The 461,373-nt window shown below is 53.0% G+C and carries 355 protein-coding genes, 1 tRNA gene, 1 pseudogene and 1 riboswitch (2 of these 358 cut by a window edge); of the genes and pseudogenes, 188 read left to right on the top strand and 169 right to left on the bottom strand.

From position 1 onward, the window contains the following. Positions 1 to 6,568 carry the 5' portion of an autotransporter-associated beta strand repeat-containing protein gene (locus Pr1d_RS04355; RefSeq protein WP_148072383.1) on the bottom strand. It extends 1,502 nt beyond the left edge of the window, so 6,568 of the gene's 8,070 nt are visible here — the first part of the coding sequence; its start codon is at positions 6,566 to 6,568; the stop codon falls past the left edge of the window. Between the two features lie 534 nt (positions 6,569 to 7,102). Here Pr1d_RS04355 and Pr1d_RS04350 point away from each other — a divergent pair. Then, on the top strand, positions 7,103 to 7,897 hold the full coding sequence (locus Pr1d_RS04350) for a helix-turn-helix domain-containing protein (RefSeq protein ID WP_148072382.1): 795 nt from the start codon (positions 7,103 to 7,105) through the stop codon (positions 7,895 to 7,897). Here Pr1d_RS04350 and Pr1d_RS04345 read toward each other — a convergent pair. From Pr1d_RS04345 to Pr1d_RS04290, 12 genes are all read right to left on the bottom strand, one after another. Next, positions 7,891 to 10,824: a beta strand repeat-containing protein gene (locus Pr1d_RS04345; protein ID WP_148072381.1), complete on the bottom strand. Its 2,934-nt coding sequence runs from the start codon at positions 10,822 to 10,824 to the stop codon at positions 7,891 to 7,893. The two genes, Pr1d_RS04350 and Pr1d_RS04345, sit on opposite strands and share 7 nt — an antisense overlap. A gap of 47 nt (positions 10,825 to 10,871) precedes the next feature. Beyond that, positions 10,872 to 14,288 (bottom strand): hypothetical protein, encoded by a 3,417-nt coding sequence (locus tag Pr1d_RS04340; protein ID WP_148072380.1) that lies wholly within the window; start codon positions 14,286 to 14,288, stop codon positions 10,872 to 10,874. Between the two features lie 63 nt (positions 14,289 to 14,351). Next, positions 14,352 to 17,066 carry a TolB-like translocation protein gene (locus tag Pr1d_RS04335; protein WP_148072379.1) on the bottom strand — a complete coding sequence of 905 codons (2,715 nt, stop codon included), beginning with the start codon at positions 17,064 to 17,066 and terminating at the stop codon, positions 14,352 to 14,354. A 664-nt stretch (positions 17,067 to 17,730) separates the two neighbouring features. Continuing rightward, positions 17,731 to 21,522 carry a hypothetical protein gene (locus tag Pr1d_RS04330; protein WP_148072378.1) on the bottom strand — a complete coding sequence of 1,264 codons (3,792 nt, stop codon included), beginning with the start codon at positions 21,520 to 21,522 and terminating at the stop codon, positions 17,731 to 17,733. Positions 21,523 to 22,499: 977 nt separating this feature from the next. Further along, positions 22,500 to 26,423, bottom strand: a complete 3,924-nt coding sequence (locus tag Pr1d_RS04325) for a beta strand repeat-containing protein (protein ID WP_168205048.1) — start codon at positions 26,421 to 26,423, stop codon at positions 22,500 to 22,502. A 301-nt stretch (positions 26,424 to 26,724) separates the two neighbouring features. Beyond that, entirely contained in the window at positions 26,725 to 27,702 is a 978-nt protein-coding gene (locus Pr1d_RS04320) for a CBS domain-containing protein (protein WP_168205047.1), read from the bottom strand. A 246-nt stretch (positions 27,703 to 27,948) separates the two neighbouring features. Next, positions 27,949 to 28,977: a hypothetical protein gene (locus Pr1d_RS04315; protein ID WP_148072375.1), complete on the bottom strand. Its 1,029-nt coding sequence runs from the start codon at positions 28,975 to 28,977 to the stop codon at positions 27,949 to 27,951. 122 nt (positions 28,978 to 29,099) lie between these two features. Continuing rightward, positions 29,100 to 29,972, bottom strand: a complete 873-nt coding sequence (locus tag Pr1d_RS04310) for a hypothetical protein (protein ID WP_148072374.1) — start codon at positions 29,970 to 29,972, stop codon at positions 29,100 to 29,102. A gap of 120 nt (positions 29,973 to 30,092) precedes the next feature. Next, positions 30,093 to 31,685 carry an ATP-binding response regulator gene (locus Pr1d_RS04305; RefSeq protein WP_148072373.1) on the bottom strand — a complete coding sequence of 531 codons (1,593 nt, stop codon included), beginning with the start codon at positions 31,683 to 31,685 and terminating at the stop codon, positions 30,093 to 30,095. A gap of 99 nt (positions 31,686 to 31,784) precedes the next feature. Next, positions 31,785 to 32,561 (bottom strand): response regulator, encoded by a 777-nt coding sequence (locus Pr1d_RS04300; RefSeq protein WP_148072372.1) that lies wholly within the window; start codon positions 32,559 to 32,561, stop codon positions 31,785 to 31,787. A 340-nt stretch (positions 32,562 to 32,901) separates the two neighbouring features. Next, positions 32,902 to 33,186: an antibiotic biosynthesis monooxygenase family protein gene (locus Pr1d_RS04295; RefSeq protein ID WP_148072371.1), complete on the bottom strand. Its 285-nt coding sequence runs from the start codon at positions 33,184 to 33,186 to the stop codon at positions 32,902 to 32,904. A 165-nt stretch (positions 33,187 to 33,351) separates the two neighbouring features. Next, entirely contained in the window at positions 33,352 to 36,777 is a 3,426-nt protein-coding gene (locus Pr1d_RS04290; protein ID WP_148072370.1) for a beta strand repeat-containing protein, read from the bottom strand. Between the two features lie 725 nt (positions 36,778 to 37,502). On the opposite strand from Pr1d_RS04290, the gene Pr1d_RS04285 reads away from it, so the two are divergent. The 11 genes from Pr1d_RS04285 (at position 37,503) to Pr1d_RS04235 (ending at position 54,011) form a co-directional block, all read left to right on the top strand. Further along, positions 37,503 to 38,849: a serine/threonine-protein kinase gene (locus Pr1d_RS04285; protein WP_148072369.1), complete on the top strand. Its 1,347-nt coding sequence runs from the start codon at positions 37,503 to 37,505 to the stop codon at positions 38,847 to 38,849. 256 nt (positions 38,850 to 39,105) lie between these two features. Then, on the top strand, positions 39,106 to 42,504 hold the full coding sequence (gene carB / locus Pr1d_RS04280) for a carbamoyl-phosphate synthase large subunit (RefSeq protein ID WP_148072368.1): 3,399 nt from the start codon (positions 39,106 to 39,108) through the stop codon (positions 42,502 to 42,504). A gap of 128 nt (positions 42,505 to 42,632) precedes the next feature. Next, complete coding sequence (locus tag Pr1d_RS04275) at positions 42,633 to 42,908, top strand: antitoxin family protein (RefSeq protein ID WP_168205046.1); 276 nt, start codon at positions 42,633 to 42,635, stop codon at positions 42,906 to 42,908. Beyond that, positions 42,905 to 43,318, top strand: a complete 414-nt coding sequence (locus Pr1d_RS04270) for a type II toxin-antitoxin system VapC family toxin (protein ID WP_148072366.1) — start codon at positions 42,905 to 42,907, stop codon at positions 43,316 to 43,318. Before Pr1d_RS04275 ends, Pr1d_RS04270 begins: the two co-directional genes overlap by 4 nt. A gap of 169 nt (positions 43,319 to 43,487) precedes the next feature. Continuing rightward, on the top strand, positions 43,488 to 44,939 hold the full coding sequence (locus Pr1d_RS04265) for a DUF805 domain-containing protein (RefSeq protein WP_168205045.1): 1,452 nt from the start codon (positions 43,488 to 43,490) through the stop codon (positions 44,937 to 44,939). Beyond that, entirely contained in the window at positions 44,936 to 45,541 is a 606-nt protein-coding gene (locus Pr1d_RS04260) for a Uma2 family endonuclease (RefSeq protein WP_148072364.1), read from the top strand. The genes Pr1d_RS04265 and Pr1d_RS04260 overlap by 4 nt, the downstream gene beginning before the upstream one ends. Beyond that, entirely contained in the window at positions 45,538 to 46,134 is a 597-nt protein-coding gene (locus Pr1d_RS04255) for a DUF4332 domain-containing protein (RefSeq protein ID WP_148072363.1), read from the top strand. Before Pr1d_RS04260 ends, Pr1d_RS04255 begins: the two co-directional genes overlap by 4 nt. A gap of 912 nt (positions 46,135 to 47,046) precedes the next feature. Beyond that, positions 47,047 to 49,107: a YXWGXW repeat-containing protein gene (locus Pr1d_RS04250; RefSeq protein ID WP_168205044.1), complete on the top strand. Its 2,061-nt coding sequence runs from the start codon at positions 47,047 to 47,049 to the stop codon at positions 49,105 to 49,107. Between the two features lie 126 nt (positions 49,108 to 49,233). After that, positions 49,234 to 50,349, top strand: a complete 1,116-nt coding sequence (locus Pr1d_RS04245; protein WP_148072361.1) for a KpsF/GutQ family sugar-phosphate isomerase — start codon at positions 49,234 to 49,236, stop codon at positions 50,347 to 50,349. Between the two features lie 86 nt (positions 50,350 to 50,435). Further along, positions 50,436 to 50,957 (top strand): KdsC family phosphatase, encoded by a 522-nt coding sequence (locus Pr1d_RS04240; RefSeq protein WP_148072360.1) that lies wholly within the window; start codon positions 50,436 to 50,438, stop codon positions 50,955 to 50,957. An 84-nt stretch (positions 50,958 to 51,041) separates the two neighbouring features. Continuing rightward, complete coding sequence (locus Pr1d_RS04235; protein ID WP_148072359.1) at positions 51,042 to 54,011, top strand: hypothetical protein; 2,970 nt, start codon at positions 51,042 to 51,044, stop codon at positions 54,009 to 54,011. Positions 54,012 to 54,102: 91 nt separating this feature from the next. Here Pr1d_RS04235 and Pr1d_RS04230 read toward each other — a convergent pair whose 3' ends face one another. After that, positions 54,103 to 54,852: an alpha/beta hydrolase-fold protein gene (locus Pr1d_RS04230; protein WP_148072358.1), complete on the bottom strand. Its 750-nt coding sequence runs from the start codon at positions 54,850 to 54,852 to the stop codon at positions 54,103 to 54,105. A 184-nt stretch (positions 54,853 to 55,036) separates the two neighbouring features. Between Pr1d_RS04230 and Pr1d_RS04225 the strand changes: the two genes are divergently transcribed. Beyond that, positions 55,037 to 56,011 (top strand): UDP-glucuronic acid decarboxylase family protein, encoded by a 975-nt coding sequence (locus Pr1d_RS04225; protein WP_148072357.1) that lies wholly within the window; start codon positions 55,037 to 55,039, stop codon positions 56,009 to 56,011. A gap of 10 nt (positions 56,012 to 56,021) precedes the next feature. Here the strand turns inward: Pr1d_RS04225 and Pr1d_RS04220 are convergent, their stop codons facing one another. Further along, positions 56,022 to 56,453 (bottom strand): VanZ family protein, encoded by a 432-nt coding sequence (locus tag Pr1d_RS04220; protein WP_168205043.1) that lies wholly within the window; start codon positions 56,451 to 56,453, stop codon positions 56,022 to 56,024. Positions 56,454 to 56,677: 224 nt separating this feature from the next. Here Pr1d_RS04220 and tadA point away from each other — a divergent pair, with 224 nt between their 5' ends. The 3 genes from tadA (at position 56,678) to Pr1d_RS04205 (ending at position 59,099) form a co-directional block, all read left to right on the top strand. Continuing rightward, a complete protein-coding gene (gene tadA, locus Pr1d_RS04215; protein WP_210417885.1) occupies positions 56,678 to 57,187 on the top strand; it encodes a tRNA adenosine(34) deaminase TadA in 510 nt (169 codons plus the stop codon). A gap of 37 nt (positions 57,188 to 57,224) precedes the next feature. After that, a complete protein-coding gene (gene rfbB / locus Pr1d_RS04210; protein WP_148072355.1) occupies positions 57,225 to 58,268 on the top strand; it encodes a dTDP-glucose 4,6-dehydratase in 1,044 nt (347 codons plus the stop codon). A 246-nt stretch (positions 58,269 to 58,514) separates the two neighbouring features. After that, positions 58,515 to 59,099 carry a hypothetical protein gene (locus tag Pr1d_RS04205; RefSeq protein ID WP_148072354.1) on the top strand — a complete coding sequence of 195 codons (585 nt, stop codon included), beginning with the start codon at positions 58,515 to 58,517 and terminating at the stop codon, positions 59,097 to 59,099. 48 nt (positions 59,100 to 59,147) lie between these two features. Here the strand turns inward: Pr1d_RS04205 and Pr1d_RS04200 are convergent, their stop codons facing one another. Then, positions 59,148 to 60,821: a serine/threonine protein kinase gene (locus tag Pr1d_RS04200; RefSeq protein WP_148072353.1), complete on the bottom strand. Its 1,674-nt coding sequence runs from the start codon at positions 60,819 to 60,821 to the stop codon at positions 59,148 to 59,150. After that, positions 60,818 to 61,444 carry a sigma-70 family RNA polymerase sigma factor gene (locus Pr1d_RS04195; protein WP_148072352.1) on the bottom strand — a complete coding sequence of 209 codons (627 nt, stop codon included), beginning with the start codon at positions 61,442 to 61,444 and terminating at the stop codon, positions 60,818 to 60,820. Before Pr1d_RS04195 ends, Pr1d_RS04200 begins: the two co-directional genes overlap by 4 nt. A gap of 312 nt (positions 61,445 to 61,756) precedes the next feature. Between Pr1d_RS04195 and Pr1d_RS04190 the strand changes: the two genes are divergently transcribed. Continuing rightward, positions 61,757 to 63,331 carry an FAD-dependent oxidoreductase gene (locus Pr1d_RS04190; RefSeq protein ID WP_148072351.1) on the top strand — a complete coding sequence of 525 codons (1,575 nt, stop codon included), beginning with the start codon at positions 61,757 to 61,759 and terminating at the stop codon, positions 63,329 to 63,331. A 26-nt stretch (positions 63,332 to 63,357) separates the two neighbouring features. Here the strand turns inward: Pr1d_RS04190 and Pr1d_RS04185 are convergent, their stop codons facing one another. The 10 genes from Pr1d_RS04185 to Pr1d_RS04140 form a co-directional block, all read right to left on the bottom strand. Then, positions 63,358 to 64,854 carry a mechanosensitive ion channel family protein gene (locus tag Pr1d_RS04185; RefSeq protein WP_148072350.1) on the bottom strand — a complete coding sequence of 499 codons (1,497 nt, stop codon included), beginning with the start codon at positions 64,852 to 64,854 and terminating at the stop codon, positions 63,358 to 63,360. Between the two features lie 273 nt (positions 64,855 to 65,127). After that, complete coding sequence (locus Pr1d_RS04180) at positions 65,128 to 66,213, bottom strand: hypothetical protein (protein WP_148072349.1); 1,086 nt, start codon at positions 66,211 to 66,213, stop codon at positions 65,128 to 65,130. A gap of 186 nt (positions 66,214 to 66,399) precedes the next feature. Further along, positions 66,400 to 66,837, bottom strand: a complete 438-nt coding sequence (locus Pr1d_RS04175; protein WP_148072348.1) for a transposase family protein — start codon at positions 66,835 to 66,837, stop codon at positions 66,400 to 66,402. Between the two features lie 245 nt (positions 66,838 to 67,082). Next, positions 67,083 to 68,264, bottom strand: coding sequence for a WD40 repeat domain-containing protein (locus tag Pr1d_RS04170; protein WP_148072347.1), 1,182 nt, complete (start codon positions 68,262 to 68,264; stop codon positions 67,083 to 67,085). Beyond that, positions 68,261 to 71,596 (bottom strand): M56 family metallopeptidase, encoded by a 3,336-nt coding sequence (locus tag Pr1d_RS04165; RefSeq protein WP_148072346.1) that lies wholly within the window; start codon positions 71,594 to 71,596, stop codon positions 68,261 to 68,263. The genes Pr1d_RS04170 and Pr1d_RS04165 overlap by 4 nt, the downstream gene beginning before the upstream one ends. Continuing rightward, positions 71,593 to 71,970 (bottom strand): BlaI/MecI/CopY family transcriptional regulator, encoded by a 378-nt coding sequence (locus Pr1d_RS04160; protein ID WP_148072345.1) that lies wholly within the window; start codon positions 71,968 to 71,970, stop codon positions 71,593 to 71,595. Before Pr1d_RS04160 ends, Pr1d_RS04165 begins: the two co-directional genes overlap by 4 nt. A gap of 160 nt (positions 71,971 to 72,130) precedes the next feature. After that, a complete protein-coding gene (locus tag Pr1d_RS04155; RefSeq protein ID WP_148072344.1) occupies positions 72,131 to 74,314 on the bottom strand; it encodes an alpha-amylase/4-alpha-glucanotransferase domain-containing protein in 2,184 nt (727 codons plus the stop codon). Positions 74,315 to 74,520: 206 nt separating this feature from the next. After that, entirely contained in the window at positions 74,521 to 75,501 is a 981-nt protein-coding gene (gene galT, locus Pr1d_RS04150; RefSeq protein ID WP_261343825.1) for a galactose-1-phosphate uridylyltransferase, read from the bottom strand. A gap of 90 nt (positions 75,502 to 75,591) precedes the next feature. Then, the gene (gene glgA, locus Pr1d_RS04145) at positions 75,592 to 77,082 is read right to left on the bottom strand and encodes a glycogen synthase GlgA (RefSeq protein ID WP_148072342.1); all 1,491 of its coding nucleotides are present in this window, start codon (positions 77,080 to 77,082) and stop codon (positions 75,592 to 75,594) included. 53 nt (positions 77,083 to 77,135) lie between these two features. Next, positions 77,136 to 78,332, bottom strand: coding sequence for an amino acid aminotransferase (locus Pr1d_RS04140; protein ID WP_148072341.1), 1,197 nt, complete (start codon positions 78,330 to 78,332; stop codon positions 77,136 to 77,138). Positions 78,333 to 78,526: 194 nt separating this feature from the next. On the opposite strand from Pr1d_RS04140, the gene Pr1d_RS04135 reads away from it, so the two are divergent. From Pr1d_RS04135 to Pr1d_RS25970, 5 genes are all read left to right on the top strand, one after another. Continuing rightward, entirely contained in the window at positions 78,527 to 79,723 is a 1,197-nt protein-coding gene (locus tag Pr1d_RS04135) for an inositol-3-phosphate synthase (protein WP_148072340.1), read from the top strand. Positions 79,724 to 80,257: 534 nt separating this feature from the next. Then, complete coding sequence (locus Pr1d_RS04130; protein WP_210417884.1) at positions 80,258 to 80,518, top strand: hypothetical protein; 261 nt, start codon at positions 80,258 to 80,260, stop codon at positions 80,516 to 80,518. A gap of 177 nt (positions 80,519 to 80,695) precedes the next feature. Further along, on the top strand, positions 80,696 to 82,039 hold the full coding sequence (locus tag Pr1d_RS04125; RefSeq protein WP_148072339.1) for a DEAD/DEAH box helicase: 1,344 nt from the start codon (positions 80,696 to 80,698) through the stop codon (positions 82,037 to 82,039). A 221-nt stretch (positions 82,040 to 82,260) separates the two neighbouring features. Next, complete coding sequence (locus Pr1d_RS04120; protein WP_148072338.1) at positions 82,261 to 82,728, top strand: hypothetical protein; 468 nt, start codon at positions 82,261 to 82,263, stop codon at positions 82,726 to 82,728. A 193-nt stretch (positions 82,729 to 82,921) separates the two neighbouring features. Next, complete coding sequence (locus tag Pr1d_RS25970; protein WP_210417883.1) at positions 82,922 to 83,152, top strand: type II toxin-antitoxin system RelE/ParE family toxin; 231 nt, start codon at positions 82,922 to 82,924, stop codon at positions 83,150 to 83,152. Between the two features lie 100 nt (positions 83,153 to 83,252). Here the strand turns inward: Pr1d_RS25970 and Pr1d_RS04110 are convergent, their stop codons facing one another. After that, positions 83,253 to 84,308 (bottom strand): extracellular solute-binding protein, encoded by a 1,056-nt coding sequence (locus tag Pr1d_RS04110; protein ID WP_148072337.1) that lies wholly within the window; start codon positions 84,306 to 84,308, stop codon positions 83,253 to 83,255. A gap of 167 nt (positions 84,309 to 84,475) precedes the next feature. Here Pr1d_RS04110 and Pr1d_RS04105 point away from each other — a divergent pair, with 167 nt between their 5' ends. Continuing rightward, positions 84,476 to 85,216 carry an MBL fold metallo-hydrolase gene (locus Pr1d_RS04105; protein WP_148072336.1) on the top strand — a complete coding sequence of 247 codons (741 nt, stop codon included), beginning with the start codon at positions 84,476 to 84,478 and terminating at the stop codon, positions 85,214 to 85,216. Between the two features lie 16 nt (positions 85,217 to 85,232). Here the strand turns inward: Pr1d_RS04105 and gyrA are convergent, their stop codons facing one another. The 5 genes from gyrA to Pr1d_RS04080 form a co-directional block, all read right to left on the bottom strand. Then, positions 85,233 to 87,959, bottom strand: coding sequence for a DNA gyrase subunit A (gene gyrA, locus Pr1d_RS04100; RefSeq protein WP_390622076.1), 2,727 nt, complete (start codon positions 87,957 to 87,959; stop codon positions 85,233 to 85,235). A gap of 149 nt (positions 87,960 to 88,108) precedes the next feature. Continuing rightward, a complete protein-coding gene (locus tag Pr1d_RS04095) occupies positions 88,109 to 91,318 on the bottom strand; it encodes a family 16 glycoside hydrolase (protein ID WP_148072335.1) in 3,210 nt (1,069 codons plus the stop codon). Between the two features lie 77 nt (positions 91,319 to 91,395). Beyond that, positions 91,396 to 92,511 carry a Gfo/Idh/MocA family protein gene (locus Pr1d_RS04090; protein ID WP_261343823.1) on the bottom strand — a complete coding sequence of 372 codons (1,116 nt, stop codon included), beginning with the start codon at positions 92,509 to 92,511 and terminating at the stop codon, positions 91,396 to 91,398. A gap of 185 nt (positions 92,512 to 92,696) precedes the next feature. Further along, on the bottom strand, positions 92,697 to 93,746 hold the full coding sequence (locus Pr1d_RS04085) for a sugar phosphate isomerase/epimerase family protein (protein ID WP_148072333.1): 1,050 nt from the start codon (positions 93,744 to 93,746) through the stop codon (positions 92,697 to 92,699). A 159-nt stretch (positions 93,747 to 93,905) separates the two neighbouring features. Further along, positions 93,906 to 95,126 carry a cupin domain-containing protein gene (locus tag Pr1d_RS04080; RefSeq protein ID WP_148072332.1) on the bottom strand — a complete coding sequence of 407 codons (1,221 nt, stop codon included), beginning with the start codon at positions 95,124 to 95,126 and terminating at the stop codon, positions 93,906 to 93,908. A 180-nt stretch (positions 95,127 to 95,306) separates the two neighbouring features. On the opposite strand from Pr1d_RS04080, the gene Pr1d_RS04075 reads away from it, so the two are divergent. After that, positions 95,307 to 96,122: an AraC family transcriptional regulator gene (locus Pr1d_RS04075; protein ID WP_168205041.1), complete on the top strand. Its 816-nt coding sequence runs from the start codon at positions 95,307 to 95,309 to the stop codon at positions 96,120 to 96,122. A 30-nt stretch (positions 96,123 to 96,152) separates the two neighbouring features. Next, the gene (locus Pr1d_RS04070) at positions 96,153 to 97,259 is read left to right on the top strand and encodes an aldose 1-epimerase family protein (RefSeq protein ID WP_148072330.1); all 1,107 of its coding nucleotides are present in this window, start codon (positions 96,153 to 96,155) and stop codon (positions 97,257 to 97,259) included. A gap of 104 nt (positions 97,260 to 97,363) precedes the next feature. On the opposite strand, the gene Pr1d_RS04065 is transcribed toward Pr1d_RS04070, so the two are convergent. From Pr1d_RS04065 to Pr1d_RS04035, 7 genes are all read right to left on the bottom strand, one after another. Beyond that, on the bottom strand, positions 97,364 to 97,882 hold the full coding sequence (locus Pr1d_RS04065) for a CHRD domain-containing protein (RefSeq protein ID WP_168205040.1): 519 nt from the start codon (positions 97,880 to 97,882) through the stop codon (positions 97,364 to 97,366). 161 nt (positions 97,883 to 98,043) lie between these two features. Then, a complete protein-coding gene (locus tag Pr1d_RS04060; RefSeq protein WP_148072328.1) occupies positions 98,044 to 99,903 on the bottom strand; it encodes a M48 family metalloprotease in 1,860 nt (619 codons plus the stop codon). 75 nt (positions 99,904 to 99,978) lie between these two features. Continuing rightward, positions 99,979 to 101,148 (bottom strand): M23 family metallopeptidase, encoded by a 1,170-nt coding sequence (locus Pr1d_RS04055; RefSeq protein ID WP_148072327.1) that lies wholly within the window; start codon positions 101,146 to 101,148, stop codon positions 99,979 to 99,981. A 31-nt stretch (positions 101,149 to 101,179) separates the two neighbouring features. Beyond that, positions 101,180 to 102,646 (bottom strand): WD40 repeat domain-containing protein, encoded by a 1,467-nt coding sequence (locus Pr1d_RS04050; protein ID WP_148072326.1) that lies wholly within the window; start codon positions 102,644 to 102,646, stop codon positions 101,180 to 101,182. A 10-nt stretch (positions 102,647 to 102,656) separates the two neighbouring features. Then, positions 102,657 to 103,814 carry an NHL repeat-containing protein gene (locus Pr1d_RS04045; RefSeq protein ID WP_148072325.1) on the bottom strand — a complete coding sequence of 386 codons (1,158 nt, stop codon included), beginning with the start codon at positions 103,812 to 103,814 and terminating at the stop codon, positions 102,657 to 102,659. A 21-nt stretch (positions 103,815 to 103,835) separates the two neighbouring features. Then, positions 103,836 to 105,998 carry a hypothetical protein gene (locus Pr1d_RS04040; protein WP_148072324.1) on the bottom strand — a complete coding sequence of 721 codons (2,163 nt, stop codon included), beginning with the start codon at positions 105,996 to 105,998 and terminating at the stop codon, positions 103,836 to 103,838. A 35-nt stretch (positions 105,999 to 106,033) separates the two neighbouring features. Then, complete coding sequence (locus Pr1d_RS04035; RefSeq protein ID WP_148072323.1) at positions 106,034 to 106,777, bottom strand: hypothetical protein; 744 nt, start codon at positions 106,775 to 106,777, stop codon at positions 106,034 to 106,036. A gap of 352 nt (positions 106,778 to 107,129) precedes the next feature. Between Pr1d_RS04035 and Pr1d_RS04030 the strand changes: the two genes are divergently transcribed. From Pr1d_RS04030 to Pr1d_RS04020, 3 genes are all read left to right on the top strand, one after another. Continuing rightward, complete coding sequence (locus Pr1d_RS04030) at positions 107,130 to 107,750, top strand: RNA polymerase sigma factor (RefSeq protein ID WP_148072322.1); 621 nt, start codon at positions 107,130 to 107,132, stop codon at positions 107,748 to 107,750. Then, positions 107,722 to 109,227 carry a serine/threonine-protein kinase gene (locus Pr1d_RS04025; protein WP_148072321.1) on the top strand — a complete coding sequence of 502 codons (1,506 nt, stop codon included), beginning with the start codon at positions 107,722 to 107,724 and terminating at the stop codon, positions 109,225 to 109,227. The genes Pr1d_RS04030 and Pr1d_RS04025 overlap by 29 nt, the downstream gene beginning before the upstream one ends. Before the next feature lie 66 nt (positions 109,228 to 109,293). Then, entirely contained in the window at positions 109,294 to 110,790 is a 1,497-nt protein-coding gene (locus Pr1d_RS04020) for a serine/threonine-protein kinase (RefSeq protein WP_148072320.1), read from the top strand. Positions 110,791 to 110,823: 33 nt separating this feature from the next. On the opposite strand, the gene Pr1d_RS04015 is transcribed toward Pr1d_RS04020, so the two are convergent. After that, entirely contained in the window at positions 110,824 to 111,405 is a 582-nt protein-coding gene (locus Pr1d_RS04015) for a DUF374 domain-containing protein (protein ID WP_168205039.1), read from the bottom strand. A gap of 425 nt (positions 111,406 to 111,830) precedes the next feature. On the opposite strand from Pr1d_RS04015, the gene Pr1d_RS04010 reads away from it, so the two are divergent. The 7 genes from Pr1d_RS04010 to Pr1d_RS03980 all read left to right on the top strand — a co-directional run bounded on the left by Pr1d_RS04010 (position 111,831) and on the right by Pr1d_RS03980 (position 117,090). Beyond that, positions 111,831 to 112,157 carry an RNA recognition motif domain-containing protein gene (locus tag Pr1d_RS04010; RefSeq protein ID WP_148072318.1) on the top strand — a complete coding sequence of 109 codons (327 nt, stop codon included), beginning with the start codon at positions 111,831 to 111,833 and terminating at the stop codon, positions 112,155 to 112,157. Between the two features lie 112 nt (positions 112,158 to 112,269). Continuing rightward, positions 112,270 to 112,488: a hypothetical protein gene (locus Pr1d_RS04005; RefSeq protein WP_148072317.1), complete on the top strand. Its 219-nt coding sequence runs from the start codon at positions 112,270 to 112,272 to the stop codon at positions 112,486 to 112,488. An 81-nt stretch (positions 112,489 to 112,569) separates the two neighbouring features. Further along, positions 112,570 to 113,091 (top strand): FKBP-type peptidyl-prolyl cis-trans isomerase, encoded by a 522-nt coding sequence (locus Pr1d_RS04000; protein ID WP_148072316.1) that lies wholly within the window; start codon positions 112,570 to 112,572, stop codon positions 113,089 to 113,091. Between the two features lie 196 nt (positions 113,092 to 113,287). Beyond that, a complete protein-coding gene (locus tag Pr1d_RS03995) occupies positions 113,288 to 114,550 on the top strand; it encodes an NF038122 family metalloprotease (protein ID WP_148072315.1) in 1,263 nt (420 codons plus the stop codon). A gap of 430 nt (positions 114,551 to 114,980) precedes the next feature. Further along, entirely contained in the window at positions 114,981 to 115,295 is a 315-nt protein-coding gene (locus Pr1d_RS03990; RefSeq protein WP_148072314.1) for a hypothetical protein, read from the top strand. 84 nt (positions 115,296 to 115,379) lie between these two features. Continuing rightward, entirely contained in the window at positions 115,380 to 115,985 is a 606-nt protein-coding gene (gene smpB / locus Pr1d_RS03985) for an SsrA-binding protein SmpB (RefSeq protein ID WP_238476634.1), read from the top strand. A 124-nt stretch (positions 115,986 to 116,109) separates the two neighbouring features. Continuing rightward, positions 116,110 to 117,090 carry a zinc-dependent metalloprotease family protein gene (locus Pr1d_RS03980; RefSeq protein WP_148072313.1) on the top strand — a complete coding sequence of 327 codons (981 nt, stop codon included), beginning with the start codon at positions 116,110 to 116,112 and terminating at the stop codon, positions 117,088 to 117,090. Positions 117,091 to 117,158: 68 nt separating this feature from the next. Here the strand turns inward: Pr1d_RS03980 and Pr1d_RS03975 are convergent, their stop codons facing one another. Beyond that, positions 117,159 to 118,400, bottom strand: a complete 1,242-nt coding sequence (locus tag Pr1d_RS03975; RefSeq protein ID WP_148072312.1) for a beta-ketoacyl-[acyl-carrier-protein] synthase family protein — start codon at positions 118,398 to 118,400, stop codon at positions 117,159 to 117,161. Between the two features lie 341 nt (positions 118,401 to 118,741). On the opposite strand from Pr1d_RS03975, the gene Pr1d_RS03970 reads away from it, so the two are divergent. Beyond that, the gene (locus Pr1d_RS03970; RefSeq protein WP_148072311.1) at positions 118,742 to 119,890 is read left to right on the top strand and encodes a fatty acid desaturase family protein; all 1,149 of its coding nucleotides are present in this window, start codon (positions 118,742 to 118,744) and stop codon (positions 119,888 to 119,890) included. 18 nt (positions 119,891 to 119,908) lie between these two features. Here the strand turns inward: Pr1d_RS03970 and uvrA are convergent, their stop codons facing one another. Then, the gene (gene uvrA / locus Pr1d_RS03965; RefSeq protein WP_148076251.1) at positions 119,909 to 127,015 is read right to left on the bottom strand and encodes an excinuclease ABC subunit UvrA; all 7,107 of its coding nucleotides are present in this window, start codon (positions 127,013 to 127,015) and stop codon (positions 119,909 to 119,911) included. 136 nt (positions 127,016 to 127,151) lie between these two features. Here uvrA and Pr1d_RS03960 point away from each other — a divergent pair, with 136 nt between their 5' ends. From Pr1d_RS03960 to Pr1d_RS03935, 6 genes are all read left to right on the top strand, one after another. Next, on the top strand, positions 127,152 to 127,817 hold the full coding sequence (locus tag Pr1d_RS03960) for a GDSL-type esterase/lipase family protein (protein ID WP_148072310.1): 666 nt from the start codon (positions 127,152 to 127,154) through the stop codon (positions 127,815 to 127,817). A gap of 165 nt (positions 127,818 to 127,982) precedes the next feature. Further along, positions 127,983 to 129,566: a DUF7453 family protein gene (locus Pr1d_RS03955; protein WP_148072309.1), complete on the top strand. Its 1,584-nt coding sequence runs from the start codon at positions 127,983 to 127,985 to the stop codon at positions 129,564 to 129,566. A gap of 71 nt (positions 129,567 to 129,637) precedes the next feature. Further along, positions 129,638 to 130,507 carry a class I SAM-dependent methyltransferase gene (locus tag Pr1d_RS03950; RefSeq protein ID WP_148072308.1) on the top strand — a complete coding sequence of 290 codons (870 nt, stop codon included), beginning with the start codon at positions 129,638 to 129,640 and terminating at the stop codon, positions 130,505 to 130,507. Between the two features lie 43 nt (positions 130,508 to 130,550). Next, a complete protein-coding gene (locus Pr1d_RS03945; protein WP_148072307.1) occupies positions 130,551 to 131,351 on the top strand; it encodes a TrmH family RNA methyltransferase in 801 nt (266 codons plus the stop codon). 87 nt (positions 131,352 to 131,438) lie between these two features. Beyond that, a complete protein-coding gene (locus tag Pr1d_RS03940; protein WP_148072306.1) occupies positions 131,439 to 131,648 on the top strand; it encodes a hypothetical protein in 210 nt (69 codons plus the stop codon). Between the two features lie 63 nt (positions 131,649 to 131,711). Next, on the top strand, positions 131,712 to 131,924 hold the full coding sequence (locus tag Pr1d_RS03935) for a hypothetical protein (RefSeq protein WP_148072305.1): 213 nt from the start codon (positions 131,712 to 131,714) through the stop codon (positions 131,922 to 131,924). Between the two features lie 30 nt (positions 131,925 to 131,954). Here the strand turns inward: Pr1d_RS03935 and Pr1d_RS03930 are convergent, their stop codons facing one another. Then, a complete protein-coding gene (locus Pr1d_RS03930) occupies positions 131,955 to 132,617 on the bottom strand; it encodes a phytochelatin synthase family protein (RefSeq protein WP_148072304.1) in 663 nt (220 codons plus the stop codon). 138 nt (positions 132,618 to 132,755) lie between these two features. Here Pr1d_RS03930 and Pr1d_RS03925 point away from each other — a divergent pair, with 138 nt between their 5' ends. From Pr1d_RS03925 to Pr1d_RS03915, 3 genes are all read left to right on the top strand, one after another. Beyond that, positions 132,756 to 133,364 (top strand): MarC family protein, encoded by a 609-nt coding sequence (locus Pr1d_RS03925; RefSeq protein WP_148072303.1) that lies wholly within the window; start codon positions 132,756 to 132,758, stop codon positions 133,362 to 133,364. Between the two features lie 159 nt (positions 133,365 to 133,523). Next, positions 133,524 to 137,324, top strand: a complete 3,801-nt coding sequence (locus tag Pr1d_RS03920) for a hypothetical protein (RefSeq protein WP_148072302.1) — start codon at positions 133,524 to 133,526, stop codon at positions 137,322 to 137,324. Between the two features lie 158 nt (positions 137,325 to 137,482). Further along, a complete protein-coding gene (locus Pr1d_RS03915) occupies positions 137,483 to 140,950 on the top strand; it encodes a beta strand repeat-containing protein (RefSeq protein ID WP_148072301.1) in 3,468 nt (1,155 codons plus the stop codon). Here Pr1d_RS03915 and Pr1d_RS03910 read toward each other — a convergent pair. Next, positions 140,939 to 141,706, bottom strand: coding sequence for an ABC transporter ATP-binding protein (locus Pr1d_RS03910; RefSeq protein ID WP_238476633.1), 768 nt, complete (start codon positions 141,704 to 141,706; stop codon positions 140,939 to 140,941). The genes Pr1d_RS03915 and Pr1d_RS03910 overlap by 12 nt on opposite strands. 160 nt (positions 141,707 to 141,866) lie before the next feature. Between Pr1d_RS03910 and Pr1d_RS03905 the strand changes: the two genes are divergently transcribed. Then, positions 141,867 to 142,649: a dienelactone hydrolase family protein gene (locus tag Pr1d_RS03905; protein ID WP_148072300.1), complete on the top strand. Its 783-nt coding sequence runs from the start codon at positions 141,867 to 141,869 to the stop codon at positions 142,647 to 142,649. A 618-nt stretch (positions 142,650 to 143,267) separates the two neighbouring features. Here Pr1d_RS03905 and Pr1d_RS03900 read toward each other — a convergent pair. From Pr1d_RS03900 to Pr1d_RS03875, 6 genes are all read right to left on the bottom strand, one after another. Further along, positions 143,268 to 144,083: a lysophospholipid acyltransferase family protein gene (locus Pr1d_RS03900; RefSeq protein WP_148072299.1), complete on the bottom strand. Its 816-nt coding sequence runs from the start codon at positions 144,081 to 144,083 to the stop codon at positions 143,268 to 143,270. A gap of 148 nt (positions 144,084 to 144,231) precedes the next feature. Continuing rightward, complete coding sequence (locus tag Pr1d_RS03895) at positions 144,232 to 144,666, bottom strand: Hsp20/alpha crystallin family protein (RefSeq protein WP_148072298.1); 435 nt, start codon at positions 144,664 to 144,666, stop codon at positions 144,232 to 144,234. 288 nt (positions 144,667 to 144,954) lie between these two features. Continuing rightward, positions 144,955 to 145,407, bottom strand: coding sequence for a YiiD C-terminal domain-containing protein (locus Pr1d_RS03890; RefSeq protein WP_148072297.1), 453 nt, complete (start codon positions 145,405 to 145,407; stop codon positions 144,955 to 144,957). A gap of 159 nt (positions 145,408 to 145,566) precedes the next feature. After that, positions 145,567 to 146,589: a DUF481 domain-containing protein gene (locus Pr1d_RS03885; RefSeq protein WP_148072296.1), complete on the bottom strand. Its 1,023-nt coding sequence runs from the start codon at positions 146,587 to 146,589 to the stop codon at positions 145,567 to 145,569. Positions 146,590 to 146,769: 180 nt separating this feature from the next. After that, a complete protein-coding gene (locus tag Pr1d_RS03880; protein ID WP_168205038.1) occupies positions 146,770 to 148,299 on the bottom strand; it encodes a hypothetical protein in 1,530 nt (509 codons plus the stop codon). A gap of 542 nt (positions 148,300 to 148,841) precedes the next feature. Continuing rightward, positions 148,842 to 149,534 carry an FKBP-type peptidyl-prolyl cis-trans isomerase gene (locus Pr1d_RS03875; RefSeq protein WP_148072294.1) on the bottom strand — a complete coding sequence of 231 codons (693 nt, stop codon included), beginning with the start codon at positions 149,532 to 149,534 and terminating at the stop codon, positions 148,842 to 148,844. Between the two features lie 234 nt (positions 149,535 to 149,768). Here Pr1d_RS03875 and Pr1d_RS03870 point away from each other — a divergent pair, with 234 nt between their 5' ends. Continuing rightward, positions 149,769 to 150,860 (top strand): DUF1559 family PulG-like putative transporter, encoded by a 1,092-nt coding sequence (locus Pr1d_RS03870; RefSeq protein WP_148072293.1) that lies wholly within the window; start codon positions 149,769 to 149,771, stop codon positions 150,858 to 150,860. 12 nt (positions 150,861 to 150,872) lie between these two features. Next, entirely contained in the window at positions 150,873 to 151,223 is a 351-nt protein-coding gene (locus Pr1d_RS03865) for a hypothetical protein (protein ID WP_148072292.1), read from the top strand. A 39-nt stretch (positions 151,224 to 151,262) separates the two neighbouring features. Here the strand turns inward: Pr1d_RS03865 and Pr1d_RS03860 are convergent, their stop codons facing one another. Continuing rightward, a complete protein-coding gene (locus Pr1d_RS03860) occupies positions 151,263 to 152,924 on the bottom strand; it encodes a PEP-CTERM sorting domain-containing protein (RefSeq protein WP_148072291.1) in 1,662 nt (553 codons plus the stop codon). Positions 152,925 to 153,399: 475 nt separating this feature from the next. Here Pr1d_RS03860 and cysD point away from each other — a divergent pair, with 475 nt between their 5' ends. The 6 genes from cysD to Pr1d_RS03830 all read left to right on the top strand — a co-directional run bounded on the left by cysD (position 153,400) and on the right by Pr1d_RS03830 (position 160,933). Then, entirely contained in the window at positions 153,400 to 154,311 is a 912-nt protein-coding gene (cysD, locus tag Pr1d_RS03855; RefSeq protein WP_148072290.1) for a sulfate adenylyltransferase subunit CysD, read from the top strand. 22 nt (positions 154,312 to 154,333) lie between these two features. Beyond that, positions 154,334 to 154,669, top strand: a complete 336-nt coding sequence (locus tag Pr1d_RS03850; protein ID WP_148072289.1) for a DUF433 domain-containing protein — start codon at positions 154,334 to 154,336, stop codon at positions 154,667 to 154,669. Continuing rightward, complete coding sequence (locus tag Pr1d_RS03845; protein ID WP_148072288.1) at positions 154,647 to 154,976, top strand: DUF5615 family PIN-like protein; 330 nt, start codon at positions 154,647 to 154,649, stop codon at positions 154,974 to 154,976. Before Pr1d_RS03850 ends, Pr1d_RS03845 begins: the two co-directional genes overlap by 23 nt. A 32-nt stretch (positions 154,977 to 155,008) precedes the next feature. Then, positions 155,009 to 156,940, top strand: coding sequence for a sulfate adenylyltransferase subunit CysN (cysN, locus tag Pr1d_RS03840; RefSeq protein ID WP_148072287.1), 1,932 nt, complete (start codon positions 155,009 to 155,011; stop codon positions 156,938 to 156,940). Positions 156,941 to 157,844: 904 nt separating this feature from the next. Further along, a complete protein-coding gene (locus Pr1d_RS03835; RefSeq protein ID WP_261343822.1) occupies positions 157,845 to 159,419 on the top strand; it encodes a YifB family Mg chelatase-like AAA ATPase in 1,575 nt (524 codons plus the stop codon). A gap of 449 nt (positions 159,420 to 159,868) precedes the next feature. Next, entirely contained in the window at positions 159,869 to 160,933 is a 1,065-nt protein-coding gene (locus Pr1d_RS03830; protein ID WP_210417881.1) for an HIRAN domain-containing protein, read from the top strand. Positions 160,934 to 162,310: 1,377 nt separating this feature from the next. Here Pr1d_RS03830 and Pr1d_RS03820 read toward each other — a convergent pair. From Pr1d_RS03820 to Pr1d_RS03755, 14 genes are all read right to left on the bottom strand, one after another. Beyond that, on the bottom strand, positions 162,311 to 162,703 hold the full coding sequence (locus Pr1d_RS03820; RefSeq protein WP_210417880.1) for a DoxX family protein: 393 nt from the start codon (positions 162,701 to 162,703) through the stop codon (positions 162,311 to 162,313). Between the two features lie 19 nt (positions 162,704 to 162,722). Next, positions 162,723 to 163,355, bottom strand: a complete 633-nt coding sequence (locus Pr1d_RS03815) for an SRPBCC family protein (RefSeq protein WP_148072283.1) — start codon at positions 163,353 to 163,355, stop codon at positions 162,723 to 162,725. A 27-nt stretch (positions 163,356 to 163,382) separates the two neighbouring features. Further along, positions 163,383 to 163,799, bottom strand: coding sequence for a VOC family protein (locus Pr1d_RS03810; RefSeq protein WP_148072282.1), 417 nt, complete (start codon positions 163,797 to 163,799; stop codon positions 163,383 to 163,385). 113 nt (positions 163,800 to 163,912) lie between these two features. Beyond that, positions 163,913 to 164,548: a DUF1579 domain-containing protein gene (locus tag Pr1d_RS03805; protein ID WP_168205036.1), complete on the bottom strand. Its 636-nt coding sequence runs from the start codon at positions 164,546 to 164,548 to the stop codon at positions 163,913 to 163,915. Between the two features lie 68 nt (positions 164,549 to 164,616). Beyond that, positions 164,617 to 164,988 carry a YciI family protein gene (locus Pr1d_RS03800; protein ID WP_148072280.1) on the bottom strand — a complete coding sequence of 124 codons (372 nt, stop codon included), beginning with the start codon at positions 164,986 to 164,988 and terminating at the stop codon, positions 164,617 to 164,619. Between the two features lie 14 nt (positions 164,989 to 165,002). Next, a complete protein-coding gene (locus tag Pr1d_RS03795) occupies positions 165,003 to 165,395 on the bottom strand; it encodes a YciI family protein (RefSeq protein WP_148072279.1) in 393 nt (130 codons plus the stop codon). Next, a complete protein-coding gene (locus Pr1d_RS03790) occupies positions 165,377 to 166,102 on the bottom strand; it encodes a DUF899 domain-containing protein (RefSeq protein ID WP_148072278.1) in 726 nt (241 codons plus the stop codon). The genes Pr1d_RS03795 and Pr1d_RS03790 overlap by 19 nt, the downstream gene beginning before the upstream one ends. 605 nt (positions 166,103 to 166,707) lie before the next feature. Continuing rightward, on the bottom strand, positions 166,708 to 167,130 hold the full coding sequence (locus Pr1d_RS03785; RefSeq protein WP_148072277.1) for a YciI family protein: 423 nt from the start codon (positions 167,128 to 167,130) through the stop codon (positions 166,708 to 166,710). A gap of 112 nt (positions 167,131 to 167,242) precedes the next feature. Next, the gene (locus Pr1d_RS03780) at positions 167,243 to 167,719 is read right to left on the bottom strand and encodes a carboxymuconolactone decarboxylase family protein (RefSeq protein ID WP_148072276.1); all 477 of its coding nucleotides are present in this window, start codon (positions 167,717 to 167,719) and stop codon (positions 167,243 to 167,245) included. Positions 167,720 to 167,880: 161 nt separating this feature from the next. Beyond that, positions 167,881 to 168,339, bottom strand: coding sequence for an SRPBCC family protein (locus Pr1d_RS03775; protein WP_148072275.1), 459 nt, complete (start codon positions 168,337 to 168,339; stop codon positions 167,881 to 167,883). 51 nt (positions 168,340 to 168,390) lie between these two features. Continuing rightward, a complete protein-coding gene (locus tag Pr1d_RS03770; protein ID WP_148072274.1) occupies positions 168,391 to 168,816 on the bottom strand; it encodes a VOC family protein in 426 nt (141 codons plus the stop codon). 13 nt (positions 168,817 to 168,829) lie between these two features. Then, a complete protein-coding gene (locus tag Pr1d_RS03765) occupies positions 168,830 to 169,186 on the bottom strand; it encodes a YciI family protein (RefSeq protein ID WP_148072273.1) in 357 nt (118 codons plus the stop codon). Positions 169,187 to 169,277: 91 nt separating this feature from the next. Next, positions 169,278 to 169,685: a YciI family protein gene (locus Pr1d_RS03760; RefSeq protein WP_148072272.1), complete on the bottom strand. Its 408-nt coding sequence runs from the start codon at positions 169,683 to 169,685 to the stop codon at positions 169,278 to 169,280. Between the two features lie 165 nt (positions 169,686 to 169,850). Then, positions 169,851 to 171,098: an RNA polymerase sigma factor gene (locus tag Pr1d_RS03755; RefSeq protein ID WP_148072271.1), complete on the bottom strand. Its 1,248-nt coding sequence runs from the start codon at positions 171,096 to 171,098 to the stop codon at positions 169,851 to 169,853. A gap of 104 nt (positions 171,099 to 171,202) precedes the next feature. Here Pr1d_RS03755 and Pr1d_RS03750 point away from each other — a divergent pair, with 104 nt between their 5' ends. The 4 genes from Pr1d_RS03750 (at position 171,203) to Pr1d_RS03735 (ending at position 176,534) form a co-directional block, all read left to right on the top strand. Beyond that, entirely contained in the window at positions 171,203 to 173,278 is a 2,076-nt protein-coding gene (locus tag Pr1d_RS03750) for a sodium:solute symporter family protein (RefSeq protein ID WP_210417879.1), read from the top strand. Positions 173,279 to 173,284: 6 nt separating this feature from the next. Further along, a complete protein-coding gene (locus tag Pr1d_RS03745) occupies positions 173,285 to 174,385 on the top strand; it encodes a glycoside hydrolase family 18 protein (RefSeq protein WP_148072270.1) in 1,101 nt (366 codons plus the stop codon). 209 nt (positions 174,386 to 174,594) lie between these two features. Beyond that, positions 174,595 to 175,830, top strand: a complete 1,236-nt coding sequence (locus Pr1d_RS03740) for an ROK family transcriptional regulator (RefSeq protein ID WP_148072269.1) — start codon at positions 174,595 to 174,597, stop codon at positions 175,828 to 175,830. Positions 175,831 to 176,216: 386 nt separating this feature from the next. Next, positions 176,217 to 176,534, top strand: coding sequence for a hypothetical protein (locus Pr1d_RS03735; RefSeq protein ID WP_148072268.1), 318 nt, complete (start codon positions 176,217 to 176,219; stop codon positions 176,532 to 176,534). Positions 176,535 to 177,006: 472 nt separating this feature from the next. Here the strand turns inward: Pr1d_RS03735 and Pr1d_RS03730 are convergent, their stop codons facing one another. Beyond that, positions 177,007 to 177,633, bottom strand: a complete 627-nt coding sequence (locus Pr1d_RS03730) for a hypothetical protein (protein ID WP_148072267.1) — start codon at positions 177,631 to 177,633, stop codon at positions 177,007 to 177,009. A 233-nt stretch (positions 177,634 to 177,866) separates the two neighbouring features. Between Pr1d_RS03730 and Pr1d_RS03725 the strand changes: the two genes are divergently transcribed. Next, positions 177,867 to 179,162, top strand: coding sequence for an adenylate/guanylate cyclase domain-containing protein (locus tag Pr1d_RS03725; protein WP_148072266.1), 1,296 nt, complete (start codon positions 177,867 to 177,869; stop codon positions 179,160 to 179,162). A gap of 457 nt (positions 179,163 to 179,619) precedes the next feature. Here Pr1d_RS03725 and Pr1d_RS03720 read toward each other — a convergent pair whose 3' ends face one another. From Pr1d_RS03720 to Pr1d_RS03705, 3 genes are all read right to left on the bottom strand, one after another. Then, on the bottom strand, positions 179,620 to 180,198 hold the full coding sequence (locus Pr1d_RS03720) for a hypothetical protein (protein WP_148072265.1): 579 nt from the start codon (positions 180,196 to 180,198) through the stop codon (positions 179,620 to 179,622). 1,160 nt (positions 180,199 to 181,358) lie between these two features. After that, positions 181,359 to 181,712, bottom strand: a complete 354-nt coding sequence (locus Pr1d_RS03710) for a hypothetical protein (protein ID WP_148072263.1) — start codon at positions 181,710 to 181,712, stop codon at positions 181,359 to 181,361. A 100-nt stretch (positions 181,713 to 181,812) separates the two neighbouring features. Beyond that, the gene (locus Pr1d_RS03705) at positions 181,813 to 182,301 is read right to left on the bottom strand and encodes a hypothetical protein (protein ID WP_148072262.1); all 489 of its coding nucleotides are present in this window, start codon (positions 182,299 to 182,301) and stop codon (positions 181,813 to 181,815) included. Between the two features lie 1,195 nt (positions 182,302 to 183,496). On the opposite strand from Pr1d_RS03705, the gene Pr1d_RS03700 reads away from it, so the two are divergent. Then, positions 183,497 to 183,889 (top strand): hypothetical protein, encoded by a 393-nt coding sequence (locus tag Pr1d_RS03700; RefSeq protein WP_148072261.1) that lies wholly within the window; start codon positions 183,497 to 183,499, stop codon positions 183,887 to 183,889. An 83-nt stretch (positions 183,890 to 183,972) separates the two neighbouring features. Here the strand turns inward: Pr1d_RS03700 and Pr1d_RS03695 are convergent, their stop codons facing one another. After that, entirely contained in the window at positions 183,973 to 185,208 is a 1,236-nt protein-coding gene (locus Pr1d_RS03695) for a carbohydrate porin (RefSeq protein ID WP_148072260.1), read from the bottom strand. Between the two features lie 542 nt (positions 185,209 to 185,750). Between Pr1d_RS03695 and Pr1d_RS03690 the strand changes: the two genes are divergently transcribed. The 5 genes from Pr1d_RS03690 to Pr1d_RS03670 all read left to right on the top strand — a co-directional run bounded on the left by Pr1d_RS03690 (position 185,751) and on the right by Pr1d_RS03670 (position 190,375). After that, positions 185,751 to 186,701, top strand: a complete 951-nt coding sequence (locus tag Pr1d_RS03690; protein WP_168205035.1) for a YybH family protein — start codon at positions 185,751 to 185,753, stop codon at positions 186,699 to 186,701. After that, complete coding sequence (locus Pr1d_RS03685) at positions 186,698 to 188,344, top strand: protocadherin (RefSeq protein ID WP_148072258.1); 1,647 nt, start codon at positions 186,698 to 186,700, stop codon at positions 188,342 to 188,344. The genes Pr1d_RS03690 and Pr1d_RS03685 overlap by 4 nt, the downstream gene beginning before the upstream one ends. Before the next feature lie 80 nt (positions 188,345 to 188,424). Further along, positions 188,425 to 188,679, top strand: coding sequence for a DUF3302 domain-containing protein (locus Pr1d_RS03680; RefSeq protein ID WP_148072257.1), 255 nt, complete (start codon positions 188,425 to 188,427; stop codon positions 188,677 to 188,679). Next, positions 188,676 to 189,797 (top strand): HlyD family secretion protein, encoded by a 1,122-nt coding sequence (locus Pr1d_RS03675; protein ID WP_148072256.1) that lies wholly within the window; start codon positions 188,676 to 188,678, stop codon positions 189,795 to 189,797. The genes Pr1d_RS03680 and Pr1d_RS03675 overlap by 4 nt, the downstream gene beginning before the upstream one ends. 95 nt (positions 189,798 to 189,892) lie before the next feature. Further along, positions 189,893 to 190,375, top strand: coding sequence for a DUF1269 domain-containing protein (locus Pr1d_RS03670; RefSeq protein WP_148072255.1), 483 nt, complete (start codon positions 189,893 to 189,895; stop codon positions 190,373 to 190,375). A 65-nt stretch (positions 190,376 to 190,440) separates the two neighbouring features. On the opposite strand, the gene Pr1d_RS25965 is transcribed toward Pr1d_RS03670, so the two are convergent. From Pr1d_RS25965 to Pr1d_RS03655, 3 genes are all read right to left on the bottom strand, one after another. Continuing rightward, positions 190,441 to 191,856, bottom strand: coding sequence for an HlyD family secretion protein (locus Pr1d_RS25965; RefSeq protein WP_210417878.1), 1,416 nt, complete (start codon positions 191,854 to 191,856; stop codon positions 190,441 to 190,443). 12 nt (positions 191,857 to 191,868) lie between these two features. Then, positions 191,869 to 192,234 (bottom strand): DUF3302 domain-containing protein, encoded by a 366-nt coding sequence (locus Pr1d_RS03660; protein WP_210417877.1) that lies wholly within the window; start codon positions 192,232 to 192,234, stop codon positions 191,869 to 191,871. Positions 192,235 to 192,803: 569 nt separating this feature from the next. Continuing rightward, positions 192,804 to 193,718, bottom strand: a complete 915-nt coding sequence (locus Pr1d_RS03655) for a LysR family transcriptional regulator (protein ID WP_146452865.1) — start codon at positions 193,716 to 193,718, stop codon at positions 192,804 to 192,806. 249 nt (positions 193,719 to 193,967) lie between these two features. Between Pr1d_RS03655 and Pr1d_RS03650 the strand changes: the two genes are divergently transcribed. Then, entirely contained in the window at positions 193,968 to 195,497 is a 1,530-nt protein-coding gene (locus Pr1d_RS03650; protein WP_148076246.1) for an arylsulfatase, read from the top strand. Positions 195,498 to 196,558: 1,061 nt separating this feature from the next. On the opposite strand, the gene Pr1d_RS03645 is transcribed toward Pr1d_RS03650, so the two are convergent. After that, entirely contained in the window at positions 196,559 to 198,157 is a 1,599-nt protein-coding gene (locus Pr1d_RS03645; RefSeq protein ID WP_148072254.1) for an efflux transporter outer membrane subunit, read from the bottom strand. A gap of 353 nt (positions 198,158 to 198,510) precedes the next feature. Here Pr1d_RS03645 and Pr1d_RS03640 point away from each other — a divergent pair, with 353 nt between their 5' ends. The 21 genes from Pr1d_RS03640 to Pr1d_RS03540 all read left to right on the top strand — a co-directional run bounded on the left by Pr1d_RS03640 (position 198,511) and on the right by Pr1d_RS03540 (position 227,766). Further along, positions 198,511 to 199,251 carry an LssY C-terminal domain-containing protein gene (locus Pr1d_RS03640; RefSeq protein ID WP_238476631.1) on the top strand — a complete coding sequence of 247 codons (741 nt, stop codon included), beginning with the start codon at positions 198,511 to 198,513 and terminating at the stop codon, positions 199,249 to 199,251. 86 nt (positions 199,252 to 199,337) lie between these two features. Continuing rightward, entirely contained in the window at positions 199,338 to 201,050 is a 1,713-nt protein-coding gene (locus Pr1d_RS03635) for an arylsulfatase (protein WP_148072252.1), read from the top strand. Positions 201,051 to 201,144: 94 nt separating this feature from the next. Beyond that, positions 201,145 to 202,152, top strand: coding sequence for an HAD family hydrolase (locus tag Pr1d_RS03630; RefSeq protein WP_148072251.1), 1,008 nt, complete (start codon positions 201,145 to 201,147; stop codon positions 202,150 to 202,152). A 116-nt stretch (positions 202,153 to 202,268) separates the two neighbouring features. Beyond that, on the top strand, positions 202,269 to 202,733 hold the full coding sequence (locus tag Pr1d_RS03625) for a hypothetical protein (protein ID WP_148072250.1): 465 nt from the start codon (positions 202,269 to 202,271) through the stop codon (positions 202,731 to 202,733). Then, positions 202,730 to 203,086: a hypothetical protein gene (locus Pr1d_RS03620; RefSeq protein WP_148072249.1), complete on the top strand. Its 357-nt coding sequence runs from the start codon at positions 202,730 to 202,732 to the stop codon at positions 203,084 to 203,086. The genes Pr1d_RS03625 and Pr1d_RS03620 overlap by 4 nt, the downstream gene beginning before the upstream one ends. A gap of 169 nt (positions 203,087 to 203,255) precedes the next feature. Further along, positions 203,256 to 204,893, top strand: coding sequence for a DUF1254 domain-containing protein (locus tag Pr1d_RS03615; protein ID WP_148072248.1), 1,638 nt, complete (start codon positions 203,256 to 203,258; stop codon positions 204,891 to 204,893). A 178-nt stretch (positions 204,894 to 205,071) separates the two neighbouring features. Beyond that, entirely contained in the window at positions 205,072 to 207,660 is a 2,589-nt protein-coding gene (locus Pr1d_RS03610; protein ID WP_210417876.1) for an arylsulfatase, read from the top strand. 91 nt (positions 207,661 to 207,751) lie between these two features. Further along, positions 207,752 to 208,417: a potassium channel family protein gene (locus Pr1d_RS03605; RefSeq protein ID WP_148072247.1), complete on the top strand. Its 666-nt coding sequence runs from the start codon at positions 207,752 to 207,754 to the stop codon at positions 208,415 to 208,417. Positions 208,418 to 208,631: 214 nt separating this feature from the next. Next, entirely contained in the window at positions 208,632 to 211,004 is a 2,373-nt protein-coding gene (locus Pr1d_RS03600) for an ABC transporter permease (protein WP_210417875.1), read from the top strand. 117 nt (positions 211,005 to 211,121) lie between these two features. Beyond that, positions 211,122 to 212,345, top strand: a complete 1,224-nt coding sequence (locus Pr1d_RS03595) for an efflux RND transporter periplasmic adaptor subunit (RefSeq protein WP_148072246.1) — start codon at positions 211,122 to 211,124, stop codon at positions 212,343 to 212,345. A gap of 117 nt (positions 212,346 to 212,462) precedes the next feature. Then, complete coding sequence (gene purE / locus Pr1d_RS03590) at positions 212,463 to 212,957, top strand: 5-(carboxyamino)imidazole ribonucleotide mutase (protein ID WP_148072245.1); 495 nt, start codon at positions 212,463 to 212,465, stop codon at positions 212,955 to 212,957. 44 nt (positions 212,958 to 213,001) lie between these two features. Then, on the top strand, positions 213,002 to 214,168 hold the full coding sequence (locus Pr1d_RS03585; protein ID WP_238476630.1) for a 5-(carboxyamino)imidazole ribonucleotide synthase: 1,167 nt from the start codon (positions 213,002 to 213,004) through the stop codon (positions 214,166 to 214,168). A gap of 175 nt (positions 214,169 to 214,343) precedes the next feature. After that, positions 214,344 to 214,667: a hypothetical protein gene (locus Pr1d_RS03580; RefSeq protein WP_148072244.1), complete on the top strand. Its 324-nt coding sequence runs from the start codon at positions 214,344 to 214,346 to the stop codon at positions 214,665 to 214,667. 166 nt (positions 214,668 to 214,833) lie between these two features. After that, positions 214,834 to 215,697 (top strand): succinate dehydrogenase cytochrome b558 subunit, encoded by an 864-nt coding sequence (locus Pr1d_RS03575; protein ID WP_238476629.1) that lies wholly within the window; start codon positions 214,834 to 214,836, stop codon positions 215,695 to 215,697. A 99-nt stretch (positions 215,698 to 215,796) separates the two neighbouring features. Then, positions 215,797 to 217,803 (top strand): succinate dehydrogenase flavoprotein subunit, encoded by a 2,007-nt coding sequence (gene sdhA / locus Pr1d_RS03570; protein WP_148072242.1) that lies wholly within the window; start codon positions 215,797 to 215,799, stop codon positions 217,801 to 217,803. 162 nt (positions 217,804 to 217,965) lie between these two features. After that, on the top strand, positions 217,966 to 218,820 hold the full coding sequence (gene sdhB / locus Pr1d_RS03565; RefSeq protein ID WP_148072241.1) for a succinate dehydrogenase iron-sulfur subunit: 855 nt from the start codon (positions 217,966 to 217,968) through the stop codon (positions 218,818 to 218,820). Between the two features lie 406 nt (positions 218,821 to 219,226). Then, positions 219,227 to 219,889 (top strand): RNA polymerase sigma factor, encoded by a 663-nt coding sequence (locus Pr1d_RS03560; protein WP_148072240.1) that lies wholly within the window; start codon positions 219,227 to 219,229, stop codon positions 219,887 to 219,889. A gap of 6 nt (positions 219,890 to 219,895) precedes the next feature. Beyond that, complete coding sequence (locus Pr1d_RS03555; protein WP_148072239.1) at positions 219,896 to 222,061, top strand: serine/threonine-protein kinase; 2,166 nt, start codon at positions 219,896 to 219,898, stop codon at positions 222,059 to 222,061. Positions 222,062 to 222,070: 9 nt separating this feature from the next. Continuing rightward, a complete protein-coding gene (locus Pr1d_RS03550; protein WP_148072238.1) occupies positions 222,071 to 222,787 on the top strand; it encodes a formylglycine-generating enzyme family protein in 717 nt (238 codons plus the stop codon). 134 nt (positions 222,788 to 222,921) lie between these two features. Next, the gene (locus Pr1d_RS03545) at positions 222,922 to 223,314 is read left to right on the top strand and encodes an FHA domain-containing protein (protein WP_148072237.1); all 393 of its coding nucleotides are present in this window, start codon (positions 222,922 to 222,924) and stop codon (positions 223,312 to 223,314) included. A 180-nt stretch (positions 223,315 to 223,494) separates the two neighbouring features. Continuing rightward, a complete protein-coding gene (locus tag Pr1d_RS03540) occupies positions 223,495 to 227,766 on the top strand; it encodes a hypothetical protein (protein ID WP_148072236.1) in 4,272 nt (1,423 codons plus the stop codon). A 207-nt stretch (positions 227,767 to 227,973) separates the two neighbouring features. Here the strand turns inward: Pr1d_RS03540 and Pr1d_RS03535 are convergent, their stop codons facing one another. From Pr1d_RS03535 to Pr1d_RS03520, 4 genes are all read right to left on the bottom strand, one after another. Continuing rightward, a complete protein-coding gene (locus Pr1d_RS03535) occupies positions 227,974 to 229,263 on the bottom strand; it encodes a YbaY family lipoprotein (RefSeq protein ID WP_168205034.1) in 1,290 nt (429 codons plus the stop codon). A 68-nt stretch (positions 229,264 to 229,331) separates the two neighbouring features. Further along, on the bottom strand, positions 229,332 to 230,330 hold the full coding sequence (locus tag Pr1d_RS03530; protein WP_148072234.1) for a PstS family phosphate ABC transporter substrate-binding protein: 999 nt from the start codon (positions 230,328 to 230,330) through the stop codon (positions 229,332 to 229,334). 232 nt (positions 230,331 to 230,562) lie between these two features. Then, positions 230,563 to 231,567 (bottom strand): YhdH/YhfP family quinone oxidoreductase, encoded by a 1,005-nt coding sequence (locus Pr1d_RS03525; RefSeq protein ID WP_148072233.1) that lies wholly within the window; start codon positions 231,565 to 231,567, stop codon positions 230,563 to 230,565. A gap of 2 nt (positions 231,568 to 231,569) precedes the next feature. After that, on the bottom strand, positions 231,570 to 231,935 hold the full coding sequence (locus Pr1d_RS03520) for a 4a-hydroxytetrahydrobiopterin dehydratase (protein ID WP_148072232.1): 366 nt from the start codon (positions 231,933 to 231,935) through the stop codon (positions 231,570 to 231,572). Between the two features lie 195 nt (positions 231,936 to 232,130). Here Pr1d_RS03520 and Pr1d_RS03515 point away from each other — a divergent pair, with 195 nt between their 5' ends. From Pr1d_RS03515 to Pr1d_RS03500, 4 genes are all read left to right on the top strand, one after another. Then, complete coding sequence (locus Pr1d_RS03515; RefSeq protein WP_148072231.1) at positions 232,131 to 232,349, top strand: SlyX family protein; 219 nt, start codon at positions 232,131 to 232,133, stop codon at positions 232,347 to 232,349. A gap of 263 nt (positions 232,350 to 232,612) precedes the next feature. After that, the gene (locus Pr1d_RS03510; RefSeq protein ID WP_148072230.1) at positions 232,613 to 232,933 is read left to right on the top strand and encodes a co-chaperone GroES; all 321 of its coding nucleotides are present in this window, start codon (positions 232,613 to 232,615) and stop codon (positions 232,931 to 232,933) included. 105 nt (positions 232,934 to 233,038) lie between these two features. Further along, on the top strand, positions 233,039 to 234,658 hold the full coding sequence (gene groL / locus Pr1d_RS03505; protein WP_148072229.1) for a chaperonin GroEL: 1,620 nt from the start codon (positions 233,039 to 233,041) through the stop codon (positions 234,656 to 234,658). A 161-nt stretch (positions 234,659 to 234,819) separates the two neighbouring features. Continuing rightward, complete coding sequence (locus Pr1d_RS03500; RefSeq protein ID WP_148072228.1) at positions 234,820 to 235,191, top strand: DUF4345 family protein; 372 nt, start codon at positions 234,820 to 234,822, stop codon at positions 235,189 to 235,191. A gap of 19 nt (positions 235,192 to 235,210) precedes the next feature. On the opposite strand, the gene Pr1d_RS03495 is transcribed toward Pr1d_RS03500, so the two are convergent. Continuing rightward, complete coding sequence (locus Pr1d_RS03495; RefSeq protein ID WP_148072227.1) at positions 235,211 to 236,131, bottom strand: CHAD domain-containing protein; 921 nt, start codon at positions 236,129 to 236,131, stop codon at positions 235,211 to 235,213. Between the two features lie 158 nt (positions 236,132 to 236,289). On the opposite strand from Pr1d_RS03495, the gene Pr1d_RS03490 reads away from it, so the two are divergent. The 5 genes from Pr1d_RS03490 (at position 236,290) to Pr1d_RS03470 (ending at position 239,896) form a co-directional block, all read left to right on the top strand. Beyond that, entirely contained in the window at positions 236,290 to 237,345 is a 1,056-nt protein-coding gene (locus Pr1d_RS03490) for a serine/threonine protein kinase (RefSeq protein WP_148072226.1), read from the top strand. Between the two features lie 182 nt (positions 237,346 to 237,527). Continuing rightward, on the top strand, positions 237,528 to 238,124 hold the full coding sequence (locus Pr1d_RS03485; protein ID WP_148072225.1) for a DUF6677 family protein: 597 nt from the start codon (positions 237,528 to 237,530) through the stop codon (positions 238,122 to 238,124). Then, positions 238,121 to 238,339: a hypothetical protein gene (locus Pr1d_RS03480; protein ID WP_238476627.1), complete on the top strand. Its 219-nt coding sequence runs from the start codon at positions 238,121 to 238,123 to the stop codon at positions 238,337 to 238,339. Before Pr1d_RS03485 ends, Pr1d_RS03480 begins: the two co-directional genes overlap by 4 nt. 88 nt (positions 238,340 to 238,427) lie before the next feature. Next, a tRNA-Arg gene (locus tag Pr1d_RS03475) sits at positions 238,428 to 238,501 on the top strand. A gap of 198 nt (positions 238,502 to 238,699) precedes the next feature. Then, positions 238,700 to 239,896 carry a tyrosine-type recombinase/integrase gene (locus tag Pr1d_RS03470; protein ID WP_148072224.1) on the top strand — a complete coding sequence of 399 codons (1,197 nt, stop codon included), beginning with the start codon at positions 238,700 to 238,702 and terminating at the stop codon, positions 239,894 to 239,896. Positions 239,897 to 239,991: 95 nt separating this feature from the next. Here Pr1d_RS03470 and Pr1d_RS03465 read toward each other — a convergent pair whose 3' ends face one another. From Pr1d_RS03465 to Pr1d_RS03365, 21 genes are all read right to left on the bottom strand, one after another. Next, entirely contained in the window at positions 239,992 to 240,216 is a 225-nt protein-coding gene (locus Pr1d_RS03465) for a helix-turn-helix domain-containing protein (protein WP_261343820.1), read from the bottom strand. Between the two features lie 48 nt (positions 240,217 to 240,264). Then, positions 240,265 to 241,617 carry an IS5 family transposase gene (locus tag Pr1d_RS03460; protein WP_210417874.1) on the bottom strand — a complete coding sequence of 451 codons (1,353 nt, stop codon included), beginning with the start codon at positions 241,615 to 241,617 and terminating at the stop codon, positions 240,265 to 240,267. A gap of 576 nt (positions 241,618 to 242,193) precedes the next feature. Continuing rightward, positions 242,194 to 243,588, bottom strand: coding sequence for a PhoPQ-activated pathogenicity-related family protein (locus Pr1d_RS03455; protein ID WP_148072222.1), 1,395 nt, complete (start codon positions 243,586 to 243,588; stop codon positions 242,194 to 242,196). A gap of 34 nt (positions 243,589 to 243,622) precedes the next feature. Next, complete coding sequence (locus Pr1d_RS03450; protein WP_148072221.1) at positions 243,623 to 245,113, bottom strand: aldehyde dehydrogenase family protein; 1,491 nt, start codon at positions 245,111 to 245,113, stop codon at positions 243,623 to 243,625. Positions 245,114 to 245,229: 116 nt separating this feature from the next. Further along, the gene (locus Pr1d_RS03445) at positions 245,230 to 246,447 is read right to left on the bottom strand and encodes a carbohydrate kinase family protein (RefSeq protein WP_148072220.1); all 1,218 of its coding nucleotides are present in this window, start codon (positions 246,445 to 246,447) and stop codon (positions 245,230 to 245,232) included. Further along, positions 246,444 to 247,505, bottom strand: a complete 1,062-nt coding sequence (locus Pr1d_RS03440) for a hypothetical protein (RefSeq protein WP_210417873.1) — start codon at positions 247,503 to 247,505, stop codon at positions 246,444 to 246,446. The genes Pr1d_RS03445 and Pr1d_RS03440 overlap by 4 nt, the downstream gene beginning before the upstream one ends. Before the next feature lie 64 nt (positions 247,506 to 247,569). After that, a complete protein-coding gene (locus Pr1d_RS03435) occupies positions 247,570 to 248,223 on the bottom strand; it encodes an adenylate kinase (protein ID WP_148072219.1) in 654 nt (217 codons plus the stop codon). A gap of 54 nt (positions 248,224 to 248,277) precedes the next feature. After that, positions 248,278 to 249,306 (bottom strand): Gfo/Idh/MocA family protein, encoded by a 1,029-nt coding sequence (locus Pr1d_RS03430; protein WP_148072218.1) that lies wholly within the window; start codon positions 249,304 to 249,306, stop codon positions 248,278 to 248,280. Beyond that, positions 249,303 to 250,172, bottom strand: coding sequence for a sugar phosphate isomerase/epimerase family protein (locus tag Pr1d_RS03425; RefSeq protein WP_148072217.1), 870 nt, complete (start codon positions 250,170 to 250,172; stop codon positions 249,303 to 249,305). Before Pr1d_RS03425 ends, Pr1d_RS03430 begins: the two co-directional genes overlap by 4 nt. A 49-nt stretch (positions 250,173 to 250,221) precedes the next feature. Next, on the bottom strand, positions 250,222 to 251,148 hold the full coding sequence (locus tag Pr1d_RS03420; protein WP_148072216.1) for a sugar phosphate isomerase family: 927 nt from the start codon (positions 251,146 to 251,148) through the stop codon (positions 250,222 to 250,224). Beyond that, complete coding sequence (locus tag Pr1d_RS03415; RefSeq protein ID WP_148072215.1) at positions 251,149 to 251,913, bottom strand: PIG-L deacetylase family protein; 765 nt, start codon at positions 251,911 to 251,913, stop codon at positions 251,149 to 251,151. It abuts the gene before it with no gap. A 116-nt stretch (positions 251,914 to 252,029) separates the two neighbouring features. After that, on the bottom strand, positions 252,030 to 253,094 hold the full coding sequence (glpX, locus tag Pr1d_RS03410; protein WP_168205033.1) for a class II fructose-bisphosphatase: 1,065 nt from the start codon (positions 253,092 to 253,094) through the stop codon (positions 252,030 to 252,032). Positions 253,095 to 253,143: 49 nt separating this feature from the next. Continuing rightward, positions 253,144 to 253,974 (bottom strand): class I fructose-bisphosphate aldolase, encoded by an 831-nt coding sequence (locus tag Pr1d_RS03405; protein ID WP_148072213.1) that lies wholly within the window; start codon positions 253,972 to 253,974, stop codon positions 253,144 to 253,146. A gap of 37 nt (positions 253,975 to 254,011) precedes the next feature. Next, on the bottom strand, positions 254,012 to 255,082 hold the full coding sequence (locus tag Pr1d_RS03400; RefSeq protein ID WP_148072212.1) for an amidohydrolase family protein: 1,071 nt from the start codon (positions 255,080 to 255,082) through the stop codon (positions 254,012 to 254,014). 13 nt (positions 255,083 to 255,095) lie between these two features. Then, positions 255,096 to 256,541 carry a xylulokinase gene (locus Pr1d_RS03395; protein WP_148072211.1) on the bottom strand — a complete coding sequence of 482 codons (1,446 nt, stop codon included), beginning with the start codon at positions 256,539 to 256,541 and terminating at the stop codon, positions 255,096 to 255,098. 15 nt (positions 256,542 to 256,556) lie between these two features. Then, on the bottom strand, positions 256,557 to 257,576 hold the full coding sequence (locus tag Pr1d_RS03390; protein ID WP_168205032.1) for an amidohydrolase family protein: 1,020 nt from the start codon (positions 257,574 to 257,576) through the stop codon (positions 256,557 to 256,559). 34 nt (positions 257,577 to 257,610) lie between these two features. Further along, a complete protein-coding gene (locus tag Pr1d_RS03385) occupies positions 257,611 to 258,564 on the bottom strand; it encodes a sugar phosphate isomerase family (RefSeq protein ID WP_210417872.1) in 954 nt (317 codons plus the stop codon). A gap of 30 nt (positions 258,565 to 258,594) precedes the next feature. After that, entirely contained in the window at positions 258,595 to 259,989 is a 1,395-nt protein-coding gene (locus Pr1d_RS03380; RefSeq protein ID WP_148072209.1) for an aspartate aminotransferase family protein, read from the bottom strand. Further along, positions 259,961 to 260,770 carry a class I fructose-bisphosphate aldolase gene (locus Pr1d_RS03375; RefSeq protein ID WP_148072208.1) on the bottom strand — a complete coding sequence of 270 codons (810 nt, stop codon included), beginning with the start codon at positions 260,768 to 260,770 and terminating at the stop codon, positions 259,961 to 259,963. The genes Pr1d_RS03380 and Pr1d_RS03375 overlap by 29 nt, the downstream gene beginning before the upstream one ends. 32 nt (positions 260,771 to 260,802) lie before the next feature. Beyond that, positions 260,803 to 261,582, bottom strand: coding sequence for a DeoR/GlpR family DNA-binding transcription regulator (locus Pr1d_RS03370; protein WP_148072207.1), 780 nt, complete (start codon positions 261,580 to 261,582; stop codon positions 260,803 to 260,805). 101 nt (positions 261,583 to 261,683) lie between these two features. Next, positions 261,684 to 263,018, bottom strand: a complete 1,335-nt coding sequence (locus Pr1d_RS03365) for a Gfo/Idh/MocA family protein (RefSeq protein ID WP_148072206.1) — start codon at positions 263,016 to 263,018, stop codon at positions 261,684 to 261,686. A gap of 230 nt (positions 263,019 to 263,248) precedes the next feature. Between Pr1d_RS03365 and Pr1d_RS03360 the strand changes: the two genes are divergently transcribed. The 14 genes from Pr1d_RS03360 to Pr1d_RS03295 all read left to right on the top strand — a co-directional run bounded on the left by Pr1d_RS03360 (position 263,249) and on the right by Pr1d_RS03295 (position 280,279). Beyond that, positions 263,249 to 264,052: a 3-keto-disaccharide hydrolase gene (locus Pr1d_RS03360; RefSeq protein WP_238476626.1), complete on the top strand. Its 804-nt coding sequence runs from the start codon at positions 263,249 to 263,251 to the stop codon at positions 264,050 to 264,052. A 67-nt stretch (positions 264,053 to 264,119) separates the two neighbouring features. Continuing rightward, the gene (locus Pr1d_RS03355; protein WP_148072205.1) at positions 264,120 to 265,124 is read left to right on the top strand and encodes a Gfo/Idh/MocA family protein; all 1,005 of its coding nucleotides are present in this window, start codon (positions 264,120 to 264,122) and stop codon (positions 265,122 to 265,124) included. Between the two features lie 25 nt (positions 265,125 to 265,149). Next, a complete protein-coding gene (locus Pr1d_RS03350; protein WP_148072204.1) occupies positions 265,150 to 265,965 on the top strand; it encodes an SDR family oxidoreductase in 816 nt (271 codons plus the stop codon). A gap of 112 nt (positions 265,966 to 266,077) precedes the next feature. Beyond that, a complete protein-coding gene (locus Pr1d_RS03345; protein WP_148072203.1) occupies positions 266,078 to 266,881 on the top strand; it encodes an HpcH/HpaI aldolase family protein in 804 nt (267 codons plus the stop codon). 235 nt (positions 266,882 to 267,116) lie between these two features. Continuing rightward, positions 267,117 to 268,412 (top strand): FG-GAP repeat domain-containing protein, encoded by a 1,296-nt coding sequence (locus Pr1d_RS03340; RefSeq protein ID WP_148072202.1) that lies wholly within the window; start codon positions 267,117 to 267,119, stop codon positions 268,410 to 268,412. Positions 268,413 to 268,638: 226 nt separating this feature from the next. Then, positions 268,639 to 271,581, top strand: a complete 2,943-nt coding sequence (locus Pr1d_RS03335) for a PVC-type heme-binding CxxCH protein (RefSeq protein WP_168205031.1) — start codon at positions 268,639 to 268,641, stop codon at positions 271,579 to 271,581. A gap of 11 nt (positions 271,582 to 271,592) precedes the next feature. Further along, positions 271,593 to 272,783, top strand: a complete 1,191-nt coding sequence (locus Pr1d_RS03330) for an SGNH/GDSL hydrolase family protein (protein ID WP_210417871.1) — start codon at positions 271,593 to 271,595, stop codon at positions 272,781 to 272,783. A gap of 148 nt (positions 272,784 to 272,931) precedes the next feature. Further along, entirely contained in the window at positions 272,932 to 273,909 is a 978-nt protein-coding gene (locus tag Pr1d_RS03325; protein WP_168205492.1) for a DUF1559 domain-containing protein, read from the top strand. 27 nt (positions 273,910 to 273,936) lie between these two features. Next, positions 273,937 to 274,356 (top strand): hypothetical protein, encoded by a 420-nt coding sequence (locus Pr1d_RS03320; protein WP_148072199.1) that lies wholly within the window; start codon positions 273,937 to 273,939, stop codon positions 274,354 to 274,356. A 137-nt stretch (positions 274,357 to 274,493) separates the two neighbouring features. Continuing rightward, positions 274,494 to 276,200 (top strand): hypothetical protein, encoded by a 1,707-nt coding sequence (locus tag Pr1d_RS03315; RefSeq protein ID WP_148072198.1) that lies wholly within the window; start codon positions 274,494 to 274,496, stop codon positions 276,198 to 276,200. Further along, positions 276,197 to 277,429 (top strand): mandelate racemase/muconate lactonizing enzyme family protein, encoded by a 1,233-nt coding sequence (locus Pr1d_RS03310; protein ID WP_148072197.1) that lies wholly within the window; start codon positions 276,197 to 276,199, stop codon positions 277,427 to 277,429. The genes Pr1d_RS03315 and Pr1d_RS03310 overlap by 4 nt, the downstream gene beginning before the upstream one ends. 3 nt (positions 277,430 to 277,432) lie before the next feature. Continuing rightward, positions 277,433 to 278,449: a D-2-hydroxyacid dehydrogenase gene (locus Pr1d_RS03305; RefSeq protein ID WP_148072196.1), complete on the top strand. Its 1,017-nt coding sequence runs from the start codon at positions 277,433 to 277,435 to the stop codon at positions 278,447 to 278,449. Positions 278,450 to 278,501: 52 nt separating this feature from the next. Then, positions 278,502 to 279,374 (top strand): alpha/beta hydrolase family protein, encoded by an 873-nt coding sequence (locus Pr1d_RS03300; RefSeq protein WP_148072195.1) that lies wholly within the window; start codon positions 278,502 to 278,504, stop codon positions 279,372 to 279,374. Between the two features lie 38 nt (positions 279,375 to 279,412). Next, a complete protein-coding gene (locus Pr1d_RS03295; RefSeq protein ID WP_148072194.1) occupies positions 279,413 to 280,279 on the top strand; it encodes an alpha/beta hydrolase family protein in 867 nt (288 codons plus the stop codon). A 171-nt stretch (positions 280,280 to 280,450) separates the two neighbouring features. Here the strand turns inward: Pr1d_RS03295 and Pr1d_RS03290 are convergent, their stop codons facing one another. After that, entirely contained in the window at positions 280,451 to 281,755 is a 1,305-nt protein-coding gene (locus tag Pr1d_RS03290) for a Gfo/Idh/MocA family protein (RefSeq protein WP_148072193.1), read from the bottom strand. A 350-nt stretch (positions 281,756 to 282,105) separates the two neighbouring features. Between Pr1d_RS03290 and Pr1d_RS03285 the strand changes: the two genes are divergently transcribed. The 15 genes from Pr1d_RS03285 (at position 282,106) to Pr1d_RS03215 (ending at position 297,601) form a co-directional block, all read left to right on the top strand. Next, on the top strand, positions 282,106 to 283,083 hold the full coding sequence (locus Pr1d_RS03285) for a DUF1559 domain-containing protein (RefSeq protein ID WP_168205030.1): 978 nt from the start codon (positions 282,106 to 282,108) through the stop codon (positions 283,081 to 283,083). Between the two features lie 28 nt (positions 283,084 to 283,111). Beyond that, a complete protein-coding gene (locus Pr1d_RS03280) occupies positions 283,112 to 283,594 on the top strand; it encodes a hypothetical protein (protein ID WP_148072191.1) in 483 nt (160 codons plus the stop codon). 304 nt (positions 283,595 to 283,898) lie between these two features. Beyond that, on the top strand, positions 283,899 to 284,516 hold the full coding sequence (locus tag Pr1d_RS03275) for a PEP-CTERM sorting domain-containing protein (protein WP_148072190.1): 618 nt from the start codon (positions 283,899 to 283,901) through the stop codon (positions 284,514 to 284,516). Between the two features lie 288 nt (positions 284,517 to 284,804). Continuing rightward, positions 284,805 to 285,716, top strand: coding sequence for a hypothetical protein (locus tag Pr1d_RS03270; RefSeq protein WP_148072189.1), 912 nt, complete (start codon positions 284,805 to 284,807; stop codon positions 285,714 to 285,716). Between the two features lie 114 nt (positions 285,717 to 285,830). Beyond that, the gene (locus tag Pr1d_RS03265) at positions 285,831 to 286,670 is read left to right on the top strand and encodes a hypothetical protein (RefSeq protein ID WP_148072188.1); all 840 of its coding nucleotides are present in this window, start codon (positions 285,831 to 285,833) and stop codon (positions 286,668 to 286,670) included. A gap of 118 nt (positions 286,671 to 286,788) precedes the next feature. Next, complete coding sequence (locus Pr1d_RS03260; protein WP_148072187.1) at positions 286,789 to 288,276, top strand: glycoside hydrolase family protein; 1,488 nt, start codon at positions 286,789 to 286,791, stop codon at positions 288,274 to 288,276. 168 nt (positions 288,277 to 288,444) lie between these two features. Beyond that, complete coding sequence (locus tag Pr1d_RS03255) at positions 288,445 to 289,212, top strand: FadR/GntR family transcriptional regulator (protein ID WP_168205029.1); 768 nt, start codon at positions 288,445 to 288,447, stop codon at positions 289,210 to 289,212. Between the two features lie 87 nt (positions 289,213 to 289,299). Further along, positions 289,300 to 290,994 carry a sodium:solute symporter family transporter gene (locus Pr1d_RS03250; protein WP_148072185.1) on the top strand — a complete coding sequence of 565 codons (1,695 nt, stop codon included), beginning with the start codon at positions 289,300 to 289,302 and terminating at the stop codon, positions 290,992 to 290,994. A gap of 72 nt (positions 290,995 to 291,066) precedes the next feature. Next, positions 291,067 to 291,885: an amidohydrolase family protein gene (locus Pr1d_RS03245; RefSeq protein WP_148072184.1), complete on the top strand. Its 819-nt coding sequence runs from the start codon at positions 291,067 to 291,069 to the stop codon at positions 291,883 to 291,885. Next, positions 291,879 to 292,835: a dihydrodipicolinate synthase family protein gene (locus Pr1d_RS03240; RefSeq protein WP_148072183.1), complete on the top strand. Its 957-nt coding sequence runs from the start codon at positions 291,879 to 291,881 to the stop codon at positions 292,833 to 292,835. The genes Pr1d_RS03245 and Pr1d_RS03240 overlap by 7 nt, the downstream gene beginning before the upstream one ends. A 58-nt stretch (positions 292,836 to 292,893) precedes the next feature. Further along, positions 292,894 to 293,331 carry a hypothetical protein gene (locus Pr1d_RS03235; protein ID WP_148072182.1) on the top strand — a complete coding sequence of 146 codons (438 nt, stop codon included), beginning with the start codon at positions 292,894 to 292,896 and terminating at the stop codon, positions 293,329 to 293,331. Between the two features lie 15 nt (positions 293,332 to 293,346). Further along, a complete protein-coding gene (locus Pr1d_RS03230; RefSeq protein ID WP_148072181.1) occupies positions 293,347 to 293,835 on the top strand; it encodes a hypothetical protein in 489 nt (162 codons plus the stop codon). Then, positions 293,832 to 294,890, top strand: a complete 1,059-nt coding sequence (locus tag Pr1d_RS03225; RefSeq protein WP_148072180.1) for a DUF1559 domain-containing protein — start codon at positions 293,832 to 293,834, stop codon at positions 294,888 to 294,890. Before Pr1d_RS03230 ends, Pr1d_RS03225 begins: the two co-directional genes overlap by 4 nt. Before the next feature lie 75 nt (positions 294,891 to 294,965). Beyond that, on the top strand, positions 294,966 to 296,318 hold the full coding sequence (locus Pr1d_RS03220; protein WP_148072179.1) for an aminotransferase class III-fold pyridoxal phosphate-dependent enzyme: 1,353 nt from the start codon (positions 294,966 to 294,968) through the stop codon (positions 296,316 to 296,318). Between the two features lie 86 nt (positions 296,319 to 296,404). Next, entirely contained in the window at positions 296,405 to 297,601 is a 1,197-nt protein-coding gene (locus tag Pr1d_RS03215) for an NAD(P)/FAD-dependent oxidoreductase (RefSeq protein WP_148072178.1), read from the top strand. 15 nt (positions 297,602 to 297,616) lie between these two features. Here Pr1d_RS03215 and Pr1d_RS03210 read toward each other — a convergent pair whose 3' ends face one another. From Pr1d_RS03210 to Pr1d_RS03200, 3 genes are all read right to left on the bottom strand, one after another. After that, complete coding sequence (locus Pr1d_RS03210; RefSeq protein WP_148072177.1) at positions 297,617 to 298,339, bottom strand: phytanoyl-CoA dioxygenase family protein; 723 nt, start codon at positions 298,337 to 298,339, stop codon at positions 297,617 to 297,619. A gap of 78 nt (positions 298,340 to 298,417) precedes the next feature. Further along, positions 298,418 to 299,107: a 3-keto-disaccharide hydrolase gene (locus Pr1d_RS03205; protein WP_210417870.1), complete on the bottom strand. Its 690-nt coding sequence runs from the start codon at positions 299,105 to 299,107 to the stop codon at positions 298,418 to 298,420. A gap of 63 nt (positions 299,108 to 299,170) precedes the next feature. Further along, positions 299,171 to 300,457: a Gfo/Idh/MocA family protein gene (locus Pr1d_RS03200; RefSeq protein WP_210417869.1), complete on the bottom strand. Its 1,287-nt coding sequence runs from the start codon at positions 300,455 to 300,457 to the stop codon at positions 299,171 to 299,173. A 392-nt stretch (positions 300,458 to 300,849) separates the two neighbouring features. Here Pr1d_RS03200 and Pr1d_RS03195 point away from each other — a divergent pair, with 392 nt between their 5' ends. The 7 genes from Pr1d_RS03195 (at position 300,850) to Pr1d_RS03165 (ending at position 313,854) form a co-directional block, all read left to right on the top strand. After that, entirely contained in the window at positions 300,850 to 303,438 is a 2,589-nt protein-coding gene (locus tag Pr1d_RS03195) for a hypothetical protein (RefSeq protein WP_148072175.1), read from the top strand. A gap of 171 nt (positions 303,439 to 303,609) precedes the next feature. Further along, positions 303,610 to 305,481, top strand: coding sequence for a hypothetical protein (locus tag Pr1d_RS03190; RefSeq protein WP_148072174.1), 1,872 nt, complete (start codon positions 303,610 to 303,612; stop codon positions 305,479 to 305,481). A gap of 84 nt (positions 305,482 to 305,565) precedes the next feature. Continuing rightward, entirely contained in the window at positions 305,566 to 306,936 is a 1,371-nt protein-coding gene (locus tag Pr1d_RS03185; RefSeq protein WP_148072173.1) for a hypothetical protein, read from the top strand. Positions 306,937 to 307,034: 98 nt separating this feature from the next. Further along, positions 307,035 to 309,899 carry a PSD1 and planctomycete cytochrome C domain-containing protein gene (locus tag Pr1d_RS03180; protein ID WP_168205028.1) on the top strand — a complete coding sequence of 955 codons (2,865 nt, stop codon included), beginning with the start codon at positions 307,035 to 307,037 and terminating at the stop codon, positions 309,897 to 309,899. A gap of 18 nt (positions 309,900 to 309,917) precedes the next feature. After that, the gene (locus tag Pr1d_RS03175; protein WP_148072171.1) at positions 309,918 to 311,405 is read left to right on the top strand and encodes a DUF1501 domain-containing protein; all 1,488 of its coding nucleotides are present in this window, start codon (positions 309,918 to 309,920) and stop codon (positions 311,403 to 311,405) included. A gap of 127 nt (positions 311,406 to 311,532) precedes the next feature. Then, entirely contained in the window at positions 311,533 to 312,408 is an 876-nt protein-coding gene (locus Pr1d_RS03170) for a 3-keto-disaccharide hydrolase (RefSeq protein ID WP_148072170.1), read from the top strand. Positions 312,409 to 312,639: 231 nt separating this feature from the next. Next, a complete protein-coding gene (locus Pr1d_RS03165) occupies positions 312,640 to 313,854 on the top strand; it encodes an IS256 family transposase (RefSeq protein WP_168205027.1) in 1,215 nt (404 codons plus the stop codon). A gap of 106 nt (positions 313,855 to 313,960) precedes the next feature. On the opposite strand, the gene ltrA (Pr1d_RS03160) is transcribed toward Pr1d_RS03165, so the two are convergent. The 6 genes from ltrA (Pr1d_RS03160) to Pr1d_RS03135 form a co-directional block, all read right to left on the bottom strand. After that, positions 313,961 to 315,439: a group II intron reverse transcriptase/maturase gene (ltrA, locus tag Pr1d_RS03160; RefSeq protein WP_148072169.1), complete on the bottom strand. Its 1,479-nt coding sequence runs from the start codon at positions 315,437 to 315,439 to the stop codon at positions 313,961 to 313,963. After that, a complete protein-coding gene (locus tag Pr1d_RS03155) occupies positions 315,433 to 315,804 on the bottom strand; it encodes a hypothetical protein (protein ID WP_148072168.1) in 372 nt (123 codons plus the stop codon). The genes ltrA (Pr1d_RS03160) and Pr1d_RS03155 overlap by 7 nt, the downstream gene beginning before the upstream one ends. A gap of 158 nt (positions 315,805 to 315,962) precedes the next feature. Further along, positions 315,963 to 317,441: a group II intron reverse transcriptase/maturase gene (gene ltrA, locus Pr1d_RS03150; protein ID WP_148072169.1), complete on the bottom strand. Its 1,479-nt coding sequence runs from the start codon at positions 317,439 to 317,441 to the stop codon at positions 315,963 to 315,965. After that, positions 317,435 to 317,806 (bottom strand): hypothetical protein, encoded by a 372-nt coding sequence (locus Pr1d_RS03145; RefSeq protein ID WP_148072168.1) that lies wholly within the window; start codon positions 317,804 to 317,806, stop codon positions 317,435 to 317,437. The genes ltrA (Pr1d_RS03150) and Pr1d_RS03145 overlap by 7 nt, the downstream gene beginning before the upstream one ends. 505 nt (positions 317,807 to 318,311) lie before the next feature. Next, the gene (gene bioD, locus Pr1d_RS03140; RefSeq protein ID WP_148072167.1) at positions 318,312 to 318,995 is read right to left on the bottom strand and encodes a dethiobiotin synthase; all 684 of its coding nucleotides are present in this window, start codon (positions 318,993 to 318,995) and stop codon (positions 318,312 to 318,314) included. An 85-nt stretch (positions 318,996 to 319,080) separates the two neighbouring features. Then, a complete protein-coding gene (locus tag Pr1d_RS03135; RefSeq protein WP_148072166.1) occupies positions 319,081 to 319,935 on the bottom strand; it encodes a shikimate dehydrogenase family protein in 855 nt (284 codons plus the stop codon). 450 nt (positions 319,936 to 320,385) lie between these two features. Here Pr1d_RS03135 and Pr1d_RS03130 point away from each other — a divergent pair, with 450 nt between their 5' ends. The 4 genes from Pr1d_RS03130 to Pr1d_RS03115 all read left to right on the top strand — a co-directional run bounded on the left by Pr1d_RS03130 (position 320,386) and on the right by Pr1d_RS03115 (position 323,363). Beyond that, on the top strand, positions 320,386 to 321,264 hold the full coding sequence (locus tag Pr1d_RS03130) for a hypothetical protein (RefSeq protein WP_148072165.1): 879 nt from the start codon (positions 320,386 to 320,388) through the stop codon (positions 321,262 to 321,264). A 117-nt stretch (positions 321,265 to 321,381) separates the two neighbouring features. Then, a complete protein-coding gene (locus tag Pr1d_RS03125) occupies positions 321,382 to 321,717 on the top strand; it encodes a hypothetical protein (protein ID WP_148072164.1) in 336 nt (111 codons plus the stop codon). A gap of 51 nt (positions 321,718 to 321,768) precedes the next feature. After that, positions 321,769 to 322,317 (top strand): Uma2 family endonuclease, encoded by a 549-nt coding sequence (locus Pr1d_RS03120; protein ID WP_148072163.1) that lies wholly within the window; start codon positions 321,769 to 321,771, stop codon positions 322,315 to 322,317. A 92-nt stretch (positions 322,318 to 322,409) separates the two neighbouring features. Continuing rightward, positions 322,410 to 323,363 carry a bile acid:sodium symporter family protein gene (locus tag Pr1d_RS03115; protein ID WP_148072162.1) on the top strand — a complete coding sequence of 318 codons (954 nt, stop codon included), beginning with the start codon at positions 322,410 to 322,412 and terminating at the stop codon, positions 323,361 to 323,363. A gap of 36 nt (positions 323,364 to 323,399) precedes the next feature. Here the strand turns inward: Pr1d_RS03115 and Pr1d_RS03110 are convergent, their stop codons facing one another. Next, on the bottom strand, positions 323,400 to 324,638 hold the full coding sequence (locus tag Pr1d_RS03110) for an NTP/NDP exchange transporter (RefSeq protein WP_148072161.1): 1,239 nt from the start codon (positions 324,636 to 324,638) through the stop codon (positions 323,400 to 323,402). A 176-nt stretch (positions 324,639 to 324,814) separates the two neighbouring features. Here Pr1d_RS03110 and Pr1d_RS03105 point away from each other — a divergent pair, with 176 nt between their 5' ends. After that, on the top strand, positions 324,815 to 325,327 hold the full coding sequence (locus Pr1d_RS03105; protein WP_148072160.1) for a DUF1569 domain-containing protein: 513 nt from the start codon (positions 324,815 to 324,817) through the stop codon (positions 325,325 to 325,327). Between the two features lie 137 nt (positions 325,328 to 325,464). Here Pr1d_RS03105 and Pr1d_RS03100 read toward each other — a convergent pair whose 3' ends face one another. The 4 genes from Pr1d_RS03100 to Pr1d_RS03085 all read right to left on the bottom strand — a co-directional run bounded on the left by Pr1d_RS03100 (position 325,465) and on the right by Pr1d_RS03085 (position 329,020). Continuing rightward, on the bottom strand, positions 325,465 to 326,265 hold the full coding sequence (locus Pr1d_RS03100) for a class I SAM-dependent methyltransferase (protein ID WP_148072159.1): 801 nt from the start codon (positions 326,263 to 326,265) through the stop codon (positions 325,465 to 325,467). 88 nt (positions 326,266 to 326,353) lie between these two features. Next, positions 326,354 to 327,184 carry a PEP-CTERM sorting domain-containing protein gene (locus tag Pr1d_RS03095; RefSeq protein ID WP_148072158.1) on the bottom strand — a complete coding sequence of 277 codons (831 nt, stop codon included), beginning with the start codon at positions 327,182 to 327,184 and terminating at the stop codon, positions 326,354 to 326,356. Positions 327,185 to 327,188: 4 nt separating this feature from the next. Further along, complete coding sequence (locus Pr1d_RS03090; protein WP_148072157.1) at positions 327,189 to 328,145, bottom strand: hypothetical protein; 957 nt, start codon at positions 328,143 to 328,145, stop codon at positions 327,189 to 327,191. Beyond that, the gene (locus Pr1d_RS03085) at positions 328,142 to 329,020 is read right to left on the bottom strand and encodes a DUF1559 domain-containing protein (RefSeq protein WP_148072156.1); all 879 of its coding nucleotides are present in this window, start codon (positions 329,018 to 329,020) and stop codon (positions 328,142 to 328,144) included. The genes Pr1d_RS03090 and Pr1d_RS03085 overlap by 4 nt, the downstream gene beginning before the upstream one ends. Positions 329,021 to 329,152: 132 nt before the next feature. Next, a riboswitch (cobalamin riboswitch) is annotated at positions 329,153 to 329,371 on the bottom strand. Between the two features lie 226 nt (positions 329,372 to 329,597). Between Pr1d_RS03085 and Pr1d_RS03080 the strand changes: the two genes are divergently transcribed. Both Pr1d_RS03080 and Pr1d_RS03075 read left to right on the top strand, forming a co-directional pair. Continuing rightward, positions 329,598 to 330,389, top strand: coding sequence for a DUF4261 domain-containing protein (locus Pr1d_RS03080; protein WP_168205026.1), 792 nt, complete (start codon positions 329,598 to 329,600; stop codon positions 330,387 to 330,389). A 39-nt stretch (positions 330,390 to 330,428) separates the two neighbouring features. After that, positions 330,429 to 330,686, top strand: coding sequence for a DUF2442 domain-containing protein (locus tag Pr1d_RS03075; RefSeq protein ID WP_148072154.1), 258 nt, complete (start codon positions 330,429 to 330,431; stop codon positions 330,684 to 330,686). Between the two features lie 7 nt (positions 330,687 to 330,693). On the opposite strand, the gene Pr1d_RS03070 is transcribed toward Pr1d_RS03075, so the two are convergent. After that, the gene (locus Pr1d_RS03070) at positions 330,694 to 331,866 is read right to left on the bottom strand and encodes an alpha/beta hydrolase family protein (RefSeq protein ID WP_148072153.1); all 1,173 of its coding nucleotides are present in this window, start codon (positions 331,864 to 331,866) and stop codon (positions 330,694 to 330,696) included. A gap of 112 nt (positions 331,867 to 331,978) precedes the next feature. Between Pr1d_RS03070 and Pr1d_RS03065 the strand changes: the two genes are divergently transcribed. Then, positions 331,979 to 332,245 (top strand): helix-turn-helix domain-containing protein, encoded by a 267-nt coding sequence (locus Pr1d_RS03065; RefSeq protein WP_148072152.1) that lies wholly within the window; start codon positions 331,979 to 331,981, stop codon positions 332,243 to 332,245. 25 nt (positions 332,246 to 332,270) lie between these two features. Here Pr1d_RS03065 and Pr1d_RS26605 read toward each other — a convergent pair whose 3' ends face one another. The 3 genes from Pr1d_RS26605 to Pr1d_RS03050 all read right to left on the bottom strand — a co-directional run bounded on the left by Pr1d_RS26605 (position 332,271) and on the right by Pr1d_RS03050 (position 334,432). Further along, a complete protein-coding gene (locus Pr1d_RS26605; protein WP_148072151.1) occupies positions 332,271 to 332,468 on the bottom strand; it encodes a type II toxin-antitoxin system HicA family toxin in 198 nt (65 codons plus the stop codon). 23 nt (positions 332,469 to 332,491) lie between these two features. Continuing rightward, positions 332,492 to 332,725 carry a type II toxin-antitoxin system HicB family antitoxin gene (locus tag Pr1d_RS03055; RefSeq protein WP_148072150.1) on the bottom strand — a complete coding sequence of 78 codons (234 nt, stop codon included), beginning with the start codon at positions 332,723 to 332,725 and terminating at the stop codon, positions 332,492 to 332,494. A gap of 129 nt (positions 332,726 to 332,854) precedes the next feature. Then, entirely contained in the window at positions 332,855 to 334,432 is a 1,578-nt protein-coding gene (locus tag Pr1d_RS03050; RefSeq protein WP_238476625.1) for a sigma-70 family RNA polymerase sigma factor, read from the bottom strand. A gap of 1,112 nt (positions 334,433 to 335,544) precedes the next feature. Here Pr1d_RS03050 and Pr1d_RS03045 point away from each other — a divergent pair. Next, on the top strand, positions 335,545 to 336,204 hold the full coding sequence (locus tag Pr1d_RS03045) for a 3-keto-disaccharide hydrolase (RefSeq protein WP_148072149.1): 660 nt from the start codon (positions 335,545 to 335,547) through the stop codon (positions 336,202 to 336,204). 107 nt (positions 336,205 to 336,311) lie between these two features. On the opposite strand, the gene Pr1d_RS03040 is transcribed toward Pr1d_RS03045, so the two are convergent. The 9 genes from Pr1d_RS03040 to Pr1d_RS03000 form a co-directional block, all read right to left on the bottom strand. Next, positions 336,312 to 337,424, bottom strand: a complete 1,113-nt coding sequence (locus tag Pr1d_RS03040; RefSeq protein ID WP_148072148.1) for a c-type cytochrome — start codon at positions 337,422 to 337,424, stop codon at positions 336,312 to 336,314. Beyond that, on the bottom strand, positions 337,421 to 338,056 hold the full coding sequence (locus Pr1d_RS03035) for a cytochrome c oxidase assembly protein (protein ID WP_148072147.1): 636 nt from the start codon (positions 338,054 to 338,056) through the stop codon (positions 337,421 to 337,423). The genes Pr1d_RS03040 and Pr1d_RS03035 overlap by 4 nt, the downstream gene beginning before the upstream one ends. Position 338,057: 1 nt before the next feature. After that, the gene (locus tag Pr1d_RS03030) at positions 338,058 to 338,435 is read right to left on the bottom strand and encodes a hypothetical protein (protein WP_148072146.1); all 378 of its coding nucleotides are present in this window, start codon (positions 338,433 to 338,435) and stop codon (positions 338,058 to 338,060) included. A 21-nt stretch (positions 338,436 to 338,456) separates the two neighbouring features. Then, positions 338,457 to 339,527 carry a sodium:calcium antiporter gene (locus Pr1d_RS03025; protein WP_148072145.1) on the bottom strand — a complete coding sequence of 357 codons (1,071 nt, stop codon included), beginning with the start codon at positions 339,525 to 339,527 and terminating at the stop codon, positions 338,457 to 338,459. A gap of 38 nt (positions 339,528 to 339,565) precedes the next feature. Further along, positions 339,566 to 342,100, bottom strand: coding sequence for a cytochrome c oxidase subunit I (ctaD, locus tag Pr1d_RS03020; RefSeq protein WP_148072144.1), 2,535 nt, complete (start codon positions 342,098 to 342,100; stop codon positions 339,566 to 339,568). Further along, the gene (gene coxB, locus Pr1d_RS03015) at positions 342,097 to 343,095 is read right to left on the bottom strand and encodes a cytochrome c oxidase subunit II (protein WP_238476624.1); all 999 of its coding nucleotides are present in this window, start codon (positions 343,093 to 343,095) and stop codon (positions 342,097 to 342,099) included. The genes ctaD and coxB overlap by 4 nt, the downstream gene beginning before the upstream one ends. A gap of 596 nt (positions 343,096 to 343,691) precedes the next feature. Then, on the bottom strand, positions 343,692 to 344,510 hold the full coding sequence (locus Pr1d_RS03010) for a hypothetical protein (protein WP_148072143.1): 819 nt from the start codon (positions 344,508 to 344,510) through the stop codon (positions 343,692 to 343,694). A 280-nt stretch (positions 344,511 to 344,790) separates the two neighbouring features. Then, on the bottom strand, positions 344,791 to 346,014 hold the full coding sequence (locus tag Pr1d_RS03005) for a hypothetical protein (protein ID WP_148072142.1): 1,224 nt from the start codon (positions 346,012 to 346,014) through the stop codon (positions 344,791 to 344,793). Positions 346,015 to 346,109: 95 nt separating this feature from the next. Further along, positions 346,110 to 346,898 carry a class I SAM-dependent methyltransferase gene (locus Pr1d_RS03000; RefSeq protein ID WP_148072141.1) on the bottom strand — a complete coding sequence of 263 codons (789 nt, stop codon included), beginning with the start codon at positions 346,896 to 346,898 and terminating at the stop codon, positions 346,110 to 346,112. A 308-nt stretch (positions 346,899 to 347,206) separates the two neighbouring features. On the opposite strand from Pr1d_RS03000, the gene Pr1d_RS02995 reads away from it, so the two are divergent. Next, on the top strand, positions 347,207 to 351,556 hold the full coding sequence (locus Pr1d_RS02995; protein ID WP_148072140.1) for a hypothetical protein: 4,350 nt from the start codon (positions 347,207 to 347,209) through the stop codon (positions 351,554 to 351,556). Between the two features lie 30 nt (positions 351,557 to 351,586). On the opposite strand, the gene Pr1d_RS02990 is transcribed toward Pr1d_RS02995, so the two are convergent. Further along, positions 351,587 to 351,793, bottom strand: coding sequence for a hypothetical protein (locus Pr1d_RS02990; protein WP_148072139.1), 207 nt, complete (start codon positions 351,791 to 351,793; stop codon positions 351,587 to 351,589). 360 nt (positions 351,794 to 352,153) lie between these two features. Between Pr1d_RS02990 and Pr1d_RS02985 the strand changes: the two genes are divergently transcribed. Next, a complete protein-coding gene (locus Pr1d_RS02985) occupies positions 352,154 to 353,242 on the top strand; it encodes a ligand-gated ion channel (protein WP_168205025.1) in 1,089 nt (362 codons plus the stop codon). A gap of 119 nt (positions 353,243 to 353,361) precedes the next feature. Here the strand turns inward: Pr1d_RS02985 and Pr1d_RS02980 are convergent, their stop codons facing one another. The 8 genes from Pr1d_RS02980 to Pr1d_RS02945 all read right to left on the bottom strand — a co-directional run bounded on the left by Pr1d_RS02980 (position 353,362) and on the right by Pr1d_RS02945 (position 364,550). Further along, a complete protein-coding gene (locus Pr1d_RS02980; RefSeq protein ID WP_148072137.1) occupies positions 353,362 to 354,720 on the bottom strand; it encodes a YcjF family protein in 1,359 nt (452 codons plus the stop codon). After that, positions 354,713 to 356,284 carry a YcjF family protein gene (locus tag Pr1d_RS02975; protein ID WP_148072136.1) on the bottom strand — a complete coding sequence of 524 codons (1,572 nt, stop codon included), beginning with the start codon at positions 356,282 to 356,284 and terminating at the stop codon, positions 354,713 to 354,715. Before Pr1d_RS02975 ends, Pr1d_RS02980 begins: the two co-directional genes overlap by 8 nt. 135 nt (positions 356,285 to 356,419) lie before the next feature. Then, positions 356,420 to 357,727, bottom strand: coding sequence for an MBL fold metallo-hydrolase (locus Pr1d_RS26200; protein ID WP_148072135.1), 1,308 nt, complete (start codon positions 357,725 to 357,727; stop codon positions 356,420 to 356,422). Between the two features lie 87 nt (positions 357,728 to 357,814). Beyond that, positions 357,815 to 360,094: a hypothetical protein gene (locus tag Pr1d_RS02965; protein ID WP_148072134.1), complete on the bottom strand. Its 2,280-nt coding sequence runs from the start codon at positions 360,092 to 360,094 to the stop codon at positions 357,815 to 357,817. Then, the gene (locus tag Pr1d_RS02960; protein ID WP_148072133.1) at positions 360,091 to 362,235 is read right to left on the bottom strand and encodes a vWA domain-containing protein; all 2,145 of its coding nucleotides are present in this window, start codon (positions 362,233 to 362,235) and stop codon (positions 360,091 to 360,093) included. The genes Pr1d_RS02965 and Pr1d_RS02960 overlap by 4 nt, the downstream gene beginning before the upstream one ends. A 3-nt stretch (positions 362,236 to 362,238) precedes the next feature. Then, on the bottom strand, positions 362,239 to 363,138 hold the full coding sequence (locus Pr1d_RS02955; protein ID WP_148072132.1) for a DUF58 domain-containing protein: 900 nt from the start codon (positions 363,136 to 363,138) through the stop codon (positions 362,239 to 362,241). A 44-nt stretch (positions 363,139 to 363,182) separates the two neighbouring features. Further along, the gene (locus tag Pr1d_RS02950; protein ID WP_148072131.1) at positions 363,183 to 363,584 is read right to left on the bottom strand and encodes a GxxExxY protein; all 402 of its coding nucleotides are present in this window, start codon (positions 363,582 to 363,584) and stop codon (positions 363,183 to 363,185) included. Between the two features lie 9 nt (positions 363,585 to 363,593). Next, positions 363,594 to 364,550: an AAA family ATPase gene (locus Pr1d_RS02945; RefSeq protein WP_210417978.1), complete on the bottom strand. Its 957-nt coding sequence runs from the start codon at positions 364,548 to 364,550 to the stop codon at positions 363,594 to 363,596. A gap of 376 nt (positions 364,551 to 364,926) precedes the next feature. Here Pr1d_RS02945 and Pr1d_RS02940 point away from each other — a divergent pair, with 376 nt between their 5' ends. Both Pr1d_RS02940 and Pr1d_RS02935 read left to right on the top strand, forming a co-directional pair. Next, positions 364,927 to 367,296, top strand: coding sequence for a DUF4159 domain-containing protein (locus tag Pr1d_RS02940; protein ID WP_148072130.1), 2,370 nt, complete (start codon positions 364,927 to 364,929; stop codon positions 367,294 to 367,296). A gap of 60 nt (positions 367,297 to 367,356) precedes the next feature. Next, a complete protein-coding gene (locus Pr1d_RS02935; protein WP_148072129.1) occupies positions 367,357 to 369,027 on the top strand; it encodes an L-lactate permease in 1,671 nt (556 codons plus the stop codon). A 100-nt stretch (positions 369,028 to 369,127) separates the two neighbouring features. Here the strand turns inward: Pr1d_RS02935 and Pr1d_RS02930 are convergent, their stop codons facing one another. Together Pr1d_RS02930 and Pr1d_RS02925 are read right to left on the bottom strand one after the other, a co-directional pair. Continuing rightward, entirely contained in the window at positions 369,128 to 369,589 is a 462-nt protein-coding gene (locus Pr1d_RS02930; protein ID WP_148072128.1) for a DUF4339 domain-containing protein, read from the bottom strand. A 214-nt stretch (positions 369,590 to 369,803) separates the two neighbouring features. Then, a complete protein-coding gene (locus tag Pr1d_RS02925; RefSeq protein ID WP_148072127.1) occupies positions 369,804 to 370,916 on the bottom strand; it encodes a redoxin family protein in 1,113 nt (370 codons plus the stop codon). Positions 370,917 to 371,301: 385 nt separating this feature from the next. Here Pr1d_RS02925 and Pr1d_RS02920 point away from each other — a divergent pair, with 385 nt between their 5' ends. Further along, positions 371,302 to 372,645: an HNH endonuclease gene (locus tag Pr1d_RS02920; protein ID WP_148072126.1), complete on the top strand. Its 1,344-nt coding sequence runs from the start codon at positions 371,302 to 371,304 to the stop codon at positions 372,643 to 372,645. Between the two features lie 758 nt (positions 372,646 to 373,403). On the opposite strand, the gene Pr1d_RS02915 is transcribed toward Pr1d_RS02920, so the two are convergent. Continuing rightward, positions 373,404 to 373,643, bottom strand: a complete 240-nt coding sequence (locus tag Pr1d_RS02915; RefSeq protein ID WP_148072125.1) for a hypothetical protein — start codon at positions 373,641 to 373,643, stop codon at positions 373,404 to 373,406. A gap of 32 nt (positions 373,644 to 373,675) precedes the next feature. Beyond that, positions 373,676 to 375,874 carry an efflux RND transporter permease subunit gene (locus tag Pr1d_RS02910; protein ID WP_148072124.1) on the bottom strand — a complete coding sequence of 733 codons (2,199 nt, stop codon included), beginning with the start codon at positions 375,872 to 375,874 and terminating at the stop codon, positions 373,676 to 373,678. Between the two features lie 452 nt (positions 375,875 to 376,326). Here Pr1d_RS02910 and Pr1d_RS02905 point away from each other — a divergent pair, with 452 nt between their 5' ends. Next, positions 376,327 to 379,419 carry an LPS-assembly protein LptD gene (locus tag Pr1d_RS02905; RefSeq protein WP_148072123.1) on the top strand — a complete coding sequence of 1,031 codons (3,093 nt, stop codon included), beginning with the start codon at positions 376,327 to 376,329 and terminating at the stop codon, positions 379,417 to 379,419. Continuing rightward, positions 379,419 to 379,832, top strand: a complete 414-nt coding sequence (locus Pr1d_RS02900; RefSeq protein WP_148072122.1) for a diacylglycerol kinase family protein — start codon at positions 379,419 to 379,421, stop codon at positions 379,830 to 379,832. The genes Pr1d_RS02905 and Pr1d_RS02900 overlap by 1 nt, the downstream gene beginning before the upstream one ends. 749 nt (positions 379,833 to 380,581) lie before the next feature. On the opposite strand, the gene Pr1d_RS26600 is transcribed toward Pr1d_RS02900, so the two are convergent. From Pr1d_RS26600 to Pr1d_RS02875, 6 genes are all read right to left on the bottom strand, one after another. After that, positions 380,582 to 380,938: an HsdM family class I SAM-dependent methyltransferase gene (locus Pr1d_RS26600; RefSeq protein WP_210417868.1), complete on the bottom strand. Its 357-nt coding sequence runs from the start codon at positions 380,936 to 380,938 to the stop codon at positions 380,582 to 380,584. Between the two features lie 66 nt (positions 380,939 to 381,004). Beyond that, positions 381,005 to 381,058 (bottom strand): hypothetical protein, encoded by a 54-nt coding sequence (locus tag Pr1d_RS26595; protein ID WP_390622082.1) that lies wholly within the window; start codon positions 381,056 to 381,058, stop codon positions 381,005 to 381,007. A 68-nt stretch (positions 381,059 to 381,126) separates the two neighbouring features. Then, positions 381,127 to 381,327 carry a hypothetical protein gene (locus Pr1d_RS02890; protein ID WP_148072121.1) on the bottom strand — a complete coding sequence of 67 codons (201 nt, stop codon included), beginning with the start codon at positions 381,325 to 381,327 and terminating at the stop codon, positions 381,127 to 381,129. Next, a complete protein-coding gene (locus tag Pr1d_RS02885; protein ID WP_148072120.1) occupies positions 381,324 to 381,845 on the bottom strand; it encodes a zeta toxin family protein in 522 nt (173 codons plus the stop codon). The genes Pr1d_RS02890 and Pr1d_RS02885 overlap by 4 nt, the downstream gene beginning before the upstream one ends. Before the next feature lie 184 nt (positions 381,846 to 382,029). Next, positions 382,030 to 382,566: a transposase gene (locus tag Pr1d_RS02880; RefSeq protein WP_148072119.1), complete on the bottom strand. Its 537-nt coding sequence runs from the start codon at positions 382,564 to 382,566 to the stop codon at positions 382,030 to 382,032. A 161-nt stretch (positions 382,567 to 382,727) separates the two neighbouring features. Continuing rightward, positions 382,728 to 383,222: a restriction endonuclease subunit S gene (locus Pr1d_RS02875; RefSeq protein ID WP_210417866.1), complete on the bottom strand. Its 495-nt coding sequence runs from the start codon at positions 383,220 to 383,222 to the stop codon at positions 382,728 to 382,730. Positions 383,223 to 383,637: 415 nt separating this feature from the next. Between Pr1d_RS02875 and Pr1d_RS02870 the strand changes: the two genes are divergently transcribed. The 4 genes from Pr1d_RS02870 to Pr1d_RS02855 all read left to right on the top strand — a co-directional run bounded on the left by Pr1d_RS02870 (position 383,638) and on the right by Pr1d_RS02855 (position 386,582). After that, on the top strand, positions 383,638 to 384,291 hold the full coding sequence (locus tag Pr1d_RS02870; protein WP_148072117.1) for a hypothetical protein: 654 nt from the start codon (positions 383,638 to 383,640) through the stop codon (positions 384,289 to 384,291). A gap of 212 nt (positions 384,292 to 384,503) precedes the next feature. Next, complete coding sequence (locus Pr1d_RS02865; RefSeq protein ID WP_148072116.1) at positions 384,504 to 384,950, top strand: superoxide dismutase [Ni]; 447 nt, start codon at positions 384,504 to 384,506, stop codon at positions 384,948 to 384,950. Positions 384,951 to 385,146: 196 nt separating this feature from the next. Beyond that, complete coding sequence (locus tag Pr1d_RS02860) at positions 385,147 to 385,941, top strand: hypothetical protein (protein ID WP_148072115.1); 795 nt, start codon at positions 385,147 to 385,149, stop codon at positions 385,939 to 385,941. A 254-nt stretch (positions 385,942 to 386,195) separates the two neighbouring features. Beyond that, positions 386,196 to 386,582 carry a DUF7670 domain-containing protein gene (locus tag Pr1d_RS02855; protein WP_148072114.1) on the top strand — a complete coding sequence of 129 codons (387 nt, stop codon included), beginning with the start codon at positions 386,196 to 386,198 and terminating at the stop codon, positions 386,580 to 386,582. Positions 386,583 to 386,792: 210 nt separating this feature from the next. On the opposite strand, the gene Pr1d_RS02850 is transcribed toward Pr1d_RS02855, so the two are convergent. The 4 genes from Pr1d_RS02850 to Pr1d_RS02835 form a co-directional block, all read right to left on the bottom strand. Then, positions 386,793 to 387,812, bottom strand: coding sequence for a DUF1559 domain-containing protein (locus Pr1d_RS02850; protein WP_148076234.1), 1,020 nt, complete (start codon positions 387,810 to 387,812; stop codon positions 386,793 to 386,795). Between the two features lie 170 nt (positions 387,813 to 387,982). Further along, the gene (locus tag Pr1d_RS02845; protein WP_148072113.1) at positions 387,983 to 389,254 is read right to left on the bottom strand and encodes a Vgb family protein; all 1,272 of its coding nucleotides are present in this window, start codon (positions 389,252 to 389,254) and stop codon (positions 387,983 to 387,985) included. A gap of 336 nt (positions 389,255 to 389,590) precedes the next feature. Further along, on the bottom strand, positions 389,591 to 390,385 hold the full coding sequence (locus tag Pr1d_RS02840; protein ID WP_148072112.1) for a PEP-CTERM sorting domain-containing protein: 795 nt from the start codon (positions 390,383 to 390,385) through the stop codon (positions 389,591 to 389,593). Between the two features lie 455 nt (positions 390,386 to 390,840). Beyond that, positions 390,841 to 391,494, bottom strand: a complete 654-nt coding sequence (locus Pr1d_RS02835; RefSeq protein WP_148072111.1) for a 3-keto-disaccharide hydrolase — start codon at positions 391,492 to 391,494, stop codon at positions 390,841 to 390,843. Positions 391,495 to 391,723: 229 nt separating this feature from the next. On the opposite strand from Pr1d_RS02835, the gene Pr1d_RS02830 reads away from it, so the two are divergent. From Pr1d_RS02830 to Pr1d_RS02805, 6 genes are all read left to right on the top strand, one after another. Next, positions 391,724 to 393,097, top strand: a complete 1,374-nt coding sequence (locus Pr1d_RS02830) for a Gfo/Idh/MocA family protein (protein WP_148072110.1) — start codon at positions 391,724 to 391,726, stop codon at positions 393,095 to 393,097. 98 nt (positions 393,098 to 393,195) lie between these two features. Next, on the top strand, positions 393,196 to 394,509 hold the full coding sequence (locus tag Pr1d_RS02825) for a PQQ-binding-like beta-propeller repeat protein (RefSeq protein WP_148072109.1): 1,314 nt from the start codon (positions 393,196 to 393,198) through the stop codon (positions 394,507 to 394,509). A 30-nt stretch (positions 394,510 to 394,539) separates the two neighbouring features. Further along, entirely contained in the window at positions 394,540 to 395,316 is a 777-nt protein-coding gene (locus Pr1d_RS02820; RefSeq protein WP_148072108.1) for an NIPSNAP family protein, read from the top strand. A gap of 6 nt (positions 395,317 to 395,322) precedes the next feature. After that, positions 395,323 to 396,558 carry a BaiN/RdsA family NAD(P)/FAD-dependent oxidoreductase gene (locus Pr1d_RS02815; protein ID WP_148072107.1) on the top strand — a complete coding sequence of 412 codons (1,236 nt, stop codon included), beginning with the start codon at positions 395,323 to 395,325 and terminating at the stop codon, positions 396,556 to 396,558. A 331-nt stretch (positions 396,559 to 396,889) separates the two neighbouring features. Beyond that, complete coding sequence (locus Pr1d_RS02810; protein WP_148072106.1) at positions 396,890 to 397,087, top strand: cold-shock protein; 198 nt, start codon at positions 396,890 to 396,892, stop codon at positions 397,085 to 397,087. Between the two features lie 890 nt (positions 397,088 to 397,977). After that, positions 397,978 to 398,406, top strand: coding sequence for a hypothetical protein (locus tag Pr1d_RS02805; RefSeq protein WP_148072105.1), 429 nt, complete (start codon positions 397,978 to 397,980; stop codon positions 398,404 to 398,406). A 183-nt stretch (positions 398,407 to 398,589) separates the two neighbouring features. Here the strand turns inward: Pr1d_RS02805 and Pr1d_RS02800 are convergent, their stop codons facing one another. Beyond that, positions 398,590 to 399,576, bottom strand: coding sequence for a putative ATP-dependent zinc protease (locus Pr1d_RS02800; protein ID WP_148072104.1), 987 nt, complete (start codon positions 399,574 to 399,576; stop codon positions 398,590 to 398,592). Positions 399,577 to 399,851: 275 nt separating this feature from the next. Here Pr1d_RS02800 and Pr1d_RS02795 point away from each other — a divergent pair, with 275 nt between their 5' ends. After that, positions 399,852 to 401,417, top strand: a complete 1,566-nt coding sequence (locus Pr1d_RS02795; RefSeq protein ID WP_148072103.1) for a 7TM domain-containing protein — start codon at positions 399,852 to 399,854, stop codon at positions 401,415 to 401,417. Positions 401,418 to 401,611: 194 nt separating this feature from the next. Continuing rightward, positions 401,612 to 402,595, top strand: coding sequence for an alpha-L-glutamate ligase-like protein (locus Pr1d_RS02790; RefSeq protein ID WP_148072102.1), 984 nt, complete (start codon positions 401,612 to 401,614; stop codon positions 402,593 to 402,595). A gap of 97 nt (positions 402,596 to 402,692) precedes the next feature. Here the strand turns inward: Pr1d_RS02790 and Pr1d_RS02785 are convergent, their stop codons facing one another. From Pr1d_RS02785 to folK, 3 genes are all read right to left on the bottom strand, one after another. Continuing rightward, on the bottom strand, positions 402,693 to 402,896 hold the full coding sequence (locus Pr1d_RS02785) for a dodecin family protein (RefSeq protein ID WP_148072101.1): 204 nt from the start codon (positions 402,894 to 402,896) through the stop codon (positions 402,693 to 402,695). A 140-nt stretch (positions 402,897 to 403,036) separates the two neighbouring features. Further along, positions 403,037 to 403,903, bottom strand: a complete 867-nt coding sequence (gene panC / locus Pr1d_RS02780; protein WP_148072100.1) for a pantoate--beta-alanine ligase — start codon at positions 403,901 to 403,903, stop codon at positions 403,037 to 403,039. A 20-nt stretch (positions 403,904 to 403,923) separates the two neighbouring features. After that, positions 403,924 to 404,823, bottom strand: a complete 900-nt coding sequence (gene folK, locus Pr1d_RS02775) for a 2-amino-4-hydroxy-6-hydroxymethyldihydropteridine diphosphokinase (RefSeq protein WP_148072099.1) — start codon at positions 404,821 to 404,823, stop codon at positions 403,924 to 403,926. Positions 404,824 to 405,733: 910 nt separating this feature from the next. Here folK and hemE point away from each other — a divergent pair. Beyond that, a complete protein-coding gene (gene hemE, locus Pr1d_RS02770) occupies positions 405,734 to 407,665 on the top strand; it encodes a uroporphyrinogen decarboxylase (RefSeq protein WP_390622081.1) in 1,932 nt (643 codons plus the stop codon). Between the two features lie 86 nt (positions 407,666 to 407,751). Here hemE and Pr1d_RS02765 read toward each other — a convergent pair whose 3' ends face one another. Together Pr1d_RS02765 and Pr1d_RS02760 are read right to left on the bottom strand one after the other, a co-directional pair. Further along, positions 407,752 to 408,369: a Uma2 family endonuclease gene (locus tag Pr1d_RS02765; protein WP_168205024.1), complete on the bottom strand. Its 618-nt coding sequence runs from the start codon at positions 408,367 to 408,369 to the stop codon at positions 407,752 to 407,754. A gap of 244 nt (positions 408,370 to 408,613) precedes the next feature. Beyond that, positions 408,614 to 409,135 (bottom strand): TPR end-of-group domain-containing protein, encoded by a 522-nt coding sequence (locus Pr1d_RS02760; protein ID WP_148072096.1) that lies wholly within the window; start codon positions 409,133 to 409,135, stop codon positions 408,614 to 408,616. Positions 409,136 to 409,500: 365 nt separating this feature from the next. On the opposite strand from Pr1d_RS02760, the gene Pr1d_RS02755 reads away from it, so the two are divergent. The 14 genes from Pr1d_RS02755 to Pr1d_RS02690 all read left to right on the top strand — a co-directional run bounded on the left by Pr1d_RS02755 (position 409,501) and on the right by Pr1d_RS02690 (position 429,198). Beyond that, positions 409,501 to 409,773 (top strand): hypothetical protein, encoded by a 273-nt coding sequence (locus Pr1d_RS02755; protein WP_148072095.1) that lies wholly within the window; start codon positions 409,501 to 409,503, stop codon positions 409,771 to 409,773. Between the two features lie 35 nt (positions 409,774 to 409,808). Then, the gene (locus tag Pr1d_RS02750) at positions 409,809 to 410,168 is read left to right on the top strand and encodes a hypothetical protein (protein ID WP_148072094.1); all 360 of its coding nucleotides are present in this window, start codon (positions 409,809 to 409,811) and stop codon (positions 410,166 to 410,168) included. Between the two features lie 196 nt (positions 410,169 to 410,364). After that, positions 410,365 to 410,709, top strand: coding sequence for a hypothetical protein (locus tag Pr1d_RS02745; protein WP_148072093.1), 345 nt, complete (start codon positions 410,365 to 410,367; stop codon positions 410,707 to 410,709). 116 nt (positions 410,710 to 410,825) lie between these two features. Continuing rightward, on the top strand, positions 410,826 to 413,264 hold the full coding sequence (locus Pr1d_RS02740) for a hypothetical protein (RefSeq protein ID WP_148072092.1): 2,439 nt from the start codon (positions 410,826 to 410,828) through the stop codon (positions 413,262 to 413,264). A 314-nt stretch (positions 413,265 to 413,578) separates the two neighbouring features. Next, complete coding sequence (gene hpf, locus Pr1d_RS02735; RefSeq protein ID WP_148072091.1) at positions 413,579 to 413,950, top strand: ribosome hibernation-promoting factor, HPF/YfiA family; 372 nt, start codon at positions 413,579 to 413,581, stop codon at positions 413,948 to 413,950. A gap of 61 nt (positions 413,951 to 414,011) precedes the next feature. Next, positions 414,012 to 414,485: a PTS sugar transporter subunit IIA gene (locus Pr1d_RS02730; RefSeq protein WP_148072090.1), complete on the top strand. Its 474-nt coding sequence runs from the start codon at positions 414,012 to 414,014 to the stop codon at positions 414,483 to 414,485. A gap of 59 nt (positions 414,486 to 414,544) precedes the next feature. After that, positions 414,545 to 414,850 carry an HPr family phosphocarrier protein gene (locus Pr1d_RS02725; protein WP_148072089.1) on the top strand — a complete coding sequence of 102 codons (306 nt, stop codon included), beginning with the start codon at positions 414,545 to 414,547 and terminating at the stop codon, positions 414,848 to 414,850. A 357-nt stretch (positions 414,851 to 415,207) separates the two neighbouring features. Next, complete coding sequence (ptsP, locus tag Pr1d_RS02720) at positions 415,208 to 416,950, top strand: phosphoenolpyruvate--protein phosphotransferase (protein ID WP_148072088.1); 1,743 nt, start codon at positions 415,208 to 415,210, stop codon at positions 416,948 to 416,950. Positions 416,951 to 417,169: 219 nt separating this feature from the next. Further along, positions 417,170 to 418,813, top strand: a complete 1,644-nt coding sequence (locus Pr1d_RS02715) for an Rne/Rng family ribonuclease (RefSeq protein WP_148072087.1) — start codon at positions 417,170 to 417,172, stop codon at positions 418,811 to 418,813. A 209-nt stretch (positions 418,814 to 419,022) separates the two neighbouring features. Continuing rightward, positions 419,023 to 419,337 (top strand): 50S ribosomal protein L21, encoded by a 315-nt coding sequence (gene rplU, locus Pr1d_RS02710; RefSeq protein WP_148072086.1) that lies wholly within the window; start codon positions 419,023 to 419,025, stop codon positions 419,335 to 419,337. A 134-nt stretch (positions 419,338 to 419,471) separates the two neighbouring features. Further along, positions 419,472 to 422,993 (top strand): mechanosensitive ion channel domain-containing protein, encoded by a 3,522-nt coding sequence (locus tag Pr1d_RS02705; protein ID WP_148072085.1) that lies wholly within the window; start codon positions 419,472 to 419,474, stop codon positions 422,991 to 422,993. 166 nt (positions 422,994 to 423,159) lie between these two features. After that, a complete protein-coding gene (locus Pr1d_RS02700; protein ID WP_148072084.1) occupies positions 423,160 to 423,840 on the top strand; it encodes an MOSC domain-containing protein in 681 nt (226 codons plus the stop codon). Positions 423,841 to 424,662: 822 nt separating this feature from the next. Continuing rightward, complete coding sequence (locus Pr1d_RS02695) at positions 424,663 to 426,111, top strand: efflux RND transporter periplasmic adaptor subunit (RefSeq protein WP_148072083.1); 1,449 nt, start codon at positions 424,663 to 424,665, stop codon at positions 426,109 to 426,111. Positions 426,112 to 426,114: 3 nt separating this feature from the next. After that, on the top strand, positions 426,115 to 429,198 hold the full coding sequence (locus tag Pr1d_RS02690) for an efflux RND transporter permease subunit (protein ID WP_148072082.1): 3,084 nt from the start codon (positions 426,115 to 426,117) through the stop codon (positions 429,196 to 429,198). A gap of 187 nt (positions 429,199 to 429,385) precedes the next feature. On the opposite strand, the gene Pr1d_RS02685 is transcribed toward Pr1d_RS02690, so the two are convergent. The 3 genes from Pr1d_RS02685 to Pr1d_RS02675 all read right to left on the bottom strand — a co-directional run bounded on the left by Pr1d_RS02685 (position 429,386) and on the right by Pr1d_RS02675 (position 435,726). Further along, positions 429,386 to 429,769 (bottom strand): PEP-CTERM sorting domain-containing protein, encoded by a 384-nt coding sequence (locus Pr1d_RS02685; protein ID WP_168205023.1) that lies wholly within the window; start codon positions 429,767 to 429,769, stop codon positions 429,386 to 429,388. A 367-nt stretch (positions 429,770 to 430,136) separates the two neighbouring features. Continuing rightward, positions 430,137 to 430,925: a J domain-containing protein gene (locus Pr1d_RS02680; protein ID WP_148072080.1), complete on the bottom strand. Its 789-nt coding sequence runs from the start codon at positions 430,923 to 430,925 to the stop codon at positions 430,137 to 430,139. 376 nt (positions 430,926 to 431,301) lie between these two features. Beyond that, the gene (locus Pr1d_RS02675; protein ID WP_148072079.1) at positions 431,302 to 435,726 is read right to left on the bottom strand and encodes a chemotaxis protein CheB; all 4,425 of its coding nucleotides are present in this window, start codon (positions 435,724 to 435,726) and stop codon (positions 431,302 to 431,304) included. Between the two features lie 787 nt (positions 435,727 to 436,513). Between Pr1d_RS02675 and Pr1d_RS02670 the strand changes: the two are divergent. The 5 genes and pseudogenes from Pr1d_RS02670 to Pr1d_RS02650 form a co-directional block, all read left to right on the top strand. Continuing rightward, positions 436,514 to 439,387 (top strand): annotated as a pseudogene (locus tag Pr1d_RS02670) (vitamin B12-dependent ribonucleotide reductase); the annotation flags it as partial. 1,577 nt (positions 439,388 to 440,964) lie between these two features. Then, positions 440,965 to 441,210, top strand: a complete 246-nt coding sequence (locus Pr1d_RS02665) for a GlsB/YeaQ/YmgE family stress response membrane protein (RefSeq protein ID WP_148072078.1) — start codon at positions 440,965 to 440,967, stop codon at positions 441,208 to 441,210. Between the two features lie 41 nt (positions 441,211 to 441,251). Further along, complete coding sequence (locus Pr1d_RS02660; RefSeq protein ID WP_148072077.1) at positions 441,252 to 442,001, top strand: peptidoglycan recognition protein family protein; 750 nt, start codon at positions 441,252 to 441,254, stop codon at positions 441,999 to 442,001. A gap of 164 nt (positions 442,002 to 442,165) precedes the next feature. Continuing rightward, the gene (locus Pr1d_RS02655; protein WP_148072076.1) at positions 442,166 to 442,726 is read left to right on the top strand and encodes a chalcone isomerase family protein; all 561 of its coding nucleotides are present in this window, start codon (positions 442,166 to 442,168) and stop codon (positions 442,724 to 442,726) included. A gap of 693 nt (positions 442,727 to 443,419) precedes the next feature. Then, positions 443,420 to 444,601 (top strand): DegT/DnrJ/EryC1/StrS family aminotransferase, encoded by a 1,182-nt coding sequence (locus tag Pr1d_RS02650; protein ID WP_148072075.1) that lies wholly within the window; start codon positions 443,420 to 443,422, stop codon positions 444,599 to 444,601. 516 nt (positions 444,602 to 445,117) lie between these two features. Here Pr1d_RS02650 and Pr1d_RS02645 read toward each other — a convergent pair. The 5 genes from Pr1d_RS02645 to Pr1d_RS02625 form a co-directional block, all read right to left on the bottom strand. Then, a complete protein-coding gene (locus Pr1d_RS02645; protein WP_148072074.1) occupies positions 445,118 to 445,681 on the bottom strand; it encodes an HYExAFE family protein in 564 nt (187 codons plus the stop codon). A gap of 212 nt (positions 445,682 to 445,893) precedes the next feature. Then, a complete protein-coding gene (hisS, locus tag Pr1d_RS02640; RefSeq protein WP_148072073.1) occupies positions 445,894 to 447,231 on the bottom strand; it encodes a histidine--tRNA ligase in 1,338 nt (445 codons plus the stop codon). Between the two features lie 150 nt (positions 447,232 to 447,381). Beyond that, positions 447,382 to 447,822: a YkgJ family cysteine cluster protein gene (locus tag Pr1d_RS02635; protein ID WP_148072072.1), complete on the bottom strand. Its 441-nt coding sequence runs from the start codon at positions 447,820 to 447,822 to the stop codon at positions 447,382 to 447,384. Positions 447,823 to 448,514: 692 nt separating this feature from the next. Continuing rightward, positions 448,515 to 449,087 (bottom strand): NUDIX hydrolase, encoded by a 573-nt coding sequence (locus Pr1d_RS02630; protein WP_148072071.1) that lies wholly within the window; start codon positions 449,085 to 449,087, stop codon positions 448,515 to 448,517. Positions 449,088 to 449,229: 142 nt separating this feature from the next. Further along, positions 449,230 to 449,982: a lipoate--protein ligase family protein gene (locus Pr1d_RS02625; protein WP_148072070.1), complete on the bottom strand. Its 753-nt coding sequence runs from the start codon at positions 449,980 to 449,982 to the stop codon at positions 449,230 to 449,232. A 91-nt stretch (positions 449,983 to 450,073) separates the two neighbouring features. Here Pr1d_RS02625 and Pr1d_RS02620 point away from each other — a divergent pair, with 91 nt between their 5' ends. The 3 genes from Pr1d_RS02620 to Pr1d_RS02610 are packed head-to-tail and all read left to right on the top strand — an operon-like array spanning position 450,074 to position 452,836. Further along, a complete protein-coding gene (locus Pr1d_RS02620) occupies positions 450,074 to 451,126 on the top strand; it encodes a HEAT repeat domain-containing protein (protein WP_148072069.1) in 1,053 nt (350 codons plus the stop codon). Positions 451,127 to 451,133: 7 nt separating this feature from the next. Beyond that, entirely contained in the window at positions 451,134 to 451,889 is a 756-nt protein-coding gene (locus Pr1d_RS02615) for a glucosamine-6-phosphate deaminase (RefSeq protein WP_148072068.1), read from the top strand. Further along, the gene (locus Pr1d_RS02610; protein ID WP_238476620.1) at positions 451,886 to 452,836 is read left to right on the top strand and encodes an N-acetylglucosamine-6-phosphate deacetylase; all 951 of its coding nucleotides are present in this window, start codon (positions 451,886 to 451,888) and stop codon (positions 452,834 to 452,836) included. Before Pr1d_RS02615 ends, Pr1d_RS02610 begins: the two co-directional genes overlap by 4 nt. 58 nt (positions 452,837 to 452,894) lie before the next feature. Here Pr1d_RS02610 and Pr1d_RS02605 read toward each other — a convergent pair whose 3' ends face one another. Next, positions 452,895 to 454,943, bottom strand: a complete 2,049-nt coding sequence (locus tag Pr1d_RS02605; RefSeq protein ID WP_148072067.1) for a LamG-like jellyroll fold domain-containing protein — start codon at positions 454,941 to 454,943, stop codon at positions 452,895 to 452,897. A 552-nt stretch (positions 454,944 to 455,495) separates the two neighbouring features. On the opposite strand from Pr1d_RS02605, the gene Pr1d_RS02600 reads away from it, so the two are divergent. From Pr1d_RS02600 to Pr1d_RS02580, 5 genes are all read left to right on the top strand, one after another. Then, on the top strand, positions 455,496 to 456,761 hold the full coding sequence (locus Pr1d_RS02600; protein ID WP_148072066.1) for a hypothetical protein: 1,266 nt from the start codon (positions 455,496 to 455,498) through the stop codon (positions 456,759 to 456,761). Positions 456,762 to 456,906: 145 nt separating this feature from the next. After that, a complete protein-coding gene (locus Pr1d_RS02595; protein WP_148072065.1) occupies positions 456,907 to 457,890 on the top strand; it encodes a helix-turn-helix domain-containing protein in 984 nt (327 codons plus the stop codon). 140 nt (positions 457,891 to 458,030) lie between these two features. After that, positions 458,031 to 459,395 carry a hypothetical protein gene (locus Pr1d_RS02590; protein WP_148072064.1) on the top strand — a complete coding sequence of 455 codons (1,365 nt, stop codon included), beginning with the start codon at positions 458,031 to 458,033 and terminating at the stop codon, positions 459,393 to 459,395. Between the two features lie 4 nt (positions 459,396 to 459,399). Then, entirely contained in the window at positions 459,400 to 459,627 is a 228-nt protein-coding gene (locus Pr1d_RS02585; RefSeq protein WP_148072063.1) for a hypothetical protein, read from the top strand. Between the two features lie 37 nt (positions 459,628 to 459,664). Continuing rightward, positions 459,665 to 459,940 (top strand): DUF2442 domain-containing protein, encoded by a 276-nt coding sequence (locus Pr1d_RS02580; protein WP_148072062.1) that lies wholly within the window; start codon positions 459,665 to 459,667, stop codon positions 459,938 to 459,940. 52 nt (positions 459,941 to 459,992) lie between these two features. Here Pr1d_RS02580 and Pr1d_RS02575 read toward each other — a convergent pair whose 3' ends face one another. After that, positions 459,993 to 460,742 (bottom strand): hypothetical protein, encoded by a 750-nt coding sequence (locus Pr1d_RS02575; RefSeq protein ID WP_148072061.1) that lies wholly within the window; start codon positions 460,740 to 460,742, stop codon positions 459,993 to 459,995. A gap of 89 nt (positions 460,743 to 460,831) precedes the next feature. Then, a protein-coding gene (gene aroB / locus Pr1d_RS02570; protein WP_210417865.1) for a 3-dehydroquinate synthase crosses the window boundary here: on the bottom strand, positions 460,832 to 461,373 show its 3' portion. It continues 562 nt past the right edge of the window; only the last 542 of its 1,104 coding nucleotides appear in the window; its start codon lies off the right edge, out of view; its stop codon occupies positions 460,832 to 460,834.

Here is a 461,373-nt window from a genome sequence, read left to right as displayed (position 1 = left end):
TGGCCGTACCTCCCATGTAGGTGTTGACGCCGGCCAAGATCAGATTCCCGGCGCCGATTTTGGCCACGCCACCTGTCCCGTCGATGGTTCCATCGAAATCACCACCGGCAGCACCTACGGTCAGAGTGGCAGTTCCCAAATGGATGTCGCCGCTCCCTTCGAGTCCCCCGATCGTATCGCTGATGTCGTTCAAGTCGAGTCCCTCGCCCATCGATCCACTGGCCTCGACCGTGACGTATGACGCGTCAGGAATACGACCCGCACCGTCGAGTCTGAGAATGCCACTATTAACGATCGTGTCCCCCGTGTAGGTATTGTCTGCGGCAAGAGTGAGTGTGCCCTGGCCATTCTTGCGTAAGAAGCCGGCACCATCGATGACGCCGGAGAACGTCACGAGGGAATTATCTCCAACAGTGTTGACCGTGCCGCCACCAGCGTTGAGGGTAACCAACCGGGAGGTTGAAACGCCATTGTTGCCGGCAACCTGCAAGGTGCCTCCGTCGAAGCTCAGCGGTCCACCAGGATCACCAAGATTGTCGTCTTCCTCAATATCCAGCGTGCCGCCGTTGATCTGTGTTCCTCCAGTATACGTGTTGGGGAAGGTGTCCTCGCCGACCTCATTGAGTCGTAAAAACTGTGTGCCAATTCCAACCTTAACGAGCGAGCCGGTTTCGCTGATCGTACCGCTAAACGTCCCACCGCCGTCGTCACTGCCTACGGTGAGTTCACCAGAGCCGAGGGTGACATCACCGCTACCGCTGAGTCCGTCGATCGCATCGCTAACATTGTTGAGATCCCAGGTGGCGCTAGCAGCCACATCGACATCCGTTGTATCCGGCAATCTGCCGCCACTGTTGAGTCGTAGCAGTCCACTTTGAATGTTCGTGCCGCTGGAATACGTGTTAGCGGTTCCGAGCAGGAGGTTGCCGCTACCTGTCTTGTTCAAGGATCCGGCGGGTCCGTTCACGCCATCTTCGATCACGCCATTTTGTGTGAGCGAGAAACCTCCCGCAACTTCGATGGTTCCACCATTTTGATTGAGTTGGACGACTCGAGAATTACTAAACGTGCCGTCAACAAACCAAGTTCCGCCGCCGAAAGCGATCGCGTTCGAGCTACTTCCAAGCTGGTTGGAAGCATTGACCGAGAGTTTGCCCTGGTTGATATGAATTGGCGCGATGAACGTATTCGCGCTGCCAAGCCGCATTTCGCCAAGTCCGGTCTTGACGAAAGGATTGGCGCCGGCATTGCCCTGAATGGTGCCGTTGTGCGTATGGTCGGCACCGGGCAGTACCTCATCGACATCGAAAGTTGCGCCACTAGGTCCGATAGTAGTGACTCGCGAGGTGGTGAAGTTGTTGCTGGTGTGCAACGTCGCTCCATCGATCGTGAGTTGTCCGCTGGCGGTGCCTAAATTGAAATTGAAGCCGACGCTCAACACGCCCCCGAGAAGGTTAGTTCCATCGTAGGAAGAGATACCACTGAGAGTGAGCGTGCCGTCGCCCGTTTTTGTCAGCTCGCCTACACCGGCGATATTGCCGCCAATGCCGAGAGTCGTAGCAGCGTCGACTTCAATAGTGCCATCACCCGAGTTCACCGTCATTTCGCGGACCATGTTGGGGATGTTGGCGGTGGTGTGAAGGGTACCGCCATCGAAGGTAACCTGACCGCCGAGTTCGCCGAGGTTGGCGTCTTGAGAAATCTCCAGCGTTCCGTCGTTGATCTCGGTACCGCCGGCATAAGTGTTTGCGCCTGAGAAGACCTGCGTGCCGGCTCCTTCCTTGACAATCTCACCCCCGATGCCAGTGCCGCTGATGATACCACTAAAGTTGCCGGCGCCATTGTCGGCACCAATCGTGAGTGTGCCGTTGCCCAAAGCGACAGAGCCGCTTCCGCTGAGCGAATCGATCGTGTCGACGAGATCGGTCAGGTCGAAGGTGCCCTGAGCCGCGAGCAAGACATCGGTAGTATCAGCAAGTTGACCGGCACCCGAAAGCTGTAGCGTTCCCGCAAAGATATTTGTTGCACCAGAGTAAGTGTTTGATTGAGTAAGTTCGAGAGTGCCCGTTTCTCTTTTAAATAGTGGGCCCGCACCAGCAATTGGACTCGTAAATGTAAGAGTCGTCCCCGGCGCGGTTTCAAAGGAACCAGAAACGATGGTCGTAGTACGTCCAGTGGAAAACGTCGTGTTCGTGCGAAGTGTCCCGTCACTAAGCAATAGAGTAGAGGAAGGGTCACCAAGGCTAGCATCGTTTGTGATTTCAAGCTTCCCTTCTAATACCTGTGTGCTCCCAACATAAGTATTGGCTCCACTGAGAATTTGCGTACCAGGACCGATCTTCACAAAAGACCCCGTCTCTTGAATCGAACCACTGAAGTCGCCATCACCATCGTTGCTGCCGACGGTGAGTGTGCCCCCACCTAACAGGACCGTACCACCCCCGAATAAGCCGTCGATCGCGTCACTCACCCCGTTAAGGTCCCAGACGTCTCCCGCACCATCTACAGTCACGTCGAAGGCATCGGGGAGTTCTCCCGAACCAAATTGAAGTGTACCAGCATTGATGATCGTATTCCCTGCATGGGTGGCTGGGGCTGTCAACAGGAGCGTTCCTGTCCCACTCTTGGTCAGTGTCCCCGTCCCACCGATTCCAATAGCTTGCGTGAGAGTCTGAGAGCCTGCCACAGTAATTCCCCCACCTCCATCCAATGTGACTGAGTGCAAGTTGGTAAAAGTGCCTGTCGAATTGAGCACGGAACCATTCATTAAGGTGACTCCGCCGGCGTTGGCACCAAGGTTCAAATTGGACGAGACCGTAAGAGTGCCAGTTTCGACGATGGTCCCCCCGGTGTAAGTGTTGTTGTTCGTGAGTACTAAGGCACCGAGCCCAGCATTTCCACTCTTGATGAGTGTACCGTCTCCTTCTACAAGACCTGCAATTGTCGTGAGGTTAAGGCCTCCTTCTGTGGCGATCGTACCTTCGTCTGCAAATAAATACACATTGCGATTAATTGCTACGGTGTTTGCTGTTTCTAAGATTCCGTTATTGATAATCAAAGGCGAACCGAGATTTCCAAGATTTGCATCGCTAGAGATCGCCAGAGTGCCGCCGTCAATACGGGTGCCAGCAGAATAGGTATTGGTTCCGCTCAAAGTCAGACGATGATTTCCATCTTTAATAAAGAGCCCATTACCGCTGATGACACCCGAAAAAGTGGTGTCCGGAGAGTTCGCGCCAACAGTCAACTCGGCAAAACCATTCAACTGGATTGAGCCCGCACCTGCGATCGTCGCCACACTGTCGTCAAGGCCGTTGAGGTTCCAGGTAGCGCCGCTGTCGACTGTAACATTAGTTCCCGTGGCTAAGCTTCCACTGCCGGAGAATTGGAGGAGACCGCCATTGACGTTCATATTTTGGGGCGACGCCGAAGCCGTGAGCAAAAGCGTGCCGGAGTCGGTCTTATTAAGCGTCGATAGCCCGCCGAAGACGGTCCCCGACTGGGTGAGTGTGACACCAGGATCGACGTTAATTGTGCCTGAGACACCGATATCGAATAAAATCTGCCGTGAATTGGTAAACGACCCAGTCACTTCCCAGGTTCCACCACCAAAGCTGATATTGCCGCTGCCCAGATTGGCTGTGCTGGCGGTTCTGAGGACACCCCCATCGAATGAAGTAGTGCCAGAATAGGTATTATTCCCCGAAAGTGTCTGAGTGCCGCTCCCTACCTTGGTCAAAGCACCCGTCTCCGAAATATTTCCGCTGAACGTGCCGCTGCCGTTATTGCTGCCAATGGTGAGCGTATTGGAGCTACCTGCGCCCAAGGTGACAGCCCCCGCACCGGTCAAGGCATCGATCGCATCGGAGACATTATTCAGGTCAAAAGTTGCGCCAGAAGTAACGTTGACATCGGTCGCATCAGCGAGACGACCTGCTCCAGAGAGCATAATGGTTCCACCGTTGATGGAGGTAGATCCCGTATAGGTGTTGCTGCCGGATAAAGTAAGCACGCCGTTGCCCGCCTTACTGAACTGGCCATTGGCACCGGAAATGATGCCGCTAAACGATGAACTGGAATTGTCCAGTCCGACTTCAAGAAGTTGGCCACTGGCGATCGTCACGTTTCCAACACCGTTCAAAGCGTCTATTCCTTCAGTCTGCGTGAGGGAGAAGGTCGCACCCCCAGCAACAGTCACATCCGTTGAGTTAGCAACGGTATCGCCCGAACCAAATTGAAAAGTACCACCTGTAATGTTGATCAGGCCTCCAAAGCCCGAGCTGGCACTGCTGAGTACAAAAGTGCCCCCACCAGTTTTATTCAGGGTCGTGGTCGAATCCCCAGTGATAAAGTCCGATTGGGTAAGGGTGGTAGACGTATCTACCTCGAATGTTGCGGAATTGAAAGGCCCAATGAACACCTCACGAACATTGTCAAACGAACCAGTGGTTTGGAGTGTTCCCCCAAAGAAAACGATGTTTGCTCCTGTGTTGCCAAGATTATTACTCGCGCCAACCGAAAGAGTTCCACCCGAAAGTGAGAGTTCCCCACTGAAGGTGTTATTTCCAGTGAGTACCAAAGTGTGAGAACCGTTTTTCGCCAGACTGCCCGTACCGGTGATCGAACCGCTGAACGTACGGGTTGAGGCGCTGTTCTCAACGACGGTGAGCGTGCCGCTTCCCAAGGTAATCAAGCCACTACCGGTGATCGAATCAACAGCCTCAGTGAAATTATTGAGATCGAAAGTACCCGACCCATTCACCACCAAGTCGGAAGAATTGCTGATGCGATTTGCACTGCCAAGCCGCAACGTGCCGCCGTTGATCGTCGTCACGCCTGTGTACGTATTACTCCCACCGAGGACCATCGTGTGAGTGCCGGACTTAGTCAATCGCCCCCCTGAGCCGGTGATTGCTCCATTGTATGTGTAGGTGGATACGGAATTCTCATCGACCGTTATGATGCCTCCATCGGTGGCAACAGTCCCACCGGTTCCCGAGAGAGTATCGACGGTTTCGGAAAACCCATTGAGATCAAAAGTAGCACCCGCCAGAAGGGTAATATCCGAGGCATCGTTGATGCGGTTACTACTACTAATGGCGAGAATCCCGTCGTTAATGTTGATGTCACCAGTATGTGAATTACTAGCGTTCAAGCTCAGTGTGCCGTTGCCTAGTTTGGTGAAATTACTACTCCCTGAAATCACTCCCGACTGGGTGAGTGTGTCGCTGGTGTCCACGTTGATGACTGCCGTTGATGAATTGATTAGGATCGGTCTGGCATTGGTAAATGACGCGGTGGCTTGGAGAGTGCCGCTGCCCAACTCAATATTGCCACTGCCAAGATTTCCTGCACTGCTAACCTGTAGGGTGCCAGCGTTAATATCTAACAGCGTAAAGGTGTTGTTGCCACCTAACGAAAGCGTACCGGCACCGTTTTTCTGCATTTCGCCAGATTCGAGGATGTTGCCGGTGAAGTTCCGTGTTCCGGCGGTTTCATCGACCGTGAGAACGGCACCTCCCAGAAGGATCGTGCCTGCGCCAGAGATCGAATCGACTTGATTGCTGATGCCGTTGAGGTCAAAGGTGGCACCTGAGGAAACACTCACGTCAGTCGAGCTAGAAAGTTGCCCCGAGCCATTAAGCCTCAGTGTACCACCGGTAATCGAGGTGGCGCCGGAATAGGTGTTACTCCCTTCAATGGTCATAATACCGGATTGGTCTTTAGTTATACCGCCGGTACCGAAAATCGTACCGAAGAAGCTAAAATTTGCTGTATCGCCAGTCGTCAGTGTCGCGGTTCCCAAATCGACCGAGCCCGATCCGGTTAGTCGGTCGATGCTTTCGCTAAAGTTGTTCAGATCGAATAGACTTCCACTGGAGACTGAGACATCGGCTGTGGTTGGCAAGTTCGAACTGGAGTTAATCTGTAAAGTTCCATCAAAGATATTGACCGTGCCGATGGGACTACTGCTGCCGCCGATGCGCACAAAAGTACCGTCGAAGATGGTCAAGCTGGTGTCATTGAGGATGAAGGCCCTTGAGATCCCTCCGTCGAAGAAGACGTCTCCCCCGCCAGTTGCAGCGATCGTAGAGCCTGTAAAATTGACCTCCACGGCAGAATCGAAATCGATAGTGCCATTATTCGGACGAATGCCGAGAAACTGATCTCCCATGTGGATGACAGAGTTGAATTCAAATTCCTGAGGGTCATTGTTGACGATTTCGTTATCGACCGTTAACTCACCTCCAGTAAGTATCATCGCTGAAGCACCCGTGTAGGAAGAGGACAAGGTGATCGAATCGATGTCGTAATCGAGGTTGTTGTTGAAGATATCCTGAATATCCGGCGATGTATCGCTCCCTTGCATGACGATGTCGGTGTTACTGCCGTTGGTGGGTGGGCTTGAAAATCCGCTCCACTGGAAGGGATCTGCCCAATTGCCATTCGTTCCTGTACCGGTCCAGGTAAAGGTGGTCGCTCGAGTCGGTACTGCCACGAGACAACAGACAAGTAGTATGAAGAGCACAACTGGCAAACGGCGCAATGAATTCAGGTAGCATGTCATCTTTCTAATCTCCCCAAAGAAGTCGTGGCGCAGCAGGCAAGCGGCCACAAAGTGAGTCGAAACTTGGTGTACAGCGAAAACACCGCGAAAAGGTCCAAAAGGGATAAACCCATTCTGGACGCGGATGTTACCTCAACTGGCATCAGAACAGAATTGCTCATGCGAAATCTCTTCAGATTTCTTCCGGTGGTCGGTTGAAACTGGCGGAATCGTCCGCTGATTTTTGCAGGCAAGTGCTATATCAAAACTAGTTCTTAAGGACTTGTCAACTATCTGAGCGACATTCTGGGCCGAAACTTCGATCTAGAGATTTGCGCAGATTCTGCGACCAAAGCCTTGTCAGGGCATCTAGAGTCTATTATCCACTCTCACAATGCAACTCCCCGGAATCGGGGATTAGGTCTCCAGAAATCCTCAAAAAAAGCTGTTTTCACTGAATGGATCGTGCTAGACTGCCAAGATAAATAATGTGGAAATAGCCCGATACTTGAGATCGGATTCCTCCTCGATAAATCACAGCTGGAGAGATTGGCCATGGCCCGATCTGAGAGACTGCGACTATCCGAGATCCGTGACATATCCCGTCTCATTGGCGAGTGTCGCGAACTAGGCCCGAATCCGATTGCGTGGCGACGCCACTATCTGGAAGGGCTAACAAAGATTATCGGTGCGCAGGTGGCAGTTGGAGGGACTTGGAGAATGACCAGCTCAGACGGTCCTCCGGAACTGCACGACAATCTTGAACTCGGATTCGCCAGCGAAGAACAGCATGCCATATGGCGGACCTTCATGAACGATGGGATGGTCAGTGCCAACTCGTTTCGTCAATTTGCTTCTCGCCCCGGCCGCCTGATCACCTGTACTCGAAAAGAAGTCGCTACCGACCGCGAATGGTATCGTTCGCCTGAGTATCAAAACTACATGCGACTTGCCGGGGTGGACGCATCCTTAGCTTCCTTCTACCGTCCGCAGCCGTGGAATATCGCGTCTGCCGTGACAATTCACCGTCCGATTGGCGAAGCACAATTCGGCCATCGCGAGCGCAAGCTGCTGGAGTTCGCACAAAGTGAAATCGGTCGGCTGATCGGGGTGTCGCTCGCCGGACCGGATGAGCCCTCCGAATTTCAGTTGCCCCCTCGCGTGCAACAGACACTCCATTGTTTGTTGGAGGGTGATGGCGAGCGACAGGTAGCCAGCCGACTGGGAATCAGCCCCGAGACAGTCCACCAGTACGTCAAGGTGATTTACCGACACTACAGCGTAAGCAGCCGCGCCGAACTTCTGGCCCACTGGCTCCGCTTCCACCGTGGAATGCATGGCGATCAGTAATCTCTGCCTCGCCACCCGATCAGATGGGTAGATAGCATTAGTAGCGTCAAGGCACTTGGTTCCGGTACGGCGGTTGCGGCTGGTGTCAGCGGAATCACACTGCCATACTGCCCCTGCCACAGCGCCAAGTCTCCGCTGTTCACACCATTAGGTGATCCACCCCGCTGCCAGACCAGAAAGTCACGGCCATCGACGTCGCCGTCGAGGTCAAAGTCGGCGGTGAAAGGTGACAGCACTTCGAGTACCACACTCGTTGCTCCGTAGTTCACATTCCACAAGAGTGGACCAATGTTTGGGAGGTTTTCGACTTCGAACGAATCCAGCACATTTGCCGCAGTGATGATTTCAAAACTATCGCCAAGCGAGGGCGTAAAGCCAGTCAGTAGGCTGACATCAAGGGTACCGCGAAGATCGGCGATGCCAGCGATGGCGAGGGTATCGAATTCACTGCCGGCCGATGTCCCTCCTAACTCGATGAACAGTGTGTTGGTGGTTGCCAGCGACGCGTTGCCCTCGAAGGCTACCTGTGCCGGGCTAGCGCCGGGAGCCATTCCTCCGTTGAAATTGGCCGTGCCGGGACCGAAAAAATTGCCGGGTCCGCTTACCATGTCGTTGAAGTCGACTGTGCCGAGTACCGTGACTGTCGAACCGCTGGTGTTTGTGACCGGGCCGTCTATCGTTGTGTTCACAAGAATCATGTCGGCATTGTTTATCAGTCCCGTCGCCGTTGTAATCTTCCCGCCGGTCATGTTGACCAACTCGTTGTTAGTCAGCTCATCCACATTCACATCGCTTGCCACCACAGTAAGCGAAGTTCCCGCCGGTACTAAAAGTTGCTCATCGACGATCAGTCCGCCCCCTGCAGGGATGATTGCATTGTCAAAGCCGAGTGCTTCATCAATCAAACCAGAGTTGGCACCAACTGTGTAACCTCCGGCATCCGTGAGGTGAAACGTGCCTTTGAAGTAGTTAACTGTTCCGCTACCTACGGTGGCTGTGGAGTCGAGTTTCAAGATGCCACCGTTAAGGATGATCGTGCCTTGATCCCAAATCGTTAGTGTATCTCCTACTTCCACAAGGCCATTGTCGAGAATCCGAAGTTGTGCATTGCCACCGATTGTACTGGAGTTCCCCCCGACATAGAGATCTGCATTCGTCCAGATAGAACCGCTCCCGGCGATCGTCGCCGTGCCATTCGAGTCGGCTTCACTGCCAATGAATCCGTTTCTGCTAGAGACAACTCCTCCTCCCGTGACTTGCAGCGTGCCATAGCCCTGCTGTCCGACAGTGAGGCTTGTTGTATTCGCCCACAGGGATCCGAAGCCATCGACCGTTGCAGAGCCTATCGCACCAACCTGATTTCCAATGATACCTGTAACATTTGAGGCCTCTCCTTGGTCAGTAATAATCAAGTCACCTTTCGTCGCGTCTCCCACCGAGAGAGTTGCGCTACTGGTCAATGTGGAGCCCATACCGTCGATGCTTATAGTGCCCTCGTTTGTAGGATCGAAATCATCAGCATCTATGAGGGTTTCCGGAGAAATCACATCTCCACCGTTCTGGATGCTCATGGAGCCTCCCAGAGGACGAAGCAGGCTCGTCAAAGTCCAGGTCGAAAAGTCCCCATCTACGGTGACATGACCTCGCGGGAAAATAGCACCTACGGAGGTCGAGGCATTTGCACCGTCTCTGATAGTAAAATCCCCAGTACCTAGATTCCAGCCAACGAGGAACGAATGATTGAGATTTAATGTAGCACCAGCCCCCAAGATAAGGTGGAAATGAGTGAAAGCCTCAATGCCACCATGATAATAAAAATCGGATGGAAGGTCGAACGAACCATTGGTGACGGTGAGAGTTCCGGCAGCGAAATCAGACGGCTGGATGATTCCATCGAATCCCTTGTTCGCATTGAGTTCACCTCCATTGAGTGAGAGAGACCCTCCCCCAGAAGTCGTTATACTTCCATTTGCGTTGAATGTGCCATCCGTGATATTGATCACCCCATTAGAGTTGATCGTTATTGGACCTGTGCCTGTAGAGAGTATGCCACCGTTGTTGACATTCACCTCTGCCGTGTTGCCAGATACGGAACTGCCCACGGTGAGCTGGGTGGCACCAGTTTGTGTGAAGCTGCTGGCAGCGATTCCCGTGCCGCTCACGGTAAGATTTGCAAATTGACCGGCTGTTGAGCCTGTTCCAACGTTGACATGATCATTGGCTATCACCGAACCACCAGAAAGTATGCTTACCACGGCACTCGAACCTGCAATCGCCGAATCTGCAAGATTGAGCGTGTCGGCAAAAGACGCCGTAGCATCATTCTGCACGGTCAGATTGCCTGTGCTGGACTGTTCGCCGATATCAATGGGAGCGGTGCCGGTGATGTTTAAACTTGATCCGGGTCCATCGACAAGAATCGTGCCGTCGCCCGTACTGACTGCGCCCAAACTGAGCTCCGACGATGTGACCGAGGAACCTTCCATGATGTTTAGGACGCCCTCGTTTCCGACTCTGAGCAACGTTGCAACATCGAGGTTGATGGCAGCCGTGCCTGTAGATTTGCCGAGTGTGAGGATGCCGCCGCTGGTGGAATTCGACACTCTGGTTTCGTCGGAGGACAAGGTTACTGGCTTGGTCGGGCCCGAAGTGAAGAACGTGTGGACACCGCCGAGCTTGTTGAGGATGTTGATCGTCACATCCGAGTTGAATGCGACGCCTCCAGTGCCACCACTAAACTGTGCGGTTTCTGCTGGGGTGTCGGGGACATTTGTCGGCAGCCAGTTGGATGAATCATGATAAGAGCCCCCATCGGGGCCGAACCAGGTTTGGGCGTGGAGTGATTGAGTTTCGAAACACAATTCGATTACCAACGCTAAACAAAATAGCTTGCCGATTCGACTAGGAAGGGTCTCGATCCTAGGCATAGCAAATTTCCCTCTCTAATTAGCGTTGAAAAGTACGCTTCCTATTCTCAACGAATCACTCGTTGCATGCAAGAAAATAATGCAATACAAGTTAGAATAAATAGCTCTTGAGGCTCTGGCACAGCATTCGCGTTAGCAGTTAGTGGTAAAACACTTCCATATTGTGCCTGCCAGTCGATTAAACTACCCACCCCTGGATTGCGCTGCCAAACGAGAAAGTCATTGCCATCGACATCGCCATCCTGGTCGAAGTCGGCGGTGAACGGTGAGAGCACTTCGAGTAATACACTAGTTGCTCCGTAGTTCACATTCCACAAGAGTGGACCAATGTCAGGAAGATTCTCGAATGCGAATTCATCGATCACGTTCGCTGCCGTGATGATTTCAAACGAGTCGCCTAAGCTGGGCATAAAGTTATTGAGAAAAGTGACATCGAGTGTGCCGTCGAGGTCGAGGATGCCGTTGCTGGTGAGCTTGTCAAACGAGTTGCCCGCCGTGAGCCCGCCGATTTCGATCTCCAAGGTGGCAGAATTGGCATACGTTAGATTACCGACCAACAGCTCCGCTGGGCTCAAGCCTGGGGCATGTGTGCCGGTGAAATAAACGTTATTCAACATGCCAATTCCTTTCACATAGCCGTTGAAGCCAATGCTCAGGTTGGAACTAGTGCCTTCGACCGTGCCGTTGATAATCGTCGGACGAAGAGGGTCATTGGGTGTGTCGATGTTGCCATCGCCAGTGATGGCGCTTGCAAAGTCGAGAACTACACCGTTTGCAGCTACAACTTTGCCACCGCCGATAACAGTAGTTAGCGTGCCGAGTTGGGCCTGGTTGCGGTCGAGCAAGATGATGCTATCGGCATCGACAGTCATGTTGCCGGCTGACACAAAGCCGTCAAAGGCATTGGCGTCGCCGAGGGTGAGGTCGCCGCCGGGGGCATAGATAAACGAACCAATCCCGGCCGCAATTTTCGCGTTCACGTCGCCCTTTCCCATTATTACGTCACCACCGCCGAGAGAGATTCCGTTGTCCGCGGTGATCGTGCCGCCAGAAAGGGTCGTTAGCGCGCCCAACTGGGCGAAGCCGGCGGACTTGAGCTTAGCAATCCTGTTACCCACGCTGAGCGTGCCTTCGTGCACAAAGCCCAGAAAGCTGAAAGGATTTCCTAGTGTATAATTGCCACTGGTCACGGTGATTGTCGAACCTGGCTGGCCAACTACGTCTGCTTCGACAAAGCCGGAGCCATCAACGGTGCCTCCGGTTGGAATGACAAAAGGAGCACTACTGCCCAGTACATCTCCATTGACCGTAACTCGTCCACTCAGGAAAGTGAATTCCCCCCCTGCGAGGTTGTTGAATGTTTCGGCCGCGAGGTGTCCGCCGTCGAGGATGAATTCGCCCGACACGCCGATGGTTCCTTCGTCTAAAGTCAGGCTGTGACCCTCCGCGAGCCTGAGCACGGCGTCTCCTGTGTTGCCCACCGTCAGTTGGCTAAAGTCTGATACACCATTGCCCTGCAGGTTTAATGTTGCGGTGCTATTGCCATTGAGCAAGAAGCTGTTGCCGGGATGGAACCCTCCTCCGTCGATGGTTATGGTACCGCTGTTGAATACAAACGTGCCACCGTTGTTGTTAATCAGCGAAGTGGTCGTGAGCGAACCACCGTCGACCGTGAGCGAACTGTTGGCGTTTTGGATAACTGTTGAAGTTCCAACGGTGACGTGGGCACCAGTTCCGATCGTCGCGGAACCGGTACTCGTTCCGCCGACATTTCCCAGAGAGAGGCTGAATCCCAAATCAAGGCGCGATCCGTTGCCGGTGACCGTTAAGCTACTCGTCGAGGCATCGTTTTTCGCAACGACTAGGTTGCCAGGTGTTTCAAAAGCGCCTCCAGAAGTAATTTGCATCGTGGCGTTGCCATCCTCACCAACAGTGGAACCACCGCTGCTGGTGGCAATCCATCGGGATCCAGCGCCTTCAATGGATACATTGCCGCTGCCTATGACACCAATTCCAGCATGCGTACTGGAAACTTTGGCGCCTCCCAATATGTTTAAAGTTCCAGAGCCACTCACACCGACTCGTACCAAACTTTCGTTGCTCCAGTGGCTACTACCTCCCGAAACATTGACAGTCCCATCACTGCCGCTGGCGAAGCCAATGTTTCCGGCTGTGTTCGATACTGTTGCCCCTCCTGCGATATTTAACGTACCGTCTCCAGAGTCAGCGATATTGAGGACTGAGGAATTGGTCCAAGTCGAACCGGCACCTTCCACAGTGACTACGCCAGTCGAACCGCTCAGATTGCCGATGTCGGCAAACGTGTTTTCGACCGCTGCCCCATCGGAGATAGTGAGCGAACCTGTTCCTTCCTCTCCAATACGTAAAGTGCTGGCGATATCCCACATCGAATCGTCCCCCTCAACAATCACCGAGCCATTGCCTGTGGAATCGTTGCCAACGATTCCTATTGAACTCACTACCCGGCCCCCGTTACGGACTTCCAACTCCGCGTAGCCCTCATCTGCTACGTAGAGAGTCGAGTCCACATCCCACAGAGAATTAGCCCCCTCGACCAGCACGCGACCGACCCCGGTGCTGTCCCTTGCGATATAACCAGTCGAATTATCAACGGAACCGCCCCCCAGGATCTCCAGCGTCCCCGTGCCTCCAGAGCCTACGTACATTTCCTCGGTGATACTCCAAGTGCCGGCGGAATCGACAGTCGCCTTGCCATTGGATCCCGACGAGTTGGCGATAGCGCCCAGTCTGCTTGTCACAGCGGCACTGTTTGTGACGTTCAGTGTGCCTCGACCAAACCCTCCAACAATCAGTTCGCTAATCACACCGGCATCGAGTAGATCGAGCGTCGACCCACTTCCTGAAACGTTGACTACGCCGATGCCGCTTGCTCTGTTCCCAATTAATACATCATCGGAAATATCGATATCCGCTCCCCCAGTGATATTCAGCCGCCCTTCGCCATCCTCTCCGACATAGAGGTCTCTGTCTGAGCCGTCCGTAATGTTCCAAGTTGAAGTATTTCCTGTGATGTTTGCCGTGCCGAATGAGTTCCCCGTAGTGCCAATGAGCACAAAACCGGTCGTGAGCGTGCCGCCAGACATATCGAGCGTCCCTTCTCCTTGGAGCCCGACGTCGAGTCTACTGAGAGTCGCTGTCGCGGAGAGGCTAGAGATTTCAATCCGCCCACCGTCTGAGATATTGACAATATTGCTATCGAGTCCTGCGATGTCGCTCGAGCTAACAAGCAGCAAGTCAGCAGGATCAGGTACCGCCCCCGGGCTCCAGTTCGCCGCGTCGAACCAGTCGTCGGTCGCGCCACCGCCAGTCCAATTGCGGACGACGCCTTGCGCTGTCGCCGAGTTGGGCGAAATGCACGGAATTACAGCACTAGAAACAAGGAGACAGGAAGTGCACAAGCTGAGCAAAGATTGGTGAGTCAAGGAAAGATCCCCCTAGAAAATTAAGGTATCGTTGCTAACCACCCCCTGTTCCGTTCTCCAGTATTAAGGGAACCTGCACCACATGCAAGAAATTGAGCCAAAAAAGGCCAGAATTAGCAGCGAATCAGGTTCTGGCACGGTATTCGCATTGGCAGTTAGTGGTAAAACACTGCCATGCTGCGCCTGCCAATCGGTCAGGCTGCCGACGCCAGGATCCCGCTGCCACACAAGAAAATCACTTCCATCGACGTCGCCGTCTTGATCGAAATCTCCAGGGAGGGCCGTCAGCAAGGTCACGTCGTTGCCATCGCCACCGGAGTAGGAAACGAACAGGTTTGTGCCGCCGAAATTTCCCACCAAGCTCCCTTCGGGGAGGCCCGCAAAAGTACCTGTGAGAGAGCCGCCGACGTTGAGAATTTCAAACTGTTGGCCAGCAGCGAGTGTGAATCCGTCGATCAGCGTGACATCGAGTGTGCCTGCAAGGGTTGTGTCTCCAGCTATGAGGAGTTGGTCGAACTGAGTGCCGGCCGTGAGGCCGCCCAGCTCGATTTCGAGATTTGCGGGAGACCCCAAGATGAGATCGCCACCAAAATTCATGATGCCAGGGCCTGTGCCGGGTAGAAGCTGGCCGAGTATCTGAACTTCGCCACTCCCTTCGCTGCCGTTGCCGGCGAGCGAATCGGAAAAGATGGCTGTCGATCCGTCCTCGACGTTGAGGGTGCCATTATTGGTTACCGGGCCCTCGAAGCGAATCGTTGCCGGATCAGCGGTTGTGCCGGTTGCTTCTATGAGGCCCTCGTTCGACACAGTCGAACCACTGATGACCAGTTGCTCTGCTGCGCCGGCGCGAACTATACCACCGGCGGCGACCACAAGATCGGCCACCAACATGCCGTCACCATGGAGTACGCCGTTCGCTTGGATCGTCGCACCGTGCAGCGTTGAGATCTCCGCGCCATCAGCCAACGCGAGCGTTGAAGTCTCCGTGCTACTTCCCACTACCAACTCGTTGATCAACCGTGGTGTGGATCCGGTCGCGGTGACCGTTCCTGGTGCATCGACGAAAATCTGCATCACCTTGTCTGGCTCGCCGCCGTGGTCCCAAGCCGCGCCCGTGTCCCAATCGACGTCCCCACTGTTGGAATGCTGGCGGACGATGCGGACAAAGATTTCGTTGACGTTATCCTCATTCTGGTCGGCAAGATATAAGACCAAACTGCCATCGGGGCTGATCTGCTGCGACGACACATTCCCGCCAGCCACCAGCGGGCCGTTGAGCTTTACGGCCGTTCCCCCCCCGCTGGGGACGATGAAGATTTCATTCACGTTGTCCGTCGTCTGATCGGCCAGATAGATCAGGCGGCTGGAGTCGGGGCTGAATTGCAGGCCGTCGGATAACACATTGCCTCCGGCCACGAGCGTGCCGTTGAGCTTTGTGGCCATTCCCCCTGCACTGGGGACGCTGAAGATTTCATTCACGCCGTCGGACAATTGGTCGGCCAGATAAATCACACGGTTGGAGTCGGGGCTGAATTGCAGGCCTTCGGAAAACACATTTCCGCCGTCTACAAGCGCGCCGTTGAGTCTTGTGGCCGTCCCCCCTGCGCTAGGGACGCTGAAGATTTCATTCACATCGTTGGTCGTCTGGTCTGCTACATAGAGCACGCGACTCGAGTCAGGGCTAAACTGCAGGCCGTCGGGAAACACATTTCCGCCGTCCACGAGTGTGCCGTTGAGTTTTGTGGCCGTCCCCCCTGTGCCAGGAACACTGAAGATTTCATCAACATCGTTGGTCGTCTGATCTGCCAAATAGAGCACGCGGCTTGAGTCAGGGCTGAACTGTAGACCCGCCGAAGAGACATCACCATTTAAGACGAGCGGTCCGTTGAGCCGTGTAGCCACTCCCCCTTCGCTAGGAACGCTGAAGATTTCAAACACGTTGTTGGTCAACTGGTCGGCCAGATAGAGTACACGGCTTGAGTCGGGACTGAACTGCAGGCCACTCGATGAGACATCGCCATTCAAGTCGAGGGGCCCGTTGAGCTTTGTGGCAAAACCCCCTTCGCTAGGAACGCTGAAGATTTCACTCACATTGTTGGTCGTCTGGTCGGCCAGATAGAGCACGCGGCTTGAGTCGGGGCTGAACTGCAGGCCACTCGAAGATACATCACCACTCGAGACGAGCGGACCGTTAAGCTTTGTGGCAACACCCCCCCCACTAAGGACACTGAAGATTTCATTGACCAGGTCGGTCGTCTGATCGGCCCAATAGAGTACGCGACTTGAGTCGGGGCTGAACTGCAGGCCACTGGAAGAGACATCGCCGTTGGCCACGAGCGTGCCATTGAGCTTTGTGGCCATGCCACCCGCGCTAGGTACGCTAAAAATTTCATTCACATTGTTCGTCGTCTGGTCGGCCAGATAGAGTACGCGGCTCGAGTCAGGGCTGAACTGCGCGCCCTCGGAAAACACATCGCCTCCTGCCGCCAGCGTACCATTGAGCCTAATGGCAAGACCCCCTGTGCTAGGAACGCTGAAGATCTCGTTCACGTCGTCGGTAAGCTGGTCTGCCAGATAGAGCACGCGGCTTGAATCCGGGCTGAACTGCAGTCCTTCGGGAATCACATTCCCATCTGTAACGAGTGGACCATTGAGCTTGATCGGCTCCGCAGCCAAAGCCGGTCCGCCCAACGAACTCGTGAAGAGCGCGGCTGCAATCAAAGGGGCAGCTATAAATAAAACCTGCAATACGCCGCTCAATCGATCGCTACAAACCATGGGTAGATTCCTTTCTATGGCAAGTCTGTCAGCGATACTCCCTCGCTGAATTCTGTCCCGCTGCGAGTCTAGCATGTTCGGCCAGCGACCATCATCCTACTCAAAAGCGCCGACAGCAAGAACGAATAATGCAGACATATTTCGAGCCTATCCAAGTGCCGCAAATATGCTGTCACAGCTCACGTATTTCAGTGCTAGCAGTGCAGAGAAATAGATAGGTTTTTAGCCGCGTCACGGTATGAGCCGAAGCGGTAGTCAAAAATGCCGTAGGTCGGGCACTCTTGCCCGACATAGAGTGCTTTCTCTCGAATCGACTCTCAGGAGTGCCCATCCTACAAATCGAAATCCACTTTTTTGGACAAAATCAAGTTGTACAAAGATGAGAGAACGGAGAACAGTCATCCGAGCCCATTTCAGAACGCTAACCGGCTGGATGTCCCAATCGCCTGATCAAGCCACAAAGTGGTGGCGCTAAGAACGCTCCAGGCGGAGTGAAGAATAGTTACACGGATTTTTGCGGAGCCTGGGGTTTGGTTTCCTAAATCTTCTCTGTTAGAACTGCTGGCGCAGTATATCATCGGACAGCACCTGAACCGCTTGCAGTGTGCCATTGTGATTGGCCAGCTGAGCCAATGCTAACCCGCTAGGTTTTGCTGTTCGACCTCTATCGCTCCCACTCATCACGATTATCCCATTCACGTCCCTCCCCTAAGTAGTAAGCACAGATGCGATCAAGGACGGAGGCTGTGTACGGAGCGTCCGCCCGGACTTGTTCCGCAAACGTCTTGTATTTCGTGGCTAGGTCTCGTTCTTGTGCCCCTCCTTCACCGCGGCAGACTATACCTCGAGAGTTGATGATACCTATGTAGATCCCTGCACCGATTCGTTCAGTAGAGATTTTCTCAACAACTCTCCGAACAGACCGAGCCGGCCATGAGCCATCGGAATCTGTTGGTCCGTGCGAGATCAACTGACCGATGCGGAAGTCACATGTATCAAGATACCCCAAGGGCTCAGCAATTTCTCTAGCAGAATTGGCCCACTTCCACAATTCTTGCTCGTCAACTGTGCCGTCATTGTTCGTACCGGGAAGGGATTTCCATTTGTACAGCAGCTCGTGTCCGATGTGCGCCAGTGCCCTCTGTTTTGCATCATCTTCCTTAAGCTCATTTACCTCTTCATCAGATTGTTTAAGAGTGGATCGATAACAGGAAGAAAGTATGTCAACAAAGAATGCGGGTTCGGTCGCCAGTTTGCGAAACAGCGTAGCCGGTTCACCTTCTCGGTCGTCACCAAGCATGCTCAGAAAGTTGATCTCCAATCGGATGAGGCGAGCATCAACGACATCGCCAGCTTCCTGGACGGCCGTGAGGATCATTCCGACATCATAGTCATGAATACCTTCCATCTGAGGTTCTGCAACTTCGCCAGGTGAATCCAGCATGGCTTCTAGTGGTTGCAAAAGCGTATCACTAGGTAAGGCTGATTTATCGCGGAGTGCCGCGCAGATGATTTCCACCGCGTTCGCGAGCCTAGCGACCGCGACTAACTCCGTGACACACCGTTGGACAGCTCCTGCGGACTTGTCGAATCTCCAGTGATTCACGTTGGACCAATAGAGGCGTTTTGCGTCGGTGTTTTCCTCGTCCACGCGGTCCCAGACGTCTGGTCGAAATGGCAACATCGCAAACATCCAAGCTCGGGCTAAGTCTGAATTGCAGCGGCCAAGTTGGCCATCGAACCAGGCCCAACCATCCGACTCGAAACGTGCTGCGACATAACCGCAGACAAACTTGAGCGACCAATTGTCCTCACGTATCAAATCTGGAATGATGCTGTGTTGATATTGATCACCAGTGAGCACCGAAAGCAAATGGCCAACGGCATAGGGCTGTTGACAGAGTTCGGCTAGCTCACACACTCCTTCAAAGCCGCACTCTTCAATTACTTCCTCAATTGCCCGTAGTCGGTCTTTTCCAAGGTCGGCCTGGTTTTCTTCATATTTGGCCCTACGCATGTAGTAGCGATCCATCCACTGCTCAAACAGGGGAGCAAAGTGGATCGGCAGCGAGGCGGCTTGCATAGCATTCGCAATATTCTCCAAGCGTTCGAGATTGTCCTCCCCGATTCGGTCGGTGGCGCCACTGCTGCGATATCGGCTGACATAGTCGAGGATCTTCTCGCGGAGTGCACTCTTGGCGTGATCGTCGAGTCCCGTGGAGGGCAATTTCGCTAGACGGTCAATGGCTTGGAGCATGATTGATCTTGGCATCAAGGTCAACAAGTCGATCAGCTCCAACCAGCGTTCAAGGTCTTTACCAACATGCTCCACGATAGCGGTCGATACAACCTCAAGTTGCTTGCCCATATCTGCATAGGTCTCACCCCGATCCCAGTCTGACGCCCATCCACGCCACGCGGGGCGGCTTGTCTGTGGGAACATGCCTCCACGGAATTGTTCCAGAAGTGCTACGCATAAACCCCAAGCAGAACTTTCATCGCTCGCAAGAAGTCGTTTCAAGATCCCTATTCGAAGTTCGACGTCTGCTGTTGTATAGGGCAGTGCGCATGACAGGATTAGTTGAAGGCTTCCCATCGGTGAATTACTGTAGTTGTTGGGAACATGATGTCTATGAAGCTTGAGTAGAGCAGAGCAAACTCTGGAAAGGTGCTCAGGAGCCCACGCGAGCGTTTCCAGGCTCCAAAGCAATCCAGAATAGAGGCATCCCGACAGAAGAGGGTGTCCTTTCGTTTCTTTGAAGAGCCAAGACAGTTTAGGTTCCGATAAGTCGAGATCAGATTCGATGGCAACAAGAAAGGCATCGGGCGAAGCTTCTGCAAGTAGGGGCAAGATTGAATTCAGACTGGCCCAGAGCTCCCAAGGAGTGTCTGGGGACAAGACCTCTCGGACTACTCGGTGAGAGAACCCTTCCGTAGCAAGCGTGGGTTCGTGGGCGATAATCTCCCCGAATGATCCTAAGAGAGCCAGAGTGTCGGCTAGGTGTTTCTTAAGAACTTGTGAGTATTGGGGAGAGAAACCTTTGATGCGCGCAAGCCAGCGCTCCTTGTTAGGCAATTCGAATCCTGGGTCTCGCTCAGAGAGAATTGAAACCGCGAGCGGCGCGAAGGTGGCAAAGTGCTCATTCGAGATGTAGGACTTCAGTTTTGCCCAGGCGTCGGCTTTTGAGACTAGCCTCCACTTGTTGTCAGCATGGATAAGAAGCGGGTCTCGACAGTTTGCCCACAATTTACAGTCACTCTCAATCTCCGAGTAAGACTTGTCGGCCAACTGTTCGACTGCAGTTAGGTCGGCAGGGTTGGCGCCGTTCCATCCGCCCAAGATCAGGCATGCTCTTAAAGAGCCCCGCGCTGAAACCTCGATTGCGTCGGTGCGCGACTGGCATCCTATCCTGTCCAGGCTCTGTTTAAGTAAAGCAAGGCTTCCTCCCGCATCCTTGGCTTTCTTCTCCGCTACGAATTGACTTAGCCCACATTGTTGCAGGCTACGGGCGAGCTCATGTTCTCGGACGCGCTCAAGTCGGATCGCACTGCCCGGTAGCGGAACAAACGGTTCACAAGCTCGGATGAGCCGAATGCCTCTTTCTGTGGCAAAAGCGGCGTCTTCGCCACTCACTTCGACTCGTGGATCAACCACCACATCCAGGTTGGTCTCAAGCCTACATAGCTTTCTTAAAGCAATTGCAGATTGAGCGATTACCATTCGTGACCGAACGGCTTCTCGTTGATCATCACTTAAGGCCTCAATGGATGCGCAAACAAAGTCGATGATCTCTGATGGGAACTGAGAGACGATTGTGAGACAGGCTTTTCCATTCGACAGCCAATCGATGAGGGCTTGGCGGCTTCGCTCGCGTGACGTTAAATAGACCTGGGACGCAAGGGCAGGCGTCGTGCTATTTGAAATAGATCTCCAACGGCTTTCTAGGTCATGGAGATCGTGAACAGGGATTCCCCAACTACCTGCTAGCCCAAGGGCCACAGCAAATGCATTCTCCAACCATTGCTCAATGTCGTCACAATCGTAAGCTCGAACGGATTTCCAATTGCCGTTGGAATTTACCTGGGTTTTCCATTTTTTCTTCTCGCGCCAATGCCTGGCCGTCAGCGCTATGTAGGTTGCATTCTCACGAATCTCGGGCGGGATCTCATTTGTCCGTTTCACGAAGTCCGCCATGGCTTTGGTAGCCGATCTCTTCTCTACAGTGAGTTCCCAGACGGAGTAGCCGCTGGGAATCCAGGCATTGCCAACTCTGCATTCGATCTCGCCGTCGAAATCCGGACGCTGCACCGACTCATACGCAGGAAAGTCAATCCTTTGGATGCTGTCGAGCGTCGCGTGCGCGAGACGCCTCACCAGACCAGGGAGCAAAGCACGTGCGTCCCGATCCTCTTCAGCCCACCGCTGCAGTCGCTTTGATGTGACTAACCTCCGCATCTGGTATTCCTCGGTATGGTTACTGTTAGCAGAGACCCAACTTTACCCTAGATAAAGCCCACAATAGCCAGCTCTTCATGGCTTGTTAGTTTCACCTGTGAATCATGCACTTGCATCCTACACTCCAAAGGTGGAACTGCCAGCCAGTTACGTAGCTATTTTCTTGCGACACCCATGTGTGTCGTCATTCAGAAATTGAAACAAGTTGGCTATTAGCCATTAGTTGATAGTCCGGGCTGGTAGCATTAATTGGTTAACACCCCTGACTTACCCTGCCCTAAAGTCTGCTACCCACGCTAAGGCTCAATTCCTGAAAAGGGAAGTAAATTAAGCAAAAACTCCCGATCACCAGATCACTGGAATGTAACGTCTGAGTGGGAGTCGTTGGTGGTAAGTGGTGAGGTTTTTGCCGGAACTGCGCACGGCTTGTTCCGGCCTACAAATTGGCTTTGTCTCTTCTTCCTCCGCGCACTCTGCGGCTTTGCGAGTAATTATTTCCACCCTGGCCAAAAATAATGGTAGCAATTGGCCACCCGCTTTCAGATAATACACCTCGGCAACCAATAGCTGCGTTCCTTGATAATCTGATTTCTGCCGAAAATGCGTCCGCCGCGACAGTCACCACTACCTGTCCGGCAACGCAGCACCGCTACTCTGCGCGTTAGGCGGACAAGTAGCGGTGCGACCCATTTCGCCCAGTCCCCAGCCCCCTCTTTAGTCCCTTTGCACCATCGCACGATGGCCATTTTTTGCGGAGTTTTGTTTTAAAAACCCGCCAAACTTGCCGACCCCGGCGACGACGTAAACTCCTACAGAACAACGAGTTGGAGAAAACCAAGCCCACTGAAAGGAAGGGGGTTTATTTTTGTCAAGAAAGTTTCACCAATTTTATTGGGCCAATAAGAGTGGTATCGGTCGGGATGGAAATTGGCTTGCCGAGAGTGTGCCTGTGACGATCCGCCGGGGAGAAAGTGGAGTCAATCAATCCCATGGCAGCGGTAAGTCAATACCATGAGCGCAAGACAACAGGCCAAGGCGACAGCGGGAGGTTCAGGAACGGCCGTTGCCAAAGGGGCCAGCGGTGTTGCTCCATACTGCGATTGCCACAACGCCAAGTCGCCACTGTTTATCCCGTTGGGAGAACCACCCCGTTGCCAGACGAGAAAATCCCGACCGTCGATGTCGCCGTCGTTGTCGAAATCGCCGGTGGCGGTGCTTGATACTACATTCAGGAACACCGTGATTGCGCCGGGGTTCAACTGCCACGCGAGCCCAGGACTGAGAGCAGGCAGATTGAGCGTGTCGAAGGTGCCCGCAAAGCCCGTGTCGCCGCGCAAGATTCCGAACGAATCACCCAATTGCGGCTGGAACCCGCTGTCAAGCGACACCTTTAGAGTACCATCGAGCGAGAGAAACTCGTTCGTGTGCAGTACATCAAATTCTCCGGGAAGCGTGCCACCCAGATCGAGCCCCAGCGAACCGAGGGACGAAAGCGTCACGTTGCCAGTAAAGGTATTGTTGCCGACAAGTTCGAGCGTGCCGTTGTTGACGACATCGCCATTGATTGTTGAATCAATTAGCACCAAGGTGTTGTTGTTTGTCAGACTCGACCCAAACGACGCGGTTCCTTCGGTGAGAACCGTCGTGCCCGAGTTGACACCGCCGAAAGCGGAGATCGACCCACGTGCCACATTGAGCAGCCCATCGGCTTGGACGAACAGCGACGTCGCTACATTGACGGTTTCATCTTCATCGACAACAAGCGTGCTGCCGAACAGTCCCGCATCGGTAACCACCAAACCTGTGTCAGTGAAGTTCAGCGTCCCTGCATCGAAGTCGACGTTGGCGAAATTCGCCTTCGAAATTGCTCCCACGCTGAGCGTACCGCCATTGACGCGCAAGGGTCCGCCGAGCGCCGCAAGTCCGTCGACCGCCAGGTGCATATCAGCGGATAGCGTTTGAGGACCGCCATTGAATATACGCCCAAGCAAGTTCGAGTTGAGAGTAGCTCCCGTAGAGTTGCTAAACCGCAGCGTGCCCGTGTTGAAATTAAAAGTGGAGCCTGCGTCTGTGAATAGAATGTTCTCGCCGACGACGACCTCACCACCATCAAGGTTGACGTCGCCCAGGTTGCGGATGCGCAAATTGCTGGCGATAGAGACAAGGCCACCCTCGTTCACGTTTAAAATGCCAAAGCCGCTTTGCTGTGAAGATGTTTCGGTTCCCGCGATCGTGAGTTCGCCGCCGATGTCCCAGGAGGAGGTATTGGCTGTCGTACTGCCGAGCGTGGCTGTGCCGAAGCTGCTAGTGAAATGACCGATGTACGCTTGCCCGCCATTGGTGACGGTTCCACCTTCGGTAACGTGCATCATGCCGTTAGCGCCGTTGGTGGCACCACCTAGCGTGTCGTCACCCAGGGAGAAGCTGGTGCCGACCTCCAGCAGCGAATTCGGGCCATCCACATTGACGGTACCAACCCCACTTCCAAAAGAGGCCGCCTGAAACTCATCGGTCAGTTCAACGACCCCGCCATTGGAGATGTCGAGAATGCCCGAAGAGCTGCTGTCGCCATCACCAACGTACATGGCCTCTGCTTCGACTCGCGATCCGGGGTCTTGAACGATCACCTGTCCATTGCCACCAGTAATGTCGCCGACGATGATGCGTGCTTCGGAGAGGATGATGTTGTTGTCGTTTGGATCACGCTGGACGGCGGAGAAAACACCGCCGTCGGTGACTTCGAGTGTCGCTCGGCTGCTGGTGCTGCCACCGGCGTTGCCGACGCTGACGTCGCCTGTACCGTGGTAGTCCAATCGAGATCCCACCCCGTCAATGGTGAGCTTCGAGCCATCGGCGGCACCATTGTCACCGATGAAGATGCGATGCGTGGGGTCACTGGTGGCGACCCGCGCCTGAGCACCCTGTTCGACAGTCATTGTCCCTTTGCGAGCATCGCCGACGTAGAGGTAGCCGTCGATATCGACCGTAGAAGGGGTTCCATTGTTAGAGCCGGTGACGAGCAGGTCGGCTTCGGCGCTGCCTGCGAGACTACCAATGACGATCCCCTCGGCATCGATGCGTCCACCATCGCGAACCTCGGCATGGCCTTCGCCACCATAACCAATGCGAAGAATGTCATTCACACTGCCATCCTTGTGGAAGTAAAGCGAGTCTTGACCAGTGACGATAAGTGTGCCCGAGGAGGTTGCGTTGCCACCGATGTATGCTTCGTCGCTGACGTTGAGTGTGCCGCCGTTTTGGATGGTGACAATGCCAGTGCCGCCGCTGCCGTCAGTACGACCGCCGATCTGCACATCGCCGCTGTTGCTGGTGGTCGCGTTGACAATAGCGTTGTCGATGGTAAGTATACCGGAGGCATTGCTCTGGTAGCCGACCCAGAAGTCTCCGGCGTTGTTAAGAACAGCCCCGTCGCTGACGGTGGCGTTACCCGTGCCGTTGGTGCCGATCACAGAATCATTGGTTGCAGTGAACATAGTGTCCGTGCCGGTCACCAGGAGCGTTCCATTGGACATTGTCCCCGAGCCAATGCGAGGAAACGCGGCCGTGAGGGTGGCCCCGTCGCGGAGTTCGAGCGTACCTTTGCCATTCTCACCTGCGTAAAGAATGTTCCCCACGGTGACGGTGGTGTTCGGGCCGCTGATGTAAGCGATATTCTCAAGCTGGTTGGTGGCGTTTGCGCCGATGCGCAGATTGGTCCCAACCTCTAAGAGTGCGTGACCAGCACCAACGGGATCGCTATTGAGATCCGCGCCAAGATCTACCCCGACACGAAGTTCACCCAGCCCCTCGCTTCCGACAAACAGATTGTTGGTGGCGTCGAGTGTCGAGATGTTGGCCCCCGAGCCCGTATCAGGAGTGCCGAACACGGCGACATTGCCTGAGCCCCCCGCGACAGCGAGCACCATGTCGTTGCTGTTACTGCGGACCAAGCCGCCATCTTCGACTGAGAGGGTCGCGTCGCCCAGGTTGCCAATCTCCAGCCTCGCCATCAACCATTGAGAACCATCTCCGTTGACCATGATGTCGCCGCTTGAGCCAACATTAGCCGCGACAAAGGCATCGGGACTTGTATGGATGTTTTGGTTGAGCACGCCACCGGCGGTGATATTAAGATTTCCTGTGCCATTGCTCCCAACGAATAAATCTTCTGCAATGACGCTCGAGCCAGCGCCATTGATATTGAGTGTCCCTTCGCCGTCGGCGGTGAGGCCGAGCTGGAAGTCGGCGATGCCGCCACTTGTGTCGTTGGCAATTCGGGCCAACCCTCCTCCGATAACGTTGAGCGTGCCAGTGCCGCTATTGCCGATAACGTAGCCATTGCCGGAGTTCAGACCGTCGGTGGTCATGGTACTGCCGTCGACGTTGACTTCTCCCACGGAGCCAAGATCGTCGCCGATGATGACATTCAGCGCACGAAAGTTGCCGCCGCTGTTGAGGGTAAACGTGCCGAAACCGGAATCGCCGACGATCGCATCGCCGACGCTATCCCAAACCACTCCGCCACTACCGTTCAGAGTAACCATCGCGCCGTTGGACAACATGTCGGCAAATACGTCGTCTATCGTCACTATTCCGTTGTTGTCAAGTTGAACACCACCGAATCCGACGAATTCAACATGGCCATCGGTAAACGTCATGTCGTTGGCCAGTGCGAGTCCCGCGGCGGCCAGAACCACGTCGACATCGAGCCCGACCAAATTGGGTCCAAACGAGACGTTATCTGCCCCGCTGGGGGTGCCATTGGGCGTCCAGTTCGTCGCAGAGATATAGCCGGTCGTACCTGTGACCTGATTCCATTCGCGATCCACAGCATGGACAGTGTTTAGTGTCAGCCAACCGAAGCAAAGTAAAAAGGTACAAAAAGCTCGTTGCAGAATCATCAGTTCCCCCTTTGACGGTTGCCCAAGAAAACTTGCAAGCAATTCGAATTGGCGATCCAACTCTAGCAATTCAGATTGCATCGAGCGAAAATCGCAGAGCAGGCGCCGTAAAGCCTATCATGGATCGTGGCTCGGACAACCCTTATTCTGGGTGGAGAAGGGGATTGGTAGTATTACTCTAACCAACCTGATGTTTCGACATAAACACTGTCCCACAAACGAGTAATGCTTTTGTGCAATGCTTTGGTACAACTCGCGAAGAGGCTAGCGATGAACTCAGAGATATTTCTTCAAAAGTAGCTCAATCAATCGGAGCATCGTTTCGTTCAACAATCGAACTCAAGTAAAGCAGCGTTGTCTCCTGTTTCGGCGGTGGTACAGCCATCAGGTCGTGGGCTGCATTGAGTACATCACGCCGACTTATCTGACCAACTAACTCCTGATCTCGTAAGACGGGTAGTCGTCGATAAGGAGTATCTAGAAAGATTCTCGCGATCTCTAGGAAATCCGTCTCTTCGTCGATGGTGCGCGCCTTTTGGTCCATAAAAGAACCGACTTCGGGGGTCGGTACCTCTTCGTCGCTGGCCTCCGAATCCCCATCACTTCTATGAATCATCCAATTGTTGTTTGTGAGATTATCGTCCGGGTTGCTGACAAACTTAGACAAATGATGTTGGGCTTTTAAGACATCTCGCCGACTAATCTGTCCGAGCAGGCGACCATCCCGCAGGACTTCTAGGCGACGATAGGGCGTGTCTAGAAAAATCTGTGCGATGGAAATCAAATCCAAATCCTCATCGATCACTCGTTGAGATTCCTCGTTCATAAATGCCTCTACGCGAGTCGTTGGCAACTGGTCATAAGCTGATGATATCAGTACCCGCATACTCGTTTTTTCCGAGAAGACGCCGAGAAAATTTTGATCGCGATCCACGACCGGTGCCCCGGAGATGTGGTTTTTCAATAACAATCCAATCGCATCGAAGACATCCATCTCTGGAGACAGAGTCAGCAATCGACTCACCATAACATCTTTGGCATGCAGTCTGTGGGCTAGATTCTTCTCATCTTCACACGCCAGTTGAGCTGTGAGTGTCAGCACACTCATACAGCACTTCTCAGAAAACACCCCGAGATAATTCCCTTGAGGTGCAACGACCGGTGCGCCGGTGATATTATTTTTCAGTAAGTGTGCTACCCCTTTGAATACATGCATCTCGGGACGCAGCGTTATTAGCCGGCTCACCATGATGTCATGAGCGAGTTCTGGATGCTTCATCGAAAACTCCTTGTGCGACATGAGGCTGGTGAGAATTCAACACCAGCCCACATCCGGGTTTCACCAACTTACGTAACTGAATCGACTAATGTGCAGCGGAAGAAACATCAGAAGGAGGAGTGTGTGAAAGGCCACTCGCCGATCACGAAACAGATTCCATTATCTCAGCTTTGCAGCACTGAGGCAACATGGCTCAATTCCGATAGTATTGCGACGAGTGGCTCTCAGACTCTGAAATACCACCCGTTACCGCCACCAGAAAATCAAGAAACAGCCAAGAAGTAACGGCAGGAACCCCTGCGGCTCGGGCACGGAGATCGCCGCAACTTGTGCCCCTATGCCATAATTGGTTTGCCAATCAGCCAGATTGCCCATGCTGGGATTGCGTTGCCAAACGAGAAAATCGTTCCCATCGACATCGCCATCGCCATCGAAGTCTCCGGCTGCGCCCAAGGTCAGGATAAGTTCGTATTGAGCATCTTCCGAATGGCCCCCGACAAAGTCGTTATCGTTATACCCCGTAACGGCAAAAGTAAGCTTCCCATCGCTTGGTACAACGCCCTGAATCAACGACAAAACTCCTCCAGCACCGTCGTCGTCACTTGCGATGAGAACCCCCGCGGAGTCGAACCAACCGAGATAGGTATCAATTTCAATGACATTGGGATCGACCGTTTCTGCAGTGAATGTGGCCCCTGGTGAAAGGCCTGTGAACGTGAAAAAGTCGACGTCGCCGGGATCTCCTCCCAGGGAGTTGTCGATATAGGCGTCGTAGGTGCCACCAATCCACTCGAAATTATCGAAAGAGAAGAAATCTACCTGCCCAGGCTGCAAGGTGCGAATTTCACTGAACGAATCCACGAGGTCGCCAAAAAAGTCGTATGCGTCAACGAACACCTCATACTCACCAAACTCGCCATGGCCACCGACAAAACTCTCGTCGGGATAGCCGGTCACCGCAAAACTGATCTCGCCGCTGTTGGTGGAAATTCCGCACAGAGCCGACGATTGTCCATTGCCCGGAGCTTCACAGTCAGGCTCGAAGTCGTCGTTGTACTCGGAGATGCCACCGAACATATCGCGAGCGCCGAGGATCGTATCCGGGTACAGTGATGGGAATAAATCATCCGATACCGAAAGCACACCCGGCGAGAGGATGGTGGCGTCCTCAAAAATGTCGTTCGGCTCTTCTGCGTGGAGTGCAGAGCAGAAAGCAGCCAGGATGGTGAAGCACACCAATGTGAGTCTGTCAATTCCCCGACAAGCGTATCTCATCTTAAATCCCTGTTCCAAGTTGCGCCCGAGTGATTAGCTTCTCGCCCGCCAAAAAATCGCGGGCTTCGAGGGGCATTGGCCGCGCAGCAAACGTGAATTATAGCTCATCCCAAGCTGGAAAGCTACCAATTGTTGCAACATCTTACGGCGATTGCCATTGCGAGTCCAAGCAACAGTACGAAGGACCCGGGCTCCGGCACAATCGTGGTCTGCGAGAATGCGGTTCCTCCACTGCCCGTGAACTGCCGTTGCCAGGCAAGAAAATCACGGCCATCGCTGTCCCCATCCCCATTGGCATCACCAGAAGAATTTGTCCCATAGGCACCCTGCCAGATCGTGAGATCATTACTGTCCACGTCGCCGTCGTTTTCGAAATCAGCAGTGAAACTTGCCTCTTGTCCCACGATCACGAATCGCATGTTCTCAGCTTGAATTGGATGCCAGTCCGCAGAAGAGCCCGAGGAAGGAACTCTCCAAGAGATATAAGATGATTTGCTCGTCGGCGGAATGTAAGCTTGGTCAACTCCGTTGATCAATCCCGCTCCCCCCGTGGCATCAAACAAACCTGTCCCGAAGACCAACGCATAGCTTCCAGGAATGAGAGTTGCAGACAATGGTGTAAGAAAATCGTCGCTAGGAAAGTTTGGACGGAATGTAGCTTTGGCTATGAGTTCCGATTCCGTGAAAGGTGAACCTTCAGGCATGGAACTGAGCGATGCCAACCTTACCAGCGCGGCAAACACTTCTCCAGTCTGATCGGGGATCGCATACATATGTCCCCCCACTTGCTCAACAGTCAAGGGAGCACTCGTCGTCAACCGCCAGCCGACATACTCACTAGCTTGGATCGCCGTACCACCCACTTGGCCAGCACTTCCCATTTCTGCCGACTCAAGAACTATAGAATCGGCACAGCAGATTGAACTCAGTTTCCCTGTGCAGAGAACCAGAAGCGTTACTAAAAACAGGGCGCAATACGAAGAACCGTTTCTCATCTGGAGACCACATCCTTACCATGACATAGAAGTTTTCGTGGGGCAGCCATCATTTCCCGAATGAGTTGCCGTGGGGCAACTTGGAGTCTGCCAAATCACTCGACTGATTGCCTCTGCCACTCATTTCACAGGCTGGAAGCCTTTGTCACGGAGCAAATCTTGAGGTTTGCGGCCTTCGGCGATGCTTTCCATCGCATCACATTTACTTGCCTTCGCAAGAAGCAAGTCGACGAGTTCGCCATAGTCGACTGGTTTGGCAAGATGGTCATCAAATCCCGCCCTCAAAGCTCGTTGACGATCTTCTTCACTACCCCAACCCGAGATGGCAATTACGATGGGCCTCGGCAACGCGGCTTCCTTGCGGATCCTGCGGACAACTTCATATCCATCCATTCCCGGCATGCCAATGTCAAGCAAAACAAAATCAGGTTGCACGACCGTCATCGCCTCAAGTCCTGACGGCCCATCGAACGCGGCGTAAGTCCGGCAACCATCTAGCGAGAGCAGAGCTTCGAGGGTATGTACTGCCTCTTGATTGTCGTCGATGAGCAACACCGTTGCACCTTCGATAGATGCCGAATCTGCTACTTCTGGAGTTGACTCGGGAGGTTCGACTTTTACCAGCATCGCCGAATCCTGTCTCGGCAGCGTGATGGTAAAGTGACTCCCCTTCCCGGGCCCGTCGCTGTGCAAGGCAACCTGGCCACTATGCATATCCATGAGTGATTTCACTAATGCCAAGCCTATACCCAGTCCTTGCCGATCACGATTGCGAGGTGAGTCCGCTTGAGCAAAGAGATCAAACACACTACTTTGCAATTCTTTGGTGATCCCGATCCCGTTGTCGATGACACAAACTCGCGCCGAATCAGAGTCACCATCCAGCAAGACTTGGATCCGCCCACCGCGGGGTGTATATTTTGCCGCGTTGCATAGCAAGTTCGAAACGACTTGAATCAGTCTTGTTGGATCGCCATTGACGACCAAGGGTTGGCAGTATTTCACTTCTTTCAAGTCATGATTGTTTTCTGCAATCATAGGTGCGACCATTTCTATCGCTTCCTTGACGATCTCGCGAAGATCGACTGTCTCGCATTCCAGTCGCAGTTGCCCTCGGGTGTAGCGAGAGACATCGAGCAAATCTTCCACAATACGCAAAAGCTGTTCGGTTTGCCGGCGCATCGTCTTGCGAATTTCGCGGACTTGTTCGGACTTCAACGTTTCTCGATCGAGCAGGTCGATACCCGAGCGAATCGGAGCCAACGGATTTCGCAGCTCGTGAGCAAGCAGTGCCAGCCAGTTATCTTTCTTGCGGTCTGCTGCTCGGAGTTGTTCGGTAAGTTCCGCATTGGCTGCCGATTGAAGATTGACTGCGACCTGCCTGGAGTCCGCGCGCCAGTAAATTGCGATTGCCGCTGTTCCAACGACTGCATAAATTGCCAGTGAAAATTGGTCTGCGGGTTCGGTGACCGTCCAGCTATAGCGAGGTTCAATGACCCAATACACCCCCGCCGCGATGCCGGAGAATAGAGATAGTATTGCTGGACCAACTCCAGCTACCCAGACTGTCAACATTGCCGAAAGAAAATAGATGCCAAAAGGCATATGATCATCCAGCCAGCCATGCATCGACATGCGCGCCCAAGTTGCCACCACGGTCGCTAGTACGGCAAAGCCGTATCTTGTCAGACACGCACGACACTGATTTTCCATAATTCTGCCCCCCAGACGTTGCAATGCACGATTCAAACGAAGATTGGCCGAGGCACACCGACCAACCTTAAACGATTCGAAGTTCTTAGCGAAGCGAGGTCAATGGACCTTCGCCGCACCAAGAAGCTCATCATTTAAGGAATCGACCAACTCTTGAGGGCGAATGGGCTTTTGGAACCAGCGATCTACACCACGCGGTCCGATTTCCACATTCATTTCTTCGGGCTGCGAGCCTGTCACGGCGAACACCTTCACACCGCTATAGTCCGGATTCAAGCGAATCGATTTGACCGTCTTCGGTCCGTCCATGCGCGGCATGTGCATGTCGAGTAGCACTACGTCGGGACGATCCCGGCGCGCTAGTTGCACCATTGCTTGCAAGCCGTCTTGAGCAGTCTCGACTTCATAGCCGCTCATTCGCAGATAGCCGGCCAGCAACTCACATTCATTGGAATCGTCTTCCACTAGCAGGGCACGAGGAATAGGGTTCGCCGGTTCTCCAACAGAATCATCGGAAACTTCTGTTTTCGCACTGCCATCTAGCTGGTCAATCTCGTGAATCGCCGAATGTAGTGAGGCCAAAGCCTCATCATGCATTCCTCGATCGAGTTGCTTTTCCATCAAGCTCAGGGAAAGCTGGGCGCCGTTGAGTCGATTGCGAAGATCGTGGGTCCGTTTCGATTCAGCCTCTCGTTCGGCTTCACTCTGCAACTCGCCGTTGAGTGTTTCGGTCAACTCATGTCGTAGGATACGAATGTCTTTGGGGGCATCCACCCCCACGCGCACTCGATGGCCGTCAACACGCAGGATCTCGACCGTAATGCCGAGGTTGGGGAAAACAATTTTATCTTGGGGTCCTCGAGACAAAACAAGCATAGTGCGGATCTCCTTATCTTGTGCGCAGCAAGCACGGTTCTCAAGGAACTCGATGGCATGCGCCCACTTTCGTTCTCAATGCGGTACGAGCGTCGTCGGTGGCACCCTGCTCCCGGCGACTCTCCCACTCACTATGCCCGGCAGCGGTTCGTCTTGAACTGCAGTAAAGGAGATCCGTTCCTAGATGCCCGGCAGTGAGAAGTGCAATTTTACCGAGATTGTTGAAGCTGGAATAGCTCAGAATTTATCTTGGGATAAGATTGGTCACGTCGTTGACGGCGAAGTTGGTGCTAGCACTAGTGACAGACGAGATTGGGGAACTCAGTGCGGAACGTGACCCTCAGCTCTTATAGATCTTATGCTGCGGTCGCCCCGAGAGGATTTGCTCTTTCCCCCAATTAGTAACGGCCCGAAATTCCGGGCTCTGAATAAACGTTTGGAACGCTTGTTCATCGGACCACTCGCTGGTGATCAAGTAGGACGCCTGGTCGCTGACATCTTTCCACAATGTGGAATTCGTATGTCCTTCAGCCGCATTCAAGGCTTCGAGGACCCCTGCAAATTTCTCCTCGAAGTCCGCCTGCTTCCCCTCGATAACGTGATAGTTCATCCCAACAGTGATCATCTTACATAGGCTCCAGAAGATGTGGCGGTGGTACAAGTCTGAATCTTAGATTACGGCTCTCACCCCCGCAACCCAGGCCGCGTCGTCTCTTGTTAGCCGCAATGCGGCGCGAATACGCTCTGCCCCTTACCAGACATCGGTTACTGACTTTCCCGGCTCGCCAACTTACGCATACTGTTTGTGGCGCAAGAGCATTGTAGCGATTTCCATCAGCAACATGACCGATGTAGACGGCTCGGGGACGTTGGCGCTCAAAGCCATCAAAGGTGTGCCGTAGCTTGCTTGCCATAGAGCCAAAGCTGCAGGGTCAAGCGGGGGAGCAGTGCCGCCTCGTTGCCAGACCAGGAAATCGCGGCCGTCGACGTCACCGTCATTATCGAAGTCGGCGGTGAGTGAGGATGCGATTACCTCCAGCTCCACCGAGTTGGCCTTGTAGTTGACTGCGAACATGTTGCCGCCGCCAAGCGTGGGCAGATTCTCGGTGTTGAACGTGCCGAAGCGGGCGGTGTCGCCGGTGACAATCGTGAACTTTTCGCCGAGGTTGGGCATGAAGCCGCCGGTGAGCGTCACGTCGAGCGTGCCTGCGAGCGTGGCGTTGAAATCAGCGGAGAGCGAATCAAAGTTTTGTGTGCCGGTGTTGGCCAGTTCGACGAACAGTGTGCCGGTGGCAGTCTGCTCAAATTGGGCGAGCTCAATCTGCCCCAGCGATGAGCCCAGATGCAAGTCGCCGTCGTTCTGCAAGATGAGCGCGGCGGAGTCGAACCCGTCGGCGAGGGTCATGTCGCCGGTGGTAGAGTTGACCACGCTGCCGAAGCCGGTGAAGGTGGTGCCCGTTGCGATCGTGGAGGCGCCCTCGTCCATCACCAACACGTCATTGCCGGTCGGGAGGACTACGGTTAAGGTGCTGCCGAGGTTGGCGTCGCCAGAGATGCGGCCGAAGTTGCTCACGTTAATGGTGCCATTGAGATTCGAGACTCCGCCGACAGACAGTCTGGCAGGCACGAGGTTCGACAAACCGCCGTTTAGGTTCAGCGTGCCATTGGTCCCTAGAGTCCAGTCGTTGTCGAAGAAGAGGAATCGAAAAACACCAACCGTGGCGTCGCCACCGAAGGCGTCGGTGGGGCTTTTGACAATCCGCATGTTGCCGTTCACCGCTTCCAGTACGCCGGTTATCCCCGTGCCATCCAGATCGGGAGCGCCCGTGGTGTCGATGGTGAGGCCGCCTGCCGTGTCGCCGGTCGCCCGGAGCGTTCCATTGTTGGTGAATCCAACCGTTGAGATCGCGCCGAAGCCCTCGGTCACTCCGTTGTTGGTGATCGACTGACCTGTGACGAAACCGCCGTTTAGTTGCAGCGCGCTGACATTCGCGGTATTGAGCGTCATGCCGAGTTGCAGCGTGCCATCGAGGTCGGCAGTCCCAAGGATGTCGGCGTCGAGGAGGGTGCCGTTGACGATCAGCGTGCCGTTGTCAGCCAGCAGATCGGACCCGGCGAGGAACCGCACGTTGGTGTCGATCGTGCCGTGGCCCACTAATACCGCGGCGCCGTTAGCGGTGATCTCTCCGGACCCTTGAATCGTGCCGCCGGCAATGGTGTTGGGTGTGGCCGCGTTGCCGCCGGAGAAGCGAAGTTCTTTGCCGACGGTATTGACGCGTATCAGCCCGCCGGCTTCCAAATCGACGCGGGCCGTAAACAGTGTGCTATCGGTCACAGTAATCTCGCCCTGGATATTCAGGTCGGAGCCGGCGAGCGAGACGGTCGGTGTCGCACCGCCAGTAATCACAATCCGTCCATTCGGTGCAAGCGTCCACTCGTGAGCAGGATTGGTGAGGTTGACCGCGAGCGTACTCGTCGAATTGTTGATGCTGATGGCATCGATTGACGCATTAAGATTGTCGCCGAAGGCATTATTCGGGCCTAGCGAGTTGGCGTTGATTGTCAGGTCGCCGGTGAGTTGGATGGACTCCGCTCCGCTCACGAACTCGTCTAAATTGACGGTTCCACTCGGCATATTGATTATCTGATTGCCGTTAACAAACAGCGTAGCTTTGCTTAGTTGCAAAGTGCCGGCCCCCGTGTGTGTGCTGCCGCCTTGTAAAATAGCGTTCCCTTCGAATCGCAAAGTAGATCCGGATGATATGGCGGTACTCGAAGCAGCGCTGGCAGTGAAGTTTGTCGGCAGGGCCAAAACTGTCAGGCCACCATCGACATTGATTGAGCCGCCGTCGATCGTCATTAATTCAGTCGAACTAATTGACGACGTTCCCGCAGTCGAGTCGGTATTGAGGACGCCGCTGAATGACCAACCTCCCGTTATGTTTGGCTCAAAAGATCCAGCATTGAAGTTGATTGTGCCATCGAACGAGTTTCCGGGGCCCGTTTCGATGTCGTTGCTGTTGATTCTCAACGTCGACGAATTGATCGTGGTGGTTGAGTCTTCAGGGCCGTCCCAATCAAAGCTGGGTAACTCGATATTCAGCACATGGTTTTTATCGACGACGAGCTCGGTTCCTGTGCCGTTAAAATTTAGTTGGCCGTCGATATTCGAGGCTGTGGTAAACGGCTGGATTCTCTGGAACACCAGCGAGGTGTTGGCGGCCAAGTTAACCTCCGAGTTGGGGTGAATGTCGAATTTTTCCTCGAGAATGATGGTGCCCGAGTTTACGTTAAATTGCGAGCCACTGTCTCCACCATTTAAGGGGTCGAAGCTAATTCGATTGCCTCGCACGATGGCCGTACGCGGTACGCCCGCGGCGCCGAACCCCGCGTCGATGTTAAACGTCGCGCCGTCGGTCAGAAGCGGGTCGCTCAATTCGAGTATGGATCCCGCCTCGAAGTTCATCGTGCCATGAAACATATTCGTTTCGACTTGCAGGTCGAGCGTCGTTTGTTCGTCGATGCTTACTACGCCGATGTCGAAGATGCCGTCAATGTCGTGTCGCGCGTTGGTGTCGCTGGCTTCGATTGTGAGCGTAAATCGATCAGTATTGTTGGCTCCAACCGGCCGGCGTGATTGCAGTACGCCGTCGTTAAATAGGGTGACGGTGGGGACACCGCCGAGGTTTTCGTCAAATCGGAGCACGCCGTAGCCAGAGAGAAAACTGTTGGCATTGATTGTCAACTTGGCAACGTTCGCCGGAGCACCGAGCAAATCGCCCAACACCACGCGTCCACCTTGTAAACTAAAGGCTCCACTAGCGCTGATGGTGACGTCCTCGGCCATGACGGTCGTAAAGGCGGGTCCGCCCGCATGCTGAGTGGCTATGAATGTGGTGCCCGCACCGCTGATGGTAATGTTTCCATCGACATCAAGTACGTTGCCCGCGGTATCAGCATCGGCACCACTTGTGAGCGCGAGGCTACCTATCGAGAAGTTCTGATCGATTACCGTCGAATCGCCTACCGCCGCTGCTAGGTCGCCAATAAATATATCGTCGCCTGCTTGCGGAATGTTGATCGGCGACCAATTGAGCGCACTACCCCAGTTGATATGATCGCCGTTGTCCTGCCAACTACGCCCCCAAGTCGCCGTCGCAAAGCAAAAATTTACCAAGACCGCTGCAACTATACTTGTTCGGAAAGAAAGTGACATGATACTCGTCTCCCCACAATAACTTCGATTGGAACGAAGGAGGACCATGGAATCTTGCGTCACGACGAGCGAAGCACGAGAAAAGTGGAGTGTGATCCCATCCCCGATCTCTCGTCAGTCTAATCCGAATTGATCCCGGGGGCAACAAAATGACGAAATATCGTCCTGACTTTGCAGATTGGTGTCAAATGTCTACTCTTTGGGCACGAGCTTCAAACTAAACTGCTTGCCACGTTTGTTGCAATAGACGCATCGATGGTTGCGGCGCGTCGAATTGCCAACTGCATAATTAATCTCTCAGCATGCCTCTCGGCATCTCGCCGACTGCATGCGGTGACTTGAACATTTTTGCGACCTAGTTACTCATCGAGGACGACTTTACAGATGATCACATCGGACGCGAAAACCAGATCGAAGTCTCGCAGTGGCGTAATACAGATCGGCAACAAAACGGTAGACATCACCGCTTGCTTTCTTCGCAGCCGCAACTCCAGGGGAGGTGTGGCTGCGACATTAGGGGAAAATTGGCGGTTAACTGTGATGTTTGTTATGTGATCCAGAAACGATCTTACTAACGGTCTAAGTTGAGATCCCCAAGAGATGTTACATAGAAAAAGAAATTTGACTTGTCACCTAGACGTCTGCCATTACATGAGGAAAAAGGCTATCTTGAATAACGCAATGAGCGTGACTTACGTTATCAATAGAATCCAGTCTTTTTTGCCATGGCCAAATCCGACCGAGAACAAGATCTGGTTGTTTGCCTGACGGCATTGGAGAACAAAGTGGTCGGTGTCGAATCACTCCTAGCTGTACTCGAGGAGTGGCTTGACACGCCGACGACTTCACTCGTTCCACTTCTGCGTGAGCGAGGCGTGCTTGCGGAAGCCCAGCTAGATGAGTTGTCTGAAAAGGTCGCCGAGCGGCTTGCCGCCAGTGGGCTGGAGACTGCCTCAATGTGGAAAACGCTCCCAGCACCACTTAGTGGCTCTTTGCTCAATCCCCTGGAGGATTTAGAAGCAGACAGCACGGAACCCTCCGACAGCGATAGCACACTTGACCGTACTTCCGCACTCCCCGCTCCAATCGTAGGCGGCAAGAACGACGAACGGTTTAGTATTGTCAGCAAGTATGCCGAAGGGGGTCTGGGCGAAGTCTCCATCGCCCAAGATCAACAGCTTGGCCGCATGGTCGCCTTGAAGCAGATCAAGACCCACGTTGCAGATGACGTCGCTGCCCGTGCGAGATTTCTTTTGGAGGCCCAGGTCACGGGACGGCTGGAGCATCCAGGTGTCGTACCTGTCTACGCATTGGGATTTGACGCCTCAGGTAGACCCTACTATGCGATGCGATTCATCGAGGGAGAAAGTCTGCAAGAAGTGGTTCGGCGTTTCCATGACAAGTTTTCTGTTCAGAATGCAGACCGCGGGGATCGGATATTGGAACTCCGGAAGCTCGTAGGCCGCATTGTCGACGTTTGCCACACCATTGACTACGCCCACAGCCGAGGAATTCTGCATCGAGATCTCAAGCCGGCCAATATCATGCTTGGCAAATATGGCGAGACTCTTGTGGTTGATTGGGGGCTGGCCAAGGTGCTCAGTGGTACCGATCAGCACCAAATCGTTTACCAGGAAATTGCCTCAACAAACGAAGGCCTTGCTCCCACCGTCAAGGGTTCCACAATCGGCACCCCAGCCTACATGAGCCCCGAACAGGCTGCTGGCAAGACGGGTGATCTCAGTCCCCAAGCCGATATCTACAGCCTGGGAGTAACACTCTACCATGTGCTCACAAACAGATTGCCTCATGAGGAGAACTCCCTGAGCGGCGTGATCCAGAAGATCAAGCAGCAGGCGTGTGTCACACCTCGCGAACACTCACCTTGGCTCCCCCCGCCTTTGGAATCAATCTGCCTCAAGGCCATCGCTCCCAATCGCGAAGACCGCTACCCTTCCGCCGCTTCACTCGCCGAAGACATCCAACGTTGGCTAGCCGACGAACCTGTCGCAGCGCATACGCCGACCTTTTGGGAAGCAAGCCTGAGATGGATTCGCCGACGAGGAAAGTAAGAGCAAATAATGATTCTTCGGCAATAGCTGTATTCTAGCATAGGTGCATTTAATAAGCGTACCTGTTGGCGTTCCCTCCTCTGATTGGCGATATTCATCCGGCACTTGAACCTCCCCCCCGCTTCGGGCTACGATAGAGCGATTTTACACGTGTTTTTATTGATCGCTGTGCTTGACCCAAATCAAGACGACCCCGCTCACCGATGCCGGAAGCTGACGCATCCGGCTCGCCACGGAAAACGAATCTACAAGTACTATGCCACGACGAGACGACATTCACCGCATACTGATCATTGGCTCGGGACCGATTGTCATCGGCCAGGCCTGCGAGTTTGACTATTCAGGTACCCAAGCCTGCAAGGCTCTCCGCGAGGAAGGGTACGAGGTGATCCTCGTTAACTCGAATCCCGCAACGATCATGACCGATCCGTCTACGGCCGACCGTACCTACATCGAGCCGCTTACTTGGGAGATGGTTGCCAAGGTGATTGAGGCTGAGAGGCCCGATGCGTTGCTGCCAACACTTGGCGGACAGACAGGGCTCAACGTGGCGATGGCGCTTGAATCGCATGGCGTACTGGAGAAGTATGGCGTTGAAATGATCGGCGCCAATGCTGACGTGATTGATAAGGCTGAGAGTCGTGAGCGATTCAAAAAGGCAATGGACAAGATCGGCCTGGAAGTGTGTCTCGGCAAGACGATCCACAGCATCGATGAAGCCCGCGAGTGGTTGAAAGAGATTGGCCTGCCGGCAGTCGTGCGGCCTAGTTTTACGATGGGAGGAAGTGGCTCGGCCATTGCTTACAACCGGCAGGAGTTCGATGAACTGGTCCGCCGTGGTCTCGATCAATCGCCTACCAACGAGGTGCTGCTCGAGGAATCGATTATCGGTTGGAAAGAATATGAGATGGAAGTGATGCGCGATGTCGATGACAATGTCGTCATCATCTGTGCCATCGAAAACTTCGATCCGATGGGAGTCCATACGGGGGACTCGATTACCGTCGCACCGGCGCAGACTCTCTCAGACAAAGAATACCAGCGGATGCGAGATGCCAGTCTGGCCGTCATTCGCGAGATTGGTGTCGAGACGGGCGGATCGAACATTCAGTTTGCTACGCACCCAGAAACGGGGCGGATGATCGTCATTGAGATGAATCCGCGCGTGAGTCGCTCCAGTGCTCTGGCCTCAAAGGCGACCGGATTCCCGATCGCCAAGATCGCTGCGAAGTTAGCTGTGGGCTACCGGCTGCACGAGCTTCCCAACGACATTACCCGCAAGACGACCGCCTGTTTTGAGCCGACGATCGATTATGTCGTGACGAAAATTCCACGGTTTGCCTTCGAAAAATTCCCCGACGCGGATGACACGCTCACCACTCAAATGAAAAGTGTCGGCGAAACGATGGCAATCGGCAGCACGTTTAAGGAATCGTTTCAAAAGGCGTTGCGGGGATTGGAAGTTGGTAGCTTCGGATTCGGCTGTGATGGCAGCGACCTGTGGGGAACGGACCAACAACCAAGCGAAGAAGAGATCAAAGAAAAACTCGCCCGCCCCGGCCCGCAGCGGGTGTGGTATCTCCGCTACGCCCTCAAGAGTGGAATGACTCCTGCGAGAATCCATGAACTGACGAATATCGATCCTTGGTTTCTCGACAACCTCGCGGAGATCGTCGAGACCGAGGAGAGAATCCGGAGCGTCGGTGGATGGGACAAACTCTCACCTGAGTTGCTACGAACCGCCAAGCGACAAGGTTTCTCTGATAGGCAGTTGGCGATCATGCTCGGCAGCACCCAGATCGAAGTCCGCCAACGCCGCCTCGAACTAGGCATTGTTGCCACGTTCAAGTCAGTCGACACTTGTGCCGCTGAATTCGAAGCCTACACGCCTTACTATTACTCAACATATGAATTGGAAGACGAGATACCTACGAAAGAGTCGCGAGCTGAGAGTCGTGAGTCGAGAGCTCGAATACTCGATCCACTCCCTGGCTCGCCGCTGTCGACTCCCGACTCTCGCCCTTTGACGGTCATGATCCTCGGCGGCGGACCGAATCGCATTGGTCAGGGAATCGAGTTCGACTACTGTTGTTGTCACGCCAGCTTTGCTATGCGTGAGCTGGGAATCGAATCTGTTATGGTTAACTCGAATCCCGAGACGGTGAGTACCGACTACGACACGAGCGACCTTTTGTTTTTCGAGCCGCTCACGGTCGAGGATGTGCTCAATATCTGCGATCGAGTCCAGCCCGATGGCGTCATCGTGCAGTTTGGCGGTCAGACGCCATTGAATCTGGCCCGCGCACTCAAGTCGGCCGGAGTGCCGATCATTGGCACGAGCGTTGGACAAATTGAAGCAGCCGAGGATCGCGAGAAGTTCCAGCAGTTGTTGGAGCGACTCGATCTCAAGCAGCCCGCCAACGGCATTGCCCGCACAATGGACCAGGCACGTCGCGTGGCAGCCAAGATCGGCTATCCGCTCTTGGTGCGACCGAGTTTCGTACTCGGCGGTCGAGCGATGGAAATCTGCTACGACCAACAACAACTCGAACAATTTACTGCCGCAGCATTCGTCGTTGCCCAGGGCCAGCCCGTCTTATTGGATCGCTTCCTGGAAGGTGCGACCGAGGTGGATGTCGACGCGATCTGCGATGGTCGAGACGTCATCGTCCCCGGCATCATGGAACACATCGAAGAAGCAGGCATCCACTCCGGCGACTCGGCCTGTGCAATCCCTCCCTACAGTCTGCCGGGTCCGGTGGTAAGAGAAATCCGCGACGCGACAGCCGCCCTGGCACGCGAGTTAAAAGTCGTCGGTCTGATGAACGTGCAGTTTGCGGTGAGGTGGGAGGAGAGCGACGAGTTGCGAGACGCGAGTTGCGAGACACGAGATTCTGGCTCGAAACTCGAAACTCTAAACTCGCGCCCCGTCCTTTACGTCATCGAAGTCAACCCCCGTGCCAGCCGCACGGTGCCGTTTGTTGCTAAAGCTACAGGCCTGCCTGTGGCCAAAATCGCAGCCAAAGTGATGGCTGGCGTGTCACTGGCTGAGCAAGGAATCACCGAGGACCCCATTCCAAGCCATGTCTCCGTGAAGGAAAGCGTGTTGCCCTTCATCAAGTTTGCTGGTGTGGATATTGTGCTCGGCCCTGAGATGCGTTCAACTGGCGAGGTGATGGGCATCAGCCCGCGCTTCAGCATGGCTTTTGCCAAGAGCCAACTCGCCGCCGGCACGGTGCTCCCCAGCGAGGGCAACGTGTTCGTGAGTGTTGCCGATCGTGGCAAACCCCAAGCAATCGACCTCGCCCGCCGGTTGCATGAGATGGGTTACTCACTTCTGTCAACAGAAGGAACTGCGAAAGTACTCGGCGAAGCCGGCATCCCTTCACAACCAGTGAAGAAAATTCGCGAAGGGCATCCCAACCTTCTTGATTATCTTGCCAACGACGACGTGGCCTTGGTGATGAACACTCCGAGGGGCAAAGGGGCTCGCACGGACGAAGGAAAAATCCGCGCTGCCGCCGTCCAGGCCGGTGTCCCCTGCCTCACAACCATCGAAGCAGCCACCGCCGCCATCGCCGCCCTCGAAGCACTGCGCGAGGAAGAGATGCAAGTCGAAGCCCTCCAAGATCGCTTCGCGACGGTGAGTCGGTAAGGATTGTTAACACAGAGTCCGGCCGTGTTGCATCGTATCACCCGGTGCTTTCTTAGTCGCTGGCAAGAGTCCCCCTCTTTAGCGTATAATAGTGTCAAACCATTCGATCTGCCATGAGGACTTTTCAAATGCAATCAATTCATGCCACCTACCAACAAGGTGTATTTCTACCGCTTAGCCCAGTAGCGCTACCTGAAGGGAGCGAGGTGGAATTGCATATCGAAATCTCTCCAGCAGCAGCAACTTCTCAGGATAAAGAACAGGTTCCACAGAACGCGGCCATCCCCGTTGAACAACGTATAGCCCAGATTTCCGCCCAAGTACCCCAGGAAGAATGGGACGCGTTGCCGGCCGATCTCACTGATGATCTCGATCTCCATCTCTATGGAACCAACCGAGAATGAAAACTGTCTTTGCGGATACGCTCTACTGGGTCGCGATTGCTCGTCCCAACGATTCCTGGGGAGAGTCAGCAAGGCTAGCCCGCAGCAAATTGGGCGAAGTGCAGTTAGTTACCACGGAAGGGGTACTTGTTGAATTCTTGTCATCGCTAGCCAAGGGAACTCCTGCAGTCCGTCTTGCCGGGGTCGCCATGGTACGTGCAATTCTTGCCGATCCGCAAATCCGCGTGATTCCTCAATCCCATGAAGGTTTTTTAGCTGGTTTGGTCCTCTTCGAAAATCGTCCCGACAAGGGCTATAGTCTCGTAGATTGTATTTCAATGAACACGATGAATGAACTAGGGATTCAGAAAGTACTCACCAACGACTCTCACTTCGCGCAAGAAGGTTTTCAGGTGTTGATTGAAAGATAGAGCCGCGATGTAGTGTCAATATGTAGCCGTGATGCAATGCATCACATGGCGAACGGCAGTAGACTTCTTGCATTTTCTCATCCTGCAGTTAAGCCTCCGACTTTCACACGGTTCCCAGTAGGTAAATGTATTTTCCGAAGGAATGGCACCGAAACTTGGCTCGCCCCCTATGACTTCATTGCAACGCATTGGCCATTGGTTCAGTCTGCAGGGCACCGTTTCGCGACAAGAATACCTGCTCACTGGCGCTTGCTTGACATTGCTCAAGTACGGCGTCGAAGCCGGAACGATTGGCTACACCACAGGCAAATTCTACTCGCTCTCGGATTTTCTCAATCCATTGCTCTCCGCTCGGAGTCAGTTCACGATTGGAGCTCCCGACTGGTTGGGATTGGCATGGGTGTTATGTACCATCCCGTTTGTATGGATCGCCGTGACGATGAGCGTGCGCCGATCAATTGATGCTGGATTTACCGGATGGACAGGATTATTGGTTCTATTTCCTGTATTGAATATTGCAGCCATGCTGTACTTGGCATGGGTACCACATGGATACTCAAATCGCAGACCAGGTCAAGATGATGCCCCTGAGCGGCAAAAGGATTTTGGTACCAAGCAAACGCTTGACAGTGCCGAGGTGCTGCCTGCAATTCTGACGGGATTAGGTATCGGGTTCGTCTATACGTTTGGTCTGGCGTTGTTCTTCACTACAGTTATGGAGAGCTACGGTGCGGGGTTGTTTTTTGGGACTCCAATCGTGGCAGGGGCTGCGACTGGATATGTCTACAATCGAAGTTCTTCACGTTCTCGAAGCTCGACGATAGGAGTTTCATTGTTAACTGCGATATGTTTTGCAGGAGCTTTGTTGCTCTTTGGAGTGGAAGGCTTGATTTGTATTGCCATGTCGGCTCCTCTCATGGTGCCTTTGGGAGCGTTGGGGGCGTTGACGGGTCGAGCCATCGCGGTGCAGTGTCGAACGACGACAAAGAAGAAAGACACGGGCTTGGTCGGATGCCTACTGATGGTTCCGCTGTTTTCAAGTGTTGAACCCTATGTAGCGCCCAATGTAGAGTTCGAAGTATCGACGTCGGTCGAGATTCAGGCTTCGCCTGAGCGCGTTTGGCAATGTGTCATTTCGTTCCCCGAGATCACCGAACCTCCCCAATGGTATTTCCGCTGGGGGATCTCTTGTCCTCAAGGAGCGCGCATCGATGGCACAGGTGTCGGTGCTGTTCGTCATTGCGATTTTACTACCGGTTCTTTTGTCGAGCCGATCACTACTTGGCAAGAACCGCTTTTGCTGGCTTTCGATGTCACTATGCAGCCGGAGCCGATGACCGAACTCAGCCCCTATCGCCATATCCATCCGCCTCATTTGGATGGTTCGTTTCGTAGCACCCATGGTGAGCTTCTTCTAATTCCACTAGCTGATGGTGGCACGCGGCTGGAAGGACGTACCTGGTACAAACTTGATATTTACCCCCATGCCTATTGGACACTTTGGACCGATTGGCTAGTGCATCGTATTCACGGACGCGTGCTAAGGCATATCAAGCAGCTAGCCGAAAAAACGGAGAAGACTGGAGAAAACCGCCTGAATAATGGTAGAATTGAATTATGAGCACCGCCACTCCTCAATACGAGACGCTGTCCGGCTTTTCCCCGCCTTCGACTCTGGGTCCCTACCGCGCGGCCGACTACTGGAAACTACCGGAAGGGGAACCCGTCGAACTCATCCAGGGACATCTTGTCGTGTCTCCGTCGCCGAATTTTGTTCACCAAGCTATTTCTGCGCTACTCACTGAATTCATTCTAGGAGCTGCCAGAAAGGGTGGAGGTAAAGGTTGTGCCGCTCACATGGACGTCGAGCTCTCAGATCATTCCATTCCGCAACCCGATTTACTTTACATTGCGAAAGAACGGCGTCACATCGTCAAACGTCATGTCATAGGCCCCCCGGATTTAGTCATTGAGATTCTCTCCGACAATCCGCGCCGTGATCGTGTGGACAAGATGAATATCTACGCTGAGTTCGGAGTCGCGGAATATTGGATTGTGGACCCCAAGCAGCGACTTTTCGACTTTCTCATCAATCGCGACGGACGGTTCGAAGTCCAGCCGCAACATGACAATCGCTATCAATCGCCCCGTCTGGCGGAACTCTCGATTCATCTGGTCGCCTTCTGGGCCGAAGTCGAGCGCATGACGAGCGATAGCGAGTGACGCGCAATCAGCCGCGATGCAACCGCATCGCAGGGGGGGGGCTTCACTATCGCTTCCAGTGGAAGCGGCGTTCTCACGGCCATAAAAACCTGCCGAGCGTTGCTTGGCGGCTATTCACGCTCCTTCAATCGGACTTTTCTTGCAAGGAAAGTCCCCCTATCATCTCGCGCATGGTGCAGTGGACTCTACAAAGCAATGCGTGTGATGTGCTGTCGCTCGGACCGCGGGCGGCGGGGCGATTGGCTACAGTGGGGGTGCGTACTGTTGCGGAATTGCTGGCCACTAAACCACAAGCGGCGGCGGATGGGCAGTTTTCTGCGGAAACGGTCACTGCCTGGCAGCGTGAAGCGAAATTATTAGTTGCCTTGCCGCAGCTTCCCAGCGATGCCGCGCGAGTTCTGGCAGCAATTGGTGTAGGCAGTGCCGAGCAATTGCTTCATTCAACACCTACACAGCTGATTGCAGAGATCGAAAGTCTATGGCGATCTGAAAACGCACATACTTGGAAAAAAGTTTTAGAAAAACCTACCGTGCGAGCAGTGTGCGCTTGGATAGGTATTGCACAACAAGCAAGTAGCTCGCGCGCTGCATGATGCTAGCAAGTGGTGTGTGCTGTCACAAGATATTCGGTGCGAACTTAAAAGTTGAGCACAAATGAAACCGCATTTTTCTCGCACGAAAGAACAAGATTTCAATGGCACCTTCAAACACTTTGATTGCATAGAGAAACTTTTTTCGAACTCATCAAAACCGACCTTGACCGCTTTCAGAGGCTGGCGTATTCTCCGCCGCACAACAACCAACTAACTGCTGCAGATGACCCGAGGCAAGGAAGCCCAAAATCGCTCGACAGTTTTTCTTCAGAGCTTTTCTTCCTGATCCTTGCAAGCAATCGCAACAGTAAATTTTCAATGCGAGGAACAAACTAACAGGGACTCACGTGATTGGATCGACGCGACGCAAGTCATCGTCGATCCCGAAGCGGCTGGCGAAGGCATGGATGCCTCCCACCGCCTCGAAACGTTCTCCCCCCGTCGTAGTGCATGTCACGGATGACTCGGCTACGTCCGCCCTCACGCATGCGTCATTGCGTCCAATCGCTCCCGGAAAAGTAACTACGTCCTTTGCCCCCCTGGGACGTGTGCTTTTCTGGGAGCATTTTTTTTGGGGGGGAGTGAAAGGTGAGTAAGTGAGTAGGTAGGTAGAGAGACAGCTACCTTCCCTTCGCCGTCCGCCATACCTACCAACCTACCAACCTACCAACCTACCAACCTACTCACCTACTCACCTACTCACTCTCCCCTCGTAAATATGACAACGAGGCGCCGCGAGTTTGGGACACTCTCTTCTCGCAGGCTTGCAAAAAGCAGTCTATTTCGGCCGATTTTCTCGTTCTGGCAGCTTTGGCACGCGCTATGCATCATTGCTAGCTGGTAGATCGTATGCGCACAATTAAGCTGCCCATTCGCTGCAATAAGCCAACTACTCCAAAAAGGAGAAATAGCATGTCCAGAATATCTGTAATTGTAGGTGGTCTATATTTGACCAGTCTGATCGCTTTCTGTGATCAAAACACGGCATCGGCACAGGCGCCCCCTGCTCCTGCCCCTCAGAACATGTTGCCGGAGCCTGAGGTACTCGATCAAGGCCCCATCCACGAAGCCTTTGCCGAACCACTTGCGTTAGGGCAAGGAGAAGCCGAGGTGGTGACCAAACAACCCCCAGCTCCAGTTCAGGAGCTTCCTCCTGATGAGCGGCCTGAGGGACAGAATGTCGAGTGGATTCCCGGCTACTTTAAGTTTGACCAGGATCGTGAGGATTTCATTTGGGTTAGTGGATTGTGGCGCGATGTGCCTCCTGGCCGGACTTGGATTCCGGGCGAGTGGCAGGAAGTCGAGGGAGGTTGGCAATGGGTGCCAGGTTTCTGGTCCGATGCCGAGCAAGAACTACGTTTGCTACCCGTGCCTCCTGATTCTTTAGAAGCAGGTCCTTCGAGTCCTGCGCCCGACGATAGCTACCTCTGGGCACCTGGCTGCTGGCAGTGGCAGAACACCGGCTATGCCTGGCAAGCGGGTTTTTGGTATGAGGCTCAACCTAACTGGGTGTGGGTTCCCAATCACTACAGCTACACTCCGCGAGGTTGCGTTTTTGTGAACGGCTATTGGGACTATCCTCCGCAATCGCGTGGCTGGTTGTACGCTCCGGTTTACTGGGGGGGTGGCTACGCTGGTTACGGAAGAAACTATTACTATCGCCCCCTTAGTGTGATCAACACAGGTCTGCTGCTGGCAAATCTGTTCGTTGATCGCAACCATGGTCACTATTACTATGGCTACAATCGTGGTCGTCATCCAGGTTGGGTGCAGCCATGGGGAGCAAACTATAGTAAGTACGGTCACCGAGGTCACGGCAAGGGATATCGCGGTGGATACGATCCCCTGTGGGCCCATCATAATTTCAAGGGGCGCGATGGTAATTATCGAGGTGGTGACCGAGATGGCCGAGATTTCAATCGGGGCGATCGCCGCGATAATGATCTTGCCCAGGGGCGAGATCGCGCAAATATGAAGCTTGTTACCTCCGTAGACGAATTCAAGAAAGATTATAAAAACTTTGATGGCAAGGATCGCAAGATCCGTCAACTTAGCGAGAATGAAGTCTCCAAGGCACGTAGTCAGGCGAAAAAGTATGCCAATTTCGACCGCTCGCGCATCGGCTTGGATTCCAAAAAGGATGCGAAAAGCTATGTGAACCGGGATGGCAACCGTGCGAAGCTTGAAGGAAACGCTAACGCTGAAGGTCGAATTCTTCGCCAAGGTGATGGGGGTTCCTCTCAAGGAAAAATTCGCTCTCAGGAAAATGTCGATGTGCGTAATCGCAGCAAAGAGATTTTTGAATCGCGCAACCGCAGCCGGGCAGAACTTGATGCCCGAATTGGCGGAAGCGAGAAATCTGAATACAAACGTGGCGACCGAAATTCGGATATTCGCTCCAAGGGACAAGTGGAGAACCGTGCTCGTGTGCAGAGTGATGGTAGTCAGTTAGATATTGGAAACTCCAGTAAGTATCGCGGCAGTGTGAACCAGCGATATCAAGGAAGTGGCCAAGGCACTGGGTCCGCCCAATCTGATCGACAGAAATTGTACTACCGAGGAGGAACGCAAGAGGGTACGAATCAGCTCCAACAACTACAGCAACGTAGTCAGCAACAAGTCCCGAACACTCGTTCCTTCCAGGGTTCGACCCAGCAAAAGATCACACCGCAAGGGAACTACCGCAGAAGTGATTCATCGAATTCTCAGAACATCCGCTCCAATAGCCGAAGCTATCAAGGTAGCGGACAGGTTAAGAGTGGCGGCCAAAGTTCGCAAAGAGCAATCCAGCAGCCTAGAAGTTCTTCGCCCCAGAACCGCAGTTCCTACCGCAGTAGTGGTGGTAGTTCGAGAGGTGGCGGCAGCGGAACTTATAGTGGCAGTCGCGGTGGCGGAGGTGGCCAGCGAGCTAGCGGAGGAAATCGCGGAGGTGGCGGAGGCGGCAAAAGCAGTGGTGGAAAGAAGGGTCGATAATTTAGCGCTTGTGGCTTAGCGTGGCGTGCTAGCACGCCCTCCGTTCGCGTTGCCACTCCTAGCAAGATTGGTTACGATTCGGCCCAGTTATTTCCACCTCCACGCTGTGTCAAGGAAGACCCACCGATGAGCACGGATGCTGCGCTCCGCAAGCGAGCGATCGAACCTGAAGTACCTTTCCCTCCCGAATCCATTTCCCATGACGAAGTCCTGAGGCTTGGTCGGCAGGTGGTGCAAGCCGAATCGCGAGCTCTCACGGGCCTTGCCAAGAACCTCGACGACAATTTTATTGCCGCCGTAGAGTGGATCTATAACTTGCCGGGTGATCTCATTATCACTGGCATGGGCAAGGCGGGTCACATTGCTCAAAAGCTCGCGGCCACGTTTGCCTCGACTGGCACACGGGCTCACTTCTTACACCCTGCTGAAGCAATTCACGGTGATCTAGGACGGGTTCAATCAGGTGACCTCGTGCTCGTATTGTCACAAAGTGGTGAAACAGCCGAGATACTTAGTCTTCTCCCCAGTTTCGCAGACTTCGACGTGAGAATCGTTGCGATTACGGCAAGCCAGGAAAGCACTTTGGGCTGCAACGCCGACATCACTATCGAACTCGGCTCTCTCGATGAGGCGTGTGCCCTCGGTCTGGCACCCAGCACAAGTACCACTGCAATGCTGGCCCTGGGAGATGCAATTGCTTTGGTCGTAAGTCGCTTGCGAGGTTTTGAAGCGGAAGATTTTGCTCGCTTCCATCCCGGCGGATCACTCGGCCTCAAACTCAGCAACATCGAAAGCCATATGCGACCCCTGAAGGACTGTCGCCTCGCTTCTGAGCGTGCCACTATCCGAGAGGTACTGGTTACGTGCACCAAACCGGGACGTCGCAGTGGCGCCATCATGTTGGTCGACCAGCGAGGTTGCCTCACAGGGCTGTTCACCGACAGTGATCTGGCCCGTTTAATTGAGAACCGCCAAGACCACGCACTCGACGCTCCAGTGAGTCAAGTAATGATCAAATATCCCACCACAGTAACCATCGGAGCGAAAATGAACACGGCCATTGAATTACTTGCCGACCGCAAGATCAGCGAGCTACCTGTAGTCGACACCGAAGGATGCCCACAGGGACTCATCGATATTACTGATGTGATGAGTCTCTTACCCGAAACGACACCTGCGAAAACTCGCAAACCAGGTCGACCGACCGTGCGAATTTACTCTGTTGACGAATACGCTGACTAAGAAGAAATGTGGAATTCGGATTGCAGAATGCGGATTACCACCAACAACCAACCATAACGAAGCTTACGCATCCGGCTTGCCAATTGATGAAACTTTCTGATCGATGTGCCGCAATACGCTTGGTGCTCTCCGATGTTGACGGGGTGCTGACCGATGGGCGCTTGATTTACGACAACCAAGGTGGCGAAGCGAAGCAGTTCCACATTCGCGATGGGCAGGGGATTCGTCTCTGGCAACAGAGTGGAGGGACTTTTGGAATTGTCACGGCTCGCAGTTCTGCGATGGTCACTCGTCGCGCGGAGGAGCTCGATATTACTCTTGTGAAGCAAGGGGTAAAGAACAAACTCGCCGAAGTGCAAGAAATTGCTATCGAGTTTGGTTGTGATCTCAAAGAAATCTGCTACGTGGGAGACGATGTGCTCGATTGGGCCACCATTCAATCGGTGGGCCTGGGAGTGGCCGTCGCCGACGCGGTCGAAGAAGTACGCCAGTCAGCCAAGTACGTAACAAGTCAACCGGGCGGCCACGGCGCCATCCGCGAACTTATCGAACTTCTTTTGAAAAACACGAACCGCTGGGAATCGACCATTCACAAGTATCAAGCGTGATCATGACCCCCGGCTTCCGCCGAGGGCTATTAGCGACAGTCATATCACTCCCCATTCCGCAATCAGACTTCCGCATTCCACTACATGCTCACCCGTCTAACACACGCTGGAGTTGCCTTCGCCACCACGGTGGTGATCTACCAAATCTACGTGCTCTTGGCGGTCCCTCTCTTGGAGCCGAATCGACCAGCGAATGCCACGGAGTTATCGGAGATCGATCCCACCGGCGGCAAGCCGCGAGTTCCCTTTCACAAGCACCGTGAAATGCTCGCAACCTATTTTCCGCCGGACCACTGGACACTCCAAGAACCCCCGAAGAGTTTCGATAATGGCCAGGCAATGATTCTCGTCGACGACTACCACCCCAGCGAGGATGGTCAGGTCCGTGTACAAAAGTGTGTCTTGTTGTTTTTCCCCCACGAACGCGTACTGGGAGAAGATCCCCCTCGCGATGCCGTCATCTTAGAGGCTCCGCATGGTGCAGTGCTCCAACTTGATGAGGGGTTTCACGCAGGTTTCAAAGGCGTCGGCCGGATGCAGTGGGCCCGGTTGGAGGGTGATATTGTCGTCCGCAGCGATATGCAGGAGCCCGGTTCGCAAGACGACCTGATCCTCAAGACCCGCGACCTCAAAATGAACCAAGACTTGATTCACACCGACGCCGAAGTCGAGATGCGACTCGGCCCACATTGGGGACGAGGCAGAGTGTTGGAGATCCGGCTCGTGGCTATCGAGCGAGGGTTCTCATCGGCCGCAGGGCCGGCCATCGGAGGAATCGATACGCTAGAGATCGTGCATGATGTTTCCGCCGAATTGGCGATCGGCGAAACCGCACTTCTGCGCGACAAGACGCAAGAAGCTCCTCCTGTGCAGGTGAGCAGCAATGGGCGCTTCAAATTCGATTTTTCGACGAATGTAGCCTCGTTTGTCGACCAGGTAAGACTTGAACAAAAATATTCCAATGGAGCGCGCAATCGCTTGAACTGTGAAGAGTTGAATCTCTACATGGCGACCCAAGATGAGACGGTAGCTCTAGGGGTGGCCAATTATTCGTCAACGACTTTGGCTGGCCGCGCTCGTACCCTTACAAAACTACTTCCCGGTACCGTCGAAGCCCACGGAACCGACTTGAAGCCCGTGGAGCTTACTGCAGAGACACATTCAGCCTCAGCCCGCTGCGGCTTGCTACGGCTTGAGTTAGGTCCGCAGCGCGTCACATTTAGTAGCCAGGACGAGATCGAACTCAAGTACGAAGGTAGCGAAATCCATGCTCCGCTCGTTCAATACCAAATGCCTCCAAAAGACTCAGGCCATCGCATCGGCACCTTGCTTGCGGCGGGCAATGGGTGGTTCAAGACAGCCCCAAGTTCTCCACATCGCGTCGAACTCCGCTGGACCGATGGCATCAATCTGCGACACATCCAGGGCAAGCCAGTACTGACTGTTCGTGGCCGACCAAGGTTGTCAGCAGTAGGTGGGCGATTATGGGCCGATGAACTGGAGATGGTCCTGCGCGAACGGGTCGCCGATGGCACAGAGGATGATTTGCTTCCCGCAGATATCGCACCCGAAAGAATGACTGCCAGTGGCCATGTGGACATCGATTCCTCTCAACTGAGTGGCAAGATCAATAAGATGAAAATTGACGTGCAGTACCTGCCCATTGATCTCAAGCTGGGGAGTGCTTCCGAGGGCGGTACAAGCAATCCACTGCTTGTCGGCGGTGCTAACGGATCTGAGAGAGCCTATCGAATCGATGGCGATACCCTCGACGTAGGAGTGATCGTCCGCGATGCCCAACCACAGATCAGTTCACTCGACGTGCGAGGCGATTTGGAATTTCGGGAAGAATCAAACCATAGTACTGCTGCGCAGCCCATGGTTGTACGCGGCAAAGAACTACAGATCAGGAACGCTGAGACCCCTGAAGCGAAGATTTCCTTACGCGGGGAACCTGCGACCATCAACGCTGCGGGGATGTCAATCGAAGCCGTTGAGCTTCAAGTGAATCGTGGCACGAGTGCTGCCAACATCGATGCGCCAGGCCAACTGCAGATCCCCATCCAGCGCGATCTGCAAGGTCAGCTGCTCGCCCAGCCAGAATCGCTGCAGGTTACCTGGCGCGGCGGCATGAATCTCGAAAATGACCGCGTCACTTTCCATGGCAACGTGATCGCACGCACTTCCACAGGCCAGCTCAATACGGAGCGACTGGTGGTCGTGTTATCGTCTCCTATTCAGTTCGACGGCACCTCGCAAGCCAGTCAAACGCAACTCACTCAACTAGAGTGCTGGGAAGGGGTCTCGGCCCAGTTTGTTCAGCGAGATGCAGCGGGAATCACATCGATTCACAAGATGAAGCTCGAATCAATTCGTGCGAATCAAGTCACAGGGGAAATAGCTGGAATCGGGCCCGGGTTGATCGAATCGGTGCATCTTACGACGGGTCAAATGCCCGGTGCTCCCGCGACCCCTTTTGCCGATGTGACTCCCTCGGCAAACTTTGCAGCCGTGGCGACAGGCAGCACACCACAACGACTTCGCTATCTACGAGTCGAATTTCTTCGTGGCGTCGAAGGAAATCTCAACAAACGGATTGTGTCCGTAGTCGGAGATGTAAGAACGGTGTATGGCCCCGTTGATTCTTGGGAGCAAACCTTGCCGACGCAGCTTCAGGGCTCCCCCGCACCCGACACGGTCTACATCGAATGCCAACGTTTGCAAGTCGCCCAGAGCCCCGCAGCCCGATTACAACGCGATCCGCGTGTCGGTTCAGTGGAGCTGATGGCCGAGGGAGATGTCATCATCGAAGGTTTGGCCGGTGGCCAAGGCACATTCACTGCCCGCGCTCACAGAGCCAAGTATGACCAGCAGAAGACGAAGTTTTTCTTGGAAGGCAACGGAGTACGGCCGGCGATGCTCATACGCCAAAAATTCATTGGCGCTCCCTACGATGAGCAATCGTTCAAAAGCCTCGAATACAATCAGACCACCGACGAGTGGAAAGCCACCGGCGTAGGTCGCGGCCAATTCAGCGGCTTCCCAAGTAAGTAGCAGCGATTCACTTCCTTGCTAGCCTTGGCCGGAAGGCCATGGTCCAAGAAGCGTCGAACACCCCCGCCTTCCGGCGAGGGCTACAAAGAGACTACACGACCCGCAAACGCTCTTGCTCCAAACTCCGCATTAGGAATTCAAACGCTGGCTCCACCATGCGTGCTACATACTTCCAAGTGTGGCCGCCAGCTTGGGTTTCCAGATCACATTCGTGTGGCACACCCAGAGAATAAAGTTTCATCCGCAGCCGGTCTGCTGAATCCCACCATCGCACGTCGTCGGGGTCACAGCAAAACCACTGATGACGGGGCCAGTTCAGGGGATGGATATGCAGTGTTGCCGTGTCTTGCCGGGCATCCTCGGCGTCGCGATACATGCGTGATAGCGTCGGGTCTCCCTCGTCGATTTTCTTCTGAAAATCGATCGCCGGAAAAAAAGCCGCCACGGTGGGAAATAAGTTGGGATATTTGTATGCGAGTCGAAGCGCGCCCTGCCCTCCCATGCTGACCCCTAAGAGCGCAATCTGTGGCGGTCGACAGTCCCAACTCTCCGCAGCAAAGGGCAATACCTTGCCGAGCAGATACTTCTCTACGCTGATCTCAGTATCAAACGCTTCAGCAATCCGATCCGACCACCAGGTCTCCCCTGTCACCGGAGCAATGGCCCGCAGGCCATGCTGTTCCAGCTGCCGGGTAACCCGTGGATGATCTGCCAGGTTCTCGACACTACTTCCATGCAGGTACAGGATCGTGTACCCATGGGGAGAAACCTTGCTAGGCTTGAAAACATGGCACGGATGCCCAGCAACGTCGATAGTGGTCCATTGATCAGCAAGTGGCATAGGGGGTCGGCAGCTGGTGTTTAGTGGTTGGGTAGAGGAACATTCTAGTTTCCTACCCTCTAACCTCCAACCTCTAGCCTCGACCCACCTTGGTCATTCGTAATTCGTCATTTAGAATAGTCACTCTAACGCTATCTAGTTTCCACCCACAACAATTATCTGATTTAGTGAAAATCGAGCCAGCATGTCGACAATCAAGCGAATTTTAGTAACCGGTGGGGCAGGATTTCTGGGCTCACACCTTTGCGAGCGGATGGTCGAAGCGGGCCACGATGTGATCTGCCTCGACAATTTCTTTACCAGTCAGAAGTCCAATGTGGCCCATTTGCTTGACAAACCGAACTTTGAACTGCTGCGGCATGATCTTACCCACCCGATCTTTCTCGAAGTAGACCAGATCTACAACCTCGCCTGTCCCGCTTCGCCGGGACACTATCAGTATAATCCCATCAAGACGATGAAAACCTCTGTGATGGGGGCGATCAACATGCTCGGCTTGGCCAAGCGATGCAATGCTCGCGTCCTGCAGGCATCCACCAGTGAAGTCTACGGGGACCCTGAAGTTCATCCCCAGACTGAAGACTATCGCGGATCGGTCAATCCGATCGGCCCTCGCGCCTGTTATGACGAAGGCAAACGAGCAGCCGAGACGCTGTTCATGGACTATCATCGCCGCAACAACGTCGATATTCGCATTGTGCGCATCTTCAACACCTACGGCCCCCGGATGCATCCTTACGATGGCCGCGTGGTATCGAACTTCATTCGTCAGGCAATACTGGGTGAGGATATTACCATATTTGGCGATGGGGCTCAGACTCGTTCGTTTTGTTATCGTGATGATCTCGTCGAAGGGATCATTCGCATGATGGATGGTTCCGAAGACTGCATAGGACCGATCAATCTTGGCAATCCTGGCGAGTTTACGATTCGTGAGTTGGCCGACTTGGTTATCGAAATCACGGGCTCGAAATCCAAACTTGTCGAGAGGCCCTTGCCTGCCGATGACCCCACCCGTCGACAGCCAGACATTACTCTTGCCAAAAAGCACTTGAAGTGGGAACCCAAGGTGCCACTCCGCGAGGGTTTGGCTGAAACGATCAAGTGGTTTCACACGATTCGGCTAGAAGACTATCGTGCCCCGACGCCGAACTATTGAAAGTCGTTCACTAGAGAGTTGGTGTAGAGGCATCACCGCGCAGCAAGAATCGGTAGATGAGCGGACGTAGACAGCGAAACAAGGTTAGCCCAACAACGATTCCAAGTACGTCGCACAGCCAGTCCAGACCATCGCAAGTGCGTCCCACGGGTATTTGTGTGATTTCATCTATCGCCGCGTAGAGTGTCGCTGCGAGCCAGACGACGAAATAATGAATCGGCAGTAACGGTCCAGTGCTCAATTCCCAACTTGCCAAGATACCAAAAGTCAGCGTTGTATATGCTAAGAAGTGAATCAGCTTGTCGTGATATTGAACACTAGGAGCAGCATTTCCGGGAAGATGAGTGCCAATGAACATGACAACAAGGCACAAAAAGGTAGCTCGGCGGGCCAGAGATGCCGCCCATTGAATTCGCTGCATGGTGGTAGTCTGTTGTTGCATGAGAGGTTTCCAACAAGGTATTGTAGCAGACGGTTGCCGCCGGTGGGAAAAACTCGCTCGATTTTCCGGGCAATGAAAAGGGTTTCCAAAGAATGGTTGTGAGGACTTTCCTACGTATATTGGACCAGACGAGTTCGCCCTTCCTCCTCGCCGTCGACAGAAGCCGATGGTTAAACTCATTGCACCCCTCTCCATCCGCCGTCGACTAGATCAATAGCAATCGCATGACAGCACAAGAACTTCAAGAGATTCAGCGAGCCGAAGACGAGCGATTAATGAGGCTAGCACTAGCAGAGGCTTCCGTAGCGGCCTCAGCCGATGAGGTCCCTGTCGGAGCAGTGATCGTACACAACGGGCAAGTAATCGCCGCCGCTCACAATCAGCGTGAGCAACTCCGCGATCCGACCGCCCACGCCGAGATGATTGCTATCACACAAGCAGCATCGGCCGTTGAGGCTTGGCGATTAGAAGCCTGCACTCTGGTCGTCACTTTGGAGCCGTGCCCTATGTGTGCAGGTGCTATTCTACAATCCCGTATCCCGCGAGTCGTCTACGGTGCTCCCGACCCTAAGGCTGGTGCAGTTCGCAGTCTGTATCAACTCTTGGAGGATGCGAGACTAAATCACCGTGTCGAAGTGGTTGCAGGGGTCCTGTCTGAAGATTGCGGTCGATTGCTAACCAAGTTTTTTCAGCAGAAGCGCCTCTCCGCCAAGAAACGAGGGATAATGGAGTAGCTCGCTTCTTGAGGAAAATCCTTATACTCTTAAACTCATGTCTCGCTCAGATCATACTATTTTGATAACCGGAGGTGCCGGCTTCATCGGCAGTTCCCTGGTACGCTCTTGCCTTCGTGATACCACTCTTACTGTCATCAATCTTGATAAACTCACCTATGCGGGTCATCGTGAATCGCTCTCCGAAGTCCTGGAAGATCCTCGCCATACGCTCATTGTGGGGGACATCTCTGACCGGGAATTAGTGGCGCAAACTTTAAGAGATCATCGCCCCCAAGCGATTATCCATCTTGCTGCAGAATCGCATGTTGATCGATCGATTGCAGACCCTCCGAGTTTCGCTACGACCAACGTTCTCGGAACTTGTGTGCTATTGGAAGCAGTGACCGATTATTGGCAAAAACTTCCCACTGATGACCGCGCGGCTTTTCGTTTTCTCAACGTCTCGACCGATGAAGTCTTTGGCACCGCTCAGCCGGGAGAGCAGTTCACAGAAATGAGCCTGCTCGCTCCCAATTCTCCTTATGCTGCTTCGAAAGCCGCCGGGGAATTACTGGCACGCTCCTTTGGCAAGACATACGGATTACCAGTCGTAACCGCAAATCCCAGCAATAACTATGGCCCTCGACAACACCCTGAGAAACTTATTCCCCGTATGATTCTCGCGGCAGCGCGCGGGGAGCCTTTACCCGTTTTCGGCGACGGGCTTTACGAGCGAGATTGGCTGCATGTCGAAGATTGCTGTCGAGCACTGCTGGCGATTCTCGATCAGGCTCAGCCTGAGGAGCGTTATCTTGTGGGTGCAAACCAGTGCCTGCAGAATCTAGAAGTTGTGGCCACGATTTGCGATTTGGTCGACGAATTCTTAGACGATAGATCGTCTCGCAGGGAGTTGATTGCCCACGTCATCGATCGCCCCGGACACGACCGACGGTATGCCGTCGATGCAAGTGTGTTACGTTCTAAGACGTCTTGGCAGCCCCAAATCAAATTTGATTTGGGACTGCGAGAAACGGTCGGCTGGTATCTGAATCACTCCGATTGGGTGTCGGCAGTCTTGAGCAAGGAAATCTCGCGATAGGCGAATCGTCTCGCGGTTTCACTTGATGAACAGTGCTTTCCGCTTTTTGGGATAGCCGTACCGATTATGCGGATTTATCCCACTATTTCCGGGAAAAGTTGCTTTCCAATGGAGGCTCACCATAAGCTAAACTTGAGCAGTTCTGTGGCATCGGAGAAGTGATTTAGTTGTCTCGTTTGCCTTTATTACCTACCATTGAGAGTAGTGAGAAGCAAAGTATTCAATTTGTTATCCAGGAAATGAGTCATGTCCAAGCAGCAGATTTCAATCGCGGTTCTTTTTTCTTTGTCACTTATGGTGTTTAGTACTCAGGCTCTCCATGCCCAATATGCAAATGCTAGGTTGAATTCATTATACAATCGAAACAGTATGGAGAATTACACAGTAGAACGAGTTCAACAACGTGCTATTAGTCGTGCCATTAGGCCAACAGGCGTACAAGGAGTCAATAGGCAGACGTATGCTCCAAGCTATCTCAACGATATGTCCCAGAAACGCAAGCCATTTGCCGGCGTTGACCGTGGGCCAGCGGTCAGCCCTTACTTGACGTTGACCAATGCTTTGAATAATCCATTTTCCACGACGTCTACCGACTACTACAATATCGTGAGGCCCCAGCAACAGCAGGAGCGTATCAATCAGCGGGTTGCTCAACAGCAGTACATTCAGCAGAAGAAACTCAATCAGGTTGCTGCACAGGGACCCTACTCGATCACGGGCGATGATGAGCTGGCCCCAACTGGGCACGGTTCAGGATTCATGCAGTTTGGCGCCTATATGAACACCGGCAACTATTTTGCTCCTCCGACTCAGCCCAAGCAAAATCGATAGCCATTCGAGCGCGCGCCCGATTCTTTTTCGTCCCGTGAACTTAGGGGCTCACTTTGGCACCGCCATATTTCGGCGGCTCTGGCGGTAGTACTTCCAACCGGGGATGAAAAATGTCGCTGCGGACACCAGTCCATAAACCGATATGCCGTACTCGAAATGGAGTCGCTGCATGATGGCCATCACTATCGACATGGCAAAGAGGGCCGCCGCGTGGAAATAGAAACTCCCCGCGAGAATCCCGCCCTTCACCACGAATACCATTCCGCTGATCAACCCTAACACGGGTGACAAAGTCAGTATCGGCAGTTTCAGTAAGGCTTCGACCCAGAACAACAAGACAACCGCTACGATACTTCCGCCCCAGGCATGAGCAATCTGCCGTTCGACCGCTGTCACAGGGCCAGCTCGATGTCGCAAGGCCCAAAAAATTGGCGCCCACACCGCGATGCCTCCACCCCACAAAGCCAAATAGGGCCAAGGACCCGCCATCACTGGCCAGTTGGTTCGCTCCAAGTAAAACCAATTGGTCACGAGGCACATCACCAGCAGAACCAGTGCGTGCCACATCCACAACACACCCCAATTCTCTAGCACTGTTGCATGGTGGGTCTCGCGAAACACGCGGGCTACAATGTCCGTGAGCCGCCCACTCCGGGCGGCAATCGAATCCCCCTCAAGAAATGCTTCAAAATCGTCAGCCAGTGCCTCAGCAGATGGATAACGCAGATCGGACGGCTTCTGAAGGCATTTGAGTGTGATCATTTCGAGATCGCGATTGACCCGCCGGTTCAACAACCGCGGCGGCAAGGGGTCCTGCTCCAGTACCATCAGCATGGTGTCGACAGGAGAAGTTCCTTGAAATGGTGCCCGACCTGTGAGCAGTGAATAGAGAATTGCACCCATGCTATAGACGTCGCTGAGCGGCCCAACCTGACCTCTCCCACCGTCGGCTTGTTCGGGCGCCATGAAGGAAGGTGTGCCAAGAATCGTTCCCGATTGCGTCAACGATGAGCTGGATGCGACATGCTTTGCCAATCCAAAGTCGGTTACATGCGGCATACCTACTTCGTCGAGCAAGATATTGGCCGGTTTGAGGTCACGATGAATCACACCCCGACTGTGGGCATAGGCAATTGCTCTGGCAATTGTCAACATCAGGCGAACGGCTTCGTCTTCGGGCACTGGTCCCAATGTGATCCGGTTGGACAGTGTCTGGCCTTCAATTAGTTGCATAGCAAAATACTGCCAACCATCACTCTCTCCGACTTCGTAGATGGGGACAATATTCGGGTGCTCCAAACGGGCCGCGGCGGCCACCTCTGCTTGGAATCGAGCCTTTTCCATGGGTGACGCCTGGGCACCCTGCAGAATCAGCTTCAACGCTACTTCGCGTCGCAAGGTTTTTTGCAACGCACGGTATACGATTCCCATTCCGCCACGACCAATTTCTTCGAGCAGCTCAAAGTCACCCAACTCATTTGGAGGCTGCATTTCCAGGATCATCTGAGGAGTCATCAGCGGAGTAATGTCCGACTGTGAAAGGTGCGCGACCGCATCCACCAGCATGGCAGTTCCCCACAACTGGCGAAGATCATTGGCAAATTCCGGATGAGTCGCCGTCAACTCCGCTAGGGTTGGACGCTCGGCGGGACCGTGGTCGGCAAGCTCAGTTAGAATCTCCGCAAGCTTGATGTCATGCTGTTCGGCGGCAGAGAGGGTCATGGCGATTTGTCCGAGCCATCCATCAGTTCCCTCAGTCGACGCATCGCACGCAGGTAGCGCATGCTTGCAGCTTGGGGTGAGAGGTCAAGTGCCTGAGCAGACTCGCTATTAGAGAGATGTTCGAAATGCCGCAAGTAGACGATTTCTTGATCGAGTTCCTCAAGTTGCCCGCACGCCTGCTGAAATCGCAATTGCAACTCTTGCCAAGTCGCGGCTGCTGCAGGGGTGAGTTCTTGATCGCTAAGCTGGGTGAGCAAATCGAACGAAGATTCGTTGCTCGCAGCGGAGGCTAGCGGCTGCTCACGGTCAAGGCTGCGCCGGGCAGCTCCCCGATGGCGACGGTGGGCATCAATCAACCGATCTTTAGCCATTTGCCGCAGCCATAAATGAAACGGCATGACTGGGTTTGCCAGATAATCGCTTAAGCGTCGATTGGCCTCGATCATCACCTCCTGTACGATATCGCTCGCATCGACCCGCCGCTTGATCATCTGGTCCATGCGCAGATCAATCATCCGCCTCACCGAGGTACGATGCCGATCCAACAATTGGTTGATCGCCCCGTCATCCCCCTCTCGGGCAGCGGAAATTAGTAGTTCGGTATCCTCGCGATCTGGCCACATACTTAGAGTATCGCAGCCCACGAGCAATTAGACAACGTCCGGAAGCAAGGTCGTGTACAAGGGGCATTGTTAAGCTGAAATCGTTGTTTCGCAAATGGTTAGAGCATGAAGAATACTTAGAGTCTCAAGTGACCAGAGTTCGGGATTATTGCGATTTTTTGGGGCAATGTTTAATTGTGAGTGTTCCCACTGAGACCACCATGGCTACTGCAATTGCAACACCTATTGCTCGAGTTCTTGAAGGCATTGTTCATAAGCGATATTATCCTGTCCGACAGTGATTTCCACTCCGCTAAGCGAGGAAAGAATTCGATGCGTTTATTTCTCTTGAGTTTCATTTTCACTTTTTCACATTGTTTCCTTACAACCAAGGCAACAGAACCCGCTACAGAGTATGACATCGTTGTCTATGGCCCCACCAGCGCTGGAGTCATGGCCGCTGTCCAAGCCAAGCGCATGGGCAAGTCGGTGATCCTGGTAGGACCCGACAAACATCTTGGCGGTCTCTCCAGTGGTGGCCTGGGTGCGACAGACATCGGCAACAAGATGGCAATTGGCGGCTTGGCTCGAGAGTTCTACCAGCGCGTTGGCAAGCACTATGGTCAGGACGAATCATGGACCTTCGAACCTCATGTTGCCGAGCAAACATTCGAAGATTTCATAGCCGACAACCCTTTCGAAGTGCATCGCGACGAGTGGCTCGATCGCACACCTGGCCAAGGGGTGACGAGGGAAGAGGGTCGTATTACTTCGATCAAGATGCTTTCTGGCAACTCCTATCGCGCGAAGATGTTCATCGATGCGACCTACGAGGGAGACCTCCTCGCAGCCGCCAATGTTACGTATACGACAGGACGCGAGCCGAATAGTAAATACAACGAAACACTCAATGGAGTACAGATCGCACAGGATAAGTTTCACCAATTCGATGGACCTGTCGATCCGTATCTTGAACCGGCCGACCCCACAAGCGGACTGTTGCCAGGAGTTCATCCCGGAAGTCCGGGTGAACAGGGATCTGGCGACGATCGCATTCAAGCCTATTGCTTCCGCATGTGTCTGACCGATGTCGAAGCAAATCGTGTTCCCTTTCCTAAGCCCGCTGGCTACGACCCCATGCGGTACGAATTACTGCTCCGCACGATCCAGGCTGGAGCAAATAAGCATCCTCAAGGCTACTTTACCACGACGCGTATGCCCAATGGAAAAACCGACTCGAACAACTGTGGTCCGTTTTCCACAGACAACATAGGGATGAACTATGACTATCCCGAGGGAGACTATGCTACTCGTCAGCGGATCTTCGACGACCACAAGACTTATCAGCAAGGATTAATGTGGTTCCTGGCCAATGATCCTCGGGTTCCGGAAGAATTACGTCATTCGACCTCGAAGTGGGGTTTGGCCAAGGACGAGTTTGTGGATAGCAGCAATTGGCCCCATCAGCTCTATGTTCGTGAAGCCCGCCGAATGATCGGCCCCTATGTGATGACCCAAGCTAACTGCCAAGGTAAAACAGTCACCGATAAATCGGTCGGGATGGGAGCCTATGGAATGGATTCGCACCATGTCCAGCGTTATGTCACTGATGAGGGCAACGTTCGCAATGAAGGGGACGTCCAGGTCCACGGGTTTGAGCCGTATCCGGTTGACTATGGTTCCATCGTGCCTAAGAAACCTGAGTGTACGAACCTGCTAGTGCCTGTCTGCCTTTCTGCAAGTCATATCGCCTATGGTTCGATCCGAATGGAGCCAGTCTTCATGGTTCTAGGCCAAAGTGCTGCCACGGCCGCAGCGCATGCTATCGACGAAAGCGCACCCGTGCAGGAAATCGACTATGCAAAACTCCGTGCGCGACTCCTAGAAGACAAGCAGGTCCTCGAATAGCCCCTTGCGGCTTAGCGGTCCCCCTGCTAAACCCCCGCACCAACCGTATACATATGCACGTCCTGTTGTGGATAGGGTATCGAAATCCCCGCTTGATCGAATCGCCGCTTCACCTCACGCGTCACGTCTGTCTTCACTTGCCAGTAGTCGCTGGTATTCGCCCAAGGACGGCACACAATGTTGACCGACGAATCTGCTAGGGCATGGGTGACGACGACCGGTTCGGGATCGTCTAGCACTAACTCATGGTTATCTACCACCTCTCGGATGATTTTCTCCGCTTCTTCGAAATCATCGTCATAGCCAATACCAAACTCCAAATCGACGCGCCGTGTGTCGTTGGCAGTGATGTTGGTGATAACGTTGTTCCAAATCTCATTGTTGGGCACATAGATCGTTTGATTGTCGAATGTGCGAAACTTGGTCGAAACCAAGTTCATCTGATCTACCGTTCCAGTCACCCCTCCGGCTGTGACAACGTTGCCAATATCGAAGGGGCGATTGATCAAGATCATCAGGCCACTCGCGAAGTTGCTCAACGTACCTTGCAGTGCCAGGCCAACAACCAAACCCATTGCTCCGATCGCTGCCAAAATCGGTGTGATATCAACTTCCAGGGCCGTCAGAGCGATGGCAAAACCCACCAGCATGATCAAGTTTTTGATGGAACTGGCAATCAACTGCTCGGCAAGCTGGCTTAAACTAACCTTGCGTTCCAACAACCAGTAAACGATCGCCGCGACAAATTTTGCGACCAAATAGGTGATAAGCAGGATCAGCAGGAATTTGGCAATATTCCAAGCATGTCGTTGCCCCCCCTCTTTGGATGCCAACCAACCGGTAATTCCATGCCAGGCGGACCAGGCGTCGGAGGTGTCCAGATCGATTCCAGACACCGACGTGGCGTAGGTGCGATATTCATCCACATCCCCCCCTTTGGCTGCGAGTGAATTCAGGACCACTTCCAAACGATCGCTAAGCGCCGTCCTCTCACTTTGCAGAACGGTAATGTCTTCCAGCAATTCCTCTTTGACATCAGTAGCTGAATCGCCATTTCCCGCTTCTGTATCTTGCCCTTCGTCTACCGATCCCTCAGACGTTTTGACATCGAGCCCTAAGCTTTCCTGGGCCGCATCCGTGATTTTCTGCTCCGACTCTATTGCCTCAGTTTCAACAGTATCGGTAATCTCTTTGGCAACTTCCACCGACGTCTTTGCGGCTTGAGCATCGTTGGTGTCTAGCGCTTCGTTAGTCTTCTTCACTCCCAAACGAACCGCAGCAATGTGACGAGCCTTGTTCCGCAAGAGATCGAACCATGCATCGGACTCGACTACGAGCTCCCCCTTGGTCAGCGGCTTTACCAGGATTTCGAGCTGGTCGAGAGGAATCTCGGGATCGATAGTTGTGACCGCGGTGTAATCTGGGGTTGCCTCTTCCTTTTCCTTCGCGGAATCTTGTGCCGCCGCGTACGCAGGAAACGAGAGTATCCACAGTGCCATGAGGATCGATCGCAGGGAAGACATTTCTTCACTCCTTGAATAATTGGCTTGTAAGAATTTGTGTTCGTATTGGTTGCAAGCGACGTCGCCGCGATCGATCACAGAGGGAGTTCGATTGCTTACCTAAGCAACGGAACCGGAGATCGTGCGAATTGCTGCAATCATACAGCTATATGGGGCAGGTACCCGCTGGCGCGGGCTGTCTTGGTGCAGGATATATTATCAAATTCTGCGAAAAACGTCGACCAGCGGTTTCCCAGGAGTATAATTCTCAATTCCCGCGACGCGCCCGCTTGGTTAGCCGCGCCGCGTCCGTCGAGTACTGCTCGGCAGAGCGAATCGCGTCTTCAAAAGCATAGACGTTGCCAGAATTATAATCAAAGAATTGGGTTCCGGCACCGGAGCCGAAATTGCTGTGAAAGGTACCACTGTACCGTAATTTGTTTGCCAATCGACCAGATTCCCAATGCCTGGGTTGCGTTGCCAAGCAATTAAGTCGTGACCATCGAAGTCACCGTCGTGATCGAAATCGCCTGGGGCTGCCAGCTTGGCCAGCGGTAGTTCTTTAAAGAATTCGCCAATGTAGCGCAGATGTTCAAGGTGTGAATCCGCATCTGCGCCCAAGGCACCCCACAGTCGAAAATTGCCACTTTCTGCAGTGCGATAAAAATCAAGAGTGCCTAGACCACTTTCGTTCACCGCTGTTGCTGTCGCGCCCAAATGCTGCAACAGTTCATTGCCGGTTTCCATGGTGTTCTCATACGTGTAGGTCAACACCTGCGAATGGCTGAAGAGAAAGGTCTTGCTGCCAGCCTGCGCGAGACTGGCGAATGTCTTATAGTCGACCATCTGAGAATCTAGCGGAGTGCCGTCGCCCGCGGTCGTGGCATAAAGTGAGTCAGCTGCCAGCAAGGCGTCGATACTATTGCGATAGTTCGCGCTTTTGAGAATCTCACGGACTGCTCCGTAGCCGGCGCTGAAAGACGAGACCCCCAACTCATCCCACGCAAGGGTGTTGGAGAAATCTTGTTGCGATCGTACTACAGAAAGTGCTTCGTTGACAATTGACCCGAAAAGATTGCTGTTGGCAAACGGCCCTGAATATGCGCTCGACAACCCACTGTAGTTCACCGTCAGCACGATTGAATTCAGTTTGGCATAGAGGGCATTATTCCAAACCGTCTGCGGGTCACCGTGAAAGTGAACCAATAAGTCTGCTACGTCACCGGGGCGATGCTGATAGCTGCTGGGTATAAAAATTTTCCACGCCGCATTACTCAGATTGAATTGCCGCCCAGTAGCCACTGGGAGCTGTGCGAGCACTTGGCTGCTCGTGATTTGACCGGCAACCAATGCAATGATGAGAATCCAAGTTTTACGCAAGAGAGTGTACTTTTGAATCAAGAGGTGGCGGAGACAGCGGACAATTGGTTCCGCAGTTGCACTAATTGTAACATGATACCCCCCAGGATGCGCTACGCGGGTTGCCTAGACTTTTGAGGCAGCGGTGACTGCCAAACGGCAAGTAAACGGACTTTGCAGTTCTCCTGTTTGCAGGGGCAGGGCCGCTCACTTTTTCACAATGCCCAGTTTTGCGAATAATTTTTGAGTTTTCCAGGTGTGGGCACGGAGCCGTTGGAGTGTGCCGCACAAAGTTTTTCCGTCCATTGCCACCGCTTCGAGCGACTCTTCGGTGTACACTCCGAGACAATACTTGGCCCAATCCGCTAGCACACGCGCGAAATGCGTGGGCGAAAGGACCATCAGCAGTTTGCGAAAGGCTCCTTCTTTGGGCGGCGTTCGCGTGAAGCCTGAGGTGTGATTAAGCTCCACCTCTTGATAGTGGATCCACTCGGCAATAGCAGCATAGTCCCGAGCGCCTTGCAGCATGGCGCAAACGACCGAGGCCAGCATGGCCTCTAAAGGATGGCGACGTCCCTGGCGCCCGCGAGGATCGGGAACCTGTGACAAAAACGTCAGCAAGTTCCCCGCGGGTGCGGGTTTCAAAGCAAAACCTCCGTGATAGCAGCAGGAAAAGAAAAACTCCGTTAAACTCCAGCAATACTACGCATCACACCCACTATGGAAAAGTCATTGGCCCTGCATAAGCGGTGCAGTTGTTTCAATTAGTGCTCTACACCGTCGCCGCCACCACGGCTTCCATCATCCGTCCTTCGGCAACACTCGTATCGACCGAGAGACGCATCGTCACGCTCCAGCATCCGTTGGTAGTCAAGCCAGAATGATTGTTCCTATCGTTCACCTTTCGGGAAAGGCAATTCGAGGTTCACGACTTCTTGGAAAGTCGTCGTGTCCCACACTTTGATTTTTCCTTCCCAATCGCCCGTGGCGAGTAGTTTGCCGTCGGGAGAGAAATCGACGACTTGCACCGTCTTTTTGTGGCCGGTGAGTTCTGCAATTGGCTCTGGGGAGAGCAATTGCTCTCTGAGGCTACGCGCACGAACCCGAATCTCCGCGTCTTCAGAGTGCATTGCTTCGCGCAACAGTGGGACGGCGATCATGCCCATGGCAACAATCTCCTGGGCGGCATGCTGGCGAACCTCGTAATTCTCATCCAGGAATCTCGAGAGCAAGTCGTCCAAAGTCTCGCGCACTTCAGGAGAGGGATCTTCCAGATCGACGGCAAAAATGTGGACTTCATTTCCATAACTGGACGTCGCAACAAGATGATTGTCACTTGTAATGTTTGCCGAATAGCTCCCTGGTCGGAGTCGCGCGCGCAACTCCCCCGTGCTGGGTTTGCGAATACGCGTAGTCCCGTCATTCTGCGAAGTCAGAATGAACTCGCCATCGCTCGAGAATAAGCCTCCACGTACATGAAGTTCGCTGGGCTCGAATGTCTGTCTGGTTTTTTGTGTGGAAAGGTCCCACAGAATGACCCTCCTGTCTTCGTCGACCGAAAGCAGGCTACGACCGTCGGGAGAGACGGATAAGCTGTGAATCTTCCCGGATTGTCCCGCAAACTTGCCGACCTGCTCTCCCGTCTTCGCGTTCCACAGGTAGATACTGGTGTCCTCACCCGCTGTGACCAGAGTTTTTCCATCCGGCGTGAATGCGACGCAGTTCAACCTCTCATCGTTCGCCCCGAACTCGCGGATCATTTCTCCCGTGGCCACGTCCAGGATTCCAACAACACCTTTTTTCGTACAATAGGCGATGTTGTCACCATTGGGAGAGAAATCGAGGTCCAGCCCGCCCCTCCGCAAGACCACCGTCTTGGCGATGCTCCAATCATCGACATTCCACAACACGAGCGGCCCGGGTGGGCTGGAGGAACTGGTGATCGCCGCCAGGAGTTTGCCATCGGGCGAGAATTGCATTCCATAGACGGGGGGAACATCTTCTGCGAGGGCCGTGGCGGGGATGCCAACTGCAATCAAGAGGTAAAGGCACGTGAGTCGAACTGCGTTCATGGGTGACTCCCAGAGTGGTTTGAGTTCAAGCCTGCCATCGAGAGCTGTGGACGGCTTTGATTTATCCGCGTTATTCCCGTATTGAATTCAAATTCTTTCAGATTCCAGATCAGAACCGTGGAATCACGTTGGCTTGTCGCGAGTTGAGAGTTATCTGGGGAGAACTCTATGCGGACGACTTGATTCTTAAACCCAGGTACTCGCGCCTGTGGTTTCAAGTCGTCGACGCTGTAGACATCGATCCATTGCTTTGAGATGGGCGACCAGTTTGGATCCGATTGGCATAAGGCCAATAGCTTGCCGTCTTCAGACAACGTCAATGCACTGGCGAAGGACTCGGCCAATTCGATCTCTTGAACGACTTGTTTGGTATCGAGATTCACCTTACGCAAGAAATAGGTTCGCAGGGGACGTGCGTTTGGCTGGGCACCGACCTTGGTACTCTGCTCAATCGTCACCAGCAGATTGTGCGCTGGCGAGACAACGTATCTCATGAGCCTGTCTTGAGCATGGAACGTATTCACTTCTTGCCCAGTTTTCGTATCGAAGAAATAGATGATGCTCTTTCGTCGTCCACTCACAGCCAAGAGCGATGTACCTGAAGACAGAATAGCTTGGTCTATCTGTTCTTCGCTAAATGGATCTCCAATGCGCTCCTTGACAGTTCCAGCCTCATTCTCTGCGATCTTCATGCCACTGGGCCGAATAGCAAACTCTTCCAAGATGCGCCCGGTCTTTGTGCTGTAAGCGCGCAAAAACAGATCGATACCGAATGAATAGAATTTTTTGCCATCAGCGGAGAATGCGACTGCCGTGGTGCTATTGCCGCCAACGCGGCCATGTCCCGGAAGGCGATAGCGCTCCTTGCCCGTAGCGAAGTCCCACAAGCGAACGGTCTCATCCAAACTACAAGAAAGGATCCATTTGTCGTCTGGTGAAAGTGCCAGCCCGGCTACCCAGTGTTCATGACTAAGTCTGCGAATTTGTCGCCCCGTGGCAGCATCCCAGATGCGAATCGAGCCATCCACGCTCCCCGTAATTAATTCTTGTCCATCGCGATTAAACAATAACTCGTGGGGATCTTCTTCATGTCCAATGAAACTGTCACTGAGTGTTTCACCTGTTTCAAAGTCCCAGACGACGATGGCATCTTCCGAGCCGACGCACGCTAGCAGCTTGCCATCGGGCGATATTGTCACTGCGCGCGGCTGAATGATTCCCGCATCCAAGGAGTTCTGCAATTCCCCGGATTCGACGTCGAAAAACTCAACCGCGTGGGCCTCTCGGGCCGGCACAATGAGGGTGCTTCCATCCGACGAAAAGCACAATTGCTCTCGATAATAATCCTTACGTTTGCCATGCAGTTGGCGGAGGAGTTCACCAGATTGCACGTCGTAGAGACTGGCGGCAAAGTTGTAGTCACTTCCCACGGCAAGCATAGCTCCATCGGGGGAAAACTCTACTACTTGGCCCCCATGAGGCAATCCCGGCAAAGGGCGACCATTCTCCTTAGTCCAAAGGTTAAAGAGCTTTACACCGAATTGACTGGCGACGGCGATAACTTCTCCACTCGGGGAAAATACCATCGATTCGATTTCACCACCCTTGATTGTCTCTTGCTTTATCTCCTCAATGCCAGATTCAATCTCCCATAGACTTACCGTGCCATCTCTGGCTGCTGCTGCAATAGACTCTCCACTAGGTGAGAAGGCTAGGGTTGAAATACCGCGTCCCTCTTCGGTCCATGAAATCCGCTTTATCGATTGTCTCGAATGGCTATCCCAGATAATCAGATTCTCTTTATCTTTGCGATTTAGTGGATTAGGGCGATGGGAACGAGACAAAGTGGCAAGTCGATTTCCATCGTGGGACAAACAGAAGGTAACGAATCGATCTTCACCGAAGTCCAATTCATCCACCATCTTTCCTGAGCGGGCATCCCAGAACCGAACTGTATTGTCGTCTGTACCCACCACAAAGGTTTCATTATCAGGTAGGAAGGCGCAGTGTTTATACCAGCCAGGATGACGGTAGCGAAGCGTCCCTAATCGAGCGATGGCGCCCTGCGGCAAGGGATCGCCATAAATGTCAAATCCCGCTTTGGGAATCTTGGCGAGTTCATTCTTTTCGGGTGCTTCCTCAGTGGCAGCTTGTGTGGCGACTGCTTGCGATCGATTGATCCCCACCTGGGCGAGGCATAGCACGAAAAAGAATGCGGTCGAGAAGACTAGCGATGTCTGCCAACGGGGGACTGGAAGTCTCCCGATCCCTTTTTCGAGTGCGGCAATGCGGCGACTGATCGAAGATTGGCGGGCCATGGTCAGTACCAAAGGCGCTGTTGGTTCGGCAGCTCTCAGAGCCATCCGAGCCAGGGTTGGCCCATACTGGCAGGGATCGGGTAGTGACCGCGCGGCATAGGAATCACAACGCTCGTCACAAGCATCAGCATGGGCGAGTCGGATGCGCCAGACAAGCGGATGGAACCACAACACGATGGACATTCCGTGAATCGCAAAGTTCCAGCGAAGATCATTGCCACGGATGTGCTCCAGTTCGTGGGCCAGGGCCGACAACAGTTCTTCTCGGCAAGAGTGATTGCATAGATCTTCAGGCAGCAATATGGTTGGCTGGAAGAATCCCACGGTGCATGGCGAGGTAAATGCTCGAGTACACCGCAACTGAAACGAGGACGCATTTAACTCGCCATTCATTAACGATTGGAGGCTGTTCTTCACCCATGCTGGGGTATCTGTAGAGGTGCGACTAATCTGTTTGACGTGGGCTATCCCAACGAGCAGGCGAGCAACTCCCCAGGCAATTCCCAGCACCCAAACGATGAGTAACCATGAGAATTGAGAAACCCAAATGCGTGCCTTTTGCTTGACATTCTTGGTTTGCTGCTGAGAGGGTTGAGCATCTTGTTTCGCTGACTGCACTTCTGATGCCATGTTTGAAGATTCAACCATGGGAACTCGAGCATCTGGCTCATCAGACGGAACACGACGGGCATGGTCAGAGCGAGTTTCATCGGTTTTAAGTTGCGAAGCCATAGGTTCTACGGGAGCATAGTCATTTGTTCGTGCAATCAACGTCATCGAATCAGTTTGGATTCGAGGAAGCAGTGACAATGTGAAAAGAGGTTTCTGCACGCTGAAAACGACCAAACAGAGGATCCCAACCGAAGCGACGCGCCAGACGAGTATTCGCCAGCTTGGATTATGATCCGAGAGCAATCGATGGGCGATCCACGCACAAGTAAGGACCAGGGTGATTCGCAGTAGCGAATGCATCAAGAGAGATGAGGCGACAGAAGAGAGGATAAAAACGTTCATTTTCGTTTGCCTTTTTTAGGTGGTCCACGATCGGCCAACTGTTTCAGTTCCAAGAGTTCCTTCTCGCTGAGATTCTCATTCCGAATAAGATTCATTACGAGGCTTTTTGCCGAGCCTTCGCAGTAGGTCTCGATTAGTTCGCTGAGCGTCGAACGAAAGGCCTTTTGACGAGGGGTAACTGCCTTATAGAGATAGGCTTTCCCGACCTTGCGGCGGGTCACGTGACCCTTCTCAAGCAAGATTTTGAGATAAGAGCGAAGCGCGGGGTTCTTGATTGGTTCGGGGAACCGCTGCTGTACTTCGCTTGGCTTGAGCTCACCTTGTTCCCACAAGATGCGCATGACGGCCAGCTCGCCCGGAGTAAAACTTGGCATACGCCACTCCTTTCAATGTGCAGAGTTTACTGCACTTAGGAGGGCGTGTCAATAACCTGCAGATTTCTCTGCAAAGAATAATCCTGGGCGGCAACTACTGGGGATTTGCCCTAACTTAAATGTTGGAATGGGCGTTGCGCAGAGGCAATTTCACCCTGCTCTACACCGTCGCCGCCACCACGGCTTCCATCATCCGTCCTTCGGCAACACTCGTATCGACCGAGAGACGCATCGTCACGCTCCAGCAACCGTTGGCGTCGGGCACTAGGTGCCAGTGGGGGACGACGGCGACCGATTGATGCACGAGTTCAAATCCGCCTTCACTCTGGCTGACCGTCTCGACGGGGTAGGTCCAAATTGCCGTGGGCCGATCAAAGGCTAAGCCGACGTCGATTCCTAGCCACTCGTCTACCATGCCGAGATCAGTGATTTCGGTGAGATCGAGATGACCTCCTAGCTGCCCGAGAGACTGTTTCTCCGCGTTGTAGAAATAGCGGTCGTCGGCTCCGGAGGGAAGGCCTGCGAAATTCAGCTCTGGGGCGAAGAGGAATTCGTGTTGATCTGGTAGGTTTTCTACGAAGTAGGCGATCTCAATCGTAGAGTCTTCATCGGTGAGTGTAATCCCCTTGGTGATCTGAATTCGCTTCCCTCCGACATTCCCTTCGCGGGCCAATTGCAACTGAACCCGACCCGCAGCGCGGCGGAGCTTGGCTTCGTAGGGGCCATGGACGAAATCGCCGATTTCCTCAGCATTGCCGGCTACGACCGCTTCGCGGGGGACATGTACCGAGTAGAAATGGTCCACGAGCGAATTCCGAGACCAGGTATCGTAACCCAATCGCTCGTTGAGCCCTTCTTGCTTGAAGACGACCTGATCGTGGATGCTGGCAACGTCGTCGCGGCTATTACTGGGGCCATTAAGTACTTTGCGATGGTAGGCCTCGGGACGCCGTGTGAGGGTCGCCTGCAAGTTGTGGCAAATGGTTTTCACATCAAATTCGTAAATTTGCCCCCCCTCGACAGGTGAGACCAAGAGCAGCAACCGATTGTTCGCCAATCGGCTTTCTGGCCGGCCATCTAAGTTGAAGTCGGCTGCGTCGATCTCGACCCACGATTGCTGATCGAGCTGCCAACCACGATTTTCGTACTGGTTGAGTAGATTCTCGGCTGCGATCAAGTGCTGGTACACTCCGTTGCGCAAATGGGGCAGGTAAACGCCACCAAACGCCCCATGCCAATAGCTACAATTGCACTGTCCTCGATAGAGTTCCAAGCGCGCCTGATCGATCAGTTCCCCGCGGGCACCTTCCTTGAGGAGTTGTTCAAGTCGCCGACTTACCAACTGCATCCGAGAGTACATCACATTGGTTTCGGGGTATTTCACTTTAAAGTTCCGCCAGTAGCCACCCTTCACGAAGGGTGCAACGCGGTGCCAGATACCTTGTTCCTCAAAATCGTGATGCAAGTCTTCATACTCATTGATTTTCGCTGCCGGGAGTGCCCACTCGGTCATCTCACGATAGCTCCCCTCAGGAATGTAGAGCTTGCCAAGCGGTGGAACATTCTGGACCACTTCGCCGGGAGTTGTCACTTGGAGCCAGTCGCTATTTGCACTCAGGGCATCGAAGAACTGGGCGAGCCAACCTCGATCGTACACGTGCTCCTTCGTGCCAGGCCAAGTGCCAAACTTCTCACCGTCGTCGCCAAATACGACGACCGCACCCGGATGTTGCTCGGCCACAGAGCGAAGATAGTTGATCGATTCGTCTGCATGCTGAAAAGGGATCAGATAGCGCAACTGCTCGCTACCGGGGAACACATTGAGCAGATTGCCATCGTCTTCGGTGACGTAGTAGCCGTGAAGCTGCTCGGTGGTCAGCCCCGCATTCTTGAAATGGAAGTCGTCGAGTACTGTGTAATTGATATTCGAGTGAGCTAGATCGCTAGTAAGCGACTGCTCCCACACTCGTTCAGGGACCCACATGCCTCGCACTGAGGCGCCAAGCCGCTGTTGGAGCCACTCGGTATAAGTAGTGATCTGTCCCCGACGGTCACGCGAGGGAATCATCGTCAGGATGGGCTCAAAATAAGCACCTCCGACAATTTCGATCCGCCCTTTGCTGACCAAATTTGCCAAGCGGTCGACGTACTCAGGATGGTTGGCATCGAGCCATTCCATGAGCGAACCGCTCGTGTGCAAGGCTATGCGCAACTTTTCGTAACGCTCGAAGACATTCAAGAACGGCAGATAGCTGTCCTGATAGGCCTGCTCAAACACACCATCGAAATTGCCGATGGGCTGGTGATTGTGGAGGACCAGGACAAGTCGCAGGGGCTGGTTCATGATGAATTCTATGTGCGGGTTCGAGGTGAACTTGGCTAACGGTTGTTCGTTCTATTCTAGGATTGCCGGTCTTTGAATGTAATGCTAGCCATAACCCATTGAACTATTGGGAATGATCGGGCTTTAACGAGCCAAATCACGGCATAAACAGTACAAGGCAAAGAGCCAACGAAGTTAGCCCAGTTTACTGAATCGGCAGGATTTTCTCAGATGTTTATCTCAAGCAGGGTACGTGCCGCTCGTTCCGGTGATATGGAATTAATGAATACGCCACCTCCCCATTCGAGTCCTGCTAGCGAAGTGCTTCGTGGGATCAACTCCCAGTGCCAGTGGAAAGTGTCGGAGCGGGGGTCACCCATTGGAGCGGTGTGCAGAATGAGATTGTACGCCGGGGCGGGAAGAATTCCAGAGATGCGCACAATCACCGCTCGCAATGTTTCTGCTAGAGCTGCCGGTTCAGCAAAGTCGGTAAAACTGCCAGCATGCTTCTTAGGAAGAATCCAACTCTCATAGGGCTGGCGACCTGCGTACGCACAGAAAGCCAAATAGTGGTCGTTTTCATGTACGAGTCGCCGGCGATGAGTGAGTTCATCAGCGATAATCTCGCAATAGAGACACTTCATATTTCGAGATTTGTAGTCGACAGCAGCCTGAAGCTCCTGATCTAGTGTTTCTGGCACGAAGGGGAACGCCATCATTTGGGTATGCACATGTTCCAGCGAAGCACCCCCCTGCACGCCGACATTCTTGAAGATCAGGGCCGCTGGCAGATTCAGATGTTCGTAGGCATGCCGCAGTCTGTCCGCATACACTCTCAAAACCTCCGAAATGGAGTCGACAGGTAGCTCTGTCCAGTCGCGGAGGTGCCGCGGCGAATCGATGATGACTTCGTGAGTCCCCGCGGCCACCTCCCCGCGATGGAGCTCGCTTGATTCACTCTCACAGACCGGCGGTTCCAACGAGACGGCGGGATACTTATTCGGCACCACCCGGACCTGCCAGTTGTCCTGGTCATCGGTGCGCTGAGCCAACTCGCGGGGGGTTTGGTGTTCGTTGCCGCGACAGAAAGGACAATTTGCCAGAGGCCCGTGGGACTTTGGCTGCTCGACGGGGGCAGTAGTGAAATCGTTGGGCCGAGCTGCGCGGCCTTCAGCAATCAAGACCCGCCGGCCGGTGACGGGGTCGATGCGTAACTCGAAAACCGGCTGACTATTCAGGTTTTTGCTCCCTAGAAAGTATTTGGCGCTGAGTTCTTCATTGCATGCAATCAGACAACTTCAACTCAACACACCCTGCCGTGCCTGGGCGAGGGTGCGTTTATAGAGATTGCTGTACTCGCGGGCACTGTTACTCCAGGACCAATCTTGTCGCATGCCCGTCTGAATCAGCTTGTGCCATGAAGGCTTGTCGGCAAACATCGAACACGCCCGATTTAACGCCTCAGAAAGTGCGAGTGTTGTGTACTCGTTGAAGCTAAAACCTGTTGCGGTCCCCTCTGCCAAGGACTCGGCATTCACATCAACGACGGTATCCGCCAATCCCCCTGTCGCGCGGACGATGGGAACGGTACCGTACTTAAGACTGTAGAGTTGATTGAGTCCGCACGGTTCATACTGGCTGGGCATGAGGAACATGTCGGCACCGGCTTCGATACGATGGGCCAACTCATTGGAAAATTCCAGCCTCACGGCAATTTTGTCGGGATGTTCCGCGGCAAGTTTTCCTAATACTTGGTGGTACTTTGGATCGCCAGTTCCGAGGATGACCCATTGAACCTCTTTTTCAGTGGCCCACTGCTCCATGACCCTCGAAATCAGGTCGAATCCTTTCTGATCGGCCAGCCTGCCAACGGCAGCCACCAGCGGAATTCCAGAATTCACCGGTAGGTTCATTTCACGCTGCAGTGCCTCTTTGCAGGCAGTCTTGCCGATAGATAGTCGTTCTGCATCGTAATTGTTGGGTGCCAGATAGGGATCGATCGCTGGGTTCCACTCTGCGTAGTCAACTCCATTGATGATGCCAAACAGATCATTGCGCCGATGTTCAAGTGCCCCTTCCAAACCGCAACTTAATGGCGGGTGGAGGATCTCTTGGGCATAAGTAGGGCTCACCGTGTTGATCGTGTCGGCGAAGACGATTGCCGACTTCATGAAATTCAAGTTGCCGAAGAATTCCATGTATCGCCAGTTAAAATATTTCCAATCGATACCAGTCAGCGCCATGTCCCAGTGCCAGAAACTGCCTTGGTAGGCCAGATTGTGAATCGTGTAGAGTGATGCGATCTGGTCGAAGGGGGCTTCTTCGGCATAGAGCGTTTTCAGGTAGGCAGGGATTAGGCCCGCGCACCAATCATTGCAATGAATGAGTTCGGTCCCTAGTTCGAGTTGGCGGATCGCTTCCAGCACGGCTCGACTATAGAACACGAATCGTTCGCAGTTGTCACGATACTCTTCCCCATTCTCTCCATAAAATTGAGGGCGATCGTAGTAGTCGTGGTTCTCTATGAAGTACACAGGGACTGCCGAATCGGGCAAGTGGCTCTCAAGAATCTGGCAACCCACGCGCTTTTGACCGATGGGGATCTCAAAGCTGATGCCAGTCGATTCGATAGGGAGCCCTGCCTGATAGACCTGGCGAAAAGCGGGCAAGATCACAGCAGGGCGATGACCCAGCGTGTAAAGCTCGCGTGGGAGACTTCCACAGACGTCGCCCAGGCCTCCCGTTTTGGAAAATGGGGCTGCTTCGGATGTGGCGAACAGGATGTTCACGTTGCTACCACCTTTGGAGCTATTTTAGGAACACTGCGGCGAAACTTTGCGAGTCAAGCACTCTTGCTGACCACGGCGCCGATTGCCTCGGTTACTCGGTCGATGTTGGCGGGGGTCAAACCGGCAACATTGATACGTCCAGAACCTACTATATAGATAGCATATTGCTCGCGAAGTTGTTCGACCTGGTCCTTCGTTAGTCCGGAAAAGGAGAACATGCCTCGCTGTCGCGTGATAAAAGAGTAGTCTCCCGGCACCCCCTTCGCCTCTAGTGAATCGACCAATTGCTGGCGCATCCCGTTTATACGGTCCCGCATGGCAGAAAGTTCTTTTTCCCAGGTTTCTCGAAGATTTTGATCGCGAAGAATTGTTTCAACGATGGCTGCCCCGTGGGCTGGTGGATTCGAGTAATTCGCCCGAATTGCACGATTGATCTGGCTCTGCACGGCTGTGGCGGCGTCGTTCGTGGCGCAAGCGATGGACAGGGCTCCGACTCGCTCTCGATAGAGGCCGAAATTCTTAGAGAAGGAACTGCAAACGATCAGATCGCCTCCCGCATTGCGAAACTCGCGCACTCCAGCCGCATCTTCATCAAGCCCGTCCCCGAAACCCTGATAGGCAAAGTCGAGAAAGGGCAACAATCCACGCTTGGCAACCGCTTGGACGATTTGCTGCCACTCTTTAGCCGTGGGATCTATCCCCGTCGGATTGTGGCAGCAGCCATGTAGAAGGATCACGTCGCCAGCAGGCATTTTTTCGATGGCAGCGAGCATTTGCTCGAAGGCAAGACTATTGGTCTGTTGGTCGAAGTAAGGGTAAGTCTTGGTTGGAACTTCTGCTGCGGCAAAAACGCTGGGATGATTGGGCCACGTGGGCTCGCTGAGCCACACGGTCGCTTGAGGGAAATTCGCATGGAGGAAATCGGCAGCTACCCGCAGACCTCCTGTACCTCCGGGGGTGTGTGCTCCGGCTAAGTGCCCGGCCGTCTGGTACTCAGGGCCAAACACCAACTCCTGAACAACCTCCGAGTATCCAGGTGATCCTGAAATAGGCAGATAGGCCTTGTTGGAGGGCCCTGCCGCCAGGATGTTTTCGGCCTCGACAACACTCCCAAGAGTTGGAGTCTTGCCGTGTTCATCTTGATAGACTCCGACACTCAGATTCACTTTTTCGGATCGTGGATCCTCATTGAATGCCACGGTGAGTCCCAGGATTGCGTCCCGAGGGGCTAAATCAACAGTTTCTAACATGGAGGTAGGTCGCCATTCTGAGCGAGAAAGGGGTGTCAGTTCGTCCCGACCTCGCCTGTTGACGCTCTTCGCCGGGTAATGCGACAATCATAAACCTTGCCGGAGCCGGTTCCTAGTGTAGTTGCGTTGAGAAGCTGCACCCCCTCGGCCAATATCCTCCCCCGTTACTCTCTGACTTACTTGCCATTCAACTTATGAGCACCCCACGAATCGGAATCTGGATCATCGGAGCCCGTGGAGGGGTTTCCGTCACAACACTTGTAGGACTCTCGGCTCTCCGCAACGGGTTAACGCCAGAGACTGGCCTGGTGAGCTGTCTTGCCGAATTCGCCCACCTGCCTTTGACGAATTGGGACCAATTTGTCGTGGGAGGTCACGAAATTCGCTCTTCTACCTTACAAGACGAGGCACAACGGCTGCATCACGACAGCCGAGTCATTGAAGCCGTTGCCTTGGAAAAGAGTCAAGATTTCCTTGCTTCGGCCGAAGCCAATATCCGTCCGGGTGTCCTGTGGAATGTGGGGCCCACCATTCGTGATTTGGCCTCCCCAGATGTCGCGGTTGAAAAAAGTGCCCGCGATGCTGTGGACCGGGTGCAGGCCGACTTGAGGGATTTTCAGCAGCGTGAGCGACTCGACAACGTGGTGGTTGTGAATCTGGCATCTACCGAGGCCCTGGTGGATTCTTCCTTGTGGCCTGAGACCTGGGAGGCAGCCGAGGAGCAACTCGGGCAACCTGATTGTCCCTTGCCGGCCAGCAGCCTCTACGCCATCGGAGCCTTGGAGTTGGGTATGCCCTATATCAATTTCACCCCCTCTTTAGGAGCTACCCCGAAGGGTATCGATGAGCTTGCTCGAAAAAAAAATATTTGCCACGCCGGTCGGGACGCCAAGACGGGTGAGACCCTCCTGAAGAGCGTGCTAGCTCCCATGTTCGCTTCCAGGAATTTGGAGGTCATGAGTTGGGTCGGACACAATATTTTTGGCAATCTCGACGGCAAGGTTTTGAGTGATCCAGACAACAAAGCTTCGAAGGTGAAAAGCAAGGATCAACTCCTAGAACGAATCCTCGGATACGCCCCCCAGAGCCTTGTGTCGATCGAGCATATCGCCAGTCTGGGCGATTGGAAAACCGCGTGGGATCACGTACATTTCCGCGGTTTTTTGCAGACTCCGATGACTTTGCAGCTCACTTGGCAGGGCTGCGATTCGCTCCTGGCGGCCCCTCTGGTGCTCGATCTGGTGCGCTTTGTTTTGGTTGCTCAAGAGCGGGGAGAGACCGGTGCATTGGGGGTACTCGGCAGCTTCTTCAAGAGCCCACTTGGCACCGATCGCCATGGGTTTGCCGAGCAGACGGAAGACTTGATTGCCTGGGCTCGCCGATCGTCTTGAAGCCACCCAGTGAACCGAATTCACCCCTTGGTCAATTCTATCCGCGAGTCCCAAAAGTGCTCGCCAGGCTTACGGATTTCCAAATATTTTGCAAATTCGTATTGACGAGATCAATAAGTAATTGGTTCAATTGCGCGCAGTCGAAGGAAGTTGTTGGAATCGATTGTGGATTTGTGACCGATTCGAGTAATTCATACACCAAAGTTTTGACGATTAATCAAACCAACTTTATACTGATCACAGCTTCCTACGATCCACGTATTGTCATTCAAACCTAGATCCTGATTTTCATTTTATCTAATTCATAAACTGACGGCATATCCAACTCACTATCTCCAGGCCCTGTTATCCGCCTACGCGATAAGTCGTCCCCCCAGCAACTTTATGAGGAGTCATTAGAACTGCAGCCTAGAGAAATTGTCTTGAGAAAGCAGTTCTATTCAATTCTAAGTGGGTTCCTCCCTTTCTTTCTGAGCGCCCAGAGGGAGAACCATATCAATACCGGGCGCAATCACGGAAGGAGCCCAAAAGGCTATGGCTACAACAGCAAGAAAGTCCACGAAGAAGAAGGCTGCTAAGGCAGCTCCCAAGAAGGCCGCTAAGAAATCGACTAAGAAAAAGGCTGCGGCCAAGAAGTCGACCAAGAAGAAAGCTGCCAAGAAGTCCACGAAGAAGAAGGCAGCCAAGAAGTCGCCAAAGAAGAAGGCAGCCAAGAAGAAGACCGCCGCAAAGGCTGCTCCCGCTAAGCGAAGCACCAAGAAGCGCGTCGCCAAGAAGAAGACTGCCAAGAAATAGTGAGCCCTTGGCGAATCTACTTTCTAGTGCGATTCGAAGGCCACAAATCTTACGAGCCGATTGCGTCCATGGGGCGCAATCGGTTTTTCTATGCTTCTGGGCGGTCAATTGACCCCTTAAGCCAGAAGTGTTAGCCTCTTTTCATGGTTTGGACTACACGGAATGTCCCAGTAGGCCATGCCAGACTTGTGGTTATACCACTCGTGCCGAATTCCTCAGAACGAAATCCGACTCATTTTGGTTACTAATCCTGCTTCGAGCGAAGAGACGCCTGACTCTGGACCTGCTCCTACATTTGCCCAACTTGGCCTCTCGGATGTGATGTTGGCTTCGCTGGTTGCTGCCTCATATCATGAGCCTTCACCTGTTCAAGCGGGAATCATTCCTAGGGCAATCGCGGGTGTCGATGTGCTGGGTCAGGCGCGCACTGGTACCGGGAAGACAGCAGCTTTTGCGATTCCCATCTTGGAGCGACTTGGCACAGAGTCATGCGGGCCGTTGCCTCAAGCGCTCGTGCTGGTTCCCACGCGCGAATTGGCCGTCCAGGTACGGGACGAAATCAGCAAGTTGGCCCACGGCCGCAAGACGCGTTGCCAGGCAGTCTATGGTGGTAAGCCCATTCGGCAGCAAATCGATCGATTGGGCCGTGGAGCGGACATTGTCGTCGGCACGCCGGGTCGCGTGATTGATCTCTTGTCTCGCAGTGCTTTAAAGCTGGAGAAACTGGAATTCGTTGTTCTGGATGAGGCCGATCGGATGCTCGATATCGGTTTTCGTCCCGATATTGAGAAAATACTTCGCCGTTGTCCCCAGAAACGGCAGACACTGCTCTTAAGTGCGACCGTGGCCCCGGGAATCGAGCGACTTGCCAAACGCTACATGGTCGACCCGGAGATCATGGACTTTTCGCCGAAGAACAAGACGGTCGACACGATCGAGCAGCATTATTTTTCGGTCGATGAGGAGCGCAAGTACGAACTTTTGGTCCGACTGATTCAGCGAGAAGATCCCGAGCAGGCGATTGTCTTTTGTCGCACCAAGCGTGGCACGGATCGATTGCACAACAAACTTTCGAAGAAAACACCCTCGGTGGACCTCATCCATGGTGACATGCAGCAGTCAGCCCGGGATCGAGTCATGCGTAAATTTCGTGCCGGAGACGTGAAGATCTTGATCGCCACAGATGTCGTCGGTCGCGGCATCGATGTTTCCAATATTTCGCACATTGTCAACTATGATCTGCCCCAATCCTCCGACGATTATGTCCATCGGGTGGGACGCACAGGCCGCATGGGACGTGAGGGAGTCGCTTATTCTTTTGTTACCCCCGAACAGGGAATCGAACTCACACGGATCGAAATGCTCATCAACACTCTGTTGAAGCGTGACGAAATCGAAGGATTCCAAACGGTCGCTACTGCTGCTCCACCGCAAGAAGCACGCGCCGACGCGGAACCAGCTGAGAAGAAACCGGCCCCTCCTGGCCAACGCCCAAGGCGCCGTCACCGTCGGGGGCTCTGAGGTCTCCAAGGCAAGACGAGCATATTCGCCCGGGCGGTTCCTGCCTCTGGCTGAACCGAAAGTGCTTCGGTCGATGAAGGCGAGGCAGTTTCTGGTAGCTGCAAGTGCAAGGCTGGACTTTTGCCTTGGTCGTGATTGATTTACGCCTTGCAACTATCTGAAGAGCTGGCATCTTATTGAATGAAACAGAAACGATGCTATTTTTGTTCTGGACTCGAAGGATGAAGAAACCAAGTCCAATTCACTACTTCGTAGCGAACGAGTGGCCAAGCAAGCTCTGGCTCATGGTGATCCCACTTGGTTTCGTTTTGTGGGTTGTAAGAAGTTGCTGGCCGCTGCTACTCCGCCCCTCCGGATGGCCTGACCCTCTCCTATTCATAGGCTGCTGTTTACTGGCCGCACTGTTGGGGTACTTTGTCGGTATCCTAATTGGTTGGCCTATCTTAGGACCATTTTATTACTCTCGCAGCCTGAAGAATGGCGAACCATTTCAACAGGGTGAAATGGTGCATGTCTTGGTCGGTCCCTTTCGTGATCGAGTTGTCCGCGTGCTCGATTCATTCGACATTGCTCCATGGGCAGGAGCCCATCGTATCCGAGTCGACCTCGGGACTGAAACTAAGGATGACGAGAACATTTTCAGTTCAATACAAATTCTCAGAGTATCCAATTCACAACTCCCCACGTGAACAAGAAAGCCCACCGATCGCCTCGGTAGCAAGTAATGCCTACACAGATCTAAAGCCATCTTAGGCTCATACAAGGCGTGTACCTGCCCAAGTGTGAAACGCCGGCGCAGGTTATTGTCCACATACACAACTCATCGAGCGAAACTCTGTCTTGGGTGGTTAATTCTCGACGTAAGCCATAATGATGCTTGCTATGGCAACGTTCGCAGTAGGGGATCTGGTGCCTCGGGACGGTCTCAACTTGAATGGTGTTCCTTATCACTGCGGAATTCGCCACAAAACGGTTGGAGATGGTGTGTGTGAGTTGCGTATCGATTACGGGCCTGGTTATCGAGTCTACTGTGATCGCGATATCGAAACAGCAAAAGCGTATTGGGCTGACCATAAAGCCCGAGGGTCGGAGGATAATTATGGCACGTGCTAGAGATTGCGAAGAGACACTTGCTGACGACCTTGCTACGTTGCCGCGCTGGGCGCGCTCCACTTTGCGAAGCAGGACTTCGCGGCGCGTCGCGGCTAACAAATCACTCGGCCGTTGCGAATTCGCTGCGTAAAAACTGCGCCGCAGCATTCCACGTGGCCGCGGCTTTTTGGAAATCAACTTGCATCGCCTTGACCGTGGCGGGCGACTCCACACGATCGCTTTTTGGCACTCCTGGCCTGAGTGGGATTTGTGCGCTAGGTCCGGCAGCCAGTATTTCTTCAACTTCAGGAGAGAGCAGAAATTCGATCAACTTCTGTGCAGACTTTTCGTGCGGGGCACCCTTGACCATCGCAACTGTATTGGGAATGAAAAGAGTGCCCAGCTGATCTTCCTCCTGATCGGGATAGATGATCGCGACAGGGAATCCCGCTTCGAGTTCAATGAGTGCGTCGTCGGTATCGGTGATGCCGAAGGCCAGAGAACCGGTCGCCACGGCGCGGGCGACCTGTTTGTTGCCACCGAGAACTTGGGCGTTCGCCTTCAAGCGTCGAAAGAAATCTTTGGTTCGTTCTTCGCCCCAAACCGCGAAGAGGCAAGCTGCGTGGCTGGCCGTGGTGCCGGCGAGTGGCTTGGCGATTCCTACACGATCTTTCCACATGGGATCGCAGAGGTCTTCAATACCTGAAGGGAAATCCTGATCGGAAACGAGGTCTGTATTCACCAGCAGAACGCGCGCGCGGGCGGCGAATCCACACCAAAGATTCTCCTTTGAGCGGTATTCGGTTGGAAATTCCGCGTAGAGGGAACTGTCGCGATCCTGCAACAGACCGTCTCGCGCCAGACGCAGGGTATTGACCATCTCGTTGTTCCAGAACACATCGCAACGAGGCCTCGAACGTTCGGCAAACAGAGCCTGGGTAAGCCCGACGCTCTTGGTAGACTCGGTGTCGTACTTGGCGAGCACACGAATTCCCGTTTGCTCAGTGAATTTATCGAGTATCGGGCGTGAGAATTGCTCATCCAGGGCAGTATAAATCACCACCACGGGTCCCTTGGGGGAATTTTGCAACGCGATCGTCAGCCCCACCGCCGCTGAGACTGCCAAAAGAGCGATAATAATCACCGGTAGTCGATTGAGAATGCTTCCGCTCTGCATATTCGCTCCGAGAAAAATGCTAGGATTGAGATGTGTAGGGCACGCCCTTTGCAGTAGGTTGCAATAGATTGGCTGCCCCACTCCCTGTACAATAGCAGACCGCCCTAGCTTTGCACTATTGCGTGGAATTAGGTACGCAACAGATCAAGGACTCATCCGGGACCCCTATGAAATTAGTTTTACTGGGAACAAGCGGCTACCACCCCAACGATCGCAGGCATACGGCCTGTTTGATGTTGCCGGAATTGGGAGTCGTCTTTGATGCCGGATCGGCGATGTACAGGGTCAATGATTACTTATGTACCGACACGCTTGATGTGTATCTTTCGCATGCTCATTTGGACCATGTGATGGGACTCACGTTCATTTTCGGTATCTTAGCAGGAACCTCTCTTGAGACTGTCACCGTGCACGGTGAACCCGAGAAACTTGAGGCACTGCGGTCGCATCTATTTTCAGAATTATTGTTTCCCGTCGATCCGCCACTTAAGATGTGCCCACTCGAACCACGAATCACCTTGGCCGACGGCGGAGTGCTCACACATTTTCCGCTGCGGCACCCAGGAGGCTCGGTGGGGTACCGTATCGATTGGCCTGACCGCTCCATGGCCTACGTGACCGATACGGTTGCCGCCCCGGACGTTGATTACATCGAGCGAATTCGTGGAGTCGATCTCTTGATCCATGAATGCTTCTTTGATGACACGGAGCCTGAACAGGCCGAGTTAACAGGTCACAGTTGCATCACGCCCGTTGTACAAGTTGCCAAAGCCGCTGAGGTGGGCCGCCTGGTCTTGGTACACATCAACCCTGCGCTTGCTGATGACTCCGCGCTCCCCTTGGCTGCAGCCAAGAAGATTTTTCCTAAAACGGAAATAGGCACGGATGGACTCGTGTTGGAATTCTGAGAGAAACTGGTTTCAATCACTCGCCTGGGGGCGTCTCGTCCGTTGATGGCGGTTCTACAGCATCAGGATCTGCAGAGAGTACCTCAGCCTCCACCGTTTCTTCCTGTGGGACACGTACCACAGCGGTGAGAGTGTCCCCTTCATCAAGCGTCATGATGCGTACGCCTTGCGTGTTGCGGCCGATGGGGTTGAAGTCGCTCACTTTGACCCGTTGGATTTTGCCGCGGGCGGTCATCATCATCAGCTCGTCTTGGTCATCGACCCGGACGATATCAACCACGGGGCCGTTGCGCTCAGTGGTTTTGATATCGCGGACTCCCTTGCCGCCACGATTCTGCGTGCGATAGCGGAAGGAGCTGCTGGTTTCGTCTTCAGAATCCGATTCGTCGCCCGCTGAAGCAGGCTCATCAGAGGTGGATTCAGGGATCGCGTTGGGGCCGAAGGGGGTTCGCTTGCCGTAGCCGTTGGCGCAAGCGGTGAGCAAGGTCGCATCGGGATCGGCGACGACCATTCCCACCAGGCTGTCCCCCTTGGAGAGCTTGATTCCTTTAACCCCGCTAGTATTGCGGCCCATCGGACGGGCGTCCGACTCGTTGAAGCGAATCGCCATCCCCTTGGCAGTAGAGAGGACCAATTCATCGCCGCTCTTGGTAATGGCCACGTCGACCAACTCGTCGTCTTCGCGAAGCTTAATAGCGATGATGCCGCTCTTGAGAGGGCGACTGTATGCTTTGAGTTCTGTCTTTTTCACCAAACCTTGCTTAGTGGCCATGATCAAATAGTGATCGGGCAGATCAAAATCGCGGACCGCCCGGCAGTCGGTGATGCTTTCGTCTTCGGCCAGATTCAACAGATTCACCACGGCCCTCCCTTTCGCATCCCGGGAAAGCTGGGGCAAGTTATACACTTTTTGCCAATAGACTTTGCCTTTCGACGTGAAGAACAGTAAATAGTCGTGGGTACTGGTGACAAACAGATGCTCAACGGGATCATCCTCGTCGACCTTGGCTCCCTTGATGCCCTTGCCTCCCCGGCGCTGAGCACGGTAAACACTCGACGGGGTTCTCTTGATATAGCCATTGTGCGAAATCGAAACGACCATCTGCTCTTCTTCGATCAGGTCTTCCAGATCAACGTCACCAATTTCTTCGTTAGAAATCTCAGTGCGACGGGGGTCCGAATGCTTGGCGATCAGCATTTCGCAATCTTCGCGGATGATGCTGCGGATTTTCTCCTGGTCGCCCAGAATGCCAACATGCTCTGTAATTTCTTCCATTAGCTTGCCATGCTCCTCGGCAAGCTTTTCTTGTTCGAGATTGACCAACTGACCCAAGGTCATGCGGAGGATCGCGTCAGCCTGCACTGGCGAGAGCGAATACTCCTCGGCCACGCCACGTTCCTCTTGAAACTGGGCGTATCCTTCGGCCCCGAGTGCCCTCTCGAGCAGTGCCCCGGGAGTCTTGATCGCCATGAGAGCCTGCTTGGCCTCTGGCTGGGTCTTCGAGGCTCGAATAACGCGAATCACTTCATCGATATTAGCGTGGGCGAGCAAGAGGCCCTGGACGGTATGTTTTCGCTTGCGAGCCTTGGCCAACAGGAAGAGCGTGCGGCGGCGGATAACCGTCTCGCGGTGACGGATAAACTCACCCAGCATTTCCTTGAGCGTCAGCACACGAGGCTTTCCGTCCACCAGGGAAAGGAAAATGACCGAGAAAGTCTCCTGCAGAGGTGAGAATTTGTAGAGTTGGTTCAACACCACATCGGGATCGGCATCTCGCTTAAGCTCCAGTATCAGCCGAACAGGCTCTTTGAGATCGCTTTCGTTACGGGTAGCAGAGATGCCTGGGATCTTGCCATCCTGGGCCAGTTGGGCGATGCGTTCCTCGACCCGGTCGCGGGCTTGTTGGTAGGGGATTTCGTGAATGATAATCCGAGTTTTCTTCCCCGTTTCCTCGATGGAAGTGCGGGCACGAACGACGATCGTGCTGCGGCCTGTTTCGTAGCCTTTCCAGATTGACGACCGGCCACAGATGATGCCGCCTGTAGGAAAATCAGGTCCCGGGACATGCTCCATCAGTTCCTGCACCGTGATCTCGGGATTGTCCAGAAGTGCAATGACACCGCGGCAAACTTCGCCCAGATTGTGGGGGGGGATGCTGGTTGCCATACCAACGGCGATACCGTTGGCGCCGTTGACCAACAGGTTGGGAAACTTCGCCGGCAATACGGTCGGCTCGCTGTGGCGCTCATCGTACGTGGGGACGAAATCCACCGTGTCGAGTTTGAGATCGTCGAGCATCAGTGCGGCAAAAGGGGACATTCGCGCTTCGGTATATCGCATGGCTGCCGGGGGCAGGCCGGCGATCGAACCGAAGTTTCCCTGCTTGTCGATCAGCACGTGGCGCATGTTCCATTCTTGGGCCATACGCACGAGCGTGGGATAGATCACGCTTTCGCCGTGGGGATGGTAGTTACCGCTCGTGTCGCCTGAGATTTTGGCACACTTCACACGACCTGCACCAGGTGTGAGATTTAGGTCGTTCATCGCCACCAAAATGCGTCGTTGCGAAGGCTTGAGGCCATCGCGTACATCGGGCAGCGCACGGCTCACAATCACGCTCATCGCGTAGGTGAGGTAGCTGGCTTTTAGCTCATCTTCGATCGGCAAATCAATCAACCGAGCGGCAATCGCATGCGCGGGATCGAAGGAAGGTTCTTGAGGATCGCTGGAGTCGGTCGACACGTGGGGGAGTCCTTTCGCAGCAGGAAAAACGCCACTTCAGAATCAGATCAGCCGTGAGGAAACGCCTCGCACGGCATACCTTGGAAAAGCCCAAATTTTACCAGTTTTTTCCCCCTCCAACAACGGCCTGAAAACCTCGCAAACAGGCTCTATTTTCCCATCAGATAGGCAACCAAGTCTTTCAATTCTTCATCATTAAGTGTGTCGATCAGCCCCGTGGGCATCTGAGAGATATTGGAAGGATTGATTTCTTCGACATCTTCACGTGGAATGATCGCGGGAGGTGCATCGGGGTCCGCTGTGTAGACTTGATATTCATCATCAAGTTCAATCACCCGACCTTGTAGAAGCAGGCCATCTGCAGTCAACACCTGTTGCGAATCGTACTGGTCGGAGATGACCTTGCTTGGTTCCAAAAGGGAATCGAGCACATCCGAGAGCGAAAACTTGTTGGCAACCGTCGACAGATCGGGGCCAATGGCTCCTCCCTCGCCCCGAAAACGATGGCATTTGGCACAGGAGGTGGCATGAAACAAGTTGCGGCCGCTTTCCTTGTCGCGGCCTTTCAGGTTTCCACTCAGCACCTTTAGTGCCTCTGCCTTTGTCCATTGCCGACCAGGTCCAACCGGCGCGGTGGCTTGGAATGGTTCGGCAGTCAGTGATTGGCTCAAGATCGGTTCCAGCAATACTTTTTCAGAGGGTGAACAAGTTGCGTAGGCTTCATCTCGCATGTTATCTAGAAAACCCGCATAGCTCGCACCCCCCGGGTGCTGAGCAGCTTTCGGGAAGAATTGGAAATACTTTTGCCGCTGCGGAAGCGTCCAGCCATCTTTGGCATTTCTCAACACAAAGGCAAAATGAATCGCGCGGAGCGGTGGCATATCGTCCAGCATGCTTTGAATCGTGCTGCCATAGACTTCGTTACGTTTCACCAGTTCAGCCCAATCAGGTATGCGCTCGGGCCCAAGGCTGTCCATTAAGGTCAACGTCTTGCCAATTACCTCAGAGTCCCGAAGATAGACCAGCAACTGAGCCAACTCGAAGTTGAAGTGATCCGAGTTTCCCGGTGATGCATAGAGAGGGCCCCACTTAGCGATCAGTTGCTGACGAGTCCCTTCATCGGGTTCTCCGAGGCGAATAAATACCAAGCCGTAAGCTCGCAGCAACGCCAGCTTTTCTGACTCATCAAGAGTGCTGATATCAATCTTGTTGAGTGCCTCTAGAGCAGGCACTTTTTCAGTGGATCCTCCTTGCCGAGCCAGAGCAATCATGGCCGAAATCGTGGCACGAGGATTGGATAGCGATAGGGCCTGTTCACGCCAATCGTCGATCGGTTGAGACTCCAAGGCAACTCGGGCCGCATAGCGGATAAATCGATCCGGGTTTCCCAAATTGGCAAAGATCAGTTCGAGGTCACCCCCGCCGTGGCCCTGCATCGCCTCGAGCTTATGGCGTAGGTCCCTCAATTCGCTGTTCGCTGGATCGCTACCCGAAACAGGAGTCGTCGGCTCGTCACCCACATAGGTCACACGATAGAGAGCCGAATCAACGCCTCGACCACCCACGGTAAAATATAATGCCCCATCATCACCGATCACGGCATCTGTCACCGGTAGGGGTCGGCCTGTGATGAATTCCTCCGCGTCTCCCGAGTAACTCGATCCCTCGGGAGTCAGGTGAACTGCATAGATCGTTCCAAAGGTCCAATCCAAGAGGAACAAGGCCTTTTGGTATTTTGCTGGGAATTTGGCACCATAGCCGAAGATAATTCCTGTCGGCGATCCAGGGCCAAAATCAACAACGGCCGGAAGGGAATCTTCGTAATACTCGGGCCACTTTCCAGAACCACTCCGCCAGCCAAATTCACTGCCACTGGTGCTGTGGACAAGCCGGGTTGGACGATACCAGGGCATGCCAAAGTCCCATTCCATGTCGGCATCGTAGGCGAATAGTTCTCCATCGTCGTTGAATGCAATGTCATACTCATTGCGATAACCGCTGCTTACGACTTCCCACTGCTTTCCTGTGGGATCAACTTGGCAAATCCATCCCCCGGGGGCGAGGATTCCTTTGGCATGTCCACGAGCATCCCATTGTCGGGGCAACAGAAGATCTTCGTCCCAATTCTGTGGCAGGCGGCTACCGGCGATCTGCTTGGGAAGGGGTGTATGATTGCCACCTGCTACATACAAAGACTTGCCATCCGGAGCGAGAACCACCGCATGAGGTCCATGTTCACCCCTTCCGGAAACCTCCATTAGATACTCGTCCGAGTCCACCAGCCCATCGTCGTTTGTGTCCGTCAATCGGTGTAGACCTGGGGTCGAACCATTGTTGACCATCATGTAGAGCGCGTCGAACGCCCAGACCAACCCTTGAGCACCGCTAATCTCGACCGGCAGTTTCTGTACCTGAGTTTTTTCCGAGGTCCCCAGCTTTGCTGGCTTGATCAAGAACATCCCCGCATCTTGCTGATCTGAGGCAATCAACCGTCCCCTATTGTCTACGGCCAGCGAGACCCAAGAACCCATGGAAGGAGGAACCTCGAACACCTTTTCCACTTTGAAACCTTTAGCCACGGTTTCAATCTCTGAGGGCTGGTCTTGTTTTGAATTCTGCGCTCCTTGCTCGGAAGTGTTAGTTGCTTCGGTTTCCTCTGCACCATCCTCAAATTTTTCCAGCACAATGTCCTTGAAGAACACGGTCATAGGTGGTCCGGTGTGGACTTGCAGTGCGAGAATGCCGCGGTCGAGATTTTCTTTGTGATTGTCGGTGACATCCACCGTCACTTTGCCATCAAGCTTGTGAATCAGATGATTGCCTCGGGCAATGATCTCGTAGTCGTGCCACTGTGTAACATCGACGGGAGTTGGATCCGCCGTCTTTCCGACGACCTTTGGTTGGCCAGTGGCTTCCTCCACGACGACTTTTTGCCCACGCGTGGCGACGATCCCGCGCCCGGTTCCTTCGCTGTAGAGCATCGCCAAGTATTCGGGATTCGCATGCATATCCGCCTGGTAGCCAACGACTTTCCAGGTTTCGGGGTCAGCGAGCGTGCTGCGATATTGGACGCCGGAATTGTTGTCGCCTTCGATTCTCGCTTTGTAGGTCAAACGAAAATCGCCGACTTCTCCCCCTTCCCAGACGAGAAACGTGTTCGCCTTAATTGGGTTGTCGACCGTCGAGCCTACGATCTGACCGTCGCGAACGGACCACAGTTTTGCGTTGCCCGACCAACCTGTGAGGTCGCGACCGTTGAAAAGTGATTGGTCCTCAGCACTAGCATGTGGCTGCATCTGGCTGAGAGTGAGTGCCACGACGCCAACCAGGGCACAAAGAGTTCGTTTGATTGGTAGCATCTGTCAACATCTCTTGATTCAGCGGGTAGTGACACAATAACAAACCATCGCCTTCGGGCGACGGCTAAGACAGTAGATTAAGAAACAGCAACCCATTCGCGAGACTTGCCCGAATTGAGGACCGCCTCGCAGACGGCTTGAGTCTGGAGAGCACTACGAAAATCAGGTTGGCAAGGTCGACCTTTTTCGAGATCCTCCAGGAAGTCGGCCACTTGGTGGACGAAACTGTGTTCGTAACCGATGCTCAATCCAGGCACCCACCAACGGTTCATATACGGCATCTCTCCCTCGGTGACGTGGACGGTGCGCCAGCCGCGCACGATCGAGTCGTCGCCGTGATCGAAGTATTCTAACCGATTCAAATCGTGTAGGTCCCAGCGAATCGAGGCGTTTTCGCCATTGATTTCAAATGTGAAGAGGGCCTTGTGACCCCGCGCGTAGCGAGTCGACTCAAACAGCCCCAGCGATCCGTTGTCGAAATGACACAGGAATGCACACGCATCGTCGATTCCCACGGGCTGTACCTCCCCCGTCTCGGCGTGGAGGCGCTCTTTGACAAAGGTTTCGGTCATCGCACTGACATCTTTGATTTGCCCGTTGAGCCACAGGGCAGTGTCGATGCAGTGCGATAGCAAGTCGCCTGTGACACCTGACCCAGCCGCCGCCGAATCGAGCCGCCATGTTGCAGCACCTCCTTGGGGCACATCACCGGAGATGGTCCAGTCTTGCAAGAAATTGGCGCGAAAGTGGTAAATGCGGCCCAACCGGCCGGAGTCGATGAGCTGTTTGGCCAGCGTGACGGCGGGGATACGCCGGTAGTTGTACCATACCATGTTGGCAACTCCAGCAGCCTCAACTGCCTTGCACATTTCCTCGCCTTCGGCGACCGTCATGGAGAGTGGTTTCTCGCAGAGTATCATCTTCCCTGCTTTGGCCGCTGCTATGGCGATCTCTTTGTGCAGATTGTTGGGTACGCAAATATCAACCGCGTCGATATCGTCGCGCGAGATGAGTTTTCGCCAATCGGTTTCGTGCGAAGCGTAGCCCCACTGCTCGGCAAACGCTTTGACCTTAGCCTCGTCCCGACCACAGGCAGCCTGCAAGACAGGCCGGTAGGCCAACTCAGGAAAGAAATCACTGACTCGCTTGTAAGCATTCGTATGCGCTCGGGCCATAAAACCATGGCCAACCATGCCAATAGATAGTGGTTTTGTCACTTGAAAGTATTCCTCATTCATTATTGGTGCGTTGAGTAGTTCATCATTTCCTAAACGCAGAGTTCGCAGAGCCGCAAAGTTTCGCAGAGAAAAGTCCTTTTGTGCTACATCCTCACTTCCTCTTCGTCTCTGCGGACTCTGCGTTAAAAATTCTTCTACTTTTAATCTGACCATCCATGTGCTTCACGCACACTGATCATAGCTGCCAAGATCTTGTTCCAGGTTGCCGGGTCTTGCATCACTTCGTTGGGAAACATACAGCCATCCCAGCAGATGTGTTGGCACGCCTTGGTCAGTTCTCCAGATGTATCCCGCAGCCAATAGCCTGCCGCCTTGGTGATGTCCAGCTTGCCGTTGGGGTCGTCTGGCAAGCAATGCCGACCGGTCTTGTCGTGCGATCCAGAGCCAAAGACGGTGGCATCGTTCTGGGCGACATGGAAATCGATCGTCCACGGCCGCAAGGCATCCGTTAGCTCTTGATACTTTTTGTAGAATAGGTCCTCGTTCTTCCAATCATGGTCCGCACTCAAGAGGGCATCCTCGGGGGCATTGTGACCCAAGAGATAAAGCAGCGTGTGGGCCATATCCGCCTGGAAACCGAGTGTCTGGGGTCGATTAACGAGTTGCAATAATTCGACCATCCGCCGCCAGCTATGCATTCCCCCCCAGCAGATTTCACCTTCCGCCGCGAGACGCTCGCCGTGCCTTTCTGCAATGTCGCATGCGCGACCAAAGGTGTCGGCAATCAACTGTTGATTCTTTGCTGGATCATTAGCCCACGAGCCTGGGTCAGCTGCTGAATCGATTCGTATGCAACCGTAGGGCCGAATACCTAGCGATTTCAAGCGGGCACCAATTCGACAAGCTTTTTCCACTTGCTGCAGAAAGAGATCGCGCTCTGCAGACTCGCCCATCGCTGACCCACCGCCGGTGGGAGGCCAGACGGGGGCGACAAGTGTGCCGATGACCAACCCGCGCGAGGAAACTTTCTCAGCCAGTGTTTGAATCTGTTGGTCGGTCGAATCGATATTTACGTGCGGATCGAACAGAAACAAGTCGATCCCATCAAACCGAACTCCGTTGACTTCCGCCGCCGCGGTCAAATCAAGCATGGTGTCCAAATCAATGGGAGGCTCGCCATCGCCCCCCTTGCCTACCAAGCCTGGCCAAGCGGCGTTGTGGAGCTTTGGGAAATTGTGAAAGGAGGTCATTGTTATTCTTTCATTACATTAGATTTGTCATTCCGAAGGAGCTACACGACTGAGGAATCCGGGTAGTGAAGCGTGTCCGCATTGAAAACGATTTAAGAGATCCCACGGGATGACAGTCCGTTTCGAGATGACGACATACATCAAAAAAAGTCACTTGTGCTATGCCGGCGACAACACCGGATTTACTCCTGGACCGAAATGCTTGAGCATCACGATCGGATCCGTTTGAGTAGGATTCGAGATGGTAACCCCTTCTTTCGCTACCTCGGCGGAGACGAAATACTCGTCGTGCGTCAGCTGCCCGAAGCGAATCAACGAGGGTGTTTCAATGTCCCAAATCCCCAGCTTACCGTGGCCTTGCAGCACGATGAGACCATAGGCCCCAGCATCTTTGATCGTTACCTTGCGACCAGGCAAAACCGTCAATTCCTTCGCACTATACGCCTCACTGCGGTAGCAGATCCACTTTTCCTCGTATCCTTCGGCCCGCATCTGTTCAAATTCAGCAACGGGAATCGGTGCCATAAAGTGGTTGGCTTTGAAATTTGGATCGATGTTTTTCTCCCAGTCGATCACTTCAATCAGGTAATCGAAATTGCCGACCTGATCTTTGGGCGTGTCTTTCCATAGGAGTTCCTCGGGGATCACTTTGTCGTGCGAGACCGATTCGTACATCGCATACACGTCGGAGGCCTTTTGTGGCTCGTAGGTGCAAAGACTCCCCGGTGCGTGGAGAATACCGGGGGGGACATCCCAGCCCGTACCGGGGGTGAGGCAGTGGGCTGCCGAGAGATCGGTAATGCGATTGGCACCTTTGGTGAAGTTTACCAGCGTCTCGCGCACCTGATCTTTGGTGACGCCCGGTTGAAAACCGAAGAAGGTGTAAGGAAAGTCTCCCCCGTGGTTGTTCACCTGGGGCGGGAAGTAGTACGCCTCGGGTTTTCCCATGGCGTTGACCCGCGCCGCGTATTCGTCGTTGTGGTGGATATGGAATGGTAGCGCACCCTGGTTGTCAAAAAACTTGGAATACATGGGCCAGCACTTGTGAGCGTTCCACAGTTCTTCGCCAATCAATTTTCCTTTGAGTTCGTCGACAGCATCCCGCAGCACCAGCAGATCCGTATTGCCACCATCTTCGACGACGATATGACTCAGTCCTTCGTTCTTGCTCGTGAGCGGCCCATTGTCAGCCGGTGTGGTAGAGGAAAACCAGCGCTCGTCGATACCCCCTCGATTCCCACCCAAGGCATAGTAGTCATCCGGATGAAGCTTGATCCTCTTGCCCGGAATACAGAATGAACGGGGCACCCAAGTGGGAGTTAATCTCACAACCCCTTGCCCCTGGTCCAACGCTTTGTTTGCTAGTGCCTGATTACTCATCGCGCCATACTTTCCTATTCAATAAAGAGAGCCTGTTGAGCCAAGGGGTTTGAAAGCTAGTCCGTTTCCGTTGGAAAGGGACTGCATCCAGTATCTCCTGGATAATCAATTCATCAAGACAAGCTACGAGAGCCCCATTATCTAGAAAAAGACCGGCATGCATCAATGTATAATGCTGCCATGTTATGGTACAATCTGCGCATGAATTCGACCGCCACCCATTTCGACTTACCTCAAAAAGAGTTTCTTTCGCACCTGGAAAGTCCCGGCCCCCTGATGGAGCTATTGGATCATCTGCCCGCCATTTACTTTTTTGCCAAGGACTGCCAAGGCCAATTCATGCACATCAATCGGGCATTGCTCGAGGTTTTGGGTGTAAAAAGCGAGGCCGAAGTCATTGGAAAAACGGACTACGATTTCTTCTTGCCCGAAGTAGCCGACCGCTATCGCCACCAAGACCAACAAGTGATGGCATCCGGCAGGCCCCTTTCGGATCATGTGTGTGGCGTACCCGATGCGATGGGTGTACTGCGATGGTACGTAGAAACCAAGATTCCACTCTACGACAAACAGAATCGGCCCATCGGCGTGGCGGGGATCATGCACGATCTTGAAAAGGCAGGGGCGACACTGGCACCGTATCAACGCCTCAGTCAGGCCATCATGCACATCAGCAATCACTTTCCGGAGAAAATAACCCTTGATTCTCTCGCCAAACTGGTCCATCTTTCGGTCAGTCAATTCAACCGTACTTTCAAACAACTATTCAGAATTACGCCTGCTCAATATATCAACCGGGTTCGCATCAATGCGGCTTGTTCCCATTTGCGATCGACTTCCGACAGCATGGAAACGATTGCCAGCCGCACGGGATTTTGCGACGCTAGCCATTTTGTTCGACAGTTCAAAAAGACAATGAATGTCACCCCCAAGACTTATCGCGAACAATGGGTCAGTAGCATTGACGGTCTTCTCCAAGAGAGCATTGATCTCTAACCCACTCAACTTATCCATCGGATTCACATTATGCTTGCCAAAACCTGGACACTCATCGACTCCACACGCGGCATTCACGAAAGCGACTTTGATCTAGTGCCCGCTGATATTGCTGCCGTAGGCAATTGGAGAATTACCCAGCGCACGCTCCACGGTGGCTTGAGCGAAGGGGTCGATCTCATCGAGATCAACAACGGGCGCATGAGTCTCTTCGTCCTCCCGACGCGAGGCATGGGGATCTGGAAAGCAACAATTGGTGACGACCAAACACTCGGCTGGCGCTCTCCGGTTCGCGGTCCTGTCCATCCGATGTTTGTTCCGATAACCGACGAAAGCGGATTCGGTTGGTTGGAGGGGTTCGATGAACTCGTGGTGCGATGTGGACTGGAGAGCAATGGCGCACCTGAGTTCGACGAGAAAGGGCGACTCAAATATCCACTGCATGGTCGTATCGCCAATCGTCCAGCCCACCATGTTGAAGTGACTGTGGACGAGAAAGCTGGAACAATCAAATTGCGGGGAGTTGTCGAGGAAACCCGGTTCCATTTCCAAAAGCTGCGCCTCACGGCAACGCTCACTATGAACTTCGATTCCACGTCGTTTACCATCAACGACGAAGTCGAGAACTACGGCGGTACGCCTGCCACGATGCAGATGCTCTACCACATAAATGTGGGTGATCCGCTGCTTGTGCCGGGTTCAAAGATCGTTACTCACGTCGACACGATCGAATCACTTACCAGCGAACCAAACACGGAAGGTTGGGAAACCATGGGCCCACCTGTAGCAGGAGCACCAGAGGAGTGTTATGCCATGAAGCTGACTGCCGGCGAGGACGGCCGCACTCAGGTTTTACTCAAAAATGCAGAGGGTACAGCAGGTTCTGCAATTCGCTTCAGCAACAAAGAGCTTCCCTGTTTCACGCTGTGGAAGAACATGGTCGCCAACACCGACGGCTACGTCACAGGTCTCGAGCCTGCCACCAACTTTCCTAAGACACGATCTGAGGAAGAAGCGTCTGGCCGAGTGGTTACTCTTGCTCCAGGCGAAACCTGGAACGCCGAAGTCGCCGTCGATTGGTTAACATCGACTAGCGAAGTGAACGCCGTAGAGCAATCCTTACGCAACCATGGTTAGCCGCGACGCGTCCGCCGAGTGGAGCTCGGCAAAAGCGGAGCGCGTTCGCGCCAGTGCAAGTCGTCTCCACGCCGAAACTCCGCACCGCTTGTTCGCGGCCTACATCAACAAGCGGGTCGATTCCTCCGCAGGAGCAATAGCCCCAACCCTGCGACACCGAGGAGGATACTCGTAGGTTCAGGCACAAAGTTCATGATCTGACCACGAATCTCCCCACCACTCTTAAACGTGGAATGGATGTTTACATACGAAAGACCATTGAGGACGTCCGCGATGTTGCCGGCAGGAATGACTCCATTTCCGCTAAACGATCCAGATGTGACACCAAGGTCAACGGTGATCCCGAATACGACCCCCGATGCAACGTTGACCGCTGAATAACCGTGGACATGTGCGATTGTGGTCGTACCAATCAAGTCGGAAAAGGTACCAGAGACGCTGAGGGCACCGGAGACCGTGTCAAATGTTGCCGTACCGGTCCCCGTTCCCGGTGTAGCTACCGGCGGATCTTCTTGGAGTCCATCGAGAAAAATATCTGCCGTCAACATAGCGGCCTGAGATGTCGAGCAGAGGCTCACCAGGAAAAGAAACGCGATCGCACAACAAAGAAATAGATTTCGCATCACGAGCACCCTCCAGAAAAGATAGTGGTGGTCACAAGATGGGGGTTCGGTGGCGACAGTCCCCAACGCCCAGCAATATATCTTAGCTGAATGCGACTTACAAGAAGATTCTCCCAAAGCCGTGTGGCACGAGTCACAGTGGGGGCGAAGATCCTGGGTATTTACTCATTTGCGGAAGATTCTTGCATCTCGGTTTCTGCGTTTCCGGTACTCACCGCCCCTGTACTTTGGGAAGGATCTGGGGCGAAATGAATATCGAGCCGTAGATCGCCTGTTTCAGGGCCGCGCCAGCCAATTCCTTCATCGTCGGGGGCCTTGCCACCTTCGTCGATTTCGTTCTGCCCGATGCTGTAGAGCACATAGCCATCTTCAGTGCGGATATATTGCAATGGTTTGCCCTCGGTGGAGAACGGATCGAGTGGAACAGCAGAAATGAACTGGGGAACCATTTCGTCTAGTGCCTCAGGCCAATCACTATTCTCAGCCCTCCACGCTCGCAGGGCATATTCGAGTTGCAAGAGGCGCATAATGGCTCTATGGCATCGGTCGATAGTGTGATAGCCGAATATATCATAGGAATCGACCTTGGAGACAGTTTGCAAAAGAATATGCCCCAAGTGCACAGTCCATCCCATAGCGTGTTGTGTCCAGACACATTGTCTGTGGAGTACATCCTGTGGAGAATCAAGCAAACTTTCGCAACTAGCCAATGCAGAAGCAACTTGAACACAATCGATTGGAGAAACCTTGTCTAAGATTCGATAAAGATTCCCGCATCCTACTTGTGCACAAGCGATCCCTAGATGTGCACCACTGACCGTCGCTCCCAGACTAAGACAGTTGCCAAAGCTCACCAATTGTGATGAAACTTCGGCGGCGAGACTGGGATCACCCTTCCGCTCCGCCACGATCACGTCTGCGTTCAAGGCTCGCATGAGTGTCCGAAACGCATATATCGTACTAAAGTCTTCGTCATTGTTAGTGAAATCCAGAGGTTCCCAGACTTGTTTGCCCAAACCTTTGCGAACTAGTTCTAATGAGGGTGCTACCTCGGCGAGGGCCGATTTCAATTGTGCTTGGGAGGCTGTATCGGGATCGAAGGCCACAGCTTCGACTGTTGGGTTTGCAGGCAATAGTCTCGTCGCGGCGACAAAGTCGTCGTAACCATTGGGATCAGGTAGGTCATTCTCCGGAATCGGTAGTGGATTCATCAATTGGTAGTAGGTGATGGCTGGAGGTACGGTCAAAATCAACCCTACTACTAGCAGGCAAGTACCTAAGAGAGTTTTTCTGATACGCCTTGCCGTACGTTCCATTGTTCGTCCTACAGATAGCTTCAAATGAGTTACTATCGTCAGCACTCCCGCAGCACAGAAAGCAATGGCAGATACTATTAAGCCCCAGATTGCCTGATGATGTTCGGCAACAATGCGATATTCTGATAAGCCAAACCCAGGATAGTTTACTCCATCTTCCATAGGGGGAGGCCACTGCCAAAAGTATACTCCAGCAATAAACCAATCTCTCCAAACCAGCATCAGGGAGAGTATTCCCGCAAACACGATCCCAACGAGCAGCCGCCACCACCAGTGGAGGACTGTACCCCGAGCTATCCACAGTCCCGTGAGGGTCGCCAGTCCTGCCACTAGTCCGATGAGCACCACGCTCTGCCAGCCGCGGACGTTGAGTTCTGGTAACTTTGCGACGACCGCCGTGAGTATCGCCAGAGGCACCATCGCCAGAAGAATCGTCCGCAAGCCAAACCGCGCACCTGTACGCTCGGCTTTAACATCTCTGTTCCGCCACCAGTTGGCCAGTTGCACCCCCGTCGCGACAACAGTTCCCTGCAATAGAAACACCACAAACGGCTCGTAGGCCGGGATCAGAAGCACCAGCGACATCACACCCAGAAACAGCACCGTCCGCAGGAACCAATGCTGCGGAGAAGTCGCTGCCCAAATCGCCAACAAGCCTACGCAGGTAAGAGACGAGAACAGCAAGACGGCGAGCGCGTTGACCATAGCGATACTGTAGCAGAAACGTCATTCCCAATGTAGCAAGTTGCTTTCTTTGTAACGCTTCAGCAAATAGTCGCGTCATGAGTTAGCTCCCAATCGAAATCGATAAGACCGGAACACTGGCAAACTACCGGTGAAGATCAAAGCAATGCAAACAACGGCCAGCGTTGTCGGTTCAGGCACTGCCAAAGTGCCGGTGAGCATACCCCCATCTCCGTAGTTCGCTTGCCAGTCGGCGAGGTTGCCAATATTCGGGTCACGCTGCCAGGTGAGGAAGTCATTGCCGTCGACGATCCCGTCGCCGGTGAAGTCGCCAGGGCTTGTATGGACCCAGAAGGAATCCGAGTACAGCGTGGTGCCGTTTCGCTGGGCGGTTAAGGTCCACTCGCCAAGTGCCGGAACGGCAGGCAGGCCGATGCCTGCATACCACCACCCGTAGCGGATCTCACCCGTTGTCCAGTGCCAATGCGCCTGCTCCGAACCGTCGGGCCGGTAGAAATAGTAGTCCAGGTCGTCCCCTGGATCGAATCCAAACAGATTCACCCAACTGTAGGCTACTTGTCCGCTTCCGTCGGAGCGATAAAAAACGTCGTGGTCGATGGGTCGATCGACTAACTCCGCGGTCGTCGGAATGTGGTCAACGATGCCAAAATCAAGCGTACCAGCCACGTCGCCCGCATACGCCAGGGGCGACTCCCACCAGGAAGCAGGATCCAGGTAGGTCTCCACCACGGTTCCCGAATCATAGACGGCAAAGTGCAGGTGCGCGTCACTTGAGTAGCCCGAACTACCGACCTCGCCGATCTTTTGACCCGCCGATACGCTCTGTCCCACCGCGACTGGTATCGAAGAGTTCTTCAGATGCAAGTATTCCGTGACGATTCCCCCGCCATGGTCAATCACCACATAGTTCGGTAGATCCCCGGGGTTCGGATTCACTCGGGACCAACGATCGTACTCCCCATCGTTGATGTGAATGACCGTGCCCGAGCGCGCCGCGTACACATCGACGCCGGCATCCATGGCGGCAAAATTCGGCAACGTAAAGTCGATTGCGTTGTGGCCATTGTAGGTGTAACCCCCGCCCCTCCAGTCCTCGATGTCGCTCGAGGGGTCCAGGTCCACGTAGTTGACGATGGTCCAATCTTCGTAAGGAGTCCCGCCAATCGGCAAGACAAAATCTTGCGCTGCCACGCACGAGATGGCTGGGATGACGAACCCGAACATAGTCAGGAGGTAGCATCGCATAAGAGTTTCCACGTGGTAGTTAGAGGACTGCTCAGCGACTTCGGTTCTTCAACTCTGATCCGTGCCTACCGATGCTAACCGTGGCGCCTAAGATTAGCAATAAGCCGCAGGCGGGTTCTGGAATAGTCACGAGATTATCCACCGAACCATTTGCGTCGTAGTTCGCTTGCCAGTCAGCCAGGTCGCCAATGCTCGGATTGCGTTGCCAGGCGAGGAAGTCATGACCATCGACGATCCCATCGCCGTTGAAATCACCGTCGGGCAACGGATCTTCCACCAACGTGAACAGGTGGGCCTGACCAATATTAGCGCCTGTTGTGTCGTCTTGTATCGCCCCAATGAGGACGTTGTCACCCTCGATGGCGACGCTCCAGCCAAAACTGTCGCTTGTGGTGATCGTAGGGTCGTTGAAGGTATGGAGCAGGTTGCCCGTGACTGCGTCGAACAAGTGGACCTGGCCAACAAATCTGCCATTCGTGTCGTCTCCAGACGTGCCGATGAGGACGTGGTTGCCGTCGATGGCGACACTTTCACCAAAGTAGTCGAATGTGGAGGGCGTGGGGTCATTGAAGGTATGTAGCAGAATGCCGGTGACAGCGTCGAACAAGTGGGCCCGGCCTGCACGACTGCCGTTCGTGGAGTCTTCCGGTGCCCCGACGAGGACGTAGTTGCCGTCGATGGCGACGCTCGTGCCAAAAGCGGTGCTCAAATTGGCCGTAGGAGCTTCAAAGGTGTGCAGCAGGTTGCCGGTGACGGCGTCGAACAGGCGAGCCTGACCAACATCTCTGTCTTCCAGATCTTGAGCCGCCCCGATGAGAACGTTGTCGCCGTCGATCGCGACGCTAAAGCCGAATAGATCCCCTCCCCATCCATTCGGGTTGACCACCGGATCGTCGAAGGTGCGCAAAAGGTTGCCGGTAACGGCGTCGAACAGGTGGGCCTGACCAGAATCAACGCCGTTCGTGTCGTCTCTGTGATCCCCGATAAGGACGTAGTGGCCGTCGATGGCGACGCTAAAGCCAAAAAGGTCGCTGCTGGTGACCGTGGGATCATCGAAGGTGTGCAGCAGATTGCCGGTGACCGCGTCGAACAGGTGGGCCTGACCTTGAGGGGCGTCGGAGGAGGACAGATTTTGAATCGTACCAATGAGGACGTAGTCGCCGGCGATGGCAACACTATTGCCAAACAGTTCCGCACCGACCGTAGGGTTGTCGAACGTGTGCAGCAGGTTGCCGGTCGATATGTCGAACAGGTGCGCCTGGCCAACATTGGTGCCATGGGTGTCGTCGCGGCGTGCCCCAACGAGCGCGTAGTCACCGTCGATGGCGACGCTCCAGCCAAAGCTGTCGCTTGTGGTGACCGTGGGGTCGTCGAAGGTATGCAGCAGGTTGCCAATAGCAAACAGGGCATCGTTCGATCCAAACACCAGCAACAGGGCGCAGGCGGAAGGTGCAAGACAGCGAAATGACTTGGAGAAAAGACAAGATCGAAGAATCATCGTTGGTTCCTCAATGATGTTGAGCTAGCACTGGGCATTGCCGAGCAAACGCGGTAAACATTGCGAAGACAAGCAGCAGCCCGCTGGTGGGTTCGGGGATCGTGACTCCATTGACTAGCAAACTGACTCCTAGCGAACTCTCTGCCCCGTAGTTCGCTTGCCATTCGGCCAAGTCGGAGGCGCTCAACGGATTGGGCGAGTCGCCGCGCAGCCAGGCGAGGAAGTCGTTGCCATCGGTATCGCCGTTTTTGTCAAAGTCACCCGCTGAATCTCGAATGACAAGGAAATTCGGAAATGGCGATGCTGTGTACAGCTGCGTGACAGGACCACTGCCATCAGCTGGTGCCATAAGGATCGAGTCGGACCCCCCGTCAGTCCAGTAGAGGAAATCGTCATTTGCAACTATTCCATATGCGCTAATATTGGTCGGCGAACCGGGGTGGTCGGCAGCGTTGTACAATTCGATCACTGATCCGCTGCCATCAATTGCGCCCCGCAAGATCTGATCGGAGGCCGTGTCGGTCCAGTACACGTATTCACCGTCAGTTGCGATTCCCCTAAGGTAATGAGATCCACCCGGGAGGTCGGCTACTCCGAAAAGTTCAACGACGGCACCCGAGCCATCCAAGGGACCACGGAGAATATGACCCGTGATGCCAGTCCAATAGAGAAAGTCACCGTCGATTGCTAAGTCATATGGTTTCCCCAGATCATCGTCGACTAGGTCGAACAGATCAACGACAGGGGCAGTTCCATCAATGGATCCGCGTTGGATCAGCTCGTTGGGAAATGCGGTCCAATACAAGAATCCTCCCTGTACTGCCAGGCCATGAGCACTAGACACACCGTCGAGACTGTCGTACAGCGCGGTCACTGGCCCGCTACCATCCAATGGCCCACGAAGGATTTGGTCTGTGCTGAAATCGGCCCAATAGATGTAGTCACCGTCGACTGCGACGTCTCTTGGACTTAAAGCACTTGGTGCTCCCGGGTAGTCGCTGGACCCATAGAGTTCCACGACTGGGCCGCTGCCATCGAGCGGTGCCCGTAGTATCTGATCGGTATTTGAATCGCTCCAAATAATGTCAACCGCCAGCGCTGTCCTGGCAAAAGTAAACGTCATAATGCAGAATGTCAGGGCAATTGGCAAGCGAGAGTGGCGGGGCATCTTGTTTATTCCTCAATAGGGTTAGACTTGCACTGGTCGCTGCCGAACAAACGCAGTAAGCGTTGCAACAGCAAGCAACAGCCCGCCAGCAGGTTCGGGAATCGCGGCGATATTCTCCAGCGAACTCTCTGCCCCGTAGTTCGCTTGCCAGTCGGCGAGGTCGCCGACACTGGGGTCACGTTGCCAGGCAAGGAAGTCACGTCCGTCGACATCGCCATCGGCGTCGAAGTCTCCTGAGAGTCCTGCGGAGACGGCCACGACAGACAACGAATTGGGCGAGTACTCTAGATCGAAACCGATGCCCAGCGATTGAAAGTAAGGATCGATCAACACGTCGTCGAAGGCGCCGAGCAGGCTTTGACTGGATCGCAAGAGTTCAAAGGTGTCGCCTACTTGGGGCTGGAAACCGTTCCAAGGTTTGAGTTCGAGGTCAACTCCGCTGAGAAGTTCCATTGTCTCCAAGTCGATGATCTGGTCATGGCTCTGGGAACCCGAGCCGGGCGTTGTGCCGCCCAATTCCATCTGGACCTTCCCAGCAAAGGCGAAGTTTTCTCCTTCGACGACCGCCGGGCTGAGACCAGGGGAGAATGTGCCATTGACCAAGGTGTTGGCAAAGGTACCGATACCACTGACGATCCACGGAGAATCGAACACGATTCGTTCACTCACGCTGGAATCGCCATCCCCCACAACATGGCCATTGTTCTTGAAGTTGCCCACAATGTTTCCTCGGCCGATGACGTTCTTCCCCTGTTCCACGAGAAAATGCGGCGCGGTATCAGTCGAAACTGCGGTACCTGCCACCAACGTGCCACCGTTGGTACCATCGCCCAATGAAGTCAACGAGCCAAGTACGGCATCGTTGGAGTCGTTGATAGTGACCGTGTTATCGCTTGTGTGGAGTTCACCATCACTATAAAAACCGGCAGGCGAATTCGAGTCTCCGAGCGAAAGGCCGCCAGTAGCGGCAATTGTGGAACCGTTCTGTGCGGAAAGGCGTGCTGCAACCGTTCCGCGGCCATGGATGGCATTTCCTGAACCGAGACTCACGCCGTTGGAAGCTGAAAGAGTCCCGCCAAACATTTGGGTACTGGAACCCAGAGATGCTAAGGAAAGTGAATTGAGTTGCAAAATTGCACCGTCAACTAGAATGATTTGCCCTGCCGTGCGGAAGCCGGAGTAAGTGGTTCTTCCCAGCTTAAGTTGTCCCGGTGTGGCAAAGATCGTCGAGCCTTGCTCACCCACAAAATCGCCGATGATTTCACCTGGCCCAGCAATCTCAGCACCTTTTTGAAGCAACACGCCGCGTGTAGCGGATGTTGTGATCGATCCCGAAGATTGCAGCCCTAGTTGCGCGGATGCCCCTGGTTGAGCCGAGAGAGTTAGCGACAGAACACTGATTGGCGCATTCGGACCTTGCAAGGAAAGATTACCGCTCGCAGAGGAGACAACCACATCATCCGATGCAATTGGCACCAAGCCGTGTTCCCAGTCGGAGGGTGTATTCCACGTGGCAACGGAAGATTCTGTCAGGAGGACCGTTCTAGAATTGTCGAAGGTCAAACCATCAAGTGCAAAACCGCCGCCTGCTTCAAACCGGACCCTCTTAATGCCATTGGCGCGGATACCTGCGAAAAATGTTTTCCAACTTCCTGTGGAAGCATTCGGAGGCGAGGATTGCACAACGCCAGGAGTCTGCCCGTAGGAATGTGTCTCGATCAAGTTATTCGAGGAGTCGAAAGCAGATATCCTGAAGTTGCCTGTAGTAAGTGGGTTCACTCCTACACGCGTCATGGGCGAATCGAAAGTGAACTCCATTGCTGATTGCCCACTCACTCCAAACCAAGCGCTCCCATCAGGGACTTGCGAAGCGTTCCAGTGCATGCTCTGGAAAGTCGCGCTATCATGGAATGCCCAGTCCCCGAGATAATTACTATTTGGACCGAAAGCCGGATAGGTGAAGGTGGCACCGCTGGAAAAAGTATAGGGCGAGGAGAACGCCAGCCAGTTGGAGCCGTAATCGTGGACGGACCCACCAGGAACAATCCCCTCAAAACTCTCGAAGTTCTCACCAACGAAAGGGGTAGTTACCTGCGCAGCATGCGAAAAGTCGATAGCACCTATTAACGCAGATATGAGAGCGATCTGAAAGAAAGAGCGAAGTAAACAAATAATCTGATTCATATTGGAAGACTTCAGAGTTAAGAAGTGGGGGCTCGTTAGGAACGGAGATTCAGACTTGTCGGGTGCTGATGTTGGCTTGCTAGTTTATGCCTTAATAGAACCACGGCACTCAAAGCCAACCACAGATAGATGACCCGCGCCTCGGGCACGGCCACCGCCCGCAGCGTGAGATTGCCCACTCCGGTGGGATTGGTGATGATTTGTTCGAAGGTGATGTTGCTCGTCGTAAACGTGCTATCGATGAGCGTGTTGCTGAAATTACCCACTAAGCCATTCTGCCAGGTGAGCACCTCGAATTCGTCTCCCGGGTTGGGGACATAGCTTTCGAAAGAAAGAATCGAGAGCACCGGCAGATCATCCACCAGCGTGATCGTGCCATCGTCATTGATCTGGTAGTGTCGGCCACTGCCAAAGCCGGGAGTCGTGCCGCCCAGCTCGATTTCAAGCGTTCCGCCGAACGCCTGGTTCAATCCCGTGGTGACGCCGGGGCTATTACCGGGAGCGAACACACCATACATCAGCGTGTTTTCAAACCGGCCACTCCCGCTGACTCGTGTGGTCGGGCCTAGCTGGAAGACATTGCTGGCTGAGCCAACGAAAGTGCCATGATTGACAATCCGCTCAATACGCTCTGGAATATGTGAAAGTCGCTGGTCGCTCTCGATCACCAAATCAGCAGAACAAATGCTGACAAGTATTAGGGAGCAGAAGCAACTGAAAAGTACGGTGCCCCCAGACGGAGCACGGGACGCCGAGATGGGACAAATCGAAAACTTCATTGATTCCCCGTTTCGTTCTTGTGTAGTTCACTAATTAAGTTTGACTGCTTCTTATAACCCTTCCAAAACTCGCCGGATCTAATGCGATTTCTGGATAAGAAGCAAAACTGCCTAGTTTGTGGCCGTGACCAGCTAGAGAGGGTTTTCTGCTACCCACAAGGCGGGATGTATGCCAGCGTGTGACCAAAAATATCCCATTTATCCCACAAAAAATCTTCAAAAGGGCTGCAGAACGGCAGTTCGGAGAATTGGCAGCGATTGTTTGTCTCGGCTATAATGGGGGCCGGAACGGCGATGCTTGGGTGAATTTTCTCTAGATTTCTTGTCACACACTGCCTCTCCAGACGCCCTTATGAATACGGACGCCGCCGTTATCGAGGATTGGCCTGCTTTGCTCGCCGCTGCGCGAAACGGGGACGATGAAGCTTTGGGCCAGGTATGCGAGCAGTTGAGGCACTATCTCTGGATCATGGCTGACAATGGATTGGGCACCGATCTGCAGGCGAAGCTGGGGGCCTCGGATGTCGTGCAAGATACCATGCTCGATGCGGTCGACGATTTCCGGTCTTTCCGTGGCAGGACGGAAGCGGAATTCCGCGCATGGATCAAGCGGTTGATCGAACACAATTTGATCGACTCCGCTCGCCGCTTTCGCGACACGCAAGCCCGTGATACTTCGCGCGAGGTATCGGCGGAGGAACTGGATTGTGGCGCGGGAGAGATGCGCTCGGCAAGCAGTTTGATTCGCCGACGAGAGACCGATGAAGAACTGCTGCGAGCTATCGCAAAACTTCCCCCCAGGCAACGGCAAATCATCGAGCTCCGCCATCGGCAGGGACTCACTTATCAAGAGATCGCCAAACAACTCGAAATGACCGAAGTCGCGGCCCGTAAGCTTTGGTCTCGAACCGTCGAACAGCTTAGAGACCAATTGACTTCTGACCATGCATCAAGCGCACCCCGAGCAAAATGATCCTGTCGAACCCGAGGGAGGACGTCCCTCGATTGCGGAAGTGGTCCAGCGGCTCGACCACTTGTGGTCAGAGGAAACGCCGGAACTCTCTGATTTCTCTGGCGACCATGTCGGGCAACGGGTTGGCAAGTATATCCTGCAAAGAATTGTTGGTCGTGGTTCCTTTGGCGTAGTGTATCAAGCGTATGATCCGGAGCTGGACCGCGAGGTGGCACTCAAGCTCCCTCGTCCTGAAGTGCTGATCGACGCCGAGCGGCTCAATCGCTTTGAAGGCGAAGCGACGACCGCTGCCCGGTTGGATCATCCTGCCATTGTGCCGATCTTTGATGCCGAATTCACCGGTCCCGTCCCCTATATTGCGTCAGCCTATTGCAGCGGTCCTGATTTGGGCGACTGGCTCGCCGCTCGCAAGACTCCTGTCGAGCCGCAGCAGGCGGCAGAATTCGTTGCCCAATTAGCTGAGGCAGTCCACTATGCCCACCAGCAGGGAGTGCTGCATCGCGATCTGAAGCCGAGCAACATTATGCTCGAGCCCCACGATACATTGTCACCTTCTGCTGAGCTTGCCGACTATGAACCGCGCTTGACCGATTTTGGTTTGGCCAAACTGATCGAAGCAAGTTTGCACGACACACGCTCGAGCCTCCTGGTGGGTACGCCGCTTTACATGGCGCCGGAACAAATAGTGGGGGATTCTGGGCAAGTCTCCGCTGCCACCGATGTGCATGCGCTGGGAGTCATGTTGTTCGAATTGCTTTCTCTAGAGCTTCCGTATGACGGCAACTCGTATTTCAAGGTCTTCGACAGTATCCAAACCGAACAGCCACGCAAACTTGGAGAATGTCGAGCCAGCCTGCCGCGCGAATTGGAGACGATTTGCGGCAAATGCTTGGAGAAAGATCCACGCGATCGTTATCCTGCAGCGGCGGAGTTGGCGAAGGATCTCTCGCGATTCGTTGCTGGTGAACCTATCGCAGCAAGTTCGCCGAACATACTGCAGCTTTTCCTCCGCTGGTGCCGCCACCCGAATCGGCTTTCCAACGCGGTGACGTTCAGCATCGGTCTGAACGTCTTATACGCACTTTGGATGATCGGTGCGGTGTTGGGCCTGTGGTTGCTACCTGATTCGACATCTCTGAACCTCCCCCAGCGCTGGAACGTCACGATTCAAGCACTCTTGGTTATCTGTGTGCATGATGGATTGATGATTGCACTGAGTTGGTGGAGCCGCCGGGGCAACTTTGCTTTCTTGTCGTGCGCAACGATCTACGCAAGCTTCTTTTTTTTGCTCCCCCTACTTTCAGTGTTGGGCGTTATTCCCATGTTTGCGGATCAGTACGAGGGGAACGCCTATTTCGAGTGGAGCAACAGCATGCTGATCCTCGTCGGCGGAGCGCTACAACTTTTCTTGTACGGTTGTGCCTGGTGGGGAGTCTGGCGAAAACAGAGCACCGGCTCGATAGCAAACTTGAACTAACATAGGAGCACAAAGCGGCAACAAATTGTGTGCTTAAATCGGCGAGCAATCAGTTGACAATTGGCCATGCAACGACAACTTCCCAATCAAGAGAACGAAACAACGCCAACGGCGGACGTGCGACCTTCGGCCGACGAAGTAGTTGAGCGGCTCAACGAGCTTTGGGAACAAAACGCTTCGCTATCCACTTCATTTACTCCGAGTCATACAACCCGAACGGTTGGCAAATATCGCATTGAGAGAATCGTAGGCCACGGTTCATTCGGAGTCGTCTTTTTGGCATACGATGCGGAACTCAACCGCGAGGTGGCACTCAAGCTCCCTCGTCCTGAAGTGCTGATCGACGCCGAGCGGCTCAAACGATTTGAAGGCGAAGCGACGACCGCTGCCCAGTTGGATCATCCAGCGATTGTGCCGATCTTCGATGCTCAATTCACAGGTCCCGTCCCCTATATTGCGTCTGCCTATTGCGTTGGTCCTGATTTGGGCGATTGGCTCGCCGCTCGTAAGACACCAGTCGAGCCGCAGCAGGCGGCAGAATTCGTTGCCCAATTAGCTGAGGCAGTCCACTATGCCCACCAGCAGGGAGTATTGCATCGCGATCTGAAGCCAAGCAACATTATGCTCGAGCCATGCGATACATCTTCACCTTCTGCTGAGCTTGCCGACTATGAGCCGCGATTGACCGATTTTGGTTTGGCGAAGTTGGTGCAAGCGAGTTTGCACGATACACGTTCGAGCCTCCTGGTAGGTACGCCGCTCTATATGGCGCCGGAGCAACTTGAACGCGACTCACCTCAGGTCACCCAAGCGACAGATGTCTACGCGTTGGGCGTGTTGCTCTACGAACTACTTCTGCTCAAAACGCCCTATGAAGGCGACAGCTATGTCGAAATACTCGATAAACTGCGGAGTGATCAGTCGGTGGCATTCCCGGACCACGCTGCCGAGGTGCCCGACGATTTGCAGACTATTTGCTGCAAATGCCTGGAGAAACAACCCCGAGATCGTTATGCCTCCGCGGCCGAATTGCGAGATGATCTGAATTGCTACCTCTGCGGCGCGCCAATCCAAGCCCAGCCTTCGAACTGGGTAGATAAGTTTTCCCGTTGGTGTAGGCGGCCAGCACGCCTGATCGCTGCCGGAAAGTTTTCGTTTTGGCTACAAGCTGGAGTATTGGCCTGGGTAGCGGTAGTAGGAGCTTTGGCTTCGCTAACCGGTGCGATACCTGCGAGCGAAGTGAGTAAGAGCCTGTTAGACATTCTCTTCGTTGCAGCTACCATGCATCTGCCTCTGGGATTGCTCGGTCTCATATTGAAACGTGAGAAGTGGTGGGCATTCTGGCCGTCTACGATCGGTAATTGCGTAATGTTGGTCATCTTTGTGCATGCCACCGTGTCGCCTGCCGTGGCGTTTGATTACCACTATCCCAATCAATTGACTAAACTCCAAACGTTTGTGCCATTGACCACGCTGAGTGTGATTGCCACTGCCCTGCATTTACTTGCTATTCCTGCATGGTTTAGCAAACGAGATAATCGGCGAAACGCCGTCAAGCAATGAGGCGAGGAACTATCGCGACCGGAGTGCACGCTTTTATGGCTGAGGCGCTTCAGTCGGATCGTGCTCGGCTTCGAGTGCGTTGATTGTCGCTTCGATGCGGCGGCGGAATTGTTCGACGCTTTCCTCTTCGCCTGGATAAAGTGGCTCGGCAAAGTAGCCGTCGATGGTGCTGAAAGGTTTAGGGATTTGCATCCGGTCCCATGCCCTGCCCACTATCCACCGGCGCGTAGGGATGGCGACTGCAGCGAGAACGGGGGCGCCGGTGCTCATGGAGAGTTGGGCGATCCCTTTGCGAACTCGATTGCGAGGGCCACGCGGTCCGTCGATCGCAATGTAGGCTGGCTTGCCACTCTCCACATGCGCGATCATTTCGTCGAGCGCTTTCAGGCCTCCCTTGTCTCTGCCACGCTGTCGGCTCGATCCTCGAATGGGTAGGACTCCAACTGACTTAAGAACGGGTACCAAGAGGTCACCATCGGCCGATTGCGACACCATGGCAGCGACATCCGTTTCGGCATCGAGCACGGTGGCAAGTTGGTGGGCATGCAGCACAGCAAAAACATAGGGTTTTCCTGCTAGACGCAACTCGGGTCGCGGGTCGTCGTGCAGTCGCATCCGACATGTGCGTCTGAGGACTCCCACGAGAGAGGCTATTAGATGGCCAGCAATTCTAGTAGACGTTTTCATAAGAGCTGGGCCAGAGGTTGCAATGGGAAGTTTGGCTGGGTCGGTAAGAAATGCAGGCTCGAATCTTCCCTCTGGGGGAGACATCTGGTCCTGGCGAGGATGCGATTATGCGAGAAAAACAGCAGGGGGACAAGAATTGCATATTTTCTGGGGAAATAACCATACCAACTTTGTGGCAAATATCGTAAAATATTCGGTTGCTCGGCTCGTCGAACGGGTTACCGCCGCTCTCCTCTCTCAAGAAGGGCCCGAAGACTCATTCGCCGGTTGTTGCGTATAGGCCCCCGTGTGGGTCTGCTCTTGTGGCCCCGAGATTGAGTGGGGCCGAGTTTGCGTTTTCGAGGAGAGTTTTGGTGGGTAAGAAGCTTTATTGTGGAAATCTAAGTTATGGTGTGACGAACGCGGATCTGGAGGCCTTGTTTTCACCCTTCGGGCCAGTCCGCAGTGCCGACGTGATCATGGATCGAGAATCGGGCAGGAGCAAAGGATTCGGATTTGTTGAAATGGAAAACGGCGCGGATGCCGACGCAGCCGTGGAAGCACTCAATGACAAGGAGCATGACGGTCGCCCCCTCAAGGTGAACGAAGCGCGTCCTCGTGAAGAGCGTCCCCGTGGCGGTGGCGGCGGTGGATATCGTGGTGGTGGTGGTGGCGGTGGCGGAGGTGGTCGTCGCTACTAGAGCCGGGTCGGAAGTTCGATGAATCTCCCGAGCTTTCTGGTTTTTCAAGAATCAGAAACAGCGCGGCAGGTTCGGATTACACACTTAGATAGTCATTAACCGTAGGGAAGTCATGCTAACTGCCGCCGAGAAGTCTGTAATGGAAGTGTTTCGTCAGTATCTTATGGATGAGGGCGAGATGCTCTGTTTCCATGGCCCCTTATGGGACAAGCACCATACTTCTTTGCGCCAGTTGACAGAAAGAGACCTCCTCTTTCAGGAGAGTTTCAAGGGAGGCTACAGCCTCACCGAGACTGGCTTTGCGGCAATGAAGTCTGAAGTTTTGGCCTAACTTACACTCCCCTTCCACAGATTCCCTTTGACGAGGGTTGTTCTGTGGAGGGGTTTTTTCTTTCTAGCACAAGACAATCCCATGCAAATTGCCAAACATAAGATCGTCGCCATCGAGTACCGCCTCACGGATCAATCCGGCGATGAAATCGATTCCAGCGGCGATGAGGGTCCTCTTACGTATCTGCATGGCATGCAGGAGATCATCCCCGGACTAGAGAAAGCCTTGGAGGGACGTGAAGCTGGGGACACACTCCAAGTTACGATTTCCCCCCCCGATGCTTACGGGGAACGGCTGGAGGAATTGTGCCTTGCCATGCCCCGCGACGAGTTTGCCGACGTGGATGATTTGGAAGTCGGCATGCAATTCGCGCTCGCGGACGAAGAGGAAGAAGAGGACGTTATCGTCACGGTGGTCGACTTTGATGACGAGACCGTGACAGTCGACGGCAACCATCCCTTGGCAGGATTAACGTTGTGTTTTGATGTCAAGGTTTGTGAGGTTCGCGAAGCTACCCCGGAAGAAATCGAAATGAGCGAGTCCCACGGGGAGTGTGGTCCTGACTGTGACTGCGATGAGCTCAACGGCCTTGCCGAAGCCTGATTTCCAGCCTTCTCTTGCAGTTTTTGCTTCTGACAATTCAGGGCAGAATGCGAAATAGGTGCTTTTCACCTATTTTCTTACCTGAATAATTGACTCGGATTCTCTACAGGTTACAACAGGATATGTCGTAGCCTGAAATTCATGAGCGCTGCGGACCCTATTGCTTGGGTCGTAGTTCTCATCAAGGGGGAGTCTAATGAATTTGAAGTCAGTTCCGTTTCTTGTCGCTCTGCGGCCAATCCTATGCTGCGCGTTTTCAGGAATAGTCTTTTCTTGGTTTTCTTCGTCAGCACTCTCTGTAGCCATTGATGATGGTCGGAGCCAGCAGTCCGCATTGATTACTTCCCAACTCGTGCCGCTGCCAATGAGTCGCCCGACTTCTTCTTCCCGGTCGTTTGCTTCCTCTTCCCTATCGGTTGATAGTAGAGAAATAGCCGCGCTTGGTTCTTTCAACATTATCATCAATCCAGGTCCAGTTCTTTCAGCGAATGCCCCCGCCATGGCTGCATTTAATCGCGCGGCTCAGCAGTGGGAAGCTTTTATTGCTGACCCCATAGTCGTGACGATTGATGCGGATCTCGCACCCCTGGATGCAGGCATCATCGGTGGAGCGGATTCCGTACTCTTGTTTGATGATTATGATGTGATCCGCAATGCGATGGTCGATGACGCGGCTGACGGAGAAGCGGATGATGGAATCGTTGCCTTTCTCCCCACATCAGTCGAAGCGACGGCATTTGCTGCGCCAGGGTTTGGGTTTGATGGTACCCTGCAAGTTACCAAAGCGAATGCCAAGGCGCTGAACTTCGATAATCGCTTTGGCGACCTTGACTTCCAGTTTGGCGCTTCGGACGGCAACATAGTTTTCAGTAATACGCTTCCTTTCGATTTTGACAACAGTGATGGTGTTAATGCGGGAACATTTGATTTCGAAAGCGTGGCGGCGCATGAGATCGGCCATATTTTGGGATTCATTTCCGACGTCGATTACGTTGATTTTGTACTTAGCCAGGGGCAAGTTGCCTTAGACGTGGCACCAACTTCGTTAGATCTTTTTCGCTTTGAGAGCGGCAATGCCTCATCCTTTTTTCCACCAGGTACGATTCTCAACCCAACCACAGCCGCTGAGTTTACGACGACTCCGCGCTGGATGATTCCCGGTTATGATGCGATTTTTGATCAAATTGATGGAAGCTTTGGGGGAGGAACCGAGATACGCTTTGCCACGGGTTCATTTGCTGGCGATGGCCGACAGGCGAGCCATTGGAAGGACCATCTAGGGTTGGGAATCATGGATCCGACACTGGCATTTGGAGAGATTTCTCCAATCCGACAAAACGACATGCGCTCCTTCGATTTGATCGGCTACGAGGTGACGATTCCCGAGCCGACGAGCGCAGTACTCTTCTTGGGACTTGCCTGCTGTGCATTCAGTTTGCGAGGCTCTCGTCCTGCTTGAGCAATTTTCTCCACCGCCACTTGGGCCAGACACTAGTATCATGCCCGGCCTCTTTGATTTGCCGATCGACTAACACGGCAGCATTCTACTAGGTGATTCCCGCACGAAGGCTTCTTTTCCGGGCGAAGGTGCCATGAGATTGGGCACCATCTACTCAAGTGCCAGCATGGGGGAACCGCCATTGCCGGGAAATGGCGAATTCTGTACATCGGCACATCATTTGCGATTACTTTTCTCCCCCCTAGGAGCCTACCCCAGAAGGCAGTCCATTGCCTAGCAAGTTCACGGAAATCCAACGCGCAAGTAATACGTTCTTAATAATGCTAGTCCATCCTTAAGGAGGGTCACACTGATAGGAACAACGGACGCGTTAGCAGTATGGGTTTTCGACTGGATCGTCTCCGATTTTGAGCTGAGAAGGAAATATGACATGAGTCCCGATAATCCCAATCCAACTGAAAACTCTCAACAGCTATTGGATGAAGCCGAAGCCCTTATTTGGGGGCTTCTGGATGAAAACATAGACGCCGCAAGTACCCAAAGGCTGGAAAAACTGCTAGCCAATTCTGAGGTCCGCCAGCGATATGTCCAATGCGTAGAACTGCATTCCGACTTGCAGGAGTTGTTCAACGAGCCACAGCAGAAACCGAAGTCGCCTGTCTTGGGTTCGTTGTCAGATTTCTTCCCCCCAACTGGATTTCCGGCCCAACCGGGCATCAACACCCCGCCTCCGCTCGCGGAGTGATCGACCCAAAGTGGTATGAAAACAGCCGCCTCCGCGATTTGAGGTTCGCCCATACGCCTCCCTCTGGCGGCCTCAAATCGCGTTTTGCTGCGCTGTGGTACCTTCCCGTTTATTCGAGGCAAGGCTCTGGCTAGGAAGAGTTTCCCTCCTTTTGGTATACTCAGTAGCTCACTGCACCATGGGGAGGGACTAGTTACGGCCAAGCACAAGAAAGAGAAGTCGTCAGCCACGAAGGGCGACAAGAACGAGAAGGTCATTTCCGACAATCGCAAGGCGCGACACAACTACACGGTGATCGACACCTTGGAGTGTGGCATCGTGCTGGTGGGAAGTGAAGTAAAAAGCCTGCGCAATGGTCAGCTTTCACTCGAAGAAGCCTATGCGCGGCTGGAAAAGGGGGAAGTCTGGCTCGTGGGTTGCGACATCCAGGAATACAGCTTTTCGCACCAATTGAATCACGTTCCTAAGCGGCGTCGCAAGCTACTCATGCACCGCCGGGAAATGAACAAGTTTGCCGCTCTGGCCACGGAGAAGAATCTGACGCTGGTCCCGCTGAAGATGTATTTCAAGTCTGGCAGGGCCAAAGTTCTCCTCGGGCTTTGTAAGGGAAAGAAACTCTACGACAAGCGGGAAACGATGAAGAAGCAGGAAATGCAGCGGGATATCGATCGAGCAATGCGTCGGGGATAGCATTGCCTGCGAGAACAAAACTTGCAGTCTCCCTACTATTTTGGAATAATCGAGTCATCTTGTCCGTCGCACTGCCCCGGAACGCAGTGTTTTGCAAGCCGCAAACTTTGAGGAGAGGCTCTCCATGTCGAAACGTTCCTGCCGCCATGCGCAGATTGCGCATGTACTGGCGCTGCTGAGCGTCTGCGCTTGGTCGAACACAGTACATGCGACACTGATCGTTGATCCACCGCTCCCCATCACCCACCGGGTTGAAGTGCAGCTTATTCAGACTTCGCTTACCGATGGGTCACAAACCGCGACTGCATTTGGCACTGCCGAGCAGCGCGCGAGTATCGAAGCCGGGGTCGACTCGATCTGGGCTCAAGCGGGTATCGACATTCGCTTCTTGCCAAGTGTTACCCAGTATGCCAGCAGCTTTGCTTATCAAGGCCTCTTGTCTCCTGACGTAGTGCGTCCGCAGGCAGACCTCGCCCAGATCGTTAACTATGCAGGGACGGCGGGAAAACTACATGTTGACTATCGGGTTATCAATTTGTTCTTTGTAGAAGTCGCCCCCGGTTTCAAGAAGCTCGGTTCAAGTTATGTCGCTGGCATCGGGTACGTAGGAGGAAATGGAATCGCCGCCTACATAGGAAGTTCCAAGTTGTCCACGCAGAATGGTCGCGATCAGGTAGCCGGGGTGATAGCCCACGAGATTGGACACAATCTGGGGTTGAGCCATACGCCCTCGAAAATCCCCAACCTGATGAGTCCTGGCGGTACGAGCGATCAGATGACCCAACAGCAAATCAACGATGTTTTTGCGATAAGCACTTTCTTCCTCCAAGAAGCTCCTCCCATGGGCGATTTCTCTGGAGATGGTATGGTCAATGAGGCGGATTTGACGCTCTGGCGAGGTGCCTATGCAGTCAGCGCCAGCGGAGATGCCGATGGCGATGGTGATAGCGACGGATCCGATTTCTTTTCATGGCAGAGAGGTTACGGAACCGGAATGGCTCTTACAGCAACCAACCATGCAGTACCTGAGACAGCAACATATCTGATGCTTGGGGCCGTATTCGCATCTCTCCTTACTAGCCGCTGGCGGAAGCCTGCGGTTTGATCGGGGGCTAACCGCGGGTTTCCGCCGACGGCTGAGAAACATCTCACATCAGACGCAATTAAAGTTGCTTAAGCTCCGCCTACCAACAACGAGACAGCTTGCCCCGTGAGTTTGTGATTGAGTGCCAACATAGTTGCCGACTTGGGCAATTGAGCAGAGCACGCCACATTCAATCCTGCCGTGGGGTCGTCACAGTTCAGCGTTGGCGGAATGAGATTCTTCTGGAGTCCTAATAGGCTGATTGCCAGTTCAATGGCACCTCCCGAGGCCCCGCTGTTGCCAACAAAACTCTTGGGCGCGGTTACACTTACATCCTTTAGTTCCGCTTGGATAGCCTCGGCTTCTATAGCATCGTCTTCAATCGTGCTGAGTCCGTGGGCGTTGACATGGCCAACCTCGTCTGGCGAGACATGTCCCATCTCAAGTGCCGCCCGGATTGACTGACGAATCGACTGCCCGGTAGGTAGCTTGCCGCGGGGTACTGCTTCTGCCCGGCGACCGTAGCCCAAAATACGACCGAGAATCTTAGCACCGCGTTGCTCAGCGTGGGCCAGACTTTCGAGCACCAAGACTGCGGACCCTTCGCTCATCACAAAACCATCGCGGGCTGAGTCAAAAGGACGACTGGCAGCATCAGGGTTGTCATTGCGAGTCATGCGCGCCCCACCGTGCCAACAGACGTCGACCCAAGCTAATAGCGAGCCGGTTGCTCCAGTCAGCATCACATCGGCATGTCCGCGCGCAATGGTATCAGCAGCTTCGATGATCGCCAGCAGCGACGAAACGTCTCCCTCGACGATAGTGTTGTTTGGACCGCGAGCGTCTTTGGCAATGCCAACATGACAAGACGCCATGTTTGGCAAGTATTTCAGCATCCATAGGGGATAGAGCTGTTTTATGGCCGAGTCCCATCGTGTGAAGTCAAACTTACCGTTGTTACTTGCTTCTTGGTAAAGGGCTGTAAGGTCAGGCAATTCAGAGCGGAAGACACTTGAACCCAAGACGACACCCAATCGTTCCGAGTCGATCTTAGCTTCGTCGAGCTTGGCATCTGCCCATGCAAGCTCAGCGGCGGTAAAAGCCAATTGGGTCTCACGGCACATCACTTTGAGGCTTTTGCGGGGCTTCACATACTGTTTGCCGTCAAAGTCGGGAACCTCTCCTCCAATGGTTATCGGGAAGCCGGCTTCTACCAACCGGGGGACAGTCCGTATGCCACTCTCGCGGTTCTCTATCGCCGACCACACGGCCTCTGAGCCGATCCCCAGCGGGCAGACAATTCCCATTCCCGTGATGACAACTTCTTGCACGAATTCGACTCACACCGCTAAAATTGAGACTCTGAGAGCCCGTTGAGAGGTGCTCTGGCTGCTTGCAACCAGTCACCCCATGTACGCCTTTGAAACAACAGTTTATCGCCCGAATCGGTCGTCAACAACAGTCTGAAACGGGCCGCATTTACTGGATAATTCAGCCCTTAAGAGATAAACTTCAGGATAAAGCGAATAAATGGTCTGGCAAAGCCGACCTAGAGTTATGTTCGCCGTAGACTGTCCAAGGGAAGTCCCATCCAGTCATCTCCTATTTATCGTTTGTTGCCTTAATATCTCACCCATGAGTTTGATCACTGGCATTTCTTTCTGATTCGACCATGTCGCAAGCAATTGACTCAACTGCTATCACTGCCGATACCGAGCACCATTCGGGCGAATTCTCGCTCTCTGAGGCCCGCCGCATTGTTGGCGAGTACTTCACGCCGAATCCTTGGATCTACTGGCCCGACTTTCTCGTGAGCTGGATCGTGGCAATGGCCAGCTTTCAAGTGGTCGATTTTCCTGAACTGATCACCACAAACGTTGCCTGGCATTGGCCTGTGCGTATCGTGGCCTTTGTGATCTCCTCGCTATTGATCTACCGATGCTCGCTATTCATTCATGAGTTGGTGCATATTCGAGCGGGGGAATTCACAGCGTTTCGCTTTGTGTGGAACCTGCTGTGCGGAATCCCGTTTCTAATTCCGACATTTGTGTACTACACCCACCTCGATCACCATCGCCGCAAGCACTATGGCACGAAAGAAGACGGCGAATACATTCCGCTTGCCCGCTTGCCAGCCTGGCAGATTCTCTTCTACCTCTCGCAGATTTTTGTCATTCCCGTGGTAGCCGTTTTTCGTTTTGGGGTGCTGACTCCGCTGACCTGGATCAGCCCCACTTTGCGAAAATGGGTCCATCGCCACGCGTCTTCCATGATCATGGATCCCACGTATATTCGCCCACTGCCGACGAATAAGACACTGCGGACGATTCGTTTTCAAGAAGTTTTGGTGTTTCTGTTTATCTGGCTGGTGGCAGTGCGGATGGTATGGGCCGGTGGTCTATTGTTCGAAGAGACGTTGCCGCCGTCATTCCTGCTTCATGCTTATCTCACGGGTGTGTTCGTCTTAGCAATTAACGCGCTGCGTACTTTGGGTGCCCATCGCTGGACTCATTTGGGAGAGCACGAGATGACATTTGTTGAGCAAATGCTCGACTCGGTGAATTACCCCAAGCATCCCTTCACCGGCGGTTTGTGGGCACCGATCGGTTTGCGATATCACGCATTGCACCATATTTTTCCGACGATGCCTTATCACGCGTTGGCTGAAGCCCATCGCCGCTTGATCCGCGACCTGCCAGCGGATTCTCCCTATCGTCACTGCCAGGCCGAGTCATTACACGAGGTACTAGGCACCCTGTGGAGGCGAGCGCGGGAGAATGACAACGTTTCCGCTGAACCTAATCTGGAATTGGGCGCGTAGGGTCGGAGTTCACTCCATTCAATTCGCAGCAATACTTTCTGAGGTCCCGGCAACCGCTGCCAGATGCTCTGTCAAGAATTCGGGCAGGTCGCCGTTGAGGAGATCCTCTCCGGTGATGAAGCGGAGCTTCACCTGGTCGAGTTCGTTCTCACTCGATTTGATGGCGCGGTTGGCGGCAAGGTCGGCGATGCGGTCGGTAGTGAATGCACCCGTTGGACCGTTGAGCACCAGATCGACTCCGGCGAGTTGCTTGGTGTAGATCGTGGCCCATGGTTGACGTTGCTGGGGGACCATCACGTTGATGACTTGCTGGTTGTTCCAGAGGAATTGGGGTTGGGAAGGATTATCCTCACCTGCGGCTTCACTGGCGACTTCGCCAAGTAATTCCAGGAGTTCTTCAAGGACTTCGAGATTCCAGGCGGGTTTCTTGCCGGGTGGGAATCCCTTGCGGGCCAAGTGCCACTTGCGGCCTAGGACCTTCCAGGGCATCACGTCTTCGGGATCTTGGGGAGTGCGCTCAGATAATTTGCGAAACCCAGAGACCGCCTGCTCGAGGAACTTCCAAAACTCGGGTGTGTCAATTTCCTCCCAACTGAACGCCCGGATTTCCACTTCTTGAAACGGTGCTCGCAGGTTTTTACATTTTACCCGAGGCGTACGTCCATACGATTCGATCTCGGGGATATCGTTGAGCGGCTTCAAATCGAGTGCGACTGCCAGCTCGTCTCGCTGGAAAGTCTTTTTGGCAGTGCGGAATTTCATTTTCAACAGCCATGGTTCGCCCGTGATCGCATGGAAAAACCAACCCTCGGATTTCTTCGCCGTGGCGATCTCGACGATGGTGCGTGTGTTCCAGTTCGTCGAGGCAAAGTCGCCAAGCTCTTGGATGCGGCGTTCGACGCGGTCGAGTATCTTGCCATCCCAGTGACACGGTGCCCCACTGCGGCTTACGCGATCGCGAGTGTGCCAACGGCGACCATCAACTTCCCAGGGCATTTTGATCGAACCGCCGAGGTCATTGATTTCGACGTCCCCTTCACGCTGTTCGTTTAGAGTTTCGAAGTTGAAGGGCTTGCGTTTTTTGTGGGGGCCAGCGGCGAGGACGGGGGCGAGGGCGGTGGCGGTGTGGGAAACCATCGGCGGGGTCTTCCGGGCCGCTGAAGCGGTCTCGGCCGTCTCGATGATCTGCTCGGGGGTGCCGGTGACGACGACTTGGCCTCCTTCGGCGCCAGCTTCGGGGCCGATGTCGATAATCCAGTCGGCTTGCTTGATCACGTCGAGGTTGTGTTCGATGACGAGAACTGTGTTGCCAAGATCGACCAGACGATGAAGTACATCGAGAAGTTTGGCGATGTCGTCGAAGTGCAAGCCTGTGGTAGGTTCGTCGAGAATGTACAGAGTCCGGCCGGTATCGGGGCGAGACAATTCTGCGGCGAGTTTCACTCGCTGGGCCTCCCCTCCCGATAGCGTTGCAGCGCTCTGGCCGAGTGCTACATAGTCGAGCCCCACATCGCACAAGGTTTGCAAAGTACGACGGATCTTTGGGATATTTTCAAAAAGTTCCAACGCCTCACCGCACGACATCTCTAAAACGTCGGCGATGGATCGGCCGCGATATTGCACGTTGAGGGTATCAGGATTGAACCGCTTACCATGGCACACCTCGCAATCGACCCACACGTCGGGTAGGAAGTGCATCTCGATGCACCGTTGCCCGGCACCTTCACAGGCATCGCAGCGGCCGCCAGGGACATTGAAGCTAAAGCGGCGGGCCGAATAACCCCGCAGTTTCGCCTCGGGCAGCTGGGCGAACAGGTTTCGGATCAACTCGAACACGCCCGTGTACGTGGCCGGATTGGACGAGGGCGAGTTGCCCAGTGCTCGTTGATCGACGCGGATGACTTTGTCGATATTTTGGATGCCTACGATGCGGTCATGCCCGCCGGGATTGGTGCCGGCTCGATGAAGTGTCTTGGCGAGTTGATTGTAAAGCACGTCTTCGACGAGCGAACTCTTGCCGCTTCCACTCACGCCGGTGACGGCGGTGAGTGTGCCGAGAGGGAAGTCGACGGTGATGTTCTTGAGGTTGTTGTGGCGGGCGCCTTGGACGCGTAATGTGGTTGACTGCGCTGAAGACCGGCCCGCTGAAGCGGGCTCGGCCGTCTTTTTCTTCTTTGGCCGAGGCCGCTTCAGCGGCCCGGAATCCAAACGTCGATTAGTCGGTACGGGGATCGCCTTCTTTCCCGACAAGTACGGACCCGTCACGGAGCCACGTCGCTTGGCAACCTCGGCGGGAGTGCCTCGCGCCACCACTTCGCCACCGAGTCGCCCTGCGGCGGGACCGAAATCCAGCAGCTGATTGGCACTCTCGACCACGTCGCGGTCGTGTTCCACGACCAATAGCGTGTTGCCCAGATCGCGGAGTTTGTGCAGCGCAGAGATTAGTCGGGTGTTATCGCGTGGATGCAGCCCGACTGTGGGTTCGTCGAGTACGTAAAGTACTCCGCACAGGCCGCTCCCCACTTGGCTTGCCAAGCGAATTCGCTGCGACTCGCCACCGGAGAGTGTCGGTGCCGAACGGCCAATCGTGAGATACTCCAGACCCACTTCCAGTAGGAAGGTGAGCCGATTGCTGATCTCTCGGACCAACTCGCCGGCAACTTTTTGCTGACTCGCCGTGAGTGTCCACGCCTCGATTTCGGGAAGCAAGCGTCCCAGTGGCAGTCGGCAATACTCGCCGATTGTGCGGCCTTGAAACTTAACGGATGAGGCATCATCGCGCAAACGACTCCCACCGCACTCGCTGCATTCGATTTCGTCGACAAGATGATCGAGCTGCGCTCTGAGGCGCGGGGACATCCGCGATGCCTCCTCCAGCGCAGGATAGAGACCTTTGTATTGGAATAGGAATGCCCCATAGAGCCGCGACCGCTGGTCGCGTTCCTTTTTGTTTTTTCCATTGGCGCGACCAGCGGTCGCGGCTTTGTGGTCACATTGGATCCAATCATCTCCCGTGCCGTAGAGCACGATGCGGCGATGCCGCGGAGAGAGTTGTTCAAATGGAACATCGGTGGGAAGTCCCGTATGGTCCGACAGCGCGGCGAGCATCGCGGCGAACAGTGGTTGTTCGACCCCTGGCCACGCCAAGATGGCTCCTTCGGCGAGTGTGAGTTGGGTGCTGCGCAAAAGAGCGGCCGGATTGGCACCGATCTCGGTTCCCAAGCCCTCACAAGCTCCGCACCAACCGAGCGTGTTGTTGAACGAAAAGTGATGAGGCGAAAGTGCTTCAAAACTCCGTCCGCACTTTCCACAGGAACGGTGTTGGCTATGAACCTTGGTTCGCCAACGCGCTTCCGGGAGGTCCTCCTCGACCACGACGGTGACCATCACGCCTCGACCCAAGGAAAGAGCACTCTCGACGCTTTCCGCCAGACGACTCCGGTTGTCGCGACGAATTGTCACACGGTCTGCAATCACTTCGATCTTATGCTTACGCCGGCGATCGATCTCGGGTACGGACTCCAATTCGACGGTCTTGTCGTCGATTCGTACACGCAAGAACCCGCTCGAACGAAGGGATTGCCAGAGTTCCTCATACTTTTGCCCGGCGGCGAGTTCCACGGGGGCCATCAGGTAGAGCTTCGTTCCTTCCGGTTCGGCAAGCAGGGATTCGATTACTTCATCGACACTCTGAGTGCCGACCGGGACATCGCAATCGGGGCAGTACATTTGTCCCAACCGCGACATCAATATCCGGAAGTAGTCGTAAATCTCCGTGACGGTTCCGACAGTCGAGCGAGGAGAGTGGCCCGTTGTGCGTTGTTCGATGGCTATCGCAGGGGACAAGCCCTCGATCGACTCGACACGCGGTTTTTGCAGTTGGCCGACGAACTGGCGGGCGTAGGAACTCAGGCTCTCCACGTAGCGCCGCTGGCCTTCAGCGTAAATCGTATCCATGGCGAGCGAGCTCTTGCCGCTGCCGCTCGGGCCGCAGAAGACGGTAAACTCATCCCGAGGGATTTTCACGCTCACATCGCGGAGATTGTGTTCGCTGGCGCCTTCCACGGTGATGTGAGTGGCTTGTTTGACGGTTTCGCGGGTGGCGGATTTGGGTTTGCTGCGGGACTTGCCGTTGAGGTAGGGGGCGAGCGCGAGTGCGGTAGGGGAAACGAACGCGGAATTGTTTTTTTTATTCCGCATTCCGCATTCCGCATTCCGCATTCCAACGATTTGCTCAGGGGTGCCGGTGGCGATGATTTCGCCGCCGTGTTTACCACCGTCGGGGCCGACGTCGATGACCCAATCGGCGGTTTTCACTACGTCAAGATTGTGCTCGACGACCAATACCGTGTTTCCAGCGTCGACGAATTCGTGCAGAACTTTGAGCAGAAGCTCAATATCGGCAAAGTGCAGGCCGGTCGTGGGTTCGTCAAGTAGATAGAGTGTGCGGCCAGTTGACTTCTTCACCAATTCACGGGCGAGCTTGATCCGCTGGGCCTCACCGCCGGAAAGCGTGGGAGAGGGTTGCCCCAGCTTGAGATAATCAAGCCCCACCGCATGTAAAGTTTCTAGCTTGTTGCGGATCAATGGGATATTTTCGAAATGATCGAGCGCCTGCTGCACGTCCATTTCCAGTACGTCGGCAATAGATTTTTCTTTGTAACGAATCTGTAAGGACTCGTGATTGAAACGGTGCCCCTGACACACATTGCAGGTGATCCACACGTCGGCGAGAAAATCCATTTCCAGTTTGTTCGAGCCGTTGCCACTGCATGCCTCACATCGACCGCCGGTTACATTGAAACTGAACCGCCCCGGCTTGTATCCTCGCCGCTTCGCCTCGGGAAGCTGGGTGTAAAGCTTGCGAATCTCGTCAAACACTTTGATGTAGGTCGCTGGATTCGATCGCGGGGTGCGGCCGATCGGAGACTGGTCGATGGCAATCATCTTGTCGAGATGTTCGAGCCCTTCAATGCGGTCGTGTTCGCCCGGTTCGCCGTTGCCGCCGTTGAGATCACGGCGGAGGGCTTCGACCAGAATGTCGCTTACCAGCGAGCTCTTGCCGCTGCCACTTGCACCCGTCACACACACAAACGCCCCCAAGGGGATTTCCATGGTGACGTTCTTCAGATTGTTGTGTCGCGCACCATGGATGATGAGTTTCGACTCTGGCAGGGCATCGATCCTCCTTTGCTGCGGTACTTCAATCTTTCGACTTCCAGACAGATAGGCTCCCGTCACGCTCTTCTTGTTTTTCGCCACTTCGTCAGCCGTGCCGACTGCCATGAGTTCCCCGCCGCGCACTCCTGCACCGGGGCCGAAGTCGACCACCAGGTCGGCGGCCCGCATGGTGTCTTCATCATGCTCGACCACAACGACCGTATTGCCCTGATCTCGAAGTTGTTCGAGGGTCGAAAGGAGCCGTTCATTGTCACGAGGATGCAGACCAATCGAGGGTTCGTCGAGAATGTAGAGCACCCCAACCAGTCCGCAGCCAATTTGCCCGGCGAGGCGAATTCGCTGGGTCTCGCCACCTGAAAGCGTGGGAGCAGTGCGTCCCAGCGACAGATAATCGAGCCCCACATTCGTGAGGAACCCCAAACGACCGCGAATCTCTTTGAGCACTTCGCTGGCGATTTTCTGTTGGGTTTCGTCGAGCACCAGACCGCTGAAAAACTCCTTCGCTTCATCGATCGGAAGCGAGCAGACAACAGGAAGGGTTCCTTGCGGCTTGTCAGCGAACTTCGGGTGTGCCGTAGTGAGCGTCACTGCCGACGCCTGGGGATTGAGTCTCTCGCCAAGGCAGTCGGGGCAACGGATCACGTTCATAAACTCTTCGAGTTTGGCAATGAGCGTTTTGCTTTTGGCGCCGCGATACTTTTCCAATAGCTCAGGAATTATCCCGTCGAACGTGCCACCATACTTCTGGGAATTCTTGCCGGCACGCCAAGTGTAGGTAATGTGCTCTTCGCCGGTGCCCCAGAGCCAGAGGTATCGAAACTCTTCGGTCATTTCTTGCCAAGGAGTGTCGGTAAGTGACCCTTCGGGCAGTTCAAGTTTGCGCTCCATCGTGTCGGCGACACCCTTGTAGATGTGACGCTTCCACCGCCCAAGGTCTTTCCAGGGGCCGATCAATTCGATGCACCCTTGGGAGAGCGATTTAGTCGGATCGGGGACCAGCTTCTCGGGATCGAAGCTGAACATCGTCCCCAGACCATCACACTCGAGGCACATTCCTCGCGGACTGTTGAAGCTGAACATTTGCGGCGAGGGGGGCTGAAAACTCAATCCGCAGTAGTTGCAGGCATAGTCCGCCGAAACAACCATGTCGCCTGTTTGGACGCCGGTCCCTCGCTTAGCCTTTTTACTAGACTTCGACGGCGGTGCCGCTTCAGCGGCACTGTCCTCTTCCGCGGCGATAATCAGAGTTCCCTCGCCCAGTTTGAGAGCAAAGTCCACCGCTTCACCCAATCGAGTGCGGATCGACGGTCCGTTCACGAGCCGATCGATCACCACCTCAATGTCGTGCCGCATTTGACGGTCGAGCGAGAGATTATCTGAGAGTTGTACCACCTGGCCATCGACACGTGCGCGGACGAATCCTTTCTTGAGCAGATCTTCAAACAGGTCGCGAAATTCTCCCTTTTGCCCTCGCACAACGGGGGCCAGCACCATGAAATCTGCCTTAGCGGGGAGCGATTGAATGCGAGCAATGATTTCTTCGCGGGATTGCGCCGTGATCGGTCGTTGGCACTGAGGGCAGTGCCCCTGTCCAACACGAGCGTAGAGTACCCGCAGAAAATCGTAGATTTCGGTGATTGTTCCCACGGTCGATCGCGGATTGTTGCCAGCCGCCTTTTGGGCGATCGAGATCGACGGACTCAGGCCACTGATGTGGTCCACCTCGGGCTTGGGCATTTGGCCCAGGAATTGCCTGGCAAACGTCGAGAGACTCTCGACATAGCGCCGCTGTCCTTCAGCATAAAGTGTGTCGAAGGCAAGGGAACTTTTCCCGCTGCCACTCACGCCTGTGAGGCAGATGAGTTTGTTGCGGGGAAGTGAGAGGTCGACGCCGCGGAGGTTGTGTTCGCGGGCACCTTTGATGATGATATCTGAGGCGGGCATACGTCCGTGTGGCAAATTCAAGGGTGGGGCTTCAGCCGCGACTCAGTAAGTCACATGGCAGGAAATAGCGAACCACCCATTATACGCCTCTGGCGAGAAGAACCAACTGACGTTTTCTATTAGGAGCTACGCTTTCATGGTAATCCGCAGCACTTTTATCATTCTGTTGATGCTATCGCAGGTATTTCAGGCCATTTCTGCGGAAACAGGCCGCGATCCTGCGCGCTGGCAGACGAATATCGATGCCTTCCTCGCAACTGACCAGGAGCAACCTACCAAGCCCGGCGGAGTGGTTTTCGCGGGCAGTTCCAGCATTCGGATGTGGGATCTCAAAAAGTCGTTCCCCGAAGGGGGCTTCTTGAACCGAGGCTTTGGTGGGTCCGAGATCATCGATTCGACACACTATTTCAACGACCTCATCGGCAAACACAAACCGCGGCTTGTCGTGTTCTACGCCGGCGACAATGACGTGGCCAACGGCAACACTGCCGAGCAGGTCCATGCCGACTTCCGCGCCTTCGTCGAAAAGTTCAAAACGGAATTGCCCGATGCACGACTCGCTTATGTCGCCATCAAACCAAGCATCGCACGCTGGAGTATGGCCGAAACAATGAAATCAGCGAATAACCTGATCGCCGCCGATTGTGCGGCAGATGATCAACTCACGTTCGTCGATGTCTGGTCAGTCATGCTCGGTGACAACGGTACGCCGAAACCAGATATATTTCTCGGTGATGGCTTGCATATGAACGAAAAAGGTTACGAGCTGTGGGCGGAGTTATTGCGACCGCACTTGCAGTAATGATGTTACCATGGAACCGTCGGCGGTAGCCGAGGGATTAAGGCGTTCGACATCAGTAAATCAGAAGATTAAGATGGAAAGTAACGATTACATCTCTGATGTAGTTATTTCTTCTTAGATTGGTTAGTGACAACACATAACTAAATTCGCCATTGGGATACGCTCATGAAGCCGTTTTTTCTAGTAAACCTTTTTCTAGCTATCTTAGCATCGTTAATGACTTGTGAAGCGGCAGTCTGGAATATTGACACTATCCAGAAAATAGCAATTACAGGCGACATTATGCCAGGGACAACTGGGGTGCTAACTCAAAATGTTGCTGAGAATGGCTTCTCAGGGAATGCATTCGGTCAAGCTGTTTTCAGAGGCAGGCTAACAGGACCTGGAATTGATTCTGACAACTCCGAAGGTCTTTGGACTGGAGGTTCGCCTGCACTATCATTAGTAGCCCTCGGCGGTTCCATTGCTCCTGCGACAACTCTTTCCTTTCGCTTTATGGTCGATCCAGTAATTAATGCCCAAGGTCAAATTGTCTTATATGGTTTCTTCGATCCGAATGATGCCGGCCCCGATTTCTTTTCCGGAATTTGGAAAGCAGATGCCTCTGGACAATTGGAACTAGTTGCGCGGGCAGGAGGCAACGCTCCAGGAACAAACGGCGTCTTCGATCATTTGTCTTCAGTATTCGTCGACTTGTCCTTTAACGACTTGGGGGAAGTGTCAATTCATGCTGATATATTTGATTCGTTTGATCAAGGCATTTGGACAGACGCTGGAGGAGGTGGATTACGCTTAATTACACTCAGGAATGAAAATGCCCCAGGCACGGATACCCACTTCACTTCATTTAGGCCGGTTTCGTTAAATAATCTTGGAGAGACGGCTTTTCTTGGATTGCTTCCCTTTGGTGACGGTACTCGAAATGCAGGTATCTGGAAGGAGAAACAGATCGGGCAATTAGAATTGGTCGTACGCAAAGGGGATCTTACTCCCGATTCAACAGGGCGATTCACCGAGATCGGCAATCCGAAATTCAACAACAAAGAAAAAATAGCTTTCACTTCTGCAATCGACGCGGATTTGAATGGAACAATCGATTATCAAAGCATCTGGCAAGAAGACTCAACTGGTAATTTGACGCAGCTATTTCGGTCAGATGTTTCTTTGCCTGGAACAAGTTTTCAGTTTCGTACCATTTACGACTTTGAATTTAATAATAGCAGTGAGTATGCATTAGATGCCTTGCTGGACACAGGTAGTTCCCAGGATCGTGGTATATGGAAGGTAGACTCCGAAGGAGACATAGGTTTAGTCGCCATGCGAAATAGCTTCGCACCAGGAACCCCAAGCTCTCGTTTTGCCGAGTTCTACGATTGGACCATGAATGAACTAGGGCAAGTTGCTTTTTTTGGTCGAATATTTGGTAATGGTGTGATAGATCCTAATTCTTCTGGAATATGGGCATTAGACCAAAATGGAATTCTCAAATTAATTGTCCGCACTGGAGATTCCATTAACGTTGGTGATGCTGCGAATCCGGACTATCGCACGGTAATTGGATTGCGTTCTCCTGACCAGGGCCTAATAAGCGATAAAGGCAAAGTACTGTTTTCAGCAATTTTTGCCGATGGCGCAGGTGTGTTTTCTTCAAGTTTAGTTGCCATACCAGAGCCAAATACACTTTCAGCAGTCCTCGTGCTGCTCGTTGCAGGATTCTTCTCAATGGCGAGATATTTCATCCGTAGCTAGGTCAGTATTTCATGCTCCTTTCTCAATCAGTCTTCAAATGATTGGGCGATAGAATCTATGGCTTGATAAACATGCTTCTTATTGAACCGGCCTACGAACTGCTCGACTGTGGCGCAGGTCGCAAGCTCGAACGCTTTGGTCCCTGGGTGCTCGATCGTCCAGCGCCAGGTGCCGATGGGGCACAAACTCAGCCAGATTTGTGGGAATCGGTTTCCGCTCGATATACCGGTAGCCGCACGACCGAAGGCTCTTGGAAACCGGCGATCAAGAAGTGGCCGAAAGCATCGGTGGAATTCCCGGTGACTCTCACTGAAGGCAAGCAATTCAGAATGTTGCTCTCGCCGTTGCCCTCGGGACAGATTGGCGTCTTTCCAGAACAGTTGGGCAATTGGCAGTGGATTGCGCGACAGGCCGCTAAGCCGCAAGCGGCAAAGGTTCTGAATCTATTTGGATATACGGGAGGAAGTACGCTGACGGCGGCGGTGGCAGGGGCGGAGGTCACGCATGTCGACGCTGCGAAGTCTATGGTCGCTCGGGCTCGGGAGAACGCAGAGCTATCTGGCTTGGCTGAGGCACCGATACGTTGGATTGTGGAGGATGCAGTCAAGTTTTGCCAGCGAGAAGTGAAACGGGGGAATACGTATGACGCAGTGATTCTCGATCCCCCCAGTTATGGCCATGGCCCCAAAGGTGAAGGCTGGTCGATCAAGCGTGATCTGCTGCCGCTGTTGAATCTCTGCAAAGAACTCACAGAGAGTCGACCCAAGTTCGTGCTGTTAACATGCCATACTCCTAGTATCGGACCAGCAGAATTGAGTGCCTATCTCTCGGATGGTCTATTTGGCCACTGTGGCCAACCGCCCAAGAGCGGTACGCTGTATCTTAAGACATCAAGTGGCCGAAAGCTGGCAAGTGGAGATTTCGCACACTGGCCGGGGTAAGTTTTGAATACCGTGCGACGCGATGCATAGCGGCTGAAACATTATGGCTCGTCACGAAATTACCAGTCGGCAAAATGAACGCGTCAAGCAGGCGGTCAAACTGCGTGATGCGCGACAGCGTGGGAAACAGCAGCGGTTTATTATCGACGGGGTGCGAGAGATTGGTCGTGCACTTGACGCAGGAATCGATGTAGTAGAAGTGTTTCTTTGTCCATCCTTATGCAATTCGCCCACGGTACAACAACTACTCACTCGCTTGGACGAATCGGCGGCTATTGTAGCTGAGGTGACAGGTGATGTATTCGAAAAACTGGCCTTTGGAGCGCGGGGCGATGGCGTGGTGGTAATTGCCAATACCCCGGCGCGAAACATCAACGTACTCGAGATTCCGGCGAATCCACTGATAGCCGTCTTGGAGCGCCTCGAAAAACCGGGTAACGTAGGAGCAATCCTTCGCTCGGCCGACGGTGCTGGCGTCGATGCGGTGATCATCGTTGATCCGCAGACAGACCTCTTCAATCCCAACACAATCCGTGCCAGCGTGGGGACTGTCTTCTCGAAGCAAGTTTGTACAGCGTCGCCTGCGGAAACGCTTGCCCGACTCCGGGAATGGGGAGTTGCTCTGATCGCCGCCCGACCTGAGGTAGACCGACTTTACACCGATATCGACTATTCCCAGGGGATTGCTATTGTGCTTGGAAGCGAAGCAAATGGACTGACCGATGCATGGCAACAAGCCGATATTGCGGGGGTGCGACTTCCCATGCAGGGCATTGCGGACAGCCTGAATGTTTCAACTACAGCCGCGGTATTGTTTTACGAGGCCCTTCGCCAAAGAAATTGAGTAGCCATGTGTAGCTGTTTGCTAGTATATTATTCCCTTTCATGACGACTGTTCATTGCTAATTCATGCAGAGAGAGAAAGTATTCCATGACCCAGAAGAATCACAATCACAAACACTCCGACTCTCACAACCACAATCATCAGAAAGCTTCTTCGGGCTCGGGGATTCACCGCGATTGGCGATTCTGGGGCGTTATTGCCATGTTGGTTGCCATCGTACTCTACGTCATGACCATGGATGAGTCACTCGAACCAGCAGGTGATGGTGAGCAGGTCCCCGCGGCGGATGCATTGTAGCTCGAGAGCAGCCAGGTACTTTGCTGATAGCCAGACCACAGCGTCAATTTCTGGAGTTTCAATATGCCTACTGACACAAACGAAAACTGGGGCAAGTGTCCCAAGTGTGGGTCTCCCCTTTTGATTGACCCCGTTACGACTCAGATGGAGGCTTGCAGCAACTGCCTGTCGGGAGCCTCCCCTGTGGGACTCTTTGCAGGGGGAATCGGGATCCTGTTGGGGCTTGCGGTGGTTGCTCTGATTTTATTCTTTAGCCTCTGGTTACTGCTTGGTTAGACCTTTAATCCGTATGTGGTGTGCAACCATTTAAGCGGGCAAAATTGGCGATACTTCCCGATTGCTGGCAACCAGGAAGCCACGGCTTCTCCCAGAGGTCGAATCAATGTCAGTCATAGCGTTGTACAACATCTCCCCCTTGACCCAGCATGGCGGCAACTTGTAGCGAGCCACGTCCATCAAGAGGAAACGGTCTTCTCCCGAGTGGTAGGCAGCCAGCGGTGAGAAGTGCCCGTTGCCCTTCTGGCCGAGAGTCCGTCGACCAAAATCGATAATGACACGTCGGTTCGGCGCCTTCAAAGTCTCGATGAGAAGATTGCGACAGGCACCAACATCCATGGAGTCTGCAAAACAGACATCAACTTGGATATCGAACACGCTCAAGATATTGGCAAGTTGTTCGAGCGTATTACCCCCCTTTTCGACATCCAGCGGGCGGCGACGATGCAACACTTCGTCGGTGAACAAGTTATCCTGTGTAAACATTTTGTACGGATAAATTTGCGGCTCATCTGGGGCCTCCAATCCTAGCGAATTCAGAATCGTGACACCGCTGGCTATACCGCAGTAGGTTAAATACTTCTCGCTGATAAAAAATCGGCAGATTGTCCAAAAGTGCCCTTTGACGTCCGCACTATTGAACAGCGAGGCACCTTCTTCAGTGTCAAAGTAAACAGGATTGATGTCTGCCATAAGGGGGAAGAGTCCGTACCGAGCGATCTGCGGAAACAGCTCCGAGGATTTTGGGCTATTCGTTTACAAAGTACAAGTGCATCATCTAACTTTACGCTGGTCTCATAGAGACCGGTACGACAAGTGAGGTCCCACACAATGGAACTACAACTACAGGCCATTGCAACCGTGCTAGCCCTGGTGAATCCCGTCATGTGCGGGGCAATCTTTATGCGGGTGGAGGGGAACCGTCCACGACGCGATCTGTTGATCGACGCAACCATGGCTAGCCTCACGGTCCTGGTAATCCTGATACTGGCAGCATTGGTCGGTACAAGGATCCTGCATTTGTTCGGCGTTTCGCTTGACGCATTCTCAGTCGCAGGGGGAGGGGTACTGTCTTGGATCGGTTTCTCTATGTTGAGCAACACTTCGAGTGAACAGCAGCAAGAAACGCGAGCAGAAAAAAGCCAAAAACCATCGCTTGCTCCTCTCATTCTGTTTGCAGCAAGTCCAGGTACGATTACCGGTGTCATCACCCTGGCAGCAGCTCACGGCAAGAATGCATTTCCTGTCACTGCACTAGTCGCCGTCGTTGTAGCCGCGATAGGGATGTGGCTATGGATTTTGTTGGCGATCTCGATGGGCAGTCACACAAAAGGGGGCGGTCTAGTCCGTAGCACGGCGACCCAGTTCATGGGCTTGATCGTGATCGCGATGGGTATTCAATTCGTTCTCACGGGAATAAGGGAGTTCTTCGCACACTGAATAAGGATGCTGTAATTCATTGCATTGGATCAGAAACTCCCCATTTTATTTCAAAGAATTTGCTAGTTAATTACCTGGCTTGGTGTTATATTGCTGGCGCTGCAAGGATAGGGGGAGCAGCAAGTCTGTTATCTCTTCTTTTTTGACGGAGGCATTTCGATGCGTCGTTATCTTCTGAGCCTGTCAAGCGCGCTTGTGTTTGGAACTTCGTTCGTTGGGTTTAGTACAGAAGGGCTCGGCCAAATCTGGACCGGCCTGGGGGACGGTGAGACATGGCTCGACGGGTCAAACTGGGACGCAGGCATTGCCCCTCAAGTGCCGGGGAATTCTGCCTTCTTTGATGCGAACTTTGGAATACCACAAGTCCCGATTCAAATGGATGGTGCCATCGCGATCAGTTCGCTTGACCTCCTCAATGCTCCCGGGGACGTTGTGATTGCCGATGACGAACCTCTGCATCCCTTTCTGGCTTTCGAACTCGACAATGGCGGAGCGGCTGTGCCTATCAAACTCGATGCCGCGCCAGGCTATTCACTTACCTTCGCTGAGAGCCTCTCGTCACTCCAGTTCAATGACGATGTGGAGGTTGATCATCAGGGCTCAGCTGGAGACGTATTCCGAATCGCTTCCCGAGTCTTAGGCAGTAAATCTCTCACATTTCTTCCCGGTTCTGGGCGTGCCGAACTTATTGGCTCTTTTTTTCAACTCGATGGCCTTACCACTGATATCGATACAAAACTGGGAGATTTTGGCTTCCTGGCAACGCAGGATGTATTTTCCCTCAGTGGAGATCTTACCATCGGTCCTGCTGGTAGGGCCGAAGTGGCGGCGTTCGTTCAAACCCCTGGGAATCTGGTAAATGATGGGTTCCTGCTTGTGGAACCTGAGTCGTTTGTGTCTGTCGGAGACCTGGTCGGCACCGGGCCTATCGATGTTTTCGATTTCGCCACGTTGCGAGCCAACAACGGCGCTGGCTTGTATTCAGGAGGAGTCCAAGTCTTCGGAGGAACGTTGAGTGTCGGGAGCCCGTTTGGTGGCCCTCCCGGACAGGTCACCCTTCATCACTTTGCCACCATAGGAACAACCAGCCCGTTGTACAATCCGACACTCGACCCTGCAGTTACTGTCGATCCAAGTATCGTTAACCCGGGCGAGACCGGACTGGCCATCGACAACGTGCCGGGTTACTCCTTGCCGATCGATCTCAATTTCAACAACGGGGTGCCAAATTCCTATCGCCTGGGAAGTCCTAGTCTAGCCAGCATCGCAGCAGGAACACCTGTCGTGCCTTTTGATACCGGTGGAGGATTCCCAGCCTACTTCATGGGAGGAACAGGCCGACTAGAAATTGACACGATGCTCACGGACTCAACCATCAGTGGTGCGTCAACAGCATTCTTCATGCTCAGGACTCTTCAGTTCCCATTTGGACTAAACACGGGCTCGATTGTACTGAACAACATCAATACTTTTACTGGTCCCGTGCTAGTGGAGCAGGAGCAGTTGTGGCTCGAGCATCCTCAAGCTGTAGGCTCGGCAACGGCTTTGGATATTGTGGCCACGAATTCTCAGTACCAGGGTGGAAACTACCAACACGGTACCCTGGTGCTGAATCCAGCATTCATAGGCGCATATGCAGGTTCACGTCCGCAACTCTTTGGTGGGGCCTTGGGGTTCTCGACGCCACATGTGATCTCTTTTTTACCGACGCTCACGGGATCGTTGGGGAACACAACGTTCGATGCCAGTGGTTTTGACGGAGGCTCTCCGATGTCGAACCTGTTTGCCCTAGGGGGAACCAACGTGATCACTCAGGATCCCACGTTTGTCATCGATGACGGTCTCGATCCGAATGGCAATCCTGTCGTACTGATCACGACCGATCAAGCGTTCGTTGAACTGACTCGTCCCAATTTACACTCGGGCGGAACCGCTGTAGTCGGCCGCAGTATTTTGCAAATCAGCGATTCGAATCAACTTGGAACCGGACCGCTGAATATTTCCGATCAGGCCACTTTGCGGATCACCTCTTCTACGAACATTCTCAACAACATCGATCTCCACGATACGTTTCAATTCGCAAATGCGGGAATTGAGGTGCTCAGTGGCCAATCGGTCATCTTTGAAGGGAACATGAGTACCGCTGACGCTCCACAGGGAACCTTGACGAAGCAGGGAGCTGGCCGACTGGAGTTCAATCCCTTGCTGCCATGGTCCCCGCTAGGTCAGGAAAATCTCTGGGGACTACGCATTGCACAGGGTGACGTTCAGTTGCATCAATTGCCCGAATACGAGCCAGGTCCTTTCAATTGGCAAATGGGACCCTTAGTTTTCACAGGGCTCACAACGAGCCTCGATGTATCATCAGCAGCCATTGGCAATGCTACCAACTTCGACAACGCGGGATTTCGAGTTTTGCGCGCAAGCCCTGGGACGACCACTAAACTCTCGGTAGACACGAACACGGATCTCAAGATTGCTGGTGCGAGCGATCCGAACGAAATCTATGGGCGCGTCGACAAAGTGGGCAGGGGTACTCTCTGGTTAGGAGGCGACTCAAGTGGCGGTGACGCACATGGTTCTCGTTACGATGGCCGCGGTGATCTGAATATCATGGAAGGTGCGGTTCGCATCGGCAATCTTCCAGGCACGGATGATGCAGCCCGCGCTTTTCCGGATGATATCATCTTGCGGATCCAGAACAATGCGACCCTCATCAAAGAGCAGGACCAGCCGGGGCGTGTGCATTCGTTGTTCGTCAATGATCAGAGCGGTCCTGGTGTGGCGGAAGTCATACTATTCGGCGGCTTCAGCCCCTTGGGCGATGGTTCACTCAATGTTGAACTCGACGCCAACGGTACCTTCGACATCACAGGTGTCTTGCTAAAGCTTGGCAATGCACCACTACGATTCAGCGCCCAACCAGGCGCAACTGTGAACATTAGTGGTGGGATACAAATCGATGACGGCACCGTGGAAGTGGATGGCTCAGGCATCGATCCCTTTACCGACACGGTCGGTGGCAATTCGATTGCGGTGACCAATAATGTCATTACGGGGGGGCTTCGAATCACGGCGGGAACGGTAAGCGTTCAAAATCTTAGCGGACTTGGCCGAACTCGCGTAGATACTGGAGCGAAACTTGAAATTCTTACCCCATTCCAGGTCCAGAATATCTTCGAAGTAAATGGCGAAATTCAGGCGCCTATCCTACTAGTGAACGAATTGATGACGGGACGTGGGGTAGTGACCGGTGACGTAACTTTTCTCAACGGAGCAATCGCTCCCAACGACAACGTCAACCCCGGCACTCCCACTCCAGCGGCGCTCAAGATCACGGGGAGTCTGAATATGGGTTTAGGAAATGAATTGAATATCGATGTTGATGGCACCTCCTTCACGAACGACTTTGTCGATATCGGCGGCAATGCAAATCTGAGTGGTGCGTTGACGATCGACGTCCATACTCCCTTTAATTCACTGGGCACGAGTTCTCATGTGATCCTCAGTGCTGGGGGAGGAATTCCTTCGCTGTTCAGTACTGTTCCTGCTCCGGGAGACTATCTCGGCTCGGGAGTCGAATTCCTCGGCATCACTTATGGCCCAAACGATATTACCGTCGACTTGTTACAAACCGCCTATGCTGACTTCGATGGTGACCTGGATGTCGATATCGCCGACTACATTGCTTGGAGCTTCAACTACGGTTCAGTTGGTGTAAGTCATGCACAAGGAGACGCAGATCTGGATGGCGACGTCGATGGCAACGACTTTCTCATCTGGCAGCGGCAAGTTGGCACGGTTTTTTCCTTGAACCCTTCGATCACGCCGAGCAATGTGCCAGAGCCTTCGGCCATTGGTCTACTCGTAATCACATTTATTCTGTGTTCGGAAGGTCGCAGAGGTGGTCCGAGGGAAAGGTCTAAAGAGGGGCATTTGCCCTGCCAGCTTCGCTCCTAATAGCTTTCGCAGTAAGACGTTGCGCAAAGTGTAGCGATCTTCTGAGTTGCTAGGTATAATCCCAGCTGCCTGCTCAAGCTTCCCTTACCGCACTAGCGACTGTAATCCGCAGCAGTCTGGGAAACTTTCATCATTGGTTTGTTGGGAGGGGAGTTGCGATGGGTGCTTCTTCTAGGGGCGTTCTGCGCCTAGTTCTGCTTTCTTCAATTCTCATGTTGGTTATTCAGGAGACTACGAACGCTGCGGCGCGGACTTGGATCGGTGGCAATAGCGATTGGGTCGACAACGGTTCGACCGCCAACTGGAATCCGGCCGATGAGCCGGACTCGGACGACGAGGCAATCTTTAATACGGCGAACTCGGTCAACCTGGGATCGGCGAACTCGATTCTGGCGCTCACGATGTCAAATGGCATCGACCTCTTCACCAACAACTTCAACCTGACTGTCGACGGTCTGGTGCAACTCACCGGCAATAGCACGAACCTATTCGTCGGCGGCGGTGCCTCGACGCTGAATGCCGACGACATCACGATCAACTCCGGCGGTACTGTCGAACTGACCGGTGGTACGCTCATCCTCGATGAGGAGTCGGGAACTTCATTGCTGGACATCAACGCGGGGGGAACACTCGCTGGCCATGGCACGATTACGTTTGCGGATACCCCCGCCTTGGCGACGCCACTGCTGATCAACGATGGCACACTGACGGCTCTTTCGCGAGCGGCGATTATTTTTAATCCACCCCCCGTTGGCACTCTGCAGATCAACGATTCGAGCCTCGGCGGCCGGGTCGATCTCGACGGCGCGAGCGAAACGGGCGTCGTCAACATCAACCGCAATCAGACGCTTGACCTGAACGTGCCGCTGACCGACAACTTTAATGGAACAATGAATCTGTTTCAGAACTCGACCATTGATTCGTTGAGTTCTTGGACATTGGCAGGCGGGACACTCAACGCAAATAACGGCTTCATTGACAATCCGATCCCCACGCCCGATGTTCCTGCAGGGACTTCTTTCATCAGTGGAGGTGCCTTTACGCAATCCGGGGGAACGATCAACGTCGTTGATGCCGATGGTACGCTGCAATTCAACAGCGTGTTCAATATGAGCGGTGGAACACTCATAAACAATGGCCACCTGATTTTTAACAATAACGCCACTGTTACCGCACTAGCCAACATTACGATGCCCACGACTTCCTCCAGCATCACGGTCGGAGCAGGACGCGCCGTGACTATCTCTCTGAACAACTTCAACCTCGATGGAAATAATGCGTTGACCAATGCAATCACGGTTAACGCCGGCGGATTCTTGCAAATCGGGACTACCGATTACGATCCCGACGCCGTGACCAATCGCTACGACGGCTCGATCACCCTCAACGGCGGCGACTTGCTGCTCAGCATCACAGACCCCGAATTCGTGATGGATGGCACCCTCAACTTAAGTCGCGTCGATTCCGAAATTCCCAGCTATAGCGGTGTCGCGATCGATATTGGCAACGACTCCGGCGTACTGGACGCCGAACTCAACATCAGCGGCATCGGCATCTCGCAGATCGGGGCCCAGATTGACTTCAATTCCGATGCCAAAGTGAATGTCGCATTGGGCGCAGTCTTGCAGTTTGTCACCAGTACGACCGTGAATTTCGATACTGTTAATGGTGTCAACAATGCCAGTTTCACCGGCGCTGGTCAGATTCAGTTCAACGGCGCCGTCAACGTGAACGAGGCGGTTACGCTCAACATGGTCGGAGGCACGGTTGACCTCGATGGCAACGACCTCACGGGAGATGTCATCAACATTGATGCACCTCTCGTTATCAACGCGGCGACGATGGCGAGCTTTGGCCGCGTCAACAGCGGCGGGGGGATCAGCACGCTCGATATCAACAACGGCGCCGGCACGGGCGTGCTGACGGTAAACCTCGACGACCCCAACGACGAGTGGACGCTCAACTTCTCAGGTGTAATGAATCTGGTGAACGACAACACCGAGGCGACGCTGCTCGCCGGTAGCGACGTGAACATCATCGGCATCGTCAATGTGACTGGCGATGTGCGGACGACAGCGAGAGTCGATATCGGCTCGACCGGAATCGTGAATATCAATACGTCCAACGAGCCACTGCAACTGGCGGGGGGCACCCTCTTCAGCGATCCCAATACGATCGCGGGCGGCACGATCAACGGAGCCGGTTTGCTGGGCGCCGACACGAGCCGAGTGTTGCGCGGCTTCGGCACGATCAACACGGGGATCGACTTCGACGGCACGGCCTCGCTCCTGGCCGACAACGGTACGCTCACGGTCAACGGTGCGATTGTTGACGTCGGAACTATTGGTACGTTCGACGTGGATGGCACACTGCACGTCACCAACGCCTGGAACAATAACGTCTCCACCGGCGTGCAACTCAGCGGCGGCGTGCTGAGCGGCGGCGCGATCACTAACGACGTCACCGCTGGCATCAGCGGACACGGACTCGTCACAGCACGAGTGGTAAACAACACCCAACTCTTTGCCTCGATCGCCGATTCGCTCATCTTTCAGACCGCCGCGAACGACAACGACTGGGATGGCACGACCAATACGGGAAAGATACACGCCGTGCTCGCCAACATCGAACTCCGCGATAACGCGACCTTCGGCTTTACCGGAACGGTCGAGGCGAGCAACAGTCACACCGCATATACGAACGGTTTTGCACTCGACTTCAACCCGGGCTCCAGCCTGCAACTCTCCAGCGGCGGGACCTACGAATCGACCAATTCCACCGACCTCGGCGGTACGATGACGGTCGGTGGAGGGGCCGCATCAACGATCAAGGTCGCGGTCAACAATTTTTTGACATTCCAGCCAACGAACACCTCGACACTCACCGGCAATTTGCGGTTGGAAAATAACAACATACGCATCAATGCCGGCGCCACATTCAGCGGTGCCGGAGCGATCATCATCCCGGACGGTAGCCATTTGATTCCCGACAATTCCGCGAACATCAACACTCTGCTCGTCAATGAAGGGACGATTCGTGTCGCAGGATTCGACGCAGTTGGTGCTGCCACGGTGAAAGACTACCAACAGATGCAGTCCGGTGAATTGTTCGTCGAACTCACGGGCACTCTGCTCAATGAGTTCGACCGCTTGGCTGTCACAGGTCAGGCGCTGCTCCATGGCTATCTCAATATCGATATCGACGGTCCCTACATACCCGCGATGGGCAACACTTTCAACATTCTCACTGCCTCGTCGGGCGTGTTTGGCACATTCAACCAAATCGACGTCTCGGGAATGCCGGCGGGACTTACGTTTCATCTCAACTACCTCGCCAATGCAGTCCAATTGCAGGTCGTGAGCACGCCGTTCTTCTCGGCCGATTTCGATCACGACGGTGATGTCGATGCCACAGATCTCAGTATCTGGCAGGGAGCTTACGGGCTCAACCAACTCGGCGATGCGGATGGGGATAACGACACCGACGGCCGCGACTTCCTCCTCTGGCAACGCCAATTCGGAAGCCATCCTCTGATGGCTGCGGCGACGTCCGTGCCAGAGCCAACAGGAGGGTTGCTGCTGATTTTAGGAAGCCTCTGTCTATGGAGGCGCAATTTACCACGTTAATTCGTGAGCAGATTTCTTCCTTGAGTTCTCCTCGATCCCCGTGATGTGCCCGCCGGAGAGGTGAATCACGCGGTCGGCCATGTCGGCGATTACCGCATTATGGGTGATGACCGCAGTGGTCGTGCCCAGTTCTTCGTTGATGCGCTGAATGGCATCGAGGACCAGAATGCCTGTTTCCACATCGAGCGCCCCGGTTGGTTCATCGCACAAGAGGACTGCCGGCCGTTTGGCCACTGCTCGAGCGATGGCCACGCGTTGCTGCTCGCCACCGGACATCTGCGCGGGAAAGTGATCGATCCGCTCGTTGAGATTGACCATCTTCAGAGCGTCGACAGGATCCATGGGGTCTCGAGATATTTCGGTAATGAGCGCCACATTTTCGCGAGCCGTGAGGCTGGGAATCAAGTTGTAAAATTGAAACACAAATCCCACATGTTCCCGGCGATAGCTGGTCAGCTCCGCATCGTCAAAACTGGTGAGCTGTTTGTCGCGATAAGTGATGGTTCCTTCGCTAGGCGAGTCGAGTCCGCCCAGAATGTTCAGCAGAGTGCTCTTACCACTTCCCGAGGGACCCAGCAGTACGACGAACTCTCCACTGTAAAGATCAAGGTCTACCCCGCGAAGCGCATGCACATCGACTTCACCCATGTGATACACCTTCGTGATACCACGGGCACTGAAGACTGTTTCCAATTGTGGTGGGATGCTTGTCGACATGCTGCCAGTATCGAGAACATGTACAATAGAGTCAAACAAGTTTCGGCGTCCTTAGCCGGACCAACACCTTGGTCCGGGAGAGCGAAGTCATTATTTTCGGAGGCAGATGTGCCTCGCGCCAAGTGACTGGTTGTAGATTCATGCATTCTGTCGAATAATGCAAGAAATTGCCCATCACCACTTTTTCACGGAGGCTCCCATGTCAATTCGCTTCGCTTTCACTCTATTGCTCTTGTTCCTTGCCAATCTTGTTCACGCCGATATCCAGACAAAAACCATCACTTACCAGGACGGCGACGTCGAGTGCCACGGTTACTTGGCCTGGGATGACGCTGTCGAAGGGAAACGACCTGGCGTACTCGTCGTTCATGAATGGTGGGGACTCAACGATTACTCCCGCTCGCGGACCGAGCAGCTCGCCGAGCTTGGCTACCTTGCTTTTGCCGCGGACATTTATGGAGAGGGAAGAACCACCGAGCATCCAGCCGATGCTGGCAAGATGGCTGGAGAAGTCCGCGCCAATGTTGACCAGTGGAGAAAGCGTGCTCAGGCTGCGCTTGACGTGCTGAAATCTCAGCCCCAGTGCGATACCTCAAAACTAGCCGCGATAGGCTACTGCTTTGGCGGTGCGACCGCTTTGCAACTCGCATATTCCGGTGCAGACCTCGATGCCGTGGTCACGTTTCATGGGGCCCTCCCAGCGGCAACTCTTGAGGAAGCGAAGCAAATCCAGGCAGAACTGCTCATCAACCATGGAGCAGATGATACCTTTGTTGATGCGGACGCAGTGGCGAAATTCAAAAAGGTGTTAGACGATGCCGGGGTTGTCTATGAATTCATCGCCTACCCCGGTGCGGTCCATAGCTTCACGGTTCCCAGCGCTGATACCGTGGGAATGCCGGGGATCAAGTACAATAAAGAAGCCGACGAAAAATCGTGGCAGGCCATGCGTGAGCTATTTGAGAGGAAGCTAGGAAAATAGTTGCAAAGACCGAAGCTCGCTCTCTAAAGTCAGCAGCAGGTAAATTTACACCAAACGTAGAGTGCGCACCCTTACCTAGCACTCCATCAACGGCCATGTGAAGGTCCATCGCGGCCACGGGACGCAATCAGATCATGAAACAGGAGGTTACAAAGGAAACTCAGGAGATAGGAAAATACTCTCCGGAACACGAATTTTGCAAATTTCATGAGCGTAAATAAGCAAAGTTCAGCGGTTCAAACTTTTCTTCTCTCGCTCAGTTCTTGTTGTGGTCTCATGTTCAACAGATTGTTGCAAGCTGGAAAGTTTATGTCCAAACTTCTTGCGGACTCGATCTTGACGTAGCTGATGGTGGTTGAAGGACTTGGCTTGGACGCAAAGGTGAGTTTCACAGCAGTAAACTGCACCCTGCGAACCTGAGTCTTAGAGTAGCCGAGAGTCTGCACAATCACCGCAATTCTGCGACTGAATAGTAAATGGCCGGGAGAAGTTTCACGTTGGCCTTGAGGGCCAGCGGTGTCCGAATCGCATCGTGACGGTGATTGTCAGGTCGATGTTTCTGCTTTTGATGCAATTGTACCCAATGACTACTGTCTTCTGTTCAAAACTGCGGCAAGCTCATGAAACCGGTTCGTTTTCAATCAATTCTCCACTCTCATCACTCCACTCCTCCAGATGATGCTGCAGAAACTGAACAATTGCCTCTTGCTCCACCGCCCCGCGTCCGGTGACTTTGATAGCGGGGCCAAAGGCAAAGCGTACTTTGCGCGATGGATCGATGCATCCGAAATCGGCGAACGGTTTGCCCCGGCCCCAGGCAGCGGTGTCGAGGGCGACAGGTACAATCGGTACACCGGCACGACTCGCGAGCTTGACGCCTATGGTGTTAAATCGCTGGGCGTTAAAGACGGTAGACCGTTCTCCTTCTGGGAACACAATCAGAGAGATGCCGCGCCTGAGTCTATCCAGTCCACCCTCTAGCATTGATTTCAAGTCCTGTCGCGGATCGGATTGAGTCACGGCGATGGGATCGCGTGAGCGCATTACATGACGAAAGACTGGATAATTGAGAAGGCTTTTTTTTACAACAAAGGTCACTTTCTTAATGGGCTGCACAATGCAAGGGAGAATCATTGTCTCCAGAGAACTCTGGTGATTGCCAATCACCATGCAGGGCCCTTTAACATCACGGAGATAGTTGATGCCACTTATCTCGAAACGCACTCCAACTGCTTCAAGGGCTCGCAGCACATCGAGGCTACTATCACTCCAGGCCGCGTCGTCATACTTCCCGCGCATTGCCTGCCAGCTCGAGCGAAACACAATGATCACGAAGCGAGCGTGAAATGCGAGTGAAGGAAACTTGCGCGCCAACCACGAGATTTTTCGAGATGGCGTACGGTACTCGCCATTGGTGTATTGCAGGGATTGCATGCGGACAGAATAGCGGGTTATCCCGCCTGACGGGAGAGAGAATACATGAAGCTGGGTAAAAAGATCCTGTTCTGAAGAGGCGCAAAAAATCGGGGCCACGTACTAGACGTGGCCCCGAAAGGCAATAACTATTGGCGTCGACGACCTATTACTTCACGTCGATCTTCTTGGGTTGTGCCGCTGGCGACTTAGCAATCGTCACCCGCAGGACACCGTCGGTCAACTCGGCGCTGACACTTTCGCTGTCGATCGTGTCGGGAAGACTAAATGCGCGAGTCACCTTCCCATAAAATCGCTCTTCTCGCCAACCTTTACGAGTGGCTTCGCTTTCCTCGTGCTTGCGCTCCGCACTGATCGAAAGCGTACCCTTGTCGAGGGTGATCTCTACGTTCTCACGAGTCACGCCAGGGACGTCGAGCTCGATGTGGTAAGAGCCATCATCTTCCCACAGGCCAGCCGGAGTCTGACCAGCCCGCAAACCGTTCGGCCCCAGAACCTGGTTCAGGAAAGAATCAAACTCAGACAAATTCGAGGGTAAGAACTCTCGCAGTCGATTCTTGGGAGTCATGCATTGTTGGGACATTGTGTGTACCTCCTTCTAAAGTTCAGTTCTTTATGAATTCGCAACGGCTCTGCGAAGGTGCCCACCGTTAGTGATTCCGAATTCGCAATCACCTATTCAGCAAGGCTCGTGCCGAAGGAATTGAACGTCAAAGGATTCGCTGTAAGTTGTTGTTGAAAAATAACTTGCGCAATGAAGCGTCGCCAGGCGTGCCAAAGTGGCAGTGCCTTGTTGGCATTCGGAAGTTCCCAGAGCCAAGCGATGGTGCCAATATGGCAGTTTCTTTGGTATGCAACAAAATTGGGAAGCTTATTCTTGTACGACGTATGCCCCAGTGAACGAAACGTAGGGTCCTGCGTCGTCGGCGATCGTGGCCGAAATATCGATCTTAGTTTTTCCTTTAGATCGCTGCAGTGCGTAGAAGTACTCCAACTCCTCAGGGTCAATCGGAAGTCCTTTGGCAATAAACAAGGGAGTACGGACCGGCCGCAGATACCGGATCTTCCCCCGACGGATGACGACATTTCCGGTAAGGCCCTGGGACTCTAGCAGCATGACGACCGTGCCCCAGCCGACCGCCGTGCAGAGGGCATTGAGACTGCCGGCAAAAGCGGAATACTGATGATTGCGATTGGGTTCGAGCGGCATTTGCATAGCGAGCCGCTGGCCATCCCAGTCATGGACAGTGATGCCCATCGCCTTAGTAATGGGCATCTCTCGATGCAGCGTCTGCTGAAGATTGTCGATCAGTGGGTCGGTCATTGAGTCAGACGCAGAGGCTAAAAAAATCACCAAGTACGGTCGAATTTCGAGTCTACTATGCTACTGTATGCTTGCCTTCGGTGGAAGCCGATGGTTTTCTGACAAAGAAACCGCAGGCTTCCGCCTGTGGCTAGAATTCTGATTTCTGTCCCCTGTTGCTCACAGGCCCCAGATCAAGAGGGCAGAGTAATTGAGCAAGTTGGGATCCACGCCGTTGGGAGTACTGTCGTAACGGTCGTTCACAGAGAACTTCAGGCTCACGTTGGCAGGTCGATCGAGATCAATCTCCCAGCCGGCATCCGTAACGACACGATATTGACCGAAATGCTCGAATTCAGGGAAGTAGTCAGCTTTCGCTGTAAGTCGTTGCGTGGCGCTGATCGAGTATTCGGTTTCCATCCCAAACAAGGCTTCCCTTGTCCATCGGTTGTCTGGCCCACCAAATTCTCTTGAAGTACCGGCACCAAAACGAGTTTCCAAGTCAAAGATCTCCGTATCGAACCATTGATATCCCACACCCGAGTTGAGAGACACGCGTAGGTCGTAAGCCTGGAATTCGTCGTAGAGTAACTGGTTCAATGCAAACATGGACCAAGGGGTTTCTTCGAACTGGCGGTCGATGCGGGTATCCAAAAGCGCGTTGTTCTGGGTCTCGATGCGGTTTGCAGAATTGCGGTTGTAGGCAATCTTGGTGTTGGATTTCCACGTTTTTGTTTTGCGCTTCCAATGGCCTCCAACCGTCACGCTCTGTGTTTGATTCGCACCCTCACTGCCATTGAGTCCAAATTCCATCCCGATATCCCATGGCGTAGGACCAAACCAATACCCGGCCTCGTACCAATGGTAAATGGGAATAGGAGCCAACAAGTCTTCAGAGGGAGTGATTCCTTCAATCTCTTCCCCGGCAAATTCTTCGGTAGCCGTTGTCGTAGGCGGGGGAAGTAAAGTCTCTGGAAATTCGGTTGGGTTGGGGAATTTCAAGTTGGTACTTGGTGGAGGCAACACTCCGGGGCCATTAGTATCGCCCGCCGCACTAATCTTTGAGGCGCAGCAGAAAGCCATGCTTGCGAATATCATCCCGAACAGGATCGGGATTCCGGTAATACGTAGGTACGACATGGCCGCCAGCCAAGGAGTCAGCAGACTCTTGGCACAGAAAGAATCGGGTGCTTGGGGGAGCATCGATATAGCCAATGCATATCGTGCCTAACAAGGGAGATCTCAGATAGCAGTACCATCAAGCTAGCAGAAGGGGACTTAAATCAAATAGATTGCAGAGTGCAAATAGAAAACGGGGGCTGAGTCAAAAAACTCAGCCCCCGTGATTAGCTAGCAATACTCAACAGTGAGCAAGCACAAGAATCAGTTACAGCAACCGCAGCCGCTGCAGCCACAAGGCACTTCTTCCTGAACTTCTTGACATACCATCTTGCAAACCTTCACTTCGATCTGCTTCTCGACCTGGCTTGGAACACAAACCGTATAGGTCTGAGTTCTTTCCTGAGGAACGCAAACTGTGTAGTTCACTTCCTTGCTTCGGGTCTCATTCACGTAGTTGGTGACCTGATAGTCAGCCGTGCGAGTTTCGGTCCTGCACTTGTTGACGCACACGGTTCGTGTTCGCTCTTCAGGCACCATCTTGCAGACCTTAACGGTCCGTTCGCGGTCCTCGGTGCGACACTTGTTGACGCACACAGTTCGTGTTCGCTCTTCAGGCACCATCTTGCAGACCTTAACGGTCCGTTCGCGGTCTTCAGTGCGGCACTTCTGAACGCATACGGTTCGTGTACGCTCTTCAGGTACCATCTTGCAAACCTTGACGGTCCGTTGACGTTCTTCGGTCCTGCATTTGTTGACACAAACAGTACGTGTGCGCTGCTCTTGGCGAGACAGGCAAACGGTGTAGGTGTAAGGAACTTCTTCGGTCACACACTTGTAAGTCGTGCATGGCACTTCGCGAGTCTCGCAAGTGGGAACCCAGACACGCTTGCAACAAGTGCGAGTGCATTCGCAGCAACCTCCGCAAGCATCGTTTCCGCAGCCACCGCTCACGGGAACTTCCATCGTTTGAGTTTCCCAGTGACCACCGCGGACCGTAACAGTCCTCGTGGTGGTTTCAGGAACTCGCTTGGAAACCGTGCGTGTACCTTGACGCTCTTCAGTGTAAGGAACATTCACAGTGTAGGACTGCTCGACGTTCTCAGTGTAAGGAACTTGCACTGTGTAGCTGACCGTCTTCTCCTCGTAAGTAGGGACCTGAACGGTGTACTTCTGCTCGATGTTTTCAGTGTAAGGAACTTGCACTTTGTAGCTGACCGTCTTGTCCTCGTAGGTAGGAACCATGACGGTGTACTTCTGCTCGATATTTTCAGTGTAAGGAACTTGCACTGTGTAGCTGACCGTCTTGTCCTCATAGGTAGGGACCATGACGGTGTACTTCTGCTCGACATTTTCGGTGTAAGGGACTTGCACCGTGTATTCGCGAGTCTTGGTCTCGGTGACTGGCTTGCAAACGGTGTAATTCACCGTCTTGGTGCGAGTCTCGGGAACCATGACTGTGTAGTTGCGAGTACGTTCTTCTTTGTTGTAGACAGTGGACGTAACGGTACGAGTTTGTGTCTCGTAGGTTGGGACCATGATGGTCTTCGTTACTGTTGTCGTACCACAGCCACAACCGCCATCGGCAGGGATCGCAGCTCCACCGCATCCACAATCGCTCGCACCACCGCAGGCGCTTGGGCATCCGCAGTCGCTCGCACAACCACAAGCAGGTGCAGAAGCACAGCTACTCGAGCAAGCTTTCTTGTGGTGTCTACCTGCCAGAGCGTCGCTCTGGACTCCCGCTACCAGCAGAGCGACTACTGGGAGCAGGCACATGATTTTTCGTAACATAGGGCGCCCTCCATCTTTTGAAGATAAAAAGTATGTTTCCAGAACGGCAGGGGCAATACAAATTACCCACATTTCCCATTCTGGTGATTACGTGCCGTTTTCCCGATTTTTCCTGTTTAATTGAGGAAGATGGGTATTCAAGCGATTTTAGCAAGAGAATTCCGGCACGCAACAATCTTAGGTTAAAAAAACCCCTTTTTGGGGATTTTGTCGAATTCGAAAGAAGTCGCTATCAGATGCACTGACTGCACAATCAAGTTTTCCTCGTTAGATGAGCAACCCAGAAGTGCGTAGTATCCCCAAGGAGTGTGCCAATTGGCAGTGAAAGCCACGGAACCCTCACTCCATACACCCAAGAATGAATTCTAGGATGCTGGAATGAGGAGCTTGAAATCCGCAGCTAATATTAAGTTTGGGTTAAAGCACGTCAATGAGAACTGGCCTGTAGCGCAGCGACAATCTGTCCGGTCCTAAGACAGCACTTCTCGGAGGCTACTCGTCGTTTGTTCAAAAGAATAAAAAGTAATTCATGCGGTATTCGATCACTCCACGACATCCAGTAGCTCAATGTCAAAAATGAGGGTTGCATGCGGTGGAATAACTCCGCTGGCACCAGCTTCGCCATAGGCCAAATTGCTGGGGATGAACAGTTGCCATTTGTCGCCCACCTTCATCAGCTGAAGCGCTTCTGTCCACCCACCAATGACACCTGTGACGGGGAACTCAGCAGGCTCATTCCGCTCGTAGGAACTATCGAATACGGTGCCGTCCACGAGCTTGCCTTCATAATGGGTGCGAACCGTGTCATTCTCTGTGGGTGTCGCTCCCTCCCCTGACTTGAGGACTTTATACTGAAGTCCACTAGGAAGTACGGTTACCCCTTCGGCCTTCTTGTTTTCTTCGAGAAATTTCTTGTTTTGATCGATCATCGCTCCTGCTCGGGCTAGAGATAGTTGACGAAGTGCTTGTACCAAAGTTTCCTCATCGTACTTGGGTTTCGCTTTGGCGAGCCCATCCTTGATGCCGGCTACCAGACTGTCAACATCCAGCTCAACCCCATCGGCCAGGAAGCTTGTGCCGATCTCCAGCCCAATGGCATAGCTATACGTGGGAGCCGTTGAATTGTCTTTCTGATCGCCACTGGGAAGGCCTTCTTGGGCTGTTGATTCGAGGCAAGCAGTCGTCGACAGACTTGCGGCGATTACGATAGTTTTCAATGCAAGTGAACGGAACATGATATCTCCTAATAGGTTAAAGGCTACTGATTAAGCGTTTCATCAGGGAAACCACCGAGTATACTCCTCAAGATGCGTTTCGTATTCCCCGAAAAACTGGCAAAACCGCTGAATTTTGTGCCCTTCCGATTCATCGAAAGGTTAGCCTCTTTTGCCGGTATGACGTATAATCAGTAGTCTCATGCCCGGAACGGTTTTCCTGAGAATCCCCCCTATAGTTTCTATCGATTCCTTATGTACTCGGTCAAATCGCCTCGCATACATCGCCCCTTTGCCAGCACCTTGAGGAGCGGTTTTACGCTCGTCGAGCTACTGGTAGTGATCGCGATCATTGGGGTATTGATCTCTCTCATATTGCCCGCCGTACAGGCGGCCCGCGAGTCGGCTCGGCGCGTACAATGCACGAACAACTTGCGGCAACTTGCGCTAGCCACCAGCAACTATGAAAGTGCCACCGGCAAGTTGCCTCCCTCGGGCGATGTCGTGCTCGAACCAAGAGTCTATGCGGGTGTCGACTACGAGTCTTACCGCCAACGAGAAGGAAAGCAGTTTAGTTGGGCCGTCATGCTCCTGCCGTATATTGAGCAACAGCAGTTATACAATCAATTTGATTTCGACAAGTCGGTTTTCGAGCAAACTACCGAGCCGCAATCGCAGTTTCTGCAGCAACTCGCCTGCCCCAGTGACGAGGCACACGGACGCATGTTTCAAGAAGAAACATTTACTCTCGGCAAACGGTTTGCCAAGGGAAACTACGCCGCGTTCTGCACACCCTTTCACACCGACTTGCAGATGGTCTTTCCCGGGGCACTGGTTGCACGAGGTCAAGCCATGAGAAAGATCAGCGATGGTTCGAGCAACGCACTGCTCTTTGCTGAAGTCAGAACTCGAGATCATGAGCAAGACGAACGAGGGGTATGGGCATTGCCTTGGACGGCAGCTAGTTTATTGGCATTTGACATGCACCACGATACGGCAAGGCGATTCGACGATCCGTTCGTTGCCTACAATCGATATGCCGATCAGACTCAGTTACCCAATACGCTTGGTCCCAACAGTGATATGTTGCAGATTTGCCCCGATCTAGCGGGATCCCAGCTAGACGGTATGCCCTGCCTTGATTCTAATAGCTACCACTACCTCTCCGCGCCAGCACGCAGCTTACATCCTGGCGGGGTAGATAGTGCGTATGTCGACGGTCGAGTTGAGTTCCTTTCAGATGACATCGATGAGTATGTGATGGCCTATCTAATAAGCATCAACGATGGACATACTCCTGGGACCTCCGTTCCAACGGCTACTTCTGCAGCTTCCTCCTCTAACTGATCTCACACGGCCATGAAGTTGGAACCGAAGCACACAATTGCTACGTGTGCCGTCTTTGTAGGGCTTTTCTTAGTAGCGGCAGGATTCTTGTGGCCCCTGGCCGGAGAACCCAAATGGCCGCAAGAGAAAGCAGAAGAATTTGCCAAATCATCTGCTGCATTGCATGAAGCAGCCCATGGCCACCAGCATGGAGAATCAGCCGAAGAGTTTGCCGCTGTTCAGCGACGATTTGAGAAAATCAAAGCCGAGTTAGAAACAGCCCGCCAACGGCCCGAGGAAATATCTTATTGGTTGAAAGTATCCGGTGGCTCGTTAGCCGCAATCGGTCTGGTGATGCTAGTGACAGGCCAACACCCAAAATAGTGGGGGTCAGGCTTTTAGCCTGCCCCATGAATGAGAATCTTATCGTCGACGCCGAAGCAGAAACGCGAACAGGCCACCGGTTACCAGTACCAAGGTACTCGGCTCAGGCACTGCGAATATCAAAGCAGAGGCTAATTCGGGCGGCGAGCCGTATTGGGCATGGAAGACCATGATGTCGTCGGCATCCACGTCGCCATCGCCGTCGGCGTCTCCTTCGGAATGGGCGGCCCCCAGCAGTTTGCCATAGCCTCGTTGCCAGGTTAGAAAATCACGGCCATCGACGTCCCCATCGTCATCGAAATCCGCCGAGGCGAAATCGAAGAGAGTTGACGTTCGCCATGCCAAGCCAAAGTCGTGGGTCATATTGCTAGCCACGGAGAGCGTGTATTCACCTGGTCCGAGATTTGTCAGGTAGAGGTGCTCCACGTTGTCGACAGCACTATTGCTGGTCTGAATGCTTTGTCCGGAGGAATCCTTGAGATCTAAGCTAAAGTTAGCGAGAGTTTGACTGTTAAATCCAGACGGAATATCAATATTCCAATCAAGTAAGATCGAAAGTTCGGTCGCGGTACTTCCGACGGGGACTGAGAACAAGTACTCGAGCTCGTTTCCGCTGCCGCCGGTGATCGTCTGATAGTCCCAACCATGGGATGCCACAGGAGTTGGGACTTCGGCATCGCCTGTAAACCGTCCTCCTTGCGTTATCAGATAGCTGTTGTAGGCGTTCACTTCGCCAGCACCGAAAATGTCGTCCAAAGGTTGCGTAGGAGTGTGCGTCCAAGTTGAGGTAAAATGTGGACTGTCCTTGATTGCCCCCGCCATGAGTATCGCCTTCATGGTTTCACTCTTTGCCGCATCCGTACCTGCAACGGCACTATGCAGAAAGGTCGCTACAGAACTCATGGTAGCGGTCGAGGCACTCGTCGTGCCGCGTGGCGCGACAATGTCTGGCTTGCTACGCCCCGGGCCGTAATTCGAAAAATCCGTAAGCCCCGTGCTGTGCTGGCCGTCCGAACGGCCAACGGCAATGGAGTTGTAACTCTGAGCGAACAACCGAGGCATAGAAGTAATGCCGTTATTCAAACCAACCATCGCAGTGATGTTGTCTCGCTCGATCACAAAATCAAACCGTCGCAACGCACTCGTGTCATGCGAATCATTTTCGTAGGAGCCGATCCAACTGAAATTCTGGACGCGATAGGGTTGAGATACGGGAGCCGCTCCTCCAGTCGCGCGTAGAATACTGCTGAGGTAGTGGTTTGCTTCATAAACAGTAACTTCATTGGCACCTGGAGCGACGCTTGAAGTATTTCCGATAAAAGGCCTTGATACTGAATTTGTCGCATGATTCGAGATGCCGTTACTTTGCATCCCAGAGCCATCGATAAAGTTGACTGAAGAAGTTAAAGGATCGTCATCTGCCTGAAAATCATCGTTGGTCGTGTCCGGAAAGTATTTTGAAGGCGTCCCACTTCCGGCTTCGACAATTGAAATTGGAACCCCATTGCCGTTGGGCAGTGATGAGCCGACCATACTCCAAAGCTGCGTATAGCCGATGTCGTCTTTCCAGTCGGCGAAAGTATTGCTGAGATTCAGGCAAACCAGGCACAGCGCAACAGAGAACATGCGAATCGATTGCCAGGTAGCAGATACCTGAGGAGTCGTCCGCGTAGCCGCCAGATGTCTGGGGTCGTATTGCATAGAATATGTGCCGTGTTTCAAAATGCTATCGTCACCGCTGAACCCGCGCGACAGCCCGTCGCTGAGAAACTACGCAATAATGCGGTTCGGTTTTGAAATCTGTTCCGTAAATTGGCCAGGAAGCAGGAAACCGCGGAAAATCTCCGCAGAGCCCGATCGCCTAGCCAAGTGCCATGCTACTATTATCCCCTCAAAACCCTTGATTACAATAGTTTGGCTACCACGAAAGCCCGACCAGGTGGAGCAAAACCGATCGTGACAGTTGTCCTATTTGTCTCCACTGCCGTAGTTCGAGTTGTTTTTACGCCCTCTGGGACCTAGACTACCGGTTTTGCGGTTTATGCGATGGACTTGGCAGTCCCGTGGGACTTCTGATTTTATCTTTCCCTGCGGCAGGGGAATTGGAATCTAGCCAAGAAACTGCTGTAATCTTGCTATCCCCCCAGTACCTTGCACCAAACATCCTACACCATCAATGACCTCCTATAATCTGACCCACCTCAAGCAGCTTGAAGCCGAGAGCATCCACATTATCCGAGAAGTGGCTGCCGAGTTCGATAATCCCGTGATGCTCTACTCGATCGGCAAAGATTCGTCGGTGATGGTCCGGCTGGCCGAGAAAGCTTTCTACCCGGCCAAGCCTCCCTTTCCGTTAATGCACGTGGACACCACTTGGAAGTTTCGGGAAATGATCAGTTTCCGCGAAGAGTTGATCCGCAACCAACTCGGCTGGGACCTCATCGTTCATAGCAACGAAGAGGGAATCAAAGAGGGTGTCGGTCCTTTCACCCACGGCAGCCAGTATCACACCGATGTGATGAAGACCCAGGCCCTCAAGCAAGCGCTGACCAAATACAAATTTGACGCGGCCTTTGGCGGAGCCCGTCGTGACGAAGAAAAGTCACGGGCCAAAGAGCGCGTCTATTCGTTTCGCGATAAGAACCACCGTTGGGATCCCAAGAATCAACGCCCCGAATTGTGGGACTTGTACAACGGCAAAGTCCACAAGGGAGAGAGCATCCGCGTCTTCCCACTTTCCAACTGGACGGAACTCGACGTTTGGCAATATATCCACTTGGAGAACATCCCCATTGTGCCGCTGTACAAAGCCGCCATGCGTCCCGTGGTCAACAAGGACGGCGTGTTGATCATGGTCGACGACGACCGCATGCCTATCGAGCCTGGGGAGATAATCGAAGAACGCATGGTTCGTTTCCGCACCCTTGGCTGTTACCCCCTCACCGGTGCTGTCGAATCCGAGGCAACGACGCTCCCCCAAATCATCCAAGAAATGTTGCTCACAACCACCAGCGAGCGGCAAGGCCGCGTGATCGACTACGACCAAAGCGGCTCGATGGAAGAGAAGAAAAAAGACGGATATTTTTGAGCAAAGCAGGTATAATCGAGTTATGAGCCCCGTTATCACTCAACACATCGAAATGATGCCCAGCGCACTTCACGGAGAGAAGGCTGTGATCGCTGGTACACGCATACGCGTGATGGATGTCTATACTTGGCATGTTGAAATGGGGAAGTCGGCTCAACAAATCGTTGAGGAATTTCCTCACTTGAAATTGGCTGATATCTATGCAGCCATGACATATTACTGGGACAACGAAGAATATATGAAGGAGCAAATGAATCGAGAAAATAAGGCAGCCGAGGAGGCTACGAATCAAAATCCTCCGAAACTGCCTGAAGCCATCAAACGCAGGAAGACTGATGGCAATTCGTTTTCATCTTGACGAACATATCTCGCCGATCGTTGCAGAGTTTTTACGGGGGAATGGATTTGATGTTACGACTTCTCAAGATACTGGATTACTAGGGCGAACCGACGATTCGCAACTATCATTTGCAGTAAATCAAAAAAGGACGTTAGTTACTTGTGACGCAGATTTCACTCGCCCGGAAACAATCTCTCAAGCAGGCTTTGGCATATGCTTTTGTCATCGAGACAAGTACACCATTCAAGAATTCTGCGAGGCACTTCAGATCGTCGCTGAATGCATGACAGAAGTTGAAATGCACCAACACCTCGAATATCTCTAGCCACACAGAAACGCCAAGAAATCTATATTCCTATGTCCCATCAATCTGAACTAATTGCCACCGATATCGACGCCTATCTCAAGCAGCACGAGCAGAAGGAACTTTTGCGGTTTCTCACCTGCGGGAGCGTTGACGACGGCAAGAGCACGCTCATTGGGATGCTGCTCTACGAAACTAAGATGATCTACGAGGATCAACTTGCCGCGATCGAGCGCGACAGTGCCGCCCATGGCACGACCGGCGGCGAATTCGATCCAGCGCTCTTGACTGATGGTCTCAAGGCCGAGCGCGAACAGGGGATCACGATCGACGTGGCGTATCGCTACTTCTCGACCGCCAAGCGAAAATTCATCATCGCCGATTGCCCTGGCCACGAGCAGTACACTCGCAACATGGCCACGGGTGCCAGCACCTGCGATTTAGCGATTATTCTTATCGATGCCCGCCATGGCGTGATGACACAGACCAAGCGGCACTCATTCATCGTGTCGCTGCTGGGGATTAAGCATGTGCTGGTGGCGGTGAACAAGATGGATCTGGTCGACTACTCGGAGGAAGTGTTCGACAAGATCAAGCAGGACTATCGCGAATTTGCCGTGCGACTCGACATGGTCGATCAGCACTTCATTCCCATCAGCGCCCTCAAGGGAGACAACCTCGTCGTACACAGTGAGAAAATGCCCTGGTACGAAGGCTCGACCTTGATGCACCATCTGGAAAACGTGCATATCGCCTCGGACCGCAATTTCATCGACTTCCGCTATCCGGTGCAGTTCGTGAATCGTCCCCACCTCGACTTCCGTGGCTTCTGCGGCACGATCGCCTCCGGCAAGATCAGCAAGGGAGACTCGGTCATGGTGCTCCCTTCGCGGAAAACCAGCCGTGTAGAGTCGATCGTCACCTACGACGGCGAACTTGACGAGGCGTTCACACCGATGTCGGTGACGCTCACATTGGAGGACGAGATCGACGTCAGTCGGGGCGACATGCTCGTGCGCCCGGAGAATGTCCCTGTGATGGCCGACGCCTTCGATGCCACCATCGTCTGGATGGCCGAGGATCCGCTTCAGCCCGGCAAGCAGTATCACATTAAGCAAGCGACAAAGACCGTCTCGGGCAGTGTGTCGAACATCCGCTACCGCATCGACGTGAACACGCTGCATCGCGAAGAGACCGACAAGCTCTCTTTGAATGAGATTGGTCGCTGCCACGTGCGGCTCAATCAAGCGATTGCCTTTGACAACTATCGAAACAATCACGGCACCGGTTCTTTCATCATCATCGACCGACTGACCAACGTGACCGTTGGCGCCGGGATGATCCTCGAACGCACCGCCGCCACCGACAGCGATCATTGGGACGACGAAGCCGACGAACGTTTGCAAGTAGAATTGAGCAACGTCACCACCGCCGAGCGCTCGGGCCGTTTCGACCAGAAACCGGCGACGATTCTGCTCACAGGATTAGCCGGCGCCGGCAAGACGACGATTGCCTACGCCCTGGAACGACGCCTGTTTGACATGGGCCGCGCAGTCACGGTGCTCGACGGCCAAAACATGCGTCGCGGCATCACCCGCGATCTGGGCTTCTCAGTGGACGACCGTAGCGAAAACTTGCGCCGCAGCGCCGAAGTGGCCCGCCTCATGAACGACGCTGGCCTGATCACCATCGCCGCATTCCTTGCTCCCCAAGAAGAGGTCCGCAAAAAGGCGGCAGAGGTTGTGGGACGCGATAAGTTTTTCGTCGTGCATCTCAACGCCCCCATCGACGTCTGCCGTCAACGAGATCAAGAGGGCCTCTACGGTGCCGCCGACGCAGGCGAAATCGCCAACTTCCCCGGCGTAAGCGCCCCCTACGAAGCCCCCGAAAACGCCGACCTGGTCCTCGGCACGCACGAGCTCGACGTAGACGAATGCGTCAAGCGAATTGTCGACTTCCTAAAAAAGCACGGCATGGTAAATTAGCCCCAAGATATCGCTAATCACCCTCCCCCTCAGCAGAGGAAAACAGAATCGACCCCGTACCCCAGGCTGCGCTCCGCGCCCCCTCTTCCATTCCGCATTCCGAATTCCGCAATCCGAATTCCGCATTCCCCTACTCCCTTTCTGGCTAGCGCCGAGTCGAAGATTCGCCGTGCCGAACAACCGGCGCCTCGCACCTATTCCACTCCCCAGCCGAGCGGTCGCCGGTAGTCCGGCGCACCCTGGGTACCGGAACCAGTCTTCGAACCGTACCCCAACGGGGTTTCACACCCTAGCCCAGCGGTTGCCACCAAGTGAGTTCCACGAACTTTGCTGCTACCCTGGGATACGAAACCCACAATAGCCTCTACCCTGAAAGGGTTGCACATAGCATTCCCAGCCCCCAAATCCCTACTAATCTGTGTGACAACTTCGTCTTAGAGAACCACATGAACTAGTGTAAATATACTTACACAGGCCACCTGTTAGAAGGCGACCCCCGGGCAACGGTTACCGTCTCCCACCAATTTCTAAGCCCTAGTTAGTGCTATGTTGTTTGTTAGGATTCTGAAGGGAATAAATAGTCGCGTTTGACAATACTTCCGTAACCCTATCTTCCCGACAATTCACCAATAATTAGCCCCTCCCTGAGGGAATCTCCATGCGAACAACCTATATGAACCTCATCTTATAACTTTTCTCTAGGGCAACTTGACGCAAGTTACGGTTTCCATTCAACTAGAGTCTCTTATTTTTTTCATTCCGATCAGTTCTTTTGTTAGGATCAAATGGTGCATCCAGGATTCACTTTCTGTGGCACCCCAACATGGCAGAATTGTATGCAGTTTTGTAACCAACTCAATTATTCGAGTGGTATGTGAATCGTTTCAGTTTTAATGACCAATTGATGCGTAGGGACCACACGTTGCGGGGAGGTATCTTATTTGGAATTGATGGTCATCTTATTGAACTTCAAGCACGTGCAACTCAACTTCTTCGGACGCCAACACCTGTAGTCAATTCCTGCCAAATTACTGGAATGGCCAAGGGAACTGTTCGAGAAGCTTTGCACAGAATCGGCGGTGCTTTTAGTAAGCTCGGCATTCCGCCAAGTCCTGTTGAGATACTCATCAATTTAGCACCAGCCGCTTTAGAGAAAGGTGGAACTTGGCTCGACCTACCTATAGCCATAATCATGCTTCAAGCGGCTGGTTTAATGCCTGATCTGTCGAACGAACAAGAAGAACGGTTTATATTATTTGGGGAATTGGGCATCCACGGAGAACTTCGCCGTGTTCCTGGAGCACTCTCGTTGGCATACTGTGCCAAACCTGGACAATCTCTCATTGTTCCTAAGGGCAATGAGAAAGAATGCGCTTTGATTCTGGCAAAGCCTGGCCATGAAAACTGTGCAGTTTATCCTGCCAGCTCTCTCGAAGAGGTTATAGAGTGCTTTCATGGTCGTGGTATGTTGCCGAATGCGCTGCGCGAAAAGATAGAATTTGATCCTATCATCGACAAACCACTCGATTTTGGACGAATACGTGGGCAAGAACAGGCTAAGAGAGCTGCACTGATATCTGCTGCAGGAGGCCATAACCTGCTGTTGATTGGTCCTCCCGGCGAAGGTAAATCACTGCTTGCCTCTGCGTTACCTGGCATTCTGCCAAGGCTAACAGACGGTGAGAAAGTTGAATTGACTCGCATATACTCAGCAGTAGGCGCATTGGAGCAGGACGGATGTGCTGTGACGCGGCGACCAATGCGTTCGATTCATCATAGCGTTTCAATGCCCGCCTTAATTGGGGGTGGTTCTGGAGTGCCGCGTCCAGGTGAAATAACCCTTGCACACCACGGAATCCTTTTCCTTGACGAACTCCCTGAATTCTCACGTCAGTCGCTTGAAGCTTTGCGACAACCTATGGAGAACGGCAAAGTTCAAGTCACTCGGGTCCAGGCTAGTCTTGAATTTCCTGCCCGTTTTACACTTGTGGCTGCGATGAATCCCTGTCCATGTGGGTACGCTGGTAGTGACAAATGTGTGTGCGATTCTAAAACAATTGAAAGATATCAAAAAAAATTGAGCGGACCACTTCTTGATCGAATCGATTTGCAAGTTAGTATACGACCATTATCAACGGATGAGCGATTCGCGCCGGTTCGGGATGGTGACTCGCCGAAACTACGGGCAATCGTAGACCGGGCACGACAACGTCAGATTAACCGATTCATGGGAACTGCAATCACAAACAACGCAGCAATACCGGGCGGTCAGGTCCCAGACTATTGCCATTTCTCAGTGGATGGTTTTGAGTCATTTAAAGAGGTCATATCACGTGATCGAGTTTCCACTCGAACTACTGATCGCCTAGCAAAAGTCGCTCGAACCATTGCGGATCTGACTGATGCTTCTGAAGTGGCGCCTGTACACGTGGAGGAGGCTGCTCTATTCGTTGCCGGTGGAGTACTACAAGCTGTTTAGTACGAGTTGTCATGAAGAGTGATTCAATCGACAGGCGCTTCAATTGTTCGTTTTGTGAACAGACTTTCGATGTTTCAGCTGCCCATGTTGGTCGTCGACTAACTTGCCCAAAGTGCAAGCGAACTATTTGGGTCTATCCGAATCGACATGAGTCGATCGATTCAAAGCTTGCTGCTACTTGGCACTACAAGAAACTCAAATTCTTACGCGGTCACGAAGTATTCGGTCCAGTTTCTAGTGAGGACTTGTTGTCACTGCACTCAGCCGGCAAGCTCTATGAGGATACAGAAGTCTTAAGTCCAGGGTTTACAAATAATGAATGGATTGAACTTTCCAAGGTACATTTAGGCCTAGTTAAAGCCCATGTCGACCAGCGAGCTGCTGAGAGAGTAAGGGCTGCTGCAGTAGAACAGCGTCGACAAAATGTTCTGTCCGAGAATCGCATGCGCTTGCAGCGAGCTGTTTCTACAGCCATATCGGATGGCAGAGTGACTCTCAGTGAGCGAAGTCAGTTGCTGGAGTTTGCGATGAAGGCCAATATATCTGAGGCAGAGGTACTAGAGCTTTTGAAGAGGGAATCACAACAGTTACTAGACACTGTGATTGAGGAAGCTCTCGAAGACGGCGTATTAGACCCTCAAGAGCGACAGAGGATAGGGGATCTAGCAGCAGGGCTTGGTCTAAAAATCAACCTCAGTAATGAACAAAACCATCGTTTGCACCTATGCGATCTAGCCTATCAGTTGGCCGTTGGCTCATATATTCCCAACTGCACTTTTGACGACAGCATTCAACTAAACTCACGAGAGAATGCGATTCACCAGGCACCATTTGAATGGCATGAAATAGTTCAACTAAAAAGGCCTGCTGGGATACCACTAGGTAACGATCATTATTTGAAGAACATCGCTGCTGGTCAGTGCTTGCTAACAGACAAAAGAGTTCTCTTAGTAGGTGATTTGGCAGCCAAGAAATTTACGTTGGCTTCTGTTGCAAAGGTCACCAAATATGCAGATGGAATTCTCTTCAATCGTTCGAGTGGCAAGAGTCTCTTTCTGCGCCCATGTAAGGATTTAGTATGCGACATTTGGGCCATGCTCGCGGTCTCCACAATAAATCGTGATCCAGTTCTAGGTTTAATCCCTACAAAGAAGTTTATCCCAGAGTCTTTAGCAATTCCTACTTATAAAGAAGAACTTGATAACGGGTGGTCCCAGCTTCACGAACCTAGATACACATTTCGGGTCGTAGGTGATCACATTGGTGATCGGGAGCAATGGATTGCTAGGCTTGAGTTGGGAAGTCCAATTAAGATTCAACGAGAGCCTCGAAACCCTTACGACACAAACGCAATTGCTGTGAGTGACATTGAGGGGCGTCAACTCGGCTACCTTAAACGTGAAGTGGCCATTTGGTTTGCACCTATTCTAGATCGAGGTCGCCAATTCGGATTTACGGCATTTAGAAAGCCACAGTCAGGTGGCCTGATTGTTGGTGTTTATGAAATTGATTAGATATCTGCACTCGCCGAATCGAATACAGTGAAGAAAGAACGGCAGAGTATTTTTGCAATTAATCCTGTCTATTTTCACTTCCGAGACCGATCCGCCATTGGAAATTCGCAATTGCACTCTTTCAGGGTTGAAATCTTGCAGAAAGAATCTCAATAGAGGCTAGAGATTGGTGGTTGGTGTACAGTAGCATGTCGGCAGCTTTGCGCCCGCGAGCCACTCACCTACGCCCCCCAAATCCCAGCCCCCTGTTTTTGACTAACGCCGCCCACAATCCCCATCCCATTGTAGCGCGACTCTCCGAGTCGTAACTGAGTGCTTATCCAAATACCCCTCCCCGGCCCTGAGAGGCCGACCCTCCCGAAGGAGGGTTATAACAAAAACCCTCCCTCGGGAGGGTCGGACGCGGTAGCGGCCGGGGAGGGGCTACGAGTCAAATCGGTTTTGGGATAGGCACTACGTACCAGAGGCGACTCGGAGAGTCGCGATACAATAGACCCCAAGCCCCTTCCGGTCACTCACGTTCGCGGCTGGCCAATCGTCGCCTCGTGGCTGTTTTTGAGATGGCCCAAAAATCGTTGTGGAATTCCTCCCCGGCATGTTGATAATGGGGCATGCGATAGGTAACAGCAGCGCACCAGCGCCCGCAGAGCATTGCGGGATTGCTCGCGCCAGGTCCGCGCGCTGCAGGAGTTTGACGGTTTCGACGAGCAAGTAGCGGCCAGTTTGGTGGGGTTTGGTTTACAAAACCTCGCCGCACCCGAGGCAACGTGATTCGCGCAAGTCGTGATCCGCCAACGAGTTGAAGCCCAGCGGACCGACCGATGGAGAGGGGGTTTTGTTTTGTAGAACAAGTTTGCGACAAAATGTGAGGGGACAAAACCCCACCTGCGGTGCGCAGGAGTGAGATAGAATCATCCAGTTTTCACAGCCCGCACCCAGAATGACCAATGTCCAACTGACAACTGACAACTGACAACTGACAACTGACAACTGACAACTGACAACTGACAACTGACCACTGACAACTGACAACTGACCACTAACCACTGCCCCCCTGTTCTTTGAAAATCGAAATCGTTCCTACCACGCACGGAGCTGCGTCGTGTCTAGAGATCCGTCGGTCCTCCCCAGGACTTCGTTTGCCCAAAGCCTATTGCCTGCTAGTCCTGGGGAGGAGAATTTTGCTTGACAAAACCATGGGCAAAACATTCAAAAACCACTGTAAAACAAGGGTAGGCGTATTTAGTTTTGTATTTTGTTTTATTGTTTTCAAGAGAAATGGCCACCGAGTTGGAGGCAGTGCGCAGGGATCAGGTTGTAGGCCGGAACAAGCCCTGCGCAGTTCCGGCATGGGACTTCGGTCACAAGTTCACTGGATCAGCGCAGCGGGAGTATCTCACGAATTCGCGCATCGCGGAGATACAGGCCCAGCCAGACCAACACGCCGAAGGCCGCCGGGCCGATGAACCCTTCGCCGATGCGAACATGCGTGGCGATGGCTCCACCCAAGTAGCCTGTGAGCAGAATGGCTCCGAGCACTGCCGTGCGTGGAACCACATACAATGCCGTGCTTACGAGCTCGACGATACCTAACGCCAGTGCGAGACTCGCGGGCCAGCCGAGGTGCTCAAAACCTTCGACTACGGGTTCAGGTTTCAGTAGTTTCATGACGCCGCTCAGGATGAGCATCGCCACAGGAATGGCGCTGGCAATCCAGCCGGCCCAGAGCATCTTCTTGGAACCGGTTGACGTAGTGTTTTCAGAATCCATGGGTTTACCTTTCCTTGATTCACTCGGACTCTTTATTCGCTTCAGCAGAGTCCTTTGGCTGGGCCTTTGATTCTACGATCGACTTCAAACTGGCGAGACCTTCTTCGTATTTGTCGCCGATCATCTTGTCCATGTCCATGACAAGACAGAACGCTTTGCTGATAAAATTGTTCTTGCCGTACATGCTCCAGGTGACCTTGGACTCGTCGCCCGCCGGCACGATTGAAAGTTCGGTTGTACTGGAGTCTTCAAAGGGCCTGGTGAAATCTAGCTGGATGCGAACCAAGTCGTTGGGGCTACTTTCGATAATAGTCATGCTACCGGCACCGACATCGTCATTGCCGTCCCAGTGGAACGCAGCCCCTTTCCCGGAAGGAGGACCCTCGAACCAGTTTTTTGCATTCGGGTCAAGCTCCAACCAGGGGGACCAAGCTTCCCAATGATGAAAATCATTCACTTCGGCGAAAATCGTCGACGCCGAAGCGGCCATCGTCGTCGATCGTTCGACGCGGAACTCCGAGGGTTGCATCGCAATGACAGTCGCCAAACCAGCGACGATTAGCACGAGTGCCAAGACGGCTTTCGATAAAACAGAGCTGCTTTTGCGTTCTGTTGGAGGGGCTTCAATATTTGTTTCTGTGGATTCAGGCATTTCGTTTCTCCAACAACTTGAGAGAGCTTAACCTTCTGCAGCTACGCTGACCATCCACCCGATTCCAAATTGGTCTGTAAGCATGCCAAAGCGGGGCGACCAAAATGTTCGGCCCAAGGGCATGCCGACTTTGCCCCCTTCAGATAGTGCCGCAAACACGCGGTCAGCTTCCTCTTCGTTTGACACAGAGAGAGACAACGAGAAGCCGCTAAAATTCGAAGCTTCGTCACATCCATCGGATGCCATAACCAGAGAATCGCCGATTCGAAAACTGGCGTGCATCACTTTATCCTCAAAGCCAGGAGGTACTGTGTCGGGAGGCATTGGTTCGGGGCTCTCATTGAATCGCATCACCATTTCGACCTTGGCACCGAGAGACTTCGAATAAAACTCAAGTGCTTCCTCACAGCGACCACCGAAGAATAGATAAGGTTGAACGTACATTGCGTATCCTTTGACGTGCAAGCATGAAAAAAACTCTCGCAGAGACGACAAGTCGCAGAGCGTATCAAGTGCTCCGCGTCTCTGCGGCTCTGCGAGAGAAGAAACTAACCGACTTACTGCTTGGTGAATTCAATGTGCATCATCTTGAATTCTTTGCCACTCTTGGGGTCTTCGCCGAACATTTCCATCGTCTTGGTGTTGGGACCGGTCACTGTTTCTACCTCACGCATCACGATCGGCTGCTTAGTGACAGGGCAATTGCCTGTGTACTCCCAAGTGAGCGTCTTGCCGTCGGACGAAAGTTCTCCCGTTCCGTTCATGATGCCAGTGCCGTGATTGTCCAGCCAATTAGACACGAACTCTTTCGAGACATTGTCGTAACCAGCGATTCCCAGGCCATGGTAAGGGCCCATGCCGGGCATTTCGCCATCCATCTCGCACTTTACAAAGCGGCCATCCATCAACGCTGTGTATGTGGCCGTGCCGCTGCTTTTCATCGGCTCACTGTCGGGAACCATCCACATGGTCGTCTCACAGTCCCAAGTGCCGACGTCCTTGGCCAAACGCTCGTGCATCTTGCCGGGCGTCCCTGCCTCCATGACCGCCTGCATGTCTTCCATCGTCCAGCCTGGTGGCAATTGCATTTGTGCCTGATCGGAAGACGATGCATCCGTTGAAGTAGCGGCCACAGCGAGCGCGCTGCCCAAAATCAACGAACCAAAACTAGCAGCCAAAATCTTCGTGTTCATAGGAACCTCCATAGGAAAAAGAAAGGAAACAGTTGATTTGGAAACAACTTCGTCATCATTCTCGCAACTTAAGTGTTGATAGCGGGCAGACTTGTCAGCTCAACAATCGGCCTGATCTCAACGCACCCTATGCGGGCCCCAGGATGTCGGCCAGCAATATCAATTGCCTCTTCGAGGCTATTTACATCGATCAAATGAAATCCACCGAGCACCTCACGGGTCTCAGCAAACGGACCATCCGTCACCAACTTCTTCCCCTCGCGAACCCGTACACTGGTTGCAGTCGCCGTAGGGTGAAGCGGCGCCGAGCGAATGTATTGCCCTCTCTTCTGGAGTTCGTGAGTAAGCTGCACGGCTTCAGCAATTGCCGCTTCATGTGCCGCCTTACCCGCTTGTTGCCAGGCTTGCTCGTCATCGTAACATAGCAATATGAATTTCATGTTCTTCGATTCATTCAGTAGATTGGTGAAGTTTGAGATGTCACAGCACTATTGGGGGTTGGCAAGCCAGCCAATTCCACGACGGGTCGTACTTCGACAGTTCCCTTGCGAGCCGAAGGGATACGACTGGCGATGGCAATTGCCTCGTTGAGATCCTTGGCCTCAACAATGAAGTACCCGCCAAGTTGCTCGCGAGTCTCGGCAAAGGGACCATCGGTTACCGTCCGTTTGCCATCGCGCACGCGCACACTCGTCGCCGTTGATACGGATTCCAAGGGCGAAGCCGAGACGAATTGTCCTCGTTTGTTTAGTTCCTGTGTGAGTTCGGTAGACTCCTTATAGCAGTGCTCGCGTTCTTCTTGAGTCCAGTCGTTTTCGTCGGAGTAGATTAACAGCATGTATTGCATGATTGCTCCTTTTGAGTTTCGTGTTCATCGTGGCGACGCCACCAGATGTAGGGTTTCGACTGAGGCCAGCCGGATGGCGAATCTTCCCAGTCTTCTTGCCGACCGTAGGGAGCCATATCGAGCAGGGCGAAGTTGCTCAGCAGTACTTCCGCACCACGGTTAGTTGTGTAGTAAGTTTGAAAAATGTCATCGCCATTCTTCAAAAAGAAACTCAGCCTGAAGGTCTCGCCTTGCGGAGTCGTCACACCGAAGTCTTCATTGAACGTTGTTCCCTCAGACGAGTACCAGGGATAATTCCAGCCCATACGTTTCTTGTAGGCTTCGAGATTTGCCAGCGGACCGCGGGATACGATCGCAAAAGACAAATCACGGACGTTAAAATGTTCAGGATAGCCGATGTTATCGATGACCAGGGAACATCCTGGGCATCCCGCCTCTGGCCACCCGCTGACTCCTTCGGCAAACATAAAGTGGTAAAGTGCCAGTTGACTTCGTCCTTCAAACAAATCGACAAGCTTTACCTTGCCCTGGGGCCCTTCGAAGACATAGTCTTTCTCGATGCGAACCATCGGCAGACGACGCCGTTCAGCAGCCAAGGCGTCGCTCGCCTTCATCGCCGCTTTTTCTTTCACAAGCAATTTGTCCCGCGCCTGTTGCCATTCGGTTTGCGATACGATTTCTGGACAAGCGATTGTGATTGTAGCCATCCTTTGTACTCCTCGGAAATGAAGTTTCTATGAAATCAAGGATCAAACTATTTGTTCTCTGTGGCGTATTTGTGGAAGCAAATAACGAGTCGCCTTTACCACACCTAAGAGCAGCAACCCCACACACAAAACGACCAAACCCGTGCGCAGAAAGGTCGCGGTAGATGCCGAAATGCCAACTCCGGTAGCCAATGCCACATAGCCTACCACGCACGCCGGACATTTGGGCATTATTGCGAGTCCCACACTTGGCAGTAGCCAACCGAGGATGCTGCCAAACCAACCAACGATCTTGGTGGGCTTCGTTCCAGAAACTGGCGTGCGCGATTGTTTACATGTCCGGCACATCGGTGGTCTCTTTCTGAATATGCCTTGGGTCGCGGGCTAATTTGTGCCCTGCCATAGTCCGAGTAAGGCCGTCCTGAGATCCTTGATGATGCTAAACCAGCCTTTGGCGTGAACCTCGAATGGATTGGTCATAAGGGGCTCCTTAGATTTGAATGTTGCTTGGCGATATGAATGTTCTCACCTTAGCCGGACCAACACCTTGGTCCGGGTGTCCCGGCGGCAAGTGTGCCTCCGGCTAGGGTTTTCTAAAAGTGAGATCAGGTTTTGCTAAGCTCCTCGGCTTTGGCTCGCAGTCGTTCTTCTTGCTCGCGAAGTTCAGGCGTCAACTCGGCGCCAAAATCCTCTGCTTCAAAGATTTGGCGGATTTCGATCTCCGTATCTTGAAACGGGCTCTGCTTAATCCAGTCGATCGCTTTGGCGAGTGAATCGCACTTCCAGATCCAAAAGCCCGCGACAAGTTCCTTGGTTTCGGCGAACGGACCATCGATCACAGACGGTTGTTTCCCGGAGAACTTTACCCGCACTCCCTTCGAAGTGGGGTGGAGCCCTTCGCCGGCTAACATGACACCAGCATTAACCAATTTCTCGTTGAACTTACCCATCTCAGTAAGGAGTTCTTCACTAGGCATCACGCCAGCTTCAGAATCTTTGTCAGCCTTTACTAGGACCATGAATCGCATAGATCTGAACCTCCATAGGGAATGTTGCCTCAATTGTCGTCTGTCACCAAGTAGTCGTTTGGAGAATGGCCAAATCGACAAGCACGGAAATTATTTTTTAGGTCGCCGCAACTTACTTAGTTGCCGGTTTCTCCATCGAACCCGGTTCATAGTTGCCCACATCTGCTCGAAACCCGATCGCCAAACGATTCCAGCCATTGATCGTGACGACTGCCAGGCTTAGTTTGACAAGTTCTTCCTCCGAAAAATGCTGTCGCACCTCGTCGTACAACTCATCGGAGACCTCGTCCTCGGCAATCAGCGTTAATGCTTCTGTCCAGGCCAGGGCTGCTCGTTCACGCTCACTGTAGAACGGTGCTTCACGCCAGGCACTCAAGAGATAGAGTCGCTGTTCCGTTTCACCTTGGGAACGAGCATCCTTCGAGTGCATGTCCAGGCAGTGTGCGCAACCATTGATTTGCGAGGCGCGCATCTTGACCAATTCGATGAGAGACGTTTCCAGGCCGCAACCTCGAATATATCTTTCCAGCCCAAACATGGCACGGAACGCGTCTGGGGCAACATGTTGATAATCGATTCGCGAAGACATCGCGTGGCTCCTTATGGTGAAGGTCTGCTATTCATCCCGTTTGGAATTGTATTCTCACGGAACTGATGAATCCTAGGGCCGGCAGGCAACTTTGAGACGACATCTTGTCACTGCGAGAGAGCCGATACATTTCTGCCTGCATCGCCAGTAATTCTTAAATGTTACTCTCCGTCGGGGATTTCTGGTTCGACGAGATGGGCAAGCTGCAAGAGAGACTCCTGCCAGCCGAGGTAGCACATCTCAGCGGGAATCGCCTCAGGAATATTCTCTTGCAGGATGTGAAGCTCCGTTCCACAAATGACTGGGCGTAGGGTAACAGTCACCTCCATTTCACCCGGTAGATTCGGATCGTCGAATTTGTCCGTGTATCGAATCCGCTCGTGAGGAGTAAGTTCGACAAATTTGCCACTAAATGAATGACTACTGCCTGTAGAGAAGTTGGTGAACGACATCTGGTAGCCGCCACCAACTTCGGCGTTCATCTCATGAACTTTGCCGATGAATCCATAGGGTGGCAACCACCGCGCCTTCGCGTCGGGATCGAGAAAGGCATTGTAGATACGCTCAGCCGATGCTCGCAAAACGCGGTGTAATTTGACGCTGTTGGATGGACCAGACATGATTGGATCTCCACTGTTTCTTAGTTGTACGCGGTTTACATTCCAGGGCGGCTATTTTTCAGTAGCCGAACCGGCTGCCGGTATCGCGGCTGGGTCCATCCAAAACATTTCCCAAACGTGGCCATCCCTATCAGCCAGGTTGCGATTGTACATGAAACCTAGATCCTGCTTCGGATTGATGTCGGCGGTGCCACCGTTCTTTGCAGCTAGCTCATTCAACTTGTCGACAATTTCTCGACTATCACAGGTTAGAGCGAGCATCACTTCACTGGACGTCATTGGTGGAATTTCCCGGCTTGTGAAGGTTCGCCATTTCTCGTGCGTGAGTAGCATGACGTTGATCGCTTCGCTCCAAACCATGCATGCTGCCGTCTCGTCGGTGAAATGGGGATTGTTGACAAACCCGAGGGATTCATAAAATGCCATCGACTTTGTGAGGTCAGTGACGGGCAAGTTGATAAAGATCATTCTAGTCATGGAGTATTCTCCGTTAATCTCGTGGTGATGTGACAACGTTGCCAATGTTCCAGAACTCGCGAATCTCAATGACTCCCTGTGCTCGAGCACAAGGAGTATTGGATACAAGCTTGACAACCTCGGACCGATTCTTGGCTTCAATCACTGCAAACCCAGCAAGTGGCAGATTTTGTTGTAGGAAGGGTTCCTCTCTTAAATCAAGTTTCTTATTCCAGTTCCGTACTGACGTGACCTGCGTCTGTACCGCCGACATAACATTGCCCCGATCTCGGATGACGGCATCTTGAGCGAGAACTTCCTGTTTTTCGCCGTCGCTCAGAGAGTTCCAGCCCGCTTCATCTCCATAGGCCAGGCAAAGGTAATACATCATTGTTCCTTGGAAATCGGCTGTTTCTGTAGGCGAAAAACGCTCGTTTCGAAATAGTCGAACTGCATACGCTGGGATCGACACTTGTTCGGAGTTATTTTATAGCACTATTTTTTTCGGCGAAGGCCGCATCTCGAGCGGCGACAAGCGCATTGACTTGTTCATCCGCCGGACGAATCTCGAATGGCCCGACGCGGACGCCGGGATGCTTGGACATTAGCTCGATCGCATGATCCAGGTTTCGGGCTTCGAGAATTAGAATGCCGCCAAGTTGTTCTTTGGTCTCGGCGTAGGGACCGTCCGTGGCGGCGACTTTACCATTGCGAACCCACAGGGTCACGGCTTTGCTGGCATTTTGCAGTGCCTCGCCGCCGAGAAAATGCCCTCCACGGCGGAGTTCGTCGTCATAGGCAAAGCACTCTTCCATCATCGCCTTCCCCTCGGCCTCAGAAAGTGCTTCATATTTCGCTTGGTCCAGGTAGCCAAGACAAATGAATTTCATAGCGTCCTCCAGAAAATTGCTCGAAGAAAGGGACTAATTTTATTGCTTGCTACCCATTAGTCGAAGGGGAGGAGACAAAATCGACAACGGTCCGAAAAATTTCTATTTTCGAATCACATTTTGCGGCTAGCTCGCTCAGCCGTGCCGCAACGAGGCACACGGCGCTTACTTTGAAAGTTCCTGCAGTCGCTTTTCCAGAAACTGCCGTTCCGGTTCTTGCTTTGCCAATTCGAGTGCACGACGATACGAATCCCGGGCTTCGTCGTACTTTCCCATTCGTCGACAAAGATCTGCACGAGCGGCGTGGACCAGATGATAGTCGGCCAGTTCGCCACGGGCCAGAATGGCGTCGATAAGCCCGATGCCCGCCGCCGGTCCATCGCGCATTGCCACAGCGACTGCTCGGTTGAGTTCGACCACGGGTGACGGGTTGGCTTGTGACAAGATGTCGTACAGGGTCACGATTTGTCCCCAATCGGTCACCTCAGGTCCGGCAGCGTTAGCATGCACCGACGCAATTGCTGCCTGTACGGTATAGGGGCCAACCTCCTTGGATGACATCGCCTCCTCGACCAGCGATTTGCCTTCCGCGATCATAGCATCATTCCATTGAGTTCGGTCTTGATCCTCCAAGAGAATGATCTCGCCGGTTGGCGAAGTCCGCGCCGCGCGGCGGGATTCATGCAGCAGCATGAGCGCCAATAGACCCATGACTTCCGGGTCGGGCAGCAGTTCCACCAGTAGATGTCCCAAGCGAATCGCTTCGCCCGATAGATCAGGCCGCGTGAGTGAATCGCCCGACGAAGCCGCGTAACCCTCATTGAACACTAAGTAGACAACTTGCAGAACCGGTTCAAGCCGCTCGGACAATTCTGCACGCGAGGGTATCTGGTACGGAATCTTCGCATCGCGAATCTTTGCCTTGGCCCGCACGATCCTTTGAGCCAGGGTCGAGGGGGCGGTCAGAAAGGCGCTAGCGATCGCCTCGGTGGTCAGTCCACAAACTTCCCGCAAGGTGAGGGCAACCTGTGCCTCTGGTGACAACGCAGGATGGCAGCAGGTGAAGATCAGTCGGAGGCGATCATCGGCTACTTCCTCGTCGTTGATGAGCTCCTCATGATCCGTATTGATTCGATCGGCAATGGACTCAAGCGAGGCATCGAAGCGCGCCCGCCGGCGCATGGTGTCTATCGCTCTGAACCGTCCGGCCGAGACAAGCCACGCTCGAGGATTGGCCGGCACCCCTTCCGCTGGCCACTTCTCCACTGCCGCGGCAAAGGCATCAGAGAGTGCTTCCTCAGCCAGATCAAAATCGCCTAGCAGCCGCACAAGCGTGGCAAAGACCCGCCGAGACTCGGTGCGATAGATGGTGTCGACAATGTCTTGCACTTGCTCGGCTATGATTTCGCTCATCGGGAGGGTCCATGAGGCCTGATCGGTGGGTGGCTATGAAATTATCCTATCAAGTGCCTGCTACCGGCAACTAACCTGACGAGGGCATCACATTACGATCCATATTGGCAAGACTTCACACAGACTGCAATCAAATCTCTGGACGTCACCGTCGCACAATCTACAATGACACACTCGTTTCGAATAGGTCGTTAAATAACAGGCTACTTCAGTCCCAATCCTTAGTTAGGGCGACTGTAGCCGCTTTAGAAAGAATAGATATTATTCAACTTCCTTATATCACGGCACTAACAGCCGTTTCTGCAATTCGACTCTACGCTATTGACTACGCGATCATCGCCGTCTTCTTTGCTGTCGTGATTGGGATCGGCATCGTCGCCTCACGTTCCGCGGGGGAGAGTTCTGCTGAGTTTTTCCTCGGTGGGCGCGGGATGCCCTGGTGGTTGTTGGGCATCTCGATGGTCGCTTGCACTTTCTCTGCCGACACTCCTAATCTGGTGACCGGCATGGTGCGCGAAAACGGTGTTTCCAAGAACTGGGCCTGGTGGGCCTTCTTGATCACGGGCATGGTTACTGTGTTTATCTATGCCAAGCTGTGGCGACGCAGCCATGTAATGACGGATCTGGAGTTCTATGAACTGCGCTACGGCGGCAAGCCGGCGTCGTTTCTGCGGGGGTTTCGCTCCATCTATTTGGGCGTCTTCTTTAATATTCTGATCATGGCGTCGGTTACCTTGGCCGTCATAAAATATGGCTCGCTCATGTTCGGCATCGAAAAGTGGGAATGCGTGCTCTATGGCTCGCTCGGCGTGGTGATCTATGCCACGCTCGGTGGTCTCAAGGGCTGTATCTGGGCCGACTTTTTTCAATATGGAATTGCTATGTTCGGCGCGGTGTATGCCGCAGTGGTCTCCTTGGGAGAGGCTGCTAAATCGGCAGCCGAGAGAGCTGTTGAGGACGGTACGATCGCATCCGATCAAGTTGCGGAGTTTACCAGCAATTACTCCATGGCTGACTTGTTAAAGGAAGCAAACGTGGCGGACAAGATCCAGATCCTTCCCGATTTCTCCGACCCCAGTCAATGGGTTCCCCTGCTCTTTATACCGGTGGCCGTCCAATGGTGGTCGGTTTGGTATCCCGGCGCCGAGCCGGGAGGTGGGGGATACATTGCCCAGCGGATGTTGGCGGCCAAAGATGAGAAAAACGCTATCGGGGCGACATTGTTGTTCAACTTTGCCCATTACGCGTTGCGGCCTTGGCCGTGGATCGTGGTGGCACTCGCTTCGCTGGTTTGTTTTCCAGGCCTTGCCGATATTCAATCTGCGTTCCCCCACGTCAACGAATCGGTGATCGCCCAGGACATCGCCTATCCGGCGATGATCTCCAAACTGAAACCCGGTTTTCTGGGCATCGTGATCGCCTCGATCATAGCCGCTTACATGTCCACCATCGGCACGCACCTAAACTGGGGTTCTTCCTATGTGGTGAACGATTTCTACAAGCGGTTCATTCGGCCCGATGCCACGGAAAAGGACTTGGTCCTCAAGGGACGCATCAGCACCGTTACCCTGATGGTCTTTGCGGGCTGTCTCTCCCTAGTACTCACCAGTGCCACAGAGGCTTTCAATATTTTGCTCCTTTCCGGGGCTGGTTCGGGTGCCATCTATCTCTTGCGCTGGTTCTGGTGGCGGATCAATGCTTGGTCAGAAATCTTTGCGATGGTCGTATCGGCCATCTTTGCTTTCTGGCTCGTGTTGTTTGTTGACGATAGTGCCACGACTTGGGGCCCCATCGACGGATTCACGGGCAAACTTCTCATCAGCGTGGCCGCTACCACCGTGGCATGGCTGGTGGGAACATTTGTCACCAAACCAGAAAGCAACGCGACCTTGCGGAGCTTTTTCCGCAGGTGCCACCCGGGAGGGCCAGGCTGGGCGAAAGTTGTAGCCGAGGCACGGGCCGACGGGGACATGATCGACGAAAAGATTCATGGTCAGGCGTGGGAAATGCCTGTGCAGATTTTGTGCGTGTTCTTGGGTTGCGTGGCTATCTATTGTTCGCTGTTCACCATCGGCGGCATTGTGTACGGCAAAACGGTGCAGGCAACAGTGCTGGGCGTTATTGCGCTCGTGAGTACGTTCTGTCTGTTTAAGCTTTTTGGCAGATTGAGAACGGAGTAGGTGACAATGCGATCCACAAGTTTCTTGATTGCTCTGTTGATTTGCTCTCTGGCTTGGTCCCACGTTTGCGCTGCCCCTTCCAACGAATCGACTACAGAAAAAGTCTTTCTGGGATATGTCGCCGGTCTGCCACGCGATATCAACTTCGGTCTCTACACCCATCTCGCTCATGCATTTCTGGGGGCGAGTGACGATGGAAGTTTGAATCTGCGAGAGCATGTTCCCAATCGCCAATTGACTCACGATGCCCATCAGGCGGGTGTGAAAGTGCTGATATCGCTGGGTGGGGGGGGGAGCGAGGAGCCATTTATCGCCATGAGCCAGGGTCGGCAAGCCGAGGATCGCTATGTGCAGGAGGTAATGAACGTCGTTGATGGCTACGACTACGACGGCATCGATTTCGACTGGGAATATCCAGACACGAAGACGGAAATCGTGTGCTTCGAGCGGATGACCCGCCAGTTTCGCAAGTTGCTCGATGAGTTGGGTGAAAAGAAACAGCGGCCTATGCTTCTGACCATGGCGGTCAACTGTCATCCCGATCGATTGAAATGGCTCACAAACGAACTGCTGTTGGAGAATATGGACTGGATAAATCTCATGACCTATGACTTCACAGGTCCTTGGACAGATTTCGCCGGCCATCAATCTCCGCTCTATTTGTCATCCAAGGTTCCCGAGGGAGAAAAGTTTTCCACCGATTCGGCGATTCAATACCTGATCGAAGGCCGCAACTATCCAGCCGAGCGTTTGGCGGTTGGTCTCCCGCTCTATGGCCGCGTGTTTGCTGTCGAAGCACCCTATGCAACGACGGTCGATGCACCTCAACCCCGGCGTGATGCAATTAATTATCGGCAAATCGCTGAGCTAAAAGCGGAACCGAATTGGAAACGCACCTGGGACGATGAAACCAAGAACCCTTGGCTGATTGCCAAGGATGGTTCGGAGATCATATGCTACGACGATGAGCAATCGACCTCGCTCAAAACTGAATGGGCCATGAAGCAGGGTCTCCGCGGTGTCTTCTTTTGGCAAATCGCCGGCGACCGTCTCTCTGATGGCAGCAATCCACTGCAAGAAGCGGCAAAAGAGAAGATGCGCAAGTAGGGTGGGCACCGCCCACAAATTTTTCTAACCCCACGGTGGGTTCCGCCGGGCGGCGCCCACGCTACCGATTATGCTGTCGATAGAGCGATGTGCCCACATGCTCTGCCTTTTTCCCATTCGCAGGGGAAAACTGGCTTGAATGTTTAATTCAACGTCGCTTAAAATAGACAGCAGACGAATGCCTCGGCAAAAACGCAAGTGACCTACCAATGAACAATGTTTCACCATTTCAACCTAAGCTGCTCAGCAAGATCAATGAGCGTCTTGTCTTGAAGATGATCCAAGAACGGGGCCCTTCGACGCGGTCCGAGATGTCGAAATACATTGGAGTCACCTTTCCCACTGTAGCCAAGGCGGTCTCTTCGCTCTTGGATTCGCAACTGCTGGAAGAAATCGACGATACTTCGGAAGGCCCGGGGCGTCCAGCGAAACGACTCCGCTTGGCGAGTGAAAACTCTCAAGTCATTGGCATCACACTTGGTGGAGATGAATGTACAGTCGTCGTTGGTGATTTGAACGGAGTAGTCCACGAAGAAAGCATGGTCCGATTTTCCACGCCAGCTACCTACGAAACGCTACTCAAAGAATTCGAAACCAGTGCCAAGCAACTCATGCTTCAGGGTGGCAAAAAGACCCTGGGCGTGGGCGTTAGCGTGCCGGCCGTAATCGACTATCGCGAACAAGTCGTTGTCTTGTCGGCAAATATGCCATTCCTTAATGGCAAATCGATTGGTAGAGATATCCAAGCACACTTGGGGCAAGAGTGTGTTATCGTTCGCGATTCGCATGCCCTCTCGCTTTCAGAACGATTGCATGGCAATGCCAAGGAGATCTCTAATTTTGCGATGCTTGACCTGTGTGCTGGTATTGGTTTAGGCCTGATGGTGGAGGGCCGATTCCTCACCGGAGACAGTGGATTTGCAGGAGAGATTGGTCACAATCTGATCGTTCCCGATGGAGAGATGTGTGTCTGTGGAAAACGAGGCTGCCTCGAATCCGTTGCCAGCGAGTGGGCCATCGAAAAGCGAATGTCGGGTATTCTAGGTCGCCCAGTCCGAATCAACGAAGTTCTAGAAATGGCCCAAGCGGGCGACCAGCAGGCCATCAATGAATTGGAGCGGATGTGTGAGTATCTGGCTATCGGACTGGCTCATGTCGTGAATATTCTTAATCCAGGTACCTTCTTCATCTACGGACGCGTTTTTGAGGCGTGTCCCGAATTACTTAATAGGTTGGTTGAGAAAACCAAGGCGCTTGCCTTGGAACCTTCGGTGTCAGCATGCGAGTTTTCCCTTGCGAGTTGCAGCTTGCAAGATGGTACCGTCGCAAGCGTGATCAACTATCTTACCGACTCTTTGGTGCCCAATCTGGATGGCTATTTAAGTTCTTTGAGACAGAATGATTCTCAGAACGGAGTGAGTGAAGAAGCGTTGGTATCCAATTGATATCTTATCGCAACTTCAGGCCGCAACCAACGTAGTCTCTGTGCTTCTGCGAGAACAAGTCCCAGTCTTTAGTTCTTCTATTTCTCCGTGAAATCTACCCGGTTCCATGTCATAGTAACGGACGCGGTGGACGAACATGTCAAGTTGGACTTTCTGAAGCTGACCAGTCTCCGGCCTCTCGAGGAAAATAGCTTTCCCTTCTCACATCAAATCATTCAGACGACAGGCGCGACCAAATTGATCGCAATCTCCCCTTCGCGCTGACCAGCAAGAATCGGCAATTTTTGCCGATTTATCGTGTGCTACCAAATCGGCACACAATTCGCGATTGCTTCTATTGGCCAGAATTCAACGGGCCGAGAGACTGTCATCAGAGGGGAATCAAAATGAAAATTGCGAAATTATTAATTGCGGCAATGTTGGTGCTGGGTAGCTTTGCCTTGGTTACCAACGATGCCAAGGCTCAAGGGTTTTTCGTTGGAGTAGGGCATTCAGGCTACTACGGAGGTTGGAATAACGGGTATCATGATGGTCCACGCCACCATGTGTATCACAGGGGCCACCGAGGTGGAAGGCACTATTGGCATGACACGAGCCACTACGACTATCATCCGGGCGGATTCGTAAGGCACTACAACCATTATGACTATATCCCTGGCCACTACGATTACCACCAGACGGGGCATTGGCACCACGGGCATTGAGAACTTGACCCATTACCCCGTTCTCCTAATCCCCTCCCCGGGCTGGCTACTGCTCCTCCGGAGGGGGAGTTTCGTTCGGCTGATTTTATTGAAACGATAAAACAAAAATATAAAACTAAATCCAAGTTGTTGACTTTCCCCGAGTTTCAGAGCAATTCTTCAATAGTTTTGAAAACAAAATTCCGTCTCCCCGCGACAAAAACCCAAGTGTCACCCATCTGCGCAGCCTCCGCGCAGAATTGTCAGTTGTCAGTAGCCACGAAAAGCACGAGAAGACACGAAAAGTACAATAACAACTATTCTTCCTTCTTGCACATCTTTGTGCTACTAACGATTCAATTCTTCGCAGCTTTCACAAATTATTCTTAAAACGCAGAGGAAAGCTACTCATTTTCTTTCTCTGCGAATCTCAGCGTCTCGGCGACCTCTGCGTTTAATCAGTAACCTGGAATTCTCTTGATTCGGCCATTCTTTAGGTGTCGGCGGCTGAATTCAGCCTTGTTTGGTTGCGGCACAAGGCCGCGCTGGGTTTCTTGTGGCCATTCACTGCGCAGCGTGGAGCCAGAGTGATTGGCACGAGACTCTGAGCACTCGACGCGCATGTTAACGAATCGAGTGGCACAATTTCTACAAGAAAATTGAGGGAAGTTGCGAGTTCTGAGTTGCGAGAATCGAGAAGGGACCGGGGGAGTGGCTTGGAAATTGCCGCGGAGCGACGATTGGCGAGTCTGGGGCGGGAGAAGCAGGGAGGCGCTAAGCGCGAGTCAGAGGTGAGGGAAGAAGTCTGGCCGAGTAGCGAAGATTCAACGTGGCGAACTCTCGACGTCATTCCAACCGCAAGTACCACAGCCGCCGTGTTCAAAAACCTTTCTTCGAGTTCCGCGTTGCTGATGAAGTTGACGTTATCGAGATCAAACTCCTGTGCGAATTCGGCCTGTTTGAATTCAGCTGTGATGACCGGGTTCTCGACCTGTTTGCTCATCACGAATAAGCAGAGGAGGCTGACCAGCAGTAGCGTCATCAATGCACCTTGGCCAAGGTCTACGGCAACGAGTCCCCCAACCACCGGCAGCACGCTCCAATCGTTGACAAGCGTCATCTCCAGAGTACACTCGTCATCCCTCAAGAAGCACTCGGTCCCCTACTTCGGCTATCAATACGTTCTGGTATTTCAACTCAGATCCCTTTGAATGTGCCAAAATGAATTGAATTCTGGCCAATCGGGATGAGACTGGCTCCTGTCATACGGAAGCACCCGTTAAAATATCTGGAAAACCAAGATTACTTCTGACCAGTGCATCATGAACACCATTTGCACGTTCTCAAATCAAAATGCTCCCGATCAATAATCCTCCATTTTCAGCAAATAGCAACCGCGCGCAGGCGATCGTTGCGGATCTTCTCGGCGCAGCGGCACGGGAAGGTGAATTGGGAGTCGCTTGGGCGCGGCTTGTGTGTGGTTTGACTGTGACACTCATGTGGCCGATTGTCCACGGCGAATATCTCTTGGAGCTTGTACCCCGGGCCGTGGCTGCATTTGTGCTTGGCATGTTGGGCCTAGGATGGAGCTTGTACGTCTTTTATCGCCTTCGTAACACGAACCCCAGTGCGGCACTTACTTACACCTCGATCACCATCGATGCTATTCTCATCAATTCGTTGGTGCTGATGTATGTGCTGGCTCCGGGTGCATCGCATGACAGTATTGTCGAAGTCCATGGTGCGTCGTTTGTCTATCTGGCAATCGTTACTGCGGGGGTCCGCTTGTCACCCGCCGCAGCCTACTTCGGCGCGGCCATCAACAGCGCGATGTTGATTGCTCTTGTGACAACCAGCACTATTCAAGTCGACAATCTGCGCGTCATCGGTTGGGCTGAATGGCTCACGGTAGGAATCGGGCTGATCGGTTCCGCGGTCTTAGGAGTGACGATTGCCACTCGAACGTGCCGCTTGGTCGAACAGTCTGCCAATGAAACGCTACTGTCCGAATCAGCTAGATCCAAGTTGGGCGCCTATATATCGCCCGAAGTGGCCGACAAAGTGTTGAAGGAGTCTGAGCTTCGTCTTGGTGGGGAGCGACAAAATGTGGCTGTGCTATTCTCCGATCTTCGCGGTTTTACCACCTACTCAGAGTCGTTGGAACCAGAAGAAATCGTCGAACAACTCAACGACTACATGAGCGTGATGGTCGACACGATCACCGAACATGGAGGAATCATCGACAAGTTCATGGGAGATGGCATCATGGCCGTATTTGGAGCACCGCTTCCCAAACCCGACGACGCCGATCGTGCAGTCGAATGTGCCCAAGCAATGATGGGGGCCATTGACGCGCACAATCGAGATCGTGAGTCAAAGGGATTGTCCAAGTTAAAACACGGCATCGGTGTTCACTTTGGCCCCGTCGTGGCCGGCAATGTAGGTACCTCCACTCGTGCGGCGTATACCGTGATCGGTGATACGGTCAACCTAGCCAGTCGACTCGAAGGGATGACCAAGCAAGTGGAGGCTGACCTGGTCGTCAGCGACCAAGCCCTCGCGGCCTGTACTCGTTCCCATGATCTAAAGCGAATCGACGAAATCCACGTCAAAGGGAGAGAGAAGGCAGTTACCATCTATCGGGCTTAACACGGGCCGTAAGGTCGGTCACTATTGCCGCGGAGCGACTATTGGCACGCCGGTCATCCGCCGCGGCGGATGACCGGAGAGACGCTCCCCTCCAACCACTCACCGTCATTCCCGCGAAGGGGGGAACCCCGTCCCATGCCCCCAGATACCAATCTCTTTCTCCCCGTCTGCCGCCGTGCACGCCCAGATTGTTGGAGCCAACACAACGCGAGTAACTCAGAACATGTTTTTCTCCGCTGAACCAGATCCATGTACCAGTGGCATATGGCCGCACTGGGTTCTAAAGGACGTTCGGGTTCCTAGTCCCGACTTGCCGTCAGCGATCGAGTAAGTTGGCTACAAATCCAAGAGAGCGAAAGTACGAAGGTCGATAAAGCTGACGTGCTTAGAACGATGCTGTTATCCTCAGTGGTTGTGCACACCACTCCCAACATGCCCTGTCTATCGCAGATTTTTCTCACTTCGGGTCAGGTGGCCCTGGCGGTTGAGTGATTATCTTACTTTTGTCTTTATCTGAACTCTTATGCCCTACCTTGACTCTCAAACTCTCTACTTGTTCTGTGTGCTGCTTCTTTAATTCATCAACCTCTTGCTTTAGTATGATCATTCGTTCGTACAGCTTCTGGCGTTGCGGTTCGGTCTCGGCCTTCTTCGCGACGTATCGTTGCTTTGCCTGTCCCTGCAACTCAAACAGACGATCGCTTGATTCAAGTGGATCTTCACCTAGTTCTCTCTCCTCTAAATCAGCAGGCAAAATCTCGGCTTCGCTCCTCTCGCCTAGTAACGTCAACAGACGATTGCTTTGTTCAAGTGGAGTTTTCCCTAACCCTCTCCCCACTATATCAGCAGGCAAACTCCCTGCTTCTATCCTCTCGTGGTGTAACCTAATCAGAGCCGTCGTAGTCTCCTGCAATTCTGCGATTTTCGAGTCCAACTTCAACTCAATCGCCTTTAGCTTGTCTTGCTTTGCCTTATAAGGATCGCCGCAACCAACAAGGAATAAAACTGCAACAGCCATTGATAACTGATTCATCATTTCATTTACCTCAAATGATAGATTGCTCCGATCTCACCTATGGCTTGTGCACTCCGAACAACTAACGGTTAGCAGTTTGTCAAATTAAGATGTCAGGCGACAATGTGACCACTATTAATTAGTCCGAAACATGGAACTCACCCAGAACGTTGTGATCTAAGAAGCAATGAGGTGAGATTTCCAGAGCGAGGTCGGCCAATCACCTGGAATAGTGAAGCAAGAGCTATAGCGTAAGTGGCGGGCTCCGGCACATACTCAATTACATAGTAGTTGTTAATACGTCTCATACTCCACTCGTCGTTCCAAAGATTGGATCGATTGCCGGACACGCCTTCGGAAGCGAAGAAAACAATACGATCTTCTTCTAGGTTTCCAAAGAGATCGTTCGGTTCACCTAGGTGCCAATTGGTGAAAGTAAATGGTTCACCGGTGACCCAAAACCAGTCTGATGCTGGACCTGACGCTTTGGTATCTTGCACTCCTCCCAGCCAAGGCCCAAAAAAAATTCCCGATGCCATCTGTTGTCCAGTATAAGGGTGAGTCGACAAGGCCAAACACAAAATCATTTTCTGCAGCGGAGCTTATTGTTGCCAGGTATCCTCCTCGTGATTCAGCATCGAGACTCGCTTCAAACCATGTGACACCTGTCGATTGAAAAGGTCCCGCTACGGTTTCATACCAATGGCCATTGCCACCATCCGAAAATTCCCAGCGGACTGGCCCTGCATCTGAGAAAGCACAAGACCCAGCAGTGGCAAGAGACGCAATGAAAAACGGCACTGCTCTCGACATGTGGTGCCTCACTTTCCTTTCATGAAAAACCACAAAAGACAATAGCACCACAAGTATTGCACTTGCTACCGAAGCGATTCCGAATAGATGGAAGAAAATGCCGCTCATAAGTAGAGCTGCTCTGGTTATTGAAGAGCTCTTCACTCAGGTGCGAGTATAGCATTGCGATTGTTCATTTACAACTAGCAAATACAGCCATTGAACCTGGGATGAGGTTTCATTCAGCCAGCAGTTGGCATGACACGCTAAATGGCATCGGAGAATCTGCCCGTCCACAGAAACGAGCGGCCGTTTAGCTCGGCGGTTGTTCACGCCGCACTTTATCGATGACGACTTGATGGAAGACAGAGAGGGCGGCAAGTGAGGGGCTAATGCCCCTGCTCCCCATAAGCAGAGATATACGCGATAGTCAAAATGAACACCAAGACTACACCCGCGAAGAATAATAGTACAAAAAGCATCTCCCGCCAGTTTTTCGGAAAGTGCTTCCAGTGAATGATTTCGCCAAGTGTTGCTGATTCGTCGTAATTCAGTTTCGGGCCAAACTTGCAGCCAATGATAAGTACGAGCAAAGCAACACCCCACGAAATCCATAGGCTAATTAGCCAACCCAAGAGTTTCGATTCATACGGATCCTTGATTTCGGTAGGCAGATTGTGGGGTATGGCAACAGCCGCGAGAACGAGGACGGCCAGAACACCACTTATAACGTTTTTGTTCACTGCCAACTCCGATGAGTAGAGTGGGGAATCCGACCGCTGGACAAACCGCTTTCTGCTAACTACTGGTGGGTGTCCACACCGCCGAACGATACGGCTTGGTTCATTCGTCACCAAAGAAAGCTTCTTTCGTGAATGAATTTCCCGCTTTATCAAATACTATTATGGAGTAAGTATCATTTGGCAGCCTGGGGACGTAGAGACGAACGTCACAGGCATACTGATCGTGTTCTCCCTTCACGACTAAACTCTCATTGGCAGGCGGAAAGTCGCCGAGAAACTTCTCCCAAACGATGACCCCCTTCTTAGTTTTTAGTTGGACCTTTTCCAATCCGTCGTGGTCCACTACACGTAGTGATTGATAAGCTTTAAAAGTCCCGTCCGCTTCGCGTTTTGTGAATATGATTCCAGGTTTTGTGAATTGTTGATCTGTTCTCAGATTTGCTCGACGTATAGTTTCTTCTCTACGTTCTCTAAGCTCCTCAGGAGTGGGCTCAGGCTCAAATATCCATTGAAGAACGGTTAGGCACAAAGCCATAACGCCGAAAACGCCCGCTCGATTTCTGCTTTGCTTTTTCTCAGGCTCTGACATGGATAGCCTTCTCTCTATAAGTGTCTTTTCGCGGCACTTTCAAGGCAGATTATAATTCGCCTTACTCACCGGTTCCCACTAGATTCGATTCGCGTCGTACTTCAATCCCTGCAAATTCGTGCCCGGAGTAGGTACATAAGACAAACAGCAAAGCAGCGAACGGACCATGGAGAAGAGCCCCAGCTTGCATGGCGTGAGGGGAAATCAAGTAAGCTCCAATATTAACCAAAACAGCGAATAATGCCAGGAATTTTTCCAGCACTGGACCCCTCGAAAGGCTGGATTTAGACGACTCGCTAACTTCTGAGTTTCTCCAGAAGAGTATTTTTCTGAGATCAAACCATCATACCCGTGCCAAACCTCGGAACATGGCCGTGGCTACCGTTGGTCGATAAATCCGTTCCTGAAAGAGTCTGTCAAGTTAGTTGAACAGCCGTTTGGGGGGTAGTAGCACCCTCGCGGACTGGTAGCGCGGCTGCAACTCGATAGGGCAGCGCACAAGATGAGCACTAGCGATGACGGCTCGGGAATCACATCGACATAGACGCGGAAGCCGGCGTCTACGGTTTTGTCTGCTACGGGTAGATAGATATCGCGGAGCGGTGTTGGACCGTAGAGAGTGGGGGAATAGATCGAAAACTCTCCGCCCGGATGGGGATTGCGAGTTTGAAAGAACCACACGTAGTGGGAAGCATCGCTAGGGCTGTAGTACGCGTGGGTGCTGCTGAAGAGGATCGCCAGTCGCTGACCTGCGGTAACTGGAGCTTCTCGAACAGCGGTATGGAACCCCTTTCACGCTTGTAGGCAGCACGCGCCGGTAGCTGGATTCGCAAGAATTCAGTCGTGGGGGGATGTTATCTGACGCATCTGAATTCTGGCGTATTCAGCCGCAAGGGAAATGCGTTCTGACAAATCTGAATTCTTGTGAATTCAGCTACGTCCAGATAAACTCTCAGGTATCTGAATCCTTGCGAATTCGGCTACCAATGAGGTGACTTGATGAACAATAAACGTCATGACTACCTGAAGCGGTTGCCTCTAGAGTACTATCGTGGACAGGCGTACGTCCACTGGTCTCTCACGATGGAAGATCGCAGAACGGGCTGGCTGATACCTATTCTTCTATTACAAATTTCGCGAGATCCTCACTCATGCGGCATTTCGATTCGGGGTATGCTGTCCCTTGTACTGTTGTATGCCGGACCACATCCATATGCTTTGGATTGGCATTTTCGACGATAGCGATCAGCGAGAAGCGATGCGATACTTTCGCCGACAATTGAACCCGGTGCTAGAAAAACTCGAAGCTCGCCTTCAAGCCCAGCCCTACGACCATGTCCTCCGTGAGGAAAAACGAGAACAAGGCGCCTTCGAACAAGTCGCGGAATACATTGCGCGAAATCCGGAGCGGAGCGGACTAGTCCGTTCGGACGGCTATACGGACTACTCCTATAGTGGATGTCTTGTTCCAGGGTACCCGGAACTCAAGCCGTTCCAGGAAGATTATTGGGATCGGTTCTGGCGCATCCACGCACATTTACTGACGTACGGCTTACACGTAGGAGGGAGAAAGGAATCGGATGACTGAAGTAGCTGGATTCGCAAGAGTTCAGAATCGAGTTGGCACCAGTGACTCTGAATTATTGCGAATTCAGATACCATGGGAGTCGCTTACAGCGCCAGCGTCGCCCGCATTCCCACGACGACCGCGGTGTCGTTGGAGGCGTTGCCTGGTTCGACGAATTGCAGATCGCCCGTCAGGTGGAAGCACTTGGCGATTTCCATGTTGTAGTACAATTCGGCGCCGTAGACGTCTTGCACGTCAACGACCGACGAGACCAGATTTTGCAAGTCGTTGCTGATGCCCGTATAGAATCCACCTATGCCAATCGCATCGTTGGGGCGACGACGGTTGAGCCCCTTTGACTGAATTGCGACGTTGGTGGACCACTGAAAAGGACTGGTGGTCTCGTCAGAATAACCGTTTTGACTCAGCAAGGTGACGTTGCGGTTCTTGTCGTAGTCATCGAACCAGAGGGTTTGTTCAGCAATGTAGAGTAGGGTGTAGGCACCCGATGATTGAGGCGCCACAATTCCCTGTCCTGGAGAGAATTCCCAGCCGGTCGGGTCTAAGGCGGTGAACTGCCCCGTGGAGGCGACACCTCCAAAGAGGTGCGACCCGGGTAGTCCACCAAATTCAGTGAAGAACCTCCAGAAGCCCATAATATTGGCGCCATTGTCAAACATGTTGTCGAAGCCACTAGTGGTCGTGATGTTATTGGTATCGTATGCCAGAAGGCCTCCCTGTACCTGCTTGCCTTCTAGTGTCAGGAATCCAGCTCCCATGAATGACAAAGGGGCAACGCGGGCAATCGACAGGGGTATGACCATCGAGGCATTCATGAAGCCACTCACTCCGCGACCTGTCTGCGGATAGAGCATATAGAACATGTCCAACGCATTGAACTTGCCAAAAGTAAACTGCACTTCTTCACTGAGTGCTTGGGAAAGCTGAAAGCCCGTGATCGCGGTGTCGTGCTCATTGGACTTGGGATAGAGCATGGCCACATTGACGGGTGAGAAAGCGACTGCGTCAAAATTCACGTCGTTACCCAATCGGGATTCTGCATGGATGACGACGGTCATTCCCTCCCAGAGCCCCATCTTGGTGCTGTCGAGCATGAGGAACTGGTCGATCTTGACGCCATTCTCGAAGGTTTCGTTGGCCCCTCCGCTGGCGACTCCCTGGTAGAAATCGGTTCCTGCTATCACGTAGACAACGCCGCTCTCTTCCATCTGTTTGGCCATTGCCGCCATGCGGCTGGCAAAATCTTGACCATGGCAGCACTGGGCAGTAGCTGTGCCAATGAGTAGAAGAACGAGCAATCGAACAGATTGAATTTTCATCGTATCAGTCCATCTTCCTTGATAGGGCTGCGGCGCATACGAAAGGTGCGCAGTGGATTACTTATTAATTCGGCATTCTCTGAATGGCAGAGAAGCCAGAAAAGAGTGTTCTAGACGAAAGCCCCGCCGACTTTACCGCTTGTAACGATTTGGAAAAATCTGACGTGGCTCGTGTTGAAAGCGCCCGTAGATGCTAATTCGACAACAAGGAGAACAGCATAGTGGATTACATGGCCAACAAATAAATAGCCACAGAGGACACCGAGATCTCAGAGTACTGAGAATTGATGTATTCTCTGTGGCCAGATGTATTCTCTGTGGCCAGATGTATTCTCTGTGGCCAATAGTGTCTTTCGGAGTTTTTGACTTTTAGCTTCTCCAGGTCGACAACCAGAGTTAATTGACGTAGCTATGCCAGCCACTTATATTGCGCTCAGCGCCCCTAGCTTTGCGTAGGACTCCGGTGATTTGCGACTCAAGCGAATCATCTTCGGTTCTAGGGACGATATCCAGCAACTGAATTCCAACGTGAGGATCGAATCGTGGAAGCTCGTCATCTTCAAGCAATCGTAAAACTTGGGTTTTGCCTGCTCGGTCTCTTGGTTTGTCATCCGATCGTGGCTACTGCTCAGGATGCACCAGCGACTGGATCGGAAGTGGAGCAGGCCGTCAGTGAAAGCGCCCGACAATTTGTCACGGCCTTCAACCAAGCAGACGCCAAGGCGATTGCCGCATTGTGGACAGAGGATGGAGAATATATCGATGAAGCAGGCACGCGTACGGTCGGTCGGGCAGCCATCGAGAAACAGTACGCAGATTTTTTTGCCAACAACCAAGGGGCCAAGATTGAAATCGCGATCAATGCGATTCAGCAAGTGAGTCCCGACTCGGCAATTGAAGACGGGCACTCGCAACTCACAATTGCCTCGCCCGCCGCTGTGGCAAGTGGTCGCTACATGGCGATCCACGTCAAGCAAAACGGACAGTGGCTCATGGCAAGTGTACGGGATTCGCCCTCACGACCTTCCTCGTCAGCCAATCTGAGCCTACAAGATCTCGCCTGGCTTGTCGGCGATTGGACCGCCTTAGGCGACGGAAGTGAAGTTGAGTTGGACTATGATTGGATGGGTAATGGAAGCTTTATTCGTGGCGAAACGAAGATCACTGACGAGAAAGGCCCTATTGCTGGTGGATCACAAATCATCGGCAAGGATCCAGTCACGGGGCACCTAGTCTCTTGGTTCTTCAACGCCGATGGCAGTCATGGCTATGGCGAGTGGAGCAAGCAGGGGGCCCACTGGATGATTCGCACTCAGGGCGTAACTGCAGAGGGTCTTCCCACCTCTTCCATAAATATTCTCTACGATGCCGACGACAACGTTCACTCTTGGCAATCGATCAACCGCACCGTCGGAGGCGAGCCGCTGCCGAGAACGAAAGAAATCGTGATCGAGCGCAAGAGCGACAGCAAAACGAATAAGGAAACCAAATGATGAAACGCTATTTTCTGTGCACGATTGCAATGAGTCTTTCGGTTTTGTTGGGTGTTGACCTGACCCATGGTCGCGGCTTTGGGGGTGGGCATGGCGGCGGAGGTTTCCACGGCGGCGGTATGGGTGGAGGAGGTTTCCATGGTGGTGGTATGGGCGGCGGCTTCGGCGGAGGTGGTGGTGGTTTCCACGGAGGTGGGATGCCTGGTGGCTTTGGCGGCAGCGGTGGTTTTAGTGGCGGCGGACCTCGCGGAGGTTTCGCCGGAGGAGGCCCTGGCGGCCCAGGTGGATTCGGCGGGGGCGGTCGAGCTCCCGGCGGATTAGGTGAGGGTGGCCTCGGTGGTGCGGGTGGTCTCGACGGCTTGGAAGGGAGAGGAGCAGGAGGTCTTGGTGGCGCCGGCGGACGGCCCGGAGGACCAGCTTTAGGTGGCGAAGGTGCACGAGGCGGAGAATTCGGCGGCATGCGTGGCGGAGCCCCTTCGGCTTCGCGACTCAATTCGTTCTTGGGAATGCCGACTGATTCAGGAATCTCGGCTGCCGGCTCTCGCGACTCTCACGGCGCTGTTGGCGGCAGCATGCATGGGTTGACTTCTTTTGATCAAGCAGCAGAACACAAGGGGGGAGCTGAGGGCAACGTCTGGCACGGACCCAATGGAGCCACAATCGCCCATGGCTCAGCCGGTGAACGTGGTGCCGCAGTCGGACCCCGCGGTGGCGCAGCTGGTGAGCGAGGAGCAAGCGGCACCGTTGTCAAAGGCCCCGATGGAAATACTGTTGCCCATGGTGAAGCAGGCGAACGCGGTATCGCTGCTGGACCTGGCGGGGTGGCGGGCGGGTCACGCGAAGCCAGTGGCACGGTCGTCAGAGGTGCAGACGGCGGCATGGCTGCTCATGGCGAGGCTTCGCGAGGTGGATTCTATGCCGACTCACGTGGCGCCGGCACGTGGCGATGCTCGAGAGCCGACATGCGTGTGCAGGGCAACTTTGTACGAACGAACTACGACCACTGGGGCGCATTCGGCCGTGATTGGTACGCGCGTTATCCTGGTGCCTGGTATGCTCGAGGCTTCGCAGCAGGTGTCTGGACAGCCGCTACTTGGGGAAGCATCAACGCCTGGTATGGTACGGAATGGCCTGCGATGAGCTACGACTATGGATCAAACATTTATTATGACGACGACAATGTCTATCTAGCAGGACAGGAAATTGCATCTGCCGATGCGTACTACCAATCGGCCGCTGATCTTGCCGAGACGGGCGAACAGGCCAACGTGCAGGAAGATAGTTCGGCGAGTGCTGACAACCCACAGTGGCTACCGCTGGGTGTGTTTGAGGCGATTCCCCCCGGTGAAAAGTCGAGCAAGATGACGTTCCAACTTGCCGTCAATAAGGAGGGAATACTTCGCGGTAATTACTACAACACGGGCGATGACAATGTGCAGCAAGTGTCGGGTGCCGTCGACAAGAAAACCCAGCGAGTCACTTGGGTCGTCGACAACAAGAAGAGCATCATTTTCGACACGGGTCTCTACAACTTGACCAAAGACGAGTCGACTATGCTCGTCCACGAAAGCAAGGACAAGACCCAACAATGGACGCTTGTACGTTTGAAGCAGCCGGCAGACGACTCGCAAACCAAGAGCTGATTCCCGTAGAGTGGGCACCGCCCACCAACGATATTTGAACCCAATCAATCATTTTGGTGGGCGGTGCCCACCCGACTTAGATGGACGGATTTGATTATTTTGCCTTCTTCGTCATAGCCGTACTGGTAGCGGCGGTGGTTGTGATCGTTGTGGAACTGGGCTCGCTCCCGGGGAAGATTGCTAGAGCGCGAAATCATCCCCACGCGGATGCCGTCAACGCTGCCAGTTGGATAAGTTTGGTCACGCTGGGTCTACTTTGGCCCTTAGCGTTTGTCTGGGCGTTCATAGCTCCGCCGTCCAGTCGCTCCGCGAATGAAGGAGATTCCGTTTCATGATCGCTGTAATGACGATTGTGTACGTGGCCCTCATCGTACTCGTATTCAAAATCCTCAAGGTCAAACCTAGCCCCTGGCCCATTGCAGGTTTTGTGGTTCTTGGCGTTGCGATGATCGGTTCTACAGTTGTGCTATGGACTTTGGCCGCGCCGATCTCCACTCGAGCCGTGGTGAGCCGCTACGTCGTACAGATCGTTCCCATCGTGAAAGGGCAAGTGATCAGTATTCCGGCTGAACCGAATGAGCCGCTCAAGAAGGGGGACGTGCTTTACGAGATCGATCCAGAGCCCTATCAGTATCAACTGGCTTTGGCGAAATCCCAATTGGCTGCGGCGAAGAGTAATGTAATGCAGCTAGAAGCGAGCGTTCAAGTTGCAGAGGCTGCGGTGAAGCAAGCGGAAGCCGATGTGGCCACTAAGCAAGCGGCCTCTGATGTGTCGGTTACGATCAACAAAGAGAACCCCCAAGCGATTTCAAAGCTAAAACTTGTTGAGGCTACCGAAGCCCTGGCCGCTTCCCAAGCCTCGCTGCAAAAAGCCAAGGCCAGTCAGGATCAAGCCGGTGCTGCGCTTGTCGCAGGCAAGGACCAAATTGGCGTTATCCAGTCACAGATCGATACAGCCCAATTCAATCTGGAAGGCTGCACTGTGCGAGCGCCGACTGATGGGTTTATCACCGATTGGCAAATTCGAGAGGGGACCTACGTCACGGCAATGCCCTTCGCAGCCGCAGGCACCTTCATCGACACGGAAGAAACGATGATCGCCGCATCACTGCCAGCGCAGATGCTGGTTCATGTGCAACCCGGCAATCCGGTAGAATTGGCATTCAAGAATCAGCCGGGCAAGTTGTTTCGCGGGAAGGTAGTGAACGTGATTGAGGCCACGGGAGAAGGCCAATTTACTACCACTGGAAAACTTCCCTCGGCCGCTGAAATCGGATCACCGGGCCTTTTGGCCGTCAAAATCAGCTTGGACGAAGGAGAGCCTGCCGATCAGCTGGAAATGGGTGCCGCCGGAGCAGTTGCGATCTACACCGATTGGGGCAAACCGTTTGCCATGATCAGCAAGGTTACGATTCGTATGAAGAAATGGATGTATTATCTGCCGTTACCATGAGTTAGATACCAACCGTCTTGTTGTCGACAATTCACTCCGCTACTTTAATCAGAACCTCTACATGCTCCGTGCTTGAAATTTGGAAAGGAATACCTATGAGTACATTAGTAGTTATCGGATATGACGACGCTTTTAAGGCCGAGGAAGTCCGACTTTCATTGAGAAAGATGCAACAAGATTATTTGATTGCATTGGAAGACGCCGTAGTTGCGGTCAAAGATGCCGCTGGGAAAGTCAAGCTTCACCAGCCAGTCAACCTGACCGGCGCAGGTGCGCTTGGTGGTGGTTTTTGGGGGACTCTGGTCGGCATGATTTTCCTCAATCCGTTGTTGGGCCTTGCTGTTGGTGCCTCTGCCGGGGCCATCTCTGGTGCTCTCACGGATATCGGCATCAATGACAAGTTCATGAAAGATCTGGCCGAGACGATGAAACCCGAGACCTCAGCACTTTTTGTCCTCGTGCGTGACATGACTCCGGATAAAGTCCTGGAAGAACTCAAGGGAACTGGTGGCAAGGTTCTGCAGACATCGCTTTCCCATGAAGACGAAGACAAACTGCAAACCGCTTTGAACGCGTGAAGATAAGACATCACCGTAGACAACTACGCATCGCAATTGAAATTGCGGTGCGTAGATGTGCGCGTTTAGAGATCGAGTGGGTAGAGCCAGTTCCCCCAGGTATAGGCGCGGATACCGATTCGCCGCAGGGCAGCCCAGCCTCCTTGTGAGGTGTAAATTGCGGCTGCTCCCTGGGTGCCGATGGGAAACATCGATTCATTCTCGACGTCCAACTTAATCTGGACGGCAAACATCGTTTGAGGCATTTCCGGCGGCAAAGGGTGAAACTTGGGTAGTCTTCCGCTCGGCAACATTTGGCCGACACCGCTTCCCTGCCACACTTCGCTCACGGTTCCCTTGAATATCTGTCCGGGATAAAGATCCATGGCAAGCTCAACCGGTTGTTCGGGCTTTACCCACTTGAGCTGTTCTTGGGTATAGGGTGCGAGTACATAGCGATCGGCATCAACGACGAACGAGGCGATGGCACCGACGCGAATAATACCGGCAACCATTCCTTCCTGGACTTGCAGGTTGAAGAGATAGCCATCCGCGGGTGCCACCATCGTCGTGTTGTCCAGGTAGTACTGGGCCTCGGCTAGCTCTGCTTCGAATTGGGCGACCTCGGTATTTTCCCCATCGATTTGTGCTTCGTACTCCAGCCGAGCTTTTGTTTGATTGGCCACCGCAACGGTGATCGCAGCATCGGCCTCGGGGCCAGCCGCTGCGCGCGCCCGTGCTTCATTGGCCACGGCAACATTGATTTCCGCCACAGCTTCTAGTTCGTAGTCAGTTTCGGCCTTTTTTACGTTTGCCTGGGCTAAATCGACAGCAGCCTTTGTTTCCTTAAGATGGGTCACCGCTTGATCGTAGCGAAGAGCACTGATTGCTCCCGGGTTGTCTTCCTTGACGGTCTCCGAAATTTGCATGGCCTCCTTTGCATAGGCCATTGATTCTTTCGCCTTGGCCAGGCTAGCTTTGGCTCCGTCGAGAGAGGACTTGAGTGATTCCTGTTCCGCGCGGGCCTTCGCCACCGATGCAGTAGCGGCTTCGAGGGTTGCTTGAAGGGCGATCTTCTTCGCGCGAGCTTCGGCGACCGTGGCATCCGCAGCATCCAGCGAGGCCTTCAGTTCCAAGTAGTTCTGCTTCGCCTGAGCAAGCTGTGCTTTGAGTGAATCGACTTGGTACTGATACGGTCGTCGGTCGAACTGAAACAGCGGCTGGCCTTTCTTGACCGGTTCATTTGCCTCTACCAAGACCTCGGTGACGAGCGTCGGGTTGGGAAGTCGGGGGATGAGTTGGATCGTATGCTGCACAACTTTCGCATGCTTCGTATAGGGAGTCACGAAACGCAAGCCAATGAGAAAGATCAAGAGCAAATGCAAGCCGAAGACGACCGAAACCGCGATCCACGGTTTGGTGAACCTCAGCAGCTTTAGCTTGAAGAAGATCAACCACACGAAGGCGATGTAAGTGAATGTAATGACCAAACCAAGAAACATGACGTACCACCTTTACTCGCTCTCTGGGGAATCGGCGGGAGGAGTCGGTGCCTGAGGTCGTCGCCTGGGCGCCGCTTCCTCAGCATGTTTGCGGGCTTCCTCTTCGAGGGCCGCTTGCTCTTCTCTTGGAAATCGCCGGATATCGACGACATCGGTTGGTTTAAACGCCCAAAGAAATGCCTGGACCCACGGAACGACGGCCAGGAATCCTATCCAGCCCATCATATCAATGGCTTCTGCCTCGGGGTGTTTTCTCGCGTAGGCGATTCGTCCTGGCAGACCGAGAACTAGAACGATCGCACCAAGAATTCCAATGCCACAAAGAAAAAACGCCAAGAACGTGAGATAATCCCAGATGTCTAGCGCAGCTACCAGCAAAGTTGCCCCCGGAGTCTGTTCAGTGGATAGTTTTTAACCCCTCTATTATAGATTGCTAAAGGAGCGAGGTCGCAGAAGTGCGATTCATCCGATTATCCGAATTATTCGTTACGCAAGACACTGTGTGTGACGAGTAATAGAACAGGATTATATGGAAAGACATAGCCGGCGTCGGAGGAGTTAGGAGAACTGCATGAGGTGTCCCTGTTGAATAGAGACCGCTGCGAGTTACGAAAGGCGCTCGCCTAGGCGGGTGGTCCAACCGACCGGAGTTCTGAATCTGGCGAACTGAAGGAGGTGACGAGACCGCTGCGCTGAATTTCGTTTCGGCGGTGAGCGTGAATGCGACCGCTAGATAGCGAGACGGAGCCTTAAGTGTTTCGAAGACTACCTTTGGCGACAACACAGATCCAAGCGAGAATCAGGGAGTGCTCTCACGGCCCAAAGCAATTCTAGATCCTTGCCAACGCCAGCGATTCGCCGGTTCTTGAAGTCGCCGCGGATGCTCCAACATCACGCTCGTTGCCAAGCATCAAATCGCAGTCGGTCGCGGAAACTGATTACTTTGCTTAATGCTCAACGGCAGCTAAATCAACAATCTTGTTGACGAGTGCATTCGCTAATGGCGATGGTGTTCGGTCGCTCAACTGTACTATGCCGGCCTCTGTCGTTAACGAGGCGGCATCGACCGGTAGAGTGGTTAACAAGCCCGATTGCACCTCCGGTCGGATGGTAGCAGCCAACGCAGCGCTCACACAGTTGCTGTCTAAAACGATGCGCTTCAGCATTGAGTAGTTTTCGCATCGAATCGTTGGCAGGGGCACACTGCCGCTGTTCCGTTCCTCTTCGGTAAGCACAGCATGGAACCACCCGATGGCCCAAGGAGGCATCCGAGGCGTCGCCAGCGGATATTGTAATAGGTCGTGACGCGACACCCGTTCTTTCTCGGCCAAAGGATGCCGACTGTTACAGAACCAAATAAACTCTTGAGCGGGCAGGGGCGATACAACAAAACGTTTATCGTCCGCTACCTCTGCGAGGTCGGCGACAAGTATTTCGATCTCTCCGGAAATGATCCACTCCGATAATTGCTTCCAGTGGTCGACCCGGACATCCACTTGAATTCCAGGATGGTCCTGGGCCAGCGAGCCAATCGCTTGCGTAATATAAGACTCGGACATCGCCGGACCGACACCTATGGTCAGCGATCCGGCTTCGAGCCCACGGAACATACGAACCATCTGGTCCAAGTTCTCCAACCCGGAGAGAACGGAATTCGCGCGTGAAACAATAGCCTCGCAGATCGGGGTCGGCCCGACGTGAGATCGCGACCGGTCAAAAAGAGCTAAGCCGAATTCCTTCTCCAGACGTTGAATCGACTTCGTGATTGCCGGCTGGCTGAGTCCTGTTTCTTGGGCCGCTTTGCCAAAGTGGCAGTGTTCATAGACAGCAACGAGATTTCGCAGATCTTTTGGCTCCGCCATCGAACTCACTCCGGGGATTCGCTTGATTTATCACGTGATACCCTACGGGAATCACAATATCAATAAAGATTACTGGAGGGAATGTTGACAGGCAAGCAGAGCGAGTTAAGTTTATAATTCGGCGATTCGTGTGCCGGGTGGCAGGTGCTGCACCCCACCGCTGTTCATCGTCAGTCGACTCAACTCATCTGGACCACGGAGATACCTGTCATGATCACCAGCGTACTGCGGCCTTTTGTCGCGATGACTATGTGCCTCGTCCTATGTAGTGCCGCGCGAGCTCAAAATAAGCCAAACATCCTCGTCATCTGGGGAGATGACATCGGCACGTGGAACATCAGCCACAACAACCGTGGCATGATGGGCTACAAGACGCCCAACATCGACCGCATCGCAAAGGAAGGCGTCGCCTTCACCGACTACTACGCGCAGCAGAGCTGTACGGCCGGTCGCGCCGCATTTATCAGCGGCTCGGTACCGGTTCGTTCAGGCATGACGAAGGTGGGAATGCCCGGCGCCGCCGAAGGCTGGCAGAAGACCGACTGCACCATGGCCACGGTTCTAAAAAGCCAGGGCTATGCTACGGGGCAGTTCGGAAAAAACCACCAGGGAGATCGCGACGAACACTTGCCAACCGTGCACGGATTCGATGAGTTCTTCGGCAGTCTTTATCACCTCAATGCTGAGGAAGAGCCGGAGAACGAGGACTATCCCGGTGACATGGTCCTGGCCAACGGCAAGACATTTCGCGAAGTCTTCGGACCACGTGGCATGATCAAGTCCAAGGCCGATGGCCAGGGCGGTCAGGTCATAGAAAATCTTGGACCTCTGACAAAGAAGCACATGGAGACGATCGATGATGAGACCAACGCCGCGGCAAAGGACTTCATCAAGCGCCAGGCCGCGGCTGGAAAGCCCTTTTTCTGCTGGTGGAACGCAACTCGCATGCACTTTCGCACCCACGTGCGGAAGGAGCACCGCCATCCGGGTAATGACGAATACACTGATGGCATGATCGAACACGACGCTTTGGTCGGCGAACTCGTTAAACTGATCGACGACCTCGGCCTCGCGGATGACACCATCATCATGTACTCCACAGACAATGGCCCGCACTACAACACCTGGCCTGACGCCGGCACCACCCCCTTCCATGGTGAGAAAAACTCGAACTGGGAAGGCGCTTTCCGCGTGCCTTGCTTCGTCAAATGGCCTGGTCACTTCCCGGCAGGTGTCACGCTCAACGGCATCGTGTCGCACGAAGACTGGCTGCCGACCTTCGCTGCCGCCGCTGGCAATCCCGACATCAAGGAACAGCTCCTCAAGGGTGCCGAATTGAATGGGCGGCAATACAAGAACCACATCGACGGGTACAACCTGATCGACTACCTCAGCGGCAAGACCGACAAGTCGCCCCGCCGCGAGTTCATCTATGTCGGCGACGATGGCGCCGTGATGTCCGTCCGCTATGACGACTGGAAGGCGACCTACCTGGAGAACCGTGCGCATCAACTGGATGTATGGCGCGAGCCTTTGGTTCATCTACGAATGCCGCTGCTCTTCAACCTCCGCCGCGACCCGTTCGAAAAGGCGTACGGGAACTCAAACACCTACCACGACTGGATGATCGACCGTGCCTATGTGCTCGGACCGATGCAGGTGGTCGCCAGCAAGTTCCTCACGAGCATGAAGGAATTTCCGCCCAGCCAGACGCCGGGCGACTGGAGTCTTGAGTCACTAGAAAAGCAGATCAAGAACATGACCGTCGGCGGCGAGTAAACAGATCGTCTGGGGGGTGCGGTCGATCCAGACTGCACCCCCTTTTTTTGGTCCATATACCCGAAAGCCAAGCTATGAAAGTTTTCTGTCTTGGTCTCGCAGTCGCGTTCGTTTGGGCGCTAACATTCACCGCCAACTCTGCTCACTCCGCTGACCCGTTGCCGGCTGATAACGCGTAGCCGCCACGATGCCCATTCGATCCGAAAACAGGCGACACTACTGCCATCCTTTTCGGGAGAGAATCGCGTCGCCCAGCTGCTGAGGTTTTCTCCACCGCCTGCATTTACAGGTTTCTCGAAAGCGCGGCGGATGCATCAACTTCCTGCAGCTACCGGTTTCAATAGGGCGTGTCGGGCTTGACCACCTCAGCGGATTTCGACTGACTCCAAGACCTTGAAGAGGGACTCGTTGACGGCAGTTTCAGACTTTCCGGTGTTCGACTCTTTCGGGAGTGTTCGGCTAGAAAAGATGCTTACCGTAAAATCCGGCTCAATTGGTCGCCACATCTAGTTACTTTCCGCAACTATAGCGCACCGGAGAAGGTGGCCAACAGAGTCGTGGCATGGGCTTGGGGCAATAATCATCCCCATAACACGATAAGGCTGGAGCTCGAAGGCAGGGCAGGGGCTTGGTGCAGTAATCACTCGGGCAGCAGCTAAGCCGTGGACAGTACAGGCACGGCATCGGCTTAGAGCAATAGTCGTCTGGACAACAAAGCATCAGCCCACTGCGACAATTGCAATCGCATGGCTTCTGTGGCACGCCATCACCAGCTACTTCCGTCGGTAGCGTGGCAAAGCCGAGTAGTAGACCTGCCAGAAGTCCCCACAGAGTCTTGCTTGTACGGTAATCTTGAGTGGTGAGGTTCATAACAAGAAATCTCGCTCTCTGAAGCGTGTTCTGATTTTGGGCAAATAGGTGTGTGAACTTTGTTTTTGAAAACGCAGAGTTCGCTGAGGCGCAGAGGCGTGTATTTGTATGATGCTGTTGAGCTATCTCTGCGAAGCTCTGCGCCTTGGCGGTCTCTGCGTTTAATCCCTTAGTGGTGTTTAGTTGTCTAGCTACTGCAAATCTGCAGGGTTCGGGAGTGGCTCGGGGATCGGCGGCACTTCGATCGGTTCGTCTGCTTCGATCGCCACAGGTATCGGGAAATTACTTGGCGACTGCAACCGAATTTGCCAGCCACCCCCCAAAGCCTGATAGATGCGAATCAAGTTCAAGGCGATTTCGCCTCGGCTGGTGGCGAGTCTATCCATCTGTTCGGTGGCCGCGGCCTGGACCACGAATACTCGACTGAAATCGGTGGCCCCGGCATTGGCTTGCGTGAGTAGCACTTGGTTCAATTCCTCAATATCGCGAACTGCAAGCTGCAGTTTGGCGGTCTGCTCCTGTGCTTTGAGGAATCCCACGATGGCATCCTCAGTTTCCTGTTGGGCACTTAGCACCGTCCCTTGGTAAGCATAAACTGCTTGTTCAAACACGGCCTCTTGCTGCCGCACGGAGTTGAGTATCCGACCATAGTTAAGGACGTTCCATCCAAACGAAGGGCCTGTCGATCCGCCGAAGCTGTTGGAATTAAATAGGCTACTCAAGTTTTGCGATTGCCATTGGAGTGTACCGCCGATCGAGAAGAACGGGTACAGATCGGCCTCCGCCACACCGATCAGCGCCGATTGGGCAGCGACAATCCGTTCTGCCTGGCGAATGTCAGGTCGGCGGCGCAATAGCTGCGCTGGTATGCCCAGGGCGACCTCCGGCGGGGCAGAGGGGATCGGGCCCTCGCCAAGTTCTGCCACCAGATCGCGCGGCGGTATGCCCAGCAAGACGCAGAGCGCATTGTTTGCCTGCCGCAAGGCAGCCTCGAACCGGGGAATGAGTGCCTCGGTTTGTTCCACATTATTGCGAGTTTGCAAAGTGTCTGCCGCGTCAGCTTGGCCGGCATTGAATTGGGCCTCGGCGATAGTCACCGCTTCTTCTTGCAATCGCACATTTTCTCTGACCAATCGCAACTCTTCTTGCAGGGTGCGAATCTTCACATAAGTCGCGGCGACATCCGAGAGCAAGATGACGAGCACATTGTCATAGCCTTCGATCGAGGCATCCAGCGAGGCATCGGCCGATTCCAGCGCCCGGCGGTACCGCCCCCAGAAGTCGATTTCCCAGGAAACCCCTAGCCCCGTTGACAGCAAGTCATAGTTCTTAATCGGTGGCGAGTTGGCAATCGTCTCACTGAGTTGCAGATGATCGTAGCTCCCGAATGCCTGCTGCGCCTGTGGGAACAGATTTCCCGCGGCAATGGCGTGAGCCGCTTGAGCTTGCAGGATGCGGGTACCCGTTTCTCGAAGCGTGAGATTTTGGCTGGCCGCCGTTTCAATTAAGCTGTTCAGTACTGGATCGTTGAAGACGGTCCACCAGTCACACGTGTTAACAGGTGCCTCACTGATGCGGGAGTCGCGACCATAGTCGATCCAGTGTGATTCGACTGGGGCCATCGGTTTCACATAATTCGGTCCGACTTTCAGACCGTTATGGAGCCAATCAGGCAGCGACGTGCAGCCGCAAGTGGCTAGCAGAAAGACGACCACGAACACTCCCAGCATCATACCTGCGGAGTGGTGATCTCGTCCGCTGAGTCCTTGGCGTTCTGCCGCATAGTCCATACGATCGCTCCCCTCGGTAGCTTCGTCATGAAACTACCCAACGAAACTATCGGCAGAACTGCAACAGACGGCATAACCGAACCGGGTCCCAGTCCCTGCAGCTTGAGACAAATGTGGTAAACTGTGCTGATTATTCCGGTTAAGTTTAGGATGGGCGCCACCTATCAGAATGATAAGGAGGGTTCGAAATGCCACATCGGCGGGGCAGTGGACGCCCTGATTGGCTATAAGATTTGCTAAACCTCGATGCAACTCTTGACATAAATTCGACACGAAATCCCTTGCAATCCCTGGCAACAGGGATAAGCTACGGTCGATAGGCGAAATCAATCCCCTCAACTCGAATTACGACCGTGGAAGACGAAACAGAAATCACGGTACCGCATTCTCGGTCTCGCCTCAGAAAGATCGTGAGGCTTCTGGCTGTCTTTGTTCTCATTTGGTTTCTCGCGGCCTATCTGATAGTTCCCTTCGCCTGGGACCGTTATGCGGAACATCATCCAGCATTCGACGACAGCCCGCGCATCACTGAAACGAGCGATCATCATCCGGGCGATCCACTGAACGTAGGCTTGGTCGGTAGCCTGGATCAAGTCGAACAAATTTTTAAAGCTGCCAAGTGGTACCCAGCCGCAGCACTGGGAGTACGCAGCGATTTAGAAATCGCCGCCGACTCGGTACTCTCTCGCCCCGACGATGAAGCTCCCGTCAGCAGCCTCTATCTCTTTGGCCGTAAAGAAGACCTGGCCTTTGAACAACCGGTCGGCGACAACCCGCGACACCGGCACCATGTGCGACTCTGGAAAATGGACCGCGAGAGCACCTCTGGCCGAACACAATGGATCGGCTCGGCCGTTTACGACGAGCGCGTCGGCCTGAGCCACACCACCGGCCAGATCACACACGTCACCGCACCCGACGTCGATGTCGAGCGAGACTATTTGTTTGAGTGCCTCGAAAAAACCGGCGAGCTCGCCTCTCATTCCATCGACTATGGTTTTCACAAACAACTCGAAGGCAAGAACGGCGGCGGCGACCCTTGGCATACCGACGGCAATCTGTTTATAGGAGTGATAGCTGAGGATGTTCCGTGAAGTGACATCCCTGATGGCCGGTGAGTTTTTTGCTACACTACTACCTAATTTCTATCAGTACTAACAACAACTAAGGAGAAACTGTTATGAACCTCTTGAAACAACGACTGCTCATCAGCGGTCTGGGTGCGATGGCTGCCTTGATGTGTGCCGTCATGCCGGCTTACTCGCAGGCGAAGAAGCCGAATATTCTGTTCATCATGGGAGATGACATCGGCTGGATGCAGCCGAGTTGTTATCACCGCGGCTTGATGGTCGGCGAAACTCCGAACATCGACCGACTCGCCAATGAAGGCGGTATATTCATGCATTACTACGCCGAGCAAAGCTGCACGGCCGGACGCACGGCTTTTTTCACTGGCATGCATCCGATGCGCGCCGGCATGCTGATGCCAGAACTGCCGGGTGCCATTTCGTACCTGCGTCCTGGCACTCCGGCGCTTGCAAAGTTTCTGCTTGATCTGGGCTACAACACCGGCGAGTTCGGCAAGAACCACCTTGGCGATCATCCCGATTCCCTGCCGACTGCGCATGGCTTTCAGGAGTTCTGGGGTTACCTGTACCACCTCGATGCGATGCAAGGGGTCAGCTTTCCAGACATCAACAAGTCACCAACCGATCAGGCCGTTGTGCCTCCGATGAAGATGGTTCCGATCCCTGGCATTCCCGCAACGCCTGGCGCTATCGATCCAAAGGACGGCGTCTGCATGGCGGCGCCGCGACCCATCCTCTGGATGAAATCGTCCGATGGCACGGCGAAGAATCAGAATGGCAAGGATGAAGGTCCGCTCACCCTTGAACGGTCAAAAACGGTGGACGAAGAGATCTCTGCCAAGGTCGTGGACTTTCTCAATCGCAACGACCCTGAGAAGACGAACAAGCCATTCTTTGTCTGGTACAACCCTGCCCGAATGCACATCACCACGATGTTCTCGCCAAAGTACGAAGCCATGCTTGGTGTGAAGGGGGGTAAGGACTGGGGCATCAACGAAGTTGGCATGAAGCAACTCGACGACAACATCGGCGTAGTTCTCAAGAAGCTCGAGGACATGGGTGAACTCGACAATACAATCGTCGTCTTCACTACCGATAACGGCGCAGAAGTTATTACCTTCCCGGATGGTGGAACCACTCCGTTCAAGGGTGGAAAGCTCACTACATGGGAAGGCGGCATGCGAGCTCCGTGTGTCATCCGTTGGCCTGGCAAAATCAAACCGGGCACCGTCTTCAAGGAAATGTTCGCCTCCCTCGATTGGTTACCCACCTTGGTCGAAATTGCCGGCGGCAAGAAGGGCAACGCTCTCAACGAGCAGATCATGGCCGGAAAGTATCCTGGTATCGTGAAGACCAAGCTCGATGGCGTCAACCAAATTGACTACCTGACAGGCAAGTCAGAAGAATCCGCAAGGGATACCTTTTTCTACTACACCGGCGCACAGCCTTCTGCAGTCCGGTATAAGAATTGGAAGTTCTACTACACGATGGTGGGAGCGGGTGCCATGGATGGATTGATGGGGGCCCAAACTTACCACTGGACCCAACTCGCCAATATCATGCGCGATCCGTTTGAGATCAGCGTCGGTGCAGACACGAAGTCGCTACTAAGCTATGCCGGAGCGCTCGCGTCTCCGAGTACGGCTTACATCTACGACTGGAACCTCCTGCCGATTGGGCAGCTCCTCTGGGAAAAGGAACTGATGTCGTATAAGGAGTTTCCGCCACTGCAGATGGCGGCAAGCTATAACCTCGATCAGATCCTCGATTCGTTGAAAAAAACGAGTGGCACCCACTCCGACTAATCGAGCGACAATCCGATTGCAATTCGCGCGGGTCGTCTGTCACAAGGCGGCCCGCGTCTTCACTTCCGCAAGCATAAGGAAGGAGTATCAAGCGATGAACACAATCCTCTACACTGGAAGTCTGCTGTCGATTTTTCTCGCCAGTCATTTCACTATTCAAGCCCAGGACCCCCTGCCCTCCTGGAATGACGGCCCTGCTAAGCAGGCAATTTTGAAGTTTGTTGAAACAACAACGACACAAGGAAGCCCCGATTTCGTCCCCCCTGAAGATCGTATCGCCACGTTCGACAACGATGGTACACTCTGGGTCGAGCAGCCATTGTACACTCAACTGACTTTCGCGCTCGATCGTGTAAAGGCACTTGCTCCCGAACACCCCGAATGGAAAGAGGAGCAGCCTTACAAAGCGATTATTGATGGTGATCTCAAGGAGCTCATCGCAGGGGGGAAGCACGCGTTGGCGGCGATCATCGCGACGACGCACGCCGGCATGACCAGCAGTGATTTTGAAAAGATCACTACCGATTGGATTACCACCGCCAAACATCCACGCTTTCATCAACTCTACACCGATTGCGTCTATGTGCCCCAGCTCGAACTACTGACTTACTTGCGCGAGAAGGGCTTCAAGACGTTCATCGTTTCCGGCGGAGGTATCGAGTTTATGCGGCCTTGGACTCAGCGAGTGTACGGCATCGCGCCGCCGCAAGTTGTCGGTTCGAGTATCGTGACCGAGTTTCAGATGAAAGATGGTATGCCTGTGCTGATGCGCTTGCCAAAATTGAACTTCGTTGACGACAAGGCTGGCAAGCCTGTCGGAATCGGCCAGCACATAGGTCAGCGCCCGATTCTTGCCTTTGGCAACTCGAGCGGTGATAAAGAAATGCTGCAGTATGCCACTGGTGGCGACGGAGCTCGGCTTGGCTTGCTCGTGTATCACAATGACCCAGAACGCGAGTATGCCTACGGCCCGGCGGGCGGACTCCCCGATTCGAAAATAGGTACTTTCCCGCAGGACTTAATGGACGAAGCCAAGCAGAATGGCTGGATCGTGGTCGGCATGAAAAACGATTGGAAGCGGATTTTTTCGTTCGACGAGTAGCGAAGCAGTTGTGAATTGTTGATTCGCAAGTTAATGCTTCCACCGAAATTTGAAATGCACGGCTGGCGGGCGCCATCGTATTCATTATCTGCACTCAGTTACTATAGTAGGAGTTCATGGCAACAGCACTCTTAATCCTACATGGCCTGGTCGCGATGGCCCTATTGGGAGCGATTACTCATCAGGCCGTAGCAATCTGGGTGCCGCTACCCACTCGACCGGAATCATTCATCGGTCGCTTTCGCGCAGTGTCGTCAGACTCGTTCACCAATGCCGTCGTTGTGCTTTACGTGCTGTCGGCGATCCTGGGAGGAATTGTCTATTTGTACTTCCGTGTCGAAATCAAGCCTGTTCTCGAGCAAACCGAGCATTGGCAAACCATCAGCCTCTTCGACATCAAGGAGCATTTCATCGCGATTGGAATGGCCCTCCTTCCGGCCTATTGGGTCTCTTGGCAAGAAATTATTGACCGAGAATACTCAAGCAGTCGCATTGCCCTGACCGTGATGCTGACATTTATAGTTTGGTATGGTTTTCTGATCGGCCACATTGCGAACAATGTGCGAGGTTTCGGGTTATGAATGCTTCGCACGCATTTCGGCGATTCGCTTTCGCTTTCGGGCCGGCATTTGCTGTCACTTATGTAAGTGCCTTCAAGCAGGATATCGCAATGTTTACGGTCTATCCTACTCGACTGCTCTCCTTCAAGACTACTCAGTACATGCAAGATGTCACATCTGCGAACGGTCTACCAGCCATGCATTGGTATGGGTGGATGGCTACCGCAGCGCTGGGCGCTATCATAATCGGAGTGTTTGCGATTCTCATACCGGATCGTTGGTTGCCCTGGATTTGGCAGGGATGGGTATGGTTGATTCCTCTCGTCGCAATGTTAATGTGTGTCTATTTCACACTCCCTATGCTTCGAAATTGATTCACATGAACTTAACAATATCTCCGGGAGAAAAATTGCTACAATGCTTGATTATCAAAAACTATCTTGAACCCAGTTGGGGCGATTTGGATGGTTTTTAAGTTATTGGGGTTCTTTGTCTTGCTAGAATTTTATCCGATTACACAACGACCACTATTGGAGGCAACATATGAAAGTTTGTTTTACAAAATCATTAATCTCTACGCTGGCGATCGTCTTCCTCACACAGGTCTGTTTCAAAGGTATAGCATCGGCCGAGTCGAATAGTGGCATACCCTCGTCGCTCACCACCCCTAACAAAGTCGAGACGAGCATTGGCACGTTGGAATACAAAGACGGCGCTCCAAGCATACAAACCGCTGAGAAGGTGCGCGATGCTCTCGACTTCACCCGTGCACTGAACTCCTACAACAATAGTTTCCGCGGCGCATCTGCCTACGCGATATGCAAGGGATTTCGCGATATTGGTGCACAGGACAACGACGTTGTCATCTTCTCCGACCTGATGGACTCCAAGTCATTGTTTCTCACCGCCAATGCGGACACCATCTATTATCTTTCTGCGGTAGACCTGTCTCAGGGTCCGATGGTGATCGAGCAGCCGCCTATGGGACTCGGTGCCGTTAACGACATGTGGTTCTCGTGGATCATTGACATCGGTTTCCCAGGCCCAGATCGGGGTGCGGGAGGTCGATACCTGATAGTGCCACCAGGATACGACGGACCGTTGCCCGAAGGCGGTTTCTACATTGCCCACTCGAAGACCAACCATGTTCTCTACGCGGCTCGTGCTTTCCTCACCAACAATGACCCCAAGCCGACCGTCGAGAACATCAAGAAGCACCTCAAGATCTATCCGTACACACCCGGGGCGATAGGGACGTCCATCGCCACTGCACTCGAAGGCACGGTTCGGCTTGCCAAAAACCCGCCAGTGCCTGAAACCAAGTTTATTGAATGCAGCGGCAAATCGTTCAACACCATTCCCCCCAGCGACTACGGCTACTTCGAGATGATTAACGAGAACGTCCAGCAAGAGCCGGCTACCAGCTACGACGTAGAGCTCGCCGGGCAGCTCGCTGCCATCGGCATCGTCCACGGGAAGCCGTTTGCGCCCGATGCTCGGCTGAAGAAGATTCTCAGCGATGCTGCCGCTGTGGGTAACGCCACCGGCCGCGTATTGAACTGGCACTGGTCAGTTTCTCACCCAGATTGGTCCTACTACCCCGACTCGATGTGGGGCAGCATGTTGTGGCAAGGTGGAGCGTTCTTCGAAACACCTCCGCCTCAGTTCACCAAGGAGGGCATGTTCAAACCCTATCCGCCAACTGGCGCACGCACCCTCGACTCGCGTACAGCGTTTTACTACGCCTACACACTCGATTCGCCAGGCATGATCATGCGAATTCCCGATGTCGGCTCGCAGTATCTCATGGGCTTTCTCGACTCCGACGGCAATCCCTACGATGGCAGTAAGACCTACAAGGCAACGCTGCCCAAGGACATTCCGGCAGGGAAGTTTTGGTCGTTCACCGTGTACGACAACCAGTCACGGTCAATGCTAGACACGCCTCAACGTTTCCCGCGCGCTGGTAGTCAGACTTACCCCTCACCCGCTGCCGAAGCCAGCGCCGATGGCTCGACGACGGTTTATTTCAGTCCCAAACAGCCACAGGGGGTGAAACGCGGCAACTGGATTCAGACGATGCCCGGCAAAGGGTGGTTTACGATTCTACGCCTCTACAGTCCGCTCGAACCGTTCTTCGACAAGAGCTGGCGACCGAGCGAGATGGAGCTGGTTAAGTAATGCAGTGTTTGGACAAACAATTTTTTGTCAGGAGTGTCGCGAAACTTCACGAAACTTTAAGGTAGCCAGCAGGGGCATTGAAGTTCATCTTTAAAGGAGTATTCTTATGAGTGTCACGTTTGTGGCTGTGAATTAGTCTAATCAAACCTTATTTGTTGATTCTCCGAAGGATTATCGAATGCAAGCAACCATGCGTCCAAGCAAACACATTCTATTTGCAATTCTTACTTCTACATTGTTGTTGGCGGCGGAATCCGCGTCTGCACAACAAATAACTGGTACGCCAGGTTCTCCCAGTGCGACCACAACAATCAACGGCAAACAACTCCCAGCACCCGCGCCGAAATTTGGAGGCGTTATCAAGGATAACGCGATGCAATCGAAGGCGTGGTGGCCCCCGCGGATCGTTCCCCCGAAGGACTCTCCCAATATCCTGTTGATCATGACTGACGACGCCGGCTTCGGTGTTCCTAGCACCTTCGGAGGAGTCATACCGACGCCAACTATGGACCGAATCGCCAAGGCTGGGTTGCGCTACAATCGCGTGTTTTCCACTGCGCTCTGCTCCCCGACGCGCGCTGCGCTGATCACTGGGCGCAACCACCACTCGGTAGGCTTTGGCGTCATTGCCGAACAGGCTACAGGATTTCCCGGCTACGACAGCATTATCCCGCAGAGCAAGGCCACCATCGGCCGCATCCTCCGTGACAATGGTTACGCAACGAGTTGGTTCGGCAAGGACCACAACACGCCTACGTACGAAGCTAGCCAAGTGGGGCCATTCACGCAGTGGCCGACCGGCCTGGGCTTCGACTATTTCTACGGTTTCGTCGGTGGCGACGCCAACCAATGGGGGCCGAACCTTTTCCGCAACACCACGCAGATTTATCCGTGGATTGGTCACGAGGGTACGTTGAAGATGGATCGATCGGATCCGAACGCGGAGATCTGGCCTGTGACCGGCAAAGAGAGTAGTTGGAACCTGATCACTGCGATGGCCGACGACGCCATTGACTGGATGACTCGGATTCACCAGAGTGACCCCAGCCAGCCGATCTTCATGCACTACATTCCTGGCGCGTCGCACGCGCCGCACCATCCGACCAAGGAGTGGGTGGACAAGATCGAGGCGATGCACCTCTTCGACGACGGCTACGAGAAATTGCGTGAACGCATCTTTGCGAACCAGCAGCGAATCGGAGTGATCCCTAAGGGTTTAAAACTAACGCCCTGGCCGAAGGATATCCTGACGCCTTGGGAGGAACTCTCCCCCACCGCAAAGAAGCTCTTTATCCGCCAGGCGAACGTGTTCGCGGCCTACGTGGCCTACAACGACCACGAGATGGGGCGCGTGATCCAAGCCTTCGAGGATTTGGGCAAGCTCGACAACACGATCGTCATCTACCAGAACGGCGACAACGGCACCAGCGCCGAGGGCGGACCCTTAGGAACTTTCAGCGAAGTGGCATTCTTTAACGGCGTCCAGCCCCCGGTGGATGTACAGATGAAATTCTACGAAGCCTGGGGGACCGAATTTGCCTACAACCATATGTCGGCCGGCTGGTCTTGGGCCTTCGACACGCCCTTCGACTGGTTTAAGCAGAACGCGTCACGGCTGGGCGGCACCGGGCAGAACATGGTGATCTCATGGCCCAATGGAATTAAAGATAAGGGAGGTCTGCGCGAGCAATTCCTTCACGTGATTGACTACGTGCCTACGCTGCTGGAAGTCACCGGCATCGCTCCGCCTGAATACGTGGATGGCATTAAGCAAGAGCCGATCGAGGGCACGAGTTTCGCCTACACTTTTGATGCGAAGAACGCCAAGGCGCCATCTCGGCACAAGACTCAGTATTTCGAGATGATGGGTCAGTGGGCCATGTATCACGACGGTTGGTTAATGAGCACCAAGGTGAATCGCGCGCCGTGGGACGCCTTCGGCGAGGCCAACCCCGATCCGCTCAACAATCAGATTTTTCAGCTCTACAACCTCAATGAGAGCTGGAATCAGGCTAAGGACATCGCCACCCAGCACCCTGATAGGGTCAAGAAGATGAGGGCGATGTTCCTTGAGGAGGCCAAGAAGTATCAAGTTCTGCCGCTTAACGCGTCAGTGGGGGCTCGGGTAGCGGCGGCTCGTCCCAGCCTCACGGCTGGTCGCTCCAAACTGGAGTACACGCGGCCTATGACGGGACTACCACAGGGGGATGCGCCCTACTTGCTTGACACCTCCTACACCATCACCGCGGACATTACCGTGCCTGAAGGCGGAGCCGAGGGCATGATCGTGACTTCCGGGGGGCGTTTCGCGGGCTTCGGCTTCTATTTGCTCAAAGGCAAGCCGGTGTTCCTCTGGAATCTGCTGGATCTGGAGCGAATCAAATGGGAAGGCCCAGATGCTCTCGCGCCGGGTGAACACACTCTGGAGTTCGACTTCGATTATGACGGTCTCGGCGTGGGTACGATGGCTTACAACAGTTTCTCCGGGCTTGGCCGCCCGGGGACCGGCACACTCAAGGTGGACGGCAAGGTGGTCGCCACCAAGAAGATGGAGAAAACGATCCCCATCATCCTGCAATGGGACGAGAGCTTTGACATCGGCTCCGACACAATCACCGGCGTCAATGATGCTGACTACTCGCCACCGTTTCCGCTCACCGCCAAGTTCAATAAGTTGACGATTGATATCGATCGTCCACAGTTGTCGCCAGCAGATATCAAGAAGCTCGAAGAAGGCCTGAAAAAAGTTGAAGCTGGCCGCGAGTAGGCGGCAGTCGATGCGATTGCGAAGCGAGCGGTCGGTTTCAAATGGCCTGCCAGGTTATTGACGAGTCGGTGCGCAATTGAGGAACCACGCGATGCCTTACGAAGGTCGTTATCGGCTGTCGGTCGCTCATTTGCTTGTCGCGTTGGTGGCGATGTTTGTCGTCCAACCGTTTGTCGATCATATGGCCTATGGCTTTCTGGTTGCATCGGTCTTTTTCACCATAGTTTTATTGGTAGCGGTGAACGCCGTTGGAGGTCAGCGTCGATCTCAAATTGCGGCTGCCCTTTTGGCTGCGCCGGCAGTAGGTGCGAGTTGGCTCCAGCATGTGTGGCCCGACTCATTGCTCAACGATTTCTATTTTTTCTTCTCTATCGTGTTTATTATCTATGTCATTGTGCATCTATTTCGCTTTGTCGTCTTTGCACCCTCAGTCAATGACGAAGTTTTGTGTGCTTCCATTGCAATCTATTTATTATTGGCCGTCGCATGGGCTCTGCTCTACACACTGCTTGCCCTGTGGGATCCAGGAGCAATCATTTTCACTGAAGCCGCCGATGCCCACTCCAAACTTGAAGGTTTCAAATCGCTCTATTTTAGCGTTCAAATCATCACCACGATTACCTTTGGCGATATCATGCCTATTTCCGACACGGCGCGAATGCTCGCGCTGGTAGAGGCCACCTTTGGCATGTTCTATTTGGCCATCCTCGTCTCTCGCTTGGTCGGTGCCTATACTGGGAGAAATGACTCGAACTGAGAATACCTATCCTCTTGTGGCGCCTGACAAGCGATATTCCTAGTCAATTGCTCTCTAGCCACAGAGAACACAGAGCATTCAGAGTGTGGAAGGCATTGGAGTCTCGGTGTTCTCTGTGGCTTTTTTTGTATTCGGACTTTATGAGAAGTGAGTAGGGTGGGCACTGCATAGCCTACTTATCATCACGCTGAGCCGTATCGGCTATACTAAACCCATGGCCGTCATTACCGCACTCGACCGTAAGGCGCTTCGAGATCTCTGGCACATGAAAGGCCAAGCCGTGGCGATTGCGCTGGTGATCGGTTGCGGTGTAGCGCTCTTTACTCTCTCGCGCAGTATGCTGCACTCGCTGGAACTGACGCAAGTTACGTACTACCAGCGATTCCATTTTGCCGAGGTTTTTGCTTCGCTCAAGCGGGCGCCCGACGCCCTGCGAGATCGCATTGCCGAGATTCCTGGCGTTGCGCGAGTTGAAACGCGGATCGTGGTGGGAGTGAATCTCTCGGTCCCCGGGCTTTCTGAACCAGCGACTGGTCGCATTATCTCGGTCCCCGATACTCGCGAATCACTACTGAACCAGCTTTACTTGCGGCGGGGCAGCATGCTTACCCCTGGTCGGGATGACCAGATTCTGGCGAGTGAAGCGTTCGCCGATGCGAATCTCCTGGAGGTGGGGGACTCGATCTCAGCCGTCATCAACGGCCGCTTGAAGAAACTTCGCATCGTCGGCATCGTGCTCTCGCCGGAGTATATCTACGAGATCAAGCCGGGCGATATCCTGCCCGACAACAAACACTTTGGTGTGCTGTGGATGAATCACGAAGCACTCTCTACGGCGTACAACTTGGAAGGGGCTTTTAATGACGTAACGATTTCGCTCATGCGCGGGGCATCATTGCCCGAAGTTCTGTTCCGGCTCGATGAGTTGATCAAACCTTATGGCGGGCTAGGCTCATATGGTCGCAAGGATCAGCCCTCGCACATGTTTCTCGACAATGAGATCGAACAGAACCGCCAGATGGGCCTGATCATGCCCACGGTGTTTTTAGGAGTGGCAGCATTTCTCTTGAATGTGGTGCTCACCCGCACGATCAACCTCCAGCGAGAACAAATTGCTGCACTCAAGGCTTTCGGCTACAACAACCTGGAAGTCGGTTGGCACTACATGAAGATCGTGCTGCTAATCGTGGGAGGTGGACTGGCTTTCGGGATTCCTTGCGGGGCATGGTTTGGCCAGGTGGTAACCGGTATGTATGCCAAGTTGTTTCACTTTCCCGAGTTCACTTACCACTTGACCTACGGCGTTGCGCTCACCGCGGCACTGGTTAGCGTTGTAGCCTCGGTCCTGGGTGCCTGGAGTTCCATCCGCAAGGCGGTGTCCCTGCCACCAGCCGAAGCAATGCGGCCTGAGCCACCCACCAGTTTCAAGCCCACTATTCTCGAACGGTTGAATCTAGGGCATCTCCTGCCTCCAGTGATGCGGATGATCCTTCGCCAGTTGGAGCGTCATCCCGTGAAGACGGGTTTATCAGTGTTTGCGATTTCATTGGCGGTGGCGATCATCGTGCTGGGCAATTTCATGGAAGACTCGGTCGACTATGTAATGGAGGCCCAATTCAATCGAGTTCAAAAATATGACATGTCGGTCGTCACCATCGAACCGGTATCAAGCAATGCGCTCTATGAAATTGCGAGCATGCCGGGGGTCATTCACAGTGAACCGACTCGCGGCGCCTCGACTCGGTTTCGGGCTGGTCCTAGAAGTCGCCGTGTCAGTATTCAAGGCTTGCCAGCCAATGGCACTTTGTTTGGTTTGATCGACATCGATGGCAACCAGATTTCGCTTCCACCGGATGGATTGGTCATTTCCAGAAAGCTCGGAGACATCCTCAACATCAAAGTAGGGGACATGGTTCAGGTAGAAGTACTCGAGGGGAAGCGACCCGTCAAAGACATACCGGTAGTCGGATCGCTGCAGGACTTTTCGGGAGTGTCAGCCTACATGAATATTGATGCTCTGCATCGATTACTACGTGAGGGACCTGTCATCACAGGGGCAAACATGATCGTCGATGCCCGGTACGAGGATCAATTGTTTCGCGAATTGAAGACTGTCCCAGCAATCGCGGGAGTGACAATGAAAGAGCATGCCATCGAGAGTTTCCAAAAAACGGTCGCCGAGAATTTGATGACCATGAAGGCGATCAATCTATTTTTCGCCTGTGTGATTGCTATCGGGGTGGTGTACAATAGCGCCCGAATTTCACTCTCAGAGAGAAGCCGAGAACTGGCCACGCTGCGTGTAATCGGCTTCACGCGGGGCGAGATTTCTGGCATCCTCCTGGGGGAACTAGCGATCATCACCCTGTTGGCGGTACCGCTTGGCTTGTGGATCGGATACAAAATTGCCGGTGGAGTGGTTGCCCTATTAGACTTGGAACTGTTCCGCTTCCCTTTGGTCATTGAACGCACCACTTATGGGTTGGCTGCAGGAGTGGTGATACTCGCTTCGGTAATATCGGGCCTATTGGTTCGTCGCAGACTGGACGAGTTGGATTTAATCGCCGTACTAAAATCACGAGAGTAATTGTAAGAAATGGAACACGGATGAACGCTGATTAAGCGGATTTTCGCAGATCGCTTTGATCCGCGACGATCCGTTAAATCCGTGTTTGTCCGCGTCTAATTTCTTCCTGCAAAACTTATGCGATCGAAATTCAGAAAATTCCTGCTCTACGCATTCGGTCTGGCCGTCTTGGCTGCGATTGCCTATGGCTTGATACCCGAACCTGTGGAAGTTGATCTGGCACAGGCAGAACGAGGCGCAATTCGCGTGACCGTGGATCAGGATGGCAAGACTCGCATTCGCGAAAAGTATGTGGTCTCGGCTCCCCTAGCAGGGCGGGTACTACGGATCGATATGGACCCCGGTGACGAAGTCCGTGCCGGAGATACCTTGCTCGCCAACATTGAACCCCGCGACCCTGAACTCTTGGATGCTCGTACAGTTGCCCAGGCAGAGGCTCGCGTGAAAGCCGCCGAAGCGACACTTGAGAAAATGGAGCCGATGCTCGAGGAGGTCACCGCCAATCAACAATACGCCGACAGTGAACTTAAGCGTGTGCAAGATGCCCGATCTAATAGTCCTTCGGCAGTATCGGAGAGTGAGGTAGAGAGCCGCCTGCTAGCGTCACGGACTCAGAAGGCGCTCTTGCGCACGGCGTTACAAAACAAGGAGATCGCCCGATTTGAACTCGATCAGGCGCGGGCGGCCCTGATCCGATCACGTCCACCTTCAGAGAATCCCCCCTTGGCGGAGAACAATGGTTGGAACTTTCCGATTCGTTCGCCAATCGACGGTCGGGTGCTGCGAGTGTTTCAGCAAAGTAGCGCCGTCGTAAACGCCGGCACACCCCTGTTAGAGGTTGGAGATCCAACAGACCTGGAAGTCGAGATCGATGTGCTCTCACGCGACGCAGTAAAAATAGAGCCTGGTACTCTCACCTTGCTCGAACACTGGGGTGGTGATCGAATCTTGCAAGGCCGGGTCAAAATAGTTGAACCCTCGGCCTTCACCAAGATTTCCACTCTCGGCGTCGAAGAACAGCGAGTGAACGTGATAGTCAGTCTGGTCGATCCCCCTCAGGACCGCACGGAACTGGGTGACGGATTTCGAGTCGAGGCCCGTATCGTGGTGGCTGAAGCGGACGACGTGTTGAAAGTTCCCACCAGCGCACTGTTTCGTGTAGGAGATGATTGGGCCGTGTTTCGTGCTGTGGACGGAGTCGCCCGCGAACAGATTGTAGATGTTGGCTTAGAAAACGGCCTTGAAGCAGAAATCCTCAAAGGCCTCTCATCAGGCGATGCCGTTATCGTCCATCCCGGCGACGAAGTTGCCGACGGCAGCAAAATCCGCCCTCGGGAATGACGACCTTTGGACTGGTCTCTTAAGCGACCAGTCCGACCTGCGTTGACAATCCTATTTTCTCTGCCGAAGATGAAGCGGAGCTAAAAACCCTAAAACTAAACTCAAGAAACGATCTCTATGTCCGAGACCCCCACCCCACTTGTTGGCGTTATCATGGGAAGCCGTAGCGATTGGGAAACCATGCGCGCCGCTGCCGAGGTGCTTAACGATTTCAGCGTTCCGCATGAATGCGAAATTGTCTCCGCCCATCGTACTCCCGAGTGGATGGTGGAATACGCCAAGACGGCCGAGGAGCGTGGCCTGGAAGTGATTATTGCTGGTGCTGGTGGCGCCGCCCACTTGCCAGGGATGGTTGCTGGACTCACGGTGTTGCCAGTCTTGGGTGTACCCGTCGAGAGTCGCGCACTCCAAGGAATAGATTCACTCCTGTCGATTGTGCAAATGCCGGGTGGGGTACCGGTCGGGACCTTGGCGATCGGGACGGCTGGGGCCAAGAACGCTGGTTTGCTGGCCGTGCGGATTCTTGCGGGAAGTCGTCCCGAATTGCGCCAGGAACTGCACAAATTCCATCAGGGACTCACTGATCTTGTTCGCCAAGACAAACTTCCCTGATTGACAGCTTTCTTGATTGAAGAGGGCCCGCTATCCTAGTTGCCATGATGGCTAACTCTTCGATCAAGCACGATACGTCTCCAATCCTACCCGGATCTCCGTTGGGGGTTCTGGGCAGTGGTCAATTGGGTCGGATGTTTGCCATTGCCGCGGGGCAACTTGGTTACCACGTCCACGTTTTTTCTCCTCGGCCAGACAGCCCGACTGGTCAGGTTGCTCATCGCGAAACCGTCGCCGAGTATGACGACATAGCGGCACTTGAAGCGTTTGCGCAATCCGTCGCCGTAGTAACATTAGAGTTTGAGAATATTCCCACGGTCGCGGTCGAGACGGTACAAAAGTTTGTTCCCGTCCGGCCCTCGTTGGATGTATTGCATATTTCCCAGCATCGACTTCGTGAGAAACGGTTTCTAACCGACGCCGGTATTCCCTGTGCGCCATTTGAAGCAGTGAATAGCCCTGAGCAACTTGAATCGGCGATTAAGACTCTCGGCCTCCCCGCGGTTCTTAAGACAGTTCACGCAGGCTACGACGGCAAAGGGCAATACCTCATTCGGGAACCCGGTGAATTAGCCACGGCCTGGGATGCCGTCGGCCAGCAACCAGCGGTACTTGAAGGTTGGGTTGATTTCCAACAGGAATTGTCGATGCTCGTGGCGAGGTCGGTATCTGGTGAGATCACGATCTGTGGTCCCATCGCCAACGACCATGTGAACCACATCCTAGACCTGTCCTACTATCCCGCCCCGGCATTGGCCGAAGTAGCAGAGGCTGCGGAGGAGATTGCCAGGAAAGTTGCCGAGCAATTGGAACTGGTAGGGATCGCGTGTGTGGAGCTGTTTCTCACGAGTTCAGGGCAACTGTTGGTAAACGAGATTGCCCCCCGCCCACACAACTCGGGGCACCTGACCATCGAGGCCTGTGAAACGTCCCAATTTGAACAGCAAGTACGTGCTGTTTGTGGCCTGCCGTTGGGTTCGATGCAAGCAAGATGTCCGGCGGCGATGACAAATCTCTTGGGTGATCTTTGGTCTTCAGGAGTGCCAAATTGGCACTCCGTGCTGAAAACTCCCCAGGCTCACTTGCATCTCTACGGCAAAGCCGAGGCCAAGAAAGGGCGCAAAATGGGGCATCTAACGGTGCTGGCAGACAAGTCCCCAGCTGCTGTCGAAGCCGCTCTTGCTCTACGCGCAGGTCTTCAAAACTGCTAATAACTGGATTATTGCGGTAAGATTAACCCCTGAATTCCGTCTCAATTTGGGGGGAGTTTACGCTGCAACACTTACCTCAGCTTTGAGTGACTGTTAGAATGAGGCGACTCGTTCAGTCGCAAACCGACTCTTTTTAACTGGTTCCCTCGCCCAATATCAAACGGAGAATAAGAGCATGAGTAAAATCTTGGCAATGTTGTGCTTCGGCTTCCTGGCCGCAGCGGTAATGTCTGATCGAACAGATCTAAATCTGCTCGATTCCGATAGCTTCGCTCACTGTGGCAAGTGCGGCGACGGTGATGCCGAAGACGATCACGAGCATGAAGGCGACGACGAAGAGTCGTTCGTCCACTGTGGCAAGTGCGGTGATGGCGACGCTGAAGACGATCACGAGCACGAAGGCGACGACGAGGAGTCGTTTGTCCATTGTGGCAAATGTGGTGACGGCGATGCCGAGGAAGACCACGACCACGAAGAAGATGAAGAATCCTTCGTCTAAATTCTGTTTGTGACATCTGAAAATTCAGCAGCCCGCAAGTCAATTCTTGCGGGCTGTTTTTGTTTCTGTGTTCTATCCGAGGCCTGGGGTGGGAATATTAAGTTCCTCCGCCCGGCTTGTCACTCAGCCGAGCTATTCTATACTGGACTTCCCGGTGCGAGTTTCCGTGACTCGCCGTCTTGATTTCGTCAGGTTTCGCGCAGAAGGAAGTACTCGCGTGGAAGATTCGCCTCCCTCGTTTTTGGCACGTCATGAGTTTCTGATTCGCCGACTGCACTCGCTTTCGGGACTGATTCCCGTGGGCGCGTATATGGTCGTCCATCTGCTGGTCAATGCCAGCGTGCTGGAGAGCCCCGCCACGTTTCAGAAGAATGTCTACCAGATCCACAGCCTCGGTTCGCTGCTCCCCTTCGTGGAATGGACCTTCATATTCATTCCCATTCTGTTTCATGCGATCATTGGTGTTGCGATCGTCATGGGAGGAATCCCCAACACGGGCAACTACCCCTATGCCGCCAATCGGCGGTATACCCTGCAACGAGTCACGGGCATGATCGCCTTTGTGTTCATCGCCATCCATGTGTTTCACATGCACGGTTGGATCCATGAAGATACTTGGCTTGAAAAAGTAGTGAAGCCTCTCGGGGGTGCAGAATTTCATCCTTACAACGCCGCGTCTTCCGCTGGTCTTGCACTCCAGAACTATGTAATGGTCGCGATCTATCTGATCGGGATCCTGGCATGCGTGTTCCACTTGGCCAACGGCATTTGGACCATGGGCATCACCTGGGGAGCCTGGGTCAGCCCCAAAGCACAACATCGCGCATCCGTTGTTTGCAGCGTGTTCGGCGTACTGTTGGCGATCGTGGGTGTGAGTGCCCTGTTCGGCATGCGGGCAGAGGGCTCAGGCGAGAAATTGATCGAAGCCCGTGAAGTCGAAGAGAAAATGTACGAGCACAAAATCGAATCGGGCGAGCTAGAGCCGAACGAACACAAACGGGCAGAAGTAAAAGAAAAAAATAACGAATGACGAAACACAAAGCCGCGACCGTTGGTCGCGTCTCTACGACGGTTCCGCGACCAACGGTCGCGGCTTCTTGGTAGTTAGTGATTTCCGAAAGACAAGAGCATGAGTAAACAAAGAGTTGTCGTAATAGGTGGTGGACTGGCAGGGTTGGCAGCCACCATGAAATTGGCCGAGTTGGGAATCGCTGTTGACTGCATCAGTCTCACGCCAGTCAAGCGCTCGCATAGCGTCTGCGCTCAAGGGGGTATCAATAGCGTCAACGAGCTTACCCGGCAACAAGGCGATACCGAATGGCATCACTTCGATGATACTGTCTACGGTGGCGATTTTCTCCAGCATCAGCCTCCGGTAAAGGAGATGGCCTATTGGGCACCACGAATTATCGACCTGATGGACCGACTCGGCGTTCCGTTCAACCGCACCCCGGAAGGATTCCGCGATCAACGCCGCTTCGGCGGAACACTCTTCAAACGCACCTCGTTTGCCGGTGCGACGACAGGTCAACAACTGCTCTATGCCCTCGACGAACAGGTACGTCGCTGGCATGCTGAAGGCTCCGTCGCTATGTACGAAGGGTGGGACTTTCTAAGTCCCGTCATCGACGAGGATGGGCGTTGCAGAGGGGTGGTCGCGCAGAATCTTGTGACGATGGAAATCCGCTCTTTCCCTGCCGATGCCGTTGTCCTGGCAACCGGCGGATGTGGACTGATCTTTGGTCGCAGCACCATGTCGATGGCTTGCACCGGCAGCGCCGTAAGCCGTGCCGCCCAGGCCGGGGCAAAGTATGCCAATGCCGAGTTCATTCAGGTCCACCCGACCGCCATTCCCGGTGCCGACAAGCTGCGTTTGATGAGTGAATCGGCACGTGGCGAGGGTGGCAGGGTTTGGGTTCCTCGCAAGCCACACGATCCTCGTGATCCCAAGCAGATCCCCGAAGCCGAGCGGTACTATTTCCTCGAAGAGCGATACCCGGAATACGGCAATCTGGTCCCCCGCGACATCGCCACTCGAGAGATTTTCGACGTCTGCGTTAACGACGGCCTCAGTGTGGAAGCCGACCGGCAATGTGTGTACTTGGATCTGACACACATTTCTCGCGAAGAGTTGGACCGCAAGCTCGGCGGCATCCTACACATCTACGAGAAGTTCCAGGGGGTCGATCCGCGGGAGTACCCCATGAAGATTTTCCCCGCCGTGCATTACTCGATGGGGGGCCTATGGGCTGACTACGAACGAACTCCAGAAGGTGGCCTCCAACCGGGTTCTCCTCGGAATCACCAGACACATATCCCTGGTCTCTACGCTATCGGCGAGTGTGATTACCAATATCATGGAGCGAATCGGTTGGGTGCTAACTCGCTCTTGTCTTGCATCTTTACCGGACTGTTCATTGCCCCAGGTATTGCGAACATGTTCAAGTCCCTCAAAGAGTCTGCCACTGACGAAAAGTTTGTCAGTCTCTTGCGAGGTCAACGTGCCCTTAAGCAACTGGAGCACGAGAACCTGCTCAAGCGCGAAGGGGGCCGAGAAAATCCGTACGTCATTCATCAAGAACTGGGCGACGTGATGACCAAAGCCGCCACCGTGGTACGGCGAAATGATCAGCTCACCGCTGCCATCGAAACGGTGAATAAACTAGCAGAGCGAGTTGAAAATTGCTCGCTCTCGGACACAGGGAACTGGACGAATCAGAATGTCGTCTTCACCAAGGCAGTGCGCGATATGTTCCCCGTCGCCAAAGCGATTCTCAAGGGAGCCCTGGCCCGCGATGAATGTCGTGGCGCTCATTACAAACCGGCCTTCGACATGCCCGGCATCGATGCCACCGATCCTGCCGAGCATCGCCGCCAAGCCGAGGCGTGGTGTGACAAATTCGAGGAAAAGAATCGCAAGTGGCTCAAGACCACGATCGCCAGCATCGACAAATCCGGCGAGCCCACGCTCAGTTACGAAGACGTCGACACTTCGCTGATTCCGCCGCGCCCTCGACTCTATGGCCTGGTCGGTGCAGAAGTGATCGAACAAGTTTGGCGGGAGCGCCAGGACAAAAAGGATTCCCAGTCGAATGACCTAAAAACGAAAGAGTCACTCGTTGCCAGCCAAACTTAGAAGCAGTTTCTTGCCACGGAATATCACGGATTAAAAACGGTTACGACAGGGATAAGACGCATGACTGAAGTAAATCTCTGTTTCTTCCGTGTCAATCCGTGGATAAAATAGGTAACCAAACTTAGCTAACAATTTGAAGCCCAATAACCAAATCAACTAACCATGATTGCCGACGCCACACCCTCCGCCAAAAAGCCTTCCTCATTTGAAGTCCGCGTCCTTCGCCAGGATGCTCCGGGGGAGCCCGGTTATTGGGAGCGGCACCTAATCACCTACGAGCCAAACCTCAATGTGATCAGCGTGCTGCAAAAAATCGCGGCACTCTCTACCACTTCCGACGGCAAAACCACCACGCCGGTTGCTTGGGATTGCAACTGTTTGGAAGAGGTCTGCGGGGCCTGCACGATGCTCGTCAATGGTCGCACCAGGCAAGCGTGCTCGGCTTTGGTGGATCGCCTCTTGGAAGACAATCCAGCGGGAATTGAACTTCGCCCGATGAGCAAGTTCCCCGTGCTGCGGGATTTGGTCGTTGATCGGAGCCGGATGTTTCGGACTCTGGAGAAGATTAAGGGTTGGATCCCTGTGGATGGTTATGGTGACCGGGGTGCCGGTCCCCGCGAATCGCAGGAGAACCAAGAGGTTCGCTATCCGCTTTCCGAGTGCATGACCTGCGGTTGCTGTTTGGAGGCTTGCCCCCAGTATGCCAAAGTGGAATTGTTTCAACGCTCGGATGAAAGCGACGCGGAATTTGCCGAGCGGAAAAACCAAGCGTACGACCAGGCATTCATCGGTGCCGCGGCAATCAGCCAGGCGATGCTCTTCAACGACCACTCCACCGGCCACATGAATGCCGACGAGCGACTCGACGCCCTCTCAGCCCCCGGCGGCTTACAAGTCTGCGGCAACGCCCAAAACTGCGTAGCCGTCTGTCCGAAAAACATCCCACTGACCACCTCCATCGCGCGCGCCGGCCGGCAGCTCACAGGCTACATGTTCCGCAAGTTCTTTGATCGTTAAGCAATCAAGTCATCCTAGCTCAGGGCCTGCCTTCACGCAGATGGGGGGTGGGAACCAACGAAAAGATAAGTCCCGCTCAAAGTGACTAAACCAGAACTGTCTCATGGCCACGGTGTGCAAGGCTCTCCTGAATAGAGCCAGATACCGAAAAGTCACAATTCGGGCCGGGTGAAGTAGCTGAGGAAGATTTGGCCGTCATGACGATTATACCAGCTCGCTTCGTTATTGCGCATCAAGTTCAGTGATCGCGAATCGCCAACTGCAGTCAATTCGGTTACACTTTGAGGCCTTGAAAATGCAGTAGTTGAAGTAAAGCTCCGAGCCCATTGCAAAATTCTTCCTCTCAGCGATTGAAGCAAATTTCAGCAAGTTCGACTTGGCTTTTGGATTCGGTTATGATGTTTGCATGGTTCTCGATGAAAGCCACGATAGTCTTGTTCAGCAGGCACTAGAGGGCGACAAAGTCGCCCTTGCGGACCTGTTTGCAATTTATCAAGAACGCCTGCGGCGAATGGTCGATTTGAGAATAGACCAACGAGTCCAGCAACGGGTAAGTACCTCCGACGTCCTGCAAGAAGCCTATGTAGACCTAGCAAATCAGCTTGGCAATTATTCTCGTAATCCGGTTTTACCGTTTTTCGTCTGGATTCGTCGCATCACCGGGCAACGACTTGCCAAGATTCATCGCCAACATCTCGGTGCCAAAAAACGCAACGCATCGCTGGAAATCTCGCTTTATCGGGGAGGGGTACCAAACGCTACTTCCTTTGCGCTGGCTTCAAATCTGGCGGGGTCATTCATTTCGGTTTCGGGAAAGGCAATGCAGATCGAACGTGAAGTCAAACTTCAAGAGATTCTTAATTCGATGGATACTGAGGACCGAGAGATTCTGGCCATGCGCCACTATGAACAATTGAGCAACGGTGAAGTGGCGCACGTGCTTGGCATCAGCGACGCAGCGGCAGGGATGCGACATCTTCGTGCTTTGCGTCGGCTCAAAGAAGCCCTCAGCCCCTATGGTGAATTATTTGACCTACCAGGCAGCTTCTCGGAGCATGACGAGGAGTAGGAATTCGTGGATCACAATTTCGAGGATGAATCGTTATGGCTGCTTGTCAATGAGTTTGTCGAGCGTAAACAGCGTGGAGAATGGCCGACAATCGAGGAATACTGTAATTCTCATCCACATCTGGCGACCCAAATCAAGGATCTGTTTCCGACATTGGAACTCGTGGAAACCATGCAACCTTCCTCGCAGGCGTCTCCCGGCGGGATTTTAGATCACTTTCCCCCACCTGAATCGATTGGCGACTATCGCGTTATCAGGGAAATTGGCCGGGGTGGAATGGGGGTGGTTTACGAGGCCGAGCAGGAGTCGCTGAAACGCCGTGTGGCACTGAAAGTTCTTCCTCGCAATGCACGAGACAGTGACGTCGTGCAGGCACGGTTTCTTAGAGAAGCACGGGCGGCGGCTCAGATGCATCACACGAATATTGTGCCGGTCTTTGAGGTAGGCGAAGCGAAAAACTACTTCTTTTATGCAATGCAGTTGATCGATGGGAAAAGTTTAGACTTGGTGCTCGATGAATTGAATCATAATCGCGGGAAGGGTGGTACTGATGAGTTTATGCAATTAGCTGCGGCCACCTCGTTGCAAGTTGCCGAGGCATTAGACTATGCACACGGTCGAGGAATTATCCATCGCGACATCAAACCAGCCAATCTGCTGATTGATGCTCAAGGAGTGGTGTGGGTTACTGATTTCGGTTTGGCAAAAACTGAAGAAGAGGGAATGACTCGAACGGGTGACTTTCTCGGCACGCTACGGTATATGGCTCCAGAGAGATTTAAAGGGAAGTGCGATGAGCGCGCCGATATTTATGCTTTGGGCTTGACCTTGTATGAACTACTTGTGCAGCGGCCAGCTTTCGACTCGCCTGACCGTCTACAACTGATCGACTTAATCAACAGGACGGATCCACCTCCACCCTCCTCACTTGATCGACGCATTCCACGGGATCTTGAGACGATCGTGCTGAAGTCGATCGACAAGGATCCTGATAGTCGGTATCCGACTGCCCGAGAGATGGCAGATGACTTGCGACGATATCTGGATGAAGAACCAATCAAGGCGCGGCGACACTCTGTGGTCGAACTCTTGTACCGCTGGTCAAAACGCAATAAGGGCATGGCGGCGGCATTCAGTGCGATTGGAATTTTATTGACGGCAGTTGCGATTGGGTCGTCGCTTGCCGCGGCGAAATTCCATGCGCAGAACGAATTAATTCGTCGCAATGCAACGCTGGCAGCAATGCGGTTGGAAGAGATTTCGCGACTGTCCGACAGCCAGCGGGTGGAAGATTTGAATAACGAAGCTGAACAAATGTGGCCCGCTACCCCTGAAAACGTCGAGGCGTTCGAGCAGTGGATCGAGGACGCCGAGGGGCTTATCTCCCGCTTACATGGGCATGAAACAGACCTGGCTGCCCTTCGCAAACGAGCCTCATCGTATTCCACGCAAAATGCCGGCAGCAAAATATCCTCGTGGCAGTTTGACGACCCCGCCTTGCATTGGCAACACAAAACTTTGTCACGGCTTGTAAATGACATCCATGCACTCGAGAGCGACGACCCTCAGGTCAGTGTTCTGGCATCCATCCGCAAGCGGCTACAATTCGCGCGGACAGTTCAACAGCGAACGATCGATGACTATCTGCTCGAGTGGGATCACGCCTGTAAGTCGATCGCTGATTCTGAAGAGTGTCCGCAGTACAAGGGACTCACCATTAAGCCTCAACTCGGCCTGGTTCCCCTTGGCCGCGATCCCGATTCTGGATTGTGGGAGTTCGCACATCTTGAGACCGGTGCGATTCCTATTCGTCGAGAGGGGAAGCTATTCCTCAACGACGATACAGGGCTGGTGTTCGTCTTGATACCTGGCGGTACATTTCTCATGGGGGCCGCACCGCTAGAGCTAGGAATTCATTTTTCAGCAAATGCACCGACAGAAGAAGAATATCTTGTAATCTCCGATGTGGAACCCCATTCCTTTGCCTCTGAGCTGACTTTGCTGCCAGGCGATCAAGTGATCTCGATCAACGGTCGGCGAATCCTCGCTGAGCTGGACTTGGAGAACTTGGTAAGTGACTTGGGTTCCGGCGACATGATGCGATTTGAGGTTCTGCGAGATAGCATTGCACAGCATCTCGAGGCTGAAATTCCTGCCAATGTCGATCCCTAGGCTAGTGCACTGGAGAGCCCTATCGCAGAAGTCACTCTCGCACCATTTTTCTTATCCAAATACGAAATGACACAGGGGCAATGGGCCAGATGTACAGGGAACAATCCTTCCTCGATCCAGGAGTCTTGGTTATTCAAAGGTAATCTTGGCATCGACGAAACGAACGAGGCAACTGACCAATCTATTCCTGTTCCAGAACAGCATCCCGTCGAATCGGTCAGTTGGAATGATACCAAGGAAGTGCTCGAGCGCAGGCTTCACCTCAGATTGCCTACCGAAGCTCAATGGGAATATGCGGCCCGGGCGGGAACTACTTCTGTCTATTGGTTTGGGAATCGAGTTGATGACTTCGGCAATGCGGGAAATGTCGCAGATCAGTTTGCCTACGATCATGCCACGCTACCACTTGGTGATTACGACATGCAGATTAATGATGGGTATGTCACTCACGCACCCGTTGGAATCTACCAAGCGAATGCATTTGGAATTCACGACGTTGTCGGGAATGTCGCGGAGCTGTGCCGGGATGAGTTCGAAAATTACACCAAAACGATGTTGCCTTGTACTGGGGAAAGACCGATGAACGGTCACCTCTTTGTCTCCGTTCGTGGTTCCTCATTCAAGTTTACAATCAAAGCAAATCGATCTGCAGGAAGGATAGGGACCTATCCTCACAAGGCGGAGCCCACCGTTGGATTGCGGCCTGCGCGTGCCGTGGACAACTAATGCCTCTGTTTGCTGGAATTGCTCGGAATTCTCGCAGGTTCTCCAAGATTCCCTGTTAAAAATCTGCGGAGATCGGAAATGTTTAGGTAGGGAAGTAGTTTCCGGACCGAACATTCTACGCAATTTGGTAATAAATGAAGGTGTTAAAACTCACCGTGATGAACGGCCCCAACCAGGGTCGCTCGTTGACAGTTGGCTGCTGCGAAACTTGTTTGATCGGCCGCGGGCCTCAGGCAGATTTTGTTGTGATCGATCTACGTCTGTCACGCGAGCACTTCTTCATCGACGGATCCCAAGGCAACTGGCAAGTGCGAGACATGAATAGTAGGCATGGCACCTACGTCAACGACCAGCGCATCGACGAAATACTTCTCGAACAGGACGATTTCATAATAGCTGGGGACACCAAGTTCCTGGTTTCTATTACCGACGTCCCAATCAAGCGGGAGCACTCATCATCGGTTCCACCACCGCACTTCGACTACGGCGAAAGCACGCGTCGGACCTGGACCCGCGCCGACTCGTAGGGTATTGCTGGTTGGCTAGCTTTTTCTGAGTGATTTACCGGCAATCTCAGAAATCTTTTGGTTTTGCTGTTAATGGCGAGGAAGTTTCGGAAATTAGTACTCAGAGGGAATGTCGGGTTGCGGCGGTGCTAAAACCCAAACAACTACGGTCATTATTCACAAATTGTAGAGTAAATCACGATGCAGCACTCTGGTTCGATTCAAACACGTCCTGTTTCCGTGCTTCTTTGGTCTTGTTTGCCAGGAGCCACGATAATCACTCAACTTTTCACCCTGTTGATTTGTGCAGCAGTATTTCTCGGCTCGCCGTCATCCCAGGCCGTCGAATGGGACAACATCACCGGCACGCCGGACCCTTGGTTCGACGACGCCGGCAACTGGCTCGGCGCCGTCGCGCCCGCCGCGACCGATACGGCCCATTTCGATCAGGCAGCCACTTACGAGGTCTGGTGGAACGCGAATACCGCCGCCAGCACACCAGCCATCAAGGTTCTGGACATCGATCAGGGCCACATAACATTCCTTCAGAACGATTCCGCGAACCCTTCAACTCAGTACGAACTCACGATCAATGGTCTGGGGAGTTATTCTGATTTCTCAGTTTCCGGTGTGGGCACAACGCTTACCGCTGCGGGTCTTCATTTGCACAGTATAGGAGGTGCGCAAATTCTCGGTGGGGCGACCTTGACGCTCGACGGTTCCCATGCGGCCGGATCCTTGCTGACGATCGACGGGTTGGGATTCGATGTTGAAGGTACGCTCAACGTGCAGTCCGGCGCGATAATCAACAATGCCAGCATCGGATACATCGGGCATTACGGATCGAATGGTGTTGCCACGGTTACCGGCGCGGGTTCGCAATGGAACAACGCGATCTACCTGGCGATTGGCCAGGGTGGTGCCAGCTCGCTCCTGGTGGAGGACGGCGGCCTGGTCAGCAGTGGCCAAGGCTTCCTCGGCCTTCTCAATGGGACAGGCATGACGACCGTGACCGGCACCGCCTCGCAGTGGAATGTGACGAGCACTCTCTCCGTGGGTTTTGACGGCGAGGGTATGCTGAACATCCTGGCCGGTGGTGTGGTCAGCAATGAGGAGGGCAGGATCGGCGATTCCCCAACATCAACAGGTCTGTCGACGGTTAACGGCCTCGGCTCACAATGGAATAATTCGGGCGATCTGACTGTGGGCAAAAGCGGCAATGGCACGCTCACCGTGGAAGCTGCCGGAATCGTGAGCAATCAGTTTGGCTACATTGGTCGCAACGCCGGTTCGACGGGACTGGCCACCGTGACCGGCATCGGTTCGCAATGGAATAGCTCGCAAGATCTGTATGTGGGCGAATCGGGCGGCGGCACGTTGAACATCCTGGCCGGTGGTGTGGTCAGCAATGTGGAGGGCAGCATCGGCCGGGTCTCCAATTCCACGGGTGTCGCTACCGTAAACGGCTCTGGTTCGCAGTGGAACCATTCGGGCGACCTGTCGGTGGGCTATAACGGCGATGGGACGCTGAACGTGGAGGATGCCGGAATCGTCAGCAATCAATTCGGCTACATCGGTCGTGGTGCCAGTTCGACGGGCATGGTCACCGTGACCGGTGCCGGTTCGCAATGGACCAACGGCAGGGCACTATTTGTCGGCGAGTCGGGCAACGGGACTTTGAACGTCCTTTCCGGCGGCATGGTCGTCAATAACGATGTCCGGATCGGGAACCTCGCGAATTCGATCGGCACCGTGACTGTCAGTGGCGCGGGCTCGCTGTGGGATAACAATGGCGAAAAATTCTCCGTCGGCGAAGCGGGTCAGGGTACCCTCAACATAGAAGACGGAGCAATCGTGAACTCCAACCGAGCCTATATCGGCAGTCTCGCAAACTCAACCGGCGCGGTTTCCGTGAGCGGAAGCGGCTCGCGGTGGAACATGACAGGCTCGGTATTGAGCGTCGGTTACCATGGCACGGGTACCCTCAGCGTTGAGGCCGGGGGTGTCGTTTCGGCGTGGGACAGCTACGTCGGACAGGAAGCGGGCTCGGTCGGAGCCGCAACGGTGTCTGGGCCGTTTTCGCGATGGAACAACACACGGAACTTGACCGTGGGAGGGCAAGGAGACGGGATGCTTGACATCACGGACGGCGGCGTGGCTACTGGCAATTTCGGGGAAATTGGCAAATCTGGGGGATCCACGGGAATCGTTACCGTTTCAGGTGCAGGGTCGCAGTACAGCATGTTTTATTACACCTACGTTGGCCTGTCTGGTAACGGAACGCTCAACATTCTCGATGGCGGCGAAGTCACTTCCGGTAATCGCGTGTCGGTCGGGTCTACTAATGTAGGGGTCGTCAACGTTGACGGCGCCGGATCAAAACTGAACACCTCCGATCTATTTCTGGGAACCAGCGGCACTGGTGAAATGCACATCGCTAATGGCGGCGTGGTCACCAGTGGAACATCCCTCATCGGCCGTAATGGGAGTTCGACAGGCATCGCCACCGTGACTGGCAATGGCTCGCAGTGGAATATTCCAAGCGTGGGCGAACTCCACATTGGCCTGGAGGGTAACGGCACGGTGAATATCGAAAATGGCGGTTACGTTAGAAGTTGGCTCGGGAGAATCGCCAGTGGATTTGGTTCCAAGGGCGTCGTCACCGTAACGGGAACAGGCTCTCAATGGAATAATCCTTCTGAACTTTATATTGCAGAAGAAGGCCAAGGCTCGCTGAACATCGAGAATGGTGGTGTGGTGAACGGGGGGAACACATATATTGGCGAAAAAGGCGCCAGTAATGGTTACCTCACCGTTGACGGGAGTGGATCACGGCTTGATGGTATTAGAGATCTTTATGTCGGCGCTGGAGATGGCTTTGGAACTCTGAACGTGCGGAATGGCGGAGTGGCCACGAGGAGCGATGTATATGTTGGCGAAGATTCACTTGCGTCCGGATGGGTCAACGTGACCGGCACTGGTTCGCGGTTGGATATGAAGTATTTTGTTTTGGGAGAACAAGGAACAGGGTTCTTGAACGTGGAGGATGGTGGTGTCGTCAATGTCACTGGCCTAGGTAAAAGCTTCATCGGGTATTTTGAGACAGGTGTTGCCACCATTACCGGGTCTGGCTCGCAGTGGAATAGCTCCCAAAACTTGACAGTGGGGGGGCGGGAAACCTCCGAGGGCCAAAGTGGAACCCTGAATATCCTGGACAACGGGCTGGTGACCGTTGGCGGAACGACGCGGATCTGGTCGGCTGGAACGGTCAATCTCGATGGCGGGCGGTTCGAGTTCGGACAAACGTCCCTGGCGGAATACGCTTCCATCAACGCCGTGAGCGGCTCGCTGGCCGGTAGTGTCATTCACACCGACTATTCGGACGTTTCGACGTTGTCGCTTTTTCAAAGCTCAAACCTGGACATCACCGATGTCTCGCTGGCCAATAGTGGGGTTTTGTATGGCGACGGCACGCTGATCGTCGGGCTGGTCAACAGCGCCGGCGGCGAGGTCGAGACCATCGCCGGTGAGCGGATGCGGTTTACCGGATCAAATAATTCCAACGCAGGCCAGGTCACGCTGCTCGGCGGCCAGGTCCACTTCACCAGTGACTTCACCAACGATGCGGGCGGCCTGGTCGTCGGCAACGGGTCCCTTCGCGCCGATGGCGGCACCACCAACGACGGTACGATGGCCTTCAGCGGTACGGCCAACGTCCTAGGCGACGTTACTAATAACGCCGGCGGGGTGATCAGCTCCTCCGGCGGAACGACTACTTTCTTCGACGATGTCGTCAACAACGGCACCATCCGCACCAATGCCAATAGCTTTACCGTCTACTTTGGCAGTTACAGCGGCAACGGCGACGGCGGCTTGGGAACCGTCATCATGGAAGGCGACCTCAAGCCCGGCAACAGCCCGGGGCTGATGGCCTTCGGCGGCGATCTGGTCTTTAGCGACGCGGCTGATTTGGAAATCGAAATCGGAGGACTCTCGCCTGGCACAGACTTCGACCAGTTGTTGGTCAGCGGGGATGCGGATCTTGGAGGCGCGCTCGACGTGTCTCTCATCAACGGCTTTGCTCTCAGCCCGGGGCTCTCTTTCGAGATTGTCAACGTCGACGGAACGTTGTCCGGCATGTTCGCGGGATTGAGCCAGGGTGCATTTGTCGGTAACTACGGCAGCACCAATCTGTTTATCGATTACACCGCCGGTGATGGCAACGACGTGGCCCTAATCAGTGCGCTTGAGGGTGACTTCGATTTCGACGGCGACGTGGACGGACGAGACTTTCTCATGTGGCAACGGGGCGGCTCGCCAAGTCCTTTGAGCGCTTCGGACCTGGTGGCCTGGAGAGCGAATTACGGCGACTCAGGACTACTGGCGGCAGGATTATCTGCCGTGCCAGAACCAAGCGGGATAGTGCTTGCACTGATTTGTCTCGTTCTAACAACTCGACGCGGGTATTGCTGAGTCGCTTCGAGAACATTTACTCCGACGAACGGCCCGAATCTTTGTCTTCTACCGGGGGTCTACAAGTCTGCGGCAACGCCCAAAACTGCGTAGCCGTCTGTCCGAAAAACATCCCACTGACCACCTCCATCGCGCGCGCCGGCCGGCAGCTCACAGGCTACATGTTCCGCAAGTTTTTTGATCGTTAAACAATTTCGATTGCTTTGATCAAAAGCGAACCGACGGGTTCGCATTGGCAGTCGCTGCTGAGGCTAGGAATTCTCGAGCAACATCTGGTCGCATGCGATTGTAGTAGTTCAGCCGGCCTAGCCACTGGGAGACTTCCTGCTGCGAAGGCTCTCGATTTGTCACCATTTCAAACATTCGGCGGACGTACTCAGCATCGTTTGCTTGCGATTGATAGTAGAATTCAGGTGTACTCAAGATCTGTAATTGGGCATCGGCAAGTGTGCCGCCACGGGCCAGGTGGGCTTCCCACACATAGAGTTCTTGAGCCCGCGGTTCGCGACCCAGATACTGGCGGAACCATCGCGAAATCTGCGCCAATTGTTCTTGACGACTGGGAGTATTAATTCCACCAGGATACGAGGAGGACTCAACTAAAAGTCGTACGTTGTTACTTGGGTTCGAACCAAGGACGGGCATATCACTCCGCGTTCGATAGATTTGGCTGCCTCGTGATTCGATATAGGCATGGAGTACATAATTGCGACGCGGGTCGATCTGGGTTCCATCGTAGTCGATGGTGAACTGAATTGGTGCGGTTCGAATTCCAGAAATGGTCTGCTTCGCAATCGTGATTGGCCGAATATCGCTGCGGACTACCTCTCGCAACTCGACCACAGCAACCGCATCGATCGGCAAGGAGGATCGATCATTGTAGGTAATCGTGCCAGATAGCACTTCATTTCGCCCATCAAGTTTAATCGGCAAGTTCATCAGCTTACCGTTGCGACCATCCTGCACGAGCATCTGCGCCCAGCCATTGCTATCAGCATGGCGTTCTAGTTCCTGACCAATGTCGTAAAGCACACCATTGACATAGCCCACTTGGTAGCCGTGAATCGAGATCACACGATCGTTCACTTCTAATCCAGCCCGTTCTGCTGCCGATCCGCGGATCACTTCGCGGACGACGACACCGGTGGTTGAATTTTCTGGATAGATCCCCAGTCGCCATTTCTGCGGCGTCGAAGGGGTATAGGGATTGGGATTGAACATCGGGTCTAGTGGTTGCGCCAGTCGCGGATCAAACGAAGGACGCGTTGGGTCATTCCACTGAGGCTGCGTAATGCTGCCCGTTCGATCACGATCGATAGCAGCTGAACCGTAGCCATAGGCTGGATTGCTGTAGGCACTATTCATGGAGCTGGTCCACGATGGAGCAGATTGCGAATGGGTCGACAAGCGATTGGTATCGACGCCACTTGCTTCGCCGCTGATCAAGAGCATGAGCGAACTGCAAGCTGTCCAAGATACGTTTTGTACTGTTTTCATGGATATCCTTTCCCACATGAAAATGATTTGAAATTGTTTGATAGAGTTTAGTATTCTTGGAAAAGTGTCTAACGAGAAAGTCCCAGTCCGACCGCGTCAAGCGCGACTCGAGCTGGGCGGGCGGGTATCGCTTGATAGCCTGCTTTGAGGACATCCTCTTGGCCCATTCGGCTAAACACATAGCGAATGAACTCTTGTTCGACTGGATTCATGTCTTGCTTGGGATCGTGTTTCACGACCAATTGCAAACGTCGCACGAGCGGGTACATTCCCATGTCGGCTTCGGGGGAATCAATGGCGACGAACTCTTGTCCTTCGGTGAAGGCCAGCGGAACGGTTTTCACTTCGGAAGTTGTATACGACAAACCTCCAAAACCTACTCCCCCCTCATCCTTGGCCACAGCATCAACGATCTCGATGTTCGATTTGTGCGATATCATATCTTCACGGATGGGAGCACCTAAAAGCACCGCTTCCTGTATAAAGACCTGCGATCCCGTGTCGAACGTGCGTGCATGGACGGTGATCGGCATCTTGGCCCATTTTCCGGTAAGACCCACCTGGCCCCACGTGTGGCAAGGCCCTTTGGCACCGCGCTTACACTCTGAACCAAAGACTGCGTCTAGTTGCGCGATCGTCATGCCTTCGATCGGGTTGTTCTTATTGACATAGATAGCTGTCCGTTCTAAGCATGGTGTGAGTACGACAGGAGGGTATCCGAGCTCATTCTGAAAAGACTCGACTTCCTCTGCAGAAATCGTCCGACTTAAGAGACCGATATGCGTATCGCCCTTTTGTACAGACTCGACGGCTTCGCGCGAACCATTCACCTCGACCGTAATATTCACGTCGGGATACAACTCAGTGAAGCTATTGATCCAGCCACTCGCGACATGCGACATCGTATTCGACCCCCCCAGCTTTAATTCGCCGGCGAGTTTCTCTACGGGGCGATAGTAGGGCAAATTCGGATCCAACAGGGGAACATCGAGCGTCTCAGCGAACGATTGACCAACAGTCAAGAGTGCCAAGACAAGAAACGAGAAAGGTGAAGCGAAGTGACGCATCTGCTAGCTCCTTCTGTGCAGTGTGATTTAAGAATCCTGGGCCGCCTACAAATTGCGATTTTGCAACTGTCGAGCCCAATGTAATTCGAATCGTATTTTGTGGTAAAGACGAGAATATCGAGTGCTAGCATTCAAAAAACACAAGGTTCTAATAGCCGTCGGCGGAAGCCGATGGTCGCGGCAGAGAAGAAATCACCATCGGCTTCCGCCGACGGCTATTATGGGTGGTCAATCACTCACTCGGGCGTACGAGAATTCGCCCATGATTTTTCCCCGCGAGCATAGCCGCAACTTCTGTTGAAATCTCGTTCAGAGATACTTCCCGAGCCAGAGGCTCAAGCTTCTCTGCAACATTCCACTCTCCTGAGAGTAGATCCCAGATTTCCATCCGGGGCTCTCGAGGACATTTGGCTGAGTCAATGCCGCAAAGCGTCACCCCCCGCAAAATGAAAGGATAGACAGTCAGCGGCAAAGTGTCCCCGCCAACCAATCCGCAGGCAGCCACGCAACCCCGATAGGCAGTCGATCGCAGCAGGGTCGCCAGAGTATTACCTCCTACCGTATCCACCGCGGCAGACCATTGAGAGGGGAGCAGTTGTTTCTCGCTTTCGTCGTCAACTTCCGTTCGGCCAATGATTCGCTGGGCACCCAGTTCTTGCAGCAATTCGCTGAATTCCGGTTTACCTGTGACGGCGACAACCTGGTATCCCAACTTCGCCAGCAAAGCCACCGCGATACTACCTACTCCGCCTGTGGCACCAGTAACCACTACTTCCCCTCGCTTGAGACCAACGCCGTGGTGTTGGATCGCGTGCACGCACTGGGCAGCCGTGAACCCCGCCGTACCGTAGAGCATCGCTGTTCGAGGCGTGAGCGACTTCGGCATCGGTACGACCCACGCCGCCGGTACCCGAACCTGAGCAGAGTAGCCACCCCACGCGCCGCTGCCGAGATCATATCCTGTGACCAAAACGGAGTCACCAACCGAAAAATCTGCCACGGTCGATTCGAGGACCTTCCCAGCACAGTCGATCCCCGGCACGTGCGGCAGCTGCCTCACAACTCCCGGATGTGCGTGGCAAGCGAGCGCGTCTTTGTAGTTGAGCGACGAATACTCCACTTCAATCACGACATCACCGGCCGGCAAATCAGCGCGAGTGATTTGCTCGACCGCGAACGTTGCATCCGACTTGTCTTCACGCCGAACGATCAGAGCAGGAAAGGATTCCATGGGCATCGTCACTTGCTCGCTAATTCAATCGGTAGTTGGTCTATCTTCGCCGCGAGAATAAAATCGTTTTCTGACAATCCTCCAATCGCATGGGTCCACAACTCGACCGACACGTTGCGATAACCTTCGATGTGCAGGTCGGGATGGTGGCCATCTGCCTCAGCGACCTCAGCGCACTTCTGAAAGAAATCCATCCCTGCCAGAAAATTCTTCACTTTCCAATCTTTGCGAATTCGTTGACCCTCGTGAGTGAGATACCAACCTTCGTGATTGGACAGTTGGGCTTTCGCCTCGTCTGGCGAATAGGGATCGACGCCCCCTTCACAGGGCAAGCATTTTTTCTTCGTTAGTTGTTCGGCGGTTTGCGTAGCCATGATGAACCTCCTGAAGGTTGAAGTTAATCTTTGTAATAGCCGTCGCCGAAAGGCGATGGTGCGCAAGGGGTCGACCAACCATCGCCTTCCGGCGACGGCTAGAAAGGACTCCTAACATCGATTATCTCCGTATGAGGTGGAATCCGTCAAATCGCACCCTTGCTTACCGATACTCGCTAGCCTACGTTGAACTCCATGGCTGAAGATTCACAAAAAATCCCAACGCTTGTTACCTTGGAAGAAAGACTCACCTTCCAGCAACGGCAGCTTGACGAACTAAACGAAGTCATTCTTCTGCAGCAGGCCGAATTGGAGCGTCAGCGAAGAGAGTTAACGAAGTTGGCCAACCTAGCACAGGGGCTCCTCGATCGCACGGGGGAAGACCTTCCCCACGAAAAGCCCCCGCATTATTGAGGGGCGAGGCTTCTGCCAAAATGGCAGCAGCAAACCTCCTCAATCGGCCTCGCAAAGCAGACTTCGCCAAAAATGGCAGGACTGCGACAAGAGTGCCTTTTGTCATAATGCTTTGATATATAAGCGCTTACGACAAACACTGGCTTTGGCGCGCTGGTTGCAATTACGACCTGCAGCCTTAGGAGGCGTTCTGCGCCCAGGTTTTAGAAATCAATACAACCAACTTTCCAACTATTCAATTCACAAACCGGAGTACTTTCAACATGGCAGCAACCGCCACCAAGAAGAAGAGCAAAGTCACCCTGCAACCCCTCGGCGACAAGGTCGTCGTCTCCCGTGATGAATCCCAGGAAGTCACAGGCGGCGGCATCTATCTTCCTGACAGCGCCAAGGACAAACCTTCCCGCGGCACCATTATCGCCATCGGTACGGGCAAGTTGCTCGACGACGGCAGTCGCGGCGAAATGCAAGTCAAGAAAGGGGACCGCGTGTTGTTCACCAGCTACGCCCCCGAGACCATCTCGATCGACGACGAGGAATTCCTCCTCATGAGCGAAAGCGACATCCTCGCGGTCATCGACTGACCAACCCATTGACCCTAACCGCGATCAGACTTGATCGCCGGGACCCTGCGACCAAGTTTGGTCGCGGCTAACAAACTACCAACCTACAAACAAAGGAAACATACCATGGCCAAAATGATCGCCTTTGATCAAGAAGCCCGCGATGCCATGCGTCGCGGCGTCGGCAAACTGGCCCGCGCGGTCAAAATTACTCTCGGCCCTAAAGGTCGCAACGTCATCCTTCAAAAATCCTTCGGATCACCGACCGTCACCAAAGACGGTGTGACCGTTGCTAAGGAAGTGGAACTTGAGGATACCTACGAAAACATGGGTGCCCAAATGGTCAAGGAAGTCGCCAGCAAGACGAGTGATGTCGCCGGCGATGGCACTACCACCGCGACCGTTCTCGCCGAAGCCATTTTCAACGAAGGTCTCAAGGCTGTTGTGGCTGGTGTGAATCCCGTGCAGATGAAGCAGGGTATCGAGAAAGCGGTCGAAGATATCACCGCCGAACTCAAGAAGATGGCCGTCAAAATTAAGACTTCCGAAGAAATGGCCCAGGTCGGTACGGTTGCCTCCAATGGTGATCGCGAGATCGGCGACATGCTCGCCAAGGCCATGGAAAAGGTCGGCAAAGACGGCGTCATCACCGTCGACGAAGGCAAGAGCCTCGCCACCGAAGTCGAATGGGTCGAGGGCATGCAGTTCGACCGTGGCTATCTCTCCCCATACTTCGTGACCGATACTGCCAGCATGGAGTGTGTGCTGGAAGATTGTTACGTGCTCGTTCACGAAAAGAAAATCACCAACGTCAAGGACTTGGTTCCTTGTCTTGAAGCCGTCGTCAACAGTGGCAAGCCGTTGTTGATCGTCGCCGAAGACATCGAAGGGGAAGCCCTCGCGACCTTGGTCATCAACCGCTTGCGTGGCACGTTCAACGTGTGTGCAGTGAAAGCTCCTGGCTTCGGCGATCGTCGCAAGGCGATGCTCGAAGACATTGCTATCCTCACCGGTGGTCAGGCAATCTTCGAAGACCTGGGCATCAAGCTCGAAGGCATCGGCCTCAAGGAACTCGGTCGTGCCAAGAAGGTCATCGTCGGCAAGGACAACACCACGCTGATCGAAGGTGCTGGCAAGAGCGATGCGATCAAGGGCCGGATCGAGCAGATCCGCCGTGAGATCGACAATACTTCCAGTGACTACGACAAGGAAAAGCTCGAAGAGCGTCTGGCGAAACTCGCCGGCGGCGTGGCCAAGGTCAACGTCGGTGCCGCAACCGAGAGCGAAATGAAAGAGAAGAAAGCCCGCGTCGAAGACGCCCTGCACGCCACCCGCGCTGCAGTGGAAGAAGGCATTCTCCCCGGTGGTGGCGTTGCAATCCTTCGGGCCAGCACTTCGGTGAAGCCCGGTGATATTAGCCACGACCAAAAGGTTGGTTACAACATTGTCCTGCGTGCCTGCCGTGCTCCGCTAACTGCGATTGCAGCCAATGCCGGCCAAGATGGTGGGATCGTCTGCGAGAAGGTTTCCGAAGCCAAGGGGAATAATGGCTACAACGCCGCGACCGATGTTTACGAAGACATGGTCAAAGCCGGAGTCATCGACCCCACCAAGGTAACCCGGACCGCACTGCAAAACGCAGCCAGCGTCTCGACCTTGCTCCTAACCTCGGATGCCTTGATTGCCGAGGCTCCCAAGAAGGACAAGAAGGCCGCAGCCGGCCCCGGCATGGACGACATGTATTGAGAAAGTCGTTAGTAGCGAGCCGGGTCGTCCTCGACCCCGACTAGCTCAACTTCTCCTCAATACCTTTGACAACCCAAAAACCCCGGCGGGAGATTCGTTCTCCTGTCGGGGTTTTCTAATAATTGACCAAAGCCCAGCACATAACAACCGGCAACTCCCAAATGGCACGCATCTACCTCGCTATCGTCGGCATTCTCTACCTTCTGCTTTCTGCTTGGTGCTCACTACAGCCCGCTAAGACTGCTACATCAATCGGCTTTGACCTCCGCCCCGGTTCCGGCCAAAGCGAGTACTTCACGGTCTACGGCGGCTTACAACTTGCGCTAGGGATAGTGTTTCTATTACCGCTGGTGCGTCCAGACTTTGTGTCCGCTTCACTGCTAACGTGTCTGATTGTTCATGCCAGCCTTGCCATGATGCGCACGATCAGCTTGCTACTGTACGGCGGAATCACGAACCCCACTTGGTATTTTTTCGCCACGGAATGGATTCTGTTCCTGGCAACGCTTGGCATATGGTGGAAGTCCCGCTGAGCTGCAAGGCGCTTGCGGCTTAGCGGAGGGTATCGTCCTCTTCGCTGAACTTTTCCAGCTGCTTCTCCAGCTTCGCTACCCGCTTCTCTGTCCACCATTTCGAGAATCGCTTATTGAGCTGCATCGCCTGTTCATGCTCTGATACGATACGGCGTGCCAGGTCGGCTGCCAGGGCACTTGCTTCCATGGGTGCGAGCCACGATTGAAACAGAACTTGGGCAGTTGCGCGATCGTTGATCTCACCAAGCCGATCTTGCAGATTTGTAATGACCGGATACACATCGTTGCGCAACTCATTTGGGAATGCGTCGTGAAAGATCTCTATGGAATATCGCAGTCGTTTGCCCGTGATCCGCAGTTGATGCAACTCGGTGAGTGTCGGATTGGCAAGATCCGCAAGGGGCAAAAAAGCATTGCTTGCCACGCGCATTGCTACGCTCCCCATTTCACGACAATCGATCTCCCCACTGGAATCAGGAATCACCGCCAGGAAGCGCAGGCACTTTTCTACGCTCTCGACCAACTTGCCTCGCGAGGCCTTGGACGCCACTTGGACGAGCTTGTCCTGCACCTCATGCCGTTCGTATTCGAGACGCTCGCAGGCATAGGCTGTCACCGAGTCCTGAGGGTCCTCGGAGTAAAATCGCTCCAGCAGCACGTCAATGTCCCGGGCTGGTCCTGCTGCGTTGCGAATCTTCTTGAGCCACTTCCTCAGAGACTTGGGCTTAGCTGAGAAAAGCGGCTCAAATGCCCGTAAAGCTGCAGAAGCTCGGCGGCAACCGACCCGCAACTGGTGGACATGTTCGGTGTCTTCGCGATAGTGATGTGCCGCCAGCGGCAACAGCGACTCTACGACAGTCATCCGCTCAGTCAGCACTCTCCGCGCAAAATCTCGCGCCAGTTCTTCAGAGGACTCTATTTCCGCCCATTTGGTACCCATAGTACTAGCCTAATCTAGGGCAGTACGAGTAGCAAATTAGTCATTGTTCACTGGGTATTCGACATTTTCTTCCATCCCTCTGTTGGGGCTTGCCTAACTGCTGCTAGAATGCCTGTCTGCAATAGGCGGCATATTCACCAACGGCGAGTTGATTACCAATGATCTCTCAAAATGCCAAACGCAAAGAAAATGCCTCCACCTCTGAGGAGTTTGTCGGCCCCTACTCACTTGGCCGATGCCTAGGCAAAGGGGGATTTGGAGCTGTCTACGAGGGGACCCATCAGGATACGGGCCAACGGGTCGCGATCAAGCTCTTGCACGGCACCAAGCAGTTGGAGCCAGAGGTGCAGAATCGCTTTGTCCGCGAAATTGCCCTGCTCAAGAAACTCGACCATGAAAACATCGTGCATGTGTTCGATGCAGGTCTTCACGAGGACAGTATCTACTGTGCGATGGAACTGGTTGACTGTGGCACACTCAAAGACGTGTTGGTTGCCCGCGTCAGCATACCTTGGCGTGAGGCTGCCGAGGTTGGTTTGCAGGTCAGCCGGGCACTAAGCCATGCTCATCAAATTGGTTGTGTTCATCGCGATCTCAAGCCAGCAAATCTCTATCTCTCCGAAGATGGATTAGTAAAGCTTGGTGATTTGGGCTTGGCCCGGGATCTAAACAACTCGCGACTTACGACCTCGGGCCAAACCGTGGGGACCTGGCGCTACATGCCTCCCGAGCAAATCACAGCCGAAGAACACATTGATGGCCGCTTAGATATTTATGCCTTAGGCTGCATCATGTTTGAAATGGTTGCCGGTCGTGTCCCCTTTGATGGATCAACTTTTGTCGAAATCTTTGATCAGCATCTCGAAAGTGTACCCCCTCGGTTGGAAGTACTTGTACCGGGTTTTCCCAGCGAGTTTTCAGATCTAGTCGATGCAATGCTGGAAAAGAAACCGGAAGATCGACCTGAGAATGCTGCACTACTTGCCGACGCCCTGGAGCAATTGCTCGCGGGTAATGTAGATTCATCGTCACTCAAGGAGATAACTCAGCACAAACACGCCGACACCAGTCTGCTTGAGAACGTGAGTCCCAACCTTACCCAGCGCTTGCACAGTGGTCCCATCGCAGGCGCGAAAAAGCCGAATTGGCGAGTGCTGATAGGGTTCCTTGTTGTTGTCGCAATTATCATAGCCATTGTGCTGGCACTGAAATAAAGGGGCGTTTTACCAAGATTCCCCTCTGCACGACGAATTCCCTACCGAGAAGCAATTATCACATCGGCTTTCTTAAGTTCTGACCTGGGTTTTCATCGCTTTAGATCCTAGAATAGGGTCTTCTTTCAAGCAGTTTAAGTCAGTTACTACAAGCAGACAACTTTCCCGAGTTCCTTAGTTCAATGGCAAAGACACGCATACCCAATGCCGCGGGTTCCGACACTCCCGAAGATGCGATCGTAATCGATCTGAAAGAGCCCTGGATTGCTGGCATCCTGGCCTGGGCGATTCCCGGACTCGGCCACCTCTACCAGGGGCGCACCGGCAAAGGACTCCTGTTTTTCATTTGCATCCTCGGCACGTTCGCCTATGGTCTCTACCTTGGCGGCGGAAAAGTGGTTTACGCGGCGGTCCCCTGGGAGCAGCAATTCCGTTGGCAATACTTCTGCCAACTGGGCGTCGGTCTGCCGGCCACCCCGATGCTAATTCAACGCCATCGCATGCTCAATAACGAGCCTTTGCTATTTGGCAGCAATTTCATGGCACCCCCGAGAAACGGGCCAGTGGAATGGAAGGACGACTCGGGCCACATGACAACTCAGCCCAACGAACTCGCCAAGTGGACGGTCGAATACCATCCCCTTTTTGAGATTGGCACAGTCTACACCATGATCGCAGGCCTGCTGAATGTCCTCGTGATTTGCGATGCCGTGTCCGGACCATTGATTCTCAAGCCACAGAAGAAAGAAAACCCTGATCCCGAGTCGCCCAGCCCATGATCGAATCGTCAATACTTTCCATGACGCCCCTGTTAGCGGTGGTAAATCTTTGGTACGCGGTCCCTCTGATAGTGAGCGTCAGCTTAGTCTGCGCCGCCACTCGTCACGAAGAAATCTCACCCATCCTGAACCACGCCATTCGCTTTGGGCTCTGGGTCATCGTATTCATGGTGGGAGTGATGGCCCTGCTAACCTTCATGGGCTGGCTGGCCTAGAAATAAGCGCCGGAAGCCGTGCCGCACCGCGGCACACAGCCAACTTGTATTGAGGCAGCGAAGATTCTATGCTGCACTGATTAGATACGCGTCCGTAGCTCAATTGGATAGAGCACTGGTCTTCGGAACCAGGGGTTGCAGGTTCGAGTCCTGCCGGGCGTGCTTTGAAACAAGCGGTTTTACGCTCTTCGTTGATTCTCATTTCAATGTGGCACAGATTTAGGCACGGTATTCTGGACCGGAACGAAGTTCCTGCGATAATTAGTTGATGAGGTCCTGGTCGGCTGGCACTGACCATTTCCTTGTGAACCCTTCGGCTCGCTCGTGTGGTTTTATCACTCGTAGCTGGAGGGTTCTTTCATGGCTCGTCGTCCACAACCTTGGTATCGTAAATCCAGACGTGCTTGGTACGTCACTGTCGATGGTGTCCAGCATCATCTTGGCTCCGACAAGCCCGCGGCATATGAGTTGTACTATAAGCTCATGGGACAGCCGAAGAAGCTAAAGGTAGCTTCTCTCTCTCTAGCCGATATAGCCGACAAGTATCTTCGCTCTCTAGTTTATGGCAAGAGCCCTGAGGCCACATACCAGTGGTACAAGGGACGACTCCGCGACTTCATCTCTCGTCACCTCGAACTGCAAGCAGCGGATCTCAAGCCTTATCAGGTTCAGGAATGGGCCGATGAGAACCCCAACCACGCTAAAGCTACCAAGCGCAACAAGATCCGATCTGTGAAGAGATGCCTGTGTTGGACAGTAGAGCAGGGCTACCTGGACAGGAATCCAATTGCCTCGCTCTCTGCACCTAGTGCGGAACCAAAAGACCAAATCATTTCCCCCGAACAATTTGAACAATTGATTGATCTGGCGCCGGACCAGAATTTAGTGTCGCTGCTCAGAATTGTCTGGGAAACCGGCTGTCGGCCTCAAGAGTGCCTGATGGTGACTGCCGACCACGTTGATCTCGCTAACTCACGTTGGGTGTTTCGGCCACCCGAAGCCAAAGGTAATGCTATGCCGCGAATCGTGTATCTGACTGATACAGCCCGCACGATTACCGAAGAACAAATGGCACAATTCTCAGCTGGCCCATTATTTCGCAATAGTCAAGCGAAGCCATGGAACAAGGATTCAGTCGGGTGCGCCTGTGACAGGATACGCGTTCGGCTCGGAAAGGAGATGCTTGAAAAAGAAGGTTTTCAACCGAGTCGCCAGGAGATTGAAGATATGGCATCTTCCCTTGCCGACTATCGAATGTCTAAAGGAAAGCGAATTCAAAAAACAATCGCAGAATTGAATTGCGAAGCAAAGCGAAAGTTTATCCAGCGTCGGGCTCGACTCTTAGTCCCGAGCTTCTCACTATATACCCTCCGTCATACATGGGCGACCAATGCCTTAAAGCGTGGCGTCGATGCCCTCACAGTTGCAATCTTGATGGGGCACAAAGATCCATCGACGCTCGCAAGGGTTTATCAACACCTCTCCCACAATCCAGAACATCTGTTGCTCCAAGCTTGCCGCGCCTCAGGATGCAATATTCCCAGTAAACTCCACTAACCAATATTGGCCCTGTTGTTTAATTACAATAGCCCCAGTCAGCTGGCACTGACTGGGGCATTCTGCAAGCCTTTCGGCTCGCTCGTGTGGATGCTTTACAATCCCAGATACTCCAGCCTGCGCCTTTGCTTTATTCTCCGAGGTACGATCAACTTTTCTTCTCGACAGCCAGACAGATAGTCGAGTAAGTCTTTCTCCGAAATGCGTATTCGACCTCGTCCATTCCCGATTCGGTGACTAGCTAAACGGCCTTGTTCAATTAGTTGATAGACAAGTGATTCACTCATCTTGAGCTGCCTAGCTAGCCGTCCCTGATAAATTCTCTTTCGGCCGAGTCGTGGTAAATTCCGTCGACTTGCTCCTGTTAATTATGGGCTCAGCAGACGGCGTTGGAGGGCCGATTTGAAGTTCAGCAGCGATTCCAGCCGGTTCAAGAGCCGCAAAACGGGCGAAAAAACGATCCAGCGCAGCAGCTTACGCAGATTGTATCCTGCGGCGGCCAACAGCACGTTGATTTGGTCGCCTGCTGTGCCAGTCAGATGGTTGCGACTCAGCCGGTTATCACTCTTCAAGTGACCGATCGTCGGTTCGACCGCCGCGCGACGCTTGAGCATCCGCCGCACCGCGTGTGTTGCCTCCTTGGGAATTGTGTGCACGACATGCACCGTCGCTTCTCCTTTGTAACCGTGACCTCGATAACCCTGGTCGACCATCACATCCTGGGGTGTTTTAGCCGTGAGCCGTTCGATCTGCTCGATCGCCCCGGCCAACGTATGTCCATCATACGGATTGCCGTGCAGGGCCTGCGCGCCGACAATCCAATTGTTCTTGCTGGTAGTCGCAACACTCGCTTTGCAGCCGAACTCGTAACGCTTGTGCGCCTTACCCTTGGCGATGCACTCCACTTCCGGAGCGTGCACACTGTAGATTTTGTTCTTGCTGTTACGCTCTTGGGCAAGCAGACGCTGCGCCAGTGCCAACAACTCGCGCAACGGTTCGTCGGCAATCTTTCCCCGAAACTTACGGGCCTTCCGCTCGATATCTCGCACCACCCGACCCAGGAGCGTTTTCAGCTTGCGGTTCATCTTCGCCGCCCGCCTCATCTGCCTGGCATGAGCGTACCGATGCTGCCAAAACAGCGTCTTCTTCCCCACGAATTGGTAGCTTTGACGCAAAGGGATTCCGAGCGCTTTGGCGTGCCGCACCAAAGCAATCCGCATCTTGTGGTACAGCCGGGCATCGGTCGGAAAGGCAATTGCCTTCTCCTGGACAGTCGTGTCGACGTTCACTCGCTGGAGTTCTTGGGGCTTGAGCGCTTTCATCGCCAACGCAGTGTGGATCGTTGCTTCCAGAAGTGTTTCGAGACGCTCGGCTCCCACTCGCTTTCGCCACTTGCTCATCATGGACGAATCGATGGGCAGCTCGTGCTGCATGTACTGCAACCCACAGAAGTACTGCCAATATGGGTTTTCCACCCACCGGGCCACTACCGATTCGTCACTTTCGCTGAATGTGTACTTGAGGTACATCAGGCCGACCATCAGGCGGGTGTTCACCCCTGGCCGACCCAGTTCGTCGGCGTAGCAGGCATCGATGGCCAGGTCGAACTGCCGCCAGTCAATCCGGTCGGCAAGGAGGTAAAGGGGATGCTCCGGATTGAGAAGTTCGCTCAGGTGCGCGCCAAAGAGTTCACGCTGCGGAGTCGGCGTCTTGGGCTTCATTTTTTGCCAGCTTTCGGGGACCAACGGATCAAAACCTGGCAAATTTTAGCGCCAGCAAAACGCCGTTGCATCCCCACAATTCAAGGACTTCCAAGGTTTTTCAGGGACGACTATGTACTATCACTTCCGCCTGCTAGACGTAGCCCGGTAGCTCGTTAAGTAATTCAAGGCTACCATTGCCGACAATTTACTCTCGTTGCCCTTTGGAGACTTCTGATCGCTTCCTTAAGTCTCAGTGCTTCGCCTGAACGATTTTGGAAAGCACAAAATAGTACGGATGGAGTGGGGCCTGTCGACTTCTTAGTGGAATCCTCATTCCAAATAAATTATTGCATAGAGGCATCATTTTATCCGAGAGTGATAGAACTTGCTCCCACCTGGAGACTAATCTATAGTTGTCAACTTGAGGATATCTGGGTTACTGGCGAAAGCGAAACTAAGTTGGCGACAGTCTCAGCAGAAGTTTGATTCAATCAAAGGCTTCTGACGCACTTTGTCCGGCAGAATAGAGCTGTATTGTGTTTAGCAATAACCTCCAGTGATCCTATTCGTTTCAGAGTTGCCCGAAGTTAGTCGTCATTTGTGCTGTGGAGTCATTATCTGAGGAGGAAAGATGTGTACGTTCGTCGAAAGATAGAGTGGCAATTGTTCGCGAGCATACTGAACTTCTCCGAAGAAGGCCTTAAACCCTTTTTCGGGAATCGGTGCCTCATACGTATAGCCCTCACCTCCACGAGAAACTTCTGTGGCAGTCCACGATGCCTCGCGAAAATCCCTAGTCTTCGAGTTGGCACTCCAAACATGGCATTGGGTAGGGAGAGTGTCAGACTTGATAGAAAGGACCACTTTGTCGCCCCGCTTCTTAAAGGACCAGGACAATTCGGGCAGCTTGTCACCTTCTTTGGCTTGCTCGTGCAAAGCGGATACTCCCCCTAATACCCGTGGGAAGTCTATGATTCCATGGCCATTGTTAGGCACGTAAAGGATGTACTTTGGACCTAGGAGTTGGGACCAGTACAAGTTGAGTGAATCGAGTGTCCAATAGGGATCATTCGTGCCGAGAATAATCAGCTTAGGTTGTTGTAGCGAATCTCGGTATGCCAGCGGATCGACAATTCGCAGGAGCGCTTCACCAGCGACACTGTCCATTCGTGCTGGGATATTCCGGTCAGTGTAGTCGTGAATTTGTGTTGATAATTCTCCATAGGCTTCTTGCTGGTGTTCCATCTGGAGTTTCAGATTGAGCATATCGATTACTATCGGAGCGATAGCTGTCACACGTGGGTCGGTAGCTCCTGTCAGCCAAGTGGTCCAACCTCGCTTGGACCCTCCCGTAACCGTGAATGATTTGATAGAGAGGTCCCATTGGTCTCTACAGAATACTTGAACGGCATCCATTCCACGTACAGCACTCTTCACCATGGGTAAGAGCAAGGGCCACTCAGGATCGCCCGTATCAAGGTATTGTTCAAACGTATAAGAGATGATTTCATCTTCTACCATACCTTCAAAGATCGGTTGTTGAGGAACTTGAAGTAGCACCGCAATTGGAGACTCCAGCTGCTCTGCCAAAGTCGCAAACAGAATCGCTTCCTTGGGTAGCGACCCCTCGTAAGAAGGGTCAGAAAATTCCTCTTTCCACTTGCCACCCGCTACGATCAGAAGTGCTTGTTTAACTTCTGATACTTCGTTGGGCTTGATAATGAATAGTCGATGTTTCCACACAATCTCGTGCCAGGTTTGCGAGGTGAGAATTAATTCAACGTATTTCACTCCGGCAAATTCGCCTTCACGTACTTTGTGCCATTGATAGCTGGAATCCTCTTTGGCCAGATAATCTTGGAGGGGATTGGATGGTTTCTCAATGACTGACTGAGGAGGTGCTACGGTGGCAACTTCTGCTGCGGTCGTAAACTGTCCAGCTAATGAGACAACTAGAAACACCATCGTAGAGGTCAAGATATGTTGCATCGCATCATTTCATAGTAAAGTTGGTAAGATCACTCTAAAGTGGCCGCACAATAGAGCAAGACCTCTGGTACTCCAGAAAAGTCTCCACAGAAAGCACGCCTCCACCCATCCCACTGGCATTCACGCCGCCGTATGGAACCCCGTGAGGAAACAGGTTGTGGGCATTGATCCAGCTATTGCCAGCGATCATCTGCTGGGCCACTCGTTGGGCACGCGTCAAATCGGTAGTCCAGACACTATTGGCCAAGCCATAGACAGTTTCATTCGCCATGGCGATTGCTTGAGCTTCGTCGGTGAAGGGTGCTAGAAAGGCAACCGGGCCAAAAATCTCTTCCTGCGCTGCAACATTGTCTAGAGTTCCGGCCAAAAGGGCAGGATCGACGTAGAAGCCATTTTTCCCATCTACGGATGCCTCACCTCCCTTGAGGACAGCCTCGGCTCCTGTGGAAACAGCCTTCTGCAAGTAACCTAGGATGCGTTCTTTCTGTTTGGAACTCACCACGGGTCCCATTTGAGTTGCTTCATCGAGCTGGTAACCAATTTTTGTCTGCCGCAATCGATCCACGCAGCAATCCACGAACCGATCATAAATCGGCTTGTGCACAAGCCAACGCGTCGCATCACAGCAGACTTGGCCAGAATGGAAGGTTATTGCACCGACAAGTTTTTCGGCAGTGGCTTCGATATCCACGTCGTCAAACACGACTGCCGCACCTTTTCCACCTAGTTCCAATTTGGCGGGGACCAGGTTTTTTCCACAGACGGCGGCTACATTCCGTCCGACTTCCGTTGACCCTGTAAAGGCCAACCGCTTTAGGCCTGGGTGAGCTGCTAGAGCGGCTCCCGCACTGGCACCATTGCCCGTAACGACATTAAAGACCCCAGCGGGGATGCCCGCCTCTTGCGAGAGCTTGGCCAAATACAGCGCCGAAAGGGAAGTGTCTTCTGCAGGCTTTATCACGACCGTGTTGCCTGCCGCCAAGGCGGGGGCGATATTCCAGCCGATCAGTAGCAGTGGGAAGTTCCAGGGAATAATGAATCCACATGGCCCCCAGGGAGTACGAACCGTAGCAGCTTCATATCCGCTCACCGCCAGAGGGGTACGGTTCGGCACATGCAACGAAATTTCAATGAAATAGCGGAGTGTATCCACCAGATTCTGAACATCTGATTCCGCTTGAGAGAGGACCTTGCCTGCATCAAGCGACTCGATCTGAGCAAGAATTGATTTTTCGCGCTCGATCCGATCAGCGAATCGATGCAACAGGACCCCACGTTCTTGTGGTGACAAAGTGGCCCACCCAGAATGGTCAAAAGCCTCTTGGGCGGCTAAGACAGCCCTGTCAACGTCCAAAGTTCCCATAGCTGGCACTTCGGCAATTGCGTCTCCCGTGCCAGGATCACGAGTCACCAGGGTCGAGCCATCCTCCGCCTCCACCCACTTTCCACCGATGTAGGCTTTGGGAGCGGAGTCGGCGAGTGATTTGAGAACTTGAGTGGAGTCAATCGTATCAGACAGGGTCATGGGAATTACTTTTTGGGTTAAATTGTGAACCCGAGGGTTCTTGTAATGGACTACGTATTGATGTGGTTACTCATTTCCAAAGTCATACTAGAAAAGTTCGTTTACTCGGTACCAGGTTATGTGGCAGTGGTCAGTTTTCTCACAGTCGCCTTGTCTTGCTTGCCTCTCCAACATCCCGACTCATCACTTCTGAAATCTTCCCTAACTGCGTTTTCAACAGGCTGATGATTCCAGCCGGCATCGACTCGTCTCTTTATTGACTCCCAAGAGAAATCCGCCTCAGAGAAATCGCTAGCCGCAACGCTCGTCGCCCCGACCCCAACGGCCATCTGGAGTGCCTCAGTCGGACTGGCGTCTTGAACCACGGCAGCCAAGAATCCGGCAATCGTGCGATCTCCTGCTCCATTGGTGGAGACAACAGGTACCTCAAAACAGGGAGTGTACAGCTCGCGTCCCACCCAGGCTTCTAGGCTGTTTTTTCCGGGATAGAATCCCCGCGATATCCTATCCACAGCTGAGGAACTCTTCAGGTAGAGACCATGCGTGCCAAGTTTAAGTACGACAATACCCGCGCCAAGTGAAATCAGCTGATCGGCAGTCTTGGACAGAAGATCGCTGTCGAACACTTCTCCTGGCGTTTTATTGGTGTATTGTTTGGGGTCGAGCATGAATAGAATCTCATCCAAGCTTGGCATAAACAAATCAACATGTGGCAGCACCTGCTCCAGCCAAGGCTTCCAGTCGATCTTACCCGCTGGAGCTGTAGGATCAGGCATCGCCATGTCGAGCGAGGTCATAGCTCCCTTTTCTTTTACACTGCGAAGCAGTCCTGCCATCGCAGAGCCGCCGTCATTCCAAAAGCACTTCATGAGTGGCGGATAGCCAAAATGAAACAGTTTGCATTGGTTGAGTTGCTCTAGGGGGACATCGCCTGCAGAAAAAGTATCGTTGGCCCCCGGAAAATGCAGAAAGGAACGATCCACCCCAGGCGGGCTAATCACAATGGAATAACTGGAGTGCTCACCAGGTGCAACAATCATGCTCTCAGCGAGCGAAGCATCCGCTTTCTTCACAATGCCAAGGATCTGATCACCGAAAGGATCATCGCCAATCTTGCCCATCAAAGAAGTTCTAACTCCAAGCTGATGGAGCGTTAGCCCGGTGTTAGCAACACACCCCCCCGTGACACATGCCGCAGGGCCCATCACTTTTAGTTTGCCAGGCTCAATCTGGCTGCTTGCTACCGAGGTGTCTTGCAGAAAACTTGGAATAATGTCCAAGCAAACATGCCCAGCGACGACAACTTCAGGAGCATTGGTTTCAGACGCCTTCATGCGAGGATTCTTCCGCTAGGTTTTTTCTTGCTTGAGTAATCGGAGCACCGCTTGGTCGATTGCAAGTCCTCTTCCAAGCTACAAAAGGGTTCGATGTCTAGTTTGTGGAGCGCCCCGTGGTAGGACCGCACCGCTTCTGCCGGATCATTGAGTTGTCCATCTGCCAAATAGCGGAGGTGCTCAATAAACGAGAGTTGATGCTCGGAGTTGTTGATCATGCGGCCATAGAGGGCCACACGAGCACCAGATTTCTTTGCCTCCCACAGCTGATGAAACGCATCAAACGTCGTCCCCGCAGAGCCACCGAGGATTCCGACGACCAGAGAAGAATCGTACGCCACGAGTTCCTCCATCGGTGCCGGGCCAAAATAGGGGATTTTGAGAAACTTTGGCCGTGAACTAGGAGGGACTCCGGCCAGGGTGCGGACGATCGAATCATTGATAAACCGGGGGACATCTTCTACAGCCAAGTTCTCACAGGCATTTGGCGCAAACACCTCCAGAAAATGGCGAAATCCCTTTGCCTCCGCTTCAATACGAAACTCTCGATAGGCAGCTAAAGCCGCGCGGTCCAGCGTGGCGTCGTTATTAAAGGTGATCGAATAGAGTCCCAGGTCAGCTCCTATATGACGCTCGTCAGGCGTGCAATTCTCGTGGCCACACATTGCCTGATCGATCGTTGCTGAGCGAAATGGGAGTGAGGGTTGCGATCCGTATGCTCCCACTCCCCCTGCCAGCCAGATATCGGTCGTGTCGTTGGCACGGATGGCTGGTGTAACACTACTTCCCTCAAAGAGACGTTTATTGATCGTCAGACGAGCGTTCGTATTGACGCTCATCAGCATGACATCGACGAGTCCTTGTTCAACAATCTCGCAGATTGTTTCGTGGAACTCCGCAAGCGAACGATACTCCGTCTGTCCATTCTGTGGATTACGACGGCCCGGCGCGGCGATTCCAAAGGCCATATCCGCATCCTTGGCATCCGCCAGGATAAAATCCTGGCAGGCAGGTTCTCCGAGGATACGAGAAAGTTTCTCATCAAGTGTTTTTTTCATAGTAGAGCGATTTGGATAGACATGAAGCGTGAAAGAGGTATAGACATAGCTATGGGTAAAGTCTTTAGCATTTGGAAAGTTTTTGAGAATGGCTTGGCTTAGGAGTGTTAAAAGTCGGCTGCTGGCGGTTTCCCAACAAGTCCGCTATCTCAGTAAAAACCTCATCGACAGAACCTATGCTAGAGACTTCCAGGATCTTGCCTTGCTCTCGATAGTACTCCAGTAGTGGAGCAGTTAATCTGTCAAATTGTCTCATGCGCTCTTGAGCGATCTCTACTGTGTCGTCCGAGCGGAGTTCACACTGGCTTCGGTGATAGATTCGTTTCACCACCTCTTCAAAGTCAATGGAAAAAGAGAGGCAGCAATCCAGCTCAGTATGCTTGTGCTTTAGGATGAGGTCTAACATCTCCGCTTGAGGGAGTGTTCTGGGAAATCCATCCAAGACGAACCCCTCGCGACAGTCTTCTTGACTCAGCCGTTGATTGACGATCTCCACGATCGTTTCATCTGGCACCAGTCGTCCAGATTCTAGGCAAGACTTCAGGTGAGCTCCTGGAGGCTCACTTGTCTTGACGAATTCACGCAACATGTTGCCGGTTGAGATATGGGGGATCTGGAGTAGTTCACTGATGCGGACCGCTTGTGTTCCCTTGCCCGCTCCTGGGGGGCCAATGAGTACGATCTTTTTCTTTCTAAGGTTCTGAAAGTGTGGCTGCATGAGGTTCTCGATTGCACCTTTTTCCTAAAGTCAAGTTTTGTAAACAGCTCAATCCTAAATCACGACTCGGCAGCGGCTATGGAGACTCTCTGTCTGCTTTTGACAAAGGTGAATTGCATCCCGAGCCAGATGTCCATCAGCTACAGGGTCCAACACGCTGCCCTGTACACTATGCACAACGTTGTGGATCTCTTCTGCAAAGGCATCCATCGGATCTCCGCCTGGCAGTTGGACACGCTCGACTTTAGAATCGTCTCGAAAGATCGTCGGCGGACAAAGAGTAACTCCTTCTCCGTCGATCACAGCGAACTCGAATACCAAAGTGGCATGTTCCAGCTGTATTTCAAAAGCTTGATTGAATGCTCGTCCCTGTTGGTCGATAGTCCCACTCATTGCGTGCACAACCGGTCCCTGAGGACCATAGTCGAAGTTGGTATGCCAATGTGCTGCCAAACCGTTTCTCGTACGCCCCCAAGTGGTAACAGCCTCAGGCATTCCAAACAGTAAGCGGATGTAGTGGGCGTCATGCACGTGCAAGTCGAGCATGGGGCCACCAACCGCCTCGGCCGACCAGTAATTCGCCAGCCAACTAGGATCGGCAATAACTCGCTTAAAAGATCCACCCAGCACGCGACCGTGCTTCCCGCTTGTTACTTCGTGCAGGGCCCAAGCGTATTCTGGGAAGTAGGGCAATACATGTCCGATTAAGAGCTGCTTGTCGGCTTTCTTTGCAGCGACGAGCATTCGGTCGCAGTCCTCCACGGTCATCGCCATCGGTTTTTCGCAGAAGACATGCTTGCCACTTTCGAGGGCTGCGATTGCTACACCCGCATGTGCGGCGGGAGGAAGCGTGATATCAACCAGATCGATGTTGGGGTCGCCGAGTAGTTCGTCCGAGGACTCATACGTGGCGATCCCCGTCAGATCCATCTGCTCGCCAGCGGGGCCAAAGTTTCCCTGGATGTCGGTCCAATCGCCTGCTAAGCGTTTGGAGTTGGCATCACATAGGGCAACCACTTTAGCGCCAGGGACTTTTTGATAGCTCAGATAGTGCACCATTCCCATGAAGCCAACGCGCGTCATGATGCCACTCCGCTCTGCTTGGTGGCAACCTTCGAACGTTTGAGTCGTTCGAGCAATTCTACTGCCTGACCAATCTCGGCTTTCTGCCGGGCTGGGTCTTGCGGGATTTCACGCTCGATGGTCAGTGGCCCTGTGTAGCCAACCGCGTCGAGTGTCTTGAGATACTCGTCGAAATCGACAGCTCCTTTTCCTAAAGGCATTTCTTGCCCCCACGTTTCGCCGGGACGAGGCGACCAATGGGCATCTTTGCAGTGCACGCTGCGAACATACTTGCCAACCTGTTTTAGTGCCGGAATCGGTTCTCCGCAGCCGTACAGAATCATATTGGCCGGGTCAAAATTTACCCACAGGTTCGGACGATCAACTGCCTTGAGAAATTCCAGGAGTATGTCCGCCGGTTCTTGACCCGTTTCCAAGTGAATATGGATGCCCTTTTCGGCAGCGTAGTCGCAAACCTCACAGGTGGTTTCCAGAAGGGCAGCGAACTCAGCGTCCTCCGTGTCGTGGGGTACGAAACCGATGTGCAGTCCTGTTGCATCTACGCCAAGAGCCTGAGTAAAGTCGATGATCTCTTTCAACTCTACCAATCTCGCTTGACGAGTCGCAGCTGGGACCAGCCCGATCGTCTCCTGGACTGTCGGGATGTCGGCATAACTCTCCCCTTCAAAACCGGCGAAGACTACAGTAACTGTCAAACCTAGCTTCTGCAATCGATTCTGAAAGGATTTGATGGCTGCCGGAGTCCGTGAACGTAGGCTAGGCACATGCAGATGGATGGTGGTTACCCCTAATTCGTGGGCGACATCGAGATTGACTCCCAGTCCTTCGTCGATACTCGCGAAGACGCCAATAGGCCATTTGTCCAAGATGGATTCTCCTATAGATAGAGTGAATTATTGAAAGGTACGATGATGCTTAATGCATTTCTGTCTCGACGGTTCCGATGCCACCACGATAGTAGCTAAATCGGACATGGGGATGGTCGGCTAGCAACGACATGGGGACCGAACTGTCAGGGATCTGTTTACTGATCATCAGCGCCGTGAGGCGCATCCCAAAGGGATTGTCGTGATGGCCTGGATGCCAAATCGAGACCGTTTCGGCCTTCCATGTTTCAGTCGGACCTACAGTGGCTGCACATGTTGGCACCTGAGGGACATAGCCCCCTCCCGAGGTTCTGGCGTTTTGAATGACGGTCATCGGATGCAGATCAGTAATACGAGTTCCCAGCTTGCGATATTCTTCTGGTGGAGGTGGCTGATCCTGATACGGTCCTTCACGCTTTGGAGGGTCATTGAAAGCCCAATGCTTTACCTCTCCTTGACCTCCTTGCATTAACACACAGCGGACTTCGTAATAGCTCTTGGAATAGGCTTCCAAGTCCGTGGGGAAGTGGATATTTTCCTTCGGCATCAGTAATTCTGGACGAATCCGATTGAAGCACAACTCCATATCTGCCTTGGCAAAAGAGAGGGGGTGATCGGTGGAAACGGGTTTGCCGTTCTCGATCCACTCATCCATGCCCCAAAAGTGGGCATCGTGTAGTTTGAGATCGAGTGCATTGACAATCTTGGCTACTAAGGGGAGTTGCTCGGTGGGACCTATCGGACCGCAGATTCCTGCGGGAATGTCGGGAGTTGCTTGCTGCCAAGCCTGGATGTATTCCAGGGCCTCGGCACAGAAGAATTCTTCCAGCGTATCGTAGATTACGACCTCGAATCCTTCACGGGAGAGTCCTACCAAGTCGTCGGCAGTGAGCCGGGCTGCCTCTTCGAGTATCGCAAGATCTAGAGTTGTGTAGTCCCACCACTCGGGGGCCACCTTACTAATAGCACGGGGCATCTATTCGCCTCCTAAAAGTTCTTGAAGAATGTCGGATTGAGGATAGGGATGGCCCCGGTGTTGGACAAAGGCCTCTGCGTATTGGCTTCCGAGTTCTTGACCTCGCATGGCGCTGTGGCGCTTCATGCTCTCGATATACTCATCCATGCCGTGGTGGGCTCGGAGCCATTCTCGCTGAGAGGAATGACAGGCAAGCATCTCTGACTTGCGATCCATCACTTCCGAGATATCAACCCGCACTGTGGGATTCACAACCTCTCCCGAATAAGGATCAGATCCTTCGATGGGATCACAGTAGTAGAGCCAGGGGATCGTAGAACCTTCAACTAATGGCAGTTGTGAGGCGTTTGGGATTGAGTAAGCGAAAGCTGCACTCCGCGCCAATTGATGCACTTGCTCGTGGTCGAGCATGTAGTCGAGGCGAGGATGGGTGAAGACTAACGAAGGAGCAATCTGGCGAAACAAATCGATTGCTTTGCGATTTGTGGCCTTATCGAAGACTACGTTTACGTCGCGTTCTTCCAGACAATGGTAGGTGGCACCTAGCACTTGCGCGGCAGCAGTTCCTTCGGCACGGCGTATTTTGGCAATCTCATCTGGTGGCAAGGCATTTGAACCGCAATCACCGGGAGTAGCAGTTGCAATATGGAGTTCCCAGCCCAAATCTGCTAGGCGAAGAAGTGTCCCTGCGCATAGAATTTCTGCATCGTCTGGGTGGGCCAAAAAGGCAAGAGCTACTTTTCTTTGGGGAATTATTAATGTCATGGATTTAGTTGCAGTCTTTGACGATCAACCTTCGAGGGATGTTTGAGTGCTACTCAAGCTAGAACAATCGGTCGTCACTCATATTTGTGGGTGACGATGAAGTCACAAACAGATTCTTAAACTTGAGCTTCAATTCCTGTAGAGCGGAGATGAATCGTTTTTCGTTCTAGGTCATGGTGAGTTTCAACAAATCGCACAGTACCACTTCGAGCCCGCATAAGGACCGAGCGGGTAAGGGCAATCGTACCCTTGACCTCTACCCCCTGGAGCAATGGGCCTGTACTAATCCCAGTAGCTGCGAACACCAAATTATTGCCCCGTGCTAAATCTCTCGACATGTACTCTCTGCCCAGCCGATCGCCCCATCCCTGCTCAATTAAGGAGAGTCTCTCTGCTTCGTCTCGCGGCCAGATCTTTGCACGCATACCGCCTCCCAAACATCTCAGCCCAGCAGCAGCTAGAACGGCCTCGGGAGTTCCACCAATCCCTGCATAGAGATCGATATTTGAAGTGTGCATTGCTGGAGCCAAGGCGGCAGCAATATCGCCGTCGGTGATCATTCGCATGGCCGCACCTTTGCTGCGGACTGCCTCAATCAGAGTTTCATTTCTCGGACGGTCGAGCACACACACAACGACATCACGCACCTCTTTGCCAAGTATTCTTGCCGTTGTCTCAATCACGTCTCCTATAGGTGCATCGATGTGGATAGGAAGTTTCGGATCTTTTAACCATGCACGTCGTACTTCTAGTGGATAGGCTAGTTTCTCCATGTAGAAGGCAGGAATATCTTGCAAGCAAGGTATGTCTTCCGCCTGTGGAGCAGCAGCAACAATGCAGCTCAAAGAATTGGGTAAGCCCTTGCTCACATTCGTGGTACCGTCAACTGGGTCGAGGGCAATCTCAAAACTAGGGGAGTTGGCTTCCCAAGTGCCTACTTTTTCACCTTGGAAAAGTCCTGGTGCTTTGTCCTTAATCCCTTCGCCTATTACGACTTCTCCACGCATATCCATCAGGTCGAACATACCGCGAATTGCATCGCAGGCGGCTTCATCAGCTTTCTCCTTTTGGCCCTTTCCAAGCCACTGGAGAGTATTCAACGCTGCGATTTCAGTGGCTCTTAGAAAATCGAATTCTATTTGCCGTTCGAAATCTTTTTGGAAGAATGATGTGGGACTCATAGGAGGTTTCGGCATGTATTTCCCAAAGTGACTGGAATGGCTACGCATTTTATAAGAGTGCCAAAGCATCTACTATTGAAGCTTCCTCGTGCAGCATGGCCATAAGAGCCTTAGTAATGCCAGCAGGATTTTCATGCTGGATTACATTGCGTCCGTAGACAATGCCTGAAGCTCCCTGTTCAAGCAAGTGTTTTGTTCTTTCCAAGATTTCACGATCTGAGACTTTTCCTCCCCCTCGAACGAGTACTGGCACATCACCGGCCACTTCCACGACTCGATGGTAGACAGAGACGTCGTCGGTGGGATCTGCCTTTATTATATCTGCTCCCAACTCGACGGCCTGCCGTACCAGGTGTTTTATCTTTACTTCGTCTCCGTCCACCATATAGCCACCTGCCTCTGAGTTGGGACGGAAAACCAAAGGCTCAATCATCATGGGCATCGCCAAATGATCACACTCCCTCTTCAGCTCCATAATATTTGCAACACACTGTTGGTTTACATCGGGCGCGCCAGGGATTTGAAAGAGGTTGACACAAACACAAACTGCGTCGAGCTGAACTGCCTGAAGGGCAGCGTTTGCGATGATAGTGCTGTAGCGGGAATCTGGAAGTTCACGGCCGTAAATGTTGGCCGTGTCAGTTCGAAGCACCAAGGAAGGTTTCTGGCGCCCGGCTATAGACTGAAGATGGCGGGCATGCCCAACCGTCAGTTGAATTGCATCGGGGCCAGCCTCAACGAGTGTGTTAACTACGTTGCGGATATCCTCAATTCCTTGAAGAAATCCAGGTTGATTGAAGAACCCATGGTCGACAGCTACGTCCAGGCAGCGGCCAGACCGGGGGTGAAAAAGTCGATTTAGTCGGAAAGATCTTGACAATGGAATACTCTTCAAGGTGAGGGATGTTGAGAGGTTTTTAGACTACATGTTCGTGGTTCGAGGATGCGAGCAAAGCTTTTGCATTGCCGCAAAACATTTGTTCGATGTATTTGCGATCTAAGGCAATATTTAGGCACGCCTGCTTGAATGCCTTAAGTGCTTCGTACATGTAGAGCGTGTATTTTGCCTCGATTTCAGGTGATTCCCTTTGTTGGTTAAAATAGAACGGATAGTTGGTATGATTCTGATAGGTTTTTCCTTGCCACCGACGACGGCCTCGCATATAGAAGATCGGATTGTCCGTTCCATAAATGATTTGCTCGGGGCCGATTGTTTCTAAAGCAAAATGCAGGACTTCGGGATTCAATACCGCAGACGTATCAAAAAACAGTCCTGGATCATCGGCGAGCAGTGGTAGTGCCTCTTTGGCATGGGGAAGCGTATAGCTTCTGCCCAAATGAGCAATCACTAACTTTACGTTTGAATACCGCTCACGAATGGCTCTTACTTCAGCGAGGTTCTGAGGATCACCCAAGCGAGTTGACCTTGGTACATGGAGCGTAACCCAAGCATGACGTGAATTGAGAACTTCGAGTTGGTGATGAGGTAAGAAATCGAAGATGCTGGCTTCCAAATGCTCATCGCGACTGCTCGGTGTGTAACTTATTAGCGCATAGTACGGCTTTACCCCAGCAACGCCAGGCCGATCGAGTTCCTCTTCGAGCTTTTCAGCAGACCATTGCGGGCGAACAAGCGCCAAGCAATTCCAGCCTCGGGATCGTACTTCTTCCGAAAGTCGTTTGTTGCCCGCCTCGATGTCAAAGTCCAGGCTAGGCATGCCAAAAGCTAGACAAGAGAAATCTCGATTTGGAAAGACCGTCCTATAACAATGTTGTGCAACTTGGGCTCCGATGGGCTCAAACAGTTCATTTACCCAATACTGCTTACGCATTTCATCAGTCATCGGGTGGAGTCGATATTCCGGCTCATGAATGTGCGTGTGGGCATCGAATATTGTTTGCGGCACCCAGTCTTCAAGATGCTCTTGCCAGAATGAGCGATCCGTATCTGTATATTCCCAAACATGATGAAGCGGTGTGGACGGCATAATGGTGGAATCTCTAATTCTCGGAGAATGGCTGCAAATATCGGGTGAGTACTTCTCGGTAAATCTCCTGATCCTCGTTCGGTTCTATCCTCGTTGAGGCTGGGGGATACTGGCGGGCGACGCTTTGAAGGTCCCGATCTAACGGATTCGCTAGAACTCGGGCTAAAACTGTTGCCCCCATTGCACTTACAAATGGTTCGCCAATACATTCAACGGGTTTTCCTGAAGTATTTGCGATGATTTGTGGCGTGACATTACTTGCTGCCCCTTCGCCACAGAGAAAAAGTTCACTAACAGGAATATTGCACCGTTCGAAGATTTGCAGGTGTCGCGTTAATTCACAAACCAGTCCCTCCAAGACGGCGCGGAGAACGTGATTGAAAGAATGGTTTAATTTGATGCTCGTGAGGCGAGATTCAACGGAACTCTGCTCAGCAGCGTAAGGTGAAAAGAGTGGCCAAAAAACGAGCCCTTCGCACCCAGCTGCCACTTTCTTAATACTTTGGTCGATCTGCGCACGGGACCATTTAAGAGAATCCTTTAACCTGATGGTCCATTCCAAAGCGGAACCGCCAGTACCCATTGAAAGCATTTGGCCGAAGAGTCCCTCTACCAGATGTTGACATACAAATGCACCGCTAGTCACAGGCTTCTCCAGCGAAGAGGTGTTCGCTAGTATTACCCACGCCGTACCTGTCCCCACGCAGATGGAGCCTGCTTCGACAGCTCCGGCTCCTAATGCAGTTGCATATTGGTCATGAACAGCGGCTGACACAGGAATACCAGCTGGCAAACCCAACTGATTTGAAGCCTCTGCTGTTAAGATGCCTGCTGGCTTATCGGCGGTAATTAGATCGGGCAGTTGCTGTTCACTCACTTCTAATCGCTCCAATAGCTCGGGATCAGCTTTTCCGAGGCAAGGATTGTAGAGCAGAGCAATTGCCAAAGAGGTAGCGTCATGGGCTCGTCGACCGCATAGTCGGCCAACGATAATGTCGCCGACAAAGGCTACTTGTCGATCTCTAGCTACTGCACTTGGATCGTTCTGACGTAGCCGTAAGATTTGGCCGACCGCAAGGCCGCTTGCTCCATGTCCTACATGCGTAGAAAAAAAATCATTACCGAGTTCTTTAGTGAGCTCCTCATCAAATGGCTGGCCTCGTCCATCTAACCAACTCACTACTCTACCGATGGGCCGTTGCCGTTCATCTAGAAGTTGTAATGCACTGCCTTGACTTGAAACTCCTATCGCACGGATTCGATTTGCATCGATCCCAGCGATTGCTTCGATTATCGAATCGCACGTTGCCTGCCAGATTTGTTCGATATCTTGCTCCACTCCGCCATCAGGAGTTTCGACTCGATTGACTGAAGAAGAAGCACGACCAACGACACTGCCCTCTTCATCAACAATGAGGACTTTGACATTCGTAGTTCCCAGGTCAAGACCTAAATACATGGAGATATCCGAATCTTATGCCGCACCGCCAAATAGGAAGTTTAAAGTATTTCCATTGGAGACTTTTTGTCGCAATTCCGCAGGCAATGCACTCAGTGCAGCCACTTCGTCTTCATACCGACCTTTAAGGGCAAACTCTTGAAAGACGTCATCGCCTTGTTGCCGCCTGCAAAAATAAGTGTAAGCAGGAGAATCCGTACCCCAAAGAATCATGTCGGGATAAATCTCACATAGGGTTCTCATCACATCACAATGGTTTGAGTAATCGGAAACCACTAGAGAATCTCTTGAAATCATTCCGTCAGCTATACATTGGACGACTAAATCGACTTGAATCTTGATGGCCGCTGTATCAACCCACACATTGGCTGCCTCATTTGCCGCGTCAAGCATTTCTCGATTAAAGATCAAGCAGTGTGCCAGGCAAAAACGAATTCTAGGTCGACTCGCTGCAATCTGCAGCAGATCTGAAGCTTGGGAATATTCATCGTTCGGCAACGTCGTCGCATGGAACAAGATAGGAATATCACGCTGCTGGGCAAAGTCGAGCAACGGCTCTCCGTCTTTCAATAATTCCGAGGCGTGCGACAAACAACCTACAGGATGAATCTTGATGCCGTAGATAGGATACTGTTCTTCGAGTTCGTTGAGTGAAGTGAGCTGTTCAGCAACGTATCTTCCAGGATCGACGGAAATAAAAGGCAGAAAACGCTCAGAATGTTCAGGGCAATAATCAAACACTTCTCGCATCAGCATGCGATTTTCGATCACGTAAGGAGGCGAAGAAAGGGGTTCCTTTGAAAGCACTTTTTTACCCTGTCTCAGCTTTGCTAGATCGAAACTGAGATCTGGCAACAAGGGAAACACCACGTTGACGTCCACTTGACCAACAAGTTGTCGGTAGTAGAGGCTCTCTGCCGTTTGAGCGTAGGGATATTCTTCGCTGAGAAACCCACCGATACCCACTCCAACATGGGAATGGACATCAATGACCTTGTTGTGAAGATCCGTACGGCTTAGATGTTTAGTACGCATGGAACTCATCCCAGCCTGTCGGTCGAGGAAAAAATCATATCTCGATCTCTATACGCCTTTCACTCGTCTCGGTGCTACAGTCTGCAGCCACGGATCCTGAAAGCACCAGTTCGCTATCGATCATCTGCAAAATGCTAGCCGGTACGAGGGGAGTCACAGGGCCGAAGGCAGCGAGCCGCGTAATAAACCGTTGCCACACCGACTCACCAGCGCCAAAGCCATTCCAAAAACTGACGAGTTTTGAATTCTTTAGGTCGCGAGGCCCAATTGTGGCCGCTTTAGGTGGAACCCAGGACCAATCTCCGGCGCTTCCAGCGTCGGCGTAAAGGCAGTTTTGGCATACTGTGATCGGGTGTAAGTCTACGATGCGCGATCCCTGGTCAAGGTAACCGTCAATATCACCGACAAATTCGCGCCCCAGATGGGGCTCAAAGAAAGCAATGTGCCCACACCAACCGATTCCTCCATAACAGACGTCGGCTCCCCCCATATCCTCTAGCATTGTGCTATAGTCATTGACATTAGAAGTATTGGGGAAGTGAATTTGGTCTTCAGGCATCCGCAGATCTGGACGAATGCGATCGAATAGATCGTGATACATCCAGTATTGAAAGCCACCTTTCCAGTCCTTTGGGGCCGTCCTGCCTTCCTCATCAGCGTATTCATCCATATTAAATGTGTGAACATGATGGCAAGGGATGTTCAGATCGTTGAGCATCTTGGCGACAAATGCATAGTTCGGATTTGGCGCCGGCAAGATTAAAACATATTTCTTGCGCCCTTCGTCCAGGGCACGCTTGATTCCTGCCACAATGTTCATCACATAGCTGAAATGAAACGCAGTCTCGTGCTCTATCACTCGGATTTTGAGTTTATCCGCAGAGGAGTTTGTTATTTCTTGACGAGTGATCTGACGAACTCGACGACATACATCCTTATCTCGAAACTCCAGATATTGTGATAACTCATAATCAAAGTGATTATCCATGCCTAGTGCTCCCAATTTATTGTCTGATGGCTAATTGAATCCCAGTTCTTGCTCAGTCTCACCGATGGCCTCATCGATGATATCCAGCCCTTTGAGGAGGGCGGCATCGTCCATTACTATTGGTGGGCTCATACGAAGAATATGTCCAGCCGGAATCCACGCGAGGCCCTTGCGAAAGGCTTTTTGGTAGACGAGAGCTCCAGCCTCATTAAAGGGCTCTTTTGACTCCTTGTCCTTCACAAGTTCGATGCCCATCAGGCATCCCTTAGCTCTCACATCGCCAACAATCGCATGTTCGGCTTTCATCTTTTCCATGCGGTTTAGGGCAAGCTCTCCCAAATAGGTGGCTCGCTCCAGTAGATTCTCTTCTTCGATGACTTCGGTGCTGGCGAGTGCCGCCGCACAGGCCATCGGGTTTCCTCCGTAGCTGCTTGAAGCGGAAATCGCCTCAAAGGACTCTTTATAAGGTTCTCGAACTGCCACGCAGGTCACTGGGAATCCATTGCCGAATCCCTTGCCGATCGAAACGATGTCTGGCACCACATCCCAATGTTCCATGCAAAGCCATTTCCCAGTGCGCCCCCAGCTGGTGAGCACTTCATCGGCCATCAGCAGAATACCACGCTCGTCACAGTAAGTGCGTAGTTTGGGAAAGAAATCATCGGGCGGCATGATCGAGCCACCCCAGCCTTGAATCGGTTCCAGCACGAACCCTGCTACCGCGCCGACGGTCCCCTTATCGATATACTCGTCATAGAACTCAATATATTTGTCGGTGTCGATCAATCCATCGTCATTCAGCCACATAGGACGGTAAGCATCGGGTCTGGGGACCATATGCATTCCTGGTGCCCGTACCGGTCCATATACTGAGGACCTTATGTGGCCCAATGAGACTCCTCCATAAGTTTTTCCATGATAGTCGTAAAAACAGGAGAGCATCTCGTGTTTGCCGGTGGCTGCCCGGAGAACGCGCTGGCCAGCTTCAACCGCTGTTGTACCAGAATCGTAGAACTGAAAACCGTTGAGATCGCCTGGTAGAACTTCGGCGAGTTTTTCGACTAAGCGTGTCTTGATCTCTGTCGTAAAGTCATGGCAGTTCATCAGGGTGGCTGAAGCCTTCTGGATCGCCTCGGTGATCTTTGGATGGCAGTGCCCTAGAGTTGTGACATAGATACCGGAGGAGAAATCGATGTACCGATTTCCATCAGCGTCCGTTAGCTCACACCCTTGGCCCGATTCGAATGCGACGGGAAACAACTTGACCTGTCCGCTAAGCCCCTTGAAGTATTTCGTACATCGCTCATGCAGGGCTTGGGACTTCGGTCCCGGGGGCGCAACTACCACGTGTGGAGTTTCACTGGGGTCGATAGCTGCCCACTCGGACTTGTAGGTACTAGGATAGATCGTACTTGTTGACGACATCGTTAACCCTTACTGAATCTTTGACTACTTCGCACAACGCCGCTTGAAATGCCTGGGGATTGGGCACTTGAATCGCGTTGCGACCAAAAACTACCCCACCCGCGCCAGCTTGAACTTCTGCTTCCGCCAGTTCCAATGCCTCTCGTTGCGTAGGCAACTTTTCTGCTCCCAATCCAAATACAGGGACAGGGCAACTAGAGGTCACTTCCTGAAAACGACACGTATTAAAAGTCTTGATCGCATCAGCTCCCAGTTCTGCAACTATCCGGCTCCCCACCAAAACGTCGGAGTGCAATTGATCGGGCGTCATCTCCACGTGCCCCGTAGGAAAGTACTCGCCGACCACTGGAATGCCAAGTCGATGGCAATCGTTGGTCAGCTTGGAAAATACTTCCACATTGGCGGCGTCTCGTTCTTCACAACCCGTTTGCAATGTCAAGGAGACCAGTGCGATGTCCATCCCTTCGCGCAATGCATCCTCGGGTGAAAACATAAGCACGCTTTTTGCCTCTCGATAACCGAATCTAAAGCAATATACCGTGTTCCAGTTCAAGCGAACCATTGCCAAGGGACGCTTTGGATGAGAAAACACTCCACTACAACGACGCATCATGCCTGGGGCCAACAAAACTGCGTCCACAACTGAGTTGATTTTCCTCTCAATTGTCGTGAGGTCTTCGAGTCCGGAGATGGGACCGTCGAATAAGCCATGGTCAAAAGCAATGATGACTGCGCGTCCTTCGCCGACGAGTCGTTGCAATCTTATTTCACGTCCGTCCATTATAGAGCACTACCCTCGATTGAATTATTCATTTAAGCACGTTTCACTTTGACGCGTCGGTCTGTTAGTTGCCTCACCAATGAGGCATTAGCACCTTTATCTGTGATCAGCATATCGATCTCATCGATCTTCAAGCAACGAACTGCTCCAGTACGCCCTAGCTTTGAACTGTCGCAAATGACAATCGTTTGCTTGGAGCAGGCGCCCATTCGTTCAGCAATGCGAGCTGTTTCAACATCGCTGGCAAAACTACCTCGTTCGGGATCGACTCCGTCGCTTCCCAGGAAGGCGACATCAGCTGTTAATCGCTCCAGCATAATTTCCGTGAGAGGCCCAGCTAAATCTGGATTCCCTCCTCGAACCTGTCCTCCCAGCAATTGCAAGCGAATGTTTCCTCTCGCCCAAAGCTCACTCGCGATAACCAAACTGGCCGTGATCACTGTCATCTCGACATCAGATTGGGCGAGCGATTTTGCCAATTCAAGTGTTGTCGTACCTGTATCCAGAAAAAGCGTTTGCCTTGCCTTCACCTGGGAGGCAGCTGTCCGAGCGATACGCTTTTTCTGTGCCAAGTGCGTCCGATGTGAAACATCGAACTCAAATTCAAACGTAATACGTTGAGCCGCCAGCGCACCTCCGTAATACGGCAAGGCAATCCCTTCATTTTGCAACTGCTTCAAGTCCCGGCGAATCGTCATTTCGCTAACTTGAAAGCGATTTGCCAATTCGGATGTCGAGACGTTTTCTTGGGCCTTCAGCAGATTTGCCAACTGATTGCGACGCTTGCTCCCTTGGGCGGAACTCCTAGGCATGGCTCATCCCTACAGTTCTTTAGTATTAGATTGTGAGCGATACAAACATTATGTCAAGTAGTCAATAAGGGTTTTTTGAAGTATCCATCTCTAGCAGCGACTTAAGAAAACTGAGTAATCCCAGGAATTGCCACTGGAGCTACCGACACATCTCCCCACTGATAGTCCTCAGGCCCCAAGCGTTCGGTGCTTTGCATCAACTGATCCCAGGTGATTTCTTGGCCCGTATAGGTGCAATTCCGGCCCAAGATTCCCATCAAAGTGCTGTTGCACATGTGATGTCCATCGTTGATGGGGTCACTATTGCGAATGCTATTGAAAAGCTCCTCGTGTTCAACGCGGTACATACTTGGCTTGGGGCCGCGATACTTCCAGGTTTCTTTTCCTCGAATCTGATTCCTAAGAATCAAGGCTTGTCCCTCAGAACCTAGCACGAGTTCATCAACTCGTGGTGTCGTATTGTCTTGTTGACGACACGTAAAGAAAACTTTGACGTCGTTAGGAAACTCAAAAAAGACCGTATGATGATCGTATATGTTACCGTACTTTTTCTCGACTCGCTGTTGGCGGCCCCCTGTCCCAAAGGCCCGCAAGGGATGGGCATCTCCAAGCAGCCAGGCCGATTTGTCAAGGCTGTGAACTGCTTGTTCCACAATGTGGTCTCCCGACAGCCAAGCGAAGTGGTACCAGTTGCGAATCTGGTTCTCCATCTGACTCAAATCGGGATTATTGCCTCGGTGAGCAATTTGAAATCCGTTGTAGGTCGATTCAATTGAGATGATGTCACCGATGGAGTCATTGGCAATTTTATCCATGGTGGCTTGAACACCCTTGTCATAGCGCCAACACAATCCAGAAACAACAGAAAGGCTCTTTTCTTTGGCCGATTTGCAGGCCTGCTCTACTCTCAGAACTCCTGGAACATCGACCGCTACTGGTTTTTCCACAAAGCAATGCTTTCCTTTCTCAATTGCATATTCCAGATGCTGGGGACGGAAATGTGGTGAAGTGGCTAACAGCACCACATCGACACCGCTGTCAATGACTTGCTTATAGGCATCAAAACCAACAAACTGGTGATCCTCATTTACAGCAACACGGCCTGATACTTCCTCGTCCTCCAAAAGGCTAGAAAGGCATCCTTGAATACGATCGATAAATGTGTCGCCAAGTGCGGTAATTTCTGCACGTGGATCTGCGTGAAGAGCATCAATGGCAGCCCCGGTCCCTCGGCCTCCGCAGCCAATAAGCCCAACTTTCAGCTTGTCGTCGCCAGCCGTATGTGCGTGGCCAGGGGAAGCCATAGTTCCTATGGCAGCCGTAGCAGCCACCGAAGATTTGAGAAACTCGCGACGTGAGCTTGCCGCACTAGTTTCTCCTGAAGGGCGTATTTCGCACCTCCCAGCTCGATCATCAGGCAGAGTGTACTTATTCATGATGCTTCCTTTTGAAGTGGTTGTATCACTGGAATCAAAGTGCGTTCCCTACTGGGAAGCTAACATTTTTCTTCGGTGGCAGATAGAAAATAGCGAAGAATCCTCCCTACAAGCCAAGGAATAGCTCTTGCTTTTCCGTTTGAATACACCATAATCGAACATAATAACACAAGTGACTAGCCCCTGCAAATGCTAACAATTGAGAATCCCCGTAAGCATGGAATGATGGCATGATTCATGGAGCAACCTGCTCGAAACTTGGTCGAAACCGATGGCCGACGTTATTGATGGCTACCGGTTTCCTGTCGGTGTTGAGTTTTGAACAGCAATCGATCTATGCGGAGGAAGGCACTAGTACTTCTCGAAATTCAGGCAGCATACAGAATGCATTTGGCTCGCGTGCGTTTATCGATGGAAAAGGAGAGAGTTGGATTGGCCTAGAAGAGAAGGATTTTGTCAACGTAAATTGCTCTCCGGACACCTGGGCATGGGATGGAAATCTGGTGCATTGCACGGGAGATCCAATTGGAATCCTTCGATCGGCAACGAAGTACACGAATTTTGAGTTGGTGTTGGAATGGTGCCACCTGAAATCAGCAGGCAACTCTGGCGTGTTCATTTGGATTCCCGCAGAGTCCATCGTAGATCTAGAACCTAATCAACTACCAGCGGGGATAGAGATTCAAATCCTAGATCATGGCTACAAAGTTAACTACGAAAAAGCCCACAACACAAAAGTCGATTGGTTCTCGACGCATGGCGATGTATTTCCTGTCGGAACTGCTGCCATGAAGCCATTTCCACCGGTCTCTCCGAATGGTGTGCGCAGCTTCCCTTCCAAGAACCTATCCCACGGACATGGCACTTGGAATAACTACTACATTCGCTGTATCAATGGAGAAATACGATTATGGGTGAACGGCGAAGAAGTCTCCGGGGGAAATGATTGTGTCCCGCGAAGTGGCTATATTGCACTGGAATCGGAAGGTTCACCCATCGATTTTAGAAACATTCGCATTCGTGAACTTCCTTAGCATCAACTCATTTGCCAAAATTGGGTGCCAGACCTCGAATTGCTCTCATGCGACGGAATAAGAAGCGATGTCAGATTTGGTAGAAGTATTGATTATTGGAGTGGGATCCATTGGCGAACGCCATCTTCGTTGCTTTCAGGCAAGCAATCGAGCCCGCCTTTCAATTTGTGAAACCAATAGTGACTTAAGAGAACGCATCGCTCAGCAGTATGGTATTCATCAAAGTTATTCCACCTTAGATGAAGCACTAACAAATCCCCCAGAAGCTGCAGTTATTGCTACCCCCGCTCAACTACATATCCCGATAGCCCATCGCCTGGCAGAGTTGGGTGTTCACCAGTTAATTGAAAAACCGCTGAGTGCGAATTTGGAAGGTGTGGCCGAGTTATGCAAAGTAATAGAACAGAAGCAAATCATTGCCTCCGTGGCTTATGTTTATCGTGCACATCCAGCGATGCAGGCTATGAAGGAAGCTATTGCAAGTGATCGTTTTGGCAAACCTTTGCAGCTAATCGCAGTGAGCGGAGCACATTTTCCTACCTACCGTCCGGCTTACAGGCAAACCTACTATACGAATCACGCCACCGGTGGCGGAGCCATTCAAGATGCTATGACTCACGTCTTCAACGCAGGTGAATGGCTTGTCGGTCCTATCGAGCGACTAGTCGCTGATGCGGCTCATCAAAAACTTGAAGGAGTAGAAGTCGAGGATACAGTCCAGGTACTAGCACGCCATGGGGAAGTTCTTGCCAACTACTGCTTAAATCAACATCAAGCACCCACTGAGAACACAATAACCGTTGTTTGCCAGAACGGTACGGCACGATTCGAAATGCACAATAATCGCTGGAGTTGGATGGTTGAACCAGGGGGTGTTTGGCAGGACATTCCCAGCGATGTCCCAGAACGAGACACCTTGTTTATCAATCAAGCAAATAAGTTTCTCGATGCCGTAGCCGAACATGCCACGCCTGCATGTACTATACAAGAAGGTATGCATACTTTGCATTGCAACTTAGCGGCACTCGAATCTCTAACTCACAGAAACTGGCAGACTGTTCCCGTTGAATAGCGAAATTCAATACTTGGAAAATACGATGAAAAGTACTCGCAAAGTCGAGGTCGATCCGACTGTTCAACAGTTATTTGATTTGACAGGTAAAACTGCTTTGATAACCGGTGGAACTGGCTTTCTAGGTAGATCTCTCGCGAGTGCTTTGGCTGAAGCAGGAGCAAGGGTCATAGTCTGCTCTACCTCACAGGAGCGTGCAGAGTCCCTTGCGCATCAACTGACGGACCCTAACTCGATCGGACATCTCGGACTTGCGTTGAATCATATGAACGAAGCAGGTATCGATCAGGCCATTAATTCACTACAAGATAAGGTGTCTCACATCGACATTCTGGTCAACAATGGCCATGAAGCAAATCCCAAGGACTGGACCACAGTCAATGGAGAGGAGTTTACCCGCCAGCTGGCCAACGCAACTGGTTACTTTTTATTGGCACGCAGGATCCGCAATCTTGCTGTAGAAGCCAATAAATCGGCCAGTATCTTATTGCTTGGTTCTATGTATGGACTTGTTGCTTCCTACCCCGATTGTTACGACGAGATTTGCCCGGCCAGTCCTCCCGGATACCATGCACTCAAGGGGGGAATTATCCATCTCACACGCCACTTAGCTGTGTACTGGGCTCAGGATCAGGTTCGCGTCAACTGCATAAGCCCAGGGCCGTTTCCTTCAGACTTAGCGCCGGAGAAGCTGAAAGCGAGGCTGGTAGAACGCGTTCCTCTTAAGAGAATCGGTCAACCTAGCGAATTGAAAGGGGCGGTCGTCTATCTTGCAAGTGATGCAAGCAGCTATGTTACTGGGCACAACTTAGTGGTCGATGGAGGCTGGACTGCTTGGTAGCCAAAATCGATCACGATTCAACAATTGCAGAATCAAATAATCTGTTTTCCGAGATTGCACACTTTCAATAGACGTTAGTTTTAACTTCGAATAAGCTCAGGGAACTTTTTGCATGAGATCAAGCACGATCAAAGCCAAGCTGGCTCGAGATGAGTCCGTTTTAATTACTCAATTTCATCTGAACGACCCATCCGTCTATGAAATGGCCAGTGATATGGGCTTTGACGGCCTGTGGATGGATCTGGAACACCATGGTCACTCGCTCGAAACGGCAAGTCATTTAATACTTGCTTCAAGGGTGGGCGATTCCGACGTAATCGCTCGTCCTGCCAAGGGTGAGTTCATGAGGATGTCGCGACTACTTGAAGCGGGTGCTCAAGGAATTATGTACCCACGCTGTTCCAACGCAGAAGAAGCAGCTGAAGTCGTTCGATGGGCAAAATTTGCTCCTCTAGGAACAAGGGGGTTTGATGGAGCTGGACCTGACGCTTCTTACGCAAAACATCCGATGAAGGAGTATATTCAGCATGCCAACAACGAAACACTTATTATCATCCAATTGGAAGACCAACTGGCTTTACAAGAAGCGCCTAAGATCGCTGCCGTGGAAGGGATCGATGCCTTGATGCTGGGACCTGCTGATTATTCCATTCTTGAAAATATTCCCGGTGAATTTACCCATCCCAAAATCCTGAACGCAATGCAGCAAGTAAGTGAAGCAGCCCGAAGTGCTGGAAAGCAATGGGGAATGCCCGTTTTCAGCGATGAGCATTTTCATCAATTGAATAACCTGGGTTGCCGTCTCTATTTCAGCGGCGCAGATATTATTGTTCTTCGCAACGGCCTCTCCTTGCTGCTCGATCGATTTGCCAAGCTGGGCGTGAAGAGTGGAGCCCCGAAAAGCTCCTCTGATTAGCGGATGCTGTTTGGAAGTGGAAGAAATACTTGACGGAAACCACATAGTCGGTACCATAAAAGATAATAGTATAATCGTACGTTGTCTCAATCTCAGTTATCCATTGGCTGCTCGGTCTCCAGAAGGAATGGGAAAGGCTTGAATCGCCTCAAAGTACCTGGTTTTCCTTACTCTTTCGGTTGGCTTCATCCTGCATTTACAGCTACGTCTCCCACATTCACAGCAGAGAATCGTCATGCAAGTTTTTAAATCAGGAATTATTGGCATATTGCTAGGCTTGGCTCTCGTAGAGACCTCAATCTCGAAAGAAGGTGCTTATGCCGATATCCCCTCCGCTGCTCCTGAACCTTCAAAAACGGTGAAGGCAGGTCCCGTTTCCTTCGAAGAAGAGCGGCTTCTCCATAACTACACTTATGCCTATGGGATAGCAGCAGCTGATTTTAACGGCGATGGATCTCTAGATCTTACCAGCGCAGACGCCGAACCCAATTGCAACCTTTACTTACTACTAAACGATGGCAGCGGTGGCTTCAAGCATTCGTTCATCCAGAAATACGCTCTCGACGAAGATCAGCCAACACGTATGGAGCGGCACGCTATCGGAGACATTAATAGAGATGGCCTACTGGATATCGTCATTGTAGACAACATGAACTGGGATATCCGTTGGTTTGAGAACCCAGGCAATGAGAAAATAGCGTGGCCGTGGAAACTACACCGAGTTTCGGCTCGTATGGAAGTACCTGGTTCCTACGATGTAGCTCTGGCCGACATCGACGAGGATGGCGACCTTGACGTGGCGGCATCTAGTTGGCGTTTCGGCAATCGATTTGATTGGTTTGAGAATGTTGGCGCTGCAGGAACAGGAGCCGAATGGAAGCGCCACAAGGTCGATTTAGATATTCGCGAAACCCGAACGATTGATGTGGCCGATTTCAACCGAGATGGTATGCCGGACCTGCTCGGAAGTGCGCGAGTAGGAAATAAGATTCTCTGGTACGAGAACTCAGGTCAGCCAAAAGAAGAAATGTGGAAGAAACACATCATCGATGACAAGACGGTCGCGCCAGCACATGGGCAACCTGTTGATCTTGATGGCGATGGAGATCTCGATGTAGTCATGGCCTTTGGCATCGCTGCCGCAGTGGGCAATCAATCACCGGAGTCACATCAAGTCTCCTGGTACGAAAATGTTGGTACGCCGGGTTTGGGAACTGATTGGAAGAAACACACCATTGCTCCATCATTTCCTCAAGGGTTTGAAGCCGTCGCAGGAGATCTGGATAATGACGGCGATATCGATGTTGTTGCCACAGGTTGGAGTGCGGAGGGCAGACTGGCATGGTTTGAGAACACCGGAGATCCAAGAGGTGAATGGAATATGCATGTCATCAAGCCTCTGTGGCCCATGGCGAATACAGTTATTATTGCGGATCTCGATAATGATGGGCTCCTCGACATCGCTGGCAGCGCGGAGCATGGTGCCAATGAAATCAGGTGGTGGCGAAACCTAGGGGCTACGAAAGAGTAACTCCCGAATTCACGACCAATAACAAGGATCCGCATGATGCAGGCGCTGGCCTTCGTTTGCTCAGAATTGGCAGCTTTTAACCCTTAACTGTCTCACTCATCAAACCATGATATCCTGCCCTGCTCTACAAACACGTACCTCCATTTATCTTAGAGACCTCTGTGTCCTACTATTAGCATTCAGACTAACCACTAGTCTAGGTTACGGCCAAAGCCACAGCAGACATTTGAATACGGAAGCGGGTGATCCGGTTGCAGCCACTGAAGCCTTAAAAGGCTTCGACGTCCCAGAAGGATTTGAAGTCTCTTTGTTTGCATCCGAGCCTCATGTTCAACAGCCAATCTCTATTACCACAGACGAACGGGGAAGACTCTGGATCGCAGAAAACTATACATATGCCGAGGCGGAGACAAACTTTGATGAGCAAGAGTATGATCGGATCGTCATCTTGGAAGACACTGACAATGATGGCAAATTTGATCAGAGAAAGGTGTATTGGGATGGCGCCCAAAAACTTACGAGTGTCGAAGTAGGACACGGTGGAGTTTGGGCCCTCTGTGCACCCAATCTATTGTTTATTCCGGATCGAGATAAGGACGACGTTCCCGATGGCGATCCGCAGGTTGTCTTAGATGGTTGGGATGAGAATGTCGTTCGACATAATATTGTGAACGGTCTCAAGTGGGGCCCAGATGGTTGGCTTTATGGACGGCATGGCATACTAGCAACGTCTCTAGTCGGAAAACCTGGTGACACACCTTCCCAACGCAAACAGATCAACTGTGGAATTTGGCGTTATCACCCTACAAGTGATCAATTTGAGATCGTAGCCCATGGAACAACGAATCCCTGGGGATTCGACTACGATGACCATGGACAAATGTTCTTTATCAATACAGTGATTGGCCATCTTTGGCATGTCGTACCAGGGGCGCACTATCGGCGCATGTTTGGGGGTGATCTGAATCCCTATACCTATGAGTTGATTGAACAATGTGCCGACCACTTTCATTGGGATACTGGCGAAACTTGGAACGAGGTTCAAAAAGGCATCAGCTATACAACTCTAGAAGCGGGAGGAGGCCATGCTCATAGTGGATTGATGATCTACTTAGGGGACAACTGGCCAGAATCGTATCGCAATTCGATTTACACACTCAATTTCCATGGTCGGCGCATGAATCACGACTTCTTGGAAAGGAAGGGCGCAGGGTACGTTGGCCATCATGGCGAAGACCTCTTTCTTGCCAAAGACCCTTGGTTCCGAGGAATTGACTTAATCTATGGTCCCGACGGGGGCGTCTTTGTAACAGACTGGTCAGATTCCGGTGAATGTCATGATCAGGATGGAATTCACAGGACTTCCGGGCGAATTTACAAAGTCACCTATGGAAAGCCGGATCCACCTGCTTTTAAGAATCTGGCAGAACTAACTGATCTTGAGCTTGTGGAGCTACAGCTCCACAAAAACGATTGGTATGTCCGGCAATCTCGGCGCCTTTTACACGAACGCGCCGCATCAGGAAAAGACATGTCGTTGGCGGTGGAGGCACTTAAAAAGCAGTTTGTTGAAGAGAGCGACGACACTCGCCAGTTAAGAGCACTTTGGTGCTTGAATCTTATTGATGAATCCAACCAGGACTTTTTGCGGGAGCAATTCACCCATCCCAGTGAGCATGTACGGCTCTGGGCTGTTCGCTTTTTATGTGAGCCACCTAATGTTGATGCCGAAACTCTCGATCAGCTTGTCAAAATGGCCAAAGCAGAAGAGTCTGGACTAGTAAGGTTGTTCTTGGCTTCAACAATGCAACGTTTGCCGGCCGAACTCAGATGGCCGATGGCAGAAGCACTCGTTACGCACGGAGAGGATTCCGATGACTCTACCTTGCCACTAATGATCTGGTATGGTGTTGAAGGAGCCGTTCCCGCTAATCCGGAAAGGGCCGTTCGGCTAGCCGAAATTAGCCGCATCCCACTTGTGCGTCGTTTGATTGCAAGACGAATCACGAGCGATTTGGACTCGTGCACCGCGGCAGTCAATCAATTGCTACAGCTAACAACTTCCCGAGACGACACTGAATTCCAATTAGATCTACTGAAAGGGATGAATCAGGCTTTACAAGGGAGAAGACAGGCCCCCATGCCGGAGTCTTGGCAAGAGACTTCCCAACGCCTGTCCGCCGAGTCGGCAGATTCCGTCCTGGATGAAGTGAGAAAATTGGGAGTTGTGTTTGGAGATGGACTGGCCATTTCAGAGTTACGGGAAATTGCACTCAACAAAGAAGCAGATGTTGAATCGAGACGCAGTGCGCTTCGAACCTTGGTGGCAGAAGGTGGCGAGGAGGTGCTCGCCGTCCTGAAACTACTACTCAGTGATTTCGCACTATCCAATGAAGCAGTGCGAGGGTTCGCCTCCTACAATGACCCGGAAATCCCAACACTCGTCTTGGGGCGATATGAATGGCTGGACCCCGAGGGGAAGGCGTTGGCTATCGACACATTGACTTCGCGCCCAGCCTATGCCCAGACACTCCTCAGTGCTGTAACATCCGGATCCTTAGACCGGGAAGTCATTAGTGCGTATCATGCGAGACAACTGCGAAGCTTTGAGGATGAGTCGATCAACACTGAACTGGAAACTATCTGGGGTTCATTACGAGAGACGTCCGCAGAAAAAAAGCAACAAATTGAAAAACTAAAGTCTGTCCTCACACCCGAAAGGATGGTTCAAAGCGATCCCTCACAAGGTCGACAGATATTCTCAAAGACCTGCAGCGCCTGCCACATCTTATACGGCCAGGGAAGATCGGTTGGCCCAGATCTGACCGGCTCAAACAGGAATAACTTAAGCTACCTATTGGAGAATATTGTCGACCCCGGTGCTTCTGTGAGCAAGGATTACAAAGTATCCGTGATTGTTCTGGATGACGGCAGAATCGTAAACGGAGTTGTCGTTTTGCAAACCCCTCATACGATTACGGTCAGAACTCAAAACGAAGAGCTTGTCTTGGACCGAGAAGAAATTGAAGAAATCCTAGAGCGAGATGCTTCACTCATGCCAGATGGTGTTCTTACTCAATTGGATGAGGAGCAGATTTGCAATTTGTTCGCTTACTTAATGAGTCGTTCCCAAATTGCATTACCCGACGACAATAATCTTGGCCAGTAGGTGGACGAATTATGTCTTTTAGTGTTTTAGCCCCTCTTGCCCGCATTTTTGCAGGGTTTCACATAGGTGTTCTATTTGCTCTGACACTGATAACGCTTTTAACTCAGGCACGGGCTGAGTCTTCCACTGGTCCTGAAGCTGAATTCATCGAGCGGGCACTGCATCCATTCTGGCGAGAAGACCTCCAGAGAGAATCTCTGTTCTTCATTCAGCCCGATTCTGCGGATCAGCCTGGTGCCGCACTACTTTTTCGACCCACTGAAATCATTTCGATTGAAAATGCCACACGCGATACGGCCTTCGACCCTGACACAGATTACGAATTTGACAAGGCCACAAATTCCTTTCGATTACCTGCTGGTTCGAAAATACCCTATCGAACCGTAGATCAAATGTATCCTCTAATGACTTCCGACGCTCCTAAGTACCGTCGTCTGCAAGGCGATACAACCCGTGGTGTGTTTTTTGACAATGAATCTGGCTACCATCAACTGCAAGTCGAAGTTCTATATCGATGTAACCCTGGACAGTGGAAGGGGCCGACTCCAGATTACGCAGGAAATATCTTGCGGAACACCCTTAAGAAGCTGAAAAACAAGCAGCCCATCCAACTAGAACTTTGCGGCGACAGTATCTCTGCAGGATACAACGCTTCAAAGTTCACTAAGACGAGCCCGGGTTGTCCGGCTTATGGAGAATTGGTTGCGCTCGCGCTCGCCAAGCATTTCGGCAGCTCTGTAGAGTTTACCAACCTTGCAGTCAATGGATGGAATTCGAGTCAAGGACTTGAGTTTCTAGAAAACAACCCGGCGCAAGGCGAAAATGCTGATTTGGTCATCATTGCTTTTGGAATGAACGATGTCCTTAACCAAGATGCCAAAGCGTTCAAGAACAATATCCAAGGCATTATGGATATATATCGTACACGAACAAGCGATGTGGAATTCATCCTGGTATCAACCATGCTTGGGAATGTCGAATGGGGCATGCCTATGGAACAGTTTTCGCTTTATCGTGAAGCACTTCGCGAATTAACAGGAGAAGGAGTTGTCCTGGTAGATATTACAGCATTCTGGGAAGAGTTACTAAAACACAAGAGTTTCTATGATCTTACAGGAAACGGACTAAATCATCCCAATGACTATGGTCACCTGATCTACGCACAAGCTGTGCTCTCTCTATTGGTTGACTCCAGAGATTAGATGTGGAAATCGCCCGATTTCAGAGAGACATTACGGGGTAATATAATACCAGGAAATTGCTTGACTTGCCGAAAACTAAGCATTAAGATAATATCATTATAGTACAATCTTCCGTGGGGTTCGTATGCTATTCGAAAAAGGGAAGTCTATGAAACTCATCCGCAAGACTAATCAGTTTCGAGCGTTTACGTTGGTTGAACTCTTAGTGGTGATTGCCATCATTGGCGTACTCGTTGCGCTATTGCTGCCAGCAATCCAGGCGGCGCGAGAATCGGCACGACGTTCTACATGCCTCAACCATGTAAAGCAGATGGGCCTGGGGCTTCAGAACTATGTGTCGACAAACCAAGTGTTTCCTCCTGGGACCTGGGATCCTCCAGAATTGGAGATCGCCTTTCCGTTCTCAGGCTATCCATGGGCGACATTGATTTTGCCGTACTTGGAGCAGAGCAATCTCTATACTCTAGTTGACGTGTCAGAGCCTGGCTATTCTTGGCCAACTCTACGAGGCCCCCCCGATCATATTTTTGCCCTTAAGCAAGAGCTGCAGATATACCGCTGCCCTTCCTCGGGTCATTCCTCAATTTATAACTATGCCCCAGGGAGCGGGTATGACTCTAATGAAATTGGCATTCTGGAATATGTTGGCATAGCTGGCTCTGATCGTATTGGTTTCCCGTCGGGAGAAGGAATACTCTACCAAGATAGCAAGACAGGATTCAATGATATCGAGGACGGTAGCTCGCACACATTGATAGTTGGAGAATATTCGGATTTGGCGCCCGGGCAGCAATTTGATGACGGGGGTTTACAGGACAACGATACCGTTTGGAATATGGGGCACTTCTTTAAAGAAAAGATTCATAATGGTAGCGATACCGCGACCTACTCCGTGCGAACGGTCGCCCATCTGCCAAACACTGCTTGGTATTGGCCCTGTGTAGGATGTAGACCGCCTCTGGGAAATACGACGACGCGGGCTGCCTTGAAAAGTGCCCACCCAGGAGGAGTTCATGTGACAATGGCTGACGGCAGTGCGCATTTTATCTCTGAAACGATCGATCTCACCATTTTCCAAAACATGGCAGATCGTGCTGATGGCGGCTTTGCTACTGATGGTCTCTAAACTCCCTTTCAAGGAACGAACTGAAAAGTGCAGAAAACGCCAATCAATTCTTGCATCAACTTTGCTATCGTTTTTCTCTGTGTTGCGGGTTGTGGAAAGTCAAAAGAGTCGGAAGCTACCTCCGTTGTCACGGGCAATGTGAGCTATCAGGGGCAACCTCTATCAAAGGGAAGCGTTCTGTATCAGCATTCTTCTGGTAAAACGGCCGTTTCAGATATTAAAGAGGACGGAAACTATCGACTTGACGCAACGCCAGGCAGCCACAAAGTGGCAATAATTTCACGCGAACCAGACAAAGAAAATCCTGAGGGAAGGCCTCGTATTATCCCTGGTAAAGATTTAATACCTGCAGCTTACGGAGAGTTCCGTACGAGTGGTCTTACCGCTACCGTTGATACAGGTGAGGACCAGATCAATTTTGAACTCAGAGATAGTTCCACTAAGTAAAGGCAATTAGAACTTATTGAATACGTGAGTATTTAGTCATTCGAAAAAGAGTTGAAATAGAGCAAGAAGCGAATTGAACATGCCAGGAAAGGCAATCCATGTCTTCTAATCAAACATCCCGAATTGGAGTGAAATCTATGAGCAATTATCGTACGTTTTATTCATTTCTGAAACTTATGGCTGTTTTCACGGCCTGTATTTCTGTTTGCCCTCAAGAAGCACTTGCTCAAACGGGGTCTCTCGCAGCGAGTGCTTCCCCCCGTGTTGCTGGCAATTCTTCAAGGCAGCCCACCCGCGAATCGGAAACAAAGTCTGGAATTACCGTTCTAGGATCCGCCCCCACGACGGTCGAAGAAGCCACCTTGTTCTCCATGGACAATATTTCGATTCCATTTACTACCAACCTCGTTTTGTCGATGGAGCCAGTTGATAAACATCAAGACAACCCACTGCTTCGTCGCGGAGAATCTGGCGATCCCGATGAATGGGGGGTGCAGTGCTATGGATCTGTGATCTACCACGAAGGAAAATACAAACTTTGGTATCTTGCCCTGAATGAAGAAGATATGCGCAATATGCCCAACGACGTCCACTACAAGGGTGGTCAATTGGCTTATGCGGAGAGTGAAGACGGCATCGATTGGGAGAAGCCAAACTTGGGGCTCGTCGAATGGAATGGCAACAAGAATAACAATCTGCTTCTTATGGATCCTTCCACGGCCCATGGCCTTGATTGTCGTGTAATCTATGAACCTGACGACCCAGATCCTGCCAGACGGTTCAAAATGGTATTTCATATGGGAGCACGATTCGACGGGCGACCAGCGGGAGCGCCCATTCCATTCTTTAGTGCTGATGGCCTACGTTGGAAGATCGCCATAGATGCCAAACTTGAGAACTACACCGTTGCCAGTGATGAAACCGCAATTCCACCCGAGCATTTTGAGATGGGAGGCCTCTATAAATGGAATGGAATGTATCATCTCATGGGACAGCAAGTCACTCCATTCATGTGGCTCCCAGATGGCACTGATTGCGGACGCGTTTTAACAATATTTCGTTCTCCAGATTTTGTGAATTGGTCTCGAACAAAAACGTTATCGTTTGTTCGAGATGGCACACGGGGCGAGTACAGATCCAGATTGGGCAACGAAGGAGCACAAGTTCATCAAAGCTCAACCTGGGATCGGGGCAATGTCCTTGTCTCTACCTATGGTCTCTGGAATGGAGGTGTGGGGTGGGAGAACGTTACCATCGATTTGGGGCTCTTGCTGAGCAATGACGGTCTCTATTTCCGCGAACCTATTCCCGATCACATTTTCATTGAGCGAGGTGAAGATGGAGAGTGGGATCAGGGGGGGCTTTTGATGTCGCAAGCCTTCGAGAATATCGGTGAGAAAACTTTCATCTACTACGGCCATTGGGACCCTCGAACCGGCCAAGACTACAAACCTCGAGGGGGTCTAGGGCTTGTAACACTGGACAGAGATCGATTTTCATCGCTTTCTGTGATGAATCCAGAGAAAGAAGCGGCGTTTATTACCTGCGCCCTCAAGGTTGATGAACCCTCCGACCTGTTTTTCAATGCCACGGGACTATCTGAAGATGCCTGGGTCAAAGTGGAGCTTCTCGATGAGTTGGAAAGGCCAATCCCTGCCTACTCCGGCGAGAACGCGGCGAGATTGGATTCCAACGGATTTCGCCAACATGTGTCGTGGCAGGGGAATGAAGGTATAGAAGGCTCTTCAAAACCAGTAAAAATCCAGGCCACGTACCAAGGCGAAGACAAAAAAGCTATCAAAATACATGCCCTGTATGTCTCAAAGCGAGATAACGCCAAATGAGAATTACCGATGTGCGAACGGTCCTCTTAACAGGGCCTTCAACAAACGACCCCTACCTGCGTGAAGCAGACGAAACTCGCAGCGCCGCATTTATCGAAATTCATTCCGACGCCAATGTTATTGGTCTAGGGGAAACTTATGCAGGCTATTTCTGTCCTGAAATGGTGCCGGTCATCGTCGATTTCTTTAAGCCCATTCTTGTAGACCAGGATGTCGAAGACATCCCGGAGTTGTGGGCCAGAATGTACCATTGCGGTAATTTCTGGTGTCGCGTGGGCTTAGGAGCGATCGTTCTAGCGGGGATCGAGGCAGCACTGTGGGATCTCAAGGGAAAGCTTCTCAACCTTCCGGTCCACCAACTCTTGGGCGCTGGTTGCTGCCACGAAAGATTGCCTTACTATGCCACAGGAGGCCCAAGCAACTACCCACTCGATAAGTTGGCTGCCAAGCTCGACCACTATCTGTCCCTCGGATTTTGCGGGATTAAGCTCGGCGCTGGATCCTTTCAGCCTCACACGGGACACGTTCATTCGAGCGAACCTGACGAAGCCGCCCACTTTGAATCCAACAAACTCGACTTTGTCCGCCGTCATGTGGGCGATGATGTAAGAATCATGCTCGACGGTCACATGAATGAGCATCCACAACCTTGGACTCTAGAAACTGCGAAAGCAGTCCTGTCTGCATGTGAACCTTACGATCTTTTCTTCTTCGAAGAACCTTTGCCTTATTCCGATCCCGAGGCTTACGGCGAGCTTTGTCGAAGCACCTCCATACAAATCGCCGGAGGGGAATGCCTGACCTCGCTGATCGAGTGGAGGCCCTACCTACACGCTGCTTCGTTTGACATCGGGCAACCCGATGCCTCTTTTACAGCGGGTTTGAGCGAGACAGCAAGGGTCGCCCAAGAATTGGAAAATCAAGGCCGCCACATGGCCACGCACTCCTGGGGGGCGGGGGGATCGCTCATGCAAAATGTGCATGTCGCTTTCAGTTGTCCGAACACGGCTATCGTGGAAGTCGCTGCCGATTACGGGCCCTTGCACAGCGAACTGATCAATGATTCGTTAAGTTCAGAAGGCGGATTCTTGTTACCTCCTGAAACACCTGGCCTGGGAGTTATCCTTACTGAAAACACTAAGCTACGATTCCCGTTCGTGCCCGGTAGTGGAGCGATCTCGAGCGTGCCCGGCAAGCTGCGTGAAGAAGACTTGAAGGTGCGGAGCTAAGGTATGCCTATAGTAGTAATCGACGCAAAAATCGATACTGAGGGACTGGAACGCCTCCGGGCTATCGGGGACGTTCAGGTTAAATGCATTTCTGAAGTATATGGAAACAATGAGGAGCAACGCGTACTTCCCGCTGAACTGATTTGCGATGCGGAGATTCTGCTTTGCACTTTTCCACCTACCAACTTTGATGAAATGCATGATCTGAAATTAATTCAGGTCACTTCTTCCGGTTACCAGCAACTGGAGGGTCTCAATCTTGTTGCAAAAGGCATTCGTGCTTGCAACGGGCTAGGAGAGTTCGACGTCCCAATTGCTGAGTGGACAATTTCTATGATTGTCAATCTGTGCCGTGATTTGCGAACAATGATTCGCAATCAAGAAGCTGGCCACTGGGATCGATCTGCGCGACATCAATCAGAAGTACGTGGCCGAACGCTGGGCATTTGGGGATACGGAGGTATAGGACGCGAAACTGCGCGTCTCGCAAAGTCGATGGGTCTGCAAGTTCACGTATTGACTCGTCGTGGTGTCCAACGGCGAGACGACATCTATCGAGTTCCTGGGACGGGCGACGTTGAAGGAACCCTACCAGACCGAGTTTTCCATCTGAAAGATAAAGACGAGTTTTTGTCCAATCTCGATTTTCTTGTCCTTTCCATGCCGCTCAACGATGCCAATCGAGGGATAGTTTCCCATCAAGAGCTGCGTCTGCTTCCCGAGCACGCTTATATACTGAACCCCGCCCGCGGCCCATTGGTCGATGAGGAAGCTCTGCTCAAGGCATTGCGCGAGAAATGGATCGCAGGCGCCGCCCTCGACGCACATTATCATTATCCCATGCCAGCGGACCATCCTCTCTGGCGTTTTCCTAATGTGATCATGACTCCTCATGTTTCTGGTTCAGGTTCAAGTACCCACTTTGCTTCGAGAGTGTGGGATATCTTTGTCCAGAACGTTGAAAAGTACCGTGAGGGAAAGCCACTATTAAATGAATTGTCTCCTTCGCAACTAAACTAGCAGGCGGATGTTGAGATTTGCTTACAAACTACCTCTAGAAGAAACTTTGGTTATGAATTATTCACTACTCCTTTGCTTGCCACTGGTATTCCTCTTTATCTCACCAGGAAATGCGGATCAGGCAAGCGACAAGAAGAAGGAATCCGACAATGTCTACGCGCCGTTAATTGATCAAGGTTTGGAGGTGGTTGAATTCGATGTAGATGTCGACGGCCGTCAGGTCCCTGCGGTCATTGCCTCTCCCTCGAAGGAGAAGATTCACTCCGACCCGTTATTGTTACTTACAATTGGTGGGGCTAATACTCATCTACTGCCGCCAAACGATCTTCCTGCAAAATACTTCTTGGAACGAGGGCATCGCGCTGTTAGCCTTAGTGTTCCTAGTGTCGCCTCATCTTTGGGAACCTTTGGGGAGATGGCTGCTGAGGGTCCTGACCCCACCTTGGAATTTATCGAAGAGGCCCAAGCAGTAATCGATTACTGCATTGTGCAAGGATGGGCTAAGCCGGATCGCATCGTTGTGACGGGTATTTCCCGCTACGCCTACATGGCCTTTAGGCTGATGGCTGCAGATGAAAGACTGAATATTGGCGGAGGTTTTGCTCCTGTTACCGATTGGCGAGATCTCAGTGAAATCGAACCGATGAAGGACAAGCCGGAAATTATAGACCTTCGACTCTCAAAGTTTGCGGACGATCTGTCTGGAAAGAAGATCTATATGGCTATCGGGAATCACGATGATCGGGTTGGTACTTTAAGTTGCTGCCAATTCTTCTTGGATCTTAATACTGCGAATGAGAAAAAGGGGTTAAGCCGTTCGCTGGTTGACTTTTTTGTGACTCCTGACCTTGGACATCGATGTGGCGATGAATGGTATGAACGGGGTATGGAGATTCTCTTAAATACCGCTCAACAACAGGACTAATTGGCAAGTCCATCTCTCAAGGTTATGTGGTGCGGTCTATGAAACAAGCTGCCATTGGAATTTACGTCCTGCTGCTTACCCAAATTTCCTCCAAACTCGCGACATGTGATGACTACCAATCGGTAGTGGAAGAAATGTCACCCATAGTCCGTGAATACTCGATTGTAGACTCCAAATCAAAGGTCCCTGTCACAATTTACCCTCCGCACCAAGGCTCTCAGCGGAGGCCTGCACTTCTTGTTTATCTCTATGGATCAGGCGGTTCGCATACTGTGTTTAATCTCCAGGCATCGTCCTGCGAGCGCCTTCGAAAGTTGTTGGCTGAGCGTAACTATTACGTCGTCGTTCCTAACTTGGGGCCAAGGCATTGGATGAATCGTGAGGCATCACAGACACTCGAAGTATTGATCGACCAATGGACTAAAGAGTGGAATATTGACGGCCGCCGTGTCAGCCTGATGGGAACGAGTATGGGGGCTGGCTCCGCACTGGCCTATGGCGCATCACATCCTAATTCATTGCGATCCATTTGTGCAGTGATGCCAATGACTGATTTTGCCAAGTGGGCCAGGGAAATGCCTGCGTATGGAGCCATAATGCAAGATGCCTACGGCGGCGAGTCTCCATCTAATGGAAAGACATTTCAAGCCAACTCGGCAATACTCCATGCCGACGCATTTGCCAGGACCCCACTGCTGCTCATTCACGGAACAGGCGATCAGATCGTACCCTTCGCCCACAGTAGGTCTTTGGAAGCGATCTTACATGCCAAGCAATATCCCTGCACATTGCACACTGTGGAAGGAATGGGGCACTCCGATGAGATTATGAAGAATCTACAAACGGAAACCGTGGATTTCTTTGACGCTGCGATGAGTGACAACGTTGCAATTCCAGAGAGGTAAGCCGACTGCCCTGCGGACCCGCATACAATTCCGCATCACAATAAATCATCGACAAGGTAAAAAGGCCGCACATTACTAGCCGTCACTATTGAGCATGTTGCGTTTTTTCATTTGAGGTCCGAGAGCCAAGCGACTATTCAGCTTTGACGTTACAAACTGAGTACTAGAAGACTACAGCTCCCAGCCCTGGCGATACTCCCGCCGAATGTACTGTTCTGCTTCAGGGCAGTTCGTGGCTTGTAGAGATTGATGTTCCCACTGAAGCTCTTGACCTACACGATAAGCAACATTTCCTAATAAAACAGTCTCAGCCAGTGCACCGGAATAGTCGAAGTTGCAGGTTGTTTCTCCGCGCATCTTGCAGGCCTCGATCCACTCCTGATGATGGCCAATTGAGGCGGGTATTGGCTCGACTGGCGTTGCGATCACGCCGTCTTGTTCAGAATAGATTCTTAACGTGCTGTAGTCAGCCAATAGTCGACCTTGGGTTCCTTCGAAGAGAACTGCCGCGTTTTTTTCGTATTCTTCCGATCCTTCCGGCCTCAAGGTACCGTGATACCAAGTAAGATGAACTGAAGATAGATTATCTCGCGCAGGGAACTGGTAATCGACTCTGAGATTATCGGGTACTTCATTGTCGCCAATATATGTCTTTTCGCCTTGAGCTCTGATCGACTCAGGGTTTCCTAGTTTTAACGCCCAGTAAGGCAAATCTATGTAATGGCATCCCAAGTCGGCCAAGGTTCCGCCTCCAAAATCCCACCAATAACGCCAGTTAAAATGGAAATGTGACAAATCAAAGGGTCGCAAGGGCGCAGGACCAATCCAAAGATCGTAATCAATATGCGCTGGTGGTGTCCCACTTGGTGAACGTTTGCCGGGCTTCGAAGAATTCGGGTGCCAGATGTGAACACGATCGACTTTTCCAATCGCACCGGCTTGAATCAACTCGACCACACGCCGATAGTTATCGGTTGCATGAATTTGCGTTCCCATCTGCGTAACGGAGCCTTGCTTTTTAGCCCAATCTCGCATTTGCCGGACTTCCCATACACTGTGAGCCAGAGGTTTTTCGCAGTAGACGTCAAGACCTAACTGAAGAGCCGAGACAACTGGAATGGCATGAGTATGGTCTGGCGTTGAAACTACGAGGGCGTCGAGCTTTGTTGAATCAAGCAACTGGCGGTAGTCTTTGAAGAGTTTTGCATGGGGAAACTGCTTTGCGGCAAAGTGGAGTCGTTCGTCATCAATGTCGCACAGCGCAATGATGTTCTCATTTGCTACTCCATCAAGATTCGCCTTGCCTCGCCCATCCACTCCGATGACGGCTATGTCGAGTTTTTCATTGGGCGACTTTGAATCGGGTCGAGTTGATTCTGCCCGCGATAAGCAGGCATTTTCTGCTAAGGGTACCGAAATGCCTGCCGCGATGGCGCGGCGCAGAAAATCCCGCCTCGACTGGGAGCATATGCTCATACTCGTCCTCCTCGTCCCAGACTTCATGTATCAAGCGGTGAAATACTGAATTATTCTTTTTTGAGTCAATTGCGATCAATTTGTAGGATCAAAGCTTGACTACTATTCTAAAGTGCATTACTGTAGAAAGATAGTAGTATAATCGGATTTAATGTGGCGGCCTTGAATCACTTTGCTTAGTCCCACTAGCCTCATGCATGGGGAGTTGTGTCGCAGTGAGAACGCCATTCCGACTTGTTATGTATTTGCCCGATTTGAAGCGATCAATGATTGGCTCTGTCAGGCAAACCTATTCACACCGAGACTACGCGGTAGTTCATCTTATCTGTGGGTTACTTGGAGTTCGTGTTATGACGAAATGCAAGCCAGTAACAAGAAAATGCGGTTTTACCCTAGTTGAACTCTTGGTCGTCATTGCGATTATCGGCGTCCTGGTCGCGTTGTTGTTACCCGCCATACAGGCTGCCCGCGAGGCGGCCCGGCGGTCGCAATGCACAAACCACCTCAAGCAACTTGAGCTCGGGCTGCAAAACTACCATTCATCTTTCAATGAATTTCCCAGTGCCACCAATCCGGAAAAAGGTGTGCTTCAAGGATTTGGTCATTCCTGGTTCGTGATCGCCTTGGCGTACATTGAGCAATCCAATCTCTATGAGCAGTTCGACAAGACGGGTGAACATAGTCCACATACTGGTTGGGTAGGTAACGGTGGCAATCTGTATAACCGACAATTGCTCGCGGGAGTGCCCTTAGATGTGATTCGTTGTCCTTCTAGCCCGGTGATCAAGTTCAGTCAAATCCGCCCCGAAGCAGGCATGTTGCCCAGTTATGCGGGTGTCTCTGGAGCCTGGAATCACGAAAGTGCAGTTGATCATGGCAGCAACCCCTACGGCAACCCAGGTTGGGTTTCTAAGGGGGGAACCCTGGTTGCCGCAGAGCATATCTCGATTGCTGAGATTACGGATGGGACTTCGAACACCTTGTCCATTGTGGAGCAGTCGGATTGGTGCAAAGACGAAATCGGAGAAGATGTTTACTGCACGGCCGACTGTGAGCACGGATTTAGCATGGGTTTTGGAAATACCGATGTAGCCGAACGAACTTTTAATGCGACAACGGTTATGCACAGCGTGGGAGAAAAATCGGCCACTGCGCTGAGTGTGGGAGGAAATTGTGGAATGAATTCCCCAATTCAATCGGCACATCCAAGTGGTGCCTTGGCTGCCTTTTGCGATGGATCCGTCCACTTTCTCAGTGACGATACCGACATTCAGACTCTCTATAATCTGGCCAATCGTGACGATGGGCTCGTTGTCTCCATTCCCTAGCACCAAATGAGGACAAGCTCAAATTAGCATGAATCAATCCGGTGATATCAATCGAGCCAAATATTCAAATCCCTCAGTGGAAAACTTCCACTTCGCGTCCTGTTTTTACGTGAGATTGATTCTTGTTCCAACAATCCTTTGTCTCGGTTGTGCCCCTCCAAGGCCTCCGCTGGGCAGAGTCTTTGGCACGGTCACTTATCAAGGGGAGCCATTTTCAGAGGCAGAGCTTCTCTTCAGTAAGGTGTCGGGTGGAGTTAATGTGATCATAGAGCTTGATAGCGGTGGGAGCTATGAAGTACGCACAGCCGGGCAGCAAGGGCTTCCCCCGGGCGAGTATCGGGTGGCTCTCCGTACCCCGAAGATCGAGGCACCCGTTGGCGAATCACTATCGAGAGTGCCTCCTCGAAAGTATCCAGAAATCCCGCCTCGCTACCGAAGGCTAGAAACGAGCAATTTGACCGTTACAGTGACCAATGGGGAAAACCAGCTAGATATTGATCTTAAGCCTTAGGGACTTCTCTCTTCCAGGGTTAGGAAGGACATAAGCTGTTTATCCGATAAGAAGTTGCATCAAGAAGCAACGCTGCCAGCAGCCATGACAGAGGTCTAGAATTTGGAAGAAGCGTGCCTGTTTCAACACGAAAATCGAATAAATGATTGCAATCCACATAATCGTATGATAGTATAATCTTTGCTGATTGAATCTTGCACCATTGTTACGTATCTGAAAGGGGGGAATTCGTTGGGTTTGTAACTTGATCTTCTTATCTTTTCGAGAATCACACTAACTTTGTTTTGCATAAAGGAAAGTTCTCATGAAACGAATGCTATTTACTCTCTTGGCCCTGGCTATCGCCATGGCTCCAAGTGTTTCCTCCGCTGCATTGGTCGCAGCACTTGATTTTACTGATAGCGGCAGTGCCTGGACTGTCATCGCGGATGATCCCGGACTACCTCTCGTCTATGAATTGGATGGAGATCCAACGAATGTTGGTATTGCCCAGGATACGACTAACTCTGGGCAATATCGGTTGTCTCAGGAGGTTTTTGCCCCAGCCGGCTTCACGATGTCGAACATCATGGTGACGTTCGAGGCTTCAGGATTTAGCTCGTGGGTAATGGATGGTCGACTCGGTTTGCATGATGAGCCTGAGTATGCTCTGGCCTCTGATTACTCAGGCCGCGGAGGCGTCTCTGGTGATGGAGTAGTGGTGGATGCGGCCAAATCACTAGATGCATCCGGTGACCCAGATTACACCGGTGTAGATAGTGTCTTTATCAATGTTGAAATAGTGAAGGGTCTCGCTGGTGTATGGCAGGCAAATAATGTGCGCAATATCCAGGTTTTTGCTGATCTGAATCCGATCCCAGAGCCAGCCAGCTTTGTGCTTTTGGGTTTCAGCGGATTATTCGCCTTGGTGCGTCGACGTTAGTGGAGAGCAACTGGTGGTCGAGTGTCTTTCGGCGGCTGCACTCGATCACTAAGTTGAATTAATAGATCGCTTAGAGGCTTACCAATTCCCGACTCCTGGTAAATAGGGGCAGAACCAGGGGGAGGGACTTTGGCCTCCTCCAGCAGAGTCAGACGAGCTGGACTGCGAGATTCGACAATGATCCACGAAGCGTGACAAGTGATGCGAGCAGGCTAGAGGGTGAATGTATACGAGTTAAGTTTGAATTCTACTAAGTGTTTGACCCACTGTTTATTGGGGAATGAATTCATGAAGAAATTCTTCTATGTTGTCTGCATAATACTATTAGCCAATGAGCGTCAAGCGGTCTTGTTGGCTGTAGAGGTTGCTGCCCTAGACTTTACGAATGGAGGTAGTGCTTGGACAGTGACAGAGCTTGACAATGGGCTACCTCTAGTCTTCGAGAAGGATGGCGATCCGACAAAGGTTGGTTTTGCTCATGAGAGCACTTTTCCTCCGGTTGAGGAGCAAGGTACAGGAAACTATCACCTGATGCAGGAGGTATTTGCACCCACCGGATTCACTATGTCGAATATCGTCGTCGAGGCCGCAGGGTCAGGATTCAGTTCGTGGCTCATGAACAGCTATGTTGGCTTTGGGCTGTCGGATCAAATGTATCCCGAAGAGATTGAAGTGGAAGACAATTCATTTAACTTCTTGCCTGATACCTATGCTTGGTCAGCTGACAACTGGGGCAACGTGCTTGGTGACAACAACTACAACGGGAACAATGGAACGGTTGTGGTTGATTTCCCAATGGTCAATAACGGCATACCGGGAGAAGACTATTTAGATGCCACTGGCGACGCTGATTTCAGTGGTTTGACCAGCGTTTGGGTTGGCGTGAAACTTCTCAAAGGCCTTGCCCATGTCTCGCAGCAGGTAGACATTAGCCAGATAAAGCTCTACGCGGACTTGACGGAAGTCGTCAATTCGCCCGGCGACTTTGACGGCGATCTAGATGTCGATGGTAATGATTTTCTTCTGTGGCAACGTGGCCAATCGCCAACTTCATTGAGTCCAACAGAGTTGATGGCTTGGCAAGACAACTACGGTGATAGCACACCATTGACTGCTAATGTTGGTTCGGTCCCTGAACCTGCTAGTCTCACAATCTTGGCCCTGGCAGGATTGCTAATAGGGACACGATGCTGTCGTTGAAATGGGGTGTTGTGAGGATATGCAAGTGAATAATCAAGTAAACAGAGAAAGCGTCGCCTGTACTGACAGAGTATTGTTACATATTTAAACCACCACTTGTCCTGGAGAAAAGACATGAGAAATCTTTTGATTATTGTTTGCACGATGTTGTTAGCTAGTGAGTCAGGCTCAGCATTGGCCGTGCAAATCGCGGCATTGGATTTTACTAATAACGGTAGTGCCTGGAATATCACCGAGCACACAACCGAGATCCCTTTGGTATTTGAAAAGGATGGCGATCCGACAAAGATTGGGTTCGAACACCCGAATACTGACGGAAGTGGACATTACAGCCTAACCCAACAGGTGTTCGCCCCAGCCGGCATGTCGATGACGAACATTCGCCTGGAGGCATTAGGATCCGGTTACAGTTCTTGGATTATGGACGGTCGAGTTGGTTTTGGCCTTGAAGAGAATTTGAACCCTTTGCAGTACAAGTATGGAGCAAGTGCCAACAACTTTAAAGATCCAACGATTCCAGGGGATCCAGGGAATAACGGCACGGTGGTGGTCGACTTCCCCTTGTTCTTGGACACGACCATCGGTACTGGATCCCCTCCAGAACCTGGATTTACTCCTACACCTAGTATTTGGGTCTCTGTAGAAGTGGTCAAACTGCTTGGCCATGTCTCACAGCACGCTGATGTCAGCCAAATCGTAATCACGGCCGATCTGACGGCAATACCTGCTGGAGACCTCAACGGCGACCTTAGCGTCGACGGCCAGGATTTTCTGGACTGGCAACGTGGCCTTACAGCGCCCGCTCTGGATCCTACTGCACTGGCTGAGTGGCAAACTAATTACCCTTCCAGTTTGGCTGTCAATCTTGGAGCAGTTCCTGAACCCAATAGTCTAGTGCTGGTTACATTCATGACAGTCTATTCTATTGCGTTTCACCGCAGAAATTCTCAGTAAAGATCTAAGCCTTACCTAATAAGAGATGAAATTATCCTCAAGGCAGTGGCGTTCGAAGTGGATGAGAGATCTGGTAGTTGGTTGTAGAGAAATTTCGAGTATTGTTATGGTGTCGAACATGAAATTGTTGTTCTGTTTGCTTCTGCAATTGAGCGGTAGTTCCTGCTGCTATGCGGTTGCAGATTCGCAGAACCAAACCGCGTCCGTTCCGATTGAGATCGGCACTCAACTGCAACTTTTCCTTGACGACAAGATCATCGACGAGACTCAGAATGTCGATTTGAAGCTTAATAGCCCACGACGTGCTGAAATTGCGATTAAGCTCGACATGCCGTGGGAAGATAGCACGCTCTACGACCCAGTAGTCATTCTCGATGGCTCATTGTATCGGATGTGGTATCGGGCTAATTTCAATTCTCCTCCTTATTACACGGGATATGCGGAAAGCGAAGACGGTATTCATTGGACGAAGCCTTCCCTCGGATTGATCGAATATCAAGGTTCTACGGATAATAACTTGGTGTGGGTTGGAGACCACACTCAACCTGAAGGTGGACCAACCGTATTATGTGTCTTCAAGGATGACAGCCCTACGGCTCATGCTGATCAGCTTTATAAGGCAACGGGTTACGCCTTCGAGCGAGGGCTTCAAGGCCTGGTGTCTCCAGATGGCTTGCACTGGCGATTGCTGCAGAAGGAACGGGTAGTGCCAGCGGTGGGAGAATTTGACACTCATAGCATTGCGTTTTGGGATGCCGCTCGGGAGCAGTATGTTGTCTACACCAGGGGATTTGAAGCTGAAGATGGCACCGAAGTGATGCGTGCAACTCCCTATCTCGAAGAACACTCTGAGATGCCGATCCGACGAATCCGCAGGACGGCAACGAAGGACTTCCGCCATTTCACTGCGCCAAAGTTCATCGAAGTTACGAATCATCAAGGCACGGATAATGAGCATCTTTATAAGAATGCGGCGACCCCCTACTACCGCCGTCCCGATATTTTGTTGATGTTTCCCAAAAGATTCGTTGAGCACCGCAAAGGAGACGAATGGCCTCTCACTGGTATTTCTGACATCGTGTTTATGTCCAGCCGTGATGGAATTCGATGGGATAGACGCTTTGGTGAAGCGTTCCTCCGCCCAGGGAATGATCCACTGAACTGGCACGAACGGGCTATAGAAGTAGGACCGGGGCTAGTCCCCACGGGTTCAGTAGAGATGTCTTTGTACTTTGTAGAACATTACCGCACAGACTCCGTGCACATCCGCCGAGGTGTCTTGCGAGTTGATGGAATAGTCTCTGTCCACGCAGGCTATCAACCGGGCGAGTTCGTAACTCGTCCGATTGTCTTTGAGGGGAATCGTCTGATATTGAATTTTGCGACCTCTGCAGCTGGTTCGATTCAGGTTGAAGTGCTGAATTCAGAGGGACAACCGGTGGAAGGTCTGTCATTGGCCGATTGTCCTGAACACTACGGTGACGACATCGAACGTGTTGTCACCTGGGATAGTGGATCCGATTTGAGCAGGGTGGCCGGTCTCGCCGTTCGATTGCGATTTGCCATGAAGGACGCTGATCTCTATTCATTGAGGTTTTCTGATTAGAAGGATAAGGAATGAGGAATTAATAAGCAGCTCTTCTAATTCGAATGTTGTTGCCAACATGTCGTAAGAATACTCTCTATGTGGCTGAACTAGATATTGGTAACATAGTCGTACTATTAGGCCCAATGTAGGCAATACACATTTTACTCAAGCAAGATGATTACAATCATGCAAAGCCTTGTAAAACAAAATGACAACGACTCACTAGCCGACAAGTTGGCGAGTAAGATTCGTCGAAAGCTCCAAGCAAAGCCTTTTCGCGATGGCGATATTTTTATGACGGAGGCTCAGGTCGCGACTGAATTTGATGTGTCGCGCACTATCGTACGTGAAGCTGTAAGTCGTCTACGCGCCCTGGGAATTTTAGAGGGACGCCAGGGAAAAGGCCTTGTTGCTCGTCGGCCGGATCTGATTCGATTGATCTCAGAAAGCGTCCCCTCACTCGCTGGTTCAGAGGACGATTTTCGTGAGCTTATTGATCTGCGCTACGTACTGGAGGTAGGAGGAATCGAATTGGTAGTGGCGAATGCGACGCCCGCTCAGATTGATAAGTTAGAGAGTATTGCCACGAAGTTTGCTGAAGCGGTCAAAAGTGATATGGAAACCGCCAAGCAGATTCAGTGGGACCTCCAATTTCACACTCTGCTATTGGAGATGACCCATTCGACGCTGGTTTCCGGCTTAAATAAAGTGCTTGCGAGGTTTTTCGAGTCACATGCTGTCCGCAATTTGTCATCAAATGACCTGAGTAGTAAGAGTGCCAGGAAAAAACAAGAATCTACAGCAAAGCAGCACTTTGAATTGGTCTCCGCGATCCGAGCTCGCGATGTAGAACGCTCACGTTGCGCTATCACAACGCATATTCATTGCTATTTAAGACACCATGCCTTAGTCAATCAACCCGTGGAGAGCCAGCTTGCTGAAGCAGTAGATTAATCCCCCTCCGTTTTCGATGCTGCACCACGCAAAAAGCGGAGAATAGTGGTTTGGGTTACAGCTATTCTGCTTCTTGCTCTACCAATCATGGATAGCGTCCCTTTCTCGATTTTGTCATCTATCTCCCAGCGGGGTCTCCAATCGGTCGACTACATCGTCGTGCTAGTCTACTTTGTGGGCACTCTTGCTGCGGGTATTTATTTCTCTCGACAACAACATGAGGGCGAAGACTTTTTCGTCGCTGGGCGCAGCATGCCATGGTTCGCGGTAGGCCTTAGTCTAATCGCGTCGCTCATGTCGACGACCACCTATTTAGCAGCGCCAGGCGAAGTGCTGCGATATGGATTGACGTTGATATTCGGTTGGCTGGCGTTGCCGTTGGCTTTCTTGGTCGTCAATCGCTTGTGGATTCCGTTCTTTATGAGGTTGAATATAACGAGTATTTATGAATATCTCGAATGGCGATTCGGTCTCGTTGCTCGCTTACTGGGGGTGGGGCTATTCACGCTGATCCTGAGACTGTTTTGGATGGCCACGATCGTGCTGACTGCTTCGAGCGCGGTAGCGCAAATCACCTACCCGAGCTTAGAGCAGCAATTTGCATGGCATCCCAGCCTCGAACAATGGACACTTACGGTTCTTCTTGCGGTGGGAATTTCGGCGACGATCTACACCATGCTGGGAGGTATAAAGGCCGTCATTTGGACCGACGTAATCCAGTTTGTCGTGCTCATGTCCGGTTTGATTATCACGCTACTAGTCGTGGCGCTCGATACGGGAACGGGCCCTATAGATTGGTGGAATATCACGACAAGTTCTGCCGTTGAGGGCCACGCACTCCCTCCCCTGGCGAGTTGGGATATTACGGAACGAAATACCATTCTATTCATGATGCTTAACATGTTGTTTTGGTACAGCTGTACCTTTATTGGCGATCAGGTTGCGGTACAGCGATATCTTACAACTCCTTCTGTGAAAGCAGCTGCCCGTGGCAACATTGTAAATTTCATGGGTGAATGTGTAGCCTTCATCTTGCTTTCTATTTGCGGGATGGCTTTGTTGGCGTATTACTCAGATCCACGGTTTCAAGTCGAGATTGTCGAGGGCGTTGTCGATCCACGTAATCCTCTCGTAGCAGATAAAGTGTTTCCATATTTTATTGCCAACGGGCTTCCCGTAGGTATGTCGGGGCTTCTAGTCGCTGCGCTCTTCGCGGTGGCTATGTCGAGTTTGGACAGTGGAGTGAACTCGGTGTCCACGGTTTTGACAATCGATGTTTTTAGACGTCTGGACTTGCCTTATTACCGCTGGGGCGATCTTCGGTTAGCACGGATATTAACTCTAATTATTGGGTTCTTTTGTACTTTTGCAGGCTGGGCGCTGCTCTACATTCCCGAAAGTTACAACATCATTGGTATTACTTTTCGCACATTTAATTGTGCATTAGGCCCTTTAGGCGCTATGTTTGCTGGCGGCATGTTTCTGTCCCACGTCGGACAAAGAGCAATAGTACTTAGTACAATTCTGGGAATTGCACTTGCGGTTTGCTGTGCTTGGCACGCCGAATTGCTGTGGTTTCTTGGCGATACAGAATTCAGCTCTTTGGAGCTACATCTAGCGAATAATCGCGGCTTGAGTCCGTTTTTGATAACGCCGATAGCAGCAACGTCCACCTTCTTGATGGCGGGACTATTAGGATTATTCTTACCCATTCGCGATCCCCAGAAAGCGGTCCGCTATTCATGGAAAGCAGTCGTATCAGGCGACCCGAACCCTACGTAGTGGAGAACAAGAGCTTTAATTGGTTATCAGTAGAATAGTAGTATTCAGGAGAATCTAAGAGAGAAGAGAATTATGAGAACGTCAAAGATCCAGGCAATTGATGTACATGGGCACTTCGGCAAGAATTATTCACCCGATATTGGCCAATTATTGTCGGCTGATGCGGCAACAGTTGCCAGACGCGCGAAGGAAGCAAACATCAAGATCACTATTGTTTCACCTCTGGCAGGTCTTATGCCACGCGGGCAAGCGGATGTATTTCAAGCCAATGAGCAAGCTGCGCAGATCGTTTGTCAAACGGAAGGACTCAAACAATATGTTATCGTCCATCCTAGGCAACCAAGAACCTATCACCAAGCAGCAGAGATGCTGTACCAGCCGCAATGTGTGGGTATCAAAATTCATCCAGAAGAACATGTCTACCCGATCGTTGAATTTGGCGATGAACTTTTCGAGTTTGCTGCTCAACACGATGCGACGGTTCTCGCCCACACAGGTGATGTTAATAGTCACCCCGCCCATTTTGTCACCTTGGCAAATGAGTACCCCAATGTAAAACTTATCCTGGCACATCTCGGCAATGGAGGGGCCGCAGGCGGTGACCCAGGTTTACAGGTTCGAGCTATTCAAAAGAGTCGGCAGAACAATGTTTGGGTCGACACCTCTAGCTCACGCTCTATTGTACCTGGGCTCATCGAATGGGCTGTGAGTGAGATCGGTTCTGATAAGATATTGTTTGGCACTGATACTCCTCTGTATTCTACAGCGATGCAGCGCGTTCGCATTGATAGCGCTGAGATTTCGGATGAAGACAAATACAGTATTCTCTGTGATAACGCAGAGCAATTGTTTTCAAATTCTCTAATTGAGAGTGATACACAAAGATGCTGACAATAGATACATTTGTAGGGCCGTGGGCCGGCTTGCCAGTCGCTTGGACCGATGACGACTGCTTTGATGAAGCGACCTATCGTGCTGATGTGACCCGCTGTTGTGAAGCTGACATACCTGGTGTGTACAGTGGAGGTACTTCTGGCGAATTTTACGCGATGGAGTTTGATGAATTCAAACAGGTAGCAAGAGCGACGGTTGAGGCCTGTCACGCTTGCAATACACCTGCCATGATAGGGTGTACCTCTACCTATACACTTGGTGTAATAAAGCGCGCGGAATATGCCGCCGAACTCAGCGCCGATGCAATTCAGATCGCCCTGCCTTACTGGATGGAAGTTGATGAGAAGCAACTTGTCCCTTTTTTTCAAGCGGTCAGTTCTGCTTCAAACGCGCTACCTCTTTCGATCTATGAAACGACAAGGGCTAAGCGAATACTGACGCTCCAGCAACATCTGCAAATCAAGGAAGCAGTCCCCAACTATCTCATGGTAAAGTCGAATGCGAAGACTCTGGGAGTTTCTAAGGAAGGTTGCCAAGCACTTTCAGAAATTGTCAATGTGTTTGTCGACGAAAGCCTGTGGTCGGAGCTAGGTCCATTTGGCGCACGCGGAAGTTGCAGTGCTTTGGTTTACTGGAACCCGCGGATCATTCTGGATATGTGGTCAGAACTCGAGAATAGAAGCTGGAGTAAGGTCGATCGATGGCATAGGAAAATCAGTGCGCTTCATCAGTTTTTGTTCGAGCGATTCGGTCCGAGAGGATTTACTGATACAGCTTTCGATCGCCTGGGGACCAACGCGAGTGGATTTTTAGGGCTTAGTTTGCGAAGCCGAGGACCCTATCCATCTGCCACCCAACAAGATGCCATCGAATTAAGAGCCTGGTGCAAGGACCATTTTCCGGAGCTGCTGGATCTGGCAACAGATCATTGTATACAAACCTCCTAGCTCGATAGTTCTACTAACGGAAGACTTTGCCAGGATTCCAAGTCCAGTCTTATTTCGCATGTCAATTCACTTAAGAACGAATGTCCTGCTTTCAGTGATTGTGTCTTTGTTGGGGTGCTCAGGCCACTCTCCGACTTACTATCCAGTCACTGGCGAAGTGACGGTAGATGGCAAACCGATGGTTGCGGGGACCGTAGCATTACGATCCGATGGGGCCCCCGGTGTTCAAAGTCCCTATATAGCCACGGGCAAAGTGACCAACGGCAAGTACGAGATTTTTACAGGACAGCGTATAGGAGCCTCGCTAGGATTCTACAAAGTATTGGTGACCTCGACGAACTATTCAGGCAATCCGGAACCCCCTACCGGGGGCACAATTCCAATGCCAAAGTCGCTGATTGATCCAAAATATGGCCAGCTAGGCCAAACTCCTTTGTCTTTTGAAGTGGTAGCTGATCCCGAAGCAGGTGCTTACGACTTAGAAGTTTCAGAATGACCCCCGGGAGGCAAGATGATGCGACAGTTGTGCATGCCGTCTCTACGATTTGCGCTCTCAGGTGTGGTCGCCTATGTTGCGATCGGGATGATTCTGGGTTGCAGTGAAGTCGAAATCATAATTCAACATGTTCCAGTAAGGGGCAAAGTGCAAGTGGATGGTCAGCCTGTCCCGTCGGGAACGGTCTCATTCCGCCCTGATGCCGAGCGAGGTAATCAAAGCATGGAACAGCCCGCCGGAATGCTCCAGGAAGATGGCCGCTATAAGTTGTTTTCGGCAAACCAGGAAGGAGCACCGCCAGGTTGGTATCGTGTGCTCATCATTGCAGATAATTTTCGTGTGGTCGATCCACCAACATCACCTGTATGGCCTGAATTTCCTGAAGGGTACCTGCCAAAAGCACTCGTCAACCAACGTTATCTTTATTTTCATCAAACGGATCTACTGGTCGAAGTCAAGGAGAATCAAGATCCTGATGAGTATGTATTGAGGTTGAATCCATGAGAATCCCAACAAAGTATCGCTTCTCTAGACCCCTACATGGTTTCACCCTCGTAGAACTTCTGGTCGTAATTGCCATTATCGGAGTCTTGGTTGGCTTGCTACTGCCGGCGGTCCAGGCTGCGCGCGAAGCGAGTCGACGCGCGCATTGTTCGAATAATCTTAAACAGATCGCCTTGGGACTACATTTACATCTTGAAGCGAATGGCCATTTTCCAAAGACAGTTTATGGAGGTTATGGAACTACGCCTCCAGGGGGAGGTTACAAAGCAACTTCGATGAATTGGAGTTTCTTGGCTTTCATTTTGCCTTATGTTGAACAGGCGCCTCTCTACGATGCCGCACGAATTGGCGACGGTGTCGGCGGTTATCTCGAGGGCCCCAGTAATCTGGAATTCGAAATCCCTGATTTAGTTCCCGGCACGATAAAAAACTCTGGCGACGAAAACACCGGAACTGCAATTAGTCTGTATCTTTGCCCTAGTGACGAAGGAAGTTCGGTTGGAGTCTACCGAGACACGACGATCTACATGAAAGGAAAGGGGCAGTCGAACGGAACAATGGCAGGGATCACCAACTATCATGGATGCGCAGGGTCGATGAGCCCGTGGCAAGCGCCCTACAACAATCCCGGCACAGAAGGACCCTCCCCAGGCTTAACGGAAGACCACCCCTGGCACAATCATCCGTTTCGAAATGGAGATGGTATCATATTTCCAAATACTTATCTCAAGCCACGTAGGGCAGCAACTATCATCGATGGAATGAGCAATACAATGCTGCTGGGAGAGGACGTATATGGTCGAAATTTTCATGGACACAATTGGGTCCATTCTGTTTGTTCGTGGCGACTTGCCAATTGTCCTGTCAATTTACGCGACGAAACGGGCCAATTTGCAACTCATTTCATCGATTTAGGTTTCTATAGCCGGCATCCCGGAGGTGCAAATTTTGCCATGGCTGATGGAGCTTCTCGGTTTCTTTCTGAGGACACCGCCCTGGGAATAGTACGAGCTTTGGGCACACTCGCCGGCGGTGAGGTCGTCCCTAACCCTTGATCGCCGATACTTTGCCGACTACACGATCCTCGTCCATTTTATTTATCCAAAATGTGTTACATGGACTAGATTGACATGAGTAAAGATAGATTGCAGATTCCTGCCCAAGAGCTGTATCAGCGAGCCAAGCGAATGATTCCGGGGGGTTCGCAACTTCTGAGCAAGCGACCCGAAATGTACGCTCCAGGTAGTTGGCCTCCATATTTCGCGAGGGCGAGTGGCTGCCGGATCACAGACCTGGAAGGTTGTGAGTACTTGGACATGACCACGACAGGGATTGGTTCCTGTTTGCTAGGGTATGCAAATCCATTTGTGAATGCTGCCGTCATAGAACGCATCCAACAAGGCTCAATGTGTTCGCTCAACGGCGTTGAAGAAGTTCAACTAGCGGAGCAATTAATTGCGATGCATCCATGGGCCGATCAAGTTCGTTTTAGTCGCACCGGTGGAGAAGCAATGGCCATCGCTGTACGCATTGCTCGTGCCGCAACCCAACGCGATGTCATCGCTTTTTGTGGCTATCATGGCTGGAGCGATTGGTACTTGGCTGCCAACCTACCCAATCCAAATCCTGCAAACTCGACGCTAGCCGACTCATTGGCCGATCATTTATTGCCTGGACTATCTCCAAGCGGTGTTCCGCGGGGTCTGGGAGGTACTGCCTATCCATTTCGCTACAACAACCTCAAGGAATTGAAGCGTATTGCAGAATCTCACGGCAGATCTTTGGCGGCCGTGGTTATGGAACCCTTCCGATCACAAGATCCGCAACCTGGGTTTCTAGAGGGCGTGCGTGAGATTTGCGATCATGTCGGAGCGGCCCTTGTTTTTGACGAGATTACATGCGGTTGGAGGTTTCATCTTGGTGGCATCCATCTCAAGTATGGAGTAGAACCCGACATTGTAGTTTTTGCGAAAGCACTTGGGAACGGACATCCAATAGCGGCTGTCCTGGGTAAACAACAAGTGATGGAGTCCTCTCAATCCACTTTTATTTCAAGTACCTTTTGGACAGAAGCTGTTGGGCCAACTGCTGCATTAGCTACGATTCAGCAGATGAAAAAAGTCGATGTCCCTGCCCACATTAAGCAAATTGGGGAACTATTCTCCCGAGGTGTCAGAAATCTTGGAGCAGAGCATGATGTCCCAGTTGTTGTGTCTGGCCCGGCAGCCCTAACCCACCTTAGTTTCGATCATCGCGAATCTGCCGCACTGACGACGTTGTTGACCAAGAGGATGATTCAACGCGGATTTCTGGTTAGTAGCAGTTTTTACCCAAGTTTGGCGCACGAAAGTCACCATGTCGAGCAGTTTCTAAGTGCAGCGGATAACGTGTTTTATGAATTGGCGGAAACGATACGACTAGGCGATGTTTCAAATCGTTTAGATGGTCACGTTAAGCACAACGGGTTTTCTCGATTGACGTAGAGATTCTATAAAACTTTAAGAATAGCCGCAGGAAACCTTCTTGGGCGATCTACGTTTTCTATTCAATTTGTCCTGGGAGTTGAAATATGAGTTCGGCTACTACCGTAATTGTCGGAGGTGGCGTCATAGGCCTCAGCACCGCCTATCAACTTGCGAGGCGCGACGCAGGGCGCATTATTTTGATCGAAAAGGGACAACTCGGAAGTGGTGCGAGCAGTCGTGCAGCCGGCATTGGCACCCATCTACTTTGGAGTGAGACGGGAGTCCGTGCTCGACAATTAGGTTTTCAGTTGTTTCGCGAGTTTTCTACCGAATGGGACGACTACACTTTTCACGACGAACATGGTTGTCTCAACCTTGTCAGCCCCAGTGAATGGGAGGCTACAGCGGAATTATTTGAGATGTACGATCAGTTAGGCATTCCTTATCAGATTCTCGACGCGAAGGAAATTCACTATCGCTGGCCTACTCTTTGTCCTCCTGAAAACTACAGCGGACTGTATGATCTATATGGTGGATATAGTGAACCGGATGAGTATATCGCAGCACTTCTCAAACGGATTCGACAACTCGGCGTCCAAGTCTTTGAAGACGAGCCTGTGGTCGACTTCTTGCAAGATAGGAATCGCCTTTCGGGAGTAATGACTTCTGCTCGTACTATCGAAGCCGACAATATCATAAGTACCGTCCACATTTGGAGTCTACCTCTGTTAAGCAAACTCGAATTACGATTTCCCATGAAGGCCTTTGTCCATCAGCGCTATGTCTCGAAACCGTTACCGATACCCTGGTTAGCACCCCCTGTGAATGCAAATTCCTATCTAGGCTATCTTCGACCCGCTTTTGGCAATCGTATCTTAATGGGGGTCGAGACACCCGACCGCGAAGAGCACCTTCCCACGGCTGACTTCGAGATGAACGAATTGTCAACTAGACTCGACATTCGCGACCAGGCAAAAAGTCATTTATCGCAGCTAGCTCCAGTTCTGAAGGACGTATCGTGGGAAAGCGAGTCCGTGGGTCTTCTTTCATTCAGTTGCGATGGAGAACCAATACTTGGCCCAGTGCGACAGATGCCTGGACTATTCGTCGCAACGTCGTTCCATTCCGGTGGATTTAGCTACAATGCAGTTGCCGGTCAGCTCATGGCTGAGTTAGTCACAGAAGGAGTAACTTCGATCGACATTAGCGCGTTCACTCCGGATCGATTCGATCCTGATAAGGCAATCGACTATTTGGCCACCAAGGTTCCCCAATTCAATGCAGTTCGGAGGCGCCACTGATGAGGTGTAATAATACTAGTTGGTTTGAGCCGATGCGTAGACTTTTGATAACCTATGATCCTTCTTCGTATGAGATCCCTTGAAAACCATTAGCAGCCCAAGTCGAGACTTGTCACTCGTATTGGGATCAGAGTGGTGAATCGTTTGGCAATGATGGATTGCCATGTCGCCAGGCTCTAGTGTGCAACAAAACTGGGTGGATTTTGGAATTTCGGGCTCTTCTGACAATCCAATCGAATTTCCTGCTGTTCCAGATGGTTTAGTCGGCAACATCCCTTGGTGTTGAGACCCCTGTATGTAGTACACGGCCCCGTTTTCCACAGTCACAGGATCGATGGCAATCCATACGGTCAAGACGTCAGGAGGCGATTGGCAAAAATAAGCATTGTCTTGATGATAGGGAACCCCCGACCCAACTCGCGCTGGCTTATTAAAAGTCTCTACTGCAACTAGTTCAGGCTCGCCTTTGACAAGATGGCCTACGAGACTGAGTAGACGATCGTCATTTGCTAGTTGGCGGAAATAACCATCATACAAGTCTAATCGCCATAGGTTTCTAATAGTCTTCCCGTCGGCTTCGTAGGTGCAATGCGGCTGAGCTTGGTTGGCTAGTACTTCGTCAACGTAGCGGTTTAGCTGGGATCGCAACTCGTTGATGTGGTTGATATCAAAAAACTCTCGGAGGCGGATAACCCCGTTTGTCGCATACTCTTGTGCTTCTGTATCCCAATCCGCCATCTTCAACTCCTAGTTAGATGTTGTCTGCGAAATGAATGCTTGTGCTACGAATAGCTAGGATTGTGTCTTGATGTTTGCTTAGGGCAGTTCTTTGATGTAGACATTGCGGAAGTAAAGATTATTGCCGTGGTTCTGCAATTCAATTTGTCCGGTAGGATAAATGGGTTTGTCCGGTTCCCAATAGTTTTCCAACGGAGTTGCATCTACGACCAGCTTGCCATTGAGCCAAACCGTGACCAGGTTTCCAACCATTTTAATGCGGAAGGTATTCCATTCTCCTACCGGATTGTCAGCCATCACCAACGGTTCACTCGGATGGTTCTTGTTGTTATAAAGGCCTCCGGAACCGATGTTATTCGACTCAGGATCCCAAATCTGAACTTGTGGCGAACCACGGAGATATATACCACTGTCCCCCTTGGGGAGAATCTTAAAATCGACATAGAGTTCGAAGTTCTCGTAATCCTTTACAGTACATAAGCTGTCTCCTTTGCCATCAAACTCAAGAATCCCGTCCACTACTTTCCAATGCTCCCGCATACGGACGTCTGCATTGGATTGTGCGGCAGAGAGATCTTCTTCACTCATTTCGGATCGCGATTTAGGATCCCCTACCAAACCTTTCCACCCGGACAGATCCTTCCCATTTAGAAGAGAGGTAAAGCCCGGAGGAGGACTATTCGTCTCACTTTGGTTGGCAGCAATCGCATTACATTCCAAAACAAGAAGGCTTCCGATTAGATAGGCGGGCACAAAACTAAACTTCATACACATTCAATTTCCTTTCAACTGATTTAGCACGAGTCGGAAGACTACAATACAAACGGTGCCTCAGGAACGTTCCTTGGCTGGATACGGGTCATGTTCTAGTAGCTGACAAGGAACCATTTTCTCTGATTCAGGGTCCCACCCCATCATTTGGCCAGTTCGCCAAGACTCGTTTGCCATCACCGACGCGGCCATTCCTGCAAATCCTAAGCGAACGGGACAATTCAATGGCTCTCCATTTCGCATGTGATTATGGAGATTTGTGTGATGAAGATTTACGTCTTCTCCACCCGTTTTTTTGTGCTCTGCAAGAATCTTGCCGTCCTTGTCCTTTGCCACCCACCCATCATTCGTGAAATAGAGTGTTCCTCGGTATCCACGAATGAGATGGTCGAAATCAACGCGATTGCTCTGAGTGCCAAGTACATAAACGGTCAACCCCTCTGGGTACTCGCAGATCATCTCGAAATTGTCAGGCAAATCGCGATTCTCTGGCCACTGCCAAATACCACCCATGCCCACAACTCGACGAGGCATGTGCAGATCGAGTGCCCGGATCATGCGTGTAATACGATGGACAAATAGGTCGCCAGCAATTCCGCCCGAGTACATAGAAAAATTGCGCCATTCGAAATAGTGATGAGGGTTCCATTCTACATTTGGAGCAGGACCGAGCCAAGCTTTCCAATCCAAGTCCGGCGGCTTTGGCAGGTCGTCTTTTAGATCCGGTACACAGAAAAGACCTTGAGACCCATACCGCCGAACGTACTCGATTTGTGCCTGGACAACTTGACCAATCACTCCGCCTTGAATCGCTTGATTAGCAGACGAATAACTATCGTCGGACATCCCTTGTACACCAACTTGAAGAGGTAATTCCGTCTCGGCCTGCTTCTTCCACACCGATAGTGCCTCGGGGATCGTGTGTGTCATCGGTTTTTCACAGTAAACCGCCTTTCCCGCATCGAACGCATCGAGAGTCATTTGAGCGTGTTGATGTTCAGGAGTTGCAATGACCACATAGTCGACTTGCTTACTGTCAAGCACCTCGTGATAGTTCAAGGTTGCCAAGGAAGCGTCAGTTGTGCTGGCTCCCTCATCCGCACGCGATTTCCAACAATCGGCTACGGCTAGTGCGAGAAGATTGTTTGATTCCTTCAGGTCGTTGTATGCCCGCATGTGATTGGCAGCCATGCCGCCTGCACCAATGAAACCGATCCCAATTCGATCGTTGGCTCCTAGAATTCGACCATAACTCTTTGCAGTCCAGCTCATACTCGCAGCCGCTGCGGCGGTTGTCCAAAAAAATGAGCGACGCGATACCTTGGTTTGTGTTGATTTAGGTTCCACTATTTGAAACTCTCCGAGAATAATCGAGGCATTATGGCAATATAAGCAACAGGTGAAAATGGTCCGCTTTTTCGGCGATTCCACAAGAAATTCAGGAAAAGAGCAACTATTTGCTTGTATGATAATCCTATTAAGACTAACATGCAATCGTATGGCAGTTGCCGCGGCAAACTTTCTAGATCCTGAATTAATTCCCTAGAGTAATCTCAATATTGAGTACTACCTACAGTTTAATCGGAATCAATCAAGTCGAAAGAAGTTGGTTTCACGCTGCTCCTAAAGTATGAACTATTCGGGTTCAACTGATTTCAATCAAGAGCTCAAGTATTATACGATTCAGATATTGCTGGGACAGAAATTTCGTTGATTACAGGCACAGAGAAGGAGAATTCATGAGAGCAATATGCCAATTCGCATTTACAGTGATACTGTTCCTTTTATCAGGCTCCGCGAGTGCGGTACTTATCGAATCGCTGGATTTCACTAATGGCGGTAGCGCATGGACGGTGGTTCCGTCAGACACGGGTCTACCGTTGGTATTCGAGAAGGGTGGGGATCCGACCAAAGTCGGTTTTGAACATCCAAACACGAGTGGAACCGGGCATTACAACTTGTTCCGAGAAATCTCCGCTCCTGCGGGTTTCTCGATGTCGAATATCCGTCTCGAAGCGCTTGGCTCTGGATTTAGTTCTTGGATTATGGACGGTCGAATCGGTATGGGATTTGCGCAACCTACAACCACTCTATCGTTTGATTATTCCACATACATTGGGGCAGAATACAATGGGCAAGTGGTAGTCGATGTGCCTCTGGCCTTGGATGCTACGGGGGATGCAACCCTCAGTGGTCTTACGAGCGTTCATGTCGGAGTGGAGGTTGTAAAAGGACTGGGGCATGTATCGCAGCATGTAGATATCAGTCAGATGAATCTCTACGCGGACCTGACCCCGCTTCCAGTTATTCCTCCTGCTCGTGAACCGCTGACGTTTCAAAGTTCTGGTTTGTACGGGGGTTGGAATGGGTATTTCGTCAATCCTGAGACTCCGTTTGACCATCATGTGGTGCAAGCAGTTGCTACTCAAGGTGACGCTCAAGGGCACTCGGCGTGGAATGATAATCTACAGCAAGCCCGTGCCGGAGGTAAGCGAATCATTGCTGATCTTATCCCGCAGGCTTCCAATGGATCGGGGGGGTTCTTTGGGATTACCGACCTCACACCGAGCTCGCCGGATTCCGATATAGACAAGTTGGCTGCAGTTGTTGACGAATTCTTTGCCCAAGTCGACAAGAATGAACTATACGGAATTACACTGGGCGAGGAGCATATATTTTGGGACGGGCGAGTGGATCATCTCAATAAACTCTATGACAAAATCAAAATTAATCACCCTGATCTACCAATCTTTCAGTGGTACACCCCCAGTAGCATTGGGACAGCACCAGGGGTATCTGGTTTCTACAATTTGAATTCTGATGGCTGGGTTTCAGACGAATATATTCTGGATCAACCTAATATGGAACAGAACACACGTGCATATGTGATTCAGCAAAAACCGATCACCAATATCCTGTGGGCCGGTGGAGATGGTTTTTCTATCCCATTCATTCAGGAACGTTTCGACGAACAGATTGCTGTACATCAGAAGTATGATGTCGCGGCAGGTTATTTCACATGGTCAGGAGTTGGTGGTCTGTATGGCTGGGATCCAGGTGTGGATTCTGTAACGGCAGCCAGATTTGATCTCGTAAAGAATACAGCGATTGCTGCAGCATCGGCTCCAGCACCTGATTCGGCCTCCTGGGACACGGTACCCTGGGAAATCCCGACCATTGAGTTGGCTTTCCTCTCGCAGAGCGACGTAACTCCTTTCTATACCGAGGACTATATCTCTGACAGGGTAGTGCGATTTATCAATCAAACCGACATCACGGGATTTGCAGATTTGCGGTGGGACTCGTCTCCCGTGGAACTCCGGCCTCGCGAAACGGGGGCAGCATCCTCTTCGGTTGCTTACAATTTTAGCAGTGCCTTTCCTTTGACCGAATTGCGGATCGACGCTCCCGGCTTCATCACGCCTGGTACCGACGGGGCGGTGACCCTGTCAGTGCTCGACATGGATGGCAATCTTCTGCAGAGCACCACCATGACCGCTGGGGGTGCGATGAGCATGACCGTACCAGGTGGCTCCTTCCCAGGGCGTGAATTCCAGGTCGCCTACACCATGACAGGCACCTCGCTAACTGTGGGTGATGTTCTGGCAGGTGTGGACTCAATTGACGTCGATGCTGATGTCGTGATACCCACCCAAAAAGCCATTGATCTGGAAATCGGTGCTGGGGGCCTCGTATCGTTTGAGGAAGATTTGAGTGGCATGAGCGTCTTTCATACTGCGGAGTTTAATAATCTCGGAAAAGTTGGCTATTCCAACGCTGGCCTGTTCGCCAATCAGAATCCGGGCCAACTCGAGGTGATCCAGGAATTTGCCACGCCCGAGGACATCACCCTCACCGAATTGCGCGCGACTGGTGCAGCAGATCAAGACAATCCTTCCTTCCAAGCCACGATAGGTATCGGCATTTCTTTGGATGGGATAAACATTATCGACCAGGTTACGTCGTCCGGAACATTTGATGGTGAGTTGTTGCTCGATTTAACGAGCCAGTCAATCGAGTCGGACTCCTTCTTTGTTCACTTGCTTCTTGATGGAAGCTATGGATTGATTGAGTCCTATACTCTGGAAGGAATTGGCCCAGGGATAGACGGTGATTTCGACGGCGATGGCGACGTGGACGGAAACGATTTCCTCGTCTGGCAGCGCAACCCTGCCGTGGGGAGCTTGGGGGACTGGCAGGCCAATTACGGCATGGGTGTCAGCCCATTCAGTGCGACACAGACAAGCGTTCCGGAGCCAACATCGGCCCTCCTACTGAGTATTGCTTTGACGACCCTAATCCAATTCAATCGCAAGAGAAGCAATTGAAGTGAGTCGACAAGCTGGCCCTATTAGATGTTGGTTCGACAAGTTTTGTGTATCTTTACTACACGCAATGTTTGACTCAATATTTCAGGAAAGATACTTCTAAAACGAGGCAATTTTACTATCCATCTGCTAGTTCTTCTTTCTTCCTGCCAGAAAACAGTGAGGTGTGTTATGAAAAACGGATTTGCGGTTTTAGGTCTTCTTTTGGCAATCAATTTCACGCTTACGTGTCGTGCGGAAGAAATCCCCGGCCCTCGTGTTCCTTTGACTTTCAAGGACTCCGGATTGTATTGCGGATGGAATCAATACTTTTTGCAAGCTGATACGCCGTTCGATTACTTCATCGTGCCAGCCGTCGTGAGCGAAGGGCAGGATATCTCCGAATGGAACGATAGCTTGCAAAAAGCTCGTCGCAATGGAACGCGGGTCATTGTAGACCTAGTTCCACGAGCCAAAAACGCTGATGGGGAATTCTATGCTGTCCACCATCTTAGTCATGATGCGGACGATTCAGAAATCGAAAAGCTTGCAGCTGTAGTGGATGATTTTTTTACCCAGGTTGACAGTAGCGAAATCTATGCAATTACTCTGGGTGAAGAACACATCTTTTGGAATGGTCGTGATCGGCATCTGAACCGACTGTACGAGTTGATCAAGGCGAAGCATGACGTGCCAATTTATCAGTGGTACTCTCCTAGTTCGCATGGGTCGATACCGGGAGTAACAGGTTGGCCGAACTTAAAATCAGATGGTTGGATGGCGGACGAGTATCATCTCGACCAACCTGACATGGAGCGCGCGATGCGTGGCTACACGGTCATGCAGAAACCTATCGTTCAAATTATTTGGGCAGGAGGCGGCCAGCAGTCAGTGCCTTATATCCCCCGTCGCTTCGGAGAGCAATGGGAAGTCTGTCGAAAGTACAATATCCCCACTTCCTATTTCGCCTGGTTTGGGCGACCAGGCGCGTGGTGGGGTTGGCAAAAACAAGCCCCCGATAGCCTCAAGCAGACCTTCGCTCGTGTTCTCCAATATTCGATGGAAGCCAAGTTAGACCCAGGTCCCAATAAAAGTTCTTGGGATACTGTTCCGTGGGAGACCCCCATAATCGAGCTTGCTTTCTCTTCGTCAAGTGATACTTCAGCCTCCTACCAAGAAGACTACGCCCAAGATCGAACACTGCGATTTGTCAACGATACTGCAATTACAGGTTTTGCCGATCTGAGATGGGATTCGACCCCTGTAGAACTGCGCCCTCGCCAAGTCGGGCCTGCGGAGTCCTCGGTTGCTTATTCGTTTGCTAGCGCATTTCCAATTTCAGAACTGCGAGTCCATGCTCCCGCTTTCATTGCGCCTGAAACCGATGCTGCGGTCTCGCTTTCAGTGCGAGATTCTGTGGGAAGTGAAATTGGTTGCGCAACACTTGGCCCACAAGGAACGATGGATTTGGTGATTCCTGGTGATCGTTTATCAGGGACAAATTTTCAGGTGGTCTACACGATGGGTGGAACGGCCAAAACTAACGGCGAGGTGTTAGCAGGTGTTGAGTCGATTGAAGTGGAAGCGGATGTCGTCCCGCCTCAAGAGAAAGTGTTGGAACTTGAGGTCAACGATGACGGCAAAGTGCTTTTTGAAGAAGACCTGCGGGATATGAGCATTTACCATACTGCGGACATCAAGGAACCCAGGAAGATTGTCCAATCCCCGGCCGGGCTGCATGCCAATAGCCCTGGCGTGCTTGAAATTGTCCAACATCTAAAGGTACCGCAGGATATCAACCTCTCTAGGCTACGTGCGGAGGGCAACGCAGCTGCCAATGACAGCCCAGCCAAAATTGGTATAGGAGTTTCGCTCAATGGGACTGATCTCGTCGCCCAGGAAAAGACGGATGGTAATTTCCGAGGCGAAATTGTGCTTGAATTAGACGATCCAATTCAAACGAATGATTTCTATGTGCATCTTTTTCTTGAAGAGGGCAACACGGTCATAAAGTCCTATGCCGTTGAAGGCGACGTGGTGTCTCCAAGCGATAATCAACCCTAGTTGTGATGCGGATTTCGCAGAACTCTATTATTGTCAAGCAATTGGAGTGATGCCTACTAGCCCACTCTCAAGAAAGGATTGTCTGTGTACGAGCGTGTAATTGGATTCATCTCCGGAATACTTCTGTGTCTCGCTGTATTATTTCTCACTGGTGCAGCTCCTACAGAATCTCCCAACGAAAATAGTGCATTGATATGGAGCAACGAAAACATCACTGTGACGGTTGGACCACAGCAAGCGTTTAAAACGTTGGAAGCGGCCTTCGAATGGTCAAGCAAGCGAGTATTCATCAATGGCGGCAGTCTCACGATTTCACTTGCTGCTGGGGAACACATTCTCCAGAACTATGACTTCCGAAACATGAATGCTAGGAGCGTTTTCATAACAGGACCACAGCTCGAGGGCGATATGCCACGTGTTGCGGACATGACGGGGCAGAAGGCGGCGGATATCGATTTCATAAAGTCGAAGTTCGGGGCGTGGATTGAAATCCGTGGTAATAAAATACATGGACTTGCCTTGCCCTATGGTCTTGGTGGTCTCGACAACGTGGCGATCATCAACCGTGACACCTATGGCGATGGCCCCACGAGATATACGATTTCGTGTGGCTTGCACCATTCTTGGGAAACAAGTGAAACCAGCGCGTCCATTCGTTTAGGCAAAGTAGCGATTATCGGCGGCGTATGGGGTATCAATTCGGTGGGGTGCCGAGTAGTCAACAAGAGCGATCTATTCTTCGCCTACCATTACAATGGTGGCCCGATGCACCTGAGTTCAAACAGCCAGTATCGAAGTAACTTTGCAATGAATCACAGTTTCCAGGCTTATGTGCCGAACGCACAGTACGGAATGATTTGTCACGATAGCTCTGCTTGGATGGATTACAATTGCACAATTCAAGGAGCCAATATTGCATTCGTTGCCAATGGAGGTGGAGCACGAATCGAAGCTCGCGGAGCAGAAGTCATCGATTGCCAGGTTGTTGCTTCAGGCGAGAGCGGAGGTGTAATCAATATTCCCTTCCACACTGCTACGAATTGCGACGCCTCAGCAGTAAATACTACGTTGGAACTCTGGAAAGGCTACGCAGTTGCTCACAAGTCTGTCTACTTCGCTGGGGCAAGATCGCTTGTGAATATCTACCAGTCCAAGCTTCGAAATATCAAGGGAGACTTTGGATTCTATGCAGTCGCTGGCGGAGAAATCTTCGGGAAAGCTGTGGAACTGAATGACTATTATTTCACAAAACTGCCCCAGGGAGCATTTGCATATGCCGACAGCGGCTCCGAGATCATCTTGGATATAGCAGCCTCGAGCCCACGACCTGATTCAAGCGATCGAATGGTAGCTGACAACGGAGGTCGGATCTACGCTCAGGGTTCTACAGGTGTGACTTATGAACCTGAAGACAGCGGTCAGATGAACCAAGAAGGTTCTCTGGTAGTCCAATGATTCTAATTTGCTTTTTATCATCTAGTATGAGAATTCACACGATATGTCATGAAACCACCAACAAGTTTGGGCTGGTCAAGCTGCTGAGTAACAAATGCATGCCCAGTCTATTGGTTTGCTGGGGGAGTGCCTTTTTATTCATCATGTCCTGCGCAGGCACTCTTTATGCTAACGATAGTAATAAACCAACTCGCGTCAGCTTTGATCGTCACATCCGACCGGTACTTAATAAGCATTGCGTCGCTTGCCATGGTGGTGTAAAGCAAGCTGGCGATATATCCTTCGTTTATCGTGATCAAGTTCTTCCTCCAAACGGTTGGGTAATCGAGCCAGGTAACCCCGAGGAATCCATTCTCTTGGAGCGAGTGACGTCGCAGGATCCCGATCTGAGGATGCCTCCTCCCGACCATGGACCTGCACTATCCAAGGAGGATTGTGATTTACTTCGCCAATGGATTGCCGAAGGTGCTCAGTGGCAAGAGCATTGGGCATTTCGCCCGCCTCAGCCCAGATTCCCTCCGAAGATAAAGAACCGTGAATGGATTCTCAACGATGTGGACCGATTCGTTCTTGCTCGCTTGGAAGCTGAAGGATTGCAGCCTAGCGAGGCCGCTTCCCCAAATCTCTGGCTGCGCAGGGTTAGTCTCGATCTTATAGGATTACCCCCGACACCTTCCGAGGTACGTAGTCTCACCGATGCTGTCAAAAATCGAGGCGAAGCAGCCTACGCTGCTGAAGTTGATCGCTTGCTGGCGTCTCCTCATTTTGGCGAACGCTGGGCGAGTGTGTGGCTCGATCTTATTCGATACGCCGACTCCGATGGACTTGGAGTAGATGCCCGAGCCAATGTATGGAAATATAGAGATTGGGTCATTGAGGCACTCAATAGTGATATGCCTTATGATGAATTTACCATCAAGCAACTCGCTGGGGATTTACTACCTGATCCTGGAATAAGGGATCTGATCGCAACAGGGGCTCATCGACTAACCCAATCGAATAACGAAGCTGGCACTGATGATGAAGAGTTTAGAATTGCCGCGGTTCTTGATCGCGTCGATACGACATGGCAAGCATGGCAAGGCTTAACTTTCGGCTGCACTCAATGCCACAATCATCCCTACGATCCTTTTCGACACAAAGAATACTATCAATTCGCCGCTTTTTTTAATAATACGGCAGACAGCGATTTAGGCGACCATCAACCAGCGATTGAAGTGCCAGAGGACATATCTGAGTACGAATCGTATGAATCACTATTCCAACAAAATGCAAATTTGCAGAATGATTTGTGGAAGAAAGATCATAGTTTTCTAACTTATGACGTGGCTTGGCACCCCTTGAAACTCTTACATGCGAAATCCAACACAGTGACGGGCATAGAGGTGCGAGAGAATGAGGGCATTAGTGAATTCATCGCGACAGACGCACTGGCAGATGAAACAGAATTTACTCTCGAGGCACCTCTCCCCGAGCACTGCGACCCTATCGCCGCAGTGAGAGTAACAATCTCACCGCTTCATGCAGAGCGTGCGATAAGTGACTCGGAATGGGGATTTGTTCTATCTCATGTCGACGCTGAGCTATTTATTCCCGGAATCGAAACTATTCGGAAACTAGTCTTCAAGCGAGTCATCACCGATGAGCCAGTACCAATCTACGATCCAAATGAAAGTCTCAATCCAGATTCAAAGGAAGGATTCTCCGCACCAAGCCGCATTTATCACTCTCGTCAGGCTGCGTTCGTATTAGAGACTCAGTGCGAAGTTCCATCTGGAAGTTGGCTCAGACTCCGGTTGAAAAACAACGCTATCTCTGCGGGATTTGCGTTGGTTCCTCGACGTGGTCACGTAGAAATTTCTGATGATCCTACCCTAGGCACTCTAGTGTCAGATGCAAATTACGATCGTCTGGAGCAGCTTAAGAAGGATCTTTCCGAGTTCCAAACAACTGAACTACCCATCATGAGGGAGATCCCTGAACATCTCTCTCGCATTACGCATGTGTTCGATCGTGGACTGTTTCTAACCAAGGGTGAGCAGGTTGGTCCCGGTGTACCCCAAGCATTGCCTGCCTTTGATGATTCCGAAGGTCTCAACCGATTGGCATTAGCCCAGTGGCTTGTCAGTCCTAAGAATCCACTGACTGCACGCGTAGCAGTCAATCGCTTATGGGCTCGGTTGTTCGGGACAGGCCTAGTCGCCACGGAAGAGGATTTCGGGTCGTCGGGGGAACGGCCTTCGCATCCGGAACTTCTTGACCTACTCGCTCTACAATTTCAGCAAACACACCAATGGAGCATCAAGAAACTGTTGAGGCAGATTGTCCTTTCAAATACCTACCGTCAATCGGCTACTGTAACGAGAGAACTCCTTGAGAAAGATCCTAACAATCGATTGCTCGCTCGCGGACCTCGTAGTCCTCTTTCGGCAGAGATGGTCCGCGATCAGGCACTTTCTATTTCAGGATTGCTGAGTTCCAAGCTCTATGGACCGCCCGTGCAACCGCCCATTCCGGATGGCGTTTGGACTCCATTTGATAAGGAGGAGTGGAAAACAGCGGCTCGAGGCGAAGAAGATCGGTATCGCCGATCAATTTACACCTACGTCAAACGGAGTATTCCCTATCCAATGGCCGCAGTGTTCGATGCGCCTTCACGTGAGTTTTGTACTCCGCGGCGTTTGAGGTCAAACTCTCCACTGCAAGCACTGACAATGCTCAATGATGAGGTGCTGGTTGAATGTGCAGAGTCACTCGCTGGACGCATGGATCAAGCCGGTTTGACTCTTGAAGAGCAGTTTTTCTATGGCTTTGAGCTTGCCACAAGTCGGAACCCTACGCCTACGGAATTGGATGAACTCGTAAGTCTTTATAGCAATAGTGGGGGTGACGAAAAACGTTTGCAAGCATTGACGCAAGTTGCAACGGTCTTGTTAAACCTCGATGAAATCATGATGAAATAGGGGGATGGGAGAAAGAATGTGAGAAAGCGATCATTACTTGATGAGGCTCGCTTGGCTTCCCTCGAATATGCATCTCGCCGTCAGTTTTTGGTGGATTGCGCGGCAGGATTGGGTGCCGTATGGTGCGGGGCAGATCATGGGGCATTCGGCGCCGAGAGTTCGTTCCCGCAGCACTCATCGAACGAACCACTAAGTAGAACTGCTCCCCATTTCGCTCCAGCAGCAAAGCGGGTCATTTTTCTGCACATGGTTGGCGCTCCGAGTCAACTTGACCTGTTCGATTTCAAACCAGAGCTTCGCCGCCATGATGGCCTACCCTGTCCCCAAGAGTTTCTCGAAGGGAAACGGTTTGCATTTCTCAAAGGGACTCCCAATATGCTTGGTCCCCAGTATCCATTCAAGCAGTATGGGGAATCAGGTGCTTGGGTTTCAGATCGCTTGCCGCACTTTGCAGAACATGTTGATCGGGTCTGCTTTGTAAAATCCATGCAAACCGATCAATTCAATCATGGCCCGGCCCAACTCATGGTTCATACGGGCCAAGCGCGAATGGGATACCCTAGTATGGGCTCTTGGGTTGCTTGGGGACTGGGTACAGAGAATCAGAATCTACCCGGTTTTATCGTTTTGATGTCGGGAGGGAGCGCGCCCAGGGTAGGAAAGGCCTTATGGAGTAGCGGAATGCTTCCCTCGGTCTATCAAGGAGTACAGTGCCGATCTCAAGGTGATCCACTCTTGAATATCGCCAATCCGGAGGGAGTAAGTCGCGACCTGAGACGTACAGCCCTAGACTCGCTATCACGCTTGAACCAAGAATCTTATCAGGCTTTTGGCAATCCTGAGACGCTAACACGAATTGCTCAGTATGAGTTGGCATTTCGAATGCAAATGGAAGTACCAGGTGTGATGGACATTGCGGATGAACCGGAGCACATACACCAACTCTATGGAACCGAACCTGGAAAGGAGTCCTTCGCCAACAATTGTTTGCTAGCGAGACGGCTTGCTGAGCGAGGCGTGCGATTTATCCAACTTTACGATTGGGGGTGGGACTCGCACGGAACTTCAAGTGAGACAGCGATCAATCTGGGTTTTCAAGACAAATGTCGCGAGGTCGATCGGCCCATGTCAGCTTTACTGACCGATCTAAGCCAACGAGGAATGCTTGAGGATACTTTGGTGATCTGGAGCGGGGAGTTTGGACGTACGCCAATGCGTGAGACAAAAGTTGGCGTGGAGAGCCCTTACCTCGGTCGCGATCACAACCCCGAGGCATTCACACTATGGGCAGCAGGGGGGGGAATTAAACCGGGAATCACCTTCGGTGAAACCGACCCTATGGGCTATTCAGTGGTTGAAAACCCTGTGCTGTTGCGGGATTTTCACGCAACTATTCTCCACCAACTTGGCCTTGATCACGATAGACTGCACTATCCATATCAAGGATTGAATCAAAAGCTCACTGGCGTAAAGCCGGCAAAAGTCGTAGCGGACATACTGGCATGAACGAACATAGATAAGAGGCTCGTAAATTGAACTGAGTGACTTATTTAATTTGCGTTAGGGACTTTAATAATATGACTTGTAATTCAGTGAGTAGGAATTCCCAAACAAAACAATCGAGGAATTTTTGATGCTTATTCGCAGTTTCCAACTATTGCTTGTCCTTATTATTGTGTTCTTCTCACACCAGGACTCTGTATCGCATGGAGCTGAAGAAAAGGGCACTTCTCAGGCGTTTGAGGCGATCTCTCCGCAGAAGAAAGCGATCAAACTCTTCAACGGTAAGAATTTGGATGGCCTCTATACATGGTTACAAAATACCAAGTACAAGGATCCGAAGGAGGTGTTTTACGTTAAGGATCAGATACTTCATATTACCGGTGATGGCTGGGGTTCAATCATAACCAAGGAGCGATACCGAGACTACGATATGATCCTTGAATACAAATGGGGCCCCAGAACGTGGCACGAAAGGCGAAATCGCGCCCGAGACTCAGGGCTATTCATTCACAGCACAGGCATAGACGGGGGAGTAGGAGGGGTGTGGATGCCTGGAATCGAAGTCAACATTATCGAAGGTGGAGTTGGAGATTTTATTCTCGTTGTGGGAGAAGGTAAGGATGGCCAGCCCGTACCGCTTTCTCTTACATCCGAAGTAGGGCGAGATCGTGACGGAGAAGTCGTGTGGAATAAAGATGGCATCGCAGAGACATTTGATTTATCAAATAGAACGCGGATCAACTGGTGTGATCGCGATCCTGACTGGGAGGATGTCCTAGGATTTCGCGGTAAGAATGATCGAGAGAGTCCAACCGACGAATGGACTCGCTTAGAAGTGGTTTGCAGAGGTGGGCACATACAGGTCTTTGTCAACGGATCCTTGGTTAACGAGGCGTTCGATGCCGTTCCAGCCGAGGGGAAACTTCAATTGCAAGCTGAATTGGCAGAAATCCTCGTCCGTCGCTGGGAACTCTTGCCATTAAAAAATGCAGTGATTGAAGAATAGTCAGGTGGTAATCACAACCTGAAACTGGGTCTCTATGATGTCAGCCCGAGCAGTGAAAGGAGACCAGGGAACCATGTCACGAAAACGTTTTACAGAGGAGCAGATCGCGTTCGCGATTTGGCAACAGGAATGATAACGTCCTATATTATTGCGCAGATTGTTTGGGCAGCCCCTGCTTGGTAGGAATTGGATTGTTACGATTCATTCCCCCAAGCGAAGGAGACTGCCACGATGGCGAGTTTAACAGGAAGTACTGAAAACGGAAGCATGGTTCAGATCGACGAGGCTCAGATTCGAGGGCACGTCGACGAGGTGGTTCGCAAGAGCGTCGAGGAGACGCTCAATGGACTGTTGGAGGCCGAAGCTGATCAACTCTGTGGAGCGAAGCGTTACGAGCGGAGCCCCGACCGCGTGGATACACGAGCTGGTTCTTACGAACGAGGATTACAGACGAAGGCGGGCCAGGTAAAGCTTAAGGTCCCCAGGCTGCGAAGCCTGCCATTTGAGACGCAGATTATCGAACGATACCGACGACGGGAGTCGTCGGTCGAAGAGGCGCTAATGGAGATGTACCTCGCCGGGGTGAGCGTTCGCCGGGTGGAGGACATCACCGAGGCGTTGTGGGGAACACGAGTTTCTCCGAGCACGGTGAGCGAGCTGAATCAGCAGCTCTACGAGCGGATCGAAGCCTGGCGAAACCAGCCGATCGAGGGCGATTTTGCCTACGTGGCCCTGGATGGTATTTGGCTGAAACGGTCGTGGGGCGGCGAGGTGAAGAACGTGGCGGTATTGGTTGCCGTGGGCGTCGACCAGGACGGCTATCGGCAGGTTCTGGGTGTTTGCGAAGGGACGAAGGAAGATACCGAGAGTTGGCGGAAGTTCCTCCGGCATCTCAAGGAGCGTGGCCTGAAGGGAGTTCGCCTGGTGACCAGCGACAAGTGTTTAGGGTTGGTAGAAGCCTTGGGCGAGTTTTATCCGGAGGCAGACTGGCAACGGTGTGTGGTCCACTGGTATCGCAACGTCGGCTCGGAAGTTCCTCGTCATCGAATGAAGGAGGTGATGGCGATGCTCAAGGCAATTCACGCGCAGGAAGACCGCGAGGCGGCCAAGAAGAAGGCGGGCGACGTTGTGGAGAAGCTGCGAGCGATGAAGCTCACCAAGGCAGCCAAGGTGGTCGAGGAGGGCGTGGGCGAGACGTTGCGGTACATGTCCTATCCTCGCGAGCATTGGACGCGGATTCGCACGAACAACGCTTTGGAGCGATTGATGCGCGAAGTCCGCCGGCGGACGCGCGTCGTGGGTGCCTTCCCGGACGGCAACAGCGCATTGATGCTGGTATCCGCAAGACTGCGACACGTCGCTGGTACCAAATGGGGCACGCGCAAGTACCTCGATATGGAGCGATTGCAAGAGACAACGAAGGAGACCAGCGGAGTGGCCTCGTAGGCCGCGCACGCCCCCAACTCGTCGAGTAGGCCCGGGGGATCTCTCCCCCAAGCCTCTCACAGAACCGGACTTGCGGGTCACGCATCCGGCTCTTCAAGTTGCTGCCTTAGGTTTCAAACAGTCGTTGCTGTTTGATGAAGACCTGTCGGGAAGGGTTCAAGGCATGCCAACGGTCGGTGAGCGGCATCAATCGTTCGGCGAACCAGGCGTTGGAATACGCCTGATGGATGCCATAGCTGACACTGCGTCTCCAAACGCCAGCACGAGTGAAGGCGGTCTTAGCCGCCGACTTCCGAGAAACGCCACGTGTTTGCAGGTGGCGGAACAGATACCGGTCCCGCTTCTTCTGACGAATGATAATCGCCCGAATACGACGCCGAATGTGGGCGTCGAACTTGTGGAGCGGTCGCAGGGAATCTTCGGTACACAACCGAAAGTATCCAATCCATCCTCGCAGGTAGCGTTCGGTTCTCTCGAAGCACGTCGACAGCGATTGACCCCAGACTCGTGGCGTTAGCTCACGAATACGGGCATCCATTCGCTCCTTAGTTCGGCGAGAGATTGCCACCATGACTTGGCCCTCGGCATTCTTGCCGAGTTGAAAGCCGAGGAAAGTTAGATAATTCGGACCCGTGACGGAACTCTTGTCTTCATTGACCAGCAGACGCAAGCGTCTATCAATGAATTTACTGACGGAGTCCATCACCCGACGACCGGCACGTTCGCTTTTCACGAACACGCTGAAGTCGTCGGCGTAACGCACGAACCGAAGTCCACGACGTGCCAGTTCCCAATCGAGTTCGTCAAGAACTACATTGGAAAGTAGCGGAGAAAGCGGACCACCTTGCGGTGCGCCTTCGGTCGTGGCCGTTCGTGTGCCATCGGGCAACACAACCTTCGCCTTGAGCATGCCATGCACTAGCTTTAGGAGACGCCCATCCTTTACGTGGTTCGCCAAGCGGTTTAATAGCCGCTGGTGGTGAACACGATCGAAGAACTTTGAAAGGTCAATATCGACCGTCCAGGCATATCCTTCTGCCAGATATTGCTTGGCCGCAGCAATGGCCGTTTGTGCACCACGCCTCGGACGGAATCCGTGACTGCTGTCGTGAAACGTCGGCTCGAAGATCGGCTCCAAAACTTGGAGTACGGCCTGCTGAACCCAGCGGTCCACGACATTCGGAATACCTAGGCCCCGATGCCCGCCACCGGACTTGGGAATCCAGACCCGGCGAATGTCGCCAGGCAGGTAGGTACCCGAAAGCAATTCACGGCGTAGCTGAGCAAGCAGTTGGGGCGAAGCCTCAACCACTTCCCGTACACCACGTCCGTCCACACCTGCCGCACCTTTATTGCGCGCGACGTTAAGCAACGCCCGGGCCAAATTAGACACCGAGGCTACTTGTTCCAGTGACCGACTTGTGTCGTCGGCTACCCAGGTGGCTGGATGATCTACCTCCTTGGTATTCGCTCTGAGCAGCAGGTGCGACTTTCCCTTGGATTCGTCCGAGGTTCTCTCGTCCTTGCCCCCATGCGGGCTGTCGGCAAACGCGAAAGCCAGTTGGCATGTTCCAGCACTTAACAACTTGTCGCCCCCTTCGCTCCACCGGCATTACCCAGCTTCAGCACTACTATGGGGCGATCCGACTTCTCTGCGGGCATCAACCGGTCGTCGTTGCCTTCTTCCGGAATACCGATAGGCGGACCCGCAGAGATCTCCTGGGGTAAGATCGAACAATGTCCTGCCGCCTCCGCCCTCACTACTCCTCGGCCACCAACGGATATCGGGCGTCGCGCTGGAAGGCACGCTAACCCAGGTCCGAGAAGCCCGTTTGAGGGTTCACTTACGTTCGGTGCTGCAGTTCGGCTACGGCTTCCTCCCCACACGCCCTCGCGGGATAGACTTCGATTGTCCAATGTCCAAACTCCGTCTCGTGCAGTTGCTTTCACCTCGTGGTTACCTCCGTTAGGATCCACAGGGGACTTCCACCCTCAATCGCTCGACCATGCCCAGCGCACCTCGTCGAGTAGGCCCGGGGGATCTCTCCCCCAAGCCTCTCACAGAACCGGACTTGCGGGTCACGCATCCGGCTCTTCAAGTTGCTGCCTTAGGTTTCAAACAGTCGTTGCTGTTTGATGAAGACCTGTCGGGAAGGGTTCAAGGCATGCCAACGGTCGGTGAGCGGCATCAATCGTTCGGCGAACCAGGCGTTGGAATACGCCTGATGGATGCCATAGCTGACACTGCGTCTCCAAACGCCAGCACGAGTGAAGGCGGTCTTAGCCGCCGACTTCCGAGAAACGCCACGTGTTTGCAGGTGGCGGAACAGATACCGGTCCCGCTTCTTCTGACGAATGATAATCGCCCGAATACGACGCCGAATGTGGGCGTCGAACTTGTGGAGCGGTCGCAGGGAATCTTCGGTACACAACCGAAAGTATCCAATCCATCCTCGCAGGTAGCGTTCGGTTCTCTCGAAGCACGTCGACAGCGATTGACCCCAGACTCGTGGCGTTAGCTCACGAATACGGGCATCCATTCGCTCCTTAGTTCGGCGAGAGATTGCCACCATGACTTGGCCCTCGGCATTCTTGCCGAGTTGAAAGCCGAGGAAAGTTAGATAATTCGGACCCGTGACGGAACTCTTGTCTTCATTGACCAGCAGACGCAAGCGTCTATCAATGAATTTACTGACGGAGTCCATCACCCGACGACCGGCACGTTCGCTTTTCACGAACACGCTGAAGTCGTCGGCGTAACGCACGAACCGAAGTCCACGACGTGCCAGTTCCCAATCGAGTTCGTCAAGAACTACATTGGAAAGTAGCGGAGAAAGCGGACCACCTTGCGGTGCGCCTTCGGTCGTGGCCGTTCGTGTGCCATCGGGCAACACAACCTTCGCCTTGAGCATGCCATGCACTAGCTTTAGGAGACGCCCATCCTTTACGTGGTTCGCCAAGCGGTTTAATAGCCGCTGGTGGTGAACACGATCGAAGAACTTTGAAAGGTCAATATCGACCGTCCAGGCATATCCTTCTGCCAGATATTGCTTGGCCGCAGCAATGGCCGTTTGTGCACCACGCCTCGGACGGAATCCGTGACTGCTGTCGTGAAACGTCGGCTCGAAGATCGGCTCCAAAACTTGGAGTACGGCCTGCTGAACCCAGCGGTCCACGACATTCGGAATACCTAGGCCCCGATGCCCGCCACCGGACTTGGGAATCCAGACCCGGCGAATGTCGCCAGGCAGGTAGGTACCCGAAAGCAATTCACGGCGTAGCTGAGCAAGCAGTTGGGGCGAAGCCTCAACCACTTCCCGTACACCACGTCCGTCCACACCTGCCGCACCTTTATTGCGCGCGACGTTAAGCAACGCCCGGGCCAAATTAGACACCGAGGCTACTTGTTCCAGTGACCGACTTGTGTCGTCGGCTACCCAGGTGGCTGGATGATCTACCTCCTTGGTATTCGCTCTGAGCAGCAGGTGCGACTTTCCCTTGGATTCGTCCGAGGTTCTCTCGTCCTTGCCCCCATGCGGGCTGTCGGCAAACGCGAAAGCCAGTTGGCATGTTCCAGCACTTAACAACTTGTCGCCCCCTTCGCTCCACCGGCATTACCCAGCTTCAGCACTACTATGGGGCGATCCGACTTCTCTGCGGGCATCAACCGGTCGTCGTTGCCTTCTTCCGGAATACCGATAGGCGGACCCGCAGAGATCTCCTGGGGTAAGATCGAACAATGTCCTGCCGCCTCCGCCCTCACTACTCCTCGGCCACCAACGGATATCGGGCGTCGCGCTGGAAGGCACGCTAACCCAGGTCCGAGAAGCCCGTTTGAGGGTTCACTTACGTTCGGTGCTGCAGTTCGGCTACGGCTTCCTCCCCACACGCCCTCGCGGGATAGACTTCGATTGTCCAATGTCCAAACTCCGTCTCGTGCAGTTGCTTTCACCTCGTGGTTACCTCCGTTAGGATCCACAGGGGACTTCCACCCTCAATCGCTCGACCATGCCCAGCGCACCTCCGCTGCTACGCAGCTACGGAGTTGGGGGCGGACCTACCGACAGGGCTAAACCCTAAAAACAAATGTGCGCATCTTGACGGACACTACCGACGAAGTTCGACAGTGCGGCTTTTTCCAAGCTTCACAAGCGGTACATACCGTTTGTGAGATTAGCAAAGGAGAACCGCATCATGTCTTGGTCGAACAATCATGTGTCCAATTATCGAAAACATCAGGCCAGTGGACAGGCTGTAGTCACTTGACCTGCCCCCATCAGCAAATAGCCCTCTTGCGAAAACGGACTGGCCGATTTGCCGGGCCTCGGAGTCATTTTATCTCCTAAATATTAGCGAACATCAGCGCCCATTTTTGGTTGCACGAAGATAATTCACATTGAGAAATACATTACAAAGTTTTTCAGGACAGATGAATTGATCGAGAACAATTGGATATTTCACCCACCTGCCAGTGCAAACCAATCCACCTCAGAATTTATTTGCTGTTGGCCGTAATTGACCGTCGTAAGTAGAGGAGCACTTGCTCGGCGAGTGATCTCCTGGGCATTCCAAGCGGTGCTTTCGTCGTCGGTTGAGAGTGCGATGCGGTTGAGTACGATACCCGCAATGGGGAGCTGGGGAACCACCGCCTCGGCAGTGATAAGTGTTTGAAGCGTGTCGTTGATTGTTCCCAATTCGTTGACGGCGACGATCAACAGTGGAAAACCAAATTCTTTCGCCAGATTGGCGTTGTAGTCTTCGTCGCTCAACGGAGACATCAGTCCACCGGCACCTTCTACGAGAATGATATCACTCCGTTCTCGCCAGACTTGCAGTCCAGTTCGCAACAGTTCGGGGTCGACTGCCCGTCCTTCAACCTCTGCCGCCAGCGAAGGCATCAGTGGGGCCGCAAACCGCTGGGGGCACACTTCTTCCAATGTGCCAGGGCGACCGGCAGCCTCCCAGAGCTTCACAGCATCTTCCGCAATCAGTTCGGTTCCTTCACGCTTGCAGCCGCTTGCCACAGGTTTGTAAACGCCAACGCGATGCCCTGCAGCCACCAAGGATTGAGCGATTAATGCGCTTACTTGCGTCTTACCGACACTGGTGTTCGTACCTGTAATAAATAGTCCGCGAGTCATTGTCTCTTGTCCGTTGTCCGTAGTCCGTTGTTTCAGTTGCTTGGCCACAAATCCAACGGACTACGGACCAATGACAACGGACCAATCACAAAACTAAAAATTCTTCGACGGCTTCGCGCATGGCTTGGCGGTCTGCGTTTGCACCGGTCCAGATTTCAAACGCCAGAGCGGCCTGTTCGATCAATAACGTGAGACCATCAACTGTGCGACAACCACACGCTTGGGCTTGCTTTACTAGGTGGGTTTGAGGCGGATTAAAGGCAACGTCGGCCACGATGGTATGTTTTTCCAGTCCATCGAAATCCAAGGGCAAATGTTCGTTAGGTTGGTTCGGACCGACGGGAGTGGCATTGATCAGTACCTGAGCATTGTCGATGGCAAAGAGGCTATCGGCAGCCAATTCCTCTGCCCGACAACTTGTCAGGGGAGTTTGTTCCACCAATGTTTTGGTCAATTGTTCGATCTTCTCCGGCCTGCGGCAGAGGAAACAAATCTCTCCCGCGCCAACGATTGCCAATTCCGCAGCAATCGCCCGTGCGATCCGTCCCGCCCCGACGATAGTCACTCGCAATCCCTTCACAGCACCCGTTTGCTCCAGCAACTGTCGCAGCGCGCGGCCTTCGGTGTTGTAGCCAGAGAATCGGCCTTCGTTCTGCTTGATGCAATTGACCTGTCCGCTGATGCGGGCCGCCTCGCCGATTTCTTGCAGGTAAGGAATCACACTGCTGCGGTGCGGAGGGGCGAGCATGATTCCATGGAAACCAAATATGCGTGCCCCGCGAAGGGCCCCTTCAAAATCGAGCGCCGGAACTTCAAACGTGAGGAACCGCCAGTCGAGGCGCGCTGCCTCAAAGGCTTTTTCCAGCATGTACTGGGTCGGATTCCCCGCGATCGGTTCACCCATCAGGCAGCAGACGTCTTGCTGAGGCTCTCTAGTCAAGATTTCAATTCCGATCGCTTTTGAAAGACGCAGCTCGAATGCCGGTGGCGGTATACTCGTAAGAATCCTCCATTCTGACCGCCGATGGCCTGAATTTCAACGCCTGTTGAATTCGCACTCCAGGGCGAATTCTTGCCAACATGGTATAGTACTAAAAGTGAAAGCTGTTAGCCGTTAGCAATTAGCATCTAGCCAGAGATTGCCGCAGTTTGGCTTTTTTTCTGGCTAAAAGCTTGAAGCACTAAACACCTTGGATTTAAGCAACTTGGTCGGCAGCTGTTTTCACTTTGAGCATAGAATAGGACGGAACGAGAAACACGATTTCAGGCATCGTCCGCCGACTCTCCGAGTCGGCATGAAAAACGTCACGCTCCTCTCAGAATCTTCATAAGAAAGAAACCTCGACTTCAACTGTCGAGCTAGTTCCGCCCTCCACAAATCGCAGAGTTCATGTTTCGCACTCGACCACTAACCTGGCTGTTCATTATTGCGACTCTGTGCGTCGATTTGGCCCTGATTGTCGGAGCTAGCAGCAACTCAGGCGTCCGGGTAAGCGAAGGGTTGGCTTTCTTCGTTTACAACTATGGCTTGCCAGCTCAAATCAGCGTCTTGGCTATCTGGGCTGTGCTGAGCCGTGTACATCGACTGACTAAGGGGGCTTGGCTGACGCTCGCCGGGGGAATGCTCCTGATACTCACCTGGTGGGTCATTGAGTCGGAGTATCGAGGCGAGCTCATAGCCTTCTGTTTCATGCAGCTTTCGATCGTGCTTGCCGGTTGTGTCATTCTGAAGAAGTTGGGCTGGGCATCGGAACTCTCTGAGCCTGTCGGAGATGAACAGAACAAATTTCAATTCTCGCTGGTCGAAATCTTCGGTTGGTCCATTGTTGTCGCTTTCTGGGCATTCGCGGTCCGCTACGCCGACTTCAGCATCTTTGCGGTTCGCTTCGCCAACTTTGATCTCCTCTATCAAGAACTGTGGTGGATCTGGTTGATGTGTGCCGTGTTGATTCCCCTAGCTCTGGTGTTGGTGTTCTTTAAACCCTTGCCACCGGGTACAAGACTTTTGCGATTGATGGTCGCCTACTTGTTTGCACTGCTACTATACGGCGTAGCGCGACTCTACGATCGTGGCCCACTCCCCTCCTGGGCATTCGCTATGGCTATCACACAGATCACCTACATCACCGCCTGGTGGGCTGTGATGCGCATGGACGAGGTCATGGGAGAGCGGCGAGCGGTAACCAATGCAAGTCGCGAGTCGCTTGCGATTTACAATCCAAAGGAGCAAGAGTCAAATGATGAGACCTTAGGCGAGGCGGAAGCGTAATCGCCCAGAGAATGTACCTGCTCGTCATGTCAAATCGAACATCCGAGGAAAACTGTGCGTTTGCCTAAGCCTCTCCTTTATCTCTGGGCTTCCCCTGCGTCGTTGCTAGGAATATCAATGATTCCTTTTGCACTCACACAAGGTGGAAAGGCAACCGTTGTTGACGGCGTGGTCGAGGCACAAGGTGGCATCATTACGAAGCTCTTGCAGATCGGGCTACCCTGGGTCGGGGCCGGTGCCGCCGTCACGCTGGGGCACGTCGTTTGGGGCTGTGACCAGCAGTGTCTCGATTCAACTCGCGAACACGAACGAGTACATGTCCGCCAATACGAGCGTTGGGGACCGCTGTTTATTCCGCTCTATCTGGCTGCGTCGGCCGTTGCTGCTTTGCGTGGTTTGGACCCCTATCGGGATAATCCGTTCGAACGCGAAGCATTTGAGGTATCTGAGTAGTGAGTCTGAAATCTCTCTGCTATCGTGCTTCCATCTGCTATAATTATCTACATGAGTACACACACGCTAACAACTGCCGACGAACTCCTGGCTTTGCCAAGAGGTATGGGGGTACGCTACGAACTAGTCTTAGGAGAACTGCGAACTATGTCACCCACCGGTTGGCACCATGGAAGCATCGTGAGCAAGCTTCATGTAAGACTTGCAGCTTATGTTGACGCCAACAACCTCGGCATGATGTTCGGTGCTGAGACAGGCTTTCGTTTGTCGTCAGATCCCGACACAGTGCGTGCTCCCGATATTGCATTTGTTGCCAAGGAAAACGTGCCAGTGAAATTGCTTGACGAAGGGTTTTGGCCGGGTGCGCCTGACCTGGCGGTTGAGGTTCTCTCGCCGAGTGATCGGACAGGGGAAGTCAACGAGAAAATCGACGCTTGGCTCAAGGCAGGCTGTGTAGCTGTCTGGATTGTAGATCCGAAGCTCGAAACCGTGACGACTCATCATCCTCATCGCGATATTCAAGTCAACGCCGCTGGTGAAAGTATGTCGGACGATATCGTTTTGCCGGGATTTTCGTGTGCTGTGAAAGATTTGTTCTAGACTGCTTTGGCGAATTCCGGCAAGCACTTTCTTGACAGCTCCTCGCTCAGTCTAGCTTCACCTGCTTACGAAGCGTCTGCTACAATGCGGCCGTGGCCCGACTTCTAAATCTACTCGCGAATCTTTTTCCCCTTTGGGTGCTGGTGTGCTGCGCTGCAGCACTTTGGGAGCCGTCGTTATTCGAGTGGTTCGGGCCGTATATCGTGTTCGGGCTGGGGGTGATCATGCTTGGCATGGGGATCACGCTCTCGGCAAGCGACTTTGCTCGTGTGCTGATAATGCCCCAACCAATTCTGTTGGGGTTTGTGGCCCAGTTCTCGATCATGCCATTGCTGGGGTGGACCATCGCTACCACATTCGGCCTGCCGACAGAACTTGCCGTGGGAATCATCTTGGTCTCTTGTTGTCCGGGCGGAACGGCCTCGAACGTGGTGACCTACATCGCCCGTGCTAACCTCGCCTTGTCACTCTTGATGACGATGTGCTCCACGTTCGGTGCGATTCTGCTCACACCGCTGCTGACCAAATGGTTGGTCGGGGAACGGTTGCCAGTAGACGCCTGGGGGTTGTTGATCTCAACGGTACAGGTAGTTTTGCTCCCAGTGCTCGCCGGTCTGGTTTTGCATCACTTGCTGCCGCGGTTGGTTCATCGCATCACGCCGGTTGCCCCCCTCGTCAGTGTGATCATGATCGCGCTCATCTGCGCCAACATCATCGGTAGAAATGCAGACCTCGTGTTTGCCTATGGCGGACAGCTCGTGCTCGCCGTGGGGGCGCTCCACGCAGGTGGGTTTGCGATGGGGTACCTCGCCGCCCACTTGTTCGGTTACGACGAACTCATACGCCGCACGGTGTCGATTGAAGTCGGCATGCAAAACTCAGGCCTCGGCACAGTTCTGGCCACCAAGCATTTCACTAACCCGCAGACCCAAATCTGCTTAGCCGCAGTACCGTGTGCCATCTCGGCTGTAGTCCACTCACTCATCGGCAGCGTACTGGCAATCTGGTGGCGAATGCGGCCGGTTGATGACAAATCCGACGAGTGAGGGTGAAGATGGCCAACGTCCTTCTTTCAGGGTAGCTTATGGCAATGAGCTGGGTTCGATTGCCGAACTCTTCTTGGAGTCATCTAATTGGGATCGCGCGGCCTGCTCGCGCCCCAGCCATCCTCCCAGTATCATCCAAGCTCCGGTGAGGGGTAGAATCGCCATCGCGGCCGCGCTGACTGAGAACCGTCCCAGGGCGTCGCAGACGTGCGATGCGACCACGTCGCTCCCCCGGAACACCACCGTGTCGACGAACGCCTTCGACTCGTATTTTTCTGCGCGGCTCACCACCGTGAACAGCACTTGCTGCGCGGGAACCAGCAGGCCATAACCCACGATCTCCTGGACCACTTTTGCGACCATCAGCGGCCAAAGACTCGCGTCAAACGCAAGCCACGCAAACAGGCCGACGATCACTCCGCAAGCAGTGGCCAGCGTCGCGCCCACGCCGGCAAGCCGCATCAGTGCTGCCGCCAAGATGGCCTGGAACACGAGCGTGCCGCTTTGGGAATAGAAGTTCATCGTCGAAAACAACTGGGTGCGAGCTTCGACCCCCAACCCCTCGTCCCGCAATGCGTGCTGAAAGTTGTTGTATACGAATGTCGCAGCGAACTTGCCGATGGCCGTGAACGCGCAGATCATCAACAAGTATCGCGACGCCAGAACCGTGCGCAGCCCCTCGCGGATCGAACCACTGGAGGGGGGTGCCTCACCACTACCGCGCGGCTCGAATCGCAAGGCCAACCACGCCAGCAGGATCGACAACTCCAACGCGAGAATCGCAGCTACCATGAGCCAGGCTACGCCCAATCGCTGAGCCACGAAGCCTCCTACGAGTGACGCGACGATCGAACCCGTCGTCCCCGCCGCAGCCATGGCGCCAAACCAGGTCTTCCCCTCCTCAGCCGAAAACAGGTCGGCCATCACGCTCCAAAACACGGCCACGACATACAGATTGAACACGCTCACCCACACGAAGAACGCGTTGCGGAGCCAGGCCGTTTCGGCATGCCCGCGCGCCACAAGCACGGCAAACACGACCAGGCAAACCACGAAAAACTGATACACCCCGAACACAAGCTGTTGCCGCGTCGTCCGCGCCACGATTCGCCAGTACAACGGCAGCGCGACACACACAGCCAGAAACGTCGCCAAATACAACGGCCCGTAGAGGCGCGTCTCAGTCACCAGCGCATCGCGGACCGGCTTGAGCACGTAGTATGAGAATAGCACCAGAAAAAACCAGATCCAGGAAACAAGTAGCCGAAATCTCATAGAGGAACATCATACCGGCTCTTGAGAATAATTCGAGCTTGCCTTCTGGAAGCCACGGATGACTGGCCGACGGCCTTGTTTCACCGTAGCCTATGGCATCGCAATAGACTCGTTCCGCGGTGTCGCTTCCGATTCTGGACGAATCTTGACACCATGGGAACACTGCGTGACCATGGATGACTACCCTTTCCAGTCCACTCTCTTTGGAACTGATTATGCCGGTAAATACCAAGACTTGCCTTCGAAGAAAGATTGAATACACCTCGCTCGATGAGTTGGTGGCCGACGCCGAGCGGCTCGTCGCCGCCGATGCCCCCACCACGGGGAACTGGTCGAAGGGGCAAATTCTCGATCACGTCGCTAGCGTGATGGAGATGACGATCGACGGCTTTCCCATGAACGTGAACTGGTTCGTTCGATTCATCAGCAGAAATGTGATGTTTGAGCGATTTCTCAAGAACGGCATGCCTTCGGGATTCAAACCTTCAAAATCGGTCGCGCAGAAGATCATGCCGAAGGAAACCGACGTCCTGCCGGCACTGGCGCACTTACGCACCGCGGTAGAACGGCTCAAGCAGCTCGATCACCATGTCGACCACGCTTTTTTCGGCGACCTGACCGCAGATCAAGCCCGGGCAATCAATCGTCGCCACGCCGAACTTCACATGAGCTTTATCGCGGAGTCTTGATTGCATGACGCTCGACTTACTGGTAATTACCCCCACCCCGACGATGCCGAATTAGGAAAGGGCAGTGCGATTCTCGAATTCAAAAGCGAAGGCCAAAGTGTCGTTACGACTTTGGCCGAAGGCAGTTTTCACATATTTCAAGCCAACTCGATCACGCTCGTTGATGGAGATGAATTGATTCGTCGCGCCTTGATCCGCACATAGGGCGCCACGAATTGTGATCGATGTCCGAAGCTGCCGCGATCCGCATCAGGGTCTGCATGCTGCGGCTCAACCAAATCCTCGATGACGAATCCTGCGCGACATAGGCCACCGACCAGTTGTTCCCAGCGATGCAAAAACTCGAGTGTCCCCGATTCGCGTACTCGGCATGGCTCCACCAGAGGCAAGGGGCCCTTGCGATAGTACGGTTCGGTGATTCGATACGTGTCATCGCGAGAACGAATCTCAGTCTGTAGACTGACCGGTGATTTGTGCTGGCTGATGTAAAGTCCATAAGGCTTCAACACACGCGCCACTTCGGCAAACACTCGCGACACGTCTGAGACGTAACAGGTACTTACAGGGTGAATCACGATTTCAAATTCACGATCGGCAAACATCGAAAGATTGTCCATCGAAGTCTGTACCGTGCGAATGTCGAACTGTCGCTCGGCAGCAACAGCCCGATCAAGCGCGAGCATCTCGCCGCTGATATCAACGACGGTAACCTTGGCGCCTGCAGCGGCATAAAGTGCTCCATGTCGCCCCCCGCCTGCTGCGAGGCAGAGCACTTGCTTATCACGAATATTGCTGTCCAACCAACCCAGTGGATCGACCTTGGCCAATGGGTCAATCAGGTCCGCATCGGTCGCCGGTTGGGCCAAGGGGACTTGCTGGCGAGCTAACTTATCCCATGCACGGGCGTTGTGGGTAGTTTCTTGTGAGTGTTCAGGCATAAAAGAGCCCGCGGAATGGTTCGGCGAGAAAAACAATGGGGCCATCCATTGAACCATTCCACGGGCCAGATGTCACGCGGCAACTTGTTTATCTACGCCGAAAACTCGCCATCGACAGAGCCCCAGCCAGTAGGAGACAAGTGCCTGGTTCGGGGACTGGTCCACCCATCGCTGAAGTCGAAATCGATACGCCGTCAAGTTCGAAATTCAGTGACGTATTCGAATCGAGGTCGTCGGCAACGGCAAAGCGGACGTACCCGATCTGAGAGAACGGCGCGCCGGAAATGTCGAGCCAGGTTCCCCCTCCTGAACCAGCCAGCAATTCGAGAGCGTCCGGATTCACTGCATTCTCAAACGGCAAGCCTGCGAAGTCCGCCAATACTCCCGTGAACGGCTGCTGGAAATCTAAAGGTATGGTTCCCGAAGTGTCGGCATAGCCTTGAGTTGGTAAGTCGAACAGAATTTCTCCTAAGTTGAACCAGGTAAGTCCATCTTCGCTCACAGAAACTTCTGCTGAATCTGCGCCAAAAATGCCGGGAGGTGAGCCTATCTGTCCATTGGGAAAATCGACGTCGATGAATCCGACATTCGTAAACACGCCAAGTTCAGGCCCAGTGGGATCAGCCAGCACATAGTTCGAGAGTCGCAACTCCAGAAATCCGCCTTCGCCGATTGATACGATTTCGCTATCGAGCCAGGGGGGATTGAAGAGAGTCACTTCACCGGGAAAGACGCCTTCGCCTGTGTCTCGCTCCGGTATTCCAAGCGCAGCGGACGAACTAGTAAAGCCCGACGCAGGTGTGCTGCCGGAGTCGTAGGACAGGACTTCTACGGCATGTTGTGCCAGTGCATTGCTTGGAGCTGCCAGGACCAACATTGCCAGACAGGCGAAACAAGATTTTCTAAGGTGTGAGTTCATGAGTTCAATTTCTCCTGCTAAAGTTCAGAACAAGGGGTACAAGAAGCAAAAATGCCATCGAAAACAGGCCTGTTGATGGTTCGGGGATGATCAGGGGGATTCCTGAAAGAATTGCTGAAGATGAGTCGCCGTATTGCTGGGACCAGAAGGCAAGATCCATGGAATTAACTACGCCGTTCTTGTCGGCGTCGCCATCGATGGGAATTGCCCCGCCGGTGATTCCAAATCCGCGTTGCCAAAGGACAAAGTCACGACCATCGACATTGCCATCGTTATCGAAATCGGCATTAGCGTAAGGCTCAGCGGCCAGTGGATTGGCAGCGAAATAAACCTGATTGGTTTGGCCGAATGCAAAGCTGTCCCAACTGCCGTCGGCAAGGGTGCGACTCGACACACCCATACCGGATCGCTCCCAGGACGCTCCATCGAAAGGACTCGCGTCGGCGATGCCGAAGTTCCAGAAGACGCGTTCCTCCGGGGTCTCGCCAGTACCCCAACCTTCTTGGTACCAATCGTCCGGATCCACGGATTGCGCACCTTCCGAGGGTACAAGATCTGAGATTCCATTTTCGTTGAACCAAGTTTCATCATCGAGGGCAAAGAGTCCATCGTTATTGGCGTCGTAGCCAATTCCGATCACGCCGACGCCGAAACCACTGATCGGTCCTATCTTGGCGTAGAGTCGCTCGTCGGAAGCAACAATGGCGGTGAGCATGTCGATCGTCTTGGTATCTCCGCCCCACCGATACCCCCATACCAGTGAACTGTCATCCGCGCTTGCGCCATTCCAGTCAATTACCAGAGCTGATTCGTTGTCCCCGGTGCCTGCCCAGAAAAGAATATCATCGAGGTCAAAGCCGCTCGCTGACAATACATTGGGTGAAGCAAAACCCATGAGAAGCACGGCAAGCAACACGCTGATCTGGAAGCTTCTTGTTGTCGGGCACCATTTGTCATTCATAGCGCTTCACCTCCACTGCGAGTCAGCAAGGCGTTGAGAGCGTTTTGCTCTAGTTCATCGTGGAGAAACGACGCATGTCCATCGCAGAACGTGACCAATGCCCCACCTGGATGGGGGCTCCCAATCTCGTCGTAACCCAACTCGCCATTGATAGGGATCGATTCGTGCTGGGCCAGAATATTGTGTCCATTTGCCCACTCCATGCTGGAAACTCGACGAACAAGTACTTCGGCGAAGATCGCAGTTTGTGCAGTTCCATCCTGAATTTGTTTGAGAGATACAGGAACGTCGTAGACCATGACTCCCAGGGACTCATCGTTGACCGTTTGCAGGGGGGGATGGAGGGCATGGGGATTGCCGAAGTCGGGGTGGTCTCGCCCGGGGCCTTCCACACCGTAGACGCCTGCGTAGTCAGTAAACGCCTGGCCGCGCCATAAAGAAATAGGGCTAAACAGCTGCTCCTCTGGAGTGCTGGGACATAGAAACATTGGCATTAAGGTCGCACCCAACTGTCGATTCGGCTCCTTATAGGAGGCGACCGCAAAATCGAAGCGTTCCGCAAGTGCTTCCTGCTCCAAGAAAGGGAGCAATTGTACGTTCCAAGAAATTAAGAGTTGCTTGCCGTCCTGTAAACCGTACCCGATGCAGCCTACTGGAAGCTGTTGATGTTGATGTTCGTAGTTGAGCGCTGCCAGACCAAGTTGCCGCAGATTGTTCTGGCACTGCGAACGCCGCGCGGCTTCGCGCGCCGCTTGTACAGCAGGAAGCAGCAGTGCGACTAGCACGCCAATTATGGCGATCACGACCAATAGCTCTACCAAGGTGAAGCCGGATCGCCGCAGGGAGCGCTGCCGCATTGGTTTGACACTACTCATACGCTGCTTTCGAGAGTTCTGCAAACTGCAATGCCATGCGCGGTCGCAGCCAGAAAGCGGACCATCTGCAGGCAAAAAGTGCAAAACTCAGCAGAGTTTCATTGTTTACGCGGTCGCTGTCCCTCGCAGCGGTCCACATACAACGCGTTGGTAGGTCTTCTGACTCCCAAGCTCAAGCGAACGGGCCTTCTCGATCACGACAAAACATGGCGATCAATGGCTCTAAAGAAAAATTCGCTTGATAATGCCTGGTCACAGCGGCGGGGCCGTCCCGGATTCGCACCGGTGTTCCCTGTTCGTCGGCTGAGGCAACATCCTCACTAGCCGATCACCAACACACGATCAATACAGAGGGCAGTCTAGCGGCGGGGAGGGGGGATGTCAAAGGGGGGAGTCATATCCGAAGCATGGTATACTTGAGACTGGGTGAACTATAGTTCAAGCTCAATTAGGCTGCAATCTAAGGCGATAATGAGAATAGTGCGATATCCCGTCGCCAGAACGAGGACTCAAGATGAAGCGTATAGTTATTCTACATTTATCCCTAATAGTAGTGTGCCTTGGAGGATACTGTTTTATGAACAACTCAATTGCAGGCGAGTCCTTGGGGAAAGATGGTAAGCCTGTTTTTGCATTCGTGACAATCGACAAATTGATACTTCCTTCTGTTGAGCAAATTCGCTCAGACATTAGTGCTGTATTGCCCGATGGGTCACATATTGACAAGATAGAAGTAGATAATGATGGTGCAACATTTTCGGTAAATGGGTACGAAGTGATCGTTACTGACATGAAGTTCCCCATTCCGTGGAAAGACCTCGAAGGGCCGTGTGCATCATCATGGATTTGGCCTGAAGCAACGACCGTTTTGAAGAAACACAAGTCTCATCTTGTAGTTGTTCTTACAGGTAAAAATGGCACTCATTTAGAGCGAAATGTACTTTTGACCAAATTACTGTCAGCGATGACGACTTCGTTTTCAGGTACGGGGACATATTGGGGTCACGGCAATGTCGTCCTTAGCCCGGAACTTATACACGAGATGGCAGCGGCTGCGAGCGTCGAAGAACCTCCGGTTCTCTTATGGGTCAACTTTCATCGCTTCAAATCTTCAAACAATGCCCTAAGCTTGGTAACAGAGGGTTTGGAATACTTCGATTGTATGAACATTGAGATAATTGACTCAGAACAATCTGCCGAGAAGATTTTGGATTTAGCGATTGGTCTAGCATATATATGCCTTCGGGGCGACAGAATCACCGATGGCGATACGGTTGGATTTGACAACGATGGCAATATGAAGATTCCAACTAAACATGTTCCGTCAGTTCGAGACAATACTACAATGGTGATTCGTGTTGGTTTGTAGTGAGTTGTATTGAGTACCTCTGTCTAGCAAGAGCGAACAATGTTGCGTGGCCAGCTACCTACTTCTGCGCTCGCCAAGTCGGTAGCATTCGACGATTCGATGATGCACGTCACTTTGATAGACGGAAGAGTGATCAGCGTACCGATCCTGTGGTTTCCGCTTCTCCGCGATGCTACCTCCGAGCAGCGAAAGAAATACGAAATTGGTGGGGGAGGCATTAGTCTGCATTGGGAAGATATTGACGAGGATATTTCAGTGGCGGGACTCATGGCAGGTGCCGATATGAATTCGTTGTAGGAGCGTGTCACCCCCCCTTATTCAACAACCTCAGCACTTCATCGCAACCCTGATGCGCATAGTCGGGCCGTGAATGCTCCGCATTGAAGACGCGCAATTCATCCTCGGGAATCGCCTGGAAGAAACTCTCGTCGATTTCGCCTGCTGAGTTCTCGACTGCGGCGAGATTTAACCCAAAATGCTTTGCTAGAAAGGGATACGTGGCGGCCCGTTTCGAGGGTCCGTAGTCGTGGCCCTCGTCGGGAAAATGTTCATTTTCAACATTCTCTTCGGCACCAAAGAACGAGTAAATTCGTTGGATGTGCGGGTACTCAACGCTCGGTGTGTTTGCCGTCCAATCCCCGCCATCAGAAACGAGCAGCAGTGGTTTGGGAGCCACCAGGGCTGCGATCTCGACATTGTTGGTTTCGTATTCTTCCGTCTTGTGAATCGGCATCGCACTCTCGCATTCACAGCCACCGAAGAAATAGGCCGAGACCATCACCACGGGCATCGAAAGATCAATCCGATCATCAATCGCAGAAAGCAAGAAACTCTGCGTGCCACCTCCCGATGCCCCGGTCACAGCGAGTCGATCCTCGTCGATAAAACCGAGCGACAACAAATAATCGAGCGCTCGCATGCTGTTGAAAGTCTGCAAGCGCTGCACCTGAAAGCGGCGATGCTCACATTGAGTAGATTCACCATAGCCAACCATGTCATACGCAAATGCTGCCGCACCCATCCGAGCCTGAGCGGCGCAACGAGTTTGATTTGACTCGGTGAGGCGGGCATTTTTAAAATGGCCGTGGGGATTCAGAATCCCGGGGATCTTCCCCTCGATCTTGGACGGTAGGTAGAGATTTCCCGTGACCCAAAATCCTGGCAAACTCTCGAACGCGACATTCTCAACCGTGTATCCATCCATCTCACGCTTACTGTGGCAAATCGGTTTCAACTCGCAAGTCGGAGGGAGCTTTTCCAGTTGCAGCCCTTTCCGGATTCCGGCTCGAAGCATCTCCGCGCGAGCCTGCCACTCCCTTTGATTGTTGTATGACTCGCCAAGCTTAGCGAGTTTCTCTGCCGCAACGGGTTCCGAAAAAGCCCGGCCACGAATGAGCGTCACCACCTGCGCATGGGACGAAGTTTTTGCGATAAACAAAAGACCGGCGACAAAAAGCATAATTTGAGCGTATCTCATGTACGCATAATACCAGAAAATGGCGATCATGGTATTAGACCGATCATAGGTGACAAAATGTGGGTCTTGGTAGTGGAGTTGACCCCGCATGATTATCGAAGGAGGTAACACGATGAACCGCAAAGAATTCCTTTTGGCACGTAAGACGGTCGACGTATCTGTCGGCGAGTCGGTCCGCATCATCCGCGAACTACAGGAACTAAGCCAGAACGGCTTGTCGGAGTTGACAGGCATTCCTCAATCCACGATCTCGGCCATCGAAAACGACCGCGTCAATCTGGGAGTCGAGCGTGCCAAAACCATCGCTCGAGCACTGCGTTGCCATCCAGCGGTTCTGGTTTTCCCTGGATGGGACATCGAGTCCGTATCGGCAGCATGAGGAAACAAATCTGAAGAGATGACGTCTACGGATTTCTCAATCTTCTTGCAAACTCTTCAGGAGACATCTGGATATCTCGCAGAATACTCCGCAGTGTTCCTATCTTTAGATCTTTGCCTTGATGCACGGGCACCGAAGTTCGCAGTTCTTCGCGCTGAAGAAAATGATGACTCCCGCGAACACGTACAACTTCAAATCCCTCTCGTTCGAGAAATCGCACCATCTCAACACAGTGATGCGAGGAGTTTAGCCACCAGCCAGTTCCGTCAGTTCCAAATCAATCGTCCGTAACGCCGGTTGGCAAATTCTACTCTCAGCATCGTCCAGTCCATAGGTTTCCAAGTATCCAGCGAGCGCTTCTTTCAAATCCTTGATCGCTTCTTCCTCTGTTTCGCCCTCGCCGTAGGCAGGAATGTCAGGCAGACGTGCGGTAAACCCACCCTGATCCGGGTCTGAGATTATTTCGATGGTCACGGGCATCAGATTATACCTCAATGAATGTTGTGCTGAGGTTTTATTATAGTCGAATTCCTCGATTCGCCGCATCAACAAAAAAACCCCGCGATGCAATGCACACCGCGGGGTCCAGGATTCGAATTCTACCTCGTCTTAATCCAAGAAGCCCGAAAGCTCTTGGCTGCGACTGGGTTGCTGCAGTTTGCGGACCGCCTTGGCTTCGATCTGGCGGATACGCTCGCGGGTCACTTTGAAAATGTGGCCCACTTCTTCCAAGGTGTAGCTGTAGCCGTCGCCCAATCCGTAGCGAAGCTTGATGATTTCGCGTTCACGGTAGCTGAGCGTCTTGAGCACCTTGGTGATCCGCGTGCGGAGCATCTCCTGGCCTGCACCAATCGCGGGACTTTCCGCACCCGAGTCGGGTAGCAAGTCGCCAAAGTGGCTGTCTTCGCTGTTGCCCACCGGTCGGTCGAGGCTGATCGGATAACGGCTCATGGCCAACACGCGACGCGCTTCGTCGACGGTACATTCGGCTGCGCGGGCAGTTTCTTCAATCGTCGGCTCGCGACCCAACCGTTGGAGCAGAGCACGCGACACGTTGCGGACCCGACTCATCGTTTCGACCATGTGGACGGGGATACGAATCGTACGGCTTTGATCGGCCACCGCGCGGGTGATTGCCTGGCGAATCCACCACGTGGCATACGTGCAAAACTTGAACCCGCGGCGATATTCGAACTTGTCCACCGCCCGCATGAGACCTGCATTGCCTTCTTGAATCAAATCCAAGAAGCTCAAGCCACGATTGCGATATTTCTTGGCAATCGAGACAACCAGACGGAGGTTGCCTTCCGACAGACCTCGCTTGGCGAGCTGATACTTCGAGAAAATATCTCGCAGGTAATGCACGCGATTGCGGAGGCTGGTAGGAGTTTCCTGCGTCATCCGCAGAATATTGCGATATTCGACTAACAGCGGCTTGCGCTCAGAAAGCGGTTTGCGATCCTTCTTCATCTGATCGAGTTGCTGCTTGAGCTCGGTAACACGACGGTTGAAATCCTCCAGCGGAGCAATCATCGATTCGATCCGCTGAGTTCGCAATCCAAGCTCTTCGATGAGCATCACCGCCCGTCGCCGCCGTCCAGCCAGACGATTCCAGGCCGCTTTGCGCACGGCAGGCTTGGCACTCTTACTGGTAGCCAGGGTGTAGTCTTCTTCATTTCGCTGGAGCAGGACTTCGATTGTTCGCAAGTTGTGCGGCAGGCGGCCAAGGATTTGTTCCTTTTCCAGCCGATCTGTCACCGAGACCTGCACCGTGCGGTCGAAAGGGAGTTCCCCCCGATTGACGCGACAGAGGACCTTGTAAGCCACACGAATCACATAGTCGCAGGCTAGCAGGCGACGGCGGAATGCGGTGCGGGTGTGTTCGATGCGACGGGCCAGACTGATTTCCTGCTGACGAGTCAGCAGCGGGATCTCGCCCATCTGCGTCAGATACATGCGCACCGGATCATCCGACCAGGACTCCATGTCGACCGATTCATCGTCGAACTCGTTGTCACTATCGTTGGCAGAATCCTTTGCGTCGGTATCATTTTCCAGTTCGAGCGAAAGATCGCCTTCCCCATCGGAATCGGAGCTATCGCCCAGACCCTTGGTGTCAAAATCCTTGTCTACTTCGGAGACACTCGAGTCATCCTCCAAATCGTGATCCATGATCGCGTCGTACAAGTTAATTACTCCTAAAGAAAGTGATTTTTCAACGTGTGGATGATTGTGATGAAATATAACGACGACCGCTTGCCACGGGGCACATTGCCATGGCGGGCCTTGTATCAAGGTCGCATAAAATGTCCCAAATGTTCTGCCAGATCCAAAGGCTACTTCTACCCAGCGTGCTCCACGGCAATTCAGCAAAAGCAGCAAGCGCAAAACGGGACAAAGATTGTTTAAGAGCTAACAAGAATTCCCCCTGAAAAGCGACGGCTAGACAACCAATTCTAACACCAACACTTCGCATGGTCGGATGGTTCCTCAATTTGGAAAAAAATTACGTTTAAGCTATCTGCGACAGGCAAGCAGCAGGCGAATCAACACGATTCAAACTGCCTAACATGTCAGGTCTTCCCAGACATTCCGCCAGCAAGAAGGCAAGATCAATCCGAGAGACCGCGCGCTGAGCAGGATTCTCCAAGAACCCATGTCTCAATTCCACACGATGTCCACCAGACCGACTTAGCATGCCCCATGCTGAGTAAGAAATTCCCTTTTGTCAGGAAAGCCTCCCATTCGTGGGAAACTCAAAATTGATTACACCAATAAACCACGGAGCAAGAACAAGAATACGCACGCGCTTGCACCGGACAAATTTGCTACCCAGTTCTCGCGTCCCAAGACTCAGTGTTCCCCTAGCCGTCAATGGCTATGCCAGCGGAGATGTGCCATAATGGCGTAAGGCTACCGAACCTAAGATCCTTCCCACTCTATTTAGAGAGCGAAGGCGGATCTCAATAGTGCGGTGAGTGGTCTTACCTTTGCGTGCGCGGTGGCTATGGGGAGTGGTTTGAGGGGAAGGGGGAGAACGACTTGTTTTCAACTTTATAATTGTAATCAGATCAAAACGAGCGTCTAGTGATTTTCTTACAAAAAACTTGACAAAGGCTCAAGTTTTAGAGGCTCCCTACCGAGAAACTACCCAACTTTTCAGGTTAGGTAAACCACGAGGCCCGCAGCGCGTTGCAGCGTAACGAGTTAGGACTTTAGCCGCGACCCGAAAGGGAGCACCCATTTCCACAGCACCAATCGCTGACCTCCATCCAGTCCTCAAAGGAATTGCAAAAATCATGAACCAGTTTACAAAATCCCGTGTGCTTCTCGGGACAATACTTTTCTGCTTGGCAGGCAGTAACTTTGCCAGCACGGCCGAAACAGAGAACAATTGGATATCCCTCTTCGATGGCAAGACTCTCACCGGCTGGCACCAGGAAGGAGAAGGAGACTGGATAGTTGATGAGGGTGCTATCGTCGGCAAGACGCAGAAAGCCGCCAAACTTTATGGGCTCCTCGTCAGCGACAAAGTCTACCGAGATTTCACGGTGCGGCTCAAATTCAAGTCGCTCCAAGGCAACAGCGGATTCTATATCCGCATGGAAGTCGAACAGCCCGACAAAGCCCATGGCCTGCAAATCGAGGTCGATCCTCGCAACAATTCCGGCGGAATCTATGAGAGTTATGGACGGGCTTGGGTATCAAAGCCCTCCGACGAAGCACAACGCGAATACTTCAAACCCGACCAGTGGAACGACCTGGAAATCACCGCCCAAGGTGGCGATGTGACGGTCAAAGTCAATGGAGTAACTAGCGCTCAAGTAACTGACGACCCCAGCCGACCCGAGGGACATCTCGCCATGCAAATGCATGCAGGCAACGAAATGCTGGTGATGTTTAAGGATATTGAAATCCGTATCGAGGAGTCGCAAGCTGCGCCTCTTGAGACTCCATGAGTAGAGGTACTTGTCGGAGGCGAATTGTTCTTTGCGACGCAGGCAGGCAAGTCCATCGAATCGCTTGGGATCAATTACAAACTCGATGGTCCACAGCAAATGGCACATCATTCATCTTCGTCGTTTTGCAGAGACGGCGAAGCGTAGTACTCTGCAACGTCTCGCATCTGATCGAGCTTGAGATTGTCGCTCATCGGGTGCATTAACTCTGCGTATTCTGTACCGCCGCGATTTCGCTGCTGGAAAAGCTGCAATTGCAAGACAAGATAATCGGCGACTTGCCCCTTGAGTGCAGGGTAGTTCGGATTCTGTTCTGCCCTATCAAGCTTATGGCAGGCAATACAGGCCCCCACTTCTTGTTCCGGAATCCCCTCTTGAGCAATACGTTTGCCCCTGACAACTGCAGCCTGGGAGGCATGCTTGCCGGAGACGTCGGGCTCTGAAACTTTGGGAATTGCAAAAGGTTCCTGCTGAGAATAGTGGCTGGCAATTTCTTTGATCTGAACCTGATTGAGCCGCGCCGCGATGGGCTCCATGATGCCACTATGGCGGGCCCCGCGCTGATACGCTTGTAGAGTGGCAACCAGATAAGGTTCCGACATTCCCGCCAGGCGTGGAAAGGCACCTGTTCCACGTCCCGTTCCATCAAGGCCATGGCAATTGGCACAGGTTTCAACGATAGCAAGGGGAGTTGTTGAAGTTGCTTTCGAGAGATCGCTTGAGACTAGCGCACGATAATCAACTGGTTCAATCTCGGGAAGTTTCAGCAGGAATGCCACGACCGACCAAACTTCGTCGTCCCGTTGTTGCGATGGAAAGGCAGGCATGCCCGTGAAATTGATCCCGTGCTTAACAAGATAAAACAATTCTTCGGGACTCCAGTTGGAAGCGGCCGCATTCAAATTGGGAGGGGTCGGGGAAAGCTGCTGAGCTACGCGGGGTTTTTGCCAGACGGGACTCCCATGGCAAAAGGCACACCCTAGTTCGAAGTGTCCCGCACCTTTCATTACCAGAGCAGGTTCATCAAGGTTCTCGGGGGCTTCAATTCCAACGCTGTGTGTTGAAATCGAGCGCGCCATCGCAAAAGTCAGGAACCGTTTTGTGATGGCCCAATGGCCGGTGCTTGCTTTGATTGGGATAATCCCTGATGCCATGACGAGAAGTCCTAGAACGATTGCACCAGTAACGAACACGCCGATAGGAATAAGCCATCTTTTCATGCTTGCAATGCCTCACAATTAGGATTGCGCTGATTAGCCAAGTCGACAGTCAGCCAAAGCCCCCCTGCCAGATAGGCGATGCCACCCACTACTAGCATGACTGCTCCCCCCAGATGTTGGTCCTGAAGTGGACTCAATCCAATCAAACTATGATGGTGATTGAAGAGCAATCGCGGCGCTAGTGCCAACAGTGCACCCAATAGCGTCATATGCATGGAGGTCAAAAGCAAACCCACAACACCCGCCGCGGCCCGGCTCTTGCTTCGTGGCATAGTTCCTCCGAAAGCCGAGAGCCACACCCATACCCCGGCCGCCAAAAACATCGTTTGTTCCAAAGCAAATCCGATCGAGGAGTTCCTCGCGAAATGATGCAACCAGGGAGCATGCCAGGCCCAAACGATGAGCAGTTCACCAACCGATGCAGGAATAGGAGAAAACAAAGCAGCCATATGTCGGACCGGATCAATTGCAAGTCCAGCAAGAGCAAACGAGAGCAGGGGAGCGATGACGGCGACAATCAACATGTGAAGAGTCATGTGAGCAGAAAAGGAGTGTGCTGCCATCTCTGGTAGAGGTCCCATCCAGGCAAAGGCCAGAATGAGGAGTCCCGAGATGAAAAGTACACTTCGCATTTTAATCACAATTCTCGATAAACAATGCAACGCTGGCTACAAATAACGTAGCGACGGCACTCAATGCAGAGAGCAACAATGTGGCAAATCCCAAAAACCGATGGCGATCCTCGGGCAGATCCTGGTCGTGAGGAATCTCGGAACCACCGCGCCTGTGACGTGTAAATCCGATCCATCCTATGACTGCTATGCAACTCAATGCGACGGCTGTATATACGCCAATTGCAATTCTAACGCTATGAAGTGAACTACTGTCACCTGCGTATTTGCTACACCACACTGCAGCGGTGATATAGCAGAGCAGGAAGTGCAACGCCCAAATTGTCGGCGCAATCGTCAGCATCCAGATGCTTTCATGATGGATCGGATATTTGTTCATTTCTTTTCTATGAGCGGTTGCTTACATGCCCAAAAAGTAAAAAAATCCTATCCCTAAAAAATACAAACACAGTATGACGAACGAGTCCTGGCCCATGCCTAGAATGGTACGATCCCGACGTTCAAGAATTCCCCAGAGGTAAATACTTGTCGCCATGATTCCCAATGCTCCCAAGTAGGCTGCCGATGGGTTCAGGGCATCGATGATTCCTCCCGTGCGATAAGCCAGATCTGCTGGGAGAAACAGGGCCACTTCCAGGCTGTTCGTTCCCAGAATGTTGCCGATGGCCATACTGTAGGCTCCGAATCGCACTGCTGACCAAGTGGTACTCACTTCAGGCAAAGTGGTGGCCAATGCCACAAGAGTTGCGCCCACAAAGCTTTGCCCCAGTCCCGTTTGTTCGGCAAGGGTTTCCCCGACACGTGCTACCACGAAGCCCGAAACGAGCACACCCAGGCAACCTATTCCAAAACGCAAACAAAGCTGCTTGGTTGAAACTTCCCGGTAGAGCGATTTGTGTGCATCTTTCAGGTCACGCGCCGATTCGGGAGGTTCTTCAACCTCGCCAGCCGGCATCCAACGTGGATTTCCCTCATAACGGTAAACGAGCCATAAGCCCGCCACATAAACGCCCGTAAAGAGTATGGGCCACGCTCCTATTCCGGCGATAGTAAACAGTTCGCCGGTGGAAATAGCTGCCAAAGCAAGTGCCAGAATGAAAATCAAGAAAATACCCTGAATCAACAGAGCCGCCGTCGGAGAAAACAAAGTCAATGCCTTGCCACGCAACAGCAGAGCATCGACTACTGCCAACACGGCAAGCTGCATCAGGATTCCCCCCAGCAGATTGTTTCCGGCTAATTGCGCCGCACCGGATGCAGAGGCTGTGAGTGTCGTCCCAAGTTCCGGCAAACTTGTCGCACCTCCTAGCAACAACGCGCCGGCAAAAGCTCTTCCGACACCTGTGCGATCTGCAATGAGATCGACATAGCTGCTGAGTTTCGTTCCGAAAATCCATACACCTCCCGCCGAGAGTGTGAAAAGCAACCAGTTGGCCCACATCGAATTATCAGCTAGTTCGAAAAAACTCATGATGTACAAATTGAGCAAATCACATACCAAACAAGAAGTCAGGCAACGAACGGAAATCCGGCTATTACTGCGACCGTAATGAAAACAGTTAGGGCGACAAAATGCCAATAGAGCGCAACGTTGACAATATCTGCGTCGTAGCAATGTGTCATCCGGCCGGCGATCCTGCGTGACGCACAATAAATTTGCATGATGATTCCAACGAAAATATGAACGATCGTCCAACCGACAAGTATCCAGACGATGGCAGGATAAATATGGCTGGTCGGCTCGAGCCCGGTTGTCCAGGGTCCCCACGCCAAGCCCACGGCTCCGGCAAGCCCCAACGCAAGAGCACACACAATCGAGACATAGAAAAGTTTTGTTTTGTCCCGTTTATTGAAATTCCTTGCGGACACGGTCAATAGCCAGGCCATGAGAAGTGCTGAACCACCGACAACTGGCCAAAACACTCCTGGTCCGGACTCCTGGTCCGGAGGAAAGTCTTCGTGGATAGTCCAGTAGAAAAAATAGCCGAATACAAGTGACACGAATGCCGTCATGTCACCAAGCATCGTAATGAACATGGCCCACCAGCCTACGGCATCCGGGCCAGATACATAGGTGGGCAAACTCAGTCCCAAACCTACGTCTTTCTTTGGTTTCTCTGGAATCCATGCCGTGCCTGTCCAGAGCCAAATCAAGATTGTACTGAGCGCCAAGATGCCGCTGATTATCGTGGCAGTCCAAAAGTGATAAGTAGCGAAGATGAATACGCCTCCTGTAAACATCGCTGCAAAGAATGCCAAAAAGGTTGGCCCTGGAACCCGCAAGCATTGAACAGGAGTGGCATCAATCGAAGTCGTCACAAGTGTCTCGCGAAAATGCTCTTCAGCATCGGGCAAGTAGAATCGACCTTCATCCACGTCCCGCATGAAGTTCGGTTGATCCCAAAGAGGATAGCGACTGTCAATTTCAGGTATCGAGCGCACTCCCCAAGGTTTGTCCGGCATTTCTGCCAACCATTCGAGGGTGCCCGCTCCCCAGGGGTTTCTTTCTGCCAACTGCTGGTGCTTTTTGGGACGCACAACATCCCAGAGAAAAACAAGGAAGCCTGCAGCAAGAACAAACGCACCGACAGTTGAAACCAGATTCCACATTTCGAAGCCCAGTCCGGCAGGATACGTAAATACACGTCGCGGCATTCCGAGCAGTCCGGTCCAATGCATGGGCATGAAAGCGACGTTAAACCCAATCAACATCAACCAGAAGGCGATTCTGCCCAGCTTCTCCGATAACGCCTTTCCGTTCACTAGAGGAAAATAATAGTAGAAAGCAGCCACGATCGGAAAAACGGTTCCCCCAACAAGAACATAGTGCAAATGTCCGACAACAAAGAACGTGTCATGTGCCTGAAAGTCGAACGGTGCGATGGCGACCATGACTCCGGTAAGTCCTCCGATAACGAATGTCGCAAGACCTGCGAAAGCGAACAACAGGCAAACTGACTTCGTGACACGCCCGACCATAAGCGTTGCTATGAAACAAAATATCTGAATACCCGTCGGAATCGCCACAGCTTGTGAGGCAGCCGAGAAGATACCAATGGAAATGCCTGGCAATCCAGTTGTAAACATGTGATGTACCCAGAGGCCAAAACTCAAGAAGCCAGTGCCTACAGCAGATAAGACGATCCAGCTATAGCCCATCATGGGTAGGCGGGCAAAAGTCGGAACGATCATCGCAATCAACGCCACCGAAGGGAGAAAAACGATATAAACCTCGGGGTGACCAAAGATCCAAAACAAGTGTTGCCACAAAAGTGGATCGCCTCCCCGGTCGGGATCGAAGAACGGCCAATCAAAGGCCCGTTCCATCTCCATCAGTAAATCACCGGCGATGAGCGGAGGAAAAGCAAACAGAATCATCCCTGCCACCACCAAGATATACCAGGAATAAAGTGGAATCAGATTGATTCTCATCCCAGGGGGACGACATTTAACCACACCGACGATCAACTCGACCGCTGCTGCAATCGAGGCGACTTCTATAAATGAAAGCCCCAGCAACCAGATATCAGCACCAACTCCTGTTTGATACTTTGTCGTCAAAGGTGGATACATGAACCATCCTCCTCGCGGAGCAGCGTCGAAGAAGAGCGAACCACATACAAACAACCCACCTAACAGGAAACTCCAGAATCCGTAGGCTGACAAACGGGGAAAGGGAAGATCTCGTGCACCGAGCATTTCGGGTAAGATCATGATCGAAAAGGCTTCGAAGATCGGAACAGCAAACAGAAACATCATCACGGATCCGTGCATGGTAAAAATCTGGTTGTACTCGTCTGCCGTCAGAAAATCATTGTTCGGAACCGCAAGCTGGATCCGCATCAACAGTGCCAGAACTCCTCCGAACAGGAAAAAACAACAAGCTGCAACCGTATACCATAAACCGACTTCGGTGTTGTTCACCGCAGACCAATAGCGCCAGCCGGTAGGAGTCTTCCACGCATCGAGAAGCCTGCTCCGTTGTGCCTGCTGGACTTCAAGAGGTGGTGCTTCAGCAAGAGGTTCCGGATCAATGTGACTCATTGAAGACCCTCCAAATACGTAGCGAGTGCATGAAGCTGATCTTCTGGCAGCATATCGAAGGGCGGCATCTTGGCGCCGGGTTTCACTAAACCAGGATTGGAGATCCAAGTCTTGAACTCCTCAAATTCATTCTGAAGTGCGCCAGCAGCAAGAGACCGGCGGCTACCCACATGAGTCAAATCGGGACCAATCACGCCCTGAGCATCGGTGCCTCGCACCGTGTGACACGCATGGCAGCCAGTTTCCAGAAACAAGCGCTGACCATGCTGAGCCAGCCGAGTATTGGGAACCTCGGCAGTCGCTTGCTGACTCTTCAACCAGAGCTCAAACTCTTCTCGCTCCATCACCATGACATCGAAATTCATCAGCGCGTGGGAATTTCCACAGAATTCAGCACACGCACCGCGAAAGAAACCTGTTTTGGTTGGTTCCAGTTTCAATCTGGTCTCGCGCCCCGGAAACATATCGATTTTTCCACCCAAAGAAGGGATCCAGAAAGAATGAATCACGTCATCACTTGCCAATCGAAACTCAACTGGCTCCCCCACAGGCAAGCGAACTTCGTTTGCAAGTTCAACCGTCGGCCCTTCCCTCATTGGATAGCGGACTCTCCACCACCACATCTTGCCATGAACCTCAATTCGCAGCGCATCTGGGGGTGCTGGCGCGAGAAGCTCCGGCAACATCGGCAAGCTGTAGAGAAGCAGCCCAGCGAGTACCAGAGTCGGACCAACCGCTCCTCCCCCAATGATCAGAAAGCGGATGCGGCGGTCGCTGTGTCGCTTGGCTTCTGTCGAAACTGCATAGATCGCCAGACAAATCGTGCCTAACCAGATGAACACCCCACCGAGTATCATCCACCAAAGCAAGCTGGAAATCTCTTCGGCTCCCTTTCCAGCAGCTTGCAGGGTAGATTGCGGTCCGCTGCAACCGGAAAGTAACACCAGTGCCATGCCGGAGAATAGAAGTGAGAATCCCCTTTCTGCAGTACGCATAACTCCATCATACTGCCATTTCCTGACATTACGACTACGACAGTTTGTCGCATGCTGTTTCAGTTCTATGACTGATCAGATGGTCAGACTTTATACAAGTCAGACAGGCACTCATCGACGCGATGTCGTCGATTGCTGCGCATCGTTCTTAGGCGATCACCAAAGAAGGGTTGGACACTCTGTATAACAAGTGCATAAGGGCGCTAGGGAATTCAGGCCAACTACTACCAGCTATACTGATTGGAAAAGGAGAAGAGCACTCCCTGAGGTGACCTGTCCACCAATCGAGCACTCAGGAAACGAGGCTCGATTGCCTCTATGTGTGCTGCCGCTATCTGTTGCCTCAAAGCAGGTCCAAAAAATGCCGCTCACTCCAACAGTACATCGCGATGCTCGGCCAGCACCGATAAACGGAACAAACCAGTCATCGCGGCTGGCACAAAATAGAAGATTTTGAGTGTAGCGGAGGAGGACTAAATAATACTTCCGTATAATGTTCGAATGCAAACTGTGCAGGGCAAGAAAAAGACCCCTCAGGAAATCTCCGAAGGGGTCATGAGTCATCGATACTAGCGGACTACTGAGGCCTTCTACGCTTATACAATTGAATCCTCGGCAGTAGTAGGCTTCTTTGTAAAAAACCGGCGCCGCAGTGCAGGGCCACCGATCCCAAGCACACCAGCCAGCAAGACGCACAAACCAGCACTGGCCTCTGGAACCGCGACAGCCGCCCCAGTCACCCCACCACCCCAAACGACATCGGGGTCGTGGTCGAGATATGCGCCAGAATTGCCGAAGTAAAGCGAACTGACACTGGTTCCACCGGCAACACTCAAACTTGAGAGGTCCAGTCCGTAGACATAGACACCGAAAGTGGTAGAGGAACCGCCGACTTCGCTATCCGTCAGGAAGTCGAGCGGCACAAAGTCAACGTAGGTGCCGGTGGTTCCACTAAGGCTAGCCGCTACAAGTTCCAACTGAGTATTTGTGGGATCGTCAAAGTCGACCGTACTACTCCCGTTTGTCGGTGTACCACCAGATTCAAAAATGATGATGTCGATACCTGGATTATTAAAGATCGGGTTCAGAAAACTACCTGTGATGTAAGTATTGGGATCACCGCCAACGCCTGGATCGGTGCCGAGAAAATTAAGTCGCCGAGCAGCATATGGCGCAGTACCACCGACATAAATGCCACCCCAGTTGTAACCTAGCGCACCAATTTGAGCGTAAGAGTGCGAGTTTGTTGAAAAACTTCCGGTAGCACCACTGATTGAACCTACGCCAAGCGTTGGATCCACGTCATACCCACCAGCACCGCCAACTAGAACCGCTGGTGCCGACCCTGCAGAAAGTGCCAGTGCAGCCGTAGCTACGATCGCTAGCATTGAAATCCGAGAAAAGTCAATCTTCATGTGTCTACCTCATTGTTGTAGTTGGCTACAATAAGCTACCTAATTGGTAAAAATACCCCCAATAGATTTGCCTATACTACCAAAAGCCAATCACTAAAGTCAATCACCGAAAACCGCAAAGTGAGAAAAGACAAGTCCGGACAACTCGTTTTTGCGGATATACTTTTGGAGGTTTTTGGCCAGAAGCACCCAAATCGTTGCAAATCGAGACCTAGAAGTGGTGTAGTGAGTAGCTAGAAAGGGGGGGAAAATTGCGAAATTACGTGTTCCACCCATCCACTCACCCCAGCAATTCATCGCGATGCTCCGCCAGCACCGGCGTCCACGCCTTAGCCAGGCGGCTCTTGGTTGCCAGGTGCCGTACAACAAGCGTTTCCTTGTCGACGACTACTAAGAGTTTTTTCAACAAACTCGAGGCCTCGGCGATGTACACTTCCAGTGTCTCGGCGAGTTGCCAATTGTTCCAGCGATCGAGCCCTGCATGTTCACCCATGATCCAGACGAGCCGCGGGTCGTCCTTCTTGATTTTGTGTAGACTGCGACAGGCATCGCAGGCCTCCTGCGAAATGACGCTCTTGCTCACCGGCTGCTCGCAGCCGGGGCAGACGGTGAATTCGTCGGTGAGCGTCGGCTTGCCTGAAACGGGGCACGGATTGGTGAGCTCCTTCTTCACTCGCTTGCCCGTCACACTGCAAGTGACCAACTCGTCAATGAGCAGCCGCTCGCCAGTGGCCTCGCAGGGGGCAATTTGTTCGAAGGCATCGATGCGACCATCGTCGGTAGCGGCTAAATGAAAAGTGCTCACACCAGAATGCTCGGCGACAAAGGGTTTGGGCTTGATCAACTTCGCCCATCCTGAAAAAGGAAGCGTTGCCGTGGTGTCGCCAATCGTGAAATGAATTTTTCCGTTTGCCTGTTTCACCCACACCAAGGTCGTAGCCAAAGGTTCGCTACTGACAGCACTCGGGTCGCGCGAACTGGCTCCCTTGGCGGCCACGCGACGTCCTGAGGTAACCAGCGCATTGAGTGCCGCTTCTTCGATACGTGGATAAGGTTTGCTGGCTGGCTCAAGATCCAAGAGCCCCAGCTCGCGAACCAACTCGTCGGGAATGGACGACCCATCGTGTGCGACAAAAACATGAACAACCTGCGCGGGGTCATCCGCCGCTGTGAACGTCAGACGCAGAAAGGGAAAGTCGGTCAACTGGCAACCACCAAGATGGATATTGCCGCCGTCGACTTCATACGCAGAGAACAGGCGCTGCGTGATTTGACTCACGGAGAGCGGCTGTTCACAAGGCCTGGCATGGATGGCCGATCCCAGTTCGCGAAGTTTCTCCGAGAGCTCCTGGTCGGAGAGATTGCGCTGAGCAACTTGCTCACCATCGGGTTGGGCAACCGCATCAAGTTGCAAGCAAGCCCATTGACGGAAAGAGGCAAGGCTCTCGCGGTGAGCCGAGTCGGGAACTACGGTTTTGTCAGGAGGGGATACGGAGGTCGTCACTGCAGAATCATTCGCCAATCGTAGGATGAACGGAAAATCGCCAAAAAGGCGTAAGCTTTGATTTTTGCCTCTTTTCCCCGTCCTGCGAAGTGCAATTACCGCGACTTCTTCCGTAAAACATAGACCACATCCTCGGTTTCAGGACCCACGGTGATGGGCTGCTGGATGTCATAACCAAAGTCGTAGACTTGAGTTACCTCAAATTCCGGGACGCTTGCCAACAGCGATTTCATCTGCTGGGCCGAGTAAGTCCGGAAGACCACTTGATCCTCGATGCGAAACTGCTTGGTCGGCGTGTAAACATCGAAACTCATCCCCACCTCTTCTCGACGGCGGCGCCGATCACAAGCGGTGACCCACAATCGTGACAGCACGGCGAGATTCCCTCGCCGCGCCGACCAGCTTTCTTCCTGCATTGGTTCGACGACTGTCGGCGTAAGATGCAGTCCCAACACATAGATTCCGCCAGGCCGCAAATGCTTTGCTACCGTATGCAAGTGCTGCTCCGCTTGGGCCTGAGTGCCGAGATGCCTAAAGCTGTTAATCGGATTGAACGCGGCATCAAACGGCTTGGAGACGGTGAAGTTGCACATATCGCCTACGAACGCGGAGCGCGGATAGCCAGAACGCTCCAGCCGATCATTGCAAAACTTCACAGCAGCCTCATTGAGATCAACGCCAGCCACTTTGAAACCTGCTTGGGCAAGCTTCACCATAAGTCGCCCGGTCCCACAAGCAGGTTCAAAGACGCGTTTCACTTTTCCAGTGGCATGTTGTGCAAAACATTCAAGCAGAAAATCAAACTCTGCCTTCCAGTCGGATCCGTAGACCAAGTCATAGTACTTGGGAAAATCGTAGAGGCTGGCTTGAGTGGTGGGGAGCATAGATCATGGATATTATGGACAAAGGAATTCTCGTCGGAGTATTCTCGGTTCTCTTCATGTAGAAAACAAGTAGTAACCGCACCGTCGCTAATCCAAAGTTCAAGACATGGTAGACATAGTTCAAGCATTGGGGATAGTACTTAGGAATCAGACGATTTTTCTGTTTCATTCTGACTCTGATGTGATTACAATAGCTTGCGCCTGCTGAATTCGAACTGCCCGTTCATAGTGTCGCGAGTCATCTTCTGATGTTGTCACGACTTCGCGCATCGTCGTAACGTGAGCTCATGGCCAGATGAGGAAACGTCATGTTGAAGTTGTGTTCCTATGTGTTTCGCCGAACACTAGTATTCGCTTGTGTTTTCTGTCTTAGCCTCTCCTCCGAGGGCGTTAACGCTCAAACCTTCCACATCACCGATCCCATCGATCTAGGATCGAACCTCGATCAGATCGGTGATCTAAGTTGGAACTACATTTTGGGTACCGATTGGGATCGAGACTTTAACATCGGTGGCATCATCGGAAAACAGAATGCTGTCGTCATTCCTGAAGTTCGCGAACCCGTGTTCAACAACGTAATTATTCCCGAAGTAACCGCCGACACAAGAACGGGCTTGCGGATGACTGGCAATATCGAGGGTTCCACAGGTCTGGAATTCTATGCCGACTTCAATGCCGGAGGCCTGGAGACGGGAACATCATTTGAGTTCGAACCGCAGATCGTCGACCTGCCATCCCAAGTCAGCACGGGGGAATTTTTCAAGCTCCAAACCACTCCGGGCGTTGTGAACAACGCTGCCTTTACGGAGCAACTCATCGAGCTTCCTTCGTTTGAAGCGGGCATGGATTTTTTCTTCAATCTGGATGTCGACAGCAGGATCGACTACGGGTTATTTCCCTTCGTGCCCTACGATTCGATTCAGTTTAATCCAAGTCCACTCAACGTCGATCAGAGTCTGGTGAAGTTTGGCTTTGACCTCGACCCCGATGGCAATGGTGGAGTCGGTGCGCCGCCCGAGTTTGTCATTTTCGAGGACACACCGTTTGAAGAACGCCTGGGGCTACTCGACAACAACGAATCAATCTACGAGAAGCAAATCAGTGTTGATATGAGTGTCGAAGGCTCTCCTATCACGCAGAGACTTGATATCGGTTCGGTGCAACTGGTGAATCCCTTTGGCACCGGCGATAGTATCTTGGGCCCTAACGAACGCAACCTAACTGTCAACACGGGTATGGACGATGAGACCATTTCCTACTCTTACGAAACTGCCTTGCTGCGGATGGGTCTCGACCTGGATGGTATTGCCGCCTATTTGGGTACCTCAGCCCTGACCGGGGTGGGGGACTCCTTTACTCGAATCGAAGAAAAGTTTCTCGACGACAAGATTTCGCTTGCCATCGATTTGCTCGATATCAAGTACGGCCCCGAAATCGGTTTCCGCGAATCGGTCAACATCAATCCTGATTTTGAAGTCACGCTCAGCTTCGATCAGAATGTCGCACTCGACGTCGACGGAGTCATCTCGATCACTAATACCTACTCGGGAAAGTGGAGCGATTTGCCCGGAATTGCTCTCTTAGGCGATCAAAATGTGGAAGTGAGTGTCGACTTCAACTACCTCACGGGCGAGCAAACCAAACGGAGCGTGTTTTATTTGACAGACTATCTGGAGCTTACTCTGTTCGAACTGGAGTCGCTTGGAATCGAAGGAGGCCCCGAGTTTTCCTTGCCGCCACTGTATCAGGGTCGTACCAGCCTGTTGGGGAGTCTCTTGGGCGAGGTCGAATTGGAACTCACCGAACAGACCCAGACGATTGCTCCGTTCGCCTTCAATTCCGGACTTGCCGGTTCGAACTCCTTTACTCTCACACCGATCCCCACAACCATCGTATACCTCGCCACCAATGATACACTGTTCAGTTCCAACGTGAGTGCGTGGAAGACTCTGAGCGACCACATGACTCCCGCTTCCCTGATGGACGCCACTCTTGTCCTCGCTACCGGAGATAGTTCGGACCAATTGATCACCGACCTCGACCCGCTGGTGACTTCCAGTCCCAATTCCAATGTGCTTGGTGATTTCTCTGGGGGAGCGACTACCGTTCGTGGATTGGTGATCCCAGAAGGCACTGGAATTGTTCAGCACCAGTCCAACCCCGGGCGCACCTGGAACATCTCTTCAATCATCAACGACGGGGACTATGTCACCAGAGCACCCTCGCCAGTTGCCATCAACGGCGTAGGACTTACGATCAGCGGTCAAGGTGTCATGCACTTGCAAGGTCCACTGGATCTAGACGCCGTGCTGTTTAAACATGGTGAGGGTCATCTGATCCTTATGAGAAATACGGCAGTTGCTACGCAAAACACGCTGGATACCCAGCAATTCGACAATGCGGGGGATGTCCAAGTCTCGCAAATGGCGCAAGTAAATCTCGTTGCCACTCAAAGATTCGACAATTCGGGTTCGTTTTATGTAAGCAATGGCGCGCAGGGCACTATCACGACACCCCTCATAGCCAACGAAGGTGTCATTGGTTCCTGGAACGATTCCTCGCTGCTTGAAATCAGTTCGCCAGACACTTTTGGGCAGATCAACTTGCAGAGCACGAATGGCTCCGGACTCTTTCAGGCCAACTTCGACGGTACTCTGCGATTCACCCACACGGTGTTGCTAGCTACTCCGGGCGGAACCCCACAGCCTCTGCGCTTTGAGGCTACCAATGGAAGCGCCATGGAATTCGATGGACCCATTCGAGCTTTTGAGGCGGGGGTAGCGGAATTGTATGTCGACGAAACCAGTTCGATGGTCCTCAACGGGGTCGAAGTCAAACGCGAAGACGGCAACGTCACGCTAGTGAACAAAGGTGTTGTCGATGTGATGTCCGGTGGCAACTTGTTCTATTACAACCCAAGCATCCCCTGGGGACCGGGGGAGGAGCCGCTGATCATCGGGATCAATGTGGAGAACGACGGAACCATCCGCATCCATCCCAATGCCAAGTTCGGCTTCAAGGCAGAGATCGCCAACTATACTCCTGGCGGGGCAACTCTGGGGCCTGGTACCTGGGAAATCCTCGGTGCCGTTCCCGCCAATCCTTTTCCCAATGATGGTCAGGCCTTTGCTCCCGGAAGGGCGGAATTGGAAATCAGTATCGCTCGCATTACAAACGAAGACGCCTACCTCGGCCGCATCGATTTTGGCGACACCAATGGCGACGGCATCCACGACGGTTATTCCGCCGAGGATTACGACACCGAACTTTCGGTCAGCGAGGCCAACGTGCTCTTGAGCGGGGCCGCCCGTTTCAATTACTTCAACACCATTCGCGAGAACCGGGGCACGTTCACGCTCCGCAATAAAAACCACTTCACCACTGCCGGCGACTTGCACAACAGCGGCACGATAAATATCGAACTCGATGCACGGCTCAATGTTTCCGGCAATCTGGTCGTCGACGAGGGAACTGTGTTCGTCGACGGTAGTTCGATATTGGACGTCGGCACCAATTCCGTCGAGGTCCTCGGGGGGAATATCACCGTCGATCGCGGGGCTGTTCCCCTGTTTGTCAACACACCCTGGATCATTCGCGAGAAATGGCTGGGCGAAGGCGAGATGGGCAGTGACATTATCCAGGAAGCGCGGGTCAGTTACGGCGATGCCTGGTTCCCCACCCTGGGCCCTAATGCCGACGTGCTGCTCGATGGTGAACAGGCAGTCTTCGAACCCTTGGCAGGGCTCAACCTGGTCCAGGGCAAGCTCTCTTTGGTCGGCGGCAATGAACTGCACCTGGCTCAAAGCCTAACAAACAACGGCACGATCGAACTCGAGTCGGCAGGCAAGCTCATCGTTGATGGCGATGTTCTTACCACGGGCATGCTTGCCATTGGGTCGAATAGCTATCTGGAGGTTTCAGGCGCGTTTACCACCTCGGGGGGATCGATCGATCTGGATGGCGTGGTCCAAGCGGCTAGCCTTACCATTGATACCGGTACCGTTCTCACCGGGTCAGGGCAGTTCGCCGGCATACTCCAGAACAATGCGATGGTAAGCCCCGGCAATTCGCCCGGAGTGTTGGAAGTGCTGGGTGACTACAGCCAGTCGACCACCGCGATGCTTGGTATCGAAGTCGCCGGCACGCTCACGGGAGTCGACTTCGATCAACTATTGGTCAGCGAGACCGCCACTCTAGAAGGGATATTGGACGTCTCCCTCTTGGGTGGCTATGCCCTGGAGGCGGGGCAGGAGTTCACAGTCCTCTCGGCTGGCGAACTGGTGGACAATGGCCTGGCACTCTCGGGTTCGTCGGCTAGCTTCTTCGACCTGATCATCACCCCGGGAACCGATGGCAGTGTTGTCCTCAAATTCCTGGGAGGCAGCTTCCCGTATCCTGCCGACTTCAACAACGATGGCTTCGTCAACGGTGGGGACCTCAGCACCTGGAATGACTCCTACGGACAAAACAATGGAGCCGATGCAGACGGCGATGGAGATTCGGATGGCTATGACTTTCTCGTCTGGCAACGACAATTCGGCAGCGTTGGGGTGCCGGCAGCAACCGGCACTGCCGTGCCAGAACCAGAGAGTGTGATGCTCCTGCTGATCAGTATGCTTGCTCTCTGCGTCGGCCAGCGTCATCGATTCGAATTGTGAAACTAAATAGCTCGACTTCGAATTGCTGCTTTACTCATCCTCCGAATAGCGATTGAGCGAAATCTTCTTGCCGATCTCAGCCTTCAATCTTTCCTGGAATGACTCCTTGTCGGTATTGGCGAGGATTTGGGTAATCACCTGTTTGGGAGATTCGTCCCAAAAACTCGCACCATGTTGGAAGTAGTAGCGGGCCGTGGCTCCTTGGGGCAACGCGATAGCTATCGTGACGTATCCCACGGTGAGCGCCTTGAACACACTCGAAGCGGAACTCGCGACCGCTGATTTAGAATGTTGCGATCTGACACTGGGGTCTCCTTTCTCGATGAGATTTGAGTGCTCTATGAGATGGAGGCCTCTTTTAATCTGTAGAGCTAGTAACTCTGTCACACCCCGTCAAAGCCAGAGGTTTCTAGAGATTCTTAGACGTCATGCACTGGACACGGAGGAGGGTGCAGTGGTTAAAATCGAATGCTATCCGTGCCAGGAGTGGTTCCAGGCCAGATTCCAGTTGAGGGAGTGAATAAAGTGCGCCATTTCCGGCAAACTCTTGCGAGTAGCTCAGTTCTTTTGTCACAACTGCTGACAAGGAATCGAGGAATGCACTGGCACTGGAAAGCTCGCTTCCTAATTGCCACTCTTGTGGTATTTACTTCTCTGGTGTTCAGCCTTGACCCAGTGTGCGCTATCGAAGCCGGGATGCCCAATCCGCCGAGCTCGCCGACGGTCGTGAAGGTGGGAATCTTCCTGGCCGACATCATCGACTTGAACGAGGTAGAAGAAACCTTTCAAGCCGAATTCATCATCGTGGCAGAGTGGGAAGACCCAAGGCTGGCTTTCGATCCGGCAGAGGATGGAACGGATATGAAGCTCTTCCAGGGGCTGTTCCAATTTAATGAAGTCTTCTCGGGTTGGTGGCCTCAACTGTTACTCGTCAACGAAATTGGGACTGGCGACACCAATGCCATCACCATCCAGGTTCATCACGACGGGCGTGTCCGGTACATGGAGCAGCGGAACGTCACCTTAGAGACACCGATGAAGCTGAAACCGTTTCCGTTCGATACGCAAACGCTGGAGGCGAAGATGATTGCATTTGGCAACTACAGCGGGCAGGTGCTGCTGGAAGTGGACGAACGGGTGCTGGGTGCCACGGAGGAACACATCGTAGGCAACGAGCGAGTTAACATCGCACAGTGGCGCCTGGTCAATCTCGACATGGTGGCTAAGCTCTCGGACTATCGCTATTACGGAGCGCCGGAGCAACTTTCTGAGATCCGACTAAACATCACTCTGGAACGCCAATCGGCGAACATCGTTTGGAAGGTGATCGTTCCGCTGATCGTCCTTGTTCTTTTGATGTGGGCGGTCTTTTGGATGGAAGTGGACAATCTGTCGGATCGATTGAATGTCGCATTCATCGGAATATTGACGATTGTGGCCTACCAATTTCTGATTGATGGTACGATGCCTCGAATTTCATACTTCACATTTACGGATACAGTGTTGTTGTACTCGTTCTTGGTAATGTGCCTAGCGGTCCTCGAGAGTCTGATTCTTTATTCGATGTGCAAATCAGGAAACAAGGAGGCTGCGGAGAGATTAGACCGTGCAGTGCAGTGGGCTTTTCCAATCATCTACTTCATGGGCCTCCTCATCAGTTATCTCTACTATACATACTGCTACTAGAAGCTTGTTTGCTACCTATCCGAGTCGTAGCATCCAGTTATTTTCTGGCCACCAGAAGCTGTGGGTAACTTGTGGTTCAAGTAGGCATCCAAGAGTTGTACCGGCAACTTCACGCTACGCTATTCATCCCCCGCATAGCGATTGAGCGAAATCTTCTTGCCGATTTCAGTCTTCAAACGCTCCAGGACTGACTCCTTGTCGGTGTTGGCGAGGATTTGGGTAATCACCTGCTTGGGAGATTCGTCGCCCCAACTTGCACCGTGTTGGAAGTAATAGCGGGCCGCTTGGCCAACGATGTACGAGCCATAGCCCGCGGCGGCACCTTGAGGCAATGCAGTCGCAATTGTGCCGTAGCCCACAGTGAGCGCTTTAAACACACTTGAGGCGTAACTCACCACCGCTTCACTGAGCATTACCCAACCAGCAGCTTTTAAGATCGATGTCACAAGAGCGCGGGCGTTGGAAGTGGTGATGTTCATGCCGTAGATTTTGCCAAGAGTAACGACCATCGTGGCATCGACGGCAGTTCCACCGAGGATATCGACCGCGGGAACCGGGTTTAGAGCAACCGCTAGAGATTTGGTGACTGCAAAACTCCAGATCACTTTCGACGCTTCGGCTTCACGCAGCTTGATTCGAAGCGCCCCCATACGATCACCTTTGTCCGCGGCAAACATAGCGGCATTGAGCGCGATCAGGGCCTTGCCCTCCGCATTCAGGACTTTCAGAATTCGCTCTTTTAGCTCGCTAACTTTGGGTTCCGGCTTGCGCCACTCGGTGCGCGTGCTGCCATCGGCCGCTTCAATGACATACTCCATCTCGCGGGGATTAGCCTGCGTGACGACGACATTTTCCGGATCGACGATGTTAATCAACCGTCGCCCTCGAAATAATTCCAAGAGTTCCTGAAGGTCCTTCCGGGAGTAGAGGTCTGCTTTGTTCAAAACCAGAATGATCGGCTTGTGGCTGGCAGCAAGTTCAAGCAGCGCCGAGTATTCTGTTTCATTGAGGTCAGAATCTGTGACGAAGAGCACCAGATCCGCCCGCGATGCTGAGGAACGCGCAATGGCGGAACGCTCATGGCCTTCCACTTCATTGAGACCGGGAGTATCTACCAATACGACTTGCGAATTGGCCAGACCAGGGACACAGTAGCCGATGCCTTCCCACGGAACGTGCCAGATATCCTTCGTCCAGCCTCCCTGCACATTCACCTGGGTTACATTACCGCCGACCAAGGCATTGATGAGCGCGGATTTGCCTGTGCTGATTTCGCCGAAGACAACGATATCCACTCGACCGGCTTCCAGCTTGTCGGCCATCTGCTGCAGCTCATCGAAGTCACGCGCCAACACACGACGTTCTGCTTCGGTACAGCCCTGATAGTTTTCTATCGCCCGGCGTACAGAGGACACAGCCGCCTGATAGTCGACATCGGTAGTTACGAGAGGTTTCGTGGATACGGGCGAGTCAGTCATTGTCGTCCTTGCCATAGAAGGACTTGGAGAGTTCGCTGCGACCATGTTGGATGATTTTGCGCAAGTTGTCAGGTCGCGTGAGCAATTGCCATTGATCTCGGGCAAGCTCGGCGATTCCCCCCGGAGGTGCCTTCATGTCGCGACGGTAGTATTCCACGAAAACATTGCCGATCCACCGTGTCACTAGCGCTTGCACAATTCCTTGCACTAGGCCACCAGCGATCGTACCGATACCTGGCACGGTTTTGAGCGCCGAGCCAATTGCGGCCGCCACCGCAGGGGAGGCGGCCGTAGCCCCAACCATCGCCACAAGATTCTTGCCCAATTGTTCAAGCATCTTCACTACGCCATCGGTGTCGATGGGCTGCTTGTAGACGTGCGCGAGCTCGATCACCATCTTGATCGTAATCGCGCTTCCACCCGCCAGATCCAAAAGCGGAAACGGATTGATCCCCGCCGCGCCTCCGGCAGCCCACATGTATCGATTGATGATTTCGTTGGCACGCTTGTCGAGCACCGCTCGAACGCGTTCTTTTGATTCATCTACAATGCCGCGCGATTGCAAAAGCAGATTTGCCAACAGTAATTGCCGTCCATCCTTTTGCACGATCTGCAGCAACCGCTCTGCCAATGGTGCCACATTGGGTGGCATCTCGATTTCTTCGATCACTTCTTCGCCGTCGACAGTGACGCGAACCCGCTCACGGGTAACCGTCGCCGCCCGCACGGCCACCACATCCGCAGGCACGATCCCCGGCAATTGTTCAGAGATCTGCAAAGCGAGATGTACTTCGTCGTCGGTGTCATACCAATCTTCCTTGTTCAAACACACAACGATGCGCTTTTCCATATCATGAAGCTGTTTTACGAGATCGACTTCATACGACTTCAGTGGTCCGTCCACGACCAACAGGACAAGGTCAGCATTCTTGGCTGCCAACGCGGCAACGGCGGCACGCTCTTCACCGCGAACTTCGGCGAGACCAGGAGTATCAACCAATATCACTTGTTCGTTCCCTGGCCAGGGAACTTCGCTCCGCACCGAGGTCGTGCCTCCGATGATGTCTGAGGCAAACACTTGCCGGCCAGCCAGCGAGTTGAGCAGCGACGACTTGCCGCTCGATATCGTACCGAAGGCCACGATCTCCAAGCGAGACTGGGCATGTTTTTTCTCGATCGCATCCAAGGCATGTTCGATCTCAGCACGCAATTCAGCCGACACCCCTTCATCAAGGGCAAAGTTCTGGCTCGTGCTGATATTCTCCCGCAACTCGGCCTGCTGCTGGGAAGCGTCGAGTTCGCTGGGATTCTGTTGCCGCCTCTCGCGAGTAATGTGCTTCTTGCGTGTGTTTCGCCAGAGCTTGAGAAACACATAAACCGAAGCACCCAGCAGCACCGCTCCGCCAAGGGAAACAATGGCAAGATAGACGTAACCTAGCATGGGATAGGATTCGTCGATCGTACGATAGCCTCCAACCACCGTAGGCAGCCAAGCCACGAGCACATACCCCACAATAGCGAGATAGATGATCACCAGGAGTGTTGTGCCGCGAGGAAACTTCATAGGCTTAAGTCTATCTGAAACAGAATGCAGATGAACGCGGATTTTGGTGATTACCGCTGAGAATCATAACCCGTCTCAATACCCGACCAATACGCATTCATCCGTGGCTGATTTCATATTCTTCCAGCATAGTCACTATTCTTGCGGCCAGTCCGTCAGCTCAAACTTGAGTTTCACATTTTCTGTATGCTCTCCGTAGTGTCGAGCCATTTGCTCAAGCAGTTTTCGCGGGGTCCAGCGACTGCCAGGAGCCTGCTCGTCGAGGGGCAGATCGGCTAGCAGGTAGGCGAAACGCCGTGTCAACGCCGAGACACGTTCGATTTGGCGGGCTTCTTCTGCGCCGGTCCAGTCGGGATGCGCTGCCTCGTAATCAGGCGGCATTTGGGTCGGGTTCAGGTCGATCTTCGCAAATGCTGGGTCAACCTTGGCGTAAATCTCGGTAAAAAATCCTAATTCTCGCCCTATCATATGTTCGGCATTCCAACGCGGCGTGTGTGTGCCATTCGAGGGGCGAAAGCTCATCTGATTCGCACTTAGCGGAGCAAACACGTCTTCAGTTACAGCACTCGCTGATTCCTTCTTCGCAAACAGCTCGGCAAGCTCCTCGGGCATTTCCCAGGGCAGATAATTCAACACGACCACACGAGGTTTGGACTCCGTTTCGTTCACTATAGAGCTGACGGCCAGAGTATTCCCCACAGGTCGAACAACTTCAAATGCCGATCCCAATGCAGTCAAGAATGGATCAACTCCAGCAAGATCAAAATTGAGTGCTGAAGTCTTATAGTGAATCGGAACCACTATTCTTGGCTTGACTTGCTCTACCAGCACGGCCGCTTGAGCGCCATCGACCGTGTAGGTACCCCCCACGGGGATGAGCAACACATCCACCTTGCCCATCGCTTTAAGCTGTTCCTCTGTGAATCGCGATTGTCCGATGTCGCCACAATGAACGATCCGCACTCCATCGACCTCGGCGAGCAGCATCGCAACAGCGCCGCGATTTTCACCTTGCTCATCGTCGTGCCAGGCCGGAATGCTTGTCACCACGATCGCATGTGGCGAGCGTGCCATCCTCAGTTTGGCATTCGTCCAGCGAATTTCTTCTTGATTAGGAAATCGATCCAAGGCCTGATAGATCTTCGTGAACTCTTCTGATTCGTGCAAGCCGCGTGCAATGATCGGCTTGCCACGGACAAGGTCCGGGTTGTTATGGTCTGGATGATTGTGCGTGATCAGCACCAAGTCCGCCGTCTGTTCGGGATCCTTGTAGCCGATGCTCAGACTGTAGGGATCGATGACAATCTTGAGGTTCCAATAGGTCTCGATCGAAACCATCGCCTGCCCCCACCAGCGCACGGCAACCGGCTTGCCTGGATCGGCATGTACCAGCGAATGACCAGCACACATCCCTAGAATAAGTAGAAATAAGTGCGATCGCATGAGGAGCCTCCCGGTCAATGATTAGGTCGATACGATGAAGAGACTAGTCTACAGAAACTTGCGCCTCAGCGTCAGCACCTCTGCCGACTACACCAACCCCCAGCGCTTCCGCAGAAACCATTCAGTACCTAATAGCCCCACTAACGCTGTCAACATGGGCCAACTGTCCCATAAACTTTTTTGAGTGGAAACTTCTTCCTCAAATTCCTCAAAACGATCCTGCAGGCGTTCAAGCAGGTCGGGTAGCTCCTCAGGTGCAAGACCCGCGCCACCCACGTCGGAAGTCAGATTCGCTAGTGACGCCATGAAGGTGGGCTCTGCGGCAGGTTGGTCGAGTTCCATATCACGATCGGGAACCGTGAAGCGCACTTCGGAAGAACCGAGTTCTTCTCTGCCCGTTGTGGCGGTGACCGTGAGTCGATAGTCACCGGGAATCGAAGTTTCATCGAAATTGCCGATATACTCCTTGCCCCTTGGAGTGACTTGCACCGTGGCGACGCTCCCGTCGGGCTTTTCTATTTCAACTTGGAACTGTGCCCCTGCCACGGATTCTTGTTTCTCGTCGAAAGCACCCACTGCAAATTCAATGCGACTCCCACGTTGATATCGCCGTTGGTCAAGTCGCGCCCACACATCTTTTCCCCCCGTGTCATCTTTGCGAGAAAGCCACATCACCAATTGCCGCCAAAAACGATCCTGTAGTTCAGCGTGACCTTCCATCGGCCAACGCCAGGTCGTATCGAAGGCCACTGCCGCCGTGCGACCATTACCCCATGCTCCAACAACGACTAACGGAGAATGTTGAGGATCATCCGCTTCGGCAATCACGGCCGCATTCGGTTTGAGACTTCTCGGATCGAATCGATTCGACCCGTCTAGTGGTGGAAGGTTGCTCCAATCAAGCTTCGCAGCGCTGTCTTCACCAATCTGGAAAATAGGGTGCAGGCTCCCCCCCTGTGGCAGAGGGTTCACGCGCAAGGGCCCCGTCAAATGCATATCGGCCCGAGGGGGCTCACCAAAATTTTGTCGTTCCGCGCGCCCCATGACAATCGGGAGAATATCGTCCATCGGCGTGTTGCGAAATCCGCCGGGGCCAAAACTGTGGAATCCTCCCAGCATGGCAAGCCCCGCTCCTTTGCCCACGTCGTCGGCAATCATCTCCCAGGTCTCGCGACTGAGTCCCGCATAGTCGACGTTCTGCAGGAGAAACACATCAAACTTCCCTTCGCGAAGTTGTTCGCGCAAATCGAACTGTTGACGTCGGTAATTGATCAACTCATAGTGAACATGTAAGTCGGCATAGGTGGCCAGGGCAGCGCGAACGAATCGAGGTTCGATCCCCGGTCCACCGCCGACCCGCTGCGAGCCAACGAGATAAAGCACATTGACGCCCCCCTTCATCACAGTAACAAATGTACTCTGGGAATTATTTGTCGTCGCGAGTTCCCCCGCTGGGGGCTCCACCGCGACGGCAATCTTGAATTCGCCAGGAGCCTGTGGAGTGTGCGTGAGTGTCACCGGATACTGCCGCTGGTTCGCGGAGATTCGCAGGGGCTCGGTCGCGACGACTTCCATCTCTCCCTCTGCATTCTCCCAGAGCAATTGAACCTTGACGGTTTGGTTGGCATAGCCATCGGCTGTGACGTTCGCCTGAATGGTCGCCGGTGCTTCGGCAAACAAGACGTTGTTGATCAGCAAATCATCAACCCGCAAATCCGATTGCAAGCCTAACGACGGCTTACCAAAGGTAAATGTGTAGAGGGGGATGCGATCAGTGGCCAGTCGAGCAACAGCCAACTGCGGGGGTTCATCTCGCGGCGGAAATGCCCGTTGGGCACCGTCGCTCAGCACCAACATCGCCACGATCCGTTGCTGCGATTCCCGGTCAAGCAAATCACCAATCGCAGAACCCATCGCCGTCTGCGAACCTTCAGCATTCTCCGGCAAAACAAACCCTTCATCGACTCGCTTCACCAATTCGGTTTCGTCCGCGAAGCGATAGAGTTTCACGTCCCAGCTTTCTGCCAGTTCAGCGAACTGGTCACCAGCCGAGGCGAGCGATGCTTTGAGAGCGTTCCACCGCGATTGATTGCCGAGCGAATCCTCAATCGACATACTCCGCGAATCATCCGCCAAGAGCAACAGCGAGCCAGGCACTTTGTTCACGATGGTAGTCACCAGTGTAGGGCGCAACATCGTCAAGATGAGCAGTAGTGCCGTCAGTCCACGCAGGATCATGAGAATCATGCGACGTCGGGGCAGGAGTGACCGACCTCGCGGCCCCACCAACAGCACCAACACCAGCAGTATCGCCACTGAGCCAGTGAACCAAAAACCTCCCACGGGATCGACAGACCAATTGGTCATGCTGGCCGCTCCTCACGATAGAAGCGATTGGAGAGCAAGTGTTCGCTGCCCCACACGAAGACCACCATCAGAATTGCCCAGGAAAACAATTCTTTCCCTCGGCGACCGATGTTGACATACTGTTCCACGTCATCGAGCGAGTTGGCCAAATGGACGCGTCCCTCTGGAAGCGCTGCAAGAATCGCCTCGGGATCCGCCTGCTCGAGACGACTCAACTCAGCGGCAGCGTTTACGCTGAATCCCTCGTCCAGCGAACCAGACCGCCCCCCGGCTGCAACACGATAGTTGCCGAGCTGCCCGGTCGTGCTGATGCGAATCGTGTCTTCTCCTGGAGGCAGCGTACGGCGGAGGCCTTCGCCATTTGGATCGCGCAACACAAAATCCGTCACGTGCTGCCGCGGTGATAATCGCAGGTTGACGGTTTCTCCGGCCCCATAATTCAGCTCTTGATCTTCATTGCGTGACAGATAACCCACGATGTTGTTCACTAGTGCGACAAATGGCCACGGTTCGGGGTGCGTGGGGAGCAAATTCCAAGGCTCCCGACCCACAGGCTGAAGTGGATCGGAAATCGGCGTGGTTAACGTCAGCACTCGCCCCTGACCTAAGGGTCGCTCGACGAGTGCCGGTTGATTGTTCGCATATTGGGCAACGACGTACGAATCGCCCGCCATCTCGGCTTCATCGAACTGCCAAAACCGCCACACGGGATAAATCTGCCAGGGAATCTCCTCAGCATAGTTTCGCAACGCTGCGAGCGCTGGATGGTCAAGTCGCCGAGGCCGAAAATAGGTTTCCTGCCGTGAGCGAAGCTTCAGCATCCCCGGCAGCAATTGTTGCGCAGACGGATTGTTGAAACCGCTAGGCGTGGCTCGATTGCCCAGAAAGATACCGACCCCTCCACCAGCACGGGCGAAATCAGCGAGATGATTCCAAACCTCATCGGCAAGTGGCGGGGGGTCCAAGAGACAAACAGCATCATACTGAGCAAAGTCGATTTTGGCGGCGTTGGCAAACCGGTCGCCCACTGTATCAAATCGCTTCTGGACATTCTCGCCTAGTAGGGACGGGCTCAGTGCCTCACGCAGAAACAGAGTATCAGCATTTGTTTCCCCTAACAGTAATACCCTCACACTAGGTCGGACCTCTACCGTAAAGAATCGTTGGTTGTCGAATTGCAGTGGATCCGTCGTTGATAGTTTCACGACACCTTGGTGCGTCCCTAGCGACAAGTCACTTAAGACAAACTCCGTATGACCGGTCCCCGTCGAATCAAGTTCCACAATCCGCTGGCCACGCTTGACCAGCTTGTTTGTCGAATCTTCAAGAAACAGTTCCAGCAAGGGCTGTTCGTCGTAGCCGACGCTTTCCAGATCGACATCCACACGTAGTTGCTCACCGGGACCAAGATAGCTTGCGCTAAGTTTCAACGGTGCAAGTGACAGATTGCGCGGATGTTCCACACCCACATCGACGACATAGATCCGCACGTCGGGAGCTTCTTCGAGTGATTCCCGAATCGTTGCCAAACCAGCTTCGTCGAAGTCCTCCGCCGCTAAGTCGCTGAACACAAACACCTCTTGTCGGCGATCTTCCTGCTCTGCCACCAATTCGATCGCATTCCGCACCGCATCGGCTAGCGACCGCGGATTGCTCTCGGCAGTGAGGCCCACAAGGCGGCCATCCGCTGTGGTCTTGTCGATCACAAAACTGTTCGTCGCATGACTCAAGTCGAGCACAGCAATCATCGTTTCGTCAGGAAATTGCTTTACCAACGACTGCGCCAACTCACTAGCCGCCGTCAGTCGTGTATGATTTCGCTCGACATATTCCATGCGGAGCGAGTTATCCATCACCATCGCCACGGCCAGCGGCGCACCCTCTTTCCCCTTCAAGCCACTCCCACGCAAAGTGGGTCGCGCAAGGGCGAAAGCAAGCCCAGCAATCAACAAACACCGCAGCGCCAACAGCAAGAGATGCCGAAAGTTGAGCCGACGACGATTCGCATCCTGACGACGCTTGACGAATTGCAGCGCGGCAAAGGTCACTTGCTTCGGCTGACGGCGCATCACCAGATGCAGAATGATCGGCAACACGATCAATCCTGCACCGGCCAGTAATGCGGGCGTCAGAAAACCCATGGTCTATCCTAAATTTCGACGATTGATCAAATACTCCGTCAACGCGCGATCGAACGGCATTCCCGTGTCCAAGGGCACATAATCGATCCCGCTCTGACGGCACTCTTTCTCATACTGAGAACGAAACCGATTGATTTCGTCCACATAGTCTGCCCGATAGGCGTCGGCATCCACTTCAATCGTCTCCTGCGTCTCCGGGTCGCGCAGTTCTACCAACCCCTCAAATGGAAACGAAACCTCCGCCTGATCCAGGATATGAAACAGGATCACATCATGCCCCCCATGACGCAGTCGCCGCATCGCCGCAATCACGGGCTCAGGTTCCACGAGCAAGTCACTGAAGATCATCACCAGACTACTATGCTTGAGCATCGCCGCTAGTTGAATGATACTCTGGGCGACATTGGTCTTATCGTGCGGTGTAAGATTCGCCAGCACCGAAAGGATGTTTCCAATCTGTTGGCGCTTGGACTTTGGTGGCAAGCAATCGACGATCTTTTCTCCAAAAGTCACCAGTCCTACGGGGTCATTCTGGTGGATCATCAGATAGCAAAGCGCGGCCGCTAGGCAGATGGAATAGTCAAACTTGGTCAGTTCCTGGTCGTGGCTGTAGGCCATCGAGGCACTCAGATCCATCACCAGATAACCGGTGAGGTTCGTCTCCGCCTCGAACTTTTTCACGTAGTATTTATCGGTCTTGGCATAGACCAACCAGTCGATATCCGACGGATTATCCCCAGGCACATACTTGCGATGCTCACTAAACTCGACGGAAAACCCATGAAACGGGCTTGCATGCATCCCCTGAAAGAAACCCTTGATAATAAACTGCGCGCGCAAGTCCAGCCGCGCGATATGCCGCACAACTTCAGGCTTCAGATATTTTTCAACCGTGGAGGACATGTGTGTTACCGCGGAGGCGCAGAGCCGCGGAGGGAGGGTTTCAACTAGAGTTTGTTAACCATGCGTTTAATTCCGGTTTTGAGTAGCGGGACATTAAAATTTATTGCTAATCCGACCTTGTAACCAGAAAGCTTGAGGTAGCTGAGTAGTTGGGCTTCGTAGACTGGATGCCAATCTACGACCGATTTAACCTCAATTACAACTTCTTGTTCGACGACGATGTCCATTCTATAGCCACATTCCACTTCGACTCCCTTATAAGTGACAGGCAATACAACCTGTCGAGAATACTTCAGTCCCCGCGTTTCTAGCTCCTTAAAAAGACATGTCTCATACGCAGACTCGAGCAGACCAGGCCCAAGATGACGATGCACCTCAATAGCGGAACCAATGATAACATCAGTAACCTGATTAATTCTCTGCGCCTCATCGTCTCCGCGGTTCATGATTTTCCCCTACCCCGCGTACTTCGGCATCTCCGGCACGGGGATCGCCTCCATCAACCGCGTGATCAGTTTCTCGGGGGTCATGCCTTCGGCTTGGGCTTGAAAGTTGGTGCTTACCCGATGCCGAAGCACAGGAATCGCTACCTTTTGCACGTCCTCGATGGCGACTGTAAACCGCCCATCCATCGCGGCAAGTGCCTTGCCACCATGAATCAAAAACTGTCCCGCTCGGGGACCGGCACCCCAGTCCACCAAATCGCGCACAAATTCGGGAGCCGAAGGATCCCCAGGGCGTGTCGCCCTAACCAGCGATGCGACATACTTGATAATTAATTCACTCACTGCCACCGAACCAACCAGTTTCTGCAAGTTGAGAATTGCCCGCGCCGAAAGAATCTTGGTCACTTCGGGTTTTTCTCCCCGGGTGGTCGAAGCCAGGATCCGCTGTTCCTCGTCCGACGTCGGGTAGTCCACTTTGATGTTAAACATAAACCGGTCGAGCTGCGCTTCGGGCAGCGGGTAGGTACCTTCTTGCTCGATGGGGTTTTGTGTCGCGATGGTAAAAAACGGATCGGGCAATCCGTAGGTCGTTTGTCCAATTGTGACTTCGCGTTCTTGCATCGCCTGCAAAAGCGCGGCCTGTGTCTTGGGAGGTGTTCGGTTGATTTCGTCGGCCAAGAGAATATTCGTAAATACCGGGCCTTCAACGAATCGAAAGCTCCGCCGACCGTGCTCATCTTCTTCCAGCACATTCGTGCCAGTGATATCCGATGGCATCAAGTCTGGTGTGAATTGAATGCGCTTAAATCCCAGATCCAGAATCTGCGAGAGCGTGCTGACCATCAGGGTCTTTGCCAGCCCCGGCACGCCTTCCAGAAGACAGTGCCCCCGAGTAAAGATGGCAGCGAAGATCTGTTCGATCACCTCGTCCTGGCCAATGATTACCTTTTGCAGTTCCTGCTGCATGACCAGTCGGTGCTGCCGAAAGTCTTTGAGAATATCCCCAAGATTGCGTGTCACTGAGTTTCCTTTCTAGGTGAGAAAGCTTGCGAGGTTTGCTGCCAGAATTCGAAATGCTCATGCCGATTGGTGTGCTTTCCTAAATTTGGTGAGCAGGTGAGTAGGTGAGTAGGGAAAAATACTTGGGGGAGAATTTCCAAAGATTACCTATACCCACTCACTTACTAACTTATTCACCCGAACCCGACCAATTCTATAGCTCCCCCCCACTACCGACAATGTGCGGGATTTATTAGGCGAGTGATCCGCTCATTGTTTTCCCAGTTATCGCAGCTTACGATAGAAGACAGTGGATCCTATTCTTTTCAGAGATGGGTAGAGCATGAGGCGACATCAACGTAGTTTGCTCAGAATCGTGCTGGCGGCAGTTTGCCTGTTGCCAGCATCTCTACCGCTGCATGCCCAGTTTCTCAACGACATTGCTGAGCCACTCACCGCTGAACAGGTCCGCGAGTCAATCAGTGGCGGGGTGAAGTATCTGCTGGAAGAGCAAAACGAAGCCCGAGGCACCTGGAATGACTTGGCTCCCTATCCCGGGGGCGTGACTGCTCTTTGCACAATCGCCCTGCTGAATTCGGGAGTCGATCCGAACGATCCGCAGATACAAGCTGCCCTCGCTTATCTTCGCGACATTCCACCGACTAAGACCTACAGTGTCGCCCTGCAAACGATGGCTTTCTGTGCTGGCGATCCCCAGCGTGATCAAATGCTCATCCAGCGAAACGTCAATTGGCTCGAGTCGATTCAATTGGAAAACGGCTCTTGGTCTTACCCTTCAGGTGATGGTGACAACAGCAACTCGCAATTTGCCGTGCTCGCACTACACGAAGCCGAGCGTGCAGGAGCCCAAATCAAACTCGAAACCTGGAAGAAGGCTGCCGAGTATTGGAGCGGAGCTCAAAACCCCGATGGCTCTTGGGGATACAAAATTGGCTGGGACGAAGGTCTCGGCAGCATGACCTGCGCTGGTATTGGAGCAACTGTTATCTGCAACGAACGCGCCAAACGAGCCGACGCCGACGTGAAGAACGGCTTGGTGCAATGCTGCCAACCCCATGAGGAAGAGGATTCCTTAGATCGGGCGCTCACTTGGCTAGGGCGCAATTTTTCCGTCCGGCGCAATCCGGGCCGTCGCGGCATGGGGCAAGTTTGGCACTACTACTATCTCTATGGACTGGAACGCGTGGGGCGTCTCACAGCACGGCGATTCATCGGCGAACTGGACCCCCACGATTGGTACCGTGAGGGAGCCGAGTATTTAATCCGAAACCAAGACCCCTTTAGCCACAGTTGGACCGGCCAGAACACCGCCGAAGACAACCCGCACATCGCCACTTCGATGGCACTGTTGTTCCTCTCCAAGGGACGCCGACCCGTCCTCATGGCCAAGCTTACGCATGGCCCCGGGGAAGATTGGGATAATCACGAAAACGACATGGCCAATCTCACCGCTCGTGTCGAGAAACTCTGGGATATTGATCTCACGTGGCAAATCCTCAATCCCGAGTCGGCTACCGTCGACGACCTGCTTCAAGCGCCAGTCCTATTTCTCTCTGGAAGCAAATCGCCAGATCTCGACGGCACGGCGCAAAAGATGCGCGACTACATCGATCGTGGGGGATTTCTGTTTGCCGAATCCTGCTGTCTCGATGGCAGTCGGTTCGAAGAAGGTTTTCGCAAGTATCTGGACAAAGTCTTCCCAGAGAAGGAATATCGCCTCCGCCGCGCCGGCCCCGAGCATCCTCTCTGGCGAGTTGAAGAACTCGTGCGACCCGAATCCCCCTATGTCGGCAGACTTTGGACGGTCGAATATGGCTGCCGCACCTGCGTGGTGTTCTCAGAGATCGACCTCTCGTGCTACTGGGAATTGTACGGACGCATCGGGCGACCCACATTTCCCGAGACGATTGAAAAGCGGCTCAACGATGCCATGGCTGTCGGTGTGAATGTGCTCGCCTATGCCACTAATCGCGAACCCAAGGGCAAAGAGGCCTCCTTCGTTGCCACGATCGACGCGGCCGAACTCGCCGCCGCCGGCAGTCGCGGCACGATCCAAATCGCCAAGCTCCAACACGGCGGTGGCTGCAACGATGCCCCCGGAGCGCTCGTGAACCTGCTCCGCACCGCCGCTCAGGGAGAACTCAAGCTGCAGGTATCAACCAACGAGTTCCAGATCACTGCAGACGATCCCAATTTAAAACGTTTTGTACTCGCCTTCATGCACGGCCGGCACGATTTCCGTTTCACGCCAAAGGAACAGGAGTCTTTGCGAGAATATCTCACCAATGGCGGCACCCTCTTTGCTGACAGCATTTGCGCGAGCCCGCAATTTGCCGCTGCTTTCCAGCGGGAAATTAAGCAGGTGCTCCCCGACTCACAACTGGAGCGCATCCCGGTCACCGATACTCTCTTCCGCGATTCCGCCGGCGGCTCCGACATCCGCAAGGTCAAACGCCGGGATCCCGTCGAGCGCCAAGCCGACCAACCCCTGGCCACCCGCACTCGTGAAGTCGAACCCGAACTGCTGGGCATTAAAATCGACGGTCGCTGGGCTGTCATCTTTTCACCCTACGACATCAGCTGTGCCCTCGAGCAACACGAAGCGATGGAATGCCGCGGCTACACCCGCGAAGACGCCGCGCGCATCGGCCTCAACGTGTTGATGTACACCCTAAGCCCCGACACCGAGTAGCCGTTGGCCGCGCCTCGCAGGGAAGCGCGGCCCTTTACTATCAAGGGAGAAGCATTCCCGGTGAATTCCACAACCCTTGCGATACTTGCAACTTTGCCGATCGCATCGGTTGCTCTACTCTTGGTCGGCTTGCGCTGGCCTGCCAGCCGAGCTATGCCGATCTGCTATCTGATTGTCGCCCTGTTGGCCGGTTTTGTCTGGCAGATACCTGCGGTAGTGATCGCAGCAGCCAGCCTGAAGGGTCTCCTCATCACGGCCAAGCTGTTGTTCATTATCTTTGGCGCCATCCTCCTGCTAAACACCCTCGAACAGAGCGGCGCATTGGTGAGGATCAAACAATCGTTTCGAAATATTTCGCCAGACCGACGCGTACAAGCGATTATCATCGCTTGGCTCTTCGGGTCGTTCATCGAAGGGTCCGCCGGCTTTGGCACACCCGCTGCAGTAGCAGTCCCTCTGCTGGTCGGCCTTGGATTTCCTCCCATGGCTGCAGTCGTGTCAGGGATGGTCATACAGAGTACTCCCGTCTCATTTGGTGCATGTGGAACACCAATCATGATTGGTGTTACCGACGGATTGCGTGGTGCTGGTACGATCAACGATTTTGCGCTTGCCCAAGGCTTCGAGTGTGGTGCACAACTCCAGCAATTGATCGGTGTCAAAGTAGCACTGCTGCATTTGATCGTCGGAACATTGATCCCGCTTTTTCTTGTCTCACTCCTGACCCGCTTCTTTGGAGTTGCGCGGTCCTATCGAGAAGGGCTTGCCCTCTGGCGATTCGCCTTGTTCGCAGCCGTAGCAATGACGGTTCCCTATTTCCTCGTCGCCCTTTTCTTGGGACCGGAGTTCCCTTCGATCCTCGGCGGCTTGATCGGGCTCACCATTGTGGTACCTGCTGCCAAAAAAGGCTTTCTGATACCCGACCCGGACAAACCATGGGATTTCGGTCCCCAAGAAACGTGGGAACCCGAGTGGACTGGCAGCGAATTGGGCGATCCCGTCGATAACGGACGCGGCTTCTCACTCTTCTCGGCCTGGAGTCCCTACCTCTTGGTTGCGATTCTCCTCGTGCTTACGCGACTACCCAACCTGCCACTTCAACAGTGGCTCTTGGGAGTTGCAATCCCCGTTCAGAGCATCTTAGGGACTGACATCAGCGATTCGATCACACCTCTCTATTTGCCCGGAGCCGTATTTATTGCTGTGGCTCTCTTCGTGGTCTGGCTTCACCGCATGCGGTTCAGAGAATTCGCATCCGCGGTCCACAAATCCAGCAAGACAGTCGTTGCCGCGTCCATTGCACTCGTCTGCACCGTCCCCATGGTGCAGGTGTTTCTCAATAGCGCCGGGGGAGAGGCGGGTTATCCTGCTATGCCGTTGGCATTGGCCGAAGGGGTTGCCCACCTGACGGGCAACGCATGGCCACTAGCCTCGCCTTTTATCGGCGGAATCGGAGCGGCCGTGGCGGGAAGCAACACAATAAGCAACATGATGTTTTCCCTCTTCCAGTACGACGTAGGACTCAAGATCGACGTTGACCCCACCTGGATCGTCGCGCTGCAAGCTGTCGGCGGCGCCGCCGGCAACACGATCTGCGTCCACAACGTGGTTGCCGCCTCCGCTGTGGCTGGCCTCGTTGGCAAAGAAGGACAGATCATCCGCAAAACACTTATCGTGTTTCTCTACTACGCGCTGCTTGCGGGCATACTGGGCTACTGGATCGTCTCCTGAATGGCAGTTCAGAATATCACCCGGAACCTTTGCGCACCTAACTCCCGTGGATTGCATTCCCCGGGACCCGCAGAGTAGCAGAGTCTCAAGCGATCGCCGATTACTCGCTCGTCGCTTTATCGAACACCAACCCAGCAACGTCTTTCGCTTCGCACCACTTAGGTGACTTTGACGACCACACCCGGCAATGCGGCTTCAAGCTTCCCTCGCGACCATGCGCCACCAGCTGATCAAACGACAGCGGGCCAATCTTGTTGTGATCCACGATGTAGTGCCAGGTCACCTTGGGCGGCTCCGATTTGGTAGTGCTCTCCGCTACTTGCTGCTTCTTCTCCAATGCTTGCTGCACGTCCGGAGGCAGATGCGCCATGATAATCGTCGATGCCGCCGGATCTTCGAACAACCCTTTCACACGATGCGCACCTACCCAGGTACCATCGGCTCCCTTTCGCACGGAGTCATCGGGCGTGATCTGATGCTGCCGCGCCATCTCCAAGAGTTGCTTGGATGAAAATGGACCCAGCTCGGACCCCATCAACCGGCAATACCATTCGGTCGCCATAACACCTCTCCCAGCGAAGTGTGCATTAAGAATAGATTGAGAAAAGACTCGCCGACATCGGCTAACTAATATTGTACACCATTTGGTGTCGAAATGCTATTTCAGTGCCCAGAGATTGTCTTCGATGTCGACGGGGCTTGGACGATTCGTATTTCCCAGTCAGACGAGACTCCAACTCTGGCTAGTCGCCACCATCAAACCCTGGAATCTCTCGTCATCCCCCCGCAAGCAGCCGCTCGACTTCCTTGCTCAGGAGTTTGCCGCGGCAGTGGATCGCGGCGACCCGACCATCACGTCCCAGTAAGACGAATGCCGGGATCGAGCGGATGCCAAACTTCGCGCCCATCGACTTCTTGTTGTAGGGGTGCCTGTCAGCCACCACAGTCCAAGGCGGGTTCTCCTTGCGCGTAAAAGATGCGAGCGCCTCGAGATCCTTGTCGACGCTGACCGCCAGCACTTCGAAGCCGGCGCCGTTGTACTTTCGCCAGTTGTCCAAAATATTAGGTATCTCTGCCTTGCAAGGTCCACACCAAGTCGCCCAAAAATCGATAAGGACAACCTTGCCTTTGTAGTCGTCGGAGCTGATCGGTTCTCCATCGAGAGTATAGCCCTCCATCAGAAAGGGCTTGCCAATAAGTTTCTTTAGCGGGTCGGCTTCGCCTGCCAGTGCTACGCTGGCCTCGAAGTCGAGAGATTTTTCGCCATCGGGATACACTGCGCTAAGAGCGAAAATCCGCCAGTCCTCGTCTGCGTTAGCACCAGGGTTAACCAACCGCAGGTGCAGCCACGTCTGGTGAAGCTGCTCCCCGGCCTCCACGCGAACCGGTATCTCAGCCACAGAGCCATCAAATTTTGGCCTACCGACACGGATCGCCTTTCCACCCACTTCAGGTCGAGGAAGATACACCAACGGAGACTTCCCGGTTTTGATCAAAGCCTGGGCCTCATCGGTGAGTAGCTTGCCAGCACCGATACGTTCTCTCGTGCGGAGGTCGGCGTAAAACGTCTCAGCAAGTTCCATAACCACCTCGCGCTGTGGCTTCTGCCTCGTAGGTTCGGAGACTTCCTCACGCTGAGCGGCCTCTTTCTGTTGTGCCTTGACGAACTCCCGGTCGGCCTCGCTCAGTTTTTTCAGCGGAACAGAAAGTTCTTTGCCATCGGCATTGCGGAGGAGGACCTTGCCCCCTTTCACCCCGACGTATTCCGCAGTGATGGAGAATTTGCCGCTCTCGTCAGTCCAGTTCCTCTCGGCGGCCCAACACGCGCCGACAACCAAAATCACCGCCAAACCAAACACCAACGATCTACCCATATTCGCGCAGTTCATCGATTCGGCCTTATGCAAGGAGAAAGAGACTGAACAAGAAAAGAGTGCGATTGCTCTCAGGCAAAGATTCTAAGCTGGCGAGATATGCTAAGTCAACAATTCTAGCTCCCGCTTTCGCAAGAAGGCGTTTAACGGCTACTCCGAGTCAACACAAGCGATCGGTGGCGACTGGAATCCTTAGGCCCCCGTTTTGTGGCAGAAATAGTGGCGCGCTTGTTCGAGGAACGAAATACGTGGCTATTTCGGAAAGAAACCTATCTTGCTCACAACAAATGAACAATTAGCGGCTAGAGAATCTTTTCTCCGGCACTTTCGCAAGCTATCATCTCTCGAAGTCATTTTCGTCTCTTGCCTTGAGTAGCTTTAGTTTAGCTGGGAGTTCCGTATGGCTTTTGGGAAGTGGGTAAAACAATGCTTCGAGAGTGTTGTCGATCCCGACAAAGAGAATGAGGTCGCGGAATTAACTCAACTTCTCCAGGCAGGAATCAAGGAACGGAAAAGGTCTTTCGTCCTGGCAGAAGTATTGCAAGATCGAGTTTATAAGCAGAGACACTTGGATCAAGCAAGAAACGGCATCTACCAACGATACCTTGCTAGGGCTTGGGCAGATGGTCGTGTCCAAGAATCAGAACTTGAGATATTAAGCTGGGTTTCTAAGTGCCTGGATATACCTCCACAAACTCTGCGCGCGATCAATCTTGAAACTGCACGACCCAAGTTTGCCGAGGCCTTGGCCAAAGCTATGGACGACGGCATCATCTCAGATTTGGAAGCTGCAGAACTAACCGAAATTGCTAGGGCCGGGGGGCTGAGTCTGCCTAATTTTGTAGAGAAATTCTTCCACATCGAAGGCGAGCAGTTCTTACGAGGGATATTTGCTGCCGCGATTGCTGACGATCACTCTGCTGTAGACGTCCTCGAACAATTGGTGGCGACGGCCGCAAAACTTGGCCTATCTCGCAAGGTTGTTGTGGAGGCGATCAGGCCACAAGCAGTCCAATACATCGAGCACGTTCTCGCCGACGCCAAAGAAGATGATATTCTCACTTCTCAGGAAGAGTCAACGATACGACAGTTGATCGAGACATTTGAATTACCCATAGCCGTGCAAGTGTACATCGACGAAGAGCTACGGGAATTGCGGCTGCTCACTGACATCAAAAACGGCAAACTACCGTCAATTGCTGCACCACCCGGCGTAAACCTCAAGGCAGGAGAACTGATGCACTATCATGGTGATGCGGTCTGGCAGTTTCTACGTTTGCTGAAGAGCGGTCCGGATATTACCGAGCATCCAGGTGTGCTCGCAATAACGGATTCGCGATTGATCTTTAGATCCCTTACACGTTCTGGTGCGTTCGGGTTCGGAACCATAGTAGCGCACGATTCTTCTCGTGGTGTAATAGAAGTACAACGCCAGGCCAAACCTGTTCAGCGATTTATCTGTCATGATCAAAGCAGAATACCCGCAGCCATATTCCTAAGTGCACTGCGAATGGCAAATCAAACCTTGACAAGTCAAGACGACAAGCGACGCTCTCGTCATATTCCAAGGGATATAAGACAGAGAGTATGGCAGCGTTATAGTGGTCGGTGCGCAGAATGTAATGCGGGAGAGTACCTGGAGTTTGACCACATCGTGCCAGTTGCCAAAGGTGGCAGCAATTCCGACGTTAACGTGCAACTGTTGTGTCGCAATTGCAATTTGAAGAAATCGGACAAGATCTGAGATTTGTGTCTTAGCCAAGCAGAGCTACTAAATAGCATTTCAGATGTACACGAACTCGTCTCGTTTCGTTGTGACTTCGCATAATTTGTTTCCCTATTGGAAAACGTCACTTTGCAGGCGGGATCAATTCTCTCACATCTGCAAATGATTTCCGGTTCCCAGATGTCGCATCGCAGAAACCGATGGCGATGTACTTTGCGAAAGACACGAGTAAGCCCAACGACTGCCGCATGCCGCACAAGGCTTGTTCCCGCCTACAATTCTGTCCCTCGTCACTCAATTGGAACCAACCTCTTTCTCCCCCTCTATGGACCACAATCCCCCACAGCGACTTCGCGTCTCAGCGGTGAACAAACCGTCTTCTATCTGACTAGCACCTCGCACCTGTTCCGGTCACTCGCGTTCGCGACTAGCCAATCGTTATTGCACGACTGATTTCCATTGGCACAAAATTAGTTGTCGAAATCCATTGACCAATTTGGATATTGGAGATTGCCACGCACCAGGCAAGTTCTTTGACAATTCGGTTTCTCGCAGCTCAGATTGAATGCTCTGAGCCGTCAGCTCTCAGCCACAAAAGAGGAGTGATGCAAACTTTCTGGCTGATAGCAGAGCGGCACGGGCCGAGGGTTTTGTTTTGTAAGAAAAGAATTCCGACAGAACCGTCAGCACCCAAGCACGAAATGTATCGAGAACTCATGCGCAGCGTGCAACATGCAACTACGACAGGCAAAACCCGCATTGATGATTGCCAATTTCTAGGCTGGACAGGCCACTTCGACATGTTCGATCTGAAATCCAGCAGATCGGACATTTGCTGCCGCAGACTTGATAGCTTCTTCCAGCGAATTCGACTCGCGAGAAAAGAGAATAAACACGGCACCTTCGCGAGAAACAATCGTGCCATCGTCACAACCAGATCGATACAGGGAATCCCCCTCATCATCCGTTACGTCGGTGACCCCATCTAGGACTATTTTGAAATCGTAGTTTTTCATGGTTGCTCAACATGACCAACATAAGTGATCACCTACCGCTCCACCACCCGAATCAACAGCGGCAGCACCACCAAGTTCCCCACCAACCCCCCAACCATCGACAGACTCACCAGTGTGCCGAAATAGACCGTGGGAATGAAATCACTGGTTGCTAGAGTGGAGAAGCCAATTACCAAGGCCAGCGTTCCCAGCACGGCCGCGCGGCCGACGGTGGCTTGCACGGATTCGAGAGCCGCGCCAATCGGCTCTCCCATGCCTCGTAGTCTTTGATAAGACATCACGTAGTGAATCGATCCATCTACCGACAGACCCAGCGAAACAGCCGCGATCATGGCGGCGCCCATGTTGATCGGCACACCCAACCAACCCATCGCACCAAAGAGCCACACTACCGGCAGCACGTTGGGAATGAGCGTGACCAATGCCAAACGTACACTGCGGAACGCCAGTGCCATCACAAAGAAAATGCCAACGATTGCCGCGGCAAACGTGGTCCACTGATCGCGGAGCAAACTCTCGATCAACTGCGTGAGCAACACATAGAAGCCCGTGACCTGGGCCTGGGGAAACGATTCTTCTGTGACTTCGCGCACCTGAGAGATCAACTCCGCTTTTTGCCGGGCACCCAGTCGCTCGGGGGCACGGAGCATGATTCGCAAATATCTCTGTTCAGCGGGTGCCTGAGGATTATAGATCGCCCCCATGAATTCAGGCATCCTCCCGCGCAGCAAGCCAGCCCCGGCACGAATCGCCATGTCCGCGCCAAAGTTGAGTTTGCGAATCCCCCCGCTTCCGGCATCGAGCGCGTCGGCGAGTGATAAAACTTGAGTCAGCCCTGGTGCCTGTTCACGAAGCTTTGCCTCGAAATCGAGAACCTGTGTAAGAAACTTCTTGTCCAAGCGTTTAGGAGCGGGAATCAGAATATCCCATACCCCCGCTCCGCCAAACTCTTGATCAACGAATCGGTAGGACTGGACCAACTCGCTCTTTTGTCGGAAGTTCTTCGTGAAATCTGTCTCTTGCAGCAGCTTGGTCGCACCAATTACGGCGGCATTGGTAAGCAGCACCGTGACCATGGTCAGCACCAAGTGATGCCGATTGCTCCAAGCAAATAGTGATTGCAAAGCACCCTCCAGCCGCGAAGGCTGATGGCTCGATTGCAACTGATCTCGGTTGGCTCCGAATAAGATAATCGCCGGCGCGGTCAAAGGAATCGCCACCAGTACCATCAGGCTGCCAATGGCCATCATCAGCCCGAAGTCAACGACCGGTTTCACATCAGAGATCATCAACGACGCGAACCCGACGGCGTCCGTCAGACACGCGAAAAACACTGGAGCAGCCAGAATTTGACCCGCGCGCAGCAAGGCTTCTTGGGGTGCATATCCATCGGCAAGTTGATCCCGATAACGCACGATCACGTGCATCACGGTTGCCACGCCGACCACGGTCACAATCGCAGCGAGCATCGAGCTGACCATGCTCAGTTGCAAACCCCACACAGCCAACAAGCCTCGCGTGAGTGCAAGTGCCACCTGTACAAGTACCAACGGCAACACCAACCACCGCAATTCACGAAAGCAGGCAAAGATCGTCGCAAGCAGCAATCCCAGACACCAGGTATTGAGTCGCTTGCCGTCAGCCTCCAACAGATCAAAGGCTTCGCCGAGCAACACGGGCTCACCAACCAAAATCCCGCCCGGATACTCCTGGATGAGCGAGCGAAGTTGTCCGACAGGTTCGCCAATCGACGCCGTCGATTTGCCTGACTGATCCAACAAGCAAACGATCCCCGCCGAATCCATTTCCTCATTGTGGGTATAACCTGCAAAGACTTCCTTCAGTCGTTCGGCTCGGTTGTCATTCTTGATCGACGTACCCTCGGAGTCCAACAATCCTGGCACGTCGCCGAGCGAAACCACGGCAACGATGCCGGGAATCTTTCGCGCCGAGGAAGTCAATTTCGCGATCCGTTCGAGTCCTTCCGGTGTCGCCAACTGAGCATCTTCGTAGATAGCCAGCACAATGGGGTGCTCGCCGAAGGCTTCTTGCAGTTCTTGATAAGGGGCCAGCAGTGGATCGTCCGACGCAAACATCTTCTCCAGCGAACGATCCATGCGCAAGTCGCGGCTGACATAGGCTCCCCAGACTCCGCCCAGAATCGCCAACGCCAGCAGCCACCAACGGAAATCAATCAAGCGCTGCAGAAGGCGTTGGGTGAGATTCGCCATGAGAGAATCGGTATTCCTGGGAGGGATGGTCGAACACGGGGATTGGCAGTATGGACGCTGCTAGGGGGATCAGCAACTACGCATGCAAGCGGTGATACTGGCCTCCCGTTATGAAGCGTTTCAACAGAGTCACTGTTACGGCAATCTCGGCAAATCATCTTCCCCGCAAACCGAGCTTCCTCTACGGTCGATCGGGCTGAACAGCGTCGTCGTAACCTGTTACCCAACAACACCTTAAGAAACGCTATCAGTAGTCAAAAGTGCCTTGACCCTCGCGCCCGCTGGCACCTATAATCCGCCGCCCCAAATAGGGGGTCGTCACTTTTCGTAACCCGATGCGCCGTAAGTTGTTCGGTGCAGACCGTCGGTATCGCTTGGCAGTCTCGTTCGTAGGACTCTCAAGAAAAGCCGCCACCAGGAAGAAGAGTTCTCTGAATACCGCGCGCACGACAATGCGTTGCTCGCAATTTCTCCGCAGTCAGCGGACCGTGTCGCTCTGCGCGCTCAGCATCCGTGTGCTTCTTCTCACTGTTTGCTTACTCGGTGGCTGGACTCAGTATTTCGTTGCGAGTGGTTCTGCCGCCGAACAAGTCATAACTGTGAACACCGAGTCGATCACGGTCGCTGCTGATTGGTGCACCCATTGGCAGCAAGGGAACTACGAAGTCTGGCACTTGCGTGGCAATTGCTACGTGAACCAAGGTTTGGCTTATGCCCGCGCGCCGGAAGCTGTGTTGTGGATCGACAGCAGCCAAGCGTCGCAATCTGGGACCAAGGTAGTCGCTTATTTCGAGTCCGCAGGAGAAGACCAAGTTGTCGTCGACGATCCCACAGAAGATTCATCCAATCGAAAAGCAGCGACCCGACAAAACTTGCCAACCTGGTTCAAGCGATTTGAGACCTCGGGATCCTTGAAGATGAAGCTCCCGGAGGCAACCCCGTACTCGAACATTCCGCCGCAGATTTATCAACGGGGACTCATGCAGTTCGACCCGGCGCGTCAGGAACAACTGCTGATGGCGCAATACACGGAATTTGTGCCACCTGCCGTAGTGGTCCCTGCCAGCCCGACAGGGATGCGGCGGATCGAATTCTTTCCACGTAGCGACAATCCTCCGGAAATCCAATCCAAGACCTTGGCCAACGGCGAACGCTCCATCATCGCATCGGGTGGAATTCGCATCTTGGTCGAAGGCCTCGACAGTAGTGCGGTGCCGGCAGCCTTTGGGCCTGTTGGCACGATCGATCTCACCACCGACCGCGCCGTGATTTGGACTTCTGGCGGTGATCTGAGTTTCGGGGGGCAATCGACGCAAAACCCAGATACTCCGCTGGAAATCTACATGGAAGGCAACATCGAATTCCGCCAAGGGGATCGTGTCGTCTACGCCGACCGCATGTTCTACGATGTGCGGCGGCAGGTCGGCGTGATTCTCAATGCCGAGTTGCTCACACCGCTTCCCAAGACAGAAAGCTTTGAATACCAAGGCTTGGTACGTTTGCGAGCAGCCGCAATTCGCCAACTCGACGAGGCCCATTTCTCTGCCACCGATGCACTGGTGACCACCAGCCGACTCGAAGAACCAAGCTACGCTTTTGGCGCCGACCAGATCACTTTCCAAGACATCCAAACGCAAACCTTCGATCCCCGCACGGGAAGTGTCACGACCGAACATCGTCAGCTGGCCGAGAGCCGCGGTAACTTCGTGTACCTCGACGGTTTTCCCATTTTCTATTGGCCAACGATTGCCACCGATCTGAGCAAACCGAGCTTCTTCATCGACAACGTTCGGTTCGGCAATGACCGCGTGTTTGGATTCCAATCAATGGTCGATCTGGATGCCTACCAGCTCTTCGGAATTCGCAATGCCCCCGCCGGAACCGACTGGGGATTGAGTCTTGACTATCTCAGCGAGCGCGGTTTCGGCTATGGGACCGACTTCACCTACGAACGCAGTCAGATACTCGGATACGAAGGACCCGCAATTGGTGCTCTCGATTTTTGGGGTATCAAGGATCATGGCACCGACAATCTTGGTTTCGGCCGGCGCGATATCGTACCAGAAGAAGACTATCGGTTCCGTTTGTTTGGTGAACATCGCCAACGACTCACCAGCGGTTGGGACATAACCGGCGGCATCGGCTGGCTCAGCGATCGCACCTTCCTGGAGCAATACTACGAACAAGAATGGGACGAGGAGCCCATTCCTACCTCGGGTTCTCGGGCGAAGCGTTTGGTTGACAACCGGACGTGCTCCATTGAGTACAACGTGCAGGTGAATGATTTCTTTACCGAGACCGAGTGGCTCCCCAGGGCAGACCATTACTGGCTAGGTGAATCGTTGCTCGGAGATCATTTGACCTGGTTCGAGCATACGCAGGCAGCCTACGCCAGGTTGAACTACTACGATCCTCCGACGAATCCTGTTCTCGCATCGCAAGTGATTCCTGGACTTCCTTGGGAACAAACGGGGACTCGCGACGGCGAGCGTCTCGTCACTCGCCAGGAACTGGACTTGCCGTTTAGTGTGGGGGGAGTGAAAGTCGTCCCGTATGCGTTGGGCGAGTTGGCTCAATGGGGCGAGGACTTCAATGAAAATCAAATCCAGCGGGCCTACTTCCAGACCGGCGTGCGGGCTAGCGTTCCTTTCTGGGCCGCCTATCCCAACGTGCAGGATGCCTTGTTCAATCTCAACGGTTTGGCCCATAAGGTGGTTTTCGATTTGGAAGCTTCCTATGCCGATGCGAATCAAGACTTTACGGACTTGCCGCTGTACGACCCGCTTGATGACATCTCAATCATCGAAATGGACCGACGCCTCTACGGCACAGCATTGACGCCCACGATCTCAGGCGATCGTACCGATGCCCGGTTCTATGCGTTTCGCTCGGGGATGCAGGGATGGGTCACTTCGCCGACAACGGAAATCGCCGACGACCTGATGGCTGTCCGTGGGGGTATGCGGCATCGATGGCAGACCAAGCGCGGTGGACCTGGTCGGCAGCACATTGTCGATTGGCTGACCCTCGATTCGAACATCACCTTCTTCCCTGATGCGAATCGGGATAACTTTGGCGCTAACTTTGGTTTGTTCGACTACTACCTCCGCTGGCATCTCGGGGATCGCTTCACGGTCGTCTCCGACGGGGCCGCTGACTTCTTTAGCGGGGGACTCCGCACGGTCTCAGCGGGGGTGATTCTCAATCGGCCGACGCGCGGAAATGTTTATCTGGGAGCACGTTCGATCGGCGGACCTATCGAGAGTAACGCCCTCTTGGCCAGCTACAATTATCGCCTCAGCCCGAAGTGGATCACCTCGGCAGGACTTTCGCTCGACTTCAGTGAGACGGGCAATATCGCCCAGAGCATTTCCGCAACGCGGATCGGCGAATCGTTGTTGGTCTCTGCAGGAGTAACCTCCAACACGGGCCAAGACAATGTTGGATTTCTCTTCATGGTCGAGCCGCGGTTCCTGCCGAAACTCAATCTTACTAGCCGCACGGGAATCGAAGTTCCTCCGGCCGGTGCATTTGGACTTGAATAATGGTTGACGAAGAATTCGAACAGGATGAAGAAGTCGGTGCCTATCTCCGACGCTCGGAAAGTTGGCTCCGGAAGTTCGGCAACGCCTGCCGGGGAATCAAGGTTGCCGTACGGGCGGAGGTGAGTTTCTTCGTGCACCTGTTTGTCACGGCGATTGTCCTGGTGACGGGTCTGCAACTGAGTCTCTCGCGCCTGGATTGGGCACTCTTGGTGTTATCAATCGCGGGAGTGATCACAGCGGAACTCTGCAACACTGCCATTGAGCGCCTGGCCCGCGCAATCACCGGCAAGGAAAACCCAGAAATCCGTGACGCACTCGACATGGCCAGCGGCGCCGTCCTGGCTGCTTCTGTTGGCGCTGCCGTAGTAGGCCTGATCGTGCTAGGACGGCCGCTGTTGCGGATGATGTCCTGAGAGAGTCTAGAGCTGAGAGTCTAGAGTCTAGAGCCAGAAAGATTGGCACTTGTCTCTCGGCTTTTATGCCAGATTCCTCAGATTGCGGAGCTCCTTTCGGAAGTACAAATGCGGTTTGCCATCCGCTGAGTTTCTAGAAAACAAAACAAAACTCGAAGACAAAAATGAGTTTTTCAGCAGTTCTGTGAAGATTTTCGATTGGTTTTGTAATCAAAACCTCCCCTCGCGCTCCCAGAACTCCTCACGACTATCTCCATCGTCACCCTGGCAGGTACCGACGGATCTCTCTAGCCGCGTGGCTGCTGGCCTTTGCATGGAATTGGTTCGATTGTCAAAGAGCGTAGATAGAGGTCAGTGGTCAGTGGCTAGTGGAGAGCTCTTGATTCTATTTCACTCCTGCGCATCAAAGTGGTGGGGTCCTCACGCTTCGTTTCTTGGAAATCGAAAATCTAAAAAATAAATAATTCATTTTGCCGAGCACGAATCGCCACAATTCGTTTCAGAGTCGATACTTGCGAGATCGCCTCCTTCTCACGTTTATGGAGTTTTTGAAAAAAAACTCCGCCACACTGGTCGTTACTTGGTCTTCCAAAGTGACAAAATCAAGCAGCGCGCAAACCTAGCGCAAGCAAGCCCGTGAGATTCAGCGGGCGCTAGTGCGTTCTTAGGATCTATCGCACGATCCATTATCTAGATGCGGGGGAGAATTTCCACAACTTTTTTTGGGCCATCTCGTGAGCGGATCGGCGCTAGCCGCCGGTGATTAAGGCGTTGGTTGCGGGCCAGATCTCAAACTCAGAATCTTTCACTCCGTGCAACAGCATGTTCATCCGGCAGAGGTTGTAGGTGGTGATGTTCTTTTCCTGCCCGTAGATTTTGCCGATACCGCCGCCAGCCTCCACCACGCGGTGCCGGACGTTCAAGAGCAAGGAGCCCGAACAGCAGGCGAAGTCGAGCACGCTATCCAAGCGCTTGCGGGGGCCGGTCTCGGGTGCCTGGCCGTCGAGGGTGACAATGGCCGAGAGGATATCGCTGATGCGTTGGGGCGTATAAAACTCCCCCGCTTTATTGCCGGAGCCAGCGGCGAACTGGCCCCCGTTGCCCACCGCGTCGGGGTCGGGGAAGTCCTTGCCCAGTTCCTTGCGCGCCGCCTCCTGATAGTTGTCCGAGAGCTAGCGCAGAAACAGGAACGCGAGCATGTAATCGCGAAAGTCGTCCGCGTTCATCGCCCCGCGGAGATCGTCGGCGATGGCCCAGAGGATTTTGCCGAGTTGTTTTTGGTCGTTGTCGGTCATTAGGTGGGGGCCGCACCATTCTCGGCTTGTTTTCGGAGGGTCTCGGCGGATAACCGAAGTAGTTTCCCATCTTTGTAGATCACAAGATTTGTGCCCGTCTGGATAGCCGTTTGGCGGGCCAGCGCCGCCGCCCGGCGCATGGCTTCCAGGGAAGCTCGCAAGTCGGGGTTTTTGGCTTGGGAGATATCTTTAGGGTTCATGCTGATTCGCTCCATTGGATTAACTTGGGCACCTCGCCTTCATTATCATACACGGCCCAGGCATCGACCGCCGCCTTGTAACGCCGCTCCAGATTTCGCAGTCCCGCGGCGAAGCGCCGGCGGATTACCGGTTCAGGCACATCGTGACCCCCTTGTCGCACTCGCTCTGCCACCCGGGCCACGGCCATTTCTGGGTTGGGAAGTCCGAGAAAAAACAGACTGACATGATAGCCCAGGTCGCGCCAAGCCCGAATCCGCCGCACAAAGCCAACGCCTGCCAATGTCGTCTCGAAGGCGAAGCTCTCGCCGCATGCCACGCATTGGTTGATTTCAGCAACCATCAGGCGGCCCGCCTTGACGGCCGCCGCCTGGGGCGCGAACGGGGAGAGTCCCGCCGCGATCAGATCGGCATTGATGAAGTGGGGGCAATTGGCTTCCTCGGGGAGAAAGGACCGGGCAAAGGTCGTCTTTCCCGCTCCGTTGGGCCCGGCGATGATAAGGATGCGTTTTTCACTCATTCTCAGCCCCACGCAGGTCGTCGGCGATGGCCCAGAGGATATTGCCGAGTTGTTTTTGGTCGTTGTCGGTCATTTGTCATACCCAATGAGCCGCGCACGAAGTAAGCGCGATTCGTTGATTCACTGATTCGTTGTCCTGCCATCGAGCGCACGAAACACACGCACGCGATCACAGCTTACCAGCTTACTTCGTGCGCGGCTCCTTTTCTTGCGACGGGGGGGCCTTGTACCACTCCATCATTGTTCCCTGCCCGTCGATTGTGTAGCGGATTTTTTCCTCGACTGTTTTTGCGTCGAACAGGTGCAGCGTGCTCCCGTGGCGCGTCCAGCGCTTGCGCGTCGGTTCGTCCAGCCCGGCACGGTTGAGCTCCCGCGATGCCCGCGCCTTTAAGTCGCTCATCAGACGCCCGGGCTCGCGATCCGCTTGCACCACGACATGCACGTGGTTAGTGCGCACGTGCAATGCCCGCAGATTCCAGCCTTTCTCGCTGCAGATTCCGATGATCGCATCACGCACCACTTTCCTGCGCGGCGGGTCCATCAGCCAGGCCGGTTGACTCATCGCCGTCTGTTCCTTCTGCAAGCGTCCGGAGTCCGGCTCGACAAACGGCGTGCCATACTCATTGTGCTTGGCATCCACCGACCCCATCCCCTTGCCTGTGCCGTGCAACCACGTACCGTAGGTTGTCCAGGTAAGGAAGTAGGCGAGGGGCGTGGCCATGGTTCGATTTAGTCGGTGTGGTGGAGTGTGGTAAAGTTGAGTGTGTTGTCGCTTACTTCGTGCTCGGTTCGGCAATAGGATAGCACATCCAGAGCCGCGCACGAAGTAAGCGCTCCCTCCATTCGCACGCGAGGTAAGCCGTTTCCCCAACAACCATTTGTTCACGTCGCGTCCCCCGTCGAGGGAAAAAGCTGCTGCATCAGGCCCCGCTTGTGGGTCTGGAGGGATTCGATCTGGGCCGCTTGCGCGGTGATCTGGGTGTCCAGGGCTGTGAGACCGGCGGAGATGCGTTGCTGCTTGGCCAGGTCGGGGCGGCGCAAATGGATTTTTCTCAAGTCGTAAAGCGATATTTCTCGCAGCGTGCTGCCTTCGCTTACGGCTGAGACGTTGTCACGAACAGCTTGGCTCGCAAGAGATTGGAGATAAAACTTGGCCAGGCCTTTGGAACTAATCCTAGTGGTGCCTTGCGTTAAATTCGCAACTCGTACCTCTTCGGGAACAATCTGTGTCACGCCAATGTTGCCTCGGAGCGAGAAAACTATGTCGCATGGCGCCACTTCTGACCTCCGATATTTTTTGGCAATGATATGTGAAGTGCGGGATAGATTTCCCAAGCAAAGAGGAGAATTTAAGTCAGTGCTCTTGATGTACGGCATTCCATTTGGAACGTTAGGCATTGCGAAGAATAGATTGAAGATGACGCTGCTGGATACTTCTAGACGGCCCAGTGTAATGGTTTCGTTGCGAATGGACGAGTGGCCTGCCGATGGGGAAATTTGCGGGGGATTTGAGGAGAAGAGGGGAGTAGAGGTTAGAGACTGGAGGCTGGAGACTGGGGGAAAGCACCGGTGGGTGGCTCCAAGCCGCTCACAGGGGAGGCGCAAGGCGGTTGTCGGTGGAAGAAATGGGGAGGCTTGCGAGGTAGGACCTGCCGGGCGTTGCCCGGCGGCTGGGGGGAAAGGGGCTGGTGAACTGCGAATCTTCTGCGGGTTGAATTGCTACTGCTTGATATTAGACTTGAGAGAGTCAGCCAAATGATCTCCGCTCGCTCATCACTCGGGAGAAAAACTCATGGCAAAGAAGATCAGTAGTTCCGTTGGGAAGGGTGGCAAGAACATTGTCGAGGATACCTCTGGGCAACTGGCGGCCGTCGACTCGGTAGCGGACAACGAGGGGAATCCCGCTCCGAGTGCCGAGTTGGACTTCAGCGCACCGCCGTCATCGACCACTCAGACTTGGGCCGTTGCGTTTCCTATCGGCGACGAGTTTGTCTACGATCCAACTGAGTTCGGCCCCGCGGTGTCGCTCGATTTTCAGCTCGATGTGCTGGCGCGGGAGGTCAGCGGAAGTTCGCACGTCGATATTACGTTGGCAATCTTGCAGAACGAATCTTTTCTCGCCACGACGAGAGCCGATACACCGCGAGTCGATGGCACCCAACTGGATTGGACTACCCTGAGCCAAAGTGGGTTGCGGGCCGAGGACTTTGCGGCGGTCGACGGTGGGCGAGAGGTTCCTGACTTTAGTCAACCTTTTCAATTCGGATATGCCTTCACTGGCGAATACTCGACGACGGGCCTTTCGGTCAAACTGGGAATCGACAACATGGAAGCAACGGTGAACACGATCCCCGAGCCAACGTCGATTGCCTTGGCATTTGCGATGAGTGCGGCAGTTCTCTGGCATCGCTGGTGGAGCAACGATGGCGACGGAAGCGGTGGGTGAGAATGATTTGCGTAGTGCGACAAAAGGTCGCGGGCTTTACGAGATCAGCTTATCCAACTTTATGCACTACGTACACTCTACGCGATCTGCTTCGCTGCGCTTCGCATCGCGGCTAACGAGTGGTGAAATGTGGTGTGCGACGATTGACCCTGCTTGGATGTGGTAGTAGGATCGGGGCGTTCGTTCATCTCACCCTTATGGAGACGATTGCCATGAAAACTTTACTGTCAGTTGGCCTGTTGGTTGTTCTTGCTTTGAGTCCGTTGTCGCGCGTTCGTGCCCATTGCGAAGTCCCTTGCGGGATTTATGACGACCCGGCACGGTTCACGTCGATGTTGGAAGATGCGGAGACGATTGCCAAAGGAATTCAAGCGCTGCAGGATCTCGCTGGAACGCCCAACCCGCAGAATATCAACCAGATGGGGCGGTGGATTACGACCAAGGAAGACCACGCCACCAAAATTCAGCACACGATTGCCCAATACTTTCTGACGCAGCGGATTAAACCCGAGGCAAGCAACTATGTCGATCAGCTCAAGACAGCGCACGCGGTGATGGTCGCGGCGATGAAGTGCAAACAGTCGGCTGATCCGACGACGGTCGATGCTTTGGTCAAGGCGATCAACGCTTTTCAGGCGAGCTACGGCACTGGGCCGTGAGCGGTTCGCGCTAAAACCTATTTTTCTTGCTCCGTGCTAGTACGCTCAGGGACTGAAATCCCTGGGCGTTTTTCTTTTTGGCAAACACTTTGGTTGGGTGGTACGTAATGGGAGATAGGTCTCGGTGGCCCAGGGGGGCCCACCGAGATCTGCGAACTGCAACGAAGCAGTGGGACGCAATTAAAGGAAAGTCGAAATGTCGCACTCAAAGCCGTACGGAAACGTTTTCTTTTCAATCCTTCTTGTCTCGCTAAGCACTGGAAGCGCCGTTGCTGGAGGTCCGCAGATTGCGTTTGACTTTGGGCGAATCGCTGAATGTGTGGAGATTGGTGGCGACGAGGTTTTGCTCACGCCCGGCGAGAAGCTTGTCGAACTGAAGCTCCGCGTGTCAGTGCATTTGCTCGCGGGGAAGATCGGCGACGTGGAAGAGGTGCGGATCGAGGTGGGGGATCGCGAAAACTTGATGCGGGTGCATAGCTTTTCTCCTTGCACTCAAATGGCCAGCCACTTGGGAGGCGACATCGAATGGTCGAAGACAACCGAGGAAGGCCACTCGCTGGGTGCCTCCTTGGGAGGTGAATTGCCGACGCCGGTGGGAGGGTTGATCGCCCATGTGACGCCGACGATCAGTGGCGGCATGACAAACGGCGAGAAGATCACCGAGAAGCAATTGCGGCTCGCGCCGAAATTTGCTGTCGTGGCAAGTGGCACGATCAACCAAGAGCATGGGGTGTTTTTCAAACTGCGTTCCTCGACCCAAAGCTCGCTGGAAGGGACCCATGATCTGACGGTGAGGTTTCGCGTGTCGGAGAAGTGGCGCGGCGATTCGATCCGAGTTTGCTGCCAGGCGACGGGGACGGAAAAGGTGCTGTGGATGAAGCAGCAGGCGACTTGGGCCCACACTTGTGCGCCGGTTGCACTCTATCTGGCCGGAGATGCCGAGGCACGTCAGGCGGCGATTCGGTATGTGGATGGGAAAAATAGAGGGTAGGGGTTGGTGGATGGTGGCATGGACTGGGCATTCCTGTACCTAACTGACACATTGAACGTAACCAATCCGCACACTTCTATTGAGATATGTGCCATCTGCTGAGTCTTTTCTTAAGCGACCTTTCTTCATTCAGAGGGAAAACCAGCGAAAAATTGCCTCGTTCGAAATCATCACTTTTTCTGATGATTTGGCACAAATCTTGCGGGAAGAATAAGTCGAAAGGGCTCATTAGTTAGAGTAAACGTGGTGCAATCATGAAAGTTAATTTGCAAAGACAGCAGGTGGAGACATCCCAGCTCTTGCGTTGGGGTGCAGAGATTACTGGAGCAATTCTTTTTTTCGGCTGGCTTGCTTTCATGGGTGGAGAACTCGTGAAGACACGATTCGAAATGCCCGCTAAGGAAGCCTTCTATCAAGCGGCGTCATTGGTGCTAGTCTTTACAGGCTGTGCATTCCTGTGGCGTCACGCGCTGGTCGGAAGTGCACTGGTATTCCTGGGCACAGCTTTGTTCTTTGCAATTAATCAGATTGCTGCTGGAGTATTACCGGGATGGAATGCTCTCTGGTTTGCCATTCCTGGGGTGCTGGCCTTACTGGCTTGGCTCCTAGATCGACAGCGACGTGGCACTGGCCAGCAGTAATCGATGAGAAGTGGGTGCGATGGTTGAAGACGGTTCTTTGGGACATATCAATTGACCGTCCAGAAACTTATAGCCTTCTAAATCGCACCCACGGTTTTTTCTTGTTTGTAGTGGTTCGGTGCGGGCGACCTTGTCTAGAGAGAGGTTGCAACTTCTTGACCGAGCCAGCAATCTTCCAGGCTTGAGAATCTGGGTTCGTTTTCGCACATATTATTTGGCGTCCACAGTTTCTTCGCCGTGGCGAGTGGAAAGTGCCCGCCAAAGTCGTGGGTTGATGTCGTCTGCGAAAAAAGTTGCCGAGCCATCGGCGCGGGCGGCATTTACGCCGCCGGGGTGGAGACTACGGGTGGAACGCCAGCCGAAGGCGGCATAGCGTTCGGTGATGGGTGCGAGCAACTTGGCAGAAACGCAATCGAACTCCACGGAGTTGGGTGTGCGATAGTGGTTGTACAGAGACGAGCGGAATTCGCCGTTGGCCCAGGAAAAACTTGGGGGGTCGGTGAAGTTAAATAGTCCAGAGGAATCGCAGGCTGTTTGATTGAGCGGCGCTGCCGTTGCAAAAACGTAGGCAAACCGCTGGTCGATATGTTCTCGAGGCGTTAAGGGGGGAAAGGTCTGTCCAAGTAGGGACTCTGCAAGAAAGATCGTGTTGCTCGTGCCGTCGGCGATGTTGGCCAGTTGCATTCTTGAATTGATGAAAAACACACCGTCGGCTGAGTGGGGTGATCCGCCATCGTTGCCACTCCCGGAGCAGGCTGCATAGTTCGTCGGTCCGAAGCTCGGATGGACTTGCTCTTGGCGATCGCTGGGGCACAGCAAGAGTGGGAGGATTTGCTCGAGAGCGGGCTTGTTTTCGTCAGGGATGGAAAAATCTTTGCGATACATAGGAAGTGAGAGATCGAGCTGCGCGCGGAGCGACGACGACTCAAGCTGTGGGAGGATTTGAGCAAAGGCGCTCCACCGATAGAAGGTGTGCGGTGTGGCATGATCCGCCGGATCGGCCTGGGCAATCGATCCAGAAGGAAGATGTCCGGTAGTGGACTCGTAGTTGTGCATCGCCAGGGCAAGCTGGCGGAGGTGATTGATGCAGGTGGTACGGCGGGCACTTTCTCGAGCTGACTGAACGGCAGGCAGCAAGAGAGCCGTCAGAATGCCGATAATGGCGATAACGACGAGCAACTCGACGAGCGAGAATGCGAGGCGCTTACTTTTTGGTCGGCGAGTCTTCATGCTACTTTCGGTATTGGACCTCGAAATTAGTTCAGACTTCTCGTTGACAGAAGGAAACAGTGTAAACAGAGGGAAATTTAGATTGCCACAACAAGCACAAGAATGCACGGAAAAAATGCATGTTGGAGACTACCAAATCTCCTTTTCGTGTCTTTTAGTGTTTTTCGTGGCTACTCAATCATAAACGCCTTTCGATTATGTTGCCGAACGAACCCTACCGTGGCGGTACCTAATAATAGCAGCAACAGACTTGTCGGCTCTGGAACTGTGAAAGTTGAGGCGGGAGGCGTGTAGCGGACGATAGCGGTAGGTTGGAACGAACCGACGATTCCTTGGTTTCCAACGGCGCGCTGCCAGAGCAGGAAGTCATTGCCGTCGGTATCCAAGTCTCCGTCTTGGTCACCATAGCTTTCGTTGGCATAGGAACTTTGAAAAATCTCTAGGTCGGCGGCATCGACGACATCATCCCGATCATTGTCTCCCACCAGCAAGGGAGTCGAAGTGATGCCGTTGTAGCGAGTGAGTTCCCCGGGGAAAGTAGTGGGGCCCCAGAAGGGGTCGCCGGTATTATCATTGCCTAGGTTCGTCACGATTAAGCTACCATCGGCGCCAACTAGCAGGCCAGAGGGGTAGGGTAGAGGGGCACCGAACGGTGCGCCGCTAGTCACTATTTCTCCGGCCACAGAGTACTTGATCACCGATTGGCCGATCAAGCTGGCGACAAAGAGGTCGCCATTGGAATCGAATGTCAAGCCATTAAATCCAGCAGCTGGAGCGGGAATCTGCAGAGTGACGTCTCCCCCTGATGCGAAGGTTGAGCCTGTTGATGCAAAGTCATCGGTGGGACTCCCCATGGGCGCATCGTATTTCAGGACCGAGCTGATTCCGGTCTGATTGAATTCGCTCACATATAAGTTGTCCGCTGCGTCAAATGCTATTCCGGCGCGACCCGTGTTGGCCGAGTCGGTGCCAAGCGTCTGCAGGCGGGTACCGCCGCTGTCGTAGCGAAAGACTTCGTTACCTGGCAACTGAGTGGGGACTCCTTCGACGAGTGCGATTTCTATAAATTCAGACACGAAGAGCGTGTCGCTGGCAGCGTGATATCCGATACCGCCAGGTGCGGTAACGTCGAAGATAAAATCAGTCGTCGCGCCAGTCTCAGGATCTACTTTCACGACGCTCGCAGCACCGCCGAAACCACCTTGAAAGTTGGAAACATACAAGAATCCTCCTGGTCCGAAAGCCATAGCCGACGGAACGTCTAGTCCCGTGGCAGTGACAACTCGCAGAAAATCACCAGTCGATTCATCGAAGGAGAGGACGCGATTGGTAACTCGATCCGCCACAAACAACTCAGCCGCTTCCAGAGTTGAGAATGCAGTCGTAAGCAGTACGCCACAATAAACAAGCAGGGCTACAAAGATTCTGACGAGAGTACTCAAGGTAGAAATCTCCTAGTGTTTTTGCCAATCAAGGTTGCGTTCAATTAAGAGTGAGTCGTGAAACCAGAAGGAACTGCTCAAGGATGAGCAGCCGCAGGAGGGAGGAATGGGTAGGGAGAGTTGAGAAACTGGCTAGTTTCGACGGACTATTCCTTCCAGGATTGTCACCCTTGAACAATTCCTCGTCAATGCGGTGACGACGTCACTTGGAAGGATTTTCTGTAGTTCTGCAAAAAAGTGGGGTAGTAGCTAAGTTGACTGCCTCCCGTAGACGCGCATCAAAAAGCCGGACGGCCTCGCGACCGTCCGGCATAGGCGTCTAATGGAACTTAGTTGCTAGGCTTTCCTGCGCCGCTTGAGTAGTAAGGCGCTACCACTGAAAGCCAGCAGAACCAAGGTTGCTGGTTCGGGTATTGTGGCATGTTCACGGAGGACAATTCTCGCCATTCCCGTTTGGGGATCAAATTTATGAGGCGGAATCTGGATTCCCAGCCAGAAGAAAACGGTTTGGCCGGGTAGCACGCCGGGTGAATTTTTGGCAAACCAATCCAGATTGTCCGGAGCCACGGGCTCATCCATTTCAGGTGGATCGTCGAACAAACCATCATGCGTTCTCGGTGCTGGATCCGTCTTGAAGAAGAGAAAATCGAATTCGTCGGATTCCATGAATTCGCCAGATGCAGGATCTCGCATGCCTATAGTCATGTGAAAATCAGTCCAGCGCCAACGCGTTTCGTTGAGAACGTCTTTGTCGATTCCCAGCATAACTGGCTCGAACGGTCGTCCTGTAGAAGGATTGAGCTCACTTAGAGGAACGGATACCTTTAGGTCGATATCCCACCACAGGCCAGCGGTTGTTGTGGGATCTCCAACTGTTTCTTTGATACTCCCGGTTGCCAAACCCAGATGTGCATTCGGATCATTGATCTCGAAGAAATTGAAACTCGTGACATCCACGTTGTCCTCCCCACCGGCAAGACGTAGAAACTCAATATTTTCCACGGTGGGCATTTCGCCAGTCGTCGGTGGGGGATCTATTTCATTTGGTAGGTCCTGGGCGAAAGCACGATTGGCGGGAATTGCCAGAATGGCTGCCAGCATCATTAAGTAAGTCAGGTGTCGAATGTTCATTAGATCATCTCTCTTTCTACGCAGGTGATTAGTTAGTCAAAAGCAACTATTCAAAAGGCGAAATACCTGGCTCTACTTTGTTCCTCATTCAGATTTTTGATTCATAGGCAACTTTCATGGGTCTTGAGATGAAAATTCTCCAATAGGGAGGTTACTGCTCCATCGCGCACGAGGAGGCCAGGAAAAGAGTCGCAGAAACTATCGTGCCGACAGGCCCCGCACATGGCGAAGAAATCCCCCTTACAACAGGTCGTTATAGACCAACCGTATCGCAAGTCAAATGATTTCTTGTGTAAGAGCGTGAAAAAAATGATTGCGGTGAATGCACTACCCCCCAAAAGGATTAGTTCTCCTTGGATTCTGGGGGGATGTCGCAGTATAGGAAGAAATCTGGCACCATAAACTACGCCACTACTGACTACCATTTACCAGATGACAGAAAGCTTAAGCCAAGGTTACGGCAGAAGTTTGATCTCAATGTCTTTGTAGTAAACGGTGCTGCCTGGATCGTGAGCCTGCAGGGCGATCGTACCACTGGCGAGTTTCCGGCCAGGAGATTCTTTGAGGTGAGGCATGTCATCGGTTTCGGTGAACTCGTTGATCGTCTTGCCGTCGATCTCTACTGTTATTTTCTTGCCGTCAACAGTGATGAGGTAATCAAACCACTCGTTGTCTTTAGCTGTTGCCTCTTTGACATCTTGAACGGCATAGATCGAACCCGTTCTACGCCAATCACTTTGAGAGTTGTTCACCTGAATTTCGTAACCTGTATCAGGCCAACCTTCCTCCTGGTACTTGGTGTGGACATAGACTCCCGAGTTGGCACTCGGCTTAGTCATGACTTTGAGCTTGAGTTGGAAGTTTTTGAAATCGTGGTTGCCGACATCTCCGGTATAAAACAAGTGACAGCGTTCCCCATTAACGACCAACTTGCCATCCTCGACTCGACAGGAATCTTGGTTCTCCTCAGCAGGGGTCCAGCCGTTCAGGGTTTTGCCATCAAAGAGCGACTGCCATTGGCCAGTTTCTGCCGAGTCCTGTGCTAAGGCCGGAGCAATAACCAAGGCATGCAGCAATATTGAGAGAATGAATACGGATCGAATTAACATGAGAAAACTCCATAGAGACATGAGTCAATGGGGAAAGAGTAGCCGAGGAGGAAACCGAGGCTCTGAACGGGTTCTTGCGAAGGCAAGTTCACTTCATCTATCATAGGGGAGAGCAAACGCTCCTGGAATAGAGCGAATGCTAAAATCTGGCAGGAAATTGATTTCTCTGGCCAACCTACTCACCCCTAAAGTTTTCGATTCCATTGTCTGCTAGTAAAGGATATTCGTCATGAGCCATTCAACTCGTCGCAGCTTTCTACAAAAGGGGGTTGCCTTGGGGGCGGCCCTGTCTACTCCTCAACTACTCACGGGAACGCAACTCTTTGGCAAAGATGCCAACAGCAAGCCAACGATCGCGGCAATTGGCGTGGGAGGAAGTCGGGGACGTTATAGTCGGGGTGGCGAGATTGCGCGTCAGGCGTCGCGATTTGGAGATATGATTGCGGTCTGCGAAGTCGATGACCTCTCTGCCAGCGAGTTCAACAAAGGTTTTGACAATAAGCTCAATACTTATCGAGACTATCGCAAGCTTTTGGAAAAGGAAAAGCCCGATATAGTCGTGATCGGCACACCCGACCATTGGCATACGCCAATTTCGCTCGCCGCATTGCATTCGGGTTGCGATGTTTATTGTGAAAAACCTTTGACGCTTACTATCGAGGAAGGCTTTTTGATTCGCGATGCGGTTGAGAAGACAGGCAAGACATTCCAAGTCGGCACGCAACAGAGAAGCGAATTCAATCAGTTGTTTCTCAAGGCAGTGGCCATCGTGCGGAGTGGTCGGCTTGGTGAGGATGTGAACGCCTACGTTGCCATTGGAAGTCCTGATGCAAAGGGAGGACCTTTTGAGACGACTTCTGTACCAGAGGGTATTGACTGGAACATGTGGCTTGGTCCCGCGCCAAAGAAAGATTACTGCGACGAGCGCCGCAAAGAGTTTCGCTGGTTCTATGAGTACTCCGGAGGCAAAATGACCGACTGGGGTGCACATCACATCGATATCGCTCAATGGGCTTTGGGATTAGATAACACCGGCCCAACCTCTATCGTCGCCAAAGGCGAGTTTCCCCCGGTTGTACCCAACGACTTCGATTGGGATTCGTTCCTGGATGGAAAGATTAGTTTGCCAAACTCCTACAATACGGCCGTGAAGTTTAATATTGACCTCAACTATGCCAATGGCTCCACAGTAAACGTCAACGACTACTATCGACGCGAGGATGGCACGCAGTTCCCCAATGGTATTCTGTTTGAAGGGAGCAAGGGACGTATCTACGTTAATCGCGATAAACTTACCGGAAAGCCGGTTGAAGAATTGACGGAAGCTGAAAATGCGCAGCTCAAGGATGATATGGTGGCGCTTTACAATGGCAAAGAACCTGGCAATCACATGGGCAATTTCTTCGAATGCGTTGCCGATGGCACTCAGCCCGTTGCGGATGTCGCGTCCCATCATCGTTCAATGACATCTTGTCACTTGTGTAATATTGGTCTCATGTTGGGTCGAGAACTCAAATGGAATCCGGACGAAGAACACTTTGTTGACGATCCGGCAGCAGATGCATTGATCAGCCGTACTAGCCGGCCAGGATTTTCGATGTAAGCGAGCCAAAGGGTCCTCAGCAGAAACCATGGCCTTCCTACCATGGAAATATGAGGGATGTTGCGAAATCTACACTAACGGAATAGAGGAACAGTACTATGTTGCTTCGAAGTTCATGCACGATCGGTTTGCTGTTATCCACATGGGCCGCTACTACCGTGGCTGAGGATTGGCCGCATTGGATGGGGCCCACTCGTGACAACGTCTGGCATGAGGACGGGCTGATTGAAAAGTTTCCTGAGGGTGGCCCACCGGTGGTATGGCGCACGGAGGTCGCAGGGGGTTATGCCGGACCCGCGGTCGCCGATGGAAAAGTATTCATAACAGACTATTTGACTCCCGACGAAGTAAAAATTGCCAACTTCGAACGGAAAAATTCTACCGGTGTCGAACGGGTTCTCTGTCTCGACGAAAACACCGGTAAAGAACTTTGGCGGCATGAGTATCCGGTGACCTACACCATTTCCTATCCAGCAGGGCCTCGTTGTACGCCGACCGTCGATGGTGACAAGGTCTATACACTGGGTGCTGAAGGCGACTTGTTTTGCCTCGACGTGAATACAGGAAAAGTTCTCTGGTCGAAGAATTTCCCAAAAGACTACAGTGCGAAAACGTCGTTGTGGGGATATTCCTCTTTTCCCCTAGTGGACGGCGAGAAGCTGATCTGCGTTGTGGGAGGCGAGGGAAGTCACGCCGTCGCGTTTAACAAGAACACCGGCGAAGAACTTTGGAGAGCACTCACCAGTACCGACCAGGGTTACGCTCCCCCAGTGATCATCGAGTCTGCTGGTGTGAGGCAACTCATTTTGTTGTGTCCCGATAAGGTAGCATCCGTCGAGCCCGAGACGGGCAAAGAGTATTGGACTGCCCCCTATTCGGCAACAAACGGGCTAATCAGCATGTCGCCCGTCGTCATGAACGACTACATGTTCCTGGGGGGGTACGACAAGCAGAATCTACTGCTCAAGCTTTCCACCGATAAGCCTGGCGCAGAAGTCGTATGGGGCAATGAGTCGAAAAAGGGGATGTCCCCCGTCAATGTGCAACCGTACTTGGACGGCAAGATTATGTATGGGGTTGCTCATAAGGGGAGTCTCATGGCGGTAGAACTTCCGAGTGGAGAACACCTCTGGGAAACAACAGAGCCGGTCAGCGACAGGCCTGCCAACAGTGGCACAGCTTTCATCGTACGGCAAGGTGATCGCTACTGGCTGTTCAACGACAGCGGCGAGCTCATCATTGCCCGACTTACGCCCGAGGGATACGAGGAGATCGACCGGGCGAAGATCATCGAGCCCACAAACAACGCCTTTGGTCGGGAAGTGGTATGGTGCATGCCAGCCTTTGCCAACCACAAACTATTTGTACGCAACGACGACGAATGTATCTGTGTCGATCTGGCGGCAAAGTAAAAGAGCTTGAGAAATCCCAAGGAGATTATTATGCAACGTCGAGATTTTCTTCAAGTTTCTGCGGCAGCGACTTGCCTGGGAAGTGCCACCACTTGGGCTGCCTCCGAGTCGGGCGATGTCTCGCGAGAGTACTACGAATGGCGCACCTTCCAACTCTCCAATGCCGTAAAGCAAGCCCTGGTGTCGGCCTATCTTGAACGGGCGGCCTTGCCGGCTTGGGAACGACTTGGAATTGGCCCCGTCGGGGTTTTTAGCGAAACGGGGCCCAATGCCACTCCGTCCGTCCACGTGCTGCTTCCTTATGCATCGATCGAAGAGTTTGCCGGCGAGCGACAAGGACTTGCGGAAGATAAGACCTATCGACAAGCGGTGACCAAATATCTGGGATCTTCACAACAGAATCCCGCTTTTGATCGGATAGAAAGCTCGCTCATGATTGCGTTTGCCGGGATTCCAAAGCTGGCAGTGCCAGAGCGGAAGCCCCGTGTGTTTCAACTCCGCGAGTATCACAGCCATAGCGAAGAACGCGCTCGCCGCAAAGTGAAGATGTTCAACGATGGCGAGATTCCCATCTTTCCCAAGATTGGTTTCGAGAACGTTTTCTATGGTGAAACGCTCGTTGGCCCACGACTCCCCAATTTGAAGTACATGCTGTGCGCCGAAAGTGTCGAAGCGCACGACGCCAATTTCAAAAAATTCCTCACGCATCCTGACTGGATCGCCATGAAGGATCGGCCGGAGTACGCAGAAACCGTCTCAAAGGTCATCCAGACCTTTCTCTTGCCGACAGATTTTTCTCAAGTCTGACGCTCGATGGCCAACGCAAATCAAGTTGCCGTGATCGGAGCGGGTGCCGCTGGAATGCTCGCCGCCGCCAGGGCAGGGGAGCGCGGCCTGAAGGTGGTTCTGCTGGAGAAAAACTCGAAGGCAGGAGTCAAAATTCTCATGTCGGGCGGCACACGCTGCAATCTCACGCAGGCAACTGATCGGCGAGGGATTGTCGAGGCCTTTGGTCCGCAGGGATCCTTTCTACATTCGCCATTGGCAGCATTGGGACCCGACGAACTTGTCGCCCTCTTCGAGGCCGAAGGGGTTCGCACCAAAATCGAAGCAACTGGAAAGGTTTTTCCGAAAAGCAATCGGGCGATCGATGTCCGTGATGCCCTCATGGGGATGGTGCGACGAGTCGGGGTAGAAGTTCGTCTCGGCGTAGGGGTCACAGATATCGCTACCAGCGAAGCAGGTTTCGTCATCCAGACCGATCGCGGTGAGCTCGTTGCCGACAAAGTGATACTGACCTGTGGCGGACAATCTTATCCCGGTTGCGGCACAACAGGCGATGGCTACGCCTGGGCCAAGCAGTTGGGACACAAGATCGTGCCTCCCCGACCTGCGTTGGTTCCACTACTTTCGGATGCGCGCTGGGTCCACGAACTGAGTGGCGTAACGCTTTCTGATGTGAGAGTACAAATCGTTGGTGGCGCAGCGGCAAAACCCGTAGCCGAGCGCCGTGGTTCCTTCTTGTTTACTCACTTCGGTCTCTCGGGGCCGGTGGTGATGGACGTGAGCCGCGCAATTACCGCACGACCAGACGCCGACGATTGGCAAGCCGTGTGCGACTTTCTGCCGGGGCAGACTCGTGAACAACTCTTGGAGACTCTTGCTAAGGAAGCGACGGCCGGTGGCAAGCGAACCATAGTTGCTCTGGCATCGCAGTGGCTACCCCAACGACTAGTCGAGGCACTTGTGGAAGAAGCCAAGTTGCCGAGCGATCAGCGAGTTGCCGAGCTCTCCAAAGTCAACCGAAGCAAGTTAATCGACGCCATCAAGGGGCAACGGATTCGCTTGCGAGGATCGCTTGGCTTTAAAAAGGCCGAGGTAACCGCCGGTGGGATCGATTTAGCAGAAGTTGATTCTCGCACGATGCAAAGCAAACTTGTGCCCGGACTGTTTGTCGCCGGGGAAATCCTCGACCTGGACGGCCCCATCGGTGGCTACAATTTCCAAGCCGCTTTTAGCACCGGTTGGCTAGCAGGGGAAAGTGTTTAGGGGCGATAGTGAAATGTTCGACGGGACAACTGTTGATCATCGCTGAAACGATGCGAAATAGCACATGCATGGCAGTCGAAACAGCCGATAATTTCGCTCCGTCGTACGATTCGACGGCCAGCAGAAACGACACTTCGCCGATCGCGGGCAGTTTTTATGCTACTTATAGAGCAGAAAGCCCTTTGGGGAAGGTCTCTTCGTCTATTTGCCGGACATTTCCCATTTAGACACCGCTCGACGGGGTTGAGATGTTATAATGCCGTGGAATTGAAGGTCTTGCCACTTGTTATGTGGCAAGACGAAGAGCATCATTTTTTTGGGATTCAAATCCATGGCTGAAGGTACTATCAAACGATTGACGGACAGAGGTTTCGGTTTTATTGACGTCGGAAGCGGCAAGGACTTGTTCTTTCATTCGAACAGTGTCGAAGGAACGAGTTTCGACGAACTCCGCGAAGGACAAAAAGTTAGCTTTACCGAAGGTAAAGGTCCTAAAGGTCCGTGTGCAGAACACGTGTCCGTTGCCTAAAGTTGCCACAACTTTAGTGGAACCAATCAGAAGTCCAGAGAGCCGACGAAGAAATCGTCGGCTCTCTGTGTTTCTAGAGATGCCGTGACTCGGAAGGGCCCCATAAGCGACGACACTTTTCAAGCGGCCTCTTGGCACCGGATGGCTGGCAGGGGAGAGTATTAGGGTTGAGGGTGGAGTGTTGAGTGTCGAAGAGAACTTGGATTTCTCAACCCGAAGAGGCATGAGCCGATCAATCGGACAAGATTTGACGCTAAGTAGTATTCGTGGCCCTATTATCTCACAATGAGTTGGATAGCAGTAATTCAATCTATGAGTCGTACGACGGATTCGAAGCAAATTTGGATCTTCGGTTTGCGCAGACGTCGTACCACAATTCCCTCTGTTTGCGTCTATGTTGGACAAGGATATACTTGCTTCAGAACCTCCTAAGCGAATAGCTAGCAACTAGACTTAGTTACTTGGAGGCACAGCGTGCGTTTGGCTGACTATTTTTCCGAATTTGTATCAGAGCTAGAGGCTGCTAGGCTGTCGCAGGGAAATCTGACATCGGAAGTGTGATCTCCGAATCTACTTTTTCCCGCTATACTCATGACGACTCGTGTAAGGCTTGTTATATACATCTAGACCCACCTCAGTCACAGAATATCATTGAATCCAACATAGTAGACTTGAAAAACGGCCGAACCATATGAATCGAGTACCCGTTTCGGGTCAAGGTAGACTTAGACAACTTCAACAGGCCAACAGGGATAGAAATCTTGAGTGGGTCGTCAGAATTTGTACAGCGACTATTGGCCTGTCCACTCACCTAATAACCCTCTGGATTGAAGCGGGGTCGAAACTAGTATCTAAGAACTCGTTCTGACCCATTTCTAAGTGTCAGCTCAATGAAATTACCACAGTTTGGAATCAAGGCTCTCCTGGCCATAACTACATTGGTAGCATTGTGGTGTTCAACGTTGACCGCCTACACCGGTTCGGATGATATCCAAGTATTCATCTGGACAGCTATCATCGTAATGTCGGGAGCTGCAGCAGGAAGTTACAGCGGGAGGCGACGTGCCTATTGGGCAGGATTCTGTGGTGCAATGCTGCTGATGTCAATGAAAAACGTTTTTGTCTATGGAGCTGCTTTACGCTGGACCTCAACTGCTGCAAGAGCCCTGACGATATTCTTGAGAGAAGACGCTTCCTATCAAGAACCAATAATTGGGAATGTAGATTCAACGTTGATGCTTATAATATTTATTGCTGCATCTGCAGTGATCGGTTGGCTCAGCGTTTTCGTATACGATCAATGCTCCAAAGCCGAGTGACTTTAGCATAATGTTTTTGGTTCAAAATACTTACCGTTGAGATGCCTAAGGACTATCAATTCTCAACGGTTGCCACGACTGCAGCCGTCGGCGGTCATAGGAAACACTGCGAGAATAGGAGTGCATCTACCACACGTCGAATTGAGACGCAGAAGCTAATTGGCAATAACCTTCAATAATTGCTCAATCATTGTTCTCGACTTCCACGTCAACCACAAAATCCCCTTTGAGAAAATTGCGGCCCAAGAGGAGCGGAAACTCCATGTGCTGGCGGTTGTTAAGGGTGACTAGTACGGTCTTTTCAAAGTCTTTGTAACGAAACGTGAGTGGCACTTTGTAGCGTCGCTTGCGATCATCGGAAGCGTTGGAGGTTTTGATAATCACATAGCCGGCGATCTTGGCTTCGAGCCAATGAGATTCTTTGTTGCCATTCTTGATGTTGAATCGCACGACTTTGCCGATGTTGTCGGCCATGTTGTCGGACTCATTCTCGATCTTCATATCTTCGATATGCAACGAACACGATTTGGCACCTGAGTCAACTCTTGCCCGAAAGAGCAGTTCGCTCTTCTTTTCCATGATCGTGGCGGTGGCGCCAATCACACGCTTGTCCACTTTGGGGGTTTCCTTTTCGGTTTCTTCAACAACGGGAGGTTCCTCTTCGATAGTTTCCTCGGGCTCCTCTTCTTCCGAATCGTCGACTACTTCGACTTCTGCACCTGCTGCTTCTTCGGCCTTTGCTTTCTCGTTTTCAACTTCTTGCTTCTTCTTCTCTTCGTCTGAAGCCTTCTCATCCGAAGTTTCGGCTTCCTTGTCGGACTCCTTGTCCGAATCAGGCTCGGCCTCCTCTGATTTCTGACTGGCCTTCTTGCTGGAAGCTTTCTTCTCGGGCGGCTCTTCGGGTTCGCTCTCTGGTTCGTCGCTCTTGGTCTCTTTTGCTGCTGGCTCTGCTTCTTTGGCTGAGGGCTCTGATGCTTCGGCTGAGGGCTCTGTTTCTTCGGTTGAAGATTGCGACTCCTCAGAAGTTGACTCCTCCTCTGTGGCACACACGGCGTGCCGCATATCAAGCAACACCACTCCATTGGCAAGCAACAAGGCAAGCACCATCAGGCCGAACCGTTGAAGCGGTAGGCACTGCATGAGGCAAATGGATGCTGAATTCGATCTCACAGACGATAGTCTCCGCAGGGTGAGTTAGCTCAGGTTGAGATACTGCTTTCGCACTGCTCAGAGCATTGCGAGCCCCTTATTCTTACAGGTAACCCTCGGAAAGGGAACCGCCGGAACAACCCTCAGGAACCGCAAAAATATGTCTTTTGAGCCGCACAAACGGGGCAAACTCGCGTAGCAAGTGAACTATAATACTATGATTGGCCACGCGCAGTCGCTGCGCCAGCATTTTCAAAAAGTACATCCAACCTCTGGCAGGTTAAAGGTTTAGCATCGTGAGTGCTCGTGTTTTGAGTCAAATTTGGGCCGCCATCTTTATCCTCCTCGGGATCGTGGCGTTCAGTCTACGCTATCAGGCCAGGCACGAGGTCCAGGAGGGGCTTCAAGACAGTTTGTGGAGGCTCTCCTACGACATTAAGTTCGAAGTCGATAGCCCCGAGGCGGAGGTGCGGGTTGGCTTGCCGGACCAAGACTCCTCAGCAGCGATCATCGAAGTGGAGGAAAAATCTCACATCAATCTCGATGCCGAGGATTATACCTCCCCCTTGAACAAGAATCGTGAGTTGATTCTAACCACTCAACTTACCGGAAACTATCAAGTGGGTGCCGAATTCGAGATCCGACTCAAACCGCGAAATGCCTGGGACGAACAGCATCAAGTCTCCGGCCTATCATCAACTGCCAGATCCCGTTTCTTGCGCAGCGATGCTACGATCGACACCGCAGGTGCCAATGTGCGGGAGGTCATGCAACAGATTCCCCGTGGCGAATTGACCGATAGTGAATTGGTCCAGCAGCTTTTTGATTTTTGTTCTCAGAGTTTTAAGCCGGGGAGCAGCGCAGATGGTTTCGATGCTGTCGGATACGCCCTAGCCAATCATCAAGCCACACCTTTGGGTCGTGTTCGCACCTTGGTCACACTGTGCCGCGCCTATAGAATTCCCGCACGTCTTGTCACTGGATTTGAGCTTCGCCAATCTGATTCGGCTAAGCCGCATGTGTGGGCCGAAGTGTTTTACGGCCATCACTGGGTTCCGTTTGACCCGACCTACGGCCATGCCCGTCAGATGCCCTACAATTTTCTGCCGATTCGACACGATGGCGAAGAGATTGTTCGTGGCGAAGGGATTAAAGACTTATCGGCCAAATATACGATTCTTCGATTGCCCCCTCCGGCCAACGTCCTGCAAGCAGAAGTCCGCCGCCCTTCGCAAGTACTCGACCTGACACGTTTGCCGGTTGAAATGCATGAAATTATGTCGCTGATGTTGTTGCTTCCCTTGGGAGCGCTCATCACGGCCATATTCCGCAATCTCATTGGCATGCGGACGTTAGGCACTTTCGCCCCCGCGCTGCTGGCAATGAGTTTCATCTATGCTGAATTGGCAACGAGTTTGGTGATCTTGATCGCCGTACTCACAGCGGGTTACTTCGGCCGTATAATGTTGGATCGTCTGCATCTGTTGATGGTGCCTCGCTCCAGTATTGTACTGACGATGATTATCATGCTGATCGTGTTTGGAGTTTCACTGATCGACTATGCTGATCCAATCTCCGGGGTACGAGCAGTGTTGCTGCCGTTGGTTATTCTCACAACTCTGATCGAGCGCTATTTTGTGACCACTGAAGAAGATGGTATGGCGTTCGCCATGCAATTGGTGGTTGGTACCGCCGTCGTGGCTGCCTGCTGCTACTTGATTCTGGGTTGGAAACAAATTGGAGCCCTGTTACTGATCTATCCTGAGTTGCATTTCTTCACGATCGCCGCCTTCATCTGGATCGGTCGATACAGTGGTTATCGGCTGGTAGAACTTTGGCGCTTCCGTGACATGGTGAAATAGGTGGTGGTGAGTAGGTGAGTTGGTGATTTGTCATCCCGAGGTCCTCCGAGGGATCTAGCTCAAATTCTTCGCCACGTCAAACTTGATAATTGAACTTGAAACGACAGAAACGTGAGTTTTCGGACACACTCACCCACTCAAAGCATAATTCATTTTGCTCTTGCAGCTTCAGACCGTTAACAAGATCGACCGCTATGGATAACAACTCGAATCGATTCTGGGCCTGGCCTGATGAGCTAAAGCGCCGGGGAATCCTCGGAATCAACCAGCGCAATCTCGATATCATCCTGGAAAGCAATCCGCGAGCGTTTTATCCGCGGGTCGACAACAAACTGCTTACCAAAGAGATTTGCCAAGCCAACGGTATCCAGGTTCCTGAAACGTATTTCATTATCAAAGAACACAGCGAGTGCCACCGGTTCCTGGATCTGGTGGAGGATCGTACCGAGTTCGTTGTAAAACCGTCGAGCGGAGCAGCCGGCCGCGGTATTGTGGTCGTCGCGGGTCGGCTGGGCAACAATTTCTTTACCTCTTCGGGACGTCTGATTGAATGGACTGACCTCCGGCATCACCTCTCGACAATTATCTCAGGGCTTTACTCTCTAGGAGGTCAGGCAGATTCCGTAATCGTGGAACGGCGAATCGTCAGTCATCCCTTGCTCAAGAGCATTGCCGTTGAGGGAACTCCCGACATTCGTGTGATTCTCTATCGTGGTGTGCCTGTGATGGCCATGATCCGCCTGCCGACAAAAATGTCCGGAGGACGGGCAAACTTGCATCAGGGGGCCATCGCCGCGGCAATCGAACTCAATACGGGCCGTACGTATGGCGGCGTCTGCCGCGATCGGGCCATCAGCATGCACCCTGACACAAATTTTCCGATCGCGGGGATCGAACTTCCCAATTGGAAGGACGTGTTGGAAGGCGCGATGAAGCTGAGCGACGCGTTGGAGATGGGCTATGTTGGGATCGACTTTGTAATCGACGCTGACACGGGCCCCGTGGTATTGGAAGCCAACGCACGACCGGGATTGGCAATCCAATTGGCCCATCGCGAAGGTATCGTGCCACGTCTTAAATATATCGATTCGATTCCCATGGCAGATCGTACGGGTGAAAATCGCTGGGATGTGATCGAATCAATCGCCACCAAGAGCAGCGACTTCTGGCGAATCTAGGCGAGAGGGTTGCGTAAGCTCTCGGTATATTTGGCGCATCCGGTTGCCTAAGCCTACCGGCATGCTCGCATCCAGGGACTTGCGTTCGCGCCTGCTTCTACTCTTCGACGCCAAAGGCAATATCCATTGTCACCTTGTAGGAGGTGATCTTATCATTGGAAACCTTTGCTGTCCAATCGACTACTTTAATACCACTAATGCCGCGAACGGTCTTGGACGCACTGGTCAACCCTTCCTGGACGGCATCGTCAAAACTCTTTTCCGATTGGGAAACGACGGTAACTACCTTCGCAATACTCATATCAAGTCTCCAGATTGTTAAAAAGGGAAAGCATAATGAATAGAGACGCAGCACCTATCGATCACCTTAATGGTTCAACGAAGTGCTGACAAGTTGCTATCACCTGCCATGAATAGAAGGCTCGGCAGGCGAAAACAACTTTATGGGTTTATCGTGTGATTGTCGATTAATCTTGTTGCACCGACTCGCGCCGCAAGGGCCACCACTGTTGGCCCCGTGATTCTTTCGACCGGGTGGACTGTACCGGCAGCAACGAAGGCAATGTAGTCTACGTTGGTGATATTGGAATCGGCAAGACAGCCTCGCATCTGCTTGGTTAGCGTGTCTACGTCGGCCTCTCCGTTACGATAAAGTGATTCTGCCAATTTCAACGATCGGTATATCGCGGTTGCCTGCTTACGTTCTGACGGAGAGAGATACGCATTGCGGGAACTCATGGCCAAACCATCTGGTTCACGTATCGTGGGACAGATGACGATCTCAATTGGAATATTGAAATCCCTGACCATCTGCTGGACAACCAGCGCCTGTTGATAATCCTTGCGGCCAAAGTAGGCACAATTCGCGGGGATGATGTTGAACAGTTTCAAGACGACGGTGGCCACGCCGCGAAAATGTCCCGGACGGATTTCTCCTTCATAGGGTTTAGCAACGGCTCCGACTTCGACAAAGGTATCGTTGCCCGGTTGATAGACCTCTGCGACAGTCGGTGCGAAGACCAACGGACTGCCACGCTCAGCGAGCAATTCACAGTCGCGCTGCAAGGTCCGAGGATAGCGATCTCCATCTTCACCAGGACCAAACTGCGTGGGATTCACAAAAATACTTACCAGCGTCTGGTCGCACTCGGACTGTGACGCGTCGACAAGTTGCAAATGGCCTTCATGCAGCGCACCCATCGTCGGCACCAGACCAACTGTCTCACCGGCAGCCTGGGCAGCCTTTACGACGCTGCGGACCTCGGCGATGGTGGATAGGACGCGGACATTGGTAGATTCTGTGCCCAACAATTCGGACTCCAATTTGTTTAGTCTGGCCAAACTGCGCTAATCGCAGCCCGTGCCTCAGCAATCGCACATTTAAGATCGTCTGCATCCAAGCGTAGTAGCGGACCGTGAATCTTAGGAACTTCGCTGCATGACACCCCCCCAGGGGGGGCTATCGCAATTGTCAGGGCGGGTTGCACAAAGTCAAATCGTGATCGTGGCATTTGCGGCTGGAGTAGGAAGCTGCTGATCACGGGGACGATATTTTCTGCTTCGATGCTGTTCTGTGACGGGAGTCGTATGCGTAATTCACTGTGCCGCTGCCATTCTACCAGGGACAGGTGCTGGGAGTCATCCTCCGCTTGCGTCTTCGCGAAGATATCTTCCAAACGCAGAGCATTTAGCTGTTGGCATAGGTGGCTGGCCAACCAGTCGGCAAGCCCTGGGTCGTCAGACGTTATCACCACGTAGCGAGCAGCAGTGCTCAGGTGATTGAGCAACCCCGCGATGGTCCAACCTGCTAGTGGCACGACCATCTGGCCGGCAATCTCATTTGCAGGGACCAGGACAAAGCGGCGAAACGTCATTCGCGGGTGGGGAATGCTAAGCCCTGGTGTGTCGACGATTTCACTTCCGTAAAGCAAAAGATCAATATCAAGTGTGCGGGCGGCCCAACGAATCTTGCGCTCTCGGCCCTGTCGCGTTTCAATCTGCTGCAAATGGCTGGCCAGTATTTCTGCTTCCAAGCACGTATCAACCAATACTGCCCCATTGAGAAACTCTTGTTGACCGGCTGGACCACCTACAGCGGGAGTTTCGTGCCAGGTGCTGCGCGCAAGCAAGCGTGTTTGCGGCAAGGCAGAGATTTCTCGGAGAGCATTTCGCAATGTCTCCTCACGGTTTCCCAGATTGGCGCCCAGGGCCAGCAAACTTCGAGGCATGAGAGTTTACTCGAAAAGTATCAAGTAGGCCGAAACAAGCCGTACCCAGTTCCGGCAAGCGACGCCGAGCAAGTCTTCCTGCCGGAACAGCGCTACCGCTCGTTCCGGCCTACAAGAGCATATCCGCTACCAAAGAACAAGGGCCTGGGACAAAACATCCCAGGCCCTTGATCTCGCGTCCGTGCAAACAAAAAATCGGGGAGGACCTCCGAATCACGAACTGCGTTCGTCGACTGTCGATCCAGTCAGTCGTCGCCCCCCGGATTTACCAACACATATTTCAAACTCGCTGTTCGATTGAAACCGATCAAAGTTCCTGGTTCAGTACGGACGGGGGAACAAGTAAACTGCGCGCACCGGCACACATATACATACCACTTAAAGAAAACTGCCCCCCAAACGCGCCGCGTTTATCACTTGGGCGATTGAGTTCCTAACAAAACTAACAAGACAAACAGACCACAAGGTAACCCACGGTCTATTCAGTTGAATGCAAACTTAACTCTATGTCCTAAATCCAACAAAACATCTCTTAACCGAAAACTAATGTTGCGAACTTGCGCGAAAATGTCAAGCAACGTATTCGCATCAAATTTTTTTATTTTTTGACTGCGCTTATCCACCACCACAAGTTGACTACAAAGTACTTGACAGAGTTGAAGCTCTTGCTTCTGCCAGCAAGAACTTTCTCGGGGTTTGTCGCAAACTTTCTACCCACCCTAGAGAACTTCTGCATTCATACCACAAGAGATGTACTCTACTTTTCCGTAATAAAAATCCGTCTTTTTGATCCGTGTGATAATGCCGAGGAATATGCGATAATCTGGAGGTTGTACGGACACCGCCAAACGTTGCCGCCCACATTTTGTTGTTTGCCCACTCTCCAAAAGAAATTGTTCTCACCATTATGATCAGTGACCCGCCCAAAGATTTTTCTCAGTTGAATATTGTTGCACTGGAGAGCCGTCGCGCCGCTGAAATGATGCAGTTGATCAAGAAAAGAAACGGTATTCCCCTGGTGAGTCCCTCGTTGCGGGAAGTGGCGGTGGACGAGCAAAGGCCCGTAGTTGATTTTGCCAACCATCTCATTACGGGACAAATCGATGCGGTCTTGTTTCTCACCGGCGTGGGTATTCGGCAAATGCTTGATGCTCTCGAGCGGCATGTCGAGCGGCAGCGATTTCTCGATGCGCTATCTGACGTCAAAACGATTGTACGTGGACCAAAACCGCTCGCAGTGTTACGAGAACTTGGCATCACTCCGACACTTCAGGTCCCCGAACCCAACACCTGGCGAGAAGTGCTAGCAACCCTGGATGCCCATCTACCAGTCACCAATTTGGTCGTCGCCGTGCAAGAGTATGGCGTGCCAAACGTAAGTTTGATCGCCGGACTTGAAGCCCGCGGGGCGCGCGTTGTACCAGTGCAAGTCTATCGATGGGCGCTCCCGGAGGATCTCGGTCCTTTGGAAGAGAACGTTCGTCGAATCGCTGCTGGAGAGGTTGATGCCTGCTTGTTTACTTCAGCGCAGCAAGCAATCCATCTGGTAAAAGTTGCCGAGAACCTACAACTCGCAAGCGAACTTCATCAAGGTTTGCGGCGCACTCTGGTTGCTTCGATCGGCCCGACCACCAGCGAAATGCTGCGCAAGCTTTCGATCGCAGTGGACTTCGAGCCATCCCACGGCAAGATGGGACAGCTTGTTAGCGAACTAGCGGCAGTTGCCAGTTCGCTCGTCGTGCGCAAGCGAACCGTCTTCGACAAGCTCGTTGCTTTATCAACCCCTCCAGCTACCGAGGGAAAAACTCCGGCCTGGTACAATAGTCCGTTTATGAAAGCCTGCCGCCGCGAACCCGTGCCGCATACGCCGATCTGGTTGATGCGACAGGCAGGACGCTACATGGAAGAGTATCGTGCGGTTCGTGCGAAGATGAGCTTTCTGGAATTGTGCAAAAATCCAGCGCTCTGCAGCGAGGTGATGTGTACCGCAGTAGAGCGACTGGGAGTGGATGCCGCGATCATTTTCTCTGACCTGCTGCCGATCCTCGAACCGATGGGGATGGAACTCGAATTCACCGCCGGCGATGGTCCGAAGATCGACAATCCGGTCCGTGAGGCCACGGACGTTGATCGCGTGGTGGAACTTGAAAATGTCGATTCGCTGGGATTTGTGATGGAAACGGTTGCCCACACCCGCCGCGACTTGCCTGAGGAGATTCCCGTGATCGGTTTCGCGGGGGCACCATTCACGTTGGCTAGTTACGCCATTGAAGGAGGTGGCAGCCGCAGTTTTCTGCATACCAAGACACTCATGTACCGCGAGAGCGAGGCCTGGCATGATTTAATGCAGCGCCTCTCGCGGTCGATCGTGCTGTATCTCAACGCCCAGATCGCCGCCGGGGCGCAAGCGGTGCAGTTATTTGATAGTTGGGTTGGTTGCTTGTCACCTGCAGATTATCGAACGTTTGTGATGCCACATATTCAATCCATCGTCGAGGGACTTGCTCCTGCCGCACCACTGATTCATTTCGCCACGGGTAATCCGGCGCTATTACCCCTGATGGCCGAAGCGGGGGGGGACGTGATCGGTGTTGATTGGCGCATCGATCTGGCCGAGGCGTGGCAGACTGTCGGCTACGATCATGCCGTACAGGGCAACCTTGACCCGCTGGTGTTGATGGCCGACCGCGATACGATTCGTTCTCGTGCGGAAGACGTCCTGCAAGCCGCCGGAAATCGCCCGGGCCACATCTTTAATCTGGGCCACGGCGTGATGCCACAGACGCCCGTAGACAATGTGCGGTATCTGGTGGATTTTGTTCACGAAGCGACGAGTAAGTGAACAAGTCATTCCCGCGCTGGCGGGAATCCAGTTTCATACCGTTGCCGACCAACATTCCCGCCTGCGCGGGGAAAGACGGAACTTCCTTACTCGTCTTCCAACTTGTATTCGTCCGCTTTGGAGAGCAGACGATCCAGTGCCAGTTCGAAGCCTGGCATGAGCGGCGTTTCGTAGACACCCCCCTCCTTGACGACGATCTCTTCGTCCATGCCGCGAAACACCGTCATCACGCGGCGGAAGCGGTCGATCACCCAATACTCCTTGACGCCCGCCTCAGCATACTCACCGCGTTTGACCACGTAGTCTCGATGGCGGTCCCGGCTGGTACGCGAGACAAATTCAATGGCGACCGCTGGGACATCGTTGAGTGGATGCACGGAGCGACCCAGCCCCAGCCAAATCGCTCGATCCGCTCGGCGGCGATTCTCGCCGATTCGAATCTCTTGTTCATCCATTGTATCGTCCACGACCGAACCATTGGGATGATTTTCTTGATAGGTGACAATCATGTATCCAAGATAATTGTTTGGACTTCGCTGGCCTGGGTCGGCAGGAGGACTCACGATCAACACTCCGTGAACAAGTTCGTAACGATAAGATTCATCCCATTCCCGAATCGAGTCGTACTCGTCCGAAGTCATCATCATCCCGTTGGATTCGGGACCGATGTGCGTGGGAGGCGAAGGAATGTCGGCAACGCTCATGAGAAACCCTTTGTGAAGAGTGTGGCGGTATTCCTCCATTATCGCAAAAGACTTCGTTGCGTCAAAGCGGAATATACTTCAATCAGGCCACAGCGATGAACGCTGGTTGGGCGGATGAGGGGCAGATCTCAAAAGATATTGGCAATTTGAATGACCTGCGCATCACCGCTAGATCCGCGATTATCCTCGGCGAATTTCTTTCTTCGAAATTCTGGATGCGTGGCCAAACTTGCAGTAGTAGAAACTAGAATTCCCCCACTCCCGCAATATTCTTAAACAGCGGATCATTGCGGAGCGGATCGAAATCAGATTCGGAGGCAATAAAGTCGCGGAAGTTGCCGTCGATGTTTAATGCACGGGACAGGCAACGTAGCGATTGGCGACGATCGCGGACCAAGCTCCAGTAGCAGGCCAAGTTGTAGTGCAGGATCGCTTCACCAGGCTCGATTTCGACGGCTTGTTCTAATGCATCAATCGCTCGGGCTACGTCGCCGGTTCGTTTGTAGCACCAACCAAGTGCCATCCACACATGAATGTCGTCAGGGATCAGCTCCAACGATCGCTTCAAAGGAAATATTGCTTCGCGATAGCGGCGTAACTCTCGCAAGGATTCACCGAGCAAGTAGCAACCACGGGCATCGGCATGAACAACCTTGCCGCGGCGTTGGAGCGAATGGAGTGCGTGCTCAGGCATACCTAGTTCCAGGTAACCTTCCGCCTCTCGGCGGGTGCGCAGCAAACGTTCTCGAAGCAAATAGGTAGTCATGGGGAGTTATGACTCGGGCCAAAAAGTAATTGATTAGAAAAATGAGAAGCTAATTGATTTTACTCTCAAAACTGCGCGACGCAAAATAAATTTTTCAAATTGGAACGTAACTCGAAGATACATCGTGGGTAAGGCGCGAATTTTTGAGTGGGGTAACGATGACGATTAGTTGGAGGGGGAAAGAGGTGCGGGGAGAGCTTTATTGGAACGCCCTTTGCTGCGGCAAATGTTGGTCGAGAGTCTTCTGACATTTTCAAAATGACAGAGATTTGCTGGTCAACTCAAGTCAACTCAAGTCAACTCTGCAATAATGGAGTAATCCATAGACGGAAAAGTCTTAAGAACTCTGCGATGATAGAATCTCGATGAGGATATTTGGGTTCACCTTTAAAATCGACCCGTTTGTCAATGACAATGACGCAATCAACGCATTCTATGGTAAGTGCGATGATGCATCCGTCGCTGGAAGCGGAGGGAAAACGCTGATTCATTTTGATCGTGAAGCCGATTCGTTAGATGATGCTCTCCGTAGAGATGATGCTCTCCGTAGCGCTGTGGCTGAGGTTCAGGGGGAGGGTTGGCAGGTGCGCGAGATAACAGTGGAGCCTGATTGTCTGGCTCCGATGACAAGTTCTTGAATTGGGAATGCACGCACTTGGTACGGAGTCATTCCATGCGTCAGCTCATCTTTCATCCCCTCACGCCGCTGGTTCTGTTTTCTATTTCACTGGCAGTGTTGCTGATTACGTATCTTATTGCTGGAAGTATTCCGTCTCCTGAGTTCGAAGTTATCGTAACGTTTGATTGGGGGCTATTGTTGGCACTCTGGATTGTTGCTGATGCACGACGCCGAACTGGCATTCCATGTTATGATTTCGGTTTTATCTGCTATCTCTCGCTTCCCTTCGCTATACCTTGGTATTGCTTCTGGTCGCGTGGATGGCGAGGGGCGCTCACGCTAATCTTGCTTGTAGGGCTTTTCGCGTCTCCATACTTTGTTTCGTGCATGGTTTGGCTGTGGCTGTATGGATGACACAACCGATCTTTGTCCCCTTGCTTCCGCAACGGGATACTACGGACAACGAAGCCGCTCCTGCACGTTGCCCCACCGCAACACGCCTGTTGACTTTCTGCAACACTCCCCCGTGCTGATGTAGCACTTTTTCTCACAAACGCCGAGGAACTAGGCACTTTTCCTGTTTTCCACTCTCGCGGAACACGCCTTGCGAATGTCTCTTTCGCAGGGTCTGGCACCGGCGTGCCTCCCTCGATTCTTTTCTGGAACGGTCGGAGACACCCAAATCGTGCTGCGAATGTTGTTTACCATCTGTGCCGTGGCAACGCTCAGCTATGCGGCAAGCCATCTGGAACACGCGCATGCCGAGCGGGCCACCTTGCCGAAGTGGGTCCGCACTGTGGATGGCTGGGAACCGGCCTCTGTCATCACTGAGATGAGCCCGTCGCTTCCCTCGCTGCATCCTTTTCTGGTCGCGGGGTTTGAATTGGGGGCCTCGGTATTTGTGCTGTTGGCCTTTCCGGGGAGCGCAATCCGGCGGAATTCAGTACCCGGATAGCTTTTTTTCGCGAATTTCAGCTTTTCTTGCACGAAATGGCCTCCTCTGCGCCACTATTATCTGTGGAAGCGGAATTTCCGCAATTCTTCGCGCTCATATCAAAAACAGAGGTTCCCATGCGACTTACCCTCCGCACCATGCTGGCTTACATGGACGATATCCTGGAGCCGGCTGATCACGAAGATTTGGGGAAAAAGATCGAAGCCAGTGATTTCGCGGCGGAGCTGATTCATCGATCGCGGGATACCGTGCGGCGATTGCGGCTGGGAGCCCCCGAGGTGCTGGCCGATGAATCCGACGACGTGTTGGATGGCGACCCGGCTGCTGACGCAAATGCGGTGGCGGAGTACCTGGACAACACCCTCCCTCCTGAGCGCGTAGCCGAATTCGAGCGGTGCTGCTTAGACACGGGCACCACTGCCGACATGCATCTGGCAGAGGTAACTTCTTGTCATCATATTTTGACCATGGTTCTGGGCGAGCCGGCTGAGATCGATCCCTCCCAGCGACGCCGGATGTATGAATTACCTGAGCGAATGGGAACCGGTCAAAAGCTGCGTATCGAGCCATCCCATGCGCCGGTGGCTCAAATGGAACCGATTACCGTGGCCGCGCCGGTCGTGCCAGAGCAAGTCGAACTTGTGGAAACCGATCAAGCCGCTCCGGTCGTCGTCCCCTCTTCGATTGTGCAAACCGATGATGTCGACGACGATATCTTGCCAGATTATCTGCGCGTAGCAGCCAAGGGTAAGCGGCGGCGTCACATGATGGCAACCGCCGTAGTGCTCGCCATTTTGGGCGGTTTGACTGCTTTTGTGATTTCGGAATCGATGCGAGATACAAAGGTACCCGAAAGTGTGGCTTCCGCAGTAGATCCAGAGCATATGGATCTGGACATTTCCGTGGGAGACTCGGTCTCAACTCCGGCACCTGTTGCCGAAGCTCCCCCTCATGCGGCAACACCTGACTCCGACACTACTGCCGAAACCCCTGCATCTGGCGATGGTCGATACGGAGATTATGTTTCCCCTGAGGAGGCCGGTGATGCCCCCTCGTTTGAAGCCTCCACTTCTGGGCCAACATCGGTGGAGGATGGGCTGAGTCCTGCAACTGAAACCGAATCTCCCAAGCCCATACAAGAAGAGAACTCGCTCGCCACCACCAAATCGAATCCGCTGATTCCTGATGAGATTGAGTCAGGTTCAATCGGAATCGACTCGACTCCGATAACTCCCGGCACGGAGTCTGATTTAAACTCGCTGACAGATCTTGACGAGGGAGAAATGGCCGTTGGAACTGGAACACTTGACGACCCCCTTGGCTTGGGTCCCTTGCCAGGCGGAGAGGAAGCCGGTGCCAGCGAGGAAGACTCCGTACCTCCAGAACCAACCGGGCCAGTGCAGATTGGCACCTACGTCGGAAACAACGATGTCTTGCTCGCGTATGCCCCTGCTGACGATGGCTGGATTCGCTTGCCGCCACGCACCGCGATCACGGGGGATACCACCTTCTTATCCTTGCCAAAGTTTCGCACGCACGTCGTCTTGGGAAATATCAATGCCTATCTCTCCGGCGGCACGCAAGTCACTGTTCCTGAACAAGACTTCAACCCTAAGGGCGACGATCAGCGTTTGATGCTGGAAATGAGTTACGGCAAGCTGCTCGTCAATGCGGGGTTGAAGGGGAGCGATATCTCGCTGAAAGTTGGCGATGATCTACGAGAGTTTCATCTGGATAGTTCTGCGAGTTTGGCCGTGGATGTCCATCGGGTGTTCGTCCCCGGGAGCAACTACGAAGTAGACATCGCTCCGGTTGAAGCAGATTGGTATTTGACCAGCGGCAGCGTGGAATGGACCGATTCGACTGGCGCAACCGAGACTATTCGTGCCCCAGCTACCTGGAAGACGGTCAACGATGTGGATGAATCTCCTACACCCATTCTTGACCTGCCGCGTTGGATCGACCGCGAACCGATGACTGATCTTGAACGACGGGCGCGGGATCGCTTTGCTGAGGAATTGGTAATCGGGCGTCCGGTGGACCTACGTCTCCAGGAACTCAACGAAGAGAAGAATGCACCTCGCGAGGTAAAGACGCTATCCGCCGAAGCAAGTCTCTTCGTGGGCGAGTTTGCACCCTTTGTCAATTCGCTTAGCGACAGCGATCAACGTATTGCATGGCGCTCGCACATCGACGCCATGCGGCAGGCTCTGGCGCGAAGTCCGCATGTTGCTGAGCAACTGCACGAGACCTTCATTCGTCTGCGAGGTCGGGAGGACGGCGAAAATTTGATGCGTATGGTCCGTGGCTTCAGCCCTGAAGAGATCGGAACCACTCGAGAAGAGGTCAAACAAGGCGCGATCATTCAACTGATCCGTTGGCTTGAAGACCCTAACCTCGACTATCGAGTCCTGGCCATTTATAACCTGGACGAAATAAAGGGAACCAAGAATCTCAAGGACTATCGACCGGATGGCCTGCAACGAAGCCGCAAGATTGCGGTGTCCAAGATTAGCAAGCTCGTAGAAGACAATGAGTTTCTGCCTTCACGGTAGCTAGCTGCTCGACAGAACTTCTGAATCTCAGTCGTTGCCCTGGAAAGCGTGTCTTGCCAGGGCCGTCAAGATAGATGGTACGGCGATTTCTTTCTTTTACGCTATCTACAGGTTCCCCCCAAATGACAGTCAAATGGCCGAAACAGCCGGTTTGTCGCCGGGGATATTTCTCGCTAGAATGGGGTTCTGGGCAGAAGCTGACATGGCTGGCGATTGTGCGCCCTTTGGCCCGCATCGAGATGCCCTGACATAAGTGGCGATCGAATGTGGCCTCTCGACCTTTGAATTAGAACATATAGCAAGGAGTTGCACCGGTGCAGGTAAGTATTTCAATGCGTCATGGCCACCTGGGAGAGGCCAGTCAAGAGAAACTCAAGGCCAAGGCAGAGAAGCTTTCCCGGATATTCGAGCGGATCATGGCGATCGAGGTGACCGTCGACCTGAAGAACGAGCAAGCCCCTGAGGTAGACATTCACGTTTCGGCTGAGCACAAGCATGATTTTGTGGCGCACGCCACTTCGGAGAGCTTACAAGGTGCCTTTGATGGTGCTGTCCAAAAAATCGAACAGCAGTTGAGAAAATATAAAGAGCGAGTCCAGGAGCGTCATCGCAACTCGAATTCACGCCATCTGGACGTAGGAGTCCATCCAAGTGAAGAAGAAGTTGATGAACTAGTTGAAGAATAGTGGTTTGGATGATGTTTCCACAACTTTAAATAATATTTTTGTATAGAGGATAGTTCAAATTATGAAGTTTGTTGATTTTGTAAGCCGCGACGCGATTCAAACGAATCTCGATGTTGACAACAAGGAGCAAGTCATTCGATCAATGGCCGATGCACTGCTCAAAGCTGGAAAAATTGAAGAAGACCAACACGAGAGCATTGTAGAAGCGATTCTGAAACGCGAAGAACTAGGCAGCACGGGGATCGGTCGAGGAGTAGCGGTGCCTCATACTAAACATCCCAGTGTGAAAGAGCTCGTGGGAACCGTTGCGGTCAGCGAGAGTGGTGTCGATTTCGATAGCCTTGACGGCGAGAAAGTTCACCTGCTGTTTATGCTCGTCTCTCCTCCGGACCGTCCGGGAGACCACCTCAGGGCCTTGGAAAACATTTCCCGCCAATTGCGGGATGAATCATTTTGTCGGCTTCTAAAGCAAAGCAAAGCCTCCGACGACGTATGGCAACTCTTGGAAGAAGCTGACAACAACCAATTTGTATGATTTCCCATAAAGCCGCGACCGTTGGTCGCGACGTTGTCTGAAATCAGACTGTGAACGTGATGAACGAACAAATCGTGCGACGAATAGTGGTGATCACAAATGAGCAAGGTTTGCATGCGCGACCTGCTCAACTGATGGCTCGGCTGGCTCTCCAGTTCGAGTCGATCATCGATCTGGTGCGCGATAACCAACGTGTGGATGCAAAGAGCATCTTGCACATGTTGACCCTGGGGGCAGATCAGGGAACTGAACTAATTATTGAGGCCAAGGGGCCCGATGCTGAAGAAGCACTGGACGCACTCGTTCGACTGGTCGAGAGCGAGTTCGAGTCCAACGAAACAATGAGTCAGGAGAAATCGGGGTAGAAACTGCTCTTTGCTGGGAAACTAAAATAGAACCATTTCCCAACAAATTGGCATCCCGATGGACCTGGTTTGAAAAACAAGGGAGTCCCGTCCCGCGACTGGCTCCGGAGCGAACAAGATGATTGTAGGTTACTGCGTTTTGAGTGCTACGAACTCGCGTGTGATGCTGGTGCATGACAACGAGCAGGGCACCCACATGATGCGGAGCCCTGCGTGACAGATTCGACAATGCGATTACTTTCCGTTGGTAGGTAACATTGTCGAGGAGTGAGTCCCTAACGGTATTCCCTCCTTGTCCGGTGATAATCTTGTTGTGCTCTCAAGCTAGTCGGGACTGGCATGTAGAGTGAGGGCGCAATGGAACGCCTGCAAGGTATCGCCGTCTCACCAGGAATCGCCATTGGCGAATCGCTGGTTCTAGATAACGAGGGGTTTCGGATCCCTCGACGGTTCCTTCCGCGCGATGCCGTGGAAGAAGAACTGCTGCGACTGGGAAAGGCCTTCCATGCCGCCGAGGCGGAAGTCGAGCGCAATCGGAAAACCGTCTCCGAACAATTGGGGGACGATTATGCTGCGATCTTCTCGGCCCACTTGCAGATGTTGCGGGATCGCCGGCTGCATGATGAAATCGAAGAAATGATCCGGGTTCGGCACTACTCGCCCGAGTATGCAGTGAGTCGCGCCCTCCGGCGATACGCCAAAGTGTTTCAATCGCTCCAAGGCAAGTACATGGCCGAGCGAGCGAACGATATCTTCGATATCGAAAAGCGGATTCTGCGTAATTTGCTCGGCCGCAGTCGTGAGGAGTTGGCGAACATTACGTCGCCGGTGCTTGTACTCGCACACAACATCACACCGAGCGAAACCGCCAGTCTCAACCCTCGTTTTGTGCTGGGTCTTGTGACGGAAATCGGGGGGCCTGGTAGCCATACCGCCATTGTGGCCGAAGGATTAGGAATTCCGGCCGTGGTAGGTGTGGGTCCCTTTCTGACAGATGTCTCCGGCGGTGACACGGTCATTATCGATGGCGATCAGGGGCAAATTGTCCTACGCCCCGACGAAGAAACCGTCGCCCACTATCGTCACGAGGTTGAGGAGCAACGCTCCCTGGCCGCCAAGCTCGAAGCACTGCGAGATCTTCCGGCCATCACTATGGATGGGCAGGTTGTCCAAATGATGGGCAATATCGAATTCCCCCATGAAGTGGAGCTTTGTAAGCAACGCGGGGCGAACGGAATCGGTTTGTATCGCACCGAGTTTCTCTATTTGGGTCGGGATGACGACCCTTCCGAAGATGCCCACTACGAGTCGTATGCAGAAGTCGTGAACGACATGGGAGGTCTACCCGTTGTCATGCGAACGCTGGATCTGGGTGCCGACAAGATGCGATCGCTTCCCGACCCCGAAGACGAACGCAACCCCTTCCTGGGCCTCCGCAGTATACGCCTGGCCCTGCGAAACCGTGATTTATTCCGTACTCAATTGCGGGCCATTTTGCGAGCGAGTTCCCTTGGCGAAATCCGCATCATGTTTCCGTTGATCAGTACGATCATGGAACTACGCCAGGCGCGGATGGTGCTGGCAGATGCGATGGAAGATCTCGAAGAGGCCAATGTACCATTCGATCGCTCGATCAAAGTAGGCATGATGGTGGAGGTGCCGTCGGCGATCATGATGATGGATCGGTTCGTGGATGAGGTCGATTTCTTCAGCATTGGAACCAACGATCTCATCCAATATTGTCTGGCCGTGGATCGAAGCAACAAGGATGTTGCCAATCTCTACACGGCCGCCGATCCGGCAGTGATCCGCATGATCGAAATCGCAGTGCGCGTTGCCAACCAACATGGTGTGCCAATCAGCATGTGCGGCCAGATGTGTGGCAATCCACTCTATACGATGCTGCTCTTGGGATTAGGGTTGCGGAGTTTCAGCGTCACTCCCTCCGCTATTCCTGAAATCAAGCGCGCTTGTCGCAGTGTCTCCACAGAACAATGTGTGCGGGTTGCCGAACATGTTCTCAAATTGGAGAGCGCCCGCGACGTAAAGAATTTCCTCAAAGAAGAATTAGCAAAAGTATTTCCAGAGTTACCGCTCTAGCAAGAACAAGAGCAATCGTTTGAACACAAATCGTTATGGATCATTGCATTTTTCACATCGGACCAACGCATGGCGTTCACCCTCAGAAGGTGTCCTCGCCGACTCGTTCGTTGAAGTCTTTTCCGAGCGAATGCCGATCCGCAAACAAACACAATGTTTACCATGGGATTCGACTTCAGAATTCGGATCTCTACGGTGCAAGCCCCAGAAAGAAGCAAGATGAAAAAGGAGATGTTGATCAACGTCGCCCAGCCGGAAGAATGCCGGATCGCGATCGTTGAAGATGGCGTCCTCGAAGAGTTGTACGTCGAACGTAGCAGTCAAGACAACTATGTGGGAAACATTTACAAAGGCCGAATTGTCAACCTGGAGCCCAGCATACAAGCTGCCTTCGTCGACTTCGGCGTCGGACGCAATGGTTTTCTCCATATTAGCGATGTCGAGTCCCAATATTTTCGCCAGGGAGGCTATGATCCCAGCAAGCTCATTCAGCCAAGCGAAGGGCCCCCGAATTTAGACAACGACGACGAAGATTGGACCGAAGATGGCCCGGTCGAAAAGAGCCGCAATGGTCGCGGGGGGACACAAACTCGCAAGGCCCGTCCGGGTGTGCGGCCACGAGTAAAACCACCGATCCAGGAAATCTTCAAGCGGGGCGACGAAGTTCTCGTACAAGTCATTAAAGAAGGAATCGGCACCAAAGGCCCCACGCTTTCCACCTATATTAGTATTCCGGGGCGCTATCTGGTGCTGATGCCGGCGCTAGGGCGGATCGGCGTTTCTCGCAAGATCGAGAACGACGACGACCGCCGTCGCTTGCGAGATATTTTGCGCGAGTTGAACCCACCAAAGGGCTTGGGCTTTATCGTCCGCACCGCGGGCACCGACCGAACCAAGAAAGAACTGTCGCGCGATCTGGCCTATCTCCTCCGGTTGTGGAAAGTGATTGTGCGCCGCATCAAGAAAACTACCGGCCCCGTCGACATCTACGAAGAAAGCGACATGATTATTCGTACGATTCGCGACATCTTTAGTAATGATGTCGACGCGATCGTTATCGATGAACCGCAGGCCTATGAACGAGCCAAAGAGTTTCTGCAGATCGTCATGCCGCGATATGTGAGCCGCTTGTCGCTTTATGAAGGTAAAGAGCCTCTGTTCCATAAGAATCAACTCGACGAAGAAATCGCCCGCATTCACCAGCGACAGGTGCCGCTCAAGGGAGGGGGTTCGATTGTGATCGATCAAACCGAAGCACTCGTGGCGATCGATGTGAACAGCGGCAGCTTCCGCACCGATGGTTCTGCCGAAGAATCGGCGTTTCGACTCAACCAGATCGCCGCCAAGGAAATCGCTCGGCAACTTCGCCTCCGCGATCTGGGAGGGGTGGTCGTCAATGACTTCATCGACATGCGTAAGGAACGCAATCGTCGAACCGTCGAGCGTGTGCTGCGGGATGCCGTCCGGCGGGATCGCGCCCGGACCAAGATCCTCCGCACGAGCCCGTTTGGCCTGATCGAAATGACCCGCCAGCGGATCCGGCCCAGCCTGCGTCGCAGCGTCTATCGGGAGTGTCCGGCTTGCACGGGATCAGGCTTGGTCAAGAGTGCCGAGAGTATGGCGATTGAGGTGATCCGCAAGCTGCTAATGTGTGCCCACAACGAGCGAATTGCCCGGGTTTCGGTCCGGGTCGAGGAGAACGTGGCCAACTACCTCAACAACCGCAAACGGCGAGAATTAACGCGCATGGAGGACGAATACAACCTGCATGTACAGATCCTCAGCGATGAGAACGCCTCCCCGGAATTCCTGCGAATCGAGTGCGAAGACAACTCAGGACGCGAGATCCGATTTACCGAATAAGGCCGGCGGACTGGTTACTTCAGCACTAGGACCCTGTGGCGGTCTGGTCGCTTTAGCGACCAGTTCCCCACCCCCTCGACAGCCTTCCCGGCCTCCGGTAGGCTATGTGGTTTGGATTACGTTTGAGACTCCCCAGAGGGGGAGATTAGTTTCTCACTTCCGAAGAACTGACTTATATTTTTGCCCGGATCAGATCAGGTTTTTTTGCCATGTATGCAATCATCCAAGACGGTGGACGACAATTCAAAGTGGAAGAAGGTCAGGAGCTCACGATCGACTATCGCGACCTACCAGCCGGCGACAAGCTCACCTTTGAGAAGGTGCTGGCAATCTCCAACGGCTCCGGCGATTTGCAGCTCGGAGCACCAACCGTTGCCGGTGCTACCGTCACCGCTGAAGTACTGGGTGCCGACAAGGGTGAGAAACTGGTTGTGCAAAAATTCCGTCGCCGTAAAAACTCCCGCCGCAAGACGGGCCACCGCTCGCTCTTGACCCGCGTGAAGATCGCCAAAATCACCGGTTGATTGTCGGCCTCTGCCAGCACAATCCCGTGTGCTTTCCCCAGACTTTCTCTGATTCCGCCCTGGAGTTCCCTCGTCGAATCGCGACAATGGGATCAGAGGGCGAAGTTTTTCTTCGGAGTTAAGAGGGGAATGGAATGCGAACGGATTTACTGCGGCGCTCTGCGCTGATTTCTTTAGGGCTGTCAATCTTCTGGAGTCTGGTAGTACCGCTTTCGGCTCAGTCTCCCCCTGCGCCCATCGCCCAATCTGATACCTCTGCTGCCCAGAACCCCGTAGCCACTTCTCCTGAGGCACCAGCGTCAGCAACCGACGTCGACACGGACCAGATTGCTGAGAAGATCCCTCCTGCCGATGAAATTCGGCAACGTATATCCTCGCTGGAAAGTGCAACCATCGATGAAGTAACTAAAGCCAAAGCAACCGAGGTCTATCAGGAGACCCTTTCTGCTCTCGGAGTCCTTGAACAACAACTCGCTGAAACTGCCCATTTCCAGAGTCTCATTGAAAGCTACGAGAGCGACCTCAACGACATCAAGAAGCTCCAATCAGAACTCCCCTCGGAGGTACCTGCAGTCGATGACGACCAGAGCGTCGAACAGCTCGAGGCAGAAGTCTCTCATCGAGAACAAGAACTGAAACAACTTCGCGATAAGCTGGACGACTCGAATACGAAACTGAAGAAACGGGCCGAAGCTCTGGCCACTTTTCCTAAACAAATTGCCAACACTCAAGCGAAACTGGACGACATCTCCAAGCAACTCGATCAAGCAAAGGAAAAAGAAACAACGGATGCCGTCACTGGGGCCAGACTGACTTATCTGCAAGCCGAAAGAGCGGCCCTGAGCGCAACCCTGGAAACGATCAAGAAAACGCGAGAGTACTATGCGATGAGCGGCGACTTGGCACAGATTCGCCGTGACTATCGTGCTAAAAAGTTGGCGCAAGACGAGAAATATCTCGCAACACTCCGCGAGATCGTAAATCAGAGTCGGCTGACCGAAGCCAATCAACAGGCATCAGCAGCTGCGAGTGCTGCCGCCGTAAAACGGCCCGAGGCGATTGCTGAACTTGCCAACTCCAATGCTGCCCTTGCGAAGGATCAGGCAGAAATAGTCAACAAGATCGCCAAGCTGGATCAAAAACTTGAAGCAACCGATGAACTCCTTGAAAAAGTCTCCAACGCTAAGAAACTCAGCGAAGAACGTATCGCAGCGGCTGGTCGCACCGAAGCCAGTGGACAACAACTGCGACAACAACAGGAGCAGTTGCCCGATACGCAAGGCATTGCCCGAGAAATCGCGCTACGCGGATCGGAACAATCAGACGCCATCTATTCGCAGTACGAAATGCTCGAGGAGCGCAATGCGGCCGAAGATGCCGACCTCGACGAGCGTGTCTCCCAAGTATTGGAGAACGTTCCTGCGGATCAGCATGATGCTGCTGAACAAGAGGTTCGCACTCTGCTTGAGTCGCAACGCACAATTCTCGACTCCACGATCGACAACTATGCAAAGTATGTTGAGAAGCTAAATAATCTCACCGCAATGCAAGGGGAACTCAAACGCACGACCCAGGAGTATCAAGAGTTTATCGCCGCGAATGTGCTGTGGATTCGCAGCTGTACTATCCCTAGCTTGTCCGACTTGAAACCCATGGCTGGGGCACTTGCCTGGAGCCTTGATCCGAGCAGTTGGCGGGATGTGGTCGCCACCTTCTGGAAACATTCGGGCAAGTCTCCCACAGTAGTCGGATTATTTGCCTTGGTGCTGCTGGTTTCACTGTACTACCACCGCCAGATGCGCGTCCGGCTACGTGAAATTGGTGAACAATCGGCCAAGCGCACTTGCACAAAGATCTGGCCCACGTTCGAAGCAATCTGGATTACGCTATTGCTGGCACTTCCCTGGCCGACCTTATTGGGATTCATTGGCTGGTGGATCGACAGCCCACTGAATGAATCGGAATTCGTGCGTGCACTTTCGGTGGCGCTCAAGTTCACTGCTGTCTGCCTGTTGCTCCTGGAATTTCTCAGGCACCTTTGCCGTTCGGGGGGTCTGGCAGACGCCCACTTCGACTGGCCGCACGCCTGTTTGAGTCAGATTCGGCGCATGATCCGTGGGCTCATTTGGGTGGGCATTCCCTTGACACTTTGGCTCACGGGGCTGGAGACGCAGAATGTGGAGAAACTTTGGAGCTCGACACTCGGCCGCGCCTGCTTTGTCGCCATCATGCTTTTCATGACTCTCTGCTTCTATCGTATGTTGCTCGCTTCCAGTAGCCCTTTCAAACAAGTTCTAGTAAAAAGGACGAACACAAGATCGGGTTTCTTCTACAATCTGTGGGCGCCGGTTGTTGCTGCTCTGCCACTGTTGTTGGCAATACTTGCCGTCATCGGTTACTACTACACAGCCCAGCAAATCTCACTCCGCTTGCTGCAATCGGCAGCAGTGATTCTTTCGCTGTTGGTGCTGGGAGCGCTCACGAAACGTTGGATCCTACTCAACCGCCGACGACTGGCTAGAGAACAAGCCCGGCAGAAAAGGGCCGCAGCCCTCGCCGCAGCTGAGGCGGCACCCGACTCCGCAGGAGAGGCCCCACCACCGGTCGACCCGCTAGAAGACGAAGTGGACCTTGTGGCTTTGGGAGAGCAAACCAACAACCTCATTGTGAGTGTATTGGTACTGGCGGGAATATTATTAGCTTGGTTCATCTGGCAAGACCTCCTTCCCGCGATATCCTACGCTGCCGCTAGCCCTGTCTCTACTAGTCTATTCGGCGAATTGTTCACATGGGGAAATGTCATTCGCTTCCTGATCGTCGTCGCAGCCTCGTTCGTGATCGTCCGCAATGTACCTGCCCTCTTAGAATTCGCTGTTCTGCAACACTTACCCATGGATTCCGGCGCGCGCTATGCCGTCACGAGTATCTGCCGCTATACCTTGGTCGCCATAGCGATGGTGCTAGCCTACCTATCGCTCGGTTTCGATGGGAGCAGCATTCAATGGCTTGTCGCCGCCATGGGTGTTGGCTTGGGATTCGGCCTTCAGGAAATCTTTGCCAATTTTGTCTCAGGTATCATCTTGCTCTTTGAGCGACCAATCCGCGTCGGCGACATCGTCACGCTCGACGACAAAACCGGCACGGTGAGCCGCATCCGCATGCGAGCCACGACGCTGGTCGACTGGGAACGCAAAGAGTTCATCGTTCCTAACAAAGATTTCGTCACCCAGCGGCTGCTGAACTGGACGCTCAACGACATGACGATTCGCGTGAATATCCTAGTCGGCGTGGCCTACGGCAGCGACACCGAACTCGCTTGCAAGCTACTGAAAGAAACAGCGGTCGAACATCCCATGGTCCTCAAAGAACCCGAGCCACTAGCTGTATTCTTCGGCTTCGGCGACAGTGCACTCAATTTGCAACTCTTTGCCTTTGTTTCTAATTTGGAACAGCGCTGGCACGCGATCCATGAACTACATTCCGCCATCGATAGGAAGTTCAAAGCCGCCGGCCTGGAGATCTCCTTCCCTCAGCGAGACCTCCACATCCGCAGCCTGCCGACCGATTGGCACCAGCAGGGGAGTGCAACTACGGCAAGTGGCCAAACCAACGGCAAAGCCGCCGAAAGCTCCAGCAGCAAGTCGCGCGAAAAGTAACGTGCATATTTCCTAACCCTTCCACAACGCAGCACGCGGCACCCCAGCGACATCAATGAAATGATAAAGCGCAGAGTGCGCAGAGAAAAACTTCTTTATCTCCTCTCTGCGCCTCCGCGACCTCTGCGTTAAGATCCCCTTCTTCTGCAAATAGAGCCAAAGGAAAATGCAACCATTCCTGTCATCCATCCAAATCGGTCGACCTCGCGAGTACGACGGACAATCAACTAAGCCCTGGTCGTCGGGGATCGATAAGCACCTCGTTGAAGGGCCAGTGTTTGTGAGCCAAACCAATCTGACTGGTGACCAGCAAGCTGACCTCGTCCACCATGGCGGCACTGAAAAAGCGGTCCTCGCCTATGCCTTCGAACACTATGCAGTATGGAATGCGGAGATCCCTTCTGTGGATTTTTCCCCAGGAGGCTTCGGTGAGAACCTCACCATCAGCGGACTTGAGGAAACCGAATGCCACATCGGCGACATCGTCCGCATCGGCGATTGCTTGCTGCAGATCTCCCAACCGCGTCAACCCTGCTGGAAGCTCTCACGGCGCTGGAACATGCCGGACTTGGCTAAGCAGGTGCAGCGCAATGGGCGAAGCGGTTGGTACTACCGTGTTCTCGAAGAAGGCACGATCGAAGCGGGCAACCCGGTCGAACTCGTCGAGCGCAACCACGACTTCACCGTCGCCTGGGCCAGCAGCGTGATGTACGCCAAACCGAGGAGCACCGAAGATGACTTGCTGCTGGCAAACTGTCCAGACCTCTCAGCATCATGGCGAGAGACGCTCAAGAATCGCGTCGTCGGCAAGGTATCGCCGGTGGAGAAGCGGATGTTTGGGGAGTGATCCATTCGTCTTTCATAGGATATTCAACCGTCGCAGGTCTCCTTTGCAACATGCGAATCAAACTTCGATTAATCAAATTGAGACACAATCTCATTGCCTTGAGATCTGAATCCTCCACTGAATCCAATACAATAATACGATTCAACTTGGCTAGTTCGCCATGACGAATGTAAACTAGGGGTCACAGTATATTCTCTGTAGCAATCCCCAGCGCTGTGATTCAGTAATCGATCGGAAACTAAAGTGCGTCGGCAACGAATTCATTACTCTGAGGTGGTTTGCGGCAGGTACATGACGGCGTTGTTAACTTGCATTTCATTGCTGCAAGTTCCTCTGCCTATGCTGCACAATCATGAGAGTTTCGAATCCCTGACCAGCTTGGCAGAGCACGTTGGCAAGCGACATGCCGCCTCGCCGCCCATTGAAGAGGAATTGCATTGGCACTTCGTCTCTCCGCGTGAGTTGAATCAGAGTGAGGGATCGGAAAACAACTCGGATTCCTCTGAGGTAAGCGTTGTATGTCTCACCACCAGTGGTTCTACTACCGCATATGGCGAGAAACTCGCTGCTAACCCTCTTGGTCGGACACTGTTTCACACTTGCGAACTTGCAGAGGGCATCAGTTCTCCAGCCTATCGAGTTAAAGAACTGGACCAACTGTTTTCTTCTCTCCGGCCATCGGTGCGCCTATGCGCGCTGCTTTGCGTAGTGCGCTGCTAAGTGTATTTCGTCCTCCCGTGTTCGAGCACTGTTTTCTCGAACTCGTTCCCTTGACAAGCGTTTTGCTTGTCATGACGAAATCTCCAAACACAAGCAACTACAATGAATCGCACCAGATTAACGAGCGCCCTATTTGCGCTAAGTGCCGTCCTGATCACCACTTGGCTACTTCAACAGTATTGGCCCGCATCAACTGAGAATGAGACTTCCGAGGTCGTGGCACCTGCTGAAGCGATTCCTTTCGTTCGCATGCCACAGGAAAAGCGTCTTGCCGCTGGGATCAAAACGCAAACAGTCAAGCGTGGCGATCTTCCGTTGGTGCGCACGCTTCCGGCGCGTTTAGCTTATGACGACACCCGACACGTTGCTGTGCGAGCAGCAACAGACGGCGTGATTGAAGAGGTCCTCGTGAAACCGGGCGATGTCGTTTCAGCCGGCCAAACCATTGCCGTGCTGCGGAGTCCCGCAGTGGGAGCCGCGAGGAGCGAAGTAATGACTCGCACTGCAGAACATGATCTGGCCAAGACAGCCCGTGATCGCCATTTGAGAATCTACCATGGTGTGGAAAATCTCGCTGCTTCGATCGCCAAAGGTGAGTCTATCGAAAGAATCGAAGCGCAACTCCAGCAAGCAACGTTGGGCACCTACGGCGGTGAGCTGCTCACGAAGTACAGCAAAGCCATCCTGGCAAACCGACTCGCTCAATCTGTCAACAGCATCCGCGATACCGGGGCAATCAGTGGCCGAGTCCAACACGAGCGCCAGAGCGAACTACAACAGGCCCGTGCTGAACTAGAGGCGGCCTTGGATCACTCCCTATTCACAACTCGGCAGGCTTACAAGCAGGCTGAAGCAGCGGAACAGTCTGCCGAGCGGAGCCTTCTTGTTGCCCGTCAACAACTCGTCACACTGCTTGGTACGAACCAAAGTCTGGAATTGACCCCTGTCGCCAATGCACATCAAACAGATCTGGCGCGACTTGCCATCCGTTCTCCCATTAGTGGCACCATAGAACGAAAAGCCTACTCTACGACCGAACGCGTCAATGCTGGGAGCGAGCTATTCATCGTAGCCGATACTTCACAGCTATGGGTGAAGGCCGATGTTAGGAATCGCGACTGGATCGCAATGCAACTGAAAGAAGGAGATCCGGTCACAGTCACGACATCAGCCACTGAGGATGAGCGACTGTCGGCAACCGTCTATTTCGTGGGCCGCGAAGTGGACCCAGCCTCGGGTGCCATACCGTTGGTGGCGACCATCTACAACAACTCGGATAAGTACCGCCCCGGCCTATTTGCACGGGTCGAAGTCCCGATAGGCATTGCCTCCAATACACTCGTCGTGCCCGAATCTGCAGTCGTTGATCTCGGGGGCGTTCCGAGCGTTTTCATCGAGGAGAACGGCGGATACCGACCGGTTGCCGTTGAAATCGGCGCGCGATCGGTCGACTTGGTCGAGGTTCTCTCGGGCGTCCGTGAGGGTCAACAAGCTGTTGTCGCAGGTGCTTTCGTCCTGAAAAGCGAACTTCTGCTGGAAGGGGAGGAGTGAACGATGCTCAAACGCCTAATTGTTTTTTCCCTTGAGAATCGGTTCCTAGTGATCATTTTGGCACTGTTCGTCGCAGGTGCCGGAGTGCGCAGCGCACTGCTCTTGCCCATTGATGCCGTACCTGATCTGACCAACACTCAGGTCACCATCATCACCGAAGCAGGATCATTGCCTCCTGTCGAAGTCGAGCGGCAAGTGACCTATCCGATTGAATGGGCGATGGGTGGACTGCCAAAAGTCGAAGAAGTTCGCAGTGTCTCCAAGTTCGGCCTCTCAGTCATCACGATTGTGTTCGTCGATGGGACGGATGTTTACTTTGCCAATCAGCAAGTGAGTCAACGCCTCGCCCAAGCTGCCACGCAAATCCCCGATGGCTACGGACCCCCTGAACTAGGACCCATGACTACGGCACTTGGCGAAATCCTTCAATTCGAAGTCCGTAGCGAGACCCGCTCGCCGATGGAATTGCGCACGATGCTAGAGTGGGACCTTGCGCCTCGACTGCGCGAGGTTAAGGGCGTAACCGAAATCAACACGATGGGAGGTTTCTTCAAGACCTTCGAGGTTCGACCTGATCCCAACCAGCTCATGGCCTATGATCTGACCCTCAGCGAACTCTACAAGCGTATCGATGCAAGCAACGTCAACGCTGGCGGCGGCTACGTAGTACATCACGACGAGCAACGCTTTATCCGTGGGCAAGCACTGCTCAAGGGAGTCGATGACTTGCGCAACATTGTGCTCCGTCGCACTGAGGGAGGTTCGCCACTTTTGTTGTCGGACGTTGCCGATGTGACCATTGCTCCGATGCCCAGGCAAGGTGCCGTGAGCCGTGATGGTCGCGGCGAAGCAGTGACAGCGATGGTGATGATGCGGATTGGTGAAAATTCGCGCACCGTCGTGGCGAGAGTCAAAGAACGACTTGACGAGATCCGTACCACGCTGCCCAGCGATGTTCATTTGGAAGTCATCTACGATCGCGAGGACTTGATCGGCAGGACACTCCACACAGTAACCCAAAATCTGCTTGAAGGTGGCCTCTTTGTCGCGGTCGTGCTGCTCATCATGCTGGGCAGTTTAAGGGCAGGCTTAATTGTAGCCCTAGCAATTCCTCTTTCGATGCTGTTCGCTTCCAACTTGATGCTTGCTGTTGGCATCTCTGCCAGCTTGATGAGTCTCGGTGCTATCGACTTTGGCTTGATCGTCGATTCCTCGGTCATCATGGTCGAAAACTGCGTCCGCCGTCTGGCGCACAATCCGGATGGGAAAAGCCGCTTGGCAGTCATTCGCGACGCTGCGATAGAGGTTCGCGGGCCAACCATGTTCGGCGAGTTGATCATCGCTGTCGTCTATGTACCCGTGCTCCTGCTGGAAGGGACCGAAGGGAAACTTTTCCGCCCTATGGCATTGACGGTGCTCTTCGCTTTACTGGGTTCTCTTGTGCTGTCGATGACCTTGATGCCTGCCTTAGCCTCAATGTTTTTGCCAAAAAAGCCCCGCGAAACGGAAGTCTGGTTTTTAAGACTAATCAAGCAGGCCTATCTTCCCCTAGTCCGCTTGGCAGTCGAAACCCCCCTAGCCACCGCCACGACGGCCCTCTGTGTGTTCGTGATCAGCATTCCCATCGCCCTGAATCTCGGAGCGGAGTTCATGCCTCGTCTCAATGAAGGAGACCTCCTCGTTGAAGCGGTCCGCTTGCCCAGCGCATCGCTAGAAGGAGCCGAGAGTATGGCGAAGCTGATCGAAACCTATCTGCTCGAATTTCCCGAGATTAAAACAGTGTTCACCAAGACTGGCCGTCCCGAAATCGCCAACGACGTGATGGGCGTTCATCAGTCGGACGTGTGGGTCATGCTCAACCCCCGCGACCAATGGCCGCAGCAGAAAACGCGGGAAGAGTTGATTGCTGAAATGGAGTCCGTCCTCACGCTCCATGTACCGGCTGTCGCCTTCGGATTTACCCAACCGATCGAAATGCGTGTGGATGAATTGGTCGCAGGGGTGAAAGCCGACGTCGCCATCCTGATCTACGGCGACGACCTCGAAACCTTGGCACTCAAGTCCAAGGAGATCGAACGAGTTCTCCGGGATATCCCTGGTGCCGCGGACGTTAAAGCCGACATCCAGTCTACGCTGGCAACGCTAACGATCGAACCTCGGCGCGAGGCACTTGCCCGCTACGGAATCGACGCGGCAGAAGTGATGGATGTCGTTGCTGCAATTGGCGGACACCCTGTGGGAGAAGTTCTCACAGATCGAGCGCGATTCCCCATTCGTGTGCGACTACCGGAGAGTTGGCGAAACAAAATGGAAATGCTCGGCCAATTGCCGGTCGCCGAAGCGGGGGGAAAGCCTGTTCCTCTCGACGAGCTCGCTGACATTCGCCTGGAACAAACTCCTCCCACAGTGGAACACGAAAACGGACGACGGCGCACCTTCGTGTCTGCTAATGTCCGTGGCCGCGACGTGGCCACCTTTGTTGCCGAAGCCAAACGTTCTGTTGAGACCAAGGTCGAGATGCCACCCAACTACGAATTGAAGTGGGGAGGGGACTTTGAAAACCTCCAGTCCGCAAGTCAACGACTGCTTTTGATCACACCCATTGTACTGTTGGTCATATTCCTCTTGCTGCACACCACGTTTCGCTCGGTGCGCCTGGCAGCATTGATCTTCCTCTGCGTCCCGATGGCTGCCAGTGGAGGTGTCTTTGCGCTGATGCTGCGCGGCATGCCATTCAGCATCGCGGCGGGGGTTGGGTTCATAGCCCTCTTCGGAGTCGCCGTACTCAACGGATTGGTTTGGGTCAGCGATGCTGAAAATCATCGCAAAGCAGGTTACGACTCCAAAACTTCTGCACTGATGGCAGCAAATGACCGCCTCCGCCCCGTACTCATGACTGCCATGGTCGCCAGTTTGGGCTTTCTGCCCATGGCAATCTCGACAAGCGACGGAGCAGAAATCCAGCGACCATTGGCGACCGTGGTGATCGGCGGGCTGATCACCAGCACGCTGTTGACCTGCCTAGTGATCCCCACTGTCTATGCCCGTTTCGCGGCGCACCCAGGCTTTGAGCTATTAGAAGAATAGGGGGCACAACATCAGCCAATTCGAGCTTCATGGTTCTTTCCCTCGTAGCACCAACATTGAATTGATTCAGTTTTATTGCACTTAATGGCTTACTAAAGTGTAAATCAAACCCGGCTTAATATGCCTTTCTTTTTGCATCCGCCGCTTTCCCAAATCCAAGCAGTTTCAATGCCAGAAATCGACACTTTCACCCCGTTTGCGGTACTCGTGAGCCTACTGATAGTCGGAAGGCCAAAGCAATAAGAGGGTCCATTACTGCTCCTCTGGACCGTCTCTGAAGCCTGCAGGCTACAGCTCCTGCCGTCATCAGCATTGCTGCAGATGCAGGCTCTGGTACCCCGATGGTCTCCACCAACAATGTCGGAGCAGTAGCGGGATCGGAGACGCCCGCAAACATGGCGGCCACCTCTGGACTTCCCGGAACGATCACAATCGCCACAGGATTGCCTGAGCCTGTGTTCGGACCAAGAGAAGTGACCGTAGCAGTGTTGATTGCCGAATGGCGGATTAATTGGTCGACCGCTTCGGTGATGCCGATGCTCATAACTGCCACCACAGACGATAGGGTCATTGTAAGTGTGCGGAACATTGTGGAACCTCAACCTAGATAAGATAAAACATTGTCCCAAGGGACCAGTGGCGCCGCAGGTCGTGAATATGCGAACCTAGACAGCCAAACTTCAGATGTGGTAATTCTGCTTGTGGAGTATAGCCATGGGTGGAGAGAGATGCAAAAGTGCAAGTGCGATCATGAAAGAAAAGCTGAACATTGGCACGCGCACAATCAAGGACCATAATCTTGGCCTAGCAGCCAGAACTTACTAGTCTTCAAGCATTTGCGGGAATTCAAACAGAAATTTCAATTCGAGCTCACTCTGAATTATGCCCGTTCCTTTCACTTCCCCTAGAGTATTGCTGAAACTTGCATCGCTTTGGAACTAGAGATGATTGAACCACTCGTCGCGCTTGTCATTGGCCGCAATCGCAGCAGCAATTGCAGCGCCGATAAAACCAGCACAAACAAATCTCAATACTAACAGATGAATCTCATCGTCTGCTGCAACAAACATTCCTCTTTTCACCTCCAACACTTCACTAATGGCATAAGCGATCACGACGAAAGTTCCAATTAGCGGCCCGCAGATTACGAAAGCTGCAGCGGCAATTGGACTGGTTCGACCAAGCGACATGCGGTGCATCAGAAGCAGCAGCAAAATTGAAATCGCACTAGCAATGAACAATAGATAATCTGCCGCACTGCTCTTCCAAGCTACGGATATCTCATCTCTGTATAAGGACCAGAGAACCAATGCAGTGACACCAATACCTAGCACCGAAACAGAAATGATGAAACGAAAAGGCATGTCAGTATTTGATGAGAGACTACGTCCTGGATCCCCCAAAAAAGGCTCTGAAGAATTCGGTGAAGCAGAGTCTTTGGCATCACTTGTTTGCCTGGGTCTTTTAGGTCCGTGTGGAATGATTGTGTTTTCGGTTAAAGAGCCGATGTTTTTTCTTGATGAAGCCCCATATTGCCGCAAAATTTCGTAAGCACGATTGATCGCCTTAATCCTATTTTCTGATTGTTCGCGAATCAGAGGATCGTTTGCGGATTTATCAGGATGCCAAAGCTTGGCAAGGTCGCGGTAGGCCTGCTCAATATCTTCCGGCGACGCGCTTGGGCCGAGATGAAGAATTTCCAAGGATTCTTTGATTGCTTTATGCATCGACTCGCACCGATATCTAGCACCTTAGAGCAGAAAGAAAGTCAGGAGAGCGCATTCGCACAGGCACATACAACCACTAGAAACTTGGCCAAGCAGCCTGAACTAACTATTCTACAATCACTTGCAGCGATTCAAACAGAGAATTCCATTCAAGTTCACGATTGGTTATACCTGTCCGAATTGCCCCCACTTGCCCCGGCCAAGTGTCTATGTGCGCAGCACGAGAGGTACACCACTGGAAAATCACGCTCTATTGACTCTTCAGTGAAGAAACGTTGGACCACAACGACACGACGGCACTACGAGATATCCGTTGCTTCGCTCGTGAAGTGTTGCCTCGGCGGTGAAACTGTCGATGCCGAATGGTCTTGAGAAACTAAATTGCTTTCTCTTCAGCACGGAAATTCTTTCTAGAGTTGGCTAAGAACTCATTAAGCCTCCGTGGATCAAAAGGCTTGATCAGATGGACGTCAAAGCCTGCTTGATAGGCTTTTTCTATGTCTGAATCTTGTCCGTAGCCTGTTAATGCGGCCAGCAAAGTGTCAACAGGAGGATCTAGACGGCGGGTCGCCCTGGCAACTTCGTAGCCTGGCATATCGGGGAGTCCGATATCTACCACTGCCAGGTCAGGCCGTTGCTCGTCGATTAGTTGGATACCCTGTGAGGCATCTGCCGCTTCGAGAACCTCATGACCGTCGAGTTCGAGCATTTTTCGAAGCGTTTTTCGATTCATTTCCTGGTCCTCTATGAGAACCACTCGCAATGGGGGAACTCGCAGATCGCAACTGGTTTCTTGCGGCAAGACTTTGTCTTGCGCCAAAGGAAGTGTGACTTCAAAGGTGGTGCCTTTGCCTGGTCCATCACTGTGCAGACTTACCTCACCATCATGCTTTGCTACGAAATCGCGAACCAACGACAATCCCACACCTAATCCGCCCTCGGTTCTTGCCAATTCTGAATTGGTTTGGAAGAACAGATCAAAAACATGGACTTGGTGCTCAGCCGAGATACCCTCACCAATATCTGTTACTGAGATTACAGCATTTCCATCGCGAACCTCGATTTGCAGCGAGACATGCTCTCCGAAATAGGAGTGACGAATCGCATTGGTCAACAGATTCACTTGCACTTGCTGGAGTCGTGCACTATCTCCATTTACGACAACAGGTGACGAGGGTAGCTGTAACTTCAGGGGACATCCACGCCTTTCGGCAAGCGGTCTGACTGCCTCGGCGGCGTTTCGGGCTGCTTCACACAAATCCATAGGTTGGCGATGCACGAGCGCCTTGTTCTGTGTGACCCTAGCAACATCAAGCAGGTCGTCCAGAAGACGAGACATTTGCTCCACTTGTGCACTCAGAATTTCTTCTAACTCGTGGGCTTCGGAAGAATCTAAATCCTTTTGGAGTTGAAGCAACTGAAGTCCGTTCTGTAAAGCTCCTAATGGATTGCGAAGCTCGTGAGAGAGCATTGCCAAGAATTCATCTCGCCGCTGGACTTCCAATTGGGCCTCTGCCTGGGCGGCCTTGAGCTTTGATACGTCTCGCTGGATGGCCATGAAGCCGGTCAATTCACGGTTCTCAGAGAACGTCGGCCTGGCATCAATGGCGACCCAATAGGGTTCCCCCTTTTTGGAGTAATTCAGGACTTCTACACTGAATTCCTCTCCAGCGGAAATTTTCCTGCGCATGAGATCGATCGTAGCCGGATCGCTCTCGGGACCTTGCAGGAGATGCCCCGGCTTACGGCCCACGAAGTCATCCAAAGTGTATCCGCTGATCCGCGTGCAACCCTCATTGATCCATTCTGTATACCCCTGGGCATCAGTGAGAATGACTCCATTGTCCGTATGCTTGACAACCAGTGCCAGCTTTTCAATTTCTCGTTCAGCCGATTTGCGAGACGTGATATCCCGACAGATCGCCGACATCCCAATGACTTCTCCCGTCTCACTCCGTATCGGAGAAAATCGCAGGGAGATCTCGATCAGTCTGCCGTCCTTGGTGCGTCGGTGTGTCTCCAAAGTTTCGACAGATTCGCCACGCTTCAGCTGATCAAAGTATTGTCGAGCTTCGTCAGTAGTATTGGCAGGCAAAATCAGCGAAATATCTCTTCCAATTGCTTCTTCTGCTGTGTAGCCAAACAGTTGTTCCGCTGCATGGTTCCAAGTTTCGATGATCCCCTCGAATGATTTTCCGATAATCGCATCGTCTGAGGATTCTACGATGGCAGAAAGTCTTTGAAGCTTGGCATGGGTCTGCTTGAGATTGGATATATCAATCAGAGTCATCACCACACCCATCGTCTTTCCATCCGTCAGATAGGGGTGCAGACGCAGGTGGAGCCATTTCCCTTCCTGGTCCAGGACCTCTCGCTCCAGAGGTTGCTCTTGATTCAAGACCTGTTGAACATCAGCCAGTAGATCGGGATGTTTAAGATTGTGGGTGAACACAGAAATCTTGCGACCAATATCCCGGCTCATGAGGTCAAACCACTTCTCTACCTTCCCCGTAAATTTTCTGATGGTCAGATTCTTGTCTAAAAAGATCGTGCCGATCTCGGTGCTTTCCAATAGATTGTCCATATCATTGGTGAGCTCCGTCAGTTCGGCGATCTTGTTCTGGAATTCAGCATTTACCGTATATAGCTCCTCGTTGACCGAATGTAATTCCTCGTTGGTGCTTTGCAACTCTTCATTGGAAGCCACCAATTCCTCATTCGTAGCCTGCAACTCTTCGTTGCTCGTTTCCAACTCTTCTACTGTGGCTTGCAGGCTCTCCTTGGTATATCGCAGTTCAACTTCGAGGTCGTTGAGGCGAACTTCCGAAAAGTCCGACTGTGAAATCTCGTCAGTTGGAGTAGGTGAAGGGATTCTCTCGCGGGTCTCCAAGGAAATGCAGAACCATACCTGGCGCATGGTTGGTTCCATTAGCTTTTCGATCTGAATTAAAACTTTCCTGGTGCTTCCCTTGAAATCCAAGGAGACTACGGTGGAAATTGTGTTCTCAGTTCCATGCCGAATGCGCTGAATTGCCGAGCCCAGAATTGGCTTCAGATCCCCCCGGACCATTTCCAGTAGATCGGTGGTGACACGTCCTGAGCGAGGCTCCAAGAAGTCTTTTCCTTCCCCAAACACGTGCAACAGATTCCGCTCTTCATCGATCAAGAATGCTGCAGGCATATATCGAGCAAGCAACTTATCATAGGCAAGCAACAGGTTGCGTTGGGGTGTCGGTGAGGGCTGGTTTGCATTATTGGGTTTTTGTGCCGTCAATGGCTCGACAGAAGTTCCCAGCGGGAGACGAATTTCCGCAGGGAGGCGAACATCGCGACGTTTGCGATAGACTTTCCAGCGATTGTTGCAGACATCAAATTCTTCCTTGAGTTCTCCCGGGCTTTCACTGGGCCCCAGAATAAGAATCCCCCCTGTACGCAACCCAAAATGAAACAAAGAGAGCGCCTTCTTTTGTGCCAGAGGCTGCAAGTATATCAGGAGATTTCTACAGCTAATTGCGTCGAGTCGTGTGAATGGGGCGTCTTTGAATACGTTGTGCTTGGCAAAGACCATCATCTGACGCAAGTGGTTGTTCACTTGAAAACCTTCTGCGGACTCCTCGAAATATCGTTTGATCCGTTCTGGGTCTACTTGCGAAAGCGACTCCTTGGGGAAAAAACCTGTTGCAGCGAACTCCAATGAATTGGGATGGATATCCGTCGCGAAAATCTTGACATCGAGGTTCTTTCTCGCGGATCGCAAAGCTTCGTCAATAAGTATCGCCAATGAATAAGCCTCTTCACCCGAGGCACAGCCCGCGACCCACACCCGGAGTTCGTCTCCATCCGCTTTCTTGGCTATAAGTTCTGGAATAACTTCCGCTTTGAGAAAGCTAAAGGCTTCCGTATCTCGAAAAAAACGCGTCACGCCAATCAACAAATCTCGATAAAGAGCGTTCAATTCTTCATGGTCGTTTTCCAGATTGGAAACGTAATCATCGATATCGGCGGAGTGGAGAAGCGAGACTCGCCTCTCCACTCGGCGAACCACTGTATTTGGTTTGTAATGAGAGAAATCAATGCCGTACTCCTCTCGTATGAGTCGAAAAATCGCTTCCATGCCTCCCATGCGAGGAGGTACAATTACTTTTTCAGCAAAATCCTGCGGGCTCAACGATTGGTTGATGTAACTTGATAATGCTTCTGGCATGGCAGCGGGTGGTAACACCACATGCACGCACCCTGTTTCTTGTGCGCTGCGAGGCATGCCATCAAACTTGGCGGTCTCTTCCGTTTCAGCCAACACCAAACCACCCGCTTCGTACACATCCCGAATCCCACGAGATCCATCGCTCCCCGTTCCAGAAAGAACCACCGCTATCGATTTACGTCTGGAATCCTGAGCCAAGGAACGAAAAAATTGATCAATGGGAAGAGAAAGCGGCTCGTCTGGATCGACGTCACTCAAATACAAGTTACCACCTGAAATGATCATGTTTTTTCGCGGTGGATTGAGATAGATCGTATTAGGCTCGACTGCCATATCGTCTTCCGCCTTGCAGATCTCCATTTCTGTATGACGGGCGAGCAATTCGTCCATCAGGCTGCGAAAATCAGGAGAGAGATGCTGCAGAACTACAAAGGCCATTCCCGTATCGGCTGGCATCTCCTTGAAAAACTGTTCAAGTGATTCAAGGCCACCTGCGGATGCGCCTATGGCAACTACATGGAAATCTGGTGGATCTAGTGCAACTCCTGCCTTTGTTGATGCATTGCTGCGCTGGAAGCTCGATTCGCTGTTTTTCATACAAGACACCTTCTTAAAGTCCCTGAAGTGCTTCTATTGGATGAAAATGTACGAGAGATTCTATCCCCCTCTAAACTGTGGAACAGATTTCAGATTGGACTGAATTTTTCGCTATCGACGCTACGCAAGAAGTCACCGATGGGTTTGCGGATCGGACAGAATGTCGTTGCCCGAAAAGCTCCTAGCAAGAGAGGTCAAAGGTAGGGTGAAGTCCGGGCCTTGCGTCCGTCGTTTTCTTCACGATTTCTGAACTCGTTCTTTGCTAGCACTTCACAATCGACCCAACCTGTTGTGTGATAGCAGGTTACAAAAAGTACAAAATCAGGTTGACGAACCGCCCGCGAGGTGTATGATCGTCTCCCTCAAAGCTGTATGTGGTGTAGCTGACGGGTATCCGCTATACTATATATAGTTAAATGCCTGAATTTTCCACTCGATTCTGTCGAGTCAATCCCATAAGAGACGCAAAATCTGGTAGGACGCCGCTCGCCCTTGTGGTTTGGTCGGCGGAGAATTCATTGGAGGGAGCCGGTGAGGCGGACCGATCCCTCTTGTGGCATGAGTGTACTCATGTACACTGATTGATAGGTATGGATACCCCCCAGTTTCTCGTAATAGAAATATTTCCGACACACAAACAGGAGGTTTCGCCGTGGCTACAGTTGAACTCGGATCAGTTCGTCCTCAGTCCAAAAATGGAACTCACACAAAAGATGGGGCTCCGCGTATGGCTGCCAATGGTACTCAAGTGGCTGATGCGAAAATGGCCAAGCAATTTCATGGCCGATTGAAGATCGATGAGACCTTCTGTCCCACCGACGTGGCGGATCCGTTTGACACGGTGAGCTGGGAAGTTCGCTCAGCGGCCATCAAAGGCGAGAACGGCGAAATCCTGTTCGAGCAGACCAACTGCGAAGTTCCCTCGTTCTGGTCGCAGTTGGCCACCAACGTGATCTGCAGCAAATACTTCTACGGCGAAGTCGGCACCGAGGAGCGCGAATACAGCGTCCGCCAATTGGTCCACCGCGTCGCCCGCACGATTGCCGATTGGGGCCTCGAAGACGGCTACTTCGCCAGCCCCGCCGATGGCGAACGGTTCTACCGCGACCTGGCGTGGCTCTGTTTGCACCAACATGGTGCGTTCAACTCGCCCGTGTGGTTCAACGTGGGCCTCTACCACCAGTACGGCGTGGTGGGTGACAAATGCAACTGGCGTTGGGATCCGGTCACGCGCGAAGTGATGCAGCCAGAGAATCCCTATGAGTTCCCTCAAGGTTCGGCCTGCTTCATCCAGCATGTGCAGGACAACATGGAAGACATCATGGAACTGGCCCGCAGCGAGGCGATGCTCTTCAAGTTTGGTAGCGGTACGGGCACTGACCTGAGCACCCTGCGGTCACACCGCGAAAAACTTTCCGGCGGCGGGCATCCCAGTGGTCCGCTCTCCTTCATGCGGGTCTACGACCAAATCGCTGCCGTCGTGAAAAGCGGAGGCAAGACACGCCGCGCTGCCAAGATGCAGTCTATCAAGGTGTGGCACCCCGACGTGATGGAATTCATCGAATGCAAGTGGAAGGAAGAGAAGAAGGCTCGTGTGCTGATCGAGAAGGGTGGCTACGAGTCCAACTTCAATGGTGAGGCATATAGCTCGATTATGTTCCAGAACGCGAATCTCTCGGTTCGCGTCACCGACGACTTCATGCAAGCGGTCGAGAAAAATCAGGACTGGACGACTCGTTGGGTGACGGATGCCAACAAAGCGGGTCCAACTTACAATGCCCGCGACGTGATGAATCGGATGGCCGACTGTGCCTGGCACTGTGGCGATCCGGGTGTGCAATACGACACCACGATCAACAACTGGCACACGTGCCCCAACAGCGGCCGCATCAACGCCAGTAATCCATGCAGCGAGTACATGTTCCTCGACGATACGGCTTGCAATCTGGCGAGCATCAACCTGATGAAGTTCCGCCAACCGGATGGCAAGTTCGACGTCGAGCGTTTTCAAGCCGCTTGTCGGGTGTACTTCATCGCTCAGGAAATCCTGGTCGATCATGCCAGCTATCCGACCCCCGACATTGCCCGTAACAGCCACCTGTTCCGACCGCTAGGGTTGGGCTACTCGAACCTGGGTAGCTTCCTGATGTCCAACGGTGTGGCTTACGACAGCGATGCCGGTCGCGGGGTGTGCGGAGCGGTTACTGCGCTCCTACACGGGACGGCGAATCTGACCAGCGCCGAACTGGCTGAGGCGGTAGGCACATTTGATGAGTACCAGCCGAACGCCGAGCCGATGGGTCGTGTGATGCAAATGCACCGCGATGCCGTGGAAGAGATTGACAGCGAATGTCCTGACTATCTGGTCGATGCGGCCCGCAAGCGGTGGAACGAAGTGCTGTCCGCTGGCAAGGTGCACGGCTTCCGCAACGCTCAGGCGACGGTACTGGCTCCGACGGGCACGATCAGCTTCATGATGGATTGCGATACGACCGGCATCGAACCAGACATCGCCCTGGTGAAGTACAAGCAATTGGCCGGTGGTGGTATGCTCAAGATCGTCAACCAGACCGTGCCGCTGGCGCTAAAGACCTTGGGTTACGATCAGCCGGCGATCGAGTCGATCCTGGCCTATATCGATCGCGAAGACACGATCGAAGGGGCCGTCGATCTGGAACCCGAGCACCTAAGCGTGTTCGATTGTGCCTTCACTGCCCGCAACGGCACGCGCAGCATTCGTTGGCCAGCCCATGTCACGATGATGGCCGCCGCGCAGCCGTTTCTCTCGGGGGCTATTTCCAAGACGGTCAACATGCCACGCAATACCACGCCGGAGGAGATTGCTCAGGCGTATATCGACGGCTGGAAGCTGGGTCTCAAGGCGCTGGCGATCTACCGCGATGGCTCGAAGGAAAGTCAGCCTCTCAACACGGGCACCGAGGCCGACAAGGCCAAGGACAAAGAGGCCGCCCTGGCCGGCAAGCCGCACCGCAAACGGCTCCCCGACACCCGGCAGTCGATCACCCACAAGTTCAGCATCACGGGCCACGAGGGTTACCTCACCGTGGGTCTGTTCGAGGATGGTCGCCCTGGCGAGTTGTTCATCTCGATGGCCAAGGAAGGTTCGACGATTGCCGGTTTGATGGATGCCTTTGGCACGGCCGTCTCGGTGAGCCTGCAATATGGCGTGCCGTTGGAAGATTATGTTCGCAAGTTCTCTCACATGCGGTTTGAGCCACAGGGCTACACGAAGAACCCGGACATCCGCATCGCTAAGAGCATCATCGACTATATCTTCCGCTGGTTGGGCATTACGTTCCTGCCCGGTTACAAGGAAGCCAACGGTGGTGTGCTGCCCAAAAAGGAGTCCTCTTCCAAAGAGCCTCAACCTGTCGCCAAGAAGGCCACAGCCAATGGTGAAAGTGGAAAGGGGAAAGGGGAGACCAATGGCCACCATTCCCCCAGCCCCGAGTCCCCAACGAAGGATCTGGGGAGCTATCTCTTAACTCCAACCGACGATATGGAAGACACCGACCGCAACGACCAGTTCGCCGGCTTCCAAACCGACGCCCCGTCGTGCGACAGTTGCGGCATGATCACAGTACGCAATGGAAATTGCTACCTGTGTCATAACTGCGGCAACTCGATGGGATGTAGTTGAATGCGGAATTTGGATTGCGGATTGCGGAATGAATAGGTTCCGTGATCCGCAATCGTTTCTTGCATGTTCCGTAGCCGTGCCGCAACGCGTCACACGGATAAACGACTCCCCCTACAGAGTTATACTGCAACAACTCCTCACAAATACCGTGCCAGAAAAGTTTCTCTGATACTACTGGTTTACGCGAACTGTAGGATTGTCGGCGAATTATGAGAATTTCCTGTACAGCTCCAAATTCGTCTCGTGTTTGTTTTCCACTCGGGGTATAATGAAGGTGTAAGGGCAACGCGGCCGTGTCTATTTTCGACGGTCGGTTGCTGACCTCTCTCTCACGCGTAGCTTTAGGAGGGCAGGAAAATGCAAGATCCGCCAGACCAGCCGATGCGAGAGATGGCGGCGTGGCCGTCTCTCGGAGAATTCTTTCTTCCAACTTTACTTTCTTAGCTATCTTGTAGAATCAGCGACGAACCTGAGTCGAGTTCCGGAGCCTAGCCGAAGGCGCCAGCAAGCAGTGGACTCCATCCCGATCGTTCCTCCGACATCTGCTATTTGCCCCTCGTTGGGCTAACACCATTAACGAGCAATGTCATTAGTCAGGAAGGATCGCCGAGTCGGCCCTTTTGGGTTTTGCAGCGCAATGAGGACAGTGGCCTGGCAAGCCTGATCACGTTTGCTCGCTCAAACAACTTAAACTTTCTCTTTCAGCCCTCGCTGACTCGACCCAGAGCAGCGAGGGTTTTTCATTGATCGACCTGCTGACTAGTTTCGCACTTTCTCAAGGGGACGACGGAAATAAAGAATTTGAACAGGCAAGAACTGAGATAACAGAGAAACTTGTCCTTGTTTGATTTCCCACTCTGCGAATCTATAGCCACAAGAAACACAAAGATGCACAAAAAGATCGTGATACCTCTTCGTCCTTCTTTTTTGTGACTCTTTGTGCTACTAACGATTCAAATCTTCGCAGCTTTCACAAATTATTCTTAAAACGCAGAGTTCGCCGAGACGCAGAGGAAAGCTACTCATTTTCTTTCTCTGCGAATCTCAGCGTCTCGGCGACCTCTGCGTTTAATCATTAACCTGGAATTCTCTTGTTTGGCCATTCTTTAGGTGTCGGCGGCTGAATTCAGCCTTGTTTGGTTGCGGCACAAGTCCGCGCTGGGTTTTTCGTGGCTATCCTATAACCCTTTTCTGTTTCCTCAGTTCCCTCCTGTTCAAAATCCCGCAGAGAGGAAAACAAGTGGGCATAACAGATACTCTTTCTGACGATATTCGTGCTACTAACGATTCAAATCTTCAAGGCTTACGTAAATTCTTCTCAGCAGTAATCAAAGGAGAAATTAGACGCGGACAAACGCGGATTTAGGGGATTGCCACGGATCATTCGTGAGTTGAATTCTCTTGACATCTGCGTAAATCCGTCCGATCAGTGCTCATCCGCGTCTAATTTCTTGCTTTTTATTTGGTTGCGGCAAGTGGCCGCGCTGGGTTTCATCTGTGAGAATCCGTGGCTAGAATTACTTTCTCGTGTCTGAGGGAGTCCGGATTTCTGTCCGTTTATCGCAGGGAGAATTCAAATGGGTGGTTTGATTTGGTTTATCTTGATTGGCATCTTGGCGGGGTGGTTGGCCGGAACCTTCATGAAGGGGGGCGGATTCGGCATACTGGGAAATCTCATTGTCGGCGTGATTGGAGCGATCGTAGGGGGATTGGTCTTTGGGCTCTTAGGGTTTGAAAGCACAAATATCTTGGGCAGTCTCATAACCGCCACGGTTGGTGCCATTTTATTTATTGCACTGCTGCGGGTCATAAAGCAAGCATGAGTCTTGCATGTCGAAAGTGAGACTGAATTGTGCGTTGTGCAATGAAACTTCTGATATTGGCCAGCATCCTTGTTTGCAGCACTGCACATGTTGTAGCTGAGGTTGTGCCAAAGCCGGAGATCTTGCCCCGTTCAGCTTGGGAGGCCCTTCCTGAGGACAATCGACTGGAAGTATTGAAGCCCAACGGAAAGGTAAAACATATTAGTGTGCATCACACGGCAGTCGATAAACTTCGGGGCAATGGTACCCCTGAGGCCGAGCTACGGATTATCCAACGCGGCCATCGGGACGAGAACCACTGGGGCGACATTGCTTACCACCATCTGATTGCTCCCGATGGCCGTATCTTCGCAGGGCGTTCGACAAAGCATGCCCCGAACAGTGGCACCCGTTATCAGAGCGAATCCCAATGGCGTGAGGCCCCAATTTTCACGGAGGAGGAGGTGGCCCGTGACCCGCAAAATCTCGGCGTAGGAGGCACTAAATCGCTTCCCGAGAGTGCCACCGGACCAAGGCCGGGGCACGTGGCGGGACACGTCACAATCTGCTTGCTAGGAAATTTCATGGAGGCGGAGCCGACCGACGCAGCTAAGCAATCTTTTATCCAACTGGCTGCCTACTTGCTGCAAGAACACCAGTTGACGATCTCCGATCTTTGGTTGCACCGCGAAGTGGCCGCGACTTTGTGCCCTGGCAACCAATTCTACGCCTGGTTACGCGAATACCCTCAAGGGGAGCGCTATTCATTGGGACCAGGACTCAAAAGTGTGCAAGCGCTACTGGAACGCTGAGTGGTTGCTGACAGTGCTAGCAGACGATATCGGGCTAGGCTTCCTCGGATGTTGTTAGTAGCATTGCCCCTCCCAATTCTGCTGGCATGAAAGAATCTTAGCCGACTCTTTTTGCCAGTTCACCCAAGAATCGGTTAATCTGTAAGACAAGTCAGGAGGCTGTCATGAAAAGTCAAAAGCATTGGCTGGTTGTCGCTCTATTCTTCTTGATGTCAGGCAATCTTGCAGGCGCCGCCGCGCTGCCAGATAGCCTGAAGATCGGGGATACTCCTTTGTTGCTCAATGGGAGTGGGGCACGCACAAAATACCTGATGGAGATGTACGTTGGTGGGCTCTATCTGAAGCAGCCTAACACCAATCCAGTGGCAATCCTCGCCGCGGACGAGCTGATGGCGATTCGCTTGCAGATCACCTCGGGCTTGGTAAGCCAGGAGAAAATGGTTGCCGCTATCAACGAAGGCTTTCAGAATTCCACGGGAGGCCAGACGGCAGCCATTGAAGCCGAAATCCAGAAATTTCGCCTTTGCTTTCGAGACAAGATCGTCAAAGGGGACGTATTTGATATCGTCTACACCCCAGGCAAAGGGGTTCTCGTGGTGAAGAATGGTAAGCTGCAAGGCGTGGTTCCAGGTTTGGCATTCAAACAAGCCGTGTTTGGAATCTGGCTCTCTGACAGACCGGCCGACTCAAACCTCCGCGTCGCGATGCTGCAAGGGCGGAAGTGAGCTACGCCGGCGATCCGTTCCCTTGGAACTGAAGCAAATAACAAGCGCGACCTCAGGCCACAAGCAACTTCGTCACTCGCAGAGGCGCAAAGACAGAAGAGAAGCAATTCCGTATTCTCTGCGCCACTGCGAGAGCTATGTCCACTTGCGATGTGGCAGCACAGTTATCGGAAACGGACTGTGAAGAAAACAAGGTCTTATGTGTTGGCGGTACAGCGTTCATAGAATTCCGTCTGAGATTTGTAGCCACAAAAAACCCAGCGCATCCGGTGACCGCAACCGAATAGCAATTAAACGCAGAGTTCGCCGAGGCGCAGAGGAGGAATTATAAGAATTCTCTGCGTATCTCCGCGACTCGGCGTCCTCTGCGTTTAGATAATTTTTGTAGGCGGCGAAGAATTGAACTGTTAGTGGCACGAAGAGACACAAAAAGGAAATCCCTTTTTTAGATATCTTGTGTCTCTTCTCGTGCGTTTTCGTGTTTCTCGTGGCAATCCTCTTGCATGTCTGTGGTCCTCGTCGTCTGTCTCGCAAGTGGTTTCTTCTTTCCCTGCCAGAACCACAACTTTTCCCCAAAAGTGTCCGTTTAAAGCCCTCTCAACTGAGCTTGCTCGGCCATTGGTTTCTGCGTATTCTCCCGCGAACTTTTATTGCTGATCTCTTCAAGAGATCTGAATTTCCTGAGGAGAATCTATGGCATCCCCTACCGTAGCTAGCACGCCGGTCCCCATGCTCGATGTGAATCGGCAGAATGCACCGCTTCAAGACGAAATTCAGGTCGCGATTGCTGAAGTATGTGCCAGCGGGGCGTTTGTCCACGGGCCAGCATGCCAAGAGTTTGAAGACGCCGTGGCACGCTATTGTGGGGTGCAACATGCCGTTGGTTGTGCATCGGGAAGTGATGCCCTGCTGCTCGCCTTAATGGCACTGGAAATCGGTCCGGGAGACGAGGTGGTGCTGCCGAGTTTTACGTTCTTCGCCACTGCCAGTGCTGTAACTCGCCTGGGGGCCACACCGGTGTTTGCCGATATTCTCCCGGCGACGTTCAACATCGATCCCGATGACGTGATGCGCAAGATCTCTCCTCGCACCAAGGCGATCCTGCCGGTTCACCTGTTTGGTCAATGTGCCGATATGGAAGCGATCAAGCGAATTGCCCACGAAGCGGGTGAGCTTCCGGTAATCGAAGACGCGGCCCAGGCGATCGGCGCTGAGTTTGCCGGACGCCGCGCGGGTTCACTGGGAACGGTAGGATGCTTCTCTTTTTATCCGACCAAAAACCTAGGCGGGGTAGGGGATGGTGGCATGCTGACCACCAACGATGATCGCCTAGCCAGCCGACTACGGATCTTGCGTGATCATGGCCAGCACCCGCGCTACCACCATTCGCTGGTGGGACTCAACAGTCGTCTCGATTCGCTGCAAGCGGCCGTGCTCAGTGTGAAACTCAAACGACTCGACGATTGGGCGGAAAGCCGTCGAAGCAATGCCGAGCGCTATCGGAGCGAGCTTGGCCGCTGCGGACTGGCAAAATCATTAACGCTGCCCGAGGTAGCTCCCAATTGCAGCTCGGTGTGGAACCAGTACACCGTTCGCGTAGGCGATGGACAGCGAGATGCCTTGCAGAAGCACCTGGCCGCAAAGCAAATCGGCTCAGCCGTGTATTACCCGATTCCATTGCACCTGCAAGAATGTTTCTCTTCGTTAGGCTACCAGCGCGGCACCCTGCCGATGACCGAGCAGGCATGTCAGGAAGTGCTGAGTCTGCCTATCTACGGGGAACTCACCGAGAAGGAGCAGAACCAGGTCATCACTGCGCTTGCTAAGTTCTTCGGAATTGCAGCAGCAGTCACGTCGGATCAGTGTGCTGCCTGAAACGGTTTTTAGGGATAGTTAGAGGGTGAAGAGCAGACTCTTTCATTCCCAAAGGAGTTCTACGACTTGAGGAATCTGGGTAGTGACTTTACTCGCTCTCTATACGTGCAGACGTCGCCACCCAGATCCCTCTGGTCGCGTAGCTCCCATCGGGATGACATATAAGCTCATCCAGCAAGTTCCTCGAAGACCCGAAATGAGTTTCAACGCAGAGATCGCAGGGCCGCAGAGAAAGCCGCTACTGATTGATCCAAATATCATTTTCTCTGCGCCTCCGCGAACTCTGCGTTGAAAAATCTTACTGATCCCGCTCACAGATTCGCATTCGTTTTACGCGCAAGTGCCGGATCAGTCTTCGCTCTTATCGCGACGGAATTCTAAGCTTCGTCCACTCGGGCGGAGTGCGCTGAACGAACCCAAGATGAAGCAGAGAAGTACGATTGCCCAGGCCATGTTTGTTCTCTTGAGAGCGTGTTAGGTAATAAGACGCGTTATCAGGTTAGCACAACTCTTATCCTAATCGCTCACTGCCGCGAAGCCAACCGGTTCTCGGGAATTAGCGCAGCGGGCTTGCCCCAGAATCTCGTCCAGAGGAATCGCAGCCTGGCGAAAGAGTGGGGCGGACATGCTCACGGTCTCCCATTTGGCGGATAACTGGCGGGAAAAGTGGATGTAGTCGGCAACCCGCACTGCCAGGAAAGCGTAGCTCCGCTGGCGAAAATGGAAGAGCTTTTCCGGGCCGAGCGGGGAGCGGTTGCCAACGATCTCGTAGGCGAACACCAACAGTGCCATGCTCGCCGCCCCCATTTTCTCTTGCCAACGAGCCATGCTCACCAAGTCGTCCCAGGTAGACCAGTTACGCCAATATTGTTTCTGCTTCTGGCCCGAAGGGAACTGCCGACCTTTCACGTCGACCAAAAGCGAGACGCTGTCCGACGGGGAGACAATGAAATCAAGATTCTTGAGCGAACCCTGATCAATAAGACTCCGCCGCTGCTCATCGACCGCCACATAAGCCACACGCTGCTCACGAAGGTAGGCCTCGAAGGCAAGTTCATAATGATTATTGCGCTTGGCCATGGTAGAAATGTGGAAATCACACCTGAGTTGCTTCGAAGACATTGAAACGCAGAGTTCGCTGAGGCGCAGAGCATCGCAGAGAAGAAATAATTCGCAATTCTCTGCGTTATTCCTCTGCGCCTCCGCGAACTCTGCGTTTTCATGCATTCTAACTTGCTTGTGAATTCAAGTAGATGCATGAATCCCGCAGAAACAATGCAATTGTCACCCAATCACTGGGAAAGAATTTGCTGTATTTCTGCAACGACTAAGGCAGCGTCGCTAGCCGTAGAGACAGTCTTGCTACCTCCTGATGCCAGATCTTTGACCTGACATTGCCCGGACGCGAATTCGTCAACCCCCATCACGAGTGCCACGCGGAAGCCGCGCCGGTCGGCATACTGGAGTTGCTTGCCAAGTTTCTTGGGTTCGGGAAAGAATTCGACACCAATGCCCGCGCGTCGCACTTGGTCCGCAAGCCGCAGGTAGTCGTTGCGCCGGTCGGCATCGAAAAATGGCAAGAACACTGGCGCGGGGGTTGAGTTTCCTTCGAGTGTGCCCAGTTCTTCTAGCGCTGAAAGCAACCGGTCGAGACCCAACGAAGCACCGACACCAGGCAGATGCTGCTTGGTGTACACTTCCGCCAAATTGTCGTAGCGCCCGCCGCTGCAGACGCTGCCGATCGCCGGCAGGTCATCGAGAAAAGTTTCTAGCACCGTGCCGGTGTAGTAGTCGAGTCCCCGGGCAATGCCGACATCGATGCAAAAACGCTTGCTATCTACTCCGACGGCTGAGAGCGCGTTACTCATCTCAGTGAGCTCCGCAAGCCCTCGCTCCCCCGTTTCACTTCCGCTGAGCAGCGACTCAAGCTGCGCGAGAATCTGGTTGTTGTCTCCTTCGAGAGCCGCAAGCTTGAGGATGTCGCGGACCTGATCCTCACTTGCCCCCGCCGTCGTGGATAATTCCTTCGCGACGACTTCCGCACCTGCCTTGGCCAACTTGTCCAATGCCCGCAGCACGGAGGTCGATTGTTCTACGAGTCCTAGCTTTTCCAGCAATCCATTGAGCACCCGGCGATTGTTGACATGAATCGTGAATCGCTCGATACCGATCGCATTAAAGAGATCATGTACGACGAGCGCCATTTCGATATCGGCGGAGTTCGATTCCGTGCCGATCGTGTCGAAATCACACTGCATGAATTCACGATAGCGGCCACGCTGAGTGTTCTCACCCCGCCAGACGTTGGCGATGTGGTACCGCTTGAAGGGTGTGCCGAGTTCCTGGATATGCTGGGCGGCAAATCGTGCTAAGGGGACCGTGAGGTCAAACCGTAGCCCTACGTCGCGCCCACCATGGTCGGCGAACCGATAAAGCTGCTTGTCGGTCTCGTCGCTTCCCTTGCCTGTAAGAATCTCCAGATACTCTAGAGCCGGAGTATCGATCGGACTAAATCCATAAGAGCGATACACGCGCCGGGCCGTGTCGATGAGCCACTCGCGCGGAATCATCGCGGACGGGAGATAATCCCGAAACCCTTTTAATGTGCGAGGCTGGATACGTTCTGGCATATTGTCAATACATTTTAACGCAGAATGCGCTGAGGCGCAGAGGAAGGAATGGAAAGTGTCAGCATGCGGTACTTGTCCATTGATACCTTGAAATAGGTAAATTCAATGACTTCTCTGCGCCTCCGCGACCTCTGCGTTTAAATCTTTCTGCTAAATGACGGCCAACAGTTCCGGTTTGCGGCTGCGGATGCTCTTGCCCTTCTTTTGGCACACTGCCTCGGTGTACTCGAAGACTTGCTCGGCGGTCTCGAGGTAAAACTCGTAGGTGTAGTCGCTCTCGTATTCGCAATTCTTGGTCGTGTAGTCACGGCATATCTGCGGGCGGGTTTCGTAAATGCCGCACATATTATTGTCTTGCAGATGTTTGCAGACGGTGTGCACAAGCAGGTACCAATCGTCGTCTTCTTTAAAGACACTGGCCCGTTCATGGAGCAGATACCAGCGAATGTACTCAAAATCCTGATACTCGTCGGGGGTCTCAATCGGCAATGCAAAATAACGACAGCACTTGGCCGTACAGTATTCACAGAGGACCTTGCCCTCGGGAAGTTCGTCACGAGGGATCTGGGTGAGGCCGTAACCGGTAGACATAGGTGGGGGTTCCTGACTTACGTCGTGAGGAATGGGAAAAGAGTAAATTAACAGGTCCGAGACGCTCTGAAAAGCAGTGAATGTGCTCTTATCTCTGACGAGCAAATGCTAATTCGCTGATTCTTTCAGGCTTTCGAGAAATGTTACCGAGCACCCCTTAACCCAAAAAAGATCGTCATCTTGTCTGATAACCCTCAACGGAGAGGCAAATAGGATGAGAATGGCAAATCCAACCCAAAAGAAAATAGGGGCGAATCCAAGAGTGAACATGACAATGTCAGATGAACCCAGAAGTATCCCCAAGAGTGACCCCAAAAAAGAGAACAGGATCAACGACGCGCCAAAAAACTTCAATAGCAAATAGTTCCGTCCTACGCTTTTCGATAGCCCTGCTTTCAACCGGCAACGACGACGTACAACAAAAGGTGCGATAATAAGCAGGAAGGGGCTTATGAGCATAACAATTACGAGCCACTTTGGTATGTACGGCAAATCCCAGTGTCGATATTCCTCTGCACCAATGGACCGATTAGTACGTATGCAACGCATTGGTAATGCCGTCTTGTCCTCCACTACAAGAAATTTGCCTTCAATACGATTGCTAATAGTCGACATAGGGGTTTAGTTTAGAATAAGCCTGAAGAGAGCAAAATACGCACTTTACAGAGAAGTCATTTTTTTCATGACAAAAGCTACTCGTAAGGCCCCGCTTTGCGGAGCATCCTGAGGACGCTCTCTTCGTCGGTCAATTGCGAGACTTCCACGTTGGTGAACCACCCTAGGTCATGTGATTCCTCACTGACGGTAATGGGCTGATCGGCGCGGGCAATGACCAGAAATCGCACATCGTGATGCTCATGGGCATCCTCAATGAGCTCGCCTGTGGGAGAGTACCGAGCCGGGATGAGGTGAACATCGAGGTCCAGCGGCACCAGCACACCATCCGTGGCAGGGAGTTCCAGCTCGACAAGCCCCGTCTCCTCGCGGACCTCCTTCAAGGCCACTTCCTGAATCGCAGTATCCCCGTCGGCGTGGCCCCCTGGCTGGAGCCAGCGGTCGAGTTTGGCATGGTGAACCAACAGGCACTTCTTGCAATCCTGGGAAAGCACCCAAGCCGAACCAGTGACATGCCCCGGTCGGCAAGTCCGCTCAAAGCAATCCGGCGAGCTTTCTACTAACTGACGAATTCGCGCAGCGACTTCGGCCTCGTAAGGGTAGTGAGCCGAGTACCGATCCAGTAGTTCAAAAAGTGGCTGACGATGCATGGTTCGATTGTAGAAGAGAAGAAATGGGCCGCGGATGAACACCGATTCAGTTGATTAGCGCAGATTTGTTTCTAACCGATCACTCTGATCCGCGCACATCCGCCTAATCTGTGTTCATCTGCGTTCTATTTCTTACAAAGGACTAAGGTGTTTGGAACTGCTGCAGAATGGCCCACTTTGGATCATCCCTATACTTCTCGCACACAATCGCTTGGGTACGTTCTTGCGGCCATTCGGTGAGTAATTCTGTAGCCTGCCAGCCTGTCGTAAGTGCGGTGATAAGCTGGACGTGGCTCAAGGGGAGGTTGGCTACAAAATCCGTGTGCTCTCTCCCTTCCCGATACTCTGGCTCACGTGTTGGAGTCGCCAGAAGTTGCGCCAGGCGGTCGAGATCGAAATCGTAGAGCAGCGTGCCGTGGTAGACCAGATGGGTTCGCTTGGCACGCAGCGCATTGCCGGAGAATTTCTGTAGCGACTTCTCGACCGTTTCGATGGCCAAGTCGCTTGTGCCAGCCGTTCGGGCCGTTGGCATCCATTGAGACAAGGAATCTACCAGGCGCTGCCTCGCAAATTGATGGGCCCGATCGATAGCCCGTAGTTCGGGGTAATCCCGATAACTCAGCACCACGGCGTACATCAAACAGCCGGGGCCGGCGAGGATGGTCCCTCCACCGCTGGCTCGCCGTAGCACGGGAACGCCTTCCCGGCGGCAAGCTTCCAGATTGACTTCCACCTCCGGCCGAGAGGAGCGTCCCAGCACGACGAAATAGCGATCTGGTTCCCAAATCCGCAATACCCCGCGGTCTATTTCGCCCGCTGCACACGCATCGAGCAGAGCCTCATCGAGGGCTATGTTCTCTGCCGCTGTCGGCAGGGTGAGTTCCAGTTTCAGCATGGCGGGGAGATCGGGTCAGACCTCGTCGACTGGTTGGTGCTGTGCTATTCTGAGGGGATATTTAACGCACCCCATCATCCCATGGTTTGACATGTCTTCCAACCCACCTGGTTCTTCCTTTACCGATTCGCCGAAGCCACCTGATCCGGTCAGTGCTGACGAATTACTACCCCCGGTTGAGCCGCCCAGCGCCGGTTTCATCCTGCAGTTGTTCGTCATTCCAGCAGTCATCGTGTTGGTAGTCGTATTGCTGGGAATGCTTGTCACCTCCCTGGCGAATACGGGAGAGCGCGATCCGGCGAAGATCGTCGCGACGCTGCGTAGCTCCAGCCAGAATCGTTGGCAGGAGGCGTTTGAGTTGGCCAATGCCCTGCGAAATGAGCAGCAGAATCCAGAACTCAAGAACAATGCCGACTTGGCTGGCCAACTGGCCCAGTTGCTTGACGAGGAAATCACGGCAGGCAACGACGACGACGGCTCGGTAAAATTGCGCACTTTTCTGTGCTCCGCACTGGGGGAGTTTCATGTCGACGAGGGGGTCCCCGTACTCCTCCGGGCTGCCCATGAAGACCCGGACGACTATGTACGCGGGTCAGCGATTAACTCGCTGGCGATCCTGGCCGAAGATTTTCGCCAGCAAGATCCACCCCGGCCGCTTCAAAACGAACATTTTGTCGAAACATTTGTTGATCTGAGCAATGACAAGAATGACGCTATCCGTTCCCAGACCGCATATGCCTTGGGGGTCATCACGTTGTCCGACGAGGCCGATCCTCGGTTGACGGTCGAACTGGAAACTCTCGTAGACGATTTGAACAGCGATGCCCGCTACAACGCGGCTTTGGCACTCGCGCGGCGGGGAAGCTTGCTAGCCATCGCGCCGCTGGTGGAAATGCTCGACCTGGAATCACTTGAAGTAGCCACGAAGGATACGTTGCCACAGGCGCGCAACCGCAAGCGGGATACGATAATCAAAAATGCCCTCGATGCGGCAGTGGTGGTGCAAGAGAAGAATCCGGAAGCCAATCTTGACAGCATGCGCACAGCGGTGGAAAAGTTTATTGATGAAGCAGCGGACGATGCGGCGGTTCCCTCGCAGCTGGTAGATCGGGCGCGGGAAGTGTTGGGGAAATTAACAAAGTGAGTTGTACATGAAAGTCGTCGTTTGTTCGAGCAGAGAAGAGTTGGGATGCCGTGCTGCTGAGGCAGGCGCTGCAGTTTTACGAGAGGTCCTTTCCCAGCAAGAGCGCGCCTCGATCATTGTCGCCACAGGAGCCTCTCAGTTTGAAACGCTTGCGGCTTTGGTGAATCAGCCTGACATCGATTGGAATCGAGTCACGGGTTTTCACCTAGATGAGTACATTGGATTGCCTGAATCACATCCCGCTTCATTTCGGAAGTATCTGAAGGAGCGGTTTGTGGAGCAGGTTCCGCTGGCAAGTTTTAACTATGTGAATGGTGAAGGTCTCGCAGGATCGGGCGATGTGCTGGCAGAATGTGCGCGGCTCGGTGAGCTCATCCGAGTCCAACCTATCGACGTCGCCTTCGTGGGTATCGGCGAAAATGGACATCTGGCATTCAACGATCCGCCTGCTGATTTTCAGACGGAAGAACCCTTTTTGGTCGTTGAACTGGATGAAGATTGTCGTCGCCAACAACTGGGCGAAGGGTGGTTCGGTTCGCTCGACGAAGTGCCGCGTAGGGCAATCAGCATGTCGATTCGGCAGATCATGAATTCGAAGCATATCGTCTGCAGTGTACCGGATGAGCGCAAGGCCGAAGCAGTTCGCAATGCCGTTGAAGGTCCAGTCAGGAATCAAGTACCCGCGTCGATCCTCCAAACGCATGCCATGGCGACGCTGTTCCTAGACCCTCCGTCCGCCAGCTTTTTGCAGAAGACAACATGACGACTTCTCTGATGAGTGATCACCAGTCCGGTTATGTCGACTTGCAAGTCAATGGCTACTATGGTATCGACTTCAACAGCGACGAACTTACTGCCGAAGCGATCCATAAAGCATGCCAACGCCTTGAGGCCGACGGCGTTGCGGGAATCCTGGCAACGATCATTACCGACGAGGTGGAGCGGATGGCGACCCGCTTGGCTCGTTTCGCTACCCTCCGGGCTGCTGATTCACTAGTTCAGCGCATCGTCTGGGGATTCCACATCGAAGGACCTTTTATTCTCAACGAGCCAGGCTACGTCGGGACTCATCCTCGCTCGGCAGTTTGCCCGGCGAATGTCACAGATATGCAGCGATTATTAGAAGCTGCCGAAGGACTGACGCGGATCGTCACGCTGGCTCCCGAACGTGATGCCGGCATGGCAGTGACACGCATGTTGGCCGATCAGAACATTTGCGTGGCGGCGGGGCATTGCAATCCAACGCTCAACGAGATTGATGCGGCGATCGACGCGGGTTTGTCCATGTTTACGCATCTAGGAAACGGCTGCCCGCTGGAACTCTCGCGGCACGACAACATCATCCAGCGAATTTTGAGCCGAGCCGAACGGCTCTGGATCTCCTTCATTGCCGATGGTGTGCACATCCCTTGGCCGGCTCTGGGCAACTATCTCAAGATTGCCGGAAGGGATCGCGCGATTGTGGTGACCGACGCCATCAGCGCCGCCGGGCTGGGTCCTGGCGAATACGAATTGGGAGACCAAAAAGTCATCGTCGATGAACAGGGGGCTACCTGGTCGGCAGATCGTTCGCATCTGGCCGGCTCTTCGGCGACAATGCCTCAAGTGGAAGAGCGACTGCGACGTGAGTTGGCTCTCTCGGAAGACGAAATCTCGCAGCTTCTCGTGTATAACCCGCAGTGTGCAATCAATAGACAGGAGGCGACTTGAACAGCGCGCTTCGCTCCGCCGAGCAGGACTCGGCTACCGCGGAGCGGCTAACACGGAACTATTCGACGGGGACTAGTTCCACGTTGCCGTGACGGCGGGCGTGGGCGGAGTGGCCGGACTCGTCGTAGGCCAGGGGGCCAACGAAACCGTCGAAATTCAGAAGCAATGCGGTCTTGTCGTCGGTCGACCATCGTCTCTCTGGTTCAAAATCATCTTGGTAACGCGCTGTTGTCGAGAGTCTGACGGCGTCGATCAGACCGTCAAACGGAGAGTCCGCCTTGCCGATTTCACTCACGTCGCCACCAATAATCAGGGGCAACTGATTTCGTTTGCGGCTACCCGAGGCAGCCTGCTTCGCAACCAACTTGCCGTCCAGGTAAGTGCGAACTTCTTGGCCGTCATAGACACCAGCGACATGCTGCCACTCGCTGATTGCAAGTTTCGTATCGAGGTCCTGCGGCTGGCGGTAGCGACCATCGAGGTTGATCGTGAAGTAGGGGACACCGCTGCTGGCGAATATGCCAAACTCCGAATCCTCCGTCTTGGTAATCAATCCGACGCGCTGCGAAAAACCGTTCGGCTTACACCAACATTCAAGAGTAATCGGGCCATCGGGGATCTTGAGTTCGGCATCGTCGATCGAGAGATACTTTCCTTCTCCTACCGAGACCGCCATATCCTGATCAGGTTGTGCTGGGGGGGTCACTTGGAAAGAGACCGGAATCGTGTACTGGCGTTCTTTGACAGTAAACCGGGCACCATCGGTCAGATAATCGGCTCGCACCATGAGCTTGGGTGGTACGTACTGCTGCTCGGTGATGGACCCCAGTGAGCGGAGTCGCAGGGGAAAAGTCGCTCGTTGTCCAGGGTAGACCTTGCTGTGAAAATGATCGGGCCGCGCGATCCAGTTGCGATCCGCCGGATCGAGAAAGACTTCAAACTCGACCGACTGGCTGGCTGGATTGAACAACTCGACCGCGACAGGTTGGGCGACGCTGCCATCCTCGGCCACCAACGGACGTCCGGGAAATGTGGGAGGGGTCCTGGCAATCGCACTGATTTCTTGGTTCACGGTGCCGGTGATTTTCCGGACATCCATGACATCACCCACCGGCAGGCAGGCCATGGCGATCTGTTGTTTGCGAACGGTGATGACATGAAAATGGTGAAGAAAGCCAGCACTGTCCGACAAGCCGCTCTGCCCACCACCGACGGTGGCAAGGGTGACATACTCGATGCCATCGCGGGGACCATCGTAGCGCATCTGGTGGATGTGGCCGGCAAAGACGGCGCGGACGTTGCCGGCTTCCGCTAAGACTTGGTGTACTTTTTCCCAATCATCGCCGTAATTTCCTCCCAGCCAACGTGGGTGGTGCAGGAATAGAAACACATTCTCCGCATCCTGGTTTTGCTTCAGTGTTTCTTGCAACCACGAGAATTGCTCGGGACTCATACGTTGGTTTTCTGGATCCTCGAACGACTTTTCTCCTGTTTCGGGATTCCCTTCGTCACTGAAGAGGACAATGAAGAGACTTCCCTTATGCCGAAAGGCGTACCACAACGGTCCGAAGTTCATTTCATAGTCATTCTCATGTTGACGCTTGGGTCGGCCCGGTCCGCGCCAATAGATGTCGTGATTCCCTGCGACAGGAAACCACGGGCAGAGCAACTTGTTCATCACCTCCTTGTACTCGTTCATTTGTGGTAGCCAGGAAGCCTTGTCGTTGTATCCCTGTACCAAATCACCAACAGTCATGACCAAATCGGGTTCCAGCAAGTTCGTATCCGCGACGGCCTCCTTGAGAATTTCAATCCCTTCGGGGGGGCCTCCGGTCCGATCGCCAAACACAACGAATGTAAAAGAATCCTTTTCTTGGGGCAGCGGCAACTGGATACGACTCTCTCGATTGGTAATAAAACGGCTCTCATCCAGGATCGTGGGATGGGGATGAGAATCGTAATGGGCATGGCCATCGTGAGGATGGTGATCGAGTACCGATTCCGCATTGAATTTGCGACTGGCCTGAGCCAAACAGGGACTGCAGACCCCGAATTGAAGTAGACAAATTGCGAGCAAGCATGATGTGATCAATAGATGTCGAGTCATAATCAATCTTGAAAATCATCTTTGGTGAATGTTTGAAGTCTCTCAGTCGTCATACTCTTCCAGTCTAACAGATTTTTGTGAAGCGTTGTGGAATCAGAAACCCCGTTAAAACCCGTTGTCTGCAGAGTATCGTCCAGCTCTTCGCGACGCCGTTTAGGAGATTCACCGCCAGATTTTACAGTAACTGTAAACACATCTACCACGGTAAACGTAGAACCTTTAGCGGAAGCTCAGGAGTCCCTGGCGCTTCAAACTTTGCGGGTTGTAGTGACTGCAGAACGGGCACTTGTCGCTTTTCTTGTCCGAGGTCATTTCACCCATTGCTGTCGTGTTGTTTTCTGGCCACATTGAAAGTGAAAGCAAAAACTCGCTAGTCGGAGCAGGTGTTGTTTTTTTGCAACGTTGTCGGTGCTAGCAACGCTTTACTTTAGAAGAATTATTTGCCTCGGCGCACTTTGTCCGCAACACTGTTGTAGAGGGTCTTGTTTGTCGAGAAACGTACGCCGTTTCTCCAGATCATTCTTATCCACAATTTGAATCAGGATACTTGGCATGAAACGCCACATTTGGTTTGCATTGGCCGTTATTGTTTCCAGCTGTTCGCTGCTCGGCACTGTCGCTGCGCAGTGTGAGGTGTGCTGTGAGCCGAGCTACACGCTGCAGTGTCAGACGGTTTACGAAGAAAAGCAAGTCACTGCCTACAAGCTTGAATCGGAAACTGTCTACGAAGAGCGGCAAGTCGTGCGCAAGATCCCCGTTTGGGATACCGAGCAGCGCGAGCATCGCTACACGGTCACACGCCCCGTGAATGAAACAAGCGTCCGCGAAGAGCGCTACATGGTTTCGCGGCCTGTCTACGAGACACAGATGCGGGATGCCAGCTACAACCAAGTCCGCAACGTTGTCGAGACTAGCCAGCGCGAAGAACATTTTACTGTCCAACGCCAAGTATGGGAGACCGCCGAACGGGAAGAACGCTATACGGTGATGCGTCCCGTGACGGAAACCGTGGAGCAGGAACGCCGCGTTACTGTCATGCGACCCGTAACACGTATGGAAACTCGTTTCGCCGATCAGGGCTGTTTTGTGAACCAAGTATCCACTGTGCCAGGTCAGCTCGTGCGACGAGGTCTTACCTGGATGCCCGCCACCCAGGTAATGAATCCGGTGACGGGTCAGATTCAGGTTCAACGACCAGGTCTTGTCTGGGCTAATATCCAGACTCCTCCCCAACAAGTTGTGACCCAAGCTTGGAAACCCAATGTGGTTGCCCAGCAGGTTGCCGTGACGAGCATGTGCCCCGAGGAAGTTATCGAACGAGTTCCCGTCCAGGTCTGCCGTCAAGTTCCTCAGGAAATGGTACGTAAGGTGCCCGTGCAGGTCTGCCGGACCGTCCAGGAAGAACAAGTCCGGATGGTGCCTGTGACGACTTGTCGCCAAGTGGTGGAGCGAGTCGAGAAGCAGGTGCCCGTGCAAGTCTGCAAGTATGTGCAGGAAGAGCGAGTCCGTCAGATTCCTGTGACTGTTTGTCGCTATGTGCAGGAAGAAAAGGTTGTCCCATACCAGGTGCGCGTTTGTCGGATGGTTGAAAAACAGGAAACCGTTCAAATCCCGCGCACGGTCTGCAAGAAGGTACCAGTGACCTACACGGTTCGCGTCCCACGTACGATCATGCTCAAGGTTCCCTGTGGCGGTACGATTGTTGAGCCAGTTGCGTCGACGCCGATTCCTGCCGAGCCCCTGGCTGAGGTGGCCACCCCTGCCGATTCCAACGAGCCGGCCGATGACTTGCAGTTGGTCGCAGCCATTAACGACTGAATCTATTCTTGTCGCCTTGTGCTCTGCAGAAGTTGCGCTACTTTCGCGGAGCGAAAGGCGACTATTTCCGGTGCGTTGACATCGGGACCAGACGAGCAGAAACTACAGGTCGCTTCAGCACCTCTGCCCCGTAGGTTTGCCCGTGATGGTTCGCACTCCCCACACCTCAGTCCTCGACGCCGAGACGCATCCTCCCAGTGTAGCCCGGTGGTACACACTGGCGATGCTCGCTGAGTTGGTACACGTTCCGGTAGCCACGATTCGGCGTTGGCAGCGGCGGGGAATTCTCAAGGAGTGCCACTCCGTACGGCGGCTTTCCTACTTCGACTTCACCGAGGTTACGACTGCTCGATTGCTGGCGGAACTCTTTCACGCCGGTTGCTCATTGAGTTCAATCGATCGCCAGCTCAGAGAACTCGAGCGCCATCTTCCGGAGGATGAGCGTCCGTTGGCTAATCCGGCACTGGTGGTGGTAGATCGCAAGTTGATTCTGCGACGAGGTGACGATCTGAGCGAACTCGGTGGGCAGTTGCTTATCGACTTCGATTCCATCGATGAAGTAAGTGAGCGGGATCCCGCTGATGAGCCGAGTGTGCTTGCCCTGGAACAACCTTCGGCGGAAGTTGCTGCTGGTACGATCCCTATTCGATCCGTCCCCTCCGAATTTCACCTGTCCGGCTTACAGCAGGAGGCTCTGACATGGGAGGAACAAGGAGAACTGGCGCGGGCTGCGGAAACGTACCGCATGATGCTGGTCGTAGATGGTCCCTCGGCAGATGTGAATTTCTCACTGGCCGATGTACTCTATCGCATGCGCGACTTGGCGGCAGCCCGGGAACGTTTCTACATGGCCGTGGAATTGGATGAAGAGTTTGTCGAAGCCCGCGCGATGTTAGGGTGTGTGCTTTCAGAGAATAACGAACTTGATCTGGCAGTCGCTGCATTTGAAGGGGCACTCAGTTTTCATGGCGACTATGCCGACGTGCATTATCATCTAGCGGGGGTTCTTGAGCAGCTCGCGAAACCCATTATTGCTGAGCAGCATTGGCGTCGATTCTTGGAACTCTCACCAGAAAGCCCTTGGGCCGAAACGGCACGTGTCCGGCTAGGCATCTCTGTAGTGGAATGACTCGACGCCCGGGGATTGCAATCCCTGGGTGTAGGGGTAAACGGTCATTCCCTGTACGTACCATTCTTGGTAAACTAGGGGATATCCTTCGCCGGTGAGTTCGTTGCCTGACGCCACCGGCACTAGATTGCAAGTACCGCATGCCAGAAATCCTTTTCCACTACGAGCGCGTCAATCCCACGAGTTGGGCTTATCTTTCGTCGCTCTTGATGTTGGCGCTCTATTTCAAGTTCAATCGCGTTTTCAGCGTGCGCAATTTCGACCTGTTCTTGTTGATCCTGTTTGCCCCTGGACTCTTGCTCGTGCAGTGGTCCTGGGAAAACGCAGGGGTTGCTGAGAACGCCTTGCAGATCGAGTATCTGGGATTTCTCTGGTTGTTGACCGTCGAACTCTTGTGGCTCACCAGGCTGCTCATGGATACCTGGATGGTCCGCCGACCCCTGCTGGAACCGAACCTCAATGCGGCGGGTCTGCTCTTCATGGGGAGTTCGCTCTTGTTCTTCTTGATGGCTAATGTCGTCACAGGCGAACCCAACATGGAAGATCTACTGCCGGCGCGGCAGGCAGAAGAAGTCCGCATCGAGGAAACAATCGGTGATGAGCAAGACAGTTTTGCTACCGATGGACCAGGCTTCTTTCTGCTCTATCGCATGCCGCGGATTTCCACGCAGACACTCATCGGTGCGGCTCCCCAGACCGAACGCCCGACGACCAAAGAGCTTGACCGCCGCGAACGGATCATCCAAGAGGCCACCGCTCGCGTGATGGCAATTCTATCGCATGTGCTGATCGTCGTGGGCCTGGTGCTCGTTGGCTATTTGCATTTCGACAACATCACGATGGGTATCTCGGCAGCGACCACCTATTTGTTGCTTCCTTACACAGCGTTGTGGACAGGTAGTGTCGAGCACGCCATGCCGGCTGCGCTGTTGGTTTGGGCAATCGTCCTTTATCGTCGACCGCTGCTGGCGGGAATGTTGATTGGTCTGGCATCGGGGACAATCTATTATCCGGCGTTTCTGATTCCACTGTGGTGCAGCTTTTATTGGGATCGGGGCATCAAGCGTTTTGCCACTGGTGTGGTATTGATGATTGGCATCCTGGTTCTGACGCTGGCATTCACAGCGACCGACACCCAGCGGTTTCTCGATCACCTGTTGCAGATGTTCGGCCTGCGATTGCCGACCACCGCGAACCTGCAAGGGATCTGGCAGTTTTGGAATCCCGTGTTTCGCTACCCAGTGCTCGCCGCGTTTGTGGCACTGTCGTTTAGTTTCACGATCTGGCCATTTCAAAAGAATTTGGCCACCCTGATCTCGTGCTCAGCAGCAATCATGGTCGCCGCCCAATTCTGGCATGCTTACGACGGGGGCGTGTTCATCGCCTGGTTCCTGCCACTGTTGTTGCTGACGATTTTCCGCCCAAATCTGGAAGATCGCACCGCGCTGATTAAGGTTAGCGAGGGTTGGTGGCAAGCGCGGCAACGGGCGAAAGGTGGGACTTAGAACAATGAGAATCGAAGGCGGACGATTCAAACGGACACGATTTATCCAGACCGATAAGTTAGTTGTGGCAGTCGAGGTCGAAATGGTTGTCCCTAATGAGGATACCAGCGAACCATGCTATGAGGCAGAAACGGTCTCATTCTTGAAAGAGGTCAAAGAGCGTGCGGAACGACAAGAATTGGATTGGTTGCTGAAGAATGGCAAAGTCTACGCCGCTGTGGGTGTAAACTAGCCACAGCAGATGGGCAAGCAGAACAATTCATTGATGCATGTTTACTGAGTTGATAGAAATCTCCGAAGAATCATTGACTGTCACTCTCGACGACGGTCGAGCACTTTCCGTGCCTCTAGCTTGGTATCCAAGGCTTCTCGCGGGCAGTCAACAGGAGCGGGAAAACTGCAAGTTGATCGGCGATGGCGAAGGAATTCACTGGCCGGCGCTCGATGAGGATATCAGCATCGAAGGGCTTCTGGCGGGCCGGCGCTCAGCAGAAAGCGATGCGTCGTTAGCCCGGTGGCTGGAGAAGAGGCAGACTCAATCTTGAGTTCGAAACACCTGAATATCATACCTGCTTCACATGGATCGCTTTTATTGATTCAACATATTCGGCGCCGAACACAGAGCAAAGGAGCCATGCAGCATGAAAGTAGCGTTAAGCAGGAAGGTTCAGGGATTGCATGACGGTATAACCAATACGGCCCCACAACCGAGGAATTCTCCGCAGAAGTGACATCAATCAGGGTGATTCCACCAGACCTGTAATCTCTATGAGGAGGAGAATTAACTGGCAAATTTACTGGCTCTGCACCATACTCCCCGAAGCTGAAAACTGACACCATTTTGGAGAACTCTGATGCGTTTTCGATTCCGTATTCTGCGACGTGTCCGATAGATTGTCGGAATCCTAACGCATCTAGAATATCAATGATGTGTACGTCAGAGTAATCCACACCATTTGAGACAACGCAGCATTGTGACTGTGGAGAATTATTCCGAGGCAATTCTCCCACAAGCTCTATCAACTCCCAAGCAAAAGCGCCCTCAACTCCGGGAAATTCTGGAGTGGATGCCCATGACACACCTGCCGAATCGGCTAGGCCTTCAAGATCTTCAACTGTGGCAAGAGTGAACCCATTTAGATATCCGCCCATTGAAAAGTGTTCCTCGACTTTTGTGAATGCCAAATCGAGTGTTTCAGTCAAATCAAGCCACTCGCGGTTGTTCACGTCGTCGTAGGTGAGCAGGCCGTCACCGGCAGTTAGAAAGTCTCGCTCATGAACAGCGCCATGAAGCAAGTTTGGCATCCCAAGTAGTCCAGAAAACAACAATAGACTACAAATTCGCATGAGATCCTTCTCCTCAAATAACAGCTAGACAGCTTGGCAAGAACGTATCATGAAGCTTGTCTCCTCCTGGTACAAGAGGAACTTATCGCCTAGCCAGCATTAGCTGCCTTCAACGCCGCCAGCACGTCGTCCACTCGCACATCCTTCACCAGTTCTACATGCCCCAACTTGGTGGGCAGCACAAAGCGCAGGCGACCTTCGTCGGCTTTTTTGTCGCGGCGCATGATGCGGACCAGTTCGTCGCCGTCGAACTCGGGCACCTCAGTTGGCAGATGAAGCGATTTGAGCAAGGCCGTCTGACGACGCAGAAAATCATCATCAATGCGATCCAGCTGGTGGGCCAGGCGGGCGGCGCATTCCATGCCAATGGCTACTGCTTCGCCATGCAAGAGCAGGCCATACTTGCTGGCGGCTTCGAAGGCGTGGGCAAAAGTGTGGCCGTAGTTGAGCACAGCTCGCAGCCCCGTGGTTTCACATTCGTCTTGCTCAACCACATCAGCCTTCAGGCGACAGCAGCGCTCGATCACATACGTGAGGACGGCGGGATCACGGGCGTTGATCGTGTCGACGTGTTGTTCGAGATACGCGAAGAACTCGGCATCGAGAATGACGCCGTACTTGACGACCTCCG

Source organism: Bythopirellula goksoeyrii (assembly GCF_008065115.1).
GTDB lineage: Bacteria > Planctomycetota > Planctomycetia > Pirellulales > Lacipirellulaceae > Bythopirellula > Bythopirellula goksoeyrii.
Note: the sequence above shows the minus strand (reverse complement) of the source record. Positions and strands in the feature narration are given on the sequence as shown.

Bases quoted from the DNA above. Each gene is read 5' to 3' on its own strand.
- Pr1d_RS04350 (WP_148072382.1), top strand. From the start codon at position 7,103: ATGGCCCGATCTGAGAGACTGCGACTATCCGAGATCCGTGACATATCC.
- Pr1d_RS04345 (WP_148072381.1), bottom strand. From the start codon at position 10,824: ATGCCTAGGATCGAGACCCTTCCTAGTCGAATCGGCAAGCTATTTTGT.
- Pr1d_RS04335 (WP_148072379.1), bottom strand. From the start codon at position 17,066: ATGGTTTGTAGCGATCGATTGAGCGGCGTATTGCAGGTTTTATTTATA.
- Pr1d_RS04330 (WP_148072378.1), bottom strand. From the start codon at position 21,522: ATGCGGAGGTTAGTCACATCAAAGCGACTGCAGCGGTGGGCTGAAGAG.
- Pr1d_RS04325 (WP_168205048.1), bottom strand. From the start codon at position 26,423: ATGATTCTGCAACGAGCTTTTTGTACCTTTTTACTTTGCTTCGGTTGG.
- Pr1d_RS04320 (WP_168205047.1), bottom strand. From the start codon at position 27,702: ATGAAGCATCCAGAACTCGCTCATGACATCATGGTGAGCCGGCTAATA.
- Pr1d_RS04315 (WP_148072375.1), bottom strand. From the start codon at position 28,977: ATGAGATACGCTTGTCGGGGAATTGACAGACTCACATTGGTGTGCTTC.
- Pr1d_RS04310 (WP_148072374.1), bottom strand. From the start codon at position 29,972: ATGAGAAACGGTTCTTCGTATTGCGCCCTGTTTTTAGTAACGCTTCTG.
- Pr1d_RS04305 (WP_148072373.1), bottom strand. From the start codon at position 31,685: ATGGAAAATCAGTGTCGTGCGTGTCTGACAAGATACGGCTTTGCCGTA.
- Pr1d_RS04300 (WP_148072372.1), bottom strand. From the start codon at position 32,561: ATGCTTGTTTTGTCTCGAGGACCCCAAGATAAAATTGTTTTCCCCAAC.
- Pr1d_RS04295 (WP_148072371.1), bottom strand. From the start codon at position 33,186: ATGATCACTGTTGGGATGAACTATCACGTTATCGAGGGGAAGCAGGCG.
- Pr1d_RS04290 (WP_148072370.1), bottom strand. From the start codon at position 36,777: ATGTCACTTTCTTTCCGAACAAGTATAGTTGCAGCGGTCTTGGTAAAT.
- Pr1d_RS04285 (WP_148072369.1), top strand. From the start codon at position 37,503: ATGGCCAAATCCGACCGAGAACAAGATCTGGTTGTTTGCCTGACGGCA.
- carB (WP_148072368.1), top strand. From the start codon at position 39,106: ATGCCACGACGAGACGACATTCACCGCATACTGATCATTGGCTCGGGA.
- Pr1d_RS04275 (WP_168205046.1), top strand. From the start codon at position 42,633: ATGCAATCAATTCATGCCACCTACCAACAAGGTGTATTTCTACCGCTT.
- Pr1d_RS04270 (WP_148072366.1), top strand. From the start codon at position 42,905: ATGAAAACTGTCTTTGCGGATACGCTCTACTGGGTCGCGATTGCTCGT.
- Pr1d_RS04265 (WP_168205045.1), top strand. From the start codon at position 43,488: ATGACTTCATTGCAACGCATTGGCCATTGGTTCAGTCTGCAGGGCACC.
- Pr1d_RS04260 (WP_148072364.1), top strand. From the start codon at position 44,936: ATGAGCACCGCCACTCCTCAATACGAGACGCTGTCCGGCTTTTCCCCG.
- Pr1d_RS04250 (WP_168205044.1), top strand. From the start codon at position 47,047: ATGTCCAGAATATCTGTAATTGTAGGTGGTCTATATTTGACCAGTCTG.
- Pr1d_RS04245 (WP_148072361.1), top strand. From the start codon at position 49,234: ATGAGCACGGATGCTGCGCTCCGCAAGCGAGCGATCGAACCTGAAGTA.
- Pr1d_RS04240 (WP_148072360.1), top strand. From the start codon at position 50,436: ATGAAACTTTCTGATCGATGTGCCGCAATACGCTTGGTGCTCTCCGAT.
- Pr1d_RS04235 (WP_148072359.1), top strand. From the start codon at position 51,042: ATGCTCACCCGTCTAACACACGCTGGAGTTGCCTTCGCCACCACGGTG.
- Pr1d_RS04230 (WP_148072358.1), bottom strand. From the start codon at position 54,852: ATGCCACTTGCTGATCAATGGACCACTATCGACGTTGCTGGGCATCCG.
- Pr1d_RS04225 (WP_148072357.1), top strand. From the start codon at position 55,037: ATGTCGACAATCAAGCGAATTTTAGTAACCGGTGGGGCAGGATTTCTG.
- Pr1d_RS04220 (WP_168205043.1), bottom strand. From the start codon at position 56,453: ATGCAACAACAGACTACCACCATGCAGCGAATTCAATGGGCGGCATCT.
- tadA (WP_210417885.1), top strand. From the start codon at position 56,678: ATGACAGCACAAGAACTTCAAGAGATTCAGCGAGCCGAAGACGAGCGA.
- rfbB (WP_148072355.1), top strand. From the start codon at position 57,225: ATGTCTCGCTCAGATCATACTATTTTGATAACCGGAGGTGCCGGCTTC.
- Pr1d_RS04205 (WP_148072354.1), top strand. From the start codon at position 58,515: ATGTCCAAGCAGCAGATTTCAATCGCGGTTCTTTTTTCTTTGTCACTT.
- Pr1d_RS04200 (WP_148072353.1), bottom strand. From the start codon at position 60,821: ATGACCCTCTCTGCCGCCGAACAGCATGACATCAAGCTTGCGGAGATT.
- Pr1d_RS04195 (WP_148072352.1), bottom strand. From the start codon at position 61,444: ATGTGGCCAGATCGCGAGGATACCGAACTACTAATTTCCGCTGCCCGA.
- Pr1d_RS04190 (WP_148072351.1), top strand. From the start codon at position 61,757: ATGCGTTTATTTCTCTTGAGTTTCATTTTCACTTTTTCACATTGTTTC.
- Pr1d_RS04185 (WP_148072350.1), bottom strand. From the start codon at position 64,854: ATGTCTTCCCTGCGATCGATCCTCATGGCACTGTGGATACTCTCGTTT.
- Pr1d_RS04170 (WP_148072347.1), bottom strand. From the start codon at position 68,264: ATGAACGCAGTTCGACTCACGTGCCTTTACCTCTTGATTGCAGTTGGC.
- Pr1d_RS04165 (WP_148072346.1), bottom strand. From the start codon at position 71,596: ATGAACGTTTTTATCCTCTCTTCTGTCGCCTCATCTCTCTTGATGCAT.
- Pr1d_RS04160 (WP_148072345.1), bottom strand. From the start codon at position 71,970: ATGCCAAGTTTTACTCCGGGCGAGCTGGCCGTCATGCGCATCTTGTGG.
- Pr1d_RS04155 (WP_148072344.1), bottom strand. From the start codon at position 74,314: ATGAACCAGCCCCTGCGACTTGTCCTGGTCCTCCACAATCACCAGCCC.
- Pr1d_RS04140 (WP_148072341.1), bottom strand. From the start codon at position 78,332: ATGTTAGAAACTGTTGATTTAGCCCCTCGGGACGCAATCCTGGGACTC.
- Pr1d_RS04135 (WP_148072340.1), top strand. From the start codon at position 78,527: ATGAGCACCCCACGAATCGGAATCTGGATCATCGGAGCCCGTGGAGGG.
- Pr1d_RS04130 (WP_210417884.1), top strand. From the start codon at position 80,258: ATGGCTACAACAGCAAGAAAGTCCACGAAGAAGAAGGCTGCTAAGGCA.
- Pr1d_RS04125 (WP_148072339.1), top strand. From the start codon at position 80,696: ATGCCAGACTTGTGGTTATACCACTCGTGCCGAATTCCTCAGAACGAA.
- Pr1d_RS04120 (WP_148072338.1), top strand. From the start codon at position 82,261: ATGAAGAAACCAAGTCCAATTCACTACTTCGTAGCGAACGAGTGGCCA.
- Pr1d_RS25970 (WP_210417883.1), top strand. From the start codon at position 82,922: ATGGCAACGTTCGCAGTAGGGGATCTGGTGCCTCGGGACGGTCTCAAC.
- Pr1d_RS04110 (WP_148072337.1), bottom strand. From the start codon at position 84,308: ATGCAGAGCGGAAGCATTCTCAATCGACTACCGGTGATTATTATCGCT.
- Pr1d_RS04105 (WP_148072336.1), top strand. From the start codon at position 84,476: ATGAAATTAGTTTTACTGGGAACAAGCGGCTACCACCCCAACGATCGC.
- Pr1d_RS04095 (WP_148072335.1), bottom strand. From the start codon at position 91,318: ATGCTACCAATCAAACGAACTCTTTGTGCCCTGGTTGGCGTCGTGGCA.
- Pr1d_RS04090 (WP_261343823.1), bottom strand. From the start codon at position 92,511: ATGGTTGGCCATGGTTTTATGGCCCGAGCGCATACGAATGCTTACAAG.
- Pr1d_RS04085 (WP_148072333.1), bottom strand. From the start codon at position 93,746: ATGACCTCCTTTCACAATTTCCCAAAGCTCCACAACGCCGCTTGGCCA.
- Pr1d_RS04080 (WP_148072332.1), bottom strand. From the start codon at position 95,126: ATGAGTAATCAGGCACTAGCAAACAAAGCGTTGGACCAGGGGCAAGGG.
- Pr1d_RS04075 (WP_168205041.1), top strand. From the start codon at position 95,307: ATGTTATGGTACAATCTGCGCATGAATTCGACCGCCACCCATTTCGAC.
- Pr1d_RS04070 (WP_148072330.1), top strand. From the start codon at position 96,153: ATGCTTGCCAAAACCTGGACACTCATCGACTCCACACGCGGCATTCAC.
- Pr1d_RS04065 (WP_168205040.1), bottom strand. From the start codon at position 97,882: ATGCGAAATCTATTTCTTTGTTGTGCGATCGCGTTTCTTTTCCTGGTG.
- Pr1d_RS04060 (WP_148072328.1), bottom strand. From the start codon at position 99,903: ATGGTCAACGCGCTCGCCGTCTTGCTGTTCTCGTCTCTTACCTGCGTA.
- Pr1d_RS04055 (WP_148072327.1), bottom strand. From the start codon at position 101,148: ATGCGATGCTACCTCCTGACTATGTTCGGGTTCGTCATCCCAGCCATC.
- Pr1d_RS04050 (WP_148072326.1), bottom strand. From the start codon at position 102,646: ATGATTCTTCGATCTTGTCTTTTCTCCAAGTCATTTCGCTGTCTTGCA.
- Pr1d_RS04045 (WP_148072325.1), bottom strand. From the start codon at position 103,814: ATGCCCCGCCACTCTCGCTTGCCAATTGCCCTGACATTCTGCATTATG.
- Pr1d_RS04040 (WP_148072324.1), bottom strand. From the start codon at position 105,998: ATGAATCAGATTATTTGTTTACTTCGCTCTTTCTTTCAGATCGCTCTC.
- Pr1d_RS04035 (WP_148072323.1), bottom strand. From the start codon at position 106,777: ATGAAGTTTTCGATTTGTCCCATCTCGGCGTCCCGTGCTCCGTCTGGG.
- Pr1d_RS04030 (WP_148072322.1), top strand. From the start codon at position 107,130: ATGAATACGGACGCCGCCGTTATCGAGGATTGGCCTGCTTTGCTCGCC.
- Pr1d_RS04025 (WP_148072321.1), top strand. From the start codon at position 107,722: ATGCATCAAGCGCACCCCGAGCAAAATGATCCTGTCGAACCCGAGGGA.
- Pr1d_RS04020 (WP_148072320.1), top strand. From the start codon at position 109,294: ATGCAACGACAACTTCCCAATCAAGAGAACGAAACAACGCCAACGGCG.
- Pr1d_RS04015 (WP_168205039.1), bottom strand. From the start codon at position 111,405: ATGCGACTGCACGACGACCCGCGACCCGAGTTGCGTCTAGCAGGAAAA.
- Pr1d_RS04005 (WP_148072317.1), top strand. From the start codon at position 112,270: ATGCTAACTGCCGCCGAGAAGTCTGTAATGGAAGTGTTTCGTCAGTAT.
- Pr1d_RS04000 (WP_148072316.1), top strand. From the start codon at position 112,570: ATGCAAATTGCCAAACATAAGATCGTCGCCATCGAGTACCGCCTCACG.
- Pr1d_RS03995 (WP_148072315.1), top strand. From the start codon at position 113,288: ATGAATTTGAAGTCAGTTCCGTTTCTTGTCGCTCTGCGGCCAATCCTA.
- Pr1d_RS03990 (WP_148072314.1), top strand. From the start codon at position 114,981: ATGAGTCCCGATAATCCCAATCCAACTGAAAACTCTCAACAGCTATTG.
- Pr1d_RS03980 (WP_148072313.1), top strand. From the start codon at position 116,110: ATGTCGAAACGTTCCTGCCGCCATGCGCAGATTGCGCATGTACTGGCG.
- Pr1d_RS03970 (WP_148072311.1), top strand. From the start codon at position 118,742: ATGTCGCAAGCAATTGACTCAACTGCTATCACTGCCGATACCGAGCAC.
- uvrA (WP_148076251.1), bottom strand. From the start codon at position 127,015: ATGCCCGCCTCAGATATCATCATCAAAGGTGCCCGCGAACACAACCTC.
- Pr1d_RS03960 (WP_148072310.1), top strand. From the start codon at position 127,152: ATGGTAATCCGCAGCACTTTTATCATTCTGTTGATGCTATCGCAGGTA.
- Pr1d_RS03955 (WP_148072309.1), top strand. From the start codon at position 127,983: ATGAAGCCGTTTTTTCTAGTAAACCTTTTTCTAGCTATCTTAGCATCG.
- Pr1d_RS03950 (WP_148072308.1), top strand. From the start codon at position 129,638: ATGCTTCTTATTGAACCGGCCTACGAACTGCTCGACTGTGGCGCAGGT.
- Pr1d_RS03945 (WP_148072307.1), top strand. From the start codon at position 130,551: ATGGCTCGTCACGAAATTACCAGTCGGCAAAATGAACGCGTCAAGCAG.
- Pr1d_RS03940 (WP_148072306.1), top strand. From the start codon at position 131,439: ATGACCCAGAAGAATCACAATCACAAACACTCCGACTCTCACAACCAC.
- Pr1d_RS03935 (WP_148072305.1), top strand. From the start codon at position 131,712: ATGCCTACTGACACAAACGAAAACTGGGGCAAGTGTCCCAAGTGTGGG.
- Pr1d_RS03930 (WP_148072304.1), bottom strand. From the start codon at position 132,617: ATGGCAGACATCAATCCTGTTTACTTTGACACTGAAGAAGGTGCCTCG.
- Pr1d_RS03925 (WP_148072303.1), top strand. From the start codon at position 132,756: ATGGAACTACAACTACAGGCCATTGCAACCGTGCTAGCCCTGGTGAAT.
- Pr1d_RS03920 (WP_148072302.1), top strand. From the start codon at position 133,524: ATGCGTCGTTATCTTCTGAGCCTGTCAAGCGCGCTTGTGTTTGGAACT.
- Pr1d_RS03915 (WP_148072301.1), top strand. From the start codon at position 137,483: ATGGGTGCTTCTTCTAGGGGCGTTCTGCGCCTAGTTCTGCTTTCTTCA.
- Pr1d_RS03905 (WP_148072300.1), top strand. From the start codon at position 141,867: ATGTCAATTCGCTTCGCTTTCACTCTATTGCTCTTGTTCCTTGCCAAT.
- Pr1d_RS03900 (WP_148072299.1), bottom strand. From the start codon at position 144,083: ATGCAATCCCTGCAATACACCAATGGCGAGTACCGTACGCCATCTCGA.
- Pr1d_RS03895 (WP_148072298.1), bottom strand. From the start codon at position 144,666: ATGTCCCAACAATGCATGACTCCCAAGAATCGACTGCGAGAGTTCTTA.
- Pr1d_RS03890 (WP_148072297.1), bottom strand. From the start codon at position 145,407: ATGACCGACCCACTGATCGACAATCTTCAGCAGACGCTGCATCGAGAG.
- Pr1d_RS03885 (WP_148072296.1), bottom strand. From the start codon at position 146,589: ATGCTCCCCCAAGCACCCGATTCTTTCTGTGCCAAGAGTCTGCTGACT.
- Pr1d_RS03880 (WP_168205038.1), bottom strand. From the start codon at position 148,299: ATGTTACGAAAAATCATGTGCCTGCTCCCAGTAGTCGCTCTGCTGGTA.
- Pr1d_RS03875 (WP_148072294.1), bottom strand. From the start codon at position 149,534: ATGTTCCGTTCACTTGCATTGAAAACTATCGTAATCGCCGCAAGTCTG.
- Pr1d_RS03870 (WP_148072293.1), top strand. From the start codon at position 149,769: ATGTACTCGGTCAAATCGCCTCGCATACATCGCCCCTTTGCCAGCACC.
- Pr1d_RS03865 (WP_148072292.1), top strand. From the start codon at position 150,873: ATGAAGTTGGAACCGAAGCACACAATTGCTACGTGTGCCGTCTTTGTA.
- Pr1d_RS03860 (WP_148072291.1), bottom strand. From the start codon at position 152,924: ATGCAATACGACCCCAGACATCTGGCGGCTACGCGGACGACTCCTCAG.
- cysD (WP_148072290.1), top strand. From the start codon at position 153,400: ATGACCTCCTATAATCTGACCCACCTCAAGCAGCTTGAAGCCGAGAGC.
- Pr1d_RS03850 (WP_148072289.1), top strand. From the start codon at position 154,334: ATGAGCCCCGTTATCACTCAACACATCGAAATGATGCCCAGCGCACTT.
- Pr1d_RS03845 (WP_148072288.1), top strand. From the start codon at position 154,647: ATGGCAATTCGTTTTCATCTTGACGAACATATCTCGCCGATCGTTGCA.
- cysN (WP_148072287.1), top strand. From the start codon at position 155,009: ATGTCCCATCAATCTGAACTAATTGCCACCGATATCGACGCCTATCTC.
- Pr1d_RS03835 (WP_261343822.1), top strand. From the start codon at position 157,845: ATGCGTAGGGACCACACGTTGCGGGGAGGTATCTTATTTGGAATTGAT.
- Pr1d_RS03820 (WP_210417880.1), bottom strand. From the start codon at position 162,703: ATGGATTCTGAAAACACTACGTCAACCGGTTCCAAGAAGATGCTCTGG.
- Pr1d_RS03815 (WP_148072283.1), bottom strand. From the start codon at position 163,355: ATGCCTGAATCCACAGAAACAAATATTGAAGCCCCTCCAACAGAACGC.
- Pr1d_RS03810 (WP_148072282.1), bottom strand. From the start codon at position 163,799: ATGTACGTTCAACCTTATCTATTCTTCGGTGGTCGCTGTGAGGAAGCA.
- Pr1d_RS03805 (WP_168205036.1), bottom strand. From the start codon at position 164,548: ATGAACACGAAGATTTTGGCTGCTAGTTTTGGTTCGTTGATTTTGGGC.
- Pr1d_RS03800 (WP_148072280.1), bottom strand. From the start codon at position 164,988: ATGAAATTCATATTGCTATGTTACGATGACGAGCAAGCCTGGCAACAA.
- Pr1d_RS03795 (WP_148072279.1), bottom strand. From the start codon at position 165,395: ATGCAATACATGCTGTTAATCTACTCCGACGAAAACGACTGGACTCAA.
- Pr1d_RS03790 (WP_148072278.1), bottom strand. From the start codon at position 166,102: ATGGCTACAATCACAATCGCTTGTCCAGAAATCGTATCGCAAACCGAA.
- Pr1d_RS03785 (WP_148072277.1), bottom strand. From the start codon at position 167,130: ATGCGATTCATGGTCCTAGTAAAGGCTGACAAAGATTCTGAAGCTGGC.
- Pr1d_RS03780 (WP_148072276.1), bottom strand. From the start codon at position 167,719: ATGTCTTCGCGAATCGATTATCAACATGTTGCCCCAGACGCGTTCCGT.
- Pr1d_RS03775 (WP_148072275.1), bottom strand. From the start codon at position 168,339: ATGTCTGGTCCATCCAACAGCGTCAAATTACACCGCGTTTTGCGAGCA.
- Pr1d_RS03770 (WP_148072274.1), bottom strand. From the start codon at position 168,816: ATGACTAGAATGATCTTTATCAACTTGCCCGTCACTGACCTCACAAAG.
- Pr1d_RS03765 (WP_148072273.1), bottom strand. From the start codon at position 169,186: ATGATGTATTACCTTTGCCTGGCCTATGGAGATGAAGCGGGCTGGAAC.
- Pr1d_RS03760 (WP_148072272.1), bottom strand. From the start codon at position 169,685: ATGAAATTCATTTGTCTTGGCTACCTGGACCAAGCGAAATATGAAGCA.
- Pr1d_RS03755 (WP_148072271.1), bottom strand. From the start codon at position 171,098: ATGAGCGAAATCATAGCCGAGCAAGTGCAAGACATTGTCGACACCATC.
- Pr1d_RS03745 (WP_148072270.1), top strand. From the start codon at position 173,285: ATGCGATCCACAAGTTTCTTGATTGCTCTGTTGATTTGCTCTCTGGCT.
- Pr1d_RS03740 (WP_148072269.1), top strand. From the start codon at position 174,595: ATGAACAATGTTTCACCATTTCAACCTAAGCTGCTCAGCAAGATCAAT.
- Pr1d_RS03735 (WP_148072268.1), top strand. From the start codon at position 176,217: ATGAAAATTGCGAAATTATTAATTGCGGCAATGTTGGTGCTGGGTAGC.
- Pr1d_RS03730 (WP_148072267.1), bottom strand. From the start codon at position 177,633: ATGACGCTTGTCAACGATTGGAGCGTGCTGCCGGTGGTTGGGGGACTC.
- Pr1d_RS03725 (WP_148072266.1), top strand. From the start codon at position 177,867: ATGCTCCCGATCAATAATCCTCCATTTTCAGCAAATAGCAACCGCGCG.
- Pr1d_RS03720 (WP_148072265.1), bottom strand. From the start codon at position 180,198: ATGATGAATCAGTTATCAATGGCTGTTGCAGTTTTATTCCTTGTTGGT.
- Pr1d_RS03705 (WP_148072262.1), bottom strand. From the start codon at position 182,301: ATGTCAGAGCCTGAGAAAAAGCAAAGCAGAAATCGAGCGGGCGTTTTC.
- Pr1d_RS03700 (WP_148072261.1), top strand. From the start codon at position 183,497: ATGCCGGACCACATCCATATGCTTTGGATTGGCATTTTCGACGATAGC.
- Pr1d_RS03695 (WP_148072260.1), bottom strand. From the start codon at position 185,208: ATGAAAATTCAATCTGTTCGATTGCTCGTTCTTCTACTCATTGGCACA.
- Pr1d_RS03685 (WP_148072258.1), top strand. From the start codon at position 186,698: ATGATGAAACGCTATTTTCTGTGCACGATTGCAATGAGTCTTTCGGTT.
- Pr1d_RS03680 (WP_148072257.1), top strand. From the start codon at position 188,425: ATGGACGGATTTGATTATTTTGCCTTCTTCGTCATAGCCGTACTGGTA.
- Pr1d_RS03675 (WP_148072256.1), top strand. From the start codon at position 188,676: ATGATCGCTGTAATGACGATTGTGTACGTGGCCCTCATCGTACTCGTA.
- Pr1d_RS03670 (WP_148072255.1), top strand. From the start codon at position 189,893: ATGAGTACATTAGTAGTTATCGGATATGACGACGCTTTTAAGGCCGAG.
- Pr1d_RS25965 (WP_210417878.1), bottom strand. From the start codon at position 191,856: ATGTTTCTTGGTTTGGTCATTACATTCACTTACATCGCCTTCGTGTGG.
- Pr1d_RS03655 (WP_146452865.1), bottom strand. From the start codon at position 193,718: ATGGCGGAGCCAAAAGATCTGCGAAATCTCGTTGCTGTCTATGAACAC.
- Pr1d_RS03650 (WP_148076246.1), top strand. From the start codon at position 193,968: ATGTGCCTCGTCCTATGTAGTGCCGCGCGAGCTCAAAATAAGCCAAAC.
- Pr1d_RS03645 (WP_148072254.1), bottom strand. From the start codon at position 198,157: ATGGACTATGCGGCAGAACGCCAAGGACTCAGCGGACGAGATCACCAC.
- Pr1d_RS03635 (WP_148072252.1), top strand. From the start codon at position 199,338: ATGAACCTCTTGAAACAACGACTGCTCATCAGCGGTCTGGGTGCGATG.
- Pr1d_RS03630 (WP_148072251.1), top strand. From the start codon at position 201,145: ATGAACACAATCCTCTACACTGGAAGTCTGCTGTCGATTTTTCTCGCC.
- Pr1d_RS03625 (WP_148072250.1), top strand. From the start codon at position 202,269: ATGGCAACAGCACTCTTAATCCTACATGGCCTGGTCGCGATGGCCCTA.
- Pr1d_RS03620 (WP_148072249.1), top strand. From the start codon at position 202,730: ATGAATGCTTCGCACGCATTTCGGCGATTCGCTTTCGCTTTCGGGCCG.
- Pr1d_RS03615 (WP_148072248.1), top strand. From the start codon at position 203,256: ATGAAAGTTTGTTTTACAAAATCATTAATCTCTACGCTGGCGATCGTC.
- Pr1d_RS03610 (WP_210417876.1), top strand. From the start codon at position 205,072: ATGCAAGCAACCATGCGTCCAAGCAAACACATTCTATTTGCAATTCTT.
- Pr1d_RS03605 (WP_148072247.1), top strand. From the start codon at position 207,752: ATGCCTTACGAAGGTCGTTATCGGCTGTCGGTCGCTCATTTGCTTGTC.
- Pr1d_RS03600 (WP_210417875.1), top strand. From the start codon at position 208,632: ATGGCCGTCATTACCGCACTCGACCGTAAGGCGCTTCGAGATCTCTGG.
- Pr1d_RS03595 (WP_148072246.1), top strand. From the start codon at position 211,122: ATGCGATCGAAATTCAGAAAATTCCTGCTCTACGCATTCGGTCTGGCC.
- purE (WP_148072245.1), top strand. From the start codon at position 212,463: ATGTCCGAGACCCCCACCCCACTTGTTGGCGTTATCATGGGAAGCCGT.
- Pr1d_RS03585 (WP_238476630.1), top strand. From the start codon at position 213,002: ATGATGGCTAACTCTTCGATCAAGCACGATACGTCTCCAATCCTACCC.
- Pr1d_RS03580 (WP_148072244.1), top strand. From the start codon at position 214,344: ATGAGTAAAATCTTGGCAATGTTGTGCTTCGGCTTCCTGGCCGCAGCG.
- sdhA (WP_148072242.1), top strand. From the start codon at position 215,797: ATGAGTAAACAAAGAGTTGTCGTAATAGGTGGTGGACTGGCAGGGTTG.
- sdhB (WP_148072241.1), top strand. From the start codon at position 217,966: ATGATTGCCGACGCCACACCCTCCGCCAAAAAGCCTTCCTCATTTGAA.
- Pr1d_RS03560 (WP_148072240.1), top strand. From the start codon at position 219,227: ATGGTTCTCGATGAAAGCCACGATAGTCTTGTTCAGCAGGCACTAGAG.
- Pr1d_RS03545 (WP_148072237.1), top strand. From the start codon at position 222,922: ATGAAGGTGTTAAAACTCACCGTGATGAACGGCCCCAACCAGGGTCGC.
- Pr1d_RS03540 (WP_148072236.1), top strand. From the start codon at position 223,495: ATGCAGCACTCTGGTTCGATTCAAACACGTCCTGTTTCCGTGCTTCTT.
- Pr1d_RS03535 (WP_168205034.1), bottom strand. From the start codon at position 229,263: ATGAAAACAGTACAAAACGTATCTTGGACAGCTTGCAGTTCGCTCATG.
- Pr1d_RS03530 (WP_148072234.1), bottom strand. From the start codon at position 230,330: ATGCGTCACTTCGCTTCACCTTTCTCGTTTCTTGTCTTGGCACTCTTG.
- Pr1d_RS03525 (WP_148072233.1), bottom strand. From the start codon at position 231,567: ATGCCCATGGAATCCTTTCCTGCTCTGATCGTTCGGCGTGAAGACAAG.
- Pr1d_RS03520 (WP_148072232.1), bottom strand. From the start codon at position 231,935: ATGGCTACGCAAACCGCCGAACAACTAACGAAGAAAAAATGCTTGCCC.
- Pr1d_RS03515 (WP_148072231.1), top strand. From the start codon at position 232,131: ATGGCTGAAGATTCACAAAAAATCCCAACGCTTGTTACCTTGGAAGAA.
- Pr1d_RS03510 (WP_148072230.1), top strand. From the start codon at position 232,613: ATGGCAGCAACCGCCACCAAGAAGAAGAGCAAAGTCACCCTGCAACCC.
- groL (WP_148072229.1), top strand. From the start codon at position 233,039: ATGGCCAAAATGATCGCCTTTGATCAAGAAGCCCGCGATGCCATGCGT.
- Pr1d_RS03500 (WP_148072228.1), top strand. From the start codon at position 234,820: ATGGCACGCATCTACCTCGCTATCGTCGGCATTCTCTACCTTCTGCTT.
- Pr1d_RS03495 (WP_148072227.1), bottom strand. From the start codon at position 236,131: ATGGGTACCAAATGGGCGGAAATAGAGTCCTCTGAAGAACTGGCGCGA.
- Pr1d_RS03490 (WP_148072226.1), top strand. From the start codon at position 236,290: ATGATCTCTCAAAATGCCAAACGCAAAGAAAATGCCTCCACCTCTGAG.
- Pr1d_RS03485 (WP_148072225.1), top strand. From the start codon at position 237,528: ATGGCAAAGACACGCATACCCAATGCCGCGGGTTCCGACACTCCCGAA.
- Pr1d_RS03480 (WP_238476627.1), top strand. From the start codon at position 238,121: ATGATCGAATCGTCAATACTTTCCATGACGCCCCTGTTAGCGGTGGTA.
- Pr1d_RS03470 (WP_148072224.1), top strand. From the start codon at position 238,700: ATGGCTCGTCGTCCACAACCTTGGTATCGTAAATCCAGACGTGCTTGG.
- Pr1d_RS03460 (WP_210417874.1), bottom strand. From the start codon at position 241,617: ATGAAGCCCAAGACGCCGACTCCGCAGCGTGAACTCTTTGGCGCGCAC.
- Pr1d_RS03455 (WP_148072222.1), bottom strand. From the start codon at position 243,588: ATGCAACATATCTTGACCTCTACGATGGTGTTTCTAGTTGTCTCATTA.
- Pr1d_RS03450 (WP_148072221.1), bottom strand. From the start codon at position 245,113: ATGACCCTGTCTGATACGATTGACTCCACTCAAGTTCTCAAATCACTC.
- Pr1d_RS03445 (WP_148072220.1), bottom strand. From the start codon at position 246,447: ATGAAGGCGTCTGAAACCAATGCTCCTGAAGTTGTCGTCGCTGGGCAT.
- Pr1d_RS03440 (WP_210417873.1), bottom strand. From the start codon at position 247,505: ATGAAAAAAACACTTGATGAGAAACTTTCTCGTATCCTCGGAGAACCT.
- Pr1d_RS03435 (WP_148072219.1), bottom strand. From the start codon at position 248,223: ATGCAGCCACACTTTCAGAACCTTAGAAAGAAAAAGATCGTACTCATT.
- Pr1d_RS03430 (WP_148072218.1), bottom strand. From the start codon at position 249,306: ATGACGCGCGTTGGCTTCATGGGAATGGTGCACTATCTGAGCTATCAA.
- Pr1d_RS03420 (WP_148072216.1), bottom strand. From the start codon at position 251,148: ATGCCCCGTGCTATTAGTAAGGTGGCCCCCGAGTGGTGGGACTACACA.
- Pr1d_RS03415 (WP_148072215.1), bottom strand. From the start codon at position 251,913: ATGACATTAATAATTCCCCAAAGAAAAGTAGCTCTTGCCTTTTTGGCC.
- glpX (WP_168205033.1), bottom strand. From the start codon at position 253,094: ATGAGTCCCACATCATTCTTCCAAAAAGATTTCGAACGGCAAATAGAA.
- Pr1d_RS03400 (WP_148072212.1), bottom strand. From the start codon at position 255,082: ATGCCGTCCACACCGCTTCATCATGTTTGGGAATATACAGATACGGAT.
- Pr1d_RS03395 (WP_148072211.1), bottom strand. From the start codon at position 256,541: ATGTATTTAGGTCTTGACCTGGGAACTACGAATGTCAAAGTCCTCATT.
- Pr1d_RS03390 (WP_168205032.1), bottom strand. From the start codon at position 257,576: ATGCGTACTAAACATCTAAGCCGTACGGATCTTCACAACAAGGTCATT.
- Pr1d_RS03385 (WP_210417872.1), bottom strand. From the start codon at position 258,564: ATGGATAATCACTTTGATTATGAGTTATCACAATATCTGGAGTTTCGA.
- Pr1d_RS03380 (WP_148072209.1), bottom strand. From the start codon at position 259,989: ATGTCGTCAACAAGTACGATCTATCCTAGTACCTACAAGTCCGAGTGG.
- Pr1d_RS03375 (WP_148072208.1), bottom strand. From the start codon at position 260,770: ATGGACGGACGTGAAATAAGATTGCAACGACTCGTCGGCGAAGGACGC.
- Pr1d_RS03370 (WP_148072207.1), bottom strand. From the start codon at position 261,582: ATGCCTAGGAGTTCCGCCCAAGGGAGCAAGCGTCGCAATCAGTTGGCA.
- Pr1d_RS03365 (WP_148072206.1), bottom strand. From the start codon at position 263,018: ATGAATAAGTACACTCTGCCTGATGATCGAGCTGGGAGGTGCGAAATA.
- Pr1d_RS03360 (WP_238476626.1), top strand. From the start codon at position 263,249: ATGATTCATGGAGCAACCTGCTCGAAACTTGGTCGAAACCGATGGCCG.
- Pr1d_RS03355 (WP_148072205.1), top strand. From the start codon at position 264,120: ATGTCAGATTTGGTAGAAGTATTGATTATTGGAGTGGGATCCATTGGC.
- Pr1d_RS03350 (WP_148072204.1), top strand. From the start codon at position 265,150: ATGAAAAGTACTCGCAAAGTCGAGGTCGATCCGACTGTTCAACAGTTA.
- Pr1d_RS03345 (WP_148072203.1), top strand. From the start codon at position 266,078: ATGAGATCAAGCACGATCAAAGCCAAGCTGGCTCGAGATGAGTCCGTT.
- Pr1d_RS03340 (WP_148072202.1), top strand. From the start codon at position 267,117: ATGCAAGTTTTTAAATCAGGAATTATTGGCATATTGCTAGGCTTGGCT.
- Pr1d_RS03330 (WP_210417871.1), top strand. From the start codon at position 271,593: ATGTCTTTTAGTGTTTTAGCCCCTCTTGCCCGCATTTTTGCAGGGTTT.
- Pr1d_RS03325 (WP_168205492.1), top strand. From the start codon at position 272,932: ATGAAACTCATCCGCAAGACTAATCAGTTTCGAGCGTTTACGTTGGTT.
- Pr1d_RS03315 (WP_148072198.1), top strand. From the start codon at position 274,494: ATGAGCAATTATCGTACGTTTTATTCATTTCTGAAACTTATGGCTGTT.
- Pr1d_RS03310 (WP_148072197.1), top strand. From the start codon at position 276,197: ATGAGAATTACCGATGTGCGAACGGTCCTCTTAACAGGGCCTTCAACA.
- Pr1d_RS03305 (WP_148072196.1), top strand. From the start codon at position 277,433: ATGCCTATAGTAGTAATCGACGCAAAAATCGATACTGAGGGACTGGAA.
- Pr1d_RS03300 (WP_148072195.1), top strand. From the start codon at position 278,502: ATGAATTATTCACTACTCCTTTGCTTGCCACTGGTATTCCTCTTTATC.
- Pr1d_RS03295 (WP_148072194.1), top strand. From the start codon at position 279,413: ATGAAACAAGCTGCCATTGGAATTTACGTCCTGCTGCTTACCCAAATT.
- Pr1d_RS03290 (WP_148072193.1), bottom strand. From the start codon at position 281,755: ATGAGCATATGCTCCCAGTCGAGGCGGGATTTTCTGCGCCGCGCCATC.
- Pr1d_RS03285 (WP_168205030.1), top strand. From the start codon at position 282,106: ATGACGAAATGCAAGCCAGTAACAAGAAAATGCGGTTTTACCCTAGTT.
- Pr1d_RS03280 (WP_148072191.1), top strand. From the start codon at position 283,112: ATGAATCAATCCGGTGATATCAATCGAGCCAAATATTCAAATCCCTCA.
- Pr1d_RS03275 (WP_148072190.1), top strand. From the start codon at position 283,899: ATGAAACGAATGCTATTTACTCTCTTGGCCCTGGCTATCGCCATGGCT.
- Pr1d_RS03270 (WP_148072189.1), top strand. From the start codon at position 284,805: ATGAAGAAATTCTTCTATGTTGTCTGCATAATACTATTAGCCAATGAG.
- Pr1d_RS03265 (WP_148072188.1), top strand. From the start codon at position 285,831: ATGAGAAATCTTTTGATTATTGTTTGCACGATGTTGTTAGCTAGTGAG.
- Pr1d_RS03260 (WP_148072187.1), top strand. From the start codon at position 286,789: ATGAAATTGTTGTTCTGTTTGCTTCTGCAATTGAGCGGTAGTTCCTGC.
- Pr1d_RS03255 (WP_168205029.1), top strand. From the start codon at position 288,445: ATGCAAAGCCTTGTAAAACAAAATGACAACGACTCACTAGCCGACAAG.
- Pr1d_RS03250 (WP_148072185.1), top strand. From the start codon at position 289,300: ATGGATAGCGTCCCTTTCTCGATTTTGTCATCTATCTCCCAGCGGGGT.
- Pr1d_RS03245 (WP_148072184.1), top strand. From the start codon at position 291,067: ATGAGAACGTCAAAGATCCAGGCAATTGATGTACATGGGCACTTCGGC.
- Pr1d_RS03240 (WP_148072183.1), top strand. From the start codon at position 291,879: ATGCTGACAATAGATACATTTGTAGGGCCGTGGGCCGGCTTGCCAGTC.
- Pr1d_RS03235 (WP_148072182.1), top strand. From the start codon at position 292,894: ATGTCAATTCACTTAAGAACGAATGTCCTGCTTTCAGTGATTGTGTCT.
- Pr1d_RS03230 (WP_148072181.1), top strand. From the start codon at position 293,347: ATGATGCGACAGTTGTGCATGCCGTCTCTACGATTTGCGCTCTCAGGT.
- Pr1d_RS03225 (WP_148072180.1), top strand. From the start codon at position 293,832: ATGAGAATCCCAACAAAGTATCGCTTCTCTAGACCCCTACATGGTTTC.
- Pr1d_RS03220 (WP_148072179.1), top strand. From the start codon at position 294,966: ATGAGTAAAGATAGATTGCAGATTCCTGCCCAAGAGCTGTATCAGCGA.
- Pr1d_RS03215 (WP_148072178.1), top strand. From the start codon at position 296,405: ATGAGTTCGGCTACTACCGTAATTGTCGGAGGTGGCGTCATAGGCCTC.
- Pr1d_RS03210 (WP_148072177.1), bottom strand. From the start codon at position 298,339: ATGGCGGATTGGGATACAGAAGCACAAGAGTATGCGACAAACGGGGTT.
- Pr1d_RS03205 (WP_210417870.1), bottom strand. From the start codon at position 299,107: ATGAAGTTTAGTTTTGTGCCCGCCTATCTAATCGGAAGCCTTCTTGTT.
- Pr1d_RS03195 (WP_148072175.1), top strand. From the start codon at position 300,850: ATGAGAGCAATATGCCAATTCGCATTTACAGTGATACTGTTCCTTTTA.
- Pr1d_RS03190 (WP_148072174.1), top strand. From the start codon at position 303,610: ATGAAAAACGGATTTGCGGTTTTAGGTCTTCTTTTGGCAATCAATTTC.
- Pr1d_RS03180 (WP_168205028.1), top strand. From the start codon at position 307,035: ATGCCCAGTCTATTGGTTTGCTGGGGGAGTGCCTTTTTATTCATCATG.
- Pr1d_RS03170 (WP_148072170.1), top strand. From the start codon at position 311,533: ATGCTTATTCGCAGTTTCCAACTATTGCTTGTCCTTATTATTGTGTTC.
- Pr1d_RS03165 (WP_168205027.1), top strand. From the start codon at position 312,640: ATGGCGAGTTTAACAGGAAGTACTGAAAACGGAAGCATGGTTCAGATC.
- bioD (WP_148072167.1), bottom strand. From the start codon at position 318,995: ATGACTCGCGGACTATTTATTACAGGTACGAACACCAGTGTCGGTAAG.
- Pr1d_RS03130 (WP_148072165.1), top strand. From the start codon at position 320,386: ATGTTTCGCACTCGACCACTAACCTGGCTGTTCATTATTGCGACTCTG.
- Pr1d_RS03125 (WP_148072164.1), top strand. From the start codon at position 321,382: ATGATTCCTTTTGCACTCACACAAGGTGGAAAGGCAACCGTTGTTGAC.
- Pr1d_RS03120 (WP_148072163.1), top strand. From the start codon at position 321,769: ATGAGTACACACACGCTAACAACTGCCGACGAACTCCTGGCTTTGCCA.
- Pr1d_RS03110 (WP_148072161.1), bottom strand. From the start codon at position 324,638: ATGAGATTTCGGCTACTTGTTTCCTGGATCTGGTTTTTTCTGGTGCTA.
- Pr1d_RS03105 (WP_148072160.1), top strand. From the start codon at position 324,815: ATGACTACCCTTTCCAGTCCACTCTCTTTGGAACTGATTATGCCGGTA.
- Pr1d_RS03100 (WP_148072159.1), bottom strand. From the start codon at position 326,265: ATGCCTGAACACTCACAAGAAACTACCCACAACGCCCGTGCATGGGAT.
- Pr1d_RS03095 (WP_148072158.1), bottom strand. From the start codon at position 327,184: ATGAACTCACACCTTAGAAAATCTTGTTTCGCCTGTCTGGCAATGTTG.
- Pr1d_RS03090 (WP_148072157.1), bottom strand. From the start codon at position 328,145: ATGAATGACAAATGGTGCCCGACAACAAGAAGCTTCCAGATCAGCGTG.
- Pr1d_RS03085 (WP_148072156.1), bottom strand. From the start codon at position 329,020: ATGAGTAGTGTCAAACCAATGCGGCAGCGCTCCCTGCGGCGATCCGGC.
- Pr1d_RS03080 (WP_168205026.1), top strand. From the start codon at position 329,598: ATGAACAACTCAATTGCAGGCGAGTCCTTGGGGAAAGATGGTAAGCCT.
- Pr1d_RS03075 (WP_148072154.1), top strand. From the start codon at position 330,429: ATGTTGCGTGGCCAGCTACCTACTTCTGCGCTCGCCAAGTCGGTAGCA.
- Pr1d_RS03070 (WP_148072153.1), bottom strand. From the start codon at position 331,866: ATGAGATACGCTCAAATTATGCTTTTTGTCGCCGGTCTTTTGTTTATC.
- Pr1d_RS03065 (WP_148072152.1), top strand. From the start codon at position 331,979: ATGAACCGCAAAGAATTCCTTTTGGCACGTAAGACGGTCGACGTATCT.
- Pr1d_RS26605 (WP_148072151.1), bottom strand. From the start codon at position 332,468: ATGGTGCGATTTCTCGAACGAGAGGGATTTGAAGTTGTACGTGTTCGC.
- Pr1d_RS03055 (WP_148072150.1), bottom strand. From the start codon at position 332,725: ATGCCCGTGACCATCGAAATAATCTCAGACCCGGATCAGGGTGGGTTT.
- Pr1d_RS03045 (WP_148072149.1), top strand. From the start codon at position 335,545: ATGAACCAGTTTACAAAATCCCGTGTGCTTCTCGGGACAATACTTTTC.
- Pr1d_RS03040 (WP_148072148.1), bottom strand. From the start codon at position 337,424: ATGAAAAGATGGCTTATTCCTATCGGCGTGTTCGTTACTGGTGCAATC.
- Pr1d_RS03035 (WP_148072147.1), bottom strand. From the start codon at position 338,056: ATGCGAAGTGTACTTTTCATCTCGGGACTCCTCATTCTGGCCTTTGCC.
- Pr1d_RS03030 (WP_148072146.1), bottom strand. From the start codon at position 338,435: ATGAACAAATATCCGATCCATCATGAAAGCATCTGGATGCTGACGATT.
- Pr1d_RS03025 (WP_148072145.1), bottom strand. From the start codon at position 339,527: ATGAGTTTTTTCGAACTAGCTGATAATTCGATGTGGGCCAACTGGTTG.
- ctaD (WP_148072144.1), bottom strand. From the start codon at position 342,100: ATGAGTCACATTGATCCGGAACCTCTTGCTGAAGCACCACCTCTTGAA.
- coxB (WP_238476624.1), bottom strand. From the start codon at position 343,095: ATGCGTACTGCAGAAAGGGGATTCTCACTTCTATTCTCCGGCATGGCA.
- Pr1d_RS03010 (WP_148072143.1), bottom strand. From the start codon at position 344,510: ATGAAGATTGACTTTTCTCGGATTTCAATGCTAGCGATCGTAGCTACG.
- Pr1d_RS03000 (WP_148072141.1), bottom strand. From the start codon at position 346,898: ATGCTCCCCACCACTCAAGCCAGCCTCTACGATTTTCCCAAGTACTAT.
- Pr1d_RS02995 (WP_148072140.1), top strand. From the start codon at position 347,207: ATGTTGAAGTTGTGTTCCTATGTGTTTCGCCGAACACTAGTATTCGCT.
- Pr1d_RS02985 (WP_168205025.1), top strand. From the start codon at position 352,154: ATGCACTGGCACTGGAAAGCTCGCTTCCTAATTGCCACTCTTGTGGTA.
- Pr1d_RS02980 (WP_148072137.1), bottom strand. From the start codon at position 354,720: ATGACTGACTCGCCCGTATCCACGAAACCTCTCGTAACTACCGATGTC.
- Pr1d_RS02975 (WP_148072136.1), bottom strand. From the start codon at position 356,284: ATGAAGTTTCCTCGCGGCACAACACTCCTGGTGATCATCTATCTCGCT.
- Pr1d_RS26200 (WP_148072135.1), bottom strand. From the start codon at position 357,727: ATGCGATCGCACTTATTTCTACTTATTCTAGGGATGTGTGCTGGTCAT.
- Pr1d_RS02965 (WP_148072134.1), bottom strand. From the start codon at position 360,094: ATGACCAATTGGTCTGTCGATCCCGTGGGAGGTTTTTGGTTCACTGGC.
- Pr1d_RS02960 (WP_148072133.1), bottom strand. From the start codon at position 362,235: ATGGGTTTTCTGACGCCCGCATTACTGGCCGGTGCAGGATTGATCGTG.
- Pr1d_RS02955 (WP_148072132.1), bottom strand. From the start codon at position 363,138: ATGTCCTCCACGGTTGAAAAATATCTGAAGCCTGAAGTTGTGCGGCAT.
- Pr1d_RS02950 (WP_148072131.1), bottom strand. From the start codon at position 363,584: ATGAACCGCGGAGACGATGAGGCGCAGAGAATTAATCAGGTTACTGAT.
- Pr1d_RS02945 (WP_210417978.1), bottom strand. From the start codon at position 364,550: ATGCAGCAGGAACTGCAAAAGGTAATCATTGGCCAGGACGAGGTGATC.
- Pr1d_RS02940 (WP_148072130.1), top strand. From the start codon at position 364,927: ATGAGGCGACATCAACGTAGTTTGCTCAGAATCGTGCTGGCGGCAGTT.
- Pr1d_RS02930 (WP_148072128.1), bottom strand. From the start codon at position 369,589: ATGGCGACCGAATGGTATTGCCGGTTGATGGGGTCCGAGCTGGGTCCA.
- Pr1d_RS02925 (WP_148072127.1), bottom strand. From the start codon at position 370,916: ATGAACTGCGCGAATATGGGTAGATCGTTGGTGTTTGGTTTGGCGGTG.
- Pr1d_RS02920 (WP_148072126.1), top strand. From the start codon at position 371,302: ATGGCTTTTGGGAAGTGGGTAAAACAATGCTTCGAGAGTGTTGTCGAT.
- Pr1d_RS02915 (WP_148072125.1), bottom strand. From the start codon at position 373,643: ATGAAAAACTACGATTTCAAAATAGTCCTAGATGGGGTCACCGACGTA.
- Pr1d_RS02910 (WP_148072124.1), bottom strand. From the start codon at position 375,874: ATGGCGAATCTCACCCAACGCCTTCTGCAGCGCTTGATTGATTTCCGT.
- Pr1d_RS02905 (WP_148072123.1), top strand. From the start codon at position 376,327: ATGCGTTGCTCGCAATTTCTCCGCAGTCAGCGGACCGTGTCGCTCTGC.
- Pr1d_RS02900 (WP_148072122.1), top strand. From the start codon at position 379,419: ATGGTTGACGAAGAATTCGAACAGGATGAAGAAGTCGGTGCCTATCTC.
- Pr1d_RS02890 (WP_148072121.1), bottom strand. From the start codon at position 381,327: ATGAACCCTAAAGATATCTCCCAAGCCAAAAACCCCGACTTGCGAGCT.
- Pr1d_RS02885 (WP_148072120.1), bottom strand. From the start codon at position 381,845: ATGAGTGAAAAACGCATCCTTATCATCGCCGGGCCCAACGGAGCGGGA.
- Pr1d_RS02880 (WP_148072119.1), bottom strand. From the start codon at position 382,566: ATGGCCACGCCCCTCGCCTACTTCCTTACCTGGACAACCTACGGTACG.
- Pr1d_RS02875 (WP_210417866.1), bottom strand. From the start codon at position 383,222: ATGCCGTACATCAAGAGCACTGACTTAAATTCTCCTCTTTGCTTGGGA.
- Pr1d_RS02870 (WP_148072117.1), top strand. From the start codon at position 383,638: ATGGCAAAGAAGATCAGTAGTTCCGTTGGGAAGGGTGGCAAGAACATT.
- Pr1d_RS02865 (WP_148072116.1), top strand. From the start codon at position 384,504: ATGAAAACTTTACTGTCAGTTGGCCTGTTGGTTGTTCTTGCTTTGAGT.
- Pr1d_RS02860 (WP_148072115.1), top strand. From the start codon at position 385,147: ATGTCGCACTCAAAGCCGTACGGAAACGTTTTCTTTTCAATCCTTCTT.
- Pr1d_RS02855 (WP_148072114.1), top strand. From the start codon at position 386,196: ATGAAAGTTAATTTGCAAAGACAGCAGGTGGAGACATCCCAGCTCTTG.
- Pr1d_RS02850 (WP_148076234.1), bottom strand. From the start codon at position 387,812: ATGAAGACTCGCCGACCAAAAAGTAAGCGCCTCGCATTCTCGCTCGTC.
- Pr1d_RS02840 (WP_148072112.1), bottom strand. From the start codon at position 390,385: ATGAACATTCGACACCTGACTTACTTAATGATGCTGGCAGCCATTCTG.
- Pr1d_RS02835 (WP_148072111.1), bottom strand. From the start codon at position 391,494: ATGTTAATTCGATCCGTATTCATTCTCTCAATATTGCTGCATGCCTTG.
- Pr1d_RS02830 (WP_148072110.1), top strand. From the start codon at position 391,724: ATGAGCCATTCAACTCGTCGCAGCTTTCTACAAAAGGGGGTTGCCTTG.
- Pr1d_RS02825 (WP_148072109.1), top strand. From the start codon at position 393,196: ATGTTGCTTCGAAGTTCATGCACGATCGGTTTGCTGTTATCCACATGG.
- Pr1d_RS02820 (WP_148072108.1), top strand. From the start codon at position 394,540: ATGCAACGTCGAGATTTTCTTCAAGTTTCTGCGGCAGCGACTTGCCTG.
- Pr1d_RS02815 (WP_148072107.1), top strand. From the start codon at position 395,323: ATGGCCAACGCAAATCAAGTTGCCGTGATCGGAGCGGGTGCCGCTGGA.
- Pr1d_RS02810 (WP_148072106.1), top strand. From the start codon at position 396,890: ATGGCTGAAGGTACTATCAAACGATTGACGGACAGAGGTTTCGGTTTT.
- Pr1d_RS02805 (WP_148072105.1), top strand. From the start codon at position 397,978: ATGAAATTACCACAGTTTGGAATCAAGGCTCTCCTGGCCATAACTACA.
- Pr1d_RS02790 (WP_148072102.1), top strand. From the start codon at position 401,612: ATGGATAACAACTCGAATCGATTCTGGGCCTGGCCTGATGAGCTAAAG.
- Pr1d_RS02785 (WP_148072101.1), bottom strand. From the start codon at position 402,896: ATGAGTATTGCGAAGGTAGTTACCGTCGTTTCCCAATCGGAAAAGAGT.
- folK (WP_148072099.1), bottom strand. From the start codon at position 404,823: ATGCCTCGAAGTTTGCTGGCCCTGGGCGCCAATCTGGGAAACCGTGAG.
- Pr1d_RS02765 (WP_168205024.1), bottom strand. From the start codon at position 408,369: ATGAGCGTTGCCGACATTCCTTCGCCTCCCACGCACATCGGTCCCGAA.
- Pr1d_RS02760 (WP_148072096.1), bottom strand. From the start codon at position 409,135: ATGACTACCTATTTGCTTCGAGAACGTTTGCTGCGCACCCGCCGAGAG.
- Pr1d_RS02755 (WP_148072095.1), top strand. From the start codon at position 409,501: ATGAGGATATTTGGGTTCACCTTTAAAATCGACCCGTTTGTCAATGAC.
- Pr1d_RS02750 (WP_148072094.1), top strand. From the start codon at position 409,809: ATGCGTCAGCTCATCTTTCATCCCCTCACGCCGCTGGTTCTGTTTTCT.
- Pr1d_RS02745 (WP_148072093.1), top strand. From the start codon at position 410,365: ATGTCTCTTTCGCAGGGTCTGGCACCGGCGTGCCTCCCTCGATTCTTT.
- Pr1d_RS02740 (WP_148072092.1), top strand. From the start codon at position 410,826: ATGCGACTTACCCTCCGCACCATGCTGGCTTACATGGACGATATCCTG.
- Pr1d_RS02730 (WP_148072090.1), top strand. From the start codon at position 414,012: ATGAAGTTTGTTGATTTTGTAAGCCGCGACGCGATTCAAACGAATCTC.
- Pr1d_RS02725 (WP_148072089.1), top strand. From the start codon at position 414,545: ATGAACGAACAAATCGTGCGACGAATAGTGGTGATCACAAATGAGCAA.
- ptsP (WP_148072088.1), top strand. From the start codon at position 415,208: ATGGAACGCCTGCAAGGTATCGCCGTCTCACCAGGAATCGCCATTGGC.
- Pr1d_RS02715 (WP_148072087.1), top strand. From the start codon at position 417,170: ATGAAAAAGGAGATGTTGATCAACGTCGCCCAGCCGGAAGAATGCCGG.
- rplU (WP_148072086.1), top strand. From the start codon at position 419,023: ATGTATGCAATCATCCAAGACGGTGGACGACAATTCAAAGTGGAAGAA.
- Pr1d_RS02705 (WP_148072085.1), top strand. From the start codon at position 419,472: ATGCGAACGGATTTACTGCGGCGCTCTGCGCTGATTTCTTTAGGGCTG.
- Pr1d_RS02700 (WP_148072084.1), top strand. From the start codon at position 423,160: ATGCAACCATTCCTGTCATCCATCCAAATCGGTCGACCTCGCGAGTAC.
- Pr1d_RS02695 (WP_148072083.1), top strand. From the start codon at position 424,663: ATGAATCGCACCAGATTAACGAGCGCCCTATTTGCGCTAAGTGCCGTC.
- Pr1d_RS02690 (WP_148072082.1), top strand. From the start codon at position 426,115: ATGCTCAAACGCCTAATTGTTTTTTCCCTTGAGAATCGGTTCCTAGTG.
- Pr1d_RS02685 (WP_168205023.1), bottom strand. From the start codon at position 429,769: ATGACCCTATCGTCTGTGGTGGCAGTTATGAGCATCGGCATCACCGAA.
- Pr1d_RS02680 (WP_148072080.1), bottom strand. From the start codon at position 430,925: ATGCATAAAGCAATCAAAGAATCCTTGGAAATTCTTCATCTCGGCCCA.
- Pr1d_RS02675 (WP_148072079.1), bottom strand. From the start codon at position 435,726: ATGAAAAACAGCGAATCGAGCTTCCAGCGCAGCAATGCATCAACAAAG.
- Pr1d_RS02665 (WP_148072078.1), top strand. From the start codon at position 440,965: ATGGGTGGTTTGATTTGGTTTATCTTGATTGGCATCTTGGCGGGGTGG.
- Pr1d_RS02660 (WP_148072077.1), top strand. From the start codon at position 441,252: ATGAAACTTCTGATATTGGCCAGCATCCTTGTTTGCAGCACTGCACAT.
- Pr1d_RS02655 (WP_148072076.1), top strand. From the start codon at position 442,166: ATGAAAAGTCAAAAGCATTGGCTGGTTGTCGCTCTATTCTTCTTGATG.
- Pr1d_RS02650 (WP_148072075.1), top strand. From the start codon at position 443,420: ATGGCATCCCCTACCGTAGCTAGCACGCCGGTCCCCATGCTCGATGTG.
- Pr1d_RS02645 (WP_148072074.1), bottom strand. From the start codon at position 445,681: ATGGCCAAGCGCAATAATCATTATGAACTTGCCTTCGAGGCCTACCTT.
- hisS (WP_148072073.1), bottom strand. From the start codon at position 447,231: ATGCCAGAACGTATCCAGCCTCGCACATTAAAAGGGTTTCGGGATTAT.
- Pr1d_RS02635 (WP_148072072.1), bottom strand. From the start codon at position 447,822: ATGTCTACCGGTTACGGCCTCACCCAGATCCCTCGTGACGAACTTCCC.
- Pr1d_RS02630 (WP_148072071.1), bottom strand. From the start codon at position 449,087: ATGCATCGTCAGCCACTTTTTGAACTACTGGATCGGTACTCGGCTCAC.
- Pr1d_RS02625 (WP_148072070.1), bottom strand. From the start codon at position 449,982: ATGCTGAAACTGGAACTCACCCTGCCGACAGCGGCAGAGAACATAGCC.
- Pr1d_RS02620 (WP_148072069.1), top strand. From the start codon at position 450,074: ATGTCTTCCAACCCACCTGGTTCTTCCTTTACCGATTCGCCGAAGCCA.
- Pr1d_RS02615 (WP_148072068.1), top strand. From the start codon at position 451,134: ATGAAAGTCGTCGTTTGTTCGAGCAGAGAAGAGTTGGGATGCCGTGCT.
- Pr1d_RS02610 (WP_238476620.1), top strand. From the start codon at position 451,886: ATGACGACTTCTCTGATGAGTGATCACCAGTCCGGTTATGTCGACTTG.
- Pr1d_RS02605 (WP_148072067.1), bottom strand. From the start codon at position 454,943: ATGACTCGACATCTATTGATCACATCATGCTTGCTCGCAATTTGTCTA.
- Pr1d_RS02600 (WP_148072066.1), top strand. From the start codon at position 455,496: ATGAAACGCCACATTTGGTTTGCATTGGCCGTTATTGTTTCCAGCTGT.
- Pr1d_RS02595 (WP_148072065.1), top strand. From the start codon at position 456,907: ATGGTTCGCACTCCCCACACCTCAGTCCTCGACGCCGAGACGCATCCT.
- Pr1d_RS02590 (WP_148072064.1), top strand. From the start codon at position 458,031: ATGCCAGAAATCCTTTTCCACTACGAGCGCGTCAATCCCACGAGTTGG.
- Pr1d_RS02585 (WP_148072063.1), top strand. From the start codon at position 459,400: ATGAGAATCGAAGGCGGACGATTCAAACGGACACGATTTATCCAGACC.
- Pr1d_RS02580 (WP_148072062.1), top strand. From the start codon at position 459,665: ATGTTTACTGAGTTGATAGAAATCTCCGAAGAATCATTGACTGTCACT.
- Pr1d_RS02575 (WP_148072061.1), bottom strand. From the start codon at position 460,742: ATGCGAATTTGTAGTCTATTGTTGTTTTCTGGACTACTTGGGATGCCA.